Below are 446101 nucleotides of genomic sequence, written 5' to 3' on the forward strand. Positions count from 1 at the left end.
TCCCCCACCCGGCCACCCAACGACAGTGTATTCTATGGGTGGCCGGGTGGGGGAGCGGGCCGGTGCCGATTCAGCGAAGCTGAAAACGACTCTAATCCAGCGGCTCGACGTCCACCGATACGTGCATGTCCTGCGCCCCCGAGCCGAGCACGATGCCGTCGATCGGGGCGATGTCGGTGTAATCGCGGCCGATCGCGATGATGACATGGTCGCTCGCCATCCAGATGCCGTTGGTGGGATCGACCCCGACCCAGCCGCGCGCATGCCCGCACCACAACAGCACCCAGGCATGGGTCGCATCGGCTCCGACGAGGCGCGGTTGGCCGGGCGGGGGGAGCGTGCGCAGATAGCCCGAGGCATAGGCGGCGGGCAGGCCGGCGGCGCGCAGGCCGGAAATCATGATCTGCGCGAAATCCTGACATACGCCGCCGCGCTTGAGGAACGCCTCACGCGGGGGCGTGTCGACCAGAGTTGCGGTGGGATCGAACGCGAATTCATCCTGGATGCGACAGGCGAGCGCGATGGCGGCTTCGAGCGCGCCGCGGCCCGGATCGAGTTCCTGCGCGCACCACTCCGCAATGTCGCGGTCGAGCGGAATCAGCGGCGAGGGGAACAGGTAGGATGCGGGGCTGGCGGGACCGGCATCGCGGCTGGCACGCGCTTCAGCTGCGACCTGCGCCAGCGTGGGATCGTCGGGCGCGGGCATCGGCACGGGGCGATCGACGGTGATCGTGCAGCGGCTCTCGATCGTCAGGCTCTGCACCGCCTGAGTCACCACCAGCCGCACGACATTGGCGAGGCCAGCTTCCGCACGCGCGGGCGCAGTGTCGCCGCCGGGCAGGATCGTCAGGCTATAGTCATGCAGTTCCTGCCCCGACCAGTGGATCGGCTTAAGGCGCAGATTGCAGCGGGCGAACCCGACCGGCTCGGCATAGTCGAACCTTGTGACGTGGCGAATGGCGTAGCGCATCAGCCGACAACAAGCCCGGCGGCGCGCAGCGGTTCCGATCCGTGGAGGAAATAGCGGCGGGCGACCGCTTCGGACAGCGCGGCGAGCTTGTTGCCGATGGCGTAGAGCTGATCGAGGTCGAAGCTGGCGGCGTGCGCCGTCGCGACCAGCGCGGCGAGTTCGCGGGCGATTGCCTGTTGCGGCTCGGCCAGGCCATCGTCGGACAGGCGCGGCAATGCTTCGAGATGGGCCGAGATCGCCGCGACCTGAAACGCGATGCCGCGCGGATTGCCGGGGTCGAGTGCGATCAGGTCGAGCACCGGCACGCGGGCGATGCCGGTCAGGTAACGCTGGCGATAGCTGATCTGGCTGTCGGCAAGGTCGAGCAGCGCGGACAGGTCGTCACTGGTGGCCTCGACATGGCCGAGGACGCGCAGTGCCGCGACGGTTGCGACGGCGCGCTCGACGCGGCGACCCAGGTCGTGGAAGCGCCAGGCGTCGGTGCGGCCCATATGTTCGGACGACAGGCCCGCGAGCGCGGAATAGCGTCGTTGCAGCGACCCGGCGCGGTCAAGCGCGCTCCCGCGCGTGGGATAGGGCGCGTCGAGCAGGCGGATCATATCGGCGGACAGCCGGTCGCGGCTGACCGCGCCGATCGCGCGCGCCTGACGGTTGATCGCGCGCACGCTGTACCAGCCATCGGTGGCGTCCATCGCCGCTTCGGCAAAGCGGGTGAGGTGCGCGCGGCCAAGGCTGTCCGGCTGTGGCCCCGCACCCGCCTCGACCACCAGGCCCACCAGCCGCCCGACAGTGTCGGCGGCGAGCGCGGCGCCGCTGTCGGCGCTGATCGAATGACCGAGCAGCGCGCGGATCACGCCGAGCCGGGCCTCGCCGCGCTCGAGATAGCGGCCGAGCCAGAACAGGTTATCGGCGACGCGGCTGGGAAGCGTGCCGGGGTTGCGGCGCAGCTGGGTGGTGTCGCTGCGCTGGAGCAGGGTGACGGGCGCGACCGGTTCGCCGCCATGGATGACGACATCGGCGGACCAGTTGCCCTCCCCCATCACCGCCGCGCGCGCATCGGGCTTTTCTCCGATTTGCGCGAAGCCGCCGGGCATCACGTGCCAGCTGCCGTCCGCACCGCGCGCCGCGAATACGCGCAGGGTGAAGGGGCGTGCCTCCAGCCGACCGTCGCTGACCACCGGCATGGTCGACAGGCGCACGACTTCCTGCCCGACATAATCCTGCGGCCGGCGTTCGAAATCGGCGCGCAGCGCGGCGCGCGTCTCGGGCGACATCGCCGATCCCAGCATCGCCCCGCCTCCGGGCAGCACATTGGTCGCCACGCCGAACGCCGGGGCGATGACCATATTGTCGAGGTCAGCGGCCACTTCAGCGCATTCGCGCGGCTGGCCGCACCACCAGGTCGCGATATTGGCGAGCTTCAGGCTCTCGCCGGTCAGCCGGGCGCAGACACGCGGCAGGAACGCGGCAAAGGCGGGTGCCTCCAGCATCCCGGCGCCGGGCGAATTGGCGATCACCACTTCCCCCTGCGCCATCGCGTCGATCAGGCCGGGCACGCCGATCGCCGAGTGCGAGTCGAACGCGAGCGGGTCGATCATGCGCGGATCGACGCGCCGCCACAGCGCATCGACGCGCTTCAATCCCGCGATGGTGCGCAGATAGACGCGGTCGTCGAGAACCGCGAGGTCGCCACCCTCGACCAGCAGGAATCCGAGATAGCGCGCGAGATGCGCCTGTTCGGCATAGCTGGGGGTAAGGCGGCCCGGGGTGAGCAGGCCGATACGCGGATCGCTGCGGCGGCAGCGCGCGGCGATGCCTTCGCGGAACGCGGCAAAGAAGGGTGCATGCCGCTCGATATTGAGCCGCCCCTGAAGTCCGCCCAGCATCCGCGCGATCGCCAGCCGATTCTCCAGCGCATAGCCCGCCCCGGCGGGCGCACGCAGATGATCGGCGAGCACGCGCCATTCGCCCGACGGTCCGCGGCACAGGTCGAATGCGACGAAGTGAAGATGGCAGCCGCCGGGCGGCTCCAGCCCCATCATCGGGCGCAGGAAATAGGGGCTGCCGGTCAGCAGGGTCGCGGGCAGGCTGCCGCCGCGCACCAGATTTTGCGGGCCGTAACTGTCGGCAAGGATCGCCTCAAGCAGATCGGCGCGCTGCGCGACGCCTTCAGCAATCCCCTGCCACTCGGCCTTTTCAATCAGCAGCGGGATCGGCGAAAGCGGCCAGGGCCGCTCCTCGCCCTCGCCGGGAATGCGAAAGCCGGTGCCGATATCCTCGGCATGGCGCTGCGCCCGCTCCCGCGCCGACGTCAGATCTTCGCCCGCGCGCTCGGCCAGTTCCTCAAGCGCTGCGTTCCAAGCCGGGTCGTCCAACCCGGCGGCGTAGAGCATATCGGTCGCGGGGGTCGCGGCGCGATAGTCCGTCAGCCAGCGCCGCGCGATCGCCGCCGTGTCATAGCCGGTGTCCGCAACAGCGCTCGCCATTCATTACCCCCTTGGACCTGATGTTCTGTGACGGGGTTACTGCGCAGGTGCAACAAGGATCAGATATCGGGCAGCACCTGATCCGCCTGACCCCAACCGGCGAGCGCGCGTCCGGTTGCGCGCTCGAGCAACAGGGCGGCGTCGCGCACGCTGAACAATTGCGCGCTGTCGGCGTCGCGCAGCTCGCTCCAGCTGACCGGCGCGGATACGGGCGCGCCGGGGCGGGCGCGGGAGACATAGGGCATCACCGCCGTGCTGCCGCGCTGGTTGCGCAGATAATCGATAAAGATCCGGCCCTTGCGATCGGCCTTTTTGAGGTTGGCGGTGAAGCGATCGGGCTCCGCCTGTGCCAGCGCGCGGGCGAAGCGATCGGCGAAGGATTTGGCGGCGGGCCATTCTGCCTGCGGGGTCAGTGGTACGACCACATGCACGCCCTTGCCCCCGGTCAGCATCGCGAAGCTGGTCAGGCCCATATCGGCGAGATGCTGTTTGAGGTCCGCCGCCGCGGTCTTCACCTTGGCGAAGTCGAGCCCTTCGTCGGGGTCGAGATCGAACACCAGCCGGTCGGGCTTTTCGACATCCTCGACCCGGCTGCCCCAGCCGTGAAACTCGATCGTTCCCATCTGGACGCAGGCGCGCACGCCATCGGCATCGTCGACCCACAGATAGGGTTCGGTCGATCCGTCCTTCTCGCGAATATCGACCTGATGGACATGCGACCCGAAGCTGCCCGCGTCATGCTTCTGGAAGAAACATTGCTTCGCGCGGCCCTGCGGACAGCGGACCAGGCTGATCGGGCGGTGGGCGAGCCAGGGCAGCATAATCGGCGCGACGGCGGCGTAATAGTCGGCGAGGTCGCCCTTGGTGATCTTCGAATCCGGAAAGATCACGCGGTCGGGGTTGGTGATCTTTACGTCGCTGTGCGGCGCGGCCGGCGGCGGGGCGGCGCGTTCGGGGACGATGTCGGCGGCGGGCTTGTCATCGCGCAGCGCGATGAAGCTGGCGTGGCGGACGACATTTTCGGCGGTGAATTCGGCGAAGGCGACTTCGGCGACCAGTTTGGGCGTCACCCACTGCGCGCCGCGTGCGGCAACCTTGGGCACCTCGGCGGGCGGCGTCTTGCGTTCGATCCGGGCGAGCTTGTCCATCAGATCGGCGGAGTTGGTCGCGTTGAACCCGGTGCCGACCTTGCCAGCGTAGCGCAGCGCGCCATCCTCATGCACGCCGAGCAGCAGCGATTTCAGCCCGCGTCCGCTTGCGCTGCTGGGCAGCCAGCCGATGATCACGAATTCCTGCCGCCGCGTGCATTTGATCTTGAGCCAGCTCTTGGTCCGCTTGCCGCGATAGGGGGCATCGGCGCGCTTCGAGATCACGCCCTCATGCCCCTCGCGGCACATCGCCTCGAACAGTTTCTCGCCCGCACCGAGGACATGTTCGGAGAAAAGCAGGCGCGGATCGGCGCCGTCGAGCAGGGTGCGCAGCCGCTCCTTGCGCTCGATCTGCGGCAGGTCGGTCAGCTCCTCGCCGTCGAGTTCGAGCAGGTCGAAGGCGAAGAAGGCGAGGTCGCCGCTGCCGTTCGAGAGCGCGTCCTGAAGCGTCGAGAAATCGGGCTTGCCGTTCTTGAACGCGACCACCTCGCCATCGATCAGCGCGGATGCGGCGGAGAGCGTCGCGGCGGCCTCAGCAATTCCGGTGAACTTGTCGGTCCAGTCGAGCCCGCTGCGGGTATAGACGTGCGGCCCGCCGTTGCCGATCGCGATCAGCGCGCGGTAGCCGTCATATTTCATCTCGTGCAGCCAGCCATTGCCGGCGGGGACGGTGTCGACCAGCGTGGCGAGTTGGGGTGGGCGGAAGGCGGGGGGTTTGGCGTCGTCCCGGCGCGGTCGGATCGCGCTAGACGATGGCGGCCCCGGCCTGCGCCGGGGCGACGGTGTTTTGCCCTCTGCAATCTCCTGCATCGTGCGGCCGGTGGCGACGCTGGTCAGGCCCGTCTCGACCAGCGCGTCGGTTGCGCCGGCATAAGCGTCGTCGATCTTGCGCAGCAGCCAGTTCTCGCGCTTTTCCTTGCCGCGCGGCTTGAGGCGGATCAGCAGCCAATCGCCCTTCATCCGCTCACCATCGAGCGTGAAGTGCAGATGGCCTTTCTCCAGATCCTTCGCGCTCTTGCCCTTGATCGGCGCCCAGCTGCCGCGATCCCACAGCATCACCGTGCCACCGCCATATTCGGCTGCCGGAATCGTCCCTTCGAACGTCGCATAGGACAAGGGATGATCCTCGGTCCGCACCGCGAGGCGCTTCTCGTCAGGGTCGAGGCTGGGGCCGCGCGTCACCGCCCAGCTTTTGAGGACGCCGTCCACTTCCAGCCGCAAATCCCAGTGCAGCCGGGTCGCGTCGTGCTTCTGCACCATGAAGGTTCGGCCCTCGCCCTTGGCGATCTCGCCGCGCGGTTCCGCCGTCTTGGCGAAATCGCGCTTCGCATTATAGCGTTCGAGCGGATCGGGCGTGGCCATGGATCAGGCGCGCTTCTTCGCCGGGGTCTTCGTCGGCGCTTTCTTCGCGGCGGGTTTCTTTGCCGGAGCCTTTTCGGCCGGCGCCTTCTTCGCCGCACCGGGCTTTTCGAGGCTCTTCTTGAGCGCCGCCATCAGGTCGACGACATTGCCGCCGCGCGGGTCTGCCCCGCCATCCTTGTCGTCGATGATCTTGCGGTTGCCCTTCTGCTTCTGCTTGCGTTCGATCAGTCCCTTGAGCGCATCGACATAGCGGTCGTGGAAGGTCGCGGGATCGAACTTCGCCGACTTCTTCTCGATCAGCGATTCGGCGAGGCCGAGCAGGTCCTCGTCCGGCTCGGCATCGGGGATGTCGCGGAAATAGCCCTGCGCCTTGTGCACCTCATCGGCATAGCGCAGCGTTTCCAGCACCATGCCGCGGCCGCACGGCTTGAGGCTCACCACATATTCGCGCCCGCGCATCGCGAGCTGGCCAAGCCCGACCTTCTTCGTGCGCTTGAGCGCCTCACGCAGCACGACGAATGCCTCTTCGGCAAGGTCGTCGGCGGGGACGACGAAATAGGGCTTTTCGTAATAGAGGACGTCGATCTCATGCGCGTCGACGAACTGGGTCAGTTCGAGCGTCTTCTTGGATTCGAGCTTCACCGCGTCGATCTCGTCCTGGTCGAGCAGGACATATTCGCCCTTTTCGACCTCAAACCCCTTCATGATCTCATCGGTGTCGATCGCGCCGAGGCCGGGCACAACCTTTTCATATTTGATCCGCTTGCCCGAGGGTTCGTGGATCTGGTGGAAGGACACCGACGCGCCCGAGCGGGTCGCGCTGTAGATTTCCACGGGGATCGAGACCAGCGCGAGACGAATCTGCCCCTGCCAATATGCGCGCGCTGCCATCGGACATCCTTGTTGTTGCGAAGCCGATTCAAAGCGCGAGCGCGGGAGTCGTTCCGTGAGCGCGCCGCAACTTGCCGCGTGACGTCGGGAACGCCTCTGCTACACCTTGGCGATGATGCTGCATTTCGCCGCGCTCGACTGGATGGTGGTCGGGCTTTACCTCGCCGTGCTGGCCGGGCTGTCCTGGCATTTCAACCGGGTCGAGACGCGCAGCACGGGGGATTATTTCCTCGCGGGAAACAGCGTGCCGGCGTGGCTGGCCGCCGTGTCGGTGCTGGCGACGCAGCAATCCGCCGCGACCTTCCTCGGCGCACCCGATTACGGATATCGCAGCGATTACAGCTATTTGGGCGCAGTGGTGGGCGCGGTGCTCGCGGCGTTCTTCGTCGCGCATGTGCTGATCCCGCGCTTCTACGCGCTGCGCGTCGCCACGGTCTATGAGCTGCTCGAGACGCGCTATGATGCGCGGGCGATGCGCTGGGCGGGCGGCATGTATCTGGCGGGGCGCATCCTGTCGGGCGGCGCGCGCGTATATCTGGCAGCAATCGCGATTGCGATGGTCGGGTTCAACGCGATCGATGCCGGGTCAATCATCCTGTCGGCGGCGGCGGTGATGCTCGCGAGCCTCGCCTTCACGCTGCGCGGGGGCCTCAAGTCGGTCATCTGGAACGATTTCGTCCAGTTCATCGTCTATGCCGGCGCCGCCATCGCGGTGCTGGTGTTCCTGCGCTCTGCGATCCCGCTCGATAACGCGGCGCTGATCGACGCGCTGCGCAACGCGCCCGATGGCACCAACAAGCTGCGGCTGTTCGACCTCTCAACCGACCTGTCCAAGCCGTTCACGTTGCTCGCCGCAGTGACCGGGCTGTTCCTGCTCAACACCGCCAGCTCCGGCCTCGATCAGGATACCACCCAGCGCCTGCTCGCCAGCCCAGATGCAAAGACCGGCGCGCGCAGCCTGATCATGTCGGCGCTGGGCAGCGTGCCCGTCATCGCGATCTTCGTGACGATCGGGCTGATGCTGCACATCTTTTACGACCGGCCCGAGCTGATGGGCGCGACCAATAATGTTTCGGCGAATTTCGCGGGCGAGAAGATCACGATCTTCGTCCATTTCATCCTGACCCAGCTACCCCCCGGCCTGCGCGGGCTGGTGACGATCGGGGTGATCGCGGCGGCGGTGTCGACCGTTACGTCGGCGCTCAATTCGATGTCGTCGGTGGTTGTCAGCGACTTCTACCGCCCGTGGCGCGAGGCGCGCGGCGGGGCGGAGGATCGCCATTATGTCCATGCCGGACGCTGGGGCATGGCGGCGGTGGCGGTGGCGATGTTCGCGACCGCAGTGCTGAGCTATTACTGGCAGAAGCATAGCGACATGCCCCTGCTCGAATTCGTGCTGTCGGTGATGGTGTTTGCCTATGCCGGCCTGCTCGGCGTCTATGCCGTCGCCTTGTTCACGACGCGCGGCACAACCGCATCGGTGATCGCCGCGCTGCTCACCGGTTTCGTGACCGTGTTCCTGCTCCAGCCCTTCGCGTTCGGGCCACAGGGGCTCGCCTTCCCCTATCTGTTGTGCATCGGCACGCTTGCCGCCGCGATTGTGGCCGCGATTCCGCAGGGCAAAAAAGCCGCTTGACTCATGTCATGCTACCCTGACATATAGTCACCTGTGGATGACATAATGTCATGGAGCAGTGACGGCCTGTGAAGAACCGCCTGAAAGTGCTGCGCGCCGAACGCGACTGGAGCCAGGCGGAGCTTGGCGGCCATCTCGGCGTGTCGCGACAGGCGGTGAACGCGATCGAGACGGGGAAATATGATCCTTCGCTCCCGCTCGCCTTCCGCATCGCCCGGCTGTTCGGATTGAGCATCGAGGAGATTTTCGATGACGCGGAGCATGATGATGGCGAATGAGGTCAAAGACGGTCTGGCGGCAGCGCGCGCCCGCACGCGGCGCCAGCGGATCATCCTGTTCACGCTGATGGGCGTAGGCGCGGTGGTCGGCTTTTTCTCGGCGATGTTCGAGGTCGAGGGCGGCGCGTTTCTCGAAGGCATTCCCGCCGCCTGGGCGATCGGCGCGTCGCTGATCACTACTGTGGCTCTCGTTTATGGTAGCTGGCGCTACCGCCGCGTCACCGATGAGCTGGAGCGGCGCGACAATCAGTGGGCTTCGGCGATCGCGCTCAACTTCTACCTCGCGTTCTACGCCAACTGGTATCTGCTGTGGCGCGGCGGACTGGTCCGCGAACCCGAGCACGAGCTACTCGCCGTCGCGACCTTTGCCGCGATGATGCTCGCCTATGGCTACAAGAAATTTCGTCCCTGAACACGCTAACCCTTTGCAAGTGGAGATGTTTATGAAGAAGTTCCTGCCCCGCGCAGCGACTGCGCTCGCCCTGTTGTTCGTCACCCCCGCAGCGCTTGCCCAGCAGGCCGCGGCCCCCGCCCCTGCGGCACAGATGAAGGACGCCGATCCCGCCCTTTGGGTGGTCAAGGACGCGGACACGACCATCTATCTGTTCGGGACGATCCACGTCCTGCCGGCTGGCCTGAGCTGGTTCGACGAAGCGGTGAAGACCGCGTTCGACGCGAGCGGCGAGCTGGTCACCGAAATCGGCGACATGCCTGATCTCGCGACCGTGCAGCCGCTGATCATCAAGCACGCAGTGACGCAGACCGGGCCGCAGCTGAGCGAGCGACTTCCGGCCGACAAGCGTGAAGCGTTTGCCAAGGCGGTCGCCGATGCCGGCATTCCAGCGCAGGCAGTCGAACGCTTCCAGCCGTGGTTTGCCGCATCGCAGCTGAGCCTGATCGCGCTGACCAAGGCGGGCTACAACCCGGCATCGGGCGCTGAGACGGCGCTGACGGCGGCGGCCAAGGCAGCCAACAAGCCGATCTCGGGTGTCGAAAGCCTCGACCAGCAGTTCGGCTTTTTCAACAGCCTGTCGGAAGCCGCGCAGGTGCAATTCCTGACCGAGACGCTCGCGCAGCTCGACAAGGTCGGGCCTGAGTTCGAGAAGATGGTCGCCGAATGGTCAGAGGGCGATGCCGAAGGTCTCGCCGCGATCATGAACGAGGCGATGCGCAGCTCGCCCGAGCTCAGCAAGATGCTGCTCGCCGACCGCAACGCGCGCTGGGCGGAGTGGATCGACACGCGGCTCGACAAGCCGGGCGTCGTGTTCATGGCGGTGGGTGCAGGCCATTTGTCCGGCCCGGACAGCGTCCAGGTCATGCTCGACAAGCGCAAAATCAAGAGCGCGCGGATCGAGTATTGATCCGTCACTCCAATTCCCCTCCCTGAAAGGGAGGGGTCAGGGGTAGGTTTAGCGGCGGCGAGGCTCGATGCCTCGTCGCCGCTCTGCGTTGCGCACCACGGGTATTTTTGAGCGCGCAGACGCGCGCACCCACCCCCAGCCCCTCCCTTTCAGGGAGGGGAGCGCGTTGGAGGTGTCTAAAACAAATCCGGCTGGCGGACCGGTTTGAATTCCGGGCCCCGGCCGCGGCGGCGTTCCAGCTCGACCTGCGCGGTGTAGCGAATGTCCTCGTCGCGGTCCTGCAGGAAGGCATCGAGCGATTCATCGTCGATCTCGCTCCATTCCTTGCCACGATCGGGGCCATAGCGGACGCGCGGGAGCAGGCCGGGCAGCTTCGACCATTCGATCAACTGCGCGACGCCCGACTCGTTGAGCATGTCGCGCAGATGGTGCGCGGTGACATAGGCGTCGGGAAAGGCGCGGTGCGCGGGCAGGCCGCGGTCATGCTCCAGCCCCTCGGGCATGCGGTAGTAGCGCAGGAACTGGTTCGAAAATCCCGGACTGTCGCGCCACAGCCGCAGCGCACATTTATAGGTGCAGATCCAGTCGGCCCCACGCGTCAGCGCGGGCGTACAGAACTGCTCCTCAAAGCTCGCGCGATGCGCGGCGAGCGCGACGCGGCGCGGCCAGGGGTCGAGCACGGGACGCGCGACATCGTGCCACCAGGATGCGTCCGCCACATCCTCGTCGCGGATATGGTGGATCGCCATCGTCAGCGGCGGGATCGGGCGGCCGGGGTTGACCAGCCGCGCGCCGCCCTCCCCTTCCAGCTCCCAGCGGCCATCTTTGCCCAGCGCGACATCCTGCCACCCGATCTCGCACACGCCATGCTGCGGCGGCGCTTGTCCGGTGGTTTCAAGGTCGATGACGCGGATGATCTGGGGGGCGGGGGGAGCCATGCCCCCATGTGGCCTGCCCCGCCGCGATTTGCCACCCCTGCGCAACCTCGCCTGTCAGAGATCGTCGCTGGCGCGCGGGCTGCGCTGCGATAAAATGGCACCATGCATCTCCTGCGCGGCCTGTTGCTGTTCCTGACACTGACGCTGGCCGGCCCAGCGCTGGCCGGGGTTTCGGCATTGCCAGCGACGGCACGGGCGCCGCGCTGCATCGAGCTGGCCGGGGGCGATGCGGCGCGGGCGCGCTATATCGCCGCGCGACGGGCGGAGCTGGCGGCGTGCGATCCGGCCAAGCCAACGCTTGAGTGCGCGGCGAGCTGGGGCAAGCTGGTGGTCGCGTCGCGCGACGGCGGCGATCCTGCGCTGGCCGAGCGCTACGCGCCGCTGTTTCACACCGATCGCCGGCCGATGGCACGCACGCCGCAGCTGGTTCGCACCTATCTGCATCTGGCGGGCGCGATGGAGCAGCAGGCGTGTTTCACCGAGGGCGAACCGCTGTACCGCCTCGCGCTCGCGCTGGTCGACGCGCACAAGCCGGACCCCGGCGAGGTCGCCGACATCTATTATGCGCTGGCGTGGAACTTGAGCTATCAGGAGCGCCGTAAGGAGGCCGAGGCGACGATGCGCGCCACGCTGGCCTTGTGGTCGCGCATCCTGCCCGCCGGGAGCCGCGATGTCCTGCAGGCGCAGCAGGACATCGCCTATATGCTCGAGGATCAGGGCCGGTTTGCCGAGGCCGAGGCGCTCTATGCGCCGCTGCTGGCGGCGCGGGAGACGCTGACCGACGATCGCGGAATGCTCGATCTGGCAGTGACCTACACCAATCTCGGCTACAACCTCGCCAGCCAGGGGCGGCTGGCCGAGGGGGAGGCGCTGTTCCGCAAGGGGCTGGATGCCGCCGCGGCGCGGGTCGGCGATTCAGACCCGATGATCGCCAAGGGGCGCAGCTATGTCGCCGCCATCATCGCGAAACAGGGTCGCACCGACGAGGCGGAAATCTGGTATCGCCGCGCGCTCGCGGTGTTGATCCGCCGCCCGGCGATGGACCCCGATCGCGCGCGGGCGATCCTGGGGCTGGCGACGCATCTCCAGGCAAGCGGGCGGGCGCCGCAGGAAGTTCGCGCGCTGCTGCGCGTGGCCGCCGATGATGCGCGGCTACGGCAACAGCTCCACACCGGCTTCTCACGCGATGCGCAGGCGGCGTTGCAGCGCAGTGCACCGATCTATGCCGCGCAGGTCCGCGCGGCATGGGATCTGGCGCAACTGCGCTAGCGCGACCGGCGGGTGCTCAATGCGCCGCCTGTGGCCCGCGCTCGAGCCCGCTCGCTTCAAGCTGCGCGTCGATCATTGCCAGCAGCCGGTCGAGCGCCGCCTGATCCTTCGCCTCGGCTCGGGCGACCAGCACGTCCTGCGTGTTCGACGCGCGCAGCAGCCACCAGCCATCGGGGGTGTTGACCCGCGCGCCATCGGTGTCGTTGACGTCCGCGCCCGATTCCTTGAGCCGCGCCAGCACCTCGTCGATCACCGCGAACTTGCGGCTTTCATCGACCTGAAAGCGCATTTCGGGCGTGTTGACGATGGCCGGCATCGCGCTGCGGATATCGCTCATCGACGTGCCGATCAGGTGAACCGCGTTGATCAGCTGGACCGCGGCATAGTGCGCGTCGTCAAAGCCGTAATAGTCCTGCGCGAAGAAGATGTGCCCGCTCATCTCGCCCGCGAGCGGTGCGCCGGTTTCCTTCATCTTGGTCTTGATCAGGCTGTGGCCGGTCTTCCACATTAGCGGCTGGCCACCCAGCTCGGCGATGCGGTCGTACAGCGCTTGGCTGGCCTTCACGTCGGCGATGATTGTCGCGCCGGGGTCCTTGCGCAGCACAGGTTCAGCGAGAATGGACAGAAGCTGATCGCCCCAGATCACGCGGCCCTGCCCATCGATCGCGCCGATCCGGTCGCCATCGCCATCGAAAGCCAGTCCGAAGTCGAGGTTCTTTTCCGCGACCAGCGCCTTGAGGTGCGCCAGGTTCTTTTCTTCGGTGGGATCGGGATGATGATTGGGGAAATTGCCGTCCACATCGGTGAACAGCGTGTGATGCTCACCGGGGAGGAGCTTCACCAGCTTTTCGATCACCGGCCCCGACGCGCCATTGCCGCAGTCCCATCCGATGCGGAATGTGCCGCCCGAATAGCCGGCGAGCAGGCGCCCGACATAATCGTCGAGAATGTCGGCGTCGGAGACGGTGCCTTCGCCCTCGTCCCAGTCGCCCTCGGCGGCCATCTTGCCCAGCGTCTGGATGTCGGCTCCAAAAAACGGACGGTGCTGAAACACCATCTTGAAGCCGTTATAGTCGCCGGGATTATGGCTGCCGGTTATCTGGATGCCGCCATCCACTTCTAGGATCGCCTCGGCATAATAGAGCATCGGCGTCGCGCCGAGCCCGATCCGCACCACGTCACAGCCCGACGCGGTCAGCCCCTCGATCAGCGCCGCCTCCAGCACCGGGGACGAGACGCGCCCGTCGCGGCTGACCGCGACGCGGTGCCCGCCGGCGCGACGCAGCAGCGTCGCAAAGCCGCGCCCGATCGCGCGCGCATCGTCCGGCCCCAGCGACTTGCCCACGATTCCGCGGATGTCATATTCGCGCAGCGAGGTCGGATCGAAACGATGGGTCATGGGGCCTCCAAGGGGAAATCGACGCGCTTTCATTTCGCGCGCGTTACGCAAAGTTCAACCGTCAAACGCAGCTGACAGGATTGCGTTTCAGTTTTTCGGTGCCGGCTTTGGTTTCAGCAGTGTGTCGCGCGCCGCGTTGACCTGTCGCGTCAGTTCAGGCGAACCGCCGCGATCGGGGTGAACGCTGGTGATCAGGCGGCGGTGCGCGGCGCGGATCTCGTCGGGCTGCGCGCCCGGCGTAACGCCCAGGATCGCATAGGCCGCTGCTTCTTCCGGATCACGGGGCTGCGGCGCAGGCGGCGGCGTGGGCGTGCCGGGAAGCGGCCGTCCCCAGCCATGCCACAAGCGAAAGCCGAGCCAGCAGACCAGCACCGCGATCAGGAATTTCGCGATCATGCGAAGAGCGGCATCGCCGACTCCAGTTCGGGCAGGGCGAGGCCAGCCATCATCTCGCGCAGCTCCTGCCGCGCGGCGACGTGCGCCAAGCCCATCTCACCGAACTCACGGCTGTCGAGCATGGTCAGGCCCTTGGGGAACAGTTCGCGATAGATCACGCGTTCCGAAAGCCCCGGGATGACGCGGAAACCGACGCGCTTGGCGAGCTGGTCGATCGCCTCCGACACGCGCCGCATGTTGCGCGCCTCGATATGCTGCATGCGGTTGCGCAGGACGACCCAGTCGATCGTCTGCCCGTCGGCCTTGGCGCGGCGCTTGCGCGAATCCCAGATCAGCTCGGAATAGAAGCTTGGCCGCGTGACCCGGAACGTGTCCGGATCGACCTGCCCGATCAGGTCGAAATCGACGAAGCTGTCGTTCATCGGCGTCACCAGCGTGTCGGCATTGGTGATCGCGATCCGCCCAAACTTGTCGTCGCGCCCCGGCGTGTCGATGATCAGGAAGTCGGTGTCCTGCCCCAGCCGCTCCAGACTTTCGGAAAAGCGGGCGATATTTTCGCCGTCATGGGTTTCGTATCGCGGCATCGGCAGCGGTCGCCCGACGCGCTTCATCGTCTGAAGCCGGTTGTCGAGATAGCGGCCCATCGTCCGCTGGCGATGGTCGAGGTCGAGGCACGACACGCGCGCACCCTTCATCGCCAGCGCGATTGCGGTGTGGACAGCGGTCGTGGATTTGCCGGTCCCGCCCTTTTCGTTGGCGAAGACGATCACGTGCAGCGAGTTCGTTGCGTCGGTCACTCAACATCCCTGATTGAACAGCGGGCCTGCCCCCCATAGAAGGCCGCCCTTCGTTCCATATCCAAGGCCTTGTGCGCGTGCAAACCATCCGTCAGCTCTCCGAACTTCGCGATACCGTTTCGGGATTCCGCGCCAATGGGGAACGGATCGCCTTCGTGCCGACGATGGGCGCGCTGCACGCCGGGCATATGGCGCTGGTGGCGCAGGCGAAGCTGGCCGGACAGCGGGTGGTGGTGTCGATCTTCGTCAACCCCAAGCAGTTCGGCCCGAACGAGGACCTTGCCCGCTATCCGCGCAAGGAGCTGGCGGATTCGCGGATGCTGACCGAAGCGGGCGTCGACCTGCTGTGGATGCCGCCGGTCGAGGTGATGTACCCTGAGGGGCATGCGACCAATATCTCGGTCGCTGGCGTCAGCGAGCCGCTCGACGGCGCGGCGCGGCCGGGTCATTTCGACGGGGTCGCGACGGTGGTCGCCAAGCTGTTCAACCAGGTGAAGCCCGATGTCGCGCTGTTCGGGGAGAAGGATTTCCAGCAGCTCGCGGTGATCCGCCGCATGGTCGCCGACCTCGATTTCGATATCGACGTGCGCGGCGTACCGACTCAGCGCGACGATGACGGGCTCGCGCTGTCCTCGCGCAACGCATATCTCGCGCCCGAGGATCGCGCCGCTGCGGTCGCCCTGCCCCGTGCGCTCGGCGTCGCGGTGCGCGCGATCGAGAAGGGCGACGATCCTGCGGCCGCGCTCGCCACCGCGCGCGCGTCGCTGGAAGCGGCTGGATTCGATATCGATTATGTCGAGCTGGTCGATGCCGACAGCCTGGGCGCACCGGTCGCGGGACTGCCCCGCCGCCTGCTCGCCGCCGCGCGGATTGCCGGCACGCGCCTGATCGACAATGTTTCCGTGGCCGCCCCGGATTGACCGGATAGCGCCGTTAACCATTTGGTTACCATGAATGCCCCACCTTCGCTTTCATGAAGAGAGCGATGAGAAGTGGGGCAATGTCATGGGCAACAGTCTTAAGAGTGCGCAGTTCCTGATCGACAGCCGGCTGGCGGATGCGGCGCGCGGTAGCGCCGACGCGGCCTATGAGCTCGGGATGGTCTATTCGAGCGGCGCGTCGGGCGTCGACATGGACCTGATCGAAGCGCACAAATGGTTCAACATCGCCGCCCTCAAGGGCAGCGCCGAGGCGCCGTACATGCGCGCCGAAGTCGCGGAAGACATGACCGCGCGCGAGATCATCGAAGCGCAGAAACAGGCGCGCGCCTGGCTGCAGATGACGAGCCTGCGCGCGGCCTGATCCGTCAGGTCTTTGCCGCTGCCTTCTTCTTCGGCGCGGCTTTCTTGGCCGGTGCCTTCTTCGCCGGAGCCTTGCGCCCGCCCTTTTTCTTGGCGGGGCCAGCGGCAGCCTTGGCGTCGATGAGCTGGACGGCTTCCTCCAGCGTCAGCGCCGCCTGATCGACCGTCTTGGGCAAGGTCGCATTGGTCGTGCCGTCGGTGAGGTACGCGCCGTAGCGCCCCTCCATCAGCTTGATCTCCGCGCCCGACACCGGGTGCGCGCCCATCACCTTCAGCGGCTCGCGCGATCCGCGCTGTGGTCGCCCGCCGCCCGCCGCCGCTTCGGCGAGCTTGACCACTGCAGCGTTCATGCCGGTTTCGAACACGTCGGTCGTCGAGGTCAGCCGCGCATATTTGCCGTCATGCGCGAGGTAAGGGCCATAACGGCCGATCGACGCGGTGATCGGGTTGCCCGTTTCGGGATGGTTGCCGATCGTGCGCGGCAGGTTGAGCAGCTTGACCGCCCAGTCCAGATCCAGCTCGGGAATATCCTTGGGGATCGACGCGCGCGCCGCTTCCTTGCCCTCGCCGCGCTGGATATACGGCCCGAACCGGCCCGAGCGGCGCGAGATATCCTCGCCGGTCTCCGGATCCTGCCCGATCACTTCCGGACCGCTATCGCCGCCATCTTCACCGCCCGGCTGGCCGAAGCGGCGGGTGAACTTGCAGTCGGGATAGTTGGAGCAGGCGACGAACGCGCCGAACTTGCCGCCACGCAGCGCCAGCTTGCCGACGCCGCAGGAGGGGCAGAGCCGCGGATCGGTGCCGTCGCCCTTGTCGGGGAAGAGATAGGGTTCGAGGAACTTGTCGAGCTCGGCGGTCACCTCGCTCGGCTTCTGCTCCATCACCTCCTGCGTGCGCGGATGGAAGTCCTTCCAGAACGCGTCGAGCACCGCCTGCCAGCCGGCGCGGCCGCCGGACACGTCGTCCAGCTCTTCCTCAAGCCCGGCGGTGAAGTCGTAATTGACGTATTTCTCGAAGAAGCGCTCGAGGAATGCGGTCAGCAGCCGGCCGGTTTCTTCGGCGAAGAAGCGGTTCTTTTCGACCCGCACATAGGCACGGTCCTTGAGCACCTGAATGATCGAGGCGTAGGTCGAGGGGCGGCCGATGCCGAGTTCCTCGAGCCGCTTGACCAGCGAGGCTTCGGAGAAGCGCGGCGGCGGCTGAGTGAAATGCTGTTCGGCGTCGACGCCCTTCTTGGCGGGCGTGTCGCCGTTGCGGATCACCGGCAGGCGGCGCGAATCCTCGTCGCCTTCATCGTCGCGGCCTTCTTCGTAGAGCGCGAGATAGCCGGGGAAGATCACCACCTGGCCGGTCGCACGCAGCGCGTCCTGACCGGTCGGCTCTTCCAGCTCGACCGTGGTGCGCTCCATCCGTGCGCTCGACATCTGGCTGGCGAGCGCGCGCTTCCAGATCAGGTCGTATAGCCGCGCATGGTCGCCCGATCCGGCCTTGTCCTTGGTGAAATCGGTCGGACGGATCGCCTCATGCGCTTCCTGCGCATTCTTGGCCTTGGTCTGATACTGGCGCGGCTTGTCCGGAATGTAGCTCGCCTGATAGCGGTTCACGATCGCCTTGCGCGCCTCGTCGATCGCGCTGCCATCCATCTGCACGCCATCGGTACGCATATAGGTGATCGCGCCATCCTCGTAGAGCGCCTGCGCGATCCGCATCGTATGGCTGGCGGAGAAGCCGAGCTTGCGCGCCGCCTCCTGCTGCAGGGTCGAGGTGGTGAAGGGCGGCGGCGGGTTGCGCATCGCCGGCTTGGTCTCGACGCTGGCGACGGTGAAGCGGCCTTGTTCGACCGCGGCCTTGGCGCGCATCGCGACGCCTTCGGTGCCGATCGACAGCCGGTCGAGCTTCTTGCCCTCGAACCGCACGAGGCGCGCGTCGAATGCGGTGCCGTCATGCTCGAGATGCGCGACGACCGACCAATATTCCTGCGCGCGGAACAGCTCGATCTCGCGCTCGCGCTCGACGATCAGGCGCAGCGCGACCGACTGGACGCGGCCCGCCGACTTGGCGCCGGGCAGCTTGCGCCACAGCACCGGCGAGAGGGTGAACCCGACCAGATAGTCGAGCGCCCGGCGAGCACGATAGGCGTCGATCAGGTCGGTATCGAGCTGGCGCGGCGCGGCCATCGCGGTCAGCACCGCCGCCTTGGTGATCGCGTTGAAGGTGACGCGCTCGACCTCCTTGGGGAGCGCCTTCTTCTTCGCCAGCACTTCCTGAACGTGCCAGCTGATCGCCTCCCCCTCGCGGTCAGGGTCGGTGGCGAGGATCAGGCGATCGGCCTTCTTGGCCTCCTCGGTGATCGCTTTCAGCTGCTTCGCTTTATCGGGATAGGTTTCCCAATCCATCGCAAAGCCGTCATCGGGCTGCACCGAGCCGTCCTTGGCGGGCAGGTCGCGGATATGGCCGTACGAGGCGAGGACGCGATAGTCCTTGCCCAGATATTTCTCGATGGTTTTCGCCTTGGCGGGCGATTCGACGATGACGAGCTGCATGGGGTTTGGCGGTCCTTACGTGTACGCGCGAGGATGGGGAGGCTGAATAGCGGGCGTCAAGCGGAACGCCACCCCCTCTTAACCTGCATCGTCTATAAGAGTCGGCAGAGGAGGGTCCGGCAATGGTTTCGGTCGAACGGCTGATTGACGAACATGCGCAGATCAGCGCGCGCGCCGACGCGCTGATGCGGGCCGTCGCCACAGCATCGCCGACGATGCTGCGCACGATGATCGTCGGGCTGGACACCGAACTCACCGCCCATCTCGCGACCGAGGATCTGGAGGTGTACCCGCATCTGCTCGCCAAGGGCGACCTGGCGCAGCGCGAGGCGGCGGAGATTGCGATGGGCGATTTCGACCAGCTTGCCGCCGAGTGGCGCGCCTATGTCAATGAATGGACCGCCGACGAGATCGAGAGCGACCGCGAGCTGTTCATCGAGGCGAGCAAGCGCGTCCTGTCCGCGCTGTCGGCGCGGGTGCGGATCGAGAATGAGATTCTCTACCCGCTCGCGCTCGCGTCCGGCACGATCACGCTGCGGGAGGCGAGCGCGCGGGTGATGGCGGGGTAAAGTGGACTAGTCGGCGACCGCTAGTCGCTACCTAAGGTCTCATCCTATCAGCCGAAGATGTCCTCAGGGTCGTGAAGCTGTGGCGCCGTGAGGCGGAAGACCGCGCCAGCCACCGCCCACCCGGCCATCGCCATGACCGCCAGCGCAAGATTTGTGAGCACCCTGAATTCGATCGATCTATATTCCACGCCATCATTGGCGTAGGTCGCCGCGATGATCGCAACGCTGAGCGCGACGAACGGAAGCAGCAAGATTCCCTGAACGATGACCAGCGGCCAGGCACAGCGCCGCGTTCGGCGCCAGCTGCCGGTCATGCTTTCGATCAGGCCCGTCCGCTCGACCGACGCCATGCCGATGGCCGCCGACAAGCGGCCCGCCAGATACAGACCCGGAAGCAGCAGCAACACATAGCCGAGGCCTGCGACGATCCAGATCAGCAGTTGAAGCGTGATCGCAATGAGCGGGGCAAGTGCGACCGAGACCCACTCCCCGCTCGCGTCACCATAGGCGCGACGGAACAGGATGTACTGCAGCAGCCCCTGGAACAGGATGGCGGCGGTCAGCAGCACCAGCTGTACCGTCCACGACCACTCCGAATCGTCGGCCCAGGTGGAGAAGGCGGCGTAAGCGACGGCTGCGATAAAGAAGCTCGGCGCGCGCGCGCCGACCAGCGACGACGCGTCCCCGATGATGTCGGCGACCGCGATTCGCGGCGATTCGGCGCTCACCGCAGACTGACCCGCCCGCCGGCATGCCGCTCCAGCCGACCGGCGAGTTCGAGTTCGAGCAGCACCAGCTGCACCGCCGCGCCGGGCAGGGCGGATTGGCGGATCAGTTCATCGACCGGGACTGGCACCGGACCGAGCAGCCCTTCGACGCGGTCGCGCCCGGCGGCATCGGGCTCTCCCGGAGGTTCCGCGCCGAAGCCGGAGATCGGCGAACGCACCGCGCGCGGGTCGATCGGGCGGATCATCTCGAGGATGTCGTCCACGCCCTGCACCAGAGTCGCACCTTCGCGGATCAGCAAATTGCAGCCCTGTGCGCGCGGGTCGATCGGGGAGCCGGGGACCGCCATCACCTCCCGCCCCGCCTCCGCCGCGATCCGTGCGGTGATCAGCGAGCCGGAGCGCGGCGCGGCCTCGACCACCACCGTCCCTTGCGCGAGGCCGGCGATGATGCGGTTGCGCGAGGGGAAATGGCGGGCGAGCGGCTCGGCGCCCGGCGGCTGTTCGGCGATCAGCAGGCCGTGCTGCGCGACGCGTTCCTGTAGCTCCGCATTTTCCGGCGGAAAGGCGATGTCGATGCCGCTGGCGATGACGCCGACCGTGCCGCTCGAAAGCGATCCGTGATGCGCGGCGGTGTCGATCCCGCGCGCCAGCCCTGAGACGACCGTGGCCCCCGCCTCGCCCAGCCCCTGCGCCAGCTGCCGCGCGAAGCGGCACGCGGCGGCCGAGGCGTTGCGCGCGCCGACCATCGCGACGCAGGGCCGGGTGAGCAGCGCCATGTCACCGCGCACGATCAGCGCGGGCGGCGCATTTTCCAGCTCCCCCAGCAGCGGTGGGTAGTCGGGATCGTCCAGAAACACATGGCGCGCGCCGAGTCGTTCGACCACTGCCAGCTCGCGCCGGGCCAGCGCGGGATCGGCCAGCGTCGGTGCCTGCCCGCCGCCGCGCAGCGCCAGCCCAGGCAGCGCATCGAGCGCCGCCTGGGCGTCGCCGAAGCGGGCGATCAGCTGGCGATAGGTGACCGGGCCGATCCGTGGCGACCGGATGAGGCGAAGGCGGGCGAGGCGCGCGGCCTCGTCAGCCATGCTTGCGGCCGATGCGCGGTTCGGTCCCGGCGAGCAGCCGTTCGATATTCTCGCGATGCTTCCACAGCACGATCAGGGCGAGCGCGACCAGCAGCATCACGATGTCGAACCGGTTCATCAGCGCCGCACTGACCGGCGCGCTGATCGCGGCCGCCATTCCGGCCACCGATGAAATCCGCAAGGCTCCGAGCAGCCCCAGCCACACCACCGCAAACACGATGCCCGACGGCCAATGGAGTGCGAGCACGATGCCCATCAGCGTCGCAACGCCCTTGCCGCCGTTGAACTTGAGCCAGACCGGATAGCAATGGCCGATGAACGCCCCCGCCGCAGCGACGACGCCAAGGCCGGGCCAGATCGCCTGCGCGATCCACACCGCCGCCGCGCCCTTGAGCAGGTCGAGCAGCAACGTCGCCGCCGCCAGCCCCTTGCGCCCGGTGCGCAGCACGTTGGTCGCGCCGATATTGCCCGATCCGATCTGGCGCAGGTCGCCCGCCCCGGCGAGCCGGGTCAGCACCACCCCGAACGGGATCGAACCGAGAAAATAGCCAAGCGCGATGGCGAGCACCGGCGCGATCGTGGTGAGTTGCGTCTGCATGATCCCCCTTGCTTGGACAAAGGCTAGGGTCTTCGGTAAGCGCACGCAACAATCTCGATCAGCGGAACCCGTCATGGCCGACACCCGGCCCCTTCTCTTCTTCGATTCGGGCGTGGGCGGGCTGTCGGTGCTGGCGCCGGCGCGGGCGCTGCTGCCCGGGGCGCCGTTGGTCTATGCCGCCGACAGCGCCGGGTTCCCCTATGGCACGCGCAGCGAAAGCGAGATTGCCGCGCGCGTCCCCGCGCTGCTCGGGCGGCTGGCGGAGCGGTACAAGCCGCGGCTGATCGTGATTGCCTGCAACACCGCATCGACCATCGCGCTGCCACATGTGCGCGCCGCGCTGGATGTGCCGATCGTCGGGACCGTGCCCGCGATCAAGCCAGCGGCGGAAGCGTCACGCACGCGGGTGATCGGGGTGCTGGGGACGCAGGCGACGGTGCGCCAGCCCTATGTCGATGACCTGACCGCGCGCTTCGCCGCCGATTGCACCGTGCTGCGCCACGGCAGCGCCGAGCTGGTCGAACTCGCCGAAACGAAGCTGCGCGGTGAGGAGGCCGATCCGGCGCGGTATCGCGCGGTGCTCGACGGGCTGTTCGAGCAAGCGGCGGGCGACCGAATCGACGTGATCGTCAACGCCTGCACCCATTTCCCGCTGGTCGAGGCCGAATTGGCCGCCGCTGCGCCGCATCCGGTGTGTTTCGTCGATGGCGGGCCGGGCATTGCGCGGCGAATCGCGCATCTGACGCAGGGGCAGGACTGGCCAGACTCCCCTTCACCCGGAATTGCCGTGTTCACCGCGCAGCCCGATCCGGCGCTCGCCCCGGCATTGGCGGGATATGGCCTCGATCGAATCGAGACGCTCTAGCCCTCCGCCGGCCGCGCCGACGCGGGTTCAGCGCAGCGGAATTGCCGGGGTTTCGGTCATTACCTTGACCCGTTCGGCATAGCCATTGGCCATAGCCAGATGCGCATAGCGCGCGCCTGAATCATGCGCCTGCGCCGCGCGATCACGCTCGGCCCGCTCGCGACGGGTGAAGTAATCGACATCGTTCTGCGACATCGTGGTTCTCCCAGATTTTTCTGAAGCGGGAGCGCGTTGGTCTCCCAGCCGCAGAAATGCCCGGAGTCCCGTTCCGCGGTGCCCGAACCATAGCAGATTTCGCCCTTCGAGTCCTGATCTGGGGCAAGTGGATGCGCAACGACCGTCCGATCACAGTGATCGATAGGATAGGCAATTTGCCCTAGTGGCGTCGCGCCGCAAAAATCGCTAACGGGACAAGATGACCAGCGAGGCTTCCCCGCGCGCGGTAGATTATTCGCGCGTGTTCAACCAGGCGATCGACCGGCTGCATGCCGAAGGGCGATATCGCGTCTTTATCGACATTCTGCGCAACAAGGGCATGTTCCCCAATGCGCGATGCTTTGCCGGGCATAACGGGCCAAAGCCGATCACCGTATGGTGCTCGAACGACTATCTCGCGATGGGCCAGCATCCCAAGGTGATCGCGGCGATGGAAGAGGCGCTGCACGATGTCGGCGCGGGATCGGGCGGCACGCGCAATATCGGCGGCAACACCCATTATCACGTGCATCTTGAGGCCGAGCTGGCCGACCTGCACGACAAGGAAGCCGCGCTGTTGTTCACCAGCGGCTATGTCTCGAACGAGGCGACGCTGTCGACGCTGGCCAAGGTGCTGCCCGGTTGCATCATCTATTCCGACGAACTCAACCACGCATCGATGATTGCGGGCATCCGCAATTCGGGGTGCGAGAAGCGGGTGTGGCGGCACAATGACCTCGTGCATCTCGAAGAGCTGCTGGCGGCGGACGATCCCTCGGCGCCCAAGCTGATCGCGTTCGAAAGCGTGTATTCGATGGACGGCGATATCGCCCCGATCCACGCGATCTGCGATCTTGCCGACAAGTATAACGCGCTGACCTATCTCGACGAAGTTCATGCGGTCGGCATGTACGGCGCGCGCGGCGGTGGCATTTCGGAACGCGACGAAGCGGCGCAGCGGCTGACCATCGTCGAAGGGACGCTGGGCAAGGCGTTCGGGGTGATGGGCGGGTACATCGCGGCCGATCGCATGATCATCGACGTGATCCGCTCCTATGCGCCAGGGTTCATCTTCACCACCTCGCTCTCGCCCGTGCTGGTTGCGGGCGCGCTCGCGTCGGTGCGCCACCTCAAGCAATCGAGCGAAGAACGCGACGGGCAGCAGGCAGCGGCTGCACGCCTCAAGACCATGTTCGCCGATGCCGGGCTGCCGGTGATGGACAGCACGACCCATATCGTCCCGCTGATGGTCGGTGACCCAGTACGGGCCAAGAAGATCAGCGACATCCTGCTCGCCGAATATGGCGTCTATGTTCAGCCGATCAATTATCCGACCGTCCCGCGTGGCACCGAGCGTCTTCGCTTTACGCCAGGCCCGTCGCATGACGAGGCGATGATGGCAGATCTTACCGCTGCGCTGGTCGAGATCTGGGAACGGCTGGAGTTGCGCGCCGCGGCCTGACTTTATTGTTTTTGTACGGCGTTGACCCGTTATTAATTGGTAACTTGTCAGCATTAGCCAGCAGGGTTAGGTAAGCATGTGCGCAGTCTTCCGGCATGCGGGTGCGGGAACTCCCGGCCGCCGCGTCCGGATTGCGCAAGATTTGAAGAGGGGAAAACATGACGGATCGTATTGGAACCGAACAGCCAGCGTCGGAACTGCGTAGCTGGATTGAACCCGAAATCTCGGTGTTGGCAATCGAGGAAACTGCGGGCGTCAATGGCGTTGGCGGTGATGGCAACCCCACGTTCCCAGATTCCACACGCTCCTAAGAGCGATGGACGTGATCGCGCGGGGCGAGTTTCACCAGCATTTTCGCTGACTCGCCCCGTCCGTTCATAGATTGATTGCCATCAAGTCCGTTGGAGCACCGTCTACCAGGACCTCCTCGATCACCCGATAACGATCGTCTAGATACAGCACGCTGCCAGCCAGCAGGGTTCGCTGCTCCCGCGGTCGAAATTCCGAAACACCAACAATCAGACCCTCAGGCCCCAATGCGAGGCCTCGAGTCATATTGGTGCTGACCCGGATCGGAACACCGTTGCTGCGAAGCAATTCGCCATCCCAAGATCCGCAATGCCAGATCACGCCTGCAGCGTCCTCAAGGATATCGTGACAGCCATATCCGGCGAGTGTCTCAATTCGCGCGATGCGCCATTCCGCGTCAAGCCAGGCGAGTTCGCTCGGCCGACGCTCGGGTCCGGCGCCGTTGTGCAGCATGACAGCGATCTCGCCAGCGACACGTGCAATGGAATTCATGTGTCGGTAAATGGCGCCTTTCTCACCCCAGCGCACCGGAGGAAGCGGCGTACGGACATCAACTTCCGCGCCATCCAACGTGTAGCGCCGAATGACCTGATTTGCGGTGTCCACGACACAAATCAGATTATCGATCACCGCAAGTTGATGGCATTGGTTATCGAGCCCCCGCGCGATCACCCGCGCGTTGGCAATCTGTCCCTCCACAAGCGTAATCGCAACGATACGCCCCCGCGCACTGGGGCTATGCGGCTCTGCGCACGATTCGAATGCAAATATCGTGTCACCATGCTGACGCAGGCCGAAGAAGAAACCATGGGCAACCTGCAGCGACCCAGCGCGATTCACTGCATAGAGACCATTCCGGCTCGAAACCAAACAATCAAATCCCTGCAGATTTGCCGTGGAAAGTCGAACCCGGTTTGCATCATAGGCCTCGCTCGCCAGCGCTGCACGTATCGCGCGGAGCCTTCCTCTTTCAACGTCCATCGCGGCGGTGATAAGTTGTGGCGACGACCAGTCAAGCACCGTGGGAGCAATTGAACAATGGACCGTACTGGTCTTTACGGACTGTTCGATCTGAGCGGCGCACCGGTCGATCCTGGGGCAGCGGGCGTCCTTGGACTCACCCCGCTGGCGTCAGGCATCGATGCGCTGGTCGATGCCGTTGACCTTGCCGATCCCGGTGCTGTGCAGGTTGATCGGGCGACTGAATCGATCACGATGCTCTTGGGCCGGCTGGATGAACCTGAACCTATTGCTGCGCGGCTCGGCTTAGCGCGCAATTCGTCCGAACTCGCCATCGCGCGTGCAGCGCTGCTCCGATTTGGCCCGGACATTCGGACGCTGCTCCATGGCGAATGGACGCTCGCGCATTGGAACGGTCGCGCGCTGGTGCTGGTCACCTCCTTCGCGCTGCGAGACCCGCTATATTATGCGATCCGCGGCAATCGCATCGCAATCAGCCCCGATCTGCGCCAGCTCAGCCGGATCGAGTGGATTGGTGATCGGTTCGACCCAATCGGTCTTTTAGCTGCCATGGGGGTCGAACGGCTGCGCGCGACGGTCAGGCAATCGAGTCCGATCGCCGGTGTGCAGTCATTGGGAGCTGGCAGCTTTGTCACACTTGATCGCGAAGGGGTTCGCGACGCCCCTCCGCCGACTATCGATGTCTCCGATCGGTGGCGCGGAAGCTTCGAGGACGCAATGGCAGAGGCCGAGGCGCTTATGCTCCGCATCGTCCGCCAGCGGATGGTCGGCGGTGCCTATGCCTGCCTCGTCAGCGGAGGCCTCGATTCATCGACGCTTGGCTGGCTGCTGGCAAAAAATCTGGAAGCCGAGGAGCGATTGCACTTTCTGACCAGCGCAGCCACCCCTGGGTCCCACCAGATCGATGAGTTCCGCCATGCGGCGATCGTCGCAGCGCATCTGGGTATCCCCCACGAAGCGGTGATCCCCCGCCCCACTCCAGGAATATATCGCCCGAGCTCGCCGCATTTTCGTGAGCGAAATGGTCCCAGCCTGAGCGTTCGTCATTATCTTTACGATGGCTTCGCCAAGGCGACCCGTGGCGCGAATGCGACACTATTGTTCGACGGCGTGTTTGGCGAGATGACGTTCACCAACCCGGTGCCCCTGCACGGCGAGCCGGGCGGTTTGCGAAACGCGGCGCGCCGGTTGCGCACGTGGTGGCATCAACCCGGGAAGACGGATGTAGCCAGTCTGTTCCATGTTGATCTCGCTCGTCATCGAATTGTGACCCCCCCGCCAAAAATCGCGGAGGCCAGCCTGTTGCGGCACCGACCCGACCCGATGCCATCCCGTCACGCGCTTTGGGGGATCAACCCAAGCCTCACCAGAGCAGCGCGGACCACCGCGCAGCTCGATCTGGGTCGGGTGCGTATGGCAATGCCATTTCGCGATCCGCGGCTATCAGCCCTGTTCGCCAGTTTTCCTGCGGGAATGCTGTACGCGGAGAGCGGCGCTCGACGTCCGGCCCGCCAGTTGTTGATCGGCAAATTGCCCGATGCGATCCGTTTGCGCGGCAAAGGTCCCGGAATCGCACCCGACTATTCCGAGCGCCTCAAGGCCGAAGCAGGCGCAGCGCGCGAGCGGATTCCATTGTTCCGTCGCGCCGGCGCGGACGAATGGATCGATCTTGAAGCGCTTGATCGGGGACTCGAGCGCAATGGCGCAGGAGTCAGCGCATTTCGCGAAGCGACCCGGACACAGCTTACGGCACTTGCGGGCGAGTTCTTCGTCTGGTGGCGCGGAATTTCATAAGGTCGTGACGCCCTGCGCAAGCGCGAGCGCATCGCGAGCGCGTCGCTCATGCGCCTCCCGGCCCCCGCCCGCCACCGCCGGGAAGCCAATAACCGGCAAGAAGGCAGCCAGGTTCAACAGCGCCCGCTGGCGCTCGAGGTGATTTGGCAGCGCCGCAAGCCAGACCGGCCGGAAAAGATGGCGTGCAAGGAACCGCGCCCCGTTGACTGGGGAAAGGGTGCCGGGCGGCAGGCCGAGTGCGATGACGCCAGCCAGCGGAAGCGCCGCTAGAGATCGCGCCGCAGGTCGCAGCACAACTTTGCCGCGCGTTTCCTCCGGCGGCAGATCGATCCTGTCGCCATCGCTCCATGCGGCAACGACAGGGTCCAGCCGAATGGTGGTCCGTCCCGGCAGAATGACAGGATCCGGTGTGTTGACTGGATCGAACGAGAGCGCGGACAGGTCGTCGCTGAGCAATTCTGCTCCCGCCGCAATCACACCGGCCGTGAGGCTCGATTTGCCCGCACCGGCCGTTCCCGCGATCAACACTGCGCGCCCATCAATCGCGACCGCACATGCATGCATGGGTATAACACCGCGCCAGGCGAGCAGATGCGCGACCACCGTGCCATAAAATGCATGCGGCAGGGCTCCGTCCCAAGCCGATCCAGGCAGATAATCGATCCGGTTTCCGTCGATCATGTCGAAAACCGCTTGCTGCCGCCAAGGAAAGCGCGTGCCATCCGCGAACACGGCTCCAACGCGCACCGGCGCGATCAGTGCGCGAGGCGGGAGCTGGGCAATCCTGCTTATCCGAACATCGCTCGGCTTTGCCGCGTCTGACTGGTCGAACTGGAGAAGCGGGACATCACTGTCCCACACCAGCCCGTAAGCGGAGCTGCGGTAGTGGCTCTCAGACTGCACGAGCGAGCTGCTGGATCTCCATTTCAGCGAGCGTTCGGGCAACCGCTGCCGAGCATGTATCGGCAGCGACATCGAATTGCCCGGCCAAGGTCGCGGCAATCTCGCTTGAAGTCCGCGGGTTCTCGATCACATCCCAGATGGCATGGGCCGTGGAATTGAGCGCGACGTAAGCGCCGGTATCGATATTCACCATCACGAAACTGTCCTCAATGGGCGACCCCACCCAGGAGTCATCGCGCATCCACTTGGTTTCCGTCATCGCCTTGCTCACTCCGTACCGGCCTGTTCAAGCATCGCTCGCTCCGCAGCAACCAGCGCCGTCTGGCCGCTACCACGTCGCCATTTATAGATTGGGATCGTCGCGGCGAGTAGTGTCACGTCGCGTAGCACTCTTTCTGCTTGTCCCAACAGCATCGGCACGCGCGAACGATGGCGATGCACAAGAAGCGTGGCCGTAGCGGCAACCGGGTCGAAGCGCTCAACTGCGTGCCCACCCTCCGTGAAGCCATCGAGCACAAAAATGGCGCCGATCGGGGCGCTGTTCAGCGAGCGGTTCGCCGCAACAGGAATGAACTGTCGTTCGCAGTCCGCGCCGACGGCAAACCAACCACCAGGCAAGCCGCTTGCGATCGCCCCCGCCTGCTGGGGAGCAAATGTGATGCTGTCGTCGCCCACCACGTCAGCGCCCAATCCGGCCAATTGAGCGAGAATCGTCGACTTGCCGCTGCCCGATCTACCGGTGATCGCTATGGCGGCATCCGCCCCAGGCATCCGCGCCGCCGCGGCATGAAGAACAAGGCCTCCGCGCAACCACAACAGCGCGGGAAGCGCTGTCGCGACCAGCATGATCGACACAGTCTCCAACGCCACGCCAGGCTCCGGCGTCACCTCGACCAAATCAGACCGGATCGCGAAACGCGCGACGCCAAAACAGGAAAAGACCAGGCCTGTAGTCGTCAGCCTGAACCCGCGTTCCCCACTCCCGGCTTCGGAGGCGGAGCAAAGGATGACGACATCGGGCGAGGCGGTCGACGGATCTGGATCTGTCACCGCGCCTGGAATGGCAAGTTGCGAGTCCAATCGCAGCCCATAGCCGCGCAATCGCTGCATATCGTTCAGGCCGGCAGGACGTCAAAGGCAACGCAGATCCGTCGGTCGACATCGCCATGGGGGTAGGTGCGATGGTGACAGTGCGAAGGGAACAACAGCACCATTCCCGGCTGTGGTCGAACCCGTTTTGAGCCGAAGGATCGAGCACAATCGGTACCGGCCAGATCCTCTGGAAGTCCAAATTCGATGCAACCCCGCTCATCCGTTCCGTTCAGGACCGGTGCCGGCACATGCACATAATAGACTCCGCTGAGCCAGCCAGCCTGATGCATATGCCAGTCCTCATATCCGGCATGCTCGGTAACAACGCACCCGCTGTGCAGAGTCGCCGAGCCCGGGCGCGCACGCAACCATGGGTGACTTTCTTCGCTGGGGAACTCGGCAACATGCCGATCGATCACACCAATTATATGGGTGAAAAGCTCGCGAATGCGCGGTCCCCGTCCGGTCATCGGATCATCAACCCGCCAGCTATCGCGAGAAGCCGTCCCGTAACGCTCATACCGCAGGCCGCGATGGTTCAGTAGCTCTGCGGCCAATGCGGCGTTGAATGCGTCCAGCCTGTCCCAGCCCGCGGGTGGTGCAAGCGTGCCGCGATAGGCGAACCGGTTCCAGCCATCCTGTTCGCGCGCGGCGTCGATCCGGCCAAGCTGCGCCAGCGCCAGCGTCTGCGCCGCGAACAGGCGCGAATGGCCCACCCCCTGCGCATCAAGCTGCGCCATCTCGTCGAGCACGCGTTCAGGAGCGCCGGTGTCGAAATGCAGGCTCGCCAGCCGTTTGCATGCATCCTTGTTGTGCGGATCATATGCCAGCGCCTCTTTCAGGCTCTGTTCGGCAGCGTCGGTCGCGCCCAAGCGCCGCTGCGCCTTGCCGCGCGCGGCCAGCGCGGCGGCGCGCTGAAGGCCGTGATCGGCGCGCTCGAATGCCACCGTCGCAAGCGCAGCGGCGCGCGCAGTATCGTCCGGCCGCTCCACCGACATATGCGCATTGGCAAGGACCAGCACTTCGGCGAAGTCGAGGCTGGAGGGGTCGATGTCGGCGTAGAGCGCGATGACATCGTCGAACCGGTCGTTGCGCGTGAACAGCACCGCCAGCCGGGCGCGCAACAGCGTGGACGCGGGATTGCGGGCATAGGCGGCGATCACCAGCGCACATTCGTCGGCCGCAGTGATCCGCTTGCCCACTTCATGGTCGATCTTCATGTGATCGGTCATGCGCGCCCCGCCTCGCCCATTGGCCCGCGCCGCGGGCGATGCTAGTGCATGCCGTGGAACCCCCGGCGTCACAAGTTGAAATACAGTGACCGAAATGCTGGGGCCGAAATGCAGTGGATGGAGACTGTTACGTGTCGCGCACCGCGATGATCACGCGCAAATTGGCGGTGGCGCGACGCCAGCCGGCGTTTGTGCTGCTGTGGCTGCTACCCGCGTGGCTGCTGATCGGAATGTCATCCGCGCTGATCGCGGTCGTACCGTTCCGCCGCGTCGCACCGCTGTTGGGCGTCAATCTCGGCGCGACGGCGCATCGCCCCGCCGCGACACCGCAACAAGCGGCACGCGCACGGTTGATCGGGAGGACCGTGTCGATCGCCGCCTCCTATGCTCCGTTCCGATCGAACTGCCTGCCGCAGGCGATGGCGGCGAAGGCGCTGTGCGTCCTTTGGAGCGTGCCGTGCGCAGTGCTTTTAGGAATCGAGCGCGCGCGCCCCGAGGGCGAATTGCGCGCGCACGCCTGGACCAGTTGCGGCGACGCGGTCCCGACCGGCGGCGGGCATTGCTTTACGACGCACGTGCCACTGTCCTGCTTCGTGCCCGCGCGGGTGGCGGCGTCGCTTCAAGGCTGAACCGGAGCGCGGTGCATATCGGCGAACGCGGCCCAGGGATCGGGTTCGGTCTCGACGAACCCCAGTCTCTCGTAGATCTGACGCGCCGGATTACCGGCCTGCACCTCCAGCGTCGCGGTCAAGCCATGTGCGTCAGCGACGGCGAGCCAGGCGGCCAGCAGATGTCCGCCGGCGCCGATACCGCGGTGCTCGGGAAGCACGGCAATATCGACGAGATGCGTGCCAGCGACGGTCCATGCGACCAGAATATGGCCGATCGGCGCGCCATCGCGGGTGACGGTCCGGTGCATCGCGTCCGGATGCGCCCCGTCATGCGCTGCGCGCTGCAACTCGGCCTGCTGCGCGAGCATCGCATCGGGAAGAAGGCCCTTCATCGGCGAGCAGGCAATCGCGCAGTCGATCAGGAATTCCGCGTCGCCCGGGTCCCGCGGTCGGCACTGAAGGTCGCCGGCGCGCGCACCAAAGGCGGCATCGAAGGCGGCGGCAGGGTCGGTCTCCAACTGGCTCAACGATCAACCCTCTTTATCGCGCGATCCGCCAGTTGATTGCGCCGAATTTCCATTTAGGGTGCGCGGCATGACCACTGAACTCATCCCCCGCCCGATGGTGATCGAGGAATTCCAGCCGCACGTCGGCAAGCTGTTCCGCCTCGATTGCGAACCGCGCAATGTCGATATCACGTTGTTGAGTGCGACGCCGCTGACCAACCATCGCCCGTCGATGCGGCCGCCATTCCGGCTGATGTTCCATTCGGATCCGATGGTTCAGCTGGGCACCGGCATCTACACGATGCGCAGCGGGTCGTTCGGGCCGGATATGGTCTATATCGAGCAGACGATGCCCCCGCCCGACGCGGTTCCGGGCCATTATTATCAGGCCGTCTTCAACTGAGGCCCGCCGGGATTTCTCCCGGCGGGAAACGCTTTAGTTGCGCGACGGAAAGATACCGAAGAGGCAGATGATCGGGCTCATCACCAGATAAGGCTGCATCGTCGAGTGCGGCTGGCTTCCGCCGGCGATCTGGGTGTTGCCTGCGACATTGACGCCAGCCAGCGGCACCTTCGTCGCAGGGTCCCCGGTCGCGGCGGGGACATAGAATCGGGGAACCATGTCAGGCGATGGCGCCGTGTCCACCCCACGCGCGAGATAAGCGCCCGCCTGAGGCGACTGTTCGGTCGCCTTCAGATTAACCGCGTTCAGCGTACCGGTCGCTCCAGCGAGCGAGTGCACGTGCTGCGGCATCTGGGTGCTGAGCAACGTGACGTTCTCGGTACCGGCCACTTCACCCATGGAGTATGTGCTCAGCCCTGGCCCCGTTCCCTGGCCAATCGGTGTCCGACCTTGCAGGTCGGGGAGCGCAAAGGTCGTCTGACCATTGCCACCATAGGTCGTGCCGATCAGCGCAAACAGAGCAGTATTCTGCGAAATTGCCTGAAGTTGTCCCGCACAAAACGCCCAGTCCCGCGGCGCGAAATTGTAGGGAACAGTCATGATTGTAGCAATGAACGGCGATGCCATGGCAACCCCCAATATTCAGCGGACCGTTAAGAGCCCATATCCTGCGTAGATCCGTATCGCGCCGGCACATTACCGGCCCGATGCAAATCAGTTACGCGACGGAAAAATACCCGTCAGCGCGATACACTGGTTGAGCACCAGATATGGCTGCATCGTCGAGAAGGGCTGGCTGCCGCCTGCAATCTGGGTGTTTCCGGCAACATTCACGCCGGCCAGCGGCACCTTCGTCGCAGGATCGCCCACCGAAGCAGGCAGGTAAATTTCGGGGATCGAGTCCGGCTGTGGCGCCGTATCGACACCGCGTGCCAGATAGCCACCGGCCGGAGGTGACTGTTCAGTCGCCTTGGCGTTGATTGCGCTGAGCGTACCCGTCGCGCCCGAGAGCGAGTGGACGTGCTGCGGCATCTGGGTGCTCAGCAGGGTCGTCGTTTCGGTACCCGCCACTTCGCCAAGGCTGCGGGGCGAAAGGCCCGGACCTTGCCCCTGACCCAACACCACGCGACCTTGCAGATCGGGAAGCGCGAAGGTCGTCTGACCGTTCCCGCCATAGGTCGTACCGAGCAGCGAAAACAGCGCAGTGTTCTGCGCGATCGACAAGATCTGGCCCTGCGCCAACGCCCAGTTGCGCGGCGGAAAACTAAACCCGTAGGTCGAAATCTGGCCAATGAACGGCGACGCCATAGTGATCCCCCCAGAAATGAAGGCCGATCCCCGTGATCCGACCTTTGTTCAAATACTTAATCTGCATGACCTGCAAAGGGTTCCGCCAACATAACGCGCGAAGGCCCATCGACGCGGGACCTTAGCGGGGACGCCAATCAAGTCAATAACATCGAAACCATCTAACCACCTGCGCCAATACCGACACGAAGCGCCTCAATCCTGTTATAGGGAGCCTCCAGATGCCGCTTTACCGCTGCAGCAACTGCAGACGTGACCGCAGCACGCTTCTGCTCGGTATCGTCCGCATATGCCTGATCCGGCACCTTGGAATTGTGGCGCGCGGCGGCGGCCATAGCGGCCAGTTCATCCGCGTCGGGATCGAATCCGAAATGCTGCGGGATGACTGACTTCATCGCCGATCGCAGATCGGCATAATTGACCAGCAACCCGCCCCCGACAGAGGCATGCTCGATCGCGCACTCGAGATACTTGGCCAGCACAGCAGCACCCTGATCCTCGATCGATAACACATTGCCGGTATCGACCACCCCGAGCTCCGGGACGACGCCTGCGGCAAAATGTAACCCAGGCATCCCGATGTGGGACACCATGACCTCCTCCGGCTTGCGATACAGGAAGATCCATGGGGTCGACGGGAACGCCGCGCGGAATAGTGGCAGCGCCAGAACATTCCACGCGTCGAGCTTCAGGAAAAAGCGCCGCGCGTTACCCGATCGATCGCGACCCAACGCTGCGACCAGCGCGCGAAGCGCCGCGACTTGCTGATCGAGCGGCGCGCCCGATGTCACTGCCCACTGGACGAGCGCATCAATCGGCGCAGCTTCCGACGCAACGATATGATGCGGCACTGCGGCCAACATCTGTGCGACCAGCGTCGAGCCGCAGCGTGACATGTGGAAGACGATCCCGTCGGGCTCCAGCGTCTCTTCTTGGGCAGCGCCAGCAATCAGCGCGGCAAGATCGGTGCGCGTGCGGAACATGCGGCTGAGCGGGCGCGACGCGACCCGGTTGACACTGTCTTCGAACAACGGCTCGCTCAGCGCACGATCGCCGAACCAGGCCCAGTCGAATGCGGGAGCCCCATGCCCCGGCACCGCCCGCACCGGCAGCCAACCGATCTGCGGCCAGGTGCCGAGCGTGACCGGCGCACCTTGAAATCGCGAAATGCCCAGCGGATCGGGTGCCGGCACTTCGATCGCCGCCGAAGCGAGATCAAGGCCCAGTTCCTCGGCAATCACCCGCAGTTCCGCAGCGAAATCGGCAGCGTCGCAATGGTCGCCCAACCGGGCCTGAAGCGCCGGACTGGCAAGGATCGCGTCCCAGAGCTGCTGCGCGTCGCCGTCGTCGCTCGAATGCCCCGTCACGCTTTGTGCCCCCATCGCGCCGCCGCTGTTCACGACGTTTCCAAAATACTGCGATCTATCGTTGTTTCCGATCGCGCAAGTGGTTACGCTGCATTAGTTACGTCTGATCAGGGCGAGGGGGCATGTCGAACATGAACAACAATGAACAGGGCCAGGTGAGCCGCCGGTCGTTTCTTGGGCGTGCGGGCGCAGTCTCGGCAGCGGGCGTCGTTGCCGCAGGCGCGATCAACCCCGCCATGGCCTTCGCCGGCAACAGCGTGCGCACCTATAAGGGCAAATATGCGGTCGATTCGCACCGCGTGATCGACGGCTTCATGGCGATCCCCAAGGGCAAGTCCGATCTGGACGTGGTCGTTGTCGTTTCGGAAACCGGCAAGCTCGACTCGACCGCGGAAGCAACCGCGCGTCGCTACGCAGCGTCCGGCTGGATCGCGTTCGCGCCGGATCTTGCGTCGACGTACAAGAGCACCGACAAACAGGCGATGGTCGCCGCGCTGACGCGCGACCTGCCCCGGCTCAAGCGCCTGACGCTCAGCAGCGGCAAGGTCGCGGTCGTCGCGGCCTGATTTTGCCGTTGCCCGCGCGATGCGTGGGTGACGGCCTAGTGCGTGAGGCGTTGGATTAGTGATCGCAACCTTGTGTCATCGGGCCGCAGCGATGTTCGCGGCCGCAACTGCGTTGGTCTGGTCGAGCGCCGCGGCCGCGCAGGAACTGGCCGATCCGCAGGGGTCGGGCGCGATTGTTGGTGCGGTGCGCTGGCTTCAGGGGACGTTGCTCGGCACCGTCGCCACGGTGGTCGCGGTGATCGCGGTCGCCGCCGTCGGCCTGCTAATGCTCACCGGCCGGATCAACTGGCGCTATGGCGCCACCGTCATCCTGGGCTGCTTCATCCTGTTTGGCGCCGCCAGCATCGTTGCGGGCATCCAGGCGACGGCCGGCGCGGGCTAGGCTCTGAATGACCGGTCTTGACCGCGACACCGTGTTCGTCGCGCTGACGCGGCCGCAGATGTTTGCGGGCGTTACCTATACCTGGTTCATCGCCAATGCGGTACTGGCGACCGAGCTGTTCCTGATCTTTCGGTCGGTGTGGGTGCTGATCGCCGCCGTGGCGATCCATGGCACGGGCATGCTGGCGTGCCTGCGCGAGCCGCGTTTCTTCGACCTGTGGATCACCCGGGCAAGCCGCTGTCCGCGCGTCCCCAATTACCGGATCTGGCGGTGCAACTCCTACCGGCCCTGACCCGCGACCGGCGGGTGATCGATCGCGAGGCGAGCGCGGGGCGGCATTTGCCCTATGCGCGCCATGTCGACGACGTCACCATCGCGACGCGCGACGGCATGCTGATGCAGGTCATCCAGATCGGCGGGCTGTTGTTCGAAACGGCGGACAGCGAGGAGATCAATTACCGCAAACGACTGCGCGATGCGACGTTGCAGGCGATCGGATCGTCACGCTTTGCGGTCTATCACCATATCGTGCGCCAGCGGGTCGAGCCGGGTCTGGCGGGGGACTTCCCCGACGATTTCTCCGAGCGGCTGGACGCGGCGTGGCGCAGCCGGCTGGCGCGCAAGCAGCTCTACACCAATGACCTGTTCCTGACATTGGTGCGCCGCCCGCTGCAGGGACGGATCGGCCTGCTCGACCGGCTGCGCGGCGGGCTGAGCGGGGTCGAGGCGGAGGCGGCGCGCGCGCAGGATCTGCGCGAGTTGAACGAGGCGCGCGAGGCGCTGTTCGCGGCGCTTTCGGCCTATGGGCCGCGCCTCCTGTCGGTCTATGAAACGCCGCAGGGTCCGGCGTCCGAGCCGCTCGAATTCCTCTCGACGCTCTACAATGGCGAGCTGCGCCCGGTGCTGCTGCCAATGCAGGATCTGGGCGAATATCTCCCCTATCGCCGGGTGAGCTTTGGCCAGAATGCGATCGAGCTGTCCCCGGCGGCGGGGAGCGGGACCGATTTCGTCGGCATGGTGTCGATCAAGGATTATCCGGGGCAGACCGCGCCGGGAATGCTCGACGATCTGCTGCGTCTGCCGCTGGAGCTGACCGTCACCCACAGCTTCGGCTTTGTCGATCGTCAGGCGGCGCTGTCGAAGATGAACCTTGCGCTGCGGCGGATGCGCTCGGCGGAGGACGAGGCGGTGAGCCTGCGCGCCGAACTGGGCGAGGCGAAGGACGAGGTTGCGGCGGGGCGCGCCGGGCTTGGCGAGCATCACATGACCGTCGCGGTGCGCGGCGCATCGCCCGAGGCGGTCGATCAGGGTGTCGCCGAAGTGCAGGCCGCCCTGTCCGACCTCGGCATCATTGCGGTGCGCGAGGAGATCGCGCTCGAACCTGCTTTCTGGGCGCAATTTCCCGGCAACTTCAAATATATCGCCCGGCGCGGGCTGATCTCGACCGGCAACTTCGCGGGGCTGGCGAGCGGGCATAACTTCCCGGTCGGCAGCGCGAGCGGCAATCACTGGGGTGATGCCGTGACGCTGCTCGAGACGACCGCCGCCGGTCCCTATTATTTCAACTTCCACCATGGCGATCTCGGCAATTTCACGGTCATCGGCCCGTCCGGATCGGGCAAGACCGTGGTGCTCAACTTCCTGCTCGCCCAGGCGCGCAAGTTCCGTCCGCGCATCGTGTTCTTCGACAAGGATCGTGGCGCGGAATTGTTCATCCGCGCGATCGGCGGGCAGTATGACGTGCTGCGTCCCGGCGTGCCATCGGGGCTCAACCCGTTGCAGCTCGACGACACCGCCGAGCATCGCCAGTTTCTCGCCGACTGGCTCGCCCAGCTGGCGGGCGGGGTCGATATCGACGAGGCAGCGCGGCTGAAGGACGCGCTCGACGCCAATTTCGACCAGCCGCGCGCGAACCGCCGCCTGCGCCATCTGGTCGAGCTGTTGCGCGGGGGTGAGCGGCCGCATGGCGCGGACCTGTGGTCGCGGCTGCGCCCGTGGTGGGATGACGGTGAGCGCGCCTGGCTGTTCGACAATGAAACCGACACCACCGACCTGACTGCCGAGGCGGTCGGGTTCGACATGACGCAAATCCTGGACGATCCCGCCGTGCGCACCCCGGCGATGATGTATCTGTTCCAGCGGGTCGAGGAGCGGCTGGACGGGTCCGCCGCGATCATCGTGGTGGATGAGGGGTGGAAGGCGCTCGACGACGACGTGTTCGTGCGGCGCATCAAGGATTGGGAAAAGACGATCCGCAAACGCAACGGGATCGTCGGCTTCGCCACCCAAAGCGCGCAGGACGCGCTGGAAAGCCGCATCGCCAGCGCGATCATCGAGCAGGCCGCGACCCAGATCTTCATGGCAAACCCCAAGGCGCGCGCGGCGGATTATGTCGACGGCTTCGGCCTGACGCCGCACGAGTTCGAACTGATCCGCGCCCTGCCCGACAATGCCCGCTGCTTCCTGATCAAGCATGGCGCCGAGAGTGTCGTCGCGCGGCTCGATTTGTCGGGCGAGCAGGAAATCCTGACCGTGCTGTCCGGGCGCGAGCGTACCGTGCGCCTGCTCGACACGATCCGCGCCGAACATGGCGACGATCCCGCCGACTGGCTGCCGCGCCTGATGGAGGTTGCATGACCTGCCCCGGCATCGTTGAGGGCGAGGCATTCGTCGTGAGCATGCTGGGCGCGGCCGACTGCCACGCCCGCGCGGTCGCGACGTTGGGCTATCAGGCGCTGGCCACGCCGGGGTCGAGCGCGTCGCTGTTGCTGACCGGCATGCTGACGCTGTTCGTCGCGGTCTGGGGCTATCGCATGCTGCTGGGCGAAACGCCCGGCATGCGCGACGGCGTGGTTGCGCTGGCCAAGGTCGGGATCGTTCTGGCGCTGGCGACGAGCTGGGCGACCTATCGCCCGCTCGCGCATGATCTGGTGTTCGGCGCGCCGGGTGAGTTGGTTGCCGAGGTCGGCGGTGCGGCAGGGCTGCCCGGCACGCTGGGCGATCGCGCCGCGCGGATCGGCTATGTCGATCGCGGGCTCGCGCAGCTCGGTGAAGCGGGTGTCGGCAAGCGCGAGGGCCAGCAACAGGTGATGCGCCAGCGCAACATCAACGGCCGCAACGAATTGGTGGTTGAGAATAGCCAGGATCCGGTCGGGGTGATCGAACCGATCGCGCTCGCCGCGTCGCGCATCCTGTTCCTGATTTCGACATTGGGCGGCATCGTGATGCTGCGCTTTGCCGCAGCGATCCTGCTGGCGCTGGGGCCGATCTTCGTCGCCTTTCTGTTGTTCGACGCGACGCGCGGCTGGTTTGCCGGGTGGCTGCGCGGGCTGATGGGAACGATGATCGCGAGCTTTGGCGTCGCGATTCTGCTCGGCATCGAACTGGCGCTGCTCGAACCCTGGGTGGCGAGCCTGGTGGCCCGTCGCGCGGGTGAGCAGACCATCGCGGGCGCGCCGGTCGAGCTGATGGCAGTGACCGCGATCTTCGCACTGGCGATGTTCGGCACGATCCTGTTGGCGCTGAAGGTCGCCACCGGGCTGCGCCTGCCCGAAACCTGGCGCGCGGCACCCGAGCGGCTCAACCGAGAGGTCGAGCGGCTGTTTCAGGGGCGCGGCGCCGGCAATGCACCAGCCGGTGAGCCCGCCGTCGAGCGGTCGCGCGCGGCGGCGGTCGCCGACGCGGTAATCGCGACGCAGCGGCGCGAATCGGGCGGGGCGGCTCCGATCACTGCTGCGGCGGTCCAGGCGATGGCGGCACCGGCGCGGACCAACCCCGGTGCGCGGCTCGTTCAGGGGCAGGCGCCCAACGCGCCGCCGCCATTGGGCCAGCGGGCCGCGCGCCGGTCGCGCAATCGTGTTACAGCCAGCGCCGGGCGCCGGGATGAGACGAAATGAAGCAAAAGACACGCGCGGCGCTCGACGCCTATTACCGGGAGGGCGGAAGCTGGGCCGCGGACCGCGAGGCGCGGCTCGACCGGTCGCAGCGGCTCGCGTGGATCATCGCCGCCGTCGCCGTTGCGGTCGCGCTGGTCGTGGCAATCGCGTTGGTGGTGATGCTGCCGCTCAAGACGGTCGAGACGCGGACGCTGCTGGTCGATCGCCAGACCGGGTATGTCCAGCAACTCAGCCCGATCAATCCGGACAAGATCGCGCCCGACACGGCGCTGACCCAGGCGTTTCTGGTGCAATATGTGATCGCGCGCGAGAGCTTCGACATCGACGCGCTCCAGCACAACTACCGCCACGTCGTGCTGTGGTCGGAGGGTCGCGCACGCAGCCGCTACATCGCGTCGGTGCAGGCATCGAACCCCGAAAGCCCGCTCGCCAGCCTGCCGCGCAGCACATTGGTGGAAACCCGCGTGAAGAGCGTCTCGCCGCTCGGCACCGGATCGGCGCTGGTGCGCTTCGAGACGCAACGGCGCGACGCGGGCGGCCAGACCGCCCCGGCGCAGCATTGGGTCGCGGTAATCCGCTACCGCTACGCCGGCGAGCCGATGAAGCTCGAAGATCGCTTCATCAACCCGCTCGGCTTCACCGTGTCGCACTATGCCCGCAACGCCGAGGCGCTGCCCGCACCCGCTCCGGTGACGGCAGCGCCGGTCGGGGCAGCGCAGGCGGCCGCACCGTCGCCGCTCGCCGCAACGCCCGCCCCCTCTCCCACCGCTCAGGTGACACGATGAAGTGGGTCGCCGCACTGCTGCTGCTCGCCGCGCCGCCGGCTATGGCACAGGTGCGCCCGCAGCCGGGGCCGGGCGATCCGCGCGTGCAGACGGTGGTGTTCGCGCCCGATCAGGTGGTCCAGCTTCAGGCGGCGCCCGGATATCAGATCACCGTGGCGCTCAACCCCGATGAACGGATCGAAAGCATCGCGCTGGGCGATGGCGGGGCGTGGCAGGCGAGCGCGAACAAGCGCGGCGATTATCTGTTCATCAAGCCGCTGAGCGCCGGGGTCACCACCAACATGGTCGTGATCACCGATGTGCGCATGTACGCGTTCGAACTGGTCCCCGCATACGGCCCGATGGAGACGCTGCCCTTTGCGGTGCGCTTCACCTATCCCGACAGCGCACCGCTGGCCGCAACCGGCGCGGCGGAGGCAGCCGAGGCGGTGACCGCCGGACGCTACCGGCTGAGCGGCGACAAGCTGCTCCGCCCGAGCGCGATGGCCGATAACGGCGTACAGACCGAGATCGAATGGCCGGCGAGCGCAACGCTGCCGGCGATCTACGCGGTCGGAGACGATGGCGCCGAAGTGCTCGCCACCGGACAGGTGCGGGACGGGCGCATCGTGGTCGATCGCATCGCGCGCAAGTTCATCTTCCGTCAGGACCGACGCGTTGCGACGGCGCTGCGCATGCCCGCTGCATCCGGAGACCGCCGGTGAGCGCGGTTGGCGATCCGCGCCGTGATCCTGCAGTACGCACGGCGGGCGACGTCCGCCCGCTGGTCGGTGCCGCGCCGCGCGGGCCGTCGACGCTGATACTGGGCGGTGGGCTGGGACTCGCCGCCATCCTGCTGTTCGTCGCGCTGGAATCGCGCCGCACCGCGTTGCAGGCGCCCGCCGTCACCCGCAGTGCCGACGCGCCGACCGCACTGCGCGAGCCGCCGCCGCTTTATATTCCGCCCGCGCCTGTCGCAGAGGCGTCCGCGCCGCCGGTCGCGGTCGCCGCAGCGCCGCAGACCGTTCCATTTGTGCTGCCCCAGCCGCCGATGCGTCAGCAGCGCCCCGAGTTCATTCCCCAGCCGCCGCCGCCGGTCTATCAGCAACCCTTGCCCCCGCCGCCGATGCCAGAGCCGAGCGCTACTGCGCCCGGTGCTTTGGTGCTCGACCGGTCGGGGCCGCAGGATGACGGTCGGTCGGTCGCATCCGCCGATACGCCAGCCGGCGCGCAGGCGCCCGGGACACGTGTGACCGCTGGGTCGCTCGCCAACCGATCGACCACCATCGCGCAGGGGACGCTGATCCCCGCCGTGCTCGAAACCGGCTTCGATTCAACCAAGGCCGGCTTCGCCCGCGCGATCGTGTCGCGCGACGTGCGCAGTTTCGACGGAACTCGCGTCCTGATCCCGCGCGGCAGCCGCCTGACCGGCGACTATGCCGGCGGGGCCGAGGCTGGGCAGAAGCGCGCGATCATCAACTGGAGCCGCCTGGTGCGACCGGACGGCGTGACTATCGCGATTGGGTCCCCTGCCACCGATGCGGTTGGGCGCAATGGCGTGCGCGCCAAGGTCAATTCGCATTTGCTCCAGCGGATTTTCCCGGCCTTGCTCCAGTCGGCGCTCGACATCGGCGTCAACCTCGCCACGCGCCCCGCAAACGGGTCGGTGTTGCTGGCGCTACCAAACTCGGCGTCGAGCGCGACCAGCGGGCAGAATGGCCCCGCCCCGACGCTGAGCGTGCGGCCGGGCACGACGATCGCGGTGTTCGTGACGCGCGACCTCGACTTTACCGGGGTCGGGAACCCGCGATGACCGCCGAGCCGCCGGCGGCGGGCGTCTATCTGCGCGCCTATCTGGCGCCGCTTGCGCCGTTTCTCGACCGCGCCGACGTCACCGACATCTATGTCAACCAGCCGGGTGAAATCTGGGTCGAGACGCTGGGTGGAGCGAGCGAGCGGCACGATGCGCCGGACCTCACCGAAACCGCGCTCGAACGGCTGGCGCGGCAGGTTGCGGCGCTGACGCATCAGGGGATCAGCCGCGCGCACCCGCTGCTGTCTGCCGCCCTGCCCGACGGCGCACGCGTTCAGGTGATCGCGCCACCCGCGACGCGTGGCGGGATGGCGATCGCGATCCGCAAGCATGTCTCGGCCGATCTGGGGCTCGACGATTACGCTGCTGCGGGTGCGTTCGACGGAACGCGGCGTGGCAGCGCGTTGCATGGGGATGAGGGGATTGCCGAGTTGGCCGCACTGCTCGAGGCGGGAGACCTCGCTGCGATGCTGCGGCAGGCGGTGCGGTCGCGGCGCAATATCCTGGTTTCCGGCGGCACCTCGACCGGGAAGACGACGTTCCTGAATGCCCTGCTGCGTGAGGTTGCTCCCGTCGAGCGGCTGATCGTGATCGAGGATACGCCGGAGCTGCATCTGCGCCATGCCAATGCGATCGGCTTGCTGGCGACGCGTGGCGATTTGGGGGAGGCGCGGGTTACCGCCGATGACCTGCTCGGGGCGTCGCTGCGGATGCGGCCGGACCGGATCATCCTGGGCGAGTTGCGCGGCGAGGAGGCCTATGCCTTTTTGCGTGCGATCAACACCGGCCATCCCGGATCGCTGAGTTCGGTCCATGCCAACAGCGCCGAGGCGGCGGTCGAGCAGATCGCCTTGCTGATCCTCCAGCGCGGCACGCGGCTGAGCCGGGAGGACGTGACGCATTATGTGCGCTCGACCATCGATGTATTCGTGCAGCTCGAACGCGTCGGCGGGCGGCGGCGGGTTGCCGAAGTGCTGCTACCCGGCGCTGGCCGCTAACATTTCGCCCAGCCAGTCATCGACGAGCGCGTCGATCACCAGATGCACCCGGTCGCTGGTGCCGCGATTGACGACCGAATGCGTGTCCATGAGGCGCAGATACCACGCCTCCCCCGGCGCCATCGTCACCGGCGTGCCGTTGAGCAGAAATTCGACATCGGGGTTGGTGGTGATCGGGATGTGCAGCCGCGCCACGCCATGTTCGGCGGCGAGGTCGTGGTCGTAATGCGGCTTGATCACCGATCCCGGGGTCAGCCGCATCAGCCGCACTACGGTCAGCGGGCATTGGAAGGCCGCCAGCACCTCGCGGAAATAGGGGGTCGCGCCAAGCAGCGGGCCATCGACGAACTCGGTCGCGGTGGGATCGGAATAGATCATCATCACCGGATGCGTCGCACCGGCAGTGTGGCGCAGCGGCAGGACCGACCAATTGCCCTCGTAATTCTGCTTCACCAGATGGTCGATCCAGTCGCGATCGACCGCGTCGAGATCGGCGCGCAGCCGATCGACGTCGAACCCCATGGGCAGCCGCAGCCGGTCGGGCAGCTGCCCTTCGGGGGGCGCGGATCGGATGACCTGATCGAGCATCACGCGAGGTTAGCGCCGCCCGGCGCGGGTGCAAGCCGGATCAGCGCGCGGTGCGCGGCGGGACACGCGGAACCTGAGGGTCGCGCCTGACACCTTCCGGCGAAGCTGACGAAAACACGCGGGTTGCGGGCCAACAGGACGGAATGACACCCACGAAGCGCCCGGGACGCGACAGCTTCGCGACACAGGCGCAACGGACGCGCGACGTTCATGCGACGGGTGCGCGACCGCGCCACGACGGGATTTGGCCGCCAGAGGACCGGTGGGCGACTGATCGTCGACAGGAGGCGACGGCGGGGCATCAGCGACGCGGCTGCGATGCGACGGGGGCGGACGCTGGCGCGCGGGGCGCGGCGGGGTCGCGCGGGGCGAGCGGATCGGGGCCGAAGGGATCGGCGAGCCGCGCCGCATGCAGTTCGAGCGCACGGCTCCACGCATAGTCAAACGGCGTGCCGGTCAGGCGATTGCGCAGCGCATGCGCGCTGGACCGCGACATGCCGGCGGCACGCGCAGACCGAGCGATGCTGCCGGTTTCGACAAGCGCGGCGAGGAAGACGCGCTGCCTGGCCGGGGTCCAGTGCGCGCGGACGGGTGGGGTTTGCTGGGTCATCCGACAGGATGAAGCGGATTGCGCGCGTGTAGGACAGAGGTGGCGGGGTGTGTTGGATGGATTTTGGGCGGGGTGTGGCGCGGGGGCATCCGTCAGGGGGGGGCGCCGCGCTGCTTGGCAAGATTAGCGCAAAACTCTATACTGGTCGTATGGCGCAGATGAACATCTCGATCCCCGACACGCTCAAGGGTTGGGCGGAATCGCGCGTGGCCGAGGGGCGGTACAGCAGCACCAGCGACTATGTCCGCGACCTGATCCGGCGCGACGAGGAGCGCGAGACGGCCAGGGCGCACGAGATCGCCCGGCTGCGCGCCGCCTGGGACGAGGGGCTGGCGAGCGGCCGGGCGGTCGATGCACCGGACGACTGGGCCGATCGCGTGATCGCACGCGGCGAGGCACGGCGGCGGGGCAGACCGGACGCCGCCTGATGCGCGTCGCGATCCTGCCGAGCGCGGATCGCGACCTCGATGCCATTTACGACTGGATCGCGGAGGACGACGGCGAGGCGGCCGCTCGCCATGTGCGGCGGCTGACGGCGGCGGCGCTGAGCCTGCGCGACTTTCCGATGCGCGGGATGGCGCGGCCGGAGATTGGCGCAGGGGCGGAGCTTGGTCGTGGGGCGGTATCTGGTGCTGTATCGTGTGAGCGGCGAGCGGGTGGAGATTGTGCGCTTTGTGCACGGGGCGCGGGAGGTTGGCGGGTTGTGGGGGGAGTAGGACATCGGGCCGAAAGACGGTAGCCCGAGACTATCGATTACCCCCTGTGGATCACCGTGGGTGACGAGCAGATCGCTGCGCACCTCGCCGCACAACTGTTACCCGCAACGCGGCACATCGATAGCTCTATAGTCAGCCGGCCTAGCCCCCGATTTATCGACAATCTCGATATTACAGCTGTTCGGCGCATTGAAAATTTGACGGATAGAGTAGGCCTCACCGGCAATCGGCGTGAACGAAGCGCCTGAAACGCATGTACCGACGGTTGAGCTTACCGCACCGCTTGCCAGTGTTTCGCTTATCTCACCATAAACGGTAATGCGCTCACCCGCCCGTATTGGCCTAGTTTTGCTTGCACCGTCCGACCACCCAAACAGGGCAAATTTCGTCAGGGATTTGCAGGAATCACCCTCGATCGAAAGATAGGATTGGCTTGCACCGGCAATCTGACCGAATCGATTGTCGTATGACTTCAAAAAGGTCATTGATGCCACCGGCTCACCTGCACTCGGCAGCGAATGTTGAGAATAGCAACCAGCAAGTGCCACACACAGCACCGAGACGCCAAAGCGCTTCATCATCCACATCCCCCGTTCCATCAAAACACACAAAATACGCGTATTGAAATTTCGAGCCGAGAGCCACCCGCCGCTCGCTGAGTAAGCGCCGCCAACGGGTGCGCGCCCGCCCGTGCCCAGTGACAGATCGCTATCGATCTGTGGGAAAGTAGCGCCTGTGGCCGCCATTCCGATTATCCCCGATTCGCCGGCGCGTGCCCATAGAAGCGCAATATCTCCCACAGACGCTCAACGCTGATCCCCTGCTCCTGATCGATTGCCAGGCGGTGGTCCGGGTTCGCAACACGTAACGTGGGGCGCTGGCGGTCTGGCTGGGGGTGGACGTGGACACCCTCGGGGTCGGTGCCGATATAGGTTTCAAGCTGGTTGCACAGCCAGCCGGTCCAGGGACCCCAGTCAGCAAAATTGGCGTTGTCGAAGCCGTCGAGATATTTCTCGAAGTTCGCGCGCGATAGCGTGGACCAGCAGCCGAAGCCGAACTTCTCTGCCTGTCCGTGAACCGGAATTTCCAGCACGGCGCGGACGAAGAAATGACGGCCGGACATCACGCAGAAATCTTCGGACAGGAAGTCGCCGTCCAACCGCACGGCGCTGTTCGGTTCCTGTATCCGCTCATGCGACCACGGATCCGGCGCGAGGGCTGCGAGGTCCATCATTCCCTGATGGACCTCGCCGCACCCTGCGCAGGCCCAGCTTCCTGCGAATGGATTGGCGGGCTTTGCACGGCGGAACCAGCTCATGCGCTAAGCTATGCCGATGCGTCGGTCCGGATCAATCGTGCTCTCGTCCGCCCGCACCCAAATACAACTCCCGGCCCATTTCGTCATAGACGCGGCTCATCTGAGCCATGCCCTCCTCCGCTTCGGCAGCATCTACCGGCTGCGCCGCGATGAAGGCATCCGCACCCTGATTCTGCTTCGCCGCGAAGTCGCGCACTTCCTGCGTGATCTTCATCGAGCAGAATTTCGGGCCGCACATCGAGCAGAAGTGCGCGGTCTTGGCGCCTTCCGCCGGTAGCGTCTGGTCGTGATACTGCTCGGCCGTATCCGGGTCCAACGACAGGTTGAACTGGTCGCGCCAGCGGAATTCGAAGCGGGCGCGGCTTAGCGCGTCGTCGCGGACCTTGGCGGCGGGGTGGCCCTTGGCGAGGTCGGCGGCGTGGGCGGCTAGCTTGTAGGTCACCACGCCGACCTTGACGTCGTCGCGGTCGGGGAGGCCCAGATGCTCCTTGGGCGTGACGTAGCAGAGCATCGCGGTGCCGTACCAGCCGATCATCGCGGCACCGATGCCGCTGGTGATATGGTCATAGCCCGGCGCGATATCGGTGGTCAGCGGCCCGAGCGTGTAGAAGGGGGCTTCGCCGCATGCCTGCAGCTGCTTGTCCATATTCTCCTTGATCTTGTGCATCGGCACATGGCCGGGGCCTTCGATCATCACCTGAACATCCTGTTCCCACGCGCGCTTGGTCAGTTCACCCAGCGTGTAGAGTTCGGCGAACTGCGCCTCGTCATTGGCGTCGGCGATGGAGCCGGGGCGCAGGCCGTCGCCGAGCGAATAGGCGATGTCATAGGCTTTGCAGATCTCCGTGATCTCGTCGAAATGCTCGTAAAGGAAGCTTTCGCGGTGGTGGCTGAGGCACCATTTCGCCATGATGGATCCGCCGCGCGAGACGATGCCGGTGACGCGCTTGGCGGTCAGCGGGATATAGGGCAGGCGCACGCCGGCGTGGATGGTGAAATAATCGACGCCCTGCTCCGCCTGTTCGATCAGCGTGTCGCGGAAGATTTCCCAGGTGAGCTCTTCGGCGATGCCGCCGACTTTCTCCAGCGCCTGATAGATCGGGACGGTGCCGACGGGCACGGGGCTGTTGCGCAGGATCCATTCGCGGGTGTCGTGGATGTTGCGGCCGGTCGACAGGTCCATGATCGTGTCGGCGCCCCAGCGGATCGCCCACACCATCTTGTCGACCTCAGCCGCGACGTCGCTGGCGACGGCGGAGTTGCCGATATTGGCGTTGATCTTGACCAGGAAGTTGCGGCCGATCGCCATCGGTTCGGATTCGGGGTGGTTGATGTTGTTGGGGATGATCGCGCGGCCACGGGCGACCTCGTCCCGGACGAATTCGGGGGTCACATAATCGGGGATTTCCGCGCCCCAGCTTTCGCCGTCGCGGACATATTCGGCGAGCATCTGGCGGCCGAGATTTTCGCGGGTGGCGACATATTCCATTTCGGGCGTGATGATGCCGCGGCGGGCATAGTGCATCTGGCTGACGTTCATGCCGGGCTTGGCGCGCAGCACGGTCTTGCGGACATTGGGGAAGGGCTGGACGCCGCCGCTGCGGTCGGGGCCGAGCTGGCCGTTATCCTCGGGCTTTACCTCGCGCTGGGCGACCTCTTCGACGTCACCGCGCTGGCGGATCCAGTCGCGGCGGAGCTCCTGCAGCCCGGCCATGATGTCGATGCGGGCGTTGGCGTCGGTGTAGGGGCCGCTGGTGTCGTAGACGCGGACGGGCGGTTCGCCGCTGGATGGTTCGAGATGGATTTCGCGCATCGCCACCTTGCGCGGGCCGACATGGATTTTGGTCGAACCGCGGATGGCGCCGGTGGTGACCTTGAGTTCAGGGTGCTGCGGATTGTCGGCCATGATGTTCCTCTCCAAGCGGAGGAAACGGACCATGGATGCGGGCCGCTCCCTCCCTACGCCGGTGTCAACCGGATCAGGTTCAGCGGGTCGAAGGCTCCTGCCCTCCTCTCAAGCGCGGATCGGCGCTCCCCCGGGGATGGCGGAGTCCTACGCGGTTCTTGAGCGCGGGGAAAGGGGCGGGTTTGACCGGCCGGGCGGGACGCGCCATGAACCGCGCGATGGAGCGCGACCGCCCACCGACCCCGCTGGCACCCCGCGCATTGTGGCTGAAGCTCCGCGCCGGGCGGGTGCGTAGCCTGCTGCTGAGCGGGCGGGCGCGGTCGGAGCTGTGGACGCGGTGGCGCTATGGCGGGGCGGTGCATCAGGATGTGAGCCTGAGCTTTCCCGATCGCTATGCCGCATTGTTCCGGTTGACGCAGCAGTTGCTGGCGGGACGGAGCGCGCCGCGCATCCTGTCCTATGGCTGTGCGGCGGGCGAGGAAGTGGTGTCGCTACGCGGATATTTCCCCGATGCGGTGCTGGTCGGGGCGGAGATCAACCCGGTGCTGTTGCGGGCCTGCCGGAAACTGCCCGCCGATGCGCAGCGGCACTTCGTGGAATCGACGCCGGAGCGGATCGCGGCGCACGGCCCCTATGACGCGATCTTTGCCATGGCGGTGTTCACGCGGCGGCCACACGAGATTGACGCGCGGGGGATGACCAATATCGCCGCGCACTACCCGTTCGCGCCGTTCGCGGACGCCATCCGCATGCTGGCGGGGCAGCTGGCGCCGGGCGGACTGCTGATCGTCGAACATGCGCTGTACCGGGTCGAGGACGCGATCGGCGATCTGCCGCTGGAGCCGGTGGCGGTCGAAGGCAATGCGCGGTCCAAACATCCGCGGTTCGATCGCGACGGCAATCGCATCGAACCGCGGCCCAGCATCGCGCGCATCTTCCGACGCTGCTGACCCAGGCTGTCCGCCTCAGAAGGTCAGCGCCAGCCCTGCGCCGGCGGTCCACTGATGCCGCGTTCCGGCGATGCTGACGAGTGGGCTGTCCGCGAAGTCGCCGACCAGCTTCTTGTAGGTGCCGCCCGCGACCAGCGCGAGGCCCTTGGTCAGGTTTCCGGTGATCGCATGGGTGAACATGCCGCCGACGGTGATGTCCTTCTGTCCGCCCTCAGGGCGAAAGGCGGGGAGGCCGCTGGCGATGCTGCCGGCCGGGGTGACGCCGAAATAGGTGCGGGCGTAGCGGTCCTCGACGATTTCCGCCGAAGCGAACAGCGAGACCAGCGCCTTGGTGCTGAGCGGGGTGGTGTAGTTGACCGACGGGGTGAAGACGCCGCTGCGGTGGATCTTGGTCACGTCGTGGCGGTAGCTGAGGCTGACCGACAGCGTGTCGAAGTCGTGGATGATCCCGGTCTTGCCGAGGCCGACATAGCCGCCGACCTCGACCGCCGTATCGATCTCACCCAATGCGGCGACGCGGGGATCCTTGATCGCGTCGCGGTTGGTGCGGTTCAAGTTGATGACCGCGACCGGGCCGAGCTGGAAGTTCCAGTCCTTGCCCGCGACATCGGGGATCACGTCGAGGCTGGCGCGGTTGCCAAGCACGGTGAAGCTCATCCCTGCGACGGTGCCGTTGGCAGCGGGCGCCGGGATCCAGCGATTGTCGTCCGAGCCCTCATAGTCCGGCAGCCACACGCCGCCGACAGCGACGGTGAGGCGCGCGCGGCCCTCTTGTGCGGCTTCCGCCTGTTCGGGAGTCGGGGCATCATCCTGCGCCAGCGCAGGCGTGGCGAGGGTGGCAGCGAGGAAGGCGGAAAGAACGCGGATACGCATGAAGGTGATTCCCTGAACCTGTTTCAGGGGCGCAACGCTGCACTGCGGAAATGGATGCATGGCCCCATAAACGGGCTGGGCGATGGCCCTAAAGCATATACTTCATCTTCACCTGCTGCTTCGCGCCATCCAGCGGGAAGCAGGCCGCCTTGAACTTGGGCGGGCCGAAGGTGATGACGGGGTTGCGGCTGAAGCCGAAGCCTTCCTTGGGGATGCCCATCATCGTGTCCAGTTTCTTGTTGCTGTTCGCGTCGTGGATCACCGCGACGGCATAGGTCGCGGTCGCCAGCCCCTCGAATCGGGTTGCGGGATGCCCAGCGGAGATCGTCCGCGAGATCGCGCGGGGATCGTCCTTGCAGTCGGGGAAGCTGTCGGGCCGCGCGGTCAGGCAGATCTGCAGCACGCCCTTGGCATTGCGAAGGCCAGTGACCTCAAGGTCGAAGCTGCCCACCGGCGAGGCCGCCGGGAGGAGCAGAAGGGCTGCGGGCAGCAGCGCGAGCATGTGCTTTCTGGAAATCGCCAATCCCCCGGTCGGTGCCGCACAGCCGGTCCCAGAAGCGGAAATAGAGACCATAGTTGCACCCATATTGCTCATGATGCCGCTGATGATGGCTCGCGGTGATCAGCCACGCCCCCAGTGGCCCCCGCCACATCACCCGCGGAAATACTTCCCACCCCATGTGATTGGTCACACCCATAACGGTCATGATTCCAAGCACCAAGCCCAATGCGCCAACATGAATCGGAATTGCGAAGACCAGTGACGGAATCACCACGGCGCCGGTCAGCGCCTCGATCGGGTGAAAGCTCATTGCCGCCCATGCGGTGGGCGGGCGGCTGTCGTGATGGACGGCATGCGCGATGCGGAACAGCCGCGGGCGGTGCATCCAGCGATGCGTCCAGTAGAACCACGTGTCGTGCCCGAACAGGTAGAGGAACACCGACAGCGGCAGATACCAGAGCGGATAGGCCGAGACATCGGTGTAGATCCGCGTCCAGCCGTGATTCTGCCAGCCCCAGGCGACGATGCCGGCGGGGCTGCCGTAAATGGCGGCGCTGGCGAGGCTCCACAGCAGTTCGCGGCGCATCTGGCGGTCGAGCCCGGCATAAAGGCCGGGATGCCGCACGCGCGTTGCCCAGGCGAAGGCGCCCGAGACGATCAGATAGCGCACCCCGACGATCAGCGTCATCGCGAGTGCCGACAAGAGGATGGCGAGCCACATGCACCCGCTCTACATGAAACTGGTGCGTCGCAACAAACGGAGAAACCCGTAATTTCACCTGTCGTCACCCGTTTCGCGCCGAGCCCCACCGGGCGGCTGCATATCGGCCACGCGTTTTCGGCGATTACGGCGCATGATTTCGCGCGGTCGCGGGGTGGCGCGTTCCTGGTGCGGATCGAGGATATCGACGGGACGCGCAGCCGGGCGGAGCATGTCGATGCGATTCTGGCGGATCTGAACTGGCTGGGGCTGGAATGGGATGGCGAGGTGCTGTTCCAGTCTTCGCGGCTGGATGCGTATCAGGCGGCGCTGGACGATCTGCGCGCACGGGGGCTGATCTATCCGTGTTTCTGCACGCGTGCCGATATCGCCGCGAGCGCGAGTGCGCCGCATGGGCCGGAGGGGGTGGTGTATCCGGGGACGTGCCGGAGGCTTGCTGCGCCGGATTGGAGTGTGCCGCATTGTTGGCGGTTGGATGTGGGGGCGGCGCTGGCGTCGATTCCTCCCCTGAGCTCGCTCAGGGGAGGGGGACCGCCGCGAAGCGGGGGTGGAGGGGCGGCGGTCAAAGACCGCCGGGAACAGCTCGGCAAAATTCCGCCCTCTGCGGGGCGGCCCCTCCACCAGCCTGCGGCTGGTCCCTCTCCCCCAGCAAGCTGGGGGAGGAATGGGTTGTGGTTCGAGGATAGCCGTTTCGGCACCATCCTCGCCGACCCGGCCGCGCATGGCGATGTCGTGCTGGCGCGCAAGGATGCGCCGGCGTCCTACCATCTTGCCGTGACCATCGACGACGCGGCGCAGGGGGTCACCGATGTCGTGCGGGGCGAGGATTTGTTGGCGGCAACCCATGTCCACCGGCTGTTGCAGGCGCTGCTCGACCTGCCGGTCCCGCACTATCATCACCACGCGCTGCTGACCGGACCCGATGGCGCGCGGCTGGCGAAGCGCCATGGCGCACCGACGCTCGCCGCCTTGCGCGAAGCGGGAGCGGATGGGCGGGCGCTGGCGGCAGCGTTGCGGCGGGGCGAAGTCCGCAGTTGAGGCAAGCGCGGCGGGCATGGACTGCACCCAAGTACAGGGCTTCAATCCGGACACGATAAGGACTAGGTTACTGTCATGCAGCTGTTCCTTGTCCTTTTGCTCGTCGCCGCGATGCTGGCCACCCTCTTCGCCCTGATCAAGGGGATCGTCGCGTTTCTGCGCGTCACCGAGGCGGAGCTGAAATCGGGCGAAGGGCCGAGCCAGTCGGCGCTCAAGTCGAACAAGGCGATGCAGCAGCGCATCCTGTTTCAGGGCATCGCGATTGCGATCGTCGCGCTGCTGCTGCTGATGGCGAGCGGGAAGTAAGGGGGAGACCCCCGCCCGATGGTCAAGCTCAACAAGATTTATACGCGCACTGGCGATGACGGGACGACGGGACTGGTCGATGGATCGCGCGTCGCCAAGCATGATGCGCGGCTGGCGGCGATGGGGGATGTCGATGAGGCGAACAGCGCCATCGGGGTCGCGATTGCGGCGATCGGGACGGACTATCCCGCGCCGCTGCTGACCACCGTGCAGAATGACCTGTTCGATCTGGGCGCGGACCTTGCCACGCCGGGCGAGGACTTCACGCCGGGCGAGATGACCTTGCGCATCGTGCCGGCGCAGGTCGCGCGGCTGGAGGCGGCGATCGACTCGGCCAATGGCGCGTTGCCGCCGCTGACCAGCTTCATCCTGCCGGGCGGATCGGCGGCGTCTGCAGCGATCCATCTGGCGCGCGCGATCGTGCGCCGGGCCGAGCGCAGCGCGACCGCCGCAGCGATGGCGATGTCGATCAATCCGCAGGCGGTTATCTACCTCAACCGCCTGTCCGACCTGTTGTTTGTCCTTGCGCGCGAAATGAACCAATCGGCGGGTGGCGACGTTCTGTGGACGCCGGGGGCGCATCGCTGAGCTGAGGATTTGACCCTCGTCGCGTTTCGGGTTAGGAGAACGAAATGCGAACGAAGGCGATGCCCGCCGCGTGCTGCACAACGCTTGAAGCGCGGTTTCGCGCGGTTCGGACGTTATCTGCCGATCTGGTTGCGCCGCTGTCCGATGCCGACGCGAGCGTTCAGTCGATGGACGATGCCTCGCCCGCGAAATGGCATCTGGCGCATACCAGCTGGTTCTTTGAGACATTCGTCTTGCGCGATTTCGTGGACGGCTATCAGCTGCACGACGCGCGCTTTCCGTTTCTGTTCAACAGCTATTACGAGGCCGAGGGGCAGCGCCATGCGCGGTCGCGGCGGGGCATGGTGACGCGGCCGTCGCTGGCGGAGGTGCTGGACTATCGCGCGGCGGTGGATGCGGCGCTGGTCGCCGCGCTGCCGGATTTGCCCGAGGCGGCGTTAGCGCTGGTGGCGCTCGGGTGTCACCACGAGGAGCAGCATCAGGAATTGTTGCTGACCGACATTCTGCACCTGTTTTCGTGCAACCCGGTCGAGCCGGCGATGTGGCCGGGTGAGCGCAAGATTCCGGTCGAAATGCCGGGGCCGCTGCGCTGGATCGAAGGTCCCAAAGGCGTTGCCGAGATCGGCGCGCAGGGCGATGGCTTTGCGTTCGATTGCGAGGGGCCGCGGCATCGCGTGCTGCTGCACCGCCACGCGATTGCCGACCGCACGGTGACCAATGGTGAATGGGCGGCGTTCATCGCCGATGGCGGCTATCGCGATCCGCGCCACTGGCTGTCCGATGGCTGGGCGTGGGTAAAGGCGGAAGGGGTCGATGCGCCGCTCTATTGGGAGCAGCGCGACGGTGGCTGGACCCGCTTCGGGCTCGACGGGCGGCGCGCGATCGATCCCGCCGCGCCGGTAACGCATGTGAGTTTCTTTGAGGCTGATGCCTATGCCAGTTGGGCCGGCGCAAGGCTGCCGACCGAGGCGGAATGGGAGGTTGCGGCGAGCGGGCATGACCCGGCGGGCGGCAACCAGCTCGATCACGCCGGGCCGGTCGAACCGAGGCCCGCTGCGTCGGGTCCGGCGTTCTTTGGCGATGTGTGGGAATGGACCGGCAGCGCGTACCGCCCCTATCCCGGTTTCACCGCCGCGCCGGGCGCGGTCGGTGAATATAATGGCAAGTTCATGAGCGGGCAGTTCATTCTGCGCGGCGGAAGCTGCGCGACGCCGCGCGGCCATGCGCGGGCGAGCTACCGCAACTTCTTTTATCCGCACCAGCGCTGGCAGTTCACCGGCGTGCGGCTGGCGAAGGATCTGTAATGCTCAAGCAGGAAATCGAGGATGGCCAGGCGGGCTTGGCCGATCCGGCGTTTCGCGCCGATGTGCTGAACGGCCTGGCGGCGCGGCCACGCGCGATTCCGGCGCGCTGGTTCTATGACCGGCGCGGGTCGGAGTTGTTCGAGGACATCACGCGGCTGCCCGAATATTATCCGACGCGGACCGAGACGGCGTTGCTGGAGCGGGTGTGCCCGGAGGTGGCGCGCGAGACCGGCACCGGCGGCGCGGTGATCGAATTCGGGTCGGGATCGTCGGTCAAGACCCCGGTGCTGCTGCGCGCGGTGCGACCGGCGGCTTATGTGCCGATCGATATTTCGGGCGACTTTTTGCGCGATTCGGCGCGGGAGATTGCGGCGCAGTTTCCGGTCATGGCGGTCGAGCCGGTGGAGGGGGATTTCCTCAAACCACTCAAGCTGCCCGCAGGAATCGGTGGGCTGGCGCGGCTGGGGTTCTTCCCCGGATCGACGATCGGCAATATGGCGCCGGTGGCGGCGGTGGATTTGCTGCGGACGATGCGGACGTCGCTGGGCGAGGGATCGTCGCTGCTGATCGGAATCGACCGGATCAAGGACCCGGCGGTGCTGGTCCCGGCCTATGACGATGCGCAGGGTGTGACGGCGGCGTTCAATTTGAACCTGCTCGAGCGGATCAATGCCGAGCTTTCGGGCACGATCCCGGTCGAGAGCTTTGCCCATGTCGCGCGGTGGAATGACGATCGCGCGCGGATCGAGATGCATCTTGAGGCACAGCGCGCGGTGGCGTTCGAGGTTGACGGGCGCGGCTTTGCGATGGCGGCGGGCGAGACGATTCACACCGAGAACAGCCATAAATATGGCGACCGCGACGCGCGGTTGCTGCTGGCTGCGGGTGGGTGGACCGTGACGCGGGCGTGGACCGACGAGGATGGATTGTTCGGGCTGTATCTCGCGGAAGCACGCGCGGTGGAGACGGCGCCCTGATTCCCCCTCCCTGGAAGGGAGGGGTTAGGGGTGAGTGCGCGCGTCTGCGCGCTCAAAAGACTCAACCGACCGAGCGGCACAACAGCAGCAATCGAGGCATCGAGCCTCGCTTGCTGCTAAACCCACCCCCTGCCCCTCCCTTTCAGGGAGGGGAGTTTGACGGAGCAGCATTCCCGCTCGCCCGCCAGCGTCCGCGCAGCATCTTGGCGGCGAGGCCCGGCACGCCCGGACGGACGAACAGCCAGTCGCGAATCGCGGGGCCGGCGTCCGCGCCGATCACCCGCTTGTAGCCGCTGTCGCCCGCGCCCCAATCGACGGTGGTGATACCGTCCTCGAGCGCGCGGACGAGGTTGCGGTAGTAGAGCAGCTTCCCCGGCGAGTGCTTGGCGACGCGCGGGTCATAGCTGTTGGCAATGGCGTATTTGAGCGACCCGGCGTTGAGGTCGAACGAGAAGGCGGTGGGCTCGCCATCGATGCGGAGTACTGCGGCCCACAGCATGTCCGCGATCACCGGGTCCTGCGCCGCCGCGCGCCAGAACGCACCATGGCCGGATTCGGTGAACTTGGCGTCGCGGCCGTCGGTGCGGTCGGCGATCCAACTCTTGCGCTCGATATCGGCGAGGGCGTCGAAGGCCGGCGCGGTCCAGTCCGTGCCGGACACGAAGCTCCAATCGGGTTCGCCATGTTCGGCGAGATGCTTTTCGTGGAAGCGATTCTTGCGCAGCGTCGAGTTGCGCGGCCAGGTTCCCTCGGCCTGTAGTGCGGCCATGTCGAGCAGGAAACTTTCGGCGACGAAGCGGTCGAGCGCGACCCAGCCGCGCGTGGCGGCGGCGGCGCGCAGCCCCTCCAGCGCGGGGTCGCCGTCGTAGACCGGGCCGATGCGCAGCGCATTGGCGTGGCGGGCGAGCAGGTCGAGCGCGACCTCGAACGCCTCGGTCCCGACGTCCTGCGCGACCGGAAAACTGCGGAACGGCCAGTAGCAGCCGGGGATTTGCGCAAAACGCAGCGGCGCTGGTCCCATCGCAGCCATCGGCAGCGCGAGCACCGGATCGCCCTCACGCGCGACGGTCAGCGTGCGTGCTTCCCCGCCATAAGCGTGGAGTGCGGCGGCGAACCAGCCATAGCGCAGGAAGCGATGCGTCGGCGCGGCGGATGTGGCGACGGCGTCGATCGCGCTCGCGAGGCCATCGCCGATGCTGGCGGTCAGCAACGGCGGCAGGCGCGTGAAATCGGCGAGCGGCATCGGCTTCGTCATGGGCGCGGGTCTATCGCGAAGTCGTTACCATAGCGTGGAAGTCGCTTGGCGGAAGCGGGTGCGCACCATAAGCTCGCCCCGATGCAGGCACCCATGATCTCCACCGTCGCCGCGACGATCCAGATATCGATCGCCCCCGTGTTCCTGCTGGCGGGTATCGCCGGTATTCTGAACGTGCTGGTCGGGCGGATGGCGCGGGTCGTGGATCGCGCGCGCAAGCTCGAGCAACTGCACCCGGTTTCGACCGGCGCGGAACATGAGCGGCAGGTGTGGGAGCTGCGGCTGATCGACCGGCGGCTGTCGATCATCAACACGTCGATCTGGCTGTGCGTGGCGAGTGCGATTGCGATCTGCCTGGTCGTCGCATTGCTGTTTGGGGCGGAGATCGTGCATCTCGACATCGGCGTCGTCGTCGCGGCGGCGTTCATCGCGTCGATGCTGTTGCTGACGGCCGGGCTGGTCGCGTTTCTGTTCGAAGTGCGACTGTCGGTGCAGGCAGTGCATGTCCGCGAGGAATTGCTGGAGCGCGACCGCGAGGGTTGAGAATTACGATCCTCCCCCGCCAGGGGGAGGTGGCGCCGAAGGCGTCGGAGGGGGCGGGCGGCTGTGCCCTTGAGCCACTTGCCGATCCCCTTCCTCCCCTCCGTCAGCTGCGCTGACACCTCCCCCTGGCGGGGGAGGATTATGGAGTCAGCGCCGCTCGCGCGCTTGGGCGACCGCGCGCTTGAGCGTGGGGAGATCGACCAGGCCGGGGACGAGATAGGGGCCGACCATCATGCCCGGCGTGCCCGACAGGCCGAGCGTGCGGGCATGATCGTTGGTGCGCGCGAGCAAGGCGTCGATCGCCGCCCTGTGCTTCACCTGATCGCGCTGCAGCCGCGTCCAGTCGACACCGGCGGCATCGGCGGCGGCGCGGATCTTGGTCGTGTCGATGCGCCCCGACTGGGCGATCAGCGCGCGGTGGAAGGCGAGATGCTTTTTCTGAAAGCTGGCGGCGATGGCGGCGCGCGCGGCGGGGCCGGAGCCGCCGCCAAGAATCGGCCAGTCACGATAGACGACGCGGACCTTCGCATCGCTGGCCATCAATGCGTCGAGCGTTGGACTGAAGCGGCGGCAATAGCCGCATTGGTAGTCCGAAAAGACCACGATGGTGACGTCGTAGCCGCGCGGCGCGACGGTCGGCGCGAGCACGTCGTTGCGGATCTTTTCGCGAACCGCTTCCGCTGCATCGCGACGGCGGGTGTCGCCTGATTCGGACACGCCCTCATCCTGGGCGGGGAGGATCAGAGGCGCGGCGAGCGCGAGTATGGCGGCGGCGAGAAAACGGATCATGCCAGCGCCTTAGCGCAAGCGCGCGGTCATCAGGAAGCGTTCACGGCTTTCGGCGGATTTGCGGCGCAATTCGCTGATCTCGCGCTCTTCGGTCGCGTCCAGCATCGCTTCGAGCAGGCGGTTGAAATGCTGGCGCATCGCGATGCGCGCGGCGCCCGAATCGCCGACACGCAGCGCATCGACGATCGCAGCATGCTCACGCTGACGAGTGCGGCCGTCATGCTGGCAGACGCTGGCATAGGTGGTGCGCACCTCCGGCATCTCGGTGCGCATGCGCCACAGCTGCTTGATGACATGGATCACCGCCTGATTGCCCGAAGCGGAGGCGATCAGCAGGTGAAACTCCTGATCCGCCGCGGTCGAGGCGGCATCATCGCTGTCGTCGCGGCCCATGATTTCGAGCAGTTCGTCGAGCCGGGCGAGCATTTCCGGGGTCACCGTCGATGCGGCAAGCGCCGCCGCTTCGCTTTCGAACAGCGAGCGTGCCTCGGTCAGTTCGAACGCGCTGACTACCGGCGGCGCGTCGGAAAGCGTGACCTTGCCGTCAGTCACATAGACACCGGACCCGGTCTTGATGGCTAGCAGTCCTTGCGCCTGCAGTGCGATCTCCGCCTCCCGGATCGTCACGCGGCTGACGCCGAGTTGCTCGGCAAGCTCGCGCTCGCCCGGAAGCCGCGATCCCGGGGGGTAGGTTCCCCCCGCGATCATCGCGGCAATCCGCTCGGCAACTTCCTGAAACAGGCGGCGCTCTGCCATGCAATCCCTCGGTTCGATCCGGTCCAGCGCTTCGAATGCCCCACCCGCCTAAATTTTGGAATAGGCTATTGGTCCGAAGCGCTGGTTACGGAACGGTCAGCGCAGCCGCACGCGTACGCTCATGAAATATTGCGGCCCGTAAAATTCGACGTTCCGGGTGCTCCCGACCACCGGCATATATTCGATGCGCGGTTCGTTGAAGAGATTGAGCGCTTGCAGCCGGAAATCGACCTGACGGTTCAGGCGGAATGACGCGGTCATGTCGAACGTGTCGGTCCCCTCGACATAGCGCAGCTGCGTGTTGTTCGAGGTGAACGCCTGATAATAGCGCGAGCGGTAGCGGTAGATGCCCTGCAGCGAGAAGCTGCCAACCTCATAGAAGCCCTGAAACGACAATGTGTGCTTCGAATAGCCGCTGAGCCCGGCCGTGGGAATCAGCCCAGGCGTAACGCTGCCGTCGGATTCGATGACATCGCCATAGCGGATGTCCTGCGTCTTGAAATCCGACCAGGCGTAATTGTAGCTGAGCTTCGCGCCGAAATTCTTGAGCGGACCGGGCAGCCAGGTGAAGCGGTTGGTCGCCGTGACCTCGATCCCGTACAGGTCGCTCTGTTCATCGCTGTTGGTCGTCTGAGTGACCGGAACCTGATAGTCTGTGCCGCCGATGTTGAAGGTTTCATCGGTGATAAACGGCATCAGTCCGCCGCTGAAGCGCTTGTAGTACAGCGTCGCCGCAAGCAGCGTTTCCTTGTTCGCATAATATTCGAACGCGAGGTCACCGTTCCACGACATGGTCGGCTTGAGCCGCGGGCTGCCGGTCGCGGAGATGTTGTCGATTGCCTCGGTCACCGAGGTGAAGCCGGTGCCGGGGTCGACCTCAAGCGCGATGCGGCGGCCCGCACCGAGCGCGCTGGGCGCCGGACGCGACATCGCGCGATAGAAGCCGGTGCGCACGCGCATCTTTTCGCTCAGGTCGAAGATCGCATTGAAACTGGGCAGCCAGCGCGTCGAGCTCGACTTGATCTGAACCGGGGTAAGGTCGTTGCTCGCCACCAGCAGGATCGTGCCATCGGTGCGGGTAATCACGTCGAGATCCGCCCGGAACCCGTCCGAGGTCACTTCGGTGCGCACGCTGCGCACGCCGAAATTACCGCGCACCGGGATATTGCCAAGCTCGCCAGAATAGGTCGCCATGGCATAGCCGGCCCAGGTCTGTTCGGTGACCTGAGAATTGTCGACCGAGTCGAGATTGCCGCTGTTGCCCGGGTCCTCAGTGCCCAGATACTCCCTGAACTGGCACAGCACGTCGAAGGTCGCATAGCTGCCGATCGACGGGCTCGAGGCGTCGGCGAGGAAGCCGGTCTGCGGGAAGGGCGTGCGACAAGCGAGGTTGACGCGGCGATCCACCGCCAGGTCGGTCTGGTCGATGTTGACGTCGTTGCTGTAGCCGAAGAATTTGCGGTTGGCCCAGCGACCGCCGATGTCGATCCGCTCGATGAACCCATCCATCTTGTAGCTGGCGTCGCCGCGCAGCGACCAGATTTCGTCGGTGCGCCCGTCCTGCGATCGCGTCAGGCGCGCATCGTCGCTGAACAGGTCGTGATTGGTCGGATCGAACCGCGCATCATAGGTAAAAACCGGCAGATAGCCCTGGGTCATGTCGACCGAATACGGAATGCGCTGATTGTTGATCGCGGTGCGCACGCCATAGATGTTGAACGGATCGGTGCGCAGCCGCACCTGCCGCGTGATATCGAGCCGCTTGGTCCGCGAATAGCCGCCGTCGATGCTGACCGTCAGGCGATCAGACGGGGTCCATTCGATATTGCCGCCCAGACCCAGATAGCGCTCGTCGCGCTCGAACATGCCAGAGATCGTCTGGAGCGTGGCCGAACCTGTGGCCGACAGCATCTGATTATTGTCGCCGATCACGACGTTGCGCAGATTGTAGCGCCCCTCCGCCGTGCCGAAATCGTTGCGGCGCTCGCTATAGTCGCGGCGCGAATATTGCGCATCGAGATTGATGTCGATCGTCGGGCTTGGCTGCCACTGGAGCGCGCCGAAGATCGCATCACGACGATCGGTCGTCGTCATCTGGCGATTGAGATACGAGTTAGACGCATGGAAGAACGGCGTGCCGGCATTGCCCTGTTGCCGCGTCACCTCGGTGCAGTTGGTGCTGGAAACGACCGCCGCATTGCAGGTGAACCAGGTCGAACTGGTATAGAAGCGCTCGACCGGATCGTTGACGTCGTTGCGCTGCACGCCGATCGAGATGCCGACTTCGCCCAGCCCGCCCAGCTTGAACTGGTCGATATAGCTGGCGGTGCCGCGCCAGCCCCACGCGCCCTCTCCGGTGATCTTGTCCTGATAGGGATTGAAGTTCGCCTTGGCCTCAAGCTGGATCTGGCGGCGGCCATAGTCGAGCGGGCGACGCGTCTCCATTTCGATCAGGCCGGCGACGCCGCCCTCGATCAGATTGGCCTGTTGCGTCTTGTAGATCTTGATCGCGTTGAACAGCTCCGACGGGAACTGGCCAAAATTGACCGCGCGGTCGCCCGAGCCGTTGGTCGCCTCGCGCCCGTTGAACGTGGTCAGGCTGAGGCCCGAGCCGAGGCCGCGGATCGACACTTCGGTCGGGCCGTAATTGGCACGGTCGATGGTCGCACCGGTAATCGTCGCGATCACCTCGCCCACCGATTGGCCGGGAAGCTCGCCGATTTCCTTGGACGAGACGGTATCGACGATCGTGTCGGAGTCGCGCTTGGCCTGGATCGAGGTCTGGATGGTCTCACGGATGCCGGTGACGATCACCTCTTCCGCGGCGGCATCCGCGTCGCCAGCCTGTGCTGGCGGCGTGGCTTCCTGCGCGATGGCCGACGGTGCGCCGAGCAGCGCGGCCAGCGAGCCACCGACGAGCAGCGAACGGCGCAACGATGCCGAACGTGAGCCTACAACCATCGCAGAATCCTCCCCTATCATTTATTTATACCAATCATTAAGATTGGCCGAGCCGCGTTGTCAATCCAATTCACGAACCAATTGGTATAGACATTGAGTCAGGGCATCAGGTGCGACCGCAGCTCCGGGACCGCGACCGCGAAATCATGCGCGACCAACTTGGCGAACACCTTCGCACCGGTCTCACCGACATGGGTGTAGTCGAACTTGGGACGCAGCTGTCCGCGTGGGCCGGTCTTGGGTAGGTCGGCGGCGGCTTCGCGCGCTTCCTCCGCCGGACGCGCTTTCAGCGTCGTGCCCTTCTTCGCAGCCTCCAGCTCTTCGGGGAGCGGCGGGGATTGGGCGAGCGCGGTCGAATCCACCGCGCCGAGCCGCTGAACCACTGCCGCGCTGCGCGTGTTGAGGTCGATCACCGGCACCTGTAGCGCCGCGCCGACCTTCTTCGCCTCCGCGCCCCAGGCGGCGAGGTTGTTGTAGATCTTGCCGTCGCGGAACTCGCGGCGGGTGAGCGGGGTGACCAGCACCGGATGCGCGCCCGCCGCGCGGACATCGGCGATCATCTGGCGCAGATTCGCACCAAATTCGCCGTTGAGGTCGGTCCAGCGTTCGGCACGGGTCGACTGGTCGTTATGGCCGAACTGGATCAGCACCCAGGTCTTGTCATAGCCCGCGACCTTCGCCTCGTTGAGCGCGATGCTCCACGACCCTTCCGAGCGATAGCTGCGCGTCGAGCGACCGCCACGGCCGAGATTGACGCAATTCACCGTCGATTTGACATGCAGCGCGCAGAACATCGACGCCCAGCCGCTGCCCGGCGCCATCGTCGAATCACCGACCAGGATGACCTTGAACGCGCGGATCGGCTGAGAGTCGATCCGCTTTTCACGCTTTTCGAGCGCGGGCTGTGCGTCCTTCGGAAGCTCTGCCTGCGCCTGCGGGGCGAACGGCAGCGCGAGCGCCGTCAGCGCAGTGGTGATCCTGATCATCCCGTCTCTCCCCTGTCGGGGCGGTGCGGCCTTAGGAAAAGGCCAGCCCGCCATTGATGTCCATGTTGAGCCCAGTGAGGAACGCGGCGTCCTCCGACGCGAGGAACGCGACGGCAGCGGCGACCTCGTCCGGATGGCCTTCGCGGCGCAGCGGGGTGTTGCCGGCGGTGGCGGCGCGGCCCTCGGGCTTGGAGAAGGTGTCGTGGAAGCTGGTGCCGATCAGGCCCGGGCACAGCGCGTTGACGCGGATGCCCTGCGGACCCAGTTCCTTCGCCCAGCTGCGCGTCAGCGTGGTCAGCGCGCCCTTTGATGCGGCATAGATGCTCGCGCCCGGCCCGCCGCCGTCGCGCGCGGCCTGCGACGACAAGTTCACGATCGCCGACCCCTTGGCGAGGTGCGGGAGCGCAGCCTTGGTGACGAGGAAGGCGGACTTGAAATTGAGGTCCATGACCGTGTCGAAGAACGCTTCGTCCATGTCGGCCAGCGTCTTGCGCGCGACCATGCCGCCGGCGCAGTTGACCAGCACGTCGATCGTGCCGCCGCCGAAGTCTGCCGCTGCGGCGATCAGGCCGGCGACTGCATCGGACTTGGTCACATCGGCGCGGTGGAGCAACGCAGTGCCGCCTGCGGCCTCGACCGCCGCCAGCGTATCCAGCGCCGCTGCTTCGTCGCTGCGATAGTTGATGACGACCTTTGCGCCCTCTGCTGCGAAGCGCAGCGAGATCGAGCGGCCGATGTCGCGTCCACCGCCAGTGACGATGACGAGCTTATCCTTGAAACGCATTTATGCCCCTTGGTCTTGAGTGTCAGATTGGACGGGCTCGATGCGCCCGCCGATGAAGATGCAGATCAGCGACAGCGGCACGAGCGCGGCGCCGAGGATGAAGATCGGTGCGAAGCTGACCTTGGTCATCGCCGGGACCAGCCAGGTGGTGATCAGCGTGCCGGCGACTGCCGCAGTGCCGCTGATCCCCGCAAGCGAGCCGACCGCACCGCCGCCGAACCAGTCGCTGGGAAGCGTCTGGATATTGTTGATCGCGACCTGGAAGCCGAACAGGATCGCGGCGATCAGCAGCACCGCATAGAGCGGCGTCGCGGCGGTGGCGGTGAGCAGCAATGCGGGGAGCATGATGATGCAGCCCAATGCGATCACGCTCTTGCGCGCCCTGTCGGTGCTCCAGCCGCGCTGGATCAGCTTTCCCGACAGCCAGCCGCCCGACAGCGAGCCCGCCATCGCGCCGACGAACGGCACCCAGGCGAACATGCCGATCTGCTTGACGTCGAAGCCGAAGCTCTCGTTGAGGTAGATCGGCAGCCACGAGACGAACAGCCACCAGATCGGATCGAGGAAGAAGCGGCCCGACATCACCGCCCATGCCTGACGATGGCGCAGCAGCTGGCCCATTGAGGGGGCGTAGCCGGTGGGGTGGGTCCCGCCATCCTTCTCGTTCGCGCCGAGGATGTGTTCGCGCTCTGCCTTGCTGAGCCAGGGGTGGGCGTCGGGATCGGACTTGTAGACCCATATCCACGGGAGCAGCCACAGGAAGCCGAACACGCCGACGATGACGAAGGTGGTGCGCCAGCCGACAAACCCGAACAGGATCGCGATCAAGGGCGCGGAAATGATCGCGCCGAGCGAGGCGCCGGCGTTGAAAATCCCCTGCGCAAAGGCGCGTTCGGAGCGCGGGAACCAGGTGGCGTTGGCCTTGGCCGCGCCGGGCCAGTTGCCTGCCTCACTGATCCCGAGCGATGCGCGCAGCATTCCAAGCACCAGCATCGAGCGGACGAGGCTGTGCGCGGCGATCGAGATCGACCAGACCACGATCGAGATGGCAAAGCCCATGCGGGTGCCGACCACGTCGAAAATCTTGCCGAAGATCGATTGGCCGAGCGCGTAGAAGACCATGAAGATGGTCACCAGCAGCGCATAATCTTCCTTGTCGGCGCCGATGTCCTTGGCGACTTCGGGCCACATCACCGCGAGCGCGTTGCGGTCGATATAGTTGATGACCGTCGCGATCGCGATCAGGCCGATGATCCACCAGCGGAAGCCCGATTTCATGTGCTGCTCCATCCGTAAAGAAGCCCCTCCCCTTCAGGGGAGGGGTTGGGGTGGGGCCTATCCTCTTGGCGAGCGGTCTCGGTGAGACTGAGAGGCCCCACCCCCAACCCCTCCCCTGAAGGGGAGGGGCTTGCTGGCCTCGACGAAGCTGTGTGGATCGGCGACATCACTTATCCGCCCCCGCACCATCGAAGCGGCCGACCGGGCCGCTCCAGTCGAGCTTGCGCCCGTTCACAGTGACGCTGTTCGCCTTGCCCGCAGTCGTATCGGTGGCGATGGCGATCAGGATCGTCTTGCCCCCGGTCAGGGTGATCGTCGCGACGCGCGCGCCGGCGGTTTCGGTGAGGATCAGGCCGGCCACGCCGCTGCGGCTGCCGGTCGTGGTCTCGGTCGCGGCGTCGTAGCGGCCATGCGGTTCGAGCAGGCTGAGGAACGCGGCGCCCCCTGCCCCGCTCAGCCGCTGGATCAGCACCGGTTCGCGGCGCAGGTTGAAGCGCGGATCGTTCGCGCCGCTTTCCGCGACGATCAGCTGCGCGCCCGGCGTCGCCATGCGGTAGCTGTAAAAGCGGCCCTGATTGATCCAGGTGACGTGGCCTTGCCCGTTCGCGAACGGCCCGGTCGCATCGACCCACAGGTGCTGATAGCCATTGGCCGTGCCCAGCACCGGGCGTGTCGCGACGTTCGAGGCGAGCTTGACGTCGGTGTCGATGATGTGCCCGGCGAAGTGCAGCGGCAGGTCGTAAGTGGCCTTGCCCGCATTCTTCACCGTCATCAGGTCGAGGACGAGCGGCGCGTTCCTGCCCAGATCGACCTGCACCAGCGCGCGGCGGAAGGTCACGCCGGGATAGGCGCCCGCCATCTCGCCGATGCTGAAGCGCAGCGGGCCTTCGCCGACGAACGCCAGCTGGGTCGGTGCGGCGGCTTCGGCTGGTTTCAGCTTGGCGTCGAAATGGCTGGTTTCGTTGACCACCAGCGTGTTGTGGGCGACGGTCTGCTTCGCCCAGCTTTCATTTTCAGGAAGGTAGCGGCCACCCTCCTTCGCCTCGATATTGAGGAAGCGGGCGGCGCCGTAATCGGTCACCACCGCCTGGCCATTGTCGTAGAGCAGCCAGCCCAGCTTGTCGAAATGGCCATGGCCCATGCCCTGGGCGGTGTTCTTGGCGACGATGACCTGCGCGGTTTCCTGCGGGCCGGAGCGCAGGATGGCGAGCGCGCCGTCCTTGCCTTGGGGGCCGTCGCGGAGCAGGGTCGAGGCGAAGGCGAAGGGCTTGGCTTTACCGCTGGCGATGTCGCGCGCGACCGCGAACCCCTCCGGCGACAGCGCGACCTTGCCCTGCCACTTTGCGATGCCGAGGAGACCGGGATCCTGGGTCGCGGCATAACCGATGGCGACGCCCTGATAGAGTTCCTCGGTCCTGAGGCTCTTGTCCGGCATCGCGTCGTTAATCGGGAAGAAATAGCCGCCGTAGCTGGTCTGGATCGCGGTGCGGATCGCCTTCAAGACGATGCCGTCGCGATAGGCGAAGATCTTGCGGCCCGGCTCGTTCGCTTCGATCGCCTGTGCGAACACGACGAACGGCTGGAGGGCGTAGCGCTGATAGTAAGGCCCCTCGGCATAATAGCCGTCGGGGGAGAAGAGCAGGTCGAGCTGGCGCAGGAAGCCGACCCTGCCCGAGCGGTCGCTGCCCTTCAGCGCCTGTTCGACCAGCACGGGATCGCGCAGGACATAGCCGGCCATGCCGACCCCGGCATTGGCCCAGGTCGAGTGGTTGTGGATGCGATCGAACGTCCGCGACTCGCTGGTCAGGAACGCGGCCATGTGGCGGAATACGGACTCGTCGATCGTCTTGCGCTCGGCGGGCGTCAGGTCGGCGCGGACGGCGTCGTAACCCTGGATCGCATGGACCAGCCAGACGCTGTCGTTCAGGCTCTGCCAGAACAGGCGGCCGGGGACCTGATCCGACGCGGCGGGGTGGTTGGCAAGCGTGGGATAGAGCTTGGCATAGGCGAGCAGCAGGTCGCGGACATAGTCGGCATATTTCCGCTCACCGGTCAGGCGGTAGAGCGCGCCGGCCTGCTGGATCAGCTTGTAGTTCGCCTTGTGCCGCTCATGCGTCGGCCCGCCGCCGCGATCCTTGGGCACTGGCACGTCGATCCCGGCACGGATGCCGGCATCGACCGATTTGCGCGCGGCGGCGAGTTCGCGGGCGAACAGCGGGGCGCTCTGCGCTCCGTCGGCCATGGTGCGCCAGGCGTCGAGGCTGGTGAGGACCGGCGCGGTCGCGGTGTCCTGCGCGAAAGCGGGCGCGGCGCTGGCGAGGAGCAGTGCGGCGAGGGTCGTGCGGATCATCGCAGCGCGTCCATCTGATTGTCGGCAAGGACGATGTCGGGCGTCCCCTGCGGGTAAAGGCGTGTGATCGCCGGTTCGGGCGTCGCGGCGAAGACATTGGCGGTGATGCGGACCACCGGCGCGCCGACGCTGTTGGCGATCGCGATGCCGCCTGCCCGATCGAAGCGGTTGCCGGTGATCGCGACATTCTGGACGCCCGAGAGACGCACCGCGCCACCACCGACGACGCGGTTGCCGGTCATCGCAAACCACGGGCCGAAGGTGCTTTCATCGGTGCCGAGCCGCGCGACATCGGCGATGGTCGCGACATCGGTAAAGTCGCTGTCGGCGATCGTGATCCGCTCGGCGCTGTACAGCCCCTTGCTGCCGGTTTCGGCGGCGGCGGCGATGACTGCGCCGGAGACGTTGGCGAAGGTCGAACGGCGGATTGCGATATCCTCGGCAAAGGTGCCGGGGGTGGTGGCGATCACGTCGGCGGCGTCGCGCACGGCAACGTCGCTGAGCGTCACGCGATAGTTCAAAATGCTCACCGACTGCGGCGCACGAATGAGGGCGGCGCGCGCCGCAGTCGGTGAGGCAGCGGCGCCGGAGAGGGTGACGCCGCTGAGGTGGAGATTGCCGCCTGGAAGCAGCTGGAACAGGGTCGGCGATGCGCTTTCGATGATCGCGGCGCGCGGGCCGGTGAGCGTCAGGCTGTGGCCGATTGCGATCGGCGCGGTGACGCGGTGCGTGCCGGGCGCGACGCGGATCGTGTCGCCGGGGCCGGACTGTGCCACCGCCTGTGCGAGTGCGCCGGGAGCGGCGTCGAGCGTGCGGCCGGTGCTGGCGGGCGCATCCTTGGGGTACCAGGACGGGCCGGCATCCTCGCGCTTGAGCATGACGAGGTCGCGCGGGGCGCCGGTGGCGGCGAGCGCGGGATCGGCGGGATAGAGCAGGCCGTTGGCGGCGCGGACCAGTTTGAGGTCGGCCTGTGCGAAGCCGGTCAGCCCCTTGGGCGGCGGACCCGACTGGACGTTGCCGGCCATGGCGATGCCAGCCGCATCGCCCTCGACCCGGACAATGTCCTTGGCCGATGCGGTGTAGATCAGGTTGCTGGTGAAGCGGCTCGACACCGGCGGCGCACTGCGTTCGGCATCGGCGCCCGCGCCGAAGGTGATGCGCGCGGCATCGATGATCGTATTGCGCTCGATCACCGCATTGGCGACCTGATGATAGCGATTGACCGCCGAGTCCGGCACGCCGTTCATCACCGCGATCGCGCTGAGGAATGAGGTGCCGGTGACGTTTTCGAGGTAATTGTGCCGCACGATCTGGTCGCGGTTGATCACGCGGATCCCCCCGGTCGACGCCTTGCCGCGGCCCAGGAAGATATTGCGCTCGACCAGATTGCCGTTGCCGTGACGCAGCACGATCGCGCCCTGCGATTCGACCACCATGTTGCCGCGGATGACGTTGCCGCCCGATTTGACCGAGACGATCTCGACCTCGCCATCGCAGCCTTCGAACCAGTTATTCTCGACGATCGATCTGGAGTCGCTGAGCGATTCGTCGCTGGTGCCGATGCGGATCGTCTCGCCGCCGTTCGAGCCGAGCGGCGGGCGGGGGCCGAAGAAGTTGTGGTCGATGCGCGCGCGATTCTCGCCCGGCTGGCCCTTGGGACGGATCACCGCGAGGGTGACGCCGCCGTTGCCCTTGCCCGCGAACCAGCTGTGGTCGACGCGGTTGTCGGTGCCATAGATCGCGACCCAGTGATCCTCGGCGCGGCGATCGGGGTTGGTAAAGCGGTCGACGACGATGCCGGTGAGGCGGGTGTGCGATGCGGGCGTCTTCGAATCGCGGCGGAGCGCAATCAGCTCCTTGGTCGGGGACCAGCCATCGCGGAAGACGAGGTTGGAGACGACCAGATGTTCGCCGCCGATGCGCAGGTTCGACTGGCCCGACAGGATCACGCCGCCCGGCGTCTGCGCGGTCAGCGTGATCGGCTTGTCGGCGGTGCCGCGTCCGGTGAAGATGATCTGGAAATCTCGCCACACCCCGTCGCGCAGGATGATGCGGTCGCCGGGCTTCGCCTTCTTGACCGCAGCGGCATAGGCGGCGGGGTCGGCGACCAGATGGTCGGCGGCGAAAGCGGGTGCAGGCGCGGCCAGCACCGCACAGGCAATGAGCGCCGCAATCCGCATCCCGATCCCCTCAATCTGTTCTCTATACCCATTGGACTAACCAATTGGTCGGAACACTTCAAGGGGCCTTCATACCATTTTGCCGCAAAGCTGGTCCGGCAGGGCTCAGCCGCGCTCGACAATGCCCAGCGTCAGCCGTTCCCCCGCCGCCACGCGTTCGTAGCGTTCGGCCATCGCCTGATGCGCGCGGCGCACCGCCGGGTCGCTGGCTGCGGCCGCGCGGGCGCGCTCCTCGCTGGCGCGGGTGCGGTAATAGTCGAGATCGGGGTCCATCTGATATCCTCCTGTGTCGCAGGAGGCGGTAGCGCGTCGCGCGCGATCACCGGCTAACCGGTGTTAAAGCGGATCGGGGTTGAGATAGAGATAGTCCGGGTCGAACTCGGCGATCGCGCGCAATGCCGCCGGATCGGTGATCTCGACCCGGCCGGAGCGGAAGGTCAGCACCCCCATCTCGCGCAACCGGCGGAGCGAGCGGTTGACATGCACCGGGGTCAGGCCGTGGCATTCGGCAAGGTCGGTCTGGCTGAGGTCGAGCGCATAGCCGCGCGCATCGCCGAGCCCGACAATGTCGAGCCGCACCTGCAGCTCGCAGAACAGATGCGCGATCCGCGCCAGTGCATTGCGTGCGCCCATCGACAGCACCCATTCGCGATGTATCGACGCGTCGAGATTGGTCGAGAACCAGTAGATCCGCCCGATGCGCGGGAAACGTTCGATGAGGTCGGCAATGCGCGCGTGCGGAACCGGCGCGATGCGGCAACGGGTCAGCGCCATCAGCGAATGGTCGAGACGCTTCAGGGTGAAGCTGTGCAAATCGGCGAAATCGCCGGGGACGTGGAGCGCGGTGATCTGACGCTGGCCGTCGCGCAGATCCTTGTAGCGCGCGGCGATGCCGTCGAGGATCAGGATGCTGTGGTCGAGCCGCGCCCCCGCCTCGATAAAGGTCTGATGCGCGCCGACGCCCTGCGACGCGGTGAAGAGGGCGCGGATCGCCGCCACCTCCTCATTGCTGAGGGGGTGGCGCGCGTTGATCCGGGCGAGATGGCGGTCGATCATTTCGGTCACGACGCGACAACGCGCAAAATCGAAAATGGCACCAACAGGCAAAACGGCCCGGACATCGCGCGATGCCCGGGCCGGTGTGCGCCGCTTGGGAGGCGCGTGATCAGAACTTCATGCGCGCGCCGAGCGAGAAATAGGTGCCGACCGCGTCATAGAAGACCGGGCCGACCGGGCTGAGCGGCGGCTTTTGATCCAGCACGTTGTTGACGTTGAGCGACAGGGTCAGGCGATCCATCACCTTCGCCCGCGCGCCCAGGTCGAGATAGGCATAGGCGCCGATATCGTTGTTCACGAGATAGCCGGTCGGGTTGACCGACTGGTCGAGCTGGCTGTTGAACTTGCCCGCGCCGACATAGCGGACCCGCGCATCGAGCCCGAGCGTGTCGTTCTGATAGACGAAGCTGAGCGTCCCGCGCCAGCTGGGGATCGCGTTGCCGGTGCCTGCGCCGACATCGCCCGCCGTGTCGACTCGCGACACGCCGGTGTCGATCACGAAGTCGCGGACATGCGTTGCCAGCGCCCGGACCCGCAAGGTCCCGGGGATGTTGGCAATCCCCGACATCGGGAAGACATAGGATGCCTCGATATCGAACCCGCTGGTTTCGAACACCGCGATGTTTTGCGAGTTCGAGCGGACTTCGGTCACCGTGCCTGTCGCATCTCGGGTGATGCGCCCACAGGCGGCCGCGTTGCCGTTGCGACAGGCCAGCGTCAGGTTCGACCCCGACAGGGTGCTGATCGCCCCGTCGATCTTGATGTCATAGAAGTCGACCGACAGATTGAAGCCGGGCAGGAATTTCGGCGAGAAGGTCGCGCCCAAAGTCGTCGTATGGCTGATTTCAGGCACTAGATCGGGATTGCCGCCACTGAACGTGGTCACCGTCGCCGGGGTGGGGTTATACGCCGGGTTCGCCGCAGCACGCCCATTGGTATCGCGATCAACCAACGGGCCGACATTGATCGCCCGGCTCGAGAACAGCTCGGTAATGGTGGGCGCCCGGATGTCGCGCGAGCGCGTGCCCCGCAGCAGCAGCGAGTCGAACAGGTTCGCCGTCGCGCCGCCCTTCCACGACCAGATGCCACCGCTGCGGCTATAGTCGGAATAGCGCGCCGCGCCGTTGAGATCGACCTTGGCCGTGCCTTCCGCGTTGAACAGCGGGAAGGCGATTTCGCCGAACCCTTCCTGCACGTCATAGCCGCCGCTGACCGGCGAGCCGTACAGGTTGAGCGGACCGAACGCACCGGCGAGGTCGAGCGCGCCGCTGACCGAGCGCTGCTCCTCCCAACGCCCTTCCGCGCCGAGCACTACCGTCACCGGGCCGGCCCACAGCGAGAACAGGTCGCCCTGCACCTCGACCGCGGCGGCATCCAGCTTGGTGGTCGTGTCGTTCTGCTGCGTGCCGCGGATATAGGCGAGCGCCTCGGGCGAGGCGGCGTTGAGGCCGAACAGGTTGAGCGGACGGCATGCCGCATCGTCATTGCCGGCGTTGGCATCGGCGTTGATGCCGCAGACGATCTGGCCACCGCTCGACACCGCATTGATCGCATTGTTGAAGCGCGACACGATGCGCGCGTTGCGGATGCGCTGCGCCTGATCGACCTCACCATGGCTGAAATGCGCGCTGGCCTTCCACGTGCCGCCGAGATCGATGTTGACCCCGACCGCGCCCTCCTTCTGCGTGCGCGTGCCGTCATAGATCAGGCTGTACGGGCCGGTATAAAGGCGGCCGAGCGTGAAGCTGGTCTCGCCGGCATTGGCCAGCGTCGTGCGGATCGATTGCGACAGGAACGGATTGCTCGCCGAGATCGTCTGCGCGCCAAGGCCGATATCGGGCAGAAAGGCATAGGTCGATCTGGACCGGCCATAAGTGACATCGGCCCACAGCTTTACCGCACCGAAATCATAGGTCGCGCGGCCATAGGTGCTGATCCGTTCGACCGGCGTGGTCACGGCGATGACGTCGTACAGGCCGACGGCGTTGGCCCCGCCCAGCACCTGCGCCGGAAAGCGGATCGCGGGGTTGGCGTTGAGCGAGGTGCCCGCGCCATAGGTGCTCAAACTGCCGTCGCTGTTGAACATCTGTCCCGCGAGCACACCGGTGGTAATCAGGCCGCCCGGCGTCTGGTTGCCGTAATTGACGTCGGGGACAAGGACCTGGCGCAGGTCGGTGGTCGAGGTCGGGTTGAGGCGAACGATCCCCGCGCTGCCCAGCCGATCGCGCGAATTGCGATCGGGAATCGATTCGTCCTTCACATATTCGGCGCTGAACATGATCTGCCCGCGGCCATCGGCGAAGGAGGTGCCGGCGGTAATGTCGCCGCCATAGCGCGCGCCGTCACCGCGCGACGAAATGCCGCTGACCCCGCCGACGGTGATGCCCGAGACGCGGTCCTTGAGGATGATGTTGGCGACGCCCGCGACGGCATCGGAGCCCCAGGCGGCGGATGCGCCGCCGGTCACGACCTCGACCCGTTCGACAATCCCCATCGGGACATAGTTGAGGTTGTTGTTGCCGACGAAGCGGCGCTTGTTGACTAGGGTGAGCGTGCGGTTGGGACCCAGGCCACGCAGATCGACCGGCGCGGTGCCGCTGCCGGTATTGCCGACCAGCACCTGCGGCGTCGCGGTGGGGCGGAAAGACGGCGAGTCGTTGAGCACCTGCGCCAGGTTCTGACGCTGTCCGAGGCGCAGCTCGTCTTCGCCGATCACGGTGGTCGGCGTCGGCTGTTCGAACCCGTCGCGGACGATGCGCGATCCGGTGATCACGATGGAGTCGTCTTGTGACGCGGCATCATCCTCCGCTTCCGGAGCGGTTTGGGCAGTGGCCGGTGCGGCGGCCAGCAATGCGGCCGTCAATGCTGCGGCACTGCTCCCCCGAGCGAGTCCGCGTCCCAGATTCGATACGATCTTGCGCATGTCTTCCCCCTGTTTGTTGGCCTGCCTCTCGGGCGACCATCCACTCCCAGCGCAAGAAAAGTGACATATTGTCCGGATCAGGACAATATGTTTCTCAATAGCGATATTTATCGCAATTATTCCGCTGATTATCCCGCAGACCGATGCGGAAATTGCCGCAGAGCACATGCGTGGTCGGCTGAAACTGCCGTACCCACCGCGCACGCCGGTTGACCTTCTCCATTTGGGACTATAGCGTCCTTATTAGAAAATTCGGGGAGTGGGCAATGCGGGTTTCTCGTCGTCAGGCCATCGGTGCGCTGGGCACCGCAGCGATCGCCGCACCCTATGTCGCGCGCGCCGCCTTTCAGGTCGATCCGGTCAGCGGGCGCAGCTATTCGAAGCGCGCGATCGAGCTGGTCCGCCAGTCGGTGGTCGTGGACATGCTGGCCCCGATCAAGATCGACTTCAGCCCCGAATTCTATGCCAAGCCGATGAGCGACCAGATGGTCGGTGATTTCCGCGCGAGCGGGATCACCGCGATCCACCACGCGGTTGGCTTGGGCGGTCCGGACGCGAAGGAAGCGGCGTTCAACTTCTTTGCGATCTGGGGCAATTATGTCGCGCGCAACAGCCATGTGCTGACCGGCATCGGCAATTTCGCGGACATCCTGCGCGCCAAGCGTGACGGCAAGGTCGCGGTGATCATGGGGCTGCAGAACGCCGATCACTTCCTGCGCCCGGCCGACGTCAAGACCTTCTACGACCTCGGCCAGCGCTGTGCACAGCTGACCTATAATTCGCAGAACCGCATCGGGTCGGGCGCGACCGACCGCGTCGATGGCGGGGTGAGCGATTTTGGCGCCGAGATCATCAAAGCGATGAACGCGGTCGGGATGCTGGTCGATGTGTCGCATTGCGGCGACCGCACCACGCTCGACGCCATCGACATTTCCGCCAAGCCGCTATCGATCACGCACAGCAATTGCCGCGCGCTGATCGAGCATCCGCGCGTCAAGACCGATGCGGCGATCAAGGCGATGGCGGCGAAGGGTGGGGTGATGGGCATCACCGGCGTGCGCAACTTCGTCAGCAAGACCGACCCCACCACCATCCGCAACTATGCCGACCATATCGACCATGTCGTGAAGCTGGTCGGCATCGAGCATGTCGGGATCGGCACCGATTCCGACCTGTACGGCTATGACGACACGTCTCCGGAGATGAACAAGATGCTGCGCGGCGCCTACAAGGACAGTTACGCCTTTCGTGAGAAGATCGACGTGGACGGGTTCGACCACCCGCTCAAAATGTACGCGCTGGCCGATGAGCTGATCCGCCGCAGCTATTCCGACGCGAACATCAAGGCGGTGCTGGGCGGCAATTTCCAGCGGCTGCTGACCGCGACCTGGGGCGGCTGATCATGGGCACGATCACCACCCTCGCCGTCCCCGCCGATGCATCCGATTACGACGCGCTGGCGCTGCCGCAACCCTATCTGCTGTTCCTGGGCGATACGACCGAGCCAGGCTTTGCCAAGACCGCGTTCGGCCTGCGCGACTGGGCGCCCGAGCGGTGCATCGGCGAATATGCGCTGCCTGAAGCGGACGTCACCACCGGCCTCGCTGCGATGACCCCGGCGGAAGCGCAGGCGCGCGGGGCACGGGCGATGGTGATCGGCGTTGCCAATCCCGGCGGCGTGATCCCCGAGAGCTGGCGCGCGGCACTGCTCGACGCACTCGAGGCCGGGCTCGACATCGTCAGCGGGATGCACGCGCGGCTGTCCGACATTCCGGGTCTTGCCCATGTCGCCGAGCGGCTGAACCGTCGCCTGATCGACGTGCGGGTGCCCCCGGCGAGCATCCCGGTCGGCACCGGGCGCAAGCGCAGCGGCAAGCGGCTGCTGACCGTCGGCACCGATTGCGCTTTGGGCAAGAAATACACCGCGCTGGCGCTGTGGCGGGCGTTCGAGGCGCGCGGCGTCGCGACCGATTTCCGCGCGACCGGCCAGACCGGGATCATGATCGCAGGCGGCGGCGTGCCGATGGACGCGGTCGTCTCCGACTTCGAGGCAGGCGCGGCGGAGATGCTGTCGCCCGACGCCGCGCCCGACCATTGGGACGTGATCGAGGGCCAGGGCGCGCTGAGCCACCCCGCCTATGCCGCAGTCTCGCTGGGGCTGCTCCATGGCAGCCAGCCGGACGTGTTCGTGGTGTGCCATGAGCCGGGGCGGCGCGAGATGCTGGGGACCGCCGGCTTTGCGCTGACATCGATCGAGGAGATCATCGATCTGACCATGCGTCTCGGCAGCCGCACCAATCCCGCGATCCGCTGCGGCGGATTTGCCTTCAACACATCGGCATTCAGCGCCGAGGAAGCCGCCGAACTGATGGCGCGCGAGAGCGAGCGGCTGGGCCTGCCGGTCGCCGATCCGATCCGCGGCGGACCCGCGTTCGACGCGCTCGTTTCGAGCTGCCTCGCATGATCGGGGCGCGGCGCACCGGGAACCATCCGGGCGCCGCGCCGCCCGTGCCGCACAATTCAAGGGGAGAGAGAGTGATGCCGCGACCTTCGTCCTGGCTGCGCGCCACCGCCGCGCTCGCGCTGATCGGCACGGCGCTGCCCGCCGCCGCCAACAGCCGCGAACCCGCGCCCGCCGCAGCCTATAGCATCCCCCCTGCCCGCATCGCCGGGCTCGCCGATTTCGTCGATGGCGTGATGGCGCAGCAGATCGCAACGCGCGAAATGGCGGGCGCGGTGGTTACCGTGGTCTATCAGGGCAAGATCCTGTTCTCGCGCGGCTATGGCTTTGCCGATGTCGACAAGGGCGTTCCGGTCGACGGGATGCGGACGCTGTTCCGCCCCGGATCGACCGGGAAGATGTTCACCTGGTCGGCGTTGCTGCAACAGGTCGAGGCGGGGAAGGTCGATCTTGACGCGGACGTGAACACCTATCTCGACTTCAAGATTCCCGAGTTCGAGGGCAAGCCGATCCGCGTGCGCGACCTGTTGTCACATGCGCTGGGGATGGGCGATGTCGGCAACCTCACCGCGCCGTCGGTGGACAAGCTGATCCCCTATCAGACCTGGCTCAAGCAGCGCGTGCCCGAGCGGCTCTGGCCTGCGGATGGCGAAATTTCCTATTCCAACTATGGCTCGGCGATCGCCGGCTATATTGTCGAACGGGTGTCGGGCATGCCCTTCCCCGACTATGTCGAACAGCACATCTTCGCGCCGCTCGGCATGAGCTCCACTACCTTCCGCGAGCCGTTGCCCGCCGCGCTCGAACCGCGCATGGCGAGCGGCTATGTCGTCAAGGACGGGAAGCTGGTCGCAGAACCGTTCGAGCTGTTCAGCCAGGTGATGCCGGCGGGATCGGCGAGCAGCAGCGGCGCGGACATGAGCCGCTTCATGCTCGCGATGCTGAGCGGCGGCGCGCTGAACGGCAAGCGCATCCTGAAACCTGAATCGGTCGCGCTGCTGATGCGCGACTCCGGCGCCAATGCACCCGGCCTTCAGGGCATGGCGCATGGCTTTTTCGTGGTGCGCAAGGCCGGGCCGCGGATGGTGGGGCATGGCGGCAATACCGGCGATTTTCATTCGAACATGATCCTCGCGCCCGAAGCGGGGCTTGGCTTCTTCGTGTCCGAGACCGGCGGTCAGGGCAGCTATGGCGGACGCACCGAGCTGGTCGAGGCGCTGATCGGGCGGCTGTTCCCGGTCGATCCCGCGCCGCGCGTGGCGGCTCCGGCGGGGGAGAGCGTGCCCGTCGGCGCCTATCGCATGAACCGCCGCGACTATGCCCGCCCGGCCGATCCGGCCCGCGACTGGCAGGTCGTGGCCGCCGGGCCGGACGCGATCACCTTGGTGGTCGAGGGCGCGAAGACGCATTGGGAGCGGATCGGGCCGCAGCTGTACGAGCGGCGCACCGGCGCACGCGCGGGCGGACCGTTCGAGCGGCTGCAATTCTATGGCGGTGAAGGCAAATGGCGGCTGGGGTTCAGCTCGCTTCCGCATGTCGCATTCCACCAGGTCAAACCCTGAAACCCCAAAGGAGAGGTCGCATGAAGTTCCTCACCGCACTCGCCCTGATGACCCTGCCCGCCGCCGCGCTGGCGCAGACAGTCGCCGCCGACACGCCGGGCAAGACCGGCAGCGGCGTGCAGTTCGTCCAGCCCAAGGACTGGAGCGCCGCGCGGACCGGGCAGGCGGTGACCTTCACTGCGCCCGAGGGTGACCTGCGCATCTCCGTGGTCGACATCGGCACGGCGAGCGACGGCAAGGATGCAGCGGCAAAGGCCTGGGCGGTCGTGCGCGGTGCCGCAGGGCCGGAGGCACGGCTCGCGACACCGGTTCCGGCGGGCGATGGCTGGGACGAGCGGCTGGCGCTGTCGTACGAGGTCGCGCCGACCGAGCGTGCGGTGCGGTCCGCCCTCGCCTTGCGCAAGGGGACGGCGTGGACGGTGCTGATCGCCGATGGCGCTGCGGGCACGGCCGCCAAGCGTTCGGCGGCGCTGTCGGTGGTGCAGGCGGGACTCAAGCCCGCCGGTTATCAGGCGGAGAGTTTTGCGGGCAAGACCGCGCACGAGCTGACGCCCGCGCGGATCAAACTGCTCACCGAGTTCGTCGAACAGGCGCGCCAGACGCTGGAGGTGCCGGGGATCGGCTTTGCGCTGATCGATGACGGGAAAGTGCTGTGGCAGGGCGGCTTTGGCGTGCGCGCGCTGGGATCGCCCGACAAGGTTGATCAGAACACCAAGTTCATGATTGCGTCGAACACCAAGGGGATGACGACGCTGCTGCTCTCGGTGCTGTCGGATGAGGGCAAGCTCGACTGGAACCAGAAGGTCGTCGATCTCTATCCGCAATTCCGGCTGGGCAATGACGACGTGACGCAGTCGGTGCTGGTCAAGCATCTGGTGTGTGCCTGCACCGGGCTGCCGCGCAAGGACTACGCCTTCATCCTCGCCGACAAGGGTCAGCCGGCATCGGCGACCTTCACCCAGCTGGCGGCGACGATGCCGACCAGCAAGTTCGGCGACCTGTTCCAGTATAATAACCAGCTGGCATCGGCGGCGGGCTATGTCGCGGGCTATGTCCTCCACCCCAAGATGGAGTTCGGCGCGGCCTATGACCTCGCGATGGAAGAGAAGATCTTCAAGCCGCTGGGCATGAAGGACGCGACGTTCGATTATGCCGAGGGGATGGCGGGGAACTGGGCGGCGCCGCATGGCCTCGACATCGACGGCAAGGTGACGTTGATGTCGAACGACTTCAACTATTCGCCCTATCCCTATCGTCCCGCGGGCGCGGCGTTCGCCACCACCGCCGACATGATCCGCTATGTCCAGCTTGAGCTCGGCAAGGGCGTGCTCGACGGCAAGCGCGTGGTGAGCGAGGCGAACCTGACCGAGCGCCGCAAGAAGGGCGTGCAGGTCGGTCCCGACAGCTGGTACGGCATGGGGCTGTTCCAGACCAATGCGAAGGGCGTCAACGTCGTCACCCATGGCGGGACGCTGCTCGGCTATCATAGCAACTGGTACGCGCTGCCCGAGAGTGGTGTCGGCATGGTGATCCTGACCAACAGCGATCCGGGCGCGTCTTTGCTCGCCCCGACGCTGCGCCGCCTGCTCGAAATCCTCTATGACGGCCAGCCCGAGGCGGAGCGCGATGTCGCGGCGGCGGCGGCGCGGATCAAGGCGGGGGTGACCGCGCGGCGCGGACGGCTGACCTATCCGGGCGACCCGGCGGTGCTGAGCAACCTTGCCGGGCACTATGACGATCCGGCGGTGGGGCAGATCACGATCAGCGAGAAGAAGGGCGCGAAGTGGATCAAGGCCGGCTTTGTCGAAGGGCCGATCGCGACGCGCACGAATGCCGATGGTACCGTGTCGATCGTGTCGGGCGGGCCGGGCAGCATCGGTGTCGATGCGCTGGTTGGGGTGAAGGACGGCAAGCGCACGCTGACCATCAATGACGGCCAGCAGAACCAATATGTCTATGTCGAGGATTGAGGGATGAAACTGACCGTCGCGCGCGAGAGCCTGCCGCTCAACGCCCCCTTCCGGATTTCGGGGCATGTGTTCGAGACTTCCGACATCGTCGTGGTGACGCTGGAGGACGGCGAGGCGCGGGGACGCGGCGAGGCGGCGGGCGTCTATTATCTGGGCGATGATGTCGATCACATGCTTGCCGCGATCGAGGCCGCACGCGGCGCGATTGAGGCGGGGATCGACCGCATGGGCCTGCGCGCGCTGATGCCTGCAGGCGGCGCGCGCAATGCGGTCGATGCGGCCTTGTGGGAGCTGGAGGCGGATCGCGCGGGGGTGCCGGTGTGGCAGATCGCCGGGATCGATGCGCCGCATCCGGTGATCACCACCTTCACGCTCGGCGCCGACGACCCGGCGAAGATGGCGGAGGCCGCGCGCGGCTGGGCCGATGCGCGCGCGATCAAGGTCAAGCTGACCGGCGACGATGCGATCGATGCCGAGCGCGTCCGCGCGATCCGCGCGGCGCGGCCCGATGTCTGGCTCGGCGTCGATGCCAATCAGGGCTACACGATCGACCGACTGGACGCGCTGGTCGCGGTGCTGGTCGAGGCCAAGGTCGACCTGCTCGAACAGCCATTGCAGCGCGGAGCCGAAGCCGATCTGGACGGCTATACCTCGCCGATCCCGCTCGCAGGCGACGAGAGCATCCTGACGCTGGCCGATGTCGAGAGCGCCAAGGGGCGGTTCGACGTCATCAACATCAAGCTCGACAAATGCGGCGGGCTGACCGAAGCGCTGATGATGGCCGACAAGGCCGCTGAGCTGGGCCTTGGGGTGATGGTCGGCAACATGGTCGGCACCAGCCTGTCGATGGCCCCCGCTTTCGTGCTGGCGCAGCGTTGCTCGATCGTCGATCTCGACGGCCCGACCTTTCTGAAGACCGACCGCACCCCGTCGATCGTCTATCACGACGGCAAAGTCTCGTGCGACGACAGCGTATGGGGGCCGCAGGCATGATCCGGCCGCTCGCCCTGCTCGCCGCGCCGTTGCTGCTGGGGGCCACCGCTCCCGCCGACCCGGCGTACGACATCGTCATCCGCGGCGGGCGCGTGCTCGACGGGGCGGGCAATCCGTGGGTCAGCGGCGATGTCGCGATCAAGGACGGGCGGATCGTCGCGATCGGCACCGTCACGGGCACGGCGCGCGAGGAGATCGATGCGCGCGGCCGCTATGTCGCGCCGGGATTCATCGACATGCTCGACCACTCCCAGAACGCGCTGCTCAAGGACGGATCGGCGGCGAACAAGCTGCGCATGGGGGTGACCACATTGATCGCGGGCGAGGGCGGCACTGCGGTGCCAGCCGACGAGATTGCCGGCTATTTCACCAGACTGGAGAGCCAGGGCATCGCGGTCAATTTCGGCACTTACTATGGCGCGGTACAGGCGCGGGTGAAGGTAATGGGCGACGCCGCTGGCACGCCGAGCGAGGACCAGCTCAAGGCGATGGAGGGCGAGGTCCGCACCGCGATGCGCGCGGGTGTGTTCGGCATCTCGACCGCGCTGATCTATCACCCCGCATCCTTCCAGTCGGAAAGCGATCTGGCGCGGCTGGCGGCGATCCCGGGCAAGTGCGGCGGATTTTATGCCAGCCATATGCGCGACGAGAGCGACAAGCTGCTGACCGCGATCGACGAGGCGGTGAGCATCGGTGAGCGCAGCGGGGCGAAGGTCGAGATCTTCCACATCAAGGCCGCCTATGCGCCTTTATGGGGCAAGCTGATGCCGCAGGCGATCGCGCGGATCGAGGCGGCACGCAGCCGCGGGGTCGATGTCGGCGCCAATATCTATCCGTACCGCGCGGGCGGCACGGGCCTCGACGTCACGATCCCGACCCATGTCTTCGCCAAGGGGCGCGAGGCGGCGCATGCCGCGCTGCGCGACCCGGCGGTGCGCGCGACGCTCAAGAGGGACCTGGCCGCGGGGCCGCAACCCGACTGGTCGAACCTGGTCCATGCGTCGGGCGGGTGGACGAACGTCGTGCTCGCCAATGCGCAGAACCCCAAATATGCGCAGTTCCACGGCAGGAATTTTGCCGAGATCGGCAAGGCGCTGGGTAAGGACCCTGCTGATGCGGCGTGGGACATCTGGCTCGACGCGCTGCCCGCGCGCGCCGGTGCGCTCTATTTCATGATGGACGAGGCCGATATCGCGCTGGCGATGAAGCAGCCCTGGGTCAGCGTCGGCACCGATGCGTCGGCGACGGATTCGACGGTCAGTCCGGAACAGCAGGGCCGCCCGCATCCGCGCGCCAACGGCACCTTCCCGCGCATGATCGCCGAATATGTGAAAGCGCGGAAGGTGCTGACCCTGCCCGACGCGATCCGCAAGATGAGCGGATGGCCGGCGCATCGGCTGGGCCTGTCCGACCGCGGGCTGCTGCGCCCCGGAATGCGTGCGGACGTGGTCGTGTTCGACCTGGACACGATCAAGGACGGCGCGACGTTCGAGGCACCGACGACACCGCCGACGGGCATCGACACGGTGATTGTCAACGGCGCGCTGGCGCTGTCAAAGGGACAGCCGACCGCCGCGCGCGCCGGGCGCGTGCTGCGCCATCCCTGCCCCGGGGTTTAGGTCACAATATGGCTCCCCTCCCTGAAAGGGAGGGGTTGGGGGAGGGTGCGCGCGTCTGCGCGCCGCAAAGACTCAAACAGACCGCGCGGCAAAACAGCGGCGCTCGAGGCATCGAGCCTCGCTTGCCGCTACACCCTCCCCTAGCCCCTCCCTTTCAGGGAGGGGAATTGAAGTCGAGGCGGCCACCGGCGTGTAAGAGATAGGTCCGCAACGGGATTGTCTGGCGGCGCGGGGCTGCTATCACCAAAGGGTGCCGATCGGGACGGACTGTCCTGATCGGAAACTTGAGGTGATCGCCGTCTATGTCTGATGCCCCCACTCTTGGCAGTTTCCTGCGCCGCCTGCGCGGTCAGGAGGGCTGGACGCTCAAGCAGATGAGCGAGCGCACCGGCATCCCGGTGTCGACCCTGTCCAAGATCGAACATAACCGGCTGACGCTGAGCTATGACAAGCTGCTCCAGCTCGCGCAAAGGCTTGGGCTGCGCATGTCGGAGCTGTTCGCCGAAAGCAGCGAGCCCGCCGATCCGCAGCAGCAGCCGGTGACCGCGCGCCGCAGCGTCGGCAAGCTCGACCGCGCGGTGCGGGTCGAGACCGCCAATTACGACTATTTCTACATGAATACCGAGCTGCGCCGGAAGCGGATGATCCCGATCGTCACCCGGATTCGCGCGCGCACGGTCGAGGAATTCGGCGAGCTGGTCCGCCATTCGGGCGAAGAATTCATCTACGTCCTGCAGGGCGCGGTCGAGGTGCATACCGAATTCTACGACCCCGTGGTGCTGCACGAGGGGGAGTCGATCTACATCGATTCAAACATGGGCCACGCCTATATCGCCGCCGAAGGCTGTACCGAGGCGACGGTGCTGGGCGTGTGTTCAAGCGCCGAGGAAAAGCTGATGGAATCGCTGATGACCCTGCAGGGGCAGGAAGTGGTCGAGGAAAACGGCAAGCGGCGGTCGAAGTCGGCGTTGTAGAGGCGAGGGCGCAGGTGCGGGGACGGCCGCTATCGGTGTGACGGCTGGATGACTGATAGTGGGCGGTGAGCTGCCGAAGTTAAGCGGCCTAGCTGGCTTCAAGATCCTCAACGTTCATCCACGACATCAACGTCCCTTGGTGCTCATGCGCGACGCGAAGTGCGCTTGTCAAAAGGCTAGTAATATCTTGCGGGAGAACCGCCGTGGTCTTTCTCCAGAAAAGTCTCTCTAAAGCATCTGTGTGCTCATCAGGCCGAGAGGCCAATTGCCAACCTGCGGCAATCATGTCCTTGTCAGCCGCTGCGACTGAGCCTTTTGGAATGTCCAATCGAATTTCTACTAGCCTCGCGCGACTGCTATCGCCCTGATCGTCTGTGATCATTGACCAAAGGTAGTGCTCTGGGTCGAGGACACGCGCCAGCGATTGCTCAAAGCTGTTCAGGTCAACAAGCCCCAAATTTGTAGGTGTCGCAGCGCGACCAATATTTCTTTGTATCGGCGCTCACGCCGGACAGCAACGGCGTCGGATGCCGACCGCCAGCTTTTTGAAAGCGCTCCCAAACCACTCTGGTCACCCCGGCCTTGTGCCGGGGTCCACCGGGAGGCGGGCGCGGCGCGAGAGGCTTGAGCGCGGGACGCGAGGCGGAGTGGACCCGGGCGCAGGGCCGGGGTGCCGATCGGATGGAGTCGGGCGGCTGCGCGCGCGTCAGCCCCCCGCCTTCTGCGCCGCCTCGACGATGCGCAGGATATTCCCGCCCCACATCTTCGCCAGATCCTCGTCCGAATAGCCCGCCGCCTTCAGCCGCGCGGTGACCAGGGGCAGCGCCGAGATATCCTCGAACCCCTTGACCCCGCCGCCGCCGTCCCAGTCGCCGCTGAAGCAGACATGGTCGGGTCCGGCGACCTTCACGACGTGCAGCACCATCGCGATGTACTTCTCGAAATCGGCGTCCCACAGCGGCTGGGCCTTGTCGAGTTCGCGCCAGCGCTTGGCCAGCGCGACCTGTTCCTCGGGGGGCAGGGTCGCGATCTGCTCATATTTCGCGAACAATGCGCCGCGCTCGCCGGCGAGGTTGAGTTCGGACAGGAAGATCGTGCTGATGCACATCGCCCCGCCCTTTGCCGCGAGCGCGCGGATGCGGGCGTCGTCGAGGTTGCGGGGGTGGTCATAGGCGTGGCGGCCGGTGGTGTGCGACAGGATGATCGGCGCGCGCGACAGGTCCAGCAGCTGGTCGAACACCGCGTCCGAGGAGTGGCTGGCGTCGATCACCATGCCGAGCCGGTTCATCTCCGCCACCCATTGCCGACCGAGCGGGCTGAGGCCGTTCCAGCGCGGTTTGTCGGTCGATGAATCGGCGAACTGGTTGTTCTTGCCGTGCACCGGCCCGGCCATGCGCACGCCGCGCTTGTGGAATTCGGCGAGCAGCGACAGGTCTTCGCCCAGCGGATAGCTGTTCTCGATCGACTTGAACGCGATCAGCCTGTTTTCGCCAGTCAGGCGACGGGCGTTCTGCGCGGTCAGTGCCGGGGCGATGCGCTTGGGAAATTGCGCGATGGTGGTGTCGATCGCGTCGGAGCGCCCACGCGCAAAGGCGAGCGCGTCGGCATAGCCCTTGGCGGTCAGCGGCCCCTGATCGGTGTAGATGACGAAGAAGCCGCCATCGAGCGCGCCCTCCTCCATCCGGCCCATATCGACCTGCGCGATGTCGGTCGCGGGGTCGTGCTTGTCGCCGAAACTCCACCCCGGACGCCCGAAATGGAGCGGCGTGTCGAGATGGGTGTCGAGCACGAGCAGGCGCTTGTGCAGCCCCGCGGTGTCTTCGACAGGCGGCTGGGGCGCGGTCGCACAGGCACCTAGCAGCAGCAGGGCGAGGGTCGACAAGCGCTTCACTTGGTCGCTCCCACCGGACGCAGGTCCAGATCCTGATAATTGTAGCTGAAGTCGGCGATCGGGCTTTCCGGCTTCATCGACACGCGCGCGACCTTGCCGTCGGCATCGAGCGCGAAGGTCACGTAAGCGGGCTCCAAGGACTTGTCGTCGAAGCGGGTGACGAACGAGTCATATTGCCAGTGAACCAGCTTGCCCTTCATCGCCGGGGTGGTGGTGAAGTCGATGGTCAGGCCGCCATCCTTGCCCTTGGCCACCACGACATCGCCATACCAGGCGTCGCGATAGGTGCCGACATAGCGGTCGAGGCTGAGCGACGGGCCGATCTTGGCGGGTGCGGCGCGGGTGGTCGACAGCGCCGCCTTGGCCCCGGTGATGCGCGCTTCGATGAAGCTGTTGAAGCGCGCCGGCCAATCCTGATCGGGGGCGCCGAGGTAGTGATCGACCAAAGTGTGGATCACGCCACGCAGCAGCGCGGTCTCCTCGGCATTGACCACGCCAGCGATGCCGACATCCTGATCGGGGAGCAGGATGACATAGGCGATCGCGCCGAACACCGCGCCGCCATGCGCGATCACGCGGACGCCGCGATAGTCGGTCACGCTCCAGCCGAGCGCGTAGGAGTTGAAGTTCGGGGTCAGCGGCGCAAGCTGGCCGGGCATCGGCGAGATCGGCTGGAGCGTCACGCCTTTCCACATCTCCGCCGACTGCGCCGCGCTGAACAGCCGCCCGCCGCCGGGCAGCGCGCCCTTGCCGAGTTGAATCTGGAGCCAGCGGGCGAGGTCGTTGGCGCTGAGCGCAAGGCCGCCCGCGGGTAGCGCCGCGCGGCCGAGTTCCGCCGCGCGCTCATCCAGCATCGAGACCGGGCCGTCGCCGCGTACTGCTCCGGCGATGCGGGCGTGGGGATGCGCGCGGTTGGGGTTGGCGAGGCGGGTTTCGTAGTTCGCCGTCGCGCTGGTCATGCCGCCCGCGGCGAACACGTCCTGCGCCATGAAGTCTTCCCAAGTCTTGCCGCTGACCTCCTCGATCAACTGCCCGGCGACCGAATAGAGGATGTTGTCATAGGCATAGCCCGAGCGGAAGCTGCGCGCCGGCTGGATATAAGCGAGGCGCTTGACCGTCTCCTTGCGCGACAGGCTGCCGCGCGGGACGTAGAGCAGGTCGCCCGCGCCAAGGCCGAGGCCGCTGCGATGCACCAGCAGGTCGCGGATCGTGATCTCGCGCGTGACCCAGGGGTCGTACATGCGGAACCACGGCATATGGTCGATGACGCGGTCGTCCCACTTGATCTTGCCGCGATCGACCAGGATGGCGAGCGCGGCGGCGGTAAACGCCTTGCCGGTCGATCCGGTCTGGAAGATCGTGTCGGCGTCGACCTTTTGCGCGCCGCCGTGCTTGGTCGTGCCCCAGCCCTGCGCGAGTTCGACCTTGCCCTTGTGCACCACCGCAATGGCGATGCCGGGTGCACCGCTTTGCTGGCGCAACGTCTCGACGCGTTCGGCAAACCCCTTGGGCAGGTCGGCGGCGGCGGGGAGCGCGGTGGCGAGCAGCAGCGCGGGGAGCGCGATCAGCGTGCGGATCATGCGGGGGTCTCCACTTCGGGCTGCGCACGCAGGATGCGCGCGACGCCCAGGGTCATCACGGGAAGCACGAACACCGCCAGGATCGCATAAGCGAGCAGCCGGTACCCGCTGCCGATCAGCGCGACGAGGCCGATGCTGGTGGCGACGAAGACACAGCCGAGCAGCAGCGCCAGCGCGATCACCGCGCGGGCGCGGGCGCCGAGCGCGACGCCGCGCTTTGCCTGCCACACCCCCGACACGCGCTCGTTCACGGCGTGGACGATGCCGGTCCCGGTTTCGAGCAATGCGGCGAAGATCATCGCCTGGAACGCGATGGTGAACACGGGAATGTTCATCTGTCCGAGCAGGAATGCCGAGGGCAAGGTCTCGTCCGCGACTGCGGGGTAGAAAGCGAGCATGCACAGGAAGAAGCCGAGCGCGGGCAACATCGCCAGCGGCCCGGCGATCGTCCCGGCGATCAGCGCATCGCGGCGGCTGGTGAGGTGCTTGGTCAGCGGCAGTACGACTGCCGCGGCGACGAGATTGTATCCGGCATAGGCGACCCCGCCCATCACCCACCCCGTCGTCGGTGCGGGGGTCGCGATATTGGTCGCGATCGCATCGCCGAACAGCGCGAGGCCGATCACCACGAACAGCGCATACACGAAGTAGAGCAGCATCGAGGCGTATTTGAACAAGCGCTCGACCGACGCGGTGCCAAGGCTGGTGACGACCGCGATCGTGCCGGCGAGGATCAGCGTGCCGAGGATCGCAGGCGCGCCAAAGCTCGCCCCGATCTCCCCCGCCGCCGCACCGACCACGGCAAGGATCAGGACGAGCAGCAGGACATAGACGATCTCGAACACGATCCAGCCCGGCCCGAGCAGCTTCTGGAAAAAGCTGCGATAGTCATAGCTGCGGGTCAGATGCGCGAGGGCGAAGGTCGCGGCGCACACCGCGCTCCAGATCAGCATCGCGAGCACCATGCCCCACAGCCCGCCCTGTGGCCCGCTGGGCAGGAAGAACTCCGCCAGCTCGCGCCCCGTGGCATAACCGCCGCCGATCACCACGCCCTTGAAAGCGAGGCCGGGGAGCAGGAAGCGCTGGAACCAGCTCGGTTGGGTCATCGTCATGCGCCCTTCAGGCAAGTGTCGACGAGCGCATCGAACGCCGCGCCGCCGCGGATCGGATCGGCCACGGGCAGGCCCAGCCGCGCGCTTTCGGCGGCCATCAATGCGGTGGCTTCATCGGCGTCGAGCGCGGCGGTGTTGTACGAAAAACCGCCACATCGGATCGCGGGATTAGTGCGGCGACCGAGCCGGATCGCAAGGTCGGCAATCTCCTCGACGCTGACCACGCCATAGCCGGCGGTGCCGAGCATCTCGCGCCGCCCCGGCTCATGACACACAACGAACACATCGGGCTGGCTGCCATGGAGCAGGCCGAGCGACACTGCCGCATAGGCCGGATGCGCCAGCGACCCCTGCCCCTCGATCACGTCCCAATGATCGGGCGCAGCGTCGGGCGAGAGGATCTCCGCTGCCCCCGCCTCAAAGTCCGAGACGACCGCATCCATCGGGATGCCGCTGCCTGCGATCATGATGCCGGTCTGGCCGGTCGCACGAAAATCGCTCGGCACGCCGCGTGCGGCAAAGGCGCGGGCGAGCGCGAACGCAGTGTATTTCTTGCCCAGCGCACAATCGGTGCCGACGGTCAGCAGCCGCTTGCCACTGCGCTTGCGCCCGGTCGCGACCGGGATGTCGGCGGGCGGCACGCGCACGTCGAACAATCGCCGCCCCAGCCGCTGCGCCGTCGCCGCAACCTCGGGCAAATCAGCGAGGCGCATGTGCATCCCCGCGATCAGGTCCAGCCCGGCCTCCAGCGCCTCGACCAGCGCGCCGCGCCACGACAGCGGGATGATCCCGCCCTGATTGGCGACGCCGATCACCATCGCCCGCGCGCCCTGTGCCCGCGCCTGCGCCGGCGTCAGCGCGGGGAGGCCGGTGGAAACGGTCGCGTCGGTCAGCCGCAGCTCGCCCACGCATTTGTCCGCCGCCCAGTCGCGCAGCCCCAGCGCCGTCTTGGCAAAGCCGCGCTCAGTCGTATCGCCCAGAAACAGGAGATACGGCTGGGGCAGCGTTGCATCCGATCCCGGCGCGTTGAACGGAGCGTTCATCCTGCGCGCGATCAGAAGGACAGATCGATGGCGAGACCCAGCGTGCGGGGTTGCAGCGGCACCGTCGCGAGGAAGCCGGGATTGGTGGTCGCGACGCTGCTGGTAATCCGCCCCTCGGCATCGGTGACGTTGCGGGCATAGGCGCGCAGCGTCCACTTGTCGTTGAACGTGACCGCCGCGTTGAGGTCGAGCGCGGCATAGCCGTCGATCGGCACCGACAACCCCGAGCTTTCCAAAGCGGAAATGCGGTCGCCGACGATGCGCACCGTGCCGCCCAGCCGGCCCTGTGCCGAGCCACCGACGGCAAAGCTGTAGTCCGCGGTCATCGCCGCCGAAATCTTCGGCACGCTCGGCAACTGGTCGCCGTCGGTGCACGACGCGGTGGTTTCGGTGCACTTCGCGTCGGTATAGGCGAAGTTCGCCCCGACATTGAACCCGGCGGTCGGCGTGATCGACAGCGATGCCTCGACGCCCTTGCTCCGCGCCGTGCCCGCATTGACGAGGCCGCTGATCCCCGCAGCAAAGGAAGCGGCGGTCTGGAGGTTGTTCCAGTCGAGCATGAACACCGCGGCATCCACGCTGACCGCGCGGTCGAGGAAGCTGGCCTTCACGCCGGCCTCATAGCTCGTCACCCGCTCCGCACCGACGGTGGCGGGGAAGCCCGGCAGCGCGACGTTCGGCCCGCCCGGTTTGTAGCCGCTGGCGACGCGGGCATAGATCATCGCGTCGCGGCTGAGATTGAATTGCGGGCTGACGCTATAGGTGACGATCTCTTCCGATGACGCACCATCGCCGCTGGCGTTGAGGCCGAGCAGCGGGATCGCGGTCGATTGGGTAAAGGTCTGGTCGTTGCGCGCCCAGCGCAGCCCGCCGGTGAGGTGGAACTTCTCGCTGATCTTCCAGGTCGCGTTTCCGAAGACGGCATATTCTTTGTACGTGTTTGGCAGGCCGACGACCGCGAACGGGTCGAACCCGGCGAGCGGCGCGCCGCTCGCATCGAGCGCACGCACCACCTGGCTGTGGGTGTTGTCCTCATCGGTGTAGAAAAAGCCGACCATCCATTCAAAGCTGGTGCTCGGCGCCGAGGTCAGGCGCAGTTCCTGCGTCCACTTCTTCTGCTCCAGCGTCGCCGGATAGGGCGCAAAGCCGCCGAAAATCCCGCCGAACACGCGCGTCGCGTCGGTCACTTCGAGAATTTCGAGCTTGCTGTACGAGGTCGTCGAGCTCAGCTCGGCAAAGCCGAAATCATAGCCGATCGAGGCCGAGTAGAATTGAAAGTCGCTGGTGAACGGTTCGGCCAGCGCGGTGTTGGTGTTGAGGAACCCGGCCCCCGGCGCGATCGGGGTGTTGCCCATGCCTTCATAGACGAGGCTGACATTGTCCGAATCGATCGACTGCCACACGCCGCTCAGCTTGATCGTGAGCGCGGGATCGGGCTGCCACAACAGCGCCACCCGGCCACCCTGCTGGACCGCGTCGTTGACGTCTTCCTCGCCGGTTTGGATGTTGTCGACATAGCCCGGCGTTTCGCGCCGCGCATAGCTGGCGCTGACCGCGAGCTGATCGGTGATCAGCGGGACATTGACCATGGCGTTCGCCGCCCAGCCCACGCCATCGCCATGCGCCACGGTGAACACTTCCGCGCCGCCGCGGATCTTGAGATCGTTCAGATCGGGCTGAACCGTGACATATTTGAGCAGGCCGCCGATCGAGCTCGCGCCATAGAGCGTGCCCTGCGGACCGCGCAGGACTTCCAGCCGCTCGATATCATAGGGCATCAGGTCGAGCGTGAAGGTCTGCGAGCGGTTGTAGATGCCGCTCGACCCGATCGGGGCATCATCCAGATACATGCCGACGGTCGCGCTCGGCCCGATCGGCGCGACACCGCGCAGCGTCAGCGTCGAGCGGCCGGGCGATCCGGCATTGTCGACCTGAAGCCCCGGGATCGCTGCGGCATAGTCGGACAGCTGCGACGCACCGCTCTGCTGCATGGCTTCGCCACTGACCACGGTAATCGAAATCGGCACGTCCTGGATCCGCTCGGTCCGCTTCTGCGCGGTGACGACGATCTCGTCGCGCTCCATAGTGACGCCGGTGGCACTATCCTGCGCGAAGGCCGATGCCGGCAGCATCAGCGCGGTGGCCGCGGTCGAGAGGGACAGGACGATACGCGTCGGAATGGCATGCCGTGTCATGTGAAATCTCCCTGAGCCTGCCTGTCACGCGGGCAATCCGGCGCGCGGCTATTTTCTGATTGAGATAGTGTTGTCCCATCTGGACAATTGTCAATCTTGATTCGGTACGGGCCGGATGCAGGTCATGCGACCCGCACCCGACCCGCGGGGAACCTCAGTAACCCGTGCCGAAACTCACCAGCTTGAACACCAGCGCCACCCACAGGAGGAAGAAGGCGCCGAGCACGAGCAGGACCGACCATAGTTTCGAGAACCAGCCGCGCCGGCCCTTGAACGCCAGCAGCAGGTTCCACACCGACGCGGCGAGCAGGCCGAAATAGGCGAGCGTACCGACCACCTGCAGCGTCAGGATCAGCCAGTCATTCTTGCCATGGCCGTCGAAATTCTCGATCCCGATGACCACGATCAGCCAGCCGACCAGCACCGCGATCACCAGCCAGCACAGGCCACGCACCACGCGATAGGCGGTGCGCGCCGAGCCGGTCAGCGCGAACTGCGCACCATAGCGTTTGCGCGCGACCCACCCGATCGGCCAGCCGAGCGCGGTGATCAGGATCACGGCGAGTGCGAATAGCAATGCCGGGGTCAGCCATGCTCCGGTCGCGTACCAAGGGGTACGGTCCCACACCATGAACGGCGAGACCATGCCGAACGTCCAGCGGACCACCTGTCCGTCGCGCACTTCGGCAACGAGACGCTCCTTGCCATAGGCGTCCTGCCACACGAACGGTTCGACCTCGATCCACTTGCGCGGCGCGCCGCCGAGCGAGGGGATGCCGCTGACCAGCGGGCGACCATCTTCGTCGAGGCCGATCTTCTCTTCGCCGAGCAGATAGACGAACGACGCGAAGCTCGATGCGACGCGGCGGCTGTTGGTCCAGCTGCCGACCAGCAGCTTGGCATGTTCCTTCGCCGTCGCGAGTTCGACCGGCGCCGTGTCCGCGGTGGGGAGGTAACGGTCGGCGAACCCCTCAACCAGCGCAGTGCGTACCGCGCCCGGCGCGCCGCCCGCACCCTGGCTGTTGACCGAGATATAGATGCCGACCTTTTCCGCCGGGAAGATCTTGAGATCGGTGTGGAAATAGACGGTGTCGCCGCCATGGCCGACGGCACGGCGGCCGTTGATCCACTCCTCGTAAAAGCCCAGCGCCATCTGGTTGCTGCCCTTGACGCTCAGATTCTGCGCGGTGAGCATCTGGGCCGTGGTCGCGGGCTTAAGCAGCGGGCCGCCCTCGTTGAGGAACGCCAGCATGAACTTGGCCATGTCCGCGCCACTCGCCGACAGCGCGCCGGCCGGCGCCATGCCGATGATCTCGAACCGCTGCGCCTTGCCCGATCCGGCTTCATAGCCCTGCGACATGAACGGCTTGAGCTTGGCGGGCAGCGGCTGACGGAAGCTGGCATATTGCATGCCGAGGCGACCGAAGATGTTGCGCTCGACATAGGCGTCGAACGACTGGCCAGACACGCGCTCGACGATATAGCCGGCCAACGCGGTGGCGTAGTTGGAATAAGCGGGCGTCGTACCGGGCTGGTAGATCCGCTCGGGAATACGCTCTTTCAGGATATCGCCCAGCGGCTTGAGTTCGATGTCGAACGCCAGCAGGCCCTTGATGATCTCCTCGAACCCCGCCGTGTGCGTCATCAGGTGACGCATCGTGATCGGCTTGTCGCCATAGGGGGCAATCTTGAAGTCGAGATAGGTGTTGATGTCCGCGTCGAGGTCGATCTTGCCCGCCTCGACCTGTTGCATCACCGCAGTCCAGGTGAACAGTTTCGAGGTCGAACCGGGGCGGAACAACGTCGTCGCCGGATCGACCGGCTTGCGGTTGGCGACATCGGAATAGCCAAAGCCGCGCTGCGTCAGCACCGCGCCGTCCTTGACCACGACGACCACCGCGCCCGCAATGTCGCCGCGACCCAGCGCATAGGGCATGTAGCCGTCGAGCCAGGTGTCGACATCGCTCTTGGTCAGCCGGTCGAGCCCGGCGGGCGTTGCGGGCGGCGTCGCCGGAGCCGCAGCGGGCTGAGGCGTCAGCGGCGCCTGTTGGGTTGAAGCCGGTATCGCGACGGTGAGCGCGAGCATCGCCGCAACCGCCAATTTGATCTTGTGCGTCCACAGGCGCATCATGTTTCCCTTCCCCGTGACCTGGCGATCCTGCCTGCGCGACCAGTGGCGCGACGCGGGTGAATCGTCCTGATCAGACGAACATGATCCTATTTGGAGAATTGTCAAATAGAGAGGGAGGGCGGGTGCTGTCCCCCCTAATCCTCCCCCGCCAGGGGGAGGTGGCATGCGAAGCATGACGGAGGGGGCGGAAGGGAAACGGCTTGAGCCGAGAGGACACAGCCATCCGCCCCCTCCGACGCCTTCGGCGCCAGCTCCCCCTAGCGGGTTAGGATTTTTCGGTCAGCCGAAGCGCAAGCGGACAGTGCGCACACTGACGATCGCGCGCATCTTGTGTTCGATGATCTCCGCCCGCTGCGCGTCGATCCCGGCAATGGTGATCGCCGCGCGATAGCCACGCGGGCGCGCCTCGACCGACAGCGCCTCGACCACCCGGTCCTGTTGCGCGAACAGGCCGAGCAGGCGGCACAGCAATTGCGGGCAGCGCGCCGCGGTCACGACGAAGGTCGCGGTGCCGGTAGCCGAACTGGCCTCCATGTCAGGCGGCAAGGACGCGCTGGCGGTGCGCGCGGGCGATTGCCGCGCGTGCCAGCCGGTCGGCGGCGCGGTGCGGCGCGATGCGCTCCGCCGCCGCATGGTCGAGCACCGCCGCCAGCCGCGCGCCGGTCGCCTCGACCCGCGCGCGCGCCTCGTCCACGCTCCAGCCGAGATGCTCGGCGGCGACGTTGATGATCCCGCCGGCATTCACGACATAATCGGGTGCATAGAGGATGCCGCGCGCCAGCAGCGCATCGCCCTCCGCCGGGGTCGCGAGCTGGTTGTTCGCCGCGCCGCAGACAACAGACGCGCCCAGCCGCCGCACCGATGCCGCATTGATCACCCCGCCGAGTGCGCACGGGGCAAACACTTCTGCGCTGGCTTCAAGCAGTTCGTCCGACTCCATCACGCGCGCGCCGAACCGCCGCGCCGCCTCCGCCGCAACCTCGATCCGCGGTTCGGCGACGAACAGCCGCGCTCCGGCGTCATGGAGCAATTCGCACAGCGCAAAGCCGACATGGCCGAGGCCCTGTACCGCCACCGTGACATCGGCGAGTGAGGCGCCGAGATGCCGCTCCACCGCCACCTCCATCGACCGCAGCACGCCGAGCGCAGTCCATGGCGAGGGATCGCCGCCCGGCGCACCGGGCGCTGCGGGCAGGCCAGCGACGTGGCGCGTGCTGTCGGCGACGCATTGCATATCGGCGACGCTGGTCCCGACATCCTCGGCGGTGACATAGCGTCCACCCAGCGACGCAACCGCACGCCCGAACGCGCGGAACAGCGCGGCGCGGTCGAACGGCGCATCGGGCATCCGGATCACCGCCTTGCCGCCGCCAAGCGGAAGCCCGGCCAACGCATTCTTGTAACTCATCCCCTCCGCCAGCCGCAGCGCGTCCGCCACGGCATCGGCGTCGCTGGCGTAGCGGTGGAAGCGACACCCGCCCGCTGCCGGGCCAAGCGCGGTCGAATGGATGACGATCACCCCCGACAGCCCCGATTGCGGGTCGTCAAGGCACAGCACCTCTTCGGGCGGGACGGGAGCGGGGAAATCGAACATGCAGGGTCACCTTGATCGCAAGGCCGCGATAGTAACGGCTGACACTGGCAATTTCTGACCTATTAGTTCGCCATATCGTGATAACCGGCTAAACTCTGACCGCATATCGCAGAAATTGAGGTCAATTCATGCCAGAACCGCTCGACTCGCACGATCGCCGCATCCTCCGCGTGCTGCAGGAGGATGCTTCGCTCTCGACCGCAGCGGTGGCCGAGGCGGTCGGCTTGTCCGCCTCGCCCTGCTGGCGGCGGATCGACCGGCTGGAGCGCGAAGGCTATATCAAGCGCCGCGTCGCGTTGCTCGACCGGCGCAAGATCGGGCTGCGTGCGCAGGTGTTCGCGCTGGTCAAACTCAACGCCCATGGCCGCGCCAATCTCGATGAATTCGCCGCATCGATCCACGAAATGCCCGAAGTGCTCGAATGCTATGTCCTGATGGGCACGGTCGATTTCATGCTGCGTGTGGTCGCGGCGGATATCGAGGCGTATGAGCAATTCTTCTTCGAAAAGCTCTCACGCCTGCCCGGCGTTCAGGAAATCAACTCAACCGTCGCGCTGTCGGAGATCAAGTCCACCACCGCGCTGCCGGTGTAAATCCTTACCGCTGCTTCTTGGTGATCGTCGCGGTAAAGTCCGGATCCTTGTTCGCCACCCAATCGACGAACTTGCGCACATTGGGATTGTCGAGCAGGCCCGCGACTTCCATCCCGTGGCGTTGCAGCTCGGAATTGGTGAAGTTGGCGATCACGGTCTGCTGACAGATCGAATGCATCGGCACGACATCGCGGCCACCACGGCTCTTGGGCACGGGATGGTGCCACACGATCGTCTTGCCGGTCGGTCGCCCGCATAGCCAGCACAGCACCGGTGGCGGCGGTGCCTCGTCCTCTTGAGGAAGATGATCATAGGGATCGTTTTTTGCGCGCCTGCGGGCCATAGGCGATGCCGCTACCATGAAGTCGCCGCGAAACGAACAGGACAATGCAATGACGACCGCAGCAAAGCCATGGGACGCGGCGCTGGTCCGCATCTGGCTCGACCGGCGGATCGCGGCGGCGCGGCTGGATCAGGCGGCGGCGGATCGGCGCGGCTATGACTGTCGCGACGACTATGATCAGGCCGCAGCCGAGGAATGGGCGTGCCGCGCTCTGAATGACGCGGCATGGACCGACGAGCAGGCGGCGTTTGCCGGGCGCATCAAGGAGCTGATCGGGCGCGACAGCTATCAGGCGACAGGTCTGTATGACGACATCCGGTTCGAACGGCATGTCCGGGCCTATCTCCGGAAGCTCGCCAAGATGACCAAGGCGAACGAGGGGTTCGACAAGACCCTGCGCCACCAGTGAGGCGGTGAAGTTCCACCATGGCTATGCTAGGGGCCGGGCATGCTTCGTACACGCGGCCCTGGCGGCACAGTCGAGATCGACGGATTCAACTATGACTGGGACCTTCTGAGCGAGCCCCAGCTTTCCTCGGGCGATGGCTGGAAGGGGAGCCCCGTGTCATTGCGCCAGCACGCCCTGCCGCGTGAGGCCGTGCTCGAATTTCCCACACCCAAGCGCCTGTTGCGGGGCCTGCCAAAAGGGCGCTCGCATATCAACGACGCGGTCGCCGCGCGCGGCGTGCGGGCGGCATTGGCGGCGGGCTGGGATCCCGGATCGCGCGGCACGACGTTGACCTTCATGGTCGACGTCAACGGCGACTGAGCGGATGGAAGCCCCAGAGTCCTTCCTGTTCCAGCTCGGCTGGAGGCCCTTTTTCAGCGCGCAGCTATCGCCGGACGACGCACTTTACTGTCAGCCGGTTCGCGTCATGTCCGTCCATCGCGGGACCGTGACCATCCTGGGCGAGGGCATTGACGAGACGATCGCGTCGAGCCTGCCCGTGCCCGGCGGCCCCGAAGACCGGCCAACGGTCGGCGACTGGCTGCTGATCGATCCGGTGAATCGCACGATCGTGCGCATCCTCGACCGGGCAAGCCTGTTCAAACGCCCCTCCCCCGGTGACGAGCGCAGGGTCCAGCTGATCGCGGCCAATGTCGACACGCTGTTCATCGTCAGTTCGTGCGACCAGGATTTCAACCTCGCGCGCATCGAACGCTACCTCGTCCTCGCGCGCGATGTCGGGGTGCGCCCGGTGATCGTGCTGACCAAAGCCGATCTGGCGCCCTCGCCATCCGACTTTGTCGAAGCCGCCCGTTCGCTACAGCCGACACTCCAGGTCGAGCTGATCAATGGCCGCGACCGCGACAGTGCCGCCCATCTTTCCGCTTATTGCGGTGCCGGAGAAACGGTGGCGCTGGTCGGATCATCGGGCGTCGGCAAGTCGACGCTGGTCAACACGATGACGGGGTCCGACAGCATCGCGACGCAGCCCGTCCGCGAAAGCGACGGCAAAGGCATGCACACCACGACGGTCCGCCAGATGCACCGCATGCGCCGCGGCACGGAGCCGGGCGGATGGCTCGTCGATACGCCGGGAATGCGCGAGCTTCAGATGTCGGAAGTCGCCGCCGGCGTGGCCGAGGTCTTCGATGACGTCGTTGCGATCACGCGCACATGCAAGTTCAGCGACTGCGCCCATGCCGACGAACCCGGTTGCGCAATCCGCGCCGCCATCGCGCACGGAACGCTGACACCCGAGCGAGTCGAACGGTGGCGCAAGCTCGACACTGAGGATGCGGCAAACACCGGCGCCGCACAGGTCCGGCGCGCGCGCGCAGCCAAGGGCCGGAAGCGGAAATAACCGCAAGCCGCCCGCGCGCGCTTCCGCACGGCCTAAATCTTCAAGGGAAGGAAAGTGGTGCCCGGAGACGGATTCGAACCGCCGACACTGCGATTTTCAGTCGCATGCTCTACCAACTGAGCTATCCGGGCACGGGATGAAGGCGCGCTCTTAATCGCGGGGTTGGCCGCTGTCCAGCCCGCTTTGCAATTCTTCCGGATCAACCGCGCGACCGGGGATGCGATAGCCCTCGCCCAGCCATTGCAGCAGGTCGCGATCCTTGCAGCCACGGCTGCAAAAAGGCTTGAACTCAGGGACAGGGCGGTTGCCGCAGATCGGGCAGTCGGTCTTCATGGTGCTTCCACAAAACGGGTTCGGCCGCCGGTGCGGCGGTGGAGCTGCGCGATCCAGTCGGGCTCACGCTCGATCCGGCGCAGCAGCGGCGCGGGCAATATATAGGTGTCGGGCGCGGGCGGCGGTAGGCGCTCGAGCCGGCGCAGCTCGGCCCGCAGCGCCGCGCCCACCGAGTCAGCGGCGATCAGCTCGGGCAGCGACATGCGCGTCTTGCGCCGAACGATCTGGATTAAGCCGAAGCCGTTCATCGCGGTGCGCTCGAACGGCTGGGGCAGTGCCGCGTCGATCGCCTCCCCCACCGCATTGCGTTCATTCTTGTTGGCGAGCGTCGGGAAATCGACCCCGACCGACCCGGTTATGTCGAGCCGCTCCATCGCCGCCGCGACGGCGTGGGCGGCGTCGATCGACAGTGGCCCCAGCGGCGGCCCGCCATCGACATCGAACAGGTTCATCGCCGGGGTCAGCGACAGCAACAGCGCGCCGCTGGCAAAGCGGATCTCGCCGGTACGCGCTTCCTCAAGCACTTCGGACCAGCCCGCTTCCTCGAACGAATCGGGTTCGTGGGACAGGCAGTGGCGGACGGGCAAGCCGCTCGCTGTAATCTGCGCGAGCAAATCGGGGCCAGCGACGAGCGCGGCATCAGGGGCGGGCACCGCCTTGGGCAGCTTGATCCGCCCGCGCTCGGCGACCGATTCGCGGACGATGCGGACGGGGAAGGACGCGCCCTGCGTCACCCCCTTGGGCAGCGGATCGCACAGCGCCTCGCCGCCGCCGGGCAGCGCGACCTTGCCGGTGCTGCGGTCGATCAGCTTGGCGATTGCGATCGTGTCGGCGCGAAGCCCCGGCAGTTCGATCCGCGCCTTGCGGATCGTGCCGCGCGCGACCAGCGCGGCGCGGTTCTCACCGATCCCGGCTTCGTACAGCCACTCAGCCAAGCGGGTAGCCTGCAGACTCCAGCAGCGCGCGCGTATCGTAGAGCGGCAATCCGACCACGCCCGAATAGGTGCCGGAGATGAAGCGGACAAACGCCTCCGCCCGGCCCTGGATTGCATAGCCGCCGGCTTTGCCCAGCCCCTCGCCGCACGCGATGTAGCGGTCGATCTCGGCATCGCTCAGCCGCTTGAACGCGACCACCGTGTCGGACAGGCGCACGCGGGCGCGGCCGTCGAGGCCGATCAGGCACACCGCCGACAGGCAATGGTGCCGCCGCCCCGACAACGCGGTCAACAAGTCGCGCTGCACCGCTTCGGTTTCGGCAGGCGGCAGGATGCGACGGCCGAGCGCGATGGTGGTGTCGCCCGCCAGCACGATTTCATCCTCGACCCGCGCCACGGCGCGCGCCTTCGCCTCGGCCAGCCGCAGCGCATAGACGCGCGGCAGCTCGGCCTTGAGCGGGGTCTCATCGATATCGGGAGCCGCCACGCGGTCCGGCACAATGCCGATCCGTGCCAGCAAATCGCGTCGGCGCGGCGAGGTGGAGGCGAGGACGAGCCGCACAGGCCCGGCTTTATTTGAAGCGATAGGTGATGCGGCCCTTGGTCAGGTCATAGGGCGTCAGTTCGACGAGCACCTCGTCGCCCACCAGCACGCGGATGCGGTTCTTGCGCATCTTGCCGGCGGTATGGCCGAGAATCTCGTGATCATTCTCAAGCTTCACACGGAACATCGCGTTGGGGAGGAGCTCCACAACGCGGCCGCGCATTTCAAGCAGTTCTTCCTTGGCCAAACAAACCTCTTGGTACGGATCAGAAAAAGTCGCGGAGCCTTACTCTCCCTGCGCAGAAAAGGAAAGCATCTCGCTAGAGTCGCTTGAGGTAGACGGCACCAGCCCGCTCCCCCACCCGGCCACCCATCAAAGATACCCTGAAGTGGGTGGCCGGGTGGGGGAGCGGGCTGGTGCCGATTCAGCGAAGCTGAAGCCGACCACAAAAGCCCGCGCAACCGATGGTTTCGCTTTCCTTGCTTGATGCGCCGCACCCTTGCCCCCAAATGGGCGCCATGCTGATCGAAACCGAACTGACGCCGAACCCGGCGACACTCAAATTCCTGCCCGGCCGCACCGTGATGGACAGCGGCACGCGCGATTTCGCCACCCCCGAAGAAGCAGAGGCGTCGCCACTCGCCGACGCCCTGTTCCGGCTGGGCGATGTCACCGGCGTATTCTTTGGCCGCGACTTCATTTCGGTCACCGCCGCACCCGGCGTCGATTGGCCCAATCTCAAGCCAGACGTGCTCGGCATCCTGCTAGACCATTTCAGCGCGGACATGCCGCTGTTCCGTCAGGGCAGCGCGGGTTTCAGCGTCCCGCCGCCCGAGTCCGACTTCGCAGACAATCCCGAGGACGCCGATATCGTCGCGCAGATCAAGGAGCTGATCGAGACGCGCGTGCGCCCGGCCGTCGCCAATGATGGCGGCGACATCGTCTATCGCGGCTTCGACAAGGGGAAGGTGTACCTTCAGATGCAGGGCGCATGCGCCGGCTGCCCCTCTTCATCCGCGACGCTCAAGAACGGGATCGAACAGTTGCTCAAACATTATGTCCCCGAAGTCACCGAAGTGCGAGCCGTCTGATGGGCAACCCGATCGACGACGCCGCGCTCGACACGCTGTTCCGCACCGCGCGTACCTTTAACGGCTATCTGCCCGACGAAGTAACGCAGGCCGATATCGAGGCGATCTATGATCTGCTGAAGATGGGGCCGACCTCGGCCAATCAGCAGCCGGCGCGCTTCGTCTGGTGCCTGTCGCAGGAGGCCAAGGACAAGCTCGCCGAGTGCGCCACGGGCACCAATCCCGACAAGATCCGCGCCGCCCCCGCTGCGGTGGTGATCGGCATGGACCTCGATTTCCACGAAGAGCTGCCCTGGCTGTTCCCGCACACCGATGCGAAGAGCTGGTTCGAAGGGCCGCAGGAAAAGCGCCGCGACAGCGCATTCCGCAACGGCACGCTGCAGGGCGGCTATCTGATCATGGCCGCGCGCGCATTGGGCTGGGACACCGGGCCGATGTCGGGATTCGACGCGGGCAAGGTCGAGGCAGCGTTCTTCGCCGATCAGCCTTCGGTGCGGGTCAACTTCATTTCAACGCTGGGCAAGGGCGATCCCGCGACCATCTTCGGCCGCTCGCCGCGTCCGGACTTCGGGAAGTTCAACAAGATTGGCTAGACTTCTCGTCATCGAGACTGCCACCGCCGCCTGCTCGATCGCGTTGATCGAGGGCGGCGCGCTGATCGCCGAAACCCATGTCGAAGTCGGGCGCGGCCATGCCGAACGGCTCGTGCCCATGATCGCGGAGCTGCCCGATGGCGGGCGCGCCGACGCAATCCTGGTCGATTGCGGCCCGGGCAGCTTTACCGGCATCCGGGTCGGCATCGCCGCCGCGCGCGGGCTGGCATTTGGCTGGGGCGTGCCGGTGCACGGCTTTTCCTCGCTCCCGGTCGTCGCCGCGGGGGCCTTTGCGGTCAATCCGGGTATCGACGCGCTGGCGGTGGTACTCGAAGGCGGGCATGGTGAAGTGTTCATGGCCACCTATGACCGCCAGTTCGCGCAGCTTGCGCCCTTTGCGTCGCTCACGCCCGATGCGGCATTGGCGCAGCTTGGCGGGCGGGTCGCGATCGGCAATGGCGTTCGCCATCTGGCCGCAGTGGACGACAGCCTCGACCTGCGCGAGGCGCTGCCACGGGCCGCCGATGCGCGGCTGCTTCCTGCCGCCCTTACCGCGCTGCCGCCGCGACCGATCTATGGCCGCGCGCCGGACGCCAAACCGATCGCGGCATGAGCACCGCGCCCTGGCCGATCGAGATCGTTCACGGACAGCCGTCCGATCTGCGCGCGGTGAATGCGATCATGGCCGAGGCGTTCGATCCCCGCTTTGGCGAGGCATGGACGCCCAGCCAGTGCATGGGGATGCTGGCGCTGCCCGGCGTGTGGTTCACGCTGGCGTGCATCGACGGGCGGCCGGTCGGTTTTGCGCTCGCGCGCACGGTGCTGAACGAGGGTGAGTTGCTGTTGCTCGCGATCCTGCCGGCGATGCGACGGCGTGGAATTGGTGGCGCATTGTTGCGGTCGGTGATCGCCGATGCGCGCGATCGCGGCGCCGAAATGCTGCATCTGGAAGTGCGCGCGAACAACGATGCGGTGCAACTTTATCGTTCCGCCGGCTTCAGCAAGATTGGTGAACGTCGCGATTACTATCGAGGACATGACGGCAACGTGTTCGACGCACACACATTTTCAAAAACTATCGACTGATCTTACTAAAAATCGGACAGAACGACTTGCCAATCCCTGTGCGCGGCGTGATAGCACCTGTGACGGCCCGTAAATCTTATCGCCGCCGCGTTACGTGAAAGGACGAAAATGGACACTCAGAACGACATGCATGAGACGCTGATTACATTGACCGCGGATATTGTTGCGGCGCATGTCAGCAACAACAGCGTGGCAGTGTCTGATCTTCCCGTGCTCATCGCCAACGTTCATGGCGCGCTGACCAACCTGGGCAGCGCGAAGCCGGAACCCGAAGTGAAGAAGCAGGAACCGGCAGTTTCGATCCGCTCGTCGATCAAGCCGGACTTCATTGTCTGCCTGGAAGACGGCAAGAAGCTCAAGATGCTCAAGCGTCATCTGATGACCCATTATCAGATGACCCCCGACGATTATCGCGCGAAGTGGAACCTGCCCGCCGATTATCCGATGGTCGCACCGAATTATGCCGAACAGCGCCGCACGCTGGCGAAGAAGATCGGCCTGGGCACCAAGCGCCGCAAGCGCTGAGCCGAATTTCGCGATTGCATCACGCCGGATCGGGCCATCGTCCGGTCCGGCGTGATGCGTTCTCGTTGAGCGGCACCGGCCCGCGCATCAAACACCCTTCCTCCCCTTTTCCCGCGCGGCGGTTGACGCTACATCATCCCAATGACCCGCAAGATCGATCTCGAAGCGCTGTGCCACGAAAAGGGCCTGCGCATTACCGAACAGCGCAAGGTGATCGCGCGCGTCCTGTCCGAAGCGGACGACCATCCCGATGTCGAGAAGGTCTATGCCCGTGCATCGGCGATCGATCCGGGCATCTCGATCGCGACTGTCTATCGCACGGTCCGCCTGTTCGAAGAGGCGGGGATCCTCGATCGCCACGATTTCGGCGACGGCCGCGCGCGCTATGAACCGTCGCCCGAGGCGCATCATGACCATCTGATCGATGTCGAGACCGGCAAGGTGATCGAATTCGTCGATCCCGAACTCGAACTTCTGCAAAAGCAGATCGCCGAACGGCTGGGCTTCCGTCTGGTCGATCACCGCATGGAGCTGTACGGCGTCGCGCTCGACCGCAAGAGCTGAGGCGATGGATGACGGCGTCGATCCGCGGCGCCGCGACGCCGCCCTTGGGCTGCCCACGAAGCTGACCCCGGCGGAGAGCTTTCGCTTCTGGCGCAGGGTCGGATTGCTGCTGCTCGCGGTGCTGACGCATGTGCCGATGCACTATCTGTGGCGGCTGTTTCGCCTGTCTTCCCCCTGGCCGCGCTGGTTCCTGCGCCGCGCGGGACGCATTGCCGGGGCGCGGGTCGAGGTGATCGGGACACCGCTGCGCCGCGACGTGTTCTACGTTTCCAATCACCTGTCGTGGATCGACATTCTCGCGTCAGGCGGGGCGAGCGGCACTGCCTTCGTCGCCAAGGCGGAGATCGGCGCGGCGCCGGTGGTGGGCTGGCTCGCCGGGCTCAACCGCACCGTCTATGTGAAACGCGAGAACCGCATGGGCGTTGCCGAACAAATCAACGCGCTACGCGACGCACTCACCGAAAACTGGGCGATCACCGTGTTTCCGGAGGGGACGACCACCGACGGCAAGTCGCTGCTCCCATTCAAGACGCCGATGCTGCGCGTGCTCGAACCGCCGCCGCCCGGCGTGATGGTGCAGCCAGTGCTGCTCGATTACGGCATGGTGGGCGAGGAAATCGGCTGGGTCGGCGAAGAGGGCGGGATCAACAACGCCCGCCGCGTCCTGTCGCGCAAGGGCAGCTTTCCGCTACGCATCCAGTATCTCGACCCATTCGACCCGCATGACTTTCCCGGTCGCAAGGCGATCGCGGCGGAAAGCCGGCGGCGGATCGAGGACGCGCTGGTCGAAGCCCTCGGCGGACCGCTGCGGCCGTTTGCGTGGACCGTGGCGCCGGTCAATTATGCCGGACCCGCTGAGTCCGCATAATCCGTCACCGCCGCTGCCGGCCTGTCTTCTGCACCACCGCTTCCATCGGCGCGAACACCAGAGCTTCGGGCGAAACCGACCGAGCGCCGGTCGAAGCCGGGATGATCACGTCATTGCTCGACGTCACCACATCATAGTCACCCGTGCGGAACGCGGCGAGATCGGCGCGCAGGAACGGCGGATCGACGCGCTTCGCCATCTGTTGCGGCGGCAGGCGCGGTGCGCCGCGGCGGACGCGCGGATCGACGATCTCGTAATTCACCACCGACACCGCCGTGCCGAGCGCGGTAATCCCGAACAACCGCCGTGCGAACTCGCGCGGAAAGCGGATGCAGCCATGCGATGCGGGATAACCCGGCAGCTGCCCGGCGTGGAGGGCGATGCCGTCCCAGGTCAGCCGCTGCATGAACGGCATCGGCGCATTGCTGTAGAGGTTCGAGCGGTGATGCACCCGCTTTTGCAGGATCGTGAAGTCGCCCGCAGGCGTGGTCTTGCCCGGCTTGCCGGTCGATACAGTCGATGCCGCGATCAGCACGCCGTCGCGATAGACATAGGCGACCTGCCCCGGAATGCTGATGAGGATCGTGACCCCCGACGCGCCGCCCGCAGGCTGAAGCGCCGCGTCCTCGATCCAGGTCCACTGGCCGTTGCGAAGCAGGATTTCGTCGGCACCATCCGCCGCGACCTGCTGCGCCACGGCGGGAACCGCCAGCGCCATCGCCAGCCCGATCGCCACCGCCCGCATCGTCCGCGCTACCGCAGACCTCATTCCTATACTCCATCGTTACGCGGGCGACCGCACGCATGATCTATGGTTAACGCGAGTTGGCACAAGGTGGTGCCATGCCATTTCCCCGGGCGCAAAGCGAAAACGCAAAGTCACCCGATTCGGGACGGGTCTCGACAGGGCGGTTCACCATTGCGGCGAACCGACGCGGAACTGTGGACTCCCTTAGGACGAATCAGCCGCAACCTTTGCTATAGTCGCTGTCCGATGGGCGGAGTTTGTGGGGGCACAGAGGACGCATGACCAAGATGATCGACGCTGCGGCTTCGCGCCGTGCTTTTCTGAAGACCGCCGGCATGATCGCCGGCACGGGGCTGCTCGCCGGTTGCGCCGCGCGCAGCGTGACCACGGCGGCACTGCCCGCCGCACCGCTGCCGGTCCCGCCGCCACCGGTCGCCACGCCGCTTCCCGCCGCACCGCGCAGCGTCGCCAGCGCCCCGCGCGGCATCCGCCCGGAGCTGTTCGAACGCGCGGTCGCCGCGCTCCAGCGCCATTCGAGCCGAATCCGCCAGCAGGACCGGATCGCGATCGCCGATTTCTCGCTCCCATCGTCGCGGCTGCGCTTCCACTTCGTCGATCTGCAGGGCGGCGCGACGCGGCAGATGCTGGTGTCGCACGGCATCGGCTCCGACCCGGACCATACCGGCATGCTCCAGCGCTTCTCCAACGAAGTGAATTCCGAAGCGACTAGCGAAGGCGCGTTCCTCGCCGCCAACTATTATGTCGGCAAGCACCAGCTGTCACAGCGGCTGATCGGGCTCGACCCGACCAACTATAATGCACTCGACCGCGCGATCGTGATCCATGGCGCCTGGTATTCGAACCCCGACATGATCGCCAAGCACGGCAAGCTCGGCCGCAGCCAGGGCTGTTTCGCGGTGGGCGAGCGCGACCTCGACACGCTGTTCGCGATGCTCGGCGAAGGCCGGATGATCTACGCCACCAAGGTGTAAGTGGCGCGGAGCGCTGGGCTGCGCTACCAGCGATCCATGAAGGACAAACAGCGGTTCCTCTCGATCCACGCGCATGGGTTCGTGCGCGTCGGTGCCTGTACCCCGAGCGCGAGCGCAGGCGATATCGCCGCCAACACCGCGTCGCATATCGCAATGGCGAAACAGGGCGATGCGGCGGGCGCGGACCTGCTGGTTTTTCCCGAACTCGGCATCACCGGCTATGCGATCGACGACCTGCATCTGCAGGATGCGGTGCTGCGCGCGACGGCGCAGGGGCTGACCGATCTGGTCGCGGCAAGCGCGAAGCTCAAGCCCGTGCTGCTCGTCGGTGCGGCGCTGGAGCGCAACGGGCGGTTGTATAATTGCGCGGTGGTGATCGCGCGCGGGCGGGTGCTGGGCGTCGTGCCCAAAAGCTATTTCCCAAATTACCGCGAATATTATGAGAAGCGCTGGTTTGCCTCCGGCATCGGCCTGTCGGGGACGATGCAGGTCGCCGGGCAGGATGCCCCGTTCGGCACCGACCTGATCTTCGCCGCCAGCGACCTGCCCGATTTCGTGTTCCATGCCGAGATTTGCGAGGATTTCTGGGGGCCGCTGCCCCCGTCCACCTTCGGTGCGCTCGCCGGGGCGACGATCCTGTGCAACCTGTCGGCCAGCAACATCGTTATCGGCAAGGCGCGCGAGCGGGCGATGCTGTGCGCGGCGCAATCCAGCCGCACGGCATCGGCCTATATCTTCTCTGCATCGGGGCCGGGAGAAAGCACCACCGACCTCGCCTGGGACGGGCAGAGCCTGATCCATGAGCTGGGCGAGTTGCTCGTGCAGTCGGGCCGGTTCGACCTTGAGGACGAACTGATCACCGCCGACATCGACGTCGCGCGGTTGCGGCAGGAGCGGATGCGCTTTGGCACGTTCAACGACACTGCCGCCGCCGCCGGCCACCCCGAACAGCGCTTTCGCCGCATCGCGTTCGACCACCAGCCAGCCATGGCCGATATCGGACTGCACCGCGCCGTCGCGCGCTTCCCGTTCGTCCCCGACACGCCCGAAAAGCTCGACGAGGATTGCTACGAAGCCTTCAACATCCAGGTCGAGGGGCTGCGCAAGCGGATCACCTCCACCGGCCTGACCAAGCTGGTCATCGGCATTTCGGGCGGGCTCGATTCGACCCATGCGCTGATCGTCGCGGCCAAGGCGATGGACCGGCTCGGGCGGCCGCGCAGCGACATTCTCGGCTTCACCATGCCGGGTTTCGCCACCGGTGAGGGGAGCAAGGCCAATGCCTGGGCGCTGATGAAGGCGCTGGGCATCACCGCCGAAGAACTCGATATCCGACCCACCGCGCGCCAGATGCTGACCGACATGGGCCACCCCTATGCCGATGGCGAGCCGGTCTATGACGTGACGTTCGAGAATGTTCAGGCGGGGCTGCGCACCGACTATCTGTTCCGCCTGGCCAACCAGCGCGGCGGGTTCGTCGTCGGGACCGGCGATCTGAGCGAACTGGCGCTCGGCTGGTGCACCTATGGCGTTGGCGACCATATGTCGCATTATGCCGTCAACGCCGGCGTGCCCAAGACGCTGATCCAGTTCCTGATCCGCTGGTGCGTCGCCACCAACCAGTTCGATGGCGACACCGATGCGGTGCTCGAGGCGATCCTGGCGCAGGAAATCTCGCCCGAACTGGTCCCCGCCGATGCCAGCGGCGCGATGCAGAGCACCGAGGCGAAGATCGGGCCGTATGCGCTGAACGATTTCTTCGTGCACTATGTCGTGCGCCACGGGCTTGCGCCGTCGAAGATCGCGTTTCTGGCGTGGCATGCGTGGCGCGATGCCGAAGCGGGCGAATGGCCGCTGGGCGTGCCGCCGCATCAGCGCGTCGCCTATGACCTCGCCACGATCCGCCACTGGCTGGAGAAATTCCTGATCCGCTTCTTCGCGCAGAGCCAGTTCAAGCGCAGCGCGATCCCCAATGGCCCGAAAGTGTCGGCGGGCGGCGCGCTGTCCCCGCGCGGCGACTGGCGCGCGCCGTCGGACGGCGTGGCGGGGCCGTGGCTGGACGAGCTTGAGGCGAACGTGCCGAAGGGATAAACTTTCCTCGTCGCCCCGGGCCTGACCCGGGGCCGGGCTGCCTTCGCGACGTTTCAGAAAAAGCCCTGTCCCGGGTCATGCCCGGGACGACGAAGGGTTAGGTCGCCAGCCGCTCCAGCCCGGCGATCGTATCCGCCTCGTGCGCAGGCTTGTCGGTCCGTATCCGCGAAATCCGCGGGAAGCGCATCGCGAGGCCGGATTTGTGCCGCTTGGACGCATGGATCGAATCGAACGCGACCTCCAGCACCAGCGTCTTCTCGACCTCGCGCACCGGCCCGAACCGCGCGGTGGTATGGTTGCGCACAAAGCGGTCGAGCCATTTCAGCTCTTCGTCCGTAAACCCGAAATAGGCCTTGCCCACCGGCAGCAGCTCGCCCGCCTCGGTCCACGCGCCGAAGGTGAAATCGGAATAGAAGGATGAGCGCTTCCCGCTCCCGCGCTGCGCGTACATCAGCACGCAATCGGCGTTCAGCGGGTCGCGCTTCCATTTATACCACAGCCCGACGCGTCGCCCAGCGACATAGGGTGCGTCGCGCCGCTTGAGCATCACCCCCTCGATCGCCGCGTCACGCGCACCCGCGCGCAGTTCCTCCAGCGCGGCGAAATCCTCCGCCGCGATCAGCGCGGAGACATCGAACCGCTCCGGGTCGAGCGGCGCGGCGAACGCCTCCAGCCGGGTGCGGCGCACATGCCAGGGCAGTTCGCGCAGATCCTCAAGGCCATCGAACAACAGGTCGTAGAGCCGCACGAACGCCGGAAACTCCGCCAGCGTCTTGGCCGACACGACCTTGCGCCCCAGCCGCTGTTGCAAGGCGTTGAAGCTCCCCGCCTCGCCCCCTTGCGCTTCGCCACGCACGAGCAATTCGCCATCAAGCACGCCCGGCGTGGCGAACGCCGATGCGACGTCGGGAAAGCTCGCGGTAATGTCGTCCCCGGCCCGGCTGTAGAGCCGCGTCTCGCCCGCGACATGGACGATCTGGACGCGGATGCCGTCCCATTTCCACTCGGCGGCATAGTCCTTCAGGTCGACCTGCGTTTCCTCCAGCGGGTGGGCGAGCATGAACGGGCGGAACACCGGCACATCCGTCGTGGTCGGCTGCGGGCCGCGCCCCTCGCCCCAATCGAACAGCGGCGCATAGGGCGGCATCAGCCCGTGCCACACTTCCTCCACCGCATCGACATCGACCCCGAACGCTTCGGCGAACGCAGTCTTGGCCAGCCGCGCCGACACCCCGACGCGCAGGCCGCCGGTGGCGAGCTTGAGCAGCGCATAGCGCTCGTCCGCCGCCAGCCGGTCGAGCATCGCGCCCAACGCAGCAGGCGCATCGGAGCGCGTCAGGCTGGCCAGCCGATCGACCACCGCGCCCAGCGTCAGCGGCGCGGACTCGGGCGGCGGCACGGCTGGCTCGGGCCAGATCAGCGCCACCGTTTCGGCGGTATCGCCCACGAAATCACGGCTCAGCTGAAACAGCACCGGATCGACCCGCTCGCCCACCAGCGCGCGGATCGTCGCCGGCTTGACCGCAGGCAGGTCGAGCGTGCCGGTGAGTGCCGCCAACCCCCAGCCGCGATCGGGATCGGGCGTCTCACGCAGCCACGCGCCGATCAGCCGCAGCTTCGCATTGCGCGACCGCGTGTAGATCAGCCGGTCGAGAAGGTCGGCGAAGGCGCGCATGGCACGCTCAACATGGCGTCGCGCCAACGGTTCCGCCAGCCCGTTCCCTCTCGCGGCGTTCTTGACTGGTGCGCGGCACCGGCCCGCTCCCCCACCCGGCCACCCACAAAGTATCGTAAATGGGTGGCCGGGTGGGGGAGCGGGCCGGTGCCGCTTCAGCGAAGCTGAAAACACGTATAACAAGACGTCGGCCCGCGATTCGCGCGCGCCGTGGGAGGGAATGTTTCGATGAAGACCCTGTTGCTTGCCGTCGCCGTGTCGGCCCTGCCGCTCGCGCCCGCTTCGTTCGCGCAGACGGCCCCGGCGACCGCGCCAGCTGCCGCTGCTGCCAAGTTCAACCTCGACACGCCGATTCAGGACATCGTCGCCGATCCGGCGGCAAAGGCGGCGTTCGACACCGCGCTGCCCGGCGTTTCGACGCATGAGAGCTATGAGATGTTCAAGACGATGAGCCTCAACCAGCTCAAGACCTATGCCGCCGACAAGCTGACCCCCGAAGTCCTCGCCAAGGTCGAGAAGGACCTCGCCGAGGTGAAGTGATCGTTTGACCCTCCCCCGCAAGGGGGAGGATTTTCCCGATCCTCAATCCTCCCGCGTGATGTTGAGCGACCGCGTCACGCGATAGTCGAGCACGCCGACCACAAAATAGACCGCAGCCTGCATCATCCGCGTCCAGAACCCGGTGCGCTCGCGATGCAGCGCCCGCGTCACCTCCAGCGACCGCGCGACCTCCGCATCGACATAGGTGCGGACATGCGCCGCGAACGCCGCGTCATCGATCCGCAGCATCACTTCCAGGTTCAGGAACAGGCTGCGCATGTCGAAATTGGCCGACCCGATCTGCACCTTGTCGTCGATCACGAACAGCTTCGTGTGCAGCTTGGTCGGCAGATATTCGAACACCCGCACGCCACGCCGCAGCAGCCCGCGATAGGTGAAACGCGCGGCGTGTAGCGTCAGGTGGTTGTCGGTGATCGACGGCACCACCACCCGCACCTTCCCCCCGCGCCGCGCCGCCCGGCCAAGGCGCAGCAGCATTGCGGGGCTCGGGAAGAAATAGGCGGCAAGAATATCGATCGTGCGCGCACCCTTCAGGTCGCGGCGCACCGCGCGCGCCCAGGGCGACAGCCGCCGCGTCGGCCCGCCGAGCAGCCAGCGCAGCTCCCCCTCCGGCTCGCTCCATTGCGCCAGCGCGCGGCGCAGCGTGCGCATCGGCGCGCGCGGCCGCTTCGCCCAGCGCCATAGCGCGTCGAAATAGCCGGTCATCCGCGCCGCCGCCGGCCCCTCAAGCACCAGCCCCAGATCGCGCCACGCGTCGCTGCCCGGCGCGCCGAAATAATCGTCCTGGATGTTGAAGCCGCCGATGATGATCCGCGCGTCGTCGCCCTCGCCATCGGCCAGTGCGATCTTCTGATGGTTGCGCAACAGATAGCGCCGACCCAGCCGCGGCTCGAAGAAACAGATGCGCCCGCCCGCCTCACGCAGCGGCGCAAAGAAGTCGCCATCATAGGCCGGGTCGCTGCCCAGGCCATCGACGATCAGCGTCACCTCGACCCCGCGCTCGACCGCCGCGATCATCGCGTCGCGCACCCGCGCGCCCACCGCATCATCGGTGTAGATATAGTAGAGCAGCCGCAGCGAGCGGCGCGCGCCGGCGATCAATCCCAGCAGCGCGTCGAGCCGACGCGGGCCGGTATCGAGCAATCGCAGGCGATTGCCCGCGATGGCGAAGACCGGCTGCGGCGGCGGTTCGGGGGGCAGGCCCGCGGCGAACCGGGGCGGTGGATCGGTGGCCAGCTCCATCGCGCCGGGATTGCACGCTTTGTCCCCGCCGCGCCAGTCCCGCGCGCGATGGGCGATTTCCTTGACTCGCCGCCACGCTTGGCCTAGTTGGCCCCCTTTCCTGTATCCCTGCCCAAAGGAAGCGTTCCATGGCGCGCGTCACTGTCGAGGATTGCGTCGACAAGGTCTCCAACCGTTTCGATCTCGTGTTGCTCGCGGCTCAGCGCGCGCGCCAGATTTCCGGCGGTGCGGAGCTGACCATCGATCGCGACCGCGACAAGAATCCGGTCGTCGCCCTGCGCGAGATCGCAGAAGAAACCGTCCGTCCGGACAATCTCGAAGAATCGCTGGTCGGCAGCCTGCAGCGCGTGCAGATCGACGACGAGGAAGCGCCCGATGACGTCGGCAGCCTCGCCGCATCGGCCGAGGCGCTGCGCCTCACCGCCGCTGCGCCGCCGCGCAACCAGAATCTGGGCGCCGATTACGACGGCTAAAGCCGGCGTTATTGCTGTCTGACAAAAGGCCGCTGCCCCACCGGGCGGCGGCCTTTTCGCGTTTCAGCGCGCGTCATTGCTCCACTTTGGCTCAAGCATCTGAGTTTACGCTTGATTGGCGATGATCCGAATCGGACAGTGTCGTGTCCGAATCGGGGGGAGTCGGGTTGGAAGCGAGCGCGACGATCCTGTTCGTCATCGACGGTATTGCGCGTGAAGCGATGCTGTTCGCGGCGATCGGCTTCCTGATCGGCGGCATCGACGACCTGCTGGTCGATCTGGCTTATGGCATCGCACGCCTCCGCAGCTGGTTGTGCCGCGACCTTCCGCGCAGCCTCACCGCCTCGCCCATGCCGATGGCGCTGTTCATTCCGGCATGGGACGAGGCCGCGGTGATCGCGCCGATGCTGCGCGCGACTCTCGCCCGCTATGGCGACGCCGATTACCGCATCTATGTCGGCACCTACCCCAATGATCCGGCGACGATCACGGCGGTGGCAGCGGTGGCAGCGACCGACCCGCGCGTGCGGCTGGTGGTCGGGCCGGTGCCGGGGCCGACGACCAAGGCCGATTGCCTCAATGCCTTGTGGCGCGCACTGCTGCGCGATGAAGCGGCGGGTGAGCCGTGCGCGGCGGTGGTGCTGCACGATGCCGAGGATCTGGTCCACCCACTCGAACTCGCGGTGTTCGCGGCCTGGCTCAGCGACCATGATGCGGTGCAATTGCCGGTCCAGCCGCTGGCCGACGCGCGCTCGCCGCTGGTCGCCGGGCATTATCTCGATGAGTTCGCCGAAAGCCACGGCAAGAACCTGATCGTGCGCGAAGCGCTCGGTGCGGCGATTCCGTTTGCCGGAGTCGGCTGCGCGATCCGCCGCGAGATGCTCGGCCGCATCGCCGACAGCCGTGGCGGTCAACCGTTCGACGCCGCCAGCCTGACCGAGGATTATGAGCTGGGCCTCACCGTCGCCGCGCTGGGGGGGCGCACCCGCTTCGTCCGCGCGCGCGATGCTTCCGGGGCGTTGGTCGCGGTCCGCGCCTATTTCCCGGCCAGCCTGCCCGCAGCGGTACGGCAAAAGGCGCGCTGGCTGACCGGTATCGCGCTCGCCGGATGGGACCGGGTCGGGTGGCAGCGCGGCGGATCGATCGGCGAACATTGGATGCGGATGCGCGACCGACGCGCGACGCTGGCGATTCCCGTGCTCGCCATCGCCTATCTCGGTTTGCTCGCCTGGGGCGCGTCGCTGGTCGGCCACCGGCTGACCGGTGCGCCGATGCCAGCGATCGAAGGGCCGATGGCGCAGCTGCTCGGCTGCAACGCGCTGCTGCTCGGCTGGCGGGTGGCGATGCGGGTGGCGTTCACCGGTGCGGCACACGGCCCGGTTCAGGCCGCGCTCGCCGTGCCGCGGGTTCTGGTTGCGAACTATGTCGCGCTGTTCGCCGCGCGGCGCGCGATCGTCATCTACTGGCCCACGCTCCGCGGCGCCGCAGCGCGTTGGGACAAGACCGCCCATCATTTCCCCGAATCGCGTGAGGACGCCGCGTGACCGACGCGACCCACCCGCGCGGGCGCCCGCTCCGCTTTGTCGCGACCGTCGCGGTCGGGTGGGCGGCGATGCGGGTCGTGCTGCTGTGGCCCGAAGGCGCCACCCTGCCCGAAGCGATCGAGGCCGCGATGCCGCTCCGCGCCGCCGAGGCTGCGCCGGCGCCCCGGCGGGCGGTCTTGCCTATAGCGCAGGTCGAACCACGCGGCGCGGCGCGGTCGGCGGTTGCAGTCCCCATCGCGTCCCTCCCTGTCGCCGACGGTTTGCAGCCGCAGGCGAGCCTCGCGCTGCTCAACCTCGTCACCTTCGGCCCCGAACAGGCCAGCGTGGGCAGCGTCGAGCAGCTGCCGCGCATCCCCGCCCCGCCCGCCATGCTCGCGCCCCGCGCCGCGCCCGACCGCTGGCAGGCAAGCGCATGGTTCGCCACCCGCCGGGGCGCGGGCACGGGCGGGACGATGCTGGGCGGCGATCAGGCCGGGCTGCGCGTCGCGCGCACGCTCGACCGGCGCGGGCGGCTGGCCCTCTATGCGCGGGCGAGCGCGCCACTGACCGGCACCGGACGCGAGTTGGCGCTAGGGATCGAATGGCGTCCGTGGCGCGCGCCGATGCGCTTCCTCGCCGAACAGCGCATTGCGCTCGACGGCGGCAAGTCCGGTCCTGCGGTCGCGGTCGTCGGTGGGGTTACCGGCATCGACCTGCCCTTCGCCTTCGAACTTGAAGGCTATGGCCAGGCCGGCGCGGTCAAACGCGCACGGATCGAGCCGTTCGCCGACGGCGCATTGCGGGTCACGCGTCCCGTCGCCGCGATGGGTGAGGCGCGGCTGGCACTCGGCGCGGGCGCGTGGGGCGCAGCGCAGCGCGAGGCGGCGCGTGTCGATCTCGGCCCGACCGCCGTGACCACCTTGCCCGTGTCGGGGCAATCGTTGCGCATCGCCATCGACTGGCGCGAGCGGGTCGCGGGCGACGCGCGCCCCGGATCGGGGCCGGCGCTGACGCTCGGCGCGGATTTCTGACCCGCTTCGCCTTCCGCCTGAACGCGCGAGCGGCTAGGCAGGAACCCGCATGGACCTTTACCTCCCCATCGCCAGTCTTTCGGTCAACGCGCTCGTCATCGTGTTGCTGGGGCTGGGCGTCGGGCTGTTGTCGGGGATGTTCGGGGTCGGCGGCGGCTTCCTGACCACGCCGCTGCTGATCGTCTATGGCATCCCGCCCACCGTCGCGGCGGCATCGGCGGCGAGCCAGGTGACCGGTGCGAGCGTATCGGGCGTGTTCGCGCATTTCCGCCGCAACGGCGTCGATGTGCACATGGCCTATGTGCTGATCGCCGGCGGCGTGCTCGGATCGGGCGCGGGGGCGTTGCTGTTCCGCCTGCTCCAGGCGAGCGGGCAGATCGATACGGTAATCGCTTTGCTCTATGTCGTGATGCTCGGATCGATCGGCTGGCTGATGCTGTCCGAATCGCTCGGCGCGATCCGGTCGGCGCGGACCGGTGCGACGACGCGGGCGCGGCGGCGGCGGCATCATCCGATGGTCGCCGCACTGCCGCTGCGCTGGCGCTTCTACCGCTCGGGCCTCTACATCTCGCCGCTCGCACCGCTGCTGCTCGGCTTTGCCACCGGCATTCTGACGATGCTGCTCGGCGTCGGCGGCGGCTTCATCCTGATCCCCGCCATGCTCTATTTGCTCGGCATGCCGGCGCAGGTCGTGGTCGGCACGTCGCTATTCCAGATCCTGTTCGTCAGCGCGGCGGCAACGATGGTGCATTCGGTGACGACCAAGGCGGTCGATATCGTGCTCGCCGCGCTGCTGTTGCTGGGATCGGTGGTGGGCGCACAGCTCGGCGCGCGCTTCGCCGCCCGCGCGCGGCCTGAATATCTGCGCCTCGCGCTTGGCGTGATGGTGCTGCTCGTCGCGCTGCGCATGGTGCTCGGCCTCGCCTGGCAGCCCGATGAAATCTATTCGGTCGAGCTGGGATGAGGTTTTCCGCGCTCCTCCTCGCGCTCGCTGCGCCGCTGCTGCTGGGTCAGGCCAAGCCGATCCTGGTCCCCGACGTGTCGCAGCGCGAGATCGAGATCATCTATTCCTTCACCGGCGCCGAACTACTGCTGTTCGGCGCGATCGTTCAGCCGGGCAACACCGCGCCGCGCCCCGGCGATCCGCCCACCGACATCGTGGTGGTGGTCAAGGGGCCGACCGAATCGGTGCTGGTGCGCGAAAAGCAGCGCGTCGCCGGCATCTGGGTCAATGCCGACCGCACCCGCTACCGCTCGGCCCCGTCGTTCTACGCGATCGCCTCGTCGCGCCCGATCAAGCGCATCGTCGACGCGCGCACCCGCGCCATCTACGAACTCGGGCTCGACAGCCTCCAGCTCTCCCCCGCATCGGGCGACACGCCCGCGGTCCAGTCGCGCTTCGACGCGGGCCTGGTCGACCTCAAGCGCCGCGCAGGCCTGTATTATGAGGCACCCGGCACGGTCGAGATCACCGACAATGTCCTCTATCGCGGCCGCATCCAGATTCCCGCACGCGTGCCGGTCGGGCGCTTCACAGCCGAAACCTTTCTGATCCGCGACGGCCGCGTGCTGGCGGCGGCGGTGCGGGAGATCGACATCCGCAAATCGGGGTTCGAACGCTGGGTCGCACGTGCCGCCGAACATCACGCGATTCTCTACGGCATCGCCGCGGTGCTGCTCTCGATCGGCTTTGGCTGGGCCGCTGGCGCAATCTGGCGAAGATTCTGAGCTTTTGATTGGTGCGGCACCGGCCCGCTCCCCCACCCGGCCACCCATAGAATACACTGTCGTTGGGTGGCCGGGTGGGGGAGCGGGCCGGTGCCGATTCAGCGCAGCTGAACACAAAACTGGCGCACCAACCACTTCTTTACCCACACTCAGTAGAAACACCCTGTTTTGCAGGGGGAGCAACACCGCGTGATGAGTGAAGACATGGGCGGCCAGCGATTCGACCGTATCCGTCCGGCCTCCGAGGCCAGCGATCTCTCCGGCGCGGCAACCGCGCACGGCATCGGCGCGGTGTCGGCGATCGGCGGCGCATCGAGTGAGGTCGTGTTCGACATGGCCGCGCTCGAAACGCTCGCCACCAGCGCCGATCCGGCGGTCGCGGGCGCAGGCACGGTGGGCAGCCAGATCAAGCTGCGTTCGGGCAACAGCTGGCTGATCGCCAATGTCCGCGCACTGCGTCTCGACCAGCGCAGCAGTGCCGTGATCGCGCAGGTCGACTTCCTGGGCGAGGGTGATGAGGAAAAGCTCACCGGCAAGCTCTACAGCTTCCGGCGCGGCGTCACCCGCTACCCGGTCCCCGGCACCCCGGTGTTCCCGGTCTCGACCGCCGACTTGAAGCAGATCTACGCCGCCGACGACCGCGCGCATATCGAGGTCGGCAACGTCTATCCGACCAAGGACATCCGCGCCGCGCTCTATATCGATGCGATGCTGGGCAAGCATTTCGCGCTGCTCGGATCGACCGGTACCGGCAAGTCGACCGCCGCCGCGCTGATCCTGCACCGCATCTGCGAGCTTGCGCCGCAGGGCCATATCGTGATGATCGACCCGCACGGCGAATATTCGGCGGCGTTCAAGACCAATGGCGCGCTGTTCGACGTGTCGAACCTCGCCATGCCGTACTGGCTGATGAACTTCGAGGAACATTGCGAGGTGTTCCTGACCACCGAGGGGTCGGACCGTCAGGTCGACGCCGATATCCTCGCGCGCTGCATCCTGATGGCGAAGCAGAAGAACCGGCTCGCCGCCGAATTCGGCAAGCTGACCGTCGATGCGCCGATCCCGTACCTCCTCTCGGACCTCACGCAGATCCTCCAGCTCGAAATGGGCAAGATGGACAAGGCGACCGACACCGCCCCCTATCTGCGCCTCAAGGGCAAGATCGACGAGATCAAGGCCGACCCGCGCTACACCTTCATGTTCAGCGGTATGCTGGTGTCGGACACGATGGCGAGCTTCATTTCGCGCATCTTCCGCCTGCCCGGCGACGGCAAGCCAATCTCGATCATCGACGTGTCGGGCGTACCGAGCGAGATCACCAGCGTCGTCGTCGCGGTGCTCAGCCGCATGGTGTTCGATTACGCGATCTGGTCGCGCGGCGAAGCACAGCGCCCGATCCTGCTGGTGTGCGAAGAGGCGCACCGCTACGTCCCCAACGAGCGCAATGCCGATGGATCGTCGGTCGGCCGCATCCTCAGTCGCATCGCCAAGGAAGGCCGCAAGTACGGCGTCTCGCTCGGTCTGATCACCCAGCGCCCGTCGGACCTCGCCGAGGGCGTGCTGTCGCAATGCGGCACGATCATTTCGATGCGCCTCAACAACGACCGCGATCAGGCGTTCGTGCGCGCGGCGATGCCCGAAGGTGCACGCGGCTTCCTCGACGCCATCCCCGCGCTGCGCAACCGCGAATGCATCATGGTCGGCGAAGGCGTCGCCACCCCGGTCCGCGTCGCGTTCGACGCGCTGGAGGAGAACAAGCGTCCCGCCTCGGGCGACCCGCTCTTCTCCGAACTGTGGCGGCACATCGGCGGCGAGGACCAGATCCTCGACCGCACCATCCGCCGCTGGCGCGCGCAGGGGCGGTAATCCAACCTCCGTTTGTGCTGAGCTTGTCGAAGCACGAAGCGTAGCGCTTCGGCCCTTCGACAGGCTCAGGGCAAACGGAGGTTAGGAGAGCTTGAGGACGTAGTCGCGCGGCTCCAGCGCCACCCCGCGCGTAAACGCCGCCGCGCGCACCGCACCGTTGAACGGGTTCACCGCATTCATCCGCATCCCCACCGACGCCCCACCCGGCGCCTGGGGAACAAAGGCGAGCTCGGCCCGCGCCTGTTCCACCCCGTTGACGAAGGCGCGATAGACCCGCCCGTCATAGCTTTGCGCAACATGGTGCCAGCGCCCGACCGGCCAGCGCTTGGCGGCGTCAATCAGCGGCGCGCGATAACCGGGGCCGAGCAGGAAGGTGTCGAGCCACCATTCAACCCCCTCGGTACGGATTTCGAACAGCATCCGCTGCCCGTCCTTCGCGGTCGATGCGGAACCGTCGCCGCTTTCAAGGTGGAACCAGCGCTGTTCGAACGCCCCGCCATCGGGCCGGAACAGCGCCTCGAACGTAAAGCGCGGCGTGCCCGCAAGCGGATGGCGCGGGATCAACAGCCGGTCGCGCACCCCGTCGAACAGCACCGCCTTGCCCAATGGGCTGTCGATCAGCTTGGGCGCCCCCTCGATGCGCGGCGTCAGCCCGCCGATGCGCTTGAGCGAGTCGAATTTCCAGATCTCGGCACGCGGTTTCGCAAGTGCAGGCGCAACCCCGGCGATGGCCGCCGCCGCGATCAGCGTACGGCGCGCAATCACTCCGCGTCGTCGGTCTTGGCGGGCTTGCCCCGCGTGCCGCCGACCGGCACAGCGAGCAGCTGCGACAGCTTCGACTTGAACGCGCGCAGGTCGTTGCCGCCCAATTGCTGGACGACCGAGAAGGACACCGAACGCGGGTTGATCGCGACGCCGTTGCGATAGAGTTCGTAATGCAGGTGCGGCCCGGTCGAGATGCCGGTCGATCCAACATAGCCGATCACCTGACCCCGGCTGACCCGCTGGCCGCCGCGCACCGCGATCCGGCTCATATGGCCATAGCCGGTGCCCATGCCGCCGCTATGGTTCAGCCGCACGAAATTGCCATAGCCGCCATTGCGCCCGGCGAACGCAACCACGCCGTCATTGGCGGCGCGGATCGGCGCGCCATGGCCCGCCGCAATGTCGAGCCCCTTGTGCATCCGGGTAAAGCGCAGCACCGGATGGCGGCGCAGGCCAAAGCCCGAGCTGATCCGACCCGAAGCCGGCATCGCCATCGTGCCCTTGCGCTCGCCCTTGCCGGCGCCGTCATACCAGCTGACCTTGCCGTCCTCTTCCCAGCGCAGCAGCTGCACCTTGCCCGACCCGCCGCCATTGAGGCCCGCGTACAGCAAATTGCCCAGCTGCACTTCACCGGTCGCGGCGCGGGCCTGTTCAACGATGATATCAAACTCCGCATCCGACCCGACCCGGCCGATCGGCATGCGGGTGGCGATCGAACGGATATACGCCTCGACCGCGCGCGACGGCGCACCGGCGGCGCGTGCCGAGCGGTACAGGCTCTCCCCCACCCGTCCGCGAATACGCAGCGGGGTGTGATCGACCGCGATCGGAATTTCGTTGAGCGCAAGGCCGGTGGGCGTGCGGACCAGCTCGAGGCTGAGGTCGAAGCGCGCGCGAAACGCCAGCTTCTCCAGCGGGCGGGGTGCCGATTTGTCGACCCGGCGACCGAGCGTCAGGTCAAGCTGGGTGCCCGACTTCAGATCGCCCAGCGCCATCGCGCCGCCGATCAGGTCGGCGGCGGTCGCGGCCTCGTTCCGGGCGACACCCGCACGCGCCAGCGCCGCCTGCAGCCCGCTACCCGAACCCAGCGTCACGCTGTGCTGAATGATCGGGCGTTCAGGCGTATCGGACAGGCTGGACACCAGCCGGTTGGCGGCAAGCCGCGTGCCGGTGACGCCGCCCTTGTCGAGCGGCGCGATCGACTGGGCGCGCATCAGATCGGCGCTCGCCGCCTGCGCCGACGGGACGCTACCGAAAATAGGACGCTCAAACCCCGGCGACAGCAGATAGACGAACGCGCACAGCCCGGCACAGGTCGCCGCGCCGCGAAACCATTCGCGGCTGCCGATGCGCGACCCCAGATCCGGGATCAGCTCGAAATCAGGGTATTTTTCGCGGAAACGCTCGATCATGCCCGGCGTGCGCACATCGACGCCACGCCCGAACGACAGCGCCGCCGCGCCGCCCGCTTGTTCCAATCCATGATCGCTGCGCAGAAACAAGGCGCGCTGCCCCCACCACAATCGTTTGAACGAACCGCCGTTCCCCCGGCCTCGGCCCGAACGGTTGTGGACAGTATATGCTAAAGTCAAATTAAGCAGGTCGCGGGCGCACTGTTCTTGCGGCGAATCGTGCCGGGGTGAGGACGGGGCGTGTTATTAACCGAAAACGCGAGGGGAACCCGCGCGCTGCGCCTTGCGCAGCGGTCGCGTCGGGGCAATCTTGTCAGGCGATGACGCGTTCCTCGAACAGCCCGGTCACTGCGGTGCTCGGCCCCACCAACACCGGCAAGACGCATCTCGCGATCGAGCGGATGGCGGCGCATTCGAGCGGCATCATCGGCTTCCCGCTGCGGCTGCTGGCGCGCGAAGTCTATGACCGGCTCGTCGCGATCAAGGGGCCGAAGGAAGTGGCTTTGGTCACTGGCGAGGAGCGCATCGTTCCCCCCGGCGCACGCTGGTTCCTGTGCACAGCGGAGAGCATGCCGCTCGACCGCGAGGTGTCGTTCGTCGCGCTCGACGAAGGGCAACTTGGTGCCGACCCCGAGCGCGGCCATGTCTTCACCGACCGCATCCTGCGTGCGCGCGGCCGCGACGAAACGATGATCCTGGGGTCGGACAGCCTGCGCCCAGTACTGCGCAAGCTCGTCCCCGAAGCCGAGATCGTCACCCGCCCGCGCTTCTCCACGCTCAGCTATGCCGGCGCGAAGAAGCTCTCGCGCCTGCCCAAACGCTCCGCCATCGTCGCGTTCAGCGCCGAGGAGGTGTACGCGGTAGCCGAAGCGCTGCGGCGCCTGCGCGGTGGCGCCGCGGTCGTGATGGGCGCGCTGTCCCCCCGCACCCGCAACGCCCAGGTCGCGATGTTCCAGGCGGGCGAGGTCGATTATCTGGTCGCCACCGACGCGATCGGCATGGGCCTCAACCTCGACGTGCATCACGTCGCCTTTGCCAGCCTCAACAAATTCGACGGCCGCCGCCAGCGCCGCCTGACCGTCGCCGAAATGGCGCAGATCGCCGGACGCGCCGGGCGCCACCAGCGCGACGGCACCTTCGGCGCATTGGTCGAGGAAGGCCCCGGAGCATTCACGCCCGAAGAGATCGCCGCGATCGAGGGGCACCGCGTCCCCCCGCTCGAGCATCTCTACTGGCGCGAGGGCGAACCCGACCTCACCAGCATCGACGCGCTGATCGCCAGCCTCGAGCGCAAGCCCGACCATATGATGCTGCGCGCCGCGCCCGAAGCGACCGACCTGATGGTGCTCAAGCGGCTCGCGGCCGAGGATTGGGTGCGCGACCGCGTCCGCTCGCCCCGCGCGGTCGCGCGGCTCTGGGCGGCGTGCGGCCTGCCCGATTTCCGCAAGCTCGGGCTCGATCCGCACACCCGCTTCGTGTCGCGCGTGTTCCGGCATCTGAGCGAAGCGCGCGGCCACATCCCGCACATTTGGTTCGCCGACGAGATCGCCCGGCTCGACCGCATCGATGGCGATGTCGAAAGCATCGCCGGGCGCATCGCCGCCGCGCGCAGCTGGGCCTATATCGCGCACCGCGCCGACTGGCTCGACGATCCCGCGCACTGGGCCGACCGCACCCGCGCGCTCGAGGAGAAATTGTCCGACGCGCTCCACGCCAGCCTGACCCAGCGCTTCGTCGACAAGCGCACCACGGTGCTGCTGCGCCAGATCGGCGCCGATGCCTCGCACCTTCCGGTCGTGATCGGGGCCGAAGGCGAGGTGACGGTCGAGGACCATCCGCTCGGCCAATTGCGCGGCTTTCATTTCGAAGTGTCCCCCGATGCGCGCGCCGCCGACAAGCGCATGCTGCTCGCCGCCGCCGAAAAGGGCCTCGCCCCCGAACTGCGCCGCCGCGCCGCCGCCCTCGCCGCTGCGCCCGATGACGCGCTGTCGCGGGTCGGCGCGGAGGTGCACTGGCAGGGGTCACGCGTCGCGCATCTCGACGTCACCGCCAATCCGCTGCGCCCCGCAATCCGGCTCTGCCGCACGCTCGACGTGCTCAACCCGCGCGAGCGCAATGCAGCGCTGGCACGCATCGCCGCCTGGCTCGACGCGCGCATCGTCGCCGACCTGCCCGACCTCGCCACGCTCGACGCGCTCAGCCGCGATGCCGCCGCGGGCAGCCGTGTGCGCGCGCTCGCCGGGCTGCTCGTCCAGGCCGGCGGGCTGATGCCGCGCCGCGCCGCCGGGGCGCTGGTCGAGGCGCTCGATCCCGATGACCGCAAGCGGCTGCGCAAAGCCGGGATCGTCATCGGCACGCTCGACCTGTTCATGCCGGGCCTGCTCAAACCGCGCGCCGCCGCCGCGCGCCGCGCGCTGCTGAACCTTGGCGATGGCGCGACCGAGGGAGCGAGCGTCCTCCATCGCACCGCGCCCGGCGCCTCGCTCGAGCACGGCTATCGCCCGCTCGGGCAACAGGCGGTGCGCATCGACCTTGCCGAACGCATCGCCCGCGCCGCGCATGATTCGCGAAAGGGCCGCACCCCCTTCACCCCCGATCCCGCGCTCGCCACCTCGATGGGCCTCACCCCCGACACGCTCGCCCGGCTGATGGCGCAGCTTGGCTTTCAGGGGCTGCGCGGGCGTGATGGCCAGCCGCAGCGCTGGGTGTGGAAGGGGCTGACCCCGCTCGCCAAGCCCAAGCCGCCGCCGCGCGATACCTCGATGGGCCATGCCTTTGCCAAGCTGGTCGCGCTGACCGATGACTGACCCCGCCGCCATGCGGCTCGACCGCTTCCTGTGGTGGTCGCGCCTGTCCGCCTCGCGCAACTTCGCCCGCGCGCTCGCCGAATCCGGCCATTTGCGGATCGATGGCCGTCGGGTCGAGCGCGCGCATCTCCCGGTGCGCCCCGGCAACATCCTCGCCTTTGTGGCGCATGGTGGAAAGGTGCGCGTGGTGCGCATCGATGCACTGCCCCATCGCCGCGGCCCGCCCGCCGAGGCACAGGGCTGCTACACCGAGCTGACTCCCGGCGCCCCATCCGACAAAGATTGAGAATGTCTCGCAGAAAGCGCGTCTAGATTGACGTTGCAAACCGCCGGGCATAGCAGAAGGCGATAGATCACCGCCCGCCTGGGGCGCATGAGGGGCCGAACCTGCCATGACCTATGTCGTCACCGACGCCTGCATCCGCTGCAAATATATGGACTGCGTCGAGGTGTGCCCGGTCGACTGCTTCTATGAGGGCGAGAATATGCTCGTCATCAACCCGAGCGAATGCATCGATTGCGGCGTGTGCGAACCCGAATGCCCGGCCGAGGCGATTTTGCCCGACACCGAGAGCGGGCTGGAGCAGTGGCTCGAGCTCAACAACACCTTCTCCGCGCAATGGCCCAACGTCACGCGCAATGCCGGACAGACCCCGGAAGACGCCGACGCGCACAAGGGCGAAGAGGGCAAGTACGAGAAGTATTTCTCGCCCGAGCCCGGCGCGGGAGACTGAGGATAGCCGCTTCGGCCGGTTGCCTGACCGGCTGAAACACTAGCGTTGCATTCCACGCGGCATCACGTCGCGCGCCCACTCCGGACGCGCGCGATTCCAGTGTGGTAATTTTATTGCATCTGTGTTAAATACCGCATCGGACGCGAGGAATCGCGTTTCGGTACTGGAGACCGTGTTTGATTTGCCCCGACCCGGCTTCACCCGCCCGGTAACTGCACCGGGCCTGTGACGCAATCCCTTAGGGGCGCGAGTTCATAAGAAAGGCTTCCCGCACATGGCTGCCAAGGCGCTGTCCTTCGATGTCGGCGATTATGTCGTATACCCCAAGCACGGCGTGGGCCGTGTGATTGAGCTCCAGAAACAGGAAATCGCGGGCATGCAGCTTGAGCTGTACGTGCTCCGCTTCGAAAAAGAGAAAATGACCCTGCGCGTTCCGACCAACAAGGCGGAAAGCGTCGGCATGCGCAAGCTGTCGAGCGACAAGACGCTGCGTGAGGCGCTCGACACGCTCAAGGGCAAGCCCAAGGTCAAGCGCACCATGTGGTCGCGCCGCGCCCAGGAATATGAAGCGAAGATCAATTCGGGCGACCTGGTGTCGATCGCCGAAGTGGTCCGCGACCTGTTCCGCGCCGACGACCAGCCCGAGCAGAGCTATTCCGAACGCCAGATCTTCGAAGCCGCCGCCTCGCGCCTCGCGCGTGAGCTCGCCGCGATGGAACAGATCGACGAAAAGGCTGCGCTGGAAAAGCTGCTTGAGATCCTGCGCGCCTCGGCCGCGATCTACAACAAGGAGAAGGCGAGCGCCTGATCGCGCAACGCCGATTCCATGACGACAAGGGCGGTCCTGCGGGGCCGCCCTTTTTCGTTGCACTCGCAGCGCATAACGTGTATTATACCAGCAATACACATAGGAGAGAGCCGATGACCCGCTTCCGCATCGCCCTTGTCGCCACCGCCGCGCTTTCGCTGACCGCCTGCAACTTCGCCGGCGGCATGAGCGGCGATGTCGTCCAGCCGAGCGGACAGGGCGCCACGCGCAGCTTCCAGGTCGCGGACTTCACCGGCGTGTCGCTGCGCGGTGCCGACGATGTCGAGGTCCGCACCGGCGCCTTCTCGGTGACAGCAGAGGGCGACAGCGCGCTGCTCGACCGGCTCGAAATCCGCAAGGACGGCGACACGCTGCGCATCGGGCGCAAGGATGGTGAGTGGAGCTGGGGCGGCGACAAGGGTGCGAAGATCATCGTCACCCTCCCCGCGCTCGCCGGCGCCGATATCGCCGGGTCGGGCGACATGACGATCGACGCGGCGAAGGGCGATTTCTCGGGCGCGGTTGCGGGCTCGGGCAATATGACCCTCGCCAGCCTCGCCGGCGGCAAGGCTGATCTGTCGATCGCCGGATCGGGCGACATCACGGTCGGCGGCGGCACCGCGAGCATGCTCGACGTGTCGATCGCCGGATCGGGCAATGTCGGGGCTGCGGGGCTCAAGGCGAGCACCGCCGACATCTCGATCGCTGGCTCCGGCAATGTCCGCGCGCAGGTCAGCGGCGCGGCCGACATCTCGCTGGTCGGATCGGGCGATGTCGAGCTGACCGGCGGCGCGAAATGCTCGGTCAGCAAGATGGGCTCGGGCGACGCGCGCTGTAGCTGAGGGACGTCACTTGCGCGGGGCGGGCAATCGGTGCGATGCCCGTCGCATGCGCAGCCTTCTGATCCTCGCCCCGCTTCTCGCTGTTGGCGCGGCACCCGTTCCGCAGGCGGCGGAGAGCAACACCGTCATGCTCACTGGCTTTGAACGGCTGCGTATCGACGGCCCGTTCCTGGTCAAGGTGATCGATGGCCAGCCGCCCAAGGCAGTGATCACCGGCGACCGCCGCGCGCTCGACCGGGTCAGCGTCCGCAACATGGGTGGCCAGCTGGTCATCGGCCCGCGCAACCAGACGTTCGAGGGGTGGAGCGAGCAGAGCAGCCCGCTGACGATCACGGTCGGCGCACGCGGCCTGCGCGGCGTCAACATCAATGGCGGCGGATCGGTAGAGGTCGACCGGATCGCGGGGCAGCGGATCGATCTGGGCGTCAACGGCGCGGGGTCGCTCAACATCGCCCGGCTCGAAACCGACCAGCTCGCGGTCACGCTGACCGGCACCGGCGCGGTACGGATCAAGGGCGGCACGACCCGCACCGCGCGCTTCGGCAGCTATGGTGCCGGGTCGATCGATGCGACGGGAATGACCGTCAACGACCTCATTGTTCAGGCACAGAGCGCCGGGGACAGCCGCTTCACCGCCCGCTACACCGCGCAGATCGCGTCGCTTGGCACCGGATCGGTGCGCGTCACCGGCAACGCGGCTTGCATCATCTCCGGCCCCGGCCCGGCCAGCTGCACCGGCAAAACCGAACGGCGGAAGTAAAACTCTCCCCCCCCTGAAAGGGAGGGGTCGGGGGTGGGTGCGCGCGTCTGCGCGCTCCAAAGACTTTCACCCATCTCGCAAAACAGCGGCAATCGAGGCATCGAGCCTCGCTTGCCGCTAAACCCACCCCTTGCCTCTCCCTTTCAGGGAGGGGAACCAATAGGCACTACGCCGCAATCGGAAAGCGCAGCAACCGGTCCTCCAGCGCCACCAGCGCCTGCGCACCGCGCCCGACCGCGCGCACGATCTCGGGATGATCGACATCCAGCCCGCCGGTCAGCGCCCCGAATGCGGGCAGGATCAGCTTGGTCTGCGTCGCGACAAAGCACCGCCGCGCCACCTGTCGCCCGCGCGTCCGCACCCGCAGCTTGGGGTGAAAATGCCCCGACAGCTCGGGCCTCGCCTCGCCCGGCTCGGCTTCGTGGCGCAGCAACAGGCCATCGACCTCGGCCTCGACCATGACGCGCCCGCCGCAATGGTCGATCGCCGCCTGCTCCGCCAGCGCCGCATCGTGATTGCCGGTGATCCAATTCCACTCCAGCGCCCCGGTCAGCGCCCGTAACCGCACCCGCGCCGCCTCCGGCAAGCGCTCGCACCCGGCCGAATCATGGAAGCTGTCGCCCAGGCACCAAAGCTCCCGCGCCTGCGTGCGCGCGACCAGCGCCGCCAGCGCGTCCAGCGTCGCCAGGCTGTCATAGGGCGGCAGCAACTGCCCCCAGCGCGCGAACCAGCTCGCTTTCTCGAAATGCAGGTCGGCGACGATCAGCGCCCGCCGCGCCGGCCAGTACAGCGCCGCCTCGGGCAGCGCGCACAGATCATGACCAGCGAACGAAAAGGGAACCATAGCCCGCTATCGCGCCCCCGGCGCGGCGCGTCAACCGATCCGCGATCCGGTCGGCGGCGTGCTGCTGCGCGTCATCATAAAGCGCACCCGGCGCGCCGGAAAATCGATCTCGACCCGGCGAAAGGCCCGCAGCGCGTCCATCCCCAGCATCAGCGCCGGTTCCTTCGTCAGTCCGAAATGGTCGAAGGGCGGAACATCGGCAAAGGCGACCGGCAGGCCGCGCATCACCACGCCGCCGATCTGCACCTGCCCGGCGATGTGATAATTCACCGTCAGCTTCTCGCCGGTGACGCTGGTCAGCTCGATCGGCCCCTTCAGCGCGATCCGCTTGAGCCGGCGTTGCAGCGCCAGATTGCCCATGCTGATCTGCGACCCGGTATCGAGCACCACGGTCACACGATGCCCTTCGAACTGCGCCTCGGTGACGATCAGCTGGCCCAGGCGGTTGCGCGCGATGACCACGATCTCCTCTGCGTCGCGCGCGACCGTGCGGCTGCGCGCCGTACCCCGCGACGGCCGCACCGCCATCTCCCGCCGGTCAAAGTCGATCGCCACCATATGGCCGCGCAATTGCTCGATCCCCAGCAGCCCGTGTCCACCCAGATGCGCCGCCTCCAGCGCCGGGGCGTTGAACGCGCGCGCGTCGCGCACAGGGCCGACCGACAGCGACGGGACCACCACGGTCTGCACCTGCGCGCTTCCGGTCATCGTCGTCAGCCGCACCTGCGGCCCGGCGCTCAGCCCCAACTGCCCCGCCAGCTGGCGCGACACGACCGATCGCTCGGCCCCGGTATCGATGATGAACGGCCGCGGTGCTGCACCGCCGATCGACACCGGAACCGTCATCCGCGTCTCAAGCGCGCCCAGCGCGACCGTCTCGCTGGCCGCCTCGGCTGCGGGACGCGGCGGCAACGTCTCTTCGGGCGCGGGTTGGGCGCCGAACGCTGCAAAGAGCGGCATGAGAAAGAGCGACCGCATCGCGCGATCCTATACCTGTCGATGCTGCGCAGCAATTGCACTTAAGGGAAGCGAAACCGCGCTCAATCCACCCGCATCGCCTCGACCGCCAGCGCCTCGGCCTCGATCAGCATCGCATCCTCCGCCGCACCCTGTGCCACCGTCTCGCGCCCGATCATGATCAGCACCGGCACCGCCATCGGGCTGACGCGGTCGAGGTCGACATGCACCATCTGCTCCGCCGCGGTGTCGAGCAGGTGGGCGAGCCGCCCGACATCGGTCATCCGCGCCCGCGCATCGGCCCACGCCGCCTTGAGCAGCAGGTGATCGGGCTCATATTTGCGCAGCACGTCATAGATCAGGTCGGTCGAAAACGTGACCTGCCGCCCGGTCTTCTTCTTCCCCGGCTGCTGCCGCTCGACCAGCCCGCCGATGATCGCCACCTCGCGGAACGCGCGCTTGAGCAACGCCGACCCCTGCACCCAGTCGACGAACTCATCCTCAAGAATATCGGGCGAGAACAGCGCCGCCGGATCGGTGATCGGCTCCAACCCGTACACCGCCAGCGCATAGTCGTTCGCGACGAACCCGATCGGTTTCAGCCCCAGCGCTTCCATCCGCCGCGTCACCAGCATGCCGAGCGACTGGTGCGCGTTCCACCCTTCGAAGCTGTACACCACCATATGGTGCCGCCCCTCATGCGGGAAGGTCTCGACCAGCAGCCGCCCGGGCGCGGGCAGTTGCGAGCGGCGCTGCTGCACCTCGAGCCATTCGCGCACATCGTCGGGGAAGCGCGCCCACTCCGCCGGGTCGGCCAGAAACCGCCGCACCCGCTCCGCCAGTGTCGAGCTGATCGACAGGCGCAGGCCCATGTATGACACGATCCGCGCCGGTTTCGCGGTCGCGCGCACGATCACATCGGTCAGCTCGACCCGCTCGACCTCAACCGCCATCCCCGCGAAGAAGAAACTGTCCCCGGGCGACAGCTGCGACCCGAAATTCTCCTCGACCTTGCCCAGCCGCCGCCCATTCTTGAACCGCACATCCAGCATCGGCGATTCGACGATGATCCCGGCGTTCAACCGATGCTGCGCAACAAAGGCCGGCTTGGTCACCCGCCACAGCCCATCAGGCGTGCGCGTCAGCCGCTTGAACTTGTCGTACGCCCGCAGCGCATAGCCGCCATCGGCGATGAAGTTCAGCACCCGATCGAACGTCTCGGCATCCAGCGCCGAATAGGGCAATGCCCCCTGCACCTCGCGCAGCAACGCCCCGGCATCGAACGGCGCGGCGCACGCCACCCCCATCACATGCTGCGCCAGCACGTCGAGCGCACCGGGGCGGAACACGTCGTTGTCCAGTTCGCCCGCCTCGACCGCGTCGAGCGCCGCGCGCGCCTCCAGATACTCAAAACGATTGCCCGGCACGAGCACCGCCTCGCTCGATTCGTCCAGCCGGTGATTGGCGCGCCCGATCCGCTGCAACAGGCGCGAGCTGCCCTTCGGCGCGCCCATCTGGATCACGCAATCGACATCGCCCCAATCGACGCCGAGATCGAGGCTGGCGGTCGCGACCAGCGCGCGCAGCTTGCCATCCGCCATCGCCTGCTCGGCCTTGCGCCGCGCTTCCAGACTCAAACTGCCATGATGCACCCCGATCGGCAGTTGCAGGTCGTTGGCCTTCCACAGATTCTGGAACACCAGCTCGCACAGCCCGCGCGTGTTGCAGAACACGATCGTCGTCTTGTGCGTCTCGATCTCGGCCATCACCTGCGGGATCGCATAGATGCCGCTATGCCCCGACCATGGCACGCGCCCCTCGGGCAACAGGATCGCGATATCGGGGTCCGCGCCCTTCTCGCCCACCACCAGCTCGACGCTGTCGATATCACCGTGCGGCGCCAGCCAGGCGCGATAGCCATCGGGGTCCGCCACCGTCGCCGACAGCGCCACGCGCCGCATGTCCGGCGCAATCGTCTGCAACCGCGCCAGTGCCAGCGCCAGCAAATCGCCGCGCTTGCCGGTGGCAAACGCATGGACCTCGTCCACCACCAGCGTCTTCAGCCCCGCGAACATCAGCAAACTGTCCTCATAGGACAGCAACAGGCTGAGCGATTCGGGCGTGGTCAGCAGGATCTGCGGCGGCCGCGCGCGCTGGCGCACTTTCTTCTCATGCGACGTATCGCCGGTGCGCGTCTCGACGCGGATGTTGAGGCCCATCTCGTCGATCGGGGTCAGCAGATTGCGCTGCACATCCACCGCCAGCGCCTTCAACGGCGAGATGTACAGCGTGTGCAGCCCCTCGCCCGGCGCCTCGATCAGTTCGGTCAGCGTCGGCAGAAACCCCGCCAACGTCTTCCCCGCCCCGGTCGCCGCGACCAGCAACGCGTGCTTCCCGGCCCGCCCGGCCTCGAGCATCTCCAGCTGATGCCGCCGCGGCGTCCACCCACGCGCGGCGAACCAGTCGGACAGGACGGGGGGCAGGCTCAAACCCAGCCCTCACCGTGAGAATAACTGGGCGCCAAACAGAAGTGGGAACAATGCCGCATCCCACCCATATAGGCATGATGGCAAAGCTCGGCGACTGGCTCGAACCGCATCCGGAGGGGATTTACGTCCCCGCCGCCGATCTCTGGATCGATCCGTCACAGCCCAAGCCGCGCGCCTTCGTGACGCACGGCCATGCCGACCATGCGCGCGGCGGGCATGGTGCGGTGTGGGCGACCCCCGAAACGCTGGCGATCATGGACGCGCGCTACGGCCCCCAGACCGCACACCCGGTCGCCTATGGCGAAACCGTCAAGGCGGGGGATGTCGAGATCGGCTTCGTCCCCGCCGGCCATGTCCTCGGCTCCGCGCAGATCGTGCTCGACCATCGCGGCGAGCGCATCGTCGTCTCGGGCGATTACAAACGCCGACCCGACCCGACCTGCGCACCCTTCCGCCCGGTCAAATGCGACGTGTTCGTGACCGAAGCGACGTTCGGCCTCCCGGTTTTCCGCCATCCCGAAACCACCGACGAGATCGACAAGCTCCTCGCCGCATTGCGCGCCGAGCCCGAACGCTGCGTCCTCGTCGGCGCCTATGCGCTGGGCAAGGCGCAGCGGGTGATCGCCGAACTGCGCGGCATGGGGTTCGACGACCCGATCTATATCCATGGCGCGCTGCAACGCCTGTGCGACCTGTACATCGACCACGGCGTCGCGCTCGGCGAGCTGCGCCCCGCCACTGGCGTCGCAAAAAAGGAGCTGCAGGGCCGCATTATCCTCGCTCCGCCCGGCGCGCTCAACGACCGCTGGTCACGCCGCCTGCCCGACCCCGTCACCGCGATGGCCAGCGGCTGGATGACCGTCCGCCAGCGCGCGCGCCAACGCAATGTCGAGCTCCCCCTGATCCTGTCAGACCATGCTGACTGGGACGAACTGACCACGACCCTGCGCGAGATCGCGCCCAAGGAAGTCTGGGTCACCCACGGCCGCGAAGACGCGCTGGTCCACTGGTGCCGCCAGCATCAGATCAAGGCGAGGGCGCTGGAACTGGCGGGGTATGAGGATGAAGACGACTAGCTCGTCGCCCCGGCGCAGGCCGGGGCCGCCACGTTACGCGCGAACCCCTTTCCACATGGCGGCCCCGGCCTGCGCCGGGGCGACGAATCATGTAGAGCGATCCCCATGACCCACCCCCGCAACATCGTCATCCTCACCGGCGCAGGCATCTCCGCCGAATCCGGCGTCGCCACCTTTCGCGGTCCCGGCGGACTGTGGGAGGGGCATCGCGTCGAGGATGTTTGCACGCCCCAAGCGCTCGCGCACGACCCCGACCTGGTCCACCGCTTCTACGACGAACGCCGCGCCAATCTGGCCAGGGTCGAGCCCAACGCCGCGCACCACGCGCTCGCCCGGCTCGACGCGGAGTGGCCCGGCGAGTTGCTGCTGGTCACCCAGAATGTCGACGATCTGCACGAGCGCGCCGGATCGAAACGCATGCTCCACATGCATGGCGAGCTGAAATCCGCGCTCTGCGCGCTGTGCGGCATCCAGAGCGAATGGGCCGACCCGCTCCCGCCCGGCACGTCCTGCCCCTCATGCGACGCGCCCGCACTGCGCCCCGACATCGTGTTCTTCGGGGAGATGCCCTATCACATGGAGGCGATCGACGCCGCGATCGCCCGCGCCGACCTGTTCGTGTCGATCGGCACCTCCGGCGCAGTCTATCCCGCCGCTGGCTTCGTCCGCACCGCGCGCCACCACGGCGCCGATGCGCTCGAACTCAACCTTGAGCGATCGGAAGGCAGTGCCTGGTTCGCGCAGTCCCGCCTCGGTCCGGCAGGAACGCTGGTGCCGGAATGGGTGGAATCGTTGCTAGGGTAGGAAAAACCCGTTTGGGCTGAGCCTGTCGAAGCCCCGGCCCCCACCCACCGACGTCACGCATGGCCCTTCGACAGGCTCAGGGCAAACGGGCGTTAGTCGACCCAATCCAACCCAATCTCACGGTACAGGCTGCGATCCTCTTCCCAGCCCGGCCGCACCTTCACATGCAGGAACAGCTGGACCTTGACCCCCAGCAGCTCCATCAACTCGGCCCGCGCACGCGACCCGATCTGCTTGATCATCGCCCCGCCCTGCCCCAGAACGATCGCGCGCTGGGTCGGCCGTTCGACCAGAATCTGCTGGTAGATCTCGACCGACCCGTCGGGCTTTTCGGTATAGCGCTCGGTCTCGATCGCCGTCGCATAGGGCAGTTCGGCGTGGAGCAGATGATACAGCTGCTCGCGCGTGATCTCCGACGCCAGCATGCGGTCGGTCGCGTCCGACACCTGATCCGCCGGGAAGTGCCACGGGCCCTCGGGCATGCGCTTGGCGAGCTCGGCCTTCAGCTCCGCCACACCGTCCCCGGTCGTCGCCGACACGAAGAACGTATCCTCGAACTCGGCCAGCTCATTCAGGCTCGCGGCATGGCCCAGCAGGCGCGGCTTGTCGGCGATATCGACCTTGTTGAGGATCAGGATCTTGCGCTCGCGCCGGTCCTTCAGCCCCGCGACGACGCTGCGCACCTTCGGCCCGATCCCGCCCTTGCCATCGACCACCAGCGCGATCAGGTCCGCGCCCTGCGACCCTTCCCAGGCGGCGGCGACCATCGCGCGGTCCAGCCGCCGCGCCGGATCGAAAATCCCCGGCGTATCGACCAGCAACAGCTGGGTATCATCGGCAATCGCGATGCCCATCAGCCGCGCGCGCGTCGTCTGCGCCTTGGGGCTGACGATCGCCACCTTCTGCCCGACCAGTGCGTTCACCAACGTAGACTTGCCCGCATTGGGCGCGCCGACCACGGCGATCAGGCCGCATTTCTGTGCTTCGATATCCAAAACCACTCCGTCCAAAAACCATCGTCACCCCGGCCTTGTGCCGGGGTCCACCCATCCGCGGGCGCATCCATTGACGTTATAGCACAGGCGGCGGACCCCGGAACCAGTCCGCAATGACCACCCTATTTCTGCAGCACCGCCAGCAACGCCGCCGCCGCTGCGGTCTCGGCTTCCTGCTTGCTCGAACCCTCGCCTTGCGCCTCCGCCAGCTTGCCGATCTCCGCCTTCACGCGAAAGCGCGGCGCATGGCCCGGCCCCGATCGGTCGACCAGCACATAGTCCGGCGCGCGCCGGTTGTTCGCCGCCGCCCATTCCTGCAGCGCGGACTTGGGATGCTTGGGCGCCGATTCCTGCGCGTCGATCCGGCTGTCCCACAGCCGCCGCACCAGCGCGCGCGCCGCGTCGAACCCCTGATCGAGGAACGTCGCGCCGATCAGCGCCTCCATCACATCGCCCAGCACATTGTCGCTGTCCGACGCGCCATCGTCGCGCGCCTGCTTGCCCAGCTTCAGATGCCGCGACACGCCGATCTCGCGCGCCACCTGCGCGCACATCTGCCCGGTCACCAGCGCGTTGAAGCGCCGCGACAATTTCCCCTCGGGCTCGCCCGGAAACCGCTCATACAGCCACGCCGCCAGCGTCAGCCCCAGCACGCGGTCGCCCAGAAACTCCAGCCGCTCGTAATTGTCCGCGCCCTGGCTGCCATGCGTCAGCGCGCGGCGATACACCGCCAGATCGTCCGGCGCATGGCCCAGCACCCCGGCCAGCCAGCCGGGCAGGTCCTCGTTCAAAAGCCTTCCCCGATCCGCTCGAACCGCGCCGCGCTGAACCAGGTCCAGGGCAGCACCCATTGCGCGCTGCCATCGGTCGACCAGAAGCTGACCACCGCCTTGCCCTGGATATTCTCCATCGGGACAAAGCGGATGCCGCCGCGGTTGGTCCCGGTCGAATCCATCACCGGCTCGAACCGGCTGTCGCTCGAATTGTCGCGATTGTCCCCCATCAGGAAGACATGGCCCGCGGGCACGGTGAAGACCTCGGTATTGTCGCCCGCGCTCGTCCCGGCGTCGAGCACGTCATAGCTTTTCCCGCCGGGCAGCGTCTCGCGATAGCGGGCGATCCGGCACACCGGCGTGCCATCCGCCGTCGCCTCGATCGCCGCATCGCAATCGGCATTGGGCGTCATCGGCAGCACGAAGTCTGCGACGCGCTGCTTGGGGATCGCCTTGCCGTTCAGGATCAGCTGCCCGCCGCGCATCTGCACCGTGTCGCCCGGAACGCCGATCACGCGCTTGATCCAGTCGGTCTTCGCGTCCGGCGGCGCCTTGAACACCACCACATCGCCGCGCGCCGGATCCTTGGCGAACACGCGCCCCGGAATCAGCGGCACGCTCCACGGCAGCGAATGCTTCGAATAGCCGTAATTCCATTTGGTAATGAACAGATAGTCGCCGACCAGCAGCCGCGGCAGCATCGACCCCGACGGGATGCTGAACGGCGCGAACACGAAACTGCGCACGATGAACACCAGGATCGCGAGCTTCAAAAGAAAGCTCAGCGTATCCCGCAGCTCGGAGCGCGGCTTGAGGGTCTCGGCGGGGGCGGCGGTCTGCGCCGTGGCGGAATCGTCCATGGTGCTGCTGTGAATTGGGTGTGTGGCATCGTCAAGGCAGTCTGTTCCCCATTCCTCCCCTGAGCTTGCTCAGGGGAGGGGGACCGCCCGCGCAGCGGGTGGTGGAGGGGCTGCCCCGAAGAGGGCAGAATTTTGCCGAGCTGCCCACGGCCGTCTGCGCGGCCGCCCCTCCGTCAGCGCTGCGCGCTGCCACCTCCCCTGCGGTGCAGGGGAGGAATTGCGCGCCGCCCGCTTTCACTCCCCCACCCATCACGCTACACGCGCCGCGACCCAAAAGGAGACAGGCACATGGCGACCCCCGACTGGAGCGCGATCGAATCGCTGCCGCGCACCCCGCTCAACGACCTGTTCGCCGCCGACGCGAACCGGCTCGCATCGCTCACCACCGATGTCGCCGGCATCCATTTCGACTTTTCCAAGACGCATCTCGACGCCGCCGCGCTCGACGCCTTCGCCGCGCTCGCCAAGGCGGCCGACTTTGCCGCCAAGCGCGACGCGCTGTTCGCGGGCGAAGCGGTCAACGTGACCGAGGGCCGCGCCGCCGAGCACACTGCCGAACGCGGTGAGGGCAGCGAGGACAGCGTCGCCCGCGCCGCCGCCTATCACGCCCGCATGCGCGGCCTGATCGACGCGATCGAGGCCGAAGCGCTTGGGCCGATCCGCCATGTCCTGCACATCGGCATCGGCGGCTCCGCGCTCGGCCCGGAGCTGCTGATCGACGCGCTCGGCCGCGACATGGACCGCTATGACGTCGCCATCGTGTCGAACATCGACGGCTGCGCGCTGGAAGAGGCGATCGACAGCTTCGACCCACACGCCACGCTGATCGCGGTCGCGTCGAAAACCTTCACCACCACCGAAACCCTGCTCAACGCGACCAGCGCGCTCGACTGGATGCGCGAACATGGGGTCGAGGATCCCTATGGCCGCGTGATCGCGCTCACCGCCGCACCGGACAAGGCGGTCGAATGGGGCGTCGACGAAACCCGCATTCTCCCGTTCGGCGAGAGCGTCGGCGGGCGCTATTCGCTGTGGTCGTCGATCGGCTTCCCCGCCGCGATCGCCTTGGGTTGGGACGCGTTCGAGGAACTGCTCGACGGCGCGGCCGAAATGGACCGCCATTTCCGCCTGACCGATCTGCGCAGCAACGCCCCCGTCCTCGCCGCCTTCGCCGACCTCTATTACACCCAGAATCGCGGGTGCGAGACGCGCGGCGTGTTCGCCTATGACGAGCGCCTGCGCCTCCTCCCCAGCTATCTGCAACAGCTCGAGATGGAATCGAACGGCAAGTCGGTCACCGCCGACGGTCAGCCCGTCGGCCGCGCGACCGCACCGATCACCTGGGGCGGCGTCGGCACCGACGCACAGCACGCGGTGTTTCAGCTGCTGCATCAGGGCACCCACCTGATCCCGCTCGAATTCCTCGCCGTGATCGAGGGTGGCGACACGCTGGCCGAGGATCACCACCGCGCGCTGCTGCTCAACTGCTTCGCCCAGGGTGCCGCGCTGATGGCCGGCCGCGCCAATGACGACCCCGCCCGCGCCTATGCCGGCGACCGCCCGTCGATGACGCTCCTGCTCGACGAACTCGACCCGCGCACGCTCGGTGCGCTGATCGCCTTCTACGAACACCGCACGTTCGTCAGCGCCGCGTTGCTCGGCATCAACCCGTTCGACCAGTTCGGCGTCGAGCTTGGCAAGGAAATGGCCAAGGCCGCCGAGCGCGGCGGCCAGGATTTCGACCCCTCCACCGACGATTTGATCCGGAGAGCCTTCGCATGAGCGACGACGAATACGTCTATGACGAGGCGAGCGGCGAATGGGTCCCCGCATCGCAAGTGGCCGCGGTCTCCACTGAGGAGAGCGTCGAAGTCCGCGACTCGGTCGGCAACCTGCTCGCCGATGGCGATCAGGTCACGCTGATCAAGGACCTGACCGTCAAAGGCGCAGGGCAAACCCTCAAGCGCGGCACCCTGATCAAATCGATCCGCCTCACCGGCGACCCGCAGGAGATCGACTGCAAGTTCGACGGCATCAAGGGCCTGGTCCTGCGCGCGGAGTTTGTGCGGAAGCGCTAACCCCCACCCCCATCGTCACCCCGGCCTTGTGCCGGGGTCCACCGGGAGGCGGAGCGCGAAGCAAGAGGCTTGAGCGCCGGAAGTGCGGCACGGTGGACCCCGGCACAAGGCCGGGGTGACTAACTATTGTTCGACTTGGACCCTATCAGCGTCGCGTCAGAAACCTCTCTCCGCATCATTCTCGCAAGCTGACGCTGAAACTCGGCCACCGAAGGATAGTCGGTCTCCAACCTGCTTTGAACGAAATTCGCCGGCTCGTAATAGTTGGCGAGAAATACATCGGCGATCAAACCGCCCCTCACCCCAGCGGCGCTGAGACTGAGCTTCGTCACCGGCGTAAACTTCCCCTCTTCACCAAAGCCCCATTCACAAACCGCTGGGGCGTTGAACGGATATTGAGACAAGGACGCGGCAAAATCCGTCAGATCCTGCCACTGCACCCACATTCCATTGCGCCCGCTGAAATCAGGCGTTTGCAGCCGCGCGAGTAGCCACCCGAAATCGTCGTCGTCGCGGCTGAACTCATACTCAAAGGTCAGGGTGCAATTCATCGCCAGGGAATGGCACGCCGATCGTGCCTCCGCAATTGCCCCCCCTCCGTTGGCAATCCCACCCCTTGCCCCTATCTCCCGCTCCGACGACCCAACAGGAGCCCGACATGGCCGATTACGACTACGACCTCTTCGTCATCGGTGCCGGCTCCGGCGGCGTCCGCGCCAGCCGCGTCGCCGCCGCGCATGGCGCAAAGGTCGCGATTGCCGAGGAATATCGCGTCGGCGGCACCTGCGTCATCCGCGGCTGCGTGCCCAAGAAACTGCTCGTCTATGGCGCGCATTTCGCCGAGGATCTGAAGGACGCGCGCCGCTTTGGCTGGAATGTCCCCGATTGCGATTTCGACTGGGCGGTGCTGCGCGACAATGTCCTGTCGGAGGTCGACCGGCTCAACGGCGCGTACACCAACACGCTCGACAGCCATGGGGTCGAGATCGTCCACGAACGCGCCACCGTCTCCGGCCCCAACGAAGTGACGCTGGCGAGCGGCCGCACGATCACCGCCGACAAGATCCTGATCGCGGTCGGCGCGCGCCCGCTGGTGCCCGCCTGCCCCGGCCACGAACATGGCATCACCTCGAACGAGGTGTTCCACCTCGACGCACTGCCCAAGCGCGTGCTGATCGCGGGCGCGGGCTATATCGCCAATGAATTCGCCGGCATCTTCAACGAATTCGGCAGCAAGGTGACACTGATCAACCGCTCGGACGTCATCCTGCGCGGCTATGACGAACAGATCCGCGACCGGCTGCTGCAGATTTCGATGACCAAGGGGATCGATTTCCGCTTCCACGCCGAATTCCGCGGGATCGAGAAGCAGGCCGACGGCACCCTCAAGGTCAGCATGACCAACCATGACGATATGGAGGTCGACTGCGTCCTCTTCGCCACCGGCCGCGTCCCCAACACCGATGGCCTGGGCCTCGCCGAAGCCGGGGTCGAGCTGGACGCCAAGGGCGCGGTCGTGGTCGGCGCGGACAACAAGTCGAGCGTCGATTCGATCTACGCCGTCGGCGACGTCACCAACCGCGTCCAGCTCACCCCAGTCGCGATCCGCGAGGGACAGGCATTCGCGGACACCGTGTTCGGCAACAAGCCGACCACCGTCGACTATGGCTGCATCCCCTCGGCCGTGTTCAGCCATCCGCCCATCGCCGGCGTCGGCATGACCGAGAGCGAGGCCAAGCAGAAATTCGGCGCGGTAAAGGTCTACACCTCAGACTTCCGCGCGATGAAGAATGTGCTGGCGGGCCGCAACGAACGCGCGCTGTACAAGATGATCTGCGAGCCGAACTCGGGCAAAGTCCTCGGCCTCCACATGATCGGCCCCGACGCCCCGGAAATCCTTCAGGCGGCGGCAGTGGCGGTGAAAGCGGGCCTGACCAAGGACGATTTCGACCAGACCGTGGCGCTGCACCCGTCGATGGCGGAAGAGCTTGTCTTGATGAAGTGATCGGGCGAGCTGCGCCTACCTAGAATTTTCTCGCACAAAGACACGAAGCCACGAAGGGGGTGCACCTTCTTCGTGGCTTCGTGTCTTTGTGCGCTATCTTGATCGACGCGTCAGCTGCAGCTGGAGTGAAGGATCACAAGCCCCTCCGGCTCATCAGGCAGATCGTCGAGTAATGGGACGTATTGCGGTTCGGCCATGAAATCGCACTGCGCGCCCAGCGCTGGGTAGCCCTCGGCACCGTGATGGACAAAGTACAGCGCCTGCTCTGCGCCATCGGAGTGAGCAACATGAACGCGCCTGAACACCTTAAGAACGCCCGAAGTCACTGATGGCATCGGTCCATAGGCAGTGATCCGCACGGATCGGACGGCGACAGGTCCAGCCTTCGCCGCCGCGGGCGGACTGAGGACCAAGGCCGCGAGCAGGGCGATCAGCACTCAAGCCCCCTCGCGCAACAACGCATCCGCCTCGCTGTCCGCCTCGCCCTCGCCGGCAATCGCCCGCGTCGCGCCCACGTCCATCGCGACATTGCCCAAAGTGCGGAAGATATCCGGAATCGTCTCGACCGCGACCAGCAGCCCCAGTGGCGCGATCGGCACGCCCATCGCGATCGCGATCGGCGCGATCGACGAGACGAAGCTGATCGTCCCCGGCAGCCCCACCGCGCCCATCGTCGTGATCGCCGCCGCCGCCCAGCCCGCCGCGATCTGCCCCGCGGTCAGCTCGATCCCGAACCAGTGCGCGACATAGATCGCGACCGCAAAGTTCATCGCCGGCCCGGTCCAGCGGAACAGCGCCACTGCCAGCGGCAGCACCACGCCCGCGCGCGCCACCGGCACGCCAAGCGCTTCGGTCGAGCGCAGCATCGCCGGCAGGCTGGCGAGCGAGCTTTGCGTCGATGCCGCGACCACCTGGCTCGGCACGATCGCGCGGATGAACCGCCCCGGCGCCACCTTCGCCACGCCCCATGCGAACGGCACGGCGAGCAGCCACAGCACCACGCCGACGGTGCACAGGATCGCGACATAATGGAGCAGCGCCCCGAACGCCGCCGTCCCCGCCCGCGCGCCGACGACATAGGCCAGCGCCCCGACGCCGATCGGCCCCAGCCACAACACCCAGTTGATCACGACCAGCATCGCATTGCCGATCGCCTGGAAAAACCCGGTCAGCCGCTCGCGCTCCTCGACCGGCAACCGCGTGATCGCAAAGGCGAACACGGTGGTGAACAGGATCATCGGCAGGAACGCGTCATTGACCGCCGACGCGATCGGGTTCGACGGCACCAAAGCGACAAGGAAGGCGGAGAAGGGCGGAATCTCGCCGGTCGGCGGCGCGGTACCCAGGGCCTCGCTCAACGCCGTGCCGAGATCGGCCCCCAGCGGAAAGACCGACAACAGCCCCAGCGCAATCGCTCCGCCCAGCGCCGATGAAATCCACAACAGCACGATGAAGGTAATGAACGCCCGCGTCGCCAGCGTGCTCGCCCGCGCCGCCTCCGCCGTCGCGGCAATGCCGGTGATCAGCAGCGACACGACCAGCGGCACGATCGTCATCTGCAACGCGTGCAGCCACATCGTGCCGATCGGCTGGACCCACTCGGCGGCGACCAGCGCGCGCTCGGGCGCCAGCGCGGCAGCGACGACCCCGATGGCCAGCGCCAGAATGAGTGCAACGAAGATACGGGTTGCTTGCGACATGCTCGCCCTTGCGAAAAAGGGGCGCTATCACGCCTCCGAGAAACCAGTACAACCTTGCAAAGCGGACGAATATGGCAAGAAAATATTTCGGAACGGACGGAATCCGCGGCGCGACCAATGCGGGCCACATGACGGCGGCGATGGCGATGAAGGTCGGCATGGCGGCTGGCAAGCATTTCGTGCGCGGCGATCACCGCCACCGCGTGGTGATCGGCAAGGACACCCGCCTGTCGGGCTATATGATCGAAAGCGCGCTGGTCGCGGGCTTCACCAGCGTCGGCATGGACGTGACGCTCGTCGGCCCGATGCCCACGCCCGCCGTCGCCATGCTCACCCATTCGATGCGCGCCGACCTCGGCGTGATGATCTCCGCCAGCCATAACCCGTACGCCGACAATGGCATCAAGCTGTTCGGACCCGACGGCTTCAAGCTGTCGGACGAGGATGAAGCCGCGATCGAGGCGCTGATCGACGCCGACATCCCGCTCGCACCTTCCTCCGACATCGGCCGCGCCCGCCGCGTCGATGACGTCAAGGGCCGCTACATCCACTTCGCCAAGGCAACCTTCCCCGCCGATCTCAGCCTCGACGGGCTCAAGATCGTGGTCGATTGCGCGAACGGCGCCGCCTATCAGGTCGCACCCTCGGCGCTGTGGGAGCTCGGCGCCGAAGTCGTCGCGATCGGCGTCTCACCCAATGGCAAGAATATCAACGATCAGGTCGGCTCGACCGCGCCGCTTACCCTGTGTGAGACGGTGGTCGCATCGGGCGCGCATATCGGCATCGCATTGGACGGCGACGCCGACCGGCTGATCGTCGCGGACGAACAGGGTCAGGTGGTCGACGGCGATCAGCTGATGGCGGCGATCGCCGGCGGCTGGGCGCGGCAGGGGCGGCTCGCGGGCGGCGGTCTCGTCGCCACGGTCATGTCCAATCTCGGCCTCGAACGCCATCTCTCCGCACAAGGCCTTGGCCTCGTCCGCACCAAGGTCGGCGACCGCCACGTCCTCGAAAAGATGCGCGCTTCGGGCTATAATGTCGGCGGCGAACAGTCGGGCCACATCATCCTGTCCGACTATGCCACCACCGGCGACGGCCTGATCGCCGCGCTGCAGATCCTCGCCGAGATCGTCCGTGCCGGCGCCCCCGCCAGCGAAGTGCTGCACCGCTTCGATCCCTTGCCGCAATTGCTCAAAAATGTCCGCTTCTCGGGCGGCAAGCCGCTCGAACACGGCGCGGTGCAGGACGTGATCGCCGCCGCCGAAGCCGAACTAGAGGGCGTCGGCCGCCTCGTCATCCGCCCCTCCGGCACCGAACCGGTGATCCGCGTGATGGCAGAAGGCGAAGACATGGCGCAGGTCGAGGCGGTGGTGGACCGCATCTGCGACGCGGTGCGCAAGGCGGCGGCGTAAGCGTGGAGCCGGACTGGCAACCGTTCCACACGCTCGACCTCACGGCACAGGGCCTGCTGCCCGATGGCTGGGCGGCACAGGTCGCGGCGCTCGCCGATGCGCCTGAGCGGATCGCGATCATCGACACGCCCGGCTGGAGCTTCGCCATCGTCGAGGGTGACATGGTGCGCGCCCGGCTCGACTGGTTCTGGACGCTCTACCACGGCGTGCTGCGCGACTTCGCCAGCACCAGCCTGGGCCAGCCGGTGTTCGCCAGCAACCGGCTGAGTTCGGCGACCACGCTCAACGTCCTGCGCGGCGGCGGCGCAACCAATGACTGGCACCGCGACGCCAACATCGTCACCGGCGTCTTCTACGCTGCGATCCCCGAAGGCGCGGGAACGCTGTCCTTCCGCGACGGCGAGGACCGCAGCGCGCGCCTCACCCCCCGCCCCGGCCTGTTCACCTGCTTCCCCGGCGCGATCGAACACCGCGTCGATCCGCTGCCCGAAGGCGGCGAGCGCCTCGCCATCGCGATGGTCTACCACCCCAGCCCCACCGACCAGCCGCCAGCCTTCGGCCGGGACGTGTATACCCTCTAAATCCCCCGCCCGCTTGCGGGAGGGCGCCAATAACTCCCCTCCCGCTTGCGGGAGGGGCTGGGGGAGGGCATGTCAAACTCCCGACATCCGGGAGGACAGCCCCTCCCCCGACCCCTCCCGCACGCGGGAGGGGAGAAGGAGCCCAAAATGCTCGAAATGCGCCCCGACTGCGAACGCTGCGGCACCGATCTTCCCGCCGATCAGGGTGGTGCGTTCATCTGCTCGTTCGAATGCAGCTTCTGCGCCGATTGCGCCGATCAGCTGGACGAGACCTGCCCCAATTGCGGCGGCGAACTGCTCGACCGCCCGGCCCGCGTCGGCGACGCGCTCAAGAAATATCCAGCCAGCACCGCGCGGCGCTTCAGCGGGAACGACAATTGACTCGCATCGCCGTCGTCGGCACCGGCGCGGTCGGCGCCAGCATCGCCGCCTGGCTGATCGCCACGCCGGGCCATGACGTCACCCTGTGCGCGCGCACCCCGTTCGCCACGCTGCGGGTCGAAACCCCCGACGGCGTGCTCGAAAGCACCCCCCGCCTCCTCACCGACCCCGCTACCGTCCAGCCCGCCGACTGGGTGTTGGTGGTGACCAAGACCTATGACGCCCCCGGCGCGCAGGCCTGGCTCGACCATCTGGTCGGCCCCACCGCCCACGTCGCGATCCTCCAGAACGGGGTCGAGCATTACAGCCGCTTCCTCACCCTCGACCCGGCGCGCATCGCGCCCGTCATCGTCGACATCCCCGCCGAACGCCGCGCCCCCGGCAATATCGTTCAGCGCCGCAACGGCAGCCTCACCGTCCCCAACGACGCCGCCGGCCACGCCTTCGCCGCTTTGTTCGCACACAGCCCGATCGAAACGATCCTGACCGACGACTGGCTGACCGCCGCGTGGCGCAAGCTCGCGGTCAACTGCGCCGGCGCCGTCAACGCCCTCACCCTCCAGCCCGCCGGCATCGCCCGCGACGATGAAGCCGCCGAGCTAATGCGCGCGCTGATCCGCGAATGCATCGCCGTCGGCCGCGCCGAGGGCGCGAGCCTCCCCGACGACCTGCCCGATCAGGTGGTCGAGGGCTATCGCAGCGGCCCGGCGGACTCGATCAACTCGATCCACGCCGACCGCCTCGCGGCCCGCCCGACCGAGGCCGACGCCCGCAATGGCGTGATTGCGCGACTGGGTGCGAAACACGGCATCGACGCCCCGCTCAACCGCATGGCCGATGTGGTGCTGAGGAAGAGTGGACGCGACAACTAGGAGGCTCGGAGCAATTCCTCCCCTGCCCCGCAGGGGAGGTGGCATCGCGAAGCGATGACGGAGGGGCCGCCGCTGCAAGCGGCGGAATTTTGCCGAGCTGTTCACGGCCGTCTGCGCGGCCGCCCCTCCACCACCGCCTCCCGCGGCGGTGCCCCTCCCCTGAGACAAGCTCAGGGGAGGAATAGCCACCCACCCTTTCCTACAGCCCCCCGCCTGTGTCATGGCTTGACGACAATGTCCGCGACCATCCAACCTCGACCCCATCGGCCTGACGCCCGCGTCGCGCTTCGGTCGCGCTACTGCCCAGCAACCGTCGCTTCCCCGTCGCCAACCGGTCGCCCGCCCGTTGTCAGCCTGTCGCGTCGCCGTTGCGCATCTGTCGCCCGGATGTCGCCCCGGTGTCGCGTCGGTGTCGCGTCGCGGTCCGGAACCCGACGCGAACCCGTCCTGTCGCCCCGACACACCCCCTTTTTCGTCAGCATCGTCCGGACAGTCGCGCCATGAGCATCCCCCGCATCCTGATCATCGCCGGCTCCGACTCCGGCGGCGGGGCCGGGATCCAGGCCGATATCCGCACCGTCACCATGCTCGGCGGCCATGCGACGACCGCGATCACCGCGATCACCGCGCAGAACACGCTCGGCGTCACCGCCATCCACCCGGTGCCGGTCGATATCGTGCTGGCCCAGATCGACGCCGTGACCTCCGACATCGGCTGCGACGCGGTAAAGATCGGGATGATCGGATCGGCGGAGATCGCGAACGCCGTCGCCGACCGGCTGGAAGCGCTCGACTGCCCGATCGTGTTCGATCCGGTGATGATCGCCACCAGCGGATCGGTGCTCGCCGACCCGGATACGATTGTCGCATTCGAACGGCTGATGACGATCGCGTCGGTCGTCACCCCCAATTTTCCCGAGCTCACCGCGCTCGGCGGGCGCCAGACGGTGCTCGGCTATGGCTGCCACCTCGCCGAAAAGGGCGGGCACAAGGAGGGGCCAACGGTCATCGACCAACTCTACGCCCCCAAGGACCGGCTGGTGATGGAGATCGAGGCCGAGCGGATCGACACCCCCGACACCCATGGCACCGGCTGCACCTTCGCCGCTGCGCTTGCCACCGGCCTCGGCTCGGGCCTGTCGATCGGCGATGCGTTCATTCAGGCCGTGCGCTTCGTCCGTCTCGCGATCCTCAACGCCCCGGGATTGGGCGAAGGCCACGGTCCGATCGGCCATGCGCTCGGCATGGTGCCGTTCGACGTGGTCGATGGCGCGGACGACGACGATGCCTGACCTGACCTTCGAGCTGCGCCACGCCGTTCGCGGCCCGGTGGCCGGCGTGGACGAGGCCGGCCGCGGCCCGCTCGCCGGCCCGGTGGTCGCTGCCGCCGTGATCCTCGACCCGGCCTGCATCCCCGACGGCATCGACGATTCCAAGGCGCTGACCGCCGCCAAGCGCGCCGCTTTGTGCGAAGCGATCCTCGGCTGTGCCCGCGTCGGCATCGGCATCGCCAGTGTTGAGGAAATCGACCGGCTCAACATCCTGTGGGCAACGATGCTGGCGATGACCCGCGCGGTCGCCGCGCTCGACCTGCCCCCTGCCTATGTCCTGGTCGACGGCAACCGCTGCCCCGACTGGCCCCATGCCAGCGAGCCGGTCATCGGCGGCGACGCCCGCTGCCTGTCGATCGCCGCCGCCTCGATCGTGGCCAAGCACCGCCGCGACTGCATCATGGCCGAACTCGATGCGCTCCACCCCGGCTATGGCTGGGCCAGCAACAAGGGCTACGCCGCCCGCGTCCATCAGGAAGCGCTGCGCAATCTAGGCCCCACCCCCCACCACCGCCGCAGCTTCGCGCCGGTGGCGCAGGCGGAACTGGATTTTGGACCCCCAGCCGAACAGCTGGTCGTCCACGCTCTTTGACATGACGGAAAAGGCCCGCCGCCGCACCTGAGTGCAACGACGGGCCTCCTTTCCTCCCCAGGAAATGGTGACGGCGTTTACGCCGCGAACTGATTCATCGTGTTGTGCGCCCCGCCGGCCTTCAGCGCGGCCTCACCGGCGAAATACTCCTTGTGATCATCGCCAATGTCGCTGCCCGACATATTCTGGTGCTTCACACAAGCGATGCCCTGCCGGATCTCCTGCCGCTGCACGCCCTTGACGTAGCCGAGCATCCCCATCTCGCCGAAATATTCCCTGGCGAGATTGTCGGTCGACAGCGCCGCGGTGTGGTACGTCGGCAGGGTGATGAGGTGATGGAAGATACCAGCCCGCGCCGCCGCATCCCGTTGGAAGGTGCGGATCTTCTCATCCGCCTCATCCGCCAGCGGCGTGCCGTCATAGTCGACGCTCATCAGCTTGGCCCGGTCATAGGCCGAAACGTCCCGACCCGCTTCCGCCCAGGCATCGAACACCTGCTGACGGAAATTCAGCGTCCAGTTGAAGCTCGGCGAATTGTTATAGACCAGCTTGGCGTTCGGAACGACCTCGCGGATCCGGTCCACCATCGACGCGATCTGCTCGATATGGGGCTTTTCGGTCTCGATCCACAGCAGGTCGGCGCCATGCTGCAGGCTGGTGATGCAATCGAGCACACAGCGATCCGCCCCGGTCCCCTCGCGGAACTGGAACAAGTTGCTGGGCAGCCGCTTTGGCTTCATCAGCTTGCCGCCACGGTTGATGACGACATCGCCATTGACGCCCGACAGGTCGGTGACCTCCTCGCAATCGAGGAAGGCGTTATACTGGTCGCCCAGATCGCCGGGCTCCTTGGAGTAAGCGATCTGCTTGGTCAGCCCGGCGCCGAGCGAATCGGTCCGCGTGACGATGATCCCGTCATCGACCCCCAGCTCCATGAAGGCGTAGCGACAGGCGCGGACCTTCGCGAGGAAGTCCTCATGCGGCACTGTGACCTTGCCGTCCTGATGCCCGCATTGCTTCTCATCTGACACCTGATTCTCGATCTGGAGCGCACAGGCCCCGGCCTCGATCATCTTCTTGGCGAGCAGATACGTCGCCTCGGCATTGCCAAAGCCCGCGTCGATATCGCCGATGATCGGCACAACATGCGTCTCGTAGTTATCGATCGCATTCTGGATCCGCGCCGCCTCGACTTCATTGCCGGCATCCCGCGCCGCATCGAGATCGCGGAACATCATCCCCAGTTCCCGAGCATCGGCCTGCTTGAGGAAGGTGTAGAGCTCCTCGATCAGCGCCGGGACGCTGGTCTTTTCATGCATCGACTGGTCGGGCAGCGGCCCGAAATCGCTGCGCAGCGCCGCGACCATCCAGCCGGAGAGATAGAGGTAGCGCCGCTTGGTGCTGCCGAAATGCTTCTTGATCGCGATCATCTTCTGCTGCGCGATGAAGCCGTGCCAGCAGCCGAGCGACTGGGTGTAGGCCGCCGGATCGGCGTCATAGGCCGCCATGTCGCGGCGCATGATCCCGGCGGTGTACTTCGCAATGTCGAGGCCGGTGCGGAACCGGTTCTGCAACCGCATCCGCGCAACTGATTCGGCATCGATGCCGTCCCAGCGGCCCTGCTGTGCGTCGATGGGCTTGGCGGCCCGGGCGATCTCGTCGTGGTAGGTCATTGCGGCACCTCGCTTGGATTGCGAGTGTGACTATTCACTTGGCCCGGCAATTACCGATGAAATCACCGCGCAACTCGGTCTCCAGGTCGTCGGACAGTGAGCAAGGGCGTGTCGTTTTGTAAATTTGTGACCGATCGCAGATCGCCGGAATCGGTCCCGGCGAGTCTTTTTCGCCACACCCCAAACCTAGTGCCTGTGGATAACTTCCGGACTCAACATGTGGATAAGTGCCGAAATGTTCCACCAAGTTAACGGAATCCCAAGCCTTTTCGTTAACCAATGTTCGCTTGACGGAGTCCTGAGTTCGTGGCGTTTCACCGGTTCAACGGGGTTTGGAGTGGTTAATGGGGGTCATCGAAAAGGTCGCTGAGGCGACGCAGGCAGCGGTCGAGGTGCGCACCCGCAGCTGGGTCGACGTGCTCCCGCTCGATTCGATCATTCAGCAGGATTGTATCGAAGCGATGCGCGCCCTTCCGGCCGCGTCCGTTGACATGATCTTCGCCGATCCGCCCTACAACCTCCAGCTCGGCGGCGACCTCAACCGCCCCGACGGCAGCCATGTCGACGCCGTCACCGACGATTGGGACAAGTTCGATTCGCTGTCCGCCTATGACGCGTTCACCCGCGCCTGGCTGGCCGAGGCACGCCGCGTGCTCAAGCCCAACGGCACGATCTGGGTGATCGGCAGCTATCACAACATCTTCAAGGTCGGCTCGGCGATCCAGGATCTGGGCTTCTGGATCCTCAACGACATCATCTGGCGCAAGGCCAACCCGATGCCCAATTTCAAGGGCACCCGCTTCACCAACGCGCACGAAACGCTGATCTGGGCGTCGATGGGCGAGAAGTCGAAATACACCTTCAACTACCGCAGCATGAAGACGCTCAACGACGAGCTTCAGATGCGCAGCGACTGGGAATTCCCGATCTGCGGCGGGCAGGAGCGGCTCAAGAAGAACGGCACCAAGGTCCACCCGACCCAGAAGCCCGAGGCGTTGCTCTACCGGGTCATGCTCGCCTGCACCAAGCCGGGCGACATCATCCTCGACCCGTTCTTCGGCACCGGCACCACCGGCGCGGTGGCCAAGCGCCTGCGCCGGCACTGGATCGGGATCGAGCGCGAGGGCAATTATGTCGAGGCGGCGCAGGAGCGCATCGCCGCTGCGCTGCCGCTCGACGAGAGCGCCGTCACCACGATGATGGCGCCGCGTCAGGCGCCGCGCGTGGCGTTCGGCACGCTGATCGAAACCGGCTATCTCAAGCCCGGCACGGTGCTGAGCGACGCCAAGCGCCGCTGGCGTGCGGTGGTGAAGGCCGATGGATCGCTGCTAACCGATTGCGGCGTTGCCGGGTCGATCCACAAGGTCGGCGCGACGCTGCAGGGCGCACCGTCGTGCAATGGCTGGACCTTCTGGCACCATGAGGGCGGCGAGCGGCTCCAGCCGATCGACAGCCTGCGCCAGACCTATCTGCTCGCGACGCAGCCCTGATCCGCGCTAGAGGGGGAGCATGAACTTCCCCCCCTCAGCCCGCCTCTATCTCCGCCCCGTCGCGCCGGTCGATAGCCCGATCGGCTATGACGGACAGGTCGCGCGGCTTGCCGGAGGCCTGAGCTGGTTCGCTGCCTATGAGCTGATCGCGACCGAGGGCGGGCGCCGCGTCGCGCAGCAACTGGTACCGGTCGAACGCTTGCCCGGTCTGCTCACCCAGCTGCCCGACGCGCAAGCCGAACGGCTGCGCACCCTCGCCGCCGCCATCTCCGCACCGCGCCCGGTGATCCGCGCGGGCGAGCGTACGCTGCGGCTCGACCAGCCGCTCGTCGCGGGCATCCTCAACGTCACCCCCGACAGCTTCTCCGATGGCGGCAAACATGGCGCCGACCCGGAAGCAATCGCACAGGCCGGATTCGACATGGGGGTGGCGGGCGCATCGCTGGTCGATGTCGGCGGCGAATCGACGCGTCCGGGTGCCGAGGCTGTGTGGGAAGGCGACGAGATTCAGCGCGTCGTTCCGGTCATTGAGCGGCTGGCAAAATCCGGCGTCCCCGTGTCGATCGACACCCGCAAGGCGGCGGTGATGGAGGCCGCGCTCGCCGCGGGCGCGCATATCGTCAACGACGTCGCCGCGCTTGCCTATGATCCGCGCGCGATCGAGGTCGTGGCCCGCGCCGGATGCCCGGTGATCCTGATGCACTCACCCGACCCGGCCCAGTCGCCCCATGGCGGCAGCGGCTATCGCGATCCGCTGATCGAAGTCTTCGATTGGCTGGAGGCGCGGGTCGCGGCGGTCGTTGCAGGCGGCGTCCAGCGCAGCAATATCCTGATCGATCCCGGCATCGGCTTTGGCAAATCGCTCGCCGACAATCTCGCGCTGATGAACGGGCTCACGCTGTTCCACGGGCTTGGCCTGCCAATCATGCTTGGCGCGAGCCGCAAGCGCATGATCGGCGCGCTGGATCACGAAGCGCCGGTCGAACGCCGGCTCGGCGGCTCGGTCGCGCTCGCGATCAAGGGCGCGGAAGCGGGCTGTCAGCTGCTGCGCGTCCATGATGTGCCTGAGACGGTGCAGGCGGTGCGGGTATGGCGCGGCATGAAGGACCACGGGCTGGTCGGCCAACCGCGCTGAAGCGGATCAGATCCAGCCTGCCTCCCGCAGTGCTGCCACCCGTTCACGCGAGACCGGCGCGCGCAGACCGTTCGCCAGCTCCAGCCTGACATTCCGCCCGTCGCGCTCGACTGCGGCGACCGCCGCCTGCGCGACCCACCAGCTGCGATGCACCTGCATCCCCGGCACCCCGGCAAGCTCGGCGATCGCATCGCGCATCCGCATCAGGATCAGATCGCTGCCCAGCATGGTGTGGGCGCGGACATAATGATCCTCCATCTCGAGCGCGATCAGCGTCGTCCCCAGATGCGGCGGAAGCCGATCCATGAATGGTGAACGTGGCACCACGATATCGACCGCTGGCTCGCCAGCAGGGTTCGACGCACCCCCATGCCCCGGCGACGGCGCGCCCGCACCGCGCGGGCTGCGCAGGTACAGGAGCAACGTCACCGCTCCGCCGATCACCAGCACCTGCCCGTACCACATCAATGCGCGGTCGATAGTCTCGGGGGCCTTGCAGGTGCCGGAGCAGCTCGCCGCCCAGACCAGCACCGTCATCGGCACCGTCGCGACCAGCGTCGCCGCCACCCACATCGGCCCGATCGGAAGCTGTAGCCGGTGTCCGAGCCAGCTCGCAGCCGCCCCGATCGGGCGATAGATCAGATAGCCGGCCACGATCAGCGGGACCCAATAGAGCAGCCGCCACCCGAAACTCGCCGCGAAGCTGCCGAACGGGCCGATCAGCGCAAGCACGATTCCGATCGCGACCATCACCGCAAGCTCGATCAGGATCTGGCGCACCGTCGACATCTTTTCCCCTTGGCTCACCCGACGCCTCTTATCGCCCGTTCGCGATGCGTGAACAGGCATTTGCGTCACCGTCCACGAAAGGCGCGCCCCGCTCACGCAACCGCGATTGCGATGCCAGCCCGGTCGGGCGAGGCCCTGTCGCGACAACCAGACGGAGCCATTCATGCACGCCGCCATGACCAACGCCACCATCCATCGCCGCCCCCCGCATGCCGGGGGATTCGACCTGTCCCCAACCTGGCGTGCCTTGGTGGCGCTCAGCGGTGGCGCGATGACGCTGGCGATCGTGGTCGCACTGTCTCGGTGGGCGCTGGGCCTGACCATCGACCATAGTTCAGCCCGCCAGCTCGCCGTGATCGTCCATGTCGCGACGGTGATCCCGGCAGTGCCGCTGGGCCTATACCTGATGCTGACCCGCAAGGGCGGCGCACGGCACAAGCTGCTTGGCCGCATCTGGATCGCGCTGATGGTAACGACCGCGCTGGCCGCGATCTTCATCCGTCACATCAATGACGGGCAGTTCAGCTTCATCCACCTGTTCGTGCCGCTGACGCTGATTGGAGCATGGCAGACGGTTGCCAGCGCGCGCCGTGGCCAGATGCGCAAGCACCGCAACCACCTGCTCGGCCTCTATCTCGGCGCGCTGATCATTCCGGGCATCTTCGCCTTTTCCGGAAACCGCCTGATGGGGGCGTGGCTGTTCAGCTAGTTCAGCGGTCCGGGGCGCGTGCGCTGATCGACATAGGTGCGCTGGACCGTGAACGGGCTCACCCGCCCGTCGCGAAAGCGGTCGCGGCGACGCTCGGCCTCGGCGCCGATCTTTTCGAGGCTATCGATCAGATCGTCGAGGTTGCGACGGCGCTCGATCGGTGTCGCGTCGCGGCTCTCGTCCATGCACGCAGCAACCAGGTCGGGGACGCGACGGCGTATGACGTTCGCCCAGTCGACCGCGTCGGTCGCGAGCGGATCGGCATCGGCGATGGCGAGCAGCCGCGTACAGCTGGTCCGCGCCGCCGCTACCCGGCTCACCGCCCAATCGGCTTCAGCGGCGGCCAGCGTCCACGCCGCCTCCAGCGGATCGCCCGGATCCGCCGCCTGCCCGCGCCGCAGCCGATAGCGGTCGAGCTTCGTGCGCAACCGGCGGATGCCGAACCATGCACCGAGCGCTGCCGCGCCTGCGGTGACAAGCAGCACGGCGGTCGCCGCAAGGGCGAGGAAGGCGGCGACAAAGGCGATAAAGCGCAGCATGCCCGATTATATGGGATGCACTGCCCGCTTCGCCAGCCTCACAGCGTGTAACCACCGTCAGCGAGCAACGTCGTACCGGTGATCAACGCTGACTGGTCGCTCAGCAGAAACGCGATCTGCTCCGCGATCTCCTCCGCCTTGGCATAGCGACCCAGCGGCGTTGCCATTGCGGCGAGTTCGGCGAAGGCGGCATCCCGACCGATCTGCGCGACGCGCTCCGCAAACATCGGCACCGCGTCCCACACCGGAGTTTCCACCCCGGCGGGCGCAATCGCGTTGACGCGGATGCCGTCGCCCGCCCCCTCCTTCGCCGCGACCTTGGCGAGGTGGATCAGTGCCGCCTTGGAACAGCCATAGGCGGCCACGCCCGGCTCGGCCTTGATCCCCGCCGCCGACGCGGTCAGCACGATGCTGCCCCCACGCCCCGCCATCGCCCGCATCGCCGCGCGCAGCGTCAGGAATGCGCCATCGAGATTGACCGACAGAATGCGCCGCCACTCGGCGAAATCGAGCGTCGCGATCGGCCCGGCGCCAGCGATCCCGGCATTGACCACCGCATGATCAAGCCCAGACAGGTCGACATCATCCCACATCCGCTCGTCCGCGACATCGCCCAAGACGCGTTGCGTCTCTACCCCCAGATCCAGCGCCCCCAGCGCCGCCGCATCGCGATCAACCAGGATGAGTCGCCCGGCGCCCTCCGCCGCCAGCAACCGCGCCACGGCCAGGCCGATGCCGGACGCAGCGCCGGTTATAAGTATATTACGCGCTTCAAACCGCTCTGCCATCACGGTAGCATAACGACGTTGGGCCCCGACGCGAAGCGGGCGCGACCTGGAGGACTCTATGCGCGAACCCGCTGATCGTTACTCGTCCGTCGCAATCCTGCTCCACTGGCTGATCGCCGGATTGCTGATCGGCAACATCGTCATCGCCCTGACGATGGACAGCGCCGTCCTGTTTCAGACGCACAAGTCGATCGGCATCCTCGTCCTGCTGCTGACCGGGGTGCGCCTCGTCTGGCGGCTGACCCACCCCTGGCCTGCCCTTGCGACGAGCCTCGGCGCATGGGAGCGCATGGCGGCACGGGTCACCCATTTCGCCTTCTATGTGCTGTTGCTGGTCGTGCCGCTGCTCGGCTGGGCGGCGGCGTCGACCGGACGGCGCGGGACTGGCGACCTGTTCGGGGTCATCCCGTGGTTCGACCTGCCGCTCGGCAAATCGGGTGAACTCCACGATTTGACCGGCGAGGCGCATGAGCTAGCCGTCTATCTGACGATCGCGCTGATCGTCCTGCACGTCGCTGGCGCGCTCAAGCACCAGTTCGTCGATCGCGACGGCACGCTCCGCCGGATGCTGCCAGGGCGCTAATGCGCATTTTGATGTAGGCGGCACCGGCCCGCTCCCCCACCCGGCCACCCAACGACAGTGTATTCGATGGGTGGCCGGGTGGGGGAGCGGGCCGGTGCCGTCCCTAGAGATTACGCCGCGTTCTGGTCGATCCCCAGTTCGCCGAGCTTGCGGTAGAGCGTCGAGCGGCCAATACCGAGCCGGCGGGCGACCTCGGTCATCCGCCCGCGATAATGGCCGATCGCCAGGCGAATGACATCGGCCTCGATCTCTTCGAGCGCGCGCAAGTTTCCATCCGGCTTGAACAGCGTCACCCCCGCCCCCTGCGCAGCGCCGCCATGCGATTGCGCACTGCCCGCCGGACGTCCGCCCGCAAGCTGCGCGATCTGCGGGAAATCGGCGCGGGTCAGCGCGTCGCCGTCGCACAGCACCGCGGCGCGGAACAGCGCGTTCTGCAGCTGGCGGACATTGCCCGGCCAGTCATAGCCGCCAAGCAGCGCCAGCGCGTCGTCGGTAATACCAAGCGGCCGCAGCCCCGGCTGTTCCGCGATCCGGGCAAGCAGGTGGCGCGCCAGCGGTGGCACATCACCGGCGCGGTCGCGCAGCGGCGGGATCGTCACCTGGACGACGTTGAGGCGGTAATAAAGATCCTCGCGGAACCGGCCTTCCTCGACCTCGGTCAGCAGCGTCTTGTTGGTCGCCGCGATCACGCGGACATCGACCTGCGATGCATGGCGCGCGCCGATCGGCTGAACCTCGCCCGACTGCACCACGCGCAGCAGCTTGACCTGCGCCTCGAGCGGCATCTCGCCGATCTCGTCGAGGAAGATGGTGCCGCCATCGGCCTCCTGAAAGCGGCCGATCTTGCGTTCGAACGCGCCGGTGAACGCGCCCTTTTCATGCCCGAACAGCTCGGATTCGACGAGGTTGGCGGGGATTGCGCCGCAATTGACGCGCACCACCGCCTTGTTGTGGCGCGGGCTCGCGGCATGGATGGCCTCAGCCACCACTTCCTTGCCGACGCCGCTTTCACCTTCGATCAGCACCGGCACGCGCGCCCGCGCCGCCTTCGCTGCAATCGCCAGCGCGGCGCGGAATTGCGGCGCGGACCCGACGATCTCGTCGAATGCGAGGTGCGCGGACATCTTCTCGGTCAGCGGGCGCAGTTCACCCGCGACCTTCGCCCCCACCGCGCAATCGAGCGCGGCGAGCAGCCGTTCGGCGGCGAGCGGCTTGACCAGGAAGTCGGTCGCCCCCGCGCGCATCGCGCTGACCGCTGCCGCGACCGATCCATTGGCGGTCAGCAGCAGGATCGGGAGCATCGGCCGGTTGGCGCGCAGCTCGGCGATCAGCGACGCCGCGTCGAAATCGGGCGCCCAGCTGTCGAGGATGATCGCATCGAGCGCCATCCCGTCGGGCGTGCCCAGCGTCGCCACCGCCGTTTCATGGTCGCTGGCAAAGATCGTACGCCATCCGCGCCGCGCGGCAATCGCGGCGATCAACCGGCGCTGCGCCGGTTCCTCGTCGATCAGCATCAGCTGGCGCTGTCCGTTGCGCGTCATCTCAAAGTCCCCCAACCTGTCTCGGTTGTCCCTAATTCGGTCACTTGCATAAGACGGTCGGGTAAAGACGGGCTTAAGCCTGACTAAAGCGCAGAGGGGTTGAGGGGCGCGCGACCGCTAGCTAAGACAGGGACAATTACAGCGTTATTAGGGGAAGACGCATGGCCCAGAGCGGCGACATGAAGGCACATGAAGCGACCTATGGCGGATTCATGCGCCTGTTGAAGGTCGGGACGATCCTCAGCGTGGTGCTCGCCGCGATCGTCATCTGGCTGATCGCCTGACGTGAAGATCGCGGTCCTCAAGGAGACCGCCGCTGGAGAGCGGCGCGTCTCCGCGACGCCGGAAACCGTCAAGAAGTTCGTTTCGCTGGGCGCTGTTGTCGCCGTCGAAAGCGGAGCGGGTGACACCGGTTTCCTAAACGATTCCTCCTTCGAAGCGGCGGGTGCGACCATCGGCTCGCGCGCCGACGTGCTGGCCGATGCCGACATCGTGCTGGGCGTGCAAGGTGCCGACCCCGCAACGCTCGCCGGGATCAAGCCCGGTGCCTGGCTGGTCGCGGGACTGAACCCGTTCGGTGAGCGCGCCCGCGTCGATGCCTATGCGGAGCTTGGGATCGAGGCGCTGGCGATGGAGTTCATGCCGCGCATCACCCGTGCGCAGTCGATGGACATCCTGTCGTCCCAGTCGAACTTGGCGGGATACAAGGCAGTGCTCGACGCCGCGTCCGAATATGGCCGCGTCTTCCCGATGATGATGACCGCAGCGGGCACCGTGTCCGCCGCCAAGGTGTTCGTCATGGGCGTCGGCGTCGCCGGGCTTCAGGCGATCGCGACCGCCCGCCGTCTCGGCGCGCAGGTATCGGCGACCGACGTGCGCAGCGCGACCAAGGAGCAGATCCAGTCGCTCGGCGCCAAACCGATCTTCGTGGAGAATGTCGCCGGAATTGAAGGCGAAGGCTCGGGCGGCTATGCCACCGAGATGAGCGACGAATACAAGGCCGCACAGGCCGAACTGGTGTCGTCGCACATCGCCAAGCAGGACATCGTCATCACCACCGCACTGATCCCGGGCCGCCCCGCGCCCCGGCTGATCAGCGACGCACAGATTGCGTCGATGCGTCCGGGCAGCGTCATCGTCGACCTCGCGGTTGAAGCCGGCGGCAATGTCGAAGGCGCGGTCGCGGGTGAGGTGGTCGAGAAGCACGGCGTCAAGATCGTCGGCCACCGCAACGTCTCGTCGCGGCTGGCGAGCGACGCCTCGGCCCTGTTCGCGCGCAACCTCTACAACTTCCTCTCGGCCTTCTGGAACAAGGAAGCGGGGAAGCCGGTGCTGGACGAAGAGATCGGCGACGCGATCCGGCTGACGCGGGGCGGCAAGGTGGTGAATCCGAGGTTGCTCGGGTGAGAATGCAGGTAAGCACGCACCTGATGCCGCACATCTCAAGTACGGCCTATCGCCAGATTGCCGCGTTTTTTGTAGCGTTTGCAGCGTTAGTTAGCGGCGGCGCGACTGCGGCGGACTTTGGACGCTCGGCAACTTGGATTGCAGAGCCCCTGCAAAGTGATGGTGCGCCATACGAGATCCACCTGAACCGCGTGCACAAGCTTGAGACTCGACTCCTGCCAGTCCGCCTTGCAAGCGCGTCGGCTGACATCTCGGATGATCAAGGGAATGTCGTCGTGCGAGCAGGTGCCCAGTTGGTTTGGGTACCAAAAATGGGCGGCCTTAAGAATGACCGCGACTTGTACTGCACGTTCCGAAGCTTGAAGAATCAAAGCGAACCGTATTGGCGATATAGCACGGCCAGCAATAAGCTAATCTGTCTGCTCGACCAAAACAGCGATCAGATTTTTGTTGGCTATCAAAATTGCTACTCTTTCTATCCTGCATTCTTGATAGACGGAAAATGCCATGCTGAAACATTCATCGTACAGTCGGCAGGCTATACGAATATCGACCCAAAGGAATTTAAATCAGACCTAATTGCCGGCCTTCGCTTTTTTGACGGCGGCGGTGCGGGTACTATCTACGAATGCGCAGGGAGCAAATCCTCCTGCGACCCGATTACACGCCGTTCAAGCCTCGAGAAGCTGCCTTCCCCGTTTTCTTGGCTTGGCTCCGACATTAAGTTCAAACGTGTCTCCGAAAGCCGAGGCATGCTGGAAGTGGTGCCGATACAAACGCCACGCGAGATGAACCTGAATGCGCCATGGGTCGCGTTTAGCATCTGGCTTTAGGCAGGGAATTTATCATGGACTTCATCTCGATCCTGTCGATCTTCGTGCTGGCGTGTTTCGTCGGCTATTATGTCGTGTGGTCGGTGACCCCGGCGCTGCACACGCCGCTGATGGCGGTCACCAATGCGATTTCGTCGGTGATCATCGTGGGCGCGCTGATCGCGTCCGCCGCTGCCGGTAGCCCGACTGCGAAATGGCTGGGGCTGATCGCGGTGGCGCTGGCCAGCGTCAACATCTTTGGCGGGTTCGCCGTGACCGAGCGGATGCTCGCCATGTACAAGAAGAAGGGCTGAGCTGATGCACGAGGCCACACCGCTCAACCCCTGGGTTGCGCTCGCCTATCTGATCGCGGGCGTGTGTTTCATCGTCGCGCTGCGCGGCCTGTCATCGCCCGCGACCAGCCGTCGCGGCAACCGCTTTGGCATGGCAGGCATGTTGATCGCCGTCGTGACGACGCTCGTCACGCACGAGATCGCATCGTTGCCCGAGATCGTCGGCGCGATCGCCATCGGCGGCGGGTTCGGCTGGATCGTCGCGCGCAAGATCAAGATGACCGACATGCCGCAGCTGGTGGCGGGCTTCCACTCGCTCGTGGGCCTTGCCGCGGTGTTGGTCGGCGTCGCCGCCTATCTCAACCCCGAGGCGTTCGGTATCGTCTTTCCCGCTGGGTCGCCCGACGCCGGGCTGATCCTGCCGGTCAGCCGGATCGAGCTGGGCCTGGGCGTTGCGATCGGTGCAATCACCTTCTCCGGATCGGTCATCGCGTTTCTCAAGCTCAACGGAAACATGGGCGGCGCGCCGATCATGCTGCCGGGACGGCACGTCATCAACCTTGGCACGCTGGCCGCGATCCTCGGCCTGATCGCGTTCATGACGGTCGAGCTGCGCGCACCCGACTGGGTGTTTTGGACCGTGCTCGTCCTGTCCTTCGTCATCGGCTTCCTGCTGATCATCCCGATCGGCGGCGCGGACATGCCGGTGGTGGTGTCGATGCTCAACAGCTATTCGGGCTGGGCAGCGGCGGCGATGGGCTTCACGCTCGGCAACACCGCGATGATCATCACCGGAGCATTGGTCGGCAGCTCCGGCGCGATCCTGTCCTACATCATGTGCAAGGCGATGAACCGCAGCTTCATCAGCGTGATCGCGGGCGGCTTTGGTGGCGACAGCGGCGGCCCGGCAGGCGCGGCGGCGACCGATCGCCCGTGGAAGCGCGGCTCCGCCGAGGACGCGGCGTTCCTGATGAGCCAGGCCGAACAGATCATCATCGTGCCCGGATACGGCATGGCGGTCGCGCAGGCGCAGCACGCGCTGCGCGAAATGGGCGACAAGCTGAAAGAGCATGGCGTCCGCGTGAAATACGCGATCCACCCGGTCGCGGGGCGCATGCCGGGCCATATGAACGTGCTGCTGGCCGAAGCGAACGTCCCCTATGACGAGGTGTTCGAGCTGGAGGACATCAACAGCGAGTTCGCCCAGACCGACGTCGCCTTCATCATCGGCGCGAACGACGTGGTGAACCCGGCGGCGAAGACCGACAAGTCCTCGCCGATCTATGGCATGCCGGTGTTCGACGTGAACAAGGCCAAGACGGTGCTGTTCATCAAGCGCAGCATGGGCGGGGTCGGCTATGCCGGCGTCGACAATGACGTGTTCTATCAGGACAACACGATGATGCTGCTCGCCGACGCCAAGAAGATGGTCGAGGAAATCGTCAAGTCGCTCGATTGAGCATGACTTGTCCCGGTCGCTGATAATCGCTTGATATCGCGACGCGACCGGGACAGCATTGCCCCTGCAATCTTGGGGGGATGAGCAATGCTGAGTGTCGGGCGGATTTTGGAGGGCGCATTCGGGCTATTGCGCGAACGCTATGTGGCGGTCGCGGTGTGGACCGGTATCTATCTCGCCGGCAACATCGCGCTGATGCTGTCATTCGGCTCGATGTTCGGGATCGCGACCAATACCGCCGTCGCCACCGATCCGAGCGCGGTGATCGGCGCGATGATCCCGGTCTATCTGATCAGCTTCGTCATGGGTCTGGTCGGCATCGTCCTCTACGCCGCCGCAATGCGCGCCGTGCTCCGGCCAGAAGCCGGCGGCCTTGCCTATCTGCGGCTGGGGATGGACGAATTGCGGCTGCTGGGCCTGGTGATCTTGTTCGGCATCGTCGGCTTCGTGCTGATGGTGGGCTTCATGATCCTGCTCGGCCTGCTCGGCGTTGGTGCGGCGATGGGCAGCCAGTCGAGCGGCGGCACGGTGATCGTGATGATCGTCGGCATGATCGCGCTGTTCGCGGTCATGCTCTACTTCATCGTCCGCTTCTCCCTCGCCTTCCCCCTGACGCTCCATCGCGGACGGATCACGCTGGGCGAAGCGTGGCGGCTGAGCCGGGGGCGCTTCTGGACGCTGTTCGGCGCGGCATTCATCATCTCGCTTCTGATGTTTGTGCTGAATATGGCGGTCTCGCTCGTCACCATGGGTAGCTATATGTTCGACATGATGGCCGCCGCCGGCAATCCCGAAGCAGCCGCCCAAGCCATGGAGGCGCAGAGCCAGTCCTTCGGACAGCTCGGGCCGATGATGATCCTGTCTTCGCTGGGCGGCGCCGTCGTCGCAGGGCTGTGGGTAGCGCTGAGCGGCGGGAGCATCGCCACTGCGGCGAAGCTGTTGCTCGACGACGAGATGGACGATGCCGAGGACGTATTCGGCTAACGCGCTTGCTTTATCGCATCCGTTCTGGAGATAACGGGCGGCAGACCGGTTGAATTCGGAGCCGCCTTGTGCTGACGCGCCGCCCCATCCCGCGATTACATCCGCATTGCAGCGCAAAGCGGAGGGATTGCGATGAGTGACGCCATGCCGGTTGCCGAGCTTGCCGCTGATGCTGCCCGCGTTCTGATCGTGGCACCGGCCGCGGCGCAGGAGCGGCATGGCGCAGCGGTTACCGCGAGCGGCGCGCGCTTGCTGGGCGCGGTGGCTCCGGATGCGGTCGATGCGGCGCTCGACAGCCTGATCGCCGCCGAGCTGATCGTGATCGACGGCACCGGAATTGATCCGGATCGGGTAGCGGCAAGCACCGGACGGATTGCCGACTGGACCCGCGGCGGCGACTGCCGGATCGTCGCCTTGCTCGACGCTGCGGCGCTTGATCTGGCCGCACCGATGCTGATGGACGCTGGCGCCACCCTGCTCTGCGATCCGAGTGCGTCCGACTATGCCGCAGCGCTGGCCCAGGCCACCGCTCCGCCCGGTGCGCGACTGCACGATGCGACGCGGGAGCGGGAGAGCGAGCGGCTGCGGCTGCTCAACGAAGAGGTCGCGCGGCTCGCGGCCGTCCTCTCCGACTTCGCCGCCGATCCGGTGCGGCGCGAGCTGCGCGAACCCGGTCGCGGCTATCGTCCCGAACCGAGCGGCGAGCCCGATCCGGCGCCGCGCGCCGTCCGTGCCACGATCCGCGCCCGGCGGCTGCGCGACCAGCATTTTCACGCCGAGCTGTTTGCCGACCCCGCCTGGGACATGCTGCTCGACCTGTATGCCGCCAAGCTCGAGCGTGCCCGCGTTTCGGTGTCGAGCCTGTGCATCGCAGCCTCCGTTCCGCCAACCACTGCGCTGCGCTGGATCGGGACGATGCACGACGCCGGACTGTTCGAGCGCGAGGCCGATCCCGGTGACCGGCGGCGCGCGCATATCACGCTGTCAGAGCGGGGGGCGGAAGCGATGCGGGGGTATTTCGCGGCGGTCGCGCGGCTGGGACTGATGCCGGCCTGAGGTGGTGAGCCCTGATGGATTCGAACCATCGACCTACTGATTAAAAGTCAGTTGCTCTACCGACTGAGCTAAGGGCCCCCATGCTGGGTCAGGCGCTGCACCTAGGCGGCGATCCGCTGCGGGTCAACCGGGGAGGCGGGCCGCGAGTTGACGGATCGTGCGGCCGGTGAGCGGATCGCGCCAGTGCGGGACGATGGCCAGCAGCGGGCGCAGGACGAAGTCGCGCTGGCGGAACAGCGGGTGCGGGATGGTGAGGCCGGGGCTGCTCCATGGTCCGCGCGACCACAGGATCAGGTCGAGATCGATCACCCGCGCGTCCCAGCGGCGACCACGACGACGGCCAAAGCTGCGTTCGATCTGTTTGAGGCGCGCCAGCAGTTCGGTGGGCGTTTCGGCGCTCTCCACCAGAATCGCGGCATTGACGAAGCGGCGGCGCGAGGGGCCGAGCGGGGCGGTTTCGATTGCCCGCGAGTGCGCGACTACACCGCCGACCGCCGCGACCGCCGCCGCCAGCTCCTGACGCGGCGAGCCATGGCGGCCGCGCCGGTTCGATCCCAGCGCGATGACGTAATGGTGGGTTGAGGCGCTCACCTGCCCCGCCTATCCCGGCGGGATGATCCCGCCAAGCCCGTTGCCCGATACCGAGCCACCGCTCGACTGCCCGCGCTGCCCGCGCCTCGTCGCGTTGCGGCAGGAGCTGCGGGTCGAATATCCCGACTGGTGGAATGCGCCGGTGCCGGCGTTCGGCGACCCGGAGGGCTGGCTGGGCATCATCGGGCTGGCGCCGGGCAAGCATGGCGCGAACCGGACCGGGCGTCCCTTTACCGGCGATTTTGCGGGCGATCTGATGTTCGCAACGTTGGCCAAGTTCGGCTTCACCAGTGGGACTTACGAGAGCCGCGCCGATGACGGGTTGCAGCTGAGCGGCGCGATCATCGTCAATTCGGTCAAGTGCCTGCCGCCGGAGAACAAGCCGACGCCGGAGGAGGCACGAACCTGTCGCCCCTTTGCGGAGGCACAGGTCGATGCGCTGCCCAATGCGCGCATCTTCATCGCTTTGGGCCAGATCGCGCATCAGAGCGCGGTCAAGATTCTGGGCGGCAAGCTGCCCAAATGCCGGTTTGGGCACCTGGCGGAGCATCGCATGCCGGATGGGCGGGTGCTGATCGATAGCTATCACTGTTCGCGCTACAACCAGAATACCGGGCGGCTGACGGCGGCGATGTTCGAGGCGGTGTTTGCCCGGGCGCTGGAGCTGCGCGGGACGGTGTGAGTGTCCGACGAAGCTGACGTTTTTGATGGGGTTTCCGGGTGAAGCGACCGCGAAGCGACCGGTTTGCGCCTGCGACGCGACACAGACGCGACAGTTGCGCGACGCCGGGTGGCGGGGGTCAGGCTGTTCGCGAAGGGCATGATGGCTGTCCCCGAATTGTCGAAGGGACAGATGAGATATGCCTGATCGGGGTCTGTAGGAAAGCGGATTCGGCCATTGAGCCTCCCCCCGCAAGGGGGAGGTGGCGCCGAAGGCGACGGAGGGGGAGGAAGCACTCCGGCGAGAGGCGATAGGACATCGCCGTCCTCCCCCTCCGTCAGGCTGCGCCTGCCACCTCCCCCTGGCGGGGGAGGATTATTGGCTCAGACGTCCTCGACCATGCGCCGGTACAGCTCTGGCCTGCGGTCGCGGAAGAAGCCCATGCCGGCGCGGTGCTTGCGGGCGCGGTCGAGGTCGAGGGTGGCGGTGAGGACGCCGGTTTCCTCTGCGCCGAATTCGGCGAGGATGTCGCCCCATTCGTCGCAGATGAAGCTGTGGCCGTAGAAGCGCTGATCGCCCTCGGTGCCGATACGGTTCGAGGCGATGACGGGGACGACGTTGGATACGGCATGGCCGATCATCGCGCGGCGCCACATGCGGCTGGTGTCGAGATCGGCGTCATACGGCTCCGACCCGATCGCGGTCGGGTAGAACAGCAGTTGCGCGCCCATCAGCATCATCGTGCGCGCGGTTTCGGGATACCATTGGTCCCAGCAGATGCCGACGCCGAGCGCCGCGTCGTCGGCGGGGCCGTCCCACACCTTGAACCCGGTATTGCCGGGGCGGAAATAGTATTTCTCTTCATAGCCGGGGCCGTCGGGGATGTGGCTCTTGCGATAGACGCCCGCGACCTTGCCGTCCGGGCCGATCATCGCGAGGCTGTTGTAGAAATGCGGGCCGTCGGCCTCGAAGAAGCTGGTCGGGATGTAGATCTGAAGCTCGGCCGCGAGCTTCTGCATCGCGGTGACGGCAGGGTGGCTGGCGAGCGGCCTGGCGGTCGCGAACAGCGCCTCATCCTCGACCCGGCAGAAATATTCGCCTTCGAACAATTCGGGGGGGAGGACGACCTGCGCGCCCTTCCCCGCCGCCTCGCGCACGAGGTCGGTGACGTTGGCGATGTTCTGCGCCGTGTCGGTGGTGAAGGCGAGCTGGAGCGCGGCGACGGTAATCTGGGTCATGTGGGGTATTTAGGGGGTGTGGGGCGGGAGTGCACGGGGTTTTGCCGTAGCACTGGACAGCCGTGGCGGCGTGGCTGACTATGGCGCGTGCGCCTTATTCCTTGCCTCGCCCTCATTCCGATCCTTGCGAGTTGTGCTGAGCAAGACACTCCCGCCCCGCAATGCGCCACACCGTTTGCACACTGGCGAAAGCCAGCCGACGGTATGGACCATCATGCTCTGCCCAACCGGATCCAGGTTCGGGGGGATGGAAGTATCCGTTGGAACCGACAACGCATATCCGAGCAGACCTTGATCGATCGAATCAAGCTGGGTGGTGAAATGTTACCACGCCCGTTCCTGATTCTTGAGACTGACCCGGATGCTAGTTGTAGTGACATCGTCCGCGTCAGGGCGCTGATGAATGCCGGGTACTGCCGGGACAACTGGGCTTGCGGTGAGGGCGGGGGGCCTTGGCAGTCCGTCATGTTTAGCCCCGGGGCCAATACCTCTTCGGAGTTAGAAGACGTAGCGGACAATTTGGAAGAAGCTGCGGATAATGCTGCAATGGATGCGTCCACATATCAGCCAGACTAGATTCCCGCGTGTATCCCCGAACTTGTTCCGGGGTCCACCGGGCGGCAGGCGCATCGGTTCGACGATGAGCGGTGCGCTGGCGGCGGGGTGGACCCCGGCACGGGGCCGGGCTGACGTTGGGGGGCGAGGTGTGCTGATGGCTCACGGCCACGAAGAACAAGAAGAAGACCCTCCCCAACCCCTCCCGCGAGCGGGAGGGGCTTAAGAAGAAGGGATCGGGTGGTCACTTCGGAATCTGCTGCGAGATGCAGTGGAAGCTGCCGCCGCCCGTCAGGATATGGTCCGCGCGCAACCCCACAGCCTCGCGGCCCGGGAACAGCGCACCGATCGTTTCCACGGCCTTGCGGTCATTGGGCTGGCCGTAGACCGGGACCACCACCGCGGCGTTGCCGATGTAGAAGTTCATGTAGCTCGCCGGCACGACCGCATCGCCATGGATCACGCGACCGGGTGAGGGGATGGGGACGACTTCGACGCCAAGCGCCTCGGCGCGGCGTTTGGCGTCGGCGTAGACCAGCCAGTTGGGGTCGTTTTCCTCCGGCACGGGAATCGCCAGCCGGTTTTCGCCGACGAAGCGGGCGAGGTTGTCGACATGGCCATCGGTGTGGTCGTGGGCGAGGCCGTTGCCGAGCCATAGCACGCGGTCGAAGCCGAGATCGTCGCGCAGCCGCCGTTCCGCCTCACCCTGTGACAGGCCCGGGTTGCGGTTGCGGTTGAGCAGGCATTGTTCGGTGGTGACGACGAGGCCGGTGCCGTCCCAGTCGATCGATCCGCCCTCAAGCACCCAATCATGCTCGACCGTGTCGATTCGCTTCTTTGCGGCGAGGCGGCGGCCGATATCCTCGTCGCCGTCATATTCGTACTTCCCACCCCAGCCGTTGAAGCCGAAGGCGTGGCCGATTCCGGCGCTGTCGACGATCACGCCGGTGTCGCGCAGCCAGATGTCGCCGAACGGGGCGACCACCACCTTGGCCGTATCGCCGACCAGCAGCGATGCGGCGGCGGCGGCTTCGTCATCGGCGGCGACCAGCAGCACCTGTTCGCCAGCGCCCCCGGCATGGACCGCGCGCGCGAAGGCGGCGACCTCGGCCCGGGCAGCGCCGAGCGAGTCCCACAGATCGGGATGGCTGGGGAAACCGATCCAGACGGCCTTGTGCGGCGCCCATTCGGGGGGAAGGTGCGGCGTGGTCACGGTGTTACTTGGCTCCTGCGCGGGATTTATCGCGGGCGGCGCGGAATTCGTCGCCCTCGACCCAGTTGGGCCAGTCGGTGGTCATCGCGAGCATGCGACCGACGGCGTAATAGACCTGAAGATCCTTTTCCGCGCCCGCCCAGTTCCAGTTGGGATCGAACTCGTCCTTCGGGCCGTGATATTTGTTCTTTTCATAGTCCGCAGCGGCGGCGCGGCCGGCATCGCGGCCACCCTCGACCAGATCGTCGCCGGCGTCGAAATACAGCATCGGCACGCCATGCTTTGCCAGCATGAAATGGTCGGAGCGGTAGTAGAAGCCCTTTTCCGGGGTCGGTTCGGCATTGGCCATGCGGCCCTGCTTGGCGAGCGCGGCCTTGAGATAGGTGTCGAGCGCCGACTTGCCCATGCCCATGACGACGACGTTCTTGGCCGGGGGCGTCAGGTTCATCGCGTCGATGTTCACGCCGCCGACGGTCTTGGCGAGCGGATAGACCGGGTTGTCGCCATAATATTTGGAGCCGAGCAGGCCCGATTCCTCGGCGGTGACGGCGAGGAAGACGAGGCTGCGGTCGGGTGCGCCCGCGTCCTTGTTCGCCTTGGCGATCGCAACCAACGCGGCGGTGCCGGTGGCGTTATCGACCGCGCCGTTGCATATGTCATCGCCATCGGGGGCGGCTTCGCAGCGGCCGAGATGGTCCCAGTGCGCGGTGTAGAGGACGACCTCGTCGGGGCGCTTGGCACCGGGGAGGATGCCGATGACATTCTTCGACGCGTGCTTGCGGATTGTGTTGTCGAAGCTGACCGATGCCTTGACCTGCCCAAGCGGCACGGCCTTGAAGCCCTTTACCTTGGCCGCGGCGGAGAGCTTGTCGAAATCCTGTCCCGCGCTGGCGAACAAAGCCTTGGCCTTGTCGAGCTGGATCCAGCCATTGGCGGCGGTCTGGTCGGAATGGCCGTTGGCGGCGTCGGCGACCTGCTGTTCGCCGGTCCAGCTCGACTGGACGACGTTCCAGCCATAGGCGGCGGGTTGGGTGTCGTGGACGATCAGCGCGGCGGCGGCACCCTGACGTGCGGCCTCCTCATATTTGTAGGTCCAGCGGCCATAATAGGTCATCGCCTGACCGCCGAACTCGCCCTGCAGCCCGGCGGTTTCCCAGTCGGGATCGTTGACGAGGATGACGACGGTCTTCCCCTTCACGTCCACGCCGGCATAGTCGTTCCAGCCCTTTTCAGGCGCGTTGATGCCGTAGCCGACGAACACCACCGGGCTGTCCTTGACCGCGATGTTCGGGGTCACGCGATAGGTGCTGGCGACGAATTCGGGGCCGTAGTTGAGGCGCATCGCCTCCGTGCCGCCGGTGAAGGTCAGCGGCGAGACATTCTGCGCGGTGATCGCGACCAGCGGGACGTCCTGGAACCAGCTGCCGTTATTGCCGGGCTGGAGCCCCGCCTTCTGGAACTGGTCGACGAGGTAGGCCAGCGTCTTGGCCTCACCCGGCGTGCCCGGCGCGCGGCCCTCAAATGCGTCGGAGGAGAGCGTCTTGGTCGCTTCCTTCATCACGTCCATCGGCATGGCGGGGAGCGCGACGTCCGGCACCGCGGCGGTGTCGGAAGCGGTCGAGCAGGCGGCAAGGCCCAGCAGGGCGAGCAGCGCAAGGCGCATGGGGCATCGTCTCCACGGATACGAGTGATGCGGAGACTATTGGCAGGGGGCAGCGGTGGGGGCAAGCCGGGCGCACACGTCCCGGGGCTTGCCCGCGCCACGGAACACGCGATACTATTCCCGATAGGGGGAAGATATATGCTGCGATTATCGTTGGTTACCGCGCTTACCTGTTGTGGCGCGCCGGTGTCCGCGCAGCAATTTGACGCCGCTGCCGCATTTGGCGCGCGCGAATATGTCGAGCAGGCCAGCCTCTCACCGGACGGTCAGCGGCTTGCCTATGTGAGCCCCACCCGCGGTCAGGCATCGGCGGTCTATGTCGTACCGATCGACGGGTCGGCGCCACCAAAGGCGATCGCTGCCGTCGACGGCAAGCCCGAGCGGGTGGCGGGGTGCAATTGGGCGAGCAACACCCGATTGCTGTGCACGGTCTTTGGCGTGATCAGCATTGACGGGACGCTGACAGTTTCGACGCGCATCGCGGCGATCGACCATGACGGCGCGAATATGAAGGTGCTCAGCCACACGCGCGGGACCGGCGACCTACTGGGCTATGACACTTTTGGCGGATCGGTGATCGACTGGAATCCGGGCGTCGATGGCAAAGTGATGATGATGCGCCAATATGTGCCGGAATCGAGCACCGGTACCCGGCTGGCCCAGACCGCACAGGGGATCGGCGTTGATCTGGTCGATGTGTCGACGCTGCAGATCCGCGCCGTCGAGCAGCCAAGCCGCGATGCCGCTGAATTTATTACCGACGGCAAGGGCAACGTGCGCCTGATCGGGCGCAGCGCGTCCAAGGACTATTATACGACAGGCGTGCGCCATTACTCCTATCGCCGCGCGGGCAGCACCGCATGGCAGCCGCTGAGCAGCATCGGGCCCGATCGCACCGGGTTCGACCCCTATGGCGTCGATCCCACGCTCGATATCGCGTACGGCCTCAAGCGGGTCGACGGCAAGATTGCGGCGTTCTCCCTCGCGCTGGACGGCACGCTGGGCGAAAAGCTGGTGTTCGCGCACCCGGCTGTCGACGTCAGCGGGTTTGCGCGGATCGGGCGCAACCAGCGGATCGTCGGCGTCACCTATTCCACCGACGTGCCGTCGGTCGAATATATCGATCCGGGCATCGCACGGCTGATCCAGTCGCTGCAGAAAGCGATGCCGCATCTGCCGCTGGTGCGCGTAGTCGATTCGAGCGAGGACGAAAGCCGATTGCTGATCTGGGCGGGAAGCGATGTCGATCCCGGGCGCTTCTTCCTGTTCGATCGCACTGCCAAGTCGCTTCAGGAACTGGCGCTGTCGCGGCCGCAGCTGGAGAAGGTCAAGCTCGCGCCGATGCGGCATATCACCTATCGCGCCGCAGACGGGACGATGATCCCGGCCTATCTGACGCTTCCGACCGACGGTGGCACCAAGAATGTCCGCGCCATCGTCCTGCCCCATGGCGGCCCGGGCGCGCGCGACGATTGGGGGTTCGACTGGCTGACCCAGTTCTACGCCAGCCAGGGCTTTGCGGTGCTGCAACCGAACTTTCGCGGATCGGCGGGCTATGGCGACGCCTGGTTCCAGAAGAACGGGTTCCAGAGCTGGCGGACCGCGATCGGAGACGTGAACGATGCCGGTCGTTGGCTGATCAAGGAAGGCATCGCCGACCCGTCAAAGCTGGCCATTCTGGGCTGGTCCTATGGCGGCTATGCCGCGTTGCAGTCGGCCGTGTCCGAGCCCGGGCTGTTCAAGCGCGTCGTCGCGATTGCGCCGGTTACCGATCTCGATCGGCTGAAATCGGAGAACCAGAACTACTCCAACTATCAGGAGATCGTGCGGTTCGTAGGGAGTGGCCCGCATATCGACGAGGGCTCACCGGCGCGACACGCCGACAGCATCAAGGCGCCGGTGCTGATGTTCCACGGCACCCTGGATCGCAATGTCTCGGTCTATCATGCCGAATTGATGCAAACCCGCCTGAAAGCGGCCGGCGTGCAGAGCGAGCTGGTCGTGTTTCAAGGCCTCGACCATTATCTCGAAGACAGTAACGCGCGTACTCAGATGCTGCGCAAGAGCGCCGAGTTCCTGAAAACACCCTAACACGGTCGGCGTCCGCGGCGCCGCGCCGGTCATTCACCCAACGAAAAAGGGCGGCCCCGATGGGACCGCCCTTTTCTGTTTCGTCGCGAAGACCGGATCAGCGCGAGTAGAACTCGACCACCAGATTCGGTTCCATCTTCACCGGGTAAGGCACCTCGTCGAGGGCCGGCACGCGGGTGAAGGTGATCTTCGACGCGCCATCGGGTGCGATGTAATCGGGGATGTCGCGCTCTGCCAGGCTCTGCGCTTCCATCACCAGCGCCATCTCGCGGGCCTTGCTGCCCAGCTCGACGGTTTCACCGACCTTGATGCGGCGCGAACCGATGTTGCACTTCTCGCCATTCACCTTGACGTGGCCATGGTTGACCAGCTGGCGCGCGGCGAAGATCGTCGGAGCGAACTTGGCGCGATAGACGATCATGTCGAGACGCATTTCGAGCAGGCCGATCAGGTTCTGACCGGTATCGCCCTTCATCTTCGACGCGTCTTCATAGGCGCGCTTGAACTGCTTCTCGGTCACGTCGCCATAATAGCCCTTGAGCTTCTGCTTGGCGCGCAGCTGGATGCCGAAGTCCGACATCTTGCCCTTACGGCGCTGGCCGTGCTGACCGGGGCCATATTCACGCTTGTTGACGGGCGACTTGGGACGACCCCAAATATTCTCGCCCATCCGGCGATCGAGCTTGTACTTGGCGCTGGAGCGCTTCGACATGTAAAATTCCTACCAATTGCTACGACATTGACCCGGCCAGAACTGACCTGATCGCATTTCCGGTATCGCCTGTGCATGCGCACAGGGCCGCTGCTTCACCGGAGTGCAGGGCCGATTGCGAAGGCGCGCGCCTAGACCTGTGGCGCGCGCGAGTCAAGTTGGACAGCGTCAGCCGCCGGGCTGACCGTCACCACTGACGCGCTCGACATTGTCCATCGCCCGCGGAGCCGCGGGCGATCGTTCGCCCTGCTGACGCCATTGCTCCGCCGTCAAGCAGGTGCGCGGGGCGAGGCGGGTTCCGACCGCCTGCACGTCGCGGCGGCAGATCTTCTTTTCCTCGGCCGGCTTCTTCGCGGCAGGCGCGGCGTCCTGCGCCAGTGCTGGCACCGAGATCACCGGCGTGACGACGAGCAACAGCGCGCCAGGAAGAGACTTGAGTTTCATGGGATTCCTTTGGGCAGTATTCAGCGAAGATGCCGCAGCAACCCAATATGAACAAGGGATATATTCGCCGTCAGCTGCGGCTGCGCTTCTTGCCCTCAAGCGCCGAGAGCACGCCGCGCATCGTGCGCAGTTCCTGTTCGGTCCAGCCCGGTTTGGTCAGCAGGTTGCGCAGCGTGAGGCGCGTCACCCCGACGCGCTCGGGCGGATAATAATAGCCGCTGTCGCCGAGCAGCCGCTCGAAATGGCCGATCAGCCCCTCAAGCTCGGCCTGCGGGGCCGGCACGTCCAGCTCGGTACGCGGCGGCTGGACGAGGCCCTGCGCCTTTGACCATTCATAGGCGACGAGGATCACCGCCTGAGCAAGGTTGAGCGAGCCGAATTGCGGGTTGATCGGCACGGTCAGGATCGTGCGGGCGAGGTTGACGTCTTCGGTCGCAAGGCCCGAGCGTTCGGCACCGAACAGGATTGCGCACCGACCCGGCGCGGCATGGATTTCGGCCGCAGCCTCAGCCGGGTTCACGACCGGTTTGGTTACGCCGCGCTTGCGCACCGTGGTGGCATAGACATGCGGGCAATCGGCGACCGCGTCGGCGACGCTTTCAAACACCTGCGCGCGTTCGAGCACGACGTCCGCGCCGCTCGCCGCCGGCCCCGCCGACGGGTTGGGCCAGCCGTCGCGCGGCGTCACCAGCCGCATTTCGGTCAGCCCGAAATTGAGCATCGCGCGCGCCGCCTTGCCGATATTCTCGCCGAGCTGCGGGCGGACCAGAACGATGACCGGGTTCACTGCTTCCCGACCTCGCTCACATTGCTCGCAAATTCCTCGAAATCGCGCGCTTCGCGGAAGTCGCGATAGACGCTGGCGAAGCGGATATAGGCGACCGAATCGAGGTGCTTGAGCCCCTCCATCACCATCTCACCGATCCGTTGCGACGGGATTTCGGGGTCGCCCAGCGTTTCGAGCTGGCGTTGAATGCCCGAGACGAGCTTTTCGACCTGGTTGGCATCGATCGGCCGCTTGCGGCAGGCGAGCGAGACCGAGCGGATCAGCTTGTCGCGGTCGAACGGCTCGCGCTTGTCCTCGGACTTGAGGACGAACAGCTCGCGCAGCTGGATCCGCTCGAACGTGGTGAAGCGCGCGGCGCACGCCTCGCACTGGCGGCGGCGACGGATTGCGGCGCCGTCCTCGGTGGGGCGGCTATCCTTTACCTGACTCGCCTCGTGGCCGCAGAACGGGCAGCGCATTAACCCCTCTCCCCTTCAGGGCAGGGGGTGGCCGAGCGAAGCAAGGCCGGGAGAGGGGGCTGAAGGAGAGCGCATCGTGCATGCCCCTCTCCCCGGCCCTCTCCCCTGAAGGGGAGAGGGAGAAGGTACATCATGCCTCCGGGTAGATCGGGAAGCGTTCGCACAGCGCGCGGACGCGCAGCTTGACCGCTGCTTCGACCGCCGGGTCGCCCGCTTCGCCCTTGGTACGCAGCCCTTCGAGGACATCGGCGATCATGTTGCCGATCTCGCGGAATTCGGCGACGCCGAAGCCGCGCGTGGTGCCGGCGGGCGAGCCGACACGGATGCCGCTGGTCTTGGTCGGGGGCAGCGGATCGTTGGGGATGCCGTTCTTGTTGCAGGTGATGCCAGCGCGCTCCAGCGCCTCATCGGCATCCTTGCCGGTGACGCCGAGCGGGGTCAGGTCGATCAGCGCGAGATGGGTGTCGGTGCCGCCCGAAACGACCGCCGCGCCGCGCTCCTTGAGCGTCGCGGCCAGCACCTTGGCATTTTCGACCACCGCCGAGATATAGCCCTTGTAATCCGGGCGCAGCGCTTCGCCGAACGCCACCGCCTTGGCCGCGATCACGTGCATCAGCGGGCCGCCCTGCATGCCGGGGAACACCGCCGAGTTGAACTTCTTGGCCAGCGCCTCGTCATTGGTGAGGATCATGCCGCCGCGCGGGCCGCGCAGCGTCTTGTGCGTGGTGGTCGTCGCGACATGCGCGTGCGGGAAGGGCGAGGGATGCTGGCCGGCAGCGACGATGCCGCTGAAATGCGCCATATCGACCATGAACAGCGCGTCGACCTTGTCCGCGATCGCGCGGAAACGGGCGAAATCGATCACGCGCGGATAGGCCGAGCCGCCCGCGATGATCAGGCGCGGCTTATGCTCCAGCGCCAGCGCCTCGACCGCGTCATAGTCGATCAGGTGCGTGACCGGATCGACGCCATATTGGACCGCGTTGAACCACTTGCCGCTCATCGCCGCCTTGGCGCCGTGCGTCAGGTGGCCGCCGGCATCGAGGCTCATGCCGAGGATCGTGTCGCCCGGCTTGACCAGCGCCAGCATCACCGCGCCATTGGCCTGTGCGCCCGAGTGCGGCTGAACATTGGCGAAGCCACAGCCGAACAGCTGCTTGGCGCGCTCGATCGCCAGCGTCTCGACCGCGTCGGACGGGTGGCAGCCCTGATAGTAACGCTTGCCGGGATAGCCCTCGGCGTACTTATTGGTGAACACGCTGCCCTGCGCTTCGAGCACCGCTTTCGACACGATGTTTTCCGACGCGATCAGTTCGATCTGATATTGTTCGCGCTCCAGCTCTTCGGCGACGCCGGCGAAGACTGCCGGGTCGGCATCGGCGAGATTGCGGGTGAAAAAGCCGTCTGGCTGAACCTGAGCGAGCGTCTGGGGATTGGTGCTCATCGCGCGGATCCTTTGTCTGGTGGCCGCCGACGGGCAGGTGCGGGCGACCTGTCGCGCACGCCCTTATGCGCTTGGCCGCGATTAGGCCAGATGCGATTGTTGCATGCCGCCCCAAGAAGCTGTTGAAAGCGGACATGGCCGATCCCGACTCCCCCACCCGACCGCCCGCCGCCCGTTTGCTGGGGCTGGCCGGGCTGCTGCCGCAGCTTGCCGCGCTGGGGGCGGTGCTGGTCGGGCCGGAGGCGTGGTTCTTTCCGGCGCTGGCGAGTGGCTATCTCTATGCGGTGCTGATCTTCAGCTTTCTGGGTGGGACCTGGTGGGGGCTGGCGGCGCGGACTGCGCAACCGCCGGGCTGGTGCTATGTCGTGGCGGTGCTGCCCTCGCTGATCGCACTGGCGAGCGCGGTGCCGTGGATGACGGGCGATCCCTGGCCACAGCCGTCGCTGATGCTGATCGGCATGCTGATCCTGCTCTCACCGCTGGTCGACCGTGCGCTGACGCGGGCGGGGATGGCGCCGGAGTGGTGGCTGGGTCTTAGAGTGCAGCTGTCGGTGGGGCTGGGCCTGACGACGCTCGCGCTGGGGATCGTGCCAGCGCCCTATTAAATCTGCGGCGCGGTCAGCTTGTCGACGCGGCGCTGATGGCGGTCGCCGCCGAACTCGGTGGCGAGGAAGGCAGTGACGCACGCTTTCGCCATTTCGATCCCGATCAGGCGGGCGCCCATCGCGATGACATTGGCGTCATTATGCTCGCGCGCGAGCGTGGCGGAGAGTGGTTCGGAGACCAGAGCACAACGCGCGGCGGGGTTGCGGTTGACCGCGATCGAAATGCCGATGCCGCTGCCACACAGTGCGATGCCGCGCTCCGCGCTGCCATCCGCAATCGCGGCGGCGAGCTTGTAGCCATAATCGGGATAATCGACGCTGGCGCCGCTGTCGGGCCCCAGATAGGCGACATCATGGCCGGCATCGCGCAGCCAGTCGGCGAGCGCCGCCTTGAGGTCGATCGCGGCGTGATCCGAGGCGATGGCAATGCGCATGGGGAGCGGTTCCGGCGTTGAGGCGAAGTGATGGCGCTCTCTATTGCAGCCGCGACCGAATGGCTACACCATAGGCCGAACCTGGCTTGTGTGGAGTGAACAGCGTGCGCGTGATGGTTGTTGTGGGCGTGGCGGCATTGCTGTCCGGATGCGGCGCGAAACTCGATAACGCGCAGGAGGCGGCGCTGGTCGAGAACGCGATCGCCAATGCCGAAGCGGTGGCCGAAAATGTGACGCGCGAGGCGCGACGCGACCGGCTGGCCGAGCGCGCGCCGGTGCGTGACGCATGGGTCGGCAAATGGATCGGGGTCGAGGGCTTGGTGCTGGAGATCGCCAAGGGCGATGCGCCGGGACGCTATCGCATCACCAACACCTGGAGCGTCGATGCGGGCGACAGCGGGACGTTCAACGGACGCGCGAGCGAGGATGGCATCGTGTTCCGCCGCGGCGAATCGCGGGTCGAACTGGTCGCGGGCAATGGCGATGCCACGGGCCTCAAATGGCTGGCGGGCAAGAAGGACTGCCTGATCGCCACCCCGGGCGAGGGATATTGCCGGGATTGATCGATGACGGTTGCGTGACGCTGATGGTCATGCAGGTGACACGCAGCCGCCATAAGCGCGCGCCGAGGGAAGCACCTTTCCCCGGGGAGCCAGTCCGATGGGTTCGAACGCAAGCCAGCCGCGCAACGGGGCCGTGCGCAATGCCGTCCACCGCCATGAGCATCTGAGCAAGGAAGGGCTGCTCGAACGCGCCTTTACCTTCGCGTTCCGAGGGCTGGTCTATGCCCAGATCTGGGAAGACCCCGAGGTCGATATGGAGGCGCTGGCGATCACGCCCGATTGCCACATCGTGACGATCGCGAGCGGTGGGTGCAACGTGCTGTCGTACCTGACCGCCAACCCGGCGAAGATCACCGCGGTTGACCTCAATACCGCGCATATCGCGCTGAACAAATTGAAGCGCGCGGCGGCGGTGCATCTGCCCGACCATGCCGCATTCCATCGCTTCTTCGCCCAGGCCAACCGGCCGGAGAATGTCGCGGCCTACAAGCAATGGCTGCGCCCGCATCTCGATGACGCGACGCGGCGTTACTGGGAGGGCCGCGATCTGGCAGGGCGGCGGCGGATCAGGGGCTTTGCCGGAGGGTTCTACAAGCGCGGGCTGCTCGGCGGATTTATCGGCGCGGCGCATCTGCTGGCCAAGCTCTACCGCATCGACCCGCGCGAGCTGCTCGCCGCGAAGAGCGTGGAGGAGCAGCGCGCGATCTTTGAGAGCCGCCTTGCCCCGGTGTTCGACAAGAAGTTCGTGCGCTGGTTGATCGACCAGCCGGCGTCGTTGTTCGGCCTTGGCATCCCCCCCGCGCAATATGAGGCGCTGGCGGGCGATGATCCGCGCGGGATCGGCGCGGTGCTGCGCGGGCGGCTGGAGAAGCTCGCCTGTGATTTCGACCTGTCGGACAATTATTTCGCATGGCAGGCCTTCGGGCGCGGCTATGGCGAGGGCGCCGACGCGCCGCTGCCGCCCTATCTGCGCGCGACCAATTACGCGCTGGTCCGCGACCGCGCCGAGCGGGTCGAGGTGCGGCACCAGAATTTCGTCGAGTATCTGGACTCGATGCCCGACGCGTCGCTCGACCGCTATATCCTGCTCGACGCGCAGGACTGGATGACCGATGCGCAGCTCACGCGGCTGTGGACCGCGATTACGCGAACCGCGAAGCCGGGTTCGCGGGTGCTGTTCCGCACCGCTGCGGCGCCGACGCTGTTGCCGGGGCGCGTGCCCGACGCGATCCTCGATCGCTGGGACTATGCCGAGGCGGAATCGCTTGGCTTTACCGCACGCGACCGTTCGGCCATTTATGGCGGCGTGCACCTTTATCGCCTCAAGCCGTGACCGCGGAATCCGGTCATGCCGGGCGCATGGACGCGGTCTATGCGATGCAGCGGCACATCTATGACGCGACGCGCAAATATTACCTGCTCGGGCGCGACCGGCTGATCGAGCAGCTCGCGCCGCCGCCGGGTGGGACGGTGCTGGAGGTCGGGTGCGGGACTGCGCGCAACCTGATCCTCGCTGCGCGCCGCTGGCCGCAGGCGCGCTTCTATGGCGTCGATATTTCCGAAGCGATGCTGGAGACGGCGCGTGCCAAGGTCGCCAAGGCCGGGCTGTCGGATCGGATCACGCTGGCACAGGGCGATGCCACGGCGTTCGACCCGCAGACCCTGTTCGGGGTCGCCGCGTTCGACCGCGTGTTTGCGAGCTACACGCTGTCGATGATCCCCGACTGGGTCGGCGCGATCACGCAGGGGGCACGCGTGCTGGCGCCGGGCGGGGTGCTGCACATCGTCGATTTCGGGCAGCAGGAGCGGATGCCGCATTGGTGGCGGCGGATGCTGTTCGGGTGGCTCGCGCGGTTCCATGTTACCCCGCGCCGCGAACTGCCGGTGGCGCTACGCCATGTCAGCCGCGAGCAGGGGCGCGATTTCGGGTTCGAGACGCTGCTGCGCGGCTATGCCTGGGCCGGGACGATCCGCGCTTAGTCCTTCCAGCCCCATGGCATCGGCGGAGTCGCGATCGGCTTGGTCAGGTCGAACTCGACCCGGAAATGGCGGCCGGGGCGGCGTAGTTCATAGGCGAAGCGCGTCGGCGTCACCTCCATCGCCCAGACATTGGTGACCGATACGGCGCGATCATTGGCGCGGAACAGTGCGATCGACTCGGCGTCGACCGGAAAGTCCTGCCGCTCCGGCGTGCCCGGGGTCGTGGTGTCGCCGCCATACATGGTCAGCACGTCGCTGGTGCCGTCCTGATGCCGGTGGTCGTGCTTGAGCCGGACGCCGGTCGCGGCGCGGGTGAGCACCCAGGTGCGCGAACGATCCTCCCCGACATGGAAGGGGATGCGGACGCGGTCGGTCTCGCACGCGGCAACGTGCATCACCAAAGGCTTGCCCGCGAAGCTCGCATCGGCCGCGTCGGTGGTGACGACGCGCCCGGCATAGGCCTTGCCGCAATGCGCGGCGAGCGCACGCATGAAGCGGTCCTGCGGCTCGGGCGCACGCCCCTGCCCCGCGCATCCGGTCAGCGCGAGCGCGGCGGTGGCGAACAGCGCGGCCCTCATTTCCCACCCCGCGCCTGCTTGCGCATCGACCCGCGCATGAAGCGCGCGGCGAACCACATGCGGCGCGCGGTCTTGCCGACCAATGTGTGCAGCTGGTCGCCATGCACGGCTTCCCAGGCGAGGCGTGCCGCCTCTTCGACCGGGGTGAACTCCAGCCGCGCCGCCTTGACCCGTTCGCGCATCGTCGAATTGCTGCCCACCGGCAGGCCATCGAGGATCGCGGTGTCGATGAAGCTGGGCATCAGCGCGCGGACGCGGATGCCGTCGGAGACCCATTCGCCGTCGAGCGATTCGGTAAAGCCGCGCACTGCAAACTTGGTCGCCGAATAGATCGCGACCCCGCCAGTGCCATAGATGCCCGCCGCCGACGCGGTGTTGAGCAGGCAGCCGCCGCTGGCTTTCAGATATTTATGCCCGGCATGCGCGCCCCACACCACGCCCATCAGGTTGATGTCGACGCAGCGCTGAAGCTCATCCACCGGCGTCGCGGCGAACACCCCGCCGACGCCGATCCCGGCATTGTTGAACAGCACATCGAGCCGCCCGCCGCTCGCCGCAGTAAACTCCGCCAGCGCGCCGTCCCACGCCGCGCGGTCGCGCACGTCGAGCATGTGGCAGGTCACCGGCGCGTCGCCGAGCAGCGCCGCGGTTTCCGCCATCCCCGCCTCGCTGATATCGGCAAGCCCGACGCGCCAGCCGCGCGCGGAAAAGTAGCGAGCGACCGCACGTCCGATTCCCGAGCCGCCCCCGGTGATGAAAATCGCCTGCATGGCGCCCTCCCCTATGTTTTTGACCTTGGGTGGATCATTCCCCATCATGCGCCCCGATGCCAGCGCAAACCGGCCCGTCGATCGCCCTGCAGGGTGTGTCCAAGTCGTTCGGGGCGATCCGCGCGCTCGATTCGGTGTCGTTGGAAATCGCAGCGGGCAGCTTTGTCGCGCTGGTCGGTCAGTCCGGATCGGGAAAATCGACGCTTCTCAAAGCGATCAACCGGCTGATCGAGCCCGATAGCGGCGCAGTGGCGATTGACGGCGCGGATGTGCGGGCGGGGCCGGCGCATCTGGTGCGTCGCCATATCGGATATGTCTTTCAGTCGATCGGGCTGTTTCCGCACATGACTGTCGCCGAGAATATCGCGATCGGCCTGCGCATCGCGGGAGAGCGCGATACGGCCGGGCGAGTCGTGGAGTTGCTGGCGCTGGTCGATCTGCCGGGCGATGTCGCCACGCGCATGCCGGATCAGCTGTCGGGCGGACAACGTCAGCGCGTCGGCGTGGCGCGGGCGCTGGCGACGCAGCCGGGATGCCTGTTGATGGACGAACCGTTCGGTGCGCTCGATCCGGTGACTCGCGACGAACTGGGCCGCGCGGTGCGGGCGCTGCACGACCGGCTGAGGCTGACCACGCTGATGGTCACGCATGACATGGCCGAGGCGCTGCTGATCGCCGACCGGGTGCTGGTGATGCAGGGCGGGCGGATCGTCGCCGATGCGACCCCGGCGGCATTGGCGCGCGGCGAAGGCGGGGCGGAGGCGCAGGCGCTGATCGCGGTGCCGATGCGCCAGGCCGACGCGCTGGAGGCGCTGAAGGTATGAGCACCGCCTTTGCCCGCGTGCCCGAATTGATGGCGAGCCATTTGCTGCTGGCGATGGCGGCGCTGGCGCTGGGGATCGCGATCAGCCTGCCGCTGGCGGTCGCGGCGGCGCGGCACCCGCGATTGGGGCGCGTCGTGCTGGGCGCGGCGAGTCTGATCCAGACGATCCCGTCGCTGGCGCTGCTTGCCTTATTCTATCCGGTGCTGCTGGCGTTGCGCGGAGTGGTCGGCGAGTGGGTGCCGGCGCTTGGCTTTCTCCCTGCCCTGCTCGCGCTTACGCTCTATGCGATCCTGCCGGTGTTGCGGAATGCGACGACGGCGCTGGTGACGCTCGATCCGGCGCTGCGTGAGGCAGCCGACGGCGTGGGCATGACTGCGCGGCAGAAACTATGGCTGGTCGAGGCACCGCTGGCCGCGCCGGTGGTGATGGCGGGCATCCGCACGGCGGCGGTGTGGACGATCGGCGCGGCGACTTTGTCCACCACCGTGGGGCAGCCGAGCCTGGGCGATCTGATCTTTGCCGGATTGCAGACGCAGAATTGGGCGCTGGTGCTGGCCGGGTGCGTCGGCGCGGCGGCGCTGGCGATGGGGGTCGATTTGATCCTGAGCGTGGCCGAGGGCGGCATCCGCAACCGCATGCCGATGCTGGTGCGGATGAGCGCGGGGACGCTGCTCGCCGCGATTTGCGCCGCCGCTTTTGCGCTCGCGCCGGCGGCGGGCGGGCAGACGGTGGTGGTGGGCGCAAAGGGCTTTTCGGAGCAGTTCATCCTTGCCCGGCTGATCGGCCAGCGGCTGGAGGCGGCGGGCTATCGCGTGGAGTATCGCGAGGGGCTGGGGTCGGCGGTGGCGTTCGGTGCGCTCGCGGGGGGCGATGTCGATGTCTATGTCGATTATTCGGGGACGATCTGGACCAACCAGATGCAGCGCAGCGATGTGCCGCCGCGTGAGGCGATCGTCGCGGGCGTCGGCGACTGGGCAAAGGCCGAACATGGCGTCGGCATGCTCGGGTCGCTGGGATTCGAAAATGCCTATGCCTTTGCGATGCGCGGCGAGGATGCTCGGCGGCGCGAGATTGTGACGCTGGCCGATCTGGCGGCGCAGGCACCGGGGCTGGACCTGGCCACCGATGTCGAATTTCTGGAGCGGCCCGAATGGCGCGCGGTGCGCGATGCCTATGGGCTGCGCTTCAAGTCGGCGCGGCCGTACCAGCCGACCTTCATGTACCGTGCGCTGGCGAGCGGGCGGGCGGACGTGATTCCGGCTTTCTCCTCCGACGGGCGGATCGCGGCGGACCGGCTGGTCGTGCTGGACGATCCCAAGGGCGCGATCCCCGGCTATGACGCGATCCTGCTGGTCGCGCCGGAGCGGGCGGAGGATGCGCGGTTCGTGGCGGCGCTGCGTCCGCTGGTCGGCAAGATTCCGGTCGCCGCGATGCGCGAGGCGAATTTGATGGTGGACCGGGACGCGGACAAGCGCACGCCGGACGAAGCGGCGCGGTGGCTGGCGGCGAAGCTGGGGCTTTGACCAAACCCCGTTTGTGCTGAGCTTGTCGAAGCACGGTCCCCGGCCCTTCGACAAGCTCAGGGCAAACGGAGGGTCAGCTAATCCACCAGCGCGTCGATCGCGCGGGCCATGTCGATGTCGCGGCCCGACAGGCCGCCGGCGTCGTGCGTCGTCAGCAGGATGTCGACGCGGTTCCACACATTCGACCATTCGGGGTGGTGGTCGGCCTTTTCAGCGAGCAGCGCGACTTGCGTCATGAACGCGAACGCCTGGCTGAAATCGTCGAACGTGAAGCTGCGCGTGATCGCGTCGCGGCCCGTGTCGTGATCCCATTCGGGCAGCCCTTCGAGCGCGTCGTCGCGTTCCGCCTGGCTCAGTTGTTCGACCATTCTTCCCCTCCGCAGCTGCGTGCGGCATAGCCGGGGCCATGACCGCTGTGACCGAGACCTTTGCACCGAGCGCCGCGCAGATGGAAGCGCTCGCGCGCGCGGCGCTGGCGCGGATTCCCGAACCGTTCGCCAGCCATCTGCCCGACATCGTGCTGATCGTCGAAGACTTTGCCGATGACGACACGCTGCGCGAGATGGGGATGGAGGGTCCCTTCGAGCTGACCGGCCTCTATTCCGGGCGGCCGGTGGGCGAGAAAGAGGGGTTCGCGATCGGCGAGATTCCGCAGCCTGACACGATCCACCTCTACCGCGTCCCGCTGCTCGCCGAATGGGTCGAGACCGGGGTGAGCCTGGAGGCGCTGGTTACGCATGTCGTGGTGCATGAGGTGGGGCATCATTTCGGGCTGTCGGACGACGATATGCATGCGCTGGAAGACAGCGTCGCGTGAGTGACGCGGGCATCCGTCTGGAGGGCGTGGCGTGTGCGCGCGGCGGGCGGATGCTGTTCGAGGGACTCGATCTGAACCTTGAGCCGGGTGGCGGGGTGCTGGTGACCGGGCCGAATGGCGCGGGCAAGTCGAGCTTGATCCGGATTGTCGCGGGGCTGTTGCGGGCGAGCGCCGGGCGAGTTTCGGTTTCCGGCGATCGCGCGTTGCTGGCCGAGGCGGCGGGGCTGGACCCGGAATTGCCGGTGGGCGAGGCGCTTGGCTTCTGGGCCCGGCTGGATGGGCGGCGTGACGCGGCCGAAGGGGCGCTGGAGGCGGTCGGGCTGCTGCATCTCTATCCGGTGCCGGTGCGGATGCTGTCGACCGGGCAGCGCAGGCGCGTCGGGATTGCGCGGGTAGTGGCGAGCGGGGTGCCGATCTGGCTGCTCGACGAGCCGGCCAATGGCCTCGACCATGGCGCGATCGGGGTGCTGGGCGGTCTGATCGCGGCGCACCGCGCGGCGGGCGGGATCGCGGTGGTGGCGACGCATCTGCCGATCCGGATGCAGGGCGCGGGCGAGATTGTGATGGGGGGTGGGGCGTGAGCGGGTTCGGCGCACTGGTCGCGCGCGAACTGCGCCGGGCCTGGGCCGCGGGCGGGCTGACGCTGCCGATCGCCTTCTTCTTGCTGGTCGCGATCCTGTTTCCGTTTGCGGTGGGGCCGGAGCCGAAATTGCTGGCGCGGATCGGCGGCGGGGTGATCTGGGCGGCGGCGTTGCTGGCGGCGCTGTTGCCGGTCGAGCGGCTGGTTGCGCCCGATCTGGAGAGCGGCGTGCTCGATCAACTGGCGGTGCGCGGCTGGAACGACGCGAGCGTCGCGGCGGCCAAGATCGTCGGGCATTGGCTGGGCTTTGCGCCGGCCCTGCTGCTGGCGTGCGCGGTGGCGAGCGGGTTGCTGGGCCTCTCGCTGGAACAGGCGCTGGCGGCGGGGTTGAGTTTGCTCATCGGCACGCCGGGACTGGCGGCTTTGGGCGTCGCGACCGCAGCGCTGACGGCGGGGCTGCGCGGCGCGGGCGCGGTGGCGGGGCTGGTGATGCTCCCCTTCGCGGTGCCACTGCTGATCTTTGGCGCAGGCGCGATGGGGGGTGATCCGAGCGCGATGAAGCTGCTGGGCGCGATGAGCTTACTGCTCGTGGCGGGGTGTCCGTTCGTGGCGGGTGCGGCGATGCGGATGGGGCGGGGTTAGTCGGGTCCGTCAGCGATCGTCTGACTGTGATGAAAAGTTTGAAGTATTTCAGCCTCCCTGCTTTCGGCAGACACATGCACGATCCGCGTTTCCTCAAGATCAATGTGCGAATGAAATGCGCAGTGCCCCGCGAACCAGAAAGCTTCAGAAAGCGGTTCGTCGTCATGCCACGTAGTCATCACATGGCTTTCGTCTGGCACCTCCTTGAAGTTGAAGGCCTCCAAGTTCGCCCAATCCACGCTATCGTGCCATTCGCTGCACTCAACGCCCCACGCAACGGCATATAGGCATCCGTGGCCAACCAGCCATTCAGCGATCCGGCTCCGCCACGCTTCACTGACGACCACCTCCGCGACAATCACTGCTCGAAATGGAAATCGAGCGAGCGCGGGCGGCTCGTCCTCTGGACGAAGGTGAAGATATGTCACGGCTACCACGCTACCGGCTCCACCGCGCAAAGATCGCCGTCGGCAGCACCAGCCCCCTCGCCTCCTCCCTCACGCCGAGTTCGCCGCATTCCACCTTGCCGCCGAGATCGCCGAAATGCTGGTTGAGCAGTTCGCCGATCGCCAGCGCCGACATGCGGATCGCGTAGACGGTGAGGAACAGGAAGCGCGAATCGGCGTCCAATAGCTGGCGGCAATCGGCGATCAGGCCGGGGAGGTCGCGTTCGAGTTGCCACACTTCGCCGGTCGGGCCGCGGCCATATTTGGGCGGGTCGAGCAGGATGCCGTCATAGCGACGGCCCCGGCGCACCTCGCGCGCGACGAACTTGGCGGCGTCGTCGATGATCCAGCGCACCGGCTTGTCGGTCATGTTCGACAGCGCGGCGTTGCCCTTGGCCGCCTCGACCGATTTCTTCGACGCATCGACATGGACGAGTCGAGCGCCCGTTGCCGCCATCGCCAGTGTGCCGACGCCGGTATAGCCGAACAGGTTCATGACCTCGGGCGCATCGACCCCGGCGGTCTGGTCGCGCATCCAGTTCCACACCGGCGCCATGTCGGGGAAGAAGCCGAGATGGCGGAACGGAGTCGTCTGCGCAGTGAACTTCGCGTCGTTCCAGGCGAGCGGCCAGCCTTCGCGCGGAACCGGTTTGGTGAACACCCAGCGGCCGCCGCCTTCGTCATCGGGGGCAGGCATGAATTCGCCATGCGCGTCCCAGTCGGGTGACGCGGGCGCCCACATCGCCTGCGGCTCGGGGCGGATGAAGCGGTAATCGCCATAGCGTTCGAGCTTGCGGCCATGGCCGGAGTCGACGAGGCCGTAATCGGCCCAGGGCTCGCCGGTGAGGGTGATGAGGTTCATGGGGTGCCCCATAACCCGTTTGCCCTGAGCTTGTCGAAGGGCCTGTCCTGAGCCTCACAAAGTGCTGGCTGCGGCCCTTCGACAGGCTCAGGGCGAACGGGGGTTAGTCGCGCTTCGGCGTCGCCCGCTCCGCCACATAACCCGTGATCGCCTCGAACGTCGCGGGGAGGACGTCGTAGCGCTCCTCACGGTCGAACAGGTCGCCGACTCGCGCGGGCAGGGTCGGGCGGATGCCGGTGGCGCGTTCGACCGCGTCGTCGAACTTGGCCGGGTGCGCCGTCGCGAGCGTGACGATCGGCACGTGCGGCGGGAGTCCGACCCGCTGCGCGGCGGCGAGGCCGATCGCGGTGTGGGGGTCGAGGATCTCGTTCGCGCGGGCATGCGCCCAAGCCATGGCGCGCGACATGTCGTCCGCCTCGATCCGGTCGCTGGCGAACAGCGATGCCGCGCCCTGTTGCTGGGCGTTGGTCAGGCGCATCGCCTTGCTCGATTCGAATCCGGCCATTTGCGCCGCGAGCGCGGGGCCGTCGCGCCCGGCCAGGTCGAACAACAGGCGTTCGAAGTTCGAGCTGACCTGAATGTCCATGCTCGGCGCGGCGGTGGGTGTGACGGTGCCGGCGGAATAGTCGCCGCTCGACAATGCGCGGTGGAGGATGTCGTTGACGTTGGTCGCGACGATCAGCTTGGCGACCGGGAGGCCCATCTTCGCCGCGACATAGCCTGCGAATACATCGCCGAAATTGCCGGTGGGGACGCTGAACGCGACTTCGCGTTGCGGAGCGCCAAGGCGGACCGCGGCGTAGAAATAATAGACCACCTGCGCCATCAGCCGCGCCCAGTTGATCGAATTGACCGCGGTGACGTGGAAGCGGCCCGAGAAACCGGGGTCGTTGAACATCGCCTTCACAAGGCGCTGGCCGTCGTCGAAGCTGCCCTCGATCGCGATATTGTGGACGTTCGGCGCGAGCACCGTGGTCATCTGGCGCCGCTGAACGTCGCTCACCCGCCCCTTGGGGTGGAGCATGAAGATGTCGATCCCCTCACGCCCGGCCACGGCGTCGATCGCCGCCGATCCGGTGTCGCCGCTGGTCGCGCCGACGATGGTGAGGTGGCGGTTGGTGCCGGTCAGAAACTTCTCGAACAGCAGCCCGAGCAGCTGGAGCGCAACATCCTTGAACGCCAGCGTCGGACCGTGAAACAGTTCGAGCAGGAAATGGCGGTGGTCGAGCTGAACCAGCGGGGTCACCGCGTCATGGCTGAACCGGCCATAAGCGCGGGTGCAGAGGTCGCGCAGTTCCTCTTCCGTCAGGCTGCCCGCGACGAACGGGGCCATGACGCGCACGGCTGTCTCGACGTACGACAGACCGGCCATGTCGGCGATCTGGTCGGTGGTGAAACGCGGCCATTCGACGGGAATGTAGAGGCCGCCGTCGCTCGCAAGACCAGCGAGGGTGACTTCACGGAAATCGAGTTCGGGCGCGGTGCCGCGGGTGCTCTGGTAGCGCATGGCGGCGGACTAGCGGCCACACCGGCACGCGGCAAGAAAGACTAGCTTTGCGGGGGCGCGGGTGGCGATGCGGTGCGACGCGCGCGGACGCGCAGCGCCAGCATGTAGATCACCACCGCGATTCCCGCGAACAGGAACCACTGCACCGCATAGGCAAGGTGGTTGTTCGGCACGCTCGACGGGTCGGGCGGGGCGCTTGCCGACAGGCCCGGGGCGGGGGTGTCGGCGACGAGCATCAGGTTGCGGGGTGGGCGCTTGCCGAACAGCGAGGCGAGCAGCGGCGTCGAATCGGGGGCGTGGGTGATGGTGCCGGTGACCGCCCCGCCCTTCCACGCCGGAGTGACACCCGGCGCGCTGCTGACGCCCATGTCGACCTTGACGCTCATCCCCTCTGCTCCGGTGCGGCAGTCGGCGAGGTGGCGCCAGCCGCTCTTGCCGCTGGCGTCGCGCCCAGCCTGTTCGGTCCAGCCGGCGACTTCGAGGCACATGAGCCCGGCGCGGCGGAACAGGTGTTCGTCGCCGACCGGCGGGTTGGGGAAGGTCATCGCAGGGAGGTCGCGGTTGGTGGCGAGGCGGGCGATCAGCGCCCCCTTCTCGCCGCGCCGGTCGAGCTGCCAGATGCCAAGGCCGACCATCGCCGCGACGGCAAGGCCGACCAATATCGTGGGAAACAGGGGGAGCTTCACGCCTCGGGATCCTTCAGCCGCCCCTCACGTGCGGCGTTGCGATATTCGAGCGCGAGCAGTGCGCCCTTGGCCCAGCGCAGGCTGAAGATCACCAGCAACAGCGTGAGTGGTGGCCAGATCAGCAGGTGCAGCCAGAGCGGCGGCGATGCGGCGAGTTCGAGCCAGACCGACAGGACGACGATGAGCGTTCCGACGATGAGGGTCAGGAACGCCGCCGGGCCATCGCCGACGTTGAACGCGGCATAATCGAGCCCGCACTTCGGGCAGCGGTTCGCGAACTTGACCCAGCCCGCAAACAGAGAGGGCGCGCCGCACTGCGGACACGCCCCCCTGAATGCCGACTCGATGACCGCAGGTGCGGTGTGGTTCATGGTCAGCCGTGGACCGGCGCGCCCCAGCCGCCCCATACATAGACGGTGACGAAGAGGAACAGCCACACCACGTCGACGAAGTGCCAGTACCAAGCGGCAGCTTCGAAGCCGAAATGCTGACGCGGGGTGAAATCGCCCTGATAGGTGCGCAGCAGGCAGACCATCAGGAAGATGGTGCCGACGATCACGTGGAAGCCGTGGAACCCGGTCGCCATGTAAAAGGCCGAGGAATAGTTCGACTTGCCGAACACGAACGGCGCGTGGGCATATTCGTACGCCTGGACGCCCGAGAAGACGAGGCCGAGGATGATGGTCAGCCACAGGCCCTTCTTGACCACGTCATTCTCACCCACGCCGATCGCACCCCACAGGCCGCGCATCGCACCGCCACGCTGGTTGTGGATCAGGCCGTGATGCGCCCAGGTGATCGTGGTGCCCGAGAGCAGCAGGATGAAGGTGTTGAGCAAGGGCAGCTGGAACGCGTCGAGCACTTCCATGCCCACCGGCGGGAATTGCGCCGCGATGTTCTGTGCCACTTCGACCACGCTGGCATGTTCACCGCTGACCGCGACCGCGGCGGGGAACAGCGCATAGTTGAACCATGCCCAAAACCAGCCGACGAAGAACATCACTTCCGACGCGATAAACAGGATCATGCCATAGCGCAGGTGCAGCTGGACGACCGGGGTATGGTCGCCGGCATTGGCTTCCTTGATCACGTCGACCCACCACGACGCCATGCAGAACAGCACGGCGGCAAGGCCCGACATCATCACCCAGAAGCCGGCGGGATGCTCCTTCATGTACATGAGGCCGCCGACCGCCAGCCACAGGGCGGCGAGCGAGCTGAGCATCGGCCACGGGCTGGGCGGGAGAATGTGGAAATCGTGGTTCTTGGCGCCTGCCATCGTCCGTCCCTGTTCGTTTCTGGCGTTGTTCGTCGGCTTCCCTAGCCCTTGGGCTTGGCGGAATCCACTGGGTAAAATGTGTAGGAGAGCGTGATCTTCGCAATGTCCTTCGTATCCGGATCAGTCATGATCTTCGGATCGACGAAATAGATCACCGGCATGCGCACCGTCTCACCGGGCTGGAGCGTCTGTTCGGTGAAGCAGAAGCACTGGATCTTGCTGAAATACTTCCCCGCCGCCTCGGGCGTGACATTGTAGGTCGCGGTGCCGGTGATCGGCACGGTGCCGGTGTTGGTCGCGGTGTAGAAGGCCATGTCGCGCGCGCCGATGGCGATTTTGTCCGATGCGAGTTCGGGCTTGAACTTCCAGGTGAGCGCTGGGCTGACGTTGGAATCGAACGCGACGGTGATCTTGCCATCGACCGCGCCGGGGGCCGCCTCCGCGCGCATCGTCGTGCCCCCGAAACCGGTGACCTGACAGAACAGGCGGTAAAGCGGCACGCTGGCGAAGGCGATGCCGGTCATGACGAGCACGCCCAGCACCGCGAGCATCGCAGTGCGCAGCTTGCGATCCTGTGGCAGCGCGGCGATCATGTCGCCCTCAGCGGCATGCCGGCCTGGATCTTCACGATGCTGATCGCGAAGACGAGGATCACGAAGGCGAACAACAGAATGGCGAGGATGCGCGCGCGCGACTTCTGGCGGGCTTGGATCAGCTCTTGGTCTTCGGGGGTCATGCCATCATCCTATCGGCGGCAACCGCGCCGAACAATATGAACAGATAGGAGATCGAATAGGCGAAGAGGCGCTTTTCGGGCTTCATCGCGTCGCCCTCACCAGCCATTCGAGTCGCGACGTGCAGCGCGAGCAGGCCGAACAAAGCGGTCGTGGCGATCGAGACGATGCCATAGAGGCTGCCGGTCAGGCCGAGCGGCCAGGGCGCGATCGCCGCGACCGCCATCGGGATGGTGTAGAGGCCGATCTGGACTCGCGTCGCCTTCTCCCCCGCCACCACGGGCAGCATCGGCACGCCGGCATTGGCGTAATCGGTCTTCACGAACAGCGCGAGCGCCCAGAAATGCGGCGGAGTCCACAGAAAGACGAGGCCGAACAGCAGCACGGGCAACAGCGCGACATCGCCGGTCGCCGCGGCCCAGCCGATCAGCGGCGGAAACGCCCCGGCCGCGCCACCGATCACGATATTTTGCGGCGTGCGGCGCTTGAGCCAGACGGTGTAGACCAGCACGTAGAACAGGATCGACAGCAGCAGGATGCCGGCCGCAACATAATTGACCGCAAGGCCCATCAGGATAACTGACAGCGCCGCGACGCCGACGCCGAAGTGCAGTGCCGACTGGCGATCCATGCGTCCGGCGGGGAGCGGGCGGCCCTGGGTCCGCTTCATCTTGCCGTCGAGGTCGGCCTCATACCATTGGTTGAGCGCCCCGGCCGCGCCTGCCCCCAATGCAATGCACAGGATCGCGGTGAAGCCGATCACCGGATGGATCGACTCGGGCGCCGCAAGCATGCCGCACAGGCCGGTGAACACGACCAGACTCATCACGCGCGGCTTGGTCAGCGCAAGGAAATCGCGCCAGTCGGCGGGGATGGTCAGGGCGTGGTTGGCAACGGACATTTGTTGGGGGCTATAGGCGCGGTTGGGGCGCGGGGGAAGAGCGGTGCGACCCACAGCAAAACGCCCCGGGAGTCTCCTCCCGGGGCGTTTCGCATTTCAGCCGTTGCCGAACTTAGTGATGCTTGTCGTCATCGATGATCGGCAGGGTTTCGAACTGGTGGAACGGCGGCGGGCTGGACAGGGTCCATTCCAGCGTCGTTGCGCCCTCGCCCCAGGGATTGTCCGGAGCCTTCTTGCCGGCGGCCAGCGACCAGAACAGGTTGACGAAGAAGATCGCCATACCCGCCAGCATGATCACATAGCCCCAGCTCGAAATCTCGTTCCAGTACGCATAGGCGTCCGGGTAGTCGGGATAGCGGCGCGGCATGCCCTGAAGGCCCAGGAAGTGCTGCGGGAAGAACAGCACGTTCACGCCGACGAAGAACACCCAGAAGTGCAACTGGCCGAGGAACTCGCTGTACATCTTCCCGAACATCTTCGGGAACCAGTAGTAGAAGCCCGCGAACAGGCCGAACACTGCGCCCAGCGAGAGCACATAGTGGAAGTGCGCGACCACATAATAGGTGTCGTGCATATAGTCGTCGACGCCGCCATTCGCCAGCACGACACCGGTGACGCCGCCCACGGTGAACAGGAAGATGAAGCCGATCGCCCAGACCATCGGGGTCTTGAAGCTCATCGACCCGCCCCACATCGTCGCGATCCACGAGAAGATCTTGATGCCGGTCGGCACCGCGATGATCATCGTCGCGGCGGTAAAGTACATCTTCACGTTCACGCTCATGCCGGTCGTGAACATGTGGTGCGCCCACACAACGAAGCCGACCACGCCGATCGCGACCATGGCGTATGCCATGCCGAGATAGCCGAACACCGGCTTGCGGCTGAAGGTCGAGACGATCTGGCTGACGATGCCGAAGCCCGGCAGAATCATGATGTACACTTCGGGGTGGCCGAAGAACCAGAACAGATGCTGGTACAGCACCGGATCGCCGCCGCCGGCGGGATCGTAGAAGGTGGTGCCGAAGTTGCGGTCGGTCAGCAGCATGGTGATCGCCGCGGCCAGCACCGGCAGCGCGAGCAGCAGCAGGAAGGCGGTGATCAGCACCGACCACACAAACAGCGGCATCTTGTGCAGGGTCATGCCCGGCGCGCGCATGTTGAAGATGGTGGTGATGAAGTTGATCGCGCCCAGGATCGAGCTGGCACCGGCAAGGTGCAGCGACAGGATCGCCATGTCCACCGCCGGCCCCGGCTCGCCATAGGTCGAGAGCGGGGCATAGACCGTCCAGCCGGTGCCTGCGCCGCCGCCGAAGAAGGGCGAGGCGAGCAGCAGCACGAATGCCGGGACGAGCAGCCAGAACGACAGGTTGTTCATGCGCGGGAACGCCATGTCCGGCGCACCGATCATGATGGGCACGAACCAGTTGCCAAAGCCGCCGATCATGGCGGGCATGACCATGAAGAAGACCATGATCAGGCCGTGCGCGGTGATCAGCACGTTCCAGAAGTGGAGCGATTCGTCGAAGGTCTGCGGACCGCCATGAACGATTTCCGCGATCCAGCCGAGATGCTGGATGCCGGGTTCAGCCAGTTCGAGGCGCATCACGCCCGAAATAGCGCCGCCGATGATCCCCGCGATGATCGCGAAGATCAGGTACAGCGTGCCGATGTCCTTGTGGTTGGTCGACAGGAACCAGCGCGCAAAGAAACCGATCTGGTGATCGGCATCATGGGCGTGGTCGTCATGTGCCTTGAAGGCGTGCGCGTCGCGTGCTGCGTCGGTCATGGCTTACTGGTCCGTGTTGCCGGTGGCGGCTTGATTGGTGGTCGCGCCCGCTGCGGTCGCGTCGACGGTGTCGTTGCCAGCGGGGACGGTGCCGTTCGCCGGAGTCGCGGTGTCGTCGGCGGCGTCGCTGCCCGGCTGGGCCGGGGCTGCGGACGACGGCTTGTTGGCCGCCGGCATGGTCCCGCCCTTGGCCGCGATCCACTGCGCGAACACGGCGGGCTCAACCGCCTCGACCACGATCGGCATGTACGCGTGGCGCGCGCCGCACAGTTCGCTGCACTGGCCGAAATAGACGCCGGGCTTGTCGACGGTGAAGCTGGTTTCGTTGAGGCGACCCGGGATCGCATCCATCTTGATCCAGAACGCCGGGACCGCCCAGCTGTGGATCACGTCGTTGGCGGTGGCGATCAGGCGGACCGGAACGCCAACCGGCACGACGATGCGATTGTCGACCGCGAGCAGGCGAGGACCATCGGCGTCGGTGCGGAAGCGCTGTCCGGCCTGAACCTCGCTCTTTTCCTTGAGCATGTTGGCGGTGATCGAAATGCCGCCATGGTCGGGATATTCGTACGACCAGTACCACTGGTTGCCGATCGCCTTGATCGTGATGGCATTCTCGGGCGCTGGCTTGAACTGCTTGGCGAGCAGCGCGATCGACGGCCAGGCGATGAAGGCGAGGATCAGCACGGGGACCGCGGTCCACACGATTTCGATCATCGTGTTGTGGCTGGTCTTCGACGGCACCGGGTTCGCCTTGCGGCGATAGCGGACGATCGTCCAACCCAGCAGGATCAGCACGAAGATCGAGATCGCGGTGATGATCGGCAGCAGGATGTAGTCGTGGAAGCGCGCGGCGCTGGCGCCAAGCGCCGTAACCTGGGGCTGGACGCCCAGCTTCTTGTCCACCGGCATGCCGATGCCGGGAACCGGCGCGGTCTTGGGCGTGCCGTCGGCGTTGAGCGTCGGATCGGCGACTGTCGCTGCAGCCGGAGCTGCGGCAGGCGCCGCCGCATCGGCGGGCGCCGTTGCAGCGGGTGCATCCGCCGGAGTCGCGGCCACTGCCTCTGGCGCGGCGGGCGCGGTCTGTGCTTGGGCCATGCCCCCGGCGAGCGCGAGGCCCGCAGCCAGCACGATCGCCTTCAATCCATGCATGCGCATCGTCTCAATCAACCCCTGTCCTTCTTGCCCCTGTCCGGGGGCGCCGGCTGTTCCGGTCGCGCGGACGCAATCCGCCCTTCGAGGCTGGCCTATAGCACCTCGCGCGTCGGCCTCAAGCGTGTCGACTGCTCTTTTTACCCGTAGTGTTGCGGGGGGACCGCCCGAACCCTAGATGCTCGGCCAACGACAAGAGCGGGGTGGACGCGTGACCGAAGACGAGGTGCTGGGCGAATTCCGGGCGGCAGAGGCGCTGCTGGAAGGGCATTTCATCCTGTCATCGGGGCTGCGCAGCCCACGGTATCTGCAATGCGCGCGCGTTTTGATGAGCCCGGCGCGCGCCGCGCGGCTGGCGCAGGCGGTGGCGGCGAAGATCCCGGCCGAGGTGCGCGCGCGGATCACTGCGGTTGTTTCCCCCGCAATGGGCGGGGTGATCGCCGGGCAGGAGGTCGCCCGCGCGCTCGATGTCGACGCGATGTTCGTCGAGCGCCCGACCGGCACGTTCGAATTGCGCCGCGGATTTCGGCTCGAACCGGGACAACAAGTGCTGATGATGGAAGACGTCGTCACCACCGGGCTGTCATCGCGCGAGGCGATGAAGGCGATTGCGGAGGCCGGCGGCGAGGTGATCGCCGCCGCGTCGCTGATCGACCGCTCGAACGGCACCGCGGACCTCGGGGTCCCGTTCTTCCCGCTGATCCGACTCGACGTGCCGAGCTATTCCGCCGACGCACTCCCGCCCGAGTTGGCGGCGATCCCGGCGATCAAGCCGGGCAGCCGGGCGGTCGCATGATGAACCATCTGCGCCTAGGCGTGAATATCGACCATGTCGCGACCGTGCGGAATGCGCGCGGGAGCGGCTATCCCGATCCGGTGCGCGCAGCGCTGGTCGTAGAGAAGGCAGGGGCGGACGGGATCACCGCGCATCTGCGCGAGGACCGGCGGCACATCACCGATGAGGATATCGCCCGGCTCGCGGCGGAACTGACCGTCCCGCTCAACCTGGAGATGGCGGCGACCGACGAGATGCTCGCGATCGCACTGCGCCACCGCCCGCACGCCGCGTGCATCGTGCCCGAGCGGCGCGAGGAACGCACGACCGAGGGCGGGCTGGACGCGGCGGGGCTGCATAACTTGCTCGCGCCGATGGTGAGCGAGCTCAAGGGCGCGAATATCCGCGTCTCGCTGTTCGTCGAGCCCGATCCGGCGCAGATCGAAGCGGCGATCCGGCTGGGCGCACCGGTGATCGAGCTGCACACCGGGCGCTATTGCGAGCTGGAGGGTGAGGCGCAGACCGCCGAGCTGCGCCGCATTGCCGACGCTGCGGCGCTGGCGGCGAAGAACGGGATCGAGGTGCATGCCGGGCATGGCCTGACCTTCGACAATGTCGTGCCGATCGCCGCCATTCCGCAGCTGGCGGAGCTGAATATCGGGCATTTTCTGATCGGCGAGGCGATTTTCGAGGGACTCGCGCCGGTGGTGAAGCGGATGCGCGCGCTGATGGATGCGGCGCGGTGAGGGGGTCGTTCGTCGCCCCGGCGGAGGCCGGGGCCGCTCGCAGCACCCGAAACGCCCGTAACATGGCGGCCCCGGCCTTCGCCGGGGCGACGATCTTATGATCATCGGCATCGGCTCTGACCTGTGCAACATCGAGCGGATCCAGTCGTCGCTCGACCGGTTCGGCATGCGGTTCGAGCAGCGCGTGTTCACCGATGTCGAGCTGCGCAAGGCGGCGCGGCGGCCGATGGGTTATGCCGCAACGCTCGCGAAACGTTTTGCTGCCAAAGAGGCTTTTTCGAAGGCGGTCGGGACCGGTTTCAAAGCTGGCGTGTTCATGCGCGATATCGGCGTGGTCAACGCGCCGTCGGGCGCGCCGACGCTGGCGCTGACCGGGGGTGCCAAGGCGCGGCTTGACGCGATGACCCCCGCCGGTCACGTCGCGAAGGTGCACCTGACGCTGACCGACGACCATCCCTGGGCACAGGCGCTGGTGGTGATCGAGGCGCTGCCCGTAACGGGCGAGTAAGAGAGACGGGATGGCCAAGGCGTTGACGGGCGAGCAGGAGCAGGAGCGCAGCGGCACCGATTGGTGGGGCGAGGCGCGCGGTATCTTCTGGCTGGTGCTCGCGGTGCTCGGATTCCACAGCCTGATCGCCAAGCCATTCTATATCCCGTCCGAATCGATGATGCCGACCCTGCTGGTCGGGGACCGGCTGGTGGTGACCAAATATCCCTATGGATACAGCTATGTCACCCCAACCTTCCACGTCCTGCCGTTCATGCAGGGACGGTTGTTCGGCAGCCTGCCCGAGCGCGGCGACATCGTCATCGTCACCCCGACCGATCAGCGCACCGATTACATCAAGCGGGTGATCGGCCTGCCCGGTGAGACGATCGAAATGCATGGCGGCATCGTCTATCTGAACGGCCGCGCGGTGCAGCGCGAGCGGCTGGGCAATCGTGCGCTGAAGGTCGATGGCAATCTGACTTGCGACAAGAACCATTATCCCGGCGCGCTGGGACGCAATGCGGCGGGTGAGCTGGTGTGCAATGTCGAGATCATCCGCGAGACTTTGCCCAATGGCAAAAGCTATGACACGATCGATATCGGGTCGATGCGTGCCGACAATTTCCCCCCGCTGCGCATCCCGGCCGGCCATGTCTTCCTGATGGGCGACAATCGCGACAACAGCGCCGACAGCCGCATGACGCAGGAACAGCAGGGGCTGGGCGGGCCGGTGCCGATCGAGAATATCGGCGGGCGCGCGGAGTTCATCACCTTCAGCCTCGATGGCAGCGCCAGCTGGAACCCGCTGAGCTGGGCGGGATCGTTCCGGTCGGGACGCGCGGGCGATTCGCTGCATCCCGACCGCGCCGGGGAATAGGCGATGGCCAGCCCCGCCGACGAATCCGTCTCCGTCACCCAGGCTCCCGGCCCCAATGAGATGCGCGATCCGGTGATGCGCGCCGAATTGCGCCGGGCATCGGTGTGGTTCGGGCTCGCCGCCGCCGCGGCCTTGGTGGTGCTGCTGATCCAGCCGTTGCTGCTGATCTTTGCCGGGCTGGTCGTCGCATCGATGCTGGATGGCGGGGTGCGGCTGATCCGACGAGCCGTCCCGATCCCACGCGGCCTCGCACTGACCATCGTGGTGATCGGCGTGGTCGCGTTCATCGGCGGCGTCATCTACCTGACCGGGGTCGAGATTGCCGCACAGGCCGAACAGCTGCGCGCCACGCTGGAGGCACAGGCGGTGCGGATCAGCGCGTGGCTGAGCGAGCTTGGCATCGTCCCCGCCGCGTCCGACCTGACCGGTCTTGCCCAGCAGGCTTTGGGGTCGGTCGGGCGCCTCACCTCGTTCATTGGCGGCGCGATCGGAGCGATCGCCAGCTTCGTCCTGGTCCTCGTCATCGGGCTGTTCGTAGCGATGGAGCCGCGGCTCTATGAGCGCGGACTGCAGTGGATGGTGCCGATGGCATCGCGCGACCAGTTCGCGATCACGCTGGCACGGATGGCGCGGACGATGCGCATTCTGCTCGCCGGGCGACTGCTCGGCATGGTGTTCGAGGGGGTCGTCACCTGGATCTTGCTGTCGATCGCCGGCGTGCCGATGGCGCTGCTGCTCGGCATCCTGACCGGGATGCTCGCCTTCATCCCCAATGTCGGCGCGTTCATCTCGGGCGTGCTGATGGTCGCCGTGGGGTTCAGCGCCGGGCCGAGCGAGGGGCTGTGGGCGATTGCGATCTATTTCGGGGTCCAGACCTTCGATGGCTATGTCCTGTTGCCGCTGGTCGCGAAGCGGACGGTGGACATGCCGCCGGCGCTAACGGTGTCGTCGCAGATCCTGATGAGCACCCTGTTCGGCTTTCTCGGCCTTGCGCTCGCTGATCCGATCGTGGCGATGATCAAGGTGGCGCTGGAGCGGCGCTCGGAACAGGCAATCGAAGCGGGCTATAGTGCGGACGATGCGACCGGGACTCAGGGTGAATTGACGTGATTCTGTACGATTATTTCCGGTCCAGTGCCGCCTATCGGGTGCGGATCGCGCTCAACCTGAAAGCGGTGCCGCATGAGCGGTGCGAGGTGCATCTGGTCGAGGGCGCGCAGCGCAGCGACGCGCATCTGGCGCGCAATCCGCAGGGATTCGTGCCCGCGCTCGATATCGGCGATGGGCGCATCCTGACGCAGAGTCTGGCGATTATCGAATGGCTCGATGCGACCTATCCCGAACCGCGGCTGATCCCCACCGATCCGATCGCGCGCGCCGATGCGATGGCGCAGGCGCTGGTGATCGCCGCCGACATCCACCCGCTCAACAATCTGCGCGTCCTGCGCGCGCTCGAGTCGCGCTTCGGTGTGGATGAGGCGGTGAAGGGCGACTGGTATCGCCACTGGATCGTCGAGGGGTTCACCGCGCTGGAGGCGATGGCCGTGGCAAAGGTGGGCGCCGGACCGTTCCTCGGTGGGGCCGCACCGGGGATCGCCGACGTGATGCTGGTACCCCAGATGTATAATGCGCGGCGGTTCGACACGCCGCTCGATGCCTTTCCGACTTTGCTCGCCGCCGATGCCGCCGCCTGCGCGCTGGAGGCCTTTGCGGCCGCCAGCCCCGAGCGGGCGAAGCCGGTATGAGGGGCGTGGCCCCGCTGCTCCTCCTTGCCCTGCCCGTTCCGGCCGCCGCGCAGGAGATCGTGATCACCGGCACCGGGCTCGATTCGCCCCCGGGTGAGGCGGCGCTGGCGACGGTCGAGATCGATCGCGACCGGCTGACTGACAGTGCAAGCGGGCGGCTGGAGGACGTGCTGCGCGATGTCGCCGGGGTGGCGCAGTTCCGCCGTGCCGATTCGCGCTCGTCGCATCCGACCGCGCAGGGGATCACCCTGCGTGGCCTCGGCGGCAATGCGTCGAGCCGCGCGCTGCTGCTGCTCGACGGCGTGCCGCAGGCTGATCCGTTCGGAGGCTGGGTCCCCTTTCCCGCCACGCTGCCGCAGCGGCTGGCGCGGGTGCGCGTCACGCGCGGTGGGGGTAGCGGCTATCATGGCGCGGGCGCGCTCGCCGGAACGGTCGAGCTGTTCAGCGCCGATGCGCGCACGCTGGGGCCGGTGGCGCTGACCGGCTTTTATGGCAGCCGCGAGTCGGTCGATCTGGTTGCCACCGGCGGTGCGACGCTGGGCGCGGGCGAGGTGACGGCAGCGGTGCAGTTCGCGCGCGGCGACGGGTTCGTGCCGATCGTCGAAGGCCAGCGCGGCGTCGCGGATCGCGCCGCCCCCTATGAACAGGCGGGGATCGCCCTGCGCGGGGTCGCGCCGCTGGCGGCGGGGATCGAGCTGCAGGCGAACCTGTCGGCCTTTTCCGACCATCGCGATCGTGGGACCGATTTCACGCCGGTGAACAGTCGCGGGGCGGACGCCAGCCTGCGCCTTGTCGGCACGGGCACGTGGCGCTGGGCGGCGACCGGGTGGCTCCAGCATCGCGACTTTGCGAGCGGTTTCGCCAGCGTCAATGCGACGCGCAGCGCGGCCAGCCCGACGCTCGACCAGCACGTGCCGGCCACCGGGAGCGGGCTGCGGATCGAGATCGAGCCACCGCTGGGCAGCGGATGGACGCTGCGCGCGGGCGGCGACCTGCGCATGGTCAGCGGGCGGACCAATGAGCTGTACAGCTTCGTCGCGGGCGCCCCGACACGCCGCCGCATCGCGGGTGGCGAGAGCAGCACGGCCGGGCTGTTCGCGGATCTGAGCCTTGAGCGCGGACCCCTCACGCTCACCGCTGGCGGACGTGCCGATCGCTGGACGATCCGCAACGGCGCGTTGTTCGAGGTGCCAGTGGCAGGCGGCGCGGCGCTCAGCGACGTGCGCTACGCCGACCGTTCCGGCTGGGAGGGCAGCGCCCGCATCGGTGCGGCGGTGCGTGCGGTCGACGGCGTCACGCTGCGCGCCGCGGCCTATAGCGGGTGGCGGCTGCCGACGCTGAACGAGCTGTACCGCCCGTTCCGCGCGGGCGCCGATGCGACGGCGGCCAACCCGCTGCTGTCGCCCGAACGGCTGCGCGGTGCGGAGATCGGGATCGATCTGACCCCCGCCTCCCGCTTCAGCCTGCGCGCGACCGGGTTTCTCAACCGACTCGACGATGCGATCGGCAATGTCACGCTGGGCAGCGGGCCGGGGACGTTTCCCGGCGTAGGCTTCGTCGCGGCGGGCGGTGCCTATCGCGCGCGGCAGAATTTCGACGCGATCGACTCGCGCGGGGTGGAAGTGGACCTTGTCTGGCAGAGCGGGCCGTGGCGCGCCGGAGCCTCCTGGGCCTATACCGATGCGCGGGTGAAGGCATCGGGCGCGGCCGCACCGCTGGACGGTCTGCGCCCGGCACAGACCGCGCCGCACCAGGTTTCCGCGCATCTTGGCTATAGCGGCGAGCGGCTGAGCCTTGCCGGGACCGCGCGCTACGTCGCGGCACAGTTCGAGGATGACCTCAACGCGCGTGCGCTGGCCGATGCGCTGACCTTCGATGCGGTACTGCGCGTGCCGGTCACGAGGGGATTCGCGATCGAGGCGCGCGGCGAGAATCTGACCGATGCGCGAATCGAAACGGGGGTCAGCGGAGCCGGCGTGGTCGAACGCGCCAGCCCCCGCACCCTGTGGATCGGCTTCAGCTACCGTCCGCGCTGAGCCACCAGCCGGTCGAACAGCTCGAGATATGCTCCGATCGGCTCGGGCCCGTCCTCGACCAGCGGCTCGGGCCGTGTCCGGCCGGGCATCAGCCAATGGTTGAGCGCGCCGACCAGCCGTGCGCGATCACCCGGCGGGACCACCGATCCGCGCGAGGCGCAGTCGATCAGCTCATGGATCGCGACGCTCGAATCGGTCGCCACCACCGGTGTTCCGGCGGCCAGCGCCTCCCGCACCACGCCGGGCACGCCTTCGAATTCGGAGGTCAGCGCAACGACATCGGCGCGCGCGATCACCGGTAGCGGATCGGGGGCATGGCCGGGCATCGACACACGGTCCGCCAGGCCGAGATGCGCGACCAGCCGTTCGAGCTGCCCCCGCTCTTCGCCTTCACCCAGAATCAGCAGCTTGACGTCCGGGTCGGACAGACGCGGCATCGCGGCGATCAGCCGTTCCCACTTTTTCTGCGGGGCAAGCCGCCCGACGCCAAGGATGAAGCGTCCTTCAGGAAGTGGCGGCAGCGGTGCGCCGGGGATCGGCACGGCCGGCGGGTTGGGGATGACGACGACGCGCTGAGGGTCGATCCGCATCTCACGCACCGCCTCTGCCCCCGTCGCCGGGGTCATTGCGACCACCGCGTCGAGGAAGGACGGGTGCATCCGCAACCACAGCGCATAGCCAAACCCCACCGCACGCGGCAGATCGGGGCGGATCAGCGTATTGGACACCTGCGCCGCCATCGGCGGGCACGCCTTGCCCAGCCGCCGCTTCAGCCAATAGGCCGCCGCCGTATAGTGATTGCCGGGGCAGAAGATCGCGTCGGGCCGCACCTCGCGCACGATATCGGCGATCCCGAACATCGCCCGGTAGCGCGCATCGCCCAGTTCGCGCACCGCGACATTGGGCGGGATTTCATGCGCCAGCGCGCCGCGTGCATCGCCGATCACCAGCGTGACGCGCCGCCCCGCATCGGCCCAGCCATGCGCCATGCGCATCAGCGCACGCTCCACACCACCCCCCTTGAGGGTCTGGGCAAAACTCAGGATATGGGCTGCGGATCGCTGGGGGTCTGGCATGGGCTTGTAGCTTGCCTTGTTAAAGCCCAAATCACCCCCCGTTGAAACCACAATCTGAGGCCATCGCGCCCGGACTTGTATCGTAGCCGCCTTTTCGAAATCATGTGCGTGCTGGTACTGGCTGCTGATAGGGGTTGCCTGATTGGCTGATGTCGAACCGCCGGGAGCGCATTCCTTGAGTACCAACACGCTGGCGGGTGCGGCACCCAAACCGGGAATCGCCGAGCTTTCCGAACTGGAACCGATCGCGAAGATCCGGCGCCGCTGGCCGACCTGGCTGGGGGCGATCCTGTCGATCCTGATGGTCGCCGGGATCGGGCATGAGCTGTTCGACAAGGGGCTGGAGGGCCTGACCCGCACCGCGCCGGCGAGCTGGATCTTCTATCTGGTATTCGTCCTCAAATATATGGTCGGGCCGACCTTCGACTTCATCATCTATCGCCGGCTGTGGAACATCCCCTGGTCCGGCATGATCGCGCTGCACCGCAAGCGGATCGCGAACGACGTGATCCTCGGCTATTCGGGCGAAGCCTATTTCTATGCCTGGGCACGGCAGCGGACCAAGATGATCGCGGCCCCGTTCGGGGCGATCAAGGATGTGTCGATCCTGTCTGCACTGGCGGGTAACGCGATCACTCTGCTGCTGCTCGCCATGGCACTGCCGCTCGCGACCGAGATGCTGACGCCGGCGCAGTTCAAGACCGGGCTGATCTCCGCCGCAGTCATCCTGGGCATGTCGCTCCCCTTCCTGTTGCTTTCGCGCCGCGTCTTCTCGCTGAGCCGCAAGGAGCTGTGGGCGGTGTTCGGCATCCATATCGGGCGCCTGTTCTCCGATTCGCTGCTGGTCGCCTTTGCCTGGGCGTTCGCGCTGCCGGGCGTCGGGTTCGGCACCTGGATCCTGCTCGCCGCCGCGCGGATGCTGGTCTCGCGCCTGCCGTTCGTACCGAGCAAGGACCTGTTGTTTGCCGGCTTCGCGATCATCCTGATCGGTCAGGGCGAGGCGCTGAGCGAGATGCTGTCGTTCATGGCAGCGCTCACTTTGCTGCTCCATGCTATCCTGATCGCGGGCTTCAGCCTGCTTGGCATCTTTAGGAAGGACCTATGACGATTCCAGCCATTGCCCGTCTCGCCGCGCCGGTCGCGCTCGCCCTGCTGGCAGTGCCTTCGTCCGCATCGGCACAGGCCGCAATCGGCGAGGATGCGGCGGCCTGCGCGGCCGGCAACGTCCCCGCGCTGCGCGTCAACGTCGCAGGGATCAAGGATCGCATCGGGCGGCTCAAGCTCGAACTCTACCCAGCGGTCGAGGGCGATTTCCTGCGCGACGACCATGCTCTGGTGAAGGAAGGCAAGCTGTTCCACCGCAGCTTTGCCCCAACGCCGCGGTCGGGAAACATCGTGCTGTGCATCAAGGCGCCCCGCCCGGGCCGCTATGCGCTGTTCCTGACCCATGACCGCGATGGCGCGAACAAGTTCAATTTCTGGAAGGACGGCGCGGGCGTCCCCAGCAATCGCAAGCTCGGGCGCAGCCGGCCGAAGCTGAGTGACGGGATCGTCACGGTCGGGCCGAACGCGACGACGATCACCATCCAGATGCAGTATCTGCGCGGTCTGTCCGGCTTTTCGCCACAGGGTAGCTGACCCGCCATGCGCATCGTCGACGTCAACGAGTATTACTCGCCGACCGGCGGTGGCGTGCGCACCTATCTCGACCGCAAGATGCGGATCATGGCGGAACTCGGCCATGAGCTGATCGTCATCGCCCCGTTTCACGAAGATCGGGTCGAGGACCGCCCCGATGGCGGGCGGGTGCATTGGGTCAAGTCGCCGCCGCTGATCCTCGACCGCAACTACTGGCTGTTCAACGATCCCGGCGCAGTCACGCGGCTGCTCGACGAGATCAGGCCCGATGTGGTCGAGAACAGCTCGCCCTGGCGGCCAGCCTGGTTCATCGGCGACTGGCAGGGCGACGCGCTCAAGGTGTTCTTCGCGCATAACGACAATATGGGCGCCTATCCGCATCGCTGGCTGGAGGGCGTAGCCAGCCCCGCGCGGATCGAGCGGATCTTTGGCTGGTACACCCGCTATATGGACAAGTTCCTGGGCAAGTACGACGCGTTCGTGACCAACGGACCGGCGCTGGCCAAGCGGTACCGCGCGCGCGGGCTGCGCGTCGATGCGGCGACGCCGCTGGGCATCGACCGCAACCATTTCTCGCCCGATCTGCGCGATGAAGAGCTGCGCGCGTCGATGCTGGCGCAGCTCGACCTGCCGCCTGAGGGGCATTTGCTGATCGGGCTTGGCCGCCATCACAAGGAAAAGCGCTGGCCGCTGGTGATCGACGCGGTGCAGGCGGCGGGCGCGGATGTTCCGGTGGGGCTGATGCTGCTGGGTCAGGGGCCGCAGAGCGAAGCGCTGGAACGACAGATCGGGGGCAACCGCCACATCCGCCTGTTCCGCCCGGTCTATGACCGCGAGCGGTTCAGTCGCATCCTCGCCAGCGCTGATGCGCTAATCCACGGATCGGATCAGGAGCCGTTCGGGCTGGTCGCGTGCGAGGCGCTGGCGAGCGGCCTGCCGCTGATCGTGCCGGACGAGGGGGGATGCGCCGAGGTGGCCAACCCGCTTTATGCCGAGACCTATGCCGCGCGCGACACCCGGTCCTGCGCCGACGCGATCCGGCGGATGTTTGCACGTGATCCGGCGGCGCTGCGTGCCGCCGCGCGACGGGCGGCGGGCGGGGTGTTGTCTGACCGCGACCATGCGATCGCGCTGGTCGAACTCTATTCCCGCTGGCTGGCGGAGCCGCCGCGCGGCGTCATGGCCTGACCGGCGCAAACACCTCGGGTCGACACGCGCTCAGATCGACGGGCCAGGGTTCGCGCTTCAGGCGATAGATCACGCGCGTCCGATCGCGCGTCGCCACGCACAGGACCGGGCGATAGCGCTCCGCCACGACGCGATGCAGCAGGGCGCGGGTTTCACGATTGCCGAGCGAGTAGGGTGGGAAGGTGTCGATGATCGCGTCGGGGCTGGCGTCAAGAATCCGCTGCGTTTCGGCAAGCGGATCGACGCCCAACGCGCGCGGATTATTCTCATCCTGCGCGTTGAAATGCCCCGGAAAGGGCCAGCGCGACGGCATCGGCGATCCGGTCATCATATAGAGGCCGGGATAGCCGTTATAGACGAAGATGAAGCTGCCCTTCGGCTTGGCCGCCGCAGCGACCGCACGCATCGCGTCGTTGCCGCCCTTGATCGCGATCAGGTGGAGCTGAACAATCTGTCCGGCGAGCAGCACGATCACCGCAATCGCGGCGCCCAGCCGGCGGCGCGCATCGAGCGCCGGAGCGAGCAGCAGGCAGAAGGGCAACAGTAGCGGAAGCGCATAGTGCGGGCTGTTGAAGCGCCAGTAGATCAGGACGCCGAACGCCGCGGTCACCACCCATAGCCGGAGCATCCGCGAATCCGCCCGGCGCATATCTGCCTGCAGCGCCGCCCGCCCGAACCAGGCAATCACGCCGAGCGGCAGGAACAGCGCGCTGACCTCTGCCAGCTTGGGCAGCTGCACCGCCATCGACCCCTTGCCCTGGCCGAAGATCGACAGGAAATTGGCGAAGATAAACGCCTCGGCCTCCCCCACCGCCCAGAAATAGAGGAGAACGAGCGTCGTCGGGAGCAGCGCCAGCGCGACCATGGCGGCGGCAAAGGCGATGAGCCGGCTCCACGCCATGCGCTGCTGCCAGGCGAGCCAAAGAAACGCGAGGCCGAAGAACATCCCTTCGAACACGACGGTATATTTGATCTGGAGCGCCATGCCGATCAGCAGCAGCGCGAGCGTGCCGGGCGGGACCAGCCGATCGGGCGACCGCATCGCCGCGAACAGCTGCCACGCCGCGCCGACCACCAGCAGATTGTAGAAGACCGGGGTCTGCCCGCCCTCACCCTCCATCAGGTTGAGCCAGAGGATGTAAAGCGCGGCGGCAAGCCCGGCGCCCCAGCGCTCGGCGCGCTGGCGCCCGAGCAGATAGATCAGCCACGCCGTCGCGATCACGAACAGCGTCGCGACCAGCTTGTATTGGAGGAACCCCTCCCCGCCGAGCAGGCGGGCGCCGGCATAGATCAGAAAGATGCCGATCGGCTTGCGGTCGAATACATCGACATAGGGCAGCTCGCCCTGGAGCATGCGGTCGCCGACCAGCAGATAGAATTGCTCGTCAAAGCCCAGCGCGGGATTGCCATAGGTGACGAAGCGCACCGCGACCGCGAGGATCGCGAGCAGCGCCAGCACCATCCGGTCCGATGCGATGAACCCCTGAATCCCACCCGGCGCGGTCGCCGCGCGCGAAACCTGGCTGACCGCCACTGAACCCCTTTCCCGACTATGCCCTGCGGCAAGCGCGCCGCCCTGCCCCGATTGGCTCCCGCCTGGCAAGCGCAGCGCGGCGCAGCGTTATACCCTGTCCGGATAGACCGGACGGATATCGACCGGGATCGCGGACATCGACGCGATCACGCGCTTCGCCGGATCATCGAGCACCGCCCATTTCGCCATGAACGCCTTGGTCCCGGCATAATCGCCATTGTGCTGAAGCACGATCATCTCGCGCAGCAGGTCGCGCAACGCCAATTCGAACCTGGCATTGTCGATGCGATAGCGGCCGGCGCTCTCGTCCCAGACGAACGCGCCCTTCGCTTTCATATAGCCATATTGCATCGCCGCGCCGCGCCCGTGCGCCTCTTCGATCCCAAAGCGCATCGATCGGAAGGTACCGGCGAGATAGGTGGCGAACAGCTGGGACTTCTCGGCGGCAGGAATCTCGCCCTTGTCCATCATGAACAAGATGTTCCACGCGCCCATGACATCGGCCTTGGCTTCTTCGATCGCCGAAGCCTGATCCTTGAGCGCTTCGCTGACCGTGGTCTTCTTGCCCGTGACGGTGATCGTCCCCGGCCCCAGGCTGTGCGACAGTTCGTGGAACAGTGTGCCGAGCTGCATATACTTCTTCACCACCAGCTTCGACTGGTCGGGGACCAGCACCAGCGGCGCCATGGGCGCGAGGATGCGGTCATATTTCGCGCCGAGCACGTTCGACAGGATCACCTTCTTCGCGCCCTTCGCCTCGCGCACCCGCTCGTCATTGGGGAGGTTGAAGGCGATGGTCTGGACGCCGGGGACATTGTCACCGCCGCCGCGAATCTGCTCGGCCACCGCGATCGGCGATTCAAAGCCGCGCTGGAAGTTCTTCAGCCCCTCCTCGACCGGAAGGTTCGCCTCCATGTCGCGCAGATAGCGCTTATACTTGTCGAGCGCGGCGGACTCCTTCGGGTCCTTGAGCGTCACGAAGCTCTCGAATGCGGTCTTCTGGCCGTGGAGCCGGTCGGTATAGACTTCATACGGACCGATCGCGACCTCGATCGGGGTATCCTTGAGGTCCATCCACGCCAGTTCCGACTCGTAATAATCGTCGGTCAGGAACGCCTTGGCGCGCAGCGACAGGAATTTCTTGAGGCTGGGGTTGGTGGTGATTGCCGCAGCTTCGTTGAGCAGTCTTGCCGCCTTGGTCAGCTCGGGCTTGTAGGCGACCGAATAGGGAATCGCCTTGAGCTTCGCGCCGTCGCGCACCACGACGGTATAGGGGCTGGTCAGTGCCGCCTTTTCCCCCGGATTGGCGGCGAGATAGGCGTCGAACGCCTCCCGCGTCAGGTCGGTCGGGTAGAAGCCTGCGCCTTCGGGCATCGAGCCCTTTCCCCAAAAGGCGCGCTTGTCGGCGAGTTCGTCCCACGGCCCGAAATAACGATCGACCATCTCCAGCTTCAGCGCATCGCCCTCCTTGGCGACTGCGGCGCGGGTTTCGCGCCAGTTGGCGTCGCGCTGGGCGCGGTAGATGTCGGACATGACGTTCGACGCCCGGATCAGCAAATTGACCACCTGCCGCTCTTCAGCGGTGAGGAAGCTGGTGTCGGTCTGCATCTGGATGACCGCGAGCTTGGCCTTTTGCGCGGCGAGGTCATAGCCTTCGTCCTGCGCGACACTCTGATTGCCCTCAGGCGTGCCGCCACAGGCGGTGGTGGCGAGAAGCAGGGCGGCAAGCGCGAGTCTGCGCATAGGGTCACTCCAGATGCGATCGGGGTGCTCAGGTCTAGACCGGCGAAGATGAACTGTCACGAACCGGACATGCGCGCGCGCCAAGGGGCGAACATCCTAGGGAGACCGCCATGACGTTTCGCATCGACCGCCGCTCACTCATCCTCACCGGCACGCTGGGCCTTGGTGCCTATGCGATCCCCGGTTTCGCCGCGCAGGGGCCGAACTGGATCGTCGATGGCTTCACCCATAATGTCGCGAGCGGCGAGCCGTCGGCGACGTCGATGCTGCTCTGGACCCGCTACGTCGCCAAGGGCGATTCCGCGAAGCTGCGGGTCGAGGTGTCGGCCAGCGCGGACTTCGCCAAGGTCGTTGCGGGCGGCGAGGCGATCACCGGCCCGTGGCGCGACTGGACGAGCAAGATCACCGTGACCGGCCTCCAGCCCGGCACGCGCTATTTCTACCGCTTCGTCGCGCCCGATGGCACATTCTCGCCGGTCGGGCGGACCAAGACGCTCCCGCTGGGCAATGCCGCGCGCTTCGGCATCGCGGTCTTCTCCTGCTCCAACCTGCCCTATGGCTATTTCAACGCCTATGGCCATGCCGCGGCGCGCGAGGACATCGATCTCGCCGTCCATCTCGGCGACTATATCTATGAATATCAGAAGGGTGGTTACGCGCCCGCGTCCGGCGCAGTCGACGGGCGCTGGCCGTTGCCCGATGGCGAGATCATCCACCTCGCCGATTATCGCCTGCGCTATGCCAGCTATCGCGCCGATCCCGACCTTGCCGCGCTGCATGCCGCCAAGCCGATGATCGTGCAGTGGGACGACCATGAATCGACCAATGACAGCTGGGAAGGCGGCGCGCAGAACCATCAGCCGAACGAGGGCGACTGGAGCATCCGCAAGGCAGCGGCATTCCAGGCATGGCGCGAATGGATGCCGGTGTCGGACGAGCCGTGGAAAGCCTATGCGATCGGTGCGCTCGCGACCCTGTTCCGCACCGAAACCCGGATCATCGGCCGCACCAAGCCGCGCGAAGCCGCCGCGCTGATCGCCGCCCCCGACTCCGCCGCCGCCATCGCCGCGTTCCGCGATGGCCCGTGGCAGGACAAGGCGATGACGATGATGGGCTGGGAGCAAGAAGCCTGGCTCGCCGCCGAAATGGCGCGATCGGTCAAGGCGGGGACGCGCTGGCAGATGGTCGGCTTTGGCACGATCATGGGCAAGACGGTGACCCCGCGTCAGGCGACCGAGTGGATCTCCCCCGACGCGCCCGAGCGGGCGCAGCGCTACGTCAAGGCGGGGGTCGCGATGGCCGCCGCCGGGCTGCCGATGAACTTCGACAATTGGGGCGGCTATCCTGCGGCGCGCGCGCGGTTTCTGTCATCGGCACAGGCGATGGACGCGAACCTCGTCGTACTCGCCGGGGACAGCCATAATGCCTGGGCCTATGACCTGGCGCAGGACGGCAACCCCGCCGGGGTCGAATTCGCCGGCCAGTCGGTCAGCTCGCCCGGCTATGAAGGATCGATCAAGGTCGATCCCAAGATCGTCGCGCGGTCGTTGGTCGAAACCAATGCCGAGCTGAAATGGTGCGACACGTCGAACCGCGGCTACATGGCGGTGACGGTCACGCCCGACAGCGTGCGCAACGACTGGCTGTTCGTCGATACCGTGCTCAAGCCCAGCAAGACCGCGCGGATCGGGCATAGCGCGACGGTCGCGCGGGGACGGAATGTGATGGCCTGAAGCCTGTCTTCCCTCTCCCCTTGATAGGGGAGAGGGTTACCACAGCTTGGCAGCTTGCTGCCTAGCGGAGGTTGGGAGAGGGGTAGCGCGGAGCAAAGCTCCGCGCGGCTACTGCGTAGCCGCCCACCCCTCTCCCAGCTCCGACTAAGGGCCTTGCTTCGCAAGACCCAAGTCTGCGCATCCCTCTCCCCTCCTGCGGAGGGGCGAGGAAGAAACTGCTACCCCTCCAGGCTCTTGCTCACCTGTTCGGTCATATCCTTGCTCAGCCCCGGCTGGGCGAGGATGCGTTCCAGCTCGGCGCGCATCTTTGCCGCGCGCACGGCGTCGAACCGGCGCCAGCGGCCGAGCGGGGGGACGAGCTTTGCCGCGGTTTGCGGGTTGAGCTTGTCGAGCGCGATCAGCTGGTCGGCGACGAAGCGATAGCCGCCCCCATCGGCGCCATGGAACGCACGCTGGTTGACCGCGAATGCGCCCACCAAAGCGCGCGCGCGGTTGGGGTTAGACAGGCTGAAATCGGGGTGCCGCGCCAGTTCCTGCACCGCCGCCAGCGTGTCCGGGCGGCTCGACAGCGCCTGGGTCTGGAACCATTTGTCGAGGACGAGCGCATTGTCGCTGTAGCGGTGATAGAAGATGTCGAGCGCCGCGACGCGCTGCGCATCGGCGGTGTCCGACGCGATGTTGGCGAGTGCCATCAGCCCGCCCTGCCGGTCGGTCATGTTGTCGGCGCTCTCGAACTGCGCGAACGCCAGCTCCGGCCCGTCCGCCGCGCCGCTGGCGTTGATATAGCCGAGCGCGACCGACTTGATCCGCCGCGCACCCTTGCCCGCCGGGGAATATTCGAAGCGGTTGGCGCGGACGCCCTCATAGAGCTTGCGCCATTGCGGCTCGAGCGCGCGGCCAAGGTCGCGACGCAGCGCCTCGCGCTTCTGGAAGATCAGCTCGGGATCGACCACGGCAAGCTGATCGCCGATAAAGCTGTCCGAAGGCAGCAGCACTGCTTCGGCGACAAAAGCGGGGTCGAGCGCGGGATCGGCGAGCGTATTCGCCACCGCCGCGATCACCGGGCCGTGATCGACATGCCCCTGCCCCACCGCCGCAACCAGCGTGTCGAGCATCAGCTGCTGCATCGCCTCATAGCGGGCGAAGGGATCGTCATCATGCGCCGACAGGAAAGCGAGGTCGGCGGCGCTGCGGTTGGTGTCGACGATCACCGGCGCCGAAAAGCCGCGATTGACCGACAGCACCGGGCGTTCGGGGACGCCGTCGAACACGATCGTCGCCTCGGGATCGCCGAGCATCACCAGCCGCTCATCGGCGAGTGGCGCGGTGGTATCGCTGCCGAACAGCTTGATCCGCAGCGGGAGCAGCATCGGCTGCTTGCGCGGCTGGCCCGGGGTGGGCGGCACGGTCTGGCGCAGCGTCAGCGTGGCGCGCGCGCCGTCCGCGTCGTGCTCCAGCGTTGCCGAAACGCGCGGAGTACCCGCCTGCGAATGCCACAGGCGGAACTGGGTGAGATCGGCTCCGCTCGCCTCCTCCATGCACGCGACGAAATCCTCGCACGTCGCGGCGGTGCCATCGAACCGGTCGAAATACAGGTCGCTGCCGGCGCGAAACTTCTGCGGCCCCAGGATCGTGGCGATCATGCGGATCACCTCGGCCCCCTTGTTGTAGATGGTCGCGGTGTAGAAGTTGCTGATCTCGATATAGTCGTCCGGGCGGACGGGGTGCGCGAGCGGCCCGGCGTCCTCCGGGAATTGCGCGGCGCGCAGGCCGCGGACATCCTCGATCCGCTTGACCGCGGCCGAGCCCTGATCGGCCGAGAAACACTGGTCGCGATAGACGGTGAAGCCTTCCTTCAAGGAAAGCTGGAACCAGTCGCGACAGGTGACGCGGTTGCCCGACCAGTTGTGGAAATATTCGTGCGCGACCACGGCGGCGACGGCGTCATAGTCGTAATCGGTCGCGGTATCGGGGTCGGCGAGGATGTAGCGGCTGTTGAAGATGTTCAGCCCCTTATTCTCCATCGCGCCGAAGTTGAAATCGTCCACGGCGACGATGTTGAACACGTCGAGGTCATATTCGCGGCCATAGACGCGCTCGTCCCACGCCATGCTGAGCTTCAGCGCGTGGAGCGCGTGATCGGTCTTCGCCAGATCCTTTTCGCGCACCCAGATACCGAGCTGAACGTCGCGTCCGCTCGCCGTGGTGAAGGTCGCGCGGTTGGCGGCGAGGTCGCCCGCGACCAAAGCGAAGAGATAGCAGGGCTTGGGGAAGGGGTCGTGCCATTCGGCCCAATGCTTGCCATCCGCGCCATCGCCCTGTGCCACCGGATCGCCATTGGCAAGCAGCACTGGGTAGCGTGCCTTATCGGCGGTCATCTTCACCCGGTAGCGCGTCAGCACATCGGGGCGATCGGGGAAGAAGGTGATGCGGCGGAACCCTTCCGCCTCGCATTGCGTGCAGAGATTGCCGCCCGAGGCGTAGAGTCCCATCAGCTGGCTGTTGCGGTCGGGGACGATCTCGACCTCCGTCTCGATCACATGCGCATCGCCGGACAGATCGACCACCAGCACAGGACCGTCCATCCGCCACACCGCTTCACCGCCATCGACCCGCACGGCCAGTGCGGTCAGCGCATCACCGTCGAGCCGCAGCGGGCGATCATGCGCGCCGTTGCGCGTGACCGACAGGGTTGCGCGAACGCGGGTGCCGCCCGGCGCCAGGTCGAAATCGAGCGCGATGTCGGGCACCAGCCAGTCGGGCTGGGCATAATCCGCACGGCGGATCACGCGGGGTTGCAGGGCGGGCGTGGCGTCGAGTGCGTCGATCATGTGCGGGCCTTTACGCGCGAGCGGAGGGTGCCGCACGCGAAGAAATTCGATTGCGGTGTATCGCCGGAATGCTACGCCTCACCGCATCTTTGGTTCAACCGGAAGTTCTCAGCCTTGTTCAAATCCCGCTTGCTGCGTTCGACGATCGCGTTTTCACTGGTCACTTTGTCCCCCGCCGTACTGGCGCAGGATGCCAAGGCACCCGCCGACACCACGGCTGAGGACAATGCCCGCGTCAACGCGCCGCTTCCGCCCGCCGAGGCGGCGATGAAGGCGCATGTCATGTTCCTCGCCTCCAACGCGATGAAAGGGCGCGACGCGGGTTCGCCCGAATACGACATCGCCGCAGAGTATGTCGCGTCGCAATATTATGCCGCTGGACTGCGTCCGGCGGGCGACAAGGGCAGCTACCTCCAGTCCGTCCCGCTGCTGAGCTATCGCCCGGCTGACAAGGGCACGCTGACCGTGACGCGTGGCGGCACGCCAGTGACGCTGGAGTTCGGCAAGGATTACATCCCCGGTGGCGACCCCGAAAAGCTGAGCACGCTGATCGACGCCGGCGTGGTGTTCGCCGGATACGGGATCGTCGCGCCGCAGTATAAGCGCGACGATTACAAGGGCGTCGATGTGAAGGGGAAGATCGTCGCCATTTTTGGCGGCGCGCCTGGCAGTTTTGACGGCGAGGAACGCGCGCATTTCGGCAGCAATGCCAACAAGGCGGCGATCGCGGCGAGCAAGGGTGCGGCGGGTGTGATCCTGCTCGAAACGCCCGGTTCGCGTCGCCCGTTCGCGCAGATGGTGGATTTCTGGGACGAATGGCGGATGACCTGGGCCAATGCGCAGGGCAACGGCCATCTGCCCGCCAAGGGCACCCCGACGCTGGCATCGCTGAGCACCGCCGGCGCGGCCAAGCTGTTCGGCGATGACAAGGGCTGGGCCGCGGCGACCAAGGCGGTTGCGGACGGCAAGCCCGTGCTCAAGTCCTTCGCGACGCGCGCAACGCTCGCCGCCGCGCTCAAGACCGAGCGCAAGATGGTGATGAGCAGCAACGTCGCCGGGATCATTCCGGGCAGCGACCCCGCGCTGAAGGACGAAGTGGTCGTGCTGACCGCGCATCTCGACCATGTCGGCGTCGGCCGCGCGGATGCGAAGGGCGACACCATCTATAACGGTGCGATGGACAATGCGATGGGCATCGCCTCACTGATCGAGGAGGCCAAGCGCTTCCGCGATTCTGGCAAGGCACCGCGCCGTTCGGTGATGTTCCTGGCCGTGACGGCGGAGGAAAAGGGCCTGATCGGCGCCGATTACTTCGCGCACAACCCGACCGTGCCGAAGGACAAGATCGTCGCGAACGTCAATCTCGACATGCCGGTGATCACATACAAGTTCGAGGACATGATCGCGTTCGGCGCGGCGCGTTCGACGCTGGGTGACATCGTCGCCCGCGCGACCGCCACGGTCGGCGTCGGCGTCGGCACCGATCCGATGCCGGAGCAGGGCTTCTTCGTCCGCTCCGACCACTACCGCTTCGTCCAGCAGGGCATTCCGTCGGTGTTCCTGTGGCCGGGCATGGCGGGCGTGGGCCGCGAGGCATTCGACCGCTTCCTGACGACCCGTTATCACCGCGCATCGGACGAAATCACCAACCCCGAAATCCTGTGGGATCAGGGCGTCCGCTTCATCGAGGCGAACTACGTGATCGCACGCGAGATCGCCGATGCTGATGCGCGTCCGGCGTGGAAGAAGGGCGATTTCTTCGGAACATTGTACAACGGATATGGCGCGAAGTGAGTTGACCCGGATCGCGGAGGCGTGATGCGCCTCCTCATCTTTGGCCTAGGGTACAGCGCGCGGCATATCGCCGCGGCGCTGCCCGTCGCGCGCGTCATGGCGACCGGGAGCGCGGGCAACCTCGCCTTTGACGATCGCGACCGGGTGCGGTTCGAGATCGCACAGGCGACGCATATCCTCTCTTCCGTCCCGCCGGGCGAGGCTGATCCGGTGCTGGCGACCTATGGCGCAGCGCTGGCGGAGAGCGGGGCATGGCTCGGGTACCTGTCCTCGACCGGGGTCTATGGCGACGCGCAGGGTGGCTGGGTGGATGAGAGCGCACCGACCGGGACCGGACGCCGCACCGCGCGCGCGGCGGCGGACGCAGCGTGGCTGGAACTGGGCGCGCGGGTGTTCCGCCTGCCCGGCATCTACGGTCCGGGCCGCTCGCCGCTCGACCGCATCCGTGCCGGTGAGGCGCGGCGGATCGACGTTCCGGGACAGGTGTTCAGCCGCATCCATGTGACCGACCTAGCCGCCGGGGTCATCGCGGCGTTCGACGCGCCGCCGGGGGCCTATAACCTCGCCGATGGCACGCCCGCGCCGCAGTCGGACGTGATCGCATTCGGGTGCCGTGTGCTTGGGCTACCCGTCCCGCCGCTCGTCCCGCTGGCGGAGGCGCAGCTGTCACCGCAGGCGCGCGCCTTTTATGCAGAGAATCGCCGGGTCGCGAACGGCAAGGCGAAGCGCGTGTTGAACTGGTCGCCGCGCTTTCCCGATTATCGCGCCGGCCTGCGTGCCTTGAGCGCCACCACCAGCCCGACCCCGGCCAGCGCTGCACCCGCCCCGGCGAGCAGCGACCAGCGATAACCCTCGAACAGCGTCGAAAGCAGCATCGCGATCACCGGGATCAGCACGCTGGAATAGGCGGCCTTGGCCGGGCCGATCACGCGGATGATCCCGAAATAGAGCGGGAAGGCCACCGCCGACGCGACGATGCCAAGGTACAGGACTCCGGCGATATAAGTCGCGGTCCATTCGAACACCGGCGGGCCGGTCGTGAGCCAGGCGAAGGCGCCGTCCATCGTTGCGCCCGCCAGCATCGCCCAGGCGATCATCGTCGCCATCGGATAGCGCTTCGACGTCTCGGTCGCCTGCATGACATTGGCGACCGACGCGCACATGACGCCGAGCAGGGTGATGCCGATACCGTAATAGACTTCGTCGGCAGCCGACGGATCGCGGCGGATCTCATGGGTGAACAACAACGCCACGCCCGCCATTGCCACTGCCGATCCCACCAGCAATTGCCGCCCCATACGCTGCCCGAGGAAGATGCGCGACAGGATTGCATTGGGCACCAGCAGCAGCGCGAACACCACCGCCACCAGCCCCGAAGTGACATGCATCTCCGCGCGGTAGACGAAGTTGAAGTTGAGCGCGAACTGCATCAGCCCGAGCAACACCGCGAACGCCATGCCGCGCGCGTCGAGCCACAAGGTCTGGCGCGACCATGCCGCCCAGGCGAGCATCGCGATCCCGCCGACGAGGAAGCGATAGGTGACTGACCAGGTCGGCGGCACCACGCCAAGCTGGCCGGTGATGACCAGCCAGGTCGATCCCCAGATCAGCGTGACGATGCCGAACGGGATCAGCACCGCGAGCTTGGTCGAATTGGGCCGTGGACCCGTTGGCGCGGGGTCGCTCATAGCGCGGCGAGCGCTGCGGCGAGCGGGGCCACCGCCGCCGCGTCCTGATCCCAGGCGACGACGAAGCGCGCCTCGCCCTCGTTCCAGTCGTAAAAGTCGAAACCCTGCGCGCGCAGCGAGGCCGCTTCGGCGGGGGTCAGGCGGACGAACACGGCGTTGGACTCGACCGGATAGACGAGCCGGTGCGGCGCGGCCTGACCCAGCAGTGCGGCACCCGTGTTGGCGGCGCGCGCGTTGCGCAGCCAGACATCGTCGTTGAGCATCGCGATCAGCTGCGCGGCGAGATAGCGGCCCTTGGACTGGAGATGCCCCGCGCGCTTGCGGCGCATCTTGCACGTTTCGGCAAGGTCGGGGCGGAAGAACACCAAAGCCTCCGCACCCATCCCGCCATTCTTGATGAAACCGAAGCTCAGCGCATCGACGCCCGCACGCCAGGTCAGATCGGCCGGGGCGCAGCCATGATGCACCAGCGCATTGGCGAAGCGCGCGCCGTCCATGTGCAAGGCCAGATTGCGGCTGCGCGCCAGCTCGCCGATCGCCGCGACCTCGGCCGGGCTATACGCCAGTCCATATTCGGTGGCGTTGGTGATCGAAATCGCGTGCGGCTGCACCCAGTGCACGCCCGGCTTCACCGCATCGAGGATCGCGCGGATCGCGTCAGGGGTCAGCTTCGCGCCCGGCCCCTCGGCCAGCATGAGCTTGGCGCCATGGGTATAGAATTCGGGCGCCCCGCCCTCGTCCATCTGGATATGCGCCTCGCGGTGGCACACCACGCCGCCATAAGCCGGGCACAGCGAGGCGAGCGCGAGGCAGTTCGCGGCCGTGCCGGTCGGCACCCACAGCACTGCGACCTCAGTCCCGAACAGCTCCGAAAAGCGCGCATCCAGCGCGGCGCTCCAGCGGTCGCCGTCATAGGCGGTGTCCTGCACATTGGCGTCGGTCAGCGCCGCCAGGACTTCAGGGCAGGCGGGGGCGGCGTTGTCGGAGAAGAAGCGCATGGCGGCCCAGATGCGCCGCCATGCGATCCCGGTCAATCAGCCCCGTGTGTCATCCGTTGACGATGATCCCGCCATTGGGGTGGAGGACTTGTCCCGACATATAGCTCGCGTCGGCGCAGGCGAGGAACAGGAAGGCCGGGGCGACCTCATTGGGCTGGCCCGGACGACCCATCGGGGTATCCTCGCCAAAGGTTTCGAGCTTTTCGGGCGATGCGCCGCCACACGGGTTGAGCGGGGTCCAGATCGGCCCGGGCGCGACTGCGTTGACGCGAATGCCCTGCCCGACCAGATTTTCCGACAGCGAGCGGGTGAATGCGGTAATCGCGCCCTTGGTGCTCGAATAGTCGAGCAGCTCCGCCGACCCCTGATACATGGTGACCGAGGTGCAGTTCACGATCGCAGCGCCCTCGCCAAGGTGCGGAAGCGCGGCCTGGACCATGTAGAACATCCCGAAGATGTTGGTCTGGAAGGTGCGGAGCAACTGCTCTTCGGTAATGTCGCGAATGTCCTTGTCGGGATGCTGTTCGCCGGCATTGTTGATGAGGACATCGAGCCGGCCGAATGCGTCGATCACCTGCGCCACCGCGCGGTCGCACATCTTCTTCGACCCGATATCGGCCTTGATCAGGATCGCGCGCCGCCCTTCGGCCTCGACAATCCGCTTGGTCTCCTCAGCGTCGGCGTCTTCGAGGAGATAGAGGATGCCGATATCAGCACCTTCACGCGCGAACAGCGCGGCGACGGCGCGGCCGATGCCGCTGTCCGCACCAGTGATCAGCGCGACCTTGCCATCGAGACGCCCCGAGCCGGGGTAGCGCGGCTGCCATTGCGGTTGGGGATCGAGCGTCCGCTCTTCGCCGGGCAGCGCGTCTTCGTGAATCATCTCGGCGGTGTCGGTCATGTTCTGCTCCAGTTGCGCCCCCGCTGCGACAAGAACAGGACGCGCGCGTTGCGGTTCCGGCGCAACCAGTGGCGATGCCGCTCGTTTCACCGCCGCGATGACCGCACCTGCTCTCACCCCCTTCCCCGACGGGATCGATCCGGCCCATGTGGCGCCGCGTGGCGGGCAGTGGCGACGCTGGATCGCGATTACGCTGCTCGCGACGGTGATGCTCGCCGCGCTGTTCGGCGTATTCGGTGGCGGCAAGGTGCGGCCGATCGTGGCTGACGCGCCCGCAGCGCGGCTGGAGGTCGCGACACCGCGGGTGATCCGCAACGGCATGTTTTTCGAAACGCGCGTTCAGATCACGGCCCGCGCGCCGATCGACAAGGCGGTGGTCACCGTCAGCCGCTCGCTGTGGCGCGACATGACGATCAACACGATGATCCCGGCGGCCAGCGAGGAGGCGGCGAGCGATGACGCCTTTACCTTCGACTATGGCCCGCTCGCCGCCGGGGAGACGCTCGCCATCAAGATCGACGGCCAGATCAATCCGCCGCTGTTCGCGGGGACCAAAGGGCGGATCGCGCTGCTGGACGGGGAGCGCGCGCTGGTGGCGGCGCCGATCAGCATCACGGTACTGCCCTGATGGATATCGTGATCCGCGCCAGCGTGATGTTCGCCTTGCTGTTCGGGCTGTTGCGCCTGATGGGCAAGCGCGAGCTGGGGCAGATGACCCCGTTCGAACTGGTGATGCTGGTGGTGCTGGGCGACCTGATCCAGCAGGGCATCACGCATAATGATTTCAGCCTGACCGGCGCGACGCTGGCGATCGCCACCTTTGCGTTCTGGGCGACCGTGCTCGGCTGGGTCAGCTATCGCTGGCCGCGCGCGGAGCGGGCGATCGAGGGCGAGCCACGCGTGCTGATCCGCGATGGAGCCTGGATCGAAGCCAATATGAAACGCGATCGCCTGACGCGGCGCGAACTGGAATCGGAAATGCGGCTGGCGGGGATTGCGTGTGTCCGCGATGTCGCCTGGGCGATCCTGGAGCCCGAGGGGCGGATCAGCTTCATCAAGCGCGGGGACGGTGAGCCCGCAAAAGCAGAGGATGCGCGTCCCGCATAAGACGGGGGCGCACCCCGCCGGTCAGGCAATAAAGCCTGCCGACTGGGGTGCGATGGTGCTGGCGACCATGGCGGCGGTGAGGCCGAGCGACACGAGCGCGACGAAAAGCTGGCGGATCATAATCTATCTCCCTGTTGGATGCGGCTGGATCAGGCGATCGGGCCGAGGCTGACGGTGTTGGCGATCATCACCAGGGTGAAAGCAGCAGCGCCGACCAGCGCGACGGCGGAACGGGCGAGCGATTCGAAACGGATAGCCATGAAAATTCTCCCTCTTTTGACCTCCCGTCGGACCGTTCCGCCGGGGATGCCAAATAGATTGCAGGGAGCGTGCCAACTTCACTAAATCATTGATTTAGAGGGATTTGTAATTTTGTTGTCGAGGATTGTGGGAAAATTCACCAGGCAATCTGGCATATTTTACCAACGTTCAGCCGCCGATAACCCGGTTACGGCCGGCATTCTTCGCCTCATAGAGCTTCGTATCCGCACGGTCGAAGCTGTCGACGAGCGATTCGCCGATATGGACGCGGGTCAGGCCAGCAGAGAAGGTGATCTCGCCGATCGGCATGTCGGATTCACGCAGCCGGTAGCGTTTCGACGCGACCATCGACCGCGCATTTTCCATGATGTCGCGCGCCTTGGCGATACCGATGCCGGAAAACAGGATTGCGAACTCTTCGCCGCCATGACGGGCGACGAGATGGCCGACACAGACTTCGCTCAGCGCCTGCGCAATGGTGCGCAGCACGCGATCGCCAACGGCATGGCCAAAGCGGTCGTTGACCGATTTGAAGTGATCGACATCGCACACCGCGATGCACAGCCGCGCGCCCGATGCCTGTTGCGCGCTGAACGCTTCTTCGAATGCGCGCCGGTTGGGCAATTGGGTCAGCGCGTCGCGCCGGGCATTGTCGCGCGCTTCTTCAAGCGCGCTGCGCAATTCGGTCGCCTCACGCGTCGCGCTTTCAAGTTGCGACTCGGCGCGATGGACGCGCTCGATCATCGCGCCGGTAATCCGCGACACCTCTTCGAGCACGCCGCCATGCGGCCCTTCGCTCGACCGGCGGATCGCATCGGCGCTGGCGGCAAGGTCGCGGCCAAAGCCGGCGGTCTCGGCGCGCATCGCCTGGACCATGTCCTGAAAGCCCTCGACCTGCATCTGCGTCTTGGCAACGAGCCCATCGACCTTTTCGCGCGCCTTGGTCGCGTTGGCCGGGGGTTCGCAGCCGAGCGATTCGATGTCGCGCTGAGTCAGCCGGACGCCACCCTCGGTCAGGTTTTCCACCGCGCGGGCGAGCGCGCCGTTCGGATCGTGCAGCAGGTGCCAGGCAAAAGCGAAGTTGGCGGGGCTGGGGTCAAGCCGCTGGTCGAACAGGAATGTGCCGATGCGTTCGTACAGCTGACGCGCCGGATCAGCGGCCTCGTCCGTACGTGACGCCCTCGCCAGCCTCACCAATTCGTCCTCCGATTCCACAGGGTGCCCACCCAATGCGCGCCGACCCGTTCGGGACCGGACCTAAACCCGAAACTGCTAATATCCGGTGAAACGGGTTACGCCCGAACCGAGTCAGCGCTTCTTGGCGGCGTGCCAGCTGCGCACGGCGGCGAGCGTGTTGCGCACATGATCGGCCGGGCTGAGATTGCTGTGCGCGTAGATGATCTTGCCATCGGGCGCGATCACATAGCTGGTGCGGTTGGTGACCTCACGGCCCTGCACCTGGCGGCCCAGCGCGACATCATAGCCGCGCACCACTTCGGGGCTGGCGCTCGCCACCGCAAACTTGCCGGCGCAATCCTTCGCCGAAAAATCCCGCAGCTTGTCCACCGGGTCCGCCGACATGCCGATCACCGTCGCGCCCGCCGCCTTGAAATCATCGACCGCCGCAGCGAATGCCGCCGCCTCTGCGCTGCAGCCGGGGGTGAAGGCCGCCGGGAAGAAATAGAGCACGACCGGCCCCTTTTTCAGCTGAGTGGCCAGATTCACGGTGAAGTCGCGCCCGGCGATCGCACCCTTTGCCGTGAAATCGGGTGCCTTCGCCCCCGGCGCAAGCGCGGCGGTGGCCGGCATGGTTAGCGGCAGCATCAGGGCGGCAAGAGCGAGCTTCAGGCGCATGGGTCTCTCCTCGGCATCGTTTAGCGGGTCAGGGCGATCCCGATCCGCGCATGGGTAGCGCGGCGGCGATGATCGTCGAGTGCTTCGCCATATCCTGTAAAGCCTTGGGCGAAGAGATAGAAGCCGAGATCGTCGTCGATCCGCGCGAGCGGCCAGGACGCGAACAGCTCGGCCGCGCCGCGCCCGCTATCGGGACTGCCGCGCAGCGTGAGCGCGAGCTTGAGGCTGTCGGGCTTGACCAGCGCGAGGCCAAGCGATCCATTGCCCCAATAGCGGTCGAGATCGGGCGCGACCCCCTGCTTGCCGACATAGACCCAGGCCTGTGGCGTCACCTCCGCGCGCCAGCCGTCACCAAGGTCAAAGGCCTTGGTCGCGCGCAGGAAGATGCGGTTCGAATCGATCGAGGTCGCGTCCCCCTCCCCATTCGAATCATGCCGCCAGCCGAGCCCGATCGTCGCGCTCGGATCGATCGCGCGCTCAACATAGACTTCGGGCGAATAGGTGGTGTGGGTGAACGGGCCGGACGGCAGGTCGAGCCGCCAGAACATCGTCTGGGTATAGGCAAAACGCAAATGGCTGAACGCGCTTTCCCCGCCGATCGGCTGGAACGCGAAGCTGACCTGCAGCTTGCCGCCCGAGTCGCCGAGGCCAAATGCGCCATAGACCGGCTCATGCGGGGTGAAGCGGTCGAGGAAGCCCGATCGGGTACCGGACGCGGTCGGTGTTTCGCGCTCGCCCGTATCGGGGGTGCGCGGCGCGGTGGCGGGTGAGTCGCCAGTCCATGCTGTTCCCACGCCCTCAGGCAGCGGCGCTCCGGGCAGCGGCTTGTACGCGGGCCGCGCGGCATAGCCGGTGGGAACGTAGCGCGCCTTGGCAAAGCTGCCCGGCTGAATGGTCGCGGCGGGGGCCGGCAAGCGCTCAAGGATCAGGCGCGTCCCATCGGCGGCGGTCACCTCGATCGTGCGCGGCCCTTCTGCGGCGACCGCGGCGGACCCTTCGTTGATCAGGATCACCTCAACCCCGCGTAGCGCCCCGGCCTCCGAGTCGGGCTGGGTCGGCACGGCGCGGACCTGCGCCGCAGCGGGAAGCGCCAGCGTGGCGGCGGCGATCGGGATCAGACTTCGCATGGTCTCCGGATGCCAGCGCGTGATGACGTTTGCGAGTCGGAAGATTCGGCGGCGCCAGTGCGCCCAAGCGCGTGGAGCTACTCGGTGGCAGCCTCTCCTATCGCAATCGTGTCGAGCTTCTCGAGAACCGTCTTGAGGTACGCAGCGAAGAGATCGCGGGGCGCTACCGCCAAGGTCCGAAGCCGGATTTGAACCGTCGCTCGCCCCTTGTGCCAGCTGAGATATCGGCGACGCGCCCCAAATCCTTTCATTCGGTGCGCAAGCGGGCGAGTCCCAAAACGGAAGTTCGAATGAAGACTCAGTTGGTTTGGATGCTGGCCCAATCCAGCCCGAACCGTGCCAGGTATTTTCGCAGCCGGTCGGCGTCGTTCGCCGAACTGCGCCGGGCACGCGACGCGGCAAAGAGTGCGCGGCCAGCTTCGGAGAGAGAGCGGCTGCGCCGACAGACCCGCACTGTCTCCGCCAGCTGCACGCGATCGAATGGGTCGATCGCGTCCAGCGCTTCCGGGTCGAGCAGATCCGTTAACGCGTCGGCATTGCCGCCGCCCTGCCCGGACCACAGGCGCTTCAGCCGCTCTATTTCCGCATCCACGCATTCGCTGTCGATGCGTCCCTTGGGGCTCAGCGTCGCCATTCGGGTAACGCTCGCGGCAAGGTCGCGGAAATTGCCGGGCCATTGCGCATCGGGTCCGGTCGCGAAGGCAAGATAGCGCTGCCGCGCCTCGCGGTTGAAGCTGGCACGGTCGCCTTCACGCTCGGCAAAACGGTCGAGCTCATAGTCGAGATTGGGTTCGATATCCTCACGCCGATCGGCAAGTCCGGGCAGGCGAAAGGTCCACAGGTTGAGCCGCGCATAGAGGTCGTCGCGAAAGGCACCGGCGCCCACCGCTTCGCCCAGGTCGCGATTGGTGCCCGCGATCAGCTGAAACTCCGACGCCGCCTCTTTGTCGGCACCGACGGGCAGGAAGCGCTTGTCCTCAATCGCGCGCAGAATCATCGCCTGCTCGTCCAGACCCAGTTCGCCGATCTCGTCGAGGAACAACATGCCCTTGTCGGCCGATCGCAACAGTCCCGGGCGATCGGCGACCGCGCCGGTGAAGGCGCCCTTGCGGTGGCCGAACAGCGCCGACATCGCGCCGTCGCCTTTGAGCGTGGCGCAGTTCACTTCGACAAACGGTCCGGCAACCTGATGCTTGAGCCGCTTGAGTTCGTAGATGCGCCGCGCCAGCTGGCTCTTGCCCGCCCCGGTCGGTCCCATCAGCAGGATCGGCGCCTTTGATCGCAGTGCGACGCGCTCAATCTCGTCGATCATCCGGTTGAAGGCGGCGTTGCGCGTCTCGATCCCGGATTTGAGGAACGAGGCGCTTTCCGCGCTGACCGCTGCAAAGCGGGTCGCGATGCTGTCATAGCGCGACAGATCGAGGTCGATCACCGTCCAGCGCCCCGGCGCACTCCCGCTCTCCAGCTTGGCCGCAGGCTGGGTCTGCAGCAATCGGCCCGGGAGATAGCGCGCCTCGGTCAGCAGGAAGAGACAGATCTGCGCGACGTGCGTACCGGTGGTGATGTGGATCAGATAATCCTCGGCCTCCGGATCGAATGGATAGCCGCGCACGAAGTCGAGCAGCTTGCCGTACACCTCCTCGAAATCCCACGGGTCGCTAAACTCGATCCGCTGCGGCTCGACCCGCGTTTCGGGAGAAACCGACGCGATATCCTCCGCGACATAGTCGGCGAGGCGGCCATGCTTGCTGCCGTGGAGCAGCACGAAGCGATCGACGCGCAGATCCTCATGCATCGTCAGCGCGACGGAGGGGCGCCACTTGCCCCAACGCGATGGCCCGAACTTGCTGGCATCGAGCGTGGAGCCGAGAAAGCCGATCACTACCAATGGTTTCATGCTTATCCTGTAGGATAAGATACGATCCATTGCGATATGAAATTTCAGCATATGTGAATGCGGCTTTTCGCCGATGATTATCGGCTGTCAATTTTAATCATTGCATATCAGTATTTTAATCAATCCGGCGGCGCTATCTCACAAAACTGGCACGGCTCCTGCAGCGCTATCCGTGTCGAATGGAAGCGGTCGAACCTTCCACCCGATACGCGGAACGCGGGGCGACCGGAATGGGCTGGTCGCCCCCGAGGAATTTCAATCGGGTGCAGAATGGTGCTCGAAGCAAGGGAGTTGGACGATGGCCAACAAGGGATTGTTCGCTTCGGCGATCGCAAAGCTGCTTCCGGCACCGGACACGGTGAATCGGGAGGACGCGCCGGCCTATGCCTATGGGCCGGAAGCGCTGCTGGCGCAGCTTGCGGCGACGGGGACGATGGGTGACGCCTACTACGCATCCGCCGAAGCGCAGCTGAAGCAGATGCTCGACGCGCTTGCCGCGGTCGATCCATTCTATGCGGCGCAGGTCGCGGTCTATGCCCGCAAGTCGGGGGCAATGAAGGACATGCCGGCGCTGATCGCCGCATGGCTGACGGTCGCCGATCCCGATCTGTCGGTCCGCGTCTTTGGCCGCGTGATCGACAATGGCCGGATGCTGCGCAACTTCGTGCAGATCCTGCGCTCGGGTCAGGTCGGGCGCACCTCGCTCGGGTCGCGTCCGAAGCGGCTAGTCCAGCGCTGGCTGGAGCAGGCGTCGATGCGCGACCTGATGGCGGCCGCGACGGGCAATGCGCCCTCGCTCGCCGACATCGTGCGGATGGTGCACCCCAAGCCTGCGGATGCAGAGCGGCGCGCATTCTATGGCTGGCTGATCGGCAAGCCCTATGATGTCGCCGCGCTGCCGGCCGAGATCGCCGCGTTCGAGACGTGGAAGCGCAACCCGCGCGGGATCGCCCTGCCGCCGGTGCCGTTCGAATGGCTCACCGCCTTTCCGCTGCGCGATGTGCAGTGGGGCGAGCTGGCCGGACGGATGGGGTGGCAGGCGCTGCGGATCAACCTCAACACGCTGGCGCGCAATGGCGCGTTCGGGGTGAAGGGGGTGACCGAAGCGGTTGCAACGCGGCTGGCCGATCCGGAGGCGCTGACCAGGGCGCGCGTGCTGCCCTATCAGTTGCTGATGGCGCTGAACGCGGTCGGGGAAGGCGTGCCGCTGAAGGTTCAGGGTGCGCTCGAGGATGCGCTGGAAGCGTCGTTGCGCAATGTGCCCGCGATCCGCGGCAACGTGGTCGTGTGCCCCGATGTATCGGGGTCGATGAGCTCGCCGGTCACCGGGGTCCGCAAGGGTGCCACGACCGCCGTGCGTTGCATCGACATTGCCGCTCTGGTCGCTTCGGCGATGCTGCGGACCAATGCGAAGGCCCGCGTGCTGCCGTTCGAGCAGCGCGTGGTTCGCGTGAACCTTGATCCGCGTGCGCGGCTTGCCGTCAACGCGGCAAAGCTGGCGGCGGTTGGCGGCGGCGGCACGAGCGTGTCGGCACCGCTGGCCCAGCTGGTGTCTGAAAACGCGGCGGTCGACCTGGTGGTGATCGTGTCGGACAATGAGTCGTGGGTGGACCAGAACCGCCGCGGCGCGACCGAGACGATGCGCCAGTGGGACAAGATCAAGCGGCGCAACCCGGGCGCAAAGCTCGTGTGCATCGACATCCAGCCCTACGGAACCACTCAGGCTTCCGGTCGGGCGGACATTCTCAATGTCGGGGGCTTCTCCGACGCGGTGTTCGACACCGTCGCACGCTTCGCCCGTGGCGAGACGCGCGATTGGGTCAGCATCGTCAAGCAGACGGAGGTTTGAACAAGGCCGTGGCGAATGCCGGTGGGACTACATCCACCACAGAGAGTCCCTATGGGCAAAGCGCCCCGACTGCTGCGAGGCACCGGGGAGATGCGGGTTCGAATCCCGCCCGCTGGAGGTAGCTTAAGGACGCGCTGTCTCACCGACTCTTGTCGCCACGGCCCAACCTATTCTCCGGCGAATGCCGGCGGGACTACATTTTCATCTCAAGGTCGCCGGTTCGAATCCGGCCGGGCTTCGGCCCGTAGCTCAGCGGTTAGAGCATGGGAAATGTCTCGCCACCCCCTCGTCGCCGGAACCAGACCATCACGGCGAATGCCGATCGGACTACATGGACTTGCTAATCCCGAGGTCGCGGGTTCGAATCCCGCCGGGTCCACCATTGGGGGCCCGTAGCTCAGCGGCAGAGCGCGTAACCGTCCGGTCACCCTTCGTCGCCGTGACCATCAATGAAGCTGGCGAATGCCGGCGGGACTACATCGGTAACGCCGAAAGGCTCAGGTGGTTCGATTCCACCCCGGGTTCGCCCGGAATGTCTCGCCAACCCTCGTCGCCGGCACCATGATTGAACACAGGAGGTCACGATGACCCAGAGTTTCGAATACAGCCACGTCGAAGGCGGCGTGCCGATCAAGAGCTGGACGCGCGGTGTGCCGGTCGATGACAAGGCGCGCGAGCAACTGGCGCGCGCGGCGAAGATGCCGTTCATCTTCAAGCATGTCGCGGTGATGCCCGACGTGCATGTCGGCATCGGCGCGACCGTGGGATCGGTGATCCCGACCAAGGGCGCGGTGATCCCGGCGGCGGTCGGCGTCGATATCGGCTGTGGCATGATGGCGGCGCGCACCGCGCTGATGGCGCATGACTTGCCCGACAATCTGGAGGGCATCCGCTCGGCAATCGAGCGCGCGGTTCCGCACGGGCGCACGTCCGGGCGGGGCGAGCGCGGCGACAAGGGCGCGTGGGGCGATCCCCAAGCGCATATCGTCGAAGCCTGGTCCACGCTCGCGGCGCGGTTCAAGCGGATCACCGACAAATACCCGAAGCTCGCGAAGACGAACAACCTCGTCCATCTCGGCACGCTCGGCACCGGCAATCACTTTATCGAGCTGTGTCTCGACGAAGAGGCGCGGGTGTGGGTGATGCTGCATTCGGGGTCGCGTGGGGTGGGCAATGCCATCGGCACCTTCTTCATCGAGCTGGCGAAGCAGGACATGCGCAAATGGCACATCAACCTGCCCGACGAGGACCTCGCCTATTTCCCGGAAGGGACCGACCATTTCGACGACTATGTCGAAGCGGTGGGCTGGGCGCAGGACTTTGCGGCGCTGAACCGGCGCGTGATGATGGCGAACGTGATCGCGGCGCTGCGGCTCCAGATCGCCAAGCCGTTCGACGCGGAGATGGAGGCGGTGAACTGCCACCATAACTATGTCCAGCGCGAGAACCACTTCGGTGAGAATGTGCTCGTGACCCGCAAGGGTGCGGTGCGTGCCGCGAAGGGCGTGATGGGGATCATCCCGGGGTCGATGGGCGCGAAATCGTTCATCGTCCGCGGCCTTGGCAATGCCGAGAGCTTCGACAGCTGTTCGCACGGTGCGGGGCGCGTGATGTCACGCACCGAGGCGAAGAAGCTGGTGAGCCTCGACGAGCATATCGCCGACACGATGGGCGTGGAGTGCCGCAAGGACGAAGGCGTGATCGACGAGACGCCGCGCGCCTACAAGCCGATCGAAGCCGTGATGGCCGCCCAGGCCGATCTGGTGGAGATCGTCCACACGCTGAAACAGGTGGTGTGCGTGAAGGGGTGACCCTTCACGCACCCCCCCCTTTTCGAGAGCTATGATGACTACCGTTTCCCCGGATTCGATTGCGCCTGACGTGCGCCGCGAGATCGAGCGCCGCCTGTCCGCGATCGCGGCGGAGGAGGGCGTGCGCGTGCTGATGGCGGTCGAATCCGGGTCGCGCGCGTGGGGCTTTCCCTCGCCCGACAGCGATTACGACATCCGCTTTATCTATGTCCGGCCGCGCGATTGGTATCTGTCGCTGGTGCCGGGCCGCGACGTGATCGAGCGGCCGATCGTCGATGAAATCGACCTCAATGGCTGGGACATCCGCAAGGCGTTCGGTCTGCTGCTCAAGTCGAATGCGGTGGTTAGCGAATGGATCGAATCCCCGATCCGCTACCGCCCCGACGATCCCTTCATGGCGCGGTTTGCGGCGCTTGCGGACGCGATGCTCGATGCGCGTGCGCTGGCGCATCATTATGCGCGGCTGGGGCGGACGGCGGCGGATCGCTGGCTCGACGATGGCGGTGATGTGCCGGTGAAGAAGTATTTCTACGCGCTGCGCCCGGCGCTCGCGATCCGCGTGCTGCGTCGGCATCCCGACCGGCGTCCGCCGATGAACCTGCAGGCGCTGGTCGCGCTGGCGGATCTGTCGGGCGAGGCCAAGGGGGCGATAGCGGAGCTGGTCGCGGCCAAGGCGCGGACCAACGAGCGCAGCAACGGTACCCGTGTTCCACCGCTCGACGCGCTGATCGCCGACGAACTCGGCCGCGCCGCCGAACTCGCAGCGCGTGCGCCCTCTGCGCAATGGGCGGCGCACGCCAATGACCTTTTTCTGGAACTGGTAAATCAATGATCATCATCGACGGATCGGAGGGCGAAGGCGGGGGGCAGGTGGTGCGCAATGCGTGCGCGCTGTCGCTGATCACCGGCCAGCCTTTCCGCATCATCAAGGCGCGCGGCAAGCGCTCCAAACCGGGGCTGATGCGCCAGCATGTCACTGCGGTCGAGGCCGCGTGCGCGCTGGGCAATGCGACGTGCGATGGCCTCGCGGTCGGCGCGTCCGAGATCGCCTTCACGCCGGGCAAGGTGGTGCCGGGCGAATATCGCTTCGCGGTCGGCACTGCGGGCAGCACCGGTCTCGTCCTCCAGACGTTGCTGATGCCGCTCGTGCTCGCCGATGCGCCGTCGCGCCTGATCCTTGAAGGGGGCACGCACAACATGCTCGCCCCACCGTTCGAGTTCATCGCGAAGACGTTTCTGCCGATCATCAACCGCATGGGACCGCGCGTCGAGGCGCGGCTGATCCGCCACGGCTTCTATCCGCGCGGCGGGGGGCGGATCGAGGTGGACATCACCCCGGCGCCGCTGACTCCGATCGATTGCGTCGATCGCGGGGCGCTGCGCGAACGCTGCGTCACTGCATTGTTCGCCGGACTGCCGTTCGAGATCGCCGATCGCGAAATCGCCGCGGCGCGCAAGGCGCTCGACTGGCCGGAGGAGAGCTTTGCCGTGCGGGAGCTTCCCGAGGAACAGGGGCCGGGCAACATCGTGCTGTTCGAGGCAGCGTTCGAGCATGTGACCGAGATCGTCAGCGGCTTTGGCCAGCTCGGCGTCCCGGCCGAGCGCGTGGCGAAGATGGCGGCAGGGCGCATGGCCGGATATCTGGCGTCCAACGCCTTTGCCGGACCGTATCTGCAGGACCAGCTCCTGCTGCCGTTCGCGCTTGCGGGCGGGGGCGCCTTCACCACCGTCAAGCCAAGCCAGCACAGCCTGACCGCGCGCGACGTGATCGAACGCTTCATCGGCCGGCGCGGCGTGTTTCGCGACCAGCCGGACGGAACACATCACGTGGAGTGGCGCTAAGTCAGAATGGTCTTCGCGTGGGCGTCGTGGCGGATTAAGCCAGCACCGCGCAAGACCATTGATTGCCGAATAAGGGCGGTTCGACATGCGCGCTGACATGTTCACCGCTGATTCCGAGGCTTTTTTGGCGATTTTTAGGAGGGCGGCGACCTGAACAGGTCAAAATGGCGGAGACGGAGGGATTCGAACCCTCGGTACGGTTCCCCGTACGACGCTTTAGCAAAGCGTTGGTTTCAGCCACTCACCCACGTCTCCGGATGCCTGCGGCGAGCGGGCGCTATAGCGAGCGTCGCGCCGGCGATCAATGGGCGGATTTGCGGCGACTGGGCGCGAAATCGACTCGGGTCATCGCCGGTTCATTGCCGACGGCCCATCGCCGGGCATAAATGCGATGCTGCGGGAGGCTTTACTATGCGACGGTTGATGCTCTGGATCGGGATGGCGCTCGCGCTGCCATCGCTCGCGGCCACCCCCGCGCTGGCGCAGAGCATCCAGAAGGTCGATCCCGATACCGCGATCGATGCCGATCTCGATCGGCCCCAGACAGCGATTCCGGCCGCGCCCGTGCCGCAGGACGAGCCGGTCGATCCCGGCGCCCCCTATGAAGCGCCGCCCGTTGATGGACAGCAGCCAGCGACTCCCGCTGGCCCGGCTCCGACCCAGGGCGCCCCGCCGGCCGGTGGGCTGACCAAGCCCGAAGCACCAACAACCTTCGATCAGGTACGGCTGGTCTCGGCAGCCGAAGGCGTGTTCGGCAAGGGCGCGACCGGCCTTGCCGCACTGATCGAGGATATCCTGAAGGATCAGGGCGAGCCCAACGCCTATATCGCCGGATCGGAAGGGTCGGGCGCGGTCGTCGTCGGGCTGCGCTATGGTTCGGGTACGATGATCCATGCGGTCGAGGGCGAGCGCGACGTGTACTGGACCGGCCCGTCGGTCGGGTTCGACATTGGTGGCGACGCCAACAAGGTGTTCGTGCTGGTCTACAACCTCTATGACAGCCAGGAACTCTACAAGCGCTTCCCGGCGGGCGAGGGGCGGCTCTATTTCGTCGGCGGGTTCTCCGCCAGTTACCTGCGTCGCGGCGATGTGGTGCTGATCCCGGTGCGGCTGGGCGTCGGATGGCGCGCGGGGGCCAATGTCGGATATATGAAGTTCAGCGAAAAGCGCCGCTGGCTGCCCTTTTGATTGCGGTTCAGCTGGGCTGAACCGCTTGCGGTGCCAGCCCGCTCCCCCACGGGTCCCAGCAAAGTAGTACTTTGCTGGGTAACCCGCACCCGGCCACCCATAGATTACTGGCGTTGGATGGCCGGGTGGAGGAACGGGCCGCCACCGCAATGTACGCTTGAAGCCTGCACCCTTCCCCAGCTAGGCGGAGCAGATGCCAGTCAGCCAAGCCGATATCGATCTCGCCCAGCGCCTCGCCGACGCGGCGGGCGCGGCGATCCGCCCCTATTTCCGTGGTCAGTTCGGGCTCGAGTCCAAGGACGACGCGTCCCCCGTCACACTCGCAGACAAGGCCGCCGAAGCAGCGATGCGCCGCCTGATCATCGCCGAACGGCCGATGGATGCGATCATCGGCGAGGAAGAGGCCGCGCGTGATGGAACAAGCGGGCGGACCTGGGTGCTCGATCCGATCGACGGGACGCGCAGCTTCATTGTCGGGCGGCCGATCTTTGGCACGTTGATCGCGTTGCTCGAGGATGGCTGGCCGGTGCTGGGGATCATCGACCAGCCGATCATCGCCGAACGCTGGCTTGGCGTCACTGGACGCACCACCCTGTTCAACGGCCAGCCCGCGCAGGCGCGCACGTGCCGCGAGCTGTCGAAGGCGCTGCTCGCCACCACCTCCCCCGCCCTGTTCACCGACGACCAGCTCCACGCATTCGAGCATGTCGACGCCGCGGTGCTGAGCACGGTGCTGGGCGGCGATTGCTATAATTACGGCCTGGTCGCGTCGGGGCATCTCGACCTGGTGATCGAGGCGGGGCTGAAGCTGCACGATTTCGCCGCTTTGGTGCCGGTGGTCGAGGGAGCTGGCGGGCGCATGTGCGACTGGCAGGGCGACCCGCTGCACGCGGGCAGCAATGGCGAGGTGATCGCGGCGGGCGATCCCGCGCGAATCGAGGAACTGGTCGAAGCGCTGGCCTGTCGCGGGCATTGATGTGATTCGCCTGCACCGTGGATATGCACTCGCCGCGCTGGCGCTGTTCGTGATTGAGGTGGTGATCGCACTCTATGTCCGTGATCGATTCGTGCGCCCCTATCTGGGCGACACGCTTGCGGTGCTGCTGGTCTATTGCGGGCTGAGGGCTGTGACGCGGTTGGAGGTCGTGTCCGCAGCGGTGGCGGCGTTCGCGGTCGCGGCGCTGGTCGAGTTGGGGCAGCTGATCGGGATACTCGACCTGCTCGGCTGGCGTGACAGCGCGCTCGCGCGAACATTGCTCGGCACCGGGTTCGAGTGGAAGGACTTCCTGGCCTATGCAGCCGGTGCGTGCATCGCGGTGCTGGCGGAGCGTCTCAAGCCCCGCTGAACGCTCAGAAAATCCCCAGGAACTTCTTGCGCTGTTCCTTGCGCTCGCCCTTTGAGCGGCTGCCATCCTCTGACTTGGCGGTCGTGCCCTTGCCGACATCGTCGCGCCGCTCGCCCTCAGTGGTGCGCTGGCCTTTCGCCGACGCCGCGCTGAGCACCGGGCCGCAGTCTGCAGCCTTGGCGTCACCGACATCGACAAAGGCGAGGACACCGGCGAGCGGCGTCGCCACCAGCGCGAGGCCCAGTCCGGCGCCGGCGCGCGCCAGCAGCTGGTCGCTGACCACGTCATAGCCGGGGCTCGCGAACGTCCCGTTAATCCCGACTGGCGACTGGCCGGCAAACACGCTGAACTTCTTCGAGTCGGCGCGGAAGGCCATGTCGAGCGTTTCGTTGCGGAAGGAGAAGCCGCCGCGGCCGATCATCACGCTCTTTTGCGTATCGATCAGGATCGGGTCGGCTGCGGCGATCCCGCGACGCACGCTGAACGCGACCAGCCCGCAATTGATCTGGACCGGCTCCTTGAGCTTCCCCTCGAACATCTTCTGCGCGAAGGTGCCGATATCGAGTTCGGCGAGCTGGATATTGCGCGTCCAGAAGCTGCCCTTGGGCAGGACGAACGCGATTCGCCCGCCCGAATTGGCCAGCGAATCATGCAGCGTGTCGCCGCGCCCCTTCAGCTCGATCCGGCCCCTGATCGTGCCGGTGGTGCCCGATTCGACGACGCCCCACCCTTTCAGCAACGTACCGAGCGGGGTCGGCGCGAGGCGCACGTCATAGGATACGGCACTGGGCCGCTGGCGCGTGTCGAAGATCAGGTCGGACGCGACATTGCCGCGCGCCATTGCGAAGGTGAAGGGCGACAGCGCGAGTCGGCCGCGATCGAGATCGACCGTGACCGCGACGTTCGAGATTGGCACGCTTTTCGACCGCACCGTGGCGATTCGCCATTTCGCCTGGGCATCGAACGGCTGCATTGATTCGACCGGAAAACGCGCATCGGGCAGCAGGCGGGCGGGTCCCGCGCCGGTCGCCGCCGCCGCAGCCACCGCACCGCGCGCCGCGACGATATCGGGGTTGAAGCCGATGAACGGCGCGGCATCGACGATATCGAGCGATTTCGTGGCGAGGTCGGCGGTCATCAGCAGCCGCTCGCCACGCCCATCTGCAGCGAACTGGCCCGAAAGATCGCTGTTGCCGAATCGGCCCCGCAACCCGGTGAAGCTGTAGAGATCGCCCGATTTCACCAGCGTTGCGTGCGCACGATAGCTGCGCGTGTCGGGGAGCACGACGCCGATGATGCCCAGCAGGCTAGCAAGGTTGCCACCCCGTGCGCTGGTGCGCAGCGGGACATTCTCGATATCGGCAAGGCTCGGCAATGTGCCGGTGACCGTAATGTCATTGCCCGCCGCGCGCGCCTGCAATTCCAGCTGATTTCTGCCGCGACCGGCGGTCTCATTGGGACTAAGCAGAGCGCCGCTGACGGTGAACGGCGTCTTGCGCGCGACCCCATCACCCGAAAAGCGCACCGAATCACCGATTCGCGTGCCGGTCGAGCGGACGGTTTCGAACTTGAGGTCAGTGAGCAATTGCAGCCGGGGATCGCGATAACGCAGCGTGGTTCCCGCCAGCGTTGCGCGGTCGATCGTCGGAAACTCGACCGGATCGCCCTCGCCATCGCCAAAGGTCCAGGTGTTGGCGCGCGCCGCGTTCCACTCCAGATCGATGGCGGCGTTACGCAGGTCGAGGAAGCGCGCGTGATAGCGGCCAAAGATCAGTGACAGCGGCGCGATTCGCGTGTGGATCGAATCGGCCGCGAACAGATGCGGCTTCGACGCCCAGTCGGGGTTGGCGATCGTCATCTTCTGCGCGACGAACTTCAGATCGAACGGATCGAAATAGAGCTGGAAGTCGCCGCCGACCGCGACCGCGCGCCCCGTCGAACTACTGGCAACGCGCTCGAACGTGCCTTTCAGGAAGCGCCCCTTGGTGACGTAGAGAATCGCCCAGGCGAGGAAGATCGCCAGCAGCACGCCACCGACGATGCGCAGCGCGATGACCAGCGGACGCGGCAAGCGCTTGCGCTCGCTATCGGCGTGAGCTTCGGTCACCGGCGGATCGACTGACGTCCCGTCCTGCGTGACAATCGCGGAATCCCGGTCGGTCATCACGGCATAAGACTTGGCGGGCGATACAAGTTCCGGCGAACCCGCCTTCGCGGTTGCAAAATCGGAGTTCACCCGGTACAGGCCCGCCTTTCCGCGATTCAGGAACCGCCCGGCTAACAAGGGCTGCCGGGGCTGTTCGAGAATTCGTCGCGCGTAAAAGGAGACGAAAATGCCCAAGATGAAGACCAAGAGCGGTGTGAAGAAGCGCTTCAAATTCACCGCAACGGGCAAGGTGAAGCACGGCGTCGCCGGCAAGCGTCACCGCCTGAGCAGCCATAACGCGAAGTATATTCGCACCAACCGCGGCACGTCGGTCCTGTCCGAAGCTGATGCCGGTCACGTGCGCCTCTGGGCGCCGTACGGCCTGTAAGGAGAGATAGACCATGGCACGTGTCAAACGTGGTGTAACCACCAAGGCGAAGCATAAGCGGATTTTGGATCAGGCGAAGGGCTATTACGGCCGTCGCAAGAACACCATCCGCATCGCACGTCAGGCCGTCGAAAAGGCCGGACAATACGCCTATCGCGACCGCAAGGTTAAGAAGCGCAGCTTCCGCGCCCTGTGGATCCAGCGCATCAACGCCGGCGTCCGCGCCGAAGGCCTGACCTATTCGCAGTTCATGCACGGGCTGAAGCTCGCCGGCATCGAACTGGACCGGAAGGTTCTGGCCGACATCGCAATGCACGAGGGTGATGCGTTTACCGCCATCATCGCGCAGGCGAAGGCGGCGCTGCCCCAGGCCGCCTGAGGCAGCCTGTAGCGACCGAAATTGGGGCGCCGGTGGACCATCCACCGGCGCCCTTTTTCTTGGCTGAGCAAGGACCGCGTATGACGCTCCAGACCTGGTGGCTCTATGTCACCGCCGTGTTCCTGATCTCCGCGACGCCGGGGCCGAACATGCTCCACGTCATGGTGCAGAGCATCCATCACGGCGCGCGCCGGTCGGTCGCGTCGATGCTGGGGCTGATGACCGCGAATCTGGTCTGCCTGCTTGCGTCGGCGGCGGGCCTTGGGGCGTTGCTCAAGGCCTCGCCGATGCTGTTCGATGCGCTGCGCTATGCCGGGGTCGGCTATCTCGTCTGGCTGGGGATCAAGGCGTGGCGGGCGCCGGTCGCGAGCAGCGATCCGGACGCAGAGAAGCCCGCCCCGCCCTCACTGATCGCGATGTTCGGCGCGGGGCTTGGCACCGGCTTCTCCAATCCCAAGCTGATCATCTTCGCCGCCGCGCTGTTCCCGCAGTTCATCAATACCAGCGCGCCGTTCGCGCCCCAGCTCGCCATCCTGATCGCCAGCTTCGCGGTGATCGAGGCGTTCTGGTTCAGCATGTACGCGCTGGGCGGCCGCTCGCTCGCCGCATGGCTTGCGCCGGCCAACCGCCAGCGCCTGTTCAACCGCGTGACCGGCGGCGTGTTCATCGCGTTCGGCGTCGCTTTGCTCGGCAGCCGGGCTTGACCTTCGCGCCTGACTGCGGTTCGGGCCACTAGACCAATGAACGGAACTGTGATGACCGATCTCGACCAACTCAAGGCCGACCTTCTCGCCGCGATCGACGCGGCCACCGGCGTCGATGCGCTGGAGGCGGTACGCGTCCAGGCGCTGGGCAAGCAGGGCAATGTCACCGGCCTGCTCAAGACGCTGGGCGGGATGAGCCCCGAGGAGCGGCAGGAGACCGGCCCGCGCATCCACGGCCTGCGCGAGGCGGTGACCGAAGCGATTGCGGCGCGCAAGGCGGCGCTGGAAGGCGCAGCGCTCGAAGCCAAGCTGGCGAGCGAGACGCTCGACATGACCCTGCCGGTCGATGGCGTGCCCGCGGGCACCGTCCACCCGATCAGCCAGGTGATGGATGAGCTCGCCGAAATTTTCGCCGATATGGGCTTTGCCGTCGCGACCGGGCCAGAGATCGAGGACGACTGGCACAATTTCACCGCGCTCAACATCCCGGAGACGCATCCGGCGCGCGCGATGCACGACACCTTCTACCTCGCCGGTGAGCATGAGCGGCCGATGGTACTGCGCACGCATACCAGCCCCGTGCAGATCCGCACGATGACGTCCACGCCCCCGCCGATCCGCATCATCGCGCCGGGCCGCGTCTATCGCAGCGACAGCGACGCGACCCACACGCCGATGTTCCACCAGATCGAAGGGCTGGTGATCGACAAGGGCATCACCCTCGGCCACCTCAAATGGACGCTGGAGACCTTCCTCAAGGCCTATTTCGAGCGCGACGACATCGTGCTGCGCCTGCGCCCGAGCTATTTCCCGTTCACCGAACCGAGCGCGGAAGTGGACGTCGGCTTCACCTGGATCAACGGCAAGCGCGTGATCGGCGGCAGCGGCGATGCCGAGGGCGGCGGATGGATGGAGGTGCTGGGCAGCGGCATGGTCCATCGCCGCGTGATCGAGGCTTGCGGCCTCGACCCGGATGAGTGGCAGGGCTTTGCCTTTGGCACCGGGGTCGACCGGCTCGCGATGCTCAAATATGGGATGGATGATTTGCGCGCATTCTTCGACGGCGACCTGCGCTGGCTGAAGCATTATGGCTTCTCGGCGCTCGACGTGCCCACGCTGTCCGGGGGAGTCGGCGCATGAAGTTCACGCTGAACTGGCTCAAGGAGCATCTTGACACCGATGCCGACCTGACCGCGATCCTCGATGCCCTGAACCGCATCGGGCATGAGGTCGAGGGCGTGGAGAATCCCGGTGCCGCGCTGGCGGCGTTCAAGGTCGCGCGCGTGCTGACTGCCGAGCGCCATCCGCAGGCCGATAAGCTGCAGGTGCTGACCGTCGATGCCGGTGACGGCGAGCCGCTGCAGATCGTGTGCGGTGCGCCCAATGCCCGCGCCGGCCTCGTTGGCGTGCTCGGACTGCCCGGCGCGACCGTCCCCGCCAACGGCATGGTGCTGAAGGTCGCGGCGGTGCGCGGCGTCGAATCGAACGGCATGATGTGCTCCAGCCGCGAGCTGGAGCTGGGCGACGATCATGACGGCATCATCGAACTGCCCGAAGACGCGCCGGTTGGCACGCCCTTCCCCGATTATGCGGGGCTGGACGATCCGGTGATCGACGTGTCGATCACGCCGAACCGTCAGGATTGCATGGGCGTGCGCGGTATCGCGCGTGATCTGGCTGCAGCGGGTCTCGGCACGCTGAAGCCGCTCGACGCGGTGGTGTCGGGGCTGCCCGCAATCGTGGCGGAGGGTGCCGCGCCGGACGTGCGGACCGACGATAGCGAGGGCTGCCCGGCCTTTTACGGCCAGATCGTGCGCGGCGTGAAGAACGGGCCGTCGCCCGAGTGGTTGCAGCGTCGCCTGAAGGCAGTGGGGCAGAAGCCGATCTCGGCGCTGGTCGACATCACCAACTTCGTGATGTTCGGGCTGGGGCGCCCGCTCCATGTCTATGATCTCGCGACGCTCAACGGCGGTCTGGTCGCGCGCAAGGCGCAGGCAGGCGAACAGGTGCTCGCGCTCAACGGCAAGAGCTACACGCTCGACACGACGATGACGGTGATCGCCGACGATGCGGCGGTGCACGACATCGGCGGGATCATGGGCGGCGAACATTCGGGGTGCAGCGACACCACGACCGACGTGCTGATCGAATGCGCCTATTTCGATCCCGAGCATATCGCCCGCACCGGGCAGGAGCTGCTGTTGACCAGCGACGCGCGCACCCGCTTCGAGCGCGGAGTCGATCCCGAGTTTCTCGATGACGGGCTGGCGATCGCGACGCGTCTGGTACTCGCGCTGTGCGGCGGCAGCCCGAGCGAAGTGACCCGCGCGGGCAGCATTCCGCGCGTCGGCATCACCACCGGCTATGACCCGACGCTCGCCGAGACGCTCGGCGGCCTCGCGATCCCGGCGGAACGCCAGAAGGACATCCTCGAATCGCTGGGCTTCACCGTCCAGCCGCTCGACGCCAATGGCGACCCGTGCGAGCTGACCGATGCGTGCGACGGCTTCCGCGTCACCGCACCGAGCTGGCGGCGCGACGTCGATGGTCCCGCCGATCTGGTCGAGGAAGTGATCCGGATCGAGGGGATCGACAAGGTCCCCTCCACCCCCCTGCCCCGCGCACCCGGCGTCGCCAAGCCGACCGCGACGCCCGAACAGAAGCTGGAGCGCCGCATCCGCCGCACCGCCGCCGCGCGCGGCCTCAACGAAGCGGTGACGTGGAGCTTCATCTCCGAGGGCGAGGCGCAAGCGGTCGGCGGCGGTGCGTGGACGCTCGCCAACCCGATCAGCGAAGACCTCAAGGTCATGCGCCCCTCGCTGCTGCCGGGCCTGATGATGGCGGCGGCGCGCAATGTGAAGCGTGGCGCGACGAGCGTGCGGCTGTTCGAACTGGGTCGCCGCTATCTGGCCGGGGGCGAGAAGCTGACCCTCACCGTGCTGCTCGCGGGCGACCGCAGCCCGCGTGGCTGGGCGAACGGCAAGGCGCAGCCCTTCGGCGCGTTCGACGCCAAAAGTGAGGCGCTGGCTTTGCTCGAAGCCGCCGGTGCGCCGGTCGCCAACCTTCAGGTCATGGGCGAAGCGGGCGCGGCCTGGCATCCCGGCCAGTCGGCGACGCTGCGGCTGGGGCCGAAGACGGTGCTCGCCGCATTCGGCATGCTCCACCCGAGCCTGACCAAGCGCTTCGACCTCGACGGCCCGGTCGCCGCGGTGGAGCTGTTCCTCGACGCGATCCCGGCCAAGCGCGCGACGGGCTTTGCCCGGCCCGCCTACACGCCCCCGGCGCTGCAGGCGGTGACGCGCGACTTCGCCTTCATCGTGCCAGCGAACCTCGCGGCAGGCGATCTCGTCCGCGCGGTCAAGGGCGCGGACAAGGCCACGATCACCGATGCGCGGCTGTTCGACCTGTTCACGGGCGCGGGCGTCGAGGAGGGCAAGAAGAGCCTTGCGGTAGAAGTCACGCTGCAACCCGGCGACAAGAGCTTCACCGATGCCGAGATCAAGGCGGTCGCGGACAAGGTCGTCGCAGCGGCGGCCAAGCTGGGCGCGGTGCTGCGGGGCTGAACCTCTTTTTGGTCACCCCGGCCTTGTGCCGGGGTCCACTCCGCCGCTAGCGCAGCGCTGGAACCGATAGGGTCGCGCGCGTGCGGCCCGGTGGACCCCGGCACAAGGCCGGGGTGACAAGCAAGGAAGTAAACCCATGCCCACCGTACTCATTACCGGCGCGACTGCAGGGATCGGCGAAGCGGCGGTGCATGCCTTTGCCGAGTCGGGCTGGCATGTCGTCGCCACCGGACGGCGTGCAGACCGGCTGGCGGCGCTCAAAAGCGACACCGTCCACACGCTGGAATTCGACATTCGCGACGAGGCCGCGCGCGATGCGGCGCTCGCGTCGTTGCCCGAACCCTTCGCCAGCATCGACCTGCTGATCAACAATGCCGGGCTCGCGCGCGGGCTGGAGAAGGCGCAGGACGCGAATCTCGATAGCTGGAAGACGATGGTCGACACCAACGTCACCGCGATGATGTCGATCACGCACAAGCTGCTGCCGATGCTGATCGAACGGAAGGGCGCGATCATCAATCTCGGCTCGGTCGCTGGCAGCTATGTCTACCCCGCAGGCAATGTCTATGCGGGCACCAAGGCGTTCGTGAACCATTTCAGCCTCGCCCTGCGCGCCGATCTCCACGGCACCGGGGTGCGCGTCACCTCGATCGAGCCAGGGATGGTCGAGACCGAGTTCATGACCGTGCGCACCGGCGGCGACAAGGATGCATCGGACCGCCTGTACGCCGGGGTGAACCCGATGACGCCGGACGACATCGCCGAAACGCTGCTGTGGGTCGCGACGCTGCCGCCGCATCTCAACATCAACCGGCTGGAGCTGATGCCGGTCAATCAGGATTTCGCCGGTTTCGCCGTTCACCGCGAGCGCTGAGATGATCGCGATCGGCAACGGCACGCTCACCGCGCGGATCGACCCGCTCGGTGCCGAGCTCGTCAGCCTGTGCGATCCGCACGGCCGCCAGCTGATGACCGATGCCGACCCGGCCTATTGGACCGGGCATGCGCCGCTGTTGTTCCCGATCGTCGGGCGACTGAACGACGACACGCTGCGCGTCGATGGGCGCGACTATGCGATGACGCAGCATGGCTTTGCGCGGCGGCGGATGTTCGCCGTGACCGACTCGAGCGAGACCCACGCGACCTTCGCCCTGCGCGACGATGTGCAGAGCCGCGCGGCCTATCCCTTCGCGTTCGAATTGCGCGCGACCTATCGCCTTGAGGGCGCGACGCTGGTTACCGAGATCGAGGTCACCAACCCCGACGCCGCAACCGTGCTTCCCGCGAGCTTCGGCTTCCACCCCGCCTTTGCCTGGCCACTGCCCGGCGGCGGCGCGCGGGAGGATCACCGCATCGTCTTCGCGCAGGATGAGCGGGGCACGATGGCCGCGCTCGACGGCGGTCTGATCGGCACCGGCGAACGCGCCAGCCCGCTTGACGGGCGGACGCTGCACCTCGCCGACGATCTGTTCGCGGACGACGCGCTGATCTGGATGGCGCCTGCAAGCCGTTCGGTCCGCTACGGCGGAATCACCGGGCCGCAGCTCGACATCGCGTTCGACGGCCTGCCGACACTCGCCATCTGGACCAAGCCGGGCGCGGCGTTCGTGTGCGTCGAGCCATGGCAGGGGCATGCCGACCCCGCCGGCTTCACCGGCGACTTCCGCGACAAGCCCGGCGTCATCGCGATCCCGCCCGGCCAATCGCGCCGCTTTGCCATGCGCGTCAGCTGGATCGCGGGGTAGAGTTGGATTCGCCGCGCACTTGCCGCTAGAGGGCCGCGATGCCCGAAAATTCGACTCCGGATCGCCGTACCTTCGCGATCATCTCCCACCCCGACGCCGGCAAGACCACGCTGACCGAAAAGCTGCTGCTGTTCGGCGGCGCGATCCATTTGGCGGGCGAGGTCAAGGCACGTGGCCAGGCGCGGCGCGCGCGATCGGACTGGATGAAGATCGAGCAGCAGCGCGGCATCTCCGTCACCAGCTCGGTGATGACGTTCGAGCGTGACGGCATCACCTTCAACCTGCTCGACACGCCGGGCCACGAAGACTTTTCGGAAGACACCTATCGCACGCTGACCGCGGTCGATTCCGCCGTGATGGTGATCGACGCCGCCAAGGGCATCGAAAGCCAGACGCGCAAGCTGTTTGAAGTGTGCCGGTTGCGCAACGTGCCGATCATCACCTTCGTCAACAAGGTCGATCGCGAAGGCCGCGAGATGTTCGAGATTCTCGACGAGATCGCCGACCTGCTCGCGCTCGACGTCGCGCCGATGACGTGGCCGGTCGGGATGGGCGGGCAGTTTGAGGGGATTTACGACCTGGTCGACCATCGCCTGCTGCTGCCCGAGGGCGACAGCCGTGAATTCCAGGGCAAGGTCGTCCAGACCAGCGGCCTCGATGATCCGCAGCTCGATTCGCTGATCTCGGCGCAGACGCTGGCCAAGGTCCGCGAAGAGGCGGAGCTCGGCCTCGCCGGCTATGCGACCTTCGACGGCGACGCCTATCGCAATGGCGACCTGACCCCGGTCTATTTCGGGTCGGCGCTCAAGGAATTCGGGGTCGATTCGCTGATCGACGCGCTCGCCCTGCACGCGCCGCCGCCGCATGCCCTGCCCGCTGAACCTGCGGCGGTGGCACCCGACTATCCCGAAGTCACCGGATTCGTGTTCAAGGTGCAGGCGAACATGGACCCCAACCATCGCGATCGCATCGCGTTCATGCGGCTGGTGTCCGGCACGTTCAAACGCGGCATGAAGCTGACGCCCAGCGGCCATGGCAAACCGATCGCGATCCATTCGCCGATCATGTTCTTCGCCCAGCAGCGCGAGCTGGCCGACGAGGCGTTTCCGGGCGACATCATCGGCATCCCCAACCACGGCACGTTGCGCGTCGGCGACACGCTGAGTGAAAAGGCCGGGGTGCGCTTTACCGGCCTGCCCAATTTCGCGCCTGAAATCCTGCGCCGCGTGGTGCTCAAGGATCCGACCAAGACCAAGCAGCTGCGCAAGGCGCTGGACGACCTGTCCGAGGAGGGCGTGATCCAGGTGTTCTATCCCGAAATCGGGTCGAACTGGATCATCGGCGTGGTCGGGCAGCTTCAGCTTGAGGTGCTGCTCAGCCGCCTCGATGCCGAGTACAAGGTCGGCGCGGTGCTCGAACCCGCGCCGTTTGACACCGCGCGCTGGGTCGGTGGCGAGGCGGGCGATGTGAAGGAGTTCATGGACCTCAACCGCACCGCGATGGCCAAGGACCGCGACGGCAATCCGGTCTTCCTCGCCAAATCGGCGTGGGAAGTCAGCTATATCGCCGACCGCTACTCCAAGGTGAAGTTCATGGCGACTCGCGAGCGGTAATCACTCCGGTCGCGCGCGCGCCTGAGGATAGGTGCCGAGCACCCGCATCGATTTGGTGTGGAACTTGAGTTCCTCCAGCGCGCGGTCGACCGGCGCATCGCCCGGGCGACCGACGATATCACAGTAAAACTCCGTCGCCGCAAAGCTGCCGCCGCGCTGGTAGCTTTCGAGCTTGGTCATATTGACGCCATTGGTCGCAAAGCCGCCCAGCGCCTTGTACAGCGCCGCGGGGATGTTCTTCACCTCGAATACGAAGGTGGTCATGTACGGCCCATGGTCGCGCAACGGCGGCGCGCTGCGCGCAAGCATCACGAATCGGGTCATGTTATGGTCCGCGTCGGCAACGTCGCTGTCGAACACCGTCAGGCCATAGAGCGGCGCAGCCCCCGGCGGGGCGAGCGCGGCGACCTGCGGATCGCCGGCCTCCGCCACGACTGCCGCAGCACCGGCAGTGTCGGGGTATGAGAGCGGCGCGATCCCCTGAGCCTTGAGCCAGTGGCGGCACTGGCCCAGCGCCTGCGGATGGCTCATCGCCTGACGTACCCCGGCACGCGCGCCCAGCCCCATCAGCGCATAACGGATCGGCAGGAAATGCTCGCCGATGATCACCAGCCCCGATTCGGGCAGCAGGAAATGAATGTCGGCGACGCGGCCGTGCAGCGAATTTTCGATCGGGATCATCGCGCAATCGGCGCGCCCGTCGCGCACCGCGTCGATCGCATCCTCAAAGCTGAAACAGGGCAAGGGCAGCCCGGTCGGGAAGGCTTCGAGCGCCGCCATATGCGAATTTGCGCCCGGCGCGCCCTGAAACGCGACCGCGCGCTTGGGCTCGGCCAGAGCGGCCTGAGTCATCCGTTCGACGATCGGGCGGGCGGGGGCTGCGAAATTGTCCATCGGCGCGTGCGCGTAACCGGCGGAGCAACTTGCGGCAAGCCCGGGTTGCGGCAAACAAAAGGCCCGACTAAAGAACCCGGCCAAGATCAACACGGGGCAGAACGGGCGCACATGGACAATCGCATGAACACGATCGCAGGCTGGGTCCTGTTCGGCTGTGCCTCGGCGCTCGGCCTGTCGATCGCCAGCGGCATGATCTATCATGGCGGAAAGCCCGAAAAGGAAGGCTATCCGGTCGAGAGCGCCGACGGCGCCGAGGGTGACGGCGGTGCCGCAGCGGTCGAGCCGATCGCGAACCGTCTGGCCAAGGCCGATGTCGCCAAGGGGCAGGCATCGTTCGCCAAATGCTCGGCATGCCATTCGATCACGCAGGGCGGCGGAAACGGCGTCGGCCCGAATCTGTGGGACTCGCTGGGCAAGCCGCATGGCCATGTCGCCGGATTCGCCTATTCGGATGCGCTGAAGGCGGTTCCGGGCAATTGGGACTTTGCGGGGATGGACGCATGGCTCGCGAGCCCGCGTAAATATGCCGCAGGCACCAAGATGACCTTTGCCGGCCTGTCGGACCCGCAGGAGCGCGCCAACGTCATCGCCTATATGAACGCGCAGGGCTCGAACCTGCCGCTCCCCGCACCCGAAGCGGCTCCGGCCGAGGGTGAGGAAGCGGCGACCGACAATGCGATTACCTCGACCGAGATGGGCAATGCCGGTACCCCGGCATCGGGCGCGCCGTCGGTCGATCCGGCCGCCGCTGCGGAAGCCGCGAAGAAGGAATAACTCCGGTCCTGCAATCGCAGATCGGAATGCAAAAAGGGCGGCCGCGACGGGCCGCCCTTTTCGTTTCAGCGGAGGGCTGTCCGCCTTGCCCAATCCTCCCCCGCCAGGGGGAGGATAATGCTCAGCGCTCGCGCTCTTCCCAGAATTTCTGGACGATCGCCCAGCCCTCTTCGGCCGTCTCGCAGAAGTGGAACAGGCCAAGGTCGCGCGGGCTGATCACGCCCTCCTCCACCAGCGCCTCGAAATTGACGACGCGGGTCCAGAAGTCCTTGCCGTAGAACAGCACCGGGATCGGCGCGATCTTGCCGGTCTGGATCAGCGTCAGCAGCTCGAACGATTCGTCGAACGTGCCGAACCCGCCCGGGAACACCGCCACCGCGCGCGCGCGGAGCAGGAAGTGCATCTTGCGCAGCGCGAAATAGTGAAACTGGAAGCTGAGCGACGGGGTCACATATTCGTTCGGCGCCTGCTCATGCGGCAGCACGATGTTGAGGCCGACCGATTCGCAGCCCTTTTCGGTGGCGCCGCGATTCGCCGCCTCCATGATCGACGGCCCGCCGCCCGAGGTGACGACGAAATGCCGGTCGCCATTCTCGTCAACCGGGTAACAGCTGGCGAGCCCAGCCAGCTCGCGCGCCACGTCATAATATTTCGATTTCTCGATCAGCCGCTCGGCAATCCGGCGCGACTGGTCGTCGGTGGCAAGGTCGAGCAACGCCTGCGCCTTGACCGGTTCGGGGATCCGCGCCGAGCCATAGATGACGAACAGCGACGCGATCTTCGCCTCGTCCATCAACACGCTGGGCTTGAGCAGCTCCAGCTGGAAACGCACCGGGCGCAAATCCTCGCGCAACAGGAACTCCATGTCCTGAAAGGCGAGGCGGTAGGCCGGGTGTTCGGTCTGGGGGGTGGAGACGGCGGTCCGCGCGGTCTCCGCATCCTGGCTCGCGCGGGCAAAGACGCGCGACGGCACTTTCTTGTCTGTCATTGGCGCGGGAGTAGCGGGTTTCGGTGCCGAGGCAAAGTGGCGAGCGTCACCGGCAGAACGACTTGCCGCCCATGTCGAAATGGAAGTGGTTGGCGTGGGCGCTGTTATACTCCGGTCCGAGCACCGTGGTGAAGCGGCGACAGGCCGATTTGTGGACCACCCGCAGGAATTCGCGCTCCTCCGCCGTCCCGCCGCTCCAGTCGCCCAGCACGCTGATCTTGCGGCCGTCGCGCAGGACAAAGGCCGCGACATCCACCGCATTACCCAGACCATGTTCGGACACCCGCCCCGCCGAAGCCGCGCTGCCGCCGACAATGCCGCGACAGGCATAGGTGCCATAGGTCTCGACCCGCACCAGCTCACCGCCCAGGATTTCGCGTGCGGCGGGGACTGCGGCGTGGCGCATCCATGCGATGAAATTGCGCGCAAGCGGGCAGCGCATCGCCTTGAGGCCCGACACCGGAATCCCAACATCGATCAGCTGCACCGCGCCGATTACCTGACACCCGCCGCCATAATCGCGATCGGGCAACGGACTGAACCGCACCTGCGCACGCGACAAATCGGCATAGCATTGCTGCGTGTCACGGCTGGTCGGCAGGTCGAGCGTCACCGGCCCGCGCGGATCGGGCCGCACAGGTGCGCGCGGCGGTGCACGGTCATTGTCCCCGCCGAACAGACATCCGGCGAGCAAGAGCGGCAAGGACAGGGTCAGGAGGGTACGCATGACCATGCGACCCCTCTAACTCATTGCGGTTAACCTGTGCTTATCTGACCCATCCCGACTCGGTGAACCGACGCGTTCGCGGGTCCGCCGTCATGTTTCTGCCGGGACTACGCGGACAATGCGCAGCGTGCGCGGCTGGCCCTCGCGATCCGGCCACAGGATTGCGGCACCCTCGGACATGCCGATCAATCCCGCACCGACCGGCGTCAGGATCGAAACCTTGCCCGCCACCACGTCTGCCTCGGCAGGGAGTACCAACCGCACCGATCGGCGCGATCCGCTGCCTTCGTCGACGAAATCGACCTGTGCGTTCAATGTGACCACTCCCGGGGGCAAATCGCCCGCCGCGTGCACGTCGGCGCGGTCGAGTTCTTCCATCAGGCGCTGGGCCAGCACCGGCTCGGATGCGCTGACACGCATCGCCAGATCGGCGATCCGGTCATATTCGGTGTCGATGACATGAAGGGGTGGCTGCGCGGTTGCGACGAGAGGGGAATCGGGACTCATGTCGGGCCTTTCGGTCTCGGAACAGGCGCGCGCGCAATCGAATCGCTGCACGCACCATTGAATTGAACTGGGTGGAAATCCCGGACCTGACAGGCGTTCGCCGGATGAAAGGCCCGGGCTAGACGCGCGCCGCCGATTGGCCCGCGTGAACGCGGCATCGCTGAAAGAGGACCGGCCTGAACATCCGGCGATGATGGATCCCTCGCCCTTTCGTGTCAAACGCTCCGGCCGGCATGCGTCGCAGATCGATTGACAGCGCCCGCCAAATCGTTAGGGCCGCCGACGGGCCACGCGGTCCCAACGCCGCGCGTGCTCTCTGCGAGGAGAGACTGACATGACTGATTTGACGACCCCCGACGCCACAACTGCGTCCACTGCCAAGCCCGCCACCCGGCCGGCACGCCCCCATTTCTCTTCGGGTCCCTGCGCCAAGCCTCCGGGCTGGGACGCATCGAAGCTCGCGACCGAGGTCCTTGGACGCTCGCACCGCTCGAAGCTCGGCAAGACCCGCCTTCAGTACTGCATCGACCTGATGCGGGAGATGCTGCGCCTGCCCGACACGCACCGTATCGGCATCGTCCCCGGTTCCGACACCGGCGCGTTCGAAATGGCGATGTGGACCATGCTCGGCGCGCGCGGCGTCACCACGCTCGCCTGGGAGAGCTTCGGTGAAGGTTGGGTCACCGATGCCGTCAAGCAGCTCAAGCTCGATCCGACGATCGTCCGCGCTGACTATGGCCAGCTGCCCGACCTGACCGCGATCGACTGGTCGACCGACGTGCTGTTCACCTGGAACGGCACCACCAGCGGCGTGCGCGTGCCGAATGGCGACTGGATCCCCGACGACCGCGAAGGCCTGACCTTCGCCGATTCGACCAGCGCGGTGTTCGCCTACGACCTGCCGTGGGACAAGATCGATGTCGCGACCTTCAGCTGGCAGAAGGTTCTGGGCGGTGAAGGCGGCCATGGCGTCCTGATCCTCGGCCCGCGCGCCGTCGAACGGCTCGAAAGCCACACCCCCGCCTGGCCGCTGCCCAAGGTGTTCCGCCTGATGGCCAAGGGCAAGCTGGCCGAGGGCGTGTTCAAGGGCGAGACGATCAACACGCCGAGCATGCTGGCGGTCGAGGACGCGATCTTCGCGCTCGAATGGGCCAAGGGTCTGGGCGGGCTGGACGGGCTGATCGCGCGCAGCAACGCCAATGCCGCCGCGCTGCAAAAGCTGGTCGCGGAACGCGACTGGCTGGGCAATCTGGCTGCGGACGAAGCGATCCGCTCGACCACCAGCGTGTGCCTGACGGTCGATGGCGCCGACGAAGCCTTCATCAAGAAGTTTGCGTCGCTGCTCGAGGCCGAGGACGCCGCCTATGACATCGCCGGATACCGCGACGCCCCCGCCGGGCTGCGCATCTGGTGCGGCGCGACGGTGGACACCGCCGATATCGAAGCGCTCGGCCCGTGGCTCGACTGGGCCTACGCGACCGCAAAGGCAGGCTGACCACCAAAGCCCTCTCCCCTCCGGGGAGAGGGTTGGGAGAGGGGCCTTAACGCGAGGCTCCCGCTCCGACGTTCCCGATCAGGACACACTGCCCCTCTCCCCAGCCCTCTCCCCGGAGGGGAGAGGGGGCTAAGAAGGACATCCCAATGCCCAAGGTACTCATCAGCGACAAAATGGACCCCAAGGCCGCCCAGATCTTTCGCGAGCGCGGGGTCGAGGTGGACGAGATTACCGGCAAGACGCCGGAAGAGCTGAAGGCGATCATCGGTCAGTATGACGGCCTCGCCATCCGCAGCTCGACCAAGGCGACCAAGGAAATCATCGACGCCGCGACCAATCTGAAGGTCATCGGCCGCGCCGGCATCGGCGTCGACAATGTCGACATCCCCTATGCGTCCTCGAAGGGCGTAGTGGTGATGAACACCCCGTTCGGCAATTCGATCACCACCGCCGAACATGCCATCGCACTGATGTTCGCACTCGCGCGCCAGCTGCCCGAAGCCAATGCCCAGACCCAGGCGGGCCTGTGGCCGAAGAACGGCTTCATGGGCGTCGAAGTGACCGGCAAGACGCTCGGCCTGATCGGCGCGGGGAATATCGGGTCGATCGTCGCGGACCGCGCGCTGGGCCTGAAGATGAAGGTGATCGCGTTCGACCCGTTCCTCTCGCCCGAACGCGCGGTCGAGCTGGGCGTCGAAAAGGTCGAGCTAGATGGCCTGCTCGCCCGCGCCGATTTTATCACGCTGCACACGCCGCTGACCGACCAGACGCGCAACATCCTGAGCCGCGACAATCTGCTCAAGACCAAGAAGGGCGTGCGCATCATCAACTGCGCGCGCGGTGGGCTGGTCGATGAAGCGGCGGTCAAGGAACTGCTCGACAGCGGCCATATCGCGGGCGCAGCACTCGACGTATTCGTGACCGAACCGGCCAAGGAACATGACCTGTTCGGCACCCCGAACTTCGTCGCCACCCCGCATCTGGGCGCATCGACCAGCGAAGCGCAGGTCAATGTCGCGATCCAGGTCGCCGAGCAGATGGCCGATTACCTCGTCAATGGGGGCGTCACCAACGCGCTCAACGTCCCCAGCCTGACCGCCGAGGAAGCGCCGCGCGTGAAGCCGTACATGGCGCTCGCCGAAAAGCTGGGCAGCCTGGTCGGCCAGCTCACCACCGGCACCATCCCGCGCGTATCGGTGCACAGCGAGGGCGCGGCGACCGAGGTCAATCAGAAGCCGATCGTCAGCGCGGTGCTGGCCGGGTTCCTGCGCACCCAGACCGACACGGTCAACATGGTCAACGCCCCCTTCCTCGCCAAGGAGCGCGGGATCGAGGTGCGTGAGGTCAAGACCGAGAAGGAAGGCGATTACCACACGCTGATCCGCGTCGCGGTCAAGACCGACTCGGGCGAGCGCTCGGTTGCGGGCACGCTGTTCAACAACCGCGAGCCGCGGCTGGTCGAGCTGTTCGGGATCAAGATCGAGGCCGACCTCGCCGGTAACATGCTCTACGTCGTCAACGAAGACGCGCCGGGCTTTATCGGCCGCATCGGTACCGCGCTGGGCGATGCTGGCGTCAACATCGGCACCTTCCACCTTGGCCGCCGCGATGCCGGTGGCGAAGCGGTGCTGCTGCTGTCGGTCGACGAAGCGGTGACGCCGGAACTGATCGCCCGCGTCCGCGCGCTGCCGGGCGTCAAGACTGCCATGGCGCTCAAGTTCTGACTTCTATAGCCCTCTCCCCTCCGGGGAGAGGGTTGGGAGAGGGGCAGGCGGGAAAGGCGAGAGGGGCAGTCAGGCAATGCCCAAGGTCGATGAAACGCTGCTCGCGCGTGCCAAGGCAATGCGCCAGAATCCCACGCCGACCGAGGCCGCCATGTGGTCCATCCTGCGTGCCAAACGGTTCGAGAGCGTCAAATTCGCTCGCCAAGTCGTGATCGCGCCCTATATCGCCGATTTCGTCGCGCGATCTCGAAAACTGATCGTCGAGATTGACGGCGACACCCACGCTTTGTGCGAGCGCAAGGACGCACGTCGCACAGCGTGGCTTGAACATCAGGGGTATCGCGTGATCCGGTTCACGAATTTCGAGGTGGGCAGCAATCTGGACGGGGTGGCGCACGCCATTGCGGCGGCACTTGCCGCACTGCCCCTCTCCCAACCCTCTCCCCAGAGGGGAGAGGGCTAAGAAAATGAACGGACTACTTCCCGAAGGATTCCACGACCGCCTGCCCCCGCTTGCCGATGCGGCGGCCACGCTCGAATCGCGCGTGCTCGATGTCGCGCGGTTGCATGGCTATGAGCGTGTCGATCCCCCGCTTGCCGAGTTCGAGGAGTCGCTCGGCCAGCGATTGAAGGCCGCGAGCGGCAAGGATGCGGTGCGCTTCACCGATCCTGTGTCACGCCGCACGCTGGCGATTCGTCCCGACATTACCGCCCAGGTCGGTCGCATTGCCGCGACGCGCATGGCGCACCACCCGCGTCCCGTCCGCCTGTCCTATGCCGGCCACGTGCTCAAGCTGCGCGCGAGCGAGCTGCGGCCCGAGCGCGCGATGCGCCAGATCGGCTGCGAACTGATCGGGCGCGACAGTATCGAAGCGGTGCGCGAGATCGTGACCGTGGCGGTCGCGGCGCTTGAAGCAGCGGGCGTTCCTGGCCTCGCGATCGACTTCACCTTGCCCGATCTGGTCGAGCAGCTCGCACCGACCATGGCCGCCGAGCAGCTGACCGCGCTGCGCGCGGCGCTCGACGCCAAGGACGCAGCGGCGGTGGCTGCAATCGACCCGGCCTTTCTCCCCCTGATCGAGGCGGCGGGGCCGTTCGAGGCGGCGATCGCCCGGCTGCGCGCACACGATACCGGCGGTGCGCTGACCAGCCGGCTCGACGGGCTCGAGGCGGTCGCACAGGCTGTGGCGGGCAAGGCCGCACTGACGCTTGACCCGACCGAGCGGCATGGGTTCGAGTATCAAAGCTGGATCGGCTTCTCGCTGTTCGCGCGCGGCGTGCGCGGTGAGATCGGGCGTGGCGGCAGCTATTCGGTGCTCGGCGCTCAGGGTGAGGAACCGGCGGTCGGCTTCTCGCTCTATGCCGATCCGCTGCTCGACGCGGGGCTGGCCCCGGCGGAGCGGCGGCGGCTGTTCCTGCCGTTCGGCACCGACGCGAACACCGCGGCGCATTGGCGCAGCGAGGGCTGGGTCGCGGTCGCCGCGCTCGATGCGGATGACAGCGCGCAGGCGCAATTGTGCTCCCACGTCCTGAACCGTGGCGAGCCCTGCCCGGTTTAGTCCAGCGGTTCGACCAGCAGGTCCGCCCATTCGGGATGCTTGCGGATATAGGCGGCGACGAACGGGCATTGCGGCACGACGCTGAGGCTCCGCGCCCGTGCTTCGGACAGGCCATGGCGGATCAGTCGGCTGGCGATCCCACGCCCTTCGAGCGCAGGCGGGACGATCGTGTGGGTGAAGGTGATGACGTCGCCAGCGATCTCATATTCGGCGCGCGCGAGATGGCCGTCCACCGTCAGTTCGAACTGGTGCCGCTCCACATTGTCGTGAATCGCGTCAGAATCCATCACCCGCCTCCTGATTGCCGTGCATCCGGGTGAATGGTAGCGATCCGGGGACGGAGGACAATCGCTTGACGCTACGCCTGTTCAGCCTGATCGCGGCGGCCCTGATGCTTGGTGCTGCCGCCTGTCCCGGAAAGCCGGTGCGCGATGGCCAGCGTATCGAATGGACGATGGGCGAGGGTCGAAAGGTCTATCGCCTGGGCGACCTCACCGCCGTGTTCGACCGCGTCCAGTGCGCGCCGCTGGGCGAGGAGTGCGAGGACGGCGATGTCGAACCGGTGCTGACGATTACCCGCGCGGACGGGTCGAGCGTCAAGCTCGATGGATCGCCGATGCAGAACATCCTGATGCTCGGGCGCCTCAGCAAGGACGGCCCGGTCGTCGCATTCTTCCAGGACTATACCGGTGGGATGCACTGCTGCCAGCGGATGCGTGTCGCCACCCCGGCGGGCGATACGCTCAAGGTTGCCGAGTTGGGCGGCTATGACGGGGCCGAGATCGGCTGGCCGCGGGACGTGGACGGCGACGGGACGCGCGATTTCGTGGTGAGCGACGATCGCTTTCTCTATGCCTTTGAAAGCTATGCCGCGAGCGTCGCGCCGCCCAAGGTACTGAACGTCGTCGACGGCACCGTCCGCGATGTGTCGGCGAACCCCGGCTACGCGAAAATCTTCGGGAAGGCCGCCGCGAGTGCGCGCAGGGCGTGCATCGGCGAGGACTATCCCAATGGTGCCTGCGCCGCCTGGGCCGCCGCCGCCGCGCGGCTCGGCACGCTCGACGCGGTCTGGCCGGTGATCCTTGCCGAATATCGCAAGGACCCTGCCGCCTGGCCCGACCGCTGCAAGGTCGATCGCGACGAGGACGGCATCTGCCCCGAGGGTCAGTTGATCGAATATCCCGATTATCCCGCCGGACTGCGCGCATTCCTTGTGGAGACTGGCTATATCCCCGCCGCATGAGTGACCCGCGCGACGTTTTACACACGACCTTCGGCTTTCCAGACTTTCGCGGCGTCCAGCGGCAAGTGGTCGATCGCGTGCTCGCGGGACAGCGCACGCTTGCGGTGATGCCGACCGGCGCGGGCAAGTCGCTGACCTATCAGCTGCCCGCGACGATGATGGACGGCACCTGCGTCGTGATCTCGCCGCTAATCGCGCTGATGCACGACCAGCTGCGTGCAGCCGAGGCGGTAGGCATCCGTGCCGCGACGCTGACCAGCGTCGACGAGAACCGCGCCGAAACGATCGAGCGCTTCCGCAACGGCGACCTCGACCTGCTTTATGTCGCGCCGGAGCGTGCGTCGAACAGCAGCTTCCGCGACCTGCTCCGCTCCGCCCCGCTCGCCTTGTTCGCGATCGACGAGGCGCATTGCGTCAGCGAATGGGGCCACGATTTCCGCCCCGATTATCGCCTGCTGCGCCCGTTGATGGACGCGTTTCCCGACGTCCCCCGGCTCGCGCTGACCGCCACCGCTGACGAGCACACCCGCGCCGACATCCTCAACCAGCTCGGCATCGCCGAGGACGGGTTGATCGTCGCCGGGTTCGACCGGCCCAATATCCGTTACCAGATCGCCCCGCGCGACAATGTGCCGCGCCAGGTCGCCGACTTCATCGCCGCCCAGTCCGGCCCCGGCATCGTCTATGCCCAGACGCGCAAGGCGGTGGAGCAGCTGGCGGAAAAACTCGCCGCGACCGGGCGCCCGACCCTGCCCTATCACGCCGGGCTCGACCCGGCAGTGCGCCGCCGCAACCAGGCCGCGTTCGTGTCGAGCGAGGATATGGTGATCGTCGCCACGGTCGCGTTCGGCATGGGGATCGACAAGCCCGATGTCCGCTTCGTCGTCCATGCCGGCCTGCCCAAATCGATCGAGGCCTATTATCAGGAGACCGGTCGCGCGGGCCGCGATGGCGACCCCGCGCTCGCCCAGCTGTATTGGGGCGCCGATGATTTCGCCCGCGCGCGCCAGCGGATGGCCGAGGTCGAGCCCGAGCGCCAACCGGGCGAGCGCGCGCGGCTCAATGCTTTGGGCGCGCTGGTCGAGACCGCCGGATGCCGCCGCGCGATCCTGCTGCGCCATTTCGGCGAGGAGCCGCCCGCGACCTGCGGCAATTGCGACAATTGCCTCGAAGCGCCCAAGGCGATCGACGCCAGCGTGACCGCGCAGAAATACCTCTCCGCCGTGTTCCGCACCGGCCAGAGCTTTGGCGCGACCTATATCGAGCAGGTGCTGACCGGCCAGTCGAGCGAACGCAGCCTGATGAACGGGCATGAGGCGCTGTCGGTCTGGGGGATCATCGAAGGGGATGAGGCGGCGCTGATCAAGCCGGTCGGGCGCGCGCTGCAGCTGCGCGACGCGCTGCGCACCAATCCGCATGGCGGGCTGGAGTTCGGCCCCGGCGCACGCCCGATCCTGAAGGGTGAGGCGACGCTCGACCTCGTCCTCCAGCCCAAGCGCGAACGGCGGCGCAAGGGCGGAGGCAGCGGCGGCGTGCCCAACCCGGTCGGCGATCCGCTGTTCGAGGCCCTGCGCGACAAGCGCCGGACGCTGGCGCAGGCCGGCGCGGTACCGCCCTATGTCATCTTCCATGATTCGGTGCTGCGCGAGATGGCGGCGGCGCGTCCTGCCACCCTCGCCGACCTCTCGCGCATTCCGGGCATTGGCGCGCGCAAGCTGGCGGATTATGGCGATGCCTTCCTGAACGTGATCCGCGAGGCCGACTGAATGCGCACGATCGACGAGACCATCTCCGTCTCCGCCCAGATTACGCCGGCCGACGTGACCGAACTGGCGCGCGCGGGCTTCAAGGCAATCGTCAACAACCGCCCGGACGAGGAAGAGCCCGGCCAGCCCGAAGGCGATGCGATCCGCGCAGTCGCGCAGACGCTGGGCCTGTCCTATCACGCCATCCCCGTCACCCATGCCGGCTTCTCGATGCCGCAGGTCGAGGCGATGCGCGCCGCGATCGAGGGGGCCGATGGCCCGGTCTTCGCCTATTGCCGGTCGGGCACGCGCTCGACCAACCTCTGGGCGCTGGCCGAGGCGAGCCGCGGCGGCGATCCCGAAACGCTGATCGGCAAGGCGGCACAGGCCGGCTACGACATCAGCGGCCTGCGCCCGATGCTCGACGCCTTGTCGGGCAAGGCGTGACGTCATGAACTGGTGGCTCGCCGCCGGGTCGCTCGCCGCAGTGCTGGCGCTGGGTGGTATCGCACGGCTGCTCGGTCTGGGTGGCGCACAGCGGCTTGAGACCGGGGACGACGCGATCAAACTCGCCGAAGCGCTGGTGTCCGGGTTCGAGGGCAAGGTCGGCATCATCGCAACCGATGGCGAACGCGCTGCGGTTGTGGGCGGGCCAAGCGATCTGGTGGTGATCGAACCGCTCGGCGCGCGTCACCGGGCGACGCGGTACAAGCACGCGCGCGTCGTGATGGCGCACCCCGCGGCGGACGGCACAAAGATCACGCTGGAGCTTCAGCCCGCGATGATGTTCCGCATCACCGTCGCCGATGCCGACGCTGCGCGGGCTTTTACCGAAACGCTCACCTGACCAACCCATTGCCAAGCCCTCTCCGACGCGCTTATTTACACGCGTGTAAGGAGAGTAGATGCCCAACCTGCCGGACCCGGTCGATCTAGCCGTCCCGGCCTTCGTCGTGCTGGTGCTGGCGGAGATGGTCGTCGCGCGACTCAAGGATAGCAGCCGCTATTGCCCACGCGACACGCTGACCTCGCTGATGCTCGGGTTTGGTAGCACCATTGCCGGAGTACTGGCCGCCGGGCTGGTATTCGGCATGGCGGTGTGGGTGCACCAGTTCCGCCTCTTCGACATCGGCTATGCGTGGTACTGGTTCGTCCTCGCCTTCGTGCTCGATGATCTGGCCTATTATGTCTTCCACCGCTCCGCACACCGCGTCCGCTGGTTCTGGGCGAGCCATGTCATCCATCACAGCAGCCAGCATTATAACCTGTCGACCGCGCTGCGGCAGACCTGGACCGGGTTCTTCAGCCTTGGCTTCCTCTTCCGCCTGCCGCTGTTCCTGATCGGCTTTCCGCCGGCGATGATCTTCTTCGTCGCGGGGCTGAACCTCGTCTATCAATTCTGGATTCATACCGAGGTGATCGGGCGGATGCCGCGCTGGTTCGAGGCGGTAATGAACACGCCGTCGCATCACCGCGTCCATCACGCGACCAACCCGCGCTATCTCGACACCAATTATGCCGGGGTGTTCATCATCTGGGACCGCATGTTCGGGACGTTCGAGGCGGAGCGCGATGACGACCGCCCGCGCTATGGCATCGTCAAGAACCTGCCCGACTATAATCTGGTCCGCGCCGCCTTCCACGAATGGTGGGGGATCGCACAGGACGTGTGGGCTGCCCCGAACTGGCACGCGCGCCTCATGTACATGATCGCGCCGCCCGGCTGGAGCCATGACGGCAGTCGCGATACATCCGAGACGATCAAGGCGCGCTGGGAGGCGCGGGAAAAGGCGGGGAAAGCGTGGACGAAGCAGATATCGTCGTCATCGGAGCCGGATCCGGGGGGAGCGCCGCAGCAGGTCGGCTGAGCGAGGACGGCAAATACACCGTCGCCGTGCTCGAGGCCGGGGGGCGCAACACCAGCTTCCGCACATTGATGCCCGGCGGCATCGCGATGCAGACGCCCGCGACCAACTATGCCTACGAAACGGTGCCGCAGCCCGGCCTTGACGGCCGTCGCGGATACCAGCCGCGCGGGCGCGGGCTTGGCGGGTCGAGCGCGATCAACGCGATGCTCTACCTTCGCGGGGTGCCGTGGGACTATGACAATTGGACGCGGCTCGGTTGCCCGGGCTGGGGCTGGGACGATGTCCTGCCCGTGTTCAAGCGCAGCGAGACCAACGAACACGGCGCGGACGATTTCCACGGCGGCGACGGCCCGCTTCATGTCAGCGACCAGAGCTTCGTTCACCCCGGCACCCGCGCCTTCGTCGAGGCGGGAGCAGCGCTGCAGATCCCGCGCAATGCCGATTTCAACGGCGCGCGACAGGAGGGGATTGGCGTCTATCAGGTGACGCAGAAGGATGGCGAGCGCTGGACCGCCGCGCGCGGCTATCTGAGGGAACGCGCCAACCTCAACATCATCTGCGACGCGACGGTCGAGCGCGTGCTGTTCGAGGAGGGCCGCGTGTGGGGCGTCGCCTATTCGCGCGGCGGACAGACGAAAATGATCCGCGCCCGCCGCGCCGTCGTGATGGCGGGCGGCGTATTCGGCACGCCACAGACGCTGATGCTATCGGGCATCGGCCCGGCCGCGCATCTCAAGGAAATGGGGCTTCAGGTCCGCATCGACCGACCGGAAGTGGGCGGCAACCTTCAGGACCATCTCGATTATGTCGCGGCATTCGAGGCGCCGGGGACGCAGTTCCTGGGCCGTTCGCTGCGCGGATCGCTGGACGGGCTGGGCGGCATGTGGCGCTGGTTCCGCAGCCGGACGGGCATGATGACGTCGCCCTATGCCGAAGGCGGCGCGTTCCTGAAGAGCGATCCGGCGCTGGAGGTGCCCGATATCCAGCTCCATTTCCTGATCGCGATCGTCGAGGATCATGGGCGGGCGAAGGTGAAGGCGCATGGCTTTAGCTGCCACGCGTGTGTCCTGCGCCCCGAAAGCCGGGGGACGGTGCGGCTGAAGTCCGCCGATCCGCGCGCCGCGCCGCTGATCGATCCGCAATTCCTGTCCGACCCGCGCGATCTTGAGCTGCTTATGAAGGGCACGCACATGATGTACCGCATTCTTGAGCAGGAGCCGCTCGCCGCGTTCGGGGGCAAGGACCGCTACCCGTTTGACGATGATGCGACGCTGGAGCGGCTGATCCGCGCGCGTGCCGACACCATCTACCACCCGGTCGGTACGGCGCGGATGGGATCGGATGCGGACGCAGTGTGCGATCCGCAGCTGCGCGTGCGCGGGGTCGAGGGTCTGTACGTCGCGGATGCCTCGATCATGCCGCGCCTGATCGGCGGCAACACCAATGCGCCGAGCATTATGATCGGCGAGCGCTGCGCCGATTTCGTGAAGGCGGACCTGGCATAAAAAAAGGGCCGGTGCTTTCGCACCAGCCCAGTCGTCCGCAGGAGGAACATCGTGAGGGGCCGCACCGCATGGGCGCGGCCCCAATTTCGTCAGTAGTTGTAGGCGCGCTCGCCATGCTCGCCGAGGTCGAGGCCTTCCTGCTCGACTTCGGGGCTGACGCGCAGGCCGGTGAGTGCCTTGGCGATGGTGAAGGCGATGGCCGAACCGATCGCTGCCCATGCAACTGCGACACCGACCGACTTGATCTGGATCCACAGCTGCGCACCCAGTTCATAGTCGTCGGCACCGGGGCCGCCGAGCACTGGAAGCATCGTCACGGCGGTCAGGATCGAGCCGATGATGCCGCCCAGCGCGTGGATGCCGAAGGCGTCGAGCGATTCGTCGATCTTCAGCTTCGGCTTGATCGCGATCACGAAGATCGCGCAGACCACGCCGGCAATCGCGCCGAGCAGGATCGCACCGAACGGACCCGAGTTACCGGCCGCCGGCGTAACCGCGACCAGACCGGCAATCGCACCCGAGCAAGCGCCCAGCAGCGAAGCCTTGTGGCCCAGCACCCGCTCGGTCAGCATCCAGAACAGGATGCCTGCGGCGGTCGCGACAAAGGTGTTGATGAGTGCAAGACCCGCCGAGCCATTGGCTTCGAGCGCCGAGCCGGCGTTGAAGCCGAACCAGCCCACCCACAGCAGACCGGTGCCGATCAGCGTCATGGTCAGCGAGTGCGGCGCCATGCGCTCGGTCGGATAGCCCTTACGCTTGCCGAGGATGACCGCACCGACCAGCGCCGAAACGCCCGCGTTGATGTGAACCACCGTGCCGCCCGCGAAATCGAGCGCGCCCCAGCCGAAGATCAGGCCGGTCGCTTCGTCCGTCCCGCCCAGATACCAGACCATGTGCGCGATCGGGTAGTAGACGATCGTCAGCCAGATGGCGGCGAACACCATCAGCGCGCTGAACTTCATACGCTCGACCAAACCGCCGATAACCAGCGCGACCGTGATCGCGGAGAAGGTCATCTGGAAGGCGATGAACACGAATTCGGGGATGACCACGCCATCGGTAAACGTGGCGACGGTCGAGTCGGCGGTCACCCCGGCGAGCAGGAACTTGCCGGTCGAGATGAACTGGTTGGCGTCACCGCCGAACGACAGCGCATAGCCGTACATCACCCAGAGCAGCATCGCGAACGCCGCGACCGCGAGGACCTGCGTCAACACGGAGGCCATGTTCTTGGTGCGGACCAGACCGCCATAGAACAGCGCGAGGCCGGGGACGATCATCGCCATGACCAGCACGGTCGACATCATCATCCATGCAGTGTCGCCCTTGTCAGGCGTCGGCGCCGCGGCAGCGGCCGCGTCCTGTGCCCAGGCGGGCATCGCCGCGAACAACGCGGTCCCCGCGCCTGCGGCGAGTTTGAGTGCAGTTTTCATCGATACCCCCTTCATCACAGCGCGGTCTGGTCGGTTTCGCCGGTGCGGATGCGCACGGCCTGACCGACGTCGAGCACGAAGATCTTGCCATCACCGATCGCGCCGGTGTTCGCCGCGGCCTGAACCGCCTCGACCACCCGGCCCGCCAGATCGCTGGCACAGACCACTTCGATTTTGAGCTTGGGCACCATGTTGGTGCTGTATTCCGCGCCGCGGTAGATTTCGGTCTGGCCCTTTTGCCGCCCGAACCCCTTAACCTCGGTCACGGTCATCCCGGCAACGCCCAACTCGGTGAGCGCCTCCCGGACGTCATCGAGCTTGAACGGCTTGATGATGGCGATGACGAGTTTCATTCCGCCCCCTTTCGCGTTTGTCCCGAGGAGCATTCAGCAAAGGGCGTGCCAGAGTCGGAAAAGGCAGGATTCCCGGGATTCCGCGCGATCGAAACGTTACCGAAAGGTAAAAAATTGTGCAGGCGCGAACAACTGCCTAATTTTTAGGCGGAGAAATCCGCTGCCCGCACAATAAGCAGATTACGCAAACCGCCTTTTGACGTGAGCACGATGATCGTCCGCTCCCGACCATGGCGGGAACGGTGCCTCGACACCCTCAGCGTTTACGGTGGGACCTAAAGCTGGTGCCCGGTGCGGTCGCGCTTGGTCGCGAGATAGGCGGCGTTGTGCGGGTTGGCGGGCAGCTGGTGCGCAACCCGCTCGGCCACCGCGACCCCGGCGGCTTCGAGCCCGGCGACCTTCGCCGGGTTGTTGGTCAGCAGCCGCACATTGGTCTGCCCCAATTGCGTCAGCATCCGGGCCGCTACCCCGAAATCGCGCGCATCGACCGCGAAGCCCAACCGGGTGTTCGCATCGACCGTGTCGAACCCCTGATCCTGCAACGCATAGGCGCGCAGCTTGTTGATCAGGCCGATCCCGCGTCCCTCCTGCCGCAGATAGAGCAAAATGCCCCAGCCATTGGCGGCGATCGCGCGGATCGCGGCGTGGAGCTGGGGCCCGCAATCGCATTTCAGGCTGCCGAGTACGTCGCCGGTCAAGCATTCGCTGTGCAGCCTCACCAGCGGCGGATTGCCGTTGGGCTGGCCGATCATCAACGCGATATGTTCGTCCGGCGACTCGGGCGTACGAAACGCGACGATCTCGGCATCCTCGGCCCCGACGACCGGCAGCCGCGCGCGCGTGACCAGCCGCAAGCGCGCGGGATCCTCATGCGCCTGGATGTCCGCCGGGGTGATCGCATCGTCGACCCGGTGCCCCGGCCCCTCGCCGCGCACGAAGAATGCGGGGAGCAGCCCGGCGATCCGCGCCAGCCGCAGCGCCGCTGCCGCCGCATCGGGCGCCATCGCCGGCACCGCGCGATACGGGCCCTTGAGCGGGACGCGCAGATCGAGCTGCGGATCGGACAGCGCAACCGCTGCGTCGAAATCCAGCCACGGGCGGCGCGCGATCATCACCGGTGAATCCGGAACGGCGGCGGCGGCCTGATTGGCGAGCTTGAGCGTCACCGCGCGGCCCGATGTGATCAGCAACGGCGCGGCAATCCCCGGATCGAACTCGGCGAGCCTGCCGGCATCCGCCGTTTCGACTGCCAGCAGCGACAAGGCGCCGGTGCTTCCGCGGATCGCGAGCGGCCAGCCGCGCCGCATCGCGTCGATCGCGCGCGCGGCGGCGCGGGGATCGGGAGCAGTGCCGCTCAAAAGTCGAACTCGGTGACGATCGGGACATGGTCCGACGGCTTGAGCCAGCCGCGACACGGCTCGCACACGCGGTGCGCAGTCGCCTGCGCCGCGACATCGCCGCTCGCCCACATATGGTCGAGCCGCCGGCCACGATCCGACGCCGCCCAGTCCTTCGCGCGATAGCTCCACCAGGTGAAGCAGCGCTCAGGCGCTGGAATAAAGTGGCGGCCAAGATCGACCCAGTCGTTCGCGGCCTGCATCCGCCCCAGCGCCTCGACCTCGATCGGCGTGTGGCTGACCACGTCGAGCAACTGCTTGTGACTCCACACATCGCATTCGAGCGGGGCGATGTTGAAGTCGCCAGTGACGATCACCGGCAGGCTGCCCAGGCCTTCCGACCAGCGCGTCATCCGCTCGACGAAATCGAGCTTCTGACCGAATTTCGGGTTTTTCTCACGGTCGGGAATGTCGCCGCCCGCCGGGACATAGACATTCTCGAGCCGCACGCCATTGGGCAGCCGCACGCCGACATGCCGCGCCTCGCCATTGGCCTGCCAGTCGAGCCGGTCGTCCTCGACCAACGGCACCTTGCTGACGATCGCCACGCCGTGGTGCATCCGCTGGCCGTGGATGACGATATGGTCGTACCCCAACGCGCGCAGGGGGCCATGCGGGAAGTCGCCGTCGATCACCTTGGTTTCCTGAAGACACAGCACATCCGGCGCTTCTTCACGCAAAAACTGCTCGACGATCTCCATGCGAAAGCGGACGGAGTTGATGTTCCAGGAGGCGATCTTCATCGCGCGTGATCTAGGGGCGATCCCGCGCCGATGCCAGCCCAAGGTTGAGCGTGCGGTGTCACCCGCTCCGCCAGCCGGACACCCTACGCCAGTATTCTATGGGTGGCCGGGTGGGGGAGCGGGCTGGCACCGCACCGCCGCGAGAGCGGCGCACATTAACGCCAAAAGGCCCCCGCTCCGGGGGCATGGAGCGAGGGCCGACCTGGCGTTCGTCACGCAGGCGGGACGGGATGTGCCTCGGGCAACAGGGGGAAAAAATCCCGAAGCCCCGTCCGCAAAATCCGGTTTAGCGACTCAAAGCTGTCACCAACATGAACGCAAATGTCAGCGACGACCGCCCTTTTGCCGCGGGTCGTTCCAGCGGAACGCTCCGTCGCTGACCGGCGCATTGAAGCGCTGGTTCGACAGGCGGACGGTGGTGCGGTTGTTCTGCGAATCCAGCGCGACCCAACCCTGGAGCATCAGCCCGCCGGGGGCCGAGGCATTGCGCGCAAACACCATGGTGATGCGGCCATATTCGGGCCGCTTGGGATCATGCGCCTCGACGCTCACCACGTTCGGATTGCCGGTCGGAACCACCTTAGCATAGCGCGCGACATTGCCGTCCGGGTTCATCAGGATGCCGAGCGGCGAATCCTTGACCGGCCAGCGCTGCACCTGCCGCACCGAATAATCGATGAACCACAGCGCGCTGCCATCGGCGACGATCAGCAGCGGCACGCCCTTTTCATACTGAAACCGGATCTTGCCCGGCTTCTTGAGCGTCATCGTGCCATTCAACGTCTTTCCGACCCGATCGGTCTGGCTGAACGCCGCGGTCATCGTCTGGGTGGCGCGCAGATGCTGTTGCACCTGCGCGAGCGTGCCCTGCTGCGCGGCGGCAGGCAGGGCGAGCGGGAGGGTGAGCGCGGCCACAGCCGCGAAGGGGCGAAACATCATGTTAGTGCCAAACATGCTCCGCCCCTGCCGGTTCCGCGTTGAACTTGGGCTGAACCGGGAGCGGGTCGGAGCCGCTCCCGCCTCAACCGAACAGATCACGCTTCGCTGCGTGCCTTGACGATCTTGCCCGGCTCGCGCGGCGGCTCGCCCTTGGGCAGCGCGTCGACATGCTCCATGCCTTCGGTCACCATGCCCCACACGGTGTACTGGCCGTCGAGGAAGGTCGCATCGTCGAGGCAGATGAAGAACTGCGAATTGGCGCTGTTTGGATCATTGGTGCGCGCCATCGAGCAGGCACCACGGACATGCGCTTCGCGGCTGAACTCGGCGGGCAGGTTGGGTTCTTTCGACCCGCTCATGCCGGTGCCGGTCGGATCGCCGCCCTGCGCCATGAACCCGTCGATCACGCGGTGGAACACGACGCCGTCATAGAAGCCGCTATCGGCCAGCTTGACGATCCGCTCGACATGCTTGGGCGCGAGGTCGGGGCGCAGCTGGATATGAACGTCGCCGGCGTCGAGCGTCATGATGAGGCGCGTCGGAAGATCGGACATCGAAACGGATACTCCAGAAGGGAAACACTCTGGCACCCCCACTAGGGCGCAGCGGGGCGGGTTGCAAATCGCATCGCGGCTGCGGCGGATTGGCAGCACGATTCGAGCGCGTTAGAGGGGGGCAGGCAGCGCAGTCGGAGGAGGCTCGATGAACGACGAGACCGAAACCGCGACCGGCACCGCCGAGTCGGCGTCGCACGACGCACAGGACAGCCTGTCGCCCGACTTCGTCCGGACGATCCTCGAGCTGGTGGAAGCGGGCGATGTTGAGGCTGTGCGCGAGCGGGTCGAACCGCTGCACCCCGCCGACATCGCCGATCTGGTCGAGCTGACGCCGACCGACCAGCGCCAGGCACTTGCCGCGGCGATCGCCGGCCTGATCGACGGCGACGTGCTCGCCGAGATGAACGACTGGGTGCGCGAGGCGCTGATCGAGGCGCTCGAGCCGCACGAAGTCGCCGACATCGCCGCCGAACTCGATACCGACGACGCCGTCGCGATCATCGAGGATATGGAGGAGGAGGACCAGCGCGCCGTCCTCCGCGCGCTCGACCCCGATGATCGCGCCGCGATTGAAGAGGCGCTGTCCTACCCCGAGGAATCCGCCGGCCGCCTGATGCAGCGCGAGCTGATCGCCGTGCCCGAGCATTGGACCGTCGGCGACGTGCTCGATTATCTGCGCGGAGAAGAGCAACTCGCGACCGATTTTTGGGAAATCTTCGTCGTCGATCCGGCGCATCATCCGGTCGGCACCTGCGCCCTGTCATGGATCCTGCGTACCCCGCGATCGGTGTCGATGGCCGATGTGATGAAGCGCGAACAGACGCTGATTCCGGTCGACATGGACCAGGAGGAAGTCGCGCTGATCTTCCAGAAATACGCGCTGATCTCCGCCGCCGTGACCGACGATTCCGGGCGACTGGTCGGCGTGATCACCGTGGACGACATCGTCCACATCATTTCCGAGGAAGCCGGCGAGGACGCGCTGCTGCTGTCGGGCGCAGGCGATGGCGACATCAACGAACCGATCCGCGACACCTATATCGCGCGCGTCCGCTGGCTGATCGCCAATTTGTTCACCGCATTGGTGGCGTCATCGATCATCGCGGTGTTCGGCGGCGCGATCGAACAGATGGTGGCGCTTGCGGTGCTGATGCCGATCGTCGCCTCGATCGGCGGCAATGCCGGGACGCAGACGATGGCGGTCATCGTGCGCGCGATCGCCACCAATCAGCTGACCCAGTCGAACACAGTGCGAATGGTCAAGCGCGAGATCAGGGTCGCCCTCCTCAACGGCGGGACGATCGCGGTGCTGCTGGGGCTGGGTGCGGGGCTGGTCTTCTCCAACCCCGCGCTGGGAGGCGTGATCGCGGCGGCGATCGTCATCAACATCCTCGTCGCGGGCCTGGCCGGAGTGCTGGTCCCGGTCGCATTCGACCGCATGGATCAGGATCCGGCGGTCGCGTCATCGGTGTTCGTGACGATGGTGACCGATTCGATGGGGTTCCTCGCCTTTCTCGGCCTTGCCGTCGCGTCGGGACTGGTCGGCTGGTAGCTTGACCGGCGGGCGCGCGGCCCCCAGATCGCCGCGATGGCCCTCCATCTGACCAAAGTCGCATTCGGCGCCGCGAGTTTTGAGCATCTGCGCGAACGCCTCACGCTGCGTGGCGTGACCGGCCCGGTCGCGCTGACCACCCGCTATCTGCCCAAGCGGCATGAGGAGATTGCGGGAGAGGGATCGCTGTTCTGGATCCTCAAGCATCAGCTCATCGCCCGCTCGCCGATCCTGGGCTTTGCCGAAGCGGAGGGCGGGCGCTGCGCGATCCTGCTCGATCCGACATTGGTACAGGTCGTGCCGCAGCCCAAGCGCGCTCATCAGGGCTGGCGCTATCTGGAGGGCAACGACGCCCCGGTTGATCTGGGCAGCGGCGAGATGGCGTCACTTCCGCCGGAACTGGCGGGAAAGCTGGCGGAGCTGGGCTTCTAGATCGCCAGGCTGGGGAACGCCGCCCGGAATGCCGCCACCTTGGGCTTGTCCCAGCGGACGATATAGCCGTGGTTGGGGTTGCGGCGGGCAAAGTCCTGATGCTCCGCCTCCGCCTCGAAGAACGCACCGCTCTCGATCTTCGTCACGATCGGCGCGCGATAGGCACCGGTTTTGCCAAGCTGGTCGATATAGGCACGTGCAACGCGGGCCTGCCCCGGATTTTGCGGAAAGATCGCCGAGCGATAGCTGGGGCCGGTGTCCGGACCCTGACGATTGAGCTGGGTCGGATCGTGCGCGACCGAAAAATAGATGCGCAGCAGCGTCGCATAGCTGACCACGCGCGGGTCATAGACGATCCGGATCACCTCGGCATGGCCGGTGCGCTCGGTCGAGACCTGGGCATAGGTCGCCGTGGCGCGGGTGCCGCCGGCATAGCCGCTGACGACCGACTTGACGCCCTTTACCCCCTCGAACACCGCTTCCATGCCCCAGAAACAGCCCCCCGCGAGCACCGCGACCTGATCGCCCTGCGCCGGCGCGACATCGCTCGCCGATGCAGGGATCGCGACCGCCTTCTCTCCGCCACCCGCAAGCACCGGCGGCACCAGCCCCGCGAGGTTGGCAAAGGCAATTGCGCCGAGGCCTGCAACGCCAAGAGCGGCCGCGCGCAGCATCAGAACAACGGTGCCGCCATCACCTGCTCCGCATGCAACGCGATCATCCCGATCGCGCCGAGCGAAAAGCCGGTGAGGAAACGGCGGAGGAACGGCGATTTGAGAGCCGCGATCATGAGTCTGGTCCTTGTTGATTGGCGCGAAGATGGGGATGCCAGCTCCGATTCCAAGCAAAGAGTAACTTGGCCACGCTGAACCTGCGCTGGCCTTCCCGTTCATATTCGGGAAGGCCGCGCAAAAGGTTTCAGAAATGGTCGAAAAAAAGTCGCGGCTTAGTTCAGGCCGCACCGGCCCGCTCCCCCACCCGGCCACCCAGCGCCAGTGTATTCTATGGGTGGCCGGGTGGGGGAGCGGGCCGGCGCCGCTTCAGCGCAGCTGAACTCTAACGCAGCGCGGCGCAAGCTTCCTGGATACGTGTGCATGCCTGCGTCAGCAGCGCCTCGCTGGTGGCGTAGCTGATGCGCAGCGCCGGCGAGAGGCCGAACGCGCCGCCATGCACCGCCGCGACGCCGGCATCGTCGAGCAGATAGCCGACCATTGCTTCGTCGGTGTCGATCTTCAGCCCCTTTGGCGTCGTCTTGCCGATCAGCGCGCTGAATTCGGGATAGACGTAGAAGGCGCCTTCGGGCGTCGGGCAGGTCATGCCATCGATCTGGTTGAGCATCGACACCACCAGGTCGCGGCGCGTCTGGAACGCGGCGTTGCGCTCGGTCAGGAACGACTGGTCGCCGTTGAGCGCCGCCACCGACGCCGCCTGGCTGATGCTGCACGGGTTGCTGGTCGATTGCGACTGGAGCTTGCCCATCGCCTTGATCAGCCATTGCGGCCCACCGGCATAACCGATGCGCCAGCCGGTCATCGCATAAGCCTTAGACACGCCGTTGGCGGTCAGGGTGCGGTCGAAAAGCGACGGGCACACCTGCGCGATCGTCGCGAATTCGAAGCCGTCATACAGGATATGCTCGTACATATCGTCGGCGTAGATCAGGACATGCGGGTGCCGCTCCAGAACCTCGCCCAGCGCGCGCAGCTCGGCCGCGCTATACGCTGCGCCGGTCGGGTTGGACGGCGAGTTGAGCACCACCCATTTGGTCTTCGCGGTGATCGCCGCATCGAGCTGTGCCGGGGTGATCTTGTAATTCTGGTCGGCACCGGCAGCGACGAACACCGGCTTGCCGCCCGCGAACTCGACCACATCGGGATAGCTGACCCAATAAGGCGCGGGGATCACCACCTCATCGCCCGCGTCGATCGTCGCGCAGAATGCGTTGAACAGCGTGTGCTTGCCGCCCGAATTCACGCTGATCTGGGTCTCGGCATAGGTCAGGCCGTTGTCGCGCGCGTACTTCTTGACGATCGCGGCCTTGAGCTCGGGCGCGCCATCGACATTGGTGTACTTCGTCGCGCCGCGGCGGATCGCCTCGATCGCAGCCTCTTTGACGAAATCGGGCGTGTCGAAATCGGGTTCGCCCGCGCCAAGGCCAATGACATCGACCCCTGCGCGCTTCAGCTCGAATACGCGGCTCGTCATCGCGAGAGTCGCGGAGGGCTGGATGCGGTTGAGCGCGGCGGAGGTCTGCATGGAAAACGCCTCTCTGAATGGAAACCGCGCGCCCTATAGGGTCGTGATGCCCCCATCCGCAACCGTAACAGCCGAAACCAGCCCGCGCAGGGCATTGCCGAGGAAGAATCCGTCAGAAAGGTCTTCGGGCCGCAATTCGGCCTCGACCGCGCGTCCGCTGGCGATCAGCTCGGCGCGCAGCACGCCGGGCAGGATGCCACAGGTGAGCGGCGGGGTGCGCAGCACGCCATCCGCGCCGGGGACGAAGATCGATGTGAAGCTGCCCTCGGTCAGATAACCATCGGCATCGATATAGACCGTCTCCCACGCCCCGGCGACACGCGGCCAGGGGCGACGGTCGGTCGTCTTGTGCGCCAAGCGAAAGTCGCGCGGCGCAACTTGGCGGGTGGCCAGCGCCACCGTCACCGGATCGAGCGCAACCTCAGGCATCGGTGCGGTGCCGATCGCGATCCGCCCGTCAGGCGACAGCAGCAGCCGCACCTTGGCCGGATGGCGCAGGCGGAAGGTCGCCGCCTGCAGCTCGTTGCGCACGCCGTGGCGGTCGAAGCGGATCCCGAATGCCTCAGCGCTCGCGCGCATGCGTTCAAGATGGCGCTCCAATAGCGCGATTCCGCCGACCGGATCGAACGCCATCGTCTCGATCAGGTCGAACCGCCGCTGGCCGCGCGTGAGGAACGCGCCCTTGGCCAGACACTCGTCCCATTCCTCGCCTGCGCGCGAATCAGCGACCACGCCCGAGCCCAGCCCGATGCTCGCCTCGCTGGCCCTGTCGCGCAGATGGAGCGTGCGAATCGCGACGTTGAACGCGGCATCGCCATCCGGGTCGATCCGCCCGATCGAGCCGGTATAGGCGCCGCGCGCGTCGGGCTCGACCGCCGCGATCACTTCCATCGCCCGGATCTTCGGCGCGCCCGTCACCGATCCGCACGGAAAGATCGCCGCCAGCGCCTGACCCGGCCCGATGTCGGGCGCGAGCTTTGCCGCGATGGTCGACACCATTGTGTGCAGCGTGGGATAGGTTTCGACCTTGAACAGCTCGGGCACCGACACGCTGCCCGGCGCGGCGATGCGAGTCAGGTCGTTGCGCATCAGATCGACGATCATCAGATTTTCGGCGCGCTGCTTTTCGTCCTGCGCCAGTTCCCCGCGCGCCGCTTCGTCCGCTTCGGGAGTCGCGCCGCGCGGGGTCGTCCCCTTCATCGGCCGCGCGATCAGCTCGCCCTGGCGGAGCGCGAAGAACAGCTCGGGCGAGAAGGACAGCAGCCAGTCGCTACCGGTCCACACGATTCCGCCATAGCCGGCCGCCGCGCGCGAGCGGATCGCGGCATAAGCGGCGAGCGGATCGCCGATCACGCGCACTGCCGCGCGGAACGTCAGATTCGCCTGATAGATATCCCCCGCCTCGATCCAGTCATGCACGCGGGCAAAAGCGGCGTCATAGTCGCTGCGGCTGATCCGCGGCGCTGGCCGCCCGACCCATGCGCCCGCCGGATCGGGAAGCCGTGCGGCAATCGCGTCGGGCGCGAGCTGCTCGACCGACTCGAACAAGCCGAACCACAACAGCGGCGTGTCGCTTTCCCGGCTCAGCCCGCCCAAGCGCGGCTCCAGCGCATGCCCCGCTTCGTAAGCGATGTACCCCGCCACATGCAGCCCCTCCGCCCGTGCGGCGTCGAGCGCGGCCAGCGCCGGGGAAACCTCGTCCGGTCGGTGCGCAGCGATCACCCGCACCGGCGCGGTGTAGAGGCGCGCTTCCGCCCCCCCCGGTCGGGCGTCGTCGAGCAGCACAAACGGTGTCTGGACAAGCATCGCATCGGCCATGAAGCGCTAAACGTCCGCCCGCAAGCCTCTGTTGCCGCTTGGCCGCGCGCCGCCTATCTCACCGCCCATGTCCACGCCCCCGCTGCGCGCCGCCATCGTGCCCATCACCCCGCTTCAGCAGAATTCGACCCTGCTGTGGTGCACCCGCACCATGCGCGGCGTCTTCACCGATCCGGGTGGAGACCTCCATTTGCTGAAGGCCGCAGCGCAGCAGCATGGCGTCACCATCGAAAAATTGCTGATCACCCATGGCCATATCGACCATTGCGGACAGGCGGGGAAGCTCGCCGCCGAACTCGGCGTGCCGATCGAGGGGCCGCATGAGGCCGACCGCTTCTGGATCAGCCGACTCGACGATGATGGTCGCAATTACGGCATCGACGGCAAGCCGTTCGAGCCCGATCGCTGGCTGGTCGATGGCGACACCGTCACGGTCGGCGAGCTGACACTCGACGTCTATCACTGCCCCGGCCACACGCCGGGCCATGTCGTGTTCCACCATGCGCCATCGAAGCTGGCGATCGTCGGCGACGTGATCTTTCAGGGCTCGATCGGCCGCACCGATTTTCCGATGGGCAATCATCAGGATTTGCTCGACGCGATCACTAGCAAGCTGTGGCCGCTCGGCGACGATACCGTGTTCGTCCCCGGCCATGGCCAGCCGAGCAGCTTCGGTCAGGAGCGCAAGACCAACCCGTTCGTCTCGGATCGGGCGCTCGCGAGAAACTAAACCGATCGGTTGACAGTTATCGGGACGGCGGGTAATTCAACCAAATGGTTGAACGACTCGACATGACCTTCCACGCGCTCGCCGATCCCACCCGGCGCGCGATGCTCGCCACACTCTCCAGCGGGGAGAAGAGCATCGGCGAGCTGGCCCAGCCCTATGCGATGACCCTCGCCGGCGCATCGAAGCACGTCCAGGTGCTCGAACGCGCCGGCCTCGTCACGCGTCGCCGCGACGGGCGCACCCACCGCTGCGCGCTCAACCCCGCCCCGCTCGCCGAAGCGAACCAGTGGCTCCAGCAATGGGCGGGATTCTGGACCGCGCGGCTGGACACTCTCGAAACGATGCTCGCCGACCTTCCCAAGGGAGACACGCCATGACCGATATGATTGCCGATCTCGCCATCCTCGCCCCCGATACGCTGCGCATCGTCCGCGTCCTCGACGCGCCGCCCGCGACCGTGTGGCGCTATCTGGTCGAGGCCGATCTGCGTCGGAAATGGTTCGCAGGCGGCACCGATGCCCGCGCGGATGCGCCGGTGGATTTGGTGTTCGACCACGACAATCTGTCGGCGGACGCGGTCCCCTATCCCGAGCGCTACGCGAAATGGAAAGGCGCAGTCGGGCGCGAGCGCGTGGTGGAATATGACCCGCCGCACGTCTTCGCGATCAGCTGGGACGAAGGCGCCGAAGGGACTGCGCGGTTCGAGCTGTTCGCCGAGGGCGACGACAAGACCCGCCTCGTCCTGACGCACAGCGGCATCACCGGACCCGCGCCGATGGCCAATTTCGGCGGCGGCTGGCATTCGCATCTGGCGGTGCTCCAAGGACTGCTCGCCGGACAGCCGGTACGCGACTTCTGGGCGCTCCACGCGGAGTCGGAGGCAAAGGTTGCGACCACACTCGCAGAGGCTTCGACAAGAGGAGGATGAATCCCTAGATCGGCGCGATGTTGATCCTCGGCCTCGAATCGAGTTGTGACGAAACCGCCGCCGCGCTGGTGACGGGTGACCGCCGCATCCTGTCCCACCGCCTCGCGCGACAGGATGAGGCGCATCGACCGTTCGGCGGCGTCGTCCCCGAAATCGCCGCGCGCGCGCATGTCGAGGCGCTCGAGCCGCTGATCGCCGCCGCGTTCGAAGAAGCGGGCGTAACCCTCGCGGATGTCGACGCGGTCGCCGCCACCGCCGGACCGGGGCTGATTGGCGGGGTGATGGTCGGCCTGGTCACCGGGAAGGCGCTGGCGCACGCCGCGGGCAAGCCGCTGGTGGCGGTCAACCATCTCGAGGGGCATGCGCTGTCACCGCGCCTCTCCGACCCCGATCTGGCTTTCCCTTACCTCCTCCTCCTTGTCTCCGGCGGGCATTGTCAGTTGCTGCTGGTCGAAGGCGTCGGTGCCTATCGCCGCCTCGCCACCACGATCGACGATGCGGCGGGCGAGGCGTTCGACAAGACCGCCAAACTGCTCGGCCTCGGCTTCCCCGGCGGCCCGGCGGTCGAAGAAGCGGCCAAGCGCGGCGACCCACGCGCAGTCCCGCTGCCGCGCCCGCTGGTCGGATCGGGCGAGCCGCATTTCTCCTTCGCGGGCCTCAAGAGCGACGTCGCGCGCAAGGTCGGCAAGTTCGCACCCGAAGATCTCGCCGCCTCGTTCCAGCAGGCGGTGGTCGACTGTCTGGTCGATCGCACCCGCATTGCGCTGGCCAAGGCGCCCGAGGCCACCGCGCTCGTCGTCGCGGGCGGGGTCGCCGCCAACACCGCCGTCCGCGCCGCGCTGACGACACTGGCAGCGGACCATGGCCTGCGCTTCGTCGCGCCGCCGCTCTGGCTCTGCACTGACAATGCCGCCATGATCGCCTGGGCCGGGGTCGAGCGGTTTGCGCTCGGCCTGACCGATCCGCTCGACATGCCCGCGCGCCCGCGCTGGCCGCTCGACCCGGATGCGGAAAAGGTGCGTGGTGCGGGGGTGAAGGCATGAAGATCGGGGTTCTCGGCGGCGGCGCATGGGGCACGGCGCTTGCCCAAGTCGCAGCGCGTAACGACCAGCCGGTGACGCTGTGGGCGCGCGAGGATGACGTCGTGGCGTCGATCAACGCGGCGCATGAGAACGCGCTGTTCCTGCCCGGCATCCCGCTCGCCCCGTCGATCCGCGCGACCAGCGACCTCGCGGCGCTGTCGTATTGCGACGCGCTGCTCGTCGTCGTCCCCGCGCAGTTCCTGCGTTCGGTGCTGTCCCAGCTTCCTGCCGACAATCGCCCGCTGGTGCTGTGCGCCAAGGGGATCGAGGCGGGGTCGCGGAAACTCGTCGCCGAGATCGCCCGCGAGCTGCATCCCGACGCGCCAGTCGCGGTCCTGTCCGGCCCGACCTTCGCGCATGAAGTGGCCAAGGGGTTGCCCACCGCCGTTACGCTGGCGTGCGAGGACGATGCCCTGCGCGATGCGCTGGCCGATCGGCTCGGCGGCGCGACCTTCCGCACCTATGGCTCGGCCGACGTCACCGGCGCGGAGATTGGCGGGGCGGTGAAGAATGTCCTCGCGATCGCCTGCGGCGTGGTCGAGGGCGCGGGGCTCGGCCTCAACGCCCGCGCGGCCCTGATCGCACGCGGCTTTGCCGAGATGACGCGCTTCGGCGTCGCGCGCGGCGGGCGGCCGGAGACGCTGGCGGGGTTGTCGGGGCTAGGCGACCTCGTCCTCACCTGTTCCTCGACCAACTCGCGCAACTTCTCGCTCGGCGTCGGCCTCGGTCAGGGCAAAGCCGCCGCCGACCTGCTCGCCGACCGCCGCACCGTGGCCGAGGGTGCGGCAACCGCGCCGGTGCTGCGCGAAGCCGCGCGCGCCGCCGGGGTCGAGATGCCGGTGACCGAAGCCGTCTGCGCGCTGCTCGAAGGAACGCCGGTCCGCACCGTCGTTGATGCGCTGCTCGCCCGCCCGCCGCGCGGGGAAACCGCATGAGATGGGCGGCGATGCTGCGGGGGATCAACCTCGGCAAGCGTCAGCTCAAATCGGCGGAACTCAAGGCGGTGATCGAGGGATTGGGCTTTACCGAGGTGAAGACCCTGCTCGCCTCGGGCAATGTCGTGTTTACCGCGCCCGGCGCGGCCCGCGAAGTGCTCGAAACGCAGATCCACGCCGCGCTGGCAGAGGCGACCGGGCTCAAGTCCGAGATTTTCGTCCGCACGCCCGAGGAGATGCCGGCGGTCGTGGCAGCCAACCCGTTCCCCGACGGCGCGAAGGACCGCCCGAGTTTTCTCGTCGTGACCTTCCATCGCAAGCCGGTCGATTCGGCAGCCGTCGAAGCGCTAATGGCCACCCATGATGGCCCCGAACGCGCACAGGCGATCGACCGGGAACTGTATATCGACTTCCCGGAGGGTCAGGCGCGGTCGATCCTGCATGCTCCGTTGGGCAAGGCGACGCGCGACCCGGTCACCACCGCGCGCAACTGGAATACCGTCCTGAAGATCCGCGACGCACTCTAGCGCAACGCGGTCGCCGCCAGCGCGCTGCAATTCGCATCCTCCGCCAGCGGCGGACGGTCACCGCCAATCGCATCACCCAGCAGCTTCAGCACGCCGCCGACATTGGGCTTCGCGCCATCGGGCAGGCGCATCACCGGCGACTTGATCGTGCCCGACACCGGCACCGGCTTGGTCAGCCGCAACAGGCTTTCCTTCTTCGGCGATCCGGTCATCGCCAGCGACAGCCGCTCGTTCGACAGGTCCACCGTGCCGGCAAAACGCGACTGGCTGCGCGACGTGTCGATCAGAAACGGCGCCATCGTCCCGGTACCGCCCTTCACATCGAGCCGCAGGATCATGCAGCGCAACGCCGCCAGCTTGTCGCCATCGACCAGCGCGCCGCGCCCGACATCCAGCCCCAGATACGACGCGATGTTCGCCGGAATCCGCCCCGCGCTACCGACCAGCGCAATGCTGCCACTCGACCGACCGACGGCAGCGCGGATCGTGCGCCCCTCCCCGGTCAAACGGACATGCCCCTGTAGCGGCGCGTCCAGCACCCCGTCCCCGGCTAGTGCGGCGATGCGGCTGCCACGCAGCGACAGATCGAGGGTCAGGGTCGGCGCGGACTTCCCGCCACGCTGGTCGATCACCACGCGCCCGCTCATCCGCCCGGGCGTCATCCCCATCGCGAACGGAGCGACGGTCAGCCGCGCATCGTCGAGCGTCAGCGTCGCCTCCGCCGAACCGAAGCCCATCGTGCCGAGAATGCGGTCCACCCGCACGCGCAGCACGCCATCGACATCGCTCACGCTCTTGAGGTCGATCTGCGTCGCCGGCACCAGCCGGTCGCCCAGCCGTGCGCGGCGCGCAGCAGCGATCGCCAGCCCGCGATCACTGGCAAGGTCGTCAAAGGCGAGCGTGGCGAGCACGACATCCCCCTCGATGCGCGTCCGTCCTGGCTGGCTCTTGTCCACGGTCGCGGTGGCGTTCGACAGGCGCGATTGCCCGATCGTCCCGGCGAGCCGCTCGATCCGCCACTGGTCGCCCTTGCGCGACACCTGTCCGGTCAGCGCCACCGGCTGGGTACCGAACAGCCCCGCCTCGATCACCCGGTCGATATCGAGCAGGTCGTTGCCCTGCGCCTTGAGTGCAAAGGCCATGTCGCGGGTGTTGAACGGCGCCGCCATCGCGCCATCGGCCTCGATCCGGGTGCGCGGTCCCGCCACGGTCGCGCGAAAGCCCCAGCGTTTGCGCCCCGCCACCGGGTCGCCAGCGATCTGGATGCGTACCGGTTCATCGCCCAGCGCGCCGTCGCCACCCGCACGAAAGCCCGATCCATCCGAATCGATCCGCAGCGTCGCGCGCCGGTCCTTCTTCGCATCGCGATAGTCGAGGATCAGATTGTGCACCGCCAGTCGGTCAAGCCCGCTGCCCCCGCCGCTGCTGCGCTCGCGTTCACGCTCCCAACTCTTGCGGCCATCCTTCGCACGAATCAGCACAATGCGCCCATTCTCCGCCTCGACCGGCTCCGGCGCGAACCGTCCGGTCAGGATCGGCAGCACCGGCAGCCGCACGGTCACACGCTCGACCCGCACCATTTCGCCTGCACCGGCCCAGTCGGGCTGGGCGATGCGCAGGTCGCGAATGTCGAGCAGCGGCGCAAAGGAAAACAGCCCGCGCCGCTCGATCGCCCCGATCGTCACCGGCGCACCGATCTGCGCCGTCAGGGCGCGTTCGGCCCGCCCCTTGAACGCCCCCCACGGCATCATCGCGAGCGCGAGCAGCAGCAGAAAGAGCGCCGCGGCAATGCCGATGGCGATCCGGATCATCAGGGTACGGGACGGTGCAGTCATCGCCGCAGGACGCGCCGCCCCCGGATTTCGTTCCGGGAGCGGTTCAGAAATCGATCGCGATGCCCTTCAGCTCCCAGTCGCCATAGCGCGTGGGATCGTTGCCGAGCGGGTCACTTTCCGCCTTCTTGCCCGCTTCCGGTCGCGGCAGCGGCGGGCTCTTGGACAGATAGGCGGGCGGCTTCACATGTGGGGGGCGCTTGCCCATGATGGTTCCTCGATTGAAGCGGGACGTGGCATTTCCCACATTGGGGTCTGAAAGGATCGAATCCAAGTGAACGGCTTCAAGACGACGATGTTGCTGGCGGCATTGACCGCTTTGTTCATGGCTTTGGGCTTCACCATCGGCGGGCGCGGGGGCATGATCATCGCGCTGCTGGTCGCGGTGGGAATGAACCTGTTCACCTACTGGAACGCCGACAAGATCGTGCTGAAAATGCACGGCGCGCGCCAGGTCGACGCCGCCTCGGCACCCGAATTCTATGGCCTCGTCGCGGGCTTGGCCCAGCGCGCGCAGCTGCCCATGCCCAAGGTCTATGTCATCGATTCGCCCCACCCCAACGCCTTTGCCACCGGACGCAATCCCGAGAATGCGGCGGTCGCGGCGACGACGGGTCTGCTCAGCATCCTCAACCGCGACGAGATCGCCGGGGTGATGGCGCACGAGCTGGCACATGTGCGCAACCGTGACACGCTGATCATGACGATGGTTGCGACGATTGCGGGTGCGATCTCGATGCTCGCCAATTTCGGCCTGTTCTTTCGCGGCGGCGCCGGAGACAATCGCGGCGCGATGCTGGCGACGATCCTCGCCGTGATCGTCGCGCCGTTCGCCGCAATGATCGTGCAGATGGCGATCAGCCGGACGCGCGAATATGGCGCGGACAAGGGTGGCGCCGAGATTTCCGGCAACCCCCGCGCGCTCGCCTCGGCGCTGGCCAAACTAGCCCAAGGCGCAGCGGCAGTGCCGAACCCGGTTGCGCAGCGCAATCCGGCGGCGTCGCAGCTGTACATCGTCCCCGGCCTGGCGCGCGGCGGCGACAGCCTGTTTTCGACCCATCCCGACACCGGCAACCGCATCGCGGCGCTGGAGGAACTCGCGGTCACGATGGGCCAGAGCGCGCCGCTCGACGTCTTCGCTGCCCCTGCAAACCGCCCGTCCGCGCTCGGTGTCCGCGCGGCACCGCGTCGCGGCAGCGCGCTCGATCCCAACCGGCGCGGATGACGCTTTGGGGGTGAACGCGCAGCCGTTTCGGCGTAGGGGGCGGTGATGCCCCGCCCTACTGGTCATCGCCCCCCGCCCCGTCCCGCCAATCCTCCTGGCGTTCCAGCACGCCTCGCCGCGCTGCGCCTGCTTGATGCAGTCCTGCGTCGCGGCCTCGCGATCGAGCAAGCGCTCGACGCCTCGACCCAAGGGCTCGCTCCGTCCGATCGCGGGCTAGCGCACGCAATCGCGGCTGAGGCGCTGCGCCGGCTCGTCGATCTCGACGACCTGATCGACAGCGCAACGCGCAACCGCCTGCCCGATGACGCCAAGGCGCGCTTCGTCCTGCGCATCGCGCTGGTTCAGGCGTTGCGGCTCGGTACCCCGCCGCATGCGGCGATCTCGACCGCGCTGCCGTTGGTCGATGGCGGCCCGCGCAAGCTGGTCCATGGCGTGTTCGGCACGCTGATGCGCCAGAATGCCGTGCTGACCGATCCGCCGGCGCTGCCGGGCGACGTCTATGCCCGGATCGCCGGCAATTGGGGCGAGCGCGTCGCCGACGCCGCGTGCGCCGCGATCGCTGCCCCGCCCCCGCTCGACCTGACCTTGCGCGGCGAATCCGCGGTCGAGGGCGAAAGTCTGCTCCCCGGCCATGTCCGGGTCGCGGCGGGCACCAGCATTCCCGAGCATGAAGGCTTTGCCGAGGGTGAGTGGTGGGTGCAGGACATCGCCGCCTCGCTCCCCGCCCGCCTGATCGGCAGCGGATCGGGCCGCGTGCTCGACCTGTGCGCCGCGCCGGGCGGCAAGACGCTTCAGCTCGCCGCCGCCGGATGGGCCGTGACTGCGGTCGACGCCTCGGAAAGTCGTCTGGCGCGACTTCACGAGAATCTGGAGCGCACCGGCCTGTCGGCGACCGTCATCGCCGCCGATCTGCTCAAATGGGAGCCTGGATTCGAAGCCGACGCCGTGCTGCTCGACGCGCCGTGCAGCGCGACCGGCATCTTCCGCCGCCACCCCGATGTGCTCCACCGCGTCCGCCCGCGCCTGATCGCGGAGATGGCGGAGCTTCAGGCGCAACTCCTGCCGCGCGCGGCGCGCTGGGTCCGCCCCGGCGGGTTGATGGTCTATGCCACCTGCTCGCTCGAGCCCGAGGAGGGCGAACAGCAGATCGAACGCTTCCTGGCCGACCATCCCGGTTTCGCGATCGACCCAATCCTGCCCGACGAACTGCCCGAGGGGATTCCCGCCCATGCGCGCGGCTGGCTGCGCACCCTGCCCGGCATGCTCGCGGACCATGGCGGGCTGGACGGGTTTTTCATGGTGCGGCTCATGCGAGTTGCCGCCTAGAGTTGAGGTGATAAAGGGAAGGCCATGAACCCGGTCCGCATCGCCCCGTCCATCCTGTCCGCCGATTTCGCCAAATTGGGCGAGGAAGTACGCGCGATCGACGCGGCCGGGGCCGACTGGATCCATATCGACGTGATGGACGGGCACTTCGTCCCCAACATCACGATCGGTCCGGCCGTGATCAAGGCGCTGCGCCCGCACAGCGCCAAGCCGTTCGACGTCCATCTGATGATCGCCCCGGTCGATCCGATGCTGGAGGCGTTCGCCGAGGCGGGCGCCGACTGCCTGTCGGTCCATCCCGAAAGCGGCCCGCACCTCCACCGCACGCTTCAGACGATCAAGGGCTTGGGCAAGCGCGCCGGGATCGTGCTCAATCCCGCGACGCCGGTCGATGTCGTCGATCATGTCATGGACCTGGTCGACCTGATCCTCGTGATGAGCGTGAACCCCGGCTTTGGTGGGCAGAAGTTCATCGAGAGCCAACTCACCAAGATCTCCGCCCTGCGCGCACGCATCGACACCAGCGGTCGCGCGATCGACCTGGAAGTCGATGGCGGGGTCGATCGCACCAACGCCGCGCGAGTCATCGCCGCCGGCGCCGACGCGCTCGTCGCGGGCACGGCAGCGTTCAAGGGCGGGCCCATGGCCTATGCCGACAATATCGCGGCGTTGCGGGCGGGGTGAGTATTGGCGGGGACAAGCCTGCCGACGGGGCAGCCGGCGACGGGATCGAGCAGGGCAAGCGGCTCATCCGGATCGGCGGCGACCGTGGGCTTTCGCTTGCTGACCGCATTTCCGAAAAGCTGTTCCGCTTAAGCTGGCGCACCCCGATCCATACGCTGCGGCTGAAGGGGCGGCATCCGCTCAAGCTGATCGCAGTGACCGACGATCCGTTCATGGGCGATCCGGCGCGCGGCAATGCGCTGCTCGACGGCAAGCTGATGTTTCGCGGCGAAAGCCATGACGTCACCACGCTCGACTTTGCCCGCCCCGGCTGGTCCGCCGCCTTTGGCGAGCATCTGCACAGCTTTGCCTGGCTGCGCGACCTGTCCACCGTCGCCACCCGGCAACAGGCCGCGCCAATTGCCGAAGCGCTGATGCGCGGCTGGCTGGCGGCGCACGCCGGCAAGGTCGCCGATCCCGCGTGGCGCGCCGACCTATGGGGTCGCCGCCTGCAATATTGGACCGCGCATGCGCCCCTGATCCTGTCGAGCACCGACCTCGTTTATCGCTCACAGGTGCTCCACGCGCTTGCCCGTGGTGCACGCCACCTCGACCGCGCCGCCGATCGTGCGCCGACCGGGGCGCCGCGCATTGCCGCCTGGTGCGGCGTCCTGACCGCCGGGCTGATGATTCCCGGAGGCGACCCGCGCCGTTCCTTCGGTGAGGCGGGGCTGTTCCGTGCGATCACCGGCGCGGTCAGCCGGGACGGCGGAGTCACTGGCCGCTCGCCCGCCGCGTTGCTCGACGCGATCCAGGTGCTGACTCTGCTGCGCGAAACCTATGCCGCCCGCCGCCTCGATGCGCCGCCCTTTGTCGGCGATGCCGTGAACCGAATGGTCGCTGCCTTGCTCGGCGTCAGCCATGGCGATCGCGGCCTTGCCAGCTGGCAGGGAGGGCTGCCCATCCCCGGCGACGTCATCGACCAGACGATCGAAGCGACCGGCGCGCGCGTCCGCCCGCTACGTCAGGCGCATGAATGGGGCTATCAGCGCCTCGCCCAGCAGGGAACGGTGCTGATCATGGACGCCGCCCCGCCGCCGATCGCGCGGGTGATGGCGGGCGGCTGCGCCTCGACGCTCGCGTTCGAATTTTCCGACGGGGCCGAACGGATCGTGGTCAGCTGTGGCGGCGCGCGCGGTGCGGACCTGCGCCTGCCGGCCGCATTGACCGAGGGGCTGCGCACCACTGCCGCCCATTCCACGCTGGTCGTGCGCGACAGCAACTCCACCGCAATCCATCCCGACGGCACGCTCGGCCGCGGCGTGGTGGAGATGGAGCTGAGCCGCAACGAGACCGAAACCGCCAGCCGGATTGAGGCGAGCCATGACGGCTATGCCCGCCGCCACGGCGTGATCCACCGCCGCACCATCGCGCTTGGCACCGACGGCCGCGACGTGCGCGGCGAGGACAGCCTGCTCCCCGCCGCCAAGCGCGGGGGCAAGGGCGGCGCGGTGCCCTTCACCGTCCGCTTCCATCTCCACCCCGCCGTCGAAGCGACCCCCACGGCCGATGGCTCGGGCGCGCTGCTGCGCACCCGCTCCGGCTCGGTCTGGCAGTTTCGTGCGCGTGGCGGCGCGCTCGCGATCGAGGAAAGCGTGTGGATCGACGCCAAGGGCATTCCACGTGAAACGCAGCAGCTGGTCCTGACCGGCGAAGCATTGACTGGCGGCTCCAGCATCTCATGGCTGTTCCATCGCGCGCGCAAGGGCAACTGACGCGTCGCTACGGCATTGCGATAATCCGGCCCGCATCCTAGAGGCCCCCGCCATGACCAGCATCACCATCCGCCGCGCCCTCCTCTCGGTTTCCGACAAGACCGGGATCGTCGAACTCGGTCAGGCGCTTGCCGCCAAGGGAGTCGAACTCGTCTCGACCGGCGGGACATCAAAGGTGCTGCGAGAGGCAGGGCTGGAGGTCCGCGACATCTCCGACCTCACCGGCTTTCCCGAGATGATGAACGGCCGCGTCAAGACGCTGCACCCGGTGGTCCATGGCGGCCTGCTCGCCGTGCGCGACGATGCCGGGCACATGGCCTCGGCCAGCGAACACGCGATCGGCATGATCGATCTGGTCGTCGTCAACCTCTACCCCTTCGCGCAGACAGTGGCGAAGGGCGCAAGCCGCGACGAGATTATCGAGAATATCGATATCGGCGGCCCGTCGATGGTCCGCTCCGCCGCCAAGAACCACGCCTTTGTTGCGATCGTCACCGATCCTGCCGACTATGCCGTGGTCGCAGCTGGCGAAACCACGCTGGAAGATCGCAAACGCTTCGCCGCCAAGGCCTATGCCCTGACCGCGCAATATGATTCGACCATCGCCAGCTGGTTCGCCTTCGCCGATCAGGGCGAGCGCTTCCCCGAAACGCTGCCACTGGTGTTCAAGCGCGGCGAGGAACTGCGCTATGGCGAGAACCCGCATCAGTCCGCCGCCCTCTACCTCCCCGCCGGCCCCGCGACGCCGGGCATCGCCCAGGCCGAGCAGCTGCAGGGCAAGGAGCTGAGCTACAATAATTATAACGATGCAGACGCCGCGCTCGAGCTGGTCAGCGAATTCCGCGACGGCCCGCCGACAGTCGTGATCGTCAAGCACGCCAACCCGTGCGGAGTCGCCACCGCCGACACGCTGGTCGACGCGTACAAGGCTGCGCTCGCCTGTGACTCGGTGTCGGCATTCGGCGGCATCATCGCATTGAACCGCCGGCTGGACGCGGACACCGCCCGCGCGATCACCGACATCTTCACCGAAGTCGTCGTCGCCCCCGGCGCGAGCGATGAGGCCAAGGCGATCTTCGCCGCCAAGAAGAACCTGCGCCTGCTGATCTGCGGCGATCTGCCCGACCCGACACGCCCGGGCCTGATGCTCAAGACCATCGCCGGCGGCGCGCTGGTCCAGTCGCGCGACAGCGGGCGGGTGACGCAGGACGCGTTGAAAGTCGTGACGCAGCGCGCGCCGACCGAGCAGGAGCTGGCGGACTGCCTGTTCGCCTGGACCGTCGCCAAGCACGTCAAGTCAAACGCGATCGTCTATGCCAGCGGCGGAAGCACTGCGGGTATCGGCGCCGGCCAGATGAACCGCCTCGAATCCGCGCGTATTGCCGCGTGGAAGGCCAAGGACGCCGCCGAAAAGGCCGGGTGGAGCGCACCGCGCACGATCGGCAGCGCCGTCGCCTCCGACGCCTTCTTCCCGTTCGCCGACGGCCTGCTCGCAGCGGTCGAGGCGGGCGCCACCGCAGTGATCCAGCCCGGCGGATCGATCCGCGACGATGAGGTGATTGCGGCGGCGGACGAAGCGGGCCTCGCCATGGTCTTCACCGGAATGCGCCACTTCCGCCACTGAGACTCCCCTCCAACCTCCGTTTGCGCTGAGCTTGTCGAAGCGCGGCTCCCGGATTTTCGGGTTCAGGATCGGCCCTTCGACAAGCTCAGGGCAAACGGGGGGGGTGGCCCTCAAACCTTCTCGTCGGGCAGCGTCGGTTCGCTCTTCGGCATCTTCTTGAACAGCTGGCGGTCCTCCGGCCCGAACGCCCATTTCCCGATCACCGCGAAATAGGCGATGCAGATCGCCGGAACGCCGACCGACAGCTCCAGCCATTCGAGGCGGTGCGGCAGCAGGGTGAACGCCCAACCAACCGCTCCGGCGACCAGAATCGCCGCGATGAAACCCGGGCGCAGGCTGAATACCGACTCACCGGTCAGCCGCGACAGCATCCAGCATTTGATCGTCGACCCCAGCGCCAGCGTCAGCACCAGCGCCATCGCCGGCCCCAAGGCCTGGATATGGATGTCGAGTCCCATCGCCCGCATCTGGAACACCAGCGCAAAGCTCAGCGCCGCCTGGAACGCGAGCAACAGCATCGACACCACCAGATTGCGGTGCCGCGCCATATAGACCAGCCCGGCTTCGGCCACCGCGCCGGGCGTAGCGGCGACCTCGGCCGCGAGCAGGAAGCACAGGGCCGCGGCGCCGACCACGAATTGCGGGCCGACCACGCCCATCACCCCTTCCGCCGGGATGCCGCCCATCAGCAGCAATGCCGCCTGTAACGTGATGATCCAGAACCCGACCTGCCGCACCTGCGCCGCGATCGCCCCGCGATTCCCCGCCGCCAGATTGCGCGCAATCACCGGTCCCAGCACCGGATCGAAGCTGGTCTTGAGCTTTTGCGGAATCGAGGAGACCTGCTGCGCCATATAGTAAATGCCGACGATCGCCGGCGGGAAGAACAGGCCCAGGATGAACCGGTCGATGTTGCGCGACCCCCATTCGAGCGCGTCAGCCCCGGCCAGCGGCATGTTGCGGCGGGCGAGCTGAAGCAACGGCGTCACCCGCGGCGACCAGCCATGCGGCAGGCCATAGCTGCGGATGAACGGGATCAGGCTCGCCACCAGCGCCGCCGCCATCGACAGCACATAGGCGATGATCAGGCCATCGCGCGCCGAGACATAGTACAGCACCCACGCCGCGATGCTGATCGTCCATGGCTCGACGATCGCCCGTGCCGTCACGGTCGCCTTCACATTGTTGCGATAGGCGAGCGCGGCGAGGCTGACATCGGACCAGGCAATCGCGAACACGATCACCGCCAGATAGCGGTCGAGCCCGGTGGTCCCGCTATTGGGGAACATCAGGTCGGGAAAGGCGAACAGCAACGCGCTCGCGAGCACCGAGACGACGAAGGCGACGACCATTCCGTCCCACACGACATGCGCATGCGGTCGGTCGGTCGATGCCAGCGCCTGCGCCAGCCCGCGCTTGAGCCCGAGCGTCGCGAGCAACGCCGCCAGCTCGACCACCACCACAGCGAGCGCAAACCGCCCGACCGTCTCCGCGCCATAGAGCCGCCCTGCGATGAACAGGAACGGGAGGCGCGCAAGGAGGCGCAGGAAAAAGCCGAAAATATTGGTCCGCCCGCCCTTGGCGAGCGCATTCAGATCTTCATTCTGCTTCACGCCGCGCGCATCCGACCGCGCTCGACCAGTCGCATCGCCGGGGTCGCAGTCGTCCCGTGCAACAGGATCGAGATCAGGATCACCACGCCGAGCGCGCCCCACAGACGCACTGGCTCCTCAAACTGGCCATGGTTGATCCCGTAGGCGAAATAAAACACCGATCCCAGCCCGCGAATGCCGAAGAAGGCGATCACCGGCCGTTCGAACGGCGCAAGGCGGCACCCGGCCAGCGCGATCCAGCCTGCCAGCGGCCGCACGATGAAGATCGCGACCAGCGCAAAGCCGACCTCGGCCCAGCCAATCATCGCGAACAAGCCGCCAGCGGTCAGCATCCCGCCGAACATCACCAGCAACGCCATCATCAGCAGGCGTTCGGTTTCATCGGCAAAGTCATGCATGCGCGCATTGAAATCGCTGCCCCGCGCCGCGCGCCGCAACATCAGCCCGGCGACGAACACCGCCAGGAAGCCATAACCATGCGCCAGCTCGGTGACGGCATAGATCGCCAGCGTCGCACCCAGCGCGACAAAGCCGTCACCGGTCCGCGACAATTTGGTGTCGGCAGGCAGGCGATAGATGATCTTTCCCAAGGCCCAGCCCCCGGCCCAGCCCAACGCTAGCCCGACGGCAAGGCGAATGACCACCGCGTCCAGCGCCCAAGACCCCAGGTTGGAGACGGCCCAGCCGCCCGCCGCGACGGCAATTGCGAGGTGCACGAACGGAAAGGCAAGCGCATCATTGAGCCCGGCTTCCGAGGTCAGGGCGAACCGCGCCTCATCGTCGCTCGCCGATCCCGGCTCCTCGATCTGCACATCCGATGCGAGGACCGGATCGGTTGGCGCGAGCGACGCGGCGAGCAGCAGCGCCGTTGCCGCGCCGACGCCGAGAAGCGCCTGTCCGGCAAAGGTCAACGCGAGGATAGTCAGCGGCATCGCGACCGCGAGCAGGCGCACGCACAAGCGCCAATCGGCCCAGTTCAGCGCGCGATCGATCTTCAGCCCCGCCCCCATCAGCGAGACGATGACGATCAGTTCGGCCGCCTTCTCGACCAGAAACGGCCCATTGATCGGATGCAGTGCAAAGGGCGCGAAGCGATCGAAGGAAAAGAGCAGTGCGCCGACCCCGACGCAGATGATTGGCAGCGATAGTGGCGCCTTTTTCAGCAGCAGCGGCAGCCAGGCGACCATCAGGATCAGGACGCCCGCACCCAGCAACAGAGGGATATAGAGGTCCATCAGCGGAGCGAAGCTGGCCCCGACATCGGTCAATGCGCCGCGCCCCAGCTCGCACCCGTGCCGATCTCGACGCCGAGCGGCACGGTCAGCGTGATCGCCGGTTCGGCAGCCGTCTCCATCACCCGGCGGATCACCGCCGATGCCGCTTCGACCTCGCCTTCGGGCAGTTCGAACACCAGTTCGTCATGCACCTGCAGCAGCATGCGGACATTGGGCAGGCCCGCCGCGATCAGCGCCGGCCCCATCCGCGCCATTGCGCGCTTGATGATATCGGCGCTGGTCCCCTGAATCGGCGCGTTGATCGCGGCGCGCTCGCTGCCCGCGCGCTCATTCTGGTTGGGCGCGTTGATCCGGCTGAAGTGCGTTTTCCGCCCGAACAGCGTCGTGGTGTAACCGCGCGCCTTCGCCTCGGTCAGCGTGTCGGCGATGTAGCGGCTGATCCCGGGGAAGCTCTGGAAATAGCGGTCGATCATCCCCTGCGCCTCGTCGGGCGTGACGTCGAGCCGCCCGGCCAGCCCCCAGCGGCTGATGCCATAAAGGATCGCGAAGTTGATCGTCTTTGCCCGCCCGCGCGTGTCGCGGTTGACCTCGCCGAACAGCTCCATCGCGGTGCGGTTGTGGATGTCCTCGCCCTGTTCGAACGCCTCACGCAGCGCGGGCACGTCGGCGATATGCGCCGCCAGCCTCAATTCGATCTGCGAATAGTCGGCCGACAGGATGACATTGCCCGGCTCGGCGACGAACGCGTCGCGGATCTGGCGCCCCACCTCGGTGCGGATCGGGATATTCTGCAAATTGGGGTCGGTCGACGACAGCCGTCCGGTCTGCGCGCCGGTCAGCGAGTAGCTGGTATGCACGCGCCCGGTCGCCGGGTTGATCTGTGCCTGCAGCGCGTCGGTATAGGTAGATTTGAGCTTCGACAGCTGGCGCCAGTCGAGCACTTTCACCACCATCTCGCGCCCCGGCGAATCCTTGTCCGCCGCGATCCGCTCCAGCTCGTTGACGTCGGTCGAATAGACGCCCGACTTGCCCTTGCGCCCGCCCTTGATCCCCATCTTGTCGAACAGCACGTCGCCCAATTGCTTGGGGCTGCCGATGGTGAACTTGAACCCGGCGATGGCGTGGATTTCCGCCTCCAGCGCAGCGATTTGGGTCGTGAACTCGCCGGATAGCCGCGCCAACACCCCGGCATCGACCTTGATCCCCGCGCGCTCCATGTCAGCGATCACCCGCACAAGCGGCCGGTCAACCATCTCATAGACCCGCGTCGCGCCCTCATAAGCGAGGCGCGGCTTCAACCGCCGCCACAGCCGCAGCGTGACATCGGCGTCCTCGGCGGCGTAGCGGGTCGCGGCCTTCAGATCGACTTCGGCGAACCCGATCTGTTTCTTCCCGCTCCCGGTCACATCCTTGTACGCGATGCAGCTATGCGCGAGATGCGTGGCCGCCAGCTCGTCCATGCCATGCCCGTGCAGCCCGGCATCGAGGTCAAAGCTCATCACGATCGTGTCGTCGAACGGCGCGATGTCGATCCCCAGCCGGCCCAGGATGATCAGGTCATATTTGAGGTTGTGCCCGATCTTGAGCACCGCCGGATCCTCCAGCAGCTGCTTGAGCTTGGCCAGCACCGTTGCCCGGTCGAGCTGCACCGGCTTTTCGGCGAACATGTCGGTCCCGCCATGGCCGATCGGGATATAACAGGCGAGATTGGGGTGCAGCGCCAGGCTGACCCCGACCAGCTCGGCGCGGGTCGCGTCCGTGCCGGTCGTCTCGGTATCCACCGCGACCCAGCCCTGATGCCGCGCCACCGTGATCCAGCGGTCCAGCGCCGCCTCATCGACCACCGTCTCATAGCCATCATGGTCGCAGGGCGGATCCGGCTCGAGGCCGGGGACCTCATGCGTTTCGACCGGCGCGTCGGCAACCGAACTCGCCTCGCTCCCCAGCCGCGTCAGGAGAGTCTTGAATCCGTGATGCTCCAGAAATGCACGCAGCGGCGCATCGGGAATCCCGTCGAGCGCGAAATCGTCGAGTGGCTCGGGCAGCGGCACATCGTCGGCCAGCGCGACCAGCTTGCGCGACAGCCGCGCCATATCGGCATGTTCGATGAGATTGTCGCGCAGCTTGCCCTTCTTCATGTCGGGCGCGGCGGCCAGCACCGCCTCGACATCGCCATGCTCCAGGATCAGCTTGGCCGCCGTCTTGGGGCCGACGCCGGGCACGCCGGGAACGTTGTCGACGCTGTCGCCCATGAGCGCCAGCACCTCACCCAATTTGTCCGGCCCGACCCCGAACTTCTCGACCACTGCCTCCGGCCCCATGCGCCGGTCCTTCATCGTGTCGAGCATGTCGATGCCCGGCTCGGTCAGCAGCTGCATCAAATCCTTGTCGGAACTGACGATCGTCACTTGCCACCCCTGCGCCAGCGCCGCCTTGGCATAGGATGCGATCAGGTCGTCCGCTTCCCAGCCCAATTCCTCGATGCACGGCAGGCTGAACGCGCGCGTCGCGTCGCGGATCATCGGGAATTGCGGGCGCAGATCCTCGGGCGCGGGCGGGCGGTGCGCCTTATACTGGTCGTACAGCTCGTTGCGGAAGGTATGCTCGCTCTTGTCAAGGATCACCGCCAGATGGCTCGGCCCCTCCGCCTTGTGCAGCTCGCTCGCCAGCTTCCACAGCATCGAGACATAGCCATAGACCGCGCCCGCAGGCTCGCCATGCTTGTTGGTGAGCTTGGGCAGCACATGATAGGCGCGAAAGATAAAGCTCGAGCCGTCGACGAGGTAGAGATGAGGCATCGGGGAGGCTTAGCAGCGACGCGCGGCGCGGGCGAGAGCTAAGCGGTTCGCGTTGCCGGGACTTTACCGGTGGTTTGCAACCACGCTAGCCACCACCGCCTGCATCAGCTGCTGGCGTTCGCGCACCGGGCGCGGGGTGTCCCCGATCATCACGGCGATCGAATAGGCCTTGCCATCCGGCGCGGTGAGGATGCCGATATCGTTGAAGCCCGCCGTACGCGCGCCCAAATCCTGTCCGGTGCCGGTCTTGTGTGCCAGGGTCCAGCCCGCCGGCACGGCCGCGCGCAGCCGGGCCTTGCCGGTGCGCGTGCCCGACATGACGTTGGTCAGGAAACTGGTCGAGGACGCCGACAGCAGCTCCCCGGCTTTCAGTCGCGCCAGCGCCAGCGCGATCGCCGAAGGTGCAGCGCCATCGACCGGATCGGCGACATAGGAATCGAATGCCGCGCGCCGAACCGTCGGCGGCAATGCCGCGCGCGCACGCTGGAACTCGCCCGCCATCGAATAGCGCTGGTTCCAGGCGAGTCCCGCGGTCCCGGCCTGCAGCAACCGCTCGCCCGGCCCGAAACGGATTTCGCCAAGCGCGCGATCGGCAATGAACGCGCGCACCGCCTGCGGCCCGCCGACCAGGGTCAGCAACCGATCATTGGCGGTATTGTCGCTCGACTGCATCGCACGCAGCAACAGCTCGCGCACCGTGGTGCGATAGACGCCGTCGCGTACCACCAGCGACGCGATCGGCTGGTGGAACAGCGTCAGATGCTCGCGCCGCAACTCGACCGGATCGTCGAGCGTCAGCCGCCCTTTGTCGCGTGCGTCGAGCACGGTCATCGCGACCCACAGTTTGCTCACGCTTTGCTGGGGCATGCGGCGATTGCCATTGGCATCGACCTGCCACCCCCATTCGAGGCTGCGCACCGAGATGCCGACGACCCCGCCGAAATCGCGCGCAAGGGCGTCGATCGTCGCGGTTAGCCCTGCAGGAGCGGGAAAGACGGGGAGCGGCTTGGGCGTCGCCGGAATCGGCATCGACACGCGATAGCTCGCCGGTGTCAGATCCTTGGGCAGATCGTCGCGATGTACGCCCGCGCCGATCAGCAATACCGGCGCCAGCCCAGCCAAAGTCATTGCCCGCTGAAGAATCGTAAACTCCTGCATCCCCAACACGATACCACGCCCCTTGCCCAAAGCGATCATGCGTTCGCACCGCGCTCTGGCTCAAGAGGCAGCGGCGGCTTCTGCGACGAACACGGGGAATATGACGCCAAAGCGTGAAGATTCGGCCAAAATCCTAGGGAACTAACACGGTATCGCGGGCAATCTCGTCCGTTTGCGGGTGATCCAACGTGTAGTGCAGCCCGCGGCTCTCATGCCGATGCAGCGCCGATCGCACGATCAGCTCGGCCGACTGGAGCAGGTTGCGCAGTTCGATCAGGTCAGGCGTTACACGGAAATGGCCGTAATAATCGGCGACCTCGTCGTTCAGCAGCTTGATGCGGTGGGCGGCACGCTCGAGCCGCTTGGTGGTGCGCACGATCCCGACATAGTTCCACATGAACCGGCGGATTTCGGTCCAGTTCTGCTTGATCACCACCTCTTCGTCGGAATCGGTGACGCGGCTTTCGTCCCATGGCCGGATCGGCGGTGGCGGGGGCAGATCGTCCCAATTCGCCGCGATATGCCGCGCCGCCGCCTCGCCAAACACGAAACATTCGAGCAGCGAGTTGCTGGCAAGCCGGTTCGCGCCGTGCAGCCCGCTCTCACTGCACTCACCCGCGGCATAAAGGCCGGGCAAATCGGTGCGCCCGTCCAGATCGATGACAATCCCGCCGCAGGTATAATGCTGCGCCGGCACCACCGGAATCGGCCCCGTGGTCATGTCGATGCCAAGACCAATCAGCTTGTCGTAGATGTTGGGGAAATGCCCCTTCACGAACTCAGGCGGCATATGGCTGATGTCGAGATGGACGTAATCGAGGCCGTCGCGCTTGATCTCCGCGTCAATCGCGCGGGCAACGACGTCGCGCGGGGCCAGTTCCATCCGCTCGGCGTCATAATCCGCCATGAAGCGCTTGCCGGTCTGCGGGTTGATCAGCCGCCCGCCCTCGCCGCGCACCGCTTCGGTAATCAGGAAATTCTTGACGTCGAGATTATACAGGCAGGTCGGGTGGAACTGCATCATCTCCATGTTCGAGATGCGGCACCCCGCGCGCCACGCCATCGCGATGCCATCCCCCGTCGCCCCCTTGGGCGCGGTGGAGAAGAGGTAGGTACGCCCCGCCCCGCCGGTCGCCAGCACCGTCGCGTTGGCGGTGAACAGCTCGACGCCGCCGCTGGCGCGGTTGACGGCATAGACGCCCCACACCTTGCCCGCGCCCGAATAGCGCAGCTCATGACGACTGGTGGCCAGGTCGATCGCGACCATGTCGGGGACGAGCGTGATGTTGGGATGCGCCTGCGCCGCGCGGATCAGTGCGACCTGCACCGCCCAGCCGGTGGCGTCATCGACATGGACGATGCGGCGCGCGCTGTGCCCGCCTTCGCGCGTCAGGTGCAGCGCATTGCCGTCCATGTTGAACGGGACGCCCAGTTCCACCAGCCGGTTGATCGCGGCGGGGGCATTCTCGACCACCATCTCCACCGTCGCGCGGTCGTTCAGGCCCGCGCCAGCGACCATCGTATCCTCGATATGTGCCTCAAACGTGTCGCCGGGCTCCAGCACCGCGGCGATCCCGCCCTGCGCCCAGGCGGTAGATCCTTCGTCCAGCCCGCCCTTGGCCAGCACGGTCACCTTGAACCGTTCGGCCAGGTTGAGCGCGGCGGTCAGCCCGGCGGCGCCCGATCCGATGACAAGCACGTCGCACTGATGGGGGTCGTGGGCCAATCTCGTTCCTTCGCGCACCGATGGCGGGAGGTGCGCTATGCGACAAAGCGCGGCGATTTCAAACACACTGCGGTTGCCGCACAGTAGCTCAGGCCATAGCGAGGAGATTACAAGGAGATACCGATGCGCCTGATCCTCGCCGCCGCCGCAGCCCTGTTCGCCGCGACTGCGCCCGCACTCGCCGCCCCGGCCTGCCCGGTCGCCCCCGGCACCACGGCACGCGTGACGGTCGGCGACACCGGGCGCTCCATGCTGCTCCATGTCCCGGCGAGTGCGAAGGCGGGTCGACTACCGCTGGTGTTCGCGCTCCACGGTAGTGGCGGCGACGGCGCCGCGATCCTCGCGCAATCGAAGCTGGAGGCGAGCAGCGACCGCCACGGCTTCCTCGTCGCGGCGCCGGATGCCGGCATCCCGGTCGAGCGGGGCTTCGTCTGGAACATCCCCGGCGTTCCCACCGTCACCGGCAAGGTGCCCGGACCGGGCGACGCCGATGACGTGGCGTTCCTCAAGACCGCGATTGACTGGCTGGCGGCGAGCGGCTGTGCCGACGCCAAGCGCGTCTATGCCACCGGCCTGTCGGGCGGCGGGCGGATGACGTCATGGCTCGGCTGCGTCGCTTCCGACCGCTTCGCCGGCATCGCCCCTGTCGTGGGCCTGCGCGCCGGCAATCCGCTGGCGAGCGACAAGACCCGCCCTGATCCCGCGACCTGCTCGCCGAAGCAGCCGATGCCGGTGATCGCCTTTGCCGGCGATGCCGACGGCACCAACCCGGTGCACGGTGGCGGCGCAGGCTATTGGCAATATACGATGGAAGCGGCCGAAGCGCGCTGGGCCGCACTCAACGGCTGCACCGCCGGCCCGCTCCGCCGCGACCTCGCCGCCAACCTTTATGAGCGGCTCCACACGCGCTGCCGGGCGGGCGCGGAGGTCGCCGCCCACATCCTGCGCGGCGGCGGTCACGTCTGGACCGCCGACAATGACGCCATGTGGCGCTTCTTCGCCCGCTACCAGCGTTAAGCGGCGTTCGCCGCCCGCGTCAGGCTCAGGAACACGTCTTCAAGGTCTGCCTCGCGCGTGCTGACATCGACGATGCCGAACCCCGCCGCCTGCACCGCGCCCAGCACCTCGCCGGCATTCGCGCGGTCCTTGCGATAGGTGATCACCAGCGTCCGCTCGCCCTTCGCCTCGATCTTCTGGAAACAGCCATTGGCGGGCAGCGTGACGATGTCGCGATCGACCACCACCTCGACTGCCTTTTCCTGAGTCTTGCCGACCAGTTCGCGGGTCGGTTCGTTGGCGATCAGCTTGCCGTGGTTGATGATCGCGATGCGATCGCACAGCTGCTCCGCTTCCTCGAGATAGTGCGTCGTCAACACCACCGTCACACCCTGATCGTTGAGCGTGCGGACATAGGCCCAGAGCTGCTGGCGCAGTTCAATATCAACGCCCGCAGTCGGCTCGTCGAGCACCAGCACCGGCGGCGAATGCACCATCGCCTTCGCCACCATCAGCCGCCGTTTCATGCCGCCCGACAGCGTCCGCGAATAGGCGCGCGCCTTGTCCTCCAGATGCACCGCGCGCAGCAGCTCCATTGACCGCCGCTCCGCCTTGGGGACGCCATAGAGTCCCGCCTGGATTTCCAGCGTCTCGACCGGCGTGAAGAACGGGTCGAACATGATCTCCTGATTGACGATCCCGATCGCGCGCTTGGCGTTGCGCGGGCTGGCGTCGATGTCGAAGCCCCAGATGCTCGCGCGTCCGCCGGTCTTGTTGACGAGGCCGGCGAGGATGTTGATCAGCGTCGACTTGCCCGCGCCATTGGGCCCCAGCAGCCCGAAAATCTGCCCGCGCGGCACGGTGAAGCTCACCCCGTCCAGCGCCTGCTTGCCGCCCTGATAGACCTTGGAAAGGCCGTCGATCTCGATTGCCGCGTCGCTCATGCCGCGGAAGTGGGACGGTGGGCGGCGATTGGCAAGCGAATCCGCACCCAACAAGCCCCCAACAAGCCATTGCCGCCCCTCCGCCGCTTTGCTAACCGCAGACCCATGATCGCGCCGCCCGAAATCACCCGCGTCACCACCGCCCGCGTCGCCTGTGACGGCGCGCATGCCGGAATCGCCGCCGCGCTCGGCCATCCGCGCGTGTTTTTGCAGATCGACGAGCATGGTTATGTCGATTGCGGCTATTGCGACCGCCGCTTCGTGCTGATCGGCGGTCCCGCCGATGGCGCCGACCAGTCGCAATTGCCCGACCACCCGGCTGGCGCGAGCGTCTGATCTGCCTATATTGAAGGGATGTACAGCGATCCCCGAGGTTTCCTCTACCGCGACGGCTTCGATGCCGACGCCGCGCAGCGCCTGACCGCATCGATCCTCGCCACGGCCGAGGATGGCGAGCTCTACCTGCAATATCGCAAGACGGAGGCGTTCGGCTTTGACGACGGGCGGCTCAAGACCGCGTCGTACAACACCGATTCTGGCTTCGGCCTGCGCGCGGTGAGCGGCGAAACCACCGCCTTTGCCCACGCCAACGAGATCAGCGACGCCGCGATTCGCCGCGCTGGCGAGACGATGGCGCTGATCGATCCGGCAACCGGACCCAAGGCTGCGGCCCCGGTCGGCACCAACCGCCACCTCTATACCGATGCCGACCCGCTCGACCTGGTGCCCTTCGCCGACAAGGTGAATCTGTGCCAGACGATCGACGCCGCCGCCCGCGCCCGCGACCCGCGCGTGGTGCAGGTGTCGGTCAGCCTGCTGGGATCATGGAGCGTGGTCGAGATCGTTCGCCCCGACGGCTTCATCGCCACCGACATCCGTCCGCTGGTGCGCCTTAACGTCAGCATCGTGGTCGAATCGAACGGACGGCGCGAAACCGGCAGCTTCGGCACCGGCGGCCGCGCGCTCTATGACCGGCTGATGCAGCCCGAAACCTGGAACCGCGCGATCGATGAGGCGCTGGCGCAGGCGCTGGTCAATCTCGAAGCGGTCGATGCCCCGGCGGGGGAGATGACCGTGCTGCTCGGCCCCGGCTGGCCCGGCATCCTGCTGCACGAAGCAATCGGCCACGGCCTTGAGGGCGATTTCAACCGCAAGGGCACCAGCGCCTTTTCCGGCCGCATCGGCGAACGCGTCGCCGCGCCCGGCGTCACCGTGGTCGATGACGGGTCGATCACCGACCGCCGCGGCTCGCTGTCGATTGATGACGAAGGCACGCCGACGCGCGAAACGGTGCTGATCGAGGACGGGATCCTGCGCGGCTATATGCAGGATCGCATGAACGCGCGGCTGATGGGGGTCGAACCGACCGGCAATGGCCGCCGCGAATCCTTCCAGCACGCCCCGATGCCACGCATGACCAACACCTTCATGCGCGGCGGCCAGGACGATCCCGCCGAGCTACTGAGCCGGGTGAAGAAGGGCATCTTCGCCAAGAGCTTTGGCGGCGGTCAGGTGGACATCGTGTCGGGCAAGTTCGTCTTCTCCTGCACGGAGGCCTACAAGATCGAGAACGGCAAACTGGGCGCCCCGATCAAGGGCGCGACCCTGATCGGCGACGGTCCGACCAGCCTGACCCGGGTGATCGGGATCGGCAATGACTTCGCGCTCGATGAGGGCATCGGCATGTGCGGCAAGGGCGGGCAGTCGGTGCCAGCGGGCGTCGGTCAGCCGACGCTGTTGCTCGACGGACTGACCGTCGGCGGAACCGCTTAAGCCAGCAATCGCGCGACTTCGGTGAAGTCGTGCGCGATGTCGTGGACACCCAGCGCGCGCAGGCGGCTGGCGTGGTCCGGCCCGCAGTGATTGCCCGCGCACAGCCCGATGACATGCGCGCCGGACGCCACCGCCCCGGTGGCCCCCACGGGTGAATCCTCAAGGATCGCGCAGCGCTCGATCGGCACACCCAATTGGGCGGAAGCGTGGAGGTAGATGTCAGGCGCAGGCTTACCGCGCGCGACATGCTCACGCCCGCTGAAGATCCGCCCGTCAAACGCATCGCGGATGCCGAGATGATCGAGGTGCGTCCCGATCCAGTGGCTGTTGCTCGACGAAGCGATGGCGCGCGGCAGATCGGCGGGCAGCGCGCGGACGAAGGCGATTGCCCCCGCGACCTCCGCGACTCCTTCAGCGAGCACGCGGCGATTCTCCGCCTCACGCGCATCGTGAAAGTCCTCGGGCAGGGTCCGCCCGATCCAGCTTTCGATCGCCTCGATGAACTCGCGGCCCGCCAATCCCATGAAGTTGGCCATCGACTCGTCGGCGCTGGTCGGGTGGCCGATGCCGGTCAGATACTCGGCGATGTGTCGGTTACCCTCGAACTCGCTCTCCAGCAGCACGCCGTCAAAATCGAAGATCAGCGCATCGAAGCGGACCGACAGGCTCATGCGCGCGCTCCGAACAACGCCGTGCCGATGCGGACATGGGTTGCGCCGATCGTAACCGCGACCTCGAAATCGTCCGACATGCCGATGCTAAGGCCCTCGAGTCCCGCCTCGCGCGCCAGCTTCGCCAGCAGCGCGAAATAGGGTGCCGAATCGACCTCGAACGGCGGCACCGCCATCAGCCCGGCAAGCGGCAACTCCGCCGCGCGCGCCGCTTCGAGCAGCGCTGGCAGATCGGCGACGGCCACCCCGCCCTTTTGCGGCTCGTCCCCGATATTGACCTGGATGAAGCAATCGGGGCGCTTGCCGCTCTCCGCCATCGCCTTTGCCAAGGCGGCAACCAGCGACGGCCGATCCACCGAATGGATCGCATCGAACAGCGCAACCGCGTCGGCGGCCTTGTTCGATTGAAGCTGGCCGACAAGGTGCAGCCGGATATCGGGATGCGCGGCGCGCAGCTCCGGCCATTTGCCCGCCGCCTCCTGCACCCGATTCTCACCGAACACGCGCTGGCCGGCGTCGATCAGCGGCTGAATCGCCTCGGCGTCCTGCGTTTTGGAGACCGCAATCAGCGTGACGTCCTCGGCACGGCGGTCCGCAGTGGCTGCGGCGCGGGCGAGGCGGGCGTGGATATTGGCGAGGCGGGAGGAAGCGGTTTCGGCTGACATAAGCCGCGCTATAGGTGGCACGATGCCGCGCCGCCACCCCCGCCCCTCCGCTTTGCCGAGCCGCTGGCTCATGACCGACGAGCGGTTGGGTGATGCGCTATGGTCGGCGATCGACGCACTGCCGCGCGGATCAGGCATTATCTTCCGCCACTATGCCACGACGGCCACGGCGCGACACGCGCTGTTCGTGCGGGTGCGCAGCGTCGCGCGGCGACGGGGGCTGGTCCTGGTGGTGGCCGGGCCGCCAGTTGGCCGCGGTCCGATGCTCCGCCACGGCCGCCACCGCGACGCGCTGACCGTCCCGGTCCATTCGCGAACCGAAGCGATTGCGGCAGTACGGATGGGGGCGGCACTGTTGTTCGTATCGCCCGTCCACCCCACCCGCTCACACCCCGGCGCACCAGTACTTGGTCCGGTGCGGTTCGGGTTGATGATCCGGGGTCTAAAGGCACCGGTCATCGCGCTGGGCGGGATGGACGAACGCCGCTGGCGCGCGTTGAGGCGCTTCGGCGTGCATGGATGGGCTGGAATCGACGCTTGGGCTTAGCCGGGCATCACCGATCAGAAGCGGATTGCGGTCCCGACATAGACGGCCTGGCTGTCACGCCGGTCGTCCTTCAGCTGCGGAAGGCGATCCTTCTCGCTGGTGTAGCGAACGCCCGCGGTCACCGCGAGGTTGCGGGTGATCGAATAGGCACCGCCCACATCGAGCGAATAATTGGGATCAACGGTCAGCAGGCGCGGACCACGCTCGGTCGGAGTCTCGCTGGTCGCCTTGATCCGCCCCGACGCGCGCTTGCCGGTGTAGCTCACGCCAAGATCCATCTTCTCGCTGCTGCCCGGCTGACCTGCCAGATCGAGCTTGGCGAGATCGCCCGAGATCGCAAAGCGCTTCCAGCCCACCGAAACGCCCAGATTATAGGCGATCGGCTGCAATGTCACAGAAGCGGGAGCCGCCGCGCCACGATCGGCAACTGCGGTCGACGGACGTGCGGTACGGGCGCGGACCGCGACGGTCACGCTGCGATTGCTGGTCCCGCGCGTGTCGGCAGGGGTGAAGCGAAAGCCGCTGCCCGAAAGGCCGCTGCGCGCCAGTGCCGCAGCGAGTCGCGGGTCGGCCGATGCCGGGGTGAAGGTGCCGATTCCGGCGATCGGGGCGGCCCGCTGTGCCGTAGCGCGCTGCGGCGTCCCGGTCTGTGCGAGGAGCGCCGGCGCGGCAACGAGCCCGGCGACGCCCAGCGTCCCCAGTCCCAAGCCAGCGATGATCCGACGAATACGCATCAAAACCCCTTACTCCATCAGGGCACTACCATGATTCGGCGCCGTTGTTCCACTGGGCCGAATCCGATTTCGACGCAGGTGTTGCACAAGACGCACAGCTTGGGGGCCGGACGCACAGCGGCTTGCGCTTGCGGCGCGCGCCCCAGCATCTATAGATGCACACCAACCCGATGAGACTACCCATAGGATGATGCCGATGAACCGCCAGTTGCGCACCGCGATCCTGGGCAGCGTTGCCCTTACCCTCGCCGCGTGCGGCGGCGGCGGCGATCGCCCGCGCGCCGACCTTGCCGCGTCGAAGGTCACCACGATCGGCGTCAACGCCTATCTGTGGCGCGCCGCGCTCGACACCGTGTCGTTCGCGCCGATCGCCCAGACCGATTCCAATGGCGGCGTGATCGTCACCGACTGGCACGTGAACCCCAACCTCACGACCGAGCGGGTGAAGATCACCGTCGCGATCCTCGACCAGGATCTGCGCGCCGATGCCCTGCGCGTCAGCGTTCAGCGTCAGCAGAATCGCGGTGGCCAGTGGGTCGACGCGCCGGTCGAGGCGGCGACGGTCCAGAAGCTTGAGGATATCATCCTGACGAAGGCGCGCGACCTGCGCCGCGCCGCGATCGTCGGGAACTAAAAGCAGTCGTTTAGTTAGCGGCACCGGTCTGCTCCTCGACCCGGCGACAGCCTTGCGGACCCGGGTGCGGGAGCGAACCGGCGTCGAGCCTGAGGAAATACCATGTCGCGGTTCAACGCGCTGAAAGCCGATTCCGCGTGGCAGAAGGTCTGGGAAGAGCGCCAGACCTTTGCCGCGGACGATCATTCGCCCAAGCCCAAATCCTATGTGCTTGAGATGTTTCCCTATCCATCGGGACGCATCCATATGGGGCATGTGCGCAACTACACGATGGGCGACGTCCTGACGCGCTATCGGCGGATGAAGGGCATGGAAGTGCTCCACCCGATGGGGTGGGACGCGTTCGGCATGCCGGCCGAAAATGCTGCGATGGAGAAGAAGGTCCATCCCGGCGGATGGACGCGCGACAATATCGCGACGATGCGCGCGCAGCTGAAGCGCCTTGGCCTCGCCATCGACTGGGGTCGCGAGCTGGCGACATGCGAGCCGGATTATTACGGCCACGAACAGGCGCTGTTCCTCGACCTCTTCGCTAACGGATTGGTTTACCGCAAGGAATCGACGGTCAACTGGGACCCGGTCGACATGACCGTGCTCGCCAATGAGCAGGTGATCGACGGGCGCGGGTGGCGGTCGGGGGCGCTGGTCGAGAAGAAGAAGCTCAACCAGTGGTTCCTCAAGATCACCGATTTCGCCGACGAGCTGCTCGACGGCCTCGAAAGCCTCGACAAATGGCCCGACAAGGTCCGGCTGATGCAGGAAAACTGGATCGGCAAGTCGCAGGGGATGCAGTTCCGATTCAAGATTTCGTTCAGCGATTTCAATGAAGTAGAGGTGTTCACCACGCGGCCCGACACGATTTTCGGGTCGAGCTTTGTCGCGATCGCGGCGGATCATCCGATCGCGCAGGCGCTGGCGGCGAAGGATCCGGCGGTGGCCGAGTTCATCGCGCAGTGCAAGCTCGGCGGGACCACTGCGGCGGAGATCGAGACGCAGGAAAAACTGGGCCTCGATACCGGCATCCGTGCGGCGCATCCCTTTGATTCCACATGGGAATTGCCGGTCTATATCGCCAATTTCGTGCTGATGGACTATGGCACCGGCGCGGTGTTCGGGGTGCCGGCACATGACCAGCGCGATTTCGAATTTGCGACCAAATATGGGCTGCCGATCCGGCGCGTCGTCTCAGATGGCGAAAAAACCCAAAGCGAATATGTCGAGGAAGAAAGCTACACCGGCCCCGGCACGCTGGTGAATTCTCACTTCCTGAATGGCATGGATGTCGCTGACGCGAAGCGCGAGGTGATCGCCCGTGCCGAATCCGAAGGATGGGGCAAGGGAACGACCGTGTGGCGGCTGCGCGATTGGGGCGTTTCGCGCCAGCGTTACTGGGGCACGCCGATCCCGATTGTGCATTGCGAGATTTGCGGCGCGGTGCCGGTGCCCAAGAAGCAGCTGCCCGTGGTGCTGCCCGAGGATGTCAGCTTCGACATTCCCGGCAACCCGCTCGATCGCCATCCGACGTGGAAGCATGTCGATTGCCCGCAATGCGGCCATGCCGCGCGGCGCGAGACCGATACGCTCGATACGTTCGTCGATTCGAGCTGGTATTTCATCCGCTTCGCCAGCCAGCCCAAGGACAAGCCGTTCGATCGCGCGGTCGCCGAGCAATGGCTGCCGGTGAACCAGTATATCGGCGGGGTCGAGCATGCGATCCTGCACCTGCTCTATGCCCGCTTCTGGACGCGCGCGCTCAAGCGGATCGGGATGATCGACATCGCCGAGCCGTTCGAGGGGCTGTTCACGCAGGGGATGGTCACGCACGAGACCTACAAGGCCAGCGATGGCCGCTGGCTGTCGCCGGGTGAGGTGGTGCGCAAGAACGACGTTCTGGTCGAATCCGAAGGCGGCGCCCCCGTCACCGTCGGCCGCATCGAGAAGATGTCGAAGTCCAAGAAGAACACGGTCGATCCCGAGCCGATCGTGGATCAGTATGGCGCGGACGCAGTGCGGTGGTTCGTGCTGTCGGATTCGCCGCCGGAGCGCGATCTGGAGTGGACCGAGAACGGGATCGAGGGCGCGTGGCGCCTCGTCCAGCGGCTGTGGCGGCTGTTCGACGGGCTGGAGGACTGGACCGGGGAGGACAAGAGCCTCGACCGCGTGCTGCACCAGACCATCGCCGGCGTCGCCGCGGATATCGAGGGGCTGCAGTTCAACAAGGCGGTGGCCAAGCTCTATGGCCTGGTCAACGCGCTCGAAAAGGCCGCACCCAGCGCGTCGCGCGCCAACGCGATCCGCACCGCGATTCTGGTCGCCGCGCCGATGGTGCCGCATCTGGCCGAGGAAGCCTGGGCAGCGATGGGCAATGACGGCCTGATCGCCGATGCCGAATGGCCCGCGGTCGATCCTGCCCTGCTGGTCGATGACGAGGTGACGATCGCGATCCAGGTCAACGGCAAGCTGCGCGACACGGTCAAGGCGGCCAAGGGCGCCGACAAGGCCGATCTGGAAGCCATGGCCTTGGCAAATCCCAATGTGCAGCGCATTCTGGAAGGCGCAGCACCCAGAAAGGTGATCGTCGTGCCCGACCGTCTGGTGAATATCGTCGCATGAAGCGCGCAGCACTCCTGATCGCGCTGGTCGCGGCGGGCACGACGCTGTCGGGCTGCGGGTTGCGGCCGCTGTATGGCGGCGGCGTGGGTGGCCCGGTTCAGACGATGCTGTCGGGGGTCGAGGTTGCGCCGATTCAGGGCGAAGCCGGCTGGCTGGTGTCCAACGCGGTGCGCGACCGGATCGAGGCGACGCGCAGCGGCACCCCGGCCTATCGGCTGGAGATCACGCTGGACGACCGGATCGAGGGTCTGGGCGTGCGCAGCGATGACGTGGTGACGCGCGAGCGGCGGACACTCCGCGCGCGCTATCAGCTGATCGACCTGGCGACCGGCCAGACGGTGCTCGACGCGACCGCGGGGTCGGATGCGGGCATCGACGTTGCGGGATCGGAATATGCGACGATCGCGGCGGAACGGAGCGCGCTGGAGCGGCTGTCGGGCATCGTCGCCGACCAGATCGTCGCGCGGCTGGCGCGGTACGCACGCAGCTCTGCGACCAAGTGAAGGCGAGCGAAGCACAGATTCGCGCGCGGCTGGACAAGCCCGGCCCTGATGTTCGCCTGTTTCTGCTCTACGGCCCCGATGAGGCGGGGGCGAACGACCTTGCCGCACGGCTCGGTCGGGCGATGGGCAGTGACGCCGAGCGCGTGGATATAGAGGGCAGCGCGCTGAAGGATGATGCCGGGCTGCTTGCAGGGGAAGCGGCGTCGCTGTCGCTGTTCGGTGGGGCGCGGTACATCCGCGTGTCGGGCATCGACGATGGCGGCACCGACGCGGTGCGGATGCTGATCGAGGCCGAGACCGGCGGGAATCCGGTGGTGGCGGTTGGTGGCGGGCTGAAAGGCACCGGGCGGCTGCTCAAGCTCGCGCTCGCCGCGCCCAATGTGATGGTCCATGCCTGCTACGTGCCTGACGCGCGCACCGCCGGGCAGCTGGCGACCGGAATCGCGCGCGAACATGGGTTGCGGCTGGTCGGCGGCACGGCGGATCGCCTGGCGGCCATGTCCGGGGGCGATCGCGCGGTGCTGGCGCGCGAGATCGAGAAATTGTCGCTGTTCCTCGACGCCGCGCCCGATCGGCCGCGTGAAGCCGGAATCGAGGCGCTCGACGCGATCGGCGCCGATCTGGGCGAAGCCGAGATGTCGGGCGCGATTGAGGCTGTCGTCGGCGGTCGCCCGGCGGAGATCGGCGTCGAACTGGCGCGGCTCGACGCGGCGGGGGTTTCGACGATTCCGCTGCTGCGCGGCCTGGTCCGCCGCCTGATGGCGCTGGCCGAGATGCGCGCCGATATCGATCACGGGATGAGCCCCGGCGAGGTGGTCAAGAAGCACCGCGTGTTCTTCAAGGAGGAAGCCGCGACAATCCGCGCGCTGCAACGCTGGAACAGCCCGATGCTCGCCCGCGCCGTGGAACGTGCGCGCGAGGCGGAACGGGCGATGACGCGCGGTGGCGGGAATGCGGGCCAAGTGCTGGCGGATCATGAGCTGGCGGTGCTGGCGCGGGGTGCGGCGCGGGGTTGAGGGGCGAGGCTCAGCCCATGGTGCGCGGCATTGCCAGCTTGGCCTGCGCCCTGTGTCTCATCGCACTTATCCCGATGCTCGTTTTGGCCTACACTGCGGTCGGATGGCTCACGCTAGAGTGGCCGTACTGCGCTTCACCGATCGCCATCATCGCAGCGGTACCGACCTTGGCGTTCGGTGCATACTTTAACGGGCGCGCCGCGATTGCGTCCAACAGACCGGCGCTCTGGCTTGGTATCACACTATTGTTGCTGTCGGCGACTTTCATCGTGGTCGCCGCACAATGGGGTGGTCGCATGCTTGGATAGTTCAACGGCGGTTGTTGCTCCGCCATTGCGTCACCCCGGACTTGTTCCGGGGTCCACTCGTCCTCACGCCCGGCGGCTTTAAGCTCAAGCTCCGCGCTTGCCTCCCGGTGGACCCCGGCACAGGGCCGGGGTGACGATGGGGGTGGGCGGCGTCGGTGGGCATCCCATTCAGGTTGGGCGAATGCGGGGCAAAGAGCCGAATGCGGGCGTGCTGTTCTTAGCCCTCACCCGCCTTCGCGAGAGCGGGTTGGGTTAGGGTCTTCTTCTTATTGAGCGTCGTGGCGCGGGCCCAGAAAAGAAGAAGAAGAAGAAGACCCTCCCCAACCCCTCCCGCAAGCGGGAGGGGCTAAGAAGAGCAGAACGTGCAACGACTCACCGCAAAATCCTGATTTAACTAGATTTTCTCACCCGTCAGCCGCTGGCAAATCATGTCCAGCTGGTCCAGCGTCGAATAGGCGAGCGTCAGTGCCCCGCCCTTTTCGCCGAAGTTGATCTTGACGTTCAGGCCGAGCACGTCGCCCAGCTGGCGTTCCAGCGCGACGATATCGGCGTTGGCGGTGCCGGCGCTGCGTTCCCCGCCCTTCCCCGCCGCGCGCGGCTTGGCGTCGCGGGCGAGCTTTTCGGTTTCGCGGACGGACAGGTCGCGTTCGACGACGATTTTCGCCAGTTTTTCAGGGTCCGGGGCGCCGATCAGTGCGCGGGCGTGGCCCATGGTCAGTGCGCCCTCGACCACGCGCTGACGCACGCTTTGCGGCAGGTCGAGCAGGCGGATCAGATTGGCGATGTGGCTGCGCGATTTGTGGACGATCTTGGCCAGCGCCTCCTGGCTGTGGCCGAAATCGTTGATCAGCTTCGAATAGGCCTCGGCCTCCTCGATCGCGTTGAGATCCTCGCGCTGGATATTCTCGACGATCGCGATTTCGATCGTCTGCGCTTCGTCGAGGTCGCGGACGATGACCGGGACCTCGTGCAGCCGCGCGCGCTGCGCCGCGCGCCAGCGGCGTTCGCCGGCGACGATCTGATAATCCTTGCCATGCGGGCGCACGACAATCGGCTGAATCAGCCCGCGCATCGCGATCGACTTGGCGAGTTCCTCCAGCGCATCCTCATCGAAATGGCGGCGCGGCTGTTCGGGGTGCGGGGCGAGCGAGCTGACCGGGAGCATGCGCACGCCCATCGACGGTTCAGTGCCGGGACGGACAGGCTCTTCGCGCTCGGCATCGCCTAGCAGCGCGCTGAGGCCGCGGCCAAGGCCGGGGCGCGCCTTGCGGGTGCTGAGTGGCGAGGCAGCGGGCGCGGCAGTCTCTTGCGGTGTCTCTTCGGTCATGCGGCCTTCTTCAGCTTGGGCAGGCGATCGATCACTTCGCGCGCAAGGGCGATATAGGCTTCCGACCCGGCGCAGCGATAATCGTAGATCAGCGCGGGCAGGCCGTGGCTCGGGGCTTCGGAGAGACGGACGTTGCGGGGGATGACGGTGTCGAACACCACCTTGCCCAGCACCGCGCGGACGTCATCGGCGACCTGATCGGTCAGGCGGTTGCGGCGGTCGTACATGGTGAGGACGACGCCGAGGATCGACAGACCCGGGTTGAAGCGCCCGCGAATGCGTTCGACCGTGGTGAGCAGCTGGCTGAGTCCTTCGAGCGCGAAGAACTCGCACTGCAGCGGGACGAGCAGCGCGTCGGAGGCGACCATTGCGTTGATGGTGAGCAGGCCGAGCGAGGGCGGGCAATCCATCAGCACCACGTCCCAACGCTTGGCGCTGCGCTCGATCGCGGTGGCGAGGCGGTGGGTGCGCGCTTCGAACTCGATCAGTTCGATTTCGGCGCCCGACAGGTCGACCGTGGCGGGGACGATGTCGAGACCGGGAACGCGGGTGGGGACGAACACGTCCTCAAGATTGGTCTCACCGATCAGCAGGTCGTAGGTCGAGCGCTCGCGGTCGGCGCGGCCGATGCCAAGGCCAGTGGAGCAATTGCCCTGCGGATCGAGGTCGAGCAGCAGCACGCGCTTGCCGGTCGCGGCGAGCGCGGTGCCGACGTTGATCGCGGTCGTGGTCTTGCCCACGCCGCCCTTCTGATTTGCAATCGCGATGCAGATCATCTCGGGCGCACCTCTTTGGCAACGATGATGAGCGAGTCCGGTGCGGTCACGCTCGGTTCCACGTGGAACGAACCTTGCCACCATAGCTGCGCGTCTTCCACCTCCGATTGCGCATTTCGGCCTTTGGGGAGCACCCAGATTGTGGAGCGGTCGCTGCGGTGACGGGCGATGCGGAACAGCGTGTCGAGGGTGCCGACGGCGCGGGCGGTGATGACGCTTGCGCGGCCCTTCGTCCGTTCGACCTTGGCGGTGTGGATCGTGACGTTGCTCAGGCCGAGGGTGTCGACGCAATGCTGAAGGAAGGCAGTGCGGAGCTTGCGCGGTTCGACCAGCTCGACGGGATCATCGCGGAGGATGGCGAGGACGATGCCGGGCAGGCCAGCGCCGCTGCCGATGTCGAGCCACAGGCCGCCGGGGTCGACATGCTGGAGCAGCTGGGCGGAGTCGACGATGTGGCGCGCCCAGATTTGCTCGAGGGTCGAAGGCGAAACAAGATTCTGGCGGGTTGCCTCGTCGCGGAGCAGATCCACGAACGCGGCGAGCCGTGTTTCACGTGAAACGTCGGTGTGGGTCCTGATCCAGTCGCGGGCTTCGTCTTCTGTCATGCAGCGCGCTTCACATGGAGGAGGATTGCGGTCAACGCCGCCGGGGTAATTCCACGTACGCGGGCGGCGTCGCCGATCGTGTCGGGGCGCGCCGTTCCGAGGCGTTCGACCATCTCGTTCGATAGGCCGGGCACCGCCGCATAGTCGAGCGCTGCTGGAATACGCGTGCCGTCAGCGCGCTGCATTGCGGCGGTCTCCTGCGCCTGACGTTCGAGATAGGGGGCGTATCGGGCGTCTTCGATCAGTTCGGACAGGATTGCCGGATCCGCGTCGCTGGTATCGATTCCCAGGTGCTGGAGAGTGACCGAAGGGAAGCGCAGCCAGTCGAAGGCGGTGCGGCGGGCGCCGTCCTGGGCGACCGGTGCGCCGGCCTGACCCAACGCATGGGCGGTCCGGGTGTCGGCGAACAGGGCGTCGAGGCGGGCGCGTTCGTCGTCGCGCCGGGCGATGAACGCGCGGCGGTCGGGGCCGAGGCACTGGGCGGCTTCACCGAGCGGGGCGAGGCGGGTCTGGGCGTTGTCGGCGCGCAGGTACAGGCGGTGCTCGGCGCGGGCGGTGAGCATGCGATAGGGCTCGGTCACGCCCTGCAGCGTGAGGTCGTCGATCATCACGCCGATATAGCTGAGTTCGCGGGGGAAGAGGGTTGGGGCGCGGCCTAGCACTGCGGCCGCTGCGTTGATGCCGGCGACGAGGCCCTGGGCTGCTGCCTCTTCATAGCCGGTGGTGCCGTTGATCTGGCCGGCGCAATAGAGGCCGGGCAGATCACGGCTCTCCAGCTGGTGCGAGAGTGCGCGCGGGTCGACATGGTCATACTCGACCGCATAGCCGGGGGTGACGATCTGCGCGTGGGCAAGGCCGGGGATCGAGGCGATCATTGCCGCCTGAACATCGGTCGGCAGCGAGGTCGAGAGGCCGTTGGGATAGACGAGGTGAGTCGCCAGCCCTTCGGGTTCGAGGAAGATCTGATGCCCGTCGCGGTCGCCGAAGCGGAAGATCTTGTCCTCGATCGACGGGCAGTAGCGGGGGCCGCCGGCTTCGATCGCGCCGCTGAACAAGGGTGAGCGGTCGAGTCCGCCGCGGACGATCGCGTGGGTCTCGAGCGTGGTGCGGGTGATGGCGCAGGCGAGTTGCGGGAGGCGTGGCCCCGATGTCATCGGCGACATGCGCCAATCGTCGGCGTCGCTGGGCTGCTCGTCGAGTGCCCCCCAGTCGATCGTGCGGCCATCCAGGCGCGGTGGTGTGCCGGTCTTTAGTCGGGTGATCGGGAGGCCGCAGTCGCGCAGCTGGACGCCCAATGCGGTTGCGGCGCGCTCCCCTACCCTGCCACCGGTCTCGCGCTCTTCGCCACGGAAGATGCGGCCGCCGAGGAAGGTGCCGCTGGCGAGGATGACAGCGCGGGCATGCAGCGTGGTGCCGTCGGCAAGCGCGATGCCCGCGATACGCCCACCCTCGAGGGCGAGGGAGACCGCCTCGCCTTCGACAATCTCCAGCCCTTGCTGGGCCGCGAGCATCGTCTGGATCGCCGCAGCGTAGCGGACGCGGTCGGCTTGGACACGTGGTCCCTGCACCGCGGGTCCCTTCGAGCGATTGAGCAGGCGGTAGTGGATGGCGGCGGCGTCGGCGGCGCGGGCGATCAGCCCGTCGAGCGCGTCGACTTCGCGGACGAGATGGCCCTTGCCGAGCCCGCCGATCGCCGGATTGCACGACATCGCCCCGATCATGGCGCGATCGAAGGTGACAAGCGCGGTCCGCGAACCGCAGCGCGCAGCCGCAGCTGCGGCTTCGGTACCGGCATGGCCGCCGCCGATCACGATCACATCGAAACTGTGCATGGCCGTCGCATAGCCCGGCGCGGGACTCAGGTCAAAAGCGTTCCACGTGGAACAGTCACTTGCCGATACAGAAGCGACCGAACAGCGCGTCGAGCATTGCCTCGACGTCCGCAGCTCCTGTGATGCGGTGGAACCCACGCAACGCGGCGCGCAGCTCCTCGGCGGCAAGAAGCAGTTCGTCCTGAGCGGCGGCAGCGCGCAGTGCCATGGCGGACTGCTCAGCGAGCGCGCGCTGACGGATGTTGAGCGCGACGCTGTCCGAAGGGGGGAGCAACGCGGTGGAGAGTTCCGCGATGGCGTTCCAGAGGGCCTCAACCCCCTGCCCCGTCTCGGCCGACACGGAGAGGCGATCGGTAACGCCCGCTTCACGTCCGGGTGTGTCCGCGCGCGGGTGGACGAGCAGATGCGGCACTTCCGCCCACTCACCAGCGAGTGGCGCATCATCGAGCCACAGGACGAGGTCAGCGCTCTCGATCGCGGACCGGGCGCGGGCAATGCCGATCTCCTCGACGATATCCGCAGGCGCGGCGTGGAGGCCAGCGGTGTCGGTCAGCAGATAGGCGATGCCGTCGCGCATCACCGGCACCTCGATCCGGTCGCGCGTCGTTCCCGCCAGCGGCGAGACGATCGCAGCTTCGCGCCCGGCCAGCGCGTTGAGCAGTGTCGATTTGCCGGCATTGGGTTGTCCTGCCAGCACGATGCGGATGCCGTCGCGGATGCGTTCGACCGGCGGCTGCGCGGTTACGGTCTCGATCTCAGCCGCGAGTGCGATCGCGTCACGCTGCACGGTGGCGAGGACATCCCCCTCCCCCGCCACATCATCCTCGTCAGCATGATCGAGCATTGCCTCGACCAACGCCGAGAGACGCAGTGCGCGCGTCGCCCACCCGTCGATCCGCGCACGAACGCCGCCTTCGGCCGCGCGCAATGCGGTGCGGCGCTGCATTTCGGTTTCGGCAGCGAGCAGGTCGCCCAGGCCCTCGGCTTCGGTCAGGTCGACGCGGCCATTGGTCAGCGCGCGGCGGGTGAACTCGCCCGGCTCGGCACCGCGCAGTCCTGGGATTGCCGCCAGCGCCGCCTCGACCGCGCGTACCACGGCGCGACCACCGTGCAGGTGAAGTTCGGCAAGATCCTCACCGGTCGCAGTTGCCGGACCGGGGAAGATAAGCACCAGCGCGCGGTCGAGCGCTTCGCCGTCACGCCGCAAGGTCCGCAGCGATGCGCGACGCGGTGACGGCAGTTCGCCCGCCAGCGTGGTGACGGCCGCGAATGCCTGTGGTCCCGAAATGCGGATAACCGCGATGCCGGCGGGCAAGGCCCCGCTCGACAGCGCAAAGATCGAGTCGCTCACTCGCTACCGCTGCGCTTGCCCATATCGAACATGCCGCGCCAGAAGTTCATCCCGGCCTCACCCATCGGGGTCCAGCTCTTCATCATATTCTCGAGCAGTTCGGGATTGATCCCGCCCTTGTCGATCGAATCGATCATCATCTGAATGTAGCGATCATGGACCGGGGTGAAATCGGGCAGGCCCATCGCGCGGCGCGCCTCTTCGGGGGTGCAGTCGACCTCGACATTGATCTTCATACCGTGTTCTCCACTTGAGCCCGAAGCATCCCCTGCCTAGGGTCCAGACCTGCAAACAGCAATGATCGTGATTGCGTGCACGGGTTCGCTGGCAAGGAGCGTTCCGCAGCGCGTAGCGGCGCTACGCGCAAGGGGCGCGACGCAGACCAGCGGGCACGTGCACGCAACCGCGAAGCGGCGGGCGGGATTTGGCGCATGGAGGGCGTCGCTCGTCGGTCACGATGCTTTAGCATCGCTCCCTCCTCGCTCCTACCCATGCACCAAATCCCGCTCCGTCACGACCGTTGCTGTTTGCAGGTCTGGACCCTACGCTCCGCCCATGTATGCGCGCGACCATGCCCTGATCGCAACGCCCATCGGCCCGATCCGGGTCGATGGGGATGAAAGCGTGGTGCTGCGCGTGACGTTGGGCGGGGATGGGCCGCCAGTTGCGGGAACAACCGGACCCGTTCGGAACGCCTGTGAGCAGCTTCACGCCTATTTCGCGGGCGATCTCAAGGCATTCGACCTCGCACTACCGCCCATCGCCTCCCCACGCGGACGCGAACTACGCGCCGGGCTGGTTGCGCTCGGCTATGGCGAGACGGCGAGCTATGGTGCGCTGGCCGAGAGGCTGGGCTCCGGTGCGCGCGCGATCGGGCAACTGTGCGCGCGCAATCCGCTTCCCGTCATCATTCCGTGCCACAGGGTGACCGCAGCCGGCGGCGCGCTCGGGAGTTATTCGGCGGGCGATGGTCCCGCCACGAAACAATGGCTGCTCGACCACGAGCGGCGTCACCGCTGACCAAGGAGTGTTTCATGCCGACTATCGAAATCGACGCGATCGACGGGAGCGGCAGCTTCGCCGCCTATCGTGCAGATCCCGAGGGCACCCCGCGCGGCGCGATCGTGGTGATCCAGGAAATCTTTGGCGTAAATGAAGGCATCCGGCGCAAATGCGATCATTTCGCGGCGCTCGGCTATGTTGCGCTGGCCCCCGACCTGTTCTGGCGGCTTGAGCCCGGCATCGACCTCGATCCCGATGTCGAGCCGGAGTTCAAGCAGGCGCTCGACTGGATGGGCAAGTTCGACCAGGACAAGGGCGTCGCCGATATCGAAGCGACGATCCGCGCGGCGCGCGACGCCAGCGGCGGCAAGGTCGGGGTCACCGGCTATTGCCTCGGCGGCCGCCTCGCCTTCATGACCGCTGCGCGTACCGATAGCGATGCCAGTGTCGGCTATTATGCCGTGGGCGTCGACGGGCTGCTCGGCGAGAAGCACGCCATTGCCAACCCGCTGATGCTCCACATTGCCGGCGACGATGGGTTCGTCCCCGCCGCGACGCAGCAGGCGATGCATGAAGGTCTGGACGACCACCCCAAGGTGACGCTCCACGACTATCCGGGCGAAGACCATGGCTTTGCCACCGAGATGGGCAAGCGGCGCTCGGATGCCGCAGCGCAATTGGCGGACAGCCGCACCGAGGCGTTCTTCGCCGAGCATATCGGCTGACACAAAAAGGGCGGCATCCTCGCGGACGCCGCCCTTTCCTGTTTTCAGATCAATGCCTTAGCGGAACAGCTGCAGCAGCCCCACGTCCTGATCGGTGATCCCGGTATAGATCATCGACCCGGCGACATAGACGATCACCAGCAGACCGATCCACGCGATCCAGCGGAAGCGCTCAATATACTTGGCGATGATGTTCGCCGCGACGCCCATCAGCGCGACCGCGATGACCAGCCCGACCATCAGGATGCCGGGATGCTCACGCGCTGCGCCAGCGACCGCAAGCACGTTGTCGAGGCTCATCGAGACGTCCGCCACCGCGACCGCCCAGGCGGCACCGGCAAAGCTCTTGGCCGGCTTCAGGCCCGAATGCTCGTCGCCTGCAACCTCAGGCGAACCGGCGCTTTCGCCACCATGGCCGATCTCGCGCCACATCTTCCACGCCACCCACAGCAGCAGCACGCCGCCGGCGAAGATCAGGCCGACAATCGCCATCAACTGCGTCACCACCAGCGCAAAGCCGATGCGCAGCACCAGCGCGGCGATGATGCCGATCAGGATGACCTTCTTGCGCTGATCCGCGGGAAGACCCGCAGCGAGCGCACCGATGACGATCGCATTGTCGCCCGCAAGGACGATGTCGATCAGAATGACCTGGCCGAATGCCAGCCAGGCGGACCCGCTGCCCGAGAACAGGCCGGCGAAGTCGGCGACGATATGGCCCCAGATTTCGGTCATGGGTTCCCCTTCTTATTAGTCTGCATTGCGCAACGTTTAATCGAACATCGCGGGTCCGTCATGGGCAAAGCCCATGACGTCGATCGGGCCATGCGGCCCGCCGGCCGGACGCTGCGGCGAGTCCTGATTTAGCGGGGCTAAACTAGGCCGCCTTGATCACTGGTTCATGCTGTCGAAGAAGTTCTCGTTGGTCTTCGAATCCTTCATCTTGTCGAGCAGGAACTCCATCGCGTCGGTGGTGCCCATCTGCATGAGGATGCGGCGCAGCACCCACATTTTCGACAGCGTCGGTTTGTCGAGCAACAGCTCTTCCTTGCGCGTGCCGGACTTGCCGACGTCGAGCGCCGGGAAGATGCGCTTGTCCGCCACCTTGCGGTCGAGGACGATTTCGGAGTTACCGGTGCCCTTGAACTCTTCGAAGATCACTTCGTCCATGCGGCTGCCGGTATCGATCAGCGCGGTGGCGATGATCGAGAGCGAGCCGCCCTCCTCGATATTACGCGCGGCACCGAAGAAGCGCTTGGGACGCTGCAGCGCGTTGGCGTCGACACCGCCGGTCAACACCTTGCCCGAGCTGGGCACGACGGTGTTGTAGGCGCGGCCGAGGCGGGTGATCGAGTCGAGCAGGATCACGACGTCCTTCTTGTGCTCGACCAGGCGCTTGGCCTTTTCGATCACCATTTCGGCGACGGCGACGTGGCGCGTGGCGGGCTCGTCGAAGGTCGAGCTGACCACCTCGCCCTTCACGCTGCGCTGCATGTCGGTGACTTCCTCGGGGCGTTCGTCGATCAGCAGGACGAGCAGGAAGATTTCGGGGTGGTTGTCGGTGATCGCCTTGGCGATGTTCTGCAGCATCACCGTCTTGCCGACGCGCGGCGGCGCGACGATCAGCGTGCGCTGGCCCTTGCCCTGTGGCGAGACGATGTCGATGACGCGCGCCGACTTGTCCTTTTGGGTCGGATCGGCCGGGTCGAGCGTCAGCTTGCTGTCGGGATAGAGCGGCGTGAGGTTGTCGAAATTGACGCGGTGACGGACCACGTCGGGGTCGTCGAAATTGACGCTGACCAGCTTGGTCAGGGCGAAATAGCGCTCGCCATCCTTGGGCGCGCGGATTTCGCCTTCGACGGTGTCGCCGGTGCGCAGGCCGAATTTGCGGACCTGATTGGGCGAGACGTAAATGTCGTCGGGGCCGGCGAGATAGTTGGACTGCGGGCTGCGCAGGAAGCCGAAGCCATCGGTGAGCACCTCGATCGTGCCCTCACCCATGATCAGCTCGCCATTCTCGGCCTGGGCCTTGAGGATGGCGAACATCAAATCCTGCTTGCGCAGCGTCGAAGCGCTCTCGACGCCGAGTTCCTCGGCCATCGTCACCAGTTCGGCGGGCGCGGTTTTCTTCAAATCTTTTAAGTGCATGGGAGAAGTCCGTCTGGCGATCGCTGCTGGGTTTTCGGGCGTTTGGACGCGCGGGAGGCGATGGCTTGAGGAAAAAAGGAGGGACGCCGGGCCGCCGCCAGGACGGCGACGCGACCATAGCGGATTAGGATTCGCCCTCCATCAAGTCAAGCGATCAGAACGGACGCACCACCGCGAGGATGACGATCAGCGCGACGAAGATCGCCGGGATCTCATTGGCGAGGCGCAGCTGCTTGCCGGTCAGCGACCCCTGCCCCGCGGTCAGTTTCTTCGAATAGCCGACCGCCCAGCCATGATAGCCGGAGAGGAGCAGGACCAGCAGCAGCTTGGCATGGAGCCAGCCAAGGCCCGCGCCGCCTTCGAACAGACCGAGATTGACCGCGAGCGCGAGGCCGAGGACCCACACGATCACCAGCGAGGGGGTCAGGATGACGCGGCGCAATTTGGCTTCGCGTTCGGCCCATGCCTTGGCCTGCACCGGATCGGCGAGCGCCTCCTGATGGTGGACGAGATAGCGCGGCAGGATGAACAGGCCAGCCATCCAGAAGATGACGAAGATGACGTGCGCGGCCTTCATCCACAGCCAGGCATTGCCCAGAAATCCGCTCATGCCGCTGTCCCCCTGACGATGCCGATCAGTTGTTCGACATGGGCGATCGGCGTGTCCTGCTGGATGCCGTGGCCCAGGTTGAAGATATGGGGGCGGTCGCGCAAGGCATCAACCACGCGGGTCACCGCTGCCTTGAGCTCCTCCCCGCCGGCGATCAGCGCGAGCGGGTCGAGATTGCCCTGCACCGGCATGCCGGCGGGGAGTTCGCGATGCGCCCAGACGGGATCGACGGTTTCATCGAGGCCGATCGCGTCGACCCCGGTTTCACGGGCATAGGCGGCGAGCTTGCCGCCAGCGCCCTTGGGGAAGCCGATGATCCTGGCGTGCGGGCAGCGGGCGCGCAGGCCCGCGACGATTGCGGCGTTGGGGGCGATCACCCAGCGTTCGAATTGCGCAGGGCTAAGCGATCCCGCCCAGCTGTCGAACAGCTGCACCGCCTCGACCCCCGCCTCAATCTGCTTGGCGAGATAGTCGATCGACATGGCGACGATTGCGCCGATGATCGCCTGAAACGCGCCCGGATCGGCATAGGCCATGCGGCGCGTCTCGCTCTGGTCGCGACTCCCCTGCCCGGCGACCATGTACGTCGCGTTGGTCCAGGGACTTCCTGCAAAGCCCAGAAACGTCACTTCAGGCGGCAAAGCGGCGGCGACGCGGGTCACGGTGCCATAGACCGGGTCGAGCCGCTGTGGGGCCGCTGTGAGGCTTTCCAGCGCAGTATCGACGAGCTTGGGGGCGAGTCGTGGGCCTTCGCCGGCTTCGAACCACAGATCCTGGCCGAGCGCGTGGGGGACGACGAGAATGTCGGAGAACAGGATCGCGCCATCGAAGCCGAAGCGGCGGATCGGCTGCAGCGTGACTTCCGCCGCGGCGTCGCTGTCGTTGACCAGTTCGAGGAAGCCGCCCTTCTCCGCCCGGAGTGCGCGATATTCGGGGAGATAGCGCCCTGCCTGACGCATGAGCCACATGGGGGGCGCATCGACGCGTTCCCCTGACAGCACTCGGAGTAGATTTTTGGGAGTCACCGGACCGCTCGTCTCTCAACAAAAGAAAGAAATAAGATTCTAATAGACTGTAGATGTTAGTTGGCGCGTGGATGCTGGGGCTTAGGCGTTCATGCCCATTCTGCCAACAGATTGACCGCGCTGACTCACGCGATTCCGCGGCGATTCGATTCAACCGTCCACATTATCCACAGGCTGTGCGCAGGATCGCGACGCTGTGGAGGCGGTTGTGGACGAATGACCCGGAGCGTGGATGGACTCCGCCGCTTGGCGGGTCCGGCGGGTTGCGCTAGCGATTTCCCCCATGTTTTCCACAGATCCATCCAGACCGGGGTTTTTTCTCCCCTCCCGCTTGCGGGAGGGGTCGGGGGAGGGCCTGTCAAAACAGGGCGCACTCCGAGTGGACAGGCCCTCCCCTAGCCCCTCCCGCAAGCGGGAGGGGGATGAATGAAATTGCACCTGCATCTCCTCTCCGATTCCACCGGCGAGACGCTCGAGAATATCGCCAAGGCGGCGCTCGCGCAGTTCGACGATGTCGAGGTGCTGCGGCATTTCTGGCCGATGGTGCGCAGCGAGACGCATCTCGAGCGCATTCTGGCGGAGATCGCGCAAAATCCGGGGCTGGTGATCTTCACGTTGGTGAACCCTGAAATCCGCCGCCAGCTCGAGACGCGGTGCCGTGCGATCGGGCTGCCCGCAGTGGCGCCGCTTGATCCGGTGAACCATGCGCTGTCCAATTTGCTGGGGCAGGAGATGAAGGCGCGGCCGGGGCGGCAGCATATGCTCGATGCCGCCTATTTCGCGCGGGTCGATGCGATCCAGTTCACCATTGCGCATGACGATGGCGTCAATTGGGAGAATTGGGAGGAGGCGGACATCGTGCTCGCCGGCGTGTCGCGCACGTCGAAGACGCCGACGTCGATCTACCTCGCCAATCGCGGGCTCAAGGTCGCGAACATTCCGATCGTGCCGCAATCGCCCCCACCCGACCTGCTGTATCGGCTCAAGAACCCGATGGTGGTCGGGCTGACCACCAGTCCCGAGCGGCTGATCCAGGTGCGGCGCAACCGCTTGCTCGCGCTCAATCAGCAGGACGAGACCAGCTATATCGAGCAGGAAGCGGTTCAGAAGGAGGTCGCCTATGCCCGGCGTATGTTCGCCGACAATGGCTGGCCGGTGATCGACGTAACGCGGCGATCGATCGAGGAAACCGCGGCGGCGATCATTACCATGTCGAACGAGCGCGCGACCGCGGCAGCGCGCCAGCCGGATTCCATGGCATGATCGTGCTCGCATCCACCAGCGCATCGCGGCGGGCGATGCTGAACGCGGCGGGCGTGGCGCATGAGGCGCTGCCGGCGCATGTCGATGAAGAAGCGGTCAAGGCGAGCCTTGGCGAAGTCGCGCCGCGCGACTTGGCCGATGCGCTGGCCGAGATGAAGGCAATCAAGATCAGCCAGCGCGTGCCGGGCACATTGGTGCTCGGCGGGGATTCGGTGGTGGCGATCGAGGACGGGACGTTGCTCGACAAGCCGGTCGACCGCGCCGATGCCGAACGCCATCTCAAGCTGTTGTCGGGCAAGCGCCATGACCTCTACAGCGCGGCGGTGATCGCGGAGAATGGCCGCGCGGTATGGCGGCATGTCGACCGCGCGCGGATGTGGGTGCGGCCGCTGTCGGACCAGTTCATCGCCGAGTATCTCGACGCGGAATGGCCGGCGATTGCGGGCTGTGTCGGCTGTTACCGGGTCGAGGGGCCGGGGGTGCAGCTGTTCAGCCGGATCGAGGGCAGCCACTACACGATTCTGGGCATGCCGTTGCTCAACATCCTCGATTATCTGCGCACAAGAGGCCAATTGACGTCATGACCACCCCCCATGCCGAAGTGATCGGCGACCCGATCGCGCAATCCAAGTCGCCGCTGATCCATGGCTTCTGGATCGACAAGCTCGGGATCGATGCGCGCTATACCAAGACGTCGGTGACGCCCGAGGGGCTGGGCGACTTCTTTGCCGCGCGGCGCGACGATCCGGACTGGCGTGGGTGCAACATCACTGCGCCGCACAAGGTGGCGGCGCTCGACCATGTGCCCGATCCGGGCGGGGTGCGGATGAGCATTGGGGCGGTGAACACGGTGTTTCGCGGGGCGGACGGTGCGCTGATCGGTACCAACACCGATGCGGCAGGCTTCTACGCCCCGATCGCCGAGTTCGATTTGGAGGGCGCGCCGGTCGCGGTGGTGGGTGCCGGGGGCGCGGCGCGCGCGATCCTGTTCGCACTGTCGCGGGCCGGGGTCGGCCATGTGACGATCCTCAATCGGTCGCCGTTGAAGGCGATGGGGCTGCTCGCGACCTTTGGATTGAAGGGCGATGTCGTGGCGCTCGACGCGCCGCTGCCGCCGGTGGCGCTGCTGGTCAATGCCAGCTCGCTCGGGATGGTCGGGCACCCGCCGCTCGACCTTGATCTGTCGACCCTGCCCGAAGATGCTCTGGTCTATGACGCGGTCTATGCGCCGCTCGAGACCGGGCTTCTCAAGGCGGCGCGGGCGCGCGGGCTGGAGACGGTCGATGGGCTGGAGATGCTGATCGGGCAGGCGGCGCTGGCGTTCGAGCTGTTCTTTGGCAAGGCGGCGCCGCGCGAGCATGATGCAGAGCTGCGGGCGCTGCTGCTGAAATGAGCCTTGTCCTCGGCCTCACCGGTTCGATCGGCATGGGCAAGTCCACCGTCGCGGCGATGTTCGCAGATGCTGGGGTGCCGGTGTTCGATGCGGATGCCGAAGTGCATCGGCTGCAGGGGCCGGGCGGTGCGCTGGTCGCGCAGATCGAGGCGGAGTTTCCCGATACGACGACCGAGCTGGGGGTCGATCGCACGCTGCTGGGTGAGGCGGTGTTCGGTAATCCGGAGGCATTCAAGCGGCTGGAGGGGATCGTCCACCCTGCCGTTGCGCATGCGCGCAATGAATTTCTCAAGGCCAATGCCGACCAGCCCTTGGTGCTGCTCGATGTGCCGCTGCTGTTTGAAGCCGGCGGGTGGCGGCAGGTCGACAAGATCATCGTCGTCTCGGCGCCGGCGGAGGTGCAGCGCGCGCGCGTGCTGGCGCGGCCGGGGATGACGGTGGAGCGGTTCGAGTCGATCCTCGCGCGGCAGATGCCCGACGCTGAGAAGCGCGCGCGGGCCGATTTCGTGATCTCCACCGGGGGCACGAAAGACGCGACGCGTGCCGAAGTTGCGGCGGTGATCGCTTGCCTCACCGGCCAAACGGGCGGATAAGCAGGGCATGCGTGAAATCGTGTTCGACACCGAAACAACCGGCCTGAGCTACAGCGCCGGGCACCGGCTGGTGGAGATCGGCTGTGTCGAGCTGATCAACCGGGTGCCGACCGGCCGGCATTTCCACCGTTATGTGAACCCCGATCGCGACATGCCGGTCGAGGCGTTCGCGGTGCATGGGCTGTCGGAGGCGTTCCTGGCCGACAAGCCGCGCTTTCACGAGATTTGCGACGAACTGATCGAGTTTCTGGGCGATTGTCCGCTGATCGCGCACAATGCGATGTTCGATCTGGGTTTCATGAACGGCGAGCTGAAGGCGTGCGGGCGCGCGATCCTGACGGTCGACCGCATCGTCGACACGCTGCAGATCGCGCGGACCAAGCATCCTGGTGCCAAGCACACGCTCGATGCGCTGTGCGTCCGCTATGGCGTCGACCTGTCGGCGCGCGAGCTGCACGGCGCGTTGCTCGACGCGCAGTTGCTGGCGCAGGTGTTCATCGAATTGACCGGCGGACGGCAGATCGCGCTGGGGCTGGCGGTGGGTGAAACTACCGGGCCTGACCGGATCACCGTCGCATCGACTAAGAGCAATATACGCCCGGCGCGCATTTTTACGCCGAGCGCGGAGGAACTGGCGCGCCATTCGGCGTTTATGGCCGGGTTCGAGGACCCTGTCTGGGGAACGGCGGCGTCCGGTTGACGCTGTCGGCCCCCATTCCTAGGTGCTCCTCTTGTTAGGACGGAGGAAAATATGGATATCCGGGTTTCTGGTCATCAGGTGGACACGGGCGATGCGCTGAGGCAGCACGTGGACGACCGGCTCCAGGGTATCGCTGAGAAGTATTTCGCGCGGGCGATTTCGGCCAACGTCACCTTTGGCAAGGGTCCGCACGATCATGGCTTTACCTGCGACATCGTCGCGCATGTTATGCAGGGTCTGGTGCTCAAGGGCGCGCATGCCGCACAGGAAGCGCACCTCGCCTTCGACGGCGCGGCCGACAAGATCGAAAAGCAGCTGCGCCGCTACATGCGCCGGCTGAAGGACCGCAACAACGGCCAGGCGCAGGCGATGATGGCCGATTTCGACGCGGGCTATACCGTGTTCCAGGTCGAGGAAGAGGAAGAGGCGGCCGACGCCCCGGCGATCATCGCCGAGACCCGCGTCGATGTGCCCGACGCCAGCGTCTCGGACGCGGTGATGATGCTCGACCTGCGCAACACCAATGCGCTGCTGTTCAAGAACACCGGCACCGGCACCTACAACATGGTCTATCGCCGCACCGACGGCACGATCGGATGGGTCGAACCCAACCGGGCAGCCTGACCCAGCACGATGCAGGATCTCCATGATCTGGTGACGCCCGAGGCGGTTGCCTCGGGCGTGACGGCGGGCAGCAAGAAGAAACTCTTCGCGCTGCTCGCCGACATCGCGGCGCGGGTCTATGGCCTCGACGCGACGACTGTGGCTGCGCAACTGGCTGCGCGCGAGCGGCTGGGTACGACCGGTTTCGGCGGCGGGATTGCGATCCCGCATGGCCGGATCGAGGGGCTGGATGCGGTGCGCGGGGTGATGATGCGGCTCGAAAAGCCGGTCGATTTCGGCGCGGTGGACGATAGTCCGGTGGATCTGGTGTTCATGCTGCTGTCCCCGGTTAACGCCGGGGCGGACCATCTCAAGGCGCTGGCGCGGGTGTCGCGGCGGCTGCGCGACCGTGGATTTACCGCCAAGCTGCGCGGGGCTGGGTCGGCCGACGCGATCTATGCCCTGCTCGCCGGAAACGAAGCACGTGACGCCGCTGCCTGATGCCGCACGCGCGGTGGGGGCGGAGGCGCATCACCGTGCGCTTGAATCGCTTTATGCCGCCGCCCCGATCAACCGCATGTTCGAATCGCGTCTGGAAATCCCGCAGGCCGGGGTGGCGCGGATCCATTTCACGATCGACGAACGCCATTTCCATGCCGGCGGCGCGGCGCATGGGACGAGCTATTTCAAGATGCTCGACGATGCGGCGTTCTATGCCGCGAACAGCCTGGTGACCGACCGGTTCCTGCTGACGACCGCGTTCAACCTGTTGTTCACCCGGCCATTGGGGCCGGGGCCGGTGATTGCCGAGGGGCGCTGGGTCAGCGGCCAGCGGCGGGTGTGCGTCGCGGAGGCGCGGCTGATCGACGCATCGGGGGAAGAGGCGGCGCGGGGCACGGGCACCTTCATGAAGTCGCGGATCGCGCTCGCCGGCCTGCCCGGTTATCGCATCGCGCCATGAGCGCGCGGCTCGCCAGCGGGCTGATCGTCAATGCTCTGATCCGCCGCGTGAATGCCGAGGGTGGCAGCGCGATGGTGCTGGCCAAAGGGGACGCCGAGGCCGGGGCGATCCTGGTGCTGGCGCTCGATCGCGGCGACGATCCGCGCTTTTTCGAGCGGGGAATCGGGCCCGACGGCAAGGCCACGCTGGTGCGCAGCGGCCCATTGCAGTTCGACGATCCGGGCGCGGTCGGGGACTATTGGCAGCGGCGGCGCAGTCGTGATCCCGACCTGTGGGTGCTGGAACTGGATATCGCATCGGCAGAACGGTTCGCCGCTGAAACGATTATCGGTGCTTGACGCATTGCAACATGGTCGGCAGAGGCGCGCGACAATTTAATAGCGTTGTGCCGTCGGGGTCAGAGGCCGGGGGTTACGCAGTCGGGGGGCAAGCCCGATCGGTCCGTGCACATGCACATCGGGGGATCAGATCGCGCACCAACCGCATAGTATCGATGTTGAATGTCTTTTTCGTTCCGGGCTGCGATCATCGCGGCCACGACCCTCACCCTTGCCGCCGGCATTGGTGCAACGGCCCCCGGCGTAGCCGCGGAAGCCGATAAGACGCCGGTTCAGGCGATCAACGAAGCGGCAACCGAACAGGTTCCGACCATGGCCGAATCGCTCGCCGCGCTCGAAGCGGACGATGCGGAGGCTATCACCGCCGAGATGGCGGACACTTCCGAACCCGCCAGCCATGCGACGCTCGCCGCCGCCGTTGCCGCGCAGGACGCGGTCGCCGCCGATGCCGAGCTCAACTGCCTCGCAATCGGCGTCTATTATGAATCCAAGGGTGAACCGCTGGAGGGCCAGCTCGCGGTCGCCGAAGTCATCCTCAACCGCGCAAAATCGGGCCGCTTCCCGGCTTCGGTGTGCGGCGTGCTGACGCAACGCGGCCAGTTCTCCTTCGTTCGCGGTGGCCGCCTGCCGCAGCCGCCGGCCAGCGCCCGTGCGTGGAAGACCGCGCTCGCCGTGGCGCAGGTCGCGCGCGACGATGCCTGGGACAGCCGCGTATCGAACGCGCTGTTCTTCCATGCCCGCTATGTCTCGCCGGGCTGGCGCCGGGCGCGTGTCGGCAGCGTCGGAAACCACATCTTCTATCGGTGACACACGCGGACGGGCTTTTGTTTGTTCGTCAAATGTTCTAAAGGTCGGGGATGGTTTCGACACCCTCCCCGGCCCTTTCCGTGGCCGACGATCCCGATCCGGCGACCGCGCCGCTGATCGCCGCCGATGTCACGCGCGGCGTGTGTCGCATGCTGCTGCGCCACGATTGCGTCGCGATGGCGGAGGTGCCGCTGGGCGATGGCCGGCGCGCCGACCTGATGGCGCTGAATGTGCGTGGCGAGATCGTGATCGTCGAGGTCAAGGTATCGCGCGCCGACCTGATCGGTGACGGCAAATGGACCGACTATCTGGCGCATTGCGACCGCTATTTCTGGGCGGTGCCGGCGGGGTTCGACCTGGCGCCGCTTGAGCGCCCCGATTTCCTGCCCGAACGCGCCGGCCTGATCGTCGCCGACCGCTACGACGCGGCGATCGTGCGGGAGGCGCGGACGGTGCCGCTGGCGAGTGCGACGCGGCGCAAATGCACGCTGGCGTTTGCCCGCCGCGCGGCGCGACGGGTGATCACGCTGACCGATCCCGATGCAGAAGTGCCCGGTCGGGGATAACCCTCAGAAGCTCGGGCCCGAGACGGCGCGCTTCTTGATCTTGGGCGCGTTCTTGAGCGCTTCGGCGATCGCCGGAGCGCGGGTGTCGCGGGCGGCATAGTCGCGGGCACTCATGCCGGCGAGCCGGTCGACCATGTCGGGGTCGGCGCCGCTCGTCAGCAGTAGTTGGACCAGCTCGCCATCGCGGCGCTGGACGGCGCGCATCAGCGGGGTTTCGCCACCATTATTGGCGAGGTTGACGTTACCCTTGCGGTTGAGGATCTCGCGGATCCCCTCGTCCCACGCCGCATCGACTGCGAGCATCAACGGCGTGTTACCCGCGCCATCCTGCAGATTCACATTGCCCCCGCGCGCGAGGACGAACCGCAGATAGGTCATGTCGCGGCGCTTGGTGATGATGTGGATCGCCGCGTCGCCCTTGTCGTCCTTGGCGTTGACGATCGTCTGGCCGGGCGCGTTGAGGAATTCGGTGACCTTGTTGCCATCCTGCTCGCGCACGGCCTTCAGGAAGTTGTAGCTTTCGGAAAAGCGCTGGGCGCCGGCCGGAAGCGCTACGCACAGCAGCGCCGCGGCGAATACGAGCCGGGACGGGACGGTCAACATGGTCGGAACAAACCCCTGAAACAATGCAAGCCTTGCCTAACACCCCCTATCAGATCATGGGTCGCCTTGTCATGAACAGGATAACTTTCTTCGCCCTGCCCGTGCTGCTCGGCCTTGCCGCCTGTGGTGGGGGCGCGCCGCAAAGCAAGTCGATCGCCGATGCGCCGCTTGCCGGAGCCTCGATCGGCGGGCCGTTCACGCTGGTCAATGGCGACGGCAAGACCGTCACCGAGAAGGACTTCGCCGGCAAATACCGCATCATGTATTTCGGCTACACCTTCTGCCCCGATGTCTGCCCGGTCGATGTGCAGAATATCGGCGGCGCGATGAAGCGGCTCGAGCAGCAGGATCCGGCGCTCGCGGCGAAGATCGTGCCGGTGTTCGTGTCGATCGATCCGGCGCGCGACACGCCGGCGGTGGTCAAGGAATTCACCGCCGCCTTTCACCCGCGCATGGTCGGGCTGACCGGCAGCGCAGCGCAGGTCGATGCGGCGGCGAAAGTCTATCGCGTCCCCTATGCCAAGCGTGAGACGCCGACCGGCTATCTGATGGACCATGGGCGCCAGGCGTATCTGATGGGACCGAATGGCGAGCCGATCGCGCTGTTGCCGCAGGAGCAGAGCCCCGAGGCGATCGTCGCGGAAATCACGCGGTGGGTCAGCTGACCCCGTTCTGGGAATTGCCACTCGCCCGGCTCGACCGCGCGCAGTGGGAGGCGCTGTGCGACGGCTGTGGCAAATGCTGTCTGCACAAGATCGAGGATGCCGATACCGGCGACCTCTACGCCACCAATGTCGCGTGCCGCTTGCTCGACCGCGATCAGGGGCGGTGCAGCGACTATCGCCACCGCCACGCCTATGTCGCCGAATGCGTGCGGCTGAATGCGGGGAATGTCGACGACATCGCATGGCTGCCGATGACCTGCGCCTATCGCCTGCGTGCCGCCGATGAGCCGCTGCCCCAATGGCATTATCTGATCTCGGGCAGCCGTGAGAGCGTGCATGAGGCGGGTGAGTCGACCCGGGGCTGGACCATTTCCGAAGATATCGCCGGCGACCTCGAACATCATATGGTCGACCGCATCCTGTGAGCGTGCCGATCCAGATCGTCCGCCACCCACGCGCGCGGACGATGCGGTTGTCGGTCGATCAGGCGACTGGCGCGGTGCGACTGACGATCCCGCCGCGCGCGCCCGCTGGCCCGGCGCTGCGCTGGGCGGAGGGACAGCAGGAATGGATCGCCCGCGCGCTCGCCAACCGCGCGGCGCCGACGCCGTTGGAGCCGGGCGCGACGATCCTGTATCTGGGCGAAGAGGTTGGCCTCAGCTGGGACAGCGGGTTTCCGCGCACGCCATTGCTCGACGATGGGCAGATCATCGCGGGCGGGCCGCGCGGAGGCTATGAGCGGCGGATCGAGCGGTGGCTGCGCAAACTGGCGCTGGAGACGCTGAGCGGAGAGACGGCGGAGTATGCGGCGCTGTCCGGCGTGTCGGTCAGCAAGGTGGCGATCGGCGATCCCAAGGGACGCTGGGGGAGTTGCGCGTCATCGGGCGTGATCCGCTATAACTGGCGGCTGATCCTTGCCCCGCCTGCCGTGCGGCGCGCGACGGTGGCGCATGAAGTGGCGCATCGCACGCATATGAACCACAGCCCGGCATTTCATGCCTTGGTTCGCACGCTCTATGGCCGCGACCCCGCCCCTGAGCGGGCATGGCTGCGCGCCAATGCGATGCGGCTTCACTCGTTCGGGCGGTCGTCCTGAGGCGCGCGTAGCGGTTCGCGCTGCTGTTGCTGCTGCGCGGGCGGGCGATCGGCGGGATCGCGGCGCGGGGCCGGCTGGGGATCTCGCGGGGCGTCGCGGCCCGTCATGCGGTCGAGCCAGTCCTGGCTGATTGCGCCATCGTCGCCCGGAGCAGGCTCGCCGTCGATTGCCTCTTCACCCTGCCCGTCTTCGCGCGCGACCGGGTTGCCATTTTCGTCGACGAAGACGCCATTATCCGCCTCGCCCCACGCTTCGTTGTCGGGCTCGATCTGCCATTCGGGCAGCGTGACCGCCGTGTCGAACTCTTCAACCGGACGGTTGGCGACGGCGACGCGCATGAAATTGGCAAAGGCGCGTGCGGGCGCGGTGCCGCCCTGCAACCCGCCGACGCGCTTGGCATCGTCGCGGCCCATCCACACGCCGGTGGTGAGGCCCGAGGAGAAGCCGAGGAACCAGCCATCCTTGTTCGACGTCGTCGTGCCGGTCTTGCCCGCGACCGGGCGGCCGATCTGCGCCGAGCGTCCGGTGCCCGTATTGACTGCAGTCTGGAGCAAATCGGTCATCTGCGCCGCGACATAGGGGGCGACCAACACGCGCGAGGTATCGACCTCATGCTGATAGATCACGGCGCCGTTCGCGGTGACGCGGGTGATGGCATAGGGAGTCACCGCCACGCCCTTCTGCCCCACCGAGGCAAAGGCACGGGTCATGTCGATCAGGCGCACGTTGGAGGTGCCGAGCACCATCGCCGGCTGGGTATTGATCGGCGTCGTGACGCCAAAGCGCCGCGCCATGTCGGCGACGGTACCAAAGCCGGTTTCCTGCCCCAGCTTTGCCGCGACGGTGTTGATCGAATAGGCAAAGGCCGAGCGCAGCGTCATTTCGCCGCTGAACCGGCCGCTATTGTTGCGCGGGGACCAGCCGTTGATCGTCACTGGCTCATCGACCACGCGATCCTCGACCTTGTGCCCCGATTCGAGTGCGGCGAGGTAGACGAACAGCTTGAACGCCGATCCCGGCTGACGCGTCGCCTGGGTCGCGCGGTTGTAAATTGACGACACATAGTCGCGCCCACCGACCATCGCGCGGACCGCGCCGTCGCGGTCGAGGCTGACCAAGGCACCTTGTGCCCCGGCGGGCGTGTTCGCCTGAATCGCTTGAGTCGCGGCGTTCTGCATCTTGAGGTCGATCGTCGTCCACACATCGAGCGGAGCAACGGTCTCATCGATCAGCACTTCGAGCTGCGGCAGCGCCCAGTCGGTGAAATAGCGGACGCTGTTCTGCTTGGGCGCGGCCGAGAGTTTCACGGCGGCCGGGCTTGCGCGCGCGGCCTGTTCGGCGGTCAGGGCGCCGGTTTCGACCATGACGTCGAGCACCACGCTGGCGCGGCCCACGGCGGCCTGCGCATCGGCGGTAGGCGAATAGCGCGACGGCGCCTTGACGAGGCCCGCGATCACCGCCGCTTCGGACAGCGTCAGATTGGTGGCGGGGTGGCCGAAAAAGGTGCGCGAGGCGGCGTCGATGCCATAGGCGCCGCCGCCGAAATACACCTTGTTGAGGTAGAGTTCGAGGATCTGGTCCTTGGTGAACTTGCGCTCGAGCGCGAGCGCCAGGATCATCTCGCGGAATTTGCGGCCGACATCATATTTGTTCGACAGGAAGATCGTGCGCGCGACCTGTTGCGTGATGGTCGATGCGCCCTGAAGGCGGCGACCGGTGCCGCGATTGTCGATCGCGAATTTGGTGATGCGGGCGAGTGCGACCGGATCGACGCCCAAATGCGAGCGGAAGCGGCGGTCCTCGATCGCGACCATCGCTTCGCGCATCGGTTCGGGGATCTTGTCGTACGCGATCCACTCGCCATAGCTCGGCCCGAGCGAGACGATCACCGTGCCGTCGGCGGCGTGGACGCGGATCATCTGGCCGTTGGGGGAGGATTTGAGATCCTCGTAACTCGGCAGCGATGCCTTGGCGGTATAGACCGCGATCAGCAGCGCGATGAACGCGGCGAGCGCGGTCAACGCAATGCCGCCACCCACCCAGAGGAGGATGCGGCGCGCCTTGGGCGAGAGCATTGGTTTACGGGTGGCCATGGGACGCTGTGTGACGATTTACGGGTGAACCGGTGCTGTCACAAGCGAATCATTCGTCGTCGGAGTCCGCCCTCGCGCGAAATTCGAGCGCGACCGAATTGATGCAATAGCGCAAGCCGGTCGGTGGTGGGCCGTCGGGGAAGACATGGCCCTGATGCCCGTCGCAGCGCGCGCACCGCACCTCGACCCGGGTCATGCCATGGCTGGTGTCGCGATGCTCGCTGATATGGTCAGGCGCGACCGGCTGCGTGAAGGCGGGCCAGCCCGATCCCGAATCATATTTATAGTCGCTGTCGAACAGCGCGAGATGGCATCCCGCGCAGCGATAGATGCCATCGGCCTTGTTGTCCGAAAGCCGCCCGGAAAAGGCGCGCTCGGTCCCGGCTTCGCGCAGGACATGATATTGTTCGGGGGTCAGGCGCTGACGCCATTCCGATTCAGACAGGTTGAGCTGATCCATGCGCGCCGATGTGGGTAGCGCGCGGGCCCGCGTCAATTGGCGCTCTTCAATCCGCCGGCGCGTCCTTCCACGCCCACCACAGCTGCGCGGGGGGCACGTTCCACCATTCCATCGCATGGTCGATGCGCGCGAAATGGGGGGTCAGGAAATTGCGGACATTGGGATTGAACTGATAGACGAGGAACTGGCCGTCGGTGCGCAGCACCTGATGCGTCGCGGCGGCGATTGCATCGCCCACACCGGGCGGCAGCGTCGAGAAGGGCAGGCCCGACAGGACGTAATCGGCATGCGTCTCCCCATGATCGGCGACGATTGCATTCACGTCCTCGGCCGATCCCTGAATCGCAGAAAAGCGCGGATCGACGATGGTCGCGCGCAAATAGGCGACGAAATCGGGGTTGGTGTCGATCGCGATATATTTGGCGTTCGGCCCAAGCCGCTCGAGGATCGCGCGACAAAAGGTGCCGACGCCTGGACCATATTCGACGAAGACCTTGCAGTTATCCCAGTCCACCGGGCCGAGCATCTTGCGGATCAGCTTGCCCGAGGACGGAATGATCGATCCAACCATCACCGGGTGCTTGAAGAACCCCTGGAGAAACAGCGCCTGGGGCGAAAGCGGACGCGAAGCCTTGCGCTTCGTGCGGGCAATCGTGGTCGAACCGGTCATCAACAATCCTCAAGTCGGTGTCGCGCATCTGTAGGACAGTTGCCACGGTCCTGTCATCATCGACGTATCGCATTAACGTTGTTCGCGCCGCAGCGGTTGCGCCGGGGGGCGAAACGTTTCATCCTGAAACGGATGATACACCCGCGCACAGGGCAGGTTGCCGTGATCTTCATCTCGCAGCGCACGGGCGAGGATGGCGCGGGATATGGCGAAGCGGCCGAGGCGATGGTCGCACTCGCGGCGGCGCAACCGGGCTATGCCGGCATCGAAAGCGTCCGCGATGCCGCTGGCCTGGGCATTACCGTCAGCTACTGGGCCGACGACGCGAGCGCCGTCGCATGGCGCGATCACCCGGAGCATGCGCGCATCCGCGATCTCGGCCGGGCGCGCTGGTATGACTGGTATGCGCTGGAGGTGACGCGGGTCGACCGCAGCTATGGCTGGAGGCGTAAATGAGCGCGGCGCGGATGGACCGGACATTTGCGATCCTGTTTGCGGTGATGTTCGTGATCGCGGCGGGCAATACCGCGCTGCAATCGGTGCTGCCCGCGCTTGGGCGCTCGCTTGGCGTGCCCGACAGCGCGGTGGCGGCGGCATTTTCGGTGTCGGCGTTGCTGTGGACGATGGTCGCGCCGTTCTGGGCCAATCGGTCGGATCGCTATGGGCGGCGCAAGATGGTGCTGTTGGGGCAGGTCGGGCTGACCGCGTCTCTGTTCTTCTGTGGCCTGTTTCTGGCGGCGGGGATCAATGGCTGGATCGCGCCGGTCACCGCCTTTGCCTTCTTCGTCGCCGCGCGGATGCTGTATGGCGGCTTTGGGTCGGCGGCGCCGCCTGCGATTCAGGCGATCGTTGCCTCGCGCACCAGCCGGGACGAGCGGACCAAGGCGCTGACCCTGCTCGGCTCGGCGTTCGGGCTCGGGACGATTCTGGGGCCGGCGATCGCGCCCTATCTGGTGCTGGGTGATCTGTGGCGGGGCGGGCCGACGATCGGGCTGGCGGGGCCGGCGCTGATCTTCAGCATCGTCGCGCTGGCGATGCTGTTCGCGGTCGCCCGGCTGCTGCCGCGCAATGTCGATGAGAGCATCAGCCATGGCGCGGCGTCGAGCTATCCGTCGATCGGCGGGCAGGCGAGCGGGGCGAGCGTCGCTGCGGCAACGGCGGACAAGATCGAGCCGATCGGATTCCTCGACCCGCGCGTGCGTGCGTGGATGATCTGTGGCCTTGTTCTTGGGCATGCGCAGGCGATGGCTGGGCAGGTGATCGGGTTCCTGATCATCGACCGGCTGGGGGTTGCGCCGCTGGAGGCGATCGAGGCGACGGGGCTGGTGCTGATGATGGGGGCGGGGTCGGCGCTGCTGGTGCAATGGGGGATTATCCCGCTGCTGGGCCTCAACCCGCGTCAGTTGATGCTGATCGGGCTGAGTTTGAGCGCGATTGGCTGCCTTGCCACCGGTACCGCGACCTCGCTGTACGGGATCGCCACGGCCTATGCGCTGACGACGATGGGCTTTGGCTTCTCACGTCCTGGCTTCACCGCCGGATCGTCACTGGCGGTGCCACAGGGCGCGCAAGGGTCGGTGGCGGGGAAGGTCACGTCGATCAACGGCGCGGCGTTCATCCTTGGCCCGTCGATCGGCGTTGCGCTCTATGGCGGATGGCGGCCGCTCCCCTATCTGGTCGCGGCCGCCGCCCTGGCAGTGCTGGTCGTGTACGGCTGGTTCAGTCTTCGGACGAGCGAGTCCGCCCCTGAAGCATCCCCGGAGCGATAAAGCCGATCGGGTTGAGCGCGACCGCGTCCTGCTTCATCTTCGAGACGATCTGCGCGTACTCCTGCTCCATCTCGGGCGTGACGGTCGCGCGCGAATCGGCCAGCGCCGCTTCGAAATGCGCCATCGTCACCTCCGTCGCAGGTGGGCGTTCGCGCAGCGCGGCAAGGCCGGCGCGACGGGCGACATCCTCCAGATCCGCGCCGGTGAAGCGCTCGGTCCGCGCCGCCACTTCGGCCAGATCGACATCGTCGGCGAGCGGCATCTTCTGCGTCTGGATCTTGAGGATGCGCTCGCGCCCGGGGGCGTCGGGCACACCGACGTAGATCAGCTCATCGAGCCGACCCGGACGCATCAACGCCGGGTCGATCAGGTTCGGCCGGTTGGTCGCGCCGATCACGACGACCGACTGGAGTTCTTCCAGCCCGTCCATCTCGGCCAGGATCGTGTTGACCACGCGTTCGGTCACCTGCGGCTCGCCCATCCCCGACCCGCGCGCGGGGACGAGGCTGTCGAGTTCGTCGATGAAGATCACGCAGGGCGCGACCTGGCGTGCGCGCGCGAACAGCCGGGCGATCTGCTGCTCGCTCTCCCCATACCATTTGGACAAAAGGTCGCTCGATTTGGTGGCGATGAAATTCGCCTCCGCCTCACGCGCGACCGCCTTGGCGAGCAAGGTCTTGCCGGTGCCGGGCGGGCCATAGAGCAGAAAGCCCTTGGCCGGACGGATGCCGAGGCGACGGAACGCGTCGGGGTCGCGCATCGGCAGCTCGACGCCTTCCTTCAGCCGCATCTGCGCATCGTCGAGGCCGCCGACATCCTCCCATTTGATGTTCGGCTTTTGCACCATCACCTCGCGCATCGCGCTTGGCTGGACGCGCTTCAACGCCTCGACGAAATCCTCGCGGGTAACGGCGAGCGTTTCGAGGACATCGGCGGGCACGGTTTTGTCGCTGAGGTTGAGGCGCGGCATGATCCGCCGTACCGCCTCGATCGCCGCTTCACGTGCCAGCGCGGCGATGTCCGCCCCGACAAAGCCGAAGGTGGTGCGGGCGAGCTCGTCGAGATCGACGCGCTCCTCGATCGGCATGCCGCGCGTGTGGATGCCCAGAATCTCGCGGCGGCCGCGCTCGTCGGGAACGCCGACGATGATCTCGCGGTCGAAGCGGCCGGGACGGCGGAGCGCTTCGTCGATCGCCTCGGGCCGATTGGTCGCGGCGATGACGACGATGTTGGCGCGCGCTTCCAGCCCGTCCATCAGCGTGAGCAACTGGGCGACGAGGCGCTTTTCGGCCTCACCCGACACCTGGCCGCGCTTGGGCGCGATCGAATCGATCTCGTCGATGAACACGATCGAGGGGGCGTTCTTCGAGGCTTCCTCGAACACGTCGCGCAGCCGCTTTTCCGATTCCCCATAGGCAGATCCCATGATCTCGGGACCGTTGATCAGGAAGAATTGCGCATCCGATTCATTGGCGACCGCGCGGGCAAGGCGGGTCTTGCCGGTGCCGGGCGGCCCATGGAGCAGCACCCCCTTGGGCGGATCGACGCCGAGTCGCTGGAACAGTTCGGGATAGCGCAGCGGCAGCTCGACCATCTCGCGCAGCTGGTCGATCGTCGCGGCCATGCCGCCGATATCGTCGTACGTGACATCGGCGCGGCGCAGTTCGCGCGCCTCCTCGAACTCGTTGCGCAGCTCGATCTCGGTCTCGGCGTCGATATGCACGATGCCGCGCGGGACCGCCGACACGACGGTCAAGCGAATCTCCTGCAGCGCATAAGCGGGCGCGCGCAGATGCTGGAGCACGTTGGGTGGCATGTCCGACACGCGTTGCTGCCCGACGGTGGAAATGGTGTCGCCCTGACACAGCGGACGGCCAAGGAACGTACGGCGCAGCGCATCGCCGGATCCTTCAAGGCGCAGGTCGCGGCGGGCGGGGGCGAAGATCACGCGAGTCGCGGGGCGCGACTCGGCCTTGCGCACCTCGACATAGTCGCCCGAACCGACGCCGGCATTGGCTCGCTGAAGCCCGTCGATGCGCAGCAGCTCCAGCCCCTCATCCTCGGGATAGGGGAAGACGGCGCGGGCGGGCGTGGTGCGCTTGCCGATGATTTCGACCACATCGCCCTGTTGCAGGCCGAGCGCGTCCATCATCGTGCGGGGAAGGTGCGCGAGGCCGCGGCCGCTGTCCTCGGGCCGCGAGTTGGCGACCTGCAGCTTGCGCGTTTCTGACTCGGTATCGGCCATCGGCTCTCCTTTCGCCCGTCGGGGGGTGACGCGCAGATAGGCAGCCGGTTCCGTGTCGGCTAGAGTTGGGGGCGGGTTCGTTGGGAGTACGAACCGGTGCCGGACCCTCGCCGACGCAAAAAACGCAAAAAAATGGGCCGGTCCGAAGACCAGCCCTTTGAAAGGTTTAGGAGAGGATGCCTGAAAGGCCTGCTCTATGTGCAGTGCGGCGAGTTTTTGTGCAAGTGCGAAGAGCGTTCGCGACGATTGCAGATTCTGCAATCTGTAACATTCGCGGATTATAGCCGATGACAGGGGTGTCATGCACGGGACGCCCGCGGGAATGAGTTGCAATATGCTACGCTGCACCACAGAAATATAAGATGCGCAGGCTGCCGCCCCTCACCGCCATTGAGGCGTTCGTCCAGGTCGCACGGCTGGGATCGGTCAAGGCCGCGTCGGAGGAACTGGCGCTGTCCTCGCCCGCATTGAGCCGCCGCGTGCAGGCGCTGGAGCGGTTTATCGGCAAGCAATTGTTCGAGCGGCGGCATCAGGCGATGAAGCTGAATGCGGAGGGTGAGCGGCTGTTGCACCTGATCGCGCCCGCGCTCGATACGATGAGCGACGCGATCGAGAGCATGAACAGCGGCGCCGAAGTGCTGCGACTGCGCCTGGGAACGCCGTCGCTGTTTGCGAGCCAGCGGTTGTTGCCACATTTGACGGCGTTGCGTGCGGTGCATCCGCAACTTCACCTTGATATCGATACCGGCGGGCATGGCATGTCGCGGCTGGGCGACGGGCTGGACGCGGCGATCGTGCTGGCGCGCGATATCGAACCGACCTTGTACGGGCGGCGACTCGACCGCAACCGCATCCGCCCGGTGGCCGCGCGGCGGCTGGCGCATGGGCCGGAGGCGATCGGGCGGCCCGAGGAACTGGCGGGCTATTCGATCCTGGCGCATCGCGACATGGCGGACAGTTTCGAGATCTGGCGCGCGGCTCTGGGCCTGCCCGACCTGGAGCCGGTGTCGATCGACCTGTTCGATTCGGGATCGCTGCTGCTGGAGGCGGCGGCGCAGGGCGTGGGGATCGCGTTCATGCTCGATTCGCATCGCATCGACCCCGACGATCCGCGCATCGGGACGCTGTTCGGCGATCCGAGCGTCAAGAGCCCGTACAGCTACTGGTTCGTCTGCCGCCCCCGCGCGCTGGAGCAGCGGCCGGTGAAGCTGTTCCATGACTGGTTGATCGGGTTGTTCGATATTGAGGGGTGAGGGCTTCGACACGAAGCCTGTCACCCAGCGCCCGGACTCCGCCTAAGCCGGAGTGACAGTCACCTCGCTTGCGTCAGGCCTGCATTTGTCAGGAATATCGTCATCGTATTTATAGATGGGTATGCCGAGCGAGCGCAGGTATAGAGTGATTGCAGAGGCTTTCCCGGGGCTGTGTTCAACTATCACAGCCGCTCCATCAGTCAGAATGACTGCGCCACTCGATCCCTGTTCCGTGACAACCGAGCGAACGCTTTCAAGTTTCACACCGAGCTTCTGAAACTCGATCTCGCCATCCATACTGCAAATCCCTAGTTTAGCCGATTACAACGGCCGCCCGTCCTGATCCATCAGCACCTCGCGCCGCCCGACATGGTCGGGACGCGAGACGAGGCCGTCCTTTTCCATCCGCTCCACGAGACGCGCTGCCGAGTTGTAACCGACGCGTAGCTGGCGCTGGAGCCATGAGGTCGAGGCCTTCTGGCTCTCCGCCACCAGCTGGACCGCGCGGCGGTAGAGCTGTTCTTCCGGCGAATCCTCGCCGGTCGGGGCGCCGTCCAATGCGAACTCGCCGCCCTCCGGTTCTTCGGTGACGGCGGAGATGTAATCGGGCGCGCCTTGCGAGCGCCAGTGATCGGCGACCGCCATCACTTCCTCATCCGACACGAACGGGCCGTGGACGCGGGCGATCTGCTTGCCGCCGGGCATGTAGAGCATATCGCCCTTGCCCAGCAGCTGTTCGGCGCCCTGTTCGCCCAAAATCGTGCGCGAATCGATCTTCGACGTGACGTGGAAGCTGATTCGCGTCGGCAGGTTCGCCTTGATCACGCCGGTGATGACGTCGACCGACGGGCGCTGAGTCGCCATGATCAGGTGGATGCCGGCCGCTCGGGCCTTTTGCGCCAGCCGCTGGATCAGGAATTCGACTTCCTTGCCCGCGGTCATCATCAGGTCGGCGAGCTCGTCGACGATGATCACGATCTGCGGCAGCGGATTGAGGTCGAGCATTTCCTCCTCGTACAGCGGCTTGCGCGTTTCGGGGTCGTAGCCGACCTGGACCTTGCGGCCGAGCTTCTGCCCCTTGGCCAGCGCCTGGCGCACCTTGTCATTGAACGACCCGAGCGAGCGAACATTGACCGACGCCATCATGCGATAGCGTTCTTCCATCTGCTCGACCGCCCATTTGAGCGCGCGCACCGCCTTGGGCGGGTCGGTGACCACATCCGCGAGCAGATGCGGGATGTCCTTGTACATGCTGAGTTCCAGCATCTTGGGATCGATCATGATCATGCGGCACTGGTCCGGGGTCAGCCGGTAGAGCAGCGACAGGATCATGCAGTTGAGGCCGACCGACTTGCCCGACCCGGTGGTACCGGCGACGAGGAGGTGCGGCATCGGGGCCAAGTCGGCGATGACCGGATCGCCCGCGATGTTCTTGCCGAGCACGATCGGCAGCTGCGCGCCCATATCCTCGAACGTCTCGCTGCCGATCAGTTCGTGGAGCGACACCATCTCGCGCTTCACGTTCGGCAGTTCGATGCCGATCACGCTGCGGCCGGGGATGGTCGCGACGCGGGCGGAGACGGCGGACATGTTGCGCGCGATATCGTCGGCGAGCTGGACGACGCGGCTCGCCTTGATGCCGCTGGCGGGTTCCAGCTCGTACATCGTCACCACCGGGCCGGGGCGCACTTCGACGATCTGACCCTTCACATGGAAATCGTCGAGCACCGATTCGAGCAGGCGGGCGTTGCGCTCGAGCGCGGCCTTGTCGATCGCCGCCGTTCCGCTCTTGGTTGGTTCCTTGAGCAGGTTGAGCGGGGGAAGCTGGTAGCTGCCCTTGAAATCGAGGCTGGCCTGCACCGGCTTGGCCTTGGGCGGAGCGGGGGCGGGGGTGCGGTCGGCGATGACGGGGCCGGGGCGGGCGTCGGGCAGCGCGACCTTGCGCGGGCGCGGGGCGGCGGGGGTGAAGACATCCTCGGCATCGTCGAGTTCGGTGTCGAACGGGAGCGCATCGACGCCTTCGCGCTGCGGCCGCTTCGGCAGGCGGATATGCTGGCGGAAGTCGAACTGCACGCTGCGCGCCCACAGGATGACGCCGCCGATGCCCAGAAGCAGGCCGACTGCGCGCACGCCCCACAAGGTGACCGTGGCGTCACCGATCAGGTTGAGCAGCCCGCGCACGCTTCCCGCCACGGCGAGCCCGGCAATGCCGCCCCAACCGCCGGGCAACTCCATCACCGCGCTGCTGGAGATCGACGCAAGCGCCGCGCCCATCAGCGCGATGCCGCCGAGCGCGCCGAGCAGCATCCGCCGCCAGCTGCCCGCCGATTCGCCGCGCCACAGGCGCAGACCTAGGATCACGCCGACCGGGGCGAGCAGCACGATCGGCAGCCCGCCGATCGCGAGCAGCAGATCGGCGAGCCACGCGCCCGGCGTGCCGAGCAGGTTGCGTGCAGGGCCGCCCGCAGCGGTATTCAGCGAGGGATCCTCGCCGCTGTACGTCCCGATCGCGAGCACGGCCGCCAGCGTCAGCGCGAACAGCGCGATCGCGCCGATCAGCGCCCCGCTCCGCCGTGCCCCTGCCTTCATCGTGTCACGCCACAGCATCGGCTGCGCCCGGCTCGCCATCATCCCACCCATATGTTCGGTAATCGTTCTAAGCATTCACCTTGGGGAGTCTGGCGTCAAGGCGAGGGGTGGTTTAGGCGCTGGATATGACCCAGGCAGACCTTCTCATTCTCGGCGGCGGACTGGTCGGGAGCGCGCTTGCCGTGGCGCTCGACGCGCATGGCATCTCCAGCATCGTGATCGACACGGCGGACCCGGACGCGATCCTGGCCGCCAGCCATGACGGGCGCGCGTCCGCCATCGCCGCCGCGCCGCTGCGGATGCTGGAGGCGATCGGCCTGACCGACGATCTGGCGGGCAAGGGGTGCCCGATCGAGAGCATCCGCGTGTCGGATGGCCTGAAGCCCGGCAAGCTCGACTTCGACCCGCAGGAGGGCGAGGGCGCGCTCGGAACGATGTTCGAGAATCGCGACCTGCGCCGGGCGCTGATGACTGCGGCACAGCGCGCGCCGCTGGCCGATGTGCGGATGAAGACCCGCGCGCTGTCGGTCGAGCGCGATGCGACTGGCGTCACCGCGACGCTCGATTCGGGCGAGACGGTGCGCGCGCAATTGCTGATCGGGGCGGAAGGACGTGCGTCGCCGACGCGCGACGCCGCGCTGTTGCGGGTGGCGCGCTGGAACTACGATCACTCGGCGATCGTGACCTCGCTCCACCATGAGCATAGCCACGAGAATACCGCGTTCGAGATTTTCTATCCGCAGGGGCCGTTCGCGATCCTGCCGCTGCGCGATGATGAAAACGGGCATCGGTCGGCGATCGTCTGGTCGGTGAAGCGCAGCGAGGAAGCGGGGATGATGAAGCTGTCCGAACGCGGCTTCCTTGCCGAGGCGGACAAGAAGATGGGCGGGTTTCTGGGCAAGCTCGGGCCGTTGGGGCCGCGCTTCAGCTATCCGCTCGGCTTCCACCATGCGGCAAAGATCACGGCGGAGCGGCTGGCGCTGGTCGGCGACGCGGCGCATGGCATCCACCCGATTGCGGGGCAGGGGGTCAATGTCGGCTTTCGCGATGTCGCGGCCTTGGTCGAGGTGCTGGTTGAGGGCAAAAGGCTGGGACTCGACATGGGCGATCCCGCTCTGCTGTCGCGCTACGAACGCTGGCGCAGCCTCGACACGATGATGGTCAGCATCGCCACCGACGCGCTGACGCATTTGTTCGGGCTTCCCGGCGGCGCGGCGAATGCGGCACGGCGGTTCGGCCTGTCGGCGGTGGACAAGGTGCCTAGCCTAAAGAACTGGTTCATGGCCGAAGCGCGCGGCGAATCGGGCAAGGTGCCCAGGTTGTTGCATGGGGAGATGGCATAACCCCGCAGTCGCCCCGGCCTTGAGCCGGGGCTGGGCTTCTTGAAGCTATCCCTGAAAGGACGCTCCGATGTCGCAGGAAGCACTTCTCGACGTCCTGGCCGAAACCATCATCCTCTTGCAACGACCGGGAAATGACTTTTCATGGGCTCGCTGGAAGACTGGCTCCGAAGCCGTCGCAGAGATCAGCGAGATCATCCGTCGGATCGAAGCTGCCGAAACGATCAAGCTGCTTCCGATTCAAATGCTGTTCGCGCCGACCGGTTCGCTACAGGAGGTGAGCATAGACAGTGGGTGGGGAGACGCGTTTCTGGCGCTTTCTGCCCGCTTTGATGATGCTATCGCGGACTTGTAAAACGACCGGACAGAAAAGCCCTGTCCCGGGTCAAGCCCGGGACGACGAAAGGGGCGGTGCGCTACTGCAACGTCCCCTCTTCCCCCTCGTGCCGGCCGAAAAACTGCATCAGCTGGATGATCAGCTCGGCGCGGTCGGCGATCGTGTCGGATTCCAGCAGCGCCTGTTTGGCGGCGGGGTCGAAGGGGGCGATCTGGGCGATGCCGTTGACGAGGTTCTGGTCGTCGAGCCGCGCGACTGCTTCCCAGTCGACGGCATAGCCCTGAGTCTCCGCAAAGCGGCGCGATTCGAGTTCGAGTGCGGCGCGCGCGCCCATCGACAGCACCTCGTCCACAGGATCGGCGATCAGCTCGGCCTCGACCTGGCGGAACAATGTCGTCACCTCCAGCTCGCGCAGGATGCGGAAGCGCGACAGCCCCTCCAGCACGACGTTGTACCGGCCATCCTCCATCGCCTCGACATCGGCGATGCGGCCGACGCAACCGATCTCGAACAGCGGCGGCTTGTCCCCGCCGCCCTTCGGCTGAATCATCGCGATGCGGCGGTCGCGGGCGAGGCTGTCATTGACCATCGCCCGGTAACGCGGCTCGAAAATATGCAGCGGCAAATGCATGCCGGGGAACAGCAGCGCCCCGGGCAGCGGGAAGATCGAGAGGCGCGTGCCGGTCGCCAATGCGGTCATCCGAACAGGATCGCGGACAGCTTGCGGCGCTGAGCCGAGACCCACGGGTCTTCAAGCCCGACCGCTTCGAACAGCTTGAGCAAGCGCGCGCGGGCGGCGCCCTCATTCCAGTCCTTGTCTTCGGCGATCATCGCCAGCAGCGTCTCCGCCGCGCCCTCGCGGTCGCTCGCCATCAGTGCGCCGGCGAGGTCATAGCGCGCGTCCATGTCGCCGCCTGCCGCCCTGGCGCGCAGTTCGCCGAGTTCGCTGTCATCGGCAGCGGCCGGAGCCTCCTGCGCGATGCTGAGCGCGGCACGGGCGCGCTCGACCTCGGGCGCCTTGGCGGCATCCTCGGGCAGCGCGGCGAGCACGGTAGCGGCTTCGTCGAGGCGGGCGAGCGCGATCAGCGCGCGGGCCCGACCGGCGGCGGCCTGTGCGTTATCGGGTGCGATCTCGGCAATCTGTTCGAAGATCGACAGCGCACGCTCGGTCTCGCCGCCCGCCAGCACCTCTTCGCCCATCGCCAGCAGCGGTTCGAGTTCGGCCGCCTGCGCCGCCGCCTCGCTCTCGATCGGCAGCTGGGCGAGGATCTGGTCGAGCATCGCCTTGAGCTGCGATTCGGTGCGCGCGTTGGTGAGGTCGGCGATCGGCTGGCCCTGGAACATCGCATAGACGGTAGGGATCGATCGCACCTGGAACTGCGCGGCGATGAACTGATTGGCGTCGACATCGATCTTGGCCAGCATCACGCCCTTGTCGGCATAGTCGGCGGCGACCTTGTCCAGCACCGGCCCCAGCGCCTTGCACGGCCCGCACCATTCCGCCCAGAAATCGAGGATGACGAGCTTCGTCATCGACGGTTCGACGATGTCGCGACGAAATGCCTCGACGGCGTCCTTGTCGGCGGCGGAAAGTCCAAGCGTGGCCACGGCGAATCCCTTGTCGTTCGAGCAATGCGTTGAGTCCCCTATTTGGGCGCTCGCAGCGTCAGGGCCAACCCCCTGAGCAGGAATCACGAATCCCGCAACTTCCCCCTTGCAGACCCCGAAACCCGCTGCTAGAGGCCGCCACCTTGCCCCGCCCCCTCGGCTTCCCGAGCGGGCACATATGGCGCCAGAGAGCGGGCGTAGCTCAGGGGTAGAGCACAACCTTGCCAAGGTTGGGGTCGAGGGTTCGAATCCCTTCGCCCGCTCCAGACGGCTTGCCCAGCGGGTAGAGCCGTCGGTCCACCGAATCGATTGAACCCTAGCGTTTTTTGTTGGCCCTTCGCGCAGCAGCGCTACGGGCGTGGTTCGAATCCCTTCGCCCGCTCCAGACGGCTTGCCCAGCGGGCAGAGCCGTCGGTCTACCGAATCGATTGGTCCTTCGCTTCGCGCGTTTTACCAAACACCGCGTTTCGCAAATTGCCCCCTTCTCGCCCTTTTCCGGTCAGTCCGCGTACCTAATTATCTGTTCAAACGGGATTTCGACGTGCGGATGCGCGATCCCGAAGGACAGACAGGAGATTCAACCATGACGATCGAGGGACCGGTGCGGCGCACGGCGCGTCCGCGCGCATGGATGGTGGCGCTGGCGGGTCTGGCAATGCTGGCAACGCCGCTGGGCGCGGCGAATGCGGCCGCCAAGGGCGCGGCGCTGCCTGTCGCGAGTGAGTGGCGCAATCCCGGCAACAGCGTGCATATCCGCATCACGCCGTGCGGCGACCGGATGTGCGGGACGGTGATCTGGGCGAGCGAGAAGGCCAAGGCCGACGCGCGCAAGGGCGGCACCACCAATCTGGTCGGGGCGAATCTGTTCCGCGACATTCGCGCGGTCGGCCCGGGCGAGTATAAGGGACGCGTGTTCGTGCCCGATATGAACCGTACCTTTTCCGGGCATATGCGGATCGCGGGCGATTCGATGATCGGCAAGGGCTGTGTGCTCGGTTTCATCTGCAAGTCGCAGACCTGGACGCGTATTTCGTGATGTGAGGCGGGCGGCGGCGCGCTAAGCACGCGGCATGACGCATGCTCCCATTCGCACCGGCATCGGTGGCTGGACCTTCGAACCCTGGCGCGGGACCTTTTACCCTGAGGGGCTCACGCAGAAGAAGGAGCTGGAGTTCGCCAGCCGCCAGCTCGGCGCGATCGAGATCAACGGCACCTATTATTCGGGGTTCAAGCCCGCGACCTTCTCCGGATGGGCGGCGAGTGTGCCCGAGGGCTTCGTGTTTGCGGTCAAGGCATCGCGCTATTGCACCAATCGAAAGGTGCTGGCTGACGCGGGCGAATCGGTCGCCAAGTTCGTCGGGCAGGGGATTGTCGAGCTGGGCGACAAGCTCGGCCCGATCCTGTGGCAGTTCATGGCGACCAAGAAATTCGACGCCGAGGATTTCGGTGCGTTTCTGAAGCTGCTGCCCGCGACTCACGACGGTGTGAAGCTGCGCCACGCGGTGCAGGTGCGGCATGCGAGCTTCGCGGTGCCGGAGTTCGTGGCGATGTGCCGTGATGCAGGCGTGGCGATCGTCTATGCGCATTCGCCCGAATACCCCGCCATCGCCGATGTAACCGGCGATTTCGTCTATGCCCGACTCGAATCGGGCGAGGACGACAATCCCCTCTGCTACCCCGAGGTTGAGCTGGACCGCTGGGCCGATGCCGCGCGCTGCTGGGCGTCGGGCGGACGGCCGGATGGCCTCCCCTATGTCGAGGATCGCGATCCGCCCGTGACCCCGCGCGAAACCTTTGTGTTCCTGATCCATGGCGGCAAGGTGCGCGCGCCGGCTGGGGCGCAGGCACTGGCGACTCGGGTGCGCGGCTGAGCGCGACCGGGGCACAGTCTGCGCCGCCCGCAGCGTGGTTCCATATGGATGCGATGCGCGCCGTGCTCGCGGTGACGGTCGCGTTCGGGCATCTGTGGGGGCTGCTGGTCGAGGATTACCGGCCGACCGCGTCGCTGCTGGTGCGTGCGGGCTATTTCCTTGCGGGGTTCGCGCATTCGGCGGTGATCCTGTTCTTCGTGCTGAGCGGATACTGGATCGCGCGCAGCGTTGCGGCGCGGGCGGAGCGGGGCTGGCGCTGGGACGATTATCTGATCGACCGCGTCGCGCGGCTGGGGATCGTGCTCGTCCCGGCGCTGATGCTTGGCGGGCTGCTCGACTGGATCGGATATCATGTGCTGGAACTGCCTACGCATTACGGGCTGAGCGGGGCGTGGGTGTTCACGCAGGATCTGTCGCAATCGCTGACGCTGCGCGCGCTGGCCGGCAATCTGGTGTTTTTGCAGCATCTGATCGTCCCGCCCTTTGGCAGCAACGGGCCGCTGTGGAGCCTGGCGTTCGAATTCTGGTATTATCTGTGGTTTCCGGCGCTCTACCTTGCGCTGCGTTACCGGCGGCCCGGTATCGCGCTGGTGACGCTGGGAATCGCATTCGCGAATCCGGAGATCGCGTTTGGCTTCCTTAGCTGGCTGTGCGGCGCGGCGTTGTATGGGGCGGAGCGGCGCTGGCCGGACCTGCGCCTGGCGCGCTGGACGCCGGTCGCGGCCGGGCTGCTGTGCCTCGCCGCGCTGCTGTGGGGACGGACCGGCGATTTCGGGGTCGAGGATCCGATCGAGGCCGCCAGCTTCGCGCTGTTCCTGTTCACGCTGTTGCGCAGCGACCCGCCCCGCATCGCCGCGCTGCGGCCGCTCGCCAGCTATGGCGCGCAGGCGAGCTTCTCGCTCTACGCCATCCATTTCCCGCTGATGGCGCTGGCGGCGGGTTGGATCGTCGGCGACACGCGGCTGGCGCCCGGTGGCGAGGCGGCGCTGGCGGTGGTAGCGATCCTGGTGCTGGCGCTCGCGGCGGCGTGGCTGTTCGCGGCGCAGACCGAGGCGCGCACCGGGGCGCTACGCGACTGGCTTAGGCGTCGAGCCCAAGGCGGGCGAGCGGGTGGCCCACCGCCCCGCTGACCAACGCCGCCTGTGCGGCGGTGAACGGCCACAGCTTCGACACCGGCCCCATTACCCGGTCGCGCAGCCACGGAATCGCCGCGCCATCGGACTGATAGACCGGCGTCAGCAACCGGCTGAGCAGCTGATACAGCTGAATCTGGTCGCGGCGCAGGCGGATGGTTTCGGTGAGGGCCTCAGGCAGTGCGCGCGCGCGACGCAGGCCGAGAGCCAGGGCATAGGCGTCGAGCAGTGCCATGTTCGCGCCCTGCCCCAGCTGCGGGCTGGTCGAATGCCAGGAATCGCCGAGATGGATCAGGCCGGGTTCGACCGGCTGGCGCAAGGTGCGGTGCGCGTAGCTGGCGAAGGTTAGCTGGTCGGAATCGGTAATCTGGTCGAGCAGGGGGGCGGTCGCGGGCCATAATGCCAGCAGCTCTGCCTTCCATGCGGCGAGGCCAGCCGAGCGCCACTCGGCAAGGCGATCGCCCCGCAGCGACCAGAACAACGCCGCGCGCGGCCCCGTCGCATGGCGCGGCGTTCCGATCGGCAGCACGCCGGTCATCACGCTGGCGCGGCGATAGCGCTGCTGGAGCGCATCGGGGATGAAGTCCCCCGCCCAGTCGAGATCGGCCCAGAGCGCGCCGAACGCCAACGGACGGGTCGGGGGGACGAGCGGGGAGCGGCTGCCCATTGCATCGACGATCAGGTCGAAGCGCGCTGTCTGCGTGCCATCCGCGAAGTGCAACCGCCCGTCCGCGCACGCCGTGATCGCCCGGCCGGGTTCGATTGCGATCCCCTCGGCCAGCACCGCATCGTGCAGGATCGCGAACAAGGTTGCGCGGTGGACGCCGATGCCAACGCCGCCGCGCTTCAATGCGGCGTAGCGGACGTCGAGGACGCAGTGCTTCCCGGCATGTCCGATCAGCCGCGTGACCGGCGCGCCGCGCGCGACCAGCTCGGCCTCCAGCCCCAGCGCGCGCAGCACGGCCTGCCCGGTGGGCTGGATCAGCAGACCCGAGCCGAGCGGGCGTGGCGTATCGAAGCGCTCGAACAAGGTGACGCGATGGCCGTCGCGGTGGAGCAGCAACGCAGCGGCAAGCCCGGCGGTGCCGCATCCTGCCACCGCGATGCCGCGCGGGAGCAGCTTAATCCTCCACGGGACGTGCAGGGCTGGCGCGGTCTGAGACCATGCGCTGCCCGTCGATCACGATCGGGCTGGCGACGCCCGGCAGGCCTTCCGACGCGATCTGCATGCCACGCGCGATCACATGGGGGTCGGCGAACACTTCATCGACCGTGTTGATCGGCCCGGCGGGGACGCCCTGTTCTTCGAGCGCGTCGGACAGCGCCTGTTTGGTCCAGACCGCCACCGCCGCCTGAATCGGCGCGATCAGCCGGGCGCGGTTGCGCACGCGCGCCGGGTTGGTCGCGAAATCGGGATCGTCGGCGAGGGTGAGGCCGAGGACCGCGCACAGCTTGCGGAACTGCGAATCATTGCCGACCGCGATGATCAGGTCGCCGTCGTTCGCGGTAAACGCCTGATAGGGGGCGAGGTTGGCGTGGCCATTGCCCATGCGGTGCGGCACCTTCGCCGGATTGGCCATCCAGTTCAGCGCCTGATTAGCGAGCACCGCGACCTGGGTGTCGAGCAGCGCCATGTCGATATGCGCGCCTGTTCCGGTCACATCGCGCTGGCGCAGCGCGCCGAGGATCGCGACGGCGGAATACACCCCGGTGAAGATGTCGGCATAGGCGATTCCCGCCTTTTGCGGCGCGCCATCGGGCTCACCGGTCAGCGACATGATCCCGCCCATCCCCTGAATGATGAAATCATATCCGGCGCGGTGCGCATAGGGCCCGGTCTGACCGAATCCGGTGATCGAACAGGTGATCAGGCGCGGATTAATCGCGCTGAGGCTGGCATGGTCGAGGCCATATTTGACCAGCCCGCCGACCTTGTAATTCTCGATCACCACATCGGCATCGGCGACCAGCGCGCGGACCTCGGCCTGACCTTCGGGCGTCGCGATGTCGATAAAGCGGGCGCTCTTTCCGCGATTGGCGGAGTGATAATAGGCGGCGTCGCGGCTCACGCCGTCAGCGTCGTGCAGGAAGGGTGGCCCCCAGTGGCGGGTATCGTCGCCGGCGCCGGGGCGCTCGATCTTGACCACCTCGGCCCCCAGATCGGCGAGCAGCTGCCCGCACCACGGCCCTGCGAGGATGCGGGCGAGTTCGACGACCTTGACCCCGGCGAGCGGCTTCATGGCCGGCAAATCTCGTACACGACATGGTCGGGGAATGCCTTGCCGCCTCCGCGATGGGTTCGGCCTGGAATCAGGCTCCCGCCGATCTTCTCCATCGCGCCGCGCGAGCGGAGGTTGTTTTGCCCGACGATGAAGACCACGCGATTCACGAAGCGGTGGATGTGATCGAGCATCAGCCGCTTGATCTCGCGGTTATACGCGCCGCCCCAATAAGCGCGCGCGATAAAGGTCCAGCCGATCTCGATCTCGTCTTCCTCAGGGACCCAGCAGTCATAGCGGCTCGACCCGATCACCGCGCCGGTCGCCTTGTCGAGGATCGCGAGCCCGCCGCCGCATGCTAGCGCGTCGTCGAAGAACTTGCGGAACACCGGCTCCTGCCAGCGGTCGTTGGCCGGGTGCAGCTCCCAGATCAGCGGGTCCGACGCGACAGTGAACAGCGCGTCCCAATCATCCTCTTGGAGCGGGCGAATCGTGACCAACTCGCCCTCAAGAATCGGTTGCCGATCCGGCTCCATCAGAACGCAGCGATGCCCGTGATGGCGCGGCCGAGGATCAGGCCGTGGACGTCGTGCGTGCCCTCATAGGTGTTGACCGTTTCGAGGTTGATCGCGTGGCGCATGACATGGAATTCGGCCGAAATGCCGTTGCCGCCATGCATGTCGCGCGCGACGCGGGCGATATCGAGCGCCTTGCCGCAATTGTTGCGCTTGATGATGCTGATCGCTTCTGGCGACAGCGTGCCTTCCTCGAACATCCGGCCCGCGCGCAGAGCTGCCTGAAGGCCGAGCGCGATTTCGGTTTCCATGTTCGCGAGCTTCAGCTGCACCAGCTGCGTCGCCGCCAGCGGGCGGCCGAACTGATGGCGATCGAGCGTGTACTGGCGCGCGGCCTGCATGCACGCTTCGGCGGCGCCCATCGTGCCCCACGCGATGCCGTAACGCGCGCGGTTGAGGCAGCCGAACGGACCCTTGAGCCCCTGAACCTCGGGGAGCAGCGCGTCTTCGCCCACTTCGACCCCGTCCATCACGATTTCGCCGGTGATCGATGCGCGCAAGCTCAGCTTGCCCTCGATCTTGGGCGCGGACAGGCCCTTCATCCCCTTTTCGAGAACGAAGCCCTTGATCCCGCCGCCATGTTCGTCACTCTTGGCCCAGACGACGAAGACATCGGCGATCGGCGAATTGGTGATCCACATCTTCGCGCCGGTCAGCTTGTAGCCGCCGTCGATCTTGACCGCGCGGGTGCGCATGCCGGCCGGGTCGCTGCCGGCATCGGGTTCGGTCAGGCCGAAACAGCCGACCCATTCGCCGCTCGCCAGCTTGGGCAGATATTTGCGCTTCTGCTCCTCGGTCCCATAAGCGTGGATCGGGTGCATCACGAGGCTCGACTGCACGCTCATTGCGCTGCGATAGCCCGAATCGACCGCCTCAACCTCGCGCGCGACCAGGCCATAGGCGACATAGCCCAGCCCCGCGCCGCCATAGGTTTCGGGGATGGTCGGGCCGAGCAGGCCGAGCTGGCCCATTTCCGACATGATCTCGCGGTCGAAATTCTCGTCGAGAAACGCGCGGGTGACGCGTGGGAGCAGCTGTTCCTGCGCATAGGCGCGCGCCGCGTCGCGGACCATCCGCTCTTCATCGGTCAGCTGTGCGTCGAGCGCGAACGGATCCTGCCAGTCGAACCGGCCCATCTCGGCCATCTTACTCTCCCTGAATCATTGGTGCCGGTGCCGGCGCAGACGGTGCTGCCGGGGCCGGAGTGCGTGCGCCGGGGACAGGCTGTGCCTTGCCCTCGATCGCCGCAGTTTCGAGTATGTCGAGCGCGCGGCGCGTTGCGATGTAGCGGCCCGCCGCGGCCATCCAGCTTTCCGCGCCCTGTGCGCCGGGCAGGCGCGCGACTTCGGCCAGCGCCGCTTCGACATGTCCCTGTCCCAGCATACGGCGGGCGCGGGCGAGTCGCTCACGCGGGTGGGGGCTGGGGGCATCCTGTTTGCGGATGATGACGAGCGTCGTCAACTCGCGCTGGATCGCGCTCAGCCAGCCGTCATCGGGCTGCGAGGTGGATAGGCGCGGGGCGATCTGGTCGAACGCGACGCGCAGATCCTCCAGCGTGATCGGTTCGCCCGAGGCGCCGACGACGGTCGCCACCGCTTCGGGCGCGGCACCGCCGAGGCGACGGCGCAGCTCGCCCGCGATGATCCCCAGTTCCTGCCCGCGTTCGAGCGCGCGGCGGGCGCCGAACACCAGCATCATCGCCTCAGCCCGGCCGGCATAGCTGGCGGCGACGCGCGCATCGGCGTCGGTCGCCTTGAGGCGGGCGTCGAGCGACTCGAGCCGGGCTGCGAGTATCTGTTCGCGCGCGGCGAGCGTGGCGACGTCCATTCCGGGAGCGGTGACGGGCACGGCGGAGATCGGCGGCTGCACGACGGCGACGGGCGTATCGGCGGGGCCGCCCCACCAGTCGCCGGCGCGGAACACCACGGCCATCGCGGCGAGGCCCGCGATGAACGCGATCAGCACGGCGACCAGAATCATCGTGAGGGGATTGCCGCGCACGGGGGCAGTTGGAACCGGGGCGTCGGGGGTCATGACCTGCTTATTCTCCCGATGCGGTCAGGGGTCAATCGCAAGCGGCCGTGCAACCGCGATCAGTGCGGCATCGCTGGGCTCCGCAGCGATGGCGACACGCGCCCAACCGCACCCGTCGGCGTCGGCGGCGCGCGCGCTGATCGCCGCGATCCGTACCGAATTGCGCGGAATGCCATGCGCGTCGAGCTGCGCGCCGAGCTGACGCGTTGCGCGGGCGGAATGGACCAGCGCGACGCTGCCGGACAGCTGCGCCGCTGCGTTTGCGGTCAGTGCGACGGCTTCATTGGCGTACACCGGAAGGATGGCGCGGATCGCTGTGTGCTGAATCACGATCCGGTCGCGCCCGGCGAGCCATAGCAGCCGCTGGTTCGACGGCTGGCGCGCGAGCAACGCAGCGACCCCGCGGCTGCCGCATTCGACGACGCGCAGCCCGGCATGCTCGGCGGCAAGCCCCGTTTCCGGCCCCACGGCGAGCGTGGGAAGCCGCGCCAGTGCCGCCAGCCCCGGCCCGGCATGGCGCGCGGCATTGGCGCTGGTCAGCAGCAGCGCGTCGAACAGCTTCGGGTCGGGCGGCGTCCAGTCGAGCGGCACGACCTCGAACAGCGGCACGAGCAGCGGCTCAAGCCCGGCGGCGCGGACGCGGTCAGCGGTGGCCGCACCGCCCGGTGGCGGGCGCAGGATGGCGACCGGGCGGCTCAATGTCCAAACAGGCGGCGCAGATGCGGCGGCGCGCTGCTCAGGAGCGCTTGCGCCAGCTCTGCGGCTTCATGCGGATTGCCCTCGAGGTTCCTGCGCTCGACCGCGACATGCTCCGATCCATCCTCGTTCAGGATCTCGGCGCGCAGCCGCAGGCCGTCGGTTTCGATCGTGGCGAGCGCGGCGACGGGGGAGTGGCAGTCGGCGTTGAGCGCGGCCAGCAACGCGCGCTCGGCCCACACGCAGCGTTCGGTGACGGCATCACCGATCGCCGCGACATGGATACGCGTCATGGAGTCGTCGGCGCGCACCTCGATCCCGACCGCGCCCTGTGACGGGGCGGGAAGCAGCTGGTCGACGCCGATCGCCACGCCGACATCGCCATAGCCCAGCCGGTCGAGCCCGGCGGCGGCGAGCAGGGTCGCATCAGCCTCGCCCGCCGCCACCTTGGCGCGGCGGGTGTCGACATTGCCGCGCAGCGCGACGATGGCGAGGTCGGGGCGCACGCGGCGCAGCTGTGCGGCGCGGCGCGGCGAGCTGGTCCCGATCCGTGCGCCATGGGGCAATGCCGCGATCGATTCCGCACCGATCAACCGGTCGCGGACATCGGCGCGCGGCAGCATCGCGGCGACCGCGATCGTCTCCGGGCGGATCGTCTCAACGTCCTTCATCGAATGCACCGCGAGGTCGATGTCGCCATCGAGCAGCGCGCGGTCGAGTTCCTTGGTCCACAGCGCCTTGCCGCCGATCTCGGCCAGCGGACGATCCTGCACGCGGTCGCCGGTGGTGCGGATCGGCACGATCTCGACCGACTCCGGCGCCCAGCCATGCGCAGCGAGCAGCGCATCGCGGACCATATTGGCCTGAACAAGGGCGAGCGGCGAACCGCGGGTACCGAGACGGAGAAGCATGTGCGCCGTCTAGCGAAGCGTTTCGGTGATGTCGAAGGGGTGCGGTAATCCCACCGTCCGTTTGCCCTGAGCCTGTCGAAGGGCCGCAAGCGAAACGGCTGTTGGGGACCGCCCTTCGACAAGCTCAGGGCAAACGGACCGCGGGGACGGCTACACGATCTCGAACAGTCCCGCCGCGCCCATCCCGCCGGCGGTGCACATCGACACCACCACCCAGCGCACCCCGCGCTTGCGCCCTTCGATCAGCGCATGGCCGACCAGTCGCGCGCCGGTCATGCCGAACGGATGGCCGATCGCGATGGCCCCGCCATTGACGTTGTAGCGCTCGGGATCGATGCCGAGGTGATCGCGACAATAGAGGCACTGGCTGGCAAACGCCTCGTTGAGTTCCCACAGGCCGATATCGGCGACCGCCAGCCCGGCGCGGTCGAGCAATTTGGGGATCGCGAAAATGGGGCCGATGCCCATCTCGTCGGGGCCGCAGCCGGCCGCCTGAAAGCCGCGATAGATGCCGAGGATATCCTTGCCCTCGGCCTGGGCGGTGGCGCGGTCCATCACGATCTGGGCGGCGGCGCCGTCGGACAGCTGGCTCGCATTGCCGGCGGTGATGTGGTTGCCCTCCGCGATCACCTGTCCGCCCTTCCACACGGTCTTGAGGCCTGCCAGCGCTTCGGCGGTGGTACCGGGGCGGATGCCTTCGTCCTGGGCGACAGTGACGGTCTCGGTGCCGGTGCGGTTGCCTTCCTTGTCAAACAGCGCCTTTTCGACCGTGATCGGCGCAATCTCCTCAACGAACGCGCCCTTGGCGAGGCCGGCCTCGGCGCGCTGCTGGCTCTGCGCGGCATAGGCGTCCTGGGCCTCCCGGCTGATGCCATAGCGTTCGGCAACGATCTCGGCGGTTTCGATCATCGGCATATAGGCGTGCGGTTCGTTGGCGAGCACCGAGTGGTTGGCGAAGCGCGGCGCGTCCTTGGTCACCGTCAGGCTGATCGATTCCATGCCCCCGGACAGCGCGACATCGATATCGCCCGCGATGATCGAGCGCGCCGCCAGCGCCAGCGCAGTGAGGCCGGAGCCGCATTTGCGGTCGAGTGTGAAGGCGGGGACGCTTTGCGGCAATCCGGCGGCGAACACCGCCATGCGCCCGGCATTGCCGCCTTGGGTGCCCCATTGGTTGCCGACGCCCCAGAAGATGTCGTCGATCCGCGCCGGGTCGATCCCGGCGCGTTCGACCGCGGCGTTCATCACATGCCCCGCCAGAACCGGCGCCTCGGTCGCGTTGAACGCGCCGCGATAGGCCTTGCCGATGCCCGTCCGGGCGGTGGAGACGATCGCGGCTTCGCGCATGGATATCCTCTCATTCGTATATCGGGTATGGCGATCCTTTATCGTGAGAGTAGGCGCATTGGAAGAGTCAGTCGGCGAAGCTCGGTGTGCGCTTCTGCATGTTCGCCATCACCGCTTCCATCTGGTTGGGCGATCGCATCAGCTTTGCCTGCTCGGCGCTTTCGGCGACCAGGATCGGGCCGGCGCTGGCATCGGCGGACAGATTGGCGAGGCGTTTGGCGGCGCGGATCGCCTCCGGGTTGCGCGCCGCGATGGCGGCGGCAATGTCCATCGCGGCGGCATAGGGCGCGTCGGAAAGATGGGTGACAAAGCCGAGCGCCGCCGCCTCCTCCGCATCGAACTCACGCGCGGTATAGGTCAGTTCGCGCAGCACATCGTCGCGCACCGTCGTCCGCCACAGCGCGAATCCGGCCATGTCGGGGACGATTCCCCATTTCATCTCCATGATCGAACAGCGCGTGCCCGGGGCCATGATGCGGATGTCCGCGCCCGACATGATCTGGAACCCGCCGCCGAACGCAATGCCATGAACTGCCGCGATCACCGGGACCGGCAAGGTGCGCCAGCCCCAAGCGACCTGCTGGAACAGATTGGCCTCGCCATGGCTGCGTGCGTGGATGTCGAGCGCGCCGCCGCCGCCCGCCATGCTCGCCATGTCGAGCCCGGCGCAGAAGGCCTTGCCCTCACCCGACAGCACTACCGCGCGCAGGCCGGGCGTGGCGTTGAGCTGATCGATCGCGTCGGCGATCCCAGCGAACATCGCGGGGTCGAGCGCGTTCATCTTGTCGGGGCGCGCCAGCCGGACATCGGCGATGCCGTTGGCGATATGGATAGTCACGCGCTGCTCGGTCATAGGTCCTCTCCGCTCGATCTTGCTTTACGCGCACGTTAACCCGCGATGAGGCGATAGCCCAGCCCCTTGCGACCTTCGATCATCGCGGTGGGAAAGGGGCGGTCGAGCTTGGCGCGCAGGTTCGAGACATGGACCGCGACGACATTGGTGCCGGGGTCGAAGCGAAGTCCCCAGACCCGCTCCAACAGCTCGCGCCGGCTGACAAAGCGGCCGGCGCATTCGGCAAGGTAACGCACAAGCGCGAACTCGCGGGGGAGAAGTGCGATCGGCGCGCCCGAGCGACTGGCTGTGCGTGCGACCGGGTCGAGCTGCAGCGCGCCCACCCGGATGGTCATCGCCATGCGGCGCCGGATGCTGATATCCACTCGGGCGGCCAGCTCATCGGGATCGACCGGGTCGACGACCGCATCGGCCGCTCCGGCATCGAGCGCCGCGATCAGCGCTCGGCGGTCCTGCGTCAGTGCGATGTGCGGTACCGGTGCCGCATCGATTCGCTGTCCGGTACGATATCGGTACAGGATCGCGGCGGGTTGCGTCGTGCCCCATGCCGCCGAGCACCCGATCTCCAGCGCATAGCCGCGTGCGCGGACCGCGGCGTCAAGCTGAGGTATCTCGACTTCGGATAGAATCACCGGGGCCACCCCCCGGTTTTGCGCAGTTTCGCAGCGCCCTGTCTGCCGCAGATGGGTCCAAAGCGGGGTGATCCGGCGCGGCGCGGGCGATCAGCGCCAACGCCTCGGGACAATCCGGACGCGCCGATGCCAGCGCGGTAAGCGCGGTCGTGCGCATGCGTGGATGCGGGTGGTGGCGGGCAAGATCGTCGATCAGGTCGAGTCCATTGCCGCCGCCCAGATGCGCGGCAATCGTTGCGAGCCCCTCCGACGGCGCGGTGGTCAGGACTTCGGCGATGGCTCCGGTCGCCGGGTCGAAGCGATGCTGGTCGATCCAGCGATGCGACGGATGGCTGCCAAGGATGTTGAGCGTGACCGAGAACGCGTCGGGCGGCAGCTGGGCGTGGACGTCGCGGGACATGCGGTAAAGCATCAACTGCCCCGGCTCGATCCGCCGCCGCCCGGTGAAGCGCATCGGAACCTCCGGCTGCGCGGGATCGCGCTCCCAATAATCGCTCCAATAGCCCGGGCCGAGATAGCCATAGGTCAGGAACGGGAAATTATGGTCGTGCGCCATGCCATAAACGAACGGCGCGGTGCCGCTTGCCCGGACGATGCCGTCATCGGCGGATGGCCAGAAATTGGCGCGCAGCACGAAGCGGCCAGTGGGCGGGCGCAGCAGGAACACCTGCGCGCCGTAGCTATTGACGGCGCCCTGTCCGGCGCAGCGCGTCTTGAGTTCGGCGATGGCGAGGTCTGCGAGGAAATCCCGGTTGCGTCCGAGGCGCGCAAGCAGCGGGCCGAGTGCCGCGAAGCTGTCCTCGTCATGCGGATCGAATGGGGTGGTCTCGAGTGCCTCGACCAGTTCGTCGAGCGCCATCGCGCTGCCCGCGCCGGGATTGATCATGCGGGTCATGCGGCCGCCAGCCGTGCGTCGAGCCGGTCGAGCGTCTGCGCTGCGGCGGCTTGTACCCCCGGATCGGGGTCTGCTGCCGCCATCTGCGCCAGCCGGGGTCGGGCGGCGCGTGCGTCGAGCATCAGCCATTCGCGCATCGCGGCCCAGCGCAGGTGGAACGCGGGATCGCGCGTCATGGCGTCAAAGCTGTCGGCCGCATCGCTGCGCCCGCTCGCGCGGAGCAGGGCGAGCAGCAGTTCGGCGCGCGAGCTGCGGTCGTCGGCGGTTGCGCTGCGGACAAGACGGCCATCGGCAATGGCGAATTCGTGCATCAGCGGATCGGCGCCCAGTTTGGCGGTCGCGGTGACGGCGACCACGTCGCTCGTCGCCGCGACGATCAGCCGTCCCTCGCGTCGGCCATCCTGTTCGATCAGGTCGCCATCGCCGAGAAGCTGGCGCGCGATCTCGACGCAGCGGCGTGGTTCCGTGTCGGCCAGCCGCCATCGCCGCACCTGCGCCTGCCCGCCCCGGGCATACAGAGTCAGCGCGCGCCGCCCGGACAGCACCAGCGTCGCGGGAGAATCGAGCCGCGCGAGCGCGGCAGCCGAGGTCACGCTGGCGGTTAGCGACACTGCGGGCAGGTCGGCGAGCACCACGGCGGTGCGCATTGCGTCGCGGGTGATGCGGAGTGCGGGATCGAACCACGGATCGGCGCGCAGGGCATCGACCAGTGGCGCGATCAGCCCGGCGATCCAGCCGCTATCGGCCAGCAACGCGCGGGCCTGTCGCAACACCGCGTCCGCGTCGGTAAGCCCGTCGAACCGCGCCGCGATGCGCTCGCGCACGGCGTCGGCAAAGGCGGCGTTGGCGCAGGTTGCCCGCTCGCGCGCGGCCGACACCGCCGGGGCGAAGCTGGTCAAGCGGCGGTGTCGTAAACGATGATGACGATCGCCACCATCATCTCGAAAATCTCGTCCCCCGCGATTTCGGAGGCACGGAGCGCGCCATGCATCGCGACCTGAGTGCCCAGCGTAGCGATGTCGGACAGTGCGAGTGTCAGCATGGTCGATCCCCCGTGTTGATGTGGGGTAAGGCTAGGCTGGTGGGTCGCGACGGCTGAGTTAATTCGGCTTTATGTTGCGGACGCCCCCTGCTTGCGGTGCGTCGCCGCGCCCGCTAGCGGGCAGGGCATGAGCGCTGCGCCGATCCCCTTTGACCCCCAACGCTTCTTCACGCACCGCGTCGGCGGCCATGGCGACGCGCTGGGCATCCGCTATCGCGCGCACGGCCCCGACTGGTGCGAACTCGCGTTGCCGTTCGACCCACGGCTGATTGGCGATGTCAAGCGCGGGGTGCTGGCATCGGGGCCGATCATCACCTTGCTTGACATGGCGACCAGCGTGGCGGTGTGGATGAAGCGCGGCGGGTTCCTGCCGCATGCGACACTCGACCTGCGCGTCGACTATCTGCGGCCTGCGGTCGCCGGGCGCGAGGTGATCGGGCGGGGCGAATGCTATCGCGTGACCCGCTCGGTCGGCTTCGTGCGCGGCGTCGCGCATGACGGCGATCCCGACGATCCGGTCGCGCATGTCGCGGGTACCTTCATGTTCATGGAGGGCGCGGCATGAGCTTTGCGCTGCCACCCTATGCGCAGCTGCTCGGCATCACGATCGAGCGCGGCGATGGCCCGCCGATTCTGACGATGCCGTTCGGCAGCGACGTGCTGGGGCGTCCCGGCTTCGTCCATGGCGGCGCGCTGTCCGGGCTGCTCGAAATGGCGGCGATCGCGGCGCTGCGCCACGCACTGGCGGCGGACGATCGTGAAGATGCGCGAATCAAGCCGGTCAACGTGACCGTCGACTTCATGCGCGGCGGGCGCGAGAAGCCGACGCGCGCGCAGGGCAAGGTCAGCCGCCTCGGCAACCGCGTCGCCAATGTCGAGGCATTCGCCTGGCAGGACGATCCGGACCGCCCGGTGGCGGCGGCCCGGATGAATTTCCTGATCGGGTAAGGCTTACTTCCGCGTCAGCTTGAGCAGACGCCCTTCCGACCCGCGCCCGCCGTCCTCGAGCAGCCAGATCGCGCCGTCGGGACCTTCTTCAACCTCGCGAATGCGCGCGCCCATCGACCATTGGTCGCCCTTGGCGGCGCTGGTGCCGGTGACATCGACGCGGATCAGCGCCTGGCTCGACAGGCCGCCGATGAACAGGTCGCCCTTCCATTGCGGGAACATCTTGCCCGAATAGACGATCAGCCCGCCGGGCGAGATTGCCGGGTTCCACGATACCTTGGGCGCTTCGAACTCGGGGCGCGTGCTGTGGTCGGGGATGTCGCGGCCGTCATAATGGTCGCCGTCAGAAACGATCGGATAGCCATAGTTGCGGCCGGGCAGCACCAGATTGACCTCGTCCCCGCCCTTCGGGCCCATTTCCTGCTCCCACAGATTGCCGGCGCTGTCGAATGCGATGCCGAGCAGGTTGCGATGGCCATAGGACCAGACTGCGGGGTGGAAACCCTTCGCGGTCAGGCCCGGATCGCCGGCCGGCTTGCCGTCGAGGGTCAGGCGCAGCATCTTGCCGAGCGTGGACTTGGGATCCTGTGCCGGGTCGAACTTCTGACGCTCGCCATTGGCGAAGAACACATGCTTGCCATCGGGGGCGAAGGCGATGCGCCCTGAATAATGGCCGCTGCCCTCGACATAGGGCGCGGCCTGGAACAGCCGCTCGACGTTGGTCAGTGTCGGGGTTGCGCCGTCCGATAGCACCGCCCGGGCGAGGACCACGCCCTTGCCGCCCGGCCCCGCTTCGGAGAAGCTGAAATACACGCGCTTGCTCTTGGCATAATCCGGCGCGAGAACGATTTCCTTGAGCGCGCCTTGCCCGGCGCTGTCGACCGCGGGGACGCCGCTCACTTCGGTCTTGGTCTTGCCGTCGGCGCTCAGCAGGATCAGCTTGCCAGCCTTCTCGGTCACCAGCATCCGCCCGTCGGGCAGGAAGGTCATCGACCAGGGCGCGTCGAAATCGGCGACCGGGGTGACGGTGAAGGGCAAGCCGGTGGACGCGGTGGCCGCTTCCTGGCTGTTCCCCGGCTGCGCGCTGGTGCAGGCGATCAGGACGAACGGAACGGCGGCGATCGGTAACAGGCGCATCAAATCCTCCCACAAGCAATCTGCGCAACGCGCGGAAAGCTTGGATGTTGCACGTGAAACAACGCGCGAAAAGGGGTCCCAAGGGGCAGAGTCGAACGCCTTGCTGTTCGCGCGCCTTGCGGTTATAGAGGCGCTGTTCTCGACATTGGAAACTTGGCGAGGTCGGCCCCAGCGGGTCCGGCGGCGACGGGGTGTTTCCGGTGTATTTGGAGTTTTGAGCGTTGGCCGACCTGGCAGTCCTGAACGGTATCATCGAGCCTGAGGCACGTGCGCTCGGCTTCGATCTGGTGCGCGTCAAGCTGTTCGGCGGCGAGGGCGACCGCACGCTGCAGGTGATGGCCGAGCGGCCCGACACGCGCCAGCTCAACATCGACGATTGCGCCGACCTGTCGCGCCGCATCTCCGACCGGCTCGATGAACTCGAAGAGGCAGGCCGTGATCCGATTCCCGAAGCCTATCGGCTTGAAGTCAGCTCGCCCGGCATCGACCGGCCGCTGACACGCCTCAAGGACTTCGCGGACTGGCAGGGGCATGAGGCCCGCATCACGCTCGCCGAGAAGATCGATGGGCGCAAACAATTCAAGGGCGACCTTGCCGGGGTGGAGGGCGACATGATCGCGATCACCGACGGGCACGGGCTGACCCACAACATCGCCTTTGCGACCATTGAGGATGCAAAGCTCGTGATTACCGACCGGCTGATTGCCGCAACCAAACCCCTTTCGGCGGCGGGAGCCGACGAGATTATTGAAGCGCCGGTCGAGGGCGCGGACGAATTCGAAGCAGAGGAACAGGACTGATGGCCACCGCCATTTCTGCCAACAAGGCCGAGCTGATCGCCATTGCCAATTCGGTGGCGTCCGAGAAGATGATCGACAAGGCGATCGTCATCGAGGCGATGGAGGACGCGATCGAGCGTGCCGCCAAGAACCGCTATGGCGTCGAGAACGACATCCGCGCGAAGCTGGATCCCGTCACCGGCGATCTGCGCCTGTGGCGCGTGGTCGAGGTGGTCGAGGCGGTTGACGATTATTTCAAGCAGGTTGACCTCAAGGGCGCGCAGAAGCTGCAGAAGGACGCCAAGGTCGGCGACTTCATTGTCGATCCACTGCCCCCGATTGAATTCGGCCGCATCCAGGCACAGGCAAGCAAGCAGATCATCTTCCAGAAGGTCCGCGATGCCGAGCGCGAGCGCCAGTTTGAAGAGTTCAAGGATCGTCAGGGTGAGATCATCACCGGCGTCGTCAAGCGCGTCGAGTTCGGCCATGTCGTGGTCGATCTGGGTCGCGCCGAGGGCGTCATCCGCCGCGACGCGCAGATCCCGCGCGAAGTGGTTCGCGTCGGCGACCGCGTGCGCAGCCTGATCCTCAAGGTCGTGCGCGAAACGCGCGGCCCGCAGATCTTCCTGTCGCGCGCGCACCCCGACTTCATGAAGAAGCTGTTCGCGCAGGAAGTCCCCGAAATCTATGACGGGATCATCGAGATCAAGGCCGCTGCCCGCGACCCGGGTTCGCGCGCCAAGATCGGCGTGATCAGCCACGATTCGAGCATCGATCCGGTCGGCGCCTGCGTCGGCATGAAGGGCAGCCGCGTGCAGGCCGTCGTGCAGGAGATGCAGGGCGAGAAGATCGACATCATCCCCTGGTCGCCGGATACGGCCACCTTCGTGGTCAACGCGCTCCAGCCGGCCAATGTCGCGCGCGTCGTCATCGACGAAGAGGATGACCGCATCGAAGTCGTCGTTCCCGACGACATGCTCAGCCTCGCCATCGGTCGCCGCGGCCAGAATGTCCGTCTCGCCAGCCAGCTGACCGGCAAGGCGATCGACATCCTGACCGAGACCGACTCGAGCGAGAAGCGCCAGCAGGAATTCGTCACCAACAGCGAGATGTTCCAGAACGAACTGGACGTGGACGAGACGCTCGCTCAGCTGCTGGTTGCCGAAGGCTTCAGCCAGCTTGAGGAAGTCGCCTATGTCGAGATCGACGAACTGGCGAGCATCGAAGGGTTTGACGACGATCTGGCGGGCGAGCTGCAGAGCCGCGCGGCCGAGGCGCTCGAGCGTCGTGAGGAAGCAAACCGCGAAGCCCGCCGTGCGCTGGGCGTCGAGGACGATCTGGCGACGATGCCGTATCTGACCGAAGCGATGCTGGTCACGCTGGGCAAGGCCGGGATCAAGACGCTCGACGATCTCGCCGACCTCGCCACCGATGAGCTGGTTGCCAAGAAGCGCGCCGAACCGCGCCGTCGTGGCGACGGCCCAGCCGCTCCGCAGCGCGACAGCGCCCGCGAGCAGGACAAGGGCGGCGTGCTCGGCGAATATGGCCTGAGCGACGAGCAGGGCAACGAGATCATCATGGCTGCCCGTGCGCACTGGTTCGAAGACGAGCCGGCAGCCGCCGACGCAGGAGAGACGGCTTCGGCCGGCGCGGAGGACGCTGTTGCGGATTCCGAACAATGAGCGCCCGGCTGAACTGACGGATGGTCAGCGTGCGGATGGTGGTCCCATCCGCACCTGCATTCTCTCGCGTGAGGGCCAGCCTCGCGACGGGCTGATCCGGCTTGCCGTGTCGCCCGATGGCGATGTGCTGCCCGATGTCCGCGCCAAGGCTCCGGGCCGCGGCGCGTGGATCGGCGTAACCCGCGCGCAGCTCGACGCGAGCGGCAAGCAGTTGCGCGGCGCCTTGTCGCGTGCGTTCAAGACGAGCGATCTGAACATTCCCGAGGATCTCGGCGCGCGGGTGACCGCGCAGCTCGAGCGCGCGTTCCTCGATCGGCTGGGGCTGGAAGCCAAGGCCGGCTATGTGGTGATCGGCGGCGAGCGCATCGAAAAGGCGGGGCGCAGCGGCAAGCTGTACCTGCTGCTGCACGCGGCCGACGCCGGGGTCGATGGCGCGCGCAAGCTCGATCAGGCGCTGCGGGTCGGCACCGACCGCGAAGGTTCCGGGGACACGGGGTTCACATTGCCGTTCCCCCGCACCATATTGTCCTTGGCGCTTGGCCGCGAAAATGTGGTACATGCAGGCCTGACCGACCCCAGAGCGGCGGCGCGGGTGCGCGAAGCACTCGATCGTCTGCTCCATTTTATCGGACCCGACCCGGCCCCATAGCCTTGCGAAACCCGCCCGCAAGGCGCATCGGGCCTTGCGGCGATCCGAACGAACGACGAAAAAAGCAGGAATTAGACACTTGAGCGATACCGAAAACGAAAAGCCGAAGCTCGGAATGCGCCAGCCGCTGGGGCTGAAGCGCACGGTCGAGACCGGCCAGGTGAAGCAGAGCTTCAGCCACGGACGCTCGAATACCGTCGTGGTCGAAGTGAAGCGCCGCCGCATGCTCGGCCCGCAGACCGGTGCGCCGCAGGAAGAAGCGGCGCCGCCACCCGCACCTGTCGCAGCGCCTCCGGCGCCGCCGGCCCCCGCACCGCGCCCCGCCGCTCCGGCGGGCGAGACCGCGCAGGAGCGCCAGGCGCGCCTGCTGCGTGAGGCCGAAGATCAGCGGATGCAGGCCAATGAGGAAGCCCGCCGCCGCGAAGAGCGCGAGCGTGCCGAGGCCGCCGAGGCCGAGCAGCGCCGTCTTGAGGAAAAGGCCCGCGCCGAAGCCGAGGCCGCCAAGCCGCCTGTCGTCGAAGCAAAGCCAGAGCCGGTTGCCGAAGCGGCACCCGCGCCCGCGCCCGCGCCCGCTCCTGCCGCCGCGCCTGTTACGCCGGCTCCGGTCGCTCCGCCTGCGCCGCCCAAGCCGGTTTCTTTGCAGCTCGACTCGACCCGTCCTGCGCCGCGCCTGTTTACCCCGGTGCAGCGTCCTGAAATTCCGCGTCCGGCACCTGCCAAGCCTGAACCGGCGGCCGCTGCTGCGCCTGCCGCGACAGCGAGCGCACCGGCGAATGCTGGTGGCGCTGCTGCCGGTGCCCCGCGCGGGCCGAATCTTGGCCCCAACCGCGCCCCGGCGCGTGCGCCCGAGCCGCAGCGTCCGCAGCAGCGCGATCGCAAGGGCGACGAGCGTCGTGGCGGCAAGCTGACGGTCAACCGCGCAACGGGCGGTGACGATGGTGCGCGCGCGCGCAGCCTCGCCGCGCTCAAGCGTGCACGTGACAAGGAACGCCGCCACTCCGGCCCGCGCGAGCCGCAGGCCAAGCAGGTCCGTGACGTCAAGGTGCCGGAGACGATCACCGTCGCCGAACTCGCCAACCGCATGGCCGAAAAGGGCGCGGATCTGGTCAAGGCGCTGTTCAAGATGGGCATGCCCGTCACGCTGACCCAGACGATCGATCAGGACACCGCCGAGCTGCTGGTGACCGAGTTCGGCCACAATATCGTGCGCGTCAGCGACAGCGATATCGATCTGGTGCTCGATACCGATGCGGATACCGAGGATGCGCTGAAGCCGCGTCCGCCGGTGGTGACGATCATGGGCCATGTCGATCACGGCAAGACCAGCCTGCTCGACGCGCTGCGCGGTACCGATGTGGTGCGCGGCGAAGCCGGTGGCATCACCCAGCATATCGGCGCCTATCAGGTCACGCTGAAGGACAAGTCCAAGGTCACCTTCCTCGACACACCGGGTCACGAAGCGTTTTCGGAGATGCGCGCACGCGGTGCGAACGTCACTGACATCGTCGTGCTGGTGGTCGCCGCCGATGACGGCCTGATGCCGCAGACGATCGAGGCGATCAATCACACCAAGGCGGCCGGCGTTCCGATGATCGTCGCGATCAACAAGATCGACAAGCCCGACGCCAATGCCCAGAAGGTGCGCGAGCGCCTGCTCGAGCATGACATCCAGGTCGAGGCGATGGGCGGCGAGACGCAGGACGTCGAGGTGTCGGCGAAGGAGAAGACCGGCCTCGACGCGCTGATCGAGAAGATCCAGCTTCAGGCCGAACTGATGGAGCTCAAGGCCAATCCCGACCGCGCTGCCGAAGGCAATGTGGTCGAGGCGAAGCTCGACAAGGGCCGCGGCCCGGTCGCGACGATCCTCGTCACGCGCGGCACGCTCAAGGTCGGCGACGTGTTCGTTGTCGGCGCCGAGAGCGGCAAGATTCGCGCGCTGATCGACGACAAGGGGCGCCAGATCAAGGAAGCGGGTCCGTCGATGCCGGTCGAGATTCTCGGCCTCTCGGGCGTGCCGATGGCGGGCGACCTGCTGCAGGTCGTCGAGAATGAGGCGCGCGCCCGTGAGGTCGCCGCTTATCGCGCCAGCGTCATCCAGAACAAGCGCACGACCAACGCCCCCGCCAGCCTCGAGAGCATGTTCAGTGCGCTCAAGGAAAAGCAGGCGATGGAATATCCGCTGGTCGTCAAGGCGGATACCCAGGGCACGGTCGAGGCGATCGTCGCGGCGATCAACAAGATCAGCACCGACGACATCAAGGCGCGCGTGCTGCATGCGGGCGTCGGCGGCATTACCGAAAGCGACGTGAACGCGGCTGCGGCCTCGGGCGCGCCGATCATCGGCTTCAACGTCCGTCCGAACGCTAAGGCACGCGAGATCGCCGATCGCCACAAGGTCGCGTTCAAATATTATGACGTGATCTACGAACTCACCGACGAGATCCGCGCCGGCATGGCGGGGCAGCTTGGTCCGGAGGCGTTCGAGACCGTGGTCGGCCGTGCGGAAATCCGCGAAGTGTTCTCGGCGGGCAAGCATGGCAAGGCCGCCGGTCTGCTGGTGGTCGATGGTGCGATCCGCAAGGCGCTCAAGGCCCGCATCACGCGCGACGACGTCATCATCTACCAGGGCGAGATCGCATCGCTGCGCCGCTTCAAGGACGATGTCGCCGAAGTCCGCGCAGGTCTGGAATGCGGTGTGACGTTCACGCAGAACTTCACCGACATCAAGGCCGGCGACATGCTGGAAACCTTTGAGGTCGAGCTGCGCGAACGGACGCTGTAATCAAAATTGCCCTCTCCCCTTCAGGGGAGAGGGTTGGGAGAGGGGCCTGTCCCTAAGCCGGACGGTGGCAGTCTTGAACTGCCCCTCTCCCCGGCCCTCTCCCCTGAAGGGGAGAGGGAGTTCATGAAACACAACGACACCCCCGAAACCCGCTCCGTCCGCCTGCTTCGCGTGGGCGAACAGGTGCGCCATATCCTGTCCGACATCCTCGCGCGCGGGGAGGTGCATGACGAGCTGTTGGCCAAGCATATGGTCAGCGTCACCGAAGTGCGCATGTCGCCCGACATGCGCCACGCCACCGTCTTCGTGAAGCCGCTGCTGGGCAAGGAAGAGGAGGCGGTGATCAAGGCGCTGCGTACCAACACCGCCTATCTTCAGCGCGAGGTCGCCGCCCGCGTAAAGCTCAAATATGCCGCGAAACTCAAATTCCTCGCGGACGAGAGCTTCGATGAGGGCAGCCATATCGAACTGCTGCTGCGCGATCCCAAGGTGGCGCGCGACCTTTCCGCCGACGACGCCACCGACTGAACCGGTCAGCCGGCCGGACGCAGAGTGATGTCCAGCGCGACATCCACCTTGCGCCCGACGACAAGGCGATAGCTGGTCATCCCGAAATCGGACCGGTCGATCCGGGTGCGCCCGGTCAGGCGAAGTTCGGGCGCAGCACCGGCCTGTGCCACCGGTCGCGAAAAATTGACGTCCAGCGTGACCGGCCGGGATACCCCGCGCGCAGTCAATGTTCCCGCGACCACGGCGCTGGCGGGGCCGGTTAGCCGCATCTGGCCCCCGACAAAGCGCACGGTCCGCGTCCGCTTCACGTCAAAGAACGCCGATCCGCGCAGCCGATCGCGCGTAAGATCGTCGCTGGCCGTCAACACCGCTGCGTCGAGCGTGACGTCGATCGCGATGCGGGCCATGTCTGCCGGGTTGATCGTCACTGCACCGCTGACACTGGGGAACCGCGCCTGTCGGCGCGCCACGCCGAAAAACGCGACCTGCGCCGTTGCTGAGCTGGGCGATTCGACCGCGTAGCGCTGGGTTGTGGGCGAGCCAGCGGCACTCGGCGCCAATGCAAGAATAGCGGGAATGCACCAACGCCACATAATCTCTCTCCCTGCCCCAACCCTCTGCCCTCGACCGGCGGCTGTCAATCGTACCGAGTTCGGCTAAAACGCCCGGCAACAGGGGAATCATGGCCAAGCTCTATTTCTACTACGCCTCGATGAACGCGGGGAAATCGACCACCTTGTTGCAGGCCGATTTCAACTATCGCGAGCGCGGGATGCGGACGTTGCTGTTCACCGCGGCGCTGGATGAGCGCTCGGGGACGGGGCGGATCGCGTCGCGGATCGGGCTGGATACTGCAGCGGTCGCCTTTGCCGCCGATACCGACCTGCGGCTGCATGTCGAACGTGAGATGGGTCATGGCCCGGTGCATTGCGTGCTGGTCGATGAGGCGCAGTTTCTGAGCGCGGCGCAGGTGGATCAACTCGCTGCGGTCGCCGATGTGCTCGGCATTCCGGTGCTCGCTTACGGCTTGCGTACCGATTTTCGGGGAGCGCTGTTCCCCGGATCGGCGCGGCTGCTGGCGCTGGCGGACTCGCTGGTCGAGATCAAGTCGGTGTGTCGGTGCGGGCGCAAGGCGACGATGAATCTGCGCGTCGATGGCGCGGGGCGGGCGGTCGCCGATGGCGCGCAGACCGAGATTGGCGGGAACGACCGCTATGTCGCTTTGTGCCGGCGGCATTTTACCGAAGCACTGGCGGCAGCGGACTAAACGTCCCGTTGGTGGGCGCGCTCGCCGGGCCGGTAGCGCGCTTTGCTGCCGCTCGGTCAGGGCGGGCGGCGGCAAGGCGACGCATCGCTGGCGGAGCGGGCCGGCAGCGCCTAGATCGCCCGCATGAACCCCGATTCCATCATCTATCGCGCCGCCGTGTGGATCATCCCGCTGGTGATCGCGATCGTCTTTCACGAAGTTGCGCATGGCCTGGTCGCGCGCGCCCTGGGCGATCCCACTGCGGCGGAGCGCAAGCGGCTGTCGCTCAACCCGCTGCGCCATGTCGATCCGGTCGGCACGGTGATCCTGCCGCTGATCCTCGCGGTGACCAAGATGCCGGTGTTCGGCTGGGCCAAGCCGGTCCCCGTAAACTATGCGCGGCTTCGCAATCCACGGAGCGGGATGGTGCTGGTGGCGCTGGCCGGGCCGGGCATGAACCTGCTGCTCGCACTCGTCGGCGCGGTGCTGATCGGCCTGTTGTTCTTGATCACGGGCGAGGCCGAGCTTGGCGGGGCCGGCGCGTTCGCGGCGGAGAACCTGTTCAACTTCGTCGCGGTGAACGTCTTCCTGGCGCTGTTCAACCTGCTGCCGGTGCCGCCGTTCGATGGCGGGCATGTCGTCGAGGGACTGTTGCCGCCCGCGCTCGCCGCGCGCTGGGCGTCGCTCGCCAAATTCGGCTTTCCGCTGCTGTTCATCCTGCTGCTGGTCGTTCCGACGATCTGGCCGGACGCCAATATTGTCGAGCGCCTCGTTCTGCCCCCGGCACAGGCGGTGAGCGACTGGTATTTCGCGATCGCCGCGATGATCGCCGGCTGATGCACGGCTGGATCATTCTCGACAAGCCGCTCGGGCTTGGCTCGACCCAGGGGGTGAGCGCGGTCAAGCGCGCGTTGCGTGACAGTGGCTATGGGCCAAAGCTGCGCGACCTACCCAAGGTCGGGCATGGCGGTACGCTCGACCCGCTGGCGACCGGCGTGCTGCCGATCGCGGTGGGGGAGGCGACCAAGCTTGCCGGGCGGATGCTCGACAGCGACAAGGTGTATGACTTCACGATCCGCTTCGGGGTCGAGACCGACACGCTCGATCTGGAGGGCAAGGTCGTCGCCGAGTCCGATGTGCGACCGACGCGCGACCAGATTGCGGCGATCCTGCCGCGCTTCACCGGCCCGATCGACCAGATGCCGCCAGCTTATTCGGCGCTCAAGGTCGACGGCGAGCGCGCCTATGACCGCGCGCGCAAGGGTGAGGTCGTGACGCTGGCGACCCGCGCGGTGACGATCCATGCGCTGACGCTGGGCGAGACCGACGGCGAATCGGCTACGCTGACGGCACATGTGTCGAAGGGCACCTATATCCGCAGCCTCGCGCGCGACATCGCATTGGCGCTCGGCAGCGTGGGACATGTCACCATGTTGCGGCGGGTAAAGGCGGGGCCGTTCACCCTCGAATCCGCGATATCGCTGGACAAACTGTCCGAATCCGGTAAGGCGCGCGACCTTGAACATTGCCTCCTGCCGCTGAGGGCGGGGCTGGACGACATCCCGGCTCTACTCCTCGAACCCGGTCAGGCAGGGGCTCTCCGTCAGGGGAAAGTGCTGACCGGGATTGCCGCGAATGATGGCCAACACTTTGCGCTGGACGGCGAAACGCCGGTCGCGCTGGTCGAGGTTTCGGACGGAAACGTTCGTGTCGTGCGCGGCTTCAACCTGTAGAATGATGTCGAAGGAAAACACATGACGATCACGACCGAGCGCAAGGCAGAACTGACCAAGGAACATGGCCGCGCCGAAGGCGATACCGGCAGCCCCGAAGTCCAGATCGCGATCCTGACCGAGCGCATCGTCAACCTGACCGCACACTTCAAGGGCCATGCGAAGGATAACCATTCGCGTCGCGGCCTGCTGATGATGGTCAACAAGCGCCGCAGCCTCCTCGACTACCTCCGCAAGACGGACGGGGATCGCTACACCGCCCTCATCGCGAAGCTCGGGCTTCGCAAGTAACCGGAAAGGCGGCCTTCGGGTCGCCTTTTTGCCATTTCGGGCATGTGCCCGGAACCTGGGTCACCGGCAATTCGGCCACCGACCCGCACCAGGGGTGACGTCACCCCGCACCGCGCAAGCCGGACAGCTTGCACACAGGCCCCGGGCGCATTGGGCGCCCGGTCCAAAGGAAATCAGATGTTCGACAAGAAGACCGTATCGATCGAGTGGGGCGGACAAACCCTGACACTCGAAACCGGGCAGGTTGCCCGTCAGGCCGATGGCGCCGTGATGGCGACGCTCGGCGAAACCGTGGTGCTGTGCGCCGTCACCGCCGCCAAGTCGGTGAAGGAAGGGCAGGATTTCTTCCCGCTCACCGTGCACTATCAGGAAAAATTCTCGGCCGCCGGCCGCATTCCCGGTGGCTTCTTCAAGCGTGAGCGCGGCGCGACCGAAAAGGAAACGCTGACCAGCCGCCTGATCGACCGCCCGATCCGTCCGTTGTTCCCGGAAGGGTTCTACAACGAGATCAACGTGATCTGCCAGGTGCTGTCCTATGACGGCGAGAATGAGCCGGACATTCTGGCGATGGTCGCGGCATCGGCTGCCCTCACCATTTCGGGCGTGCCGTTCATGGGCCCGATCGGTGCCGCGCGCGTCGGCTATGTCGATGGCGAATACGTCCTCAACCCGACCACCGAGCAGGTTGCCGCAGGCGATCTGGACCTGGTCGTCGCCGCCACCGGCAACGCCGTGATGATGGTCGAATCCGAAGCCAAGGAGCTGTCGGAAGAGGTCATGCTGGGCGCCGTCCAGTTCGCGCACAAGGCATGCAAGCAGGCCGTCAACGCGATCATCGACCTGGCCGAGCAGGCCGCGAAGGATCCGTGGGAAATGGCCGAGCAGGCTGACCTGTCGGCTGCCAAGGACAAGCTCAAGAAGCTGATCGGCAAGGACATCGCCGCCGCCTATAAGGTGGTCGACAAGTCCAAGCGCTCGAACATGCTCAACGAAGCCCGCGCCAAGGGCAAGGCCGCCTTCGCCGATGCGGCGCCGCAGGACCAGATGGCCGCTGGCAAGCTGATGAAGAAGCTGGAGGCGGAGATCGTCCGCGGCGCCATCCTCAAGGACGGCACCCGCATCGACGGTCGCTCGACCACCCAGATCCGTCCGATCGAAGCGATGGTGCATTTCCTGCCCCGCGCGCATGGTTCGGCGCTGTTCACGCGTGGCGAGACGCAGTCGATCTGCACCACCACGCTGGGCACCAAGGACGCCGAGCAGATGATCGACGGGCTGGATGGCCTGTCCTACTCGAACTTCATGCTGCACTATAACTTCCCGCCCTATTCGGTCGGTGAAGTCGGCCGCTTCGGCGCGCCGGGCCGTCGTGAAGTCGGCCATGGCAAGCTGGCATGGCGCGCGCTGCACCCGGTGCTGCCGAGCAAGGACGAGTTCCCCTACACGATCCGCGTTCTGTCGGACATCACCGAGTCGAACGGCTCGTCGTCGATGGCGACCGTGTGCGGCGGTTCGCTGTCGATGATGGACGCGGGCGTTCCGCTCAAGCGTCCGGTGTCGGGCATCGCCATGGGCCTGATCCTGGAAGGCAAGGATTTCGCGATCCTGTCCGACATTCTGGGTGACGAGGATCACCTCGGCGACATGGACTTCAAGGTTGCCGGCACGTCCGAAGGCATCACCACGATGCAGATGGACATCAAGGTCGCCGGCATCACCGACGAGATCATGCGCGTCGCGCTGGCACAGGCCAAGGAAGGCCGCGCGCACATCCTGGGCGAAATGGCCAAGGCGCTGGGCGAAACCCGCACCGAGCTGTCGGCGCATGCTCCGCGTATCGAGACGATGCAGATCGACAAGTCGAAGATCCGCGACGTCATCGGCACCGGCGGCAAGGTGATCCGTGAGATCGTCGCGACCACCGGCGCCAAGGTCGACATTGACGACGAGGGTGTGATCAAGGTCAGCTCGTCCGACGTCAGCCAGATCGCAGCCGCGATGAACTGGATCAAGGGCATCGTCGAAGAGGCCGAGGTCGGCAAGGTCTATAACGGCAAGGTCGTCAACCTCGTTGATTTCGGTGCGTTCGTGAATTTCATGGGCGGCAAGGACGGTCTCGTCCACGTCAGCGAAATCCGCAACGAGCGCGTCGAGAAGGTCAGCGACGTTCTGAGCGAAGGCCAGGAAGTCAAGGTCAAGGTCCTCGAGATCGACCAGCGCGGCAAGGTGCGCCTGTCGATGCGCGTCGTCGATCAGGAAACCGGTGCCGAGCTGGAGGACACCCGTCCGGCGCGCGAGCCGCGTGAAGGTGGCCGTGGTGGTGAGCGCGGCGACCGCGAAGGCGGCCGCGGCGGCGACCGTCGTCGCGAAGGCGGCCGTGGCGGTGAGCGTGGCGGCGAGCGCGATCGTGGCCCGCGCCGCGACCGTGGCGACCGCAACGACCGTCCGGCGCGTTCGGAATCGAAGGATGAGGGCGGCGAGAATATCGGCCTCCCCGCTTTCCTGACCGGCGGCACCGACGACTGATCGCTTCGCCGATCGCAGAAACAAGAAGGGCTCCGGGAAACCGGGGCCCTTTTTCTTGGCATGTCGTTTGCCCGGCTCGGCAACAGGCGATAGCGTTGGGCATCCCGTTTCTCCCGCTCAGGAACCGCCCGTGACCCTGCGTCTTGCACTTCCCCTTCTGCTCGCCGGCGTTGCCGCCCCTGCGCTCGTCTCGAACGCGGCGCCCCAGCCGCAAGCTGCCGTTGCCGATACCCGGGCGGAGGACGCCCGGCTCAACGCGTTCCTTGATGCCGCGTTCGACGCCAATGTCGCGCTGAGCCCGGAAAGCCAGACCGCGCTGGGCCTCAAGACGAATTACGACAAGCTCGACGATTATAGCCGTGCCGAGGGTGCGAAGCGGATGGCGATTGCCGAGGCGACGCTCAAGCAGATGCGCGCGCAGTTCGATCCCGCGAAGCTGGGACCGCAGGCGCGGTTGAGCTATCGCTTGTTCGAAACTCAGGTCGAGCGGTCGCGCGCGGCCTACAAATTCCGCAATTACGGCTTTCCGGTGTCGACCAATGGCAGCCCGGCGGGGCAGATCCCGGTGTTCCTGATCAACAACCATCGCGTCGCCAGCGTGGCCGACGCGCGCGCCTATATCGCCCGCATCGGCGAGACCGAGCGGGTGATGCGTGAAGTCGCAACGACGATGCGCGATCAGGCAAAGAAGGGCATCGTTCCGCCCAAGATGGTGTTCAAGCCGGCGCGTGAGGATGCGGCGAAGGTCATCACCGGTGCGCCCTTCGGCCCCGGCGAGGACAGCACATTGCTCGCCGATTTCCGCAAGAAGGTGACGGCCCTCGACATCGCCGATGCCGAAAAGGCCGCGCTGATCGCCGACGCTGAAAAGGCGCTGACCGGGCCGTTCAAGCGTGGCTTCGACACGCTATTCGCGGTGCTCGACGAGATCGAGCCCAACGCGAAGGGCAATGACGGGGCGTGGAGCCTGCCCAATGGCGCGGCCTTTTATGCCAACCGGCTGGCGCAAAATACCACGACCGACCTGACCGCCGACCAGATCCACCAGATCGGCCTCGATCAGGTCGCCGCGATCCGCACCGAGATGGAGGCGGTCAAGGCGCGCGTCGGGTACACCGGCAGCCTCGAATCCTTCTTCGACGCGATCCGCACCGACCCCAAGTTCAAATATCCGAACACCGATGCCGGTCGCGAAACCTATCTGACCGAAGCGCGCGCGGTGATCGCGAAGATGATGGACGTCGCCCCGCGCTGGTTCCACCGCCTGCCCAAGGCAAAGCTGGAGGTGCGCGCGGTCGAGAAATGGCGCGAGGGGACGGCGTCGGTCGCGTTTTACAACCGCCCCGCGCCCGACGGATCGCGGCCCGGCATCTATTACGTCAACCTCGCCAATATGGATCAGGTGCAGAAGATCCAGCTCGAGGGGATCGCGGTACATGAGGGCGCACCGGGGCATCATTTCCAGATCGCGCGCGCGATGGAGCTGGAGGGGCTCCCCAAGTTCCGCCGCTTCGGCGGGTATAGCGTCTACAGCGAGGGCTGGGGCCTTTATACCGAGCGGCTGGCGAAGGAGATGGGCGGCTATGCCGACCCCTATTCGGAATTCGGCATGCTCTCGCTCCAGATGTGGCGCGCGATCCGGCTGGTGACCGATACCGGGCTGCACGCCAAGAAGTGGAGCCGCGAGCAGGCGATCGAGTATTTCAAGGCGAACTCGTCGATTTCGGCGGCGGATATCGAGCGCGAGGTCAACCGCTACATCAACAATCCCGGGCAGGCGACGAGCTACATGATCGGCCAGCTCAAGATCGCCGAGCTGCGCAAGAAGGCCGAAACCGCGCTGGGAGACCGGTTCGACATCCGCGATTTCCATGAGGTGGTGCTGGCCAATGGCGCGGTGCCGCTCAATGTGCTGAGCGAGGAAGTCGACCGCTATATCGCGAGCAAGAAGGCATGAGGTTGCGCGCGGTCACGCTGGTCGCGGCGGCGGCGCTGGCGGGCTGCGCGACAACGGGCCCGGCCGAAGTGCGGGTGGGGTTCGACGCCAGCGGCGTGACGGCGGCGCGGGCGAGCGGGGTTGCCGATCGCGCCACGGGCCGCCGCGTTACCGCAGACGATCCGGTGAGGATCGCCAGCATCTCCAAGCTGGTGGTTGCGCTCGGGATGATGCGGATGGTCGAGGCGGGGCAACTCGATCTCGACCGCGACGTGTCGGAGGTTCTTGGATGGCGGGTGCGTAACCCGGCCTTTCCCGATGCCCCGGTGACGCTGCGCCAGCTGCTGTCGCACCAGTCTGGGCTGATCGATCCGGACGAATATCGCGTGCCGCTCGGCGAGCGGCTTGCCGATGTCATTGCGCGGCCGGCTTTATGGGATACGCAGCACGCGCCGGGCAGCTATTTCCGCTATTCCAACGTCGCCTTTCCAGTGATCGCCAGCGTGATGGAGAAAGCGGGCGGCGAGCGGTTCGATACGCTGATGCAGCGGCTGGTGCTCGCGCCGCTCAAGCTGGACGCGTGCTTCAACTGGTCCACCTGTTCGGACGCCAAGATTGCGCGCCATGTCGTGCTCTACCGCGCGAGCGGGGAGGTCGCGCTCGACGATCTGGGGGGCAAGCGTCCCGATTGCCCGGTGATCGCGAAGGATGGTTGCGATCTGGCCGGATATCGGCTGGGGGAGAATGGTGCGCTGTTCTCGCCGCAGGGCGGCCTGCGCGCGTCGATGCGCGATCTGGCGGTGATCGGCAGCATGCTGCTGAAGAATGATGGCAGCTTCCTCACGCGTGAATCGATCGCGGCGATGGCGTGGGCGCAGTGGCAATATGACGGCGCGAATGGCGACACCACCGGCGGCTTCTACTGCCAATATGGTCTGGCGGTGACGACGCTGCCGACGGGACGTGCGGATTGCGACGATGATCTGTTCGGCGATGGGCGCACCCGGATCGGTCATGCCGGGGAGGCTTACGGGCTGCGCTCAGGCCTGTGGATCGACCGCGCGACCGGCAAGGGCGTTGCCTTCTTCGCCACAGCGACTCCGCCTCTGAGCAAGGGGCGCACCGCGTTCAGCGTCGAGGAAGAACGGCTCGCGAGAGGCAAGTAAGTGGGGAGCTTCTGTTGCCCGGTGCCCCCCGTACCGCTGGAATCCGCTTCTGTTGCCCGGTGCGGTCCAACCGCGCATTTTAGTCTAACCTTAATCCGTTAGGACTTGGGGTTAGGCCGCAATAGCGAGTGCTTCGTTATCGTTGGCACTTGTGAGTATGGGCCGTCACGGTGGTCCCATTCCGAACGAAAGAAACGCTTTTCAACACACGTCGATCCTGGTTCGGCCCCGTCAGAAACGGTGTCCAGAAACACCACCTTATGGTGGAGCCGCCGGGTACTGCCCCCGGGTCCGCTGCGTCTATTGCACGCCACAATTTATCGTCATAGCCGGGCGAACCCGGCACAACCGATATAGGGACGCCAAATCCGAATGAAAAGAGTGGGTTTTGGCCTTGTGAAGGCCATAAACCGCGCGCAAAGAACGTGCCATGCTTACCCAGCGTTCCCGTTACGCCTTGCGCGCGATGCTGTTTCTGGCAAAACAGCCGCGGGACGGCGCTCCGACGCCGATGACGCGGATCGCGGCTGAAGCGAATGTCCCGCGCAAATTCCTCGAACTGATCCTTGCCGATCTGCGGGAGGCGGGGTTCATCCTGTCGACGCGCGGCAAGATGGGCGGATACCGCCTTGCCCGCGCCAACCACCTGATCTCGCTGGGCGAAATCATCCGCGTGATTGAAGGCCCGTTGGCGCTGGTCCCCTGCGTCAGCCGCACCGCCTACCGCCCCTGCCTCGACTGCAAGGACGAGGCGGCGTGTGCGATCCGCAACGCGATGGCGCGTGTGCGCGACGAAACCGCACGTATCCTCGACGGCACCAGCCTTGCGGATGCTACCGCAGAGGACATGGCAGCGGCCTGAGGCTGGCCGCTGAGCGCACAAATGCCCGTTTGTGCTGAGCTTGTCGAAGCACCTTCCCCACCCTCACGATGGCAGGCGCAAGCGGCCCTTCGACAGGCTCAGGGCAAACGGATGGGAGTAATCCCTAGCCGTTCCGCTTCTTCAGCTCGTCGCGGATTTCGCGCAGCAGCACGACATCGGCCGGATCGGCGGCGGGTGCGGCGGTGCCTTCGGCCTTTTCCTTCTCGGCCTTCGCCAGCAGCTTGTTGACCGAGCGGACCAGCAGGAAGACGATGAAGGCGAGGATCAGGAAGTTGATCGCCACGGTGATGAACTGGCCAAAGCCGAACAACGGCACGCCCGCTTCCTTGAGCGCGGCATAGTTGGTCGGCGCGCCGGTATAGGTCGCGGGGATCGGCCCCAGCCGGATGAAGTAGCTCGAGAAATCGAACCCGCCGAAAATCCAGCCGACCACCGGCATGATGATGTCGTCGGTCAGCGATTTCGTGATCGTCCCGAACGCCGCGCCGATGATGACGCCGACGGCGAGGTCGAGCACATTGCCGCGAGCGATGAAAGTCCGGAATTCCTTGAGCATTGATGTCCCCCAGAGCGTGTGCGGCATGGTTAGCGCATTGGGCGGCGTTGCTGCAAATGTCGGGTTTCCATTGCGCAGCGCCCAAGCGGTCCCTAGATTCGCGGTGTCGTATGGATGCGACACACTTTGAGGGACTGATCGCGATGAAGCTTCGTCTGGTTGCCGCGCTGGTTGCAGCGGCCATGCTGTCCGCCTGCGGTTTGAACAGCGTTCCGACTGCCGAGGAAACTGCCAAGGCGAAATGGGCGGAGGTGCAGAATCAGTATCAGCGCCGCGCCGACCTGATCCCCAATCTTGTTCAGACGGTGAAGGCTGCCGGCGCCCAGGAAAAGGCGGTTCTGGTCGAAGTGACGCAGGCGCGCGCCGCCGCGACGCAGGTGCGCGTCAGCGATGCCGACCTGACCGATCCCGACAAGCTCGCCGCCTATGACCGCGTGCAGGCGGGCGTGACCCTGTCGCTCCAGCGGCTGCAGGAGGCCTATCCGGAACTGCGCAGTCAGGCCAATTACGCCACGCTGATGACGCAGCTGGAGGGGACGGAGAACCGCATCGGGATCGCCCGCCGCGATTATAACGAAGCGGTGCAGAGCTATAACACCACCATCCGCACCTTCCCCGACGCGATCGGTGCCAAGATCTTCTACGGTGCCAAGCCGATGGCGCCGTTCCAGGCAACCACCCCGGGCGCCGACACCGCGCCCAAGGTGGACTTCGGGAACAGCAACTGATCGCGCACCGCTTCCTGCCGCTCGCTCTCTTCGGGGCGGGCGGCATGTCGCCACACATAATCGTGCCGGGAGCAACACCATGAGGTTCGTGCATCTGGTTCTGGCGCTGCTGCTCGCCGCGTTCGCGGGGCAGGCGGCGTCGGCGCAGACCTTTCCCAAGCTGACCGGGCGGGTGGTCGATGCGGCGGAGCTGCTCAGTCCCGCGCAGGAGGCAGAACTGACCGCGATGTCGGAGGCGACCGAGAAGGCGACCGGGCGACAGCTGGTGGTCGCTACCGTGCCGGACCTTCAGGGCTATCCGATTGAGGATTTCGGCTACAAACTTGGCCGCGCGTGGCAGATTGGGCAGAAAGACGCCGATAACGGCATCATCCTGCTGGTCGCGCCCAACGAGCGCAAAGTGCGAATCGAGGTCGGTTACGGCCTTGAGCCGATCATGACCGACGCACTGTCGGGGATGATTGTCCGCGACACGATCATCCCGCGCTTCAAGGACAAGGACATGCCCGGCGGGATCATGGCGGGTGCCGCCGCGATCAACGAACAGCTGAAACTCCCGCTCGAAGCCGCCGAAGCGCGCGCCAAGCAGCTGATCGACAGCGGCAAGTCGCGCAAGAAGGGCGGCGCGGGGCCGTTCGTGCTGATCTTCTGGGTCGTGATCCTGCTGATGGTCGTGCTGCCGATCGTGATCGGTGCGGCGCGCGGCAAGAAATATCGCCGTGGGCGTGCGCCGGTGGTGATCTGGGGCCCGGGCTTTGGTGACGGCGGCGGATCGTCCTGGGGCGGCGGTGGCGGCTCCTGGGGTGGAGGCGGCGGCGGCTTTGGCGGCGGCGGAGGTTTCTCCGGCGGTGGCGGTGGATTCGGTGGCGGTGGCGCATCGGGGGGATGGTGATGGCACGGCGATTTACCGCTGAGGAACACGCCCGCGTCACCGCTGCAGTGGCAGCGGCCGAGCGCGGTACGGACGGCGAGATCGTGACCATTGTCACCGACTGGTCCGATCATTATCACGACGTCTCGCTCTATTATGCTGGCGCAGCGATGCTCGCGGCGCTCGGGCTGTTCGCCTTCTTCCCCGACCTGCTCGACGCCAAGCTGGCGCTGTTCACCGGCGGCTGGGGCGAGGCGGAGCGGCACCTTCAGCTTGCGCTGCTGGTGGTGGTGCAGGCGGTGATCTTCCTCGCCGTCCGCTTCGGGTTCGAGGCGCTGCCGGGGCGCGGCGTGCTGATCCCCGGTGCGGTACGCGGACGGCGCGTGCGGCGGCGCGCGGTGCAATTCTTCAAGGCGAGCGCGGAGAAACGCACCGCCGAACGCGTCGGCGTGCTGCTCTATGTCAGCCTGGCCGAGCATCGCGCCGAGATCATCGCCGATGAAGCGATTCTGGCGAAGGTCGAGGACGGCGTGTGGGGCGAGGCGATGGTCGCGTTTGTCGACAAGGTGCGCGCGGGCGACCCGGCAGGCGGCATGGCCGATGCGGTCACGCGGATCGGCGCGGTGCTGACGACGCATTTCCCGAAGACGGAAGGTGACGCCAACGAGCTGCCGGATCGGCTGATCGAGCTGTGAGCGCACCCGACAGCGACGCGCCGGTCGAGACGGTCTGGCAGGGCAAGTTCATTACCGCCAAACGCCAGGGCCGCTGGGAATATGTGTCGCGCGCGCGCGGCATCCGCGCGGCGGTGATCGTCGCCGTGGACGATGAGGGGCATCTGCTGCTGGTCGAGCAATATCGCGTGCCGCTCGGTCGCCGCTGCCTTGAGCTGCCTGCGGGCCTGATCGGCGATGGCGGCGATGACGAGGCGGACGAAACCGCTGCCGCGCGCGAGCTGGAGGAAGAAACCGGCTATCGCGCCGCCCGCATCGAATCGCTCGGCGAGTTCTTTTCCTCGCCGGGCATGGTCAGCGAGAGCTTCACGCTGGTCCGCGCGCATGGGCTGACGCGCGTGGGCGAAGGCGGCGGCGTGGAGGGCGAGAACATCATCGTCCACCGCGTGAAGCTGGCCGATGTTCCCGCTTACGTCGCAGACTGCCGCGCGGGCGGCATGGCGATCGACGTCAAACTGCTGCTGGCGCTGGGCGCAGACTTGCTCAACCCATCGTCGCCCCGGGCTTGACCCGGGGCTGGGCTGCTTTGAGCGACGAAGAAGAAGCCCTGTCCCGGCTCAAGGCCGGGACGACGAGAAAAGCAGACGCAGCTTACCGGAAATTGTCGGCGTAGGCCTGCAGCTTGAGCGTCTTCACCGGCGCGGGGACGACATGCACGTCGATCCCTTCGCGCGCGGCATAGTCCTTGGCTGCTTCCAGCGTCGGGAAGTTCAGCCGCAGCTGCGCGCGGGTGTCACCCGATCCGGCCCAGCCGGTCAGCGGGTCGGGGCGCTGCTTCTCATTCGATTCGAATTCGAGCACCCAGCGATCGGTGCGGGCGCGGCCCGACTGCATGGCGTTCTTCGGGCGCTGATAGATGCGTGCGGTCGACATGGCTTGTCCTTTAGCCCGATCTTCCGCGCCGTGCATCCGCATTTTTCGTGCGCAGTGTCGCATTGGCGGCGGCGGGATCGTCGGGCCACGGGTGACGCGGGTAGCGGCCGCGCATTTCCTTGGCGACATCGGCCCAGCTGCCTTTCCAGAATCCGGGCAGATCGCGGGTGGTCTGGATTGGTCGCCCGGCGGGGGAGGTGAGTGACAGTACGAGCGGCGTGCCATCGCCCAGCATCGGATGCGCGGCGAGGCCGAACAGCGCCTGCACCCGCACCTCGACGCTCGGCCCGCCCTCAGCGGCATAATCGATCGCGTGGCTCGAGCCGGCGGGGGTCTCCAGCCGCGCCGGGGCGAGGCGGTCGAGGCTCTTTTGCCCGTCCCAGCCGATCCGATTCTGGAGCGCTTGCGTCAGTCCTTCGCCCGAAATCGCGTCGAGTCGACGCTTGCCCGCGAGCAACTGGGGCAGCCAGTCGTCGAGATCGGCGATCAGGGCGGCGTCCGCGAGCGCGTCTAGCCCGGCATAAGCGGCGCGCGTCCGCAGCGCCTGTGCCGTGTCAGACCATGGCAGCAGCGCCACGCCATGCGCGCGCACCCCTTCTAACAGCGCGGTGGCGATCTCATCCGGATCAGCGGCGCTGTCGGGGCCGGAGGACAGGCGGATCGCGCCCAGCCGCCGTTCGCGCGTCGCCTCGACCCGGCCGGTCGCGGGGTCGAAGCGGACATGGCGGCGCGTTTCGATCCGGTCGGCGAACAGGGTGTCGATCTGTGCCGCGTCGAGCGGGGCGGCGGAGAGGACTCGCGCGCCTGCCGCCATCCCCTGTGTCTCGGCGACCGCGAGCCATTCATTGCGTGCGAGCGCGCTGGTCGGATCGAGCTTGAACCCGCGCCCGCCCGCCGATGCCCAGGTCTCGCCCGACGCGTCACGGCGACGCGCGATGCGGTCGGGGAAGGCGAGGGCGATGCACAGGGCGACCTGTTCGGCGCCGGGCTCGGTGCTGGCGGGCGCTGCCGGAGCGAGCTTGGCCCAGCGCTCGGCCAGCTTCCACCCCGCCTCGGCGCGCTGTCCGCGCTCGCCACGCCAGCGACGCATCCGCGATTCGAGATCGGCGTCGTTCCCGCCCAAACCACGCTCGCCGAGCAGCACCGCGACCCGCGCGGCGGTCGTCGCCATGCCCAGCTCGCCCGCGCGCACCAGCATATGACCTAGCCGGGGCGGGAGCGGGAGCGCGGCGATCGCCTTGCCATGCGCGGTGGGGCGCCCGTCGGCGTCGAGCGCGTCGAGGGTGGTCAGCCGCGCCCGCGCCTCGGCCACCGCAGCGGCCGGCGGCGGATCGAGCCAGCGCAGTTCGCGCGGATCGGCGACGCCCCATAACGCGCAGTCGAGCGTCAGCGCCGACAGGTCAGCCTCCAATATCTCGGGTGGGTCGTATGGCGGCAGTCCTGCCGTCGCCGCCGCTTCCCACAGGCGGTAGGCGGTGCCCGGCCCCTGCCGCGCGGCGCGGCCCGCGCGCTGTGTCGCCGAAGCCTGGCTCGCGCGTTCGGTGACGAGCCGCGTCATCCCCGCCGCGCGGTCATAGCGCGGGCGACGCGCCAGCCCGCAATCCACCACCACCCGGATGCCGTCCAGTGTCAGCGAGGTTTCAGCGATCGACGTCGCCAGCACGATCTTGCGCCGCCCGGTCGGGTCGGGGGCGATGGCCGCGCGCTGCGCACCGGGGTCGAGGCTGCCGTGCAGCTTGTGAACCACCGCACCGGGCACCTCGCCCAGCCGTTCGGCGGTGCGCTCGATCTCGGCGACACCGGGCAGGAAGGCGAGGATGCCGCCCTCCGCCTCGCGCAATGCCTGGCGGATCGCGGCGGCGACGGGTTCGTCGATCCGCGCCTCGGTCGGGCGGCCGAGATGGCGCAGCTCCAGCGGATAGCTGCGCCCTTCGCTCTCGATCACCGGCGCGCCGTCCATGAGCGCGGAGAACCGCGCACCGTCCAACGTCGCCGACATCGCGACCAGCCGCAGGTCCGGGCGCAGCGCTCCCTGCGCGTCCAGCGCCAGCGCCAGTCCAAAATCGCTGTCGAGGCTGCGTTCATGCACCTCGTCGAACAGCACCGCGCTGACCCCGGCCAGTTCGGGATCGGCCTGGATGCGGTTGACGAAAATCCCCTCGGTCACGACCGTCACCCGCGTCGCCGCCGAGCGCCGCGTATCCATCCGCGTGGCGTAGCCAAAGGTACCGCCGACCTTCTCGCCCGCCAGCGCGGCCATGCGCTCGGCGGCGGCGCGCGCGGCGAGGCGGCGGGGGGACAGCAGCAGGATTTCGCCGTCGCACCAAGGCTCGGCGAGCAGCGCGGGGGCGACCGCCGTGGTTTTCCCCGCCCCCGGCGGCGCGACCAGCACGGCGTTGCTCAGGCCACGCAAGGCGGCGAGCAAATCGGGTAGGACGGCATGGATCGGCAGGTCGCTCACCGCCCCGCCCTACGCAATTCGACGCGATGCTTGAAGCCGCGATGGCACCGGATCGCGTGGCGCGCGTTGCGGCGGATGGAAAAGGAGACACAGCATGGCACGCACGGTTTCGAGCTTCACGGTCGCAGCGGACGGCAAGGGCGATTATCTGCTCAATTTCGAGGATGAGGATGGCGAGACGATCGAACTGACGGCGAGCTTCGAACAGCTCGACCTGATCGCCGACGCCATCGGCGAAGCACTGGACACGGACGAGGAAGACGCGCTCGGCGTCGATGACGACGCGGACGAGCCGGTCGAGGATTGAATCCCGCTTTCCCCTCCCTGAAAGGGAGGGGCTAGGGGAGGGTGCGCGCGTCTGCGCCCTCCAAAGAGTCAAACCCGGTCGGCAAAAAAGCAGCAGTCGAGGCGTCGAGCCTCGCCTGCTGCTAAACCCTCCCAAACCCCTCCCTTTCAGGGAGGGGAGATGCCCCTTCAATACGCCCGCGCGACCGCGAACTCGACCGCTTCGATCATCGCATCCTTCGCCGCGCTGGCCGGGAAGCCGCCGATCGCGTCGATCGCGCGCTGGCCGTAATGGCGCGCGCGGGCGAGCGTGTCGTCGACCGCACGGCTGGATCGGACCAGTTCGATCGCATGGGCGAAGTCGTTATCGTCGTTGCGGCGACCCAGCACCGCTTCACGCCAGAACGCCCGCTCTTCGTCATTGCCGCGCGCATAAGCGAGGATGACGGGCAGCGTCATCTTGCCCTCGCGGAAATCGTCGCCTGCGTCCTTGCCCATCGTCCCGGCGTCGGAAACATAGTCGATCGCATCGTCGACCAGCTGGAATGCAATGCCGAGGTTGCGGCCATAGGCGTCGAGCGCGGCCTCGTCCGCCTCGCTGCGTTCCGCGACCACGGCGGCAATGCGGCACGCGGCGGCGAATAGCGCAGCAGTCTTGGCGCCGATGATGTCGAGATAGCGCCCTTCGTCCAGGTCGATCCGGCGCGCTGCGGTGAGTTGGTTGACCTCGCCCTCCGCGATCACCGCGCTGGCGTTGGACAGGATCTTCAGGACCTTCAGGCTGCCATCCTCGACCATCAGTTCGAAGCTGCGGCTGAACAGGAAGTCGCCGACCAGCACGCTCGCCGGATTGCCCCAGATGAGGTTGGCGGTGCGCTTGCCGCGGCGCATATCGCTGCCATCGACGACATCGTCATGGAGTAGGGTCGCGGTGTGGATGAACTCCACCGCCGCTGCGAGGCGATAGTGCCGGTTGCCCGGATAATCGAGCAGCCGCGCGCTCGCCAGCGTCAGCATCGGGCGCATGCGCTTGCCGCCGCCCGCGATCAGGTGCCCCGCAAGTTCCGGGATCAACGGGATTTGCGACTGCATGCGGTCGAGGATCACCGAATTGACATGGTTCATGTCACCCGCAACCAGCGCGATCATCGGCTCGAGCGAGGGTTCGGCGCTGCGGCCGATGCGATGGATGGTCGCGCTCATGGCGACGCGATGGCGGCAAGTTGCCGTAAAGGCAAGCGTTGAGGGTTGCGCGGGGAGGAAAGCGCGGCAAGAAGGCGCGGTAGCGGCGGATTTGGCAACCAAAGGGCAGGAACATGAGCGACGAAACGCTGCAACGCTATCGCCAGAGCATCGACCGGATCGACGCGGCGTTGGTCTTCCTGCTCGCCGAACGGTTCCAGATCACCCAGGCGGTCGGCCGGTTCAAGGCCGAGACCAACCTGCCCCCCGCCGACCCGGCACGCGAGGAACGACAGATCGCGCGGCTGCGTGACCTGGCGGCGCAAGCCGATCTCGATCCCGAATTTTCGGAGAAGTTCCTGCGCTTCATCATCGATGAAGTGATTCGCCACCATGCCGGGATGCAGGATATGCCGGGAACCGAGTAAGGCGCGGCGCGCTGGGCGATGGGCGGGGTGCAAAGGGGCGTAGGCATGATCGACGACACGCTGATCTTCACGCCTGACGATGTCGATCTGTCGCGCTCCCCGCTGCGCCGGTCGCTCGATGCCGGCACCTATGTGCTTGGCGCGTTTAACCCCGGCCTGACCCGGCTGCCCGGCGGCAATCTGTTGCTGATGGTGCGCGTGGCCGAGGCGCTGACGCAGCCGGTGGTCGATGGCCATGCCCGCGCGATCCGCTGGACCCCCGCCGGCTATGTGCTCGACCGCTATCCGCTCGACGGGATCGAGATGGACGATCCGCGCACCTTTCGCCTGCGCGAGTCCCGCCCGCGCCTGTCGGGTCTGACCTCGCTGTCCTGGTTGTTGCCGGTCGAGATTTCGGGTGACGGGCGCAGCGTCGTGAAGGTGCATTACGACAAGGCGATCGAACCCTCGGCGTCGTTCATGGCGCTGGGGATTGAGGATGCGCGGATCAGCCTGATCGGCGGGGCGTGGTACATGACGGTGTGCGCGGTGTCGGACGAGCGGCAATGCACTGCGCTTTATCGCTCGGTGAACGGGCTCGACTATCGCTGCGAGGGGATCGTCCTCGATCACCAGAACAAGGATATGTGCCTGTTCGAGGGCAAGGTCGGCGGAAAGTTCATGGCGCTGACCCGCCCGCTCGGCGAAGCGTGGTTCGCGCCTCCGCCCGACAGCCCCTATACGGGCGGGCCTGCGATCCAGCTCGCCCAGTCGCCCGATGCGCTGCACTGGAAGCCGCTCGACGCGCCAGGCCTGCGTGCGCGGCGCGGGACCAGCACGAATACGCGGATGGGCGGGGGAACGCCGCCGGTGCTGACGCCACAGGGCTGGCTGATGCTCTATCATGGGGTTGAACAGCGCGCGGCGATCGGCGCCTATCGCACCTTCTGGGCGCTGCTGGACCGCGATGATCCAACGGTCGTGCTGCGGCAGGAGGATGGGGCGCCGTTGCTGGAGGAATTCCCTGCGCTGACCGATGGCATCGGCGAGCGCCGCTATCTGCCCGCGCCGGTCGTGTTCACAACCGGGATCGCCGATGCCGGCGACACCTACATCGTCGCGAGCGGTGAGGCGGACCTTGCCTGCCGCATTTCGCAGATCTCCAAGGCGCGATTCGATTAGCATCTGGGTACGGCACCGGCCCGCTCCCCCACCCGGCCACCCATAGAATACACTGTCACTGGGTGGCCGGGTGGGGGAGCGGGCCGGTGCAGCAATTCAGCGCAGCTCAATTCAACTCCAACTTCGCCTTCGCAGTGGCACAATTTTGCGACAAAGCGCGGCTAGTGCGCAGCCGTCGGGCCATCGTCCGGCGGGTTTTATCGGTTCTGGAGTAGTTGGATGCGGCAAGCGGCCTGGATGACGGCAGTGTTGATGACGACGGTGTCGCCCGTGGCGATGGCCGCTGATCAGACCGGATCGTCCGCTCCCTCCGCGACCCAGCAGCAAGCCGAGCAGGAGCCTGAACCCAGCGCGCCCGGCGGCTCGGCAATGGGCGATGATGTCGAGGAAGTGGTCATCACCGGCAGCGCGCCGCGCGGATCGGTGCCCGGCGACGTCAAGCCCGAACTGGTGCTCAACCCCGCCGACATCCGCGCTTATGGCGTCGGATCGCTCGCCGAATTGCTGACCGAGCTGGAACCGCAGACGCGCAGCGGGCGCGGGCGCGGCGGTGGTGCGCCGGTGCTGCTGCTCAGCGGGCGGCGCATTTCCGGCTTTGGCGAGATTCGCGACATCCCGCCCGAAGCGATCGAGCGGATCGATATTCTTCCCGAAGAGGCTGCGCTCAAGCTGGGCTATCGCGCCGATCAGCGCGTGGTGAACATCGTGCTGCGGCGCCGCTTCCGCTCGTTCACGGTCGAACTCGATGGCAGCGCCGCGACCGGCGGCGGCACCGCCGGGCAGGATGTCGAGCTGAGCATGCTCCGCCTCAACCCCAATGGCCGCATCAACCTCGACCTTGAATATGAGCGCGATTCGACGCTGCTGGAGAGCGAGCGCGACATCATTCCGGACCCGGCGTTCCCGCGCCCGGACACGCAATTCCGCTCGCTGCGTCCCGAAACGCAGAATTTGACGATGAACGGGGTGCTCAGCCGCAACATCGGCAAGACGGTCGCCACCGCGAACCTGCGGATGGAACAGAATTGGAGCGACTCGCTGCTCGGCCTGCCCACCGGCCGCACCGAGCCGCTCGAGCGGAGCAGCGAAACCAGCACGCTGCAGGGCGGCGTGTCGTTGAACGGCGACATCTCGACCAAATGGCGCTGGTCGCTGACCGGCAATTGGGACCGGATCGAAAGCCGCACGCTGACCGATCGCGACACGGGCCTGACCGATTGGGCGCAGTCGGTGTCGAATGTCGGTTCGATCGACGGTCTCGTGAACGGCCCGCTCGCCGAGCTGCCGGCAGGCGCGATCAACACGAGCCTGCGGCTGTCCGGGCGGACCAGCGACCTCGACGCGCAATCGCGGCGTGCCGGGCAATATGTCGCGACCGATATCGGCCGCACCAGCGGGAGCGCGCGGGCGAATCTCGATCTGCCCATCGCCAGCCGCAACAAGGACGTGTTGAGCCCGATCGGTAATCTATCGCTCAATGCCAATGCGGAGGTCGAACAGCTGTCGGACTTCGGCACGTTGTTCACCTATGGCTATGGCGCCAACTGGTCGCCGATCGACGGGCTGCGCATGCTCGCCTCGTTCACCGAGGAAGAGGGCGCGCCCTCGGCTCAGCAGCTCGGCAATCCGGTGCTCGACACACCCAATGTCCGCGTGTTCGATTTCGTCCGGGGCGAGAGCGTCGACATTACGCGGCGCGACGGTGGCAATCCGGGCCTGTCGGCGGACAATCGCAGCGTGATGAAGCTGGGACTGAACTATCAGCCGGTGCAGAAGATCGATCTGAGCTTCAACGTCGATTACACCAAGAGCATTGTCCGCGACCCGATCGCGTCGTTCCCGACCGCGACGGCGGAGATTGAAGCGGCGTTCCCCGACCGTTTCGTGCGGGATGGCAGCGGTCGCCTGATCCGGATCGATAATCGCCCGGTCAATTTCGCGCGCAGCGAGCGCGAGCAGATCCGCTGGGGGATCAACTTCTCCGCCCCGATCGCCTCGCCACTCGCGCGCAAGGCCGCTGAGGAGTTCCGCGCGCGGCGTGAGGCGATGATCGCCGCGCGTCAGGCGCAGCAGGGGCAGGCAGGCGAGGGCGGTGCGGTCCCGCCGCCGCCCGGCGGTGAGCGCCCGCGCGGCGAGGGCGCACAGGGTCCGGGCGGCCAGCGCGGCCCCGGTGGCGGCCCCGGCTTTGGCGGTGGTCGCGGTCCAGGCGGACCCGGTGGCTTTGGCGGCGGACCCGGCGGGCCGGGTGGCGGTGGCCGGCTGCAGTTTGGCGTGTTCCACACCGTCGCGCTGACCGACCGGATCGAGATTCGCGACGGCCTTCCCGCGCTCGACCTGCTCGACGGCTCGGCGACGGGCAGCCGGGGTGGCTCGCCGCGCCATCAGGTCGAGGTGCGCGCTGGCGTGGTTCGCGACGGGATCGGCCTGCGCCTCAACGCCGACTGGCAGAGCGCGACGCGGGTCGATGGCGGCACGAGCGGTGCGGGCCAGCTGCGGTTCGACGACTTCACCACGGTCGGGGTGCGGCTGTTCGCCAACCTTGGCCCACAGTTCAAATTCGTCCGCGACAATCGCTGGCTGGTCGGGACGCGGGTGGTGCTGTCGGTCGACAATGTGTTCGACAGCCGGCTGCAGGTCTCCGATGCGACAGGCGGGACGCCGTACAGCTATCAGCCGACTTTGCTCGACCCGGTCGGGCGCACGGTGCGGATCAGCGTGCGGAAGCTGTTTTTCTAATCCTCCCCGGAACGGGGAGGGGGACCAGCCGCAGGCTGGTGGAGGGGGCCCGAGGCAGGGGAATCCGTTGCCTCGGGCCCCCTCCACCACGCCGCTTCGCGTCGCGGTCCCCCTCCCCGTTCCGGGGAGGAATTACTTATCCAGCTTGCTCTTGCGATAGAGCAGGGTGATCGCGACGCGGCGGTTGCGCGGGTCGGCGGGGTCGGCGGCGATCATCGGTTCGCGGTCGGCGACGCCTTCGATCCGCTCGAAGCGCGACTCCGGAACGCCCGCGGCGACCAGCCGGCGACGGGTCTCTTCGGACCGCGCGCTCGACAGCATCCAGTTGTTCATGTTGGTCGGGTCGCCATAGCGCAGGCTGTCGGTATGGCCGCGGATCATCAGCGGGTTGTCCGAATCCGCGATCGACTGGGCGACCAGTTTCACCAGCGCCGCCGCGTCGGGGACGAAGCTGGTCGTGCCGAGCGCGAACATCGAATAATCGGCATCGTCCATCAGGTCGATCCGCATCCCCTCCCGCGTCGGCACGAACCGCACCTGCTTGCCGAGTCGCGTGAGGCCGTTGGCCTTCATCTTGCGCTCGATCTCGCTCTTCATCTTGGCGAAGCCCTTGCGATCGGCGGCGTCCATCGCCTCCTTGTTCTTGAGGCTGCCCTTCTCACCCGTACCCACGCGATCACCGCCGGTCGCGCCTGCGGGAATCGTCATCGACCGCGTGCCGGTCTGCTTGGCGTTGGTTGGGTAGTTATCCTTGCCCTGGATCGCGTCGCCGCCCATCAGGCCGTTGGAGCCGGCGCTGTTCTGCTTGAACTCGATCAGCGTTGGCGCGAAATAATCGGCGAGCGCCTTGCGCTGTTTCTCATTGGTCGCGCCGAGCAGCCACATCAGCAGGAAGAACGCCATCATCGCCGTCACGAAATCGGCATAGGCGACCTTCCACGCGCCGCCATGATGGCCGCCTTCGCCGCTAATGTAGATCTTCTTGACGACGATCTTGGGCGGCTGTTTGGCCGCGTGAGGAGCTCTGGCCGTCACGGGTTACCTCCCGCGCAATCCGTCAAACACCTCGGCAAAGCCCGGCTGGTTGTGGTGGGCAATGCCGCTGCGCGCGGCTTCGATCACCAGCGGCTGTGGGTGGCCGTGGAGCGAGGCGATGATGATCTGCTTGACCGTGTGATAGATTGCCGCATCGGCATCGATGATCTGCTTGAGCCGCCCGGCGAGCGGACCGACCAGACCATAGGCGAGCAGCACACCCAGGAACGTGCCGACCAGTGCCGACCCGATCATCGCGCCGAGCACGCTGGGCGGTTTGTCGATCGATCCCATCGTCTTGACCACGCCCAGCACCGCCGCGACGATGCCGAGAGCGGGCAGCGCGTCGGCGAGGTTCTGAAGCGCGTGCTGCGGCTCGGCGACCTCGTGATGATGGGTCTTGATCGCGTTATCCATCACCTCTTCCACCGCGTGCACGTCAAGCGTGCCGGACGAGACGACGACGAGACGCAGCGTATCGGCGATCAGATTGGTCAGGCTGTGATCGGCGAGCAGGCGGGGATATTCGGCGAAGATCGCCGACGATTTGGGATCCTCGACATGCGGTTCCAGCGCGATCGGACCGTCGATCCGCAACAGCTTCATCAGCTTGCTGACCAGGAAGATGACGTCGAGATAATCCTGCTTCTTGTATTTCGGCCCCTTGAGCACCTTCACGAAGCCGCCGCCCAGTGCCTTGAGCTCGCGTCCCGAATTGCCGATGATCAGCGCGCCGACTGCGGCGCCGCCGATGATCAGCATCTCGTGCGGGAGCGCGTGCAGCACGGGTCCGAGCGCGCCGCCGGTCAGCGCGAAGCCGCCGAACACCATCGCGATCAGGACGACGAAGCCGATTGCTGGAAACATGAGCGCGATCTTCCCCCGAAGTCAACGGAGCCGCCGAAACGGGCGGCCTATTCAAACATGTCTAACGACCGATTCACCCTGAACTTGAGGGCTCAGCGCAGATAATCGAACAGTGACAGGCTGGTGAGCTTGGTGAAGCTCGCCTGCGTCGCCTGAAGGATGGTCAGTGTCTTTTGCAGCTCCGCGATCGAGGTCGCGGTATCGGCATCCTCGATGCCGGTGCGCACCGCTTCGCGCGTGATCTCAGCTTCGCCTAGCCGATCTGCCTCCAGATCGAGGCGAAAGGCGCGCGCACCGACCGAGGCGCGGGTCGCGCCGAGCTGGTCGAGGGCGGCGTCGAGGTCGCTCATCGCGGTATCGACGCCGCCCTCCGCTCCGTCCGGCCCGAGAGCCGCAGCGAAGGCGGAAAGAATCTGGAACATGTCGGTCGCGCCATCCGATCCGGCGATGCCGCCGAACGCGCGCGCGCCGCTGGTGGTGGCGGCGATCGACTCGCCGTCTCCAATCGGGATCGCGGCGGGCTCGCCACCGCCGGTCCAGGCGATGCGGCCATCGTCCTGACGGGTGAAGGCGGTCGTGCCCGACGAGCCTCCGAACAGCGGATGGCCGCGCGTGTCGGTGCTGTTGGCGACGCCGACCACGTCGTCGAGGATCGCCTCGATCTCGACCTTGATCGCCGCGCGCCCCTCGGCGCTGAGCGTCTCGCTACCGGCCTGCACGGCAAGCGTGCGCGCGCGCTGAAGCTGGGTTTCGACCTGATCGAGCGCGGTGTCGGTCGCGCCGAGCAATGCCTGCGCCGCCTTGATATTGGCACCATAGGCGCCGTCGTCGGCATCGGCGCGCTTGAGGCCCGACAGCTGCTGCCACCCCGATGCGCCATCGGACGGGGCGAGAATCTTCTTGCCGGTCGCCACCTGCGTCTGCAGCCGGTCGGCCTGACTGTTCAGGCTCGCCATCATCAGCGAGGGGCGATCATAGCTCTGGCTGGTCGTCACGCGCATGGGGATCACCGGATGTCGAAGAGGGTCTGGAGCGTTTCGCGGGCGACCTGGATCACCCGGCTCGACGCCTGATAGGCCTGCTGGAAGCGGATCAGGTCGACCGCCTCCTCGTCCACATTGACGCCGGACACCGAATCGCGCGCGGCGACCGCGTTGCTGCGGATCGTCGACTGGACCTCGGCAATCGCGCGGCGGCCGGCGAGCGCGCTGGCATTGCCGGTGGTCAGCGTCGTGACCTGACTTTCGAAGCCCTCGTCGCGGCGCAGTGTCGCTAGCGCGGTCAGATTGCCATTGTCGCGCTCGCCCCCGCCCGTCGCCGCGGCAGCGATGCCGCGCGGATCGGTCAGGACAAGCTTGAAGTCGCGCGCGCCGGTCGCGGCGAACATCGCCGATCCGCTCGCGCCGTTCAGGTCATCGCCGTTCGCCTGCACCGCATTCACGCCATCGGCGAAATCGGTCGCGAGCGTGTCGAGCGCGGCCTTGGCATCGGCGAGCCGTGTGGCACCCTCGGCCAGACCCGCAAGCGCGCCGCCGCTGGGCGACAGCGCCTGTGATCCCTCGATGCCATAGACGGCGAAGGACACCGCGCCTTCGCTGCGCGCATAGGTGGCGATCGCCGCCTGGTCGCCCTGCACCAGCAATGGCCCGCCGCCGCCAGCGCGCACCGTGGCGCGGCCCGCAGCGTCGAAGCTGGCGGAAACATCGGTCAGCGCCGCCATCGAATCGAGCAGCCGGTCCCTCTCGTCGAGCAACGCGGCCTGTCCGCTGCTATTCTGTGCCGTGCGGCCGAGCGCGCTGTTCACCTTGGCGAGGCCCGCAGTGAGCGCATTGAGATCGTTGACTGCAGCGTCTGCGGTGCCGTCGAGATCGGCGAGGCCGCCGTCGATCGCGGTCGCGGTCGCGGTGAAGCTGTGCGCCAACGTCGCTGCAGCCTGAAGGAAGGTCGCACGCGGCGCACTCGCCGACGGGTCGGCGGCGAGCGCGGTGGCGGCGTTGAAGAATGCCGTCATCCGCTCATCAAGCTTGTTGGTGGTCAGCGCGCTTTCGACGCGGCCGAGCCACACGATCCCGGCCTCGCTGCGGGCGAGGTCGGACCCGGCGGAGCGGACTTCGGCGTTACGCAGGTCGCTGCCGGTGCGGGTGACGCCGCTGACGGTCACGCCAAGGCCGTTGAGTGTTCGGCCCGATGCGTCACCCGGCGCCGCGACTTCGCGCGTCGACGCGATGCGGCGCGAATAGCCGGCGGTCCCGGCGTTGGCGATATTCTCCGACGTCGTGGTCAGCGCGGTCTGGTAGGCGCGCACCCCGCTCGCGCCGATCGAGAGCATGTCGGTCATGGCGTTTCACCTTTGTCGACGTCAGCGACGGGGGTCGCGGCGACGCTGCCCGCCTTGGCGAGGAATTCGGTCATTGCCTTGCCGATCCCCATCGGCGTGTGCGCGGCCATATTCTCGGCGAGCTTCTGGTCCTGCATGTCGCGGAACTGATCGAGCGCCTGGCTTTCGAACAGGCTGTCGGCCAGCTTCGCCTTGCGCATCGCGCCCAGCATCATCTTGGTGAAGATCGCCTCGAACTTCTCGCCCGCCTGGTCGAGATTGTCGCGCGTCCCCAGACGCGCGGTGTCCGTCGAGACACTGCCCGTAAGCTTGAGTGATGCAGGGGCGATCGGCTGGGTCACAGGACGATCAGCTCCGCCTTGAGCGCGCCAGCCTGCTTCAATGCCTCGAGGATCGCGACCAGATCGGCCGGCGACGCACCGATCGCGTTCACTGCCTTGACCACATCCGCCAGCTTGGGACCCGGATCCATCAGGAACATCGGCCGCTTCTCCTCCTCCACGCCGACGCCGCTCTGCTGCTCGACCCGGGTCTCGCCCTGGCTGAACGGCAGCGGCTGTACGACCCGCTGGGATTCATCAATACGAACGGTAAGTTTACCATGTGTTACCGCAGCGGGGCTGACCCGGACGGCCGAATTGATGACCACCGTGCCGGTGCGCGCGTTAACGATTACCTTGGCCGCAGCCTCGGCGGATTCGACGTTGAGGTTTTCGATCTCGCTCATGATCTGCGCGCGGACGCCGGCGCCCTGTGGCGCGGTGACGGCAACCGACACGGCGTCGATCGCGCGCGCGGTGCCAAAGCCATAGCGGCCGTTGATCGCGTCGGCGACGCGCTGCGCGGTGGTGAAGTCGGCGCGGGCGAGGTTGTAAGTGAGGGTGGGGGCGGTGGCGAAGCCGGTCTCGACCGCGCGCTCGACCGTCGCACCCTCAGGGATGCGGCCCGATGACGGGATATTGACGACGATCTTCGACCCGTCTGCACCTTCGGCCCCCAGACCGCCGACCGCAAGGTTGCCCTGCGCCATCGCATAGATCTGTCCATCCGCACCCATCATCGGGGTCAGCACCAGCGTCCCGCCGCGCAGCGACTTGGCCTTGCCCATCGACGATACGGTGATGTCGAGCTTTTGCCCCGGCTTGGCAAAGGCGGGCAGCTCGGCGGTGACCAGCACCACCGCGGCGTTCTTGAGCGCCGGGTTGACCCCGGGTGGCAGCGAGAGGCCGAAGCGGGCGGTGACCCCCTTCATCGACTGGACGGTATATTCCAGATTGTCGTCGCCCGTGCCCGGCAGACCGACGACGATGCCGTATCCGGTCAGCTGGTTGGTGCGGATGCCCTGAAAATTGCCGAGATCCTTGATCCGCTCCGCCGCAACGGGCTGGGCGAGAACAAGGGTGGCGAGCAGGGCGATGAGGAAGCGGATCATGGTCTAATTCCTCAGAACGGGCTGATCATCTGGAAGAAGCGGCTGAACCACCCCTGTCGGGCGGCGCGGGCGACATCGCCCTTGCCGGTATAGGCAATGCGGGCATCGGCGACGCGGGTCGATGCGATGCGGTTGTTCGCATCGATATCGGTGGGGCGGATGATCCCCTTGATCTGGATGAACTCGTCGCCGCGGTTGAGCGTGACGCGCTTTTGACCCTGCACCAGCATCGTGCCGTTGGGCAGCACGGCGGCGACGGTGACGCTGATCTCACCCGACAGCGCGTTCGACTGGTCGGCCGCGCCGCTGCCCTTGAACCCGCGCTTGCCGCTGATGCTCGCATCGGTCTGGTTGAACAGGTTGAGCGCGCCGGTCGTCGGCGGGGTGATCGAAAAGCCGCCGCCGCTGTCGAGGTTGGTGCCCGCCGATTTGGACGCGCTGGTGCGTTCGACCAGCACGATCGTGACGGGATCGCCGACGCGGCGCGCGCGCGTGCCTTCGTGGAGCGCGGCATAGCCTTCGCTGGCCTGAAAGATCGAGCCATTGGCTGCGGGCGGCGGCGCGACCGGAGACGGTAGCGTGACGGTGAAGTCCTCCGCCGGCTGCTTCTTGCCGAACAGCTTCGCGTCGACCGGCTGCGCGGCGAACGCGCAGCCGGCGAGGGCGGCGAGGGCGGACAAGGTGCGCATGATCCGGCCCTCAAACATTCTGGTTGATGTACTGGAGCATTTCGTCGCTCGCCGAGATCATCTTGGAATTGACCTCGTACGCGCGCTGCGTCTCGATCATGTCGACCAGCTCTTCGACGACGTTGACGTTCGATCCTTCGAGCATGCCCTGACGGATGTTGCCGCGCCCGTCCTGCCCGGCGATGCCGAGATTGACCGCGCCGCTCGCCGCGGTTTCGACGAGGTAGTTATCGCCGATCGCCTGCAGCCCCGCGCTGTTGGGGAAGGCGGCGATCTGGATCTGGCCGATCTGGCTCGCCTCGGTCTGGCCCGAGATCGTCGCGCTGACCGTGCCGTCGCTGCCGACGGTGATCGAGGTCGCGCCGTCCGGGACCGTGATGCCGGGCATCACCTGATAGCCCTCGCTGGTCACCAGCATGCCTTCGGGCGAGCGCGCGAAATTGCCCGCGCGGGTATAGCCGAGCTGGCCGCCGGGCATCTGCACCTGGAAATAGCCATTGCCGTCGAGCGCCATGTCGAGCGCGTTGCCGGTGGTCTGCATCGCACCCTGGGTGTCGATCCGGGCGGTGCCCTGAATGCGCACGCCGGTGCCAAGATTGGTCCCGGTTGCGTAACGCGTCTCGGCGGTGCTCGCGGCACCCGGCGCGGTGACGACCTGATAGGCCAAGGCCTCGAAGCTCGCCCGGTCGCGCTTGTACCCGGTGGTATTCACGTTCGCGAGGTTGTTCGAGATCACCCGCATGCGCATGTCCTGAGCGTCAAGCCCGGTGCGCGCGATGTGCATTGCTGCGGAACCCATGATTCTGGTCCTTCCCTAGAATTCTTAGCTGACGCGCATCAGCGATGCGGCGCTCTCGTCCATCGACTTGGCTTCGCGGAGCAGGTTGGCCTGCACCTCGTAGCTGCGCTGGTTTTCGATCATGTCGACCAGCGCCTGCGTCAGGTTCACGTTCGATCCTTCGAGCGCGCCCGACATCACCGTCGCGTCCATATCCTGCGGCAGCGCGCCGCCGCCGCGGACGTGGAGCAGATTGTCCAGTCCCTTGACGGTGGTGCTGCCCGCATCGCTGACCAGCTTGAGCTGATCGATGATCTGTGGCGGCTGCGCGGGATCGGCGCCCGGAGGGACGATCGACAGCGTGCCGTCGGTGGCGATCATGATCTTGTCGTGCGGCGGCACGGTGATGGGGCCCCCCGACCCCATCACCGGGAAACCGTCGCCGGTTTCCAAGACGCCACTCGGCGCAACCCGAAGGTCGCCGCGCCGTGTGTATGCTTCGCTGCCATCGACAGCCTGAACCGCGAGCCAGCCTTCGCCGGTGATCGCGACGTCCAGCCCGCGGCCGGTCTGCGTGATCGCACCCGCGCGCCGGTCCATATCGACCACCGTCTCGGCGCTGGGCTGGCGGCTGTCATGGCCGTCGCCCTGCACCAGCAGGCGTTCGAAATTGACGCGGTCGGCGCGGTATCCGACCGTGGAGGCGTTCGCGATGTTGTTCGCGATCGTCGCCTGCGCGTTCATCTGGCCCTTCAGGCCGGACAGTGCGGTATAGACGAGCCTATCCATCGCGAATGCCTCCTAACTTACTGAAATCAGCTGCGGATGTTGAAGATGGTCTGCGAGATCTGGCTCGCGGTATCGAGCGCCTTGGCGTTCGCCTGGAAGTTGCGCTGTGCCGCGATCAGGCCGACCAGTTCCTCGGTAATGTCGACGTTCGACCGTTCGACCGCGCCCGACATCAGCCCGCCAAAGCCATTGACGCCCGGCTCGCCCAGCCGCGGTTCGCCCGACAGGCCGGTTGCGGCCCAGGTTGAATTGCCAAGTTGACGCAGCCCCGACGGATTGGAGAAGTTGGCGAGCGCCACCTTGCCCAGCGCCAGGCTGTCGCCGTTGGAGAAGCTGGCGCGGACGATCCCGTCCTCGCCCACGGTCACACCGTCGAGCTGGCCGACCGCCTTGCCGTCCTGGCTGCGGCCATCAATGCTGAACGGTGCGCCCAGCTGGGTCGTCGCGCCGCCGAAATCGAGCGCGATCGACTGTTCGGTCGTGCTCGACCCGACCGTGAACGGCGCAAACTGCGTCGGCGCGGTCGGATTGGTCAGCGCACCGCTGGCGTCGAAGGTCAGCGTCACCGGTTGCGGGTTTGCCGCGTCGGTGCCGAGCTGGCGGTCGCCGACAAAGCTGTACACCGACCAGGTCACCGGTGCCTCGGTCGTCTCGCGCACGAAATAGTTGGTCATGGTCAGCGGATTGCCGCTGGCGTCATAGATCGTCGTCTGGGTCGAGTTGTTGTAGGTGCCCGGGTCGAAGCGGTCGAACGCATAGGGCGTGTCCTCGCTGAACCGCGACGCTTCCGACGGCACCGACGAATAGGCCGACAGGTTGAGCGACAGCGACACATTCTCGGTCGCCTCCGGAACGCCGCTGGTCTGCGGCAGGCGCAGGTTCACGGTCGAGCCAAGGCCCGTCGCGACCACCGCGCCCGATCCGTCGACCGGATAGACCTGAAGATAGCCGCCCTGCGAATCGGTGACGTAGCGATCGCTGTCGACTAGAAAGCTGCCGTTGCGGGTGAAGTTGACGCCCGCCGAATCGAGGCTCGGCTTGACCGCGAAAAAGCCGTCGCCGGCGATCGCGATGTCGAGGCTCGATGCCGATTGCTGCATGCCACCCTGGCCGAATTGCTGGCGGATCGCCTTCACCACGGTACCCGACCCGATCATCTGATTGGGGTTGAGCGACACGCTCGACGCGATCACGTCGGCGAATTCGGTGCGGCTCTTCTTGAAGCCGTTGGTCGAGACGTTCGACAGGTTGTGCGAAATGGTCGACATGTCGGTCTGCGCCGCCTGAAGACCCGAGAGCGAGGTGTAGAAGGACATCGAAATAGGCTCCTGTTTGGACTCAGCCGATCTGGCGGACAGCGGTGGTGGACACCTGGCCGATGCCAGGCAGGGTAAGGACCGGGTTGCCGTCGCTGCCCATCGCGACCGCAGTCACCGGGGCCCAGACGAGCGGCTGGGCGGCAACGGTGCCGCCATTGGCGTTGCGTGCGGCGACGCGGATGGTGAAGGGACCATCGCCGGCCGGCTCGCCGGTGTCGGTGGTGCCGTCCCATTCGAATTCGGTGCGGCCGGCAGGCGCGGCGCCGAGCGAGACGTTCTTGAGGATCTCGCCATTCGGGCCCTCGATCACGACGTTGACCTCGGCCGCGTCGGCACCGAGCTCGATCATCCCGCCCAGCGAGCCGTCGGTGCGCGGATAGGCGACATCGCCCTGCGTCAGCACGGTGCGGCCGACCCATGACACGAGATCGGTGGTCGAGGTCGAGCCGAGCTTGGCGGCAATTGCCTGCAGCGTCGTGTTCATCTCGCTGATCCCGGCGAGCGACGAGAATTGCGCCATCTGCGCCACCATCTGGGTGTTATCGACCGGCTCGAACGGGTCTTGGTTCTTCATCTGCGCGGTCATCAGCGTCAGGAAGTCGGACTGGTCCATCGCCGACGATCCGAGCGAATTGGTGTTCGCCTGGCTGGTCGTGCCGGTGCGGGCGATGCCGAGGTTGCTCAGCGTCGTGTCAAAAGCGGTCATCAGCTGCGTCCCAGGTTGAGCGTCTGGGTGATCAGCGTCTTTGCCGTCTGCATCACTTCGACATTATTCTGATAGGTGCGGGCGGTCTCCATCATGTCGACCAGCTCGCGGGTCTCATCGACCGCGCTTTCCCAGACATTGCCGTCCTTGTCGGCCATCGGGTTGCCGGGGTCGTAGCGTTTGGTCGGCGCTTCGCCCGCCGCGACGACGCTTTCGACATCGACCGTCGACATGCCGCTCGCCGCATCGAAATGGGTGCGGAAGACCGGCTTCATCGTGCGATAGGCTTCGCCCGGATTGGACGCGACCTGCCCGACATTGGCGAGGTTGGAGGCGGTGGCGTTCATCCGCACGAGCTGCGCGGACATGGCGCGACCCGCGACCTGGAAGATGGAGAGCGGCTGGTCGGACATTCTTATTCTCCCTTCAGCGCGCGCTTGAGCGTGTCGATGCGCCCGTTGAGAAAGGCGAGCGTCGTCTGATAGGCGACGGCATTCTCGGCAAAGGCGGTCTGTTCGGTGGCCAGCTCGACGGTGTTGCCGTCGAGGCTGGGCTGGAGCGGCACGCGGAACTTGGTCGCGCCGCTGATCGGGTCCGCGCCCGCCATGCCCGGCGTTTCGATCGCGTCGAGTGCGGCGCGGAAGTCGATATCCTTGGCCTTGTAGCCGGGGGTCGATGCGTTCGCGATGTTCGACGCGAGCACGCCCATGCGCTGCGAACGCACCTCGAGCGCAGCGCCGTGCACCCCGAAGAGACTGTTGCTACCCATGAAAACGGTCCTCATGCCTGTGTTCGGACAGTTCCTAGCAATGGGCGTGCCAGTTTGTGGGGAGCGGGCGGTAATCGCCGCAATTGCCGGTTCTGATGGTGCGGGCGGCAAGGGTTTGCCGGGCGGCGGCAGCGGATTTGCCGCTTTTGCCGGTTGTCGCCGCACCTGCCGGGGTTTCCTGTGGCGCACGTCACTTGGCCCGGCGCTTGCACCGGGTCGCGCATGAATAGTGCCGCACCCGCCGATCTCGCCGCGCTGGCTCCGCTCGACGCATCCGTGCTGCTCGACCCGCTGGCGCTCGCCATCGTGCTGGGCGGGACGGCGGCCAGCGTACTGCTGCGTCATCGGCTGGCGGATGTCGGGCGTGGGATGGTCGCGCTCAAGACGCTGCTGCGCCGCCCGTTCGACGCCGCCCCGCTGATCGCGCAGGCCGGATCGCTGGAAAAGATCGCGCGTCGCCACGGGCTGATCGCGCTCGACCGGTCGGTGATTGATGATCCCGACATGGCGGCGGCGGTCGCGGCGGCGGTCGATGGCGCGAGTCCTTCCGAAATCGAGGCGATCGTGCGCGACCGCGCCGCATCGCGCGCCGAACGGCATCGCGCGGTGATCGAGCTGTGGAGCGGCGTGGCCGAGGCTGCGCCCGCCATGGGCCTGATCGGCACGATTCTGGGCCTGGTACGCATGTTCGCGGCGATGGATAACCCCGACCGGATTGGTGCGGCGATGGCGGTGGCGTTGCTCGCGACGCTCTATGGCGCGCTGCTCGCCAATCTGGTCGCGATGCCGATCGTCGCACGGTTGAAGCGGCTGGCGCGGGTCGAGGCGGCCGAACGGCTGCGGCTCGCGGCGCCGCTTGCACGACTCGCCACGCTCGAGCGTGCCCGCAAACGCGAGATGGCGGCATGAGCGCCGCACTCTCCCCCGACAGCTGGGATGACATTGCCCCTGCGCGCTCGGTGTGGCTGATCACGCTCGCCGATCTCGCGCTGCTGCTGGTCGGCTTCTTTGTCCTGCTGCAGGCGCATCGCGAGGTGGACCGCACCCGCTTGCTCGCCGGCCTGCGCAGCGGCTTTGGGGCCGAAGCTCCTGCGCCGATCGACCCGATGGCGGTCGCGCGTGCGCGGGTCGAGGGCTATGCCCCCGGCAGCGCCGCTGCGGACCTTGCCGCAACGATCGTCTGGGCGCGCGACGCCGCGCGTGACAAGCGCACGGTCATCACCATCACCGGATCGACCGCGCCAACCGGCGATGTCGATCCGCGCACCGGCAGCGCCGCCATCCTCGCCGCCGATCGCGCACGCGCCGTCGCCGCTGCCTTGGTCGCACAAGGCGCGGTCGCACCCTCGCGCCTCATCCTTCGCGTCGCCCCCGGCACCAGCCGCAGCGTGACCCTGTCCGTCGGCTTTGCCGGCGATCCCCAACTTCAAGCTGGAGATCCGCAATGATCGCACTCCTGATCGCCCTGTCCGGCCCCGCCGCCTTCCAGTCGACCGAGGCGCTCGACCAGCTGGTCGAACGCTTCGCCGGTGCCCCGATCGGGGCCGAGGGCGGCGCGCGCGCTGCTGTGGACAAGCGCCTCAAGCTCGCGGCCTGCGATACGCCGCAGCTCAGCTGGCGCTCACCGGCGGAGGATGCAGTGGTGATCCGGTGCCAAGGGCCGCAGCAATGGCGCGTCTTCGTCGCGATCAACACGCTGCCCAAGGCCGCACCGACGAGTGTCGCTGCCGCGCCGGCGCCGGTCGCGGCCAAGCCCGAACTGGTGATCCGCCGTGGCGATCCGGTGATGCTTGAGGCTGGCGCCGCCGGCTTCTCGATCACGCGTGAGGGGCTGGCGATGGCCGACGCTGCGGTCGGTGGCCGCGTGCTGGTCAAGACCGACGACAAACGCCCGCCGGTTGCCGCAATCGCGCTCAGCCCGGGCCGCGCTCGCCTGCCCGGGTTCGGGGACTGATTTCCCAGCGCGGCAGAAAAAATCGCTGCTCGCGCATTTTTCCCTAAAGCTCCCCGTCAAAGCGTCGTTTTCGCGTATGTCCGCAGAAAAAGGGTCGCAGACATGGTGGATCCAGTCGGCTTTAAGCCTGCATCACTCGCCCCCCGGCTCACGCCGGTGGCCGCTGCCGCGCCCGTGCGGTCGGTGGAAGGAGCGACGCAGGCCGCCAATAGCAGCGCCGCCGCATCGCTGACCCAATCAGCTGCGGCCAGCGCCCCGGTCGATGCCGATCGCGTCGCGCGGATCAAGAAGGCGATTGCCGATGGCAATTTCCCGCTGGTCCCCTCGACGATTGCCGACCGGCTGATCGCACTCAAGCTGCAGTGGAATCCGAATGACGCGGCATGACGCCCTGATCCGCGTGATCGAGGCGCTCCACGCCGAGATTGCCGCGCTGAAGGCGAACGACGTCGCCGCGCTCGAACGGGCGACGCGCGACAAATTGATCGGGATCGAGGCGGTGGGGGCCGCCAATGACGATAGTCCCGCGGCGTCGGGCGAGCTCAAGGCGCTGGCCGAGGAAGCGCACCGGCTCAACGAAAGCTGCCGCATTTACGTCAACCTGATGGCCGCGAATGTGCGGCGGCGGCTGACGGCACTGACCGGCAATGACTTGCCGTCCTACCGGCCCGGATTTGCCGTCGGCTGATTTGGTTCACGCGAAGGTGCGAAGGCGCGAAGAGGTCTCGGGCGGAGTTTCTCGCCTGTGCCGCGCCAGCGATCGCGTCAGCGGGGAATGAGAAGCGCCACCGCGCGGCAATTCAATTATCATTGCGCCTTCGCGCCTTCGCGTGAACCAATTCTGGCACGGCTCTTGCTGATCTCCCCGAACCCAAGGGGATGAGAAGCAAGGCCTATGACCGTACCTTCGATCGGAGCCAGAACGAACGTCACCACGGCGATCGCGACGGCGAGCCAGAAGACCGGCATCGACTTCAACTATCTGCTCGGCCAGGCACAGGTCGAAAGCGGCATGCGTGCCGATGCGCGCGCGCGTACCTCCAGCGCCACCGGCCTGTATCAGTTCATCGAACAAAGCTGGCTCGGCGTGGTCAAGGATCATGGCGAGAAGCATGGCCTGGGCTGGGCGGCGGACAGCATCCGCCAGACCGCCAATGGCCGCTTCACCGTGTCCGACCCGGCGACGCGGCAGGCGATCCTGTCGCTGCGCAACGACCCGCAGGCCGCATCGCTGATGGCCGCCGAACATGCCAGCGACAACAAGGATGCGCTTGAGTCATCGCTCGGGCGTGAGGCGACCGGCACCGACCTGTACATGGCGCATTTCCTTGGCATCGGTGGCGCACGCAAATTCCTGCGCGCGATGGACGCCGATCCGACGCGGGGCGCGGCGAACCTGTTCCCCGCCGCCGCGCGCGCCAACCGCAACATCTTCTACGCCTCGGACGGATCACAGCGGTCACTCGGGCAAATCTATGAGCGCTTTGCCGGCAAGCTCGATCGCGGCGCCGCTGCGGTGGGCGCGACCGGTGCCGCGTCGGGCAGCCTCGATGCAAAGTTCCAGACATTGGTCGCCTCGCTCGGCGAGGATGTCGAGGTTGTGCTGGGCAATGAAGCGGTCGGGCAGGACCGTGGCTGGCTGACCACGCTCGACCGGCTGGAGAATGCAGGACGGCTCAAGGCATCGACGATGCCGACGGTCAATCCGCTGCGCCCGACGCCCGAGACCGCCAAGCTCGCTTACCTGATGCTCGCCCGGCTGGGAGCCTGATCCGCAATGAACGCAGCGACTCTTCAGGGGGGCATCCTCCCCGCGCTCCGCAGCTTCGCCCTGCCCGTCGCCATCCTCGTGCTGGTGGGCATGATGGTCGTGCCGGTGCCGACCTTCCTGCTCGACGCCTTTTTCATCATGAACATCATCATCAGCCTAGCCGTGCTGATGGTCGCGCTGAATGCGCAAAAGCCGCTCGATTTCTCGGCCTTCCCCACCGTGCTGCTGTTCGCGACGCTGTTCCGCCTCGGCCTCAACGTCGCCTCGACCCGCGTCGTGCTGGGCCATGGGCATGAGGGCGAAGCGGCGGCGGGCCATGTGATCGAGGCGTTCGGGACGTTCATGATCGGCGGCGATTACGTCGTCGGCCTGTTCGTCTTCGCGATCCTGATCATCATCAACATGATCGTGGTGACCAAGGGCGCGGGCCGCGTGTCCGAAGTGTCGGCGCGCTTTACCCTCGACGCCTTGCCCGGCAAGCAGATGGCGATCGACGCCGACCTCAATGCCGGCCTGATCACCCCCGACGAAGCCAAGGCGCGTCGGATCGAGGTATCGACCGAAGCCGATTTCTACGGCGCGATGGACGGTTCGTCCAAGTTCGTGAAGGGCGACGCGGTCGCGGGCCTGCTGATCCTGTTCATCAACGTCATCGGCGGCCTGATCCTGGGTCCGGTCAGCCATGGCATGTCGATCGGCGAAGCGGCGCAGACCTATGTGCTGCTGGCGATCGGTGACGCACTGGTCGCGCAGATCCCGGCGCTGCTGCTCTCGATCGCCGCCGCCGCGATCGTCACCCGCGTCAGCGCGAACAAGGATCAGGACCTGACCGGACAGATCGGCAGCCAGTTCGCCAGCCACCGCACCTGGACCCCGGTTGCGGTGATCACCGGCCTGCTCGCGTTCCTGCCCGGCATGCCCGCCTTCATCATTCTGCCCGCCGCTGCCGGGTCGGGCTATATGGCATGGAAGATGTGGCGCGCGAGCACGCTGCCGCCACCGCCGGCCATCGTCGAAGCCGCCGAGCCCGTCGATCCCTCGCGGATCGGCTGGGAAGAGGTCACCGACAATATGCAGGTGATGATCGACATCGGCTATGGCCTGGTGCCGCTGGTCGACGAACGTCGCGGCGGCGCGCTGATGGGCCGGATCACCGGCGTGCGGCGCCAGCTGTCGAAGGAACTCGGCTTTGTCGTGCCGCAGGTGCGGGTGCGCGACGACATCAACATGGCCCCCTATGCCTATCGCATCGTTGTAGGTGGCGTGGTGATCGGTGAGGACAGCGTCTCGCCCGACGAGATGCTGGCGCTCGACACCGGGCAGGCGGTCGGTTCGCTGCCCGGCAAGCATGCCAAGGATCCGACCTTCGGCCTCGACGCGATGTGGATTTCGCCCGCTGACGCCGATGCGGCGACCGGACAGGGCTGGCTGGTGGTCGATCCCGGTACGGTGATGGCGACGCACCTCAATCAGGCGCTGATCCAGAACGCCTCCGACCTGCTCGGCCCGGACGAGGTTCAGGCGCTGCTCGACGGCTTGCGCGAGCGTGCGGCCCAGCTGGTCGTCTCGCTCTCGCCCAACCCGCTGCCGATCACAACGCTAACACAGGTGCTGCGTGGCCTGTTGGCGGAGAATATCCCGCTCAAGGAATTCCGCCGCATCGCCGCCGCGATCGCGCTCGCCGCGCAAAAGAGCGCGGATGCCGACGAGATCGTCGAGCTGATCCGCCCGGAACTCGGCCCGCTGATCATTCAGCGGCTGTGCGGAGTGCGCGAACCGCTGCGCGTGATGACGCTGGAGGGCCAGCTCGAGGCGCTGCTGGGTCAGGCGATCCGCTCCGATCCGTCGAAGCGCCACACGATCGAGCCCGACCTTGGCCGTCGCATCGTCGATGCGCTCCAGCGCGCCGCCCAGCCGCTCGTCGCCGAGGCCAAACCGTTCGCGTTGGTGGTCCAGCCGACGATCCGCATCGCAATCCGCAAACTCGTCCGCACCGTCCTGCCCGACACCCCGGTGATGAGCTTCTTTGAAGTGCCCGAGGACAAGTCGGTCGAGGTCGTCGCCGTGATCGGCGCACCGGAGGCACTTGCCGCATGACCTATCAGCCCGCCCCGAACGAATTCGCCATCACTTATGATCGCCGCGGCGACACGCGGCGCGACATGGACGCGCTGGTGCGCAAGCATATGCCGCTCGTCCGCCGCCTCGCCTGGCATGTCCATGGCTCGATGAGCACGCTGATCGATGTCGAGGATCTGGTCCAGATCGGGCTGGTTGCGCTGGTCGAGGCGGCGGGCAGCTTCGAGGATCGCGGCCTCGTCAGCTTCGACCAGTATCTCCACACCCGCGTGCGCGGCGCGATGATCGACGAATTGCGCCGTCAGGCGACGATCACCCGCGGCGCGATGAAACGCCGCCGCGCCTATCAGGATGCGGTCACCGCGCTCGCCGCCGACGGCACCCGGCCCGACGAGGCGGCGGTCGCATCGAAGCTGGGCGTCACGATCGACAAATTGCGCAGCGACTATGCGAGCGCAGAGGCGGTGCGGTTCGATTCGATCGACGATGTCTATTCGGACGAAGGCCCGTGGTTCATGTCCGACGAACCCGACGCCTTCGACCAGCTCGCCGACGCCGACCAGCGCGAGGCCCTGATCGGCGCGATTTCGGAGCTGCCCGAGAAGGAGCAGCTGGTGGTGCAGCTTTATTATGTCGAGGAGTTGAACCTCGAAGAGATCGGCCAGGTGCTCGGCGTCGGCGCCGCACGCGTCTGCCAGATCAAGAAGAGCGCGCATGACCGGCTGAAAAAGGGGCTGATGCGGCGACTGGGGTGATTCGCTTTTTGCGAGACAGTCGCGACTGGCGTGCTACGCAAGCGGGGTGCGTCGTCATCTGTATCTGATTGCCGGGTTTCTGTGCCTCGGCCTTGCGGTGATCGGCGCAATTCTGCCGGTGATGCCGACGACGGTGTTCGTGATCATGGCGGCGTTTTGCTTCGCGCGCAGCTCGCCCGCGCTCGAACGCCGCTTGCTCGAACATCCGCGCTTTGGCCCGCACATCGCCCGCTGGCGCGATAAGGGCGCGGTGAGCCGCAGCGGCAAGGTCGCGGCGAGCGTCGCTTTCGCGATCAGCATCGCGCTGACGCTCGCACTCACCGCCATGCCCTGGCCGCTGATCCCGATCGGCGCTGCGGTCGTGATCGGCGGCTGGTTATGGACCCGGCCCGAAGCCTGACGCCTTGCCCTGCGCGCAGTCCCCGTTAGGGTCGCGCGGTTCATTCGAGGGGTTTCCATGAAGCGTATCTTCGCCGCCGCACTGCTGTGCACCGCGCTCGCCAGCCCGGCCATCGCGCAGACCGCCGCACCCGCGCCAGTCACGACCGCGGCGCCCGCATCCGACTGGTCGGTAAAGCCCGAATGGATCGCGGCGCATGTCCGCTTCCTCGCCGGGCCGGAGCTGCAGGGGCGCGGCAGTATGACTCGCGATGAGGCGATCGCTGCAGCTTACGTTGCCGCGCGCTTCCAGGGCTATGGGCTTCAGCCTGCGCCGGGTGCGGACTCCTACATCCAGAAGGTGAAGGTGATCCGCCCGCGGCTCGACGGGAGGCCGAAACTGGTCGCCGGCGGCAAGACGATCGACGGGGCGTCGTTGCTGTTCGGAGGCGTCGCGCGCGTCGAGGGCGTTGCGACGCTGTATATGGGGGACAATGGGGCGGAGCTGCCGGCGGGGGACGTCGTCCTTGTCGGCGGCTCGAAGCTTTCGGCGATGGCGGCACTGCGCGCCACGCGCGGCCGTAACACGAAGCTGCTAGTGCTGCGTGAAAGCGCCGAGACGCGGAAGATCTGGGGCCAGCTCGGCGAACGTCCGCGGCTGGATGCCTATCTCGCGGATCAGAAGCCGCGAGACGGCGTTTCCGTGCTCGTCCTCCCCGCCGCCGCGTTCGACAAGGCAGCCAAGGCGGCGGGCAAGCCGGTCGAGATGACCCTTCCCGGCCTGGTTCGCGAAGAGGTCGAAACGACCAGTGCGATCGGCTACCTGCCCGGCACCGATCCCAAGGCGGGGGTGATCCTGCTCGCCGCGCATGTCGATCATCTCGGCGTCCAGCCCGACGGGACGGTGATGTATGGCGCGAACGATGATGCCTCGGGCGTCGCCGCCGTGCTCGAACTCGCCCATGCGCTGAGCAGCGGCAAGCGGCACAAGCGCGGTATCTTGTTCGCGGCGTTCGGTGCGGAGGAGATGGGCGGCTTTGGGTCGCGCGCCTTCGCCGCCGCGCCGCCGGTGCCGCTGACCGACATCGTCGCCAATATCGCGATCGAGATGATCGGCGCACAGGACCCCAAGCTGCCCGCCGGCACGATGATGATGACCGGCTATGAGCGCTCGACGCTCGGCCCGGCGCTGGCCGAACGCGGCGCGCTGGTGGCGAAGGACCCGTATCCGGAGCAGAATTTCTTCGAACGCTCCGACAACTACGCCCTCGCGCGGCGCGGGGTGGTTGCGCACACGATCTCGGGCTGGGCGGTGACGCCGACCTATCACTCGCCACAGGACACGATCGCCAATCTCGACATCCCGTTCATGACCCGCGCGGTCCAGTCGCTGATCGGCCCCGCCCGCTGGCTCGCCGACACCGACTTCCGCCCGGATTGGACGCCGGGCGGGAAACCGAGCGAGTAGGGGGGTGACTATTCCTCCCCTGAGCTTGTCTCAGGGGAGGTGGCAGCGCGCAGCGCTGACGGAGGGGCCGCCGCGCAGACGGCGGAATTTTGCCGAGCTGCCCACGGCCGTCTGCGCGGCCGCCCCTCCACCACCGGCTTCGCCGGCGGTCCCCCTCCCCTGAGACAAGCTCAGGGGAGGAATACCCAACAAAAAAGAAAAACCCCGGTGGTCTTGCGACCACCGGGGCTTCCTCGCATGCCCTTCCAACAGGGAAGGGTGACCGGCCGTGGCGCCTGTCAGGGGGGTGACACCCCGACCGGGCACACGCTTAGCGAAGCAGCGTCAGAACATTCTGCTGCGACTGGTTGGCCTGTGCCAGCATCGCGGTCGATGCCTGGCTCAGGATCTGGGCCTTGGCGAGCGCGGTCGTTTCGGCCGAGAAATCGGCGTCCTCGATGCGGCTGCGCGCTTCGGTCAGGTTGGTGACGTTGCTGGTCAGGTTGTTGACCACCGATTCAAGGCGGCTCTGGCTGGCGCCAAGGCCGGCGCGGACATTGTTGACCGTGGTGAGCAGCGCGTCGACCACTGCGAGCGCGTCGTCGGCAGCGTCCGCCGTCGCGACCGACAGGCCGGTCGTCTCGATGTCGTCGCCCACTTCGACCACGATGTCGTCGCCGACTGCCGCCGCGATCTGATCCCCGACTGCAGCAGCGATCAGGTCGCCTTCTTCAGCCGCAACCTGGTCGCCGACCGACACGGTGACGTCGTCACCTTCGCTCACGACGATCGCGTCGCCTTCCTCGGCCAGCACTTCATCGCCGACCGCCACCGCGATGTCGTCGCCGACAGCGCCGCTGAAGCCGTCATCGACATCGGCCTGCGTCGCCGGACGCATCAGGCTGGCATCGACATCTTCCTGCGTGGCGACGCGGGTCGCCCCGGCCGTCACGTCGTCGGCGGTCGCGGCGCGAGTCACGCCAGCGGTCACGTCGGCAGCCGTCGCCGCACGGGTCGTGCCCGCATCGACATCGTCCTGCGTCGCGGCGCGGGTTGCACCATCGGTGACGTCGGCAGCCGTCGCGGCGCGGGTTGCACCTGCCGTCACATCGGCAGCGGTCGCCGCGCGGGTTGCGCCGTCCGTCACGTCTTCGGCGGTCGCTTCGCGGGTCACACCGGCGGTAACGTCAGCGGCGGTCGCCGCGCGGGTGCCGGCCGACATGGTGCTGAGGTCGATATTGCCGATCGCAACCGAGACCGTGTCGCCCGAATTATAGCCGGTCTGGATCGTGGTCGAGGTGCCTGCACCGCCCGACGCCGTGGTGAACAGCGACACGCCGTTGAACTTGGTGGTCGTCAGCGCCGACGAGATTTGCGAGGTCAGCGCGGTCACTTCCGACTGAAGGTTCGCGCGGTCGCTGTCCGAATAGGTGCCCGAAGCCGACTGGACCGATAACTCGCGGATACGCTGCAGCATGTTGGTGACTTCGCCCAGCGCGCCTTCGGCGGTCTGTGCAAGGCTGACGCCGTCATTGGCGTTGCGGATCGCCTGGCTCATGCCGCGGATCGACGAGGTCATCGTCGAGGCGATGGCGAGGCCGGCGGCGTCGTCCTTCGAAGTGTTGATGCGCTTGCCAGTCGACAGGCGCTCCATGGCGGTCTGCAACGAGGCCGACGCCATCTTCGAAGCGTTCGCGGCACGCATGCTCGCGATGTTCGTTCCGATAACAGTCATGTCTTGTCTCCGTTCAATCCGGCGTCCCTCCGTTTCCCCCCTGAATGCGAGAGAGCCCGAGCCGCCACAGGGGAGAACGGCAGGGTGCGCGGCGGATTAAGCAGTTTTCGCCGCAGTTTTTCGCAGGTCTCGCGCGCGCGTAGAGGCACGCGCGGCTATCTGGAGCGGGAATTCGCTGTTTTTTCGCATTGGTTTACCGCTCGTTTACCAACAATACCGCATTCAGCCTCCAACAGGGGGTTCTCGAATGCAGACCATCTTTCCGTCGGCAGCAGTCCTTCGACAGAATTACGCGCTGGTTTCGGCGCTGCGATCGCAGGGATTCACGATCGGCGCGGCCGACAAGGTCAAGCCGATGCCCGGCGATCTGTTCATGATCGTCGAGGGTGAGGCGCCCCCGGTGTCCGCGCGCACATTGGTGCTGGCGGACGGTCCGGTCGCCGCGATTCCGTTCAATGACGGCAATCCTGCCCGCCTCTCCTATGGCGCCGATGACGGTGCCGTCGCGACCGGCTTTGCCAGCGCGATGCTGCGTGGCGCGCATGCCCCGGTCGCCGCCGATCCCGAAAGCCTCGCGCTCTATGCGCTGGCCGAGCGCGTCGCCGTCGCCGACATCACCGTGCTGATCAATGGCCCGACCGGGACCGGCAAGGAAGTGCTGGCCAAGGCGATCCACAATGGCTCCACCCGCCGCGATGGCCCGTTCATCGCGGTCAATTGCGCGGCGTTGCCCGAAACGATGCTCGAAGCATTGCTGTTCGGCCATCAGAAGGGCGCGTTCACCGGTGCGAATGCGGCGGGCGAAGGCTTTTTCCGCGCGGCCAATGGCGGCACGTTGCTGCTCGACGAAGTCGCCGAAATGCCGCTTGCGCTCCAGGCCAAGTTGCTGCGCGCGCTGCAGGAGCGCGAAGTGGTGCCAATCGGCGCGACGGCGGCCGAGAAGATCGACGTTCGCGTCATCGCCTGCGCCAACCGCGACCTCCAGACCGAGGTGATGGAAGGCCGGTTCCGCGCCGATCTTTACTACCGCCTGTCGGTGTTCCCGCTCTCGACCAAGCCGCTGGCCGAGCGTCCCGGCGATGTCGCCGCGCTCGCCGCCGCGATGGTGCTGCGCCATGCCGGACCGCGCGGGCAGCTGCCGTGGGTGACGCGGGAGGCGCTGGCGGTGCTGCAGGCGCATGACTGGCCGGGCAATGTCCGTGAGCTGGAGAATGTGATCCAGCGCGCGCTGCTGCTGTGCATGGGCGATGCGATCACGCGCGATCATCTGATTTTCGACCGTCCGTCGATGGTGGCGGCACCGGTGCAGGCCGAACCCGGCCAGCTCAGCAACATCGTCCAGTTGAGCGAGTTCGCCGCGATCCGCGAGACGCTAGCGGCATGCGGCGGCAGCCGGATCGAGACCGCCAAGCGGCTCGGCATCTCCGAACGCACGCTGCGCTACCGCCTCGCCAAGGCGCGCGAGCAGGGCGAAGACCTGGTCCGGAGGATTAGCGCATGAGCGGGATCGGCGGAGTGGGCGGTGCCGGGGGCATCGACCGGGTGATGCAATTGCGCGCCCAGATCCTCGAACGCAACGAAGCGCTGCAGCGCGCGACCAGCGGTGCCGCGGCACCCGTGTCGTCGCCGGGCGCGCAGCCCGCCGGCCCCTCCAGCTTCATCGACACGATGGAGCAGGCGGTCGGCAAGGTGAACAACGCGCAGGGCCGCGCCAGCGAATTGTCCGCCGCCTATGAGCGCGGCGAGACGGTCGACATCGCCAAGGTGATGCTCGCCCGCCAGGAGGCGTCGGTCGGGTTCGAAGCGACGCTTCAGGTCAGGAACAAGCTGCTGACCGCCTATCGTGACATCATGAGCATGCCGGTCTGACCATGAGCAACGCCATCGCAACCACCGACGCCCCCGTCCCCGCACCCCGCGGCGGCATGGCCAATCCGCTCCGCCAGATGGGCGACATCTTCGCCCAGCCTGCGGTCAAACGCAGCCTGCCATTGGTGTTCATGCTCGGCCTGATCGCCGCTGCGGCGCTCGCCTGGATGGCGCTGTCGACCCCGCCCCAGCGCGTGCTGTTCGCCAATCTGCCCGAAAGCGACAAGGCGGCGGTCGCGCAGGCGCTCGACGCGGCGAACATCGCCAACGGCATCGACGGATCGGGTTCGATCACCGTCGCCGAGGATAATTATCACAAGGCGCGGATGCTGCTCGCCGGGCAGGATCTGCCCAAGGCCGCACCCGGCGGCTATGCCTTGCTCGACAACCTGCCGATGGGCGCGAGCCGGGCGGTCGAGGGCGAGCGGCTGCGTCAGGCGCGCGAGACCGAACTCGCCCGCTCGATCGGCGCGATCGACACCGTGGCCGAGGCGCGCGTGCATCTCGCCACGCCTGAAGCCAGCGTGTTCGTCCGCGACAAGGCCGAGCCGAGCGCATCGGTGATCGTCAAGCTCCAGCCCGGCCGCAGCCTGTCCGACGCGCAGGTCCGCTCGATCGTCAACCTCGTCGCCTCGTCGGTGCCGGGGATGAAGCCCGATGCGGTGACCATCGTCGACCAGATGGGCGCGCTGCTGAGCAAATCGGGACAGGAATCGAGCGCCGGCGACGCGCGCATCGATTTCCAGAACCGCGTCGAGGACAAGGTGCGGCAACAGCTGGTTCAGCTGCTCACTCCCTTGCTCGGGGCGGGCAATTTCAGCGCGGAGGTGCAGGCCGAGGTCGATCTCGACGAAAGCCAGGCGACGCGCGAAAGCTATGACAAGGAAGGCACGGTGGTGCGCGCCGAACAGGGCAACTGGACCGGTGCGCCGCGCGACGGTGCGTCTGCGCCCGGCGGCATCCCCGGCGCGCTGTCGAATGTCGCGCCGCCGCCCAGCGCCGCTGTCGCGCCGACGCCCAGCGCCGCTGTCGCGCCGACCGCCGCAACTCCCGCCGAGCCGGGCCAGCCCGCGACTCCGGCCGCCGCGCCGGGCATGAAGCAGAGCGACAGCTTTACCCGCAGCTACAGCAATGGCCGCGAGGTTTCGGTAACCCGCAACATGCCGGGCAGCATCAAGCGCCTCTCGGTCGCGGTGCTGCTGCGTGAAGAGCCGGGCAAGCCGCGCGGCACGGTCGAGATTCGTCAGATCGATGAACTGGTCAAGGCAACCGTCGGCTTCAACACCGCGCGCCAGGATCAGGTCACGGTGGTCAGCCGCAAGTTCAGCACCAATGCCGACGCTGCGGTGGCGGGTATTCCCTTCTACGAAACGCCATGGTTCGCGATGGTCGCGCGCAACGTCACCGCATTGGTGATCGCGCTGCTCGTCCTGCTGCTCGGGGTGCGTCCGCTCGCCCGCGCGCTGATGCGCCGCCGTGACGATACGCGTCCCCCCGGCGTGCCGATGGGCGCTGCCGATGGCGTGCAGATGCCGACCCCGGTCAGCCCGCAGATGCTGGCCGGATCGGGCCTGTCGCTCGGCGACCGCGTGGGACTGGTGCGCGATTTCACCCGCGACAATCCCGCGCGCGCTGCGCTTGCCGTGCGCGACATGATCCGCACGGAGGGCCAGTAAGATGAACGCCCCGCGCCGGTTCACCGGAGTCGAACGCGCCGCCGTGCTGATGATGGTCGTCGGCGACGAAGAGGCCGCCGCGATCCTGCAAAAGCTCGATCCCGACGAGGTGCGTCAGCTGGGCAGCGCAATGATGGCGGTTGCCGATGTCAGCGAGTGGGAAATGGCGCAGGTCCTCGACGATTTCACCGGCCGTGCGCAGGAGCGCAGCGCGATCCAGTTCGATCCGCGCCCCAAGCTGGAGACCGTCGTCACCCGCGCATTGGGACCAGAGCGGGCGGGCGCGGTGCTGGCGAGCATCCTGCCGCCCGAACCCGCCGAATCGATCACTGCGCTCGCCTGGATGGACGCGACCGAGATTGCCGGGATGCTCGAGGACGAGCATCCTCAGATCGCCGCCGTGCTGCTGGCGCATCTCGACCCCGCCGTCGCCGCGCAGGTGCTGGAAATGTTGCCCGAAGCGAGCCAGCCGCAGGTGCTGCGCCGCGTCGCGCGATTGGGGCCGGTCACGCCCGACGCGATCGCGACGCTGACCCAGCTGCTCGAACGCCATGCCGGTCAGCCCAAGCGCGTTGCCGGCGTCCAGATGGGCGGCACGCGCGAGGCGGCGAAGATCATGTCCTCGGCGCGCAAGATCACCGAGCAGAAGGTGATGCCCAAGCTCGCCAAGATCGACCGCGAGATCGCCCGTGCGATCGAGGAGGCGATGTTCGTCTTCGACAATCTGCTCGAGCTCGACGACAAGAATATGGGCACCCTGCTCCGCAACATCGACAGCGACGTGCTGGTCCGCAGCCTCAAGGGCGTTGACGAAGCGGCGCGCACCCGCTTCCTCGCGTGCATGTCGAGCCGTGCGGCCGATACGATCCGCGACGAGATGGAAGCGCGCGGCCCGATGAAGATGGCCGAAGTGCTCGACGCGCAAAAGGCGATGATCGCGGTCGCGCGCCAGCTGGTGAAGGACGGCACGATCACCATGCCGGGCGGCGGCGGAGACGACGACTATGTCTAGTTTCGTCCCCGGCCTCGCGACACGCAGCGACGGGATCGCCGACGCGCTCAAGCGCGCCTTTGCCCCGCCCGACGCGTTCGCCGCGCGCGCCATCGCGCCGCGCCCGCCCGCCACGCCGCGCCACTTCGCGCCCGAAGCGCCGGGGCATAAGCCCACCGAAGGCTGGGACATGTTCGAGGCCGCGAGCGCTCCGGCTGAGCCCGCCCCGTTCGTCGATCCGGTCGCCGCCGCGCGCGCCGCCGGCTATGCCGAAGGACTCGCCGCCGGCCGGGCCGAGGCCGACGCATCGGCGGCGCAACAGGCCGCGTTGCTCGCGCAGGTCAGCGACGCGCTGGCACGCGGGGCGCATTTCGACCGCACCCGCATGGCCGGGCATCTGCGGCAGACCGTGCTCCACCTTGTCACCCGCATGATCGGTGAGGCGGGGATTGCGCCCGACGTGCTGGCACAGCGGATCGCGGTCGCGACCGACCTGCTCGCCGACAGCGCCGAATCGGCGATGCTGCGGCTGCACCCCGACGACGTCGCTTTGGTGCAGGACCATCTTCCCAAAAACGTCTTCCCGATCGGCGATGCCCAGCTCGCGCGCGGCGCGTTCATCATCGAAAGCGCCTCGACCATTGTCGAGGACGGCCCCGAATTGTGGCTCGAACAGCTCGCCCACGCGATCGACCGCGTGCCGATTCCTCCCGCGATCTGAGGGCGCATGTTCAACGATTTCACGGCTGACTATCTCGTCGGCCTTGCCGGCGGCGGATTTCGACCGCAGCCCAAGGTGTCGGGCCGCCTGTCCTCCTATGACGGGTTGCTGATGGAGGCGGTCGGCCTCTCGCTTCCCGTGGGTACGGTCTGCGCGATCGGGACGGGCGAGAGCCGCGTCGAAGCCGAAGTGATCGGATTTCGCGGCGGCCGGACGTTGCTGATGAACCTGGGCGGTCCGGCCGCCCTGCTCCCCAACGCCCCGGTGCGCCCGGTCGGGCCTCCGGGCGAGGCGGAGGTTGGTGCGGCGCTGCTCGGTCGCGTCGTCGATGGCGCGGGTAAGCCGATCGACGGGCTCGGCCCGATCCGTGGCGCAGGCAAATGGCCGCTCGCCGGTAAGATCCAGTCGCCGCTCGACCGCGGGCGCGTGCTTCAGCCGATGGATGTCGGCGTGCGCGCGATCAACGGCCTGCTGACGATCGGCCAGGGGCAGCGCGTCGGCATCATGGCGGGATCGGGCGTCGGCAAATCAGTGCTGCTCGGCATGATGGTCCGCGCGGCCAAGGCGGACGTGATCGTCATCGGCCTGATCGGCGAGCGCTCGCGCGAAGTTTCGGATTTCCTGGAGACCAAGGTCGCGGGCGCGGCGCGTGCGCGATCGGTCGTGGTCGCGGTCCCCGCCAACCACTCGCCGGTGCTGCGCATCCGTGGCGCACTGCGCGCGACCGCCATCGCCGAAGCCTTTCGCAACGAGGGCAAGAAGGTGCTGCTGATCATGGATTCACTCACCCGCGTCGCGCATGCCGGGCGCGAGATCGGCCTGGCGCTCGGCGAACCCGCCAGCGCGCGCGGCTATCCGCCCTCGGCAATCGCGATGCTGCCCAGCCTGATCGAGCGTGCCGGGACCGACGTCCACACCGGCGGGTCGATCACCGCAATCTATACCGTGCTCGCCGACGGTGATGACGGCAACGATCCCGTGGTCGACAGCGCCCGCTCGATCCTCGACGGCCATATCGTGCTCAGCCGCGCGCTCGCCGAACGCGGCGTCTATCCCGCGATCGACTTGGGGCCATCGGTCAGCCGCGTGATGACCGACATTGCCGACAAGAGGCACGTCGCCGCCGCACGCGTGCTGCGCCGCCACCTCGCCACATACGAAGAGAATCGCGATCTCGTGCTGATGGGCGCCTATCGCGCCGGGGCGGATGCGCAGATCGACGCGGCGATTGCCTGCCACGACACGGTGCTCGACTATATCCGCCAGCCCTATGACGAGACGGTCAGCCTCGACGAAGCCGTGACCGAACTGGTCGGCGTGTTCGGGGATGCGTGACCTGATAAAATCCTCCCCGGAACGGGGAGGGGGACCAGCCGAAGGCTGGTGGAGGGGGCCCGAGGCAAGGGAGTCCGATGCCTCGGGCCCCCTCCGTCAGCGCTGCGCGCTGCCACCTCCCCGTGCCGGGGAGGAATTGATGATGTTCGATGCCTGACAAACACGCCCAGAAGCTCGGCCGCCTGCACCGCGTCCGCACGCTCCAGCTCGACATGGTGCGCGCGAGCGAGGTTGCGGCGCGCGAGAAGGTCGCCGCCGAACAGGCGTTGCGTGCCCGCATCGAATCGCTGGCACAGGGCGTCGCGCCCGCGCCCGCCCCGCTTCCGGGCAGCGCCACCAGCCTGATCGCCGCCGCGCATTATCGCGAGCGGCTCCACCAGTCCGCTTTCGCCGCCGAACGCCGCGTCGCCGATGCCCAGCGCGGACTCGCCCATGCGCGTAGCGCCACGCAGGAAGCAAAGCGCGATCAGAGCGCGATCGAGAAGCTGATCGAGCGTGCCGAGGCCAATGCCGCCCGCCGCGCGATGCGCGCGCTGGAGGATATGCCGGCCATCCCGAGAAAACGGCACGATCCTTGCTGACTACCGGGCGAAGGAGTTTCGCCCGCTGTGACCGACCTGCTCGCCTCGACCGCCCTCACGCATTCCCCAGCCGTCCGCGCGCCGCGCGCCGCGCCGCACGCCGCTTCCGGGCGCTTCGACCTGAAGTTCGCGCTCGACCGCGCCATGCCGGGTGTCGCGCCGACGATCGGCAAGCCGGTTGCCGGGAGCGGCAAGGATTTGCCGGTCCCCGGCAATGGGGTGGCCGACGGCGACACTGACGAAGACGAAGCGCTGCTGGCGTGGATGCCGGAGGGCATGGTTCTGCTGCCGCTCGAAACGCCGCTGCCCGCACGGGTCGCGGTCGGGACACCCAGCGCGCACATCGATGGGCCGATTGCAGACCCGGTCGACGCCGCCGCTTTGCCCGTTGAGATCGGCGAGGCAGCGCCGCTCCCTGCCGAGGCCGCAGGCGCAGCGGATGGCGATGCGTTCGCCGCCTCGCCCGCATCGGCCCCTGCCGCTCCGACGGCGCCGACAGTTTCCACCCCGCTTCGCACCTGGCGCGATCCGGTTCCGGCCCAGGCCGAGCCGGCCGCCGGGGGCGGGGTCGCCGCGGCGGAGGGGCGGATCGACCGCGCCATCGCTGCGGCACCCGACATCGCACCGCGCCCTGCCGCAGCACCGCCGCCGCCGCTGGTCGTGCAGGCCGCACCTGCCGCGCAGGTCTTTGCGGCTGCGCTTGCCGCACCGTTGGTCGAGCCGCTTGAAACCACCACAGTCGCCGCCGACCCGGCCAGCCCCGAGATCCAGCTGCTGCGTTCGCTCGAAGTCCAGCGCACCACGGTGCAGGCGACCGCACAGACCGATCAGGCCCCGCTCGACCTCAGCCGCGACGACTGGACCGGCAAGATGATCGAGCGGATCGCCGCGCTGCGTGATGGCGTCGAGGCGGCCGACACGCGCATCCGCCTCGCGCCCGAGAATCTCGGCACGGTCGATGTCTCGATCCGCCGCGATGGCGACCGCATCCAGGTGCATTTCACCGCCGAGAATCCGGCGACCCGCCAGCTGCTCGCCGACGCCGCGCCGCGCCTTGCCGAACTCGCCGAAGCGCGCGGGCTGAAGCTTGGCCAGTCGAGCGTCGATGGCGGCAGCGGCGAGCGCGGCCAGCAGCAGCAGCAGAATCACCCATCCACATCCGCCCGCCCGACATCGGCGCGCGCGGCCACCGGCACCGCGTCCGACGCGCGGGTCGCCTGAACCATCCTGAGGGGGACCATCCATGAGTGAAACCGCAACCACCGAAGCGCCCGCGAAGAAAAAGGGCGGGATGATGAAATGGCTGATGATCGGCACCGGCCTGGTCGTGCTGATCGGCGGCGGCGTCGGCGGCGGGCTTTATGCCGCCAATTCCGGCCTGATCGGCGGCAGCGGCGCGCAGGGCGAGAGCGCCGATGCGGACGCCCCGCGCCTTGTCCCCAAGAGCGAGGAAGTCCGCGCCGCCGCCAAGGAAGGTGAAGAGGCGGCCGAGGGCGGGGGCAAGCCGACGCCAAAGGGCGAAGGCGGCGATAAATATGCCTCCAGCTATTATCAGATGGAGAAGGAGTTCACCTCCAACCTGCGCGAAAGCGTGCATTTCGTGCAGGTCGGGGTCGCGATCTCGACCCCCTATGACAGCCGCGTCATCGAGAATCTCAAGACGCACGAACTCGCCGTGCGCTCGGCGATTCTGCTCGCGCTGGGCGAGACGGCGGAGGACGATGTCTTCACCGCCGACGGCAAAACCCGCCTGCAAAAGCGCCTCGCCGCCGCAATCAACGCCGTTCTGAAGGAAAAAGAGGGATTTGGCGGGATTGCTAACGTCTATTTTACCAATTTCATCGTTCAGTGAACGGGCATGGTTAACGGCCCTTCAGAGATGACCCTTCAGGGAACTGCGTCGGATCGGCGCGAGCGGCCGCGTGCCGCCGCCGAACACGCGCCCGCTTTGGGGGCCGCGAACCTCAACCCGTTCGGCGACCTGCACGGTGTCCAGCATCTGACCGCGCGCCTCGCCAAGTCGCTCAAGCCTGTGTTCGAGCCGCTGCTCGGCGAAGGACTGCGCGTCTGGGCCGAACCGCTGTCGGTGCAGCGCCACGCCGACTACCGCGCCGAGCGTCCCGATGGGCTGACGGCGTGGCTGCCGCTGGCGATGACGCCGGGCCGCGGCCGCGCCTTCATCCTGATCGACGGCAAGCTCGCCTATGAAATGCTCGACCGCTTTTTCGGCGGCGATGGCGAAGCGCCCCAGCCGATGCCGGTCGATTTCACCGGATCGGCCGAAACCCTGCTCTGCCGCATCGCCGACAGCCTCGCCGCGCAGCTGCGCCCGGCATGGGAACTGCTCGCCGATATCGACTTCGCATTCGTCCCCGCGCCCACCCCGCTTTCGGTCGCGCCAGAGATTGACGGCGGCGACGCGATGGTCGTGACGCGCATCGGCATCGCACAGGGTGGTGCCAAGCCGCACTGGATCGACATTCTCTACCCCGTCAGCGCGCTCAAGCCGTGGAGCCCCGCGCTCACCGCCAAGGTGATCGGCGGCGAGCCCGAGGTTGAGCCGCAATGGCGCAACGCGCTGACCCGCGCCGCGCTCGGCGTGCGCCTGCCGGTCCGCTCGGTCCTGGCCGAGCCGATCGTCTCCGCATCGATGCTGATGGCGCTCAAGCCCGGCGACGTCATTCCGATCAGCTTCGGCCCCGATGTGCCGGTGATGGTCGGCCCGCGCCGCATCGGCAGCGGCACCGTCGGCACCGCCAATGGCCGTGCCGCAATTCGCCTGACCCGTTTCGATTCCCCCGAGCTTGAGGACGCACGATGAACGACATGACCGGCAGCTTCGCCGCCGAGACCGCGGCCGCCGCCAATTTCCATCTGCTCCAGGATGTCGGGGTCAAGCTGACCGTCGAGATCGGATCGACCACGCTGACGCTGCGCGAACTGCTCGCGCTGGCCGAAACCAGCGTGATCGAGCTGGATCGCGAGGCTGACGAACTGCTCGACGTGTTCGTCAACGGCACGCTGATCGGGCGAGGCGAGGTGGTCACCGTCGGCGACAAGTTCGGCGTGCGCATGACCGAGCTGGTCGCGCCCGAAAAGCGGAGCTGATCGACCATGATGTGGTCCTACATCCTCAAGCTGGTCGTGCTGCTGCCGCTCGTCTGCGGCCTGCTGATCGGCTGCCTCTATCTCTGGCGCAAGCTGGAGGCGCGGCTGCCCGGCAATCAGGGCGACCGGATGCTCAAGGTGCGGGAGACGATGATGGTGTCGACCGGCACCCGCATCGCGGTGCTGGAGGTCGAGGGCAAGCGCCTGCTCGTTTCGGTCAGCCGCAACGGCGTGACCCTGATCGACCGGATCGACGGATGAGCCCGATGCTGCGCCACCTCATGCTCCTGCTCGGCGCGCTGGCACTCGCGCTGTTCGCGGTCGCTCCGGCGTTCGCACAGGAAGCCGCCGCCGCTGCGCCCGTCGCCGCGCCGGCTGCAGCGCCGACTCCCGGAGCAGGCGACGCAATCGACCGCGCGCTGGGCGAGCTAGGCGGCGGCGACGCGCCGCTCAGCCTGTCGCTGCAAGTGCTCATCATCATGGGCCTGCTCACGGTGTTGCCGGGTATCCTGCTGATGATGACCAGCTTCACCCGGATCATCATCGTGCTGGCGATCCTGCGCCAGGCGCTCGGGCTGCAACAGACGCCGCCCAACCAGGTGCTGATCGGCCTGTCGCTGTTCCTGTCCTTCTTCATCATGGCGCCGACGATCGAACAGATGAACCGCACCGCGATCCAGCCCTATGCCGAAGGGCGCATGGGCGCGACGCAGATGATCGAGGAAGCGGGCAAGCCGCTCCACGCCTTCATGCTCAAGCAGACGCGGGTGAAGGACATCACCATGTTCGCCGGCATCGCCAAGGCCGGCCCGATCGCCAATCCGCAGGACACGCCCTTTTCGATCCTGCTGCCCGCGTTCGTCACCAGCGAACTCAAGACCGCGTTCCAGATCGGCTTCCTGATCTTCCTGCCGTTCATCGTCATCGACCTGATCGTCGCCACCGTGCTGATGAGCCTTGGCATGATGATGATGTCGCCGACGATCATTTCGATGCCGTTCAAGCTGCTGCTGTTCGTGCTGGTCGATGGCTGGGCACTGACGATGGGCAGCCTTGCTTCAAGTTTCTCAGGATAGCCGGACCCAATGCACGGCACCGGCCCGCTCCCCCACCCGGCCACCCAGCCAAGCTACCCTATGGGTGGCCGGGTGGGGGAGCGGGCCGGTGCCGCAAAGGATTAAAGATGGACGCAGATTACTTCCTCTCCGTGGCGCGCGAAGCGATGTGGATCCTCGCGCTCGCCTCGGCCCCGATCCTGATCCCGGCGCTGTTGTCGGGCCTGATCCTCGGCATGATTCAGGCGGCGACGTCGATCCAGGAACAGACGCTGACCTTCGTGCCCAAGCTCGCGATCGTCGGGGTCAGCCTGGTAATCTTCGGCGGCATGATCCTGACGCTGATCGGCGATTTCACCACGACGATCTTCGAACGCATCCCGGATCTGGTGAAGTGACGCTCGCCCCGGTCCCCGCATCGCCGCCGCAGCTGCCGCATCCCTTTGTGCGCGTGCCCGCCGCGCCGCGCGGCGATGCGCGCCGCACGCGCTGGGCACCCGCGTCGGTCAGCATCCACTGACATGCTCGGCTTCGGCCTCGCGATCGAGCCGCAGCTCTGGGCGCTGCTGTTCACGATGGTGCGCGTCGGCGCGGCGTTTCTTGCCGCACCGGTGTTCGGCGCCGTCGCGGTGCCGCTCAACGTTCGCATCCTGCTGACCGCCGCCGTCGCGATCCTGTCGATGCAGGCCGCACCGGTTGCAGTGCCGGGCGACGTCTTCGTGCTCAACACCATCCTGATGGTGATGGCGGAGGCTTTGGTCGGGCTCGCGCTCGGCTTCATCCTTCAGATCGCCTTTGCCGCGCCGCTGGTGGCGAGCGAGGTGATCGGCGTGTCGATGGGCCTGTCCTTCGCCACCGCGATCAACCCGCAGACCGGCCAGTCGACCCCCGCGCTCGGCCAGTTCCTGACCGTGTTGCTCACCTTGCTGTTCCTCGCGGTCGACGGGCATCTCGTACTGGTCGAGCTGATCGTGCGCTCGTACGAGCTGCTGCCGCCGGGCGGCGCCTGGCTCGCGCCGGGCAAGCTCATGAACATCGTGTTGTTCGGCGGCTATGCCTTCCTCGCCGGGCTGCTGCTCGCGCTTCCGGTCGGGTTTCTGCTGCTGTGCCTCAACATCGTCGTCGGCATGCTCTCACGCTCGGCCCCCGCGCTCAACCTGTTCGCAATCGGCATTCCCGCCAGCCTCGCCATGGGCGTCCTCGCGCTGCTCGCCGGCATGCCCGCGATGGGCGATTACATGCTCGTCATCGTGCGTGAGGCGCTCGACGCCGCACAGACGCTTGTGCTCGGAGGGCTCGGCTGATGGCTGAGACGGCGGGCGAAAAGACCCAAGCACCAACACCCAAGCGCAAACAAAAAGCGCTCGACGACGGCGACCTGCTCAAATCGCGCGAGTTTGGCGCGGCGCTGATCATGCTGCTGGGCTGCGGCTGGATGATCCTGATGGGGCCGCAATTGCTCGGCGCGATCCGTGAAGTCATGGCGGCAAGCTTCAGCTTCGGCCGCGCCGATATCGAAAGTTTCCAGCCGTGGAAGCCGCTCGCCACCGCCGGGTGGAAGCTCGCCCCGTCGATGGGCGCGTTGCTCGCCATCGCCTTCGGCGGCGCGGTGCTGAGCCAGGCCGCGCTCGGCTCGCTGCGCTTCAACGGCAAGCTGATGGCGCCCAAGGGCAACCGCATCAATCCCGGCTCCGGCCTCAAGCGCATCTTCGGCCCGACCGGCTGGATCGAACTCGGCAAGTCTTTGCTCAAGGTCGTGCTGCTCGGCGGGATGGGCGCGTGGATGCTGTGGGGGGCGGCGCCGATGACGATGGGGCTGGTGTCGTCCGACCTCGGCACGGCGGTGAAATCGCTGGGCGATACCTTCGCGACGCTTGTCATCGTGATGGCCGGGGGGCTGCTACTGATCGCGGGCGTCGACCTGCCGATCCAGATCTTCCGCCACATGCAGCGGCTCAAGATGAGCCTGCAGGAAGTGAAGGACGAATATAAGGAAACCGAAGGCTCGCCCGAGGCCAAGGGCCATCGCCGTCAGCGCCAGCGCGAGATTGCCAAGGGCGGGTTGCGCAAGAGTGTCGCCACCGCGCATGTCGTGCTGACCAACCCGACGCATTTCTCGGTCGCGCTGCGCTACGATCAGGGCAAGGATCAGGTGCCGGTGGTGGTCGCCAAGGGCCGCGGCGAGATTGCGCTCGCAATCCGCGAGCTGGCCGACGAATTCGCGGTGCCCCGGATCGAACTGCCGCCGCTCGCCCGCGCACTCTACTTCACCAGCCGCGAGAATCAGGAGATCCGCGACGACCTCTATCTCGCGGTCGCGACGGTGCTGGCGTTCGTATTCGGCCTCGACAAGCGCGCGGGCGGGGGAATGCCGTCGGTCAAGGTTCCGGAAACTGCCCTGTTCGACGAAAATGGCGTGCAAATCGGCCTTAAGGGCAAGCCGTGATGGCCGTTCTTCAAGGCATGGGGGATTGTGACCGTGGCCATTGAATCGATTGCCAAAACGATCGGCACCGGGTCGGGCATCGACACGACCGCGCTCGTCCAGAGCCTGGTCGATGCGCAGTTCGAGCTGAAGAATGCCGCGCTCACCAAGCGCGAAGAGACGCTGACCGCCCAGATCACGGCGGCGGCGACGCACAAGAGCAACCTCACCGGCTTCGCCACCGCGCTGTCGAACCTTACGCGCGGCGGCACGCTCGCGACCCAGCCAACGACATCGCATTCCAGCATCCTCGGCGTCACCCGCCTCGCCAGCGCGAACCTCGCCACGCTCAACGCCAAGGTCGAGGTGCGCCAGCTCGCCGCGCCACAAAGCGCCGCTACCGCTGCAGTCACCGACCGCACCGCCACGATCGGGCAGGGGACGCTGACGCTCACCTTCGGCACCGGGACTGTCGCCGATGGCGCAATGACCGGCTTCACCGCCGGAACCGCCGCCCCGGTCGCGATCACCATCGGCCCGGACAATAGCAGCCTCGACGGCATTGCTACCGCGATCAACGCGGCCAAGGCGGGGATCACCGCATCGGTCGTCACCGACAGCGGCGGCGCGCGGCTGGTGGTCAAGGGCGCGAGCGGGGAGGCGCGCGCCTTCACTCTGGCCGCGACCGAAACGCCGGGCCATGAAGGACTGTCCGCGCTCAATGTCGGCATCGGCGCGACCGGCACGACCATCGGCAGCGCCGCGTCCGATGCGATCGTTGCGATCGACGGCATCGCGCTGCGCCGCGATTCGAACAGCATCGGCGACCTTGTCCCCGGCGTGCGCCTCGAACTCGCCTCGGCCCAGCCGGGTACGGTGGTGACGATCGGCAAGACGCTGCCGACCAATGCGCTGCTCCAGGCCGCGCAGGATTTCGTCGCGACCTATAACGAGGTGTTTTCAGCGCTGAACAAGGACCTCGACCCGCTCGACGGCGCACTACGCGGCGATGCGGCGGCGAAGGCGGTGAAGCGCCAGCTCCAGCAGATCACGATCGCGCAGGTCGCGACCGGCGCGGCGGGGGAGCCGACGACGCTGGCACAGATCGGCATCCGCACCGAACGCGACGGCACGCTCAGCGTCGACACCGCCGCGCTCAGCCGCGCATTGGTCGACTATCCGCAGGCGGTCGAGCGGCTGTTCGCCGAACCCGTGGGCACCAACGCCACCGGAAACGGCGTCGCCGGCGCGCTCAACGCAATCTCCACCGCTGCGGCCAGCACCACGCGCGGGCTCGGCGCGAGCGAGGCGAACTACACCCGCGCCAAGGCCGACCTCGACGAGGACAAGGCCGATGTGCTGGCCAAGGTCGAGGACACCCGCACACGCATGACCCGCCAGTTCGCCAGCATGGACGCCAAGGTCGCGGTCTATAAATCGACGATGAGCTTCCTCGAATCGCAGGTCGAAGCCTGGAACAAGCAGAGCTGATGCGATGACCCGCCCGATCCGCCTCTCCACCGACGCCGCCGCCACCTATCGCACGATCGATGCGGTCGGGCGGACGGCCGCCGCCGATCCGCACCAGCTGGTCGAGCTGATGTACAAGGAGTGCATCGCCGCGCTCCGCTCCGCCGCCTTCGCCACCGAGAACGGCCAGTTCCCGGTCAAGAGCGAGCGCATCGCCCGCGCCACCGCGATCCTCTTCGCGCTGGAGGGGGGGCTGGACTTCGAACGCGGTGGCGAGGTGTCGCGCACGCTCGCGACGCTCTATCACGGGCTACGCAACCAGATCCTCCACGCCAGCATCGGCAGCGATCCGACGCCCTTCCGCGCGGTTGCGGATGATCTCGAAGAAATTGCCGGCGCGTGGAGCGCGGCGCGGGCGGCGTGACCATCTTTTCCCCCTCCCTGAAAGGGAGGGGCAAGGGGAGGGTTTAGCGACGAGCGAGTCTCGATGCCTCGCACGGCGCTGTTTTGCCGCGACGTCTTGAGTCTTTGGAGCGCGCAGACGCGCGCACCCACCCCCAACCCCTCCCTTTCAGGGAGGGGAGAGATTTCGACTCAATCCACCCACCGCCCCAGCATTTCCCCCACGCTCGTCACCACCGCCGGAGCCGCAGACGGCGCGCGCGGGCTGAATTGTGGCGCGGTCGGCCCGCCGGCCGGTCCGCTTGCCAGCGGGCGCCGGGCGAGCGCATGCGGGTGGCGCGCGGCCTCGGCCAGGCTCAGCACCGGCGTGACGCAGGCCGCACCATCGGGAAAGCGTGCGACCCATTCGTCGCGCGTCCGACTGGCAAAGCGCCGCGCGAATTCACGCGCCATGTGCGGCCACCCCGCCCGGTCGAACTGCGGGATCTTCGACGCTTCCAGCCCCAGCACCGCGCACAGATCGGCAAAGGCCGATGGCTCGATCGCGCCGACCGCGACATGCCGCTCATCGGCGCAGCGATAGGTGCGGTAAAAGGGCGCGCCGCCATCGACCAGATTGGCCTCGCGCCGGTCGAGCCAGCGCCCGCTGCCCGCCAGACTCTGGGTCAGCGCCATCAGCGTGCCGACGCCATCGGATGCGGCGGCATCGACGATCCGCCCCTCGCCACTCGCCTGCGCCCCCAAAATCGCGCTGACCATGCCGAGCGCCAGAAACATGCCGCACCCGGCATGGTCGCCCAGCAATGTCAGCGGCACCACTGGCTGGTCGGGCGTGCCGATCGCGTGCAGCGCGCCGCTCAGCGCCAGCACATTGATGTCGCTGCCGGGCCGCTCCGCCATCGGCCCGTCCTGCCCCCACATGCTCGCCCGGCCGTAGACCAGCCGCGGGTTGCGCATCCGGCACGCGTCGGGGCCGATCCCCAGCGCCTCGATCGAACGCGGCGGCATCCCCTCGATCAACCCGTCGGCGCGGTCGATCAGGTCGCGCAGCTCGCTGATCGACGCCGGGTGGCGGAAGTCGAGCTCCAGCTCGCGCCGCCCGCGATACAGGCTGGGGACGATCATGCTCGCGCTGGCATCGGGCTGGACGATGCGAACCACGTCCGCGCCCAGATCGGCGAGCAGCATCGCGGCGAACGGCACCGGCCCGATCGCGTCGATCTCGACGATGCGAACGCCCGCAAGCGGTCCTGTTGTCTGCACCCCCGTCCCTCCGTTGCCGACCCGCGCGTTCAGGGTGGCCCATCCCATTGGTTTCCGCTAGCCCCGCGCCATGAGCAAGCCGCACATCGTCGCCCTTGGCGGAACCTCGCGCCCCGAATCGAGCACCGGGCGCGCGCTGGCGCGTTGTCTGGCGATTGCGGAAGACGCCGGCGCACGCACCACGCTGCTGACCGGAGAGGCGATCAACTTTCCGCCCTATGAGCTGTGCGACCCGGTGCCGGACGCCAGGGTCACGCACTTCGTCGATGTCCTGCGCAGCGCCGATGCGCTGGTGATCGGCTCGCCCGGCTATCACGGCACGCTGTCGGGGCTGGTCAAGAACGCGCTCGATTATGTCGAACTGCTGCGGGGTGACGCGCGCGTCTATTTCGACCGGATGCCGGTCGGCATGGTCGCGACCGCAGGCGGGTGGCAGGCGGCGGTGTCGACCATGTCGGCCTTGCGCACCGTGGTCCACGCCCTGCGCGGCTGGCCGACGCCGCTTGGCGTCGCGATCAACATGGGCGCGCCCGGCGATCCGCTCGACGACGCCGATCCGCAACTGCGCATGATGGTCGAACAGATGCTTTGGTTCCTGCAACGCTAGGCGTGTCAGCGGACCATTAACCCGATCGTGACGCACCCGGCATAAGCTGGCGTCATGGTGAACACCGCCACCCCCACGGCCGATTCGCGCCGGCGCGGCACGCGCACGATCCTGGCCGTCGATGACAGCCGGACCAATCTGCACGTCATCGGCGGGCGGCTCGGCGCAATGGGCTATATGGTGGTGCTCGCCCAAAGCGGGCGCGAGGCGCTCGACCTGATTTCCGGACGCGGGTTCGACCTCGTTCTGCTCGACATGGTGATGCCGGGCATGTCCGGCCTCGACACCCTGACCGAGATTCGCACCGCGCCCGACACCGCCGACCTGCCGGTCATCATGATTACCGCGCTCGACGATTCGCGCGGCGCGGTCGATGCACTAGCTGCCGGCGCCGACGACCATCTCGCCAAGCCGTTTGACTTCGACGTGCTGCATGCGCGGATCGAACGCACGCTGGACCGGGCGGGGCGGATCGCGGAATTGAAGCGCACCGTCGCCTCGCTCGATGCGCGCATTGCGGCGCGGGCGATCGAACTCGGTGAAACGCGCAGCGAACTTGCCGTCTCCCGCGCCGATCGCGCGCGATTGCTGGGGTCGATCGATGCGCTCAGCGCGCGGGTCGAGCGGCTCAGCGGAACCAGTGCCGCCTGACGAACCACAGGCCGACTCGGGCCGCAACCGCGACGCTGAACCCGCTGATCACCCAGAATGACTCGGGATGCCGGGCATAGGGAATGCCATCGACATTCATCCCGAACAGCCCGGTGATGAAGGTCAGCGGCAGAAAGATCATCGCCACCACCGCGATCAACAGCGAACGCTGATCGATGATTTCCGCGCGCAGATCGGTCAGCGCTTCGTGGATCAGCGCCGCGCGCTCGCGAATGCTCTCCAGTTCCTCGGCCATCCGCGCCGCGCGATCGGCGGCGGCGGCGATGTGCAGCCGGTCCTCATCGCTCAGCCACGTCACCGGCAGCCCCGCCAGCTTTTCCAGCGCGGCGCGCTGCGGATACAGGAAGCGGCGATAGCCGATTGCCTGACGCCGGACATGACTGACACCCCGCCGCAGCTCGAATGCCGCGCGCGGGTCGAGCGCTTCCTCGCAATCGTCGAGCGAATCGCCCAGTTGCGCGACATGCGGATCGAGCTGTTCGGTGATCGCGGTCGCCAGCGTTGCGATCAGGTCGCCCGCGTCGCGGATCTGCCCGGCCTCCATTGCCCTGCGCGCCGCGTCCAGCGCGTCGAGCGGCAGTCGCGTGACCGAAATCACTTGGCTGCCATCGGCGCGCAGCCGGATCGAGGCTAGCGGATCGCTGCTCGCCATTTCCGCCTGCGTCATGCCGCGTAAATTGAGCAGCGCGGCACCGTCGACCTGCTCGCAGCGCGGACGCGTCTCCAGCGCGGTCAGCGCGTCGATGGTGATATGGTCGAGCGCCGCATGATCGCGCAGCCATGCCTGCACCTCCTCATCGCGCGAGGTGAGGTGGATCCACACAAACGCCGCGTTGCTTCCCAGCGCGTCGCGAGGCGCCAGTTCCTCGACGGCTTGCGCCATGACCCGATAGGCAAACCCACTCATCGCGCGGTTGCAACATCGACGGTCAGGCCCGGCAAGCCCTGTGGCGCAACATCGCACAGCATCCGATCGGCATCGGCGCGCGCGCGGTCGAGGATCGCGGCGGGAACATCCACGCGATGCGTCACGCGATCCGCCTGCGCCAGCCAGCGCGCCTGACGCAGTGTCAGGTCATCGGGATCGGCGGAGGAAAGCACGATCGTCTCGGTCCGGTCGCCCGGTGCATCGGACCCGGCGATCCAGCGGGCGACCGCCTCGCGATCCTGCGCCTGCAATGGATCGAGCGGCCCGCTCAACGCAGCACCCAGCGCCCGCCGCCGCTCCCCGCCATCGGGCCAGCGCGCACGCATCGCCCCGCGCGCCGCCGCCAGCGCATCGGCGAACGCACCAAGGCCAGCCGGGACCAGCGGCTCGATCCGCTGGCGCAGTGCTGCGGCAAGCCCCGCCGACGCCCCGCCGGTGCCGATCGCGATCGTCACCGGATCGCGCTCGACGATCGCGGGCAGGGTGAAGTCGCACAGATCGGGCCGGTCGGCGACATTGACCAGCAGCCCGCGCGCCTTGAGCCGCGCGACCACCGGCTCGGGATCCTCGCACGCGACCAGCGCGATCTGCGCGGGCGCATCCTCGCCGACGATCACTGCGCCTGCGCGTTCGAGCAAGCGGCGCTTGGCCTCCGCCATCGCGCCGTCGCCCACCAGAATCGCCGGCCGCCCGTCCAGGCGCACAAAGACGGGCAGGCCGGAGCGTTTCACCGCACCCACTCGGGGACGCGCTCGGCCCCCATGATCGTTTCGGGCTGGATGCGGTCGGCAACCACCGCGAACTTGTCGCCCGACACCAGCACCTCGGGCACCAGCGCGCGGCTGTTATAGGTCGACGCCATCGTCGCGCCATACGCGCCCGCCGTGCGGAACACGCCCAGATCGCCCGACTTCACCAGATCGATCTCACGCCCCATCGCGAAGGTATCGCCGGTCTCGCACACGGGACCTGCGATATTGGCGACGAACTTCTCGCCATTGGGCTCGACCGCCTCGAACGCATGATAGGCGTCGTACAGCGCCGGGCGGGCAAGGTCGTTCATCGCCGCATCGACGATGACATAGGGGTTGATGCTCGCCGGCTTGACCCAGATCACCTCGGTGACGAGCAGCCCGGCATTGCCGCAGATAAAGCGGCCCGGTTCGAACATCAGCGTCACGTCCCAGTCGGCGGTGACGCGCTTGACCATTGCGCCGAATTCGTCGGCGGTCGAGACCTTGTCATCGGGCTCATAGGGAACGCCAAGTCCGCCGCCGAGGTCGACATGGGTAATCTCGTGCCCGGCGGCACGCAGCTGCGCGACCAGTTCGCCGACGCGCTTGTAGGCGGCTTCCAGCGGGGCGAGCGTCTTGAGCTGGCTGCCGATATGGATCGCGACGCCGCGCAGGTTCATGCCCGGGCGCTTGGCCAGCCGGTCGAAAATCGCGGGCGCGCGGTCGATCGCGACGCCGAACTTGTTCTCCGCCTTGCCGGTCGAAATCTTGGCGTGCGTTCCCGCATCGACATCGGGGTTCACGCGCAGCACCGCCGGCGCGGTCTTGCCCTGCGCATGCGCGAGGTCGGCGAGGACCTCGCCCTCCTCCTCCAGCTCCAGATTGAATTGGCCGATATTCTCGTCCAGCCCCAGCTGCAGCTCGCCGCGCGTCTTGCCGACGCCCGAAAACACGATGTCCTCGGGCTTCATCCCCGCCGCCAGCGCGCGCTTGAGTTCACCGCCCGACACGACGTCCGCGCCATAGCCCTGCTTCGCGAGCACGCCGAGCACGGCAAGGTTCGGATTGGCCTTGATCGCAAAGGCGATATGCACGCGCGGCAGATCGGCAAGCGCCGCCTTCAGCACCTGCGCATGCCGCTCCAGCGTCGCGGTCGAATAGACATAGAAGGGCGTGCCCACTTCCGCGGCGATGGCGGGAATGGCGACGTCCTCGGCGTGCAGCACGCCGTTCTTGCGATTGAAATGGTCCATGATGATCTTCTTATTGCGGCGGCAGGTCGAATTCGTCGCTGCGCCGTTCTTCTGAGCTGCGCAGCACTTCGTCGCTGCGCGTCGGTCGCGTCTGGGGCGGCGCCTTCGTCAGGTCTGCCGGTGCCGGCGTGGCCACCGCCCCAAAGGGTTTGGGCGGCAGCGACTCCCCGGCGGCCGGTTTCAGGTCGCCCCGATTGCCGCATGCGGCCAGCAGAAGCGCCGTGAAGACCACCAGGGTTCGCATATTCATTCTCCTCTTGCAGCCCGGGCGGCTGCAATCGCCTCACGCACCCGCGCCGGGGCCGTGCCGCCAAAACTCATCCGGCTCGCCACCGAAGCATCGACCGTCAATACGTCAAACACGCGCGCGTCGATACGCCCGTCAATCGCCTGCAATTCGGCCAGCTCCAGTTGGTCGAGCCGCACCCCCTTCGCCTCCGCCGCCGCGACCGCGCGGCCGGTGATGTGGTGCGCCTCACGGAACGGGATGCCCCCTTCGCGCACCAGCCAGTCGGCAAGGTCCGTGGCGGTGGCAAAGCCGCTTTCGGCGAGGCCGCGCATCCGGTCGGTGCGGAATGCCGCGCTCTCGACCATCCCGGTCATCGCCGCGATCGACAACGCGAGCAGGTCGTGCGCCTCGAACACCGGCGGCTTGTCGTCCTGCATGTCCTTGGAATAGGCGAGCGGTAGCCCCTTCATCGTGATCATCAGCGCGGTCAGGCACCCGACGATCCGCCCGCTATGCCCACGCACCAGCTCCGCCGCATCGGGGTTGCGCTTCTGCGGCATGATCGAGCTGCCGGTCGACCATTGGTCGCTCAGCTTGACGAAGCCGAACGGCTGGCTCGCCCAGATCACGAACTCTTCGGCAAGGCGGCTGAGGTGCAGCGAACACTGCGCCGCCGCCATCAGGTAATCGAGCGCGAAGTCGCGATCGCTGACCGCATCGAGCGAATTGCGCGTCGGCCCGTCAAAGCCCAGCGCCGCCGCCGTCATGTCCCGGTCGAGCGGAAAGCCCGTACCCGCCAGCGCCGCCGACCCGAGCGGGCAGCGATTGCCGCGCGCCCGTGCATCGCTGAACCGGCTGACATCGCGGCCGACCATCTCGAAATAGGCCATCAGATGATGCCCCAGCGTCACCGGCTGCGCGCTCTGGAGGTGCGTGAAGCCCGGCATCACGCTGTCGGCATGCTCCTGCGCCCGCGCCAACAGCGCGTCCTGCAGCGCGTCGAGCGCGGCTAGCACCTGATCGGTCGCATCGCGCACCCACAGGCGGAAGTCGGTCGCGACCTGATCGTTGCGGCTGCGCGCGGTATGCAGCCGCCCGGCAACCGGCCCGATCTTCTCCGCCAGCCGCGATTCGGTCAGCATATGAATGTCTTCGAGCGCCAGATCCTCCGGCACCCCATCGCGCGCATAGTCTTCGGCAACCGCGTCGAGCCCAGCGGAGATCGTCGCGGCGTCCTCCACCGACACGATGCCCTGCTGCCCCAGCATCGCGACATGCGCCTTCGATCCGGCGATATCCTGCGCCCACATTCGCTTGTCGAACGGGATGGATGCGTTAATCTCACGCATCACCGACGACGGGCCTTCGGAAAAGCGCCCGCCCCACATGGAATTGGAGCTTCCCTTGCGCTCGACGATCGCGCTTCTCCTTATACTGGGCCTTGGAATTGCCGGCTGCGATAGTGGCAAGCAACCGCAGCCGCAAGCAACCGCAACTGTCGCCGCCGAAAGCACGGCTGCGGCCGACAATGCGTCCGACGAACCCGAACGCGTCGGCACGGTCGACCGCAGCAAGCAGGGCGAGGCCGCGCCCGACTACGGCTTCCTCGATCCCGCGGGCAAGCCGGTGACGCTGGCGGCGTTCCGCGGCAAGCCTTTGCTGGTCAACCTCTGGGCCACCTGGTGCGCGCCATGCGTGCGCGAAATGCCGACGCTCGACCGACTCGCGGTGCGGGAAAAGGACAAGCTCCAGGTGCTGGTGATCAGCCAGGACCTCGACGGCGCGGCCAAGGTCACGCCCTTCTTCGAAAAGGCGAAATTCACCGCGCTCCAGCCCTATCTCGACCCCGATGTGAAGTTCTCGACCGGCTATGGCGTCAACCTGCCGACGACGATCCTCTACGACGCGCAGGGCAAGGAAGTCTGGCGGGTGTCCGGCGACATGGATTGGGACGGCGAGACGGCGGCGAAGTGGATCGCGGAGGCGGGCTAACGACTGAGATGCGTCCAGACCAAAATCGCGGACGCGTCTACCAATCTTCCTCCATCATCGCGTTCACCGCGTCGCCGATCGAACCCTCGTAACGGCGTTCTCGAAACGAAAGCGCCAAGCACTCGAATGTGGTGTCGTGAAACGGCAAAATATAGTGAGTCAGGCCCGAGTCAGCGCCGATTTCTCGCCTTAGCCATTCCGACTCGACCACGCGAAGGAAGGTGTAAGGTTCCCAACCTTTGCCATAGAGGTAATGGCCCTCTTCACCGGGCGGGCCGAACCGGGTCGCGATGCACTGTAAGAAGGAAATCGAGCCGACCTCATCACGATCCCCCCGCAGATAGAAGAAGAGCCGGGTGCCGGACTCCCATTGGACAACGGTTGGAAGCGGCGCTCCAAAGCTCCATTTCAGGTCGCATTCTTGCGGAACGGCGTATTCTTCGTTCCCAGCGGCCAGCTCAAAATTGTTCATGGCGCAGATGTGCCGTTGGGAACTTGAAAACGCAACGAGTGCGCATCCGGCTCTGACTATCCTCCCCCGCCAGGGGGAGGATTGAGAAGTTACCGAACCCCCAACCCACGCGCCAGCATCTCTGCCACCGTATCGGCGACCTCGGCCGCCTCGGCATCCTCGCTCCACACGCCGTAGCGCAGGCCCAGGAACACATTCATCCCCATGATCGCCCATGCGTGGACCTCGGACACGTCGGCGCGCACTTCGCCGCGTTCCGCCGCTGCCTTCAGCCGCTTTTCGATGCGCTCGGCGGTGGTCTGATAGTGCAGCCGGAAGCTCTCGGGATCGACGAACTCGGCCTCGTCGATGATGCGGTAGATTTCCTTGTGCTTGCGCACGAAGCCGATGAAGGTTTCAAGGCCCGCGCGCTCGGCGGCGATCTGCTCCGGCGCGGCGCGGATCGCGGGGGCGACATGTTCGCGCACCTGATCGCTCATGTCGCGCACCAGCGCGCGGAACACCGCGTCTTTCGAATCGAAATAGGTGTAGAAACTGCCCAGCGCCACGCCCGCGCGCCGCGTGATGCCGCTTACCGACCCGTCATGGAAGCCTTTCTCGCCAAACTCCGCTGCGGCGGCGTCGAGGATCGTGCGCAGCGTGCGGCGGCCGCGTGCGGTGCGTGGTTCCTTGCCCTCGCTCGCCGCGCTGTCGCCCAGATGCAGGGCGGGGGGCAGTGTGGCGGACTTGCCACGTTCTTGCGTCATTCGTCCCCTCCTTCATCCGGAAGTTGAAACCCGGTTCAGGTTTCACTATAGCGATGTTCAACCACTGACAAGGCCGGGGTTCGCCGGCCGATTTGGGGAGGAAAGCATGAAGCGTCTCTATCCGTCTGTCCGCACGATTCTGACCGCCAGCGCCGCGCTAAGCGCGCTCGCATCCGTTCCCGCCATTGCGCAGGACGCTCCGGCCGAGGCCGCCGCCGAAACCCAGGACAGCGGCGAAATCGTCGTCACCGCGCGCCGTCGTGAGGAAAGCCTGATCGACGTGCCGATCTCGATGTCGGTCGTCACCGGCGATTCGCTGGTCAAGAGCGGCGCGGCCGACATCACCGCGCTGCAGGACAAGACCCCGAACCTGACGCTGCAGATCGCGCGCGGCTCGAACTCGACCCTGATCGCGTTCAGCCGCGGCGTCGGCCAGCAGGATCCTTTGTGGGGCTTCGAACCCGGCGTCGCGCTGTATATCGACGATGTCTATGTCGCACGGCCCCAGGGTGCGGTGCTCGATATTTTCGACGTCGAGCGGGTCGAAGTGCTGCGCGGGCCGCAGGGCACGCTCTATGGCCGCAACACCATCGGTGGTGCCGTGAAGTACGTTACCCGCCGTCTGGGTAACGACTATAAGGCGTCGTTCCGCGGCTCGTACGGTTCGTACAACCAGATCGATCTGGTCGGGCAGGTCGTCGTGCCCGTCGGTGACACGCTGTCGCTCGGCGCGGCGGTTGCGCAATATTGGCGCGACGGCTTCGGCACCAACCTGACCACCGGCGCCGAGCATTACGACAAGAATGTGCTCGCCGCGCGCGTGTCGGCGGAGTTCACGCCGACCGACACCATCTTCGTGCGCGTCGCGGGCGACCGCGTGCTCGACCGGTCGAACCCGCGTCATGGCACCCGCCTGCTGCCCAATGGCGTCGATCCGATCTACGCCCCGACGGCCAGCGTCTATGACACCCGCGCCGGCATCGGCGACGACAACCGCGTCGAGACGCGCGGTGTTTCGGTGACCGGCGAGATCGGCCTGTCCGATGAACTGACCTTCAAGACGATCACCGCCTGGCGCGATGGCAACACCGACACGGTGATCGATTTCGACAACACGATCCTGCCGACGCTCGACATCCCGGCCGACTATTCGGACCGCCAGTTCACCCAGGAACTCCAGTTCCTGTATGAGGGCGAGCGGCTGCAGGGCGTGTTCGGCCTCTACTACCTCAACGGCCGCGCCAGCGGTGCATTCGACACCGTCGTCGGCCTCGCCAACCTGACCACGCTGACCGCGGGTGAGGTGTTCACCAAGAGCTATGCGGCGTTCGGCGATTTCAGCTTCGACGTGACCGATCAGTTCAAGATCTCGGCCGGCCTGCGCTACACCCGCGACGAGAAGACCGGCACGGTGTTCCGTCGCAACTATACCGGCATCCGGTCGCCGCGTTTCGGCAATGCCGCTGCGGTCCCCGGCCTGATCCGCTCGGACTATACCAACAGCCGCGATTTCGAGAAGCTGACCCCGCGCATCAGCCTCAGCTACCAGCCGACCGGCGACCTCAACCTCTATGCCAGCTATGGCAAGGGCTATAAGTCGGGCGGGTTCGACATGCGCGGTGACGCGATCCTGACGCCGACCACCGTCAACGGCTATGCGCCCGAGACGATCGACAGCTACGAACTCGGCATGAAGGGCGCGTTCCTCGACCGCACCCTGTTCGTGAACGTCGCCGGCTTCTTCTCGAACTACAAGGATCAGCAGGTCACCATTCAGGTGCCCGCTTTGCCCAGCGGCATCGCCAGCTTCGTCGACAACGCCGGCAAGGGCGAGATTTACGGCTTCGAGCTCGAAACCCGCATGGTCCCGTCGCGCCACTTCCAGGCGAGCGTCGTGGTCGGCTACACCAATGCCGACTACAAGGAGTTCTTCACCTTCATCGGCGGCGGCACCACCCCGGTCGATGTGTCGAACGCGCGCGCGTTCCAGAACACGCCCGAATGGACCGCCAACGCGTCGTTCACCTGGTCGAACGATGTCGCGGGTGGCGTGCTTGCCTTCACCCCGTCGGTCTCGCTGCGCAGCGATATCCAGATGTTCGAGCTGGCGACCCCGGCGCTGGATCAGGACGGCTATGCCCTGGTCGACGCTTCGCTCAACTGGACCTCGGGCGACGGCCGCTATCGCCTCGGCGTTGCGGCGCGCAACCTGACCGACGCGCGCTATCGCGTCGGCGGCTACAACTTCCCGGGCGCGCTCACCGGTAACTCGGTGATCGGCTATTACGGCCCGCCGCGCACCGTGACCGGCACGTTCGAGATCAAGTTCTGATCGCTTTCGTGCTTTGAGTTTGCCAGACTGATCGGGCCGGGCGTCGAAAAGGGGCGTCCGGCCCATTTTTTTGAGGGAGAGGGTACGGATGAGCGCCACGCAGGGAGCCGCGCCGACCGCACAGGGCCACGGCACGCCGGGCTATCGCGCCGCCGTGCTGGCGATGCTGCTGCTGGTCTATACCTTCAACTTCCTCGACCGACAGATCCTCGGCATCCTCGCCGTGCCGATCAAGGCGGACCTCGACCTCACCGATACCCAGCTCGGCGCGCTCGGCGGCATCGCCTTTGCCTTTCTCTATTCGACGCTCGGCGTGCCGCTCGCGCTGCTCGCCGATCGCACCAGCCGCACCTGGGTCGTGACGATCTCGCTTACTGTATGGAGCGGCTTTACCGCCCTGTGCGGCCTCGCCACCAGCTTCTGGACTTTGTTCCTCTATCGCCTTGGTGTCGGCGTCGGTGAAGCGGGCGGCGTCGCGCCCTCCTATGCGATCATCGCCGATTATTTCCCCCAGCATCAGCGCGCCCGCGCGCTCGCCATCTACTCGCTCGGCATCCCGATCGGCCTCGCCTCGGGCACGCTGCTCGGCGCGTGGATCGCGGCGACCGTCGACTGGCGCTGGGCGTTCATCGTCGTCGGCCTTGCCGGCGTCGTCATCGCCCCGTTCTTCCGCCTGATCGTCAAGGAACCGCCGCGCCCGGTCGCCACCACCGCCGCCGCGCGCGTGCCGGTCGGGCAGGTGTTCGGCATCCTCGCGAAGAAGCCCAGCTTCTGGCTGATGGCGATCGGCGCCGGGTTCAGCTCGATGTGCGGCTATGGCCTCGCTTTCTGGGCCCCGACCTTCTTCGTGCGCAGCTTCGGCTTCGATCTGTCGACGACCAGCTATTTCTTCGGATCGATCCTGCTCGTCGGCGGCACCATCGGCGTGTTCATGGGCGGCGTGCTCGCCGACCGGCTCGGCCACAGCGACCGCGGCGCTTATGCGAAACTGCCGGCGATCGCCTGGCTGATCTGCGTCCCGCTGTTCGCCGGCGGATTTCTCACCAACAACGTCACGCTGGCGTGGTTCCTGTTCCTGATCCCGAACGGCCTCAACATCCTGTGGCTCGGCCCGGTCACGACGGCGATCCAGAACCTCGTGCCCCCGCAGATGCGCGCGACCGCGAGCGCCAGCTTCCTGCTGATCAACAATCTGATCGGGTTGGGCGCCGGGTCATGGGCGATGGGCGCTATGTCGGACGCGATGACCGCGAGCTATGGCAACGAAGCGCTGCGCTACTCGGCGGTCGCGGTTTTGTCCTTCTATGTCATCGCCGCCGTGCTGATGCTGTTCGCCGTCCGCACGCTGCGCAAGGACTGGGTGGAGTAAGCGCTTTTGTTGTTTCAGCGTTGCTGAAACGGTTGCGGCACCGGCCCGCTCCCCCACCCGGCCACCCATAGAATACACTGTCGTTGGGTGGCCGGGTGGGGGAGCGGGCCGGTGCCGCGTCAGCGAAGCTGACAATCAATCAGCGAACAGCAACACCGGCGTCTCGAGCAGCTTGCGAAGCGCCTGAACATAGCTCGCCGCGTCCCAGCCATCGACGACGCGGTGGTCGCAGCTGATCGACAGGTTCATCAGCTTGGCGCGCACGATGTCGTCGCCGACAAAGACGGGGCGCTCGACGATCTTGTTCGGGCCGATGATCGCGACCTCAGGACGGTTGATCACGGGCGTCGTCGCGATGCCGCCGAGCGGGCCGAGCGAGGTGATCGTGATCGTCCCGCCCTGCAGCTCTTCCGACTTGATCTTGCCGGTGCGCGCCGCTTCGGCCAGGCGGCCGATCTCGCTCGCCAGCTGCCACACATTCATGTCTTGCGCGTCGCGGATGACGGGAACGGTCAGCCCCGCATCGGTCTGCGTCGCCATGCCCATATGGACCCGGCCGTGCCGCGTCACCACGCCGCCCTCATCGTCGTAGCGCGCGTTGAGCATCGGGAAGTCGGGCAGGGTGCGGCAGACCGCGACGATCAGGAACGGCAGCATCGTCAGCTTGGGCCGCGTGCCCCGATTGGCATTCAGATCGGCGCGCATCGCCTCCAGCGCGGTCATGTCGATCTCATCGACATAGGTGAAGTGCGGGATCGCGCGCTTCGCCGCCGCCATATTCTCGGCGATGCGGCGACGCATGCCGATGACCTTGACCGCCTCATCCTCGCGCGCACGGCTGGCGTGCGGCGCGTGGTACCCCTGACCGCTGCCATAGCGCAGATACGCGTCGAGGTCGGCGTGACGGATATGCTGCCCGTCGTGCTTCACCTCGGACAGGTCAACGCCGAGATCCTTGGCGCGCGCACGCACCGCGGGGGAAGCGAGGACGTGCTTCGCAGCAGGTGCCTGCTCCTCCGCTCCGTTTGCCCTGAGCTTGTCGAAGGGCTGCGCGATCACTTCAGTTGGGGCGGGTGCTTCGACAGGCTCAGCACGAACGGGTGCGGGGGCCTCGACCACTTCCGGAACCCCTGGCGTTTCCGCCTCGACCTGCTCTTCGACCGCCTCAGCCACCGGAGCTTCCGCAACCGGCGCTTCTTCTGCCACCGCCTCGTCGGTCTCCACCACCATCAGCGACGCGCCGATCGCAACCTGATCGCCGACTTCACCGGCCAGTTCGACCACAACGCCCGACACCGGCGATTCCATCTCGACGGTCGCCTTGTCGGTCATCATGTCGGCGACCTGCTGATCTTCCTCGATCCGGTCGCCCACCTTGACGTGCCAGGCCACGATCTCGGCCTCGGCGATGCCTTCGCCAATATCCGGAAGACGAAACGTAAAGCGCGCCATTAGGGGTGCATCCTTGCTATCGATAGGGTCGTGACGGAGCGCATTTTTGCGCACAGGTAGGAGCTAGGAGGGAGCGATGGACATCCATCGTGACCGACGACGCGACGCCGCTGTGCGCAAAAATGCGCCCGCCGCTTTGCGGTCGCCCGGAGAGGCCCGCTGGCCACGTCGCTTGCTTGCGCGTAGCTCCAGCTACGCGTCTGCGCTGCGCTTCTCGCCAGCGGGCCTCTCCGGGCGATCACGATCCCTATCGATAGCAAGGATGCACCCCCCATCAGTCCTTCAGGAGTTTCTTGAGCGCCTGTCCGATACGGACCGGCCCGGGGAAATAAGCCCATTCAAGGCTATGGGGATAAGGCGTGTCGAACCCGGTGACGCGCTCGACCGGCGCCTCGAGGTGATAGAAGCACCGCTCCTGCACCAGCGCCGACAGCTCCGCACCGAACCCGCCGGTGCGCGTCGCCTCATGCACCACCATGCAGCGGCCGGTCTTCTTGACCGATTCCTCGATCGTCTCGATGTCGAGCGGGACGAGCGTGCGCAGGTCGATGATCTCGGCGTCGATCCCCATTTCCTCGACCGTCGCCTTGGCGACATGCACCATCGTGCCATAGGCCAGGATCGTCAGCGCGTTGCCCGGCCGCACGATCGCCGCTTTGCCCAGCTCGATGCGGTAATAGCCCTCGGGCACCGCGCCGCCGGGATGCTTCGACCAGTTTTCCGCCGGGCGATCCCAATGCCCGTTGAACGGGCCGTTATAGATGCGCTTGGGCTCGAAGAAGATGACCGGATCATTGTCCTCGATCGACGCGATCAACAGCCCCTTGGCGTCGTACGGCGTCGACGGGATCACCGTCTTCACGCCCGACACATGGGTAAAGATGCCTTCGGGCGACTGGCTGTGCGTCTGGCCGCCGAAAATGCCGCCGCCAAACGGCGACCGCACCGTCAGCGGCGCGGTGAACTGCCCCGCCGAACGATAGCGCAGCCGCGCCGCCTCGCTCACCAGCTGGTCGAGCGCGGGGTAGATATAGTCGGCGAACTGAATCTCCGGCACCGGGCGCAGGCCATAGGCGCCCATGCCGATCGCCACGCCGATAATGCCGCATTCGGTGATCGGCGTATCGAACACGCGGGTCTTGCCGAACTTTTCCTGCAGGCCCGCGGTCGCGCGGAACACGCCGCCGAAATAGCCGACATCCTCGCCCATCACGATCACGTTCGGATCGCGCTCCATCATCACCGCCATCGCGGAGTTGATCGCCTGAATCATGTTCATGCGCGCACCGGCGCCGGCTTCGCCGATCTCGGCTTCGGTCACGATACCCTCGCCCATCACGACTTCCTCGCCCATGGTCGGCCGCTTGCCTCTTCCTCGTCGATCATCTGCTGGCGCTGCTCGCGCAGATGCCACGGCATTTCCTCGAACACCCCGTCGAACAGCGAATCGAGCGGCTGATGCAGGCCATGGCCGAGGATGCCGTTCTTCTCGGCTTCCTTCTGCGATGCCTTGACCAGCTCGGCGACCTCGCGGTCCTGCGCGGCGTGGCGTTCTTCGTCCCATTCGCCGATCGCAATCAGATGCGCCTTCAACCGCGCGACCGGATCGCCCAGCGGCCATGCGCTCGGTTCGCCCGCACTGCGATATTGCGTCGGATCGTCGGAGGTCGAATGACCCTCGGCGCGATAGGTGAAATGCTCGATCAGGGTCGGCCCCTGATTGGTCCGCGCACGCTCGGCCGCCCATTGCGTCGCGGCATAGACCGCCAGCGCGTCATTACCGTCGATGCGCAGCCCGGCCATGCCATAGCCGATCGCGCGCGCCGCAAAGGTCGTCGCTTCGGCTCCGGCAAAGCCCGAAAAGCTCGAAATTGCCCATTGGTTGTTGACGACGTTGAAGATGACCGGCGCCTTGTACACCGTCGCAAAGGTCATCGCCGAGTGGAAGTCGCCCTCCGCCGTCGATCCTTCCCCGCACCAGGTCGCGGCAATGCGCGTATCGCCCTTCGCCGCGCTCGCCATCGCCCAGCCCACTGCCTGCGGATATTGCGTGGTGAGGTTGCCGCTGATCGAGAAGAACCCGTCGTCGCGCGACGAATACATGATCGGCAGCTGCTTGCCCTGCAGCGCGTCGCCGCTGTTCGAATAGATCTGGTTCATCATCTGAACCAGGCTGTAGTTGCGCGCGATCAGGATGCCCTGCTGGCGATAGCTGGGGAAGCACATGTCGTCGCTGGCCAGCGCGTGCGTCGCGGCGATCGCCACCGCCTCTTCGCCGGTGCACTTCATGTAGAAGCTGGTCTTGCCCTGCCGCTGCGCGCGGAACATCCGCTCGTCGAACGCGCGGACCAGTGCCATGTCGCGCAGCATCTTGCGCAGCGTGTCGGGATCGAGGCGTGGGTTCCACGGCCCGACTGCCTGACCTTCATCGTCGAGCACGCGGATCAGCGTATAGGACAGGTCGTGGAAGCTCGCCGGATCGGCGGCGGTGTCGGGGCGGGGCTGGGCGCCGGCGGGCGGCACCTCCACTGCAGCGAAATCGACCGCATCGCCGGGCCGGAACTTGGGCTCCGGCACATGCAGGCTCAGCGGGGGCAGGTTGCGCGGGACGTCCGCCAATGCACTCTCCAGCAGCTAAAGGGCGTCCCCATCGCCTCGCAGCGTGCGGACATTCTATTTCAGCGCCCGATTATATTGTTTCAACGTGGCTGTCGAGATGGGACAGCAATGCTGTCCTGACTCGCCGTGTTTCCGCGTGGGACACTGTTGCGCGGACACGCTACTCCAAACGCCCTCTTTTCGCGAGCGATCCGCGATCCTAAGGGGAGACAATTCGATGACACTCGCCGGGGAGCGACGCGCACTATGAAACTGATGGCTGGCAACTCGAACCTGCCGCTCGCCCAGGCGATCGCCTCCTATCTCGAAATCCCGCTCACAAAGGCGAATGTCCGCCGCTTTGCGGATGAAGAGATTTTCGTCGAGATTCTCGAGAATGTGCGCGGCGAGGACGTGTTCGTGCTCCAGTCGACCGCATACCCCGCGAACGACAATCTGATGGAAATGCTGATCATGATCGATGCGCTGCGCCGCGCGTCGGCCCGTCGCATCACCGCAGTGCTCCCCTATTTCGGCTATGCCCGTCAGGACCGGAAGCCTGGGCCCCGCACCCCGATCTCGGCCAAGCTGGTCGCGAACCTGATCACCACTGCGGGTGCCAACCGCGTCCTCTCGGTCGATCTGCACGCCGGGCAGATTCAGGGCTTTTTCGACATCCCCACCGACAATCTGTTCGGCGCCCCGGTGATGAGCGAGGATATCAAGGCGCGCTTCTCCGACAAGAACCTGATGGTCGTCTCGCCCGACGTCGGCGGCGTGGTCCGCGCCCGCGCGCTCGCCAAGCGACTCGACAACGCCCCGCTCGCGATCGTCGACAAGCGCCGTGAAAAGGCCGGCGAATCGGAAGTGATGAACATCATCGGTGAGGTCGAGGGTCGCTTCTGCGTGCTGATCGACGACATCGTCGACTCGGCCGGCACCCTGTGCAACGCCGCCGCCGCGCTCAAGGCGGCCGGCGCCGAGGACGTCGTCGCCTATTGTACCCATGGCGTCCTGTCGGGCGGCGCGGTCGCGCGCGTCGATGGTTCGGCGCTGCGGGAGCTGGTCATCACCGACTCGATCGGCAACCATGACGTCGTGGGACAGGCCCAGCGCATCCGCCACCTCACCATCGCGCCGCTGCTCGCCGAGGCGATTCGCCGCATCGCGGATGAGTCTTCGGTGTCGTCGCTGTTTGACTGACCCGAGCAGGCGACGGGGCACGCGGTGAAGAAGGGACGTGGCCTCAAGCGCGCGGTGACTCCGCTGACACGGGAGCAGTTGGAATCGATGCCGACAGGCGCGCTGCTGGCACGCCTGAAGCGCTTGCGATGGTGTGAAGACAGCCCCGAAACAAGCGATCTTTCAGAGGATGAGCGAGCTACGGCGGCTCACCTGATCCTGTTCAAATCCGATCTTGCCTGGCGTCAGGCCTATGCCGACATGACGGACATTTTGGCTTGCCGGGAACATGTTGCCGCGAAGCCCTAGCCAGGGTCACCCCATCGCCTTCGCCACCAACACCACGCCGACGCCGATCATCAGCCAGTAGATCGCAGTATAAAACCGCTCCGGCGACACCCGCCGCACCAGCCATACGCCGGCAAAGGTGGACGCAATCGCCACCGGCATCAGTACCGCGCTGGTCCCCAGATTCTCGCCGGTGAACTGGCCCAACGCCAGATAGGCGGGCACCTTGATCCAGTTCACCGCGCCGAAGAACACGGCGGTGGTGCCGACCAGATAGGCGGGTGTCAGCTGGCGCGGCATCACCCACAGCTGCCAGGGCGGTGCCCCGGCATGGGCGATCTGGCTGGTAAAGCCCGATGCGACTCCGAACAGTGACCCGACCCAGCCGGGCGAGGTTGACGCCGCGCGCGCGCCCAGCCGATCCTTCCACAGCCGGTGTGCGCCGAACACGATCGAGATCACCCCGACCATCGCGAGCACGACGTCCGCCGACACGCTCGCTGCAAACCAATAGCCGAGCGCGATGCCGACGATCGCTCCCGCCAGCGTCCATCCCAGTACGAAATAATCGACCGTCCGCCGGAACGCCCAGATGCCGACCACGTCCTGCACGATCAGGATCGGCAACAGGATCGCCGCAGCGCGCACCGGATCGATGACAAAGGCAATCACCGGCAGCGACAGCGAACCCGCACCGGCAAACCCGCCCTTCGACAGCCCCAGCAGCACGACCGCCGGAACCGCGATCGCGTAAAAGATCGGGTCTGAAATCAGAACCGGCCGACCGGCTCACGCACCCCGGCATTGCCGCGCGCCTTGAGCTGCGCCTTCAGCTTCTCCGGCGGCGGGGCGTAGAGGAACCCGAAGCTGACCGTGCCATGCTTGGTCTCGACCACGTGGTGCAGCCGGTGCGCCTGGATGATCCGCTTCATATAGTCCGACTTGGGGATGTAGCGGGTGTTGAGACGCTTATGCACGATGATGTCGTGGAACCCGAAATAGATCGCGCCATAGGCCGCAATCCCCGCGCCGATCCACGCATAGCCCTGCCACCACCCCAGATGCACGCCGCCCAGCAGCAGGACGAACGATGGCACCGCAAAGATCACGGCGTACAGGTCGTTCAGCTCCCAATTGCCGGTGCGCGGCGAATGGTGGCTTTTATGCAGGAACCAGCCCGGCCCGTGCATCAGCCAGCGATGCGCGACATAGGCAAAGCCCTCCATGAGGGCGACGGTGAGCAGGAACAGCGCGATGCCGATTGCGGGACTCATGCGGGCGATATAGCGAGCCTCCATGTTCGATGCGAGACGCGTGTTTCCCCTGATTGCGGCTCTGACCGCACTTTCTGCCTGCGCGGTGCCCGAGGCGCGGCTGCGCACTGGCCTGATCAGCGCCGGCCTGCCCAAACCGCTCGCCGCGTGCATGGCCGAACGCATGGTCGACCGCCTCAGCCTCGCACAGTTGATGCGGATCGCCGACCTGCCCAAAGCGCGCGAAGCCGAGTCGCTCGACCGCTTCCTGCGCCGCGTCCGTGCGCTCGGCGACCCGGAGATCCTTGCGGTCGCCACCAGCTCGGGCGGATTATGCGCGACGGGGCTCGCGAAAGAGGTGCGCTAAGCCGCTGTTATCCGCCACCAGGCCCCCGTTATTGCAACTGCGTCGCAATCCCGAAGTCAAGAGATTTGATTCCGCCGCGCCCCTGTGCTTAAGCGGCGCGAAATTTGCTGCAACGCAAAGGGCGATCCATGAACATTCACGAATATCAGGCCAAGGAACTGCTGGCGAAGTACGGCGCGCCGATCGCGGCCGGCCATGCCGCCTTCACCGTCGAAGAGGCGGTTGAGGCTGCCAAGAAGCTCCCCGGACCGCTCTATGTCGTGAAGTCGCAGATCCACGCTGGCGGCCGCGGCAAGGGCAAGTTCAAGGAGCTCGCCCCCGAAGCAAAGGGCGGCGTCCGCCTCGCCTTCAGCCTCGATGAAGTCGAGTCGCACGCCAAGGACATGCTCGGCAACACGCTGGTGACGATCCAGACCGGCGACGCGGGCAAGCAGGTCAACCGCCTGTACGTCACCGACGGCGCCGACATCGACAAGGAATTCTACCTCGCGCTCCTCGTCGATCGCGCCACCAGCAAGGTTGCCTTCGTCGTCTCGACCGAAGGTGGCATGGACATCGAAGAGGTCGCGCATTCGACCCCTGAAAAGATCCAGAGCTTCTCGGTCGATCCCGCGACCGGCTTCATGCCGCATCACGGCCGCACCGTCGCCGCCGCGCTCGGCCTGACCGGCGACCAGGCGAAGCAGGCGGCCAAGGTCGCGTCGGCGCTCTACGCCGCGTTCCTCGCCACCGATGCCGAGCAGATCGAAATCAACCCGCTCGCGCTGACCGAGCAGGGCAACCTCCTCGTCCTCGACGCCAAGGTCGGCTTCGACGGCAACGCCATGTTCCGCCACAAGGACCTGATGGAACTGCGCGACGAGACCGAGGAAGATCCCGCCGAGCTCGAGGCGTCGAAGTATGACCTCGCCTACATCAAGCTCGACGGCGACATCGGCTGCATGGTCAACGGCGCGGGCCTTGCCATGGCGACGATGGACATCATCAAGCTGAACGGCATGTTCCCGGCCAACTTCCTCGACGTCGGCGGCGGCGCGAACAAGGAAAAGGTGACGGCGGCGTTCAAGATCATCCTCGCCGATCCTGCGGTGAAGGGCATCCTCGTCAACATCTTCGGCGGGATCATGAAGTGCGACATCATCGCCGAGGGCATCGTCGCCGCGGCGAAGGAAGTGAACCTGTCGGTTCCGCTGGTCGTCCGCCTCGAAGGCACCAATGTCGAGCAGGGCAAGGCGATCCTCGCCAATTCGGGCCTCGCCATCGTTCCTGCCAACGATCTGGGCGACGCGGCGAAGAAGATTGTGGCGGAGGTTCAGTCGGCTGCTTGATCGCGGCCCCCTGAACACCCATTGAAAGGGGGTCTGGCGCGTCATCCGCGTCGGACCCCTTTTTCGTTCGCGCAATGACGCTACGGCAATCGTATGATTCCATACCGGACTTGCGAAAACGGCAAAAACCCTTCTAGGGACGGACAGACTCGAAGCCTTAAAATGACGCGATTGGAGCGGAGGACGCGATGAAAGTGCTGGTGCCGGTCAAGCGTGTGCTTGACTATAACGTAAAGCCCCGCGTGAAGGCGGACGGAACGGGCGTGGATCTTGCCAACGTCAAGATGAGCATGAACCCGTTCGACGAGATCGCGGTCGAAGAAGCGATTCGCCTGAAGGAAAAGGGCGTGGCGACCGAGATCGTCGTGGTCTCGATCGGCGAGCAAAAGGCTCAGGAAACGCTGCGTACCGCGCTGGCGATGGGCGCCGACCGCGCGATCCTGATCACCACCGAAGGTCCGGTCGAGCCGCTCGGCGTCGCCAAGCTGCTCGCCAAGGTCGCTGAGGAAGAGCAGCCCGGCCTGATCATCCTCGGAAAACAGGCGATCGACGACGACAACAACCAGACCGGCCAGATGCTCGGCGCACTGCTCGGCTGGGGCCAGGGCACTTTCGCCAGCAAGGTCGAAGTGTCGGGCGACAGCGTCGATGTGACCCGCGAAGTCGATGGCGGCCTCGAAACCGTCAAGCTCAAGACCCCGGCGATCGTCACCACCGATCTCCGCCTGAACGAGCCGCGTTACGCCTCGCTGCCCAACATCATGAAGGCCAAGAGCAAGCCGCTCGCGGCCAAGACCCCGGCCGATTACGGCGTCGACGTGACGCCGCGCCTGTCGGTGGTGAAGGTCGTCGAACCGGCCAAGCGCACTGCGGGCGTCAAGGTTGCGGATGTGGACGAGCTTGTCGGCAAGCTCAAGGCACTGGGAGTTGTGGCATGAGCGTTCTGGTCTGGGTCGAACATGACAATGCGTCGGTAAAGGACGCAACGCTCGCGGCCGTCACCGCTGCGGGCAAGCTGGGCGACGTCGTCGCTCTGGTCGCGGGCTCGGGCGCGCAGGGTGCCGCCGACGCCGCCGCAAAGATCGCGGGCGTCAGCAAGGTGCTGCTCGCCGACGACGCGGCCTATGCCAATGCGCTCGCCGAGAATGTCGCGCCGCTGATCGCCGATCTGATGGCCGGCTATGACGCCTTCGTCGCGCCCGCCACCACCACCGGCAAGAACATCGCGCCGCGCGTGGCTGCGCTGCTCGACGTGATGCAGATCAGCGAAGTCGTGGGAATCGAGGGCGACCAGTTCACCCGCCCGATTTACGCCGGCAACGCGATCGCCACCGTCACCTCGTCGGATGCCAAGAAGGTGCTGACCGTGCGCGGCACCGCCTTCGACAAGGCGGCGACCGAGGGCGGCAGCGCATCGGTCGAAACCGTCTCGGGCGCAGGCGACAAGGGTCTGTCGAGCTTCGTCGGATCGGAAATCGCCAAGAGCGAGCGCCCCGAACTGACCAGCGCCAAGATCATCGTCTCGGGCGGCCGCGCGCTCGGCTCGGGCGAGCAGTTCCACGCGATGATCGACCCGCTCGCCGACAAGCTCGGTGCCGCGGTCGGCGCCAGCCGCGCTGCGGTCGATGCGGGCTATGCTCCCAACGACTATCAGGTCGGCCAGACCGGCAAGATCGTCGCCCCGGAAGTCTATGTCGCGGTCGGCATCTCGGGCGCGATCCAGCATCTCGCCGGGATGAAGGACAGCAAGACGATCATCGCGATCAACAAGGACGAAGACGCCCCGATCTTCCAGGTCGCGGACATCGGCCTGGTCGGCGACCTGTTCAAGGTCGTCCCGGAGCTGACCGAGAAGCTGTAAGCTGATCGCAGGAGTACAAGGAAGGCGCCGCTGGCCACTGGGTCGGCGGCGCCTTTCGTTTGGATGCGGTGTTTACCACCTGTTTGCTCATGAACATTATCCACAAGACGTGGAAATCGCGTCGCTATTCGCTCTGTTTCGAGAGCAACTGCTCGCCTGGGGCGTGATTCTCACCCTCGTAACCGTGTTTGAATTGATAAACCCGCGTGAACGCCAGGCCCTGCGCGGTCGGCTGGCGGGGGCGGGCTTCTGGATCGTGTCGATTGCGCTTTCGGCGATTCTCGCCACCCTGTTCGGGGCGGCTTGGCGCGCGGTGGGCGTGGAGCCGCTGTTCGCGCTCCCTGCGCTTGAGCCTGTGCTCGGTCATCCGCTCGCCGCCGCGATCGCTGCGGGCGTGCTGGCGGCGCTGGTTCATGATTTTTTCTTTTACTGGTATCATCGGGTCCAACACCGCTGGCTTTGGCGCTGGCATGCAGTTCATCATTCGGTCCGCGATCTGAGTGCGGTGAATTCATACCATCATCTCAGCGAAGGCCTGCTCTCGCTGGTCCTGCTGCAACTCCCACTCACCCTGATGATCTCGGAAATCGGGCCAACCCTTCCCCTGGTCACTGCGATCCTCTGGTGCCATATCGTTTGGATCCACTCGCCGACGCGCGTGACCTTGGGGCCGTTGCGGTGGGTTTTGGTCGACAACCGCTTCCACCGCATCCATCATTCGTTGGAAGAGCGCCACTTTGACAAGAATTTCGGTGCGTTCACGACGCTGTGGGACCGGATTTTCGGCACATGTCACATGCCCTGCCCGGATGAGTGGCCGGACGTCGGACTTGCCGACGTGGCACAGCCAATGGGGCTTGCAGATTGGCTAAACCTGCCTGCTCGGTTGAAAAGCGGTGCGTTTGCTGTTCCCGAACTTGGGCCGGACGCTGCGATCCTCGCCAGAGACAAGTAAGGCCCGTCGCTTGCGCGGCGGGCCTCCCTGGACGATCCGTTCCTGCGAAGGTTCGGTTCGTCTAAATGCTCTTTCTTTCGATCAAGCAGGACAACAACGCCCCCGGATCGCGATTGGTTCCACGCCCCGCGAAAAAAATTCGCGCGCCTCAGAACCCGCTCAAAAAGCTCGCAACATTCGCCCCCAGCGCATCGATCGCATAACCGCCCTCCATCACGATCGCGGTCGGCAGGCCGGCTGCGGCGACGTCACGCCCCAGCACCGCATAGTCCGCTGTCTCCAGCGCGAACTGCGAAATCGGGTCGCCGACGAACGTATCCGCACCGAAACTGACCAGCAGGAACTCCGCGCCCGATGCCGCAATCGCCGCCAGCGCCCGCTCCTGCGCGCGGCGGAACGCATCGATTTTCGTGCCCCGTGGCAAAGGCAGGTTCAGCGTTGCACCCTCGCCGTCGCCCTCGCCAGCCTCATCGGCATGGCCCCAGTAGAACGGGAAATCCGTCGCCGGGTCGGCATGGATCGAGGCAAAGAACACGTCGCCGCGCTCCCAGAAGATATCCTGCGTGCCGTTGCCGTGATGATAGTCGATATCGAGGATCGCGACCCGCCCCACCCCGGCATCGCGCGCCGCCTGCGCCGCGACCGCAACATGGTTGAGGTAGCAATATCCGCCCAGATAATCCGCGCCCGCATGATGCCCCGGCGGCCGCGACAGCGCAAACGCCGTCCGCTCGCCGTCCAGCACGGCATGCGTCGCCGCCAGCGCGCTCTGCACGCTGCGATAGCTCGCGCCCCAGGTGTCGGCGGTCAGCGGCGTCGATGCGTCGATGCTGTACTGCCCCGCCAGCGCGTCGATCCGGTCGAGCTTCAGCGCGCGCTTGCGCACCGTCGGCCAGATATAGCCCATGACATCGCCCGGCCGCCCCGCCTCCGCCCAGCGCGCAGGCGCAGTCTTGAGGAACTCGATATAGCCCGCATCATGCACCGCCCGGATCGGCGCCTCGCCGCGATCCTGCGGCAGCTCGGTCGAACCCAGCGTCGCCGCGATCGCCGCCGCCCGCGCGGGCGTTTCGGCATAGGGCACGAACGCCCCATTATGCAGCTCGCGCGCCGGGGCATGCGCCAGCTGGCCAGGGTCGTAGAAGCAGCGCATCAGGCGACCAGATCGGCGTCGCCCTTGCCGCCTTCGCGCCAGCGTGGCGCGAACCGCAGGATGGTATAGCCGATCACCGCCGACAGGATCGAACCGGTCAGCACGCCGATCTTCACCTCGTCCACCAGCAACTCATTGCCGGGGAAGGCGAGGCCACCGATGAACAGGCTCATCGTAAAGCCAATGCCGCACAGCATCGCCACGGCATAGATCTGCACCCAGGTCGCTCCGCCCGGGGGCGACGCAAAGCGCAGCTTCGCCGCCAGCCAGATGCTTCCGAAAATGCCGAACTGCTTGCCCAGGAACAGGCCCGCCGCAATGCCCAGCGGCAGCGGTTCGAGCAGGATTGCAGGCGACATGCCGGTCAGGCTGACGCCGGCATTGGCAAAGCCGAACACGGGCACGATCGCATAGGCGACCCATGGCGCGAGTGCATGCTCGAGCTTGTGCAGCGGCGACTCGGTATCGTCGCACGCGCCCGGACTGGTCGTGATCGGCACCATCATCGCGGTCAGCACGCCCGCAATCGTCGCGTGCACCCCCGACATGAACACGAAATACCACAAAGCCGCGCCCAGCAGCAGATAGGGCGTCAACTTCTTCACCCCGCTGCGGTTGAGCACGTACATGGTGGCCATCACCAGCGCGCCAAGCGCGAGGTACAGCGTCGACAGCTCGGCGGTATAGGCAATCGCGATGATCGCCACCGCACCCATGTCATCGACGATCGCCACGGTGGTCAGGAACAGCTTGAGCGAGGCGGGTGCGCGGCTGCCGAGCAATGCCAGCACGCCGATTGCGAACGCGATGTCGGTCGCCGCCGGGATTGCCCAGCCATTAACCAGCGGCCCGCTCCATCCGGTGATGAACAGATAGACCAGCGCCGGCCCGACCATCCCCGCTGCCGCTGCGACGATCGGCAAACGGCGATGCTCCCAGGTGGCGAGCTGCCCGTCGATAAACTCGCGCTTGATCTCAAGCCCGACGAACAGAAAGAAGATCGCCATCAGCGCATCGTTGATCCACAGATGCACCGTCATCGACCCGTATTTCGGGCTGATCACCGGCCCGGTGTCCAGATGGAGCAGGTGGAAATAGGCTTCGGAAAGTCCCGGCAGATTGGCGACGATCATCGCCAGCGCCGCGGCGGCCATCAGGATGATGCCGCCCGCGGCCTCACTCTTCAGAAAGGTGCGCAGCACCGATCGTCCTGCCTGGTCGTTCCGCGCGGCCATGAACTTCCCCTGTGATTGCGGTTCACCCCCTGCCTAACGGCTGGAACCGCCGGGGCAAACCCCTTACAGCCCACCCGATGAGCATCGCATTGTTGAAGCCCGATAATCCGGTCGTCGCCTGGTGGCGGACGCGGGTGATCGCCACGGTCGACCATGTCGATGTCGTCGAAAAGGTGCGCGACGACGCCGGCTTCACCGGCCGCTATGCCTTCATGACCTTGATGTCGGCGGGCATCGCAGTGCTCGGGCTCCTGCTCTCTTCGCCAGCAGTGGTGATCGGCGCGATGCTGATCTCGCCGCTGATGGGGCCGATCATCGGCCTGGGCTTCGGCCTCGCCACGTTCGATTGGGACGAGATTCGCACCTCGGCCATTGCGGTTGCGCTCGGCGTCCTGATCGCGATCCTGTTCACCGCGCTGCTGGTGCTCGTGTCCCCGATTCAGAATGTGACGACCGAAATCGCCGCGCGCACCCGTCCCAATTTGTTCGACCTGCTCGTCGCGCTCTTCTCGGCGCTGGCCGGAGCCTATGCAATGATCCGGGGCAGGGCAGGCACGGTGGTCGGCGTCGCCATCGCCACCGCATTGATGCCACCGATCGCGGTGGTCGGCTTTGGCCTTGCCACCTGGAACTGGACAGTCTTCGCCGGCTCGCTGCTGCTGTTCCTGACCAACCTCATCACCATCGCGGTCGCCGCCGCCGTCGTCGCGCGGCTCTATGGCTTTGGCTCGCACCTCTCGCCCCAGCATACGATGCTCCAGACGATCGTCGTCACCATCGCGCTCGCCGCCTTCGCGATTCCGCTCGGGCTGGTCCTCGTCCAGCTCGGCTGGGAGGCCAATGCCTCGCGCCAGATCCGCGAAGTCATCAGCAGCGAGTTCGAGGGGGTCGCGCGCCTGAGCCAGGTCGATATCGACTATCAGGCCGAACCCGTCCGCGTCACCGCCACCGTGCTGACGCCCCAGCTGCGCGCCGAGGCCGAGCGCCGCGCCACCGCAGTGTTGCGCGAGCTGATCGGCCGCCCGGTCGCGGTCGAACTCGAACAGATCCGCGTCGGCACCGGCGCCCAGGCCGAAGCAGCGCAGGTCGCCGCCGCACAGGCCTCCAGCGCCACCGCCGCCAACCGCCTCGCCGCGCGCGCACAGGAACAGCTCGCGCTGATCGCCGGGGTCAAGGTCGATGCGGTGCTGCTCGACCGCGACAATCGCCGCGCCGTGGTCAACGCGACCCCGCTGCCCGGCGCGAACCTCGCCGCCTATCGCGCGCTCGAAACCCGCGTCGCGGCTGGCGTGCAAGGCTGGACCGTCACCCTGATCCCGCCCGTCGCCGCGCTCCCCGACATCGCGGTCGCGGACGACAAGCCCAACGCCGACGCGCTCGCCACCGCAATCTGGGCGGCGCAGCGGATCAAGCTGCCGATCGGCGTGTCGGGCAGCGGCGCGCAGATTGTGGTCGATGCTCTCACGCAAGCCGGCGTCGAAGCCAGCGTCACCGGTAACGGCAACAGCGCCGCCCGCCTGCGCTGGCTCGCGCCGGAAGAGGCCGAATAAAATCCTCCCCGGCACGGGGAGGTGGCAGCGCGAAGCGCTGACGGAGGGGGCCCTCCTTGAAGCAATTCGATTGCCTCGGGCCCCCTCCACCACCGCCTGCGGCGGCGGTCCCCCTCCCCGTTCCGGGGAGGATTGATCGTCAGCCCTTCGCCAGCGCTTCGCCGATCAACGTCCGGCTATTCTCCACGCCATACAGCGCGATGAAGCTGCCCATGCGCGGCCCCTGCGAGCTGCCCAGCAGCGTCTCGTACAGCGCCTTGAACCAGTCGCGCAGCGCCTCCTTGCCGAACCGCGCCTTGCCGATTTCATAGACGATGTTCTGCAGATCCTCGGCCGACGCATCCGCCCCCGCAGCGGCGAGTTCGCGGTCCAGATCCTGCAACGCGTCCACTTCGACGCCCTCGGGCGCGCGCCGCACCGGCTTGTCCGCCACATCGCGGACATAGGCGATGGCATAGCCGATCAGCGCATCCAGCTCCGGCCATTCCGCGGCGCTCGCACCGGGCAGATAATTGGCGAGATAGCCCCACACCTGCTCCTTGGTCGCCTCACGCATCACGCCGACCAGGTTGAGCAACAGCCCGAACGTCACCGGCAGCGTCCCCTCAGGCGGCGGGCCGTTATGGATATGATGCACCGGATTGCCGAGCCGCTGCTCGACCGGCTGCTCGGCATAGGCGGCGCGGAACTGCCAATAATCGTCCACCGCGCGCGGGATCAGGCCCAGATGCAGCGCCTTGGCCTTTTTCGGCTCGCGATAGATGTAGAAGGCAAGGCTCTCGTCGGGGCCATAGCTCAGCCACTGCTCGATCGACAGGCCATTGCCCTTGGTCTTGCTGATCTTCTCGCCCTTGGCATCGAGGAACAGCTCGTAGTTGAACCCCTCCGGCGGGCGGGCACCCAGTACGCGCGCGATCTTGCCCGATTGGGTCACCGAATCGATCAGGTCCTTGCCCGCCATCTCGTAATCGACGCCCAGCGCGACCCAGCGCATCGCCCAATCGGCCTTCCACTGCAGCTTGGACTTGCCGCCAAAGATGGTCTGTTCGATCCGCTCGCCATCGCTGTCGGTGAACGCGATCATGCCGGTTTCGGGGTCGAGCACCTCGATCGGCACCTGCAACACGATGCCCGTCTTCGGGCTGATCGGAAGCACCGGCGAATAGGTCGCCTGCCGCTCGGCGCGCAGCGTCGGCAGCATCACGTCCATGATGCCCTGATAGTTGCGCAGCACCTGTCGCAGCGCTTCGTCGAACTTCCCCGACCCATAATAGTCGGTGGACGAGGCGAACTCATACTCGAACCCGAACCGGTCGAGAAAGTCGCGCAGCATCGCATTGTTATGCGCGGCAAAGCTGTCGAACTTGCCGAACGGGTCCGGCACCTTGGTCAGCGGATGGCCGATATATTGCGCGAGCATCGCGCCATTCGGCACATTGTCCGGCACCTTGCGCAGGCCGTCCATATCGTCGCTGAACGCGATCAGCCGCGTCGGTTGATCCGACAGCGTCTCGAACGCGCGCCGCACCATCGTCGTGCGCAGCACTTCGTTGAACGTGCCGATATGCGGCAAGCCCGACGGACCATAGCCGGTCTCGAACAGCACCGGCGCACCGCCAGGCTTCCCGTCGGGATAGCGCTTGAGCAGCTTGCGCGCCTCTTCATAAGGCCAGGCCTTGGAAGTGAGCGCGGCGTCGCGCAATTCTGGGCGGAGAATGCTGTCGGTCATGGCTGTCAGTCTGTCTGGAGGGAAAGCCAGCGGGTGCGCGATGGCGGAAAGATTTGCAACCCACCCATTCCTCCCCTGAGCTTGTCTCAGGGGAGGGGGACCGCCCGCGCAGCGGGTGGTGGAGGGGCGGCTGCGCAGACAGCCGAACCCAGCTCGGCAAAATACCGCCCTCTACGGGGCGGCCCCTCCACCACCGCTGCGCGGCGGTCCCCCTCCCCCAGCAAGCTGGGGGAGGAATGATTCGCAATCCGCTGGCTTTTCCTCACCGCTCTTGATAATCGCTCGCAACATGAGTGACTCGCTGGCGCGTGCTGCGCGCAATCTCCCTGCCACCGTCGTGTCGATCGACTGGACTGCGCTTGCCCCCCATGAAGTGCGGCGCCTGCGCGAATTCGGTCTGGACGAAGGGGTCGTGGTCGAACTGATCCGCCCGGTCGGCTGGTTCGGCGGCCCTGCAGCAGTCCGCATCGGCCGCATGACCGTCGCGCTGCGCCGCCATGTCGCCGCCGCGATCCGAATCGTGCCCGTGGTGGAGAGCGCGGCATGAACGCGCAACCGCTCGTCGCGCTCGTCGGCAACCCCAATGCCGGCAAGACCGCTTTGTTCAACGCGCTCACCGGCGCGCGGCAAAAGGTCGGCAATTATCCCGGCGTCACGGTCGAGCGCCATTCCGGCCGCCTCGCGCTCAATGATGGCCGCCCGGTCGAGCTGGTCGACCTGCCCGGCACCTACAGTCTCGATCCGTCCAGCCCCGACGAAGCCGTTACCCGCGACGTCGTGCTCGGCAAGCAGGAAGGCGAACGCCTCCCCGACGCGCTGATCGTCGTCGCCGACGCCTCCAACCTCGAAAACCATCTGCGCTTCGTGCTCCAGCTGCGCCAGCTCGGCCGCCCGATGGTGGTCGCGCTCAACATGATCGACATGGCGACCCGCGACGGAATCACGATCGACGCCGACGCGCTGTCGGCGGAGCTCGGCGTGCCGGTCGTCACCACCGTCGCGGTGCGCAAGCGCGGCCTCGACGAACTGCGCGCAGCGCTCGGCGGCGTCCTGCTCGCCAGCCAC

Annotated in this window: 451 protein-coding genes, 5 tRNA genes, 1 other RNA gene, 3 pseudogenes and 1 riboswitch (1 of these 461 cut by a window edge); of the genes and pseudogenes, 252 read left to right on the top strand and 208 right to left on the bottom strand. The window is 66.6% G+C overall.

Features of this window, described 5'->3' with window-relative positions; genetic code table 11:
* Positions 1-91: 91 nt before the first annotated feature.
* From VGN66_RS00150 to VGN66_RS00165, 4 genes are read right to left on the bottom strand one after another with little or no spacing between them, the layout of a single operon-like run.
* On the bottom strand, positions 92-970 hold the full coding sequence (locus VGN66_RS00150; protein ID WP_327516850.1) for a transglutaminase family protein: 879 nt from the start codon (positions 968-970) through the stop codon (positions 92-94).
* On the bottom strand, positions 970-3456 hold the full coding sequence (locus tag VGN66_RS00155; RefSeq protein ID WP_327516851.1) for a circularly permuted type 2 ATP-grasp protein: 2487 nt from the start codon (positions 3454-3456) through the stop codon (positions 970-972). The genes VGN66_RS00150 and VGN66_RS00155 overlap by 1 nt, the downstream gene beginning before the upstream one ends.
* Positions 3457-3515: 59 nt before the next feature.
* Positions 3516-5966 (bottom strand): DNA ligase D, encoded by a 2451-nt coding sequence (gene ligD, locus VGN66_RS00160; protein ID WP_327516852.1) that lies wholly within the window; start codon positions 5964-5966, stop codon positions 3516-3518.
* 3 nt (positions 5967-5969) lie between these two features.
* Positions 5970-6857, bottom strand: a complete 888-nt coding sequence (locus tag VGN66_RS00165) for a Ku protein (RefSeq protein WP_327516853.1) — start codon at positions 6855-6857, stop codon at positions 5970-5972.
* Positions 6858-6969: 112 nt separating this feature from the next.
* Here VGN66_RS00165 and VGN66_RS00170 point away from each other — a divergent pair, with 112 nt between their 5' ends.
* The 4 genes from VGN66_RS00170 (at position 6970) to VGN66_RS00185 (ending at position 10132) form a co-directional block, all read left to right on the top strand.
* Positions 6970-8493 (top strand): sodium:solute symporter family transporter, encoded by a 1524-nt coding sequence (locus VGN66_RS00170; RefSeq protein ID WP_327517547.1) that lies wholly within the window; start codon positions 6970-6972, stop codon positions 8491-8493.
* 68 nt (positions 8494-8561) lie between these two features.
* Positions 8562-8771 carry a helix-turn-helix transcriptional regulator gene (locus VGN66_RS00175; RefSeq protein WP_327516854.1) on the top strand — a complete coding sequence of 70 codons (210 nt, stop codon included), beginning with the start codon at positions 8562-8564 and terminating at the stop codon, positions 8769-8771.
* Positions 8743-9183, top strand: a complete 441-nt coding sequence (locus VGN66_RS00180; protein WP_327516855.1) for a hypothetical protein — start codon at positions 8743-8745, stop codon at positions 9181-9183. The genes VGN66_RS00175 and VGN66_RS00180 overlap by 29 nt, the downstream gene beginning before the upstream one ends.
* A 31-nt stretch (positions 9184-9214) precedes the next feature.
* The gene (locus VGN66_RS00185; RefSeq protein WP_327516856.1) at positions 9215-10132 is read left to right on the top strand and encodes a TraB/GumN family protein; all 918 of its coding nucleotides are present in this window, start codon (positions 9215-9217) and stop codon (positions 10130-10132) included.
* A 176-nt stretch (positions 10133-10308) separates the two neighbouring features.
* Here the strand turns inward: VGN66_RS00185 and VGN66_RS00190 are convergent, their stop codons facing one another.
* Positions 10309-11070 carry an exonuclease domain-containing protein gene (locus tag VGN66_RS00190; RefSeq protein ID WP_327516857.1) on the bottom strand — a complete coding sequence of 254 codons (762 nt, stop codon included), beginning with the start codon at positions 11068-11070 and terminating at the stop codon, positions 10309-10311.
* A 102-nt stretch (positions 11071-11172) separates the two neighbouring features.
* Between VGN66_RS00190 and VGN66_RS00195 the strand changes: the two genes are divergently transcribed.
* Positions 11173-12339 carry a tetratricopeptide repeat protein gene (locus VGN66_RS00195; protein ID WP_327516859.1) on the top strand — a complete coding sequence of 389 codons (1167 nt, stop codon included), beginning with the start codon at positions 11173-11175 and terminating at the stop codon, positions 12337-12339.
* 16 nt (positions 12340-12355) lie between these two features.
* Here VGN66_RS00195 and pgmG read toward each other — a convergent pair whose 3' ends face one another.
* The 3 genes from pgmG to VGN66_RS00210 all read right to left on the bottom strand — a co-directional run bounded on the left by pgmG (position 12356) and on the right by VGN66_RS00210 (position 14931).
* On the bottom strand, positions 12356-13738 hold the full coding sequence (gene pgmG / locus VGN66_RS00200; RefSeq protein WP_327516860.1) for a phosphoglucomutase/phosphomannomutase PgmG: 1383 nt from the start codon (positions 13736-13738) through the stop codon (positions 12356-12358).
* A gap of 87 nt (positions 13739-13825) precedes the next feature.
* Positions 13826-14134 carry a J domain-containing protein gene (locus VGN66_RS00205; protein WP_414713160.1) on the bottom strand — a complete coding sequence of 103 codons (309 nt, stop codon included), beginning with the start codon at positions 14132-14134 and terminating at the stop codon, positions 13826-13828.
* Positions 14131-14931: a division plane positioning ATPase MipZ gene (locus VGN66_RS00210; RefSeq protein ID WP_327516861.1), complete on the bottom strand. Its 801-nt coding sequence runs from the start codon at positions 14929-14931 to the stop codon at positions 14131-14133. Before VGN66_RS00210 ends, VGN66_RS00205 begins: the two co-directional genes overlap by 4 nt.
* A 77-nt stretch (positions 14932-15008) precedes the next feature.
* Here VGN66_RS00210 and panC point away from each other — a divergent pair, with 77 nt between their 5' ends.
* Both panC and VGN66_RS00220 read left to right on the top strand, forming a co-directional pair.
* Entirely contained in the window at positions 15009-15851 is an 843-nt protein-coding gene (gene panC / locus VGN66_RS00215) for a pantoate--beta-alanine ligase (protein ID WP_327516862.1), read from the top strand.
* Between the two features lie 85 nt (positions 15852-15936).
* On the top strand, positions 15937-16233 hold the full coding sequence (locus tag VGN66_RS00220; protein WP_224923213.1) for a hypothetical protein: 297 nt from the start codon (positions 15937-15939) through the stop codon (positions 16231-16233).
* Between the two features lie 4 nt (positions 16234-16237).
* On the opposite strand, the gene topA is transcribed toward VGN66_RS00220, so the two are convergent.
* Positions 16238-18778 (bottom strand): type I DNA topoisomerase, encoded by a 2541-nt coding sequence (gene topA / locus VGN66_RS00225; RefSeq protein WP_327516863.1) that lies wholly within the window; start codon positions 18776-18778, stop codon positions 16238-16240.
* Positions 18779-18900: 122 nt separating this feature from the next.
* On the opposite strand from topA, the gene VGN66_RS00230 reads away from it, so the two are divergent.
* Positions 18901-19347: a hemerythrin domain-containing protein gene (locus VGN66_RS00230; RefSeq protein WP_327516864.1), complete on the top strand. Its 447-nt coding sequence runs from the start codon at positions 18901-18903 to the stop codon at positions 19345-19347.
* A gap of 47 nt (positions 19348-19394) precedes the next feature.
* On the opposite strand, the gene VGN66_RS00235 is transcribed toward VGN66_RS00230, so the two are convergent.
* Genes VGN66_RS00235 through plsY form a run of 3 tightly spaced genes read right to left on the bottom strand, consistent with a single transcriptional unit; the run spans position 19395 to position 21755 of the window.
* Entirely contained in the window at positions 19395-20075 is a 681-nt protein-coding gene (locus VGN66_RS00235; protein ID WP_327516865.1) for a hypothetical protein, read from the bottom strand.
* Entirely contained in the window at positions 20072-21157 is a 1086-nt protein-coding gene (gene dprA, locus VGN66_RS00240; protein ID WP_327516866.1) for a DNA-processing protein DprA, read from the bottom strand. The genes VGN66_RS00235 and dprA overlap by 4 nt, the downstream gene beginning before the upstream one ends.
* Positions 21150-21755 carry a glycerol-3-phosphate 1-O-acyltransferase PlsY gene (plsY, locus tag VGN66_RS00245; protein ID WP_327516867.1) on the bottom strand — a complete coding sequence of 202 codons (606 nt, stop codon included), beginning with the start codon at positions 21753-21755 and terminating at the stop codon, positions 21150-21152. Before plsY ends, dprA begins: the two co-directional genes overlap by 8 nt.
* A gap of 73 nt (positions 21756-21828) precedes the next feature.
* Between plsY and murI the strand changes: the two genes are divergently transcribed.
* On the top strand, positions 21829-22620 hold the full coding sequence (gene murI / locus VGN66_RS00250) for a glutamate racemase (protein WP_327516868.1): 792 nt from the start codon (positions 21829-21831) through the stop codon (positions 22618-22620).
* Between the two features lie 27 nt (positions 22621-22647).
* On the opposite strand, the gene VGN66_RS00255 is transcribed toward murI, so the two are convergent.
* The gene (locus VGN66_RS00255; protein WP_327516869.1) at positions 22648-22815 is read right to left on the bottom strand and encodes a hypothetical protein; all 168 of its coding nucleotides are present in this window, start codon (positions 22813-22815) and stop codon (positions 22648-22650) included.
* A 220-nt stretch (positions 22816-23035) separates the two neighbouring features.
* On the opposite strand from VGN66_RS00255, the gene hemA reads away from it, so the two are divergent.
* The gene (hemA, locus tag VGN66_RS00260; protein ID WP_327516870.1) at positions 23036-24277 is read left to right on the top strand and encodes a 5-aminolevulinate synthase; all 1242 of its coding nucleotides are present in this window, start codon (positions 23036-23038) and stop codon (positions 24275-24277) included.
* 375 nt (positions 24278-24652) lie between these two features.
* Here the strand turns inward: hemA and VGN66_RS00265 are convergent, their stop codons facing one another.
* Positions 24653-25567: a hypothetical protein gene (locus VGN66_RS00265; protein ID WP_327516871.1), complete on the bottom strand. Its 915-nt coding sequence runs from the start codon at positions 25565-25567 to the stop codon at positions 24653-24655.
* Between the two features lie 57 nt (positions 25568-25624).
* On the opposite strand from VGN66_RS00265, the gene VGN66_RS00270 reads away from it, so the two are divergent.
* A complete protein-coding gene (locus VGN66_RS00270; protein ID WP_327516872.1) occupies positions 25625-27361 on the top strand; it encodes an asparagine synthase-related protein in 1737 nt (578 codons plus the stop codon).
* Here VGN66_RS00270 and VGN66_RS00275 read toward each other — a convergent pair.
* Genes VGN66_RS00275 through VGN66_RS00290 form a run of 4 tightly spaced genes read right to left on the bottom strand, consistent with a single transcriptional unit; the run spans position 27356 to position 30588 of the window.
* Positions 27356-28264, bottom strand: coding sequence for a hypothetical protein (locus tag VGN66_RS00275; RefSeq protein ID WP_327516873.1), 909 nt, complete (start codon positions 28262-28264; stop codon positions 27356-27358). The genes VGN66_RS00270 and VGN66_RS00275 overlap by 6 nt on opposite strands.
* On the bottom strand, positions 28254-28535 hold the full coding sequence (locus VGN66_RS00280) for a PqqD family protein (RefSeq protein WP_327516874.1): 282 nt from the start codon (positions 28533-28535) through the stop codon (positions 28254-28256). The genes VGN66_RS00275 and VGN66_RS00280 overlap by 11 nt, the downstream gene beginning before the upstream one ends.
* Complete coding sequence (locus VGN66_RS00285; RefSeq protein ID WP_327516875.1) at positions 28532-29374, bottom strand: hypothetical protein; 843 nt, start codon at positions 29372-29374, stop codon at positions 28532-28534. The genes VGN66_RS00280 and VGN66_RS00285 overlap by 4 nt, the downstream gene beginning before the upstream one ends.
* A gap of 5 nt (positions 29375-29379) precedes the next feature.
* Positions 29380-30588 carry a 2OG-Fe(II) oxygenase family protein gene (locus VGN66_RS00290; protein WP_327516876.1) on the bottom strand — a complete coding sequence of 403 codons (1209 nt, stop codon included), beginning with the start codon at positions 30586-30588 and terminating at the stop codon, positions 29380-29382.
* A 131-nt stretch (positions 30589-30719) separates the two neighbouring features.
* Between VGN66_RS00290 and VGN66_RS00295 the strand changes: the two genes are divergently transcribed.
* On the top strand, positions 30720-31217 hold the full coding sequence (locus VGN66_RS00295; protein ID WP_327516877.1) for a lasso peptide biosynthesis B2 protein: 498 nt from the start codon (positions 30720-30722) through the stop codon (positions 31215-31217).
* Here VGN66_RS00295 and VGN66_RS00300 read toward each other — a convergent pair.
* Positions 31208-31726: a GNAT family N-acetyltransferase gene (locus VGN66_RS00300; RefSeq protein WP_327516878.1), complete on the bottom strand. Its 519-nt coding sequence runs from the start codon at positions 31724-31726 to the stop codon at positions 31208-31210. The two genes, VGN66_RS00295 and VGN66_RS00300, sit on opposite strands and share 10 nt — an antisense overlap.
* 67 nt (positions 31727-31793) lie before the next feature.
* On the opposite strand from VGN66_RS00300, the gene VGN66_RS00305 reads away from it, so the two are divergent.
* On the top strand, positions 31794-32108 hold the full coding sequence (locus tag VGN66_RS00305) for a DUF6916 family protein (RefSeq protein WP_327516879.1): 315 nt from the start codon (positions 31794-31796) through the stop codon (positions 32106-32108).
* A gap of 33 nt (positions 32109-32141) precedes the next feature.
* Here the strand turns inward: VGN66_RS00305 and VGN66_RS00310 are convergent, their stop codons facing one another.
* From VGN66_RS00310 to VGN66_RS00320, 3 genes are all read right to left on the bottom strand, one after another.
* Positions 32142-32708: a phage tail protein gene (locus VGN66_RS00310; RefSeq protein ID WP_327516880.1), complete on the bottom strand. Its 567-nt coding sequence runs from the start codon at positions 32706-32708 to the stop codon at positions 32142-32144.
* 114 nt (positions 32709-32822) lie between these two features.
* Complete coding sequence (locus tag VGN66_RS00315; RefSeq protein WP_327516881.1) at positions 32823-33416, bottom strand: phage tail protein; 594 nt, start codon at positions 33414-33416, stop codon at positions 32823-32825.
* Between the two features lie 161 nt (positions 33417-33577).
* The gene (locus VGN66_RS00320) at positions 33578-34816 is read right to left on the bottom strand and encodes a hypothetical protein (protein ID WP_327516882.1); all 1239 of its coding nucleotides are present in this window, start codon (positions 34814-34816) and stop codon (positions 33578-33580) included.
* 89 nt (positions 34817-34905) lie between these two features.
* Here VGN66_RS00320 and VGN66_RS00325 point away from each other — a divergent pair, with 89 nt between their 5' ends.
* The 9 genes from VGN66_RS00325 (at position 34906) to virB11 (ending at position 43202) form a co-directional block, all read left to right on the top strand.
* A complete protein-coding gene (locus tag VGN66_RS00325) occupies positions 34906-35349 on the top strand; it encodes a dienelactone hydrolase family protein (protein ID WP_327516883.1) in 444 nt (147 codons plus the stop codon).
* A gap of 91 nt (positions 35350-35440) precedes the next feature.
* Positions 35441-35731, top strand: a complete 291-nt coding sequence (locus VGN66_RS00330; protein ID WP_327516884.1) for a TrbC/VirB2 family protein — start codon at positions 35441-35443, stop codon at positions 35729-35731.
* Between the two features lie 7 nt (positions 35732-35738).
* Positions 35739-36023: a type IV secretion system protein VirB3 gene (locus VGN66_RS00335; protein ID WP_327516885.1), complete on the top strand. Its 285-nt coding sequence runs from the start codon at positions 35739-35741 to the stop codon at positions 36021-36023.
* Positions 36002-38368 carry a VirB4 family type IV secretion/conjugal transfer ATPase gene (locus VGN66_RS00340; RefSeq protein ID WP_414713161.1) on the top strand — a complete coding sequence of 789 codons (2367 nt, stop codon included), beginning with the start codon at positions 36002-36004 and terminating at the stop codon, positions 38366-38368. Before VGN66_RS00335 ends, VGN66_RS00340 begins: the two co-directional genes overlap by 22 nt.
* A complete protein-coding gene (locus VGN66_RS00345; protein WP_327516886.1) occupies positions 38365-39627 on the top strand; it encodes a type IV secretion system protein in 1263 nt (420 codons plus the stop codon). Before VGN66_RS00340 ends, VGN66_RS00345 begins: the two co-directional genes overlap by 4 nt.
* The gene (locus VGN66_RS00350) at positions 39624-40412 is read left to right on the top strand and encodes a type IV secretion system protein (protein WP_327516887.1); all 789 of its coding nucleotides are present in this window, start codon (positions 39624-39626) and stop codon (positions 40410-40412) included. The genes VGN66_RS00345 and VGN66_RS00350 overlap by 4 nt, the downstream gene beginning before the upstream one ends.
* Positions 40409-41116, top strand: coding sequence for a TrbG/VirB9 family P-type conjugative transfer protein (locus tag VGN66_RS00355; RefSeq protein ID WP_327516888.1), 708 nt, complete (start codon positions 40409-40411; stop codon positions 41114-41116). The genes VGN66_RS00350 and VGN66_RS00355 overlap by 4 nt, the downstream gene beginning before the upstream one ends.
* Positions 41113-42204 (top strand): TrbI/VirB10 family protein, encoded by a 1092-nt coding sequence (locus VGN66_RS00360; RefSeq protein WP_327516889.1) that lies wholly within the window; start codon positions 41113-41115, stop codon positions 42202-42204. The genes VGN66_RS00355 and VGN66_RS00360 overlap by 4 nt, the downstream gene beginning before the upstream one ends.
* Positions 42201-43202: a P-type DNA transfer ATPase VirB11 gene (gene virB11 / locus VGN66_RS00365; RefSeq protein WP_327516890.1), complete on the top strand. Its 1002-nt coding sequence runs from the start codon at positions 42201-42203 to the stop codon at positions 43200-43202. Before VGN66_RS00360 ends, virB11 begins: the two co-directional genes overlap by 4 nt.
* On the opposite strand, the gene VGN66_RS00370 is transcribed toward virB11, so the two are convergent.
* On the bottom strand, positions 43182-43790 hold the full coding sequence (locus VGN66_RS00370) for an aspartyl/asparaginyl beta-hydroxylase domain-containing protein (protein ID WP_327516891.1): 609 nt from the start codon (positions 43788-43790) through the stop codon (positions 43182-43184). The two genes, virB11 and VGN66_RS00370, sit on opposite strands and share 21 nt — an antisense overlap.
* A gap of 301 nt (positions 43791-44091) precedes the next feature.
* Entirely contained in the window at positions 44092-44400 is a 309-nt protein-coding gene (locus tag VGN66_RS00375) for a LysR family transcriptional regulator (protein ID WP_327516892.1), read from the bottom strand.
* Between the two features lie 149 nt (positions 44401-44549).
* Here VGN66_RS00375 and VGN66_RS00380 point away from each other — a divergent pair, with 149 nt between their 5' ends.
* Both VGN66_RS00380 and VGN66_RS18735 read left to right on the top strand, forming a co-directional pair.
* Complete coding sequence (locus VGN66_RS00380; RefSeq protein ID WP_327516893.1) at positions 44550-44828, top strand: type II toxin-antitoxin system ParD family antitoxin; 279 nt, start codon at positions 44550-44552, stop codon at positions 44826-44828.
* A pseudogene (locus VGN66_RS18735) lies at positions 44828-45116 on the top strand (type II toxin-antitoxin system RelE/ParE family toxin). The gene VGN66_RS00380 and the pseudogene VGN66_RS18735 overlap by 1 nt, the downstream one beginning before the upstream one ends.
* Before the next feature lie 98 nt (positions 45117-45214).
* Here the strand turns inward: VGN66_RS18735 and VGN66_RS00385 are convergent.
* From VGN66_RS00385 to thiC, 3 genes are read right to left on the bottom strand one after another with little or no spacing between them, the layout of a single operon-like run.
* Positions 45215-45862, bottom strand: a complete 648-nt coding sequence (locus VGN66_RS00385) for a hypothetical protein (RefSeq protein ID WP_327516894.1) — start codon at positions 45860-45862, stop codon at positions 45215-45217.
* Positions 45863-45867: 5 nt separating this feature from the next.
* The gene (locus tag VGN66_RS00390; protein WP_327516895.1) at positions 45868-46434 is read right to left on the bottom strand and encodes a DUF2199 domain-containing protein; all 567 of its coding nucleotides are present in this window, start codon (positions 46432-46434) and stop codon (positions 45868-45870) included.
* A gap of 31 nt (positions 46435-46465) precedes the next feature.
* On the bottom strand, positions 46466-48340 hold the full coding sequence (gene thiC / locus VGN66_RS00395) for a phosphomethylpyrimidine synthase ThiC (protein WP_327517550.1): 1875 nt from the start codon (positions 48338-48340) through the stop codon (positions 46466-46468).
* Positions 48341-48373: 33 nt separating this feature from the next.
* Positions 48374-48483, bottom strand: a riboswitch (TPP riboswitch).
* A gap of 63 nt (positions 48484-48546) precedes the next feature.
* Between thiC and VGN66_RS00400 the strand changes: the two genes are divergently transcribed.
* Positions 48547-49290: a class I SAM-dependent methyltransferase gene (locus VGN66_RS00400; protein WP_327516896.1), complete on the top strand. Its 744-nt coding sequence runs from the start codon at positions 48547-48549 to the stop codon at positions 49288-49290.
* Between the two features lie 15 nt (positions 49291-49305).
* Here VGN66_RS00400 and VGN66_RS00405 read toward each other — a convergent pair whose 3' ends face one another.
* From VGN66_RS00405 to VGN66_RS00415, 3 genes are all read right to left on the bottom strand, one after another.
* The gene (locus VGN66_RS00405; RefSeq protein ID WP_327516897.1) at positions 49306-50163 is read right to left on the bottom strand and encodes a MipA/OmpV family protein; all 858 of its coding nucleotides are present in this window, start codon (positions 50161-50163) and stop codon (positions 49306-49308) included.
* A gap of 88 nt (positions 50164-50251) precedes the next feature.
* Positions 50252-50614, bottom strand: a complete 363-nt coding sequence (locus VGN66_RS00410; protein WP_327516898.1) for a DUF2141 domain-containing protein — start codon at positions 50612-50614, stop codon at positions 50252-50254.
* Positions 50595-51386 (bottom strand): sterol desaturase family protein, encoded by a 792-nt coding sequence (locus tag VGN66_RS00415; RefSeq protein ID WP_327516899.1) that lies wholly within the window; start codon positions 51384-51386, stop codon positions 50595-50597. The genes VGN66_RS00410 and VGN66_RS00415 overlap by 20 nt, the downstream gene beginning before the upstream one ends.
* A 51-nt stretch (positions 51387-51437) precedes the next feature.
* Here VGN66_RS00415 and VGN66_RS00420 point away from each other — a divergent pair, with 51 nt between their 5' ends.
* From VGN66_RS00420 to egtD, 5 genes are all read left to right on the top strand, one after another.
* Positions 51438-52424, top strand: a complete 987-nt coding sequence (locus VGN66_RS00420; RefSeq protein WP_327517551.1) for a glutamyl-Q tRNA(Asp) synthetase — start codon at positions 51438-51440, stop codon at positions 52422-52424.
* 75 nt (positions 52425-52499) lie between these two features.
* On the top strand, positions 52500-52730 hold the full coding sequence (locus tag VGN66_RS00425) for a twin transmembrane helix small protein (protein WP_224922952.1): 231 nt from the start codon (positions 52500-52502) through the stop codon (positions 52728-52730).
* 18 nt (positions 52731-52748) lie between these two features.
* Complete coding sequence (locus VGN66_RS00430) at positions 52749-53318, top strand: cob(I)yrinic acid a,c-diamide adenosyltransferase (RefSeq protein ID WP_327516900.1); 570 nt, start codon at positions 52749-52751, stop codon at positions 53316-53318.
* Between the two features lie 44 nt (positions 53319-53362).
* Positions 53363-54622 carry an ergothioneine biosynthesis protein EgtB gene (gene egtB / locus VGN66_RS00435; protein WP_327516902.1) on the top strand — a complete coding sequence of 420 codons (1260 nt, stop codon included), beginning with the start codon at positions 53363-53365 and terminating at the stop codon, positions 54620-54622.
* Positions 54622-55599 carry an L-histidine N(alpha)-methyltransferase gene (gene egtD, locus VGN66_RS00440; RefSeq protein WP_327516903.1) on the top strand — a complete coding sequence of 326 codons (978 nt, stop codon included), beginning with the start codon at positions 54622-54624 and terminating at the stop codon, positions 55597-55599. Before egtB ends, egtD begins: the two co-directional genes overlap by 1 nt.
* Positions 55600-55741: 142 nt before the next feature.
* Here egtD and VGN66_RS00445 read toward each other — a convergent pair whose 3' ends face one another.
* Positions 55742-56854 carry a GNAT family N-acetyltransferase gene (locus tag VGN66_RS00445; protein WP_327516904.1) on the bottom strand — a complete coding sequence of 371 codons (1113 nt, stop codon included), beginning with the start codon at positions 56852-56854 and terminating at the stop codon, positions 55742-55744.
* Between the two features lie 81 nt (positions 56855-56935).
* Between VGN66_RS00445 and VGN66_RS00450 the strand changes: the two genes are divergently transcribed.
* Positions 56936-57397: a DUF2721 domain-containing protein gene (locus VGN66_RS00450; RefSeq protein WP_327516905.1), complete on the top strand. Its 462-nt coding sequence runs from the start codon at positions 56936-56938 to the stop codon at positions 57395-57397.
* Positions 57398-57544: 147 nt separating this feature from the next.
* On the opposite strand, the gene VGN66_RS00455 is transcribed toward VGN66_RS00450, so the two are convergent.
* The 11 genes from VGN66_RS00455 to VGN66_RS00505 form a co-directional block, all read right to left on the bottom strand.
* Positions 57545-58186: a DsbA family protein gene (locus VGN66_RS00455; RefSeq protein WP_327516906.1), complete on the bottom strand. Its 642-nt coding sequence runs from the start codon at positions 58184-58186 to the stop codon at positions 57545-57547.
* A gap of 9 nt (positions 58187-58195) precedes the next feature.
* Positions 58196-58942, bottom strand: coding sequence for a FadR/GntR family transcriptional regulator (locus VGN66_RS00460; protein WP_327516907.1), 747 nt, complete (start codon positions 58940-58942; stop codon positions 58196-58198).
* A 96-nt stretch (positions 58943-59038) separates the two neighbouring features.
* Positions 59039-61903 (bottom strand): TonB-dependent receptor, encoded by a 2865-nt coding sequence (locus VGN66_RS00465; RefSeq protein ID WP_327516908.1) that lies wholly within the window; start codon positions 61901-61903, stop codon positions 59039-59041.
* A 98-nt stretch (positions 61904-62001) separates the two neighbouring features.
* On the bottom strand, positions 62002-62889 hold the full coding sequence (locus VGN66_RS00470; RefSeq protein ID WP_327516909.1) for a rhamnogalacturonan acetylesterase: 888 nt from the start codon (positions 62887-62889) through the stop codon (positions 62002-62004).
* A gap of 31 nt (positions 62890-62920) precedes the next feature.
* Positions 62921-63673: a glucose 1-dehydrogenase gene (locus VGN66_RS00475; protein ID WP_327516910.1), complete on the bottom strand. Its 753-nt coding sequence runs from the start codon at positions 63671-63673 to the stop codon at positions 62921-62923.
* Positions 63674-64951, bottom strand: a complete 1278-nt coding sequence (locus tag VGN66_RS00480) for an MFS transporter (protein WP_327516911.1) — start codon at positions 64949-64951, stop codon at positions 63674-63676.
* A gap of 166 nt (positions 64952-65117) precedes the next feature.
* Positions 65118-67301: an alginate lyase family protein gene (locus tag VGN66_RS00485; RefSeq protein WP_327516912.1), complete on the bottom strand. Its 2184-nt coding sequence runs from the start codon at positions 67299-67301 to the stop codon at positions 65118-65120.
* Positions 67298-69481, bottom strand: coding sequence for a polysaccharide lyase 6 family protein (locus VGN66_RS00490; RefSeq protein WP_327516913.1), 2184 nt, complete (start codon positions 69479-69481; stop codon positions 67298-67300). The genes VGN66_RS00485 and VGN66_RS00490 overlap by 4 nt, the downstream gene beginning before the upstream one ends.
* 105 nt (positions 69482-69586) lie before the next feature.
* Positions 69587-69754 carry a hypothetical protein gene (locus VGN66_RS00495; RefSeq protein ID WP_327516914.1) on the bottom strand — a complete coding sequence of 56 codons (168 nt, stop codon included), beginning with the start codon at positions 69752-69754 and terminating at the stop codon, positions 69587-69589.
* A gap of 63 nt (positions 69755-69817) precedes the next feature.
* The gene (locus VGN66_RS00500; protein WP_327517552.1) at positions 69818-70537 is read right to left on the bottom strand and encodes a Crp/Fnr family transcriptional regulator; all 720 of its coding nucleotides are present in this window, start codon (positions 70535-70537) and stop codon (positions 69818-69820) included.
* A gap of 109 nt (positions 70538-70646) precedes the next feature.
* On the bottom strand, positions 70647-73460 hold the full coding sequence (locus VGN66_RS00505; protein WP_327516916.1) for a TonB-dependent receptor domain-containing protein: 2814 nt from the start codon (positions 73458-73460) through the stop codon (positions 70647-70649).
* A gap of 266 nt (positions 73461-73726) precedes the next feature.
* On the opposite strand from VGN66_RS00505, the gene VGN66_RS00510 reads away from it, so the two are divergent.
* The 7 genes from VGN66_RS00510 to VGN66_RS00540 all read left to right on the top strand — a co-directional run bounded on the left by VGN66_RS00510 (position 73727) and on the right by VGN66_RS00540 (position 83039).
* Complete coding sequence (locus VGN66_RS00510; RefSeq protein WP_327516917.1) at positions 73727-74860, top strand: dipeptidase; 1134 nt, start codon at positions 73727-73729, stop codon at positions 74858-74860.
* 2 nt (positions 74861-74862) lie between these two features.
* Complete coding sequence (locus VGN66_RS00515; RefSeq protein WP_327516918.1) at positions 74863-75924, top strand: DUF1611 domain-containing protein; 1062 nt, start codon at positions 74863-74865, stop codon at positions 75922-75924.
* Between the two features lie 74 nt (positions 75925-75998).
* Positions 75999-77483 carry a serine hydrolase domain-containing protein gene (locus VGN66_RS00520; RefSeq protein WP_327516919.1) on the top strand — a complete coding sequence of 495 codons (1485 nt, stop codon included), beginning with the start codon at positions 75999-76001 and terminating at the stop codon, positions 77481-77483.
* Positions 77484-77503: 20 nt separating this feature from the next.
* Positions 77504-79453, top strand: a complete 1950-nt coding sequence (locus tag VGN66_RS00525; RefSeq protein ID WP_327516920.1) for a serine hydrolase domain-containing protein — start codon at positions 77504-77506, stop codon at positions 79451-79453.
* Positions 79454-79456: 3 nt separating this feature from the next.
* A complete protein-coding gene (locus VGN66_RS00530) occupies positions 79457-80446 on the top strand; it encodes a dipeptide epimerase (RefSeq protein ID WP_327516921.1) in 990 nt (329 codons plus the stop codon).
* The gene (locus VGN66_RS00535; RefSeq protein ID WP_327516922.1) at positions 80443-82065 is read left to right on the top strand and encodes a D-aminoacylase; all 1623 of its coding nucleotides are present in this window, start codon (positions 80443-80445) and stop codon (positions 82063-82065) included. Before VGN66_RS00530 ends, VGN66_RS00535 begins: the two co-directional genes overlap by 4 nt.
* Before the next feature lie 302 nt (positions 82066-82367).
* Entirely contained in the window at positions 82368-83039 is a 672-nt protein-coding gene (locus VGN66_RS00540; protein ID WP_327516923.1) for an XRE family transcriptional regulator, read from the top strand.
* A 706-nt stretch (positions 83040-83745) separates the two neighbouring features.
* Here the strand turns inward: VGN66_RS00540 and VGN66_RS00545 are convergent.
* The 8 genes from VGN66_RS00545 to VGN66_RS00580 all read right to left on the bottom strand — a co-directional run bounded on the left by VGN66_RS00545 (position 83746) and on the right by VGN66_RS00580 (position 94585).
* Complete coding sequence (locus VGN66_RS00545; protein ID WP_327516925.1) at positions 83746-84930, bottom strand: dipeptidase; 1185 nt, start codon at positions 84928-84930, stop codon at positions 83746-83748.
* Complete coding sequence (locus VGN66_RS00550; protein WP_327516926.1) at positions 84927-86510, bottom strand: serine hydrolase; 1584 nt, start codon at positions 86508-86510, stop codon at positions 84927-84929. Before VGN66_RS00550 ends, VGN66_RS00545 begins: the two co-directional genes overlap by 4 nt.
* Complete coding sequence (locus VGN66_RS00555; RefSeq protein WP_327516927.1) at positions 86507-87616, bottom strand: hypothetical protein; 1110 nt, start codon at positions 87614-87616, stop codon at positions 86507-86509. The genes VGN66_RS00550 and VGN66_RS00555 overlap by 4 nt, the downstream gene beginning before the upstream one ends.
* A 2-nt stretch (positions 87617-87618) precedes the next feature.
* Positions 87619-88665, bottom strand: a complete 1047-nt coding sequence (locus tag VGN66_RS00560; protein WP_327516928.1) for a DUF1611 domain-containing protein — start codon at positions 88663-88665, stop codon at positions 87619-87621.
* 11 nt (positions 88666-88676) lie between these two features.
* Positions 88677-90860 (bottom strand): TonB-dependent receptor, encoded by a 2184-nt coding sequence (locus tag VGN66_RS00565; protein ID WP_327516929.1) that lies wholly within the window; start codon positions 90858-90860, stop codon positions 88677-88679.
* 154 nt (positions 90861-91014) lie between these two features.
* Complete coding sequence (locus VGN66_RS00570; protein WP_327516930.1) at positions 91015-92991, bottom strand: serine hydrolase domain-containing protein; 1977 nt, start codon at positions 92989-92991, stop codon at positions 91015-91017.
* A gap of 279 nt (positions 92992-93270) precedes the next feature.
* A complete protein-coding gene (locus VGN66_RS00575; protein WP_327516931.1) occupies positions 93271-93525 on the bottom strand; it encodes a hypothetical protein in 255 nt (84 codons plus the stop codon).
* A gap of 1 nt (position 93526) precedes the next feature.
* Complete coding sequence (locus VGN66_RS00580) at positions 93527-94585, bottom strand: Glu/Leu/Phe/Val family dehydrogenase (RefSeq protein WP_327516932.1); 1059 nt, start codon at positions 94583-94585, stop codon at positions 93527-93529.
* A gap of 128 nt (positions 94586-94713) precedes the next feature.
* Here VGN66_RS00580 and VGN66_RS00585 point away from each other — a divergent pair, with 128 nt between their 5' ends.
* On the top strand, positions 94714-95178 hold the full coding sequence (locus VGN66_RS00585) for an Lrp/AsnC family transcriptional regulator (RefSeq protein ID WP_327516933.1): 465 nt from the start codon (positions 94714-94716) through the stop codon (positions 95176-95178).
* Positions 95179-95182: 4 nt separating this feature from the next.
* Here the strand turns inward: VGN66_RS00585 and VGN66_RS00590 are convergent, their stop codons facing one another.
* A complete protein-coding gene (locus VGN66_RS00590) occupies positions 95183-95521 on the bottom strand; it encodes a hypothetical protein (RefSeq protein ID WP_224922986.1) in 339 nt (112 codons plus the stop codon).
* A gap of 49 nt (positions 95522-95570) precedes the next feature.
* On the opposite strand from VGN66_RS00590, the gene VGN66_RS00595 reads away from it, so the two are divergent.
* The 3 genes from VGN66_RS00595 to rsgA are packed head-to-tail and all read left to right on the top strand — an operon-like array spanning position 95571 to position 97329.
* Positions 95571-95930 carry a hypothetical protein gene (locus VGN66_RS00595; protein WP_327516934.1) on the top strand — a complete coding sequence of 120 codons (360 nt, stop codon included), beginning with the start codon at positions 95571-95573 and terminating at the stop codon, positions 95928-95930.
* A 39-nt stretch (positions 95931-95969) separates the two neighbouring features.
* The gene (locus VGN66_RS00600; protein WP_327516935.1) at positions 95970-96290 is read left to right on the top strand and encodes a hypothetical protein; all 321 of its coding nucleotides are present in this window, start codon (positions 95970-95972) and stop codon (positions 96288-96290) included.
* 4 nt (positions 96291-96294) lie between these two features.
* Entirely contained in the window at positions 96295-97329 is a 1035-nt protein-coding gene (rsgA, locus tag VGN66_RS00605; protein ID WP_327516936.1) for a ribosome small subunit-dependent GTPase A, read from the top strand.
* 55 nt (positions 97330-97384) lie between these two features.
* On the opposite strand, the gene VGN66_RS00610 is transcribed toward rsgA, so the two are convergent.
* From VGN66_RS00610 to infA, 5 genes are all read right to left on the bottom strand, one after another.
* A tRNA-Phe gene (locus tag VGN66_RS00610) sits at positions 97385-97460 on the bottom strand.
* Between the two features lie 19 nt (positions 97461-97479).
* Positions 97480-97662 (bottom strand): DNA gyrase inhibitor YacG, encoded by a 183-nt coding sequence (locus VGN66_RS00615; protein WP_224922990.1) that lies wholly within the window; start codon positions 97660-97662, stop codon positions 97480-97482.
* A complete protein-coding gene (locus VGN66_RS00620; RefSeq protein ID WP_327516937.1) occupies positions 97659-98597 on the bottom strand; it encodes a ribonuclease in 939 nt (312 codons plus the stop codon). The genes VGN66_RS00615 and VGN66_RS00620 overlap by 4 nt, the downstream gene beginning before the upstream one ends.
* Entirely contained in the window at positions 98590-99159 is a 570-nt protein-coding gene (locus VGN66_RS00625) for a nucleoside triphosphate pyrophosphatase (protein ID WP_327516938.1), read from the bottom strand. Before VGN66_RS00625 ends, VGN66_RS00620 begins: the two co-directional genes overlap by 8 nt.
* A gap of 10 nt (positions 99160-99169) precedes the next feature.
* On the bottom strand, positions 99170-99388 hold the full coding sequence (gene infA / locus VGN66_RS00630; protein ID WP_033923152.1) for a translation initiation factor IF-1: 219 nt from the start codon (positions 99386-99388) through the stop codon (positions 99170-99172).
* A 272-nt stretch (positions 99389-99660) separates the two neighbouring features.
* Here infA and VGN66_RS00635 point away from each other — a divergent pair, with 272 nt between their 5' ends.
* The 7 genes from VGN66_RS00635 (at position 99661) to VGN66_RS00665 (ending at position 103869) form a co-directional block, all read left to right on the top strand.
* The gene (locus VGN66_RS00635) at positions 99661-100233 is read left to right on the top strand and encodes a NifU family protein (protein ID WP_327516939.1); all 573 of its coding nucleotides are present in this window, start codon (positions 99661-99663) and stop codon (positions 100231-100233) included.
* Positions 100233-100826, top strand: a complete 594-nt coding sequence (locus VGN66_RS00640) for a malonic semialdehyde reductase (protein WP_327516940.1) — start codon at positions 100233-100235, stop codon at positions 100824-100826. The genes VGN66_RS00635 and VGN66_RS00640 overlap by 1 nt, the downstream gene beginning before the upstream one ends.
* Positions 100819-101439, top strand: a complete 621-nt coding sequence (gene tsaB, locus VGN66_RS00645) for a tRNA (adenosine(37)-N6)-threonylcarbamoyltransferase complex dimerization subunit type 1 TsaB (protein ID WP_327516941.1) — start codon at positions 100819-100821, stop codon at positions 101437-101439. The genes VGN66_RS00640 and tsaB overlap by 8 nt, the downstream gene beginning before the upstream one ends.
* Positions 101436-101912: a ribosomal protein S18-alanine N-acetyltransferase gene (gene rimI / locus VGN66_RS00650; protein ID WP_327516942.1), complete on the top strand. Its 477-nt coding sequence runs from the start codon at positions 101436-101438 to the stop codon at positions 101910-101912. Before tsaB ends, rimI begins: the two co-directional genes overlap by 4 nt.
* A gap of 108 nt (positions 101913-102020) precedes the next feature.
* Positions 102021-102437 carry a MucR family transcriptional regulator gene (locus VGN66_RS00655; RefSeq protein ID WP_224922997.1) on the top strand — a complete coding sequence of 139 codons (417 nt, stop codon included), beginning with the start codon at positions 102021-102023 and terminating at the stop codon, positions 102435-102437.
* Between the two features lie 141 nt (positions 102438-102578).
* Positions 102579-103001 (top strand): Fur family transcriptional regulator, encoded by a 423-nt coding sequence (locus tag VGN66_RS00660; RefSeq protein ID WP_224922998.1) that lies wholly within the window; start codon positions 102579-102581, stop codon positions 102999-103001.
* Positions 103002-103005: 4 nt separating this feature from the next.
* Positions 103006-103869 (top strand): lysophospholipid acyltransferase family protein, encoded by an 864-nt coding sequence (locus VGN66_RS00665; RefSeq protein WP_327516944.1) that lies wholly within the window; start codon positions 103006-103008, stop codon positions 103867-103869.
* A 4-nt stretch (positions 103870-103873) separates the two neighbouring features.
* Here the strand turns inward: VGN66_RS00665 and VGN66_RS00670 are convergent, their stop codons facing one another.
* Positions 103874-104638, bottom strand: coding sequence for a L,D-transpeptidase family protein (locus tag VGN66_RS00670; protein ID WP_327516945.1), 765 nt, complete (start codon positions 104636-104638; stop codon positions 103874-103876).
* Positions 104639-104895: 257 nt separating this feature from the next.
* Here VGN66_RS00670 and VGN66_RS00675 point away from each other — a divergent pair, with 257 nt between their 5' ends.
* The gene (locus tag VGN66_RS00675; protein ID WP_327516946.1) at positions 104896-105609 is read left to right on the top strand and encodes a murein L,D-transpeptidase catalytic domain family protein; all 714 of its coding nucleotides are present in this window, start codon (positions 104896-104898) and stop codon (positions 105607-105609) included.
* 36 nt (positions 105610-105645) lie between these two features.
* Complete coding sequence (locus VGN66_RS00680; protein WP_327516947.1) at positions 105646-107700, top strand: NAD(+) synthase; 2055 nt, start codon at positions 105646-105648, stop codon at positions 107698-107700.
* Positions 107701-107797: 97 nt separating this feature from the next.
* On the opposite strand, the gene VGN66_RS00685 is transcribed toward VGN66_RS00680, so the two are convergent.
* Positions 107798-109375, bottom strand: coding sequence for a cisplatin damage response ATP-dependent DNA ligase (locus tag VGN66_RS00685; protein ID WP_327516948.1), 1578 nt, complete (start codon positions 109373-109375; stop codon positions 107798-107800).
* 228 nt (positions 109376-109603) lie between these two features.
* Here VGN66_RS00685 and VGN66_RS00690 point away from each other — a divergent pair, with 228 nt between their 5' ends.
* The gene (locus tag VGN66_RS00690) at positions 109604-109915 is read left to right on the top strand and encodes a hypothetical protein (protein WP_327516949.1); all 312 of its coding nucleotides are present in this window, start codon (positions 109604-109606) and stop codon (positions 109913-109915) included.
* A gap of 42 nt (positions 109916-109957) precedes the next feature.
* Here VGN66_RS00690 and VGN66_RS00695 read toward each other — a convergent pair whose 3' ends face one another.
* A complete protein-coding gene (locus VGN66_RS00695; protein WP_327516950.1) occupies positions 109958-111178 on the bottom strand; it encodes a phosphatidylserine/phosphatidylglycerophosphate/cardiolipin synthase family protein in 1221 nt (406 codons plus the stop codon).
* A gap of 128 nt (positions 111179-111306) precedes the next feature.
* On the opposite strand from VGN66_RS00695, the gene rpoZ reads away from it, so the two are divergent.
* From rpoZ to VGN66_RS00725, 6 genes are all read left to right on the top strand, one after another.
* On the top strand, positions 111307-111651 hold the full coding sequence (gene rpoZ, locus VGN66_RS00700) for a DNA-directed RNA polymerase subunit omega (RefSeq protein ID WP_224923005.1): 345 nt from the start codon (positions 111307-111309) through the stop codon (positions 111649-111651).
* Positions 111652-111794: 143 nt separating this feature from the next.
* Positions 111795-113195: a glycosyl transferase family protein gene (locus VGN66_RS00705; RefSeq protein WP_327516951.1), complete on the top strand. Its 1401-nt coding sequence runs from the start codon at positions 111795-111797 to the stop codon at positions 113193-113195.
* On the top strand, positions 113192-114205 hold the full coding sequence (locus VGN66_RS00710; protein ID WP_327516952.1) for a hypothetical protein: 1014 nt from the start codon (positions 113192-113194) through the stop codon (positions 114203-114205). Before VGN66_RS00705 ends, VGN66_RS00710 begins: the two co-directional genes overlap by 4 nt.
* A gap of 49 nt (positions 114206-114254) precedes the next feature.
* On the top strand, positions 114255-115169 hold the full coding sequence (locus VGN66_RS00715; protein ID WP_224923007.1) for a sulfite exporter TauE/SafE family protein: 915 nt from the start codon (positions 114255-114257) through the stop codon (positions 115167-115169).
* Positions 115166-115933: a TIGR02186 family protein gene (locus VGN66_RS00720; RefSeq protein ID WP_327516953.1), complete on the top strand. Its 768-nt coding sequence runs from the start codon at positions 115166-115168 to the stop codon at positions 115931-115933. Before VGN66_RS00715 ends, VGN66_RS00720 begins: the two co-directional genes overlap by 4 nt.
* 192 nt (positions 115934-116125) lie before the next feature.
* A complete protein-coding gene (locus tag VGN66_RS00725) occupies positions 116126-117799 on the top strand; it encodes an ATP-binding protein (RefSeq protein ID WP_414713163.1) in 1674 nt (557 codons plus the stop codon).
* Positions 117800-117880: 81 nt separating this feature from the next.
* On the opposite strand, the gene VGN66_RS00730 is transcribed toward VGN66_RS00725, so the two are convergent.
* Together VGN66_RS00730 and VGN66_RS00735 are read right to left on the bottom strand one after the other, a co-directional pair.
* On the bottom strand, positions 117881-118564 hold the full coding sequence (locus tag VGN66_RS00730; protein ID WP_327516954.1) for a LamG-like jellyroll fold domain-containing protein: 684 nt from the start codon (positions 118562-118564) through the stop codon (positions 117881-117883).
* Complete coding sequence (locus tag VGN66_RS00735; RefSeq protein WP_327516955.1) at positions 118561-120042, bottom strand: M23 family metallopeptidase; 1482 nt, start codon at positions 120040-120042, stop codon at positions 118561-118563. The genes VGN66_RS00730 and VGN66_RS00735 overlap by 4 nt, the downstream gene beginning before the upstream one ends.
* 254 nt (positions 120043-120296) lie before the next feature.
* Here VGN66_RS00735 and VGN66_RS00740 point away from each other — a divergent pair, with 254 nt between their 5' ends.
* The 6 genes from VGN66_RS00740 to VGN66_RS00765 all read left to right on the top strand — a co-directional run bounded on the left by VGN66_RS00740 (position 120297) and on the right by VGN66_RS00765 (position 125927).
* Positions 120297-122783, top strand: a complete 2487-nt coding sequence (locus tag VGN66_RS00740; RefSeq protein WP_327516956.1) for a helicase-related protein — start codon at positions 120297-120299, stop codon at positions 122781-122783.
* Complete coding sequence (locus tag VGN66_RS00745) at positions 122776-123069, top strand: S4 domain-containing protein (RefSeq protein WP_327516957.1); 294 nt, start codon at positions 122776-122778, stop codon at positions 123067-123069. Before VGN66_RS00740 ends, VGN66_RS00745 begins: the two co-directional genes overlap by 8 nt.
* Before the next feature lie 106 nt (positions 123070-123175).
* Complete coding sequence (fdxA, locus tag VGN66_RS00750) at positions 123176-123517, top strand: ferredoxin FdxA (protein ID WP_327516958.1); 342 nt, start codon at positions 123176-123178, stop codon at positions 123515-123517.
* A 274-nt stretch (positions 123518-123791) separates the two neighbouring features.
* Entirely contained in the window at positions 123792-124325 is a 534-nt protein-coding gene (locus VGN66_RS00755; protein ID WP_224921717.1) for a CarD family transcriptional regulator, read from the top strand.
* A 113-nt stretch (positions 124326-124438) separates the two neighbouring features.
* Positions 124439-125167: a head GIN domain-containing protein gene (locus tag VGN66_RS00760; protein ID WP_327516959.1), complete on the top strand. Its 729-nt coding sequence runs from the start codon at positions 124439-124441 to the stop codon at positions 125165-125167.
* 46 nt (positions 125168-125213) lie between these two features.
* The gene (locus VGN66_RS00765; RefSeq protein WP_327516960.1) at positions 125214-125927 is read left to right on the top strand and encodes a head GIN domain-containing protein; all 714 of its coding nucleotides are present in this window, start codon (positions 125214-125216) and stop codon (positions 125925-125927) included.
* Positions 125928-126093: 166 nt separating this feature from the next.
* Here VGN66_RS00765 and pdeM read toward each other — a convergent pair whose 3' ends face one another.
* The 3 genes from pdeM to VGN66_RS00780 all read right to left on the bottom strand — a co-directional run bounded on the left by pdeM (position 126094) and on the right by VGN66_RS00780 (position 130199).
* A complete protein-coding gene (gene pdeM / locus VGN66_RS00770; protein WP_327516961.1) occupies positions 126094-126771 on the bottom strand; it encodes a ligase-associated DNA damage response endonuclease PdeM in 678 nt (225 codons plus the stop codon).
* Between the two features lie 30 nt (positions 126772-126801).
* Positions 126802-127749, bottom strand: a complete 948-nt coding sequence (locus VGN66_RS00775) for an aspartyl protease family protein (protein WP_327516962.1) — start codon at positions 127747-127749, stop codon at positions 126802-126804.
* A gap of 62 nt (positions 127750-127811) precedes the next feature.
* Entirely contained in the window at positions 127812-130199 is a 2388-nt protein-coding gene (locus VGN66_RS00780) for a ligase-associated DNA damage response DEXH box helicase (protein ID WP_327517554.1), read from the bottom strand.
* A 95-nt stretch (positions 130200-130294) separates the two neighbouring features.
* On the opposite strand from VGN66_RS00780, the gene VGN66_RS00785 reads away from it, so the two are divergent.
* Complete coding sequence (locus VGN66_RS00785; RefSeq protein WP_327517555.1) at positions 130295-131293, top strand: ligase-associated DNA damage response exonuclease; 999 nt, start codon at positions 130295-130297, stop codon at positions 131291-131293.
* Positions 131294-131398: 105 nt separating this feature from the next.
* Positions 131399-132097: an NAD-dependent deacylase gene (locus tag VGN66_RS00790; RefSeq protein WP_327516963.1), complete on the top strand. Its 699-nt coding sequence runs from the start codon at positions 131399-131401 to the stop codon at positions 132095-132097.
* A gap of 92 nt (positions 132098-132189) precedes the next feature.
* Here VGN66_RS00790 and era read toward each other — a convergent pair whose 3' ends face one another.
* From era to lepB (VGN66_RS00805), 3 genes are all read right to left on the bottom strand, one after another.
* The gene (gene era / locus VGN66_RS00795; RefSeq protein WP_414713175.1) at positions 132190-133086 is read right to left on the bottom strand and encodes a GTPase Era; all 897 of its coding nucleotides are present in this window, start codon (positions 133084-133086) and stop codon (positions 132190-132192) included.
* A 128-nt stretch (positions 133087-133214) separates the two neighbouring features.
* A complete protein-coding gene (gene rnc / locus VGN66_RS00800) occupies positions 133215-133883 on the bottom strand; it encodes a ribonuclease III (protein ID WP_327516964.1) in 669 nt (222 codons plus the stop codon).
* Positions 133880-134725 carry a signal peptidase I gene (gene lepB / locus VGN66_RS00805; protein WP_327516965.1) on the bottom strand — a complete coding sequence of 282 codons (846 nt, stop codon included), beginning with the start codon at positions 134723-134725 and terminating at the stop codon, positions 133880-133882. Before lepB (VGN66_RS00805) ends, rnc begins: the two co-directional genes overlap by 4 nt.
* A gap of 288 nt (positions 134726-135013) precedes the next feature.
* Here lepB (VGN66_RS00805) and pgi point away from each other — a divergent pair, with 288 nt between their 5' ends.
* A complete protein-coding gene (pgi, locus tag VGN66_RS00810) occupies positions 135014-136507 on the top strand; it encodes a glucose-6-phosphate isomerase (RefSeq protein WP_327516966.1) in 1494 nt (497 codons plus the stop codon).
* Positions 136504-136803 (top strand): alkylphosphonate utilization protein, encoded by a 300-nt coding sequence (locus VGN66_RS00815; protein WP_327516967.1) that lies wholly within the window; start codon positions 136504-136506, stop codon positions 136801-136803. Before pgi ends, VGN66_RS00815 begins: the two co-directional genes overlap by 4 nt.
* A gap of 119 nt (positions 136804-136922) precedes the next feature.
* Here the strand turns inward: VGN66_RS00815 and VGN66_RS00820 are convergent, their stop codons facing one another.
* Entirely contained in the window at positions 136923-137354 is a 432-nt protein-coding gene (locus VGN66_RS00820) for a hypothetical protein (protein ID WP_327516968.1), read from the bottom strand.
* Positions 137355-137461: 107 nt separating this feature from the next.
* On the opposite strand from VGN66_RS00820, the gene gor reads away from it, so the two are divergent.
* Positions 137462-138808 (top strand): glutathione-disulfide reductase, encoded by a 1347-nt coding sequence (gor, locus tag VGN66_RS00825; protein WP_327516969.1) that lies wholly within the window; start codon positions 137462-137464, stop codon positions 138806-138808.
* A gap of 110 nt (positions 138809-138918) precedes the next feature.
* Here the strand turns inward: gor and VGN66_RS00830 are convergent, their stop codons facing one another.
* Positions 138919-139245 carry a hypothetical protein gene (locus tag VGN66_RS00830; RefSeq protein WP_327516970.1) on the bottom strand — a complete coding sequence of 109 codons (327 nt, stop codon included), beginning with the start codon at positions 139243-139245 and terminating at the stop codon, positions 138919-138921.
* On the bottom strand, positions 139246-140508 hold the full coding sequence (locus VGN66_RS00835; protein WP_327516971.1) for a dicarboxylate/amino acid:cation symporter: 1263 nt from the start codon (positions 140506-140508) through the stop codon (positions 139246-139248).
* 71 nt (positions 140509-140579) lie between these two features.
* Here VGN66_RS00835 and glmM point away from each other — a divergent pair, with 71 nt between their 5' ends.
* The 6 genes from glmM to VGN66_RS00865 all read left to right on the top strand — a co-directional run bounded on the left by glmM (position 140580) and on the right by VGN66_RS00865 (position 145677).
* Positions 140580-141920: a phosphoglucosamine mutase gene (gene glmM / locus VGN66_RS00840; RefSeq protein WP_327516972.1), complete on the top strand. Its 1341-nt coding sequence runs from the start codon at positions 140580-140582 to the stop codon at positions 141918-141920.
* A 2-nt stretch (positions 141921-141922) separates the two neighbouring features.
* On the top strand, positions 141923-142501 hold the full coding sequence (locus VGN66_RS00845; RefSeq protein ID WP_327516973.1) for a hypothetical protein: 579 nt from the start codon (positions 141923-141925) through the stop codon (positions 142499-142501).
* Between the two features lie 147 nt (positions 142502-142648).
* Positions 142649-142882: a DUF1272 domain-containing protein gene (locus VGN66_RS00850; RefSeq protein WP_224921733.1), complete on the top strand. Its 234-nt coding sequence runs from the start codon at positions 142649-142651 to the stop codon at positions 142880-142882.
* Positions 142879-143754, top strand: coding sequence for a 2-dehydropantoate 2-reductase (locus tag VGN66_RS00855; protein WP_327516974.1), 876 nt, complete (start codon positions 142879-142881; stop codon positions 143752-143754). The genes VGN66_RS00850 and VGN66_RS00855 overlap by 4 nt, the downstream gene beginning before the upstream one ends.
* A 500-nt stretch (positions 143755-144254) precedes the next feature.
* Positions 144255-145046 carry a bifunctional hydroxymethylpyrimidine kinase/phosphomethylpyrimidine kinase gene (gene thiD / locus VGN66_RS00860; RefSeq protein ID WP_327516975.1) on the top strand — a complete coding sequence of 264 codons (792 nt, stop codon included), beginning with the start codon at positions 144255-144257 and terminating at the stop codon, positions 145044-145046.
* Positions 145039-145677: a ribonuclease HII gene (locus VGN66_RS00865; RefSeq protein ID WP_327516976.1), complete on the top strand. Its 639-nt coding sequence runs from the start codon at positions 145039-145041 to the stop codon at positions 145675-145677. Before thiD ends, VGN66_RS00865 begins: the two co-directional genes overlap by 8 nt.
* A gap of 77 nt (positions 145678-145754) precedes the next feature.
* On the opposite strand, the gene VGN66_RS00870 is transcribed toward VGN66_RS00865, so the two are convergent.
* Complete coding sequence (locus VGN66_RS00870; RefSeq protein ID WP_327516977.1) at positions 145755-147350, bottom strand: isocitrate lyase; 1596 nt, start codon at positions 147348-147350, stop codon at positions 145755-145757.
* A 344-nt stretch (positions 147351-147694) separates the two neighbouring features.
* On the opposite strand from VGN66_RS00870, the gene VGN66_RS00875 reads away from it, so the two are divergent.
* Both VGN66_RS00875 and folP read left to right on the top strand, forming a co-directional pair.
* On the top strand, positions 147695-148840 hold the full coding sequence (locus VGN66_RS00875; protein WP_294015376.1) for a site-specific DNA-methyltransferase: 1146 nt from the start codon (positions 147695-147697) through the stop codon (positions 148838-148840).
* Positions 148841-148859: 19 nt separating this feature from the next.
* A complete protein-coding gene (gene folP / locus VGN66_RS00880) occupies positions 148860-149975 on the top strand; it encodes a dihydropteroate synthase (RefSeq protein ID WP_327516978.1) in 1116 nt (371 codons plus the stop codon).
* A gap of 6 nt (positions 149976-149981) precedes the next feature.
* On the opposite strand, the gene VGN66_RS00885 is transcribed toward folP, so the two are convergent.
* Positions 149982-150764 (bottom strand): LytTR family DNA-binding domain-containing protein, encoded by a 783-nt coding sequence (locus tag VGN66_RS00885; protein ID WP_327516979.1) that lies wholly within the window; start codon positions 150762-150764, stop codon positions 149982-149984.
* Positions 150765-150927: 163 nt separating this feature from the next.
* Between VGN66_RS00885 and VGN66_RS00890 the strand changes: the two genes are divergently transcribed.
* Positions 150928-151473 carry a DUF2306 domain-containing protein gene (locus VGN66_RS00890; protein ID WP_327516980.1) on the top strand — a complete coding sequence of 182 codons (546 nt, stop codon included), beginning with the start codon at positions 150928-150930 and terminating at the stop codon, positions 151471-151473.
* Here VGN66_RS00890 and VGN66_RS00895 read toward each other — a convergent pair.
* The gene (locus tag VGN66_RS00895) at positions 151470-152012 is read right to left on the bottom strand and encodes a hypothetical protein (protein WP_327516981.1); all 543 of its coding nucleotides are present in this window, start codon (positions 152010-152012) and stop codon (positions 151470-151472) included. The genes VGN66_RS00890 and VGN66_RS00895 overlap by 4 nt on opposite strands.
* 38 nt (positions 152013-152050) lie before the next feature.
* The gene (locus VGN66_RS00900) at positions 152051-152800 is read right to left on the bottom strand and encodes an SDR family oxidoreductase (RefSeq protein WP_327516982.1); all 750 of its coding nucleotides are present in this window, start codon (positions 152798-152800) and stop codon (positions 152051-152053) included.
* A gap of 58 nt (positions 152801-152858) precedes the next feature.
* Between VGN66_RS00900 and VGN66_RS00905 the strand changes: the two genes are divergently transcribed.
* The gene (locus VGN66_RS00905; protein ID WP_327516983.1) at positions 152859-153383 is read left to right on the top strand and encodes a cytochrome b; all 525 of its coding nucleotides are present in this window, start codon (positions 152859-152861) and stop codon (positions 153381-153383) included.
* A 110-nt stretch (positions 153384-153493) separates the two neighbouring features.
* Here VGN66_RS00905 and VGN66_RS00910 read toward each other — a convergent pair whose 3' ends face one another.
* Positions 153494-154924, bottom strand: coding sequence for a sigma-54 dependent transcriptional regulator (locus tag VGN66_RS00910; RefSeq protein WP_327516984.1), 1431 nt, complete (start codon positions 154922-154924; stop codon positions 153494-153496).
* 161 nt (positions 154925-155085) lie between these two features.
* Here VGN66_RS00910 and VGN66_RS00915 point away from each other — a divergent pair, with 161 nt between their 5' ends.
* From VGN66_RS00915 to VGN66_RS00945, 7 genes are all read left to right on the top strand, one after another.
* Complete coding sequence (locus VGN66_RS00915; RefSeq protein ID WP_327516985.1) at positions 155086-155208, top strand: aa3-type cytochrome c oxidase subunit IV; 123 nt, start codon at positions 155086-155088, stop codon at positions 155206-155208.
* Between the two features lies 1 nt (position 155209).
* Entirely contained in the window at positions 155210-156331 is a 1122-nt protein-coding gene (locus VGN66_RS00920; RefSeq protein WP_327516986.1) for an NAD(P) transhydrogenase subunit alpha, read from the top strand.
* A 23-nt stretch (positions 156332-156354) separates the two neighbouring features.
* On the top strand, positions 156355-157164 hold the full coding sequence (locus VGN66_RS00925) for a hypothetical protein (RefSeq protein ID WP_327516987.1): 810 nt from the start codon (positions 156355-156357) through the stop codon (positions 157162-157164).
* A 14-nt stretch (positions 157165-157178) separates the two neighbouring features.
* A complete protein-coding gene (locus VGN66_RS00930; RefSeq protein ID WP_066579070.1) occupies positions 157179-157457 on the top strand; it encodes an NAD(P) transhydrogenase subunit alpha in 279 nt (92 codons plus the stop codon).
* Positions 157458-157461: 4 nt separating this feature from the next.
* Positions 157462-158895, top strand: coding sequence for an NAD(P)(+) transhydrogenase (Re/Si-specific) subunit beta (locus VGN66_RS00935; protein ID WP_327516988.1), 1434 nt, complete (start codon positions 157462-157464; stop codon positions 158893-158895).
* An 87-nt stretch (positions 158896-158982) separates the two neighbouring features.
* Complete coding sequence (locus VGN66_RS00940; protein ID WP_327516989.1) at positions 158983-159879, top strand: hypothetical protein; 897 nt, start codon at positions 158983-158985, stop codon at positions 159877-159879.
* A gap of 132 nt (positions 159880-160011) precedes the next feature.
* Positions 160012-160935 carry a hypothetical protein gene (locus VGN66_RS00945; protein ID WP_327516990.1) on the top strand — a complete coding sequence of 308 codons (924 nt, stop codon included), beginning with the start codon at positions 160012-160014 and terminating at the stop codon, positions 160933-160935.
* Positions 160936-160937: 2 nt separating this feature from the next.
* Here VGN66_RS00945 and VGN66_RS00950 read toward each other — a convergent pair.
* Both VGN66_RS00950 and folK read right to left on the bottom strand, forming a co-directional pair.
* A tRNA-Lys gene (locus VGN66_RS00950) sits at positions 160938-161013 on the bottom strand.
* Positions 161014-161058: 45 nt separating this feature from the next.
* The gene (gene folK, locus VGN66_RS00955) at positions 161059-161526 is read right to left on the bottom strand and encodes a 2-amino-4-hydroxy-6-hydroxymethyldihydropteridine diphosphokinase (protein WP_327516991.1); all 468 of its coding nucleotides are present in this window, start codon (positions 161524-161526) and stop codon (positions 161059-161061) included.
* Between the two features lie 22 nt (positions 161527-161548).
* On the opposite strand from folK, the gene VGN66_RS00960 reads away from it, so the two are divergent.
* Positions 161549-162208: a uracil-DNA glycosylase gene (locus tag VGN66_RS00960; RefSeq protein ID WP_327516992.1), complete on the top strand. Its 660-nt coding sequence runs from the start codon at positions 161549-161551 to the stop codon at positions 162206-162208.
* 362 nt (positions 162209-162570) lie between these two features.
* On the opposite strand, the gene aguB is transcribed toward VGN66_RS00960, so the two are convergent.
* The 3 genes from aguB to VGN66_RS00975 form a co-directional block, all read right to left on the bottom strand.
* Entirely contained in the window at positions 162571-163425 is an 855-nt protein-coding gene (aguB, locus tag VGN66_RS00965; RefSeq protein ID WP_327516993.1) for an N-carbamoylputrescine amidase, read from the bottom strand.
* A gap of 799 nt (positions 163426-164224) precedes the next feature.
* Positions 164225-165193, bottom strand: coding sequence for an agmatine deiminase family protein (locus tag VGN66_RS00970; RefSeq protein ID WP_327516994.1), 969 nt, complete (start codon positions 165191-165193; stop codon positions 164225-164227).
* Positions 165194-165197: 4 nt separating this feature from the next.
* Positions 165198-166856: a M28 family metallopeptidase gene (locus VGN66_RS00975; protein ID WP_327516995.1), complete on the bottom strand. Its 1659-nt coding sequence runs from the start codon at positions 166854-166856 to the stop codon at positions 165198-165200.
* Between the two features lie 153 nt (positions 166857-167009).
* On the opposite strand from VGN66_RS00975, the gene VGN66_RS00980 reads away from it, so the two are divergent.
* Positions 167010-168947: a S9 family peptidase gene (locus VGN66_RS00980; RefSeq protein WP_327516996.1), complete on the top strand. Its 1938-nt coding sequence runs from the start codon at positions 167010-167012 to the stop codon at positions 168945-168947.
* Between the two features lie 97 nt (positions 168948-169044).
* Here the strand turns inward: VGN66_RS00980 and rpsD are convergent, their stop codons facing one another.
* The 5 genes from rpsD to glyA all read right to left on the bottom strand — a co-directional run bounded on the left by rpsD (position 169045) and on the right by glyA (position 172792).
* Positions 169045-169659: a 30S ribosomal protein S4 gene (rpsD, locus tag VGN66_RS00985; RefSeq protein WP_327516997.1), complete on the bottom strand. Its 615-nt coding sequence runs from the start codon at positions 169657-169659 to the stop codon at positions 169045-169047.
* A 168-nt stretch (positions 169660-169827) separates the two neighbouring features.
* Positions 169828-170103, bottom strand: a complete 276-nt coding sequence (locus tag VGN66_RS00990) for a hypothetical protein (RefSeq protein WP_327516998.1) — start codon at positions 170101-170103, stop codon at positions 169828-169830.
* A gap of 70 nt (positions 170104-170173) precedes the next feature.
* Positions 170174-170890, bottom strand: coding sequence for an RNA methyltransferase (locus VGN66_RS00995; RefSeq protein ID WP_327516999.1), 717 nt, complete (start codon positions 170888-170890; stop codon positions 170174-170176).
* Positions 170887-171348 (bottom strand): transcriptional regulator NrdR, encoded by a 462-nt coding sequence (gene nrdR / locus VGN66_RS01000; RefSeq protein ID WP_327517000.1) that lies wholly within the window; start codon positions 171346-171348, stop codon positions 170887-170889. Before nrdR ends, VGN66_RS00995 begins: the two co-directional genes overlap by 4 nt.
* A 130-nt stretch (positions 171349-171478) precedes the next feature.
* Positions 171479-172792, bottom strand: coding sequence for a serine hydroxymethyltransferase (gene glyA, locus VGN66_RS01005; RefSeq protein ID WP_327517001.1), 1314 nt, complete (start codon positions 172790-172792; stop codon positions 171479-171481).
* 134 nt (positions 172793-172926) lie between these two features.
* On the opposite strand from glyA, the gene VGN66_RS01010 reads away from it, so the two are divergent.
* Entirely contained in the window at positions 172927-173397 is a 471-nt protein-coding gene (locus VGN66_RS01010) for a DUF3429 domain-containing protein (RefSeq protein ID WP_327517002.1), read from the top strand.
* On the opposite strand, the gene rpiB is transcribed toward VGN66_RS01010, so the two are convergent.
* The gene (rpiB, locus tag VGN66_RS01015; protein ID WP_327517003.1) at positions 173394-173831 is read right to left on the bottom strand and encodes a ribose 5-phosphate isomerase B; all 438 of its coding nucleotides are present in this window, start codon (positions 173829-173831) and stop codon (positions 173394-173396) included. The two genes, VGN66_RS01010 and rpiB, sit on opposite strands and share 4 nt — an antisense overlap.
* 113 nt (positions 173832-173944) lie before the next feature.
* Here rpiB and VGN66_RS01020 point away from each other — a divergent pair, with 113 nt between their 5' ends.
* From VGN66_RS01020 to VGN66_RS01030, 3 genes are all read left to right on the top strand, one after another.
* Positions 173945-174394: a hypothetical protein gene (locus VGN66_RS01020; RefSeq protein WP_414713176.1), complete on the top strand. Its 450-nt coding sequence runs from the start codon at positions 173945-173947 to the stop codon at positions 174392-174394.
* A gap of 97 nt (positions 174395-174491) precedes the next feature.
* A complete protein-coding gene (locus VGN66_RS01025; RefSeq protein ID WP_327517005.1) occupies positions 174492-175727 on the top strand; it encodes a DUF3419 family protein in 1236 nt (411 codons plus the stop codon).
* Between the two features lie 26 nt (positions 175728-175753).
* A complete protein-coding gene (locus VGN66_RS01030; RefSeq protein WP_327517557.1) occupies positions 175754-176374 on the top strand; it encodes a class I SAM-dependent methyltransferase in 621 nt (206 codons plus the stop codon).
* On the opposite strand, the gene VGN66_RS01035 is transcribed toward VGN66_RS01030, so the two are convergent.
* Both VGN66_RS01035 and VGN66_RS01040 read right to left on the bottom strand, forming a co-directional pair.
* Positions 176371-176952 (bottom strand): hypothetical protein, encoded by a 582-nt coding sequence (locus VGN66_RS01035; RefSeq protein WP_327517006.1) that lies wholly within the window; start codon positions 176950-176952, stop codon positions 176371-176373. The two genes, VGN66_RS01030 and VGN66_RS01035, sit on opposite strands and share 4 nt — an antisense overlap.
* Positions 176949-177722 carry an SDR family oxidoreductase gene (locus tag VGN66_RS01040; RefSeq protein ID WP_327517007.1) on the bottom strand — a complete coding sequence of 258 codons (774 nt, stop codon included), beginning with the start codon at positions 177720-177722 and terminating at the stop codon, positions 176949-176951. The genes VGN66_RS01035 and VGN66_RS01040 overlap by 4 nt, the downstream gene beginning before the upstream one ends.
* Positions 177723-177778: 56 nt before the next feature.
* Between VGN66_RS01040 and VGN66_RS01045 the strand changes: the two genes are divergently transcribed.
* Complete coding sequence (locus VGN66_RS01045) at positions 177779-178546, top strand: ATP-binding cassette domain-containing protein (RefSeq protein ID WP_327517008.1); 768 nt, start codon at positions 177779-177781, stop codon at positions 178544-178546.
* The gene (locus tag VGN66_RS01050; RefSeq protein WP_327517009.1) at positions 178543-180069 is read left to right on the top strand and encodes an ABC transporter permease/substrate-binding protein; all 1527 of its coding nucleotides are present in this window, start codon (positions 178543-178545) and stop codon (positions 180067-180069) included. Before VGN66_RS01045 ends, VGN66_RS01050 begins: the two co-directional genes overlap by 4 nt.
* Before the next feature lie 77 nt (positions 180070-180146).
* Here the strand turns inward: VGN66_RS01050 and VGN66_RS01055 are convergent, their stop codons facing one another.
* A complete protein-coding gene (locus VGN66_RS01055; protein ID WP_066660334.1) occupies positions 180147-180437 on the bottom strand; it encodes a 4a-hydroxytetrahydrobiopterin dehydratase in 291 nt (96 codons plus the stop codon).
* 38 nt (positions 180438-180475) lie between these two features.
* On the opposite strand from VGN66_RS01055, the gene VGN66_RS01060 reads away from it, so the two are divergent.
* From VGN66_RS01060 to VGN66_RS01070, 3 genes are read left to right on the top strand one after another with little or no spacing between them, the layout of a single operon-like run.
* Positions 180476-180886 carry a metallopeptidase family protein gene (locus VGN66_RS01060; protein WP_327517010.1) on the top strand — a complete coding sequence of 137 codons (411 nt, stop codon included), beginning with the start codon at positions 180476-180478 and terminating at the stop codon, positions 180884-180886.
* Positions 180883-181467 carry a heme ABC exporter ATP-binding protein CcmA gene (ccmA, locus tag VGN66_RS01065; RefSeq protein ID WP_327517011.1) on the top strand — a complete coding sequence of 195 codons (585 nt, stop codon included), beginning with the start codon at positions 180883-180885 and terminating at the stop codon, positions 181465-181467. Before VGN66_RS01060 ends, ccmA begins: the two co-directional genes overlap by 4 nt.
* A complete protein-coding gene (locus tag VGN66_RS01070; RefSeq protein WP_327517012.1) occupies positions 181464-182108 on the top strand; it encodes a heme exporter protein CcmB in 645 nt (214 codons plus the stop codon). Before ccmA ends, VGN66_RS01070 begins: the two co-directional genes overlap by 4 nt.
* Here VGN66_RS01070 and VGN66_RS01075 read toward each other — a convergent pair.
* From VGN66_RS01075 to coxB, 11 genes are all read right to left on the bottom strand, one after another.
* Entirely contained in the window at positions 182105-182545 is a 441-nt protein-coding gene (locus VGN66_RS01075) for a DUF7684 family protein (RefSeq protein ID WP_327517013.1), read from the bottom strand. The genes VGN66_RS01070 and VGN66_RS01075 overlap by 4 nt on opposite strands.
* A 1-nt stretch (position 182546) precedes the next feature.
* The gene (locus VGN66_RS01080) at positions 182547-183416 is read right to left on the bottom strand and encodes a class I SAM-dependent methyltransferase (protein ID WP_327517014.1); all 870 of its coding nucleotides are present in this window, start codon (positions 183414-183416) and stop codon (positions 182547-182549) included.
* A 103-nt stretch (positions 183417-183519) separates the two neighbouring features.
* The gene (gene thrC / locus VGN66_RS01085) at positions 183520-184923 is read right to left on the bottom strand and encodes a threonine synthase (protein ID WP_327517015.1); all 1404 of its coding nucleotides are present in this window, start codon (positions 184921-184923) and stop codon (positions 183520-183522) included.
* Positions 184924-184964: 41 nt separating this feature from the next.
* Positions 184965-185558, bottom strand: a complete 594-nt coding sequence (locus tag VGN66_RS01090) for an SURF1 family protein (RefSeq protein ID WP_327517558.1) — start codon at positions 185556-185558, stop codon at positions 184965-184967.
* Between the two features lie 47 nt (positions 185559-185605).
* Positions 185606-185980, bottom strand: a complete 375-nt coding sequence (locus VGN66_RS01095; RefSeq protein ID WP_327517016.1) for a DUF983 domain-containing protein — start codon at positions 185978-185980, stop codon at positions 185606-185608.
* A gap of 2 nt (positions 185981-185982) precedes the next feature.
* Positions 185983-186888 carry a cytochrome c oxidase subunit 3 gene (locus VGN66_RS01100; protein WP_327517017.1) on the bottom strand — a complete coding sequence of 302 codons (906 nt, stop codon included), beginning with the start codon at positions 186886-186888 and terminating at the stop codon, positions 185983-185985.
* Positions 186889-186929: 41 nt separating this feature from the next.
* Complete coding sequence (locus tag VGN66_RS01105; protein ID WP_327517018.1) at positions 186930-187481, bottom strand: cytochrome c oxidase assembly protein; 552 nt, start codon at positions 187479-187481, stop codon at positions 186930-186932.
* On the bottom strand, positions 187478-187624 hold the full coding sequence (locus VGN66_RS01110; protein WP_327517019.1) for a hypothetical protein: 147 nt from the start codon (positions 187622-187624) through the stop codon (positions 187478-187480). The genes VGN66_RS01105 and VGN66_RS01110 overlap by 4 nt, the downstream gene beginning before the upstream one ends.
* Positions 187621-188523, bottom strand: coding sequence for a heme o synthase (locus VGN66_RS01115; protein ID WP_327517020.1), 903 nt, complete (start codon positions 188521-188523; stop codon positions 187621-187623). The genes VGN66_RS01110 and VGN66_RS01115 overlap by 4 nt, the downstream gene beginning before the upstream one ends.
* A gap of 112 nt (positions 188524-188635) precedes the next feature.
* Positions 188636-190312, bottom strand: coding sequence for a cytochrome c oxidase subunit I (ctaD, locus tag VGN66_RS01120; RefSeq protein ID WP_327517021.1), 1677 nt, complete (start codon positions 190310-190312; stop codon positions 188636-188638).
* Between the two features lie 3 nt (positions 190313-190315).
* Positions 190316-191464, bottom strand: coding sequence for a cytochrome c oxidase subunit II (gene coxB, locus VGN66_RS01125; RefSeq protein WP_327517022.1), 1149 nt, complete (start codon positions 191462-191464; stop codon positions 190316-190318).
* Between the two features lie 211 nt (positions 191465-191675).
* Between coxB and pyrE the strand changes: the two genes are divergently transcribed.
* From pyrE to VGN66_RS01160, 7 genes are all read left to right on the top strand, one after another.
* On the top strand, positions 191676-192260 hold the full coding sequence (gene pyrE / locus VGN66_RS01130; RefSeq protein WP_327517023.1) for an orotate phosphoribosyltransferase: 585 nt from the start codon (positions 191676-191678) through the stop codon (positions 192258-192260).
* Positions 192257-192985: a pyridoxine 5'-phosphate synthase gene (locus tag VGN66_RS01135; RefSeq protein ID WP_327517024.1), complete on the top strand. Its 729-nt coding sequence runs from the start codon at positions 192257-192259 to the stop codon at positions 192983-192985. The genes pyrE and VGN66_RS01135 overlap by 4 nt, the downstream gene beginning before the upstream one ends.
* Positions 192986-193082: 97 nt before the next feature.
* Positions 193083-193493: a holo-ACP synthase gene (gene acpS / locus VGN66_RS01140; RefSeq protein WP_327517025.1), complete on the top strand. Its 411-nt coding sequence runs from the start codon at positions 193083-193085 to the stop codon at positions 193491-193493.
* Between the two features lie 10 nt (positions 193494-193503).
* The gene (gene lepB / locus VGN66_RS01145; protein ID WP_327517026.1) at positions 193504-194352 is read left to right on the top strand and encodes a signal peptidase I; all 849 of its coding nucleotides are present in this window, start codon (positions 193504-193506) and stop codon (positions 194350-194352) included.
* Between the two features lie 3 nt (positions 194353-194355).
* Positions 194356-195462 (top strand): AI-2E family transporter, encoded by a 1107-nt coding sequence (locus tag VGN66_RS01150; RefSeq protein ID WP_327517027.1) that lies wholly within the window; start codon positions 194356-194358, stop codon positions 195460-195462.
* Complete coding sequence (maiA, locus tag VGN66_RS01155) at positions 195453-196097, top strand: maleylacetoacetate isomerase (protein WP_327517559.1); 645 nt, start codon at positions 195453-195455, stop codon at positions 196095-196097. The genes VGN66_RS01150 and maiA overlap by 10 nt, the downstream gene beginning before the upstream one ends.
* Complete coding sequence (locus VGN66_RS01160) at positions 196094-198133, top strand: TonB-dependent receptor (RefSeq protein ID WP_327517028.1); 2040 nt, start codon at positions 196094-196096, stop codon at positions 198131-198133. The genes maiA and VGN66_RS01160 overlap by 4 nt, the downstream gene beginning before the upstream one ends.
* On the opposite strand, the gene VGN66_RS01165 is transcribed toward VGN66_RS01160, so the two are convergent.
* The gene (locus VGN66_RS01165; RefSeq protein WP_327517029.1) at positions 198118-199143 is read right to left on the bottom strand and encodes a glycosyltransferase; all 1026 of its coding nucleotides are present in this window, start codon (positions 199141-199143) and stop codon (positions 198118-198120) included. The two genes, VGN66_RS01160 and VGN66_RS01165, sit on opposite strands and share 16 nt — an antisense overlap.
* Before the next feature lie 241 nt (positions 199144-199384).
* On the opposite strand from VGN66_RS01165, the gene VGN66_RS01170 reads away from it, so the two are divergent.
* The 3 genes from VGN66_RS01170 to VGN66_RS01180 are packed head-to-tail and all read left to right on the top strand — an operon-like array spanning position 199385 to position 202035.
* Complete coding sequence (locus tag VGN66_RS01170) at positions 199385-200314, top strand: hypothetical protein (RefSeq protein WP_327517030.1); 930 nt, start codon at positions 199385-199387, stop codon at positions 200312-200314.
* Positions 200311-200847: a DUF2141 domain-containing protein gene (locus tag VGN66_RS01175; RefSeq protein ID WP_327517031.1), complete on the top strand. Its 537-nt coding sequence runs from the start codon at positions 200311-200313 to the stop codon at positions 200845-200847. The genes VGN66_RS01170 and VGN66_RS01175 overlap by 4 nt, the downstream gene beginning before the upstream one ends.
* 6 nt (positions 200848-200853) lie before the next feature.
* Entirely contained in the window at positions 200854-202035 is a 1182-nt protein-coding gene (locus VGN66_RS01180) for a glycosyltransferase (protein WP_327517032.1), read from the top strand.
* On the opposite strand, the gene VGN66_RS01185 is transcribed toward VGN66_RS01180, so the two are convergent.
* Both VGN66_RS01185 and VGN66_RS01190 read right to left on the bottom strand, forming a co-directional pair.
* Positions 202025-203569 (bottom strand): ArnT family glycosyltransferase, encoded by a 1545-nt coding sequence (locus VGN66_RS01185; protein WP_327517033.1) that lies wholly within the window; start codon positions 203567-203569, stop codon positions 202025-202027. The genes VGN66_RS01180 and VGN66_RS01185 overlap by 11 nt on opposite strands.
* Before the next feature lie 87 nt (positions 203570-203656).
* Positions 203657-205312 (bottom strand): dipeptidyl-peptidase 3 family protein, encoded by a 1656-nt coding sequence (locus VGN66_RS01190; RefSeq protein WP_327517034.1) that lies wholly within the window; start codon positions 205310-205312, stop codon positions 203657-203659.
* 110 nt (positions 205313-205422) lie between these two features.
* On the opposite strand from VGN66_RS01190, the gene VGN66_RS01195 reads away from it, so the two are divergent.
* Entirely contained in the window at positions 205423-207045 is a 1623-nt protein-coding gene (locus VGN66_RS01195; protein WP_327517035.1) for an alkaline phosphatase D family protein, read from the top strand.
* 218 nt (positions 207046-207263) lie between these two features.
* On the opposite strand, the gene pepN is transcribed toward VGN66_RS01195, so the two are convergent.
* Positions 207264-209876 carry an aminopeptidase N gene (gene pepN, locus VGN66_RS01200; protein WP_327517036.1) on the bottom strand — a complete coding sequence of 871 codons (2613 nt, stop codon included), beginning with the start codon at positions 209874-209876 and terminating at the stop codon, positions 207264-207266.
* A gap of 129 nt (positions 209877-210005) precedes the next feature.
* Between pepN and VGN66_RS01205 the strand changes: the two genes are divergently transcribed.
* Complete coding sequence (locus VGN66_RS01205; RefSeq protein WP_327517037.1) at positions 210006-211670, top strand: M28 family metallopeptidase; 1665 nt, start codon at positions 210006-210008, stop codon at positions 211668-211670.
* A gap of 24 nt (positions 211671-211694) precedes the next feature.
* Positions 211695-212519: an NAD(P)-dependent oxidoreductase gene (locus VGN66_RS01210; protein WP_327517038.1), complete on the top strand. Its 825-nt coding sequence runs from the start codon at positions 211695-211697 to the stop codon at positions 212517-212519.
* On the opposite strand, the gene VGN66_RS01215 is transcribed toward VGN66_RS01210, so the two are convergent.
* The 3 genes from VGN66_RS01215 to VGN66_RS01225 are packed head-to-tail and all read right to left on the bottom strand — an operon-like array spanning position 212429 to position 215257.
* Positions 212429-213358, bottom strand: a complete 930-nt coding sequence (locus VGN66_RS01215; RefSeq protein WP_327517039.1) for a DMT family transporter — start codon at positions 213356-213358, stop codon at positions 212429-212431. The genes VGN66_RS01210 and VGN66_RS01215 overlap by 91 nt on opposite strands.
* Complete coding sequence (locus tag VGN66_RS01220; RefSeq protein WP_327517040.1) at positions 213355-214356, bottom strand: threonine aldolase family protein; 1002 nt, start codon at positions 214354-214356, stop codon at positions 213355-213357. Before VGN66_RS01220 ends, VGN66_RS01215 begins: the two co-directional genes overlap by 4 nt.
* A gap of 49 nt (positions 214357-214405) precedes the next feature.
* On the bottom strand, positions 214406-215257 hold the full coding sequence (locus tag VGN66_RS01225; protein ID WP_327517041.1) for an SDR family oxidoreductase: 852 nt from the start codon (positions 215255-215257) through the stop codon (positions 214406-214408).
* Positions 215258-215354: 97 nt separating this feature from the next.
* Here VGN66_RS01225 and VGN66_RS01230 point away from each other — a divergent pair, with 97 nt between their 5' ends.
* Both VGN66_RS01230 and VGN66_RS01235 read left to right on the top strand, forming a co-directional pair.
* The gene (locus VGN66_RS01230) at positions 215355-215885 is read left to right on the top strand and encodes a hypothetical protein (RefSeq protein ID WP_327517042.1); all 531 of its coding nucleotides are present in this window, start codon (positions 215355-215357) and stop codon (positions 215883-215885) included.
* Entirely contained in the window at positions 215885-216364 is a 480-nt protein-coding gene (locus tag VGN66_RS01235) for a DUF421 domain-containing protein (RefSeq protein ID WP_224921809.1), read from the top strand. Before VGN66_RS01230 ends, VGN66_RS01235 begins: the two co-directional genes overlap by 1 nt.
* Positions 216365-216793: 429 nt before the next feature.
* Here VGN66_RS01235 and VGN66_RS01240 read toward each other — a convergent pair whose 3' ends face one another.
* From VGN66_RS01240 to rtcR, 4 genes are all read right to left on the bottom strand, one after another.
* Entirely contained in the window at positions 216794-217819 is a 1026-nt protein-coding gene (locus tag VGN66_RS01240) for a GGDEF domain-containing protein (protein WP_327517043.1), read from the bottom strand.
* A 114-nt stretch (positions 217820-217933) separates the two neighbouring features.
* The gene (locus tag VGN66_RS01245; RefSeq protein ID WP_327517044.1) at positions 217934-218479 is read right to left on the bottom strand and encodes a peroxiredoxin; all 546 of its coding nucleotides are present in this window, start codon (positions 218477-218479) and stop codon (positions 217934-217936) included.
* Between the two features lie 20 nt (positions 218480-218499).
* A complete protein-coding gene (locus tag VGN66_RS01250; protein ID WP_327517045.1) occupies positions 218500-219606 on the bottom strand; it encodes a phospholipase A in 1107 nt (368 codons plus the stop codon).
* 298 nt (positions 219607-219904) lie between these two features.
* Positions 219905-221503 (bottom strand): RNA repair transcriptional activator RtcR, encoded by a 1599-nt coding sequence (gene rtcR / locus VGN66_RS01255; protein WP_327517046.1) that lies wholly within the window; start codon positions 221501-221503, stop codon positions 219905-219907.
* A gap of 298 nt (positions 221504-221801) precedes the next feature.
* Here rtcR and VGN66_RS01260 point away from each other — a divergent pair, with 298 nt between their 5' ends.
* From VGN66_RS01260 to rtcA, 5 genes are all read left to right on the top strand, one after another.
* Complete coding sequence (locus tag VGN66_RS01260; protein ID WP_327517047.1) at positions 221802-223352, top strand: RNA-binding protein; 1551 nt, start codon at positions 221802-221804, stop codon at positions 223350-223352.
* 386 nt (positions 223353-223738) lie between these two features.
* Positions 223739-223878, top strand: a tRNA-OTHER gene (locus VGN66_RS01265).
* A gap of 58 nt (positions 223879-223936) precedes the next feature.
* Complete coding sequence (locus VGN66_RS01270) at positions 223937-225163, top strand: RtcB family protein (RefSeq protein ID WP_327517048.1); 1227 nt, start codon at positions 223937-223939, stop codon at positions 225161-225163.
* Positions 225164-225197: 34 nt separating this feature from the next.
* Positions 225198-225995, top strand: coding sequence for a nucleotidyltransferase domain-containing protein (locus tag VGN66_RS01275; RefSeq protein ID WP_327517049.1), 798 nt, complete (start codon positions 225198-225200; stop codon positions 225993-225995).
* On the top strand, positions 225992-227005 hold the full coding sequence (rtcA, locus tag VGN66_RS01280; protein ID WP_327517050.1) for an RNA 3'-terminal phosphate cyclase: 1014 nt from the start codon (positions 225992-225994) through the stop codon (positions 227003-227005). The genes VGN66_RS01275 and rtcA overlap by 4 nt, the downstream gene beginning before the upstream one ends.
* A gap of 165 nt (positions 227006-227170) precedes the next feature.
* On the opposite strand, the gene VGN66_RS01285 is transcribed toward rtcA, so the two are convergent.
* Positions 227171-227260, bottom strand: a tRNA-Ser gene (locus VGN66_RS01285).
* A 156-nt stretch (positions 227261-227416) separates the two neighbouring features.
* Between VGN66_RS01285 and VGN66_RS01290 the strand changes: the two genes are divergently transcribed.
* From VGN66_RS01290 to VGN66_RS01300, 3 genes are all read left to right on the top strand, one after another.
* Positions 227417-228193, top strand: a complete 777-nt coding sequence (locus VGN66_RS01290) for a DUF1134 domain-containing protein (protein WP_327517051.1) — start codon at positions 227417-227419, stop codon at positions 228191-228193.
* A gap of 193 nt (positions 228194-228386) precedes the next feature.
* Entirely contained in the window at positions 228387-229169 is a 783-nt protein-coding gene (hisN, locus tag VGN66_RS01295; protein ID WP_327517052.1) for a histidinol-phosphatase, read from the top strand.
* 1 nt (position 229170) lies between these two features.
* On the top strand, positions 229171-229539 hold the full coding sequence (locus tag VGN66_RS01300; protein WP_327517053.1) for a DUF2809 domain-containing protein: 369 nt from the start codon (positions 229171-229173) through the stop codon (positions 229537-229539).
* Positions 229540-229543: 4 nt separating this feature from the next.
* Here the strand turns inward: VGN66_RS01300 and VGN66_RS01305 are convergent, their stop codons facing one another.
* A complete protein-coding gene (locus VGN66_RS01305) occupies positions 229544-231703 on the bottom strand; it encodes an AsmA family protein (RefSeq protein WP_327517054.1) in 2160 nt (719 codons plus the stop codon).
* A 169-nt stretch (positions 231704-231872) separates the two neighbouring features.
* On the opposite strand from VGN66_RS01305, the gene rpmI reads away from it, so the two are divergent.
* The 8 genes from rpmI (at position 231873) to VGN66_RS01345 (ending at position 240077) form a co-directional block, all read left to right on the top strand.
* On the top strand, positions 231873-232073 hold the full coding sequence (gene rpmI / locus VGN66_RS01310) for a 50S ribosomal protein L35 (protein ID WP_224921822.1): 201 nt from the start codon (positions 231873-231875) through the stop codon (positions 232071-232073).
* Between the two features lie 13 nt (positions 232074-232086).
* Positions 232087-232452, top strand: coding sequence for a 50S ribosomal protein L20 (gene rplT / locus VGN66_RS01315; protein WP_224921823.1), 366 nt, complete (start codon positions 232087-232089; stop codon positions 232450-232452).
* 80 nt (positions 232453-232532) lie between these two features.
* On the top strand, positions 232533-233156 hold the full coding sequence (locus VGN66_RS01320; RefSeq protein WP_327517055.1) for a LysE family translocator: 624 nt from the start codon (positions 232533-232535) through the stop codon (positions 233154-233156).
* Positions 233157-233207: 51 nt separating this feature from the next.
* Positions 233208-234296 carry a phenylalanine--tRNA ligase subunit alpha gene (gene pheS, locus VGN66_RS01325; protein ID WP_327517056.1) on the top strand — a complete coding sequence of 363 codons (1089 nt, stop codon included), beginning with the start codon at positions 233208-233210 and terminating at the stop codon, positions 234294-234296.
* A complete protein-coding gene (gene pheT / locus VGN66_RS01330; protein ID WP_327517057.1) occupies positions 234293-236719 on the top strand; it encodes a phenylalanine--tRNA ligase subunit beta in 2427 nt (808 codons plus the stop codon). Before pheS ends, pheT begins: the two co-directional genes overlap by 4 nt.
* A gap of 136 nt (positions 236720-236855) precedes the next feature.
* Positions 236856-237593: an SDR family NAD(P)-dependent oxidoreductase gene (locus tag VGN66_RS01335; RefSeq protein ID WP_327517058.1), complete on the top strand. Its 738-nt coding sequence runs from the start codon at positions 236856-236858 to the stop codon at positions 237591-237593.
* A 1-nt stretch (position 237594) separates the two neighbouring features.
* Complete coding sequence (locus VGN66_RS01340) at positions 237595-238464, top strand: aldose 1-epimerase family protein (RefSeq protein ID WP_327517059.1); 870 nt, start codon at positions 237595-237597, stop codon at positions 238462-238464.
* 38 nt (positions 238465-238502) lie between these two features.
* On the top strand, positions 238503-240077 hold the full coding sequence (locus VGN66_RS01345) for a peptide chain release factor 3 (protein WP_327517060.1): 1575 nt from the start codon (positions 238503-238505) through the stop codon (positions 240075-240077).
* Here VGN66_RS01345 and VGN66_RS01350 read toward each other — a convergent pair whose 3' ends face one another.
* Positions 240078-240971 (bottom strand): prephenate dehydratase, encoded by an 894-nt coding sequence (locus VGN66_RS01350; protein WP_327517061.1) that lies wholly within the window; start codon positions 240969-240971, stop codon positions 240078-240080.
* Positions 240972-241082: 111 nt separating this feature from the next.
* Between VGN66_RS01350 and VGN66_RS01355 the strand changes: the two genes are divergently transcribed.
* Entirely contained in the window at positions 241083-241748 is a 666-nt protein-coding gene (locus VGN66_RS01355; protein ID WP_327517062.1) for a cytochrome c family protein, read from the top strand.
* A gap of 121 nt (positions 241749-241869) precedes the next feature.
* Here VGN66_RS01355 and VGN66_RS01360 read toward each other — a convergent pair whose 3' ends face one another.
* From VGN66_RS01360 to rnk, 3 genes are all read right to left on the bottom strand, one after another.
* Positions 241870-242736: an LOG family protein gene (locus VGN66_RS01360; RefSeq protein WP_327517063.1), complete on the bottom strand. Its 867-nt coding sequence runs from the start codon at positions 242734-242736 to the stop codon at positions 241870-241872.
* Between the two features lie 46 nt (positions 242737-242782).
* Complete coding sequence (locus VGN66_RS01365; protein ID WP_327517064.1) at positions 242783-243463, bottom strand: extensin family protein; 681 nt, start codon at positions 243461-243463, stop codon at positions 242783-242785.
* Between the two features lie 90 nt (positions 243464-243553).
* Positions 243554-243970: a nucleoside diphosphate kinase regulator gene (gene rnk, locus VGN66_RS01370; RefSeq protein WP_327517065.1), complete on the bottom strand. Its 417-nt coding sequence runs from the start codon at positions 243968-243970 to the stop codon at positions 243554-243556.
* Between the two features lie 334 nt (positions 243971-244304).
* On the opposite strand from rnk, the gene VGN66_RS01375 reads away from it, so the two are divergent.
* The 4 genes from VGN66_RS01375 to VGN66_RS01390 all read left to right on the top strand — a co-directional run bounded on the left by VGN66_RS01375 (position 244305) and on the right by VGN66_RS01390 (position 248748).
* Entirely contained in the window at positions 244305-245465 is a 1161-nt protein-coding gene (locus tag VGN66_RS01375; protein ID WP_327517066.1) for a phosphoserine transaminase, read from the top strand.
* 146 nt (positions 245466-245611) lie between these two features.
* The gene (gene serA / locus VGN66_RS01380; RefSeq protein WP_327517067.1) at positions 245612-247189 is read left to right on the top strand and encodes a phosphoglycerate dehydrogenase; all 1578 of its coding nucleotides are present in this window, start codon (positions 245612-245614) and stop codon (positions 247187-247189) included.
* A 76-nt stretch (positions 247190-247265) separates the two neighbouring features.
* The gene (locus tag VGN66_RS01385; protein WP_327517068.1) at positions 247266-247652 is read left to right on the top strand and encodes an endonuclease domain-containing protein; all 387 of its coding nucleotides are present in this window, start codon (positions 247266-247268) and stop codon (positions 247650-247652) included.
* Between the two features lie 4 nt (positions 247653-247656).
* On the top strand, positions 247657-248748 hold the full coding sequence (locus tag VGN66_RS01390) for an ATP phosphoribosyltransferase regulatory subunit (protein WP_327517069.1): 1092 nt from the start codon (positions 247657-247659) through the stop codon (positions 248746-248748).
* Here VGN66_RS01390 and VGN66_RS01395 read toward each other — a convergent pair.
* Positions 248745-249035, bottom strand: coding sequence for a GNAT family N-acetyltransferase (locus tag VGN66_RS01395; protein WP_327517070.1), 291 nt, complete (start codon positions 249033-249035; stop codon positions 248745-248747). The two genes, VGN66_RS01390 and VGN66_RS01395, sit on opposite strands and share 4 nt — an antisense overlap.
* A gap of 65 nt (positions 249036-249100) precedes the next feature.
* Between VGN66_RS01395 and VGN66_RS01400 the strand changes: the two genes are divergently transcribed.
* Genes VGN66_RS01400 through VGN66_RS01425 form a run of 6 tightly spaced genes read left to right on the top strand, consistent with a single transcriptional unit; the run spans position 249101 to position 255109 of the window.
* Positions 249101-249991, top strand: coding sequence for a hypothetical protein (locus VGN66_RS01400; protein WP_327517071.1), 891 nt, complete (start codon positions 249101-249103; stop codon positions 249989-249991).
* A complete protein-coding gene (recQ, locus tag VGN66_RS01405; RefSeq protein ID WP_327517072.1) occupies positions 249988-251757 on the top strand; it encodes a DNA helicase RecQ in 1770 nt (589 codons plus the stop codon). The genes VGN66_RS01400 and recQ overlap by 4 nt, the downstream gene beginning before the upstream one ends.
* Positions 251758-252183: a TIGR01244 family sulfur transferase gene (locus tag VGN66_RS01410; protein WP_327517073.1), complete on the top strand. Its 426-nt coding sequence runs from the start codon at positions 251758-251760 to the stop codon at positions 252181-252183.
* A gap of 4 nt (positions 252184-252187) precedes the next feature.
* On the top strand, positions 252188-252583 hold the full coding sequence (locus VGN66_RS01415) for a hypothetical protein (RefSeq protein ID WP_327517074.1): 396 nt from the start codon (positions 252188-252190) through the stop codon (positions 252581-252583).
* Positions 252584-252641: 58 nt separating this feature from the next.
* Positions 252642-253604 (top strand): sterol desaturase family protein, encoded by a 963-nt coding sequence (locus VGN66_RS01420; protein WP_327517075.1) that lies wholly within the window; start codon positions 252642-252644, stop codon positions 253602-253604.
* Positions 253538-255109, top strand: a complete 1572-nt coding sequence (locus tag VGN66_RS01425; RefSeq protein WP_327517076.1) for a GMC family oxidoreductase — start codon at positions 253538-253540, stop codon at positions 255107-255109. Before VGN66_RS01420 ends, VGN66_RS01425 begins: the two co-directional genes overlap by 67 nt.
* An 89-nt stretch (positions 255110-255198) precedes the next feature.
* Here VGN66_RS01425 and VGN66_RS01430 read toward each other — a convergent pair whose 3' ends face one another.
* The 6 genes from VGN66_RS01430 to VGN66_RS01455 all read right to left on the bottom strand — a co-directional run bounded on the left by VGN66_RS01430 (position 255199) and on the right by VGN66_RS01455 (position 260528).
* Entirely contained in the window at positions 255199-256542 is a 1344-nt protein-coding gene (locus tag VGN66_RS01430) for an ammonium transporter (RefSeq protein WP_327517077.1), read from the bottom strand.
* A 14-nt stretch (positions 256543-256556) separates the two neighbouring features.
* Positions 256557-256895, bottom strand: a complete 339-nt coding sequence (locus tag VGN66_RS01435; RefSeq protein ID WP_145848270.1) for a P-II family nitrogen regulator — start codon at positions 256893-256895, stop codon at positions 256557-256559.
* Positions 256896-257170: 275 nt separating this feature from the next.
* Positions 257171-258202 (bottom strand): GTP cyclohydrolase II, encoded by a 1032-nt coding sequence (ribA, locus tag VGN66_RS01440; RefSeq protein ID WP_327517560.1) that lies wholly within the window; start codon positions 258200-258202, stop codon positions 257171-257173.
* 47 nt (positions 258203-258249) lie between these two features.
* Positions 258250-259035 (bottom strand): exodeoxyribonuclease III, encoded by a 786-nt coding sequence (locus VGN66_RS01445; protein WP_327517078.1) that lies wholly within the window; start codon positions 259033-259035, stop codon positions 258250-258252.
* 324 nt (positions 259036-259359) lie between these two features.
* A complete protein-coding gene (locus VGN66_RS01450; protein ID WP_327517561.1) occupies positions 259360-259971 on the bottom strand; it encodes an outer membrane lipoprotein carrier protein LolA in 612 nt (203 codons plus the stop codon).
* A 98-nt stretch (positions 259972-260069) separates the two neighbouring features.
* Positions 260070-260528 (bottom strand): peptidylprolyl isomerase, encoded by a 459-nt coding sequence (locus VGN66_RS01455; protein ID WP_224921849.1) that lies wholly within the window; start codon positions 260526-260528, stop codon positions 260070-260072.
* Positions 260529-260676: 148 nt separating this feature from the next.
* Between VGN66_RS01455 and mgtE the strand changes: the two genes are divergently transcribed.
* Both mgtE and VGN66_RS01465 read left to right on the top strand, forming a co-directional pair.
* A complete protein-coding gene (gene mgtE / locus VGN66_RS01460) occupies positions 260677-262083 on the top strand; it encodes a magnesium transporter (protein WP_327517079.1) in 1407 nt (468 codons plus the stop codon).
* Between the two features lie 36 nt (positions 262084-262119).
* Positions 262120-262515: a DUF1489 domain-containing protein gene (locus VGN66_RS01465; protein ID WP_327517080.1), complete on the top strand. Its 396-nt coding sequence runs from the start codon at positions 262120-262122 to the stop codon at positions 262513-262515.
* Here VGN66_RS01465 and msrA read toward each other — a convergent pair.
* The 3 genes from msrA to pabB form a co-directional block, all read right to left on the bottom strand.
* The gene (msrA, locus tag VGN66_RS01470; RefSeq protein WP_327517081.1) at positions 262512-263189 is read right to left on the bottom strand and encodes a peptide-methionine (S)-S-oxide reductase MsrA; all 678 of its coding nucleotides are present in this window, start codon (positions 263187-263189) and stop codon (positions 262512-262514) included. The genes VGN66_RS01465 and msrA overlap by 4 nt on opposite strands.
* A gap of 382 nt (positions 263190-263571) precedes the next feature.
* Positions 263572-264771, bottom strand: coding sequence for a pyridoxal phosphate-dependent aminotransferase (locus VGN66_RS01475; RefSeq protein ID WP_327517082.1), 1200 nt, complete (start codon positions 264769-264771; stop codon positions 263572-263574).
* 33 nt (positions 264772-264804) lie between these two features.
* The gene (gene pabB, locus VGN66_RS01480) at positions 264805-266577 is read right to left on the bottom strand and encodes an aminodeoxychorismate synthase component I (protein ID WP_327517083.1); all 1773 of its coding nucleotides are present in this window, start codon (positions 266575-266577) and stop codon (positions 264805-264807) included.
* 79 nt (positions 266578-266656) lie between these two features.
* Here pabB and VGN66_RS01485 point away from each other — a divergent pair, with 79 nt between their 5' ends.
* Genes VGN66_RS01485 through VGN66_RS01510 form a run of 6 tightly spaced genes read left to right on the top strand, consistent with a single transcriptional unit; the run spans position 266657 to position 270791 of the window.
* A complete protein-coding gene (locus VGN66_RS01485) occupies positions 266657-267319 on the top strand; it encodes an MBL fold metallo-hydrolase (protein WP_327517084.1) in 663 nt (220 codons plus the stop codon).
* A gap of 44 nt (positions 267320-267363) precedes the next feature.
* Positions 267364-267696 carry a metalloregulator ArsR/SmtB family transcription factor gene (locus VGN66_RS01490; protein ID WP_327517085.1) on the top strand — a complete coding sequence of 111 codons (333 nt, stop codon included), beginning with the start codon at positions 267364-267366 and terminating at the stop codon, positions 267694-267696.
* Positions 267693-268247, top strand: a complete 555-nt coding sequence (locus VGN66_RS01495; RefSeq protein ID WP_327517086.1) for an SRPBCC family protein — start codon at positions 267693-267695, stop codon at positions 268245-268247. Before VGN66_RS01490 ends, VGN66_RS01495 begins: the two co-directional genes overlap by 4 nt.
* 17 nt (positions 268248-268264) lie before the next feature.
* Positions 268265-269290 (top strand): tRNA (adenosine(37)-N6)-threonylcarbamoyltransferase complex transferase subunit TsaD, encoded by a 1026-nt coding sequence (tsaD, locus tag VGN66_RS01500; protein ID WP_327517087.1) that lies wholly within the window; start codon positions 268265-268267, stop codon positions 269288-269290.
* Positions 269287-270264 carry an NAD(P)H-dependent glycerol-3-phosphate dehydrogenase gene (locus VGN66_RS01505; RefSeq protein WP_327517088.1) on the top strand — a complete coding sequence of 326 codons (978 nt, stop codon included), beginning with the start codon at positions 269287-269289 and terminating at the stop codon, positions 270262-270264. Before tsaD ends, VGN66_RS01505 begins: the two co-directional genes overlap by 4 nt.
* An 11-nt stretch (positions 270265-270275) precedes the next feature.
* Positions 270276-270791, top strand: a complete 516-nt coding sequence (locus VGN66_RS01510; RefSeq protein WP_327517089.1) for a DUF1697 domain-containing protein — start codon at positions 270276-270278, stop codon at positions 270789-270791.
* Here VGN66_RS01510 and VGN66_RS01515 read toward each other — a convergent pair.
* Both VGN66_RS01515 and VGN66_RS01520 read right to left on the bottom strand, forming a co-directional pair.
* Complete coding sequence (locus VGN66_RS01515; protein WP_327517090.1) at positions 270788-272602, bottom strand: AsmA family protein; 1815 nt, start codon at positions 272600-272602, stop codon at positions 270788-270790. The two genes, VGN66_RS01510 and VGN66_RS01515, sit on opposite strands and share 4 nt — an antisense overlap.
* 67 nt (positions 272603-272669) lie before the next feature.
* A complete protein-coding gene (locus VGN66_RS01520) occupies positions 272670-272831 on the bottom strand; it encodes a DUF1674 domain-containing protein (protein WP_327517091.1) in 162 nt (53 codons plus the stop codon).
* Positions 272832-272897: 66 nt separating this feature from the next.
* Here VGN66_RS01520 and htpX point away from each other — a divergent pair, with 66 nt between their 5' ends.
* From htpX to purH, 5 genes are read left to right on the top strand one after another with little or no spacing between them, the layout of a single operon-like run.
* Positions 272898-273848 (top strand): zinc metalloprotease HtpX, encoded by a 951-nt coding sequence (htpX, locus tag VGN66_RS01525; protein WP_327517092.1) that lies wholly within the window; start codon positions 272898-272900, stop codon positions 273846-273848.
* A gap of 45 nt (positions 273849-273893) precedes the next feature.
* On the top strand, positions 273894-275174 hold the full coding sequence (locus VGN66_RS01530; RefSeq protein ID WP_327517093.1) for an RsmB/NOP family class I SAM-dependent RNA methyltransferase: 1281 nt from the start codon (positions 273894-273896) through the stop codon (positions 275172-275174).
* A gap of 24 nt (positions 275175-275198) precedes the next feature.
* A complete protein-coding gene (gene rpe, locus VGN66_RS01535) occupies positions 275199-275858 on the top strand; it encodes a ribulose-phosphate 3-epimerase (protein ID WP_327517094.1) in 660 nt (219 codons plus the stop codon).
* Complete coding sequence (locus VGN66_RS01540) at positions 275855-277612, top strand: heparinase II/III family protein (protein ID WP_327517095.1); 1758 nt, start codon at positions 275855-275857, stop codon at positions 277610-277612. Before rpe ends, VGN66_RS01540 begins: the two co-directional genes overlap by 4 nt.
* A gap of 52 nt (positions 277613-277664) precedes the next feature.
* Entirely contained in the window at positions 277665-279236 is a 1572-nt protein-coding gene (gene purH / locus VGN66_RS01545; protein WP_327517096.1) for a bifunctional phosphoribosylaminoimidazolecarboxamide formyltransferase/IMP cyclohydrolase, read from the top strand.
* A gap of 110 nt (positions 279237-279346) precedes the next feature.
* Here the strand turns inward: purH and VGN66_RS01550 are convergent, their stop codons facing one another.
* The 5 genes from VGN66_RS01550 to nadB form a co-directional block, all read right to left on the bottom strand.
* The gene (locus VGN66_RS01550) at positions 279347-280849 is read right to left on the bottom strand and encodes a lipopolysaccharide biosynthesis protein (protein WP_327517097.1); all 1503 of its coding nucleotides are present in this window, start codon (positions 280847-280849) and stop codon (positions 279347-279349) included.
* Positions 280846-282117, bottom strand: a complete 1272-nt coding sequence (locus tag VGN66_RS01555) for a cation:proton antiporter (RefSeq protein ID WP_327517098.1) — start codon at positions 282115-282117, stop codon at positions 280846-280848. The genes VGN66_RS01550 and VGN66_RS01555 overlap by 4 nt, the downstream gene beginning before the upstream one ends.
* Complete coding sequence (gene polA, locus VGN66_RS01560; protein WP_327517099.1) at positions 282114-284882, bottom strand: DNA polymerase I; 2769 nt, start codon at positions 284880-284882, stop codon at positions 282114-282116. The genes VGN66_RS01555 and polA overlap by 4 nt, the downstream gene beginning before the upstream one ends.
* Before the next feature lie 63 nt (positions 284883-284945).
* On the bottom strand, positions 284946-286079 hold the full coding sequence (locus tag VGN66_RS01565; protein ID WP_327517100.1) for a serine hydrolase: 1134 nt from the start codon (positions 286077-286079) through the stop codon (positions 284946-284948).
* Between the two features lie 94 nt (positions 286080-286173).
* On the bottom strand, positions 286174-287766 hold the full coding sequence (nadB, locus tag VGN66_RS01570) for an L-aspartate oxidase (protein ID WP_327517101.1): 1593 nt from the start codon (positions 287764-287766) through the stop codon (positions 286174-286176).
* A gap of 123 nt (positions 287767-287889) precedes the next feature.
* On the opposite strand from nadB, the gene VGN66_RS01575 reads away from it, so the two are divergent.
* A complete protein-coding gene (locus VGN66_RS01575; RefSeq protein ID WP_327517102.1) occupies positions 287890-288783 on the top strand; it encodes an alpha/beta hydrolase family esterase in 894 nt (297 codons plus the stop codon).
* Here the strand turns inward: VGN66_RS01575 and VGN66_RS01580 are convergent.
* Complete coding sequence (locus VGN66_RS01580; RefSeq protein ID WP_327517103.1) at positions 288780-289706, bottom strand: ABC transporter ATP-binding protein; 927 nt, start codon at positions 289704-289706, stop codon at positions 288780-288782. The genes VGN66_RS01575 and VGN66_RS01580 overlap by 4 nt on opposite strands.
* 105 nt (positions 289707-289811) lie before the next feature.
* Between VGN66_RS01580 and VGN66_RS01585 the strand changes: the two genes are divergently transcribed.
* On the top strand, positions 289812-290042 hold the full coding sequence (locus VGN66_RS01585; RefSeq protein ID WP_327517104.1) for a zinc-finger domain-containing protein: 231 nt from the start codon (positions 289812-289814) through the stop codon (positions 290040-290042).
* Positions 290043-290060: 18 nt separating this feature from the next.
* The gene (tldD, locus tag VGN66_RS01590; protein ID WP_327517105.1) at positions 290061-291479 is read left to right on the top strand and encodes a metalloprotease TldD; all 1419 of its coding nucleotides are present in this window, start codon (positions 290061-290063) and stop codon (positions 291477-291479) included.
* Here the strand turns inward: tldD and VGN66_RS01595 are convergent.
* Positions 291476-292150: an HAD family phosphatase gene (locus tag VGN66_RS01595; RefSeq protein WP_327517106.1), complete on the bottom strand. Its 675-nt coding sequence runs from the start codon at positions 292148-292150 to the stop codon at positions 291476-291478. The two genes, tldD and VGN66_RS01595, sit on opposite strands and share 4 nt — an antisense overlap.
* The gene (locus VGN66_RS01600) at positions 292147-292815 is read right to left on the bottom strand and encodes a YggS family pyridoxal phosphate-dependent enzyme (protein ID WP_327517107.1); all 669 of its coding nucleotides are present in this window, start codon (positions 292813-292815) and stop codon (positions 292147-292149) included. The genes VGN66_RS01595 and VGN66_RS01600 overlap by 4 nt, the downstream gene beginning before the upstream one ends.
* A 70-nt stretch (positions 292816-292885) precedes the next feature.
* Here VGN66_RS01600 and VGN66_RS01605 point away from each other — a divergent pair, with 70 nt between their 5' ends.
* A complete protein-coding gene (locus VGN66_RS01605; protein ID WP_327517108.1) occupies positions 292886-293362 on the top strand; it encodes a thiamine phosphate synthase in 477 nt (158 codons plus the stop codon).
* A 14-nt stretch (positions 293363-293376) separates the two neighbouring features.
* Here the strand turns inward: VGN66_RS01605 and VGN66_RS01610 are convergent, their stop codons facing one another.
* Positions 293377-294096, bottom strand: a complete 720-nt coding sequence (locus tag VGN66_RS01610; protein ID WP_327517109.1) for a hypothetical protein — start codon at positions 294094-294096, stop codon at positions 293377-293379.
* Between the two features lie 196 nt (positions 294097-294292).
* On the opposite strand from VGN66_RS01610, the gene VGN66_RS01615 reads away from it, so the two are divergent.
* The 4 genes from VGN66_RS01615 (at position 294293) to holA (ending at position 298862) form a co-directional block, all read left to right on the top strand.
* Positions 294293-294730: a DUF3576 domain-containing protein gene (locus VGN66_RS01615; protein WP_224921881.1), complete on the top strand. Its 438-nt coding sequence runs from the start codon at positions 294293-294295 to the stop codon at positions 294728-294730.
* Positions 294731-294832: 102 nt separating this feature from the next.
* Positions 294833-297343 carry a leucine--tRNA ligase gene (leuS, locus tag VGN66_RS01620; RefSeq protein WP_327517111.1) on the top strand — a complete coding sequence of 837 codons (2511 nt, stop codon included), beginning with the start codon at positions 294833-294835 and terminating at the stop codon, positions 297341-297343.
* Positions 297340-297846, top strand: a complete 507-nt coding sequence (gene lptE, locus VGN66_RS01625) for an LPS assembly lipoprotein LptE (RefSeq protein WP_224921883.1) — start codon at positions 297340-297342, stop codon at positions 297844-297846. The genes leuS and lptE overlap by 4 nt, the downstream gene beginning before the upstream one ends.
* A complete protein-coding gene (gene holA / locus VGN66_RS01630; RefSeq protein WP_327517112.1) occupies positions 297843-298862 on the top strand; it encodes a DNA polymerase III subunit delta in 1020 nt (339 codons plus the stop codon). The genes lptE and holA overlap by 4 nt, the downstream gene beginning before the upstream one ends.
* A 702-nt stretch (positions 298863-299564) precedes the next feature.
* Here holA and VGN66_RS01635 read toward each other — a convergent pair.
* Genes VGN66_RS01635 through VGN66_RS01660 form a run of 6 tightly spaced genes read right to left on the bottom strand, consistent with a single transcriptional unit; the run spans position 299565 to position 305297 of the window.
* Entirely contained in the window at positions 299565-300497 is a 933-nt protein-coding gene (locus VGN66_RS01635; protein ID WP_327517113.1) for a ParB/RepB/Spo0J family partition protein, read from the bottom strand.
* Positions 300494-301273, bottom strand: a complete 780-nt coding sequence (locus VGN66_RS01640; RefSeq protein WP_327517114.1) for a ParA family protein — start codon at positions 301271-301273, stop codon at positions 300494-300496. Before VGN66_RS01640 ends, VGN66_RS01635 begins: the two co-directional genes overlap by 4 nt.
* Entirely contained in the window at positions 301270-301878 is a 609-nt protein-coding gene (gene rsmG, locus VGN66_RS01645) for a 16S rRNA (guanine(527)-N(7))-methyltransferase RsmG (protein ID WP_327517115.1), read from the bottom strand. The genes VGN66_RS01640 and rsmG overlap by 4 nt, the downstream gene beginning before the upstream one ends.
* Positions 301875-303710 carry a tRNA uridine-5-carboxymethylaminomethyl(34) synthesis enzyme MnmG gene (mnmG, locus tag VGN66_RS01650; RefSeq protein ID WP_327517116.1) on the bottom strand — a complete coding sequence of 612 codons (1836 nt, stop codon included), beginning with the start codon at positions 303708-303710 and terminating at the stop codon, positions 301875-301877. The genes rsmG and mnmG overlap by 4 nt, the downstream gene beginning before the upstream one ends.
* A 55-nt stretch (positions 303711-303765) precedes the next feature.
* A complete protein-coding gene (gene mnmE / locus VGN66_RS01655; protein ID WP_327517117.1) occupies positions 303766-305061 on the bottom strand; it encodes a tRNA uridine-5-carboxymethylaminomethyl(34) synthesis GTPase MnmE in 1296 nt (431 codons plus the stop codon).
* Positions 305058-305297, bottom strand: coding sequence for a DUF6489 family protein (locus tag VGN66_RS01660; protein WP_327517118.1), 240 nt, complete (start codon positions 305295-305297; stop codon positions 305058-305060). The genes mnmE and VGN66_RS01660 overlap by 4 nt, the downstream gene beginning before the upstream one ends.
* 319 nt (positions 305298-305616) lie before the next feature.
* Between VGN66_RS01660 and VGN66_RS01665 the strand changes: the two genes are divergently transcribed.
* Entirely contained in the window at positions 305617-306081 is a 465-nt protein-coding gene (locus VGN66_RS01665; RefSeq protein WP_327517119.1) for a methylated-DNA--[protein]-cysteine S-methyltransferase, read from the top strand.
* Positions 306082-306095: 14 nt separating this feature from the next.
* The gene (locus VGN66_RS01670) at positions 306096-306788 is read left to right on the top strand and encodes a dienelactone hydrolase family protein (RefSeq protein WP_327517120.1); all 693 of its coding nucleotides are present in this window, start codon (positions 306096-306098) and stop codon (positions 306786-306788) included.
* Between the two features lie 57 nt (positions 306789-306845).
* On the opposite strand, the gene VGN66_RS01675 is transcribed toward VGN66_RS01670, so the two are convergent.
* From VGN66_RS01675 to hemE, 4 genes are all read right to left on the bottom strand, one after another.
* Positions 306846-307523 carry a TerC family protein gene (locus tag VGN66_RS01675; protein ID WP_327517121.1) on the bottom strand — a complete coding sequence of 226 codons (678 nt, stop codon included), beginning with the start codon at positions 307521-307523 and terminating at the stop codon, positions 306846-306848.
* A gap of 156 nt (positions 307524-307679) precedes the next feature.
* On the bottom strand, positions 307680-308936 hold the full coding sequence (rho, locus tag VGN66_RS01680) for a transcription termination factor Rho (RefSeq protein ID WP_327517122.1): 1257 nt from the start codon (positions 308934-308936) through the stop codon (positions 307680-307682).
* Positions 308937-309090: 154 nt separating this feature from the next.
* Complete coding sequence (locus VGN66_RS01685; protein ID WP_327517124.1) at positions 309091-309546, bottom strand: CopD family protein; 456 nt, start codon at positions 309544-309546, stop codon at positions 309091-309093.
* Positions 309543-310571: a uroporphyrinogen decarboxylase gene (gene hemE, locus VGN66_RS01690; protein ID WP_327517125.1), complete on the bottom strand. Its 1029-nt coding sequence runs from the start codon at positions 310569-310571 to the stop codon at positions 309543-309545. Before hemE ends, VGN66_RS01685 begins: the two co-directional genes overlap by 4 nt.
* 426 nt (positions 310572-310997) lie before the next feature.
* On the opposite strand from hemE, the gene VGN66_RS01695 reads away from it, so the two are divergent.
* From VGN66_RS01695 to VGN66_RS01745, 11 genes are all read left to right on the top strand, one after another.
* Positions 310998-311834 (top strand): pyruvate, water dikinase regulatory protein, encoded by an 837-nt coding sequence (locus VGN66_RS01695; RefSeq protein WP_327517126.1) that lies wholly within the window; start codon positions 310998-311000, stop codon positions 311832-311834.
* Positions 311831-312418 carry a nucleoside triphosphate pyrophosphatase gene (locus VGN66_RS01700; protein WP_327517127.1) on the top strand — a complete coding sequence of 196 codons (588 nt, stop codon included), beginning with the start codon at positions 311831-311833 and terminating at the stop codon, positions 312416-312418. The genes VGN66_RS01695 and VGN66_RS01700 overlap by 4 nt, the downstream gene beginning before the upstream one ends.
* A complete protein-coding gene (locus tag VGN66_RS01705; protein WP_327517128.1) occupies positions 312415-313227 on the top strand; it encodes a shikimate dehydrogenase in 813 nt (270 codons plus the stop codon). Before VGN66_RS01700 ends, VGN66_RS01705 begins: the two co-directional genes overlap by 4 nt.
* Positions 313224-313820, top strand: a complete 597-nt coding sequence (coaE, locus tag VGN66_RS01710) for a dephospho-CoA kinase (protein ID WP_327517129.1) — start codon at positions 313224-313226, stop codon at positions 313818-313820. The genes VGN66_RS01705 and coaE overlap by 4 nt, the downstream gene beginning before the upstream one ends.
* A 7-nt stretch (positions 313821-313827) precedes the next feature.
* Positions 313828-314520 (top strand): DNA polymerase III subunit epsilon, encoded by a 693-nt coding sequence (gene dnaQ, locus VGN66_RS01715; protein ID WP_327517130.1) that lies wholly within the window; start codon positions 313828-313830, stop codon positions 314518-314520.
* Positions 314521-314571: 51 nt separating this feature from the next.
* On the top strand, positions 314572-315144 hold the full coding sequence (gene hpf / locus VGN66_RS01720) for a ribosome hibernation-promoting factor, HPF/YfiA family (protein ID WP_327517131.1): 573 nt from the start codon (positions 314572-314574) through the stop codon (positions 315142-315144).
* Between the two features lie 9 nt (positions 315145-315153).
* Positions 315154-315624, top strand: coding sequence for a PTS sugar transporter subunit IIA (locus VGN66_RS01725; protein WP_327517132.1), 471 nt, complete (start codon positions 315154-315156; stop codon positions 315622-315624).
* Positions 315581-316084 carry a PaaI family thioesterase gene (locus VGN66_RS01730; RefSeq protein ID WP_327517133.1) on the top strand — a complete coding sequence of 168 codons (504 nt, stop codon included), beginning with the start codon at positions 315581-315583 and terminating at the stop codon, positions 316082-316084. Before VGN66_RS01725 ends, VGN66_RS01730 begins: the two co-directional genes overlap by 44 nt.
* Positions 316081-316422, top strand: a complete 342-nt coding sequence (locus VGN66_RS01735; protein WP_327517134.1) for a DUF1491 family protein — start codon at positions 316081-316083, stop codon at positions 316420-316422. Before VGN66_RS01730 ends, VGN66_RS01735 begins: the two co-directional genes overlap by 4 nt.
* A 162-nt stretch (positions 316423-316584) precedes the next feature.
* Entirely contained in the window at positions 316585-317229 is a 645-nt protein-coding gene (locus VGN66_RS01740; protein ID WP_327517135.1) for a cell wall hydrolase, read from the top strand.
* Positions 317230-317279: 50 nt separating this feature from the next.
* Complete coding sequence (locus VGN66_RS01745; RefSeq protein WP_414713168.1) at positions 317280-317795, top strand: MmcB family DNA repair protein; 516 nt, start codon at positions 317280-317282, stop codon at positions 317793-317795.
* A 3-nt stretch (positions 317796-317798) separates the two neighbouring features.
* Here VGN66_RS01745 and VGN66_RS01750 read toward each other — a convergent pair whose 3' ends face one another.
* Positions 317799-318398 (bottom strand): ankyrin repeat domain-containing protein, encoded by a 600-nt coding sequence (locus tag VGN66_RS01750; RefSeq protein WP_327517137.1) that lies wholly within the window; start codon positions 318396-318398, stop codon positions 317799-317801.
* A 71-nt stretch (positions 318399-318469) separates the two neighbouring features.
* Here VGN66_RS01750 and VGN66_RS01755 point away from each other — a divergent pair, with 71 nt between their 5' ends.
* The 3 genes from VGN66_RS01755 to VGN66_RS01765 are packed head-to-tail and all read left to right on the top strand — an operon-like array spanning position 318470 to position 320159.
* Positions 318470-319063 carry an SCO family protein gene (locus VGN66_RS01755; RefSeq protein ID WP_327517138.1) on the top strand — a complete coding sequence of 198 codons (594 nt, stop codon included), beginning with the start codon at positions 318470-318472 and terminating at the stop codon, positions 319061-319063.
* A complete protein-coding gene (locus tag VGN66_RS01760; protein WP_414713177.1) occupies positions 319060-319488 on the top strand; it encodes a YcgN family cysteine cluster protein in 429 nt (142 codons plus the stop codon). The genes VGN66_RS01755 and VGN66_RS01760 overlap by 4 nt, the downstream gene beginning before the upstream one ends.
* Before the next feature lie 2 nt (positions 319489-319490).
* Positions 319491-320159 (top strand): SprT family zinc-dependent metalloprotease, encoded by a 669-nt coding sequence (locus VGN66_RS01765; protein WP_327517140.1) that lies wholly within the window; start codon positions 319491-319493, stop codon positions 320157-320159.
* Here VGN66_RS01765 and VGN66_RS01770 read toward each other — a convergent pair.
* The 3 genes from VGN66_RS01770 to VGN66_RS01780 are packed head-to-tail and all read right to left on the bottom strand — an operon-like array spanning position 320135 to position 323382.
* Positions 320135-322252 carry a PBP1A family penicillin-binding protein gene (locus VGN66_RS01770; RefSeq protein ID WP_327517142.1) on the bottom strand — a complete coding sequence of 706 codons (2118 nt, stop codon included), beginning with the start codon at positions 322250-322252 and terminating at the stop codon, positions 320135-320137. The two genes, VGN66_RS01765 and VGN66_RS01770, sit on opposite strands and share 25 nt — an antisense overlap.
* Positions 322253-322301: 49 nt before the next feature.
* Positions 322302-322712: a peptide-methionine (R)-S-oxide reductase MsrB gene (gene msrB, locus VGN66_RS01775; RefSeq protein WP_327517143.1), complete on the bottom strand. Its 411-nt coding sequence runs from the start codon at positions 322710-322712 to the stop codon at positions 322302-322304.
* Positions 322713-322758: 46 nt separating this feature from the next.
* Positions 322759-323382 (bottom strand): class I SAM-dependent methyltransferase, encoded by a 624-nt coding sequence (locus VGN66_RS01780; RefSeq protein WP_327517144.1) that lies wholly within the window; start codon positions 323380-323382, stop codon positions 322759-322761.
* Between the two features lie 132 nt (positions 323383-323514).
* Between VGN66_RS01780 and VGN66_RS01785 the strand changes: the two genes are divergently transcribed.
* Both VGN66_RS01785 and VGN66_RS01790 read left to right on the top strand, forming a co-directional pair.
* A complete protein-coding gene (locus tag VGN66_RS01785; RefSeq protein ID WP_327517145.1) occupies positions 323515-323838 on the top strand; it encodes an antibiotic biosynthesis monooxygenase in 324 nt (107 codons plus the stop codon).
* A complete protein-coding gene (locus VGN66_RS01790; RefSeq protein WP_327517146.1) occupies positions 323835-325151 on the top strand; it encodes an MFS transporter in 1317 nt (438 codons plus the stop codon). Before VGN66_RS01785 ends, VGN66_RS01790 begins: the two co-directional genes overlap by 4 nt.
* On the opposite strand, the gene VGN66_RS01795 is transcribed toward VGN66_RS01790, so the two are convergent.
* The gene (locus tag VGN66_RS01795) at positions 325102-327396 is read right to left on the bottom strand and encodes a CDC48 family AAA ATPase (protein WP_327517147.1); all 2295 of its coding nucleotides are present in this window, start codon (positions 327394-327396) and stop codon (positions 325102-325104) included. The genes VGN66_RS01790 and VGN66_RS01795 overlap by 50 nt on opposite strands.
* 362 nt (positions 327397-327758) lie before the next feature.
* Between VGN66_RS01795 and VGN66_RS01800 the strand changes: the two genes are divergently transcribed.
* The gene (locus VGN66_RS01800) at positions 327759-328649 is read left to right on the top strand and encodes a LysR substrate-binding domain-containing protein (RefSeq protein WP_224921919.1); all 891 of its coding nucleotides are present in this window, start codon (positions 327759-327761) and stop codon (positions 328647-328649) included.
* Between the two features lie 42 nt (positions 328650-328691).
* Here the strand turns inward: VGN66_RS01800 and VGN66_RS01805 are convergent, their stop codons facing one another.
* Complete coding sequence (locus VGN66_RS01805) at positions 328692-328946, bottom strand: hypothetical protein (RefSeq protein WP_327517148.1); 255 nt, start codon at positions 328944-328946, stop codon at positions 328692-328694.
* 24 nt (positions 328947-328970) lie between these two features.
* Positions 328971-331277 carry a DNA translocase FtsK gene (locus VGN66_RS01810; RefSeq protein ID WP_327517562.1) on the bottom strand — a complete coding sequence of 769 codons (2307 nt, stop codon included), beginning with the start codon at positions 331275-331277 and terminating at the stop codon, positions 328971-328973.
* 86 nt (positions 331278-331363) lie between these two features.
* Between VGN66_RS01810 and VGN66_RS01815 the strand changes: the two genes are divergently transcribed.
* On the top strand, positions 331364-332581 hold the full coding sequence (locus VGN66_RS01815; protein WP_327517149.1) for an FAD-dependent monooxygenase: 1218 nt from the start codon (positions 331364-331366) through the stop codon (positions 332579-332581).
* Between the two features lie 67 nt (positions 332582-332648).
* Entirely contained in the window at positions 332649-332933 is a 285-nt protein-coding gene (locus VGN66_RS01820) for a hypothetical protein (protein WP_327517150.1), read from the top strand.
* A gap of 61 nt (positions 332934-332994) precedes the next feature.
* Here VGN66_RS01820 and VGN66_RS01825 read toward each other — a convergent pair whose 3' ends face one another.
* Positions 332995-333615, bottom strand: coding sequence for an LON peptidase substrate-binding domain-containing protein (locus tag VGN66_RS01825; RefSeq protein WP_327517151.1), 621 nt, complete (start codon positions 333613-333615; stop codon positions 332995-332997).
* The gene (locus VGN66_RS01830; protein ID WP_327517152.1) at positions 333612-334523 is read right to left on the bottom strand and encodes a tetratricopeptide repeat protein; all 912 of its coding nucleotides are present in this window, start codon (positions 334521-334523) and stop codon (positions 333612-333614) included. The genes VGN66_RS01825 and VGN66_RS01830 overlap by 4 nt, the downstream gene beginning before the upstream one ends.
* Before the next feature lie 191 nt (positions 334524-334714).
* Between VGN66_RS01830 and VGN66_RS01835 the strand changes: the two genes are divergently transcribed.
* The 4 genes from VGN66_RS01835 to VGN66_RS01850 all read left to right on the top strand — a co-directional run bounded on the left by VGN66_RS01835 (position 334715) and on the right by VGN66_RS01850 (position 337524).
* Positions 334715-334789: transfer RNA gene (locus VGN66_RS01835), tRNA-Gly, on the top strand.
* Between the two features lie 317 nt (positions 334790-335106).
* Positions 335107-335559, top strand: a complete 453-nt coding sequence (locus tag VGN66_RS01840; protein WP_327517153.1) for a DUF2147 domain-containing protein — start codon at positions 335107-335109, stop codon at positions 335557-335559.
* A gap of 34 nt (positions 335560-335593) precedes the next feature.
* Positions 335594-336394, top strand: a complete 801-nt coding sequence (locus VGN66_RS01845; RefSeq protein ID WP_327517154.1) for a DUF72 domain-containing protein — start codon at positions 335594-335596, stop codon at positions 336392-336394.
* A gap of 53 nt (positions 336395-336447) precedes the next feature.
* Positions 336448-337524 (top strand): acyltransferase family protein, encoded by a 1077-nt coding sequence (locus VGN66_RS01850; RefSeq protein ID WP_327517155.1) that lies wholly within the window; start codon positions 336448-336450, stop codon positions 337522-337524.
* Here the strand turns inward: VGN66_RS01850 and VGN66_RS01855 are convergent.
* The 13 genes from VGN66_RS01855 to VGN66_RS01915 form a co-directional block, all read right to left on the bottom strand.
* Positions 337475-338626, bottom strand: coding sequence for an NAD(P)/FAD-dependent oxidoreductase (locus tag VGN66_RS01855; protein ID WP_327517156.1), 1152 nt, complete (start codon positions 338624-338626; stop codon positions 337475-337477). The two genes, VGN66_RS01850 and VGN66_RS01855, sit on opposite strands and share 50 nt — an antisense overlap.
* A 22-nt stretch (positions 338627-338648) precedes the next feature.
* Positions 338649-339767, bottom strand: coding sequence for a CaiB/BaiF CoA-transferase family protein (locus VGN66_RS01860; protein WP_327517157.1), 1119 nt, complete (start codon positions 339765-339767; stop codon positions 338649-338651).
* Positions 339764-340282 carry a GNAT family N-acetyltransferase gene (locus VGN66_RS01865; RefSeq protein WP_327517158.1) on the bottom strand — a complete coding sequence of 173 codons (519 nt, stop codon included), beginning with the start codon at positions 340280-340282 and terminating at the stop codon, positions 339764-339766. The genes VGN66_RS01860 and VGN66_RS01865 overlap by 4 nt, the downstream gene beginning before the upstream one ends.
* Positions 340282-341466 carry an acyl-CoA dehydrogenase gene (locus VGN66_RS01870; protein ID WP_327517159.1) on the bottom strand — a complete coding sequence of 395 codons (1185 nt, stop codon included), beginning with the start codon at positions 341464-341466 and terminating at the stop codon, positions 340282-340284. The genes VGN66_RS01865 and VGN66_RS01870 overlap by 1 nt, the downstream gene beginning before the upstream one ends.
* A gap of 1 nt (position 341467) precedes the next feature.
* Positions 341468-342355 (bottom strand): hypothetical protein, encoded by an 888-nt coding sequence (locus tag VGN66_RS01875; RefSeq protein WP_327517160.1) that lies wholly within the window; start codon positions 342353-342355, stop codon positions 341468-341470.
* A 24-nt stretch (positions 342356-342379) separates the two neighbouring features.
* The gene (locus VGN66_RS01880; RefSeq protein WP_327517161.1) at positions 342380-343054 is read right to left on the bottom strand and encodes a uroporphyrinogen-III synthase; all 675 of its coding nucleotides are present in this window, start codon (positions 343052-343054) and stop codon (positions 342380-342382) included.
* Positions 343051-343962, bottom strand: coding sequence for a hydroxymethylbilane synthase (gene hemC, locus VGN66_RS01885; RefSeq protein WP_327517162.1), 912 nt, complete (start codon positions 343960-343962; stop codon positions 343051-343053). The genes VGN66_RS01880 and hemC overlap by 4 nt, the downstream gene beginning before the upstream one ends.
* Before the next feature lie 150 nt (positions 343963-344112).
* On the bottom strand, positions 344113-345309 hold the full coding sequence (locus tag VGN66_RS01890) for an acetyl-CoA C-acyltransferase (RefSeq protein ID WP_327517163.1): 1197 nt from the start codon (positions 345307-345309) through the stop codon (positions 344113-344115).
* A 67-nt stretch (positions 345310-345376) separates the two neighbouring features.
* Entirely contained in the window at positions 345377-346162 is a 786-nt protein-coding gene (locus tag VGN66_RS01895; RefSeq protein ID WP_327517164.1) for a crotonase/enoyl-CoA hydratase family protein, read from the bottom strand.
* Between the two features lie 35 nt (positions 346163-346197).
* Positions 346198-346794, bottom strand: a complete 597-nt coding sequence (locus VGN66_RS01900; protein WP_327517165.1) for a response regulator transcription factor — start codon at positions 346792-346794, stop codon at positions 346198-346200.
* Positions 346760-347689 carry a transposase gene (locus VGN66_RS01905; RefSeq protein ID WP_327517166.1) on the bottom strand — a complete coding sequence of 310 codons (930 nt, stop codon included), beginning with the start codon at positions 347687-347689 and terminating at the stop codon, positions 346760-346762. Before VGN66_RS01905 ends, VGN66_RS01900 begins: the two co-directional genes overlap by 35 nt.
* Positions 347686-348588 (bottom strand): hypothetical protein, encoded by a 903-nt coding sequence (locus VGN66_RS01910; protein WP_327517167.1) that lies wholly within the window; start codon positions 348586-348588, stop codon positions 347686-347688. The genes VGN66_RS01905 and VGN66_RS01910 overlap by 4 nt, the downstream gene beginning before the upstream one ends.
* Positions 348585-348731, bottom strand: coding sequence for a hypothetical protein (locus VGN66_RS01915; protein WP_327517168.1), 147 nt, complete (start codon positions 348729-348731; stop codon positions 348585-348587). The genes VGN66_RS01910 and VGN66_RS01915 overlap by 4 nt, the downstream gene beginning before the upstream one ends.
* A 127-nt stretch (positions 348732-348858) precedes the next feature.
* On the opposite strand from VGN66_RS01915, the gene VGN66_RS01920 reads away from it, so the two are divergent.
* Both VGN66_RS01920 and VGN66_RS01925 read left to right on the top strand, forming a co-directional pair.
* A complete protein-coding gene (locus VGN66_RS01920; protein ID WP_327517169.1) occupies positions 348859-349296 on the top strand; it encodes a PaaI family thioesterase in 438 nt (145 codons plus the stop codon).
* The gene (locus VGN66_RS01925) at positions 349293-349679 is read left to right on the top strand and encodes a PaaI family thioesterase (RefSeq protein WP_327517170.1); all 387 of its coding nucleotides are present in this window, start codon (positions 349293-349295) and stop codon (positions 349677-349679) included. The genes VGN66_RS01920 and VGN66_RS01925 overlap by 4 nt, the downstream gene beginning before the upstream one ends.
* A 3-nt stretch (positions 349680-349682) precedes the next feature.
* Here VGN66_RS01925 and VGN66_RS01930 read toward each other — a convergent pair whose 3' ends face one another.
* On the bottom strand, positions 349683-350816 hold the full coding sequence (locus VGN66_RS01930) for a PQQ-dependent sugar dehydrogenase (protein ID WP_327517171.1): 1134 nt from the start codon (positions 350814-350816) through the stop codon (positions 349683-349685).
* Positions 350817-351037: 221 nt separating this feature from the next.
* Here VGN66_RS01930 and rimP point away from each other — a divergent pair, with 221 nt between their 5' ends.
* The 5 genes from rimP (at position 351038) to rbfA (ending at position 357236) form a co-directional block, all read left to right on the top strand.
* Entirely contained in the window at positions 351038-351616 is a 579-nt protein-coding gene (gene rimP / locus VGN66_RS01935) for a ribosome maturation protein RimP (protein ID WP_327517172.1), read from the top strand.
* Positions 351616-353277, top strand: a complete 1662-nt coding sequence (gene nusA, locus VGN66_RS01940) for a transcription termination factor NusA (protein ID WP_327517173.1) — start codon at positions 351616-351618, stop codon at positions 353275-353277. The genes rimP and nusA overlap by 1 nt, the downstream gene beginning before the upstream one ends.
* Positions 353264-353926: a DUF448 domain-containing protein gene (locus VGN66_RS01945; protein WP_327517563.1), complete on the top strand. Its 663-nt coding sequence runs from the start codon at positions 353264-353266 to the stop codon at positions 353924-353926. Before nusA ends, VGN66_RS01945 begins: the two co-directional genes overlap by 14 nt.
* 79 nt (positions 353927-354005) lie before the next feature.
* The gene (gene infB / locus VGN66_RS01950) at positions 354006-356708 is read left to right on the top strand and encodes a translation initiation factor IF-2 (protein WP_327517174.1); all 2703 of its coding nucleotides are present in this window, start codon (positions 354006-354008) and stop codon (positions 356706-356708) included.
* Positions 356709-356831: 123 nt separating this feature from the next.
* Positions 356832-357236 carry a 30S ribosome-binding factor RbfA gene (rbfA, locus tag VGN66_RS01955; RefSeq protein ID WP_327517175.1) on the top strand — a complete coding sequence of 135 codons (405 nt, stop codon included), beginning with the start codon at positions 356832-356834 and terminating at the stop codon, positions 357234-357236.
* 5 nt (positions 357237-357241) lie between these two features.
* On the opposite strand, the gene VGN66_RS01960 is transcribed toward rbfA, so the two are convergent.
* Positions 357242-357778: a YceI family protein gene (locus VGN66_RS01960; RefSeq protein WP_327517176.1), complete on the bottom strand. Its 537-nt coding sequence runs from the start codon at positions 357776-357778 to the stop codon at positions 357242-357244.
* Positions 357779-357900: 122 nt separating this feature from the next.
* Here VGN66_RS01960 and VGN66_RS01965 point away from each other — a divergent pair, with 122 nt between their 5' ends.
* The 7 genes from VGN66_RS01965 (at position 357901) to VGN66_RS01995 (ending at position 366116) form a co-directional block, all read left to right on the top strand.
* Positions 357901-358485, top strand: coding sequence for a thymidine kinase (locus tag VGN66_RS01965; RefSeq protein ID WP_327517177.1), 585 nt, complete (start codon positions 357901-357903; stop codon positions 358483-358485).
* 123 nt (positions 358486-358608) lie between these two features.
* A complete protein-coding gene (locus VGN66_RS01970; protein WP_327517178.1) occupies positions 358609-359301 on the top strand; it encodes a site-2 protease family protein in 693 nt (230 codons plus the stop codon).
* Positions 359301-360197, top strand: coding sequence for a tRNA pseudouridine(55) synthase TruB (gene truB / locus VGN66_RS01975; protein ID WP_327517179.1), 897 nt, complete (start codon positions 359301-359303; stop codon positions 360195-360197). The genes VGN66_RS01970 and truB overlap by 1 nt, the downstream gene beginning before the upstream one ends.
* 21 nt (positions 360198-360218) lie before the next feature.
* Positions 360219-360488, top strand: coding sequence for a 30S ribosomal protein S15 (rpsO, locus tag VGN66_RS01980; RefSeq protein WP_327517180.1), 270 nt, complete (start codon positions 360219-360221; stop codon positions 360486-360488).
* A 177-nt stretch (positions 360489-360665) separates the two neighbouring features.
* Positions 360666-363014 carry a polyribonucleotide nucleotidyltransferase gene (gene pnp, locus VGN66_RS01985; RefSeq protein ID WP_327517181.1) on the top strand — a complete coding sequence of 783 codons (2349 nt, stop codon included), beginning with the start codon at positions 360666-360668 and terminating at the stop codon, positions 363012-363014.
* A 130-nt stretch (positions 363015-363144) separates the two neighbouring features.
* Positions 363145-364971 carry a DUF885 domain-containing protein gene (locus tag VGN66_RS01990; RefSeq protein WP_327517183.1) on the top strand — a complete coding sequence of 609 codons (1827 nt, stop codon included), beginning with the start codon at positions 363145-363147 and terminating at the stop codon, positions 364969-364971.
* On the top strand, positions 364968-366116 hold the full coding sequence (locus VGN66_RS01995) for a serine hydrolase domain-containing protein (protein ID WP_327517184.1): 1149 nt from the start codon (positions 364968-364970) through the stop codon (positions 366114-366116). Before VGN66_RS01990 ends, VGN66_RS01995 begins: the two co-directional genes overlap by 4 nt.
* Before the next feature lie 38 nt (positions 366117-366154).
* Here VGN66_RS01995 and ssrA read toward each other — a convergent pair.
* Positions 366155-366499, bottom strand: a transfer-messenger RNA (tmRNA) gene (ssrA, locus tag VGN66_RS02000).
* A gap of 47 nt (positions 366500-366546) precedes the next feature.
* Between ssrA and VGN66_RS02005 the strand changes: the two genes are divergently transcribed.
* The gene (locus VGN66_RS02005) at positions 366547-366978 is read left to right on the top strand and encodes an Rrf2 family transcriptional regulator (RefSeq protein ID WP_327517185.1); all 432 of its coding nucleotides are present in this window, start codon (positions 366547-366549) and stop codon (positions 366976-366978) included.
* Between the two features lie 124 nt (positions 366979-367102).
* Here the strand turns inward: VGN66_RS02005 and mscL are convergent, their stop codons facing one another.
* Positions 367103-367555: a large conductance mechanosensitive channel protein MscL gene (mscL, locus tag VGN66_RS02010; protein WP_327517564.1), complete on the bottom strand. Its 453-nt coding sequence runs from the start codon at positions 367553-367555 to the stop codon at positions 367103-367105.
* 143 nt (positions 367556-367698) lie between these two features.
* Between mscL and VGN66_RS02015 the strand changes: the two genes are divergently transcribed.
* The 4 genes from VGN66_RS02015 (at position 367699) to VGN66_RS02030 (ending at position 370397) form a co-directional block, all read left to right on the top strand.
* The gene (locus tag VGN66_RS02015; RefSeq protein WP_327517186.1) at positions 367699-368283 is read left to right on the top strand and encodes a LemA family protein; all 585 of its coding nucleotides are present in this window, start codon (positions 367699-367701) and stop codon (positions 368281-368283) included.
* A gap of 79 nt (positions 368284-368362) precedes the next feature.
* Positions 368363-369175 carry a TPM domain-containing protein gene (locus tag VGN66_RS02020; RefSeq protein ID WP_327517187.1) on the top strand — a complete coding sequence of 271 codons (813 nt, stop codon included), beginning with the start codon at positions 368363-368365 and terminating at the stop codon, positions 369173-369175.
* Positions 369175-369849, top strand: coding sequence for a TPM domain-containing protein (locus VGN66_RS02025; RefSeq protein ID WP_327517188.1), 675 nt, complete (start codon positions 369175-369177; stop codon positions 369847-369849). The genes VGN66_RS02020 and VGN66_RS02025 overlap by 1 nt, the downstream gene beginning before the upstream one ends.
* Complete coding sequence (locus VGN66_RS02030) at positions 369846-370397, top strand: NUDIX hydrolase (protein WP_327517189.1); 552 nt, start codon at positions 369846-369848, stop codon at positions 370395-370397. Before VGN66_RS02025 ends, VGN66_RS02030 begins: the two co-directional genes overlap by 4 nt.
* An 82-nt stretch (positions 370398-370479) precedes the next feature.
* On the opposite strand, the gene VGN66_RS02035 is transcribed toward VGN66_RS02030, so the two are convergent.
* Positions 370480-370761, bottom strand: a complete 282-nt coding sequence (locus VGN66_RS02035; RefSeq protein WP_294017647.1) for an ETC complex I subunit — start codon at positions 370759-370761, stop codon at positions 370480-370482.
* Between the two features lie 10 nt (positions 370762-370771).
* On the bottom strand, positions 370772-373222 hold the full coding sequence (gene hrpB / locus VGN66_RS02040; protein ID WP_327517190.1) for an ATP-dependent helicase HrpB: 2451 nt from the start codon (positions 373220-373222) through the stop codon (positions 370772-370774).
* 94 nt (positions 373223-373316) lie between these two features.
* Between hrpB and VGN66_RS02045 the strand changes: the two genes are divergently transcribed.
* A complete protein-coding gene (locus VGN66_RS02045) occupies positions 373317-373529 on the top strand; it encodes a hypothetical protein (RefSeq protein ID WP_327517191.1) in 213 nt (70 codons plus the stop codon).
* A gap of 167 nt (positions 373530-373696) precedes the next feature.
* Here VGN66_RS02045 and VGN66_RS02050 read toward each other — a convergent pair whose 3' ends face one another.
* Positions 373697-374710, bottom strand: a complete 1014-nt coding sequence (locus VGN66_RS02050) for a polyprenyl synthetase family protein (RefSeq protein WP_224921966.1) — start codon at positions 374708-374710, stop codon at positions 373697-373699.
* Positions 374711-374823: 113 nt separating this feature from the next.
* On the opposite strand from VGN66_RS02050, the gene VGN66_RS02055 reads away from it, so the two are divergent.
* From VGN66_RS02055 to VGN66_RS02065, 3 genes are all read left to right on the top strand, one after another.
* Positions 374824-375117, top strand: a complete 294-nt coding sequence (locus tag VGN66_RS02055) for a chorismate mutase (RefSeq protein ID WP_327517192.1) — start codon at positions 374824-374826, stop codon at positions 375115-375117.
* 45 nt (positions 375118-375162) lie between these two features.
* Positions 375163-376278, top strand: a complete 1116-nt coding sequence (locus VGN66_RS02060) for a glycosidase (RefSeq protein WP_327517193.1) — start codon at positions 375163-375165, stop codon at positions 376276-376278.
* A gap of 219 nt (positions 376279-376497) precedes the next feature.
* Positions 376498-379014, top strand: coding sequence for a TonB-dependent receptor (locus VGN66_RS02065; RefSeq protein ID WP_327517194.1), 2517 nt, complete (start codon positions 376498-376500; stop codon positions 379012-379014).
* A 132-nt stretch (positions 379015-379146) separates the two neighbouring features.
* Here the strand turns inward: VGN66_RS02065 and VGN66_RS02070 are convergent, their stop codons facing one another.
* The 13 genes from VGN66_RS02070 to flgB form a co-directional block, all read right to left on the bottom strand.
* Positions 379147-380049 carry a flagellar motor protein MotB gene (locus VGN66_RS02070; protein ID WP_327517195.1) on the bottom strand — a complete coding sequence of 301 codons (903 nt, stop codon included), beginning with the start codon at positions 380047-380049 and terminating at the stop codon, positions 379147-379149.
* A gap of 3 nt (positions 380050-380052) precedes the next feature.
* Positions 380053-380916, bottom strand: a complete 864-nt coding sequence (gene motA / locus VGN66_RS02075; protein ID WP_224921971.1) for a flagellar motor stator protein MotA — start codon at positions 380914-380916, stop codon at positions 380053-380055.
* 92 nt (positions 380917-381008) lie between these two features.
* Positions 381009-381917, bottom strand: coding sequence for a flagellar hook-associated protein FlgL (gene flgL / locus VGN66_RS02080; protein ID WP_327517196.1), 909 nt, complete (start codon positions 381915-381917; stop codon positions 381009-381011).
* A 5-nt stretch (positions 381918-381922) separates the two neighbouring features.
* The gene (flgK, locus tag VGN66_RS02085) at positions 381923-383254 is read right to left on the bottom strand and encodes a flagellar hook-associated protein FlgK (protein ID WP_327517197.1); all 1332 of its coding nucleotides are present in this window, start codon (positions 383252-383254) and stop codon (positions 381923-381925) included.
* Positions 383251-383595 (bottom strand): rod-binding protein, encoded by a 345-nt coding sequence (locus tag VGN66_RS02090; RefSeq protein WP_224921974.1) that lies wholly within the window; start codon positions 383593-383595, stop codon positions 383251-383253. Before VGN66_RS02090 ends, flgK begins: the two co-directional genes overlap by 4 nt.
* Complete coding sequence (locus VGN66_RS02095) at positions 383592-384686, bottom strand: flagellar basal body P-ring protein FlgI (protein WP_327517198.1); 1095 nt, start codon at positions 384684-384686, stop codon at positions 383592-383594. Before VGN66_RS02095 ends, VGN66_RS02090 begins: the two co-directional genes overlap by 4 nt.
* Positions 384687-384697: 11 nt before the next feature.
* A complete protein-coding gene (locus VGN66_RS02100) occupies positions 384698-385375 on the bottom strand; it encodes a flagellar basal body L-ring protein FlgH (RefSeq protein ID WP_327517199.1) in 678 nt (225 codons plus the stop codon).
* Positions 385376-385385: 10 nt separating this feature from the next.
* A complete protein-coding gene (gene flgG / locus VGN66_RS02105) occupies positions 385386-386174 on the bottom strand; it encodes a flagellar basal-body rod protein FlgG (protein ID WP_224921977.1) in 789 nt (262 codons plus the stop codon).
* Positions 386175-386198: 24 nt separating this feature from the next.
* A complete protein-coding gene (flgF, locus tag VGN66_RS02110) occupies positions 386199-386942 on the bottom strand; it encodes a flagellar basal-body rod protein FlgF (RefSeq protein WP_327517200.1) in 744 nt (247 codons plus the stop codon).
* A gap of 26 nt (positions 386943-386968) precedes the next feature.
* Positions 386969-388258 (bottom strand): flagellar hook protein FlgE, encoded by a 1290-nt coding sequence (locus VGN66_RS02115; RefSeq protein WP_327517201.1) that lies wholly within the window; start codon positions 388256-388258, stop codon positions 386969-386971.
* A 22-nt stretch (positions 388259-388280) separates the two neighbouring features.
* Positions 388281-388967 (bottom strand): flagellar hook assembly protein FlgD, encoded by a 687-nt coding sequence (locus VGN66_RS02120; protein WP_327517202.1) that lies wholly within the window; start codon positions 388965-388967, stop codon positions 388281-388283.
* A complete protein-coding gene (gene flgC / locus VGN66_RS02125; RefSeq protein ID WP_327517203.1) occupies positions 388967-389380 on the bottom strand; it encodes a flagellar basal body rod protein FlgC in 414 nt (137 codons plus the stop codon). Before flgC ends, VGN66_RS02120 begins: the two co-directional genes overlap by 1 nt.
* Positions 389381-389382: 2 nt before the next feature.
* Positions 389383-389736, bottom strand: coding sequence for a flagellar basal body rod protein FlgB (gene flgB / locus VGN66_RS02130; protein WP_224922239.1), 354 nt, complete (start codon positions 389734-389736; stop codon positions 389383-389385).
* Between the two features lie 222 nt (positions 389737-389958).
* Here flgB and VGN66_RS02135 point away from each other — a divergent pair, with 222 nt between their 5' ends.
* The 10 genes from VGN66_RS02135 to VGN66_RS02180 all read left to right on the top strand — a co-directional run bounded on the left by VGN66_RS02135 (position 389959) and on the right by VGN66_RS02180 (position 398141).
* Positions 389959-390645 carry a motility protein A gene (locus tag VGN66_RS02135; protein ID WP_327517204.1) on the top strand — a complete coding sequence of 229 codons (687 nt, stop codon included), beginning with the start codon at positions 389959-389961 and terminating at the stop codon, positions 390643-390645.
* Complete coding sequence (locus tag VGN66_RS02140; RefSeq protein WP_327517205.1) at positions 390642-391184, top strand: flagellar motor protein MotB; 543 nt, start codon at positions 390642-390644, stop codon at positions 391182-391184. Before VGN66_RS02135 ends, VGN66_RS02140 begins: the two co-directional genes overlap by 4 nt.
* The gene (locus VGN66_RS02145) at positions 391181-391690 is read left to right on the top strand and encodes a flagella basal body P-ring formation protein FlgA (RefSeq protein ID WP_327517206.1); all 510 of its coding nucleotides are present in this window, start codon (positions 391181-391183) and stop codon (positions 391688-391690) included. Before VGN66_RS02140 ends, VGN66_RS02145 begins: the two co-directional genes overlap by 4 nt.
* A gap of 156 nt (positions 391691-391846) precedes the next feature.
* Positions 391847-392077 (top strand): flagellar biosynthesis anti-sigma factor FlgM, encoded by a 231-nt coding sequence (gene flgM, locus VGN66_RS02150; protein ID WP_327517207.1) that lies wholly within the window; start codon positions 391847-391849, stop codon positions 392075-392077.
* Entirely contained in the window at positions 392064-392378 is a 315-nt protein-coding gene (locus VGN66_RS02155; RefSeq protein ID WP_327517208.1) for a flagellar protein FlgN, read from the top strand. The genes flgM and VGN66_RS02155 overlap by 14 nt, the downstream gene beginning before the upstream one ends.
* A gap of 207 nt (positions 392379-392585) precedes the next feature.
* Positions 392586-393461, top strand: a complete 876-nt coding sequence (locus tag VGN66_RS02160) for a lytic transglycosylase domain-containing protein (RefSeq protein WP_327517209.1) — start codon at positions 392586-392588, stop codon at positions 393459-393461.
* A 6-nt stretch (positions 393462-393467) separates the two neighbouring features.
* On the top strand, positions 393468-395558 hold the full coding sequence (flhA, locus tag VGN66_RS02165) for a flagellar biosynthesis protein FlhA (RefSeq protein ID WP_327517210.1): 2091 nt from the start codon (positions 393468-393470) through the stop codon (positions 395556-395558).
* Positions 395555-396295: a sigma-70 family RNA polymerase sigma factor gene (locus VGN66_RS02170; RefSeq protein WP_414713169.1), complete on the top strand. Its 741-nt coding sequence runs from the start codon at positions 395555-395557 to the stop codon at positions 396293-396295. Before flhA ends, VGN66_RS02170 begins: the two co-directional genes overlap by 4 nt.
* A gap of 46 nt (positions 396296-396341) precedes the next feature.
* Positions 396342-396695: a YbaN family protein gene (locus VGN66_RS02175; RefSeq protein WP_327517211.1), complete on the top strand. Its 354-nt coding sequence runs from the start codon at positions 396342-396344 to the stop codon at positions 396693-396695.
* A gap of 57 nt (positions 396696-396752) precedes the next feature.
* On the top strand, positions 396753-398141 hold the full coding sequence (locus VGN66_RS02180; RefSeq protein ID WP_327517212.1) for a M28 family metallopeptidase: 1389 nt from the start codon (positions 396753-396755) through the stop codon (positions 398139-398141).
* Between the two features lie 310 nt (positions 398142-398451).
* On the opposite strand, the pseudogene VGN66_RS02185 reads toward VGN66_RS02180, so the two are convergent.
* A pseudogene (locus VGN66_RS02185) lies at positions 398452-398724 on the bottom strand (flagellin); the annotation flags it as partial.
* Between the two features lie 777 nt (positions 398725-399501).
* Positions 399502-399855, bottom strand: a pseudogene (locus tag VGN66_RS02190) (flagellin FliC); the annotation flags it as partial.
* Between the two features lie 247 nt (positions 399856-400102).
* On the opposite strand from VGN66_RS02190, the gene VGN66_RS02195 reads away from it, so the two are divergent.
* From VGN66_RS02195 to fliS, 19 genes are all read left to right on the top strand, one after another.
* Positions 400103-401356 (top strand): sigma-54 interaction domain-containing protein, encoded by a 1254-nt coding sequence (locus VGN66_RS02195; protein ID WP_327517213.1) that lies wholly within the window; start codon positions 400103-400105, stop codon positions 401354-401356.
* Positions 401353-401724 carry a flagellar hook-basal body complex protein FliE gene (fliE, locus tag VGN66_RS02200; protein ID WP_327517214.1) on the top strand — a complete coding sequence of 124 codons (372 nt, stop codon included), beginning with the start codon at positions 401353-401355 and terminating at the stop codon, positions 401722-401724. The genes VGN66_RS02195 and fliE overlap by 4 nt, the downstream gene beginning before the upstream one ends.
* A 2-nt stretch (positions 401725-401726) precedes the next feature.
* Complete coding sequence (gene fliF, locus VGN66_RS02205; protein ID WP_327517215.1) at positions 401727-403400, top strand: flagellar basal-body MS-ring/collar protein FliF; 1674 nt, start codon at positions 401727-401729, stop codon at positions 403398-403400.
* Position 403401: 1 nt separating this feature from the next.
* Positions 403402-404412 carry a flagellar motor switch protein FliG gene (gene fliG, locus VGN66_RS02210; RefSeq protein ID WP_224921994.1) on the top strand — a complete coding sequence of 337 codons (1011 nt, stop codon included), beginning with the start codon at positions 403402-403404 and terminating at the stop codon, positions 404410-404412.
* Entirely contained in the window at positions 404405-405112 is a 708-nt protein-coding gene (locus VGN66_RS02215; protein ID WP_327517216.1) for a FliH/SctL family protein, read from the top strand. The genes fliG and VGN66_RS02215 overlap by 8 nt, the downstream gene beginning before the upstream one ends.
* Positions 405113-405118: 6 nt before the next feature.
* Positions 405119-406447, top strand: coding sequence for a FliI/YscN family ATPase (locus VGN66_RS02220; protein WP_327517217.1), 1329 nt, complete (start codon positions 405119-405121; stop codon positions 406445-406447).
* A gap of 149 nt (positions 406448-406596) precedes the next feature.
* Complete coding sequence (locus tag VGN66_RS02225) at positions 406597-407028, top strand: hypothetical protein (RefSeq protein ID WP_327517218.1); 432 nt, start codon at positions 406597-406599, stop codon at positions 407026-407028.
* Positions 407029-407055: 27 nt separating this feature from the next.
* The gene (locus tag VGN66_RS02230; protein ID WP_327517219.1) at positions 407056-408249 is read left to right on the top strand and encodes a flagellar hook-length control protein FliK; all 1194 of its coding nucleotides are present in this window, start codon (positions 407056-407058) and stop codon (positions 408247-408249) included.
* A 22-nt stretch (positions 408250-408271) separates the two neighbouring features.
* A complete protein-coding gene (locus VGN66_RS02235; protein WP_327517220.1) occupies positions 408272-408880 on the top strand; it encodes a flagellar basal body-associated FliL family protein in 609 nt (202 codons plus the stop codon).
* Positions 408881-408907: 27 nt separating this feature from the next.
* Positions 408908-409849 (top strand): FliM/FliN family flagellar motor switch protein, encoded by a 942-nt coding sequence (locus VGN66_RS02240; RefSeq protein WP_327517221.1) that lies wholly within the window; start codon positions 408908-408910, stop codon positions 409847-409849.
* Positions 409846-410136, top strand: coding sequence for a flagellar motor switch protein FliN (gene fliN / locus VGN66_RS02245; RefSeq protein ID WP_224922001.1), 291 nt, complete (start codon positions 409846-409848; stop codon positions 410134-410136). Before VGN66_RS02240 ends, fliN begins: the two co-directional genes overlap by 4 nt.
* 9 nt (positions 410137-410145) lie before the next feature.
* Entirely contained in the window at positions 410146-410397 is a 252-nt protein-coding gene (locus VGN66_RS02250; protein ID WP_224922002.1) for a flagellar biosynthetic protein FliO, read from the top strand.
* Positions 410398-410402: 5 nt separating this feature from the next.
* Positions 410403-411212, top strand: coding sequence for a flagellar type III secretion system pore protein FliP (gene fliP, locus VGN66_RS02255; RefSeq protein ID WP_327517222.1), 810 nt, complete (start codon positions 410403-410405; stop codon positions 411210-411212).
* 107 nt (positions 411213-411319) lie between these two features.
* Positions 411320-411589 (top strand): flagellar biosynthesis protein FliQ, encoded by a 270-nt coding sequence (gene fliQ / locus VGN66_RS02260; RefSeq protein WP_224922004.1) that lies wholly within the window; start codon positions 411320-411322, stop codon positions 411587-411589.
* The gene (locus tag VGN66_RS02265; RefSeq protein ID WP_263622513.1) at positions 411586-411711 is read left to right on the top strand and encodes a hypothetical protein; all 126 of its coding nucleotides are present in this window, start codon (positions 411586-411588) and stop codon (positions 411709-411711) included. Before fliQ ends, VGN66_RS02265 begins: the two co-directional genes overlap by 4 nt.
* A 1-nt stretch (position 411712) precedes the next feature.
* Entirely contained in the window at positions 411713-412495 is a 783-nt protein-coding gene (gene fliR, locus VGN66_RS02270) for a flagellar biosynthetic protein FliR (RefSeq protein WP_224922005.1), read from the top strand.
* Complete coding sequence (locus tag VGN66_RS02275) at positions 412495-413637, top strand: flagellar type III secretion system protein FlhB (protein ID WP_327517223.1); 1143 nt, start codon at positions 412495-412497, stop codon at positions 413635-413637. The genes fliR and VGN66_RS02275 overlap by 1 nt, the downstream gene beginning before the upstream one ends.
* A 33-nt stretch (positions 413638-413670) precedes the next feature.
* Complete coding sequence (gene fliD, locus VGN66_RS02280) at positions 413671-415107, top strand: flagellar filament capping protein FliD (protein ID WP_327517224.1); 1437 nt, start codon at positions 413671-413673, stop codon at positions 415105-415107.
* Between the two features lie 4 nt (positions 415108-415111).
* Positions 415112-415510 carry a flagellar protein FliS gene (fliS, locus tag VGN66_RS02285; protein WP_327517225.1) on the top strand — a complete coding sequence of 133 codons (399 nt, stop codon included), beginning with the start codon at positions 415112-415114 and terminating at the stop codon, positions 415508-415510.
* Positions 415511-415680: 170 nt separating this feature from the next.
* Here the strand turns inward: fliS and VGN66_RS02290 are convergent, their stop codons facing one another.
* Positions 415681-416751 (bottom strand): CaiB/BaiF CoA-transferase family protein, encoded by a 1071-nt coding sequence (locus VGN66_RS02290; protein WP_327517226.1) that lies wholly within the window; start codon positions 416749-416751, stop codon positions 415681-415683.
* A gap of 70 nt (positions 416752-416821) precedes the next feature.
* Here VGN66_RS02290 and VGN66_RS02295 point away from each other — a divergent pair, with 70 nt between their 5' ends.
* Both VGN66_RS02295 and VGN66_RS02300 read left to right on the top strand, forming a co-directional pair.
* Positions 416822-417358 carry an NAD(P)H-dependent oxidoreductase gene (locus tag VGN66_RS02295; protein WP_327517227.1) on the top strand — a complete coding sequence of 179 codons (537 nt, stop codon included), beginning with the start codon at positions 416822-416824 and terminating at the stop codon, positions 417356-417358.
* A gap of 54 nt (positions 417359-417412) precedes the next feature.
* On the top strand, positions 417413-418009 hold the full coding sequence (locus tag VGN66_RS02300) for a response regulator (RefSeq protein WP_414713170.1): 597 nt from the start codon (positions 417413-417415) through the stop codon (positions 418007-418009).
* On the opposite strand, the gene VGN66_RS02305 is transcribed toward VGN66_RS02300, so the two are convergent.
* From VGN66_RS02305 to argH, 5 genes are read right to left on the bottom strand one after another with little or no spacing between them, the layout of a single operon-like run.
* Positions 417987-418937, bottom strand: a complete 951-nt coding sequence (locus VGN66_RS02305; protein ID WP_327517229.1) for a CorA family divalent cation transporter — start codon at positions 418935-418937, stop codon at positions 417987-417989. The two genes, VGN66_RS02300 and VGN66_RS02305, sit on opposite strands and share 23 nt — an antisense overlap.
* Entirely contained in the window at positions 418934-419689 is a 756-nt protein-coding gene (locus VGN66_RS02310) for a precorrin-2 dehydrogenase/sirohydrochlorin ferrochelatase family protein (RefSeq protein WP_327517230.1), read from the bottom strand. Before VGN66_RS02310 ends, VGN66_RS02305 begins: the two co-directional genes overlap by 4 nt.
* Complete coding sequence (gene lysA / locus VGN66_RS02315; protein WP_327517231.1) at positions 419686-420945, bottom strand: diaminopimelate decarboxylase; 1260 nt, start codon at positions 420943-420945, stop codon at positions 419686-419688. The genes VGN66_RS02310 and lysA overlap by 4 nt, the downstream gene beginning before the upstream one ends.
* A gap of 10 nt (positions 420946-420955) precedes the next feature.
* Entirely contained in the window at positions 420956-421189 is a 234-nt protein-coding gene (locus VGN66_RS02320; RefSeq protein ID WP_327517232.1) for a lipoprotein, read from the bottom strand.
* A 2-nt stretch (positions 421190-421191) separates the two neighbouring features.
* Positions 421192-422562: an argininosuccinate lyase gene (gene argH / locus VGN66_RS02325; RefSeq protein WP_327517233.1), complete on the bottom strand. Its 1371-nt coding sequence runs from the start codon at positions 422560-422562 to the stop codon at positions 421192-421194.
* 16 nt (positions 422563-422578) lie between these two features.
* On the opposite strand from argH, the gene VGN66_RS02330 reads away from it, so the two are divergent.
* Entirely contained in the window at positions 422579-423166 is a 588-nt protein-coding gene (locus VGN66_RS02330; RefSeq protein ID WP_327517234.1) for a TlpA disulfide reductase family protein, read from the top strand.
* Positions 423167-423203: 37 nt separating this feature from the next.
* Here the strand turns inward: VGN66_RS02330 and VGN66_RS02335 are convergent, their stop codons facing one another.
* Both VGN66_RS02335 and VGN66_RS02340 read right to left on the bottom strand, forming a co-directional pair.
* Positions 423204-423638, bottom strand: a complete 435-nt coding sequence (locus tag VGN66_RS02335; protein WP_327517235.1) for a hypothetical protein — start codon at positions 423636-423638, stop codon at positions 423204-423206.
* Between the two features lie 89 nt (positions 423639-423727).
* Positions 423728-424384: a TetR/AcrR family transcriptional regulator gene (locus VGN66_RS02340; RefSeq protein WP_224922019.1), complete on the bottom strand. Its 657-nt coding sequence runs from the start codon at positions 424382-424384 to the stop codon at positions 423728-423730.
* A gap of 106 nt (positions 424385-424490) precedes the next feature.
* Between VGN66_RS02340 and VGN66_RS02345 the strand changes: the two genes are divergently transcribed.
* Complete coding sequence (locus VGN66_RS02345; RefSeq protein ID WP_327517236.1) at positions 424491-426716, top strand: TonB-dependent receptor; 2226 nt, start codon at positions 424491-424493, stop codon at positions 426714-426716.
* Between the two features lie 88 nt (positions 426717-426804).
* Complete coding sequence (locus tag VGN66_RS02350) at positions 426805-428085, top strand: MFS transporter (protein WP_327517237.1); 1281 nt, start codon at positions 426805-426807, stop codon at positions 428083-428085.
* Between the two features lie 135 nt (positions 428086-428220).
* On the opposite strand, the gene VGN66_RS02355 is transcribed toward VGN66_RS02350, so the two are convergent.
* From VGN66_RS02355 to VGN66_RS02365, 3 genes are all read right to left on the bottom strand, one after another.
* Positions 428221-429537, bottom strand: a complete 1317-nt coding sequence (locus VGN66_RS02355) for a dihydrolipoamide acetyltransferase family protein (RefSeq protein ID WP_327517238.1) — start codon at positions 429535-429537, stop codon at positions 428221-428223.
* A gap of 274 nt (positions 429538-429811) precedes the next feature.
* A complete protein-coding gene (locus VGN66_RS02360) occupies positions 429812-430816 on the bottom strand; it encodes an alpha-ketoacid dehydrogenase subunit beta (RefSeq protein WP_327517566.1) in 1005 nt (334 codons plus the stop codon).
* A gap of 56 nt (positions 430817-430872) precedes the next feature.
* On the bottom strand, positions 430873-432156 hold the full coding sequence (locus tag VGN66_RS02365; protein WP_327517239.1) for a 3-methyl-2-oxobutanoate dehydrogenase (2-methylpropanoyl-transferring) subunit alpha: 1284 nt from the start codon (positions 432154-432156) through the stop codon (positions 430873-430875).
* A gap of 246 nt (positions 432157-432402) precedes the next feature.
* Between VGN66_RS02365 and VGN66_RS02370 the strand changes: the two genes are divergently transcribed.
* Together VGN66_RS02370 and VGN66_RS02375 are read left to right on the top strand one after the other, a co-directional pair.
* Positions 432403-433338, top strand: a complete 936-nt coding sequence (locus tag VGN66_RS02370) for a ribose-phosphate pyrophosphokinase (protein WP_224922024.1) — start codon at positions 432403-432405, stop codon at positions 433336-433338.
* A 24-nt stretch (positions 433339-433362) separates the two neighbouring features.
* Positions 433363-433626 carry a hypothetical protein gene (locus tag VGN66_RS02375; RefSeq protein WP_327517240.1) on the top strand — a complete coding sequence of 88 codons (264 nt, stop codon included), beginning with the start codon at positions 433363-433365 and terminating at the stop codon, positions 433624-433626.
* A gap of 6 nt (positions 433627-433632) precedes the next feature.
* Here the strand turns inward: VGN66_RS02375 and VGN66_RS02380 are convergent, their stop codons facing one another.
* Positions 433633-434379 carry a sulfite exporter TauE/SafE family protein gene (locus VGN66_RS02380; RefSeq protein WP_327517567.1) on the bottom strand — a complete coding sequence of 249 codons (747 nt, stop codon included), beginning with the start codon at positions 434377-434379 and terminating at the stop codon, positions 433633-433635.
* Positions 434376-434879 carry a sterol desaturase family protein gene (locus VGN66_RS02385; protein WP_327517241.1) on the bottom strand — a complete coding sequence of 168 codons (504 nt, stop codon included), beginning with the start codon at positions 434877-434879 and terminating at the stop codon, positions 434376-434378. The genes VGN66_RS02380 and VGN66_RS02385 overlap by 4 nt, the downstream gene beginning before the upstream one ends.
* A 22-nt stretch (positions 434880-434901) precedes the next feature.
* On the opposite strand from VGN66_RS02385, the gene VGN66_RS02390 reads away from it, so the two are divergent.
* The 5 genes from VGN66_RS02390 (at position 434902) to VGN66_RS02410 (ending at position 439369) form a co-directional block, all read left to right on the top strand.
* Positions 434902-435225 (top strand): hypothetical protein, encoded by a 324-nt coding sequence (locus tag VGN66_RS02390; protein WP_327517242.1) that lies wholly within the window; start codon positions 434902-434904, stop codon positions 435223-435225.
* Between the two features lie 128 nt (positions 435226-435353).
* Positions 435354-436553, top strand: coding sequence for an ADP-forming succinate--CoA ligase subunit beta (sucC, locus tag VGN66_RS02395; RefSeq protein WP_327517243.1), 1200 nt, complete (start codon positions 435354-435356; stop codon positions 436551-436553).
* A 188-nt stretch (positions 436554-436741) separates the two neighbouring features.
* Positions 436742-437491: an electron transfer flavoprotein subunit beta/FixA family protein gene (locus VGN66_RS02400; protein WP_327517244.1), complete on the top strand. Its 750-nt coding sequence runs from the start codon at positions 436742-436744 to the stop codon at positions 437489-437491.
* A complete protein-coding gene (locus tag VGN66_RS02405) occupies positions 437488-438414 on the top strand; it encodes an electron transfer flavoprotein subunit alpha/FixB family protein (protein ID WP_327517245.1) in 927 nt (308 codons plus the stop codon). Before VGN66_RS02400 ends, VGN66_RS02405 begins: the two co-directional genes overlap by 4 nt.
* A 109-nt stretch (positions 438415-438523) precedes the next feature.
* Positions 438524-439369, top strand: coding sequence for a sterol desaturase family protein (locus VGN66_RS02410; RefSeq protein WP_327517246.1), 846 nt, complete (start codon positions 438524-438526; stop codon positions 439367-439369).
* A gap of 148 nt (positions 439370-439517) precedes the next feature.
* Here VGN66_RS02410 and VGN66_RS02415 read toward each other — a convergent pair whose 3' ends face one another.
* Together VGN66_RS02415 and nhaA are read right to left on the bottom strand one after the other, a co-directional pair.
* The gene (locus VGN66_RS02415; protein ID WP_327517247.1) at positions 439518-440522 is read right to left on the bottom strand and encodes a histone deacetylase family protein; all 1005 of its coding nucleotides are present in this window, start codon (positions 440520-440522) and stop codon (positions 439518-439520) included.
* Positions 440522-441757, bottom strand: a complete 1236-nt coding sequence (nhaA, locus tag VGN66_RS02420; protein ID WP_327517248.1) for a Na+/H+ antiporter NhaA — start codon at positions 441755-441757, stop codon at positions 440522-440524. Before nhaA ends, VGN66_RS02415 begins: the two co-directional genes overlap by 1 nt.
* A gap of 77 nt (positions 441758-441834) precedes the next feature.
* Here nhaA and VGN66_RS02425 point away from each other — a divergent pair, with 77 nt between their 5' ends.
* Positions 441835-443307 (top strand): DUF389 domain-containing protein, encoded by a 1473-nt coding sequence (locus VGN66_RS02425; protein ID WP_327517249.1) that lies wholly within the window; start codon positions 441835-441837, stop codon positions 443305-443307.
* A 139-nt stretch (positions 443308-443446) separates the two neighbouring features.
* Here the strand turns inward: VGN66_RS02425 and VGN66_RS02430 are convergent, their stop codons facing one another.
* Entirely contained in the window at positions 443447-445036 is a 1590-nt protein-coding gene (locus VGN66_RS02430; RefSeq protein ID WP_327517250.1) for a lysine--tRNA ligase, read from the bottom strand.
* Positions 445037-445325: 289 nt separating this feature from the next.
* Here VGN66_RS02430 and VGN66_RS02435 point away from each other — a divergent pair, with 289 nt between their 5' ends.
* Both VGN66_RS02435 and feoB read left to right on the top strand, forming a co-directional pair.
* Entirely contained in the window at positions 445326-445583 is a 258-nt protein-coding gene (locus VGN66_RS02435; protein ID WP_327517251.1) for a FeoA family protein, read from the top strand.
* Positions 445580-446101, top strand: the beginning of a protein-coding gene (gene feoB, locus VGN66_RS02440; RefSeq protein ID WP_327517252.1) for a ferrous iron transporter B. The gene runs 1326 nt beyond the window's last position; 522 of the gene's 1848 nt are visible here — the first part of the coding sequence; it begins with the start codon at positions 445580-445582; its stop codon lies off the right edge, out of view. The genes VGN66_RS02435 and feoB overlap by 4 nt, the downstream gene beginning before the upstream one ends.

Source organism: Sphingomonas sp. (assembly GCF_035998645.1).
In the GTDB taxonomy this organism is placed as follows: domain Bacteria; phylum Pseudomonadota; class Alphaproteobacteria; order Sphingomonadales; family Sphingomonadaceae; genus Sphingomonas.

What these genes read in the sequence shown, in the direction of transcription:
- VGN66_RS02170 (WP_414713169.1), top strand. Translation starts at nt 395,555, where the DNA reads ATGACCTATCAGCCCGCCCCGAACGAATTCGCCATCACTTATGATCGC.
- VGN66_RS02035 (WP_294017647.1), bottom strand. Translation starts at nt 370,761, where the DNA reads ATGTCGACCGCACGCATCTATCAGCGCCCGAAGAACGCCATGCAGTCG.
- flgK (WP_327517197.1), bottom strand. Translation starts at nt 383,254, where the DNA reads ATGACCGACATGCTCTCGATCGGCGCGAGCGGGGTGCGCGCCTACCAG.
- VGN66_RS01115 (WP_327517020.1), bottom strand. Translation starts at nt 188,523, where the DNA reads ATGTCCGTTGCCAACCACGCCCTGACCATCCCCGCCGACTGGCGCGAT.
- VGN66_RS01365 (WP_327517064.1), bottom strand. Translation starts at nt 243,463, where the DNA reads ATGCGTACCCTCCTGACCCTGTCCTTGCCGCTCTTGCTCGCCGGATGT.
- VGN66_RS01430 (WP_327517077.1), bottom strand. Translation starts at nt 256,542, where the DNA reads ATGAAAACTGCACTCAAACTCGCCGCAGGCGCGGGGACCGCGTTGTTC.
- rpe (WP_327517094.1), top strand. Translation starts at nt 275,199, where the DNA reads ATGAACCCGGTCCGCATCGCCCCGTCCATCCTGTCCGCCGATTTCGCC.
- lepB (WP_327517026.1), top strand. Translation starts at nt 193,504, where the DNA reads ATGGCCAAGGCGTTGACGGGCGAGCAGGAGCAGGAGCGCAGCGGCACC.
- VGN66_RS01595 (WP_327517106.1), bottom strand. Translation starts at nt 292,150, where the DNA reads ATGAGCCTGTCGGTCCGCTTCGATGCGCTGATCTTCGATTTTGACGGC.
- VGN66_RS01215 (WP_327517039.1), bottom strand. Translation starts at nt 213,358, where the DNA reads ATGAGCGACCCCGCGCCAACGGGTCCACGGCCCAATTCGACCAAGCTC.
- VGN66_RS01505 (WP_327517088.1), top strand. Translation starts at nt 269,287, where the DNA reads ATGAAGATCGGGGTTCTCGGCGGCGGCGCATGGGGCACGGCGCTTGCC.
- VGN66_RS02350 (WP_327517237.1), top strand. Translation starts at nt 426,805, where the DNA reads ATGAGCGCCACGCAGGGAGCCGCGCCGACCGCACAGGGCCACGGCACG.
- lptE (WP_224921883.1), top strand. Translation starts at nt 297,340, where the DNA reads ATGAAGCGCGCAGCACTCCTGATCGCGCTGGTCGCGGCGGGCACGACG.
- VGN66_RS00205 (WP_414713160.1), bottom strand. Translation starts at nt 14,134, where the DNA reads ATGATCGCGAAATTCCTGATCGCGGTGCTGGTCTGCTGGCTCGGCTTT.
- VGN66_RS00940 (WP_327516989.1), top strand. Translation starts at nt 158,983, where the DNA reads ATGCTGAGTGTCGGGCGGATTTTGGAGGGCGCATTCGGGCTATTGCGC.
- recQ (WP_327517072.1), top strand. Translation starts at nt 249,988, where the DNA reads ATGAGTGACCCGCGCGACGTTTTACACACGACCTTCGGCTTTCCAGAC.
- VGN66_RS00680 (WP_327516947.1), top strand. Translation starts at nt 105,646, where the DNA reads ATGAAGGACAAACAGCGGTTCCTCTCGATCCACGCGCATGGGTTCGTG.
- VGN66_RS02155 (WP_327517208.1), top strand. Translation starts at nt 392,064, where the DNA reads ATGACGCGGCATGACGCCCTGATCCGCGTGATCGAGGCGCTCCACGCC.
- glmM (WP_327516972.1), top strand. Translation starts at nt 140,580, where the DNA reads ATGGCAAGAAAATATTTCGGAACGGACGGAATCCGCGGCGCGACCAAT.
- VGN66_RS00495 (WP_327516914.1), bottom strand. Translation starts at nt 69,754, where the DNA reads ATGGACCCCGATCTCGACTATTACCGCACCCGCGCCAGCGAGGAGCGC.
- VGN66_RS02045 (WP_327517191.1), top strand. Translation starts at nt 373,317, where the DNA reads ATGGCACGCACGGTTTCGAGCTTCACGGTCGCAGCGGACGGCAAGGGC.
- VGN66_RS00550 (WP_327516926.1), bottom strand. Translation starts at nt 86,510, where the DNA reads ATGATCCGCACGCTGATCGCGCTCCCCGCGCTGCTGCTCGCCACCGCG.
- gor (WP_327516969.1), top strand. Translation starts at nt 137,462, where the DNA reads ATGGCCGATTACGACTACGACCTCTTCGTCATCGGTGCCGGCTCCGGC.
- VGN66_RS00330 (WP_327516884.1), top strand. Translation starts at nt 35,441, where the DNA reads ATGTTCGCGGCCGCAACTGCGTTGGTCTGGTCGAGCGCCGCGGCCGCG.
- VGN66_RS01135 (WP_327517024.1), top strand. Translation starts at nt 192,257, where the DNA reads ATGATGAACCATCTGCGCCTAGGCGTGAATATCGACCATGTCGCGACC.
- VGN66_RS00850 (WP_224921733.1), top strand. Translation starts at nt 142,649, where the DNA reads ATGCTCGAAATGCGCCCCGACTGCGAACGCTGCGGCACCGATCTTCCC.
- VGN66_RS01815 (WP_327517149.1), top strand. Translation starts at nt 331,364, where the DNA reads ATGACCCAGGCAGACCTTCTCATTCTCGGCGGCGGACTGGTCGGGAGC.
- VGN66_RS00525 (WP_327516920.1), top strand. Translation starts at nt 77,504, where the DNA reads ATGAAGTTCCTCACCGCACTCGCCCTGATGACCCTGCCCGCCGCCGCG.
- VGN66_RS00635 (WP_327516939.1), top strand. Translation starts at nt 99,661, where the DNA reads ATGCTGATCGAAACCGAACTGACGCCGAACCCGGCGACACTCAAATTC.
- folP (WP_327516978.1), top strand. Translation starts at nt 148,860, where the DNA reads ATGAACTTCCCCCCCTCAGCCCGCCTCTATCTCCGCCCCGTCGCGCCG.
- VGN66_RS01820 (WP_327517150.1), top strand. Translation starts at nt 332,649, where the DNA reads ATGTCGCAGGAAGCACTTCTCGACGTCCTGGCCGAAACCATCATCCTC.
- VGN66_RS01670 (WP_327517120.1), top strand. Translation starts at nt 306,096, where the DNA reads ATGCCGACTATCGAAATCGACGCGATCGACGGGAGCGGCAGCTTCGCC.
- VGN66_RS01195 (WP_327517035.1), top strand. Translation starts at nt 205,423, where the DNA reads ATGACGTTTCGCATCGACCGCCGCTCACTCATCCTCACCGGCACGCTG.
- fliR (WP_224922005.1), top strand. Translation starts at nt 411,713, where the DNA reads ATGCTCGGCTTCGGCCTCGCGATCGAGCCGCAGCTCTGGGCGCTGCTG.
- VGN66_RS00595 (WP_327516934.1), top strand. Translation starts at nt 95,571, where the DNA reads ATGACGACCGCAGCAAAGCCATGGGACGCGGCGCTGGTCCGCATCTGG.
- VGN66_RS00590 (WP_224922986.1), bottom strand. Translation starts at nt 95,521, where the DNA reads ATGGCCCGCAGGCGCGCAAAAAACGATCCCTATGATCATCTTCCTCAA.
- VGN66_RS00405 (WP_327516897.1), bottom strand. Translation starts at nt 50,163, where the DNA reads ATGCGTATCCGCGTTCTTTCCGCCTTCCTCGCTGCCACCCTCGCCACG.
- VGN66_RS01520 (WP_327517091.1), bottom strand. Translation starts at nt 272,831, where the DNA reads ATGGGCAAGCGCCCCCCACATGTGAAGCCGCCCGCCTATCTGTCCAAG.
- VGN66_RS01845 (WP_327517154.1), top strand. Translation starts at nt 335,594, where the DNA reads ATGACGCATGCTCCCATTCGCACCGGCATCGGTGGCTGGACCTTCGAA.
- msrB (WP_327517143.1), bottom strand. Translation starts at nt 322,712, where the DNA reads ATGGATCAGCTCAACCTGTCTGAATCGGAATGGCGTCAGCGCCTGACC.
- rpoZ (WP_224923005.1), top strand. Translation starts at nt 111,307, where the DNA reads ATGGCGCGCGTCACTGTCGAGGATTGCGTCGACAAGGTCTCCAACCGT.
- pepN (WP_327517036.1), bottom strand. Translation starts at nt 209,876, where the DNA reads ATGATCGACGCACTCGACGCCACGCCCGCCCTGCAACCCCGCGTGATC.
- VGN66_RS01225 (WP_327517041.1), bottom strand. Translation starts at nt 215,257, where the DNA reads ATGACCGACACCGCCGAGATGATTCACGAAGACGCGCTGCCCGGCGAA.
- VGN66_RS01235 (WP_224921809.1), top strand. Translation starts at nt 215,885, where the DNA reads ATGGATATCGTGATCCGCGCCAGCGTGATGTTCGCCTTGCTGTTCGGG.
- VGN66_RS01860 (WP_327517157.1), bottom strand. Translation starts at nt 339,767, where the DNA reads ATGAAGCCGCTCGCCGGGGTCAAGGTCGTCGAACTCGCCCGCATCCTC.
- fdxA (WP_327516958.1), top strand. Translation starts at nt 123,176, where the DNA reads ATGACCTATGTCGTCACCGACGCCTGCATCCGCTGCAAATATATGGAC.
- VGN66_RS00415 (WP_327516899.1), bottom strand. Translation starts at nt 51,386, where the DNA reads ATGTGGCTCGCCATCCTCTTGTCGGCACTCGCGATGACGCTGATCGTC.
- VGN66_RS00305 (WP_327516879.1), top strand. Translation starts at nt 31,794, where the DNA reads ATGACCACTGAACTCATCCCCCGCCCGATGGTGATCGAGGAATTCCAG.
- VGN66_RS01665 (WP_327517119.1), top strand. Translation starts at nt 305,617, where the DNA reads ATGTATGCGCGCGACCATGCCCTGATCGCAACGCCCATCGGCCCGATC.
- rpmI (WP_224921822.1), top strand. Translation starts at nt 231,873, where the DNA reads ATGCCCAAGATGAAGACCAAGAGCGGTGTGAAGAAGCGCTTCAAATTC.
- VGN66_RS01270 (WP_327517048.1), top strand. Translation starts at nt 223,937, where the DNA reads ATGACCCAGAGTTTCGAATACAGCCACGTCGAAGGCGGCGTGCCGATC.
- VGN66_RS00370 (WP_327516891.1), bottom strand. Translation starts at nt 43,790, where the DNA reads ATGCTCGATCAGGTCATCCGATCCGCGCCCCCCGAAGGGCAGCTGCCC.
- VGN66_RS01610 (WP_327517109.1), bottom strand. Translation starts at nt 294,096, where the DNA reads ATGCGTATTCGTCGGATCATCGCTGGCTTGGGACTGGGGACGCTGGGC.
- VGN66_RS01895 (WP_327517164.1), bottom strand. Translation starts at nt 346,162, where the DNA reads ATGACCGAGCAGCGCGTGACTATCCATATCGCCAACGGCATCGCCGAT.
- VGN66_RS01640 (WP_327517114.1), bottom strand. Translation starts at nt 301,273, where the DNA reads ATGATCTGCATCGCGATTGCAAATCAGAAGGGCGGCGTGGGCAAGACC.
- acpS (WP_327517025.1), top strand. Translation starts at nt 193,083, where the DNA reads ATGATCATCGGCATCGGCTCTGACCTGTGCAACATCGAGCGGATCCAG.
- VGN66_RS00890 (WP_327516980.1), top strand. Translation starts at nt 150,928, where the DNA reads ATGCACGCCGCCATGACCAACGCCACCATCCATCGCCGCCCCCCGCAT.
- rsmG (WP_327517115.1), bottom strand. Translation starts at nt 301,878, where the DNA reads ATGACAGAAGACGAAGCCCGCGACTGGATCAGGACCCACACCGACGTT.
- hpf (WP_327517131.1), top strand. Translation starts at nt 314,572, where the DNA reads ATGGATATCCGGGTTTCTGGTCATCAGGTGGACACGGGCGATGCGCTG.
- VGN66_RS01100 (WP_327517017.1), bottom strand. Translation starts at nt 186,888, where the DNA reads ATGGCAGGCGCCAAGAACCACGATTTCCACATTCTCCCGCCCAGCCCG.
- VGN66_RS01020 (WP_414713176.1), top strand. Translation starts at nt 173,945, where the DNA reads ATGGTTGTTGTGGGCGTGGCGGCATTGCTGTCCGGATGCGGCGCGAAA.
- VGN66_RS01455 (WP_224921849.1), bottom strand. Translation starts at nt 260,528, where the DNA reads ATGTCCGATCTTCCGACGCGCCTCATCATGACGCTCGACGCCGGCGAC.
- VGN66_RS01105 (WP_327517018.1), bottom strand. Translation starts at nt 187,481, where the DNA reads ATGATCGCCGCGCTGCCACAGGATCGCAAGCTGCGCACTGCGATGCTC.
- VGN66_RS01485 (WP_327517084.1), top strand. Translation starts at nt 266,657, where the DNA reads ATGTCCACGCCCCCGCTGCGCGCCGCCATCGTGCCCATCACCCCGCTT.
- VGN66_RS01095 (WP_327517016.1), bottom strand. Translation starts at nt 185,980, where the DNA reads ATGAACCACACCGCACCTGCGGTCATCGAGTCGGCATTCAGGGGGGCG.
- VGN66_RS00660 (WP_224922998.1), top strand. Translation starts at nt 102,579, where the DNA reads ATGACCCGCAAGATCGATCTCGAAGCGCTGTGCCACGAAAAGGGCCTG.
- coaE (WP_327517129.1), top strand. Translation starts at nt 313,224, where the DNA reads ATGAGCCTTGTCCTCGGCCTCACCGGTTCGATCGGCATGGGCAAGTCC.
- VGN66_RS00565 (WP_327516929.1), bottom strand. Translation starts at nt 90,860, where the DNA reads ATGACACGGCATGCCATTCCGACGCGTATCGTCCTGTCCCTCTCGACC.
- ribA (WP_327517560.1), bottom strand. Translation starts at nt 258,202, where the DNA reads ATGCGGCGCGGCTGGCCGCTCGCGATCCGCGGAAGCACCGGCGCCTTG.
- thiC (WP_327517550.1), bottom strand. Translation starts at nt 48,340, where the DNA reads ATGGCCGACAATCCGCAGCACCCTGAACTCAAGGTCACCACCGGCGCC.
- nhaA (WP_327517248.1), bottom strand. Translation starts at nt 441,757, where the DNA reads ATGGCCGCGCGGAACGACCAGGCAGGACGATCGGTGCTGCGCACCTTT.
- purH (WP_327517096.1), top strand. Translation starts at nt 277,665, where the DNA reads ATGACCAGCATCACCATCCGCCGCGCCCTCCTCTCGGTTTCCGACAAG.
- virB11 (WP_327516890.1), top strand. Translation starts at nt 42,201, where the DNA reads ATGACCGCCGAGCCGCCGGCGGCGGGCGTCTATCTGCGCGCCTATCTG.
- VGN66_RS00820 (WP_327516968.1), bottom strand. Translation starts at nt 137,354, where the DNA reads ATGAATTGCACCCTGACCTTTGAGTATGAGTTCAGCCGCGACGACGAC.
- VGN66_RS01515 (WP_327517090.1), bottom strand. Translation starts at nt 272,602, where the DNA reads ATGATCCGGATCGCCATCGGCATTGCCGCGGCGCTCTTTCTGCTGCTG.
- VGN66_RS01605 (WP_327517108.1), top strand. Translation starts at nt 292,886, where the DNA reads ATGACCGACGAGCGGTTGGGTGATGCGCTATGGTCGGCGATCGACGCA.
- topA (WP_327516863.1), bottom strand. Translation starts at nt 18,778, where the DNA reads ATGCAGCTCGTCATCGTCGAATCGCCCGCCAAGGCGAAAACCATCGAG.
- VGN66_RS00865 (WP_327516976.1), top strand. Translation starts at nt 145,039, where the DNA reads ATGCCTGACCTGACCTTCGAGCTGCGCCACGCCGTTCGCGGCCCGGTG.
- VGN66_RS02135 (WP_327517204.1), top strand. Translation starts at nt 389,959, where the DNA reads ATGAATAGTGCCGCACCCGCCGATCTCGCCGCGCTGGCTCCGCTCGAC.
- VGN66_RS00905 (WP_327516983.1), top strand. Translation starts at nt 152,859, where the DNA reads ATGCGCGAACCCGCTGATCGTTACTCGTCCGTCGCAATCCTGCTCCAC.
- VGN66_RS01780 (WP_327517144.1), bottom strand. Translation starts at nt 323,382, where the DNA reads ATGACCGGTTCGACCACGATTGCCCGCACGAAGCGCAAGGCTTCGCGT.
- VGN66_RS00990 (WP_327516998.1), bottom strand. Translation starts at nt 170,103, where the DNA reads ATGAAACTCAAGTCTCTTCCTGGCGCGCTGTTGCTCGTCGTCACGCCG.
- VGN66_RS02405 (WP_327517245.1), top strand. Translation starts at nt 437,488, where the DNA reads ATGAGCGTTCTGGTCTGGGTCGAACATGACAATGCGTCGGTAAAGGAC.
- egtD (WP_327516903.1), top strand. Translation starts at nt 54,622, where the DNA reads ATGCTCAAGCAGGAAATCGAGGATGGCCAGGCGGGCTTGGCCGATCCG.
- VGN66_RS00690 (WP_327516949.1), top strand. Translation starts at nt 109,604, where the DNA reads ATGAAGACCCTGTTGCTTGCCGTCGCCGTGTCGGCCCTGCCGCTCGCG.
- VGN66_RS01530 (WP_327517093.1), top strand. Translation starts at nt 273,894, where the DNA reads ATGCCCCGCCCTACTGGTCATCGCCCCCCGCCCCGTCCCGCCAATCCT.
- VGN66_RS00520 (WP_327516919.1), top strand. Translation starts at nt 75,999, where the DNA reads ATGCCGCGACCTTCGTCCTGGCTGCGCGCCACCGCCGCGCTCGCGCTG.
- lysA (WP_327517231.1), bottom strand. Translation starts at nt 420,945, where the DNA reads ATGGACCATTTCAATCGCAAGAACGGCGTGCTGCACGCCGAGGACGTC.
- pheT (WP_327517057.1), top strand. Translation starts at nt 234,293, where the DNA reads ATGAAGTTCACGCTGAACTGGCTCAAGGAGCATCTTGACACCGATGCC.
- rplT (WP_224921823.1), top strand. Translation starts at nt 232,087, where the DNA reads ATGGCACGTGTCAAACGTGGTGTAACCACCAAGGCGAAGCATAAGCGG.
- VGN66_RS00695 (WP_327516950.1), bottom strand. Translation starts at nt 111,178, where the DNA reads ATGGAGCTGGCCACCGATCCACCGCCCCGGTTCGCCGCGGGCCTGCCC.
- VGN66_RS01175 (WP_327517031.1), top strand. Translation starts at nt 200,311, where the DNA reads ATGACGATTCCAGCCATTGCCCGTCTCGCCGCGCCGGTCGCGCTCGCC.
- VGN66_RS01800 (WP_224921919.1), top strand. Translation starts at nt 327,759, where the DNA reads ATGCGCAGGCTGCCGCCCCTCACCGCCATTGAGGCGTTCGTCCAGGTC.
- VGN66_RS01795 (WP_327517147.1), bottom strand. Translation starts at nt 327,396, where the DNA reads ATGGCCGATACCGAGTCAGAAACGCGCAAGCTGCAGGTCGCCAACTCG.
- VGN66_RS02220 (WP_327517217.1), top strand. Translation starts at nt 405,119, where the DNA reads ATGTTCAACGATTTCACGGCTGACTATCTCGTCGGCCTTGCCGGCGGC.
- VGN66_RS01660 (WP_327517118.1), bottom strand. Translation starts at nt 305,297, where the DNA reads ATGAAGATCAATGTCGAGGTCGACTGCACCCCCGAAGAGGCGCGCCGC.
- VGN66_RS01465 (WP_327517080.1), top strand. Translation starts at nt 262,120, where the DNA reads ATGGCCCTCCATCTGACCAAAGTCGCATTCGGCGCCGCGAGTTTTGAG.
- VGN66_RS01810 (WP_327517562.1), bottom strand. Translation starts at nt 331,277, where the DNA reads ATGGCGAGCCGGGCGCAGCCGATGCTGTGGCGTGACACGATGAAGGCA.
- VGN66_RS00785 (WP_327517555.1), top strand. Translation starts at nt 130,295, where the DNA reads ATGGCAAAGCTCGGCGACTGGCTCGAACCGCATCCGGAGGGGATTTAC.
- VGN66_RS01360 (WP_327517063.1), bottom strand. Translation starts at nt 242,736, where the DNA reads ATGACAGACAAGAAAGTGCCGTCGCGCGTCTTTGCCCGCGCGAGCCAG.
- mnmG (WP_327517116.1), bottom strand. Translation starts at nt 303,710, where the DNA reads ATGCACAGTTTCGATGTGATCGTGATCGGCGGCGGCCATGCCGGTACC.
- VGN66_RS00450 (WP_327516905.1), top strand. Translation starts at nt 56,936, where the DNA reads ATGCAGGCACCCATGATCTCCACCGTCGCCGCGACGATCCAGATATCG.
- VGN66_RS00285 (WP_327516875.1), bottom strand. Translation starts at nt 29,374, where the DNA reads ATGCAGCGATTGCGCGGCTATGGGCTGCGATTGGACTCGCAACTTGCC.
- VGN66_RS01735 (WP_327517134.1), top strand. Translation starts at nt 316,081, where the DNA reads ATGAGCGCGCGGCTCGCCAGCGGGCTGATCGTCAATGCTCTGATCCGC.
- VGN66_RS00560 (WP_327516928.1), bottom strand. Translation starts at nt 88,665, where the DNA reads ATGAACGCTCCGTTCAACGCGCCGGGATCGGATGCAACGCTGCCCCAG.
- VGN66_RS00875 (WP_294015376.1), top strand. Translation starts at nt 147,695, where the DNA reads ATGGGGGTCATCGAAAAGGTCGCTGAGGCGACGCAGGCAGCGGTCGAG.
- VGN66_RS02115 (WP_327517201.1), bottom strand. Translation starts at nt 388,258, where the DNA reads ATGTCCTTCTACACCTCGCTCTCGGGTCTTCAGGCGGCGCAGACCGAC.
- VGN66_RS02335 (WP_327517235.1), bottom strand. Translation starts at nt 423,638, where the DNA reads ATGAACAATTTTGAGCTGGCCGCTGGGAACGAAGAATACGCCGTTCCG.
- VGN66_RS01685 (WP_327517124.1), bottom strand. Translation starts at nt 309,546, where the DNA reads ATGAGCGGATTTCTGGGCAATGCCTGGCTGTGGATGAAGGCCGCGCAC.
- pheS (WP_327517056.1), top strand. Translation starts at nt 233,208, where the DNA reads ATGACCGATCTCGACCAACTCAAGGCCGACCTTCTCGCCGCGATCGAC.
- VGN66_RS00400 (WP_327516896.1), top strand. Translation starts at nt 48,547, where the DNA reads ATGAACCGCGCGATGGAGCGCGACCGCCCACCGACCCCGCTGGCACCC.
- argH (WP_327517233.1), bottom strand. Translation starts at nt 422,562, where the DNA reads ATGTGGGGCGGGCGCTTTTCCGAAGGCCCGTCGTCGGTGATGCGTGAG.
- VGN66_RS01965 (WP_327517177.1), top strand. Translation starts at nt 357,901, where the DNA reads ATGGCCAAGCTCTATTTCTACTACGCCTCGATGAACGCGGGGAAATCG.
- VGN66_RS01585 (WP_327517104.1), top strand. Translation starts at nt 289,812, where the DNA reads ATGATCGCGCCGCCCGAAATCACCCGCGTCACCACCGCCCGCGTCGCC.
- VGN66_RS00255 (WP_327516869.1), bottom strand. Translation starts at nt 22,815, where the DNA reads ATGTCGCAGAACGATGTCGATTACTTCACCCGTCGCGAGCGGGCCGAG.
- fliE (WP_327517214.1), top strand. Translation starts at nt 401,353, where the DNA reads ATGAGCGGGATCGGCGGAGTGGGCGGTGCCGGGGGCATCGACCGGGTG.
- rpsD (WP_327516997.1), bottom strand. Translation starts at nt 169,659, where the DNA reads ATGTCGAAGCGCTCCAGCGCCAAGTACAAGCTCGATCGCCGGATGGGC.
- VGN66_RS02005 (WP_327517185.1), top strand. Translation starts at nt 366,547, where the DNA reads ATGCTTACCCAGCGTTCCCGTTACGCCTTGCGCGCGATGCTGTTTCTG.
- VGN66_RS00535 (WP_327516922.1), top strand. Translation starts at nt 80,443, where the DNA reads ATGATCCGGCCGCTCGCCCTGCTCGCCGCGCCGTTGCTGCTGGGGGCC.
- rtcA (WP_327517050.1), top strand. Translation starts at nt 225,992, where the DNA reads ATGATCATCATCGACGGATCGGAGGGCGAAGGCGGGGGGCAGGTGGTG.
- VGN66_RS00960 (WP_327516992.1), top strand. Translation starts at nt 161,549, where the DNA reads ATGATCCCGCCAAGCCCGTTGCCCGATACCGAGCCACCGCTCGACTGC.
- fliP (WP_327517222.1), top strand. Translation starts at nt 410,403, where the DNA reads ATGCTGCGCCACCTCATGCTCCTGCTCGGCGCGCTGGCACTCGCGCTG.
- VGN66_RS00165 (WP_327516853.1), bottom strand. Translation starts at nt 6,857, where the DNA reads ATGGCAGCGCGCGCATATTGGCAGGGGCAGATTCGTCTCGCGCTGGTC.
- VGN66_RS02225 (WP_327517218.1), top strand. Translation starts at nt 406,597, where the DNA reads ATGCCTGACAAACACGCCCAGAAGCTCGGCCGCCTGCACCGCGTCCGC.
- VGN66_RS01675 (WP_327517121.1), bottom strand. Translation starts at nt 307,523, where the DNA reads ATGACCGAAATCTGGGGCCATATCGTCGCCGACTTCGCCGGCCTGTTC.
- VGN66_RS00775 (WP_327516962.1), bottom strand. Translation starts at nt 127,749, where the DNA reads ATGCGGTCGCTCTTTCTCATGCCGCTCTTTGCAGCGTTCGGCGCCCAA.
- VGN66_RS02215 (WP_327517216.1), top strand. Translation starts at nt 404,405, where the DNA reads ATGTCTAGTTTCGTCCCCGGCCTCGCGACACGCAGCGACGGGATCGCC.
- VGN66_RS01250 (WP_327517045.1), bottom strand. Translation starts at nt 219,606, where the DNA reads ATGCGAAGTCTGATCCCGATCGCCGCCGCCACGCTGGCGCTTCCCGCT.
- VGN66_RS01340 (WP_327517059.1), top strand. Translation starts at nt 237,595, where the DNA reads ATGATCGCGATCGGCAACGGCACGCTCACCGCGCGGATCGACCCGCTC.
- VGN66_RS01385 (WP_327517068.1), top strand. Translation starts at nt 247,266, where the DNA reads ATGCCCAAGGTCGATGAAACGCTGCTCGCGCGTGCCAAGGCAATGCGC.
- VGN66_RS02120 (WP_327517202.1), bottom strand. Translation starts at nt 388,967, where the DNA reads ATGACCGCTTTTGACACGACGCTGAGCAACCTCGGCATCGCCCGCACC.
- nrdR (WP_327517000.1), bottom strand. Translation starts at nt 171,348, where the DNA reads ATGCGCTGCCCGTTCTGCGGCCACGAGGCGAGTCAGGTAAAGGATAGC.
- VGN66_RS01600 (WP_327517107.1), bottom strand. Translation starts at nt 292,815, where the DNA reads ATGTCAGCCGAAACCGCTTCCTCCCGCCTCGCCAATATCCACGCCCGC.
- VGN66_RS00740 (WP_327516956.1), top strand. Translation starts at nt 120,297, where the DNA reads ATGACGCGTTCCTCGAACAGCCCGGTCACTGCGGTGCTCGGCCCCACC.
- VGN66_RS02195 (WP_327517213.1), top strand. Translation starts at nt 400,103, where the DNA reads ATGCAGACCATCTTTCCGTCGGCAGCAGTCCTTCGACAGAATTACGCG.
- truB (WP_327517179.1), top strand. Translation starts at nt 359,301, where the DNA reads ATGCACGGCTGGATCATTCTCGACAAGCCGCTCGGGCTTGGCTCGACC.
- VGN66_RS00445 (WP_327516904.1), bottom strand. Translation starts at nt 56,854, where the DNA reads ATGACGAAGCCGATGCCGCTCGCCGATTTCACGCGCCTGCCGCCGTTG.
- nusA (WP_327517173.1), top strand. Translation starts at nt 351,616, where the DNA reads ATGGCCACCGCCATTTCTGCCAACAAGGCCGAGCTGATCGCCATTGCC.
- VGN66_RS01850 (WP_327517155.1), top strand. Translation starts at nt 336,448, where the DNA reads ATGCGCGCCGTGCTCGCGGTGACGGTCGCGTTCGGGCATCTGTGGGGG.
- VGN66_RS00430 (WP_327516900.1), top strand. Translation starts at nt 52,749, where the DNA reads ATGGTCAAGCTCAACAAGATTTATACGCGCACTGGCGATGACGGGACG.
- VGN66_RS01445 (WP_327517078.1), bottom strand. Translation starts at nt 259,035, where the DNA reads ATGAAGATCGCCTCCTGGAACATCAACTCCGTCCGCTTTCGCATGGAG.
- VGN66_RS02025 (WP_327517188.1), top strand. Translation starts at nt 369,175, where the DNA reads ATGGCACGGCGATTTACCGCTGAGGAACACGCCCGCGTCACCGCTGCA.
- VGN66_RS01755 (WP_327517138.1), top strand. Translation starts at nt 318,470, where the DNA reads ATGAACAGGATAACTTTCTTCGCCCTGCCCGTGCTGCTCGGCCTTGCC.
- rsgA (WP_327516936.1), top strand. Translation starts at nt 96,295, where the DNA reads ATGGAAGCCCCAGAGTCCTTCCTGTTCCAGCTCGGCTGGAGGCCCTTT.
- VGN66_RS02355 (WP_327517238.1), bottom strand. Translation starts at nt 429,537, where the DNA reads ATGGCGCGCTTTACGTTTCGTCTTCCGGATATTGGCGAAGGCATCGCC.
- VGN66_RS01220 (WP_327517040.1), bottom strand. Translation starts at nt 214,356, where the DNA reads ATGCGCTTCTTCTCCGACAACGCCGCCCCCGCCTGCCCTGAAGTCCTG.
- VGN66_RS01785 (WP_327517145.1), top strand. Translation starts at nt 323,515, where the DNA reads ATGATACACCCGCGCACAGGGCAGGTTGCCGTGATCTTCATCTCGCAG.
- fliS (WP_327517225.1), top strand. Translation starts at nt 415,112, where the DNA reads ATGACCCGCCCGATCCGCCTCTCCACCGACGCCGCCGCCACCTATCGC.
- lepB (WP_327516965.1), bottom strand. Translation starts at nt 134,725, where the DNA reads ATGGACGATTCCGCCACGGCGCAGACCGCCGCCCCCGCCGAGACCCTC.
- msrA (WP_327517081.1), bottom strand. Translation starts at nt 263,189, where the DNA reads ATGCTGCGCGCGGCCGCTCTTGGCGTTGCAGGCCTCGGCGCAATTGCC.
- rpiB (WP_327517003.1), bottom strand. Translation starts at nt 173,831, where the DNA reads ATGCGCATTGCCATCGCCTCGGATCACGCCGCGATCGACCTCAAGGCG.
- VGN66_RS01335 (WP_327517058.1), top strand. Translation starts at nt 236,856, where the DNA reads ATGCCCACCGTACTCATTACCGGCGCGACTGCAGGGATCGGCGAAGCG.
- VGN66_RS02400 (WP_327517244.1), top strand. Translation starts at nt 436,742, where the DNA reads ATGAAAGTGCTGGTGCCGGTCAAGCGTGTGCTTGACTATAACGTAAAG.
- VGN66_RS00930 (WP_066579070.1), top strand. Translation starts at nt 157,179, where the DNA reads ATGGACTTCATCTCGATCCTGTCGATCTTCGTGCTGGCGTGTTTCGTC.
- dprA (WP_327516866.1), bottom strand. Translation starts at nt 21,157, where the DNA reads ATGGCTGACGAGGCCGCGCGCCTCGCCCGCCTTCGCCTCATCCGGTCG.
- VGN66_RS01575 (WP_327517102.1), top strand. Translation starts at nt 287,890, where the DNA reads ATGCGCCTGATCCTCGCCGCCGCCGCAGCCCTGTTCGCCGCGACTGCG.
- VGN66_RS00790 (WP_327516963.1), top strand. Translation starts at nt 131,399, where the DNA reads ATGACCCACCCCCGCAACATCGTCATCCTCACCGGCGCAGGCATCTCC.
- hemA (WP_327516870.1), top strand. Translation starts at nt 23,036, where the DNA reads ATGACCAGCGAGGCTTCCCCGCGCGCGGTAGATTATTCGCGCGTGTTC.
- VGN66_RS00815 (WP_327516967.1), top strand. Translation starts at nt 136,504, where the DNA reads ATGAGCGACGACGAATACGTCTATGACGAGGCGAGCGGCGAATGGGTC.
- VGN66_RS02320 (WP_327517232.1), bottom strand. Translation starts at nt 421,189, where the DNA reads ATGCGAACCCTGGTGGTCTTCACGGCGCTTCTGCTGGCCGCATGCGGC.
- VGN66_RS01740 (WP_327517135.1), top strand. Translation starts at nt 316,585, where the DNA reads ATGTCTTTTTCGTTCCGGGCTGCGATCATCGCGGCCACGACCCTCACC.
- VGN66_RS02390 (WP_327517242.1), top strand. Translation starts at nt 434,902, where the DNA reads ATGTTCGATGCGAGACGCGTGTTTCCCCTGATTGCGGCTCTGACCGCA.
- VGN66_RS00270 (WP_327516872.1), top strand. Translation starts at nt 25,625, where the DNA reads ATGGACCGTACTGGTCTTTACGGACTGTTCGATCTGAGCGGCGCACCG.
- VGN66_RS00315 (WP_327516881.1), bottom strand. Translation starts at nt 33,416, where the DNA reads ATGGCGTCGCCGTTCATTGGCCAGATTTCGACCTACGGGTTTAGTTTT.
- VGN66_RS01730 (WP_327517133.1), top strand. Translation starts at nt 315,581, where the DNA reads ATGCCCTGCTCGCCGGAAACGAAGCACGTGACGCCGCTGCCTGATGCC.
- rpsO (WP_327517180.1), top strand. Translation starts at nt 360,219, where the DNA reads ATGACGATCACGACCGAGCGCAAGGCAGAACTGACCAAGGAACATGGC.
- VGN66_RS01350 (WP_327517061.1), bottom strand. Translation starts at nt 240,971, where the DNA reads ATGGACAATTTCGCAGCCCCCGCCCGCCCGATCGTCGAACGGATGACT.
- VGN66_RS02340 (WP_224922019.1), bottom strand. Translation starts at nt 424,384, where the DNA reads ATGACGCAAGAACGTGGCAAGTCCGCCACACTGCCCCCCGCCCTGCAT.
- VGN66_RS00640 (WP_327516940.1), top strand. Translation starts at nt 100,233, where the DNA reads ATGGGCAACCCGATCGACGACGCCGCGCTCGACACGCTGTTCCGCACC.
- pgi (WP_327516966.1), top strand. Translation starts at nt 135,014, where the DNA reads ATGGCGACCCCCGACTGGAGCGCGATCGAATCGCTGCCGCGCACCCCG.
- VGN66_RS01345 (WP_327517060.1), top strand. Translation starts at nt 238,503, where the DNA reads ATGCCCGAAAATTCGACTCCGGATCGCCGTACCTTCGCGATCATCTCC.
- VGN66_RS01890 (WP_327517163.1), bottom strand. Translation starts at nt 345,309, where the DNA reads ATGCGCGAAGCCGCGATCGTCTCCACCGCCCGGACGGGCATCGGCAAG.
- flhA (WP_327517210.1), top strand. Translation starts at nt 393,468, where the DNA reads ATGAACGCAGCGACTCTTCAGGGGGGCATCCTCCCCGCGCTCCGCAGC.
- VGN66_RS01495 (WP_327517086.1), top strand. Translation starts at nt 267,693, where the DNA reads ATGACCGATATGATTGCCGATCTCGCCATCCTCGCCCCCGATACGCTG.
- VGN66_RS00555 (WP_327516927.1), bottom strand. Translation starts at nt 87,616, where the DNA reads ATGACCCAACCGAGCTGGTTCCAGCGCTTCCTGCTCCCCGGCCTCGCT.
- VGN66_RS02360 (WP_327517566.1), bottom strand. Translation starts at nt 430,816, where the DNA reads ATGAACATGATTCAGGCGATCAACTCCGCGATGGCGGTGATGATGGAG.
- pabB (WP_327517083.1), bottom strand. Translation starts at nt 266,577, where the DNA reads ATGCTTGTCCAGACACCGTTTGTGCTGCTCGACGACGCCCGACCGGGG.
- VGN66_RS00325 (WP_327516883.1), top strand. Translation starts at nt 34,906, where the DNA reads ATGTCGAACATGAACAACAATGAACAGGGCCAGGTGAGCCGCCGGTCG.
- VGN66_RS01435 (WP_145848270.1), bottom strand. Translation starts at nt 256,895, where the DNA reads ATGAAACTCGTCATCGCCATCATCAAGCCGTTCAAGCTCGATGACGTC.
- VGN66_RS02055 (WP_327517192.1), top strand. Translation starts at nt 374,824, where the DNA reads ATGAGCGACGAAACGCTGCAACGCTATCGCCAGAGCATCGACCGGATC.
- VGN66_RS00380 (WP_327516893.1), top strand. Translation starts at nt 44,550, where the DNA reads ATGGCGCAGATGAACATCTCGATCCCCGACACGCTCAAGGGTTGGGCG.
- VGN66_RS00355 (WP_327516888.1), top strand. Translation starts at nt 40,409, where the DNA reads ATGAAGTGGGTCGCCGCACTGCTGCTGCTCGCCGCGCCGCCGGCTATG.
- VGN66_RS01915 (WP_327517168.1), bottom strand. Translation starts at nt 348,731, where the DNA reads ATGCTGACACTCGCACTGTCCGACATCGCTACGCTGGGCACTCAGGTC.
- VGN66_RS02050 (WP_224921966.1), bottom strand. Translation starts at nt 374,710, where the DNA reads ATGAGCGCGACCATCCATCGCATCGGCCGCAGCGCCGAACCCTCGCTC.
- VGN66_RS01920 (WP_327517169.1), top strand. Translation starts at nt 348,859, where the DNA reads ATGAGCGCTGCGCCGATCCCCTTTGACCCCCAACGCTTCTTCACGCAC.
- VGN66_RS00925 (WP_327516987.1), top strand. Translation starts at nt 156,355, where the DNA reads ATGCCGCACATCTCAAGTACGGCCTATCGCCAGATTGCCGCGTTTTTT.
- VGN66_RS00570 (WP_327516930.1), bottom strand. Translation starts at nt 92,991, where the DNA reads ATGATGCGCCTGTGGACGCACAAGATCAAATTGGCGGTTGCGGCGATG.
- VGN66_RS00580 (WP_327516932.1), bottom strand. Translation starts at nt 94,585, where the DNA reads ATGTTCGATTTCCCCGCTCCCGTCCCGCCCGAAGAGGTGCTGTGCCTT.
- VGN66_RS00895 (WP_327516981.1), bottom strand. Translation starts at nt 152,012, where the DNA reads ATGCTGCGCTTTATCGCCTTTGTCGCCGCCTTCCTCGCCCTTGCGGCG.
- VGN66_RS00190 (WP_327516857.1), bottom strand. Translation starts at nt 11,070, where the DNA reads ATGGCTCCCCCCGCCCCCCAGATCATCCGCGTCATCGACCTTGAAACC.
- thiD (WP_327516975.1), top strand. Translation starts at nt 144,255, where the DNA reads ATGAGCATCCCCCGCATCCTGATCATCGCCGGCTCCGACTCCGGCGGC.
- rtcR (WP_327517046.1), bottom strand. Translation starts at nt 221,503, where the DNA reads ATGAAACCATTGGTAGTGATCGGCTTTCTCGGCTCCACGCTCGATGCC.
- VGN66_RS00765 (WP_327516960.1), top strand. Translation starts at nt 125,214, where the DNA reads ATGCGCAGCCTTCTGATCCTCGCCCCGCTTCTCGCTGTTGGCGCGGCA.
- VGN66_RS00500 (WP_327517552.1), bottom strand. Translation starts at nt 70,537, where the DNA reads ATGATCGACCGCCATCTCGCCCGGATCAACGCGCGCCACCCCCTCAGC.
- VGN66_RS01060 (WP_327517010.1), top strand. Translation starts at nt 180,476, where the DNA reads ATGACCGCTGTGACCGAGACCTTTGCACCGAGCGCCGCGCAGATGGAA.
- VGN66_RS00310 (WP_327516880.1), bottom strand. Translation starts at nt 32,708, where the DNA reads ATGACTGTTCCCTACAATTTCGCGCCGCGGGACTGGGCGTTTTGTGCG.
- VGN66_RS01705 (WP_327517128.1), top strand. Translation starts at nt 312,415, where the DNA reads ATGACCACCCCCCATGCCGAAGTGATCGGCGACCCGATCGCGCAATCC.
- VGN66_RS00530 (WP_327516921.1), top strand. Translation starts at nt 79,457, where the DNA reads ATGAAACTGACCGTCGCGCGCGAGAGCCTGCCGCTCAACGCCCCCTTC.
- mscL (WP_327517564.1), bottom strand. Translation starts at nt 367,555, where the DNA reads ATGCTCAAGGAATTCCGGACTTTCATCGCTCGCGGCAATGTGCTCGAC.
- dnaQ (WP_327517130.1), top strand. Translation starts at nt 313,828, where the DNA reads ATGCGTGAAATCGTGTTCGACACCGAAACAACCGGCCTGAGCTACAGC.
- pdeM (WP_327516961.1), bottom strand. Translation starts at nt 126,771, where the DNA reads ATGGTTCCCTTTTCGTTCGCTGGTCATGATCTGTGCGCGCTGCCCGAG.
- VGN66_RS00230 (WP_327516864.1), top strand. Translation starts at nt 18,901, where the DNA reads ATGGTTTCGGTCGAACGGCTGATTGACGAACATGCGCAGATCAGCGCG.
- VGN66_RS01030 (WP_327517557.1), top strand. Translation starts at nt 175,754, where the DNA reads ATGGACGCGGTCTATGCGATGCAGCGGCACATCTATGACGCGACGCGC.
- VGN66_RS02100 (WP_327517199.1), bottom strand. Translation starts at nt 385,375, where the DNA reads ATGCGCACCTTGTCCGCCCTCGCCGCCCTCGCCGGCTGCGCGTTCGCC.
- VGN66_RS01290 (WP_327517051.1), top strand. Translation starts at nt 227,417, where the DNA reads ATGCGACGGTTGATGCTCTGGATCGGGATGGCGCTCGCGCTGCCATCG.
- VGN66_RS01045 (WP_327517008.1), top strand. Translation starts at nt 177,779, where the DNA reads ATGCCAGCGCAAACCGGCCCGTCGATCGCCCTGCAGGGTGTGTCCAAG.
- VGN66_RS01805 (WP_327517148.1), bottom strand. Translation starts at nt 328,946, where the DNA reads ATGGATGGCGAGATCGAGTTTCAGAAGCTCGGTGTGAAACTTGAAAGC.
- polA (WP_327517099.1), bottom strand. Translation starts at nt 284,882, where the DNA reads ATGCCTCATCTCTACCTCGTCGACGGCTCGAGCTTTATCTTTCGCGCC.
- flgF (WP_327517200.1), bottom strand. Translation starts at nt 386,942, where the DNA reads ATGGATAGGCTCGTCTATACCGCACTGTCCGGCCTGAAGGGCCAGATG.
- VGN66_RS00915 (WP_327516985.1), top strand. Translation starts at nt 155,086, where the DNA reads ATGGCCCAGAGCGGCGACATGAAGGCACATGAAGCGACCTATGGCGGA.
- VGN66_RS00760 (WP_327516959.1), top strand. Translation starts at nt 124,439, where the DNA reads ATGACCCGCTTCCGCATCGCCCTTGTCGCCACCGCCGCGCTTTCGCTG.
- VGN66_RS01475 (WP_327517082.1), bottom strand. Translation starts at nt 264,771, where the DNA reads ATGCAGACCTCCGCCGCGCTCAACCGCATCCAGCCCTCCGCGACTCTC.
- VGN66_RS01995 (WP_327517184.1), top strand. Translation starts at nt 364,968, where the DNA reads ATGAGGTTGCGCGCGGTCACGCTGGTCGCGGCGGCGGCGCTGGCGGGC.
- VGN66_RS00715 (WP_224923007.1), top strand. Translation starts at nt 114,255, where the DNA reads ATGGACCTTTACCTCCCCATCGCCAGTCTTTCGGTCAACGCGCTCGTC.
- VGN66_RS01230 (WP_327517042.1), top strand. Translation starts at nt 215,355, where the DNA reads ATGACCGCACCTGCTCTCACCCCCTTCCCCGACGGGATCGATCCGGCC.
- VGN66_RS01190 (WP_327517034.1), bottom strand. Translation starts at nt 205,312, where the DNA reads ATGCGCAGACTCGCGCTTGCCGCCCTGCTTCTCGCCACCACCGCCTGT.
- VGN66_RS00490 (WP_327516913.1), bottom strand. Translation starts at nt 69,481, where the DNA reads ATGCGGATTGCGGCGCTCATTGCCTGTGCGGTGCTGGCCGCGCCTGCA.
- VGN66_RS01245 (WP_327517044.1), bottom strand. Translation starts at nt 218,479, where the DNA reads ATGCGCCTGAAGCTCGCTCTTGCCGCCCTGATGCTGCCGCTAACCATG.
- VGN66_RS00675 (WP_327516946.1), top strand. Translation starts at nt 104,896, where the DNA reads ATGACCAAGATGATCGACGCTGCGGCTTCGCGCCGTGCTTTTCTGAAG.
- flgC (WP_327517203.1), bottom strand. Translation starts at nt 389,380, where the DNA reads ATGTCCGACCAGCCGCTCTCCATCTTCCAGGTCGCGGGTCGCGCCATG.
- motA (WP_224921971.1), bottom strand. Translation starts at nt 380,916, where the DNA reads ATGTTTCCAGCAATCGGCTTCGTCGTCCTGATCGCGATGGTGTTCGGC.
- tsaD (WP_327517087.1), top strand. Translation starts at nt 268,265, where the DNA reads ATGTTGATCCTCGGCCTCGAATCGAGTTGTGACGAAACCGCCGCCGCG.
- VGN66_RS01750 (WP_327517137.1), bottom strand. Translation starts at nt 318,398, where the DNA reads ATGTTGACCGTCCCGTCCCGGCTCGTATTCGCCGCGGCGCTGCTGTGC.
- VGN66_RS00390 (WP_327516895.1), bottom strand. Translation starts at nt 46,434, where the DNA reads ATGAGCTGGTTCCGCCGTGCAAAGCCCGCCAATCCATTCGCAGGAAGC.
- VGN66_RS00900 (WP_327516982.1), bottom strand. Translation starts at nt 152,800, where the DNA reads ATGGCAGAGCGGTTTGAAGCGCGTAATATACTTATAACCGGCGCTGCG.
- VGN66_RS01930 (WP_327517171.1), bottom strand. Translation starts at nt 350,816, where the DNA reads ATGCGCCTGTTACCGATCGCCGCCGTTCCGTTCGTCCTGATCGCCTGC.
- VGN66_RS02145 (WP_327517206.1), top strand. Translation starts at nt 391,181, where the DNA reads ATGATCGCACTCCTGATCGCCCTGTCCGGCCCCGCCGCCTTCCAGTCG.
- VGN66_RS00505 (WP_327516916.1), bottom strand. Translation starts at nt 73,460, where the DNA reads ATGCGCAAGATCGTATCGAATCTGGGACGCGGACTCGCTCGGGGGAGC.
- VGN66_RS01090 (WP_327517558.1), bottom strand. Translation starts at nt 185,558, where the DNA reads ATGGTCGGCCTTGGCATCTGGCAGCTCGACCGGCGCGGCGAGAAGGGG.
- VGN66_RS01450 (WP_327517561.1), bottom strand. Translation starts at nt 259,971, where the DNA reads ATGTTTCGCCCCTTCGCGGCTGTGGCCGCGCTCACCCTCCCGCTCGCC.
- VGN66_RS02140 (WP_327517205.1), top strand. Translation starts at nt 390,642, where the DNA reads ATGAGCGCCGCACTCTCCCCCGACAGCTGGGATGACATTGCCCCTGCG.
- VGN66_RS01055 (WP_066660334.1), bottom strand. Translation starts at nt 180,437, where the DNA reads ATGGTCGAACAACTGAGCCAGGCGGAACGCGACGACGCGCTCGAAGGG.
- VGN66_RS02020 (WP_327517187.1), top strand. Translation starts at nt 368,363, where the DNA reads ATGAGGTTCGTGCATCTGGTTCTGGCGCTGCTGCTCGCCGCGTTCGCG.
- VGN66_RS02415 (WP_327517247.1), bottom strand. Translation starts at nt 440,522, where the DNA reads ATGCGCTGCTTCTACGACCCTGGCCAGCTGGCGCATGCCCCGGCGCGC.
- thrC (WP_327517015.1), bottom strand. Translation starts at nt 184,923, where the DNA reads ATGCGCTACCAGAGCACCCGCGGCACCGCGCCCGAACTCGATTTCCGT.
- VGN66_RS02065 (WP_327517194.1), top strand. Translation starts at nt 376,498, where the DNA reads ATGCGGCAAGCGGCCTGGATGACGGCAGTGTTGATGACGACGGTGTCG.
- VGN66_RS00185 (WP_327516856.1), top strand. Translation starts at nt 9,215, where the DNA reads ATGAAGAAGTTCCTGCCCCGCGCAGCGACTGCGCTCGCCCTGTTGTTC.
- VGN66_RS01825 (WP_327517151.1), bottom strand. Translation starts at nt 333,615, where the DNA reads ATGACCGCATTGGCGACCGGCACGCGCCTCTCGATCTTCCCGCTGCCC.
- VGN66_RS00345 (WP_327516886.1), top strand. Translation starts at nt 38,365, where the DNA reads ATGACCTGCCCCGGCATCGTTGAGGGCGAGGCATTCGTCGTGAGCATG.
- VGN66_RS01635 (WP_327517113.1), bottom strand. Translation starts at nt 300,497, where the DNA reads ATGACCGAAGAGACACCGCAAGAGACTGCCGCGCCCGCTGCCTCGCCA.
- VGN66_RS00335 (WP_327516885.1), top strand. Translation starts at nt 35,739, where the DNA reads ATGACCGGTCTTGACCGCGACACCGTGTTCGTCGCGCTGACGCGGCCG.
- VGN66_RS00585 (WP_327516933.1), top strand. Translation starts at nt 94,714, where the DNA reads ATGCCAGAACCGCTCGACTCGCACGATCGCCGCATCCTCCGCGTGCTG.
- flgG (WP_224921977.1), bottom strand. Translation starts at nt 386,174, where the DNA reads ATGGGTTCCGCAGCAATGCACATCGCGCGCACCGGGCTTGACGCTCAG.
- VGN66_RS00180 (WP_327516855.1), top strand. Translation starts at nt 8,743, where the DNA reads ATGACGCGGAGCATGATGATGGCGAATGAGGTCAAAGACGGTCTGGCG.
- VGN66_RS01870 (WP_327517159.1), bottom strand. Translation starts at nt 341,466, where the DNA reads ATGGCCGAGATGGGCCGGTTCGACTGGCAGGATCCGTTCGCGCTCGAC.
- VGN66_RS00720 (WP_327516953.1), top strand. Translation starts at nt 115,166, where the DNA reads ATGAGGTTTTCCGCGCTCCTCCTCGCGCTCGCTGCGCCGCTGCTGCTG.
- VGN66_RS00350 (WP_327516887.1), top strand. Translation starts at nt 39,624, where the DNA reads ATGAAGCAAAAGACACGCGCGGCGCTCGACGCCTATTACCGGGAGGGC.
- VGN66_RS02370 (WP_224922024.1), top strand. Translation starts at nt 432,403, where the DNA reads ATGAAACTGATGGCTGGCAACTCGAACCTGCCGCTCGCCCAGGCGATC.
- VGN66_RS01615 (WP_224921881.1), top strand. Translation starts at nt 294,293, where the DNA reads ATGAACCGCCAGTTGCGCACCGCGATCCTGGGCAGCGTTGCCCTTACC.
- VGN66_RS01025 (WP_327517005.1), top strand. Translation starts at nt 174,492, where the DNA reads ATGGGTTCGAACGCAAGCCAGCCGCGCAACGGGGCCGTGCGCAATGCC.
- rho (WP_327517122.1), bottom strand. Translation starts at nt 308,936, where the DNA reads ATGCACTTAAAAGATTTGAAGAAAACCGCGCCCGCCGAACTGGTGACG.
- VGN66_RS01260 (WP_327517047.1), top strand. Translation starts at nt 221,802, where the DNA reads ATGGCCAACAAGGGATTGTTCGCTTCGGCGATCGCAAAGCTGCTTCCG.
- VGN66_RS01275 (WP_327517049.1), top strand. Translation starts at nt 225,198, where the DNA reads ATGACTACCGTTTCCCCGGATTCGATTGCGCCTGACGTGCGCCGCGAG.
- fliQ (WP_224922004.1), top strand. Translation starts at nt 411,320, where the DNA reads ATGGACGCAGATTACTTCCTCTCCGTGGCGCGCGAAGCGATGTGGATC.
- VGN66_RS02430 (WP_327517250.1), bottom strand. Translation starts at nt 445,036, where the DNA reads ATGACCGACAGCATTCTCCGCCCAGAATTGCGCGACGCCGCGCTCACT.
- VGN66_RS01410 (WP_327517073.1), top strand. Translation starts at nt 251,758, where the DNA reads ATGCGCACGATCGACGAGACCATCTCCGTCTCCGCCCAGATTACGCCG.
- VGN66_RS01695 (WP_327517126.1), top strand. Translation starts at nt 310,998, where the DNA reads ATGAAATTGCACCTGCATCTCCTCTCCGATTCCACCGGCGAGACGCTC.
- hemC (WP_327517162.1), bottom strand. Translation starts at nt 343,962, where the DNA reads ATGCTTCTCCGTCTCGGTACCCGCGGTTCGCCGCTCGCCCTTGTTCAG.
- VGN66_RS00670 (WP_327516945.1), bottom strand. Translation starts at nt 104,638, where the DNA reads ATGAGGTCTGCGGTAGCGCGGACGATGCGGGCGGTGGCGATCGGGCTG.
- VGN66_RS00470 (WP_327516909.1), bottom strand. Translation starts at nt 62,889, where the DNA reads ATGATCAGGATCACCACTGCGCTGACGGCGCTCGCGCTGCCGTTCGCC.
- VGN66_RS00385 (WP_327516894.1), bottom strand. Translation starts at nt 45,862, where the DNA reads ATGGCGGCCACAGGCGCTACTTTCCCACAGATCGATAGCGATCTGTCA.
- VGN66_RS01415 (WP_327517074.1), top strand. Translation starts at nt 252,188, where the DNA reads ATGAACTGGTGGCTCGCCGCCGGGTCGCTCGCCGCAGTGCTGGCGCTG.
- rimI (WP_327516942.1), top strand. Translation starts at nt 101,436, where the DNA reads ATGAGCACCGCGCCCTGGCCGATCGAGATCGTTCACGGACAGCCGTCC.
- VGN66_RS01490 (WP_327517085.1), top strand. Translation starts at nt 267,364, where the DNA reads ATGGTTGAACGACTCGACATGACCTTCCACGCGCTCGCCGATCCCACC.
- VGN66_RS02015 (WP_327517186.1), top strand. Translation starts at nt 367,699, where the DNA reads ATGAAGCTTCGTCTGGTTGCCGCGCTGGTTGCAGCGGCCATGCTGTCC.
- VGN66_RS00375 (WP_327516892.1), bottom strand. Translation starts at nt 44,400, where the DNA reads ATGACCCAGCAAACCCCACCCGTCCGCGCGCACTGGACCCCGGCCAGG.
- VGN66_RS01355 (WP_327517062.1), top strand. Translation starts at nt 241,083, where the DNA reads ATGGACAATCGCATGAACACGATCGCAGGCTGGGTCCTGTTCGGCTGT.
- VGN66_RS00685 (WP_327516948.1), bottom strand. Translation starts at nt 109,375, where the DNA reads ATGCGCGCCTTCGCCGACCTTCTCGACCGGCTGATCTACACGCGGTCG.
- VGN66_RS02240 (WP_327517221.1), top strand. Translation starts at nt 408,908, where the DNA reads ATGACCCTTCAGGGAACTGCGTCGGATCGGCGCGAGCGGCCGCGTGCC.
- VGN66_RS01790 (WP_327517146.1), top strand. Translation starts at nt 323,835, where the DNA reads ATGAGCGCGGCGCGGATGGACCGGACATTTGCGATCCTGTTTGCGGTG.
- VGN66_RS00870 (WP_327516977.1), bottom strand. Translation starts at nt 147,350, where the DNA reads ATGACCTACCACGACGAGATCGCCCGGGCCGCCAAGCCCATCGACGCA.
- VGN66_RS02180 (WP_327517212.1), top strand. Translation starts at nt 396,753, where the DNA reads ATGAAGCGTATCTTCGCCGCCGCACTGCTGTGCACCGCGCTCGCCAGC.
- fliG (WP_224921994.1), top strand. Translation starts at nt 403,402, where the DNA reads ATGAACGCCCCGCGCCGGTTCACCGGAGTCGAACGCGCCGCCGTGCTG.
- VGN66_RS00220 (WP_224923213.1), top strand. Translation starts at nt 15,937, where the DNA reads ATGGGCAACAGTCTTAAGAGTGCGCAGTTCCTGATCGACAGCCGGCTG.
- VGN66_RS00725 (WP_414713163.1), top strand. Translation starts at nt 116,126, where the DNA reads ATGAGTGAAGACATGGGCGGCCAGCGATTCGACCGTATCCGTCCGGCC.
- VGN66_RS02345 (WP_327517236.1), top strand. Translation starts at nt 424,491, where the DNA reads ATGAAGCGTCTCTATCCGTCTGTCCGCACGATTCTGACCGCCAGCGCC.
- VGN66_RS01510 (WP_327517089.1), top strand. Translation starts at nt 270,276, where the DNA reads ATGCTGCGGGGGATCAACCTCGGCAAGCGTCAGCTCAAATCGGCGGAA.
- VGN66_RS01305 (WP_327517054.1), bottom strand. Translation starts at nt 231,703, where the DNA reads ATGACCGACCGGGATTCCGCGATTGTCACGCAGGACGGGACGTCAGTC.
- VGN66_RS01150 (WP_327517027.1), top strand. Translation starts at nt 194,356, where the DNA reads ATGGCCAGCCCCGCCGACGAATCCGTCTCCGTCACCCAGGCTCCCGGC.
- VGN66_RS02095 (WP_327517198.1), bottom strand. Translation starts at nt 384,686, where the DNA reads ATGATCCGCTTCCTCATCGCCCTGCTCGCCACCCTTGTTCTCGCCCAG.
- plsY (WP_327516867.1), bottom strand. Translation starts at nt 21,755, where the DNA reads ATGCAGACGCAACTCACCACGATCGCGCCGGTGCTCGCCATCGCGCTT.
- VGN66_RS01080 (WP_327517014.1), bottom strand. Translation starts at nt 183,416, where the DNA reads ATGAACCTCATCACCCTCACCGGCGAGCCCTGGGCCGATTACGGCCTC.
- VGN66_RS00515 (WP_327516918.1), top strand. Translation starts at nt 74,863, where the DNA reads ATGGGCACGATCACCACCCTCGCCGTCCCCGCCGATGCATCCGATTAC.
- VGN66_RS00655 (WP_224922997.1), top strand. Translation starts at nt 102,021, where the DNA reads ATGGACACTCAGAACGACATGCATGAGACGCTGATTACATTGACCGCG.
- sucC (WP_327517243.1), top strand. Translation starts at nt 435,354, where the DNA reads ATGAACATTCACGAATATCAGGCCAAGGAACTGCTGGCGAAGTACGGC.
- VGN66_RS01865 (WP_327517158.1), bottom strand. Translation starts at nt 340,282, where the DNA reads ATGGAGCCGGATCGGCAACCGATTCTTGAGGGCGAGTTGGTCACGATT.
- VGN66_RS02385 (WP_327517241.1), bottom strand. Translation starts at nt 434,879, where the DNA reads ATGAGTCCCGCAATCGGCATCGCGCTGTTCCTGCTCACCGTCGCCCTC.
- VGN66_RS00945 (WP_327516990.1), top strand. Translation starts at nt 160,012, where the DNA reads ATGAGTGACGCCATGCCGGTTGCCGAGCTTGCCGCTGATGCTGCCCGC.
- rbfA (WP_327517175.1), top strand. Translation starts at nt 356,832, where the DNA reads ATGAAACACAACGACACCCCCGAAACCCGCTCCGTCCGCCTGCTTCGC.
- VGN66_RS00455 (WP_327516906.1), bottom strand. Translation starts at nt 58,186, where the DNA reads ATGATCCGTTTTCTCGCCGCCGCCATACTCGCGCTCGCCGCGCCTCTG.
- pnp (WP_327517181.1), top strand. Translation starts at nt 360,666, where the DNA reads ATGTTCGACAAGAAGACCGTATCGATCGAGTGGGGCGGACAAACCCTG.
- VGN66_RS00485 (WP_327516912.1), bottom strand. Translation starts at nt 67,301, where the DNA reads ATGATCCGCACGACCCTCGCCGCACTGCTCCTCGCCAGCGCCGCGCCC.
- glyA (WP_327517001.1), bottom strand. Translation starts at nt 172,792, where the DNA reads ATGAGCACCAATCCCCAGACGCTCGCTCAGGTTCAGCCAGACGGCTTT.
- VGN66_RS00615 (WP_224922990.1), bottom strand. Translation starts at nt 97,662, where the DNA reads ATGAAGACCGACTGCCCGATCTGCGGCAACCGCCCTGTCCCTGAGTTC.
- VGN66_RS00600 (WP_327516935.1), top strand. Translation starts at nt 95,970, where the DNA reads ATGCTTCGTACACGCGGCCCTGGCGGCACAGTCGAGATCGACGGATTC.
- mgtE (WP_327517079.1), top strand. Translation starts at nt 260,677, where the DNA reads ATGAACGACGAGACCGAAACCGCGACCGGCACCGCCGAGTCGGCGTCG.
- VGN66_RS02160 (WP_327517209.1), top strand. Translation starts at nt 392,586, where the DNA reads ATGACCGTACCTTCGATCGGAGCCAGAACGAACGTCACCACGGCGATC.
- VGN66_RS01840 (WP_327517153.1), top strand. Translation starts at nt 335,107, where the DNA reads ATGACGATCGAGGGACCGGTGCGGCGCACGGCGCGTCCGCGCGCATGG.
- VGN66_RS00155 (WP_327516851.1), bottom strand. Translation starts at nt 3,456, where the DNA reads ATGGCGAGCGCTGTTGCGGACACCGGCTATGACACGGCGGCGATCGCG.
- VGN66_RS01160 (WP_327517028.1), top strand. Translation starts at nt 196,094, where the DNA reads ATGAGGGGCGTGGCCCCGCTGCTCCTCCTTGCCCTGCCCGTTCCGGCC.
- VGN66_RS00910 (WP_327516984.1), bottom strand. Translation starts at nt 154,924, where the DNA reads ATGACGCGCAACGGACAGCGCCAGCTGATGCTGATCGACGAGGAACCG.
- VGN66_RS00290 (WP_327516876.1), bottom strand. Translation starts at nt 30,588, where the DNA reads ATGACCGATCACATGAAGATCGACCATGAAGTGGGCAAGCGGATCACT.
- murI (WP_327516868.1), top strand. Translation starts at nt 21,829, where the DNA reads ATGGCCGACACCCGGCCCCTTCTCTTCTTCGATTCGGGCGTGGGCGGG.
- fliF (WP_327517215.1), top strand. Translation starts at nt 401,727, where the DNA reads ATGAGCAACGCCATCGCAACCACCGACGCCCCCGTCCCCGCACCCCGC.
- VGN66_RS00425 (WP_224922952.1), top strand. Translation starts at nt 52,500, where the DNA reads ATGCAGCTGTTCCTTGTCCTTTTGCTCGTCGCCGCGATGCTGGCCACC.
- VGN66_RS00975 (WP_327516995.1), bottom strand. Translation starts at nt 166,856, where the DNA reads ATGCGCCTTGCGCTGCTCGCCCTGCTGGGCCTTGCCGCCTGCTCGACC.
- VGN66_RS00885 (WP_327516979.1), bottom strand. Translation starts at nt 150,764, where the DNA reads ATGTCGACGGTGCGCCAGATCCTGATCGAGCTTGCGGTGATGGTCGCG.
- VGN66_RS01010 (WP_327517002.1), top strand. Translation starts at nt 172,927, where the DNA reads ATGGCCGATCCCGACTCCCCCACCCGACCGCCCGCCGCCCGTTTGCTG.
- VGN66_RS00755 (WP_224921717.1), top strand. Translation starts at nt 123,792, where the DNA reads ATGGCTGCCAAGGCGCTGTCCTTCGATGTCGGCGATTATGTCGTATAC.
- VGN66_RS01420 (WP_327517075.1), top strand. Translation starts at nt 252,642, where the DNA reads ATGCCCAACCTGCCGGACCCGGTCGATCTAGCCGTCCCGGCCTTCGTC.
- flgL (WP_327517196.1), bottom strand. Translation starts at nt 381,917, where the DNA reads ATGCGCGTGACGACCAGCCAGAGCTATGATCGCCCCTCGCTGATGATG.
- coxB (WP_327517022.1), bottom strand. Translation starts at nt 191,464, where the DNA reads ATGCATGGATTGAAGGCGATCGTGCTGGCTGCGGGCCTCGCGCTCGCC.
- VGN66_RS00170 (WP_327517547.1), top strand. Translation starts at nt 6,970, where the DNA reads ATGATGCTGCATTTCGCCGCGCTCGACTGGATGGTGGTCGGGCTTTAC.
- VGN66_RS00195 (WP_327516859.1), top strand. Translation starts at nt 11,173, where the DNA reads ATGCATCTCCTGCGCGGCCTGTTGCTGTTCCTGACACTGACGCTGGCC.
- VGN66_RS00480 (WP_327516911.1), bottom strand. Translation starts at nt 64,951, where the DNA reads ATGAAATCGGGCTTCCGCTGGTGGATCATCGGCCTGATCGCGATCGCG.
- VGN66_RS01745 (WP_414713168.1), top strand. Translation starts at nt 317,280, where the DNA reads ATGGTTTCGACACCCTCCCCGGCCCTTTCCGTGGCCGACGATCCCGAT.
- VGN66_RS01700 (WP_327517127.1), top strand. Translation starts at nt 311,831, where the DNA reads ATGATCGTGCTCGCATCCACCAGCGCATCGCGGCGGGCGATGCTGAAC.
- ligD (WP_327516852.1), bottom strand. Translation starts at nt 5,966, where the DNA reads ATGGCCACGCCCGATCCGCTCGAACGCTATAATGCGAAGCGCGATTTC.
- VGN66_RS01050 (WP_327517009.1), top strand. Translation starts at nt 178,543, where the DNA reads ATGAGCACCGCCTTTGCCCGCGTGCCCGAATTGATGGCGAGCCATTTG.
- leuS (WP_327517111.1), top strand. Translation starts at nt 294,833, where the DNA reads ATGTCGCGGTTCAACGCGCTGAAAGCCGATTCCGCGTGGCAGAAGGTC.
- VGN66_RS01725 (WP_327517132.1), top strand. Translation starts at nt 315,154, where the DNA reads ATGCAGGATCTCCATGATCTGGTGACGCCCGAGGCGGTTGCCTCGGGC.
- VGN66_RS00575 (WP_327516931.1), bottom strand. Translation starts at nt 93,525, where the DNA reads ATGGAGGCCAGTTCGGCTACCGGCACCGCGACCTTCGTCGTGACCGCG.
- VGN66_RS00540 (WP_327516923.1), top strand. Translation starts at nt 82,368, where the DNA reads ATGTCTGATGCCCCCACTCTTGGCAGTTTCCTGCGCCGCCTGCGCGGT.
- rnk (WP_327517065.1), bottom strand. Translation starts at nt 243,970, where the DNA reads ATGAGTCCCGATTCCCCTCTCGTCGCAACCGCGCAGCCACCCCTTCAT.
- VGN66_RS00150 (WP_327516850.1), bottom strand. Translation starts at nt 970, where the DNA reads ATGCGCTACGCCATTCGCCACGTCACAAGGTTCGACTATGCCGAGCCG.
- VGN66_RS01770 (WP_327517142.1), bottom strand. Translation starts at nt 322,252, where the DNA reads ATGGCCACCCGTAAACCAATGCTCTCGCCCAAGGCGCGCCGCATCCTC.
- ctaD (WP_327517021.1), bottom strand. Translation starts at nt 190,312, where the DNA reads ATGACCGACGCAGCACGCGACGCGCACGCCTTCAAGGCACATGACGAC.
- VGN66_RS00510 (WP_327516917.1), top strand. Translation starts at nt 73,727, where the DNA reads ATGCGGGTTTCTCGTCGTCAGGCCATCGGTGCGCTGGGCACCGCAGCG.
- VGN66_RS01580 (WP_327517103.1), bottom strand. Translation starts at nt 289,706, where the DNA reads ATGAGCGACGCGGCAATCGAGATCGACGGCCTTTCCAAGGTCTATCAG.
- VGN66_RS02295 (WP_327517227.1), top strand. Translation starts at nt 416,822, where the DNA reads ATGAGCAAGCCGCACATCGTCGCCCTTGGCGGAACCTCGCGCCCCGAA.
- VGN66_RS01180 (WP_327517032.1), top strand. Translation starts at nt 200,854, where the DNA reads ATGCGCATCGTCGACGTCAACGAGTATTACTCGCCGACCGGCGGTGGC.
- VGN66_RS01375 (WP_327517066.1), top strand. Translation starts at nt 244,305, where the DNA reads ATGACTGATTTGACGACCCCCGACGCCACAACTGCGTCCACTGCCAAG.
- hisN (WP_327517052.1), top strand. Translation starts at nt 228,387, where the DNA reads ATGCCAGTCAGCCAAGCCGATATCGATCTCGCCCAGCGCCTCGCCGAC.
- VGN66_RS01210 (WP_327517038.1), top strand. Translation starts at nt 211,695, where the DNA reads ATGCGCCTCCTCATCTTTGGCCTAGGGTACAGCGCGCGGCATATCGCC.
- VGN66_RS01565 (WP_327517100.1), bottom strand. Translation starts at nt 286,079, where the DNA reads ATGATCGCTTTGGGCAAGGGGCGTGGTATCGTGTTGGGGATGCAGGAG.
- VGN66_RS02060 (WP_327517193.1), top strand. Translation starts at nt 375,163, where the DNA reads ATGATCGACGACACGCTGATCTTCACGCCTGACGATGTCGATCTGTCG.
- VGN66_RS00265 (WP_327516871.1), bottom strand. Translation starts at nt 25,567, where the DNA reads ATGGACGTTGAAAGAGGAAGGCTCCGCGCGATACGTGCAGCGCTGGCG.
- VGN66_RS01395 (WP_327517070.1), bottom strand. Translation starts at nt 249,035, where the DNA reads ATGGATTCTGACGCGATTCACGACAATGTGGAGCGGCACCAGTTCGAA.
- VGN66_RS02435 (WP_327517251.1), top strand. Translation starts at nt 445,326, where the DNA reads ATGAGTGACTCGCTGGCGCGTGCTGCGCGCAATCTCCCTGCCACCGTC.
- VGN66_RS00460 (WP_327516907.1), bottom strand. Translation starts at nt 58,942, where the DNA reads ATGGCAGAGCGCCGCCTGTTTCAGGAAGTTGCCGAGCGGATTGCCGCG.
- VGN66_RS00935 (WP_327516988.1), top strand. Translation starts at nt 157,462, where the DNA reads ATGCACGAGGCCACACCGCTCAACCCCTGGGTTGCGCTCGCCTATCTG.
- VGN66_RS01875 (WP_327517160.1), bottom strand. Translation starts at nt 342,355, where the DNA reads ATGACCCCCGACGCCCCGGTTCCAACTGCCCCCGTGCGCGGCAATCCC.
- serA (WP_327517067.1), top strand. Translation starts at nt 245,612, where the DNA reads ATGCCCAAGGTACTCATCAGCGACAAAATGGACCCCAAGGCCGCCCAG.
- VGN66_RS02275 (WP_327517223.1), top strand. Translation starts at nt 412,495, where the DNA reads ATGGCTGAGACGGCGGGCGAAAAGACCCAAGCACCAACACCCAAGCGC.
- VGN66_RS01970 (WP_327517178.1), top strand. Translation starts at nt 358,609, where the DNA reads ATGAACCCCGATTCCATCATCTATCGCGCCGCCGTGTGGATCATCCCG.
- pgmG (WP_327516860.1), bottom strand. Translation starts at nt 13,738, where the DNA reads ATGACCCATCGTTTCGATCCGACCTCGCTGCGCGAATATGACATCCGC.
- VGN66_RS00465 (WP_327516908.1), bottom strand. Translation starts at nt 61,903, where the DNA reads ATGGTTGTAGGCTCACGTTCGGCATCGTTGCGCCGTTCGCTGCTCGTC.
- VGN66_RS01905 (WP_327517166.1), bottom strand. Translation starts at nt 347,689, where the DNA reads ATGACCCGCATGATCAATCCCGGCGCGGGCAGCGCGATGGCGCTCGAC.
- VGN66_RS00835 (WP_327516971.1), bottom strand. Translation starts at nt 140,508, where the DNA reads ATGTCGCAAGCAACCCGTATCTTCGTTGCACTCATTCTGGCGCTGGCC.
- VGN66_RS01035 (WP_327517006.1), bottom strand. Translation starts at nt 176,952, where the DNA reads ATGAGGGCCGCGCTGTTCGCCACCGCCGCGCTCGCGCTGACCGGATGC.
- VGN66_RS01320 (WP_327517055.1), top strand. Translation starts at nt 232,533, where the DNA reads ATGACGCTCCAGACCTGGTGGCTCTATGTCACCGCCGTGTTCCTGATC.
- VGN66_RS01390 (WP_327517069.1), top strand. Translation starts at nt 247,657, where the DNA reads ATGAACGGACTACTTCCCGAAGGATTCCACGACCGCCTGCCCCCGCTT.
- VGN66_RS01110 (WP_327517019.1), bottom strand. Translation starts at nt 187,624, where the DNA reads ATGACCCCCGAAGACCAAGAGCTGATCCAAGCCCGCCAGAAGTCGCGC.
- VGN66_RS02300 (WP_414713170.1), top strand. Translation starts at nt 417,413, where the DNA reads ATGGTGAACACCGCCACCCCCACGGCCGATTCGCGCCGGCGCGGCACG.
- VGN66_RS02305 (WP_327517229.1), bottom strand. Translation starts at nt 418,937, where the DNA reads ATGAGTGGGTTTGCCTATCGGGTCATGGCGCAAGCCGTCGAGGAACTG.
- VGN66_RS00665 (WP_327516944.1), top strand. Translation starts at nt 103,006, where the DNA reads ATGGATGACGGCGTCGATCCGCGGCGCCGCGACGCCGCCCTTGGGCTG.
- aguB (WP_327516993.1), bottom strand. Translation starts at nt 163,425, where the DNA reads ATGACCCAGATTACCGTCGCCGCGCTCCAGCTCGCCTTCACCACCGAC.
- VGN66_RS02235 (WP_327517220.1), top strand. Translation starts at nt 408,272, where the DNA reads ATGAGTGAAACCGCAACCACCGAAGCGCCCGCGAAGAAAAAGGGCGGG.
- flgB (WP_224922239.1), bottom strand. Translation starts at nt 389,736, where the DNA reads ATGGGTAGCAACAGTCTCTTCGGGGTGCACGGCGCTGCGCTCGAGGTG.
- fliN (WP_224922001.1), top strand. Translation starts at nt 409,846, where the DNA reads ATGAACGACATGACCGGCAGCTTCGCCGCCGAGACCGCGGCCGCCGCC.
- VGN66_RS01040 (WP_327517007.1), bottom strand. Translation starts at nt 177,722, where the DNA reads ATGCAGGCGATTTTCATCACCGGGGGCGGCTCGGGAATCGGACGTGCG.
- VGN66_RS02425 (WP_327517249.1), top strand. Translation starts at nt 441,835, where the DNA reads ATGAGCATCGCATTGTTGAAGCCCGATAATCCGGTCGTCGCCTGGTGG.
- VGN66_RS02250 (WP_224922002.1), top strand. Translation starts at nt 410,146, where the DNA reads ATGTGGTCCTACATCCTCAAGCTGGTCGTGCTGCTGCCGCTCGTCTGC.
- VGN66_RS01925 (WP_327517170.1), top strand. Translation starts at nt 349,293, where the DNA reads ATGAGCTTTGCGCTGCCACCCTATGCGCAGCTGCTCGGCATCACGATC.
- tldD (WP_327517105.1), top strand. Translation starts at nt 290,061, where the DNA reads ATGTACAGCGATCCCCGAGGTTTCCTCTACCGCGACGGCTTCGATGCC.
- VGN66_RS00745 (WP_327516957.1), top strand. Translation starts at nt 122,776, where the DNA reads ATGACTGACCCCGCCGCCATGCGGCTCGACCGCTTCCTGTGGTGGTCG.
- egtB (WP_327516902.1), top strand. Translation starts at nt 53,363, where the DNA reads ATGCGAACGAAGGCGATGCCCGCCGCGTGCTGCACAACGCTTGAAGCG.
- VGN66_RS00475 (WP_327516910.1), bottom strand. Translation starts at nt 63,673, where the DNA reads ATGCGTTTCAAGGATAAGCTCGTCATCGTCACTGGCGGTGGACGCGAC.